We start from the raw sequence: 422500 nt of genomic DNA on the forward strand, positions 1-422500 counted from the left end.
TGCCTGAAGTTCAACTAGCAGAACGATCTGGAAAGTTCGGCCGTAGCGGGTGACAGCCCCGTATGCGAAAGTGAGACTTTGGGACTAGAGTAGGGCGGAACACGTGTAATTCTGTCTGAACATAGGGGGACCACCCTCTAAGCCTAAATACTCGTACATGACCGATAGCGAACTAGTACCGTGAGGGAAAGGTGAAAAGCACCCCGATGAGGGGAGTGAAACAGTACCTGAAACGGATTGCCTACAAGCAGTTGGAGGGGTCTTGTGCCCTGACAGCGTACCTCTTGCATAATGGGTCTGTGACTTAATGTATCAAGCAAGCTTAAGCCGTTAGGTGTAGGCGCAGCGAAAGCGAGTCTGAATAGGGCGACAAAGTTTGATGTATTAGACCCGAAACCCGGCGATCTATGCATGACCAGGATGAAGGTGCGGTAACACGCACTGGAGGTCCGAACCGATTAACGTTGAAAAGTTACCGGATGAGTTGTGCTTAGGGGTGAAAGGCCAATCAAGCCGGGAAATAGCTGGTTCTCCGCGAAAACTATTGAGGTAGTGCCTCGAGTGAATACCGTGCGGGGTAGAGCACTGGATGGGCTAGGGGGTCGCGAGATCTACCAAACCTAACCAAACTCCGAATACGCACGAGTACTACTCGGGAGACAGACGGCGGGTGCTAAGGTCCGTCGTCAAAAGGGAAACAGCCCTGACCTACAGCTAAGGTCCCCAAGTCACGTCTAAGTGGGAAAGCATGTGGGATTTCCAAAACAACCAGGAGGTTGGCTTAGAAGCAGCCATCCTTTAAAGAAAGCGTAACAGCTCACTGGTCTAAATAAGAGATCCTGCGGCGAAGATGTAACGGGGCTCAAGACGTGCACCGAAGCTTAGGGTGTGGATTTATCCACGCGGTAGCGGAGCGTTCCGTAGGCTGATGAAGCGATCTGGTAATGGGTCGTGGAGGTATCGGAAGTGCGAATGCAGACATGAGTAGCGATAAAGAGGGTGAGATGCCCTCTCGCCGAAAGACCAAGGGTTCCTGCGCAAGGCTAATCCGCGCAGGGTGAGCCGGCCCCTAAGACGAGCCCGAAGGGGGTAGTCGATGGGAATGCGGTTAATATTCCGCAGCCTGGTGGTGTGTGACGGATGGTGTGTGTTGTTCAGCCTTAACGGATTGGCTGGGCTTCGAAACTGTCCCGGGAAATAGCCCCACCGTATAGACCGTACCCGAAACCGACACAGGTGGTCAGGTAGAGTATACCAAGGCGCTTGAGAGAAGTGTCCTGAAGGAACTCGGCAAATTGCCTCCGTACCTTCGGAAGAAGGAGGCCCTCACAGCGGGCAACCGTTATGAGGGGGCACAGGCCAGGGGGTAGCGACTGTTTAGCAAAAACACAGGGCTCTGCTAAGTCGGCTTCAAGACGACGTATAGGGCCTGACGCCTGCCCGGTGCCTGAAGGTTAAGAGGAGGAGTGCAAGCTCTGAATTGAAGCCCAGGTAAACGGCGGCCGTAACTATAACGGTCCTAAGGTAGCGAAATTCCTTGTCGGGTAAGTTCCGACCTGCACGAATGGCGTAACGACTTCCCCACTGTCTCCAGGACATGCTCAGCGAAATTGAATTCTCCGTGAAGATGCGGAGTACCCGCGGTTAGACGGAAAGACCCCGTGCACCTTTACTGCAGCTTCAGAGTGGCATTAGGAAAGAACTGTGTAGCATAGGTGGGAGGCTTTGAAGCATTGGCGCCAGCTGATGTGGAGCCATAGGTGAAATACCACCCTGTTGTTTTCTGATGTCTAACCTCGATCCATGAAACTGGATCAGGGACCCTCTGTGGCGGGTAGTTTGACTGGGGCGGTCGCCTCCTAAAGAGTAACGGAGGCGCGCGATGGTGGGCTCAGGCCGGTCGGAAACCGGCTGTTAGAGTGCAATGGCATAAGCCCGCCTGACTGCGAGACTGACAAGTCGAGCAGAGACGAAAGTCGGTCATAGTGATCCGGTGGTCCCTCGTGGAAGGGCCATCGCTCAACGGATAAAAGGTACGCCGGGGATAACAGGCTGATAACCCCCAAGAGCTCATATCGACGGGGTTGTTTGGCACCTCGATGTCGGCTCATCACATCCTGGGGCTGGAGCAGGTCCCAAGGGTTTGGCTGTTCGCCAATTAAAGTGGTACGTGAGCTGGGTTCAGAACGTCGCGAGACAGTTTGGTCCCTATCTGCCGTGGGCGTCGAAATTTGAGAGGAGTTGACCCTAGTACGAGAGGACCGGGTTGAACGTACCTCTGGTGTACCTGTCGTCGTGCCAACGGCGCAGCAGGGTAGCTATGTACGGACGGGATAACCGCTGAAAGCATCTAAGCGGGAAGCCTCCCTCGAGATAAGATTTCACAGGACGGTCGGAGACCACGACCTTGATAGATCGGGTGTAGAAGTGCGGTAACGCATGGAGCTAACCGATACTAATCGTCCTATTCGCGCTTGAGAGTCCCACCATCAACGACAACCCTGGTTGTTCAAGATACGTGGATGATTGAGTTCGACGCCAGAATTTGGGTACGTCCCGTGGCACCGTCTGCCACGAGACAAACATCGGCTGGGCGCTCTTGCAGCCAGCCGACAACAAAGCACTCCCCTGCATCGATTTTAGAACTGTTCATCACACGCACAGGCCTTATTGCTTGGTGGCCATAGCGTCGGTGTCCCACCCGATCCCATCCCGAACTCGGCCGTGAAACCCGACCGCGCCAATGGTACTATCGCTCAAGCGATGGAAGAGTAGGTCGCCGCCAGGCATTGCGGCCTGTGCGCGTCATGAACAACACGAACCCATTCACAAACGTCTCGTCCACAAAGGACACCGTCGCCCCCGCCCAAAAGCGGGGGCGTTCGTGTCTCTCAAGGACCATATGGTGACGCGGGGTGGAGCAGCCCGGTAGCTCGTCAGGCTCATAACCTGAAGGTCACAGGTTCAAATCCTGTCCCCGCAACCAAACATAAAAATACGCTCGCAATCATCTCACCTCACGGCTGGGGTTATTTGCAGTCCGCAGCCCAGAGCGCGTCCATCTCCGCATCCGTGGTGAACTGCGACGACAGCGCCACTTTGCCGCCCTTCACGATAAACCGCTCATAGCCAGTGCGTCCTAATCCAATACTTGCGTTCACCTCGCCGCATACCGCGTCGCGCGGCGAGACGACGCCTTTGAACAAGGCGCTTTGCGGGAGCGCGAGTTGCTTGCGCACCGTCTCGGTACCTTGGCGAACGCGATCCATCTCCGCTGGATCAGGCCCGACATCGCAGCCGGCGAGAAGCAACGCGAGGGCGAAAGCGCGCTTCATTGTGCTGCCCCCGTCGCAGCGCCCGGCTTCATGAGATCGAGCACTGCCGCGGTCATCGCAGTCGCGCCGGTCACCACCACGGGTTCCGGCGTGATCTTGAACAAAGGCGAATGGTGCGACGGGACGGCGGGGCCGCCGTTCTTCTCGGCGTCGAACACCGCCTTGGGCGTGCCGCCGACCGCGAAATAATAGCCGCGCACGCCGGTGTCTGGCTGGACGAAATAGGCGAAATCCTCCGCGCCCATGCCCATCTGTTCGAACGGCACCACGTTGGCGGCCCCGAGCGTGTCGACCATCACCGCATTGAGGCGCTTGGCTAGCGGCGTATCGTTGATCGTCGTCGGCGTACCTTCGATCACCGTCACCACGGGCATCTTGTCCGCGGGCATGGCGTTGAGCGTGCCGATCCCCGCGGCGATGCGCTTGACGCCGGCGGTCAGCTGCGCGCGCGTCGCCTCGTCATTGGCGCGCACCGTCACTTGCAGCTTCGCTTCGTCCGAGATGATGTTGTGCTTCAGCCCCGAATGGAACGAGCCGACGGTGATGACGCCGGGCGATAGCGGCGGGCGTTCGCGGCTGATCAGCCCTTGCAGCGCGACGACGATCTGCGAGGCCATGTACACTGGGTCCTTGCCCATGTGCGGGCTGGCCCCGTGTGCGCCAACGCCCGGGACGGTGATATCGATCGAGTCCGACGAGGAGTATTGGATCGCCTCACCCGCGGCGACCTTGCCCGTTTCCATTGCAGCAGCGACGTGGAAACCGAGCGCGTACTGCGGTTTGGGGAATTTGGTGTAGAGGCCGTCGGCGATCATTGCCTTCGCGCCGGCGATACGCTCCTCGGCGGGCTGGACGATGAACACCAATGTGCCGTTCCAGCGATCTTTGAGCGCTGCCATCCGCCGTGCGGTGGCGAGCAATGCGACGATATGCGTGTCGTGGCCGCAGGCGTGCATCACCGGGGCTTCGACGCCGTCGACCCCGACCTGACGCACCTTCGAGGCGTTCGGTAGGCCCGATTTCTCTTCGACCGGCAGGCCGTCCATGTCGGCACGGATCAGCACGACGGGGCCGGCGCCGTTCTTGAGCACCGCGACCACCCCGGTCTGGCCGACCTTCTCGGTGACTTGCATGCCGGGCACCTTGCGCAACTCGGCGGCCATCGTGGCGCTCGTCTTGATCTCGCGGAACGAGAGTTCGGGGTTGCGGTGGAACTGGTCCCACAATTTGCCGAGATCGCGATCGTAATCGGCCTGGATTTGCGTCTGGTAATCGGGCGCCGCAGCGGCGGGGGTGGCCGCGGCTGTGAGTAAAGCGGCGATGATCGTTCGGCGCATGCGAATCCCTCGTTGTTTGCGGCACCATAGCCGGTGGTGCGGCGTGGTGAAGCCGCTTCATTCGCCCGGCCGGCGGCCTTTCGTTCTCGCCTGTTCCAACCCATATTCGCGACATGGCGATCCCGATCCGTACGACCCTGTCCGAGCCCGAGACCGGCGAATCCTTCGTGCCGCATCGGCCGCAGCGACCGCAGAAGGCGGAGGGCGGGCGGCCGTTCAAGCTGGTGTCGGATTACGAGCCAGCTGGAGACCAGCCGCGCGCGATCGGGGAACTGGTCGAGGCGGCGCTGGCGGGGGACAAGGATCAGGTGCTGCTCGGCGTAACCGGGTCGGGCAAGACCTTCACGATGGCCAAGGTGATCGAGCAATTGCAGCGCCCGGCGCTGATCCTCGCGCCGAACAAGATCCTCGCGGCGCAGCTATACGGCGAGTTCAAGTCGTTCTTCCCAGAGAATGCGGTCGAGTATTTCGTCAGTTACTACGATTACTATCAGCCCGAGGCCTATGTGCCGCGGTCGGATACGTACATCGAGAAGGAAAGCTCGGTGAACGAGGCGATCGACCGGATGCGCCATTCGGCGACGCGGTCTTTGCTGGAGCGCGACGACGTGATCATCGTCGCGTCGGTCTCGTGCATCTACGGCATTGGGTCGGTCGAGACCTACTCCGCAATGATCTTCGACTTGAAGAAGGGGCAGACCGTCGACCAGCGCGAGATCGTGCGCAAGCTGGTCGCGTTGCAGTACAAGCGCAACGACGCCGGGTTCCAGCGTGGCAATTTCCGCGTGAAGGGCGACACGCTCGAGATCTTCGCGAGCCACCTCGAGGATGCGGCGTGGCGGATCAGCTTCTTCGGCGACGAGATCGAGGAGATCGTCGAATTCGATCCGCTGACCGGCAGGAAGGCGGCGAGCATGAACTCGGTGCGCGTCTATGCGAACTCGCACTATGTGACGCCGGGGCCGACGATGAAGCAGGCGACCGAGGCGATCCGCCACGAGTTGACCGAGCGGCTCAAGGAGATGGAAGCGGAGGGCAAGCTGCTCGAGCACCAGCGGCTGGAGCAGCGCACCAATTTCGACCTCGAGATGATCGCGGCGACGGGCAGCTGCAACGGGATCGAGAATTACAGCCGCTTCCTGACCGGGCGACTGCCGGGCGAGCCACCGCCGACGTTGTTCGAATATCTGCCCGAGAATGCGTTGCTGTTCGTCGACGAGAGTCACCAGACGGTGCCGCAGATCGGCGCGATGGCGCGCGGCGATCACCGGCGGAAGATTACGCTGGCGGAATACGGATTCCGCTTGCCGAGCTGTATCGACAACCGGCCGCTGCGCTTCAACGAGTGGGATGCGATGCGCCCGCAGACAGTCAGCGTCTCGGCGACGCCGGGGCATTGGGAGATGGAGCAGACCGGCGGCGTGTTTGCCGAACAGGTGATCCGCCCGACGGGGCTGATCGATCCGCCGGTCGAGATCCGCCCGGTCGAGGAGCAAGTGCAGGATTGTATCGTCGAATGCCGCAAGGTGGCGGCGCAGGGCTATCGCACTCTCGTGACGACGCTGACCAAGCGGATGGCGGAGGATTTGACCGAGTATATGCACGAGGCGGGAGTGCGCGTCCGCTATATGCACTCCGACGTCGAGACGCTGGAGCGGATCGAGCTGATCCGCGACCTTCGGCTGGGCGTGTACGACGTGCTGATCGGCATCAACCTGCTGCGCGAGGGACTTGATATTCCCGAGTGCGGACTGGTGTGCATCCTCGATGCCGACAAGGAAGGTTTCCTCCGCTCGGAGACATCGCTGATCCAGACGATCGGCCGCGCGGCGCGCAATATCGACGGGCGCGTGATCCTGTATGCCGATCGTATCACGGGCTCGATGGAGCGCGCGATGAACGAGACGGCGCGCCGGCGCGAGAAGCAAGAGGCGTATAACGCCGAACACGGCATCACGCCGGTGTCGATCCGCAAGAACATCGGGGACATCATCGCCCACGTCGCGTCGAAGGATCAGGTGACGGTCGAGATCGACGACGAGCGGCCGCACATGGTTGGGCATAACCTGCGCGCGTATATCGAGGAGCTCGAGAAACAGATGCGCAAGGCTGCGTCCGATCTCGAGTTCGAGACCGCGGGACGGTTGCGTGATGAAATCCGGGCGCTGGAGCAGGAGGAGCTTGGGTTGCCGGTGAGCGAGCACAAGGCGCCGCAGATGGGACGCAGCAACGAGGGCAAGCCGGGCACACGCAAGACGCGCTATGGAAAGCAGCAGCAGGTGCGGATGAACAAGCGGGCGCGGTAGGCCCGAACCAATTTCGAACTTTTATCGCAGTATCGGTAGCGCGGCAGACGACCAAGATCGTACGCCGCGCGGCCTCATCGCGCTCAGCCCAGCGAAAGATCTTCTCCGCCAACGCCGTAATAGCTTGCGACGCGATCGGCATAGGCCTGATCGAAGTGCGGTGCGTTGTTTGCCCAGCTCGGGCCGCCTTCGAGCACACGGCGGTCGATCGTCACGACATAGAGGTCGCGGACGGGGTCGAACTGCAGCAGAGCGAAGGGCAGGGGGTAGTAGCTCTTGCCGACACCCAGGAATCCGCCGAGGCTGAGCACTGCATGCGTCGTGTGGCCGCTGCGCTTATGGACCATGAACGCGGAAACGCTGCCGATCTTGTCGCCGTCCCGACTTTCGACCTTCATCGTGCCGGAAAGCGATGCCTCGATCAGGACGAGGGTCTGGGTGTCTGTGGTGCTCATGGCGGTCTCCCTGCAGTCTTCTTCGTTATGACGCGCTGAACCGATCTGGAGCCGCGCCGGTTCCGGTTGAGCCGCGCGCCCAGGGCGCTACGGTGCGGCCAATGCGTAATTTACTCTTCACCATCAGTCTCGCAACCCTTGGCCTCGCTGGCTGCGTCGCGCCACCGGCCGAGCCGCCACCACGGCCTGCGCCGCCCGTCGCGCTGCCGCCGTCGCCACCGCCCGCCCCGGTGCCGCTCGCCAGCGACTGGCGGGATTGGCCGCTGACGCCGGGGAGCTGGCGATACGAGCGCGACGCGCGCGGCGGGCGTGCGCTGTTCGGCGCGGTCGGCGCTGATGCGCGGCTGGTGCTACGCTGCGACCTGCCGACACGGCGATTGTTCCTCTCGCGTGCGGGCCAAGCGGCTGGGCCGCTCACTGTCCGCACGAGCAGCACGACGCGCGCCGTCCCAGTCCAGCCGACCGGCGGCACGATGCCGTATGTCGCGTCCGAACATGCGGCGCGTGATCCCTTGCTCGATGCCATGGCGTTTAGCCGAGGGCGCTTCGTGATCGAGCAGGCGAGTGCGCCGACGCTGGTTGTGCCGGCGCACGCCGAGATCGGGCGTGTGATCGAGGATTGCCGAGGCTGAACCTAAATCGGCAAGGCTGAAAAGAATCGTCGAAAACGCGGCGTAAAACAAGACTTGTATCGCGTGCTCGAACGATTCAAATGAGGGCTGTGGCCGGGCAGGCCACGGACGTTATCAACCAGCGAAAGGAGGTGATCCGATGTCTCATGGTTCAGCAATGGGGTCGGTTCAGTTCGTTCGGGGGACGCGCTTCTAAGGCCGCAGTGATCCGGCGGGGGGTATCCTCCCCCAGTCAACGTCGGAATGCGTAGGTTGCAGAGGCTCGCATGGTCTCCCGGGCTGGAGCTCTCCGGCCGCTGACCATGTTTAGGGGTTGTCGGGCGGTCCATTGGGACCGCTCGGCAACCTCTTCTCATGTCTGGTGTGTGCCGCCGGGCCGGGCTAGCTTGCCGCAAATCACGGGGGTTTGTGGATGAAGACGGTCAGCGCGGTAGCGGCATTTCTGGTGATCGCAGGGGCAGTGCCTGCCGCAAGCGCGGCGCAAGCGACGGACGCTCAGGCACTGGAGATCGCGAAGCGGTTGATTGCTTTCCGCACCGTACGGGGCGCCGGTAATCAGACGCCGGCCGCGGCGGAGTATCTCAAGCAGCAACTCGTCGCGGGCGGCTTCCCCGCCGCCGACGTAACCGTTGAGCCTGTCGATGATACCGCGCTGTTGACAGCGCGCTGGCGCGGCACTGATCCCAAGGCGCCGGCGCTGGTCGTCTCGGGCCATATCGACGTGGTCGAGGCCAAGCCCGCTGATTGGCAGCGCGATCCGTTCACGCCTGTGGTCGAGAACGGCTACCTCTACGGCCGCGGCGCGACTGACATGAAGCTCGACATGGCGTTGGTCGTCGCGACGGTGATCGATATGAAGCGCGCCGGCTTTAAGCCGCGGCGCGACATCGTACTGGCCTTCTCGGGCGATGAGGAGACGACGATGAAGACCTCGGCGATGCTCGCCGATCGGTTAAAGGGCGCGGAGATGGCGCTCAACGTGGATGGCGGCGGCGGGCTCTATGGCGAGGACGGGGAGCCGCAGTATTTCACGATCGGCGCGGCCGAAAAGACCTACGCCGACTTCCAGCTCGAAGTGACCAACGCTGGCGGGCATTCGTCCGCACCACGGCGCGACAATGCCATCAATCAGCTTTCGGCTGCGCTGTCGCGGATCGGCGGCTATCGCTTCACGCCTCAGCTCAGCCCAATCACTAAGGACTATTTCGAGGGGATCGCGCCTCGTCAGACTCCGGCGCTCGGTGCAGCGATGAAGGCGTTCGCGGCCGATCCAACCAACAAGCAGGCAATCGAGACGCTGGCGGGCAGCACGGCTTATGTTGGGCAGATCGGCACGACCTGCGTCAGCACGATGGTGTCGGGCGGGCATGCACTCAACGCGCTGCCGCAGCGCGCGACCGCCAACATCAACTGCCGGATCTTTCCGGGCGTGAAGCCGGCTGCAGTGATGGCCGAGCTGCAGCGCGTGGCGGCCGAGCCGGCGATCAAATGGAGCGACGTGACCGAGGGCTCAAATCCAACCGACGCATCGCCGCTGCGCCCAGACGTGACGGGCGCGGTGAAGAAGGCGATGTCTGCGGTGCGGCCGGGTGTGCCGGTGTTTCCTTCGATGTCGGCGGGGGCGAGCGATTCGATGTGGTTTCGGTCGGTCGGGATCCCGAGCTACGGGATCAGCCCGATCTTCCTGAAGGAATCGGATGATTTCAGTCACGGGCTGAATGAGCGGACGGCAGTGGACAATGTGCCGCTGGCGGTGCGCTATTATCGCTCGGTGCTGACGGACCTGTCGAAGTAAGGCTTAGAGGCGCGCCCTCGCGTAGAGAGGTGGCGCCTCAACCGCCGGCGCGCTAACTCAAAGCCGATGCGTCACTTTCTTCTGTTCCTCGGCCTGTTCGCTGCGCTTCCGGCCTCTTCGCAGCGTGCTGATCGCGCCACGCCCGGGTTCATCCGCGTCCGGCTGGAGACCGCGCTTGGCAACATCGTGCTCGCGCTCAACGCGCGACGGGCGCCGGAGACGACCGCGAATTTCATGCGCTATGTCGATGATGGGCGGTTCGACGGGATCAGCTTCTATCGCGTCGCGCGTGACAAGCGGTCGCCGCAGTTCGGCTTCGTCCAGTCCGGCATCCGCACCGATGCACGGCGCTTCCTCGACATGATCCCGCACGAATCGACTGCGAAGACGGGGATCAAGCATCTCGACATGACGATCTCGATGGCACGACGCGGCCCGCCAGGTTCGGCGAACGGCAATTGGTTCATTTCGGTAGGTGCGATGCCGTGGATGGACTGGAAGAAGGGCGCTCCCGGCTATGCCGCCTTTGGCCGGGTGGTTGCGGGGGAAGCGACGGTGAAGCGCATTCTTGCTCAGCCGACCAGCGGCGCGATGAAGGGTACGCTGCTGATGAAGCCGGTCTACGTAAAACGCGCGGTGCGGCTGGATGGCACGCCGCGCCCAACCGGCCGCCCGCGCCCGTGGCTGATCGAGGGGCGCAAGGACGGGTAACGTAACGTCCGAGTGTCTAGCCGGTCGCGTCTCGGTGCGATGCGGCATCGGCATCGTTCGCCGCGGGCTGATCGGTATAAACCTTGTCGAGATAATAGCCGGCGAGCGTATAATGCGCCTTCACTGCCTCGGGCACGATCGTGCGCTGTGCCATTTCTAGCTCGCTCTCCGCACGCTTATAGAAATATTCCTTGTCGTCTTCCACCGAACCGTCTCGCTAGTTGCTTTGTCCGCTCATCATACCCTGACGCGGTGGACCAAAAATCACATGGATCACTTCGGCCTGAGCCTCGCGACACCGAACCGTCTTCTTGATCATTGATCTAGCGATAGAAAATCCTCTCCGTCCCGATCGCGACGGGGCTGCTCTCATGTCAGTTCCCGCGCATTCAAATTGCTCGCACTTCGCGCTTAGCGAAGTATCAACAGGCGCCCGGCGCGACTGGTTCCGGGTTAGACGAAGGAAATGATGGTTCCGTGTCGCTGATCGCCATCTTGCTCGCCGCCCAGGCCGCGCCCGCCATGCCTGCAGTGCCACCACGGATCACGCGGCTGCTCGCGCGCAGCCCAGTGATTGACGGGCACAACGACCTCGCATGGGAGATCCGCGACCGGCATGACGCCAAGGTTGAGAGCGTCGACCTGAATCGCGACACGAGCACGCTACCATATCCGTTGCAGACCGACATTCTGCGGTTGCGACGCGGCGGCATTGGCGGGCAATTCTGGTCGGTTTGGATTCCTGCCGATACGCTGGGGCCGCGCGCGGTTGAGCTGACGCTGGAGCAGATCGACATCGTTCGTCGCTTCGTTGCCGCCAACCCCGAGGCTTTCGCGCTGGCGACCACCGCGGCGGACATTCGGCGGGCGCAGAAGGCCGGGCGGATCGCATCGCTGATCGGGATCGAAGGCGGGCACCAGATCGACGGGCGGCTGTCGGTGCTGCGGCAGATGAAGGCGCTCGGCGTCGGCTACATGACGCTGACGCACGGCAAGAGCTTGAGCTGGGCCGATTCTTCGACCGATACGCCGCGTGCCAACGGGCTGTCGGCATTCGGGCGTGATGTGGTGGCGGAGATGAATCGGATCGGGATGATCGTCGACGTCAGCCATGTATCGGACGCGACGCTGGCGGCGGTGTTGGATGTCACCAAGGCGCCGGTTATCGCGTCGCATTCGGCGGCGCGCGCGCTGGCGGATGCGCCGCGGAACATCCCCGATGCGCTGCTCAAGCGGCTCGGCGAGCGCGGCGGCGTGGTGATGGTGAACTTTTATCCTGCTTTTCTTTCAACGGCTTGGCGGGCGTGGGACGCGGAGCGGACGGCGTTCGGAAAGGCACAGGGAGTTCCAACCAATGTCTATGGTGCGCGCGCGCCGGCACCGCTTGTGCAGTGGGATGCGGCGCATCCGATGCCGCGCGTGACGGCGGCGACCGTGGCGGATCATGTCGAGCATATCGCCCGTGTCGCAGGGAAGGGCGCCGTCGGCATCGGCGGAGATTTCGATGGAATTAGCGGTACTTCGCCCGAGGACATGACCGGTGTCGACGGCTATCCGATGCTGTTTGCCGAGCTCGCGCGGCGCGGGTGGAGCGATGCGGAGCTGGCCGGATTAGCGCAGGGAAACGTGCTGCGCGTGATGGAGCGCGTCGAGGCAGTGGCGGCGTCGCAGGCCACGCTGCCGCCCATCGACGCCACCGATCGCCAGTAGATAATCGGGGGATTGCGGCGGCAAAACACCATTGAGCGACTCTCAGATTCCGAGATCGGCGGGGTCAAAGCCGCTCAAAAACCGCACGACGTTGTCGCCGAGCGCGTCGACGGCATAGCCGCCCTCCATCACGATCGTCGTCGGCAGTCCAAACCCGGCGATGTCGCGCGCCAGCACGGCGTAATCCTGCGTGCGCAACGCGAAGTGGCTGATCGGATCGCCCTCCCACGTATCGGCGCCGAAGCTGACGACGAGGAACGTCGCGCCGAACCGCGTGATGGCATCGAGCGCAGTGGCTTGCGCGGCGCGGAAGGCGGCGAGCTGGGTGCCGTGGGGCAGGGGCAGGTTGATTGTCGCGCCTTCGCCCTCGCCCTCGCCGATCTCGTCGGCGTGGCCCCAGTAGAAGGGATAGTCGGTCGCGGGATCGGCATGGACGCTGGCGTAGAAGACGTCGCCGCGGTGCCAGAAGATATCCTGCGTGCCGTTGCCATGGTGATAATCGATGTCGAGGATCGCGACGCGCGCATGACCGGCGTCGCGCGCGGCCTGCGCTGCGATCGCGGCGACGTTGAGGTGGCAATAGCCGCCGCAATAATCCGCGCCGGCATGGTGGCCGGGCGGGCGGCAGAGCGCGAACGCCGCGCGCTCGCCGGCCAGCACGGCATGCGTGGCGGCGAGCGCGGATTGCGCGCTGCCATAGGCGCTGGCCCAGGTCTGCGCGGTGATCGGCGTGGTCGCGTCGAAGCTGTAGCGGCCCATCTGCGCATCGATCCGATCGAGCCGGAGCGGGCGCCGGCCGACCACCGGAAAGGCGTAGGGGATCGCGTCGCCGGATCTTCCTGCGGCGGCCCAGGCGGCGGGCGCTTGCCTCAGGAAGCGCACGTACTCCGCATCGTGCACCGCGAGGATCGGCGCGTCGCCGTGATCCGCGGGCTCTTCCGCGCCGCCAATCGCGGCGAGGATCGCCGCGGCGCGCGCGGGTGTCTCGGCATAATTGGTGAAGCCGCCATTGTGCAGCTCGTGCGCCGGGGCGTGGGCGAGCTGCGCGGGGGAGAAGAAGCGCTTCATCGGGCGGGCTCCACGGTCAGGCTGCCGGCGGGCAGGGGGCGGCAGAGATCGCCCGAAGGGATGTGCGGATCGAGCCACGCCGCCCATGACTCGCGCCCGAGCACGACGACCTGGCGCGAGTGATAGGGCGCGATATCCTCGCCGGGCTCGCACGTCAGCATCGTGAACGCCTCGCCCACGCCGGCATCGGCGCGCCAGAGTCCGGCGATGCAGAACCAGTCATGCCCGACGAGGCGGAAGGCCCATTTGTCCTTGCGCTTCGCTTTGGGATCGGCGGGCTTGGTGAATTCGTAGAATGCATCGACCGGGATCAGGCAGCGGCCCTTCTTGAGATCACGCCCGTCGGAGCGATAATTGTACACCGGCTTGCCGGCAGGGCCGGGCCAGCTCCAGCGCCGCGTGACGCATTCGGCCTCGGTGACGCCGCCATCGACGCCGCGGATGATGATCGTCGGATCGGTGATCTTGAAGCCGTCGAGCGGCGCCATGTTGGGCACGCCTTCGGGGAAGACGAGCGGGATGCGGGTTTCGCCCCAGTCGTTGCGCAATTCACCGATGGCGATGCGGCGGGCGGCTTCGTTGCACATTGGCGTGGGTTAGCGGGTTGGGCGCGCGGGCGCTATTTTTGTTCGTGTGTGCGGTTGCCGGCGTTCGTTGCCCCGGACTCTATCCTCTGCCGACAGACCCGTTTCCTCAACATGGACGCTCGATCGGTAATGCCCTCCCGGCTAGGTGGCACGATGCCCCAGCCGCCAGACGAGAAGCCGGATAAACGGCTCCGGGTCGTCCAGGCGGAAGGCGATCCGGTCGAATGGACCTCGCTTCTTCAACAGTGAGCGACGATGCAGCGGACGATCGAGGCGCAGCAGAACATTGGGCCAAGCCAGCAGCGCCGCATTGAGGGTCGCAGGATCGCGGATTTCTTCACCGCTGAATTCGCTGTCGACGGCAACGATCGCATCGAGCGGAACGAGCTGGTCCATCAGGAACCCTGCCCGCACGTGGACGCCCTCGGCGGTCAGAAGCACAGGCCTGAACCGGAACGACTTAATGAGGCCGACCAGGTACACGAACCCCACGTCGCTCAGGATGAACATGACGATCGCGGCGGTGCGGCTCCAATGCCCGACCAGCAGATGGTATACCGCAATCTCGATCGCCGACAGGATCAGCAGCGCCGCACACATTGGCGTCAGGTGCTTGTGGTAGGAAAAGGCGCGGGCGTTCGCCGGCACATCGGCCGGTCCGCCCCAGCGGAACAGCGCCATGTGGATCACCGTCATCTCCATCACGGCTAACCGGACCAGCGTGGGCGGAAAGATTTCGGAGGCGGCAGACATCCACCGTTCCTTCCGATCGGCACCCTGCCGGCTCAGCACCCGGCTTGCTCGGACCGCGGCCCAGGCGACATGACCCAGAATGATGGCCACCATCGTCGTGGCCAGAACCGGCGTGTCCAACAGCACGCTCCGGATCGCCGAAGGCGAGCCCAGCCAGACCGTAAGGCTCGCGCCGGCCAGCGCACCCAGAACGGCGCGCCGTTCCGGCTTCCCCGATGTTTGGGCAATCAGCGCCAGCATCAGCGTGTCCGAGACGAGCCACAGGAACAGGAGCAGCGCCGTCAACGGATAGGCGGCTGCCAACGGCGTTCGCACTGCCAACCCGGCCAACGCAACGATCATGAAGGGCGCTATCTTCGCGATCACCTTCCAGCGATCGTCACCGGTGCTGGTCTGGGTTGTCATTCAAACCCCCTGGTCGCCTGGCGAGCGACCGGAGGCCTCGCAGCGTCAGTCCAGACTATATCGCGGTATCGTTGCGATCGCCACCGTTGCCACCGTCTCGGAGCCTCGGGGTAAACGGGTTAGGATAATGTCGGCGGTGTTCCCCTTTCTTGGGCGTACAGGCGCCGCTCTGACGCAGGAGCTCCGTGCTCAGCTTGGCTGCTCAATCAGCCAACGCGCTACGATGCGCATGAAGTCGACATACGGAATGTTTTCCGGATCGAAGTCGAGCGCGTCGGCGAGTGCCGGGAGGTCGGTCAGAAAGGCCTTGTAGATCCTCTCCACGCGATCAGCGCTGGGCAACTCTCGGCGCGACACGTTGGCGAGCCAGTCACGCACCTCACGCAGCGCCAAGATCGGATCGCCCCTATGCTCGTGGATGTCGATGCCGGCCAAATCGGATATGAACATCCGATATCGGAACTGTTCGATGTCGAGCACAAGCATGCGCTTCAGCTTCTGGTGCTTGCCGCCATAACGCTTGGCTCCGAGGAAGAGCCCCAATTCCAGTGGCATGTTGAAGCGAGGAAGCTGGTGCTTATCGTCGAGCTCGGTTCGCGAGAGATCGTGGATACCGTAGCGGCATTCCTCGATTATCCGCTCGATCTTGTCGATCCGAGTATGTCCTGCGTCGTCGAGTTCCTGCGCCGAACGCGGTCGGAAGCCGCAGATCAGGATCGCAACGATGATCGCGCGGAAAGAGGGGGCATATTCGGGGTCAAACGGACAGTTTATGAAGACGTCGTCAGTCGACGTCGTCGCCGAAGTCATCCTACTTCTTTTTGGAAAGCACGCTCTTTACGGCCGCCGTGATCTGGCGATCCGATACCGTTGACTTCTTGGAGACGACCGGCGCCATGACGAAGCGGCCTGTAACAGCGCTCCGCCCGAGAACCGCCGGCTTTTTCTCCGTCTGGTGCGTGCTCGTCGACATGATCTCAATGTGCCCCCGACGCGGCGTTCCTGCAAGCCATGGCGTCAACTTCCTCTAACCAACATCTTCTTCCGTCCGTAACGTCAACGCTGATCTCACTTCATGCCCTGGCTTGATCCGAGCAGCGTTTCGTACAGCGCCTTTGAACCAGTCGCGCAGCTCGGCGAACCCGCCGCTCTTGCCGATTTCGTACTCCTAGCGACGCCATCAGCACTAGAACTCGATCATATCAGCAAGTTCTCACACAGCCTCCATCGCTCTCAGGCTTCTGCGGCGAATACATTCGATCCGTGCGGGGACGACAGCAACGCGTCGCTGCAGACGTGCGTTACGATGGCGGACGAAGCCTTCGCGCTGTCAGCTACAGCAGTTTGGCTGAAGATCCGCGACGGTCGGGCGCGCTACGCAAGACGTTTCTTCGCCGCGAGCAGATCCCTGATCTGCCTCGATAGCTTGCGCACGCCCGAGGGTGGACGAGCGCTGGCGCCGCATCGCCCATCGCTGGAGGCGACGCGTCGCCGGATTGGCGAACATTGTTTTCGATGCACCCTTGAGCCGTGACGGGCCGGCAATCGTCGGGCGAGCGCTGAGGGCAGTGATCGCGCGCACCGTCCTGGCGTCGGCGGTGTCCGGCGCCAGGAGCGGGTAAGCATCACGGAGCGCCGGGCCGATGTGGCTCGGATCGACAGTGCCGCGGCGCCTCAAGCGAACGCAATAGCCGGCGAACTCGTGATGCAGCGCCAGCGCGAGATGCGCACGACGGGCAGCACTAGTTCGGGCCGCCAATGCCGCCCTGCGTTCGGCGCATGCCCGGTGCGCGTGATAATCTCGCGCGGCGATATAGCGTGGTCTTGACTGCATCCGTCATCGACCTTGCATTGAACGTCGAAGCGACGCTGTGCATGGAAGATGACGGGTTCATTCGTTTTGCAAGCGAAACGTTTTCTACTGGCAACGATCTCGAGATGTCGCCGGCTCGTGACCTAATCCAGCGCCAGCGCCTCGCCGATCAGGCGGCGGGTGTTTGCGACGCCGTAGAGCTTGATGAAGCTGCCCATGCGCGGGCCCTGGCTCGATCCGAGCAGCGTTTCGTAGAGCGCCTTGAACCAGTCGCGCAGCTCGGCGAACCCGCCGCTCTTGCCGATCTCGTACACCGCATTCTGGATGTCCTCGGCGGACGCGTCCTCGCCCAGCGCGGCGAGATCCGCGTCTAGCCGCTCGAGTGCCGCTGCCTCGATCCCCGCGGGGGCGCGGCGCTTCAGCGTTGGGGCGATGAAGTCGCGGTGGTAGGCGAGCGCGTAGCCGATCATGCGGTCGAGCTCGGGGTGCGCCTGCGCGCTGGCGTCGGGCAGGTAGTTGCCGAGATAGCCCCACACCTGTTCGGGCGCGGCGCCTTCGCCCATCACGCCGACGAGGTTGAGCAGCAGCCCGAAGGTGACGGGCAGCGTTTCCGCCGGCACGTCGCCGCCGTGGATGTGGTGGACCGGGTTGCCGAGCCGCTCCTTCCAGCTCTGCGCCGGATAATTGGCGCGGAACTGCCAGTAATCGTCGACCGCGCGCGGGATGAGGCCGAGGTGGAGCGACTTGGCCTTCTTGGGCTCGCGATAGATGTAGAAGGACAGGCTCTCGTCGGGGCCGTAGGTGAGCCATTCGTCGATCGACAGGCCATTGCCCTTCGACTTGGAGATCTTCTCGCCCTTCGCGTCGAGGAACAGCTCGTAGATCAGCCCTTCGGGCTTCCGCCCGCCGAGGACTTGCGCGATCTTGCCGCCGAGGACGCCCGAGTCGATCAGATCCTTGCCGTACATCTCGTAATCGACGCCGAGCGCGGCCCAGCGCATGCCCCAATCGGGCTTCCACTGCAGCTTGGCCTGGCCGCGCAGGATCGACTGTTCGACCGTCGCGCCGTCGGTATCCGTGAAGCGGATCAGCCCGGCGTCGGCATCGACGACGGTGACGGGCACCTGGAGCACCGCGCCGGTGGTGGGGCTGACGGGGAGGACGGGGGAATAGGTCGCCTGGCGCTCGGCGCGCAGCGTGGGCAGCATCACCGCCATGATCGCATCGTAATTGCGCAGGACGTTGCGGAGTTGGTCGTCGAAGCGGCCCGAGGTGTAATAGTCCGTCGACGAGACGAATTCGTAGTCGAAGCCGAAGCGATCGAGGAAGTCGCGCAGCATCGCATTGTTGTGCGCGGCGAAACTTTCGAACTTGCCGAACGGATCGGGGATGCGCGACAGCGGCTTGCCGAGGTGCTGGCTAAGCATTTCCTTGTTGGGGACGTTGTCGGGCACCTTGCGCAGCCCGTCCATGTCGTCGCTGAAGGCGACGAGGCGGGTCGGGCGGCCGGTCATCTCCTCATAGGCGCGGCGGACCATCGTGGTGCGCAGCACTTCCTGGAAGGTGCCGATATGCGGCAGGCCTGAGGGGCCGTAGCCGGTCTCGAACAGCATCGGTGCATCACCTGGCTTGCCATCGGGCCAGCGCTTCAGGAGCTTGCGCGCCTCCTCATAGGGCCAGGCCTTGGAGTCGAGGGCGGCGGTGCGCCGGTCAGTGTCGAAAGAGTCTTCGGTCATGGTGCGGTGCGACGTAGCGATGACAGACCGGCGTGGCTATATGCACGATATGTCGATCTGGACCGGCCTACTCCTGTTGCTTCTCACCGTCGCGCTGATGGAGGGTTTCGCTTACGTCATGCACCGCTGGGTGATGCACGGGCCGGGGTGGTTCCTGCATGAAAGCCACCATCGGCCGCGGACAGGTCGGTTTGAGCTGAACGATCTGTACGGCGTGATCTTCGCGATCCCGTCGATCGTGCTGATCGCCGGCGGGGTGCAGTTCGACTGGTGGCCGGGTTTTGCGTGGATCGGCGGCGGGATTGCGGCCTATGGCGCGATCTATTTCGGTTTCCACGACGTGATCGTCCACGAGCGGGTGCGCACGCGTTACCTGCCGCGATCGAGCTACATGCGGCGGATCGTTCAGGCGCACCGGCTGCACCATGTCGTCGGCACGAAGCACGGGACGGTGAGCTTCGGCTTCCTGATCGCGCCAAAGCCCGAGGATCTGAAGGCTGAGCTCAAGCGCCGCGGGCGTGAGGGCGTGCGGGCGCCGCGGGCGGCGCGGGCAGGGCAGGCGCTCGAGACGTTTGCGGAAAAGTAACCCTTTGGGTCGATAAGGCGGGGATGGACCCCGCTACTTCCCTTCCGATCCCAGGCGAGAGCGACGAGAGCCGCCGCGCATTGCGCAAGGCCGTGAAAATGCGCGCTCACTTGCGTGACCGCGGCACGACGCGCTTCGAGATCGAAGTGGTCGACCTGTCGGTCACCGGCTTCCGCGCGCAGACGAGCTTCACCCTGTGGCCGGGCACGACCGTGTGGCTGACGCTGCCGGGTCTTGCGGGCTTGGAGGCGGTGGTCGCGTGGCGCGACAAGTTCCGCTACGGCTGCGCCTTCACGAAGCCGCTGCATCCGGCGGTGTTCGATCACATCGTGGCGCTGGGTAACGGATAAGGACTGGCGCTGGCGCCGCGGCGCTACCGCCTCAATCGAACAGCGACGACACGCTCGATTCGTCCGCGATTCGGCGGATCGCTTCGGCCAGCAGCGGCGCGATCGTCAGGTGGCGGATGCGCTTGGCGGCGCCGATCGCTTCCTTGTTGCCGATCGAATCGGTGATCACCAGTTCGCGCATCACCGATCCCTCGACCCGCGCCACCGCGCCGCCCGAGAGCACGCCGTGCGTGACATAGGCGACGACATCCTCGGCGCCGGCTTCCTTGAGCGCGGCGGCGGCGTTGCAGAGCGTGCCCGCGGAATCGACGATATCGTCGATCAGGATGCAGAAGCGCCCTTCGACATCGCCGATGATGTTCATGACTTCGGACTCACCCGCGCGCTCGCGGCGCTTGTCGACGATCGCGAGCGGAGCATTGTCGAGTCGCTTGGCGAGCGCGCGCGCGCGCACCACCCCGCCGACATCCGGCGAGACGACCATCAGGTTCTTGCCGCCAAAGCGCGCGTGGATATCCGCCGACATCACCGGCGCGCCGAACAGATTGTCGGTCGGGATATCGAAGAAGCCCTGGATCTGCCCGGCGTGGAGATCGACCGAGAGCACGCGGTCGGCGCCGGCGGTGGTGATGAGATTGGCGACGAGCTTGGCCGAGATCGGCGTGCGCGGGCCGGGTTTGCGATCCTGCCGGGCATAGCCGAAATACGGCAGCACGGCGGTGATCCGCTTGGCCGACGCGCGCTTCAGCGCATCGATGCAGATCAGCAATTCCATGAGGTTGTCGTTGACCGGATAGCTGGTCGATTGGACGATGAAGACGTCCTCGCCGCGGACGTTTTCCATGATCTCGACGAAGATCTCCTCGTCGGCAAAGCGCCGCACCAGCGCCTGCGTCAGCGGGATCTCGAGATAGGAGGCGATATCGCGTGCCAGCGGCAGGTTCGAATTGCCGGTCATCAATTTCATGCGTCGCGCCCTCGTTCGTCGCTGCCCCATTAGCGGCGCGGTCCCGTGTTGCAATCGTGCGACTGGCCTTCTGATCGCGCGGTTTGCGGAACACGGCCGTCCGGCCTAACCGCCGGAGCCATGATCACCACCCGTTTCGCGCCGTCGCCTACCGGGCGGCTACATGTCGGCAATATCCGTACCGCGCTCCACAATTGGATGTTCGCGCGGGCGAATGGTGGGCGGTTCCTGCTGCGGATCGACGATACTGATGCGGAGCGGAGCGAGGAGCGGTTCGTCGAGGCGATTCGGGCCGATCTTGGCTGGCTGGGGCTCGCGCCGGATGGCGAGGTGCGGCAGTCCGAACGGTTTGCGCTGTACGAGGCGCGGTTCGGCGAGTTGGTGGCGGCGGGGCGGATCTATCCGGCCTATGAGACGAGCCAAGAGCTGGATCTCAAGCGCAAGATCCAGCTCGGGCGCGGATTGCCCCCGGTATATGATCGTGCGGCGCTGGCGCTGAGCGACGCGGATCGCGCGACGCTGGACGCCGACGGCGTGCGGCCGCACTGGCGCTTTCGGCTGGATCACGATGCGGCGGTTGAGTGGGACGATCTGGTGCGCGGGCATCAGAAGTTCGAGCCGGCGACGATGAGCGATCCCGTCGTGCGGCGCGCGGACGGATCGTGGCTCTACATGCTGCCGTCGGCGATCGACGATATCGACCTTGGCATCAGCCATGTCGTGCGCGGCGAGGATCATGTCGCCAATACCGCGCTGCAGATCCAGATGTTCGATGCGATGGGCGGCGCGCGGCCGACGTTCGCGCATGCGGCCTTGCTGACCGGGGCGGAGGGGAAATTGTCGAAGCGGCTGGGGAGCCTGGGGGTCGATCAGCTGCGCGAGCAGGGGATCGAAGCGCAGGCGATCCGCGCGCTGCTGGCGCGGCTCGGGACGAGCGATCCGGTCGAGCCGCTGGCGGACATGGAGCCGCTGATCGCTTCGTTCGACTTCGCGCGGTTCGGGCGGGCGCCGGCGCGGTTCGACGAGGTGGAGCTGGCGCAGGCAAACGCGCGACTCGTCCATCAACTTGAGTTCGACGCGGTTGCGGCGCGCTTGCCGGCGGGGATGGCGCGGGCGGGCTGGGAGGCGGTGCGGCCGAACCTATCGACGATCGCCGAGGCGGCGGACTGGTGGGGCGTGGTCGAGGGGCCGATCGACGCGGTGCCGGCGGGCGAGGATGCCGACTATCTTGCCGCGGCGGCGGTGGCGGCCGAGGCGATCGAATGGGACGGCGACCCGTGGCACGCGCTGACGGCGCGGCTGAAGGATACGACGGGACGCAAGGGCAAGGCACTGTTCCTGCCGCTGCGCCGCGCGCTGACCGGGCGCGATCATGGGCCGGATATGGCGGCGCTGCTGCCCCTGATCGGGCGCGAGCGAGCGATCGAGCGGCTGAAACAGGCGTGATCGCGGCGGCGGGAATGCCGCTTGCTACGGCAAAGTAATGATGTAACATCACTGTACGGGCGACAAGACCCGAGAAGGAGCATTTCGAGGAGAGGAATCATGTACGCTGATCGTCATGCCCGGCCGGAGGGCATCAAGCCCGGCAGCCTGACCATCGCCATCGGCATCAACGCTGCGCTGATCGGCGCGCTGATGTTCGTCAGCCCGGTGTTCGAGGTGGTGGAGAAGGACGGGCCGCTACAGATTATCAGCATTCCTGCTGATCCCCCGCCCAAGCCGATCCAGCCGCCCGAGACGAAGCCCGAGGCCAACAAGCCTTCGCCGTCTCGCCAGGATCCAATCATCGCTGTCGACCCGATCGTCTCGACGACTAGCGATGGGTTCGTGTTGCCGCAGCCGCCACTGCCTCCGCTGCCACCCCTGCCGCCGGGTGAGGCTGTACGGGTCGATCCGCCGGTGGCGCCGCCCGTGCTGATAGAGGCGCGGATCGATCCGCGTTACATCCGCGACTTGCAGCCGGCCTATCCGCCCGGCGAACGTCGTGCCGAGCGCGAGGGCAAGGCGAGCGTGCGGGTGACGATCGGGATCGACGGTCGTGTCACCGCCGTGGAGTGCGTCAGCGCGACGAGCGACGACTTCTGCCGCGCCACGCGCCAGCAGGCGCTGGCGAAGTGGCGTTTTCGCCCGGCGACACGCGATGGTGCTCCGGTGGAGGCGAGCCAGGTGATGACGGTGCGGTTCGTGCTGGAGTCGTAGGCATCTGCCCTGTCACGGCATCCGTATTCTTCGGCCGATGAGCTTGCGGGACGGTGGATGCCGGGACAAGCCCGGCATGACGGAGTAAGGGGTGGCGGGGCTTCGGGACTGGCCCAACGGCGCCCCACTCCCTATATTATCCTCATGCAATTCCTCGCCCGCATGAGCCCGCTCCGCGCGGTGCGTGACTTGCGCTTTTTCCTGCAGCAGCGGGAACGGCACGAGCTGGTCTTCTTCTTCCTGGCAATATTGGCGACGACGGCGCTGCTGACCGGCTTCTGGAAGAACTCGGGCGTCGAGAAGGAATATCGGCCGCAGATTATTTACGTGCAGCAGTGGCGGCTGGATCGGACCGACGCTGAGATCAAGGCGCAGCAGGCGATTGACGCGCCGATCAAGCAGGCGCGGATCGATGCGGAGAAGAAGCGCCAGGACGAGTTGCGGGCACAGTTCAAGCGGCTCGACGACAAGCTCGAATCGTGGGGCATCTGACCAGCAGCGCGGCCACGGCCGGTGACGCGCGGTGGATGGGGGCGGCGCTTTCGTTAGCGGCGCGCGGGCGGGGGCGGACGAGCCCCAATCCTTCGGTGGGCTGCGTGATCGTTCGCGATGGTGTGGTGGTCGCCCGCGGCTGGACCCAGCCCGGCGGTCGGCCGCACGCCGAGGCGGTGGCACTGGCCGAGGCGGGTGATGCGGCGCGCGGCGCTACCGCTTATGTGACGCTGGAGCCGTGCGCGCATGTCTCGTCTCGCGGGCCGGCCTGCGCGGATCTTCTTATCGCCGCTGGCGTCGCGCGCGTTGTCTCTGCCGCGGGGGATCCCGATCCGCGTACCGACGGCAAGGGGCTCGCGCGACTCGCTGAGGCTGGGCTTGCGACCGCCAGTGGCGTGCGGGCGGATGACGCTTGCGCGGCGATGGCCGGGTTTCTGACGCGACTCGCGCATGGCCGTCCGCGTGTGACGCTGAAGCTCGCGACGTCGCTCGACGGCTGTATCGCGCGTGCGGATGGCGAGAGCCGCTGGATCACCGGTGCGGTAGCGCGCGCGCATGTGCATCTCGAACGCAGCCGGCATGAGGCGATCCTCGTCGGCCGTGGGACGTGGGAGGCGGACCGGCCGGTGCTCGACGTGCGGCTGCCGGGGCTCGAGTCGCGATCGCCGGTGCGCGTGGTGCTGTCGCGCGGGCCGGGTGCGGGCGATGCGATCTGGATCGACTCGCCCAGCGCGATCGCGCGGCTTCCGGGCGACCATCTGTTCGTCGAGGGCGGGGCGGGGGTGGCGTCGGCCTTCCTCGCGGCGGATCTCGTTGATCGGCTGTTACTTTATCGCGCACCGATCCTGATCGGCGGCGGGCGGCCAGCGCTCGGCGACATCGGGCTAGGTTCGCTTTCGGAGGCGCACCGGCGCTGGACACTCACTGACGCGCGGATGCTTGGCAGCGACCGGCTCGAGGTCTACGAGCGGCGGCGATGTTCACCGGGATCATAACCGACGTCGGAGAGGTTACGCGCGTCGAGACGCGTGGGGACACGCGCGTCGTCGTCGCCACCGCTTACGACACCGCCGAAATCGATCTGGGCGCCTCAGTCGCCTGTTCGGGCGTGTGCCTCACCGTCGTCGACAAGGGGCCGCAGTGGCTGGCGTTCGACGTGTCGGGCGAGACGATCCATCGCACCGGGCAGGGGCAATGGACGCAAGGGCGGCGGCTCAACCTGGAACGCGCGATGAAGCTGGGCGACGAGCTTGGCGGGCATATCGTGACGGGCCATGTCGATGGCGTGGCGGAGGTGATCGAGATCCGCTCCGACGGCGATTCGAAGCGCGTTTCCTTCCGCGTTTCGAGCGATCTGGCGCCGTTTCTTGCCACCAAGGGGTCGGTCACCGTCGACGGCGTGTCGCTGACCGTCAACGACGTGACCGATGCCGACGATGGAGCCACGCATTTCGCGGTCAACATCATCCCGCATACCCAGGCAGTGACCACGCTCGCCGATCTCGCGCAGGGAAGCGCAGTCAATATCGAGATCGACGTGCTCGCCCGCTACCTCCAACGCATGGAGCATTATCGTGCCAAAGCCCGCTGAACTCGCGCGACTGCGCCACGCCTTCCTCTCGTCGCCTGAGGAGATCATCGACGAGGCGAAGAATGGCCGGATGTTCATCCTGGTCGATGACGAGGATCGCGAGAACGAGGGCGATCTGGTGATCCCGGCGCAGATGGCGACGCCGGAGAAGATCAATTTCATGGCGCGCCACGGCCGTGGACTGATCTGCCTTGCGATGACCAAGTCGCGGATCGACGCGCTCGGGCTGGACCTGATGAGCCGGCACAACGGCACGCGGCACGAGACGGCGTTCACCGTCTCGATCGAGGCGCGCGACGGGGTGACGACGGGCATTTCGGCTGCTGACCGGGCGCGCACGATCGCGGTGGCGATCGACTCGTCCAAGAGCCGCGATGAGATTGTGACGCCGGGGCATGTGTTCCCGCTGGTCGCGCGCGACGGCGGCGTGCTGGTGCGTGCCGGGCATACCGAGGCGGCGGTGGACGTGTCGCGGCTTGCCGGGCTCAATCCTTCGGGCGTGATCTGCGAGATCATGAACGAGGACGGGACGATGTCTCGCATGGACGACCTCGTTGCCTTCGCGCAGCTCCACAATTTGAAGATCGGCACGATCCGCGACCTGATCGCGTTCCGCCGCCGCTACGATCACCTCGTCGAGAAGAAGGCCGAAATGGCGTTCGAATCGAAGTGGGGCGGGCAGTGGAAGGCGATGACCTTCCACAACAAGGCGACCGGTGACGAAACGATCGCGCTGGTGAAGGGCCGGATCGACCCCGACAAGCCGACGCTGGTGCGGATGCACACCGCGAGCTTCTTCGTCGATATGTTCGGCGAGACGTCCGAGCGATCCGGGCTGCTGTCGAAGTCGATGGAGCTGATCGCGGAGGAAGGCGCGGGCGTGATCGTAGTGATCAACCGGCCGATGAAGGGCGTCGTCACGCGCTTCATGCAGCTGCGCGCGGAGGGCAAGGGCGCCGGCGCACCCGAGGTCGAGGAATTGCGCGACTATGGCGTCGGTGCGCAGATCCTGGCGGATCTGGGCGTCGAGGAGATGATCCTGCTGACCAACACGCATCACACGCTGGTCGGGCTCGAAGGCTATGGCCTGTCGATCGTCGGCGAGCGCCCGATCCCGGGGACCGGCGGGGAGTAAGCGGCTCCTCTCCGGAACGGGGAGGGGAATCGCGACGCGAAGCGGCGTGGTGGAGGGGGCTCTCCACGCGTGAATCGCCCAGGATCGAGCCCCCTCCACCATCGCTTGCGCGATGGTCCCCCTCCCCGTGCCGGGGAGGATACTGGAGACAGACATGGCCAATATCCTCATCGTCGAGGCGCGCTTCTACGATCATCTCAACGACATGCTGATCGCCGGCGCACGTGCGGTGATCGAAGCCGCGGGGCATCGCACCGAGGTGCTCACCGTGCCGGGTGCGCTCGAAGTGCCCGGCGCAATCGCGCTGGCGGCGGAAAGCGATCGCTATGATGCGTTCGTCGCGCTCGGCGTGGTGATCCGCGGCGAGACCTATCATTTCGAGATCGTCTCGAACGAAAGCGCGCGCGGGATCATGGCGCTGACGATGGATGGCATTGCGATCGGCAACGGCATCCTGACCACCGAGAACGAGGAGCAGGCGCTCCGCCGTGCCGATCCGGCGCAGCTCGACAAGGGCGGCGGCGCGGCGCAGGCGGCGCTCGCGATGCTCGATCTGAAGGAACGGCTCGGCTGAGGCTCGCCTCGCGTAATCTTTCGTTACGGACCCGATGTCTTGGTCAAGCGTAGTGGGGCGGCTAATCACGTCCCGCAAATTTGAGCCGAGCATTTCATGATCGTCACTGCTTCTCCACGCCTGCGCTCGATCCTCCTCGACGTCTGGCGTCCACTGGCCGGCCTGTTCGTGTGGGACTGTATCGTCACCGCGACGTATTTGTATTCGCCGTTCGTCGCGCCATCGCTGCCGCTAACGCTGTTCGGTTCGGCACTCGCGCTGTTCCTCGGGTTTCGCGACAATTCCGCTTATGAGCGCTGGTGGGAAGGGCGCGGGCTGTGGGGGCTGATGATCAACGCCTCGCGCAGCCTGTCGCGCGCTGCGCGCAACATGCTGCCCGAGGACCCGGCGCGTGATCTAAAGCGCACCATCGTATTGCGGCAGATCGCTTATGTGAACGCGCTGCGCTGCCAGCTGCGCCGTCTGCCGGCCGATGCCGAAGTGTTGCGCTTCCTGTCGCGTGGCGAAGCGGAGCCGGCGCTGGCACGAACCAATATCGCCAACGGCATTCTCGACGGCACGTCGCGGCGGATCGACGATGCGCGGCGCGCCGGGCTGATCGACACCATTCAGCAAGCGCATTTCGAGGGGCTGCTGGTCGATATCGCCAATGCGCAGGGCGGGATGGAGCGGATCAAGAACACCCCGCTGCCCAACCAGTACCGCTTCTTTCCGACGTTCTTCACGCGGCTATTTTGCATCCTGCTGCCGATCGGATTGGTCGAGACGTTGGGGATCGCGACGCCGGTGGGGTCGACGATCGCGGGGCTGATGTTCCTGGCGATCCTGCAGATCGGCGACGACCTGGTCGATCCATTCGCCAATACGGTCCACGACGTGCCGCTGAACGCGATGTGCCGCACGATCGAGATCGACCTGCTCGAGGCGATCGGAGATCAGGCCCCTGGGCCGGTACAGCCGGTGAAAGGGATCTTGTGGTAGGGATGGCGTAATCTTCCCGGCTTACTTATACTCGTGTAAGTAAGCCGCAAGGGGACCCACACCGTGCCATATGCTCATACGCTTGAAGGCAACCCACATTGGCTGCCGCTCAACCCGCGATCGTCGCTGAAGGCGATCCCGGGCGAGCGCGGATGGCCGATTGTCGGCAATACGTTCGAGGTGCTGAAGGACCCGCTGGCCTTCACCAAGAAGATGGTGGCGAAGCACGGCACCGTCTATCGCAACAACAGCTTCGGTGGCGATTCGGTAGTGCTGCTCGGGCCTGATGCCAACGAGCTGGTGCTGTTCGACAAGGACAAGAATTTCTCGTCCGAACAGGGCTGGGGCCCGGTGCTCAACCTCGTCTTCCCGCGCGGCCTGATGCTGATGGATTTCGAGAAGCATCGCGCCGATCGCAAGGCGCTGTCGGTGGCATTCAAGCCCGAGCCGATGAAGCATTATGCCGACGAGCTGAACGCGGGCGTCGCGGCGCAGGTCGGCGATTGGGCGAACAAGCCGATCAACTTCTACAGTGCGATCAAGGCGCTGACGCTGGATCTCGCCGCGACGAGCTTCCTGGGCGTGCCGCTCGGCGACGAGGCGGCGAAGATCAACCAGGCGTTCGTCGACGAGGTGCAGGCGTCGGTCTCGCCGATCCGCACGCCGCTGCCGGGCACGTCGATGCGCAAGGGCGTGAAGGCGCGCGAATATCTGGTCGAGTTCTTCACGCGCGAGATCCCGGCGCGGCGCAACGGCACGGGCCAGGATTTCTTCTCGCAATTCTGCCGCACGACCGACGAGAATGGCGTGCCGCTGCCCGCCGATGCGATCGTCGATCACATGAACTTCCTGATGATGGCGGCGCACGACACGATCACCTCGTCGGCGACGAGCCTCGTCATGCTGCTTGGCCGCAATGTCGAGTGGCAGGAGAAACTGCGCGCCGAAGTGGCGGAGTTGGGGAGCAACGACGGGTCGGTGCCGTATGGCCAGCTCGACCGGCTGGTGCTGACCGAATATGCGTTCAAGGAATCGCTGCGGCTGATGCCGCCGGTGCCGTCGATTCCGCGCCGCGCATTACGCGATTTCAGCTTCGGCGGGTATGACATTCCGGCGGGCACATTCGTCGGCGTCAACACCGCATACACGCACCACATGCCCGAGCATTGGCCCGATCCCAAGCGGTTCGACCCGATGCGCTTCTCGCCCGAAGCGTCGAAGGGGCGGCATCGCTTCGCCTGGGTGCCGTTCGGCGGCGGCGCGCATATGTGCATCGGGCTGCACTTCGCGACGATGCAGATCCGCATCCTGATGGCGCAGTTGCTGAGCCGGTATCGTATCGAGCTGGCGCCGGGCGCGGGGGAGGATTGGCAGATCTTCCCAATCCCGAAGCCGAAGGATGGGCTGCCGGTGACGTTCGTGCCGGTGTGAAGTGTCTGTCGTCATCCCGGACTTGATCCGGGATCGCGCTTCTTCTTCACTCAGGCCAAGGCAGCGGGACCCCGAATCAAGTCCGGGGTGACGACGTGGCGGGGCGTCGATCGGTTTCGGTCGTCATGCCGGGCTCGTCCCGGCATCCACCGTGCAGCACATCCTACGCTGTTGGACTCGCGGATCGGTGGATGCCGGCACGAGGCCGGCATGACGGTGTGTGCGATCAATCCTTGTTGCGGTTCGCGAAGATCACCGCGGCGGCGACGGCGGCTGAGCCGATCCCGACGCCGAGCCCGATCTTGCCCAGATCCCAGCTCTTGCGGGCGCGCCTGGCTTCCTTGGCGGCAAGCGCGCGCTCCTTGGCGGCGACGGCAGCGGCGAGAATCTCATTGGGTTCTTCGGACACTCTTACTCTCCTTTTCCTCGCTGATACCGCGCCCGAAACGTATCGGCGAATGGTTTGAGCCTTGCGCCCGCTATTGCGGTGCGCAGATCGGCCATCAGCGCTTCATAGAACCAGATGTTATGCTCGGTCATCAGCATCGCGCCAAGGATTTCGCCGGACCGCACGAGATGGTGGAGATAGGCGCGGCTCCAAGTCGCGCAGGTCGGGCAGCCGCAGTCGGCGTCGAGCGGCGCCTGATCCTCGTTGAATCGCGCGTTGCGGATGTTGATCGGGCCATCGCGGGTGAACGCTTGGCCGGTGCGGCCCGAGCGGGTGGGGAGCACGCAATCGAACATATCGACGCCGCGCTCGACCGCGCCGACGATATCATCGGGCTTGCCGACGCCCATCAGGTAACGCGGCTTTTCGACGGGCAATTGGCCCGGCGCAAAATCGAGGCAGCCGAACATCGCTTCCTGCCCCTCGCCGACCGCCAGCCCACCGATCGCATAGCCGTCGAACCCGATGTCGATCAGCGCATCGGCGGAGGCGCGGCGAAAGTTCTCGTCGAGCGCGCCCTGCTGGATGCCGAAGATCGCGTTGGCCGCGGCGTGATCGCCGCCGCCGTCGAAAGCGTCGCGGCTACGCTTAGCCCAGCGCATCGAGCGTTCCATCGCGGCGGCCTGCACCTCGCGCGTCGAGGTGGTCGGCACGAGCTCGTCGAACGCCATCACGATGTTCGAGCCGAGCAAGCGCTGGATCTCGATCGACCGTTCGGGGCTGAGCAAATGCCGTGTGCCATCGAGGTGCGACTTGAAGGTGATGCCTTCTTCGGACCGCTTGGTGAGATCGGACAGGCTCATCACCTGATAACCGCCCGAATCGGTCAGGATCGGGCGGTCCCAGCCCATGAAGCCGTGCAGCCCACCGAGCCGCGCGACGCGCTCGGCACCGGGGCGGAGCATCAGGTGATACGTATTGCCGAGAATGATGTCTGCGCCCGCGGCGGCGACGGCGGCGGGCTTCATCGCCTTGACCGTCGCGGCGGTGCCGACCGGCATGAAGGCGGGCGTGCGGATCGTGCCGCGGTGCATCGCTATCGTGCCGGTCCGCGCCGCGCCATCGGTGGCGGCGATCGTGAAGTCGAAGCGTTTGCTCATCGCCGTTTCGGCTTGGCCTTGCCGCCACGGGGGCCGTCGCGCGGGCCATCGTCGCCGAACGCGCGCGCGCGGATCGTCAGCAGCTCGGCGCGGCTGACGACATTGTCCTTGTCACGATCGTAGCGCGTGAAGAATTCGGCGAGCTTTGCCTGTAGCTCGGGCAGCGATATGCGATTGTCGCCGTTGCTGTCGGTTTCGAACGGGCTAGGCAGCGCGTTGCGATCGCCGAGATAGCGTTCCGCCCAGTCGGCGAAGGCGATGTAGCCGAGCGTGCCAACCTTTGCGGTGTCGATCGCGGTGAAGCTGCGCTGCACGCCGGCATCGAGCTCGGCGCGGGTGACGCGTGCATCGCCGTCGGCATCGAAGGTCGCGATCAGTGTCGCAGCGGGCTCGAACGCCATCGTCGCCGGCGGCTGCGCTGGGCCGGGCGGCGGTGCGCCGGGGACGGGCGGTGTCGCGGCCTGGAGCAGGAGGGCGAGGATCAGCATCGGTCAGGCAAGCTCTTCGACAAGAGGCGCATCCCGCCTTCGCCGCCCGAAAGGTCGCGGGTCAGCGGCCTAGATCCGGCCGGAAGATTGGGAGGTGCTGGATGCCCGACAAGGACTCGAACCTTGATTGACGGAGTCAGAGTCCGCTCTCTTACCATTAGAGGATCGGGCAACAGCAGGGCGCGCCTCTAAATCGACGGGCGGCGCAGGTCAAGCATCGCTTGCAGGTGATCGTGGCGCACGCTAGCTTGAGGGCCAAGCACCGATCGGGCCAAGTGCCTGCGACGGTAGAACATAAAAGAGAGTAAACGGCACGTGGCGCAGCATTCCGCCGACCTGCCGTACCGGCGCGACGATACTCGCGCCCGTCCGGCCTCCGAGGCCCCGCCTGGGGCGCGCACCCGTACGGGCTTCGCCCGACATTATGCGGCGCTGGATCTGGGCACCAACAATTGCCGGCTGCTGATCGCACGGCCGCAGGGCGATGGCTTTGCGGTGGTCGATGCATTTTCGCGGATCGTGCGGCTGGGCGAGGGGCTGGCGACGAGCGGGCGGCTTTCCGACGCGGCGATCGAGCGCACGATCGGCGCGCTGCGGATCTGTTCCGACAAGCTGAAGCGCCGCAACGTGACGCTGGCGCGATCGGTGGCGACCGAGGCGTGCCGGCGCGCGAGCAACGGCGCCGACTTCATCGCGCGCGCCTATGACGAGACGGGCATCCACCTCGACGTGATCACCGCCGAGGAGGAGGCGCGGCTGGCGGTGCTGGGCTGCCACGTGCTGCTCGAGCCGGGCAATGCGCCGGCGCTGGTGTTCGACATCGGCGGCGGATCGACCGAACTGGTGCTGATCGATACCTCGGCGACGGTGCCAACGGTGATCGACTGGCATTCGGCGCCGTGGGGCGTCGTGTCGTTGACGGAAAGTACCGCGGGCGGGGACGGGCCGGCGGGGCTCGCCGCGGTGTACGAGCGGATGCGCGGGCTGGTGCGCGAGAGCTTTTCGCCGTTCGCGGCGCGGTTGCCGCGGTTCGAGGGGCCGCGGCGGCTGCTCGGCACGTCGGGGACGGTGACGACGCTGGCGAGCGTTCACCTGGGGCTCGATCGCTACGACCGCGCGCAGGTCGACGGCTTGATTGCACCATCCGATTCGATGCGCGCGATCAGCCAGCGGCTTGCGCATCTGTCGATCGCCGAACGTGCGCTGCTGCCGTGCATCGGGCGCGAGCGCGCCGATCTGGTGGTGGCGGGATGCGCGATCCTCGAAACGATCCTCGATCTATGGCCGGCCGAGCGGCTGGGGGTGGCCGATCGGGGGATCCGCGAAGGCATCCTGCGCCGCCTGATGGCGACGGCACGATGAGGGGCGGGGGCGGGCTTCGCACCCGCGTGAAGACGGCGCGCGGGCGAACGGCGCAATCGACGCGCTGGCTCGAACGCCAGCTCAACGATCCGTATGTGAAGCGTGCCAAGGCTGAGGGCTATCGCAGCCGCGCGGCGTACAAGCTGATCGAGCTCGACGAGCGGTTCGCGTTCCTGAGGGGCGCCAAGCGGATCGTCGATCTCGGCATGGCGCCGGGCGGCTGGAGCCAGGTGGTGCGGCGGCACGTGCCCGGCAGCACGGTGGTCGGGATCGATCTGCTGCCGGTCGATCCGCTCGATGGCGTGACGATCCTGATGATGGATTTTATGGCCGACGCGGCACCCGACCGGCTGATCGAAGAACTCGGCGGCGCGCCCGACATCGTGCTGTCGGACATGGCGGCAAACACCGTCGGCCATCCGCAGACTGATGCGCTGCGCACCATGGCGCTGGTCGAGGCGGCGAGCGACTTCGCGATCCAGGTGCTGAAGCCGGGCGGGACGTTCGTGGCGAAAGTCTTTGCCGGCGGCGCGGATTCGACGCTGGTGGGGCTGCTGAAGAAGAATTTCACGACGGTGAAGCACGCTAAGCCGCCCGCCAGCCGCAAGGGATCGGTGGAATGGTTCGTCGTGGCGCAGGGATTCAAGGGGCGGGACTAGGCGCGTGTCACGTGGATCGCACGATCGCGGCGTTCCTAACATGGGCCTGTTGCAATCGCGGTGGGAACTTAGTTCTCAATCAGTTAGAACCGTAAGAGGCGGCGAAGGGGGTTTGCGGCTTGAGCGATACAGAAGGAGCGGCGGTGTTCGCTGGAGATTCCCCGCGTCAGGTGTGGGCCCCTGATCATCTTCGGCTCGCGATCGATGCTGCGCGCGTATCATTATGGTCGTGGCGACTGGCCGACGACAAGTTCGCGATGGATGAACGCGCCTTCAAGCTGTGGGGCGTGCCGTGGTCCGATACGGTGAGCTTCGACCAGCTATCCGCGCACATCCACCCTGCGGACCGCGATCGCGTGCAGGCGGCATTCGCCGCTACGCGAGCGGTTCCCGGGCCGTACGAGATCGACTTTCGGATCATGCTGGGGGAGGACATCCGCTGGATCTCGGCGCGCGGGCAATCCGCCGAGCCAGACGATGACGACAAGGTCATGTTCGGCATCTTCCTCGACGTGACCGACCGGAAGCAGGCCGAGGAAGGCAGCGAATTGCTCGCTGGCGAGATGAGCCACCGTGTGAAAAACCTGCTGGCGATTGCTTCGGGCCTGACGCAGATCACGTCGCGGTCGGCCGGGTCCGTCGAAGAGATGACGGCGCAACTGACGCAGCGGCTGATGTCGCTCGGCCGCGCGCACGATCTGGTCCGCCCGCTGCCGGGCGAGCAGGGGAAGGCCGCGCTGCTCGGCGATCTGATGTCGGTGCTGCTGTCGCCTTACGATGAGACGGGGGCTTTTTCCGGACGGATCCGCGTTGCGGTGCCGCGGATGGGGGTCGGTGAGGCGACTGCGACGACGCTGGCGATGGTCGTCCACGAGTTGGCGACAAATTCGGTCAAACACGGCGCGCTTTCCGAGCCCGCGGGGACGCTGGACGTCTCCGGGCGTACCGAGAACGATGAAGTGCGCATCACCTGGGCCGAGACTGGGGGGCCTGAGGTCCATAGCGAGCCCGAGATGGCGGGCTTTGGCAGCAAGATGATCCAGCGGAGCGTTTCGGCGCAGCTGGCGGGTTCGTTGACGTACGACTGGCAGGCGACGGGGCTGGTCGCGACGCTGGTCATGCGGAAGGATCGGATGGCGCGGTAGGACGGTGAAGCCAAAGAGCCGCAGCGGTGACGCTGCGGCTCTTTGTTTCAGGACTGCGCCGCGGCGAAGCCGCGTCGTCGGTCGGGTTCGGCGTTGCCGACCCGCCGGCCGGGGTTTCGGCTGTAACTGCGATTAGCTTTTGCTAATCGCAGGCCTCAACCTTCGTAATCAGCACCCAGGTTCTGGTTGCGCGGCGGGGCGGCGGCGGTGAGACGCAGCGCTTCGGCCGAGGCCGACAGCGAGCCGACCGCATCGGCCTCTTCCTCGTCGTCGATCTGGACGCGCTGAAGGCTCTGGATCACCGCTTCCTTGAGCTCCTTCGGCTTCACCGTCTGCTCGGCGATCTCGCGCAGCGCGACGACCGGGTTCTTGTCACGATCGCGATCGATCGTCAGTTCGGCACCACCCGATACCTGACGCGCGCGCTGCGCGGCGAACAGGACCAGATCGAACCGGTTAGGGATCTTGTCGACGCAATCCTCGACGGTGACGCGCGCCATGGACGCTTCCTTCGCAAAAAATACCGCTGGTAGAAGAGGCGCGAGCTAGGCGGCGGCGGCGGCAAAGTCAAGGAAAGCGCGTGCTTGCCGCTGGCGCCGGCACGGGGCATCACCTGCCCGCGATGGAAAGCGCGCGCCCCTTCACCGTCGCCGGCAACCGGCTGACGCTGCTGGCCGAGGGGCCCGAGCGGCTCACGGCGCTGATCGAGCTGATCGAGTCCGCCCGGCGCTCGCTACGGATGCTCTACTACATCTATGCCGACGATCGTTCCGGCGAGCAGGTGAATGCGGCGCTGATCGCGGCGGCACAGCGCGGCGTGACGGTCGCGCTGATCGTCGACGGGTTCGGCAGCGACGAGGCGTCGGACGAGAATTTCTTCGATCCGCTGGTGGCGGCGGGCATTTCGGTGTGCCGGTTCGTGCCCCGGGTCGGGCGGCGCTACCTGTTGCGCAATCACCAGAAGCTCGCGCTCGCTGATGGCGAGGAGGCGGAGAGCCGGATCATCGTCGGCGGCTTCAACATCGAGGACGATTATTTCGGCACCGATGCCGAGCAGGCGTGGCGCGATCTCGGCCTGCTGATCGAAGGGCCGGCGGCGTCGCGTATGGCGGGGTATTTCGACGCGCTACACAAATGGGTGCGGACGCCCAAGGGCAAGCTGCGCAAGCTCAACGCCGCGCTGGCGCGATGGAGCGAGCACGAGGGGGCGGTGCGCTGGCTGATCGGCGGGCCGACGCGCAAACTCTCACCCTGGGCGCGCGCGGTGCGCGACGACATGGCCAAGGCGGATCGGATCGACATCATCGCGGCGTATTTCACGCCGAGCCCGACGATGCTGCGCCGGCTCGATCGCGCGGGGCGGGGCGGGCGCGCGGTGCGGATCGTGACGGCGCGCAAATCCGACAACAATGCGACGATCGCGGCGGCGCGCTTCACCTATCGCGGGCTGCTGAAGAAGGGCGCGCGCATCTTCGAGTATCTGCCGACGAAGCTGCACATGAAATTGTATGCGACGGGCGACGCCGTGCATATCGGCAGCGCGAACTTCGACATGCGCAGTCTGTTCATCAATCTCGAGTTGATGGTGCGGATCGAGGATGCCGCGTTCGCCGATCACGTACACCGCTTCATCGATGGCGAGATCGCGCGATCGGAGGAGATCACCTACGAGGGATATCTCGCCGCTACCGGGCTGTGGCAGCGGACCAAGCAGTTCGCCGCCTATCTGCTGATGGGCGTGGCCGATCCGTTCCTGTCGCGCAGCCTGAACTTCGGGATCGAGGAATGAGCGAGCGGCACGATTTCACCGCGCGGGTGGCGTGGTCGGGCAATCGGGGCGAGGGCACGAGGAGCTATCGCGGCTATGATCGCACATGGTCGATCGCGACGCCGGGCAAGCCGCTAGTCGCCTGCTCGAACGATCCGCGGCTCGGCGGCGATCCGGCGTTGCACAATCCCGAGGATCTGCTGATCGCGTCGCTCTCGGCATGTCACATGCTGTGGTATCTGCATCTGGCGAGCGTCGCCGGGATCGTGGTGAGCGACTATCGCGACGATCCGCTGGGGCATGGCGAAAGCACGCCGGATGGCGCGGGGCGGTTCGTCGCGGCGACGCTGCGGCCGACGATCAGTGTGCAGCGCGGTGCCGATCTGGCGGCCGCCGACGCGATCCATGGCGAGATCGACAAGGTGTGCTTCATCGCGCGGTCGGTGGCGTTTCCGGTGAGGTATGAAGCGTCGTACGTGGAGGTTTGAGTGAAGTCGAAGCCTCGTCTCGAAGGGCCTACCCCAGTGCTTCGAGACGGCATTTCGACAAGCTCAATGCCTCCTCAGCACGAACGGAAAGAAAGGCTGATCCGATCCGCCGCTCAGTCCTTCCAGCACCAGTAGAGCTGCGCCGGGGGCACGTTCCACCATTCCATGTCGTGATCGATCCGCTCGAAGTGCGGCGACAGGAAATCGCGGACCTTGGGGCTGAACTGATAGACCAGGAACGCGCCGCCGGGGCGGATCACGCGCTGCGTGGCGCTCGCGATTGCTGGGCCGACGCCGGGCGGCAGCGTCGAGAAGGGCAGGCCGGAGAGGACGAAATCGGCGCCCTCATGGCCGTGCTCGGCCACGATCGCCTCGACGTCCGCCGCCGAGCCATTGACCGCGACAAAGCGTGAATCGACGATCGTGTGATCGAGATAGCGGATGAAATCGGCGTTTGTGTCGATCGCGATGAGCGTCGCGTCAGGCGCCATCCGCTCAAGAATTGGGCGACAAAAGGTGCCGACGCCGGGGCCGTATTCGACGAAGAGCTTGCACGTTTCCCAATTCACTGGCGCGAGCATCTTGTCGATCAGCTTCGCCGACGACGGGATGACCGAGCCGACCATCACCGGATGTTTCAGGAAACCGGAAAAGAACATCTGCCACGGTTTCGGAATACCGGCGGAACGGGTTCTCGAGCGGCGTACCGCACTGGTCGAACTTGGCATGGAGGAAAAAGCTCTCCCGTGTAGATACGTCAATCATGCCGAACGCGGCATAGGCAAGTCGGTTGCCATAGCGGGGTTGCGTCGCCGCCCCAAGGCCCTAATCGAGCCGCATGGACGACGATCCGGGACAGCCGCGGCTCGACGCCGCCAGCCATCGTGGGCGGCGGCGCGGGCGGAAGTTCGATCGCCGATTCGCGCTGATGTTCATGGTGATGCTGACGATCGCGGCGGGTAACACAGCGCTGCAATCGGTGCTGCCGGCGCTTGGGCGCTCGCTCGGCGTCGCGGACAGCGCGGTTGCGGCGGCGTTCTCGGTTTCCGCGTTGCTATGGGTGATCGCGGCACCGTTCTGGGCCAATCGCTCCGACCGGCACGGGCGCCGGGTGATGATCCTGCTCGGCATGGGCGGGTTCTGCGTCAGCCTGCTGACGTGCGGCATTTTCCTTGCGGCAGGCATCAACGGCTGGATCGGCGGGACGACGGCGTTCCTGCTCTTCATCGGCGGGCGGCTGATCTACGGAACCTTCGGCTCGGCCGCGCCGCCTGCGGTGCAAGCGATGGTGGCTGGCGAGACGACGCGCGAGGAGCGCACGCGCGCGCTGACGCTGCTGGCTAGTGCGTTCGGGCTCGGCACGATCCTTGGGCCGGCGATCGCGCCGTATCTGATCCTGGGGCATCTCGGTTCGATCGAGCTGGGGCTGTCCGGGCCGGCGTTCGTTTTCGCGATCTTCGGTGTGGTGATGTTCGTGACGATCCGCACGATGCTGCCCGATGATCGCGGCATGACCTCCGCCTCGCACGGGGCGGTCAACGCCTATCCCTCGATCGGCGGGCAATCGAGCGGTGCGAGTGTGCGCGCGGCGAACGAGCCGAGGGGCGGCACGAAAGTCAGCTATCGCGATCCGCGCATCCGCGGCTGGATGATCGCGGGGCTCGTGATGGGTCATGCGCAGGCGATGACCGGGCAGGCGATCGGCTTTCTCGTGATTGACCGGCTGAATGTCGCGCCGGCGCTCGCGCTCGAGCCGACCGGCATCGTGCTGATGATGGGCGCCGGATCGGCGTTGCTCGCGCAGTGGGGGATCATTCCGACGCTGAACCTTGCGCCGCGCGCGCTGGTGCTCGTCGGGCTGGTGCTGGCGGCGGTCGGCACGGCGCTGACGGGGTTCGCGACGTCACTGTATGGCATCGCGACCGCTTATGCGTTGGCGAGCCTTGGGTTCGGCTTCACGCGGCCGGGGTTCACGGCGGGATCGAGCCTGGCGGTGGGGCCGGCGGCGCAAGGCTCGATCGCGGGCAAGGTGACTAGCGTGAACGGGGCGAGCTTCGTGCTTGGGCCGTCGATCGGCATCGGGCTGTATGGCCTGAATGATTCGCTGCCGTATCTGGTTGCGGGTGTGGGTTGCGTGCTGCTGTTCGTCTATTGCTGGCTGGCGTTGCGCGAGCCGGACGAGCAGGAAGTCGCCGCGTTCGACGATCCGGTCGTTTAATCCCGCATTGCGAGGCGGCGGCGCAGACCGTAGACGCCCGCGGCATGAGCGACTCCTCCATCAATTGCATCGTCCTCGCCTATTCGGGCGGGCTCGACACCAGCGTCATCCTGAAATGGCTGCAGCAGACCTATAATTGCGAGGTCGTCACCTTCACGGCCGATCTGGGGCAGGGCGAGGAGCTGGAGCCGGCGCGTCGCAAGGCGGAACAGGCGGGGGTGAAGCCCGAGCACATCTTCATCGACGATCTGCGCGAGGAATTCGTCAAGGATTACGTCTTCCCGATGATGCGCGCGAATGCGACGTACGAGGGCGTGTATCTGCTCGGCACGTCGATCGCGCGGCCGCTGATCGCCAAGCGCCAGATCGAGATCGCGCGTCAGGTCGGCGCCGATGCGGTGAGCCATGGCGCGACCGGCAAGGGTAACGATCAGGTGCGCTTCGAGCTGGGTTATTATGCGCTCGCGCCTGACATCAAGGTGATCGCGCCGTGGCGCGAATGGGATCTCACCAGCCGCAGCCGGCTGATCGAATTCGCCGAGCAAAACCAGATCATGGTGACGAAGGACAAGCGCGGCGAAGCGCCGTTCTCGACCGACGCGAACCTGCTGCACACCTCGTCCGAGGGCAAGGTGCTCGAGGATCCGTGGGATGAAGTGCCCGAATACGTCTATTCGCGCACGGTGAACCCCGAGGATGCGCCGAACACGCCCGAATATATCACCGTCGATTTCGAACATGGCAACGGCGTGGCGCTGAACGGTGATCCGTGTTCGCCGGCGACGTTGCTGGCGAAGCTCAACGAGCTTGGCCGCGCGCACGGCATCGGGCGGCTCGATCTGGTCGAGAACCGCTTCGTCGGCATGAAGAGCCGCGGGATGTATGAGACGCCGGGTGGCACGATCTATCACGTCGCGCATCGCGGGATCGAGCAGCTGACGCTGGATCGCGGCGCGGCGCACCTGAAGGACGAGCTGGCGGTGCGTTATGCCGAGCTGGTGTACAACGGCTTCTGGTTCTCGCCCGAGCGCGAGATGCTGCAGGCGGCGGTCGATCACAGCCAGGCGAAGGTGTCGGGCACCGTGCGGCTGAAGCTGTATAAGGGCAGTGTATCGGTGGTCGGGCGCAAGTCGCCGAACTCGCTGTACAGCGAGAAGGTGGTGACGTTCGAGGACGACCAGGGCGCGTACGACCAGCGCGATGCGGCGGGGTTCATCAAGCTGAACGCGTTGCGGCTGCGGCTGCTGGGGCGGCGCGACCGGGACTAGCCGTTCCCGAAGCGGGACGGCCAGCCGCAACACGATCGTTGCCGTTCAGGAACGAGTCTGCATGATGTGGCGTTCACCATTTGCTTGGGGGCGCATGCGCCTCGTGTTGGAGGAAAATCTGATGAAGGGTGCTACAATCACCGCGCTGCTGCTGGGCGCATCGGTGCTCGCGGGCTGCACGCAATCGCGCGCTGACATGATCGCGCCGGCGCCGCCGATGGGGCCGGGCGCATTGGCCGGCACGGTCGCCGCGGATCGCGACGGCGATGGCATCGTCGATGGCTATTACACGCCCGATGGCGCCTATGTGCCCTTCCAGGCGCCGCCTTGCCCGACCCCACCGCCACCCCCGCCGCCGCCAACCCCTCGCGGCGAGCGAGGCTGAGCTTGCCGGTCGGCCCCGGCGCGCCGGCCCGGCGCGCGGGCCGGCTGGCACTCTTCTCGTTGTTGCTGGCTGCGGCGGCGCCTCCGGGTGTCGCCGCTGCACAGACTGGTGTCAATGCCAGCACGCAGGCCAATCCGGTCGCACAGGCGATCCGCAATCAGGTCGGCGGGCGGCTGAAAGACTTTTACCGTCCACGCGGCTATTGGCCGCTGTGGATCGTCGACGCCGCGCCCGGGCCGCAGGCGATGGCGCTGGTAGATGTGATCGAAGGAGTCGGCGTCGATGGGCTCGATCCCGATCGCTACTCGCCCGACCGGCTGCGACGGCTGATCGACGAAGCCCGTGGTGGCGACGTGCGCGCGCTCGCCTATCTCGAGATCGCGCTGAGCGGCGCGCTCGCTGATCTCGTCCGCGACATGCGCGAGCCGCACATCGAAATTCGTTACCTCGAAGACTCGCTCGAACCGAACCGCGCCAAGCCCGATGAGGTGCTGCGCCGTGCCGCGCTCGCCAAGTCGATGCTGGATTATGTCCGCACGCTCGGCTGGATGAGCCCGATCTACGCGCAGCTGCGCGAGGCGCTGGCGATTGCCGGGCCGGGTGCTGGCGATCTCGACGTGGTCGTGCCCGCCGGACCCTTGCTGCGCCCCGGCATGGCGGACGAGCGGGTGGATCTGCTGCGGATGCGGCTGGGCTTGCCGCCCGGCGACTTGTTCGACGAGGCGCTCGCTGCGCGGGTACGCCGGTTTCAAGCAGAACGCGGGTTGCCGGCGGACGGGCTCGTTGGCGGCCAGACCGTCGCGGCGCTGAATGCTATGGGGTCGGGGGAGAGCCGCAGTGACGTGCTTCGGCTCAACCTCGAGCGTGCGCGATTGCTGCCGGATGCTTGGACGCGCCACATCGTCGTCGACGCGGCGGCGGCGCGGCTGTGGTATTATGGCGGCGGGGCGGAGCAGGGGACGATGCGGGTCGTCGTCGGCACGCCCGAGACGCAAACGCCGATGATGGCGGGGATGGTGCGCTACGCCACGCTCAACCCCTATTGGAACGTGCCGGTCGATCTGGTCCGCAAGCGGATCGCGCCGAAGGTGCTCGCCGGGACGTCGCTGGAGCGGCAGGGCTATGAGGCGTTGTCGGACTGGACCAACGAGGCGGACGTCATCCCGTCGTCGATGATCGACTGGCGCGGCGTATCCGCGGGCAGCGTCGAGCCGCGCGTGCGTGAATTGCCGGGGCGTGGCAATTCGATGGGCTCGGTGAAATTCATGTTCCCCAACGACCAAGGTATCTACCTTCACGATACGCCGCAAAAGGCGCTGTTCACGAAATCCGACCGGCATTTCTCGAACGGTTGCGTGCGGCTGGAGGATGCCGGGCGGCTCGGCAAATGGCTGTTCGACCGTACGTTGAAGCCGGAAAGCTCGAAGCCCGAGCAGCATGTGCCGGTGCCCGAACCAGTGGCGGTGTATCTGATGTACTTCACCGCCAGCCCGGTCGACGAGGGGGTGAAATACACCGCCGACACGTATGGCCGCGATCGGCCGGCGCTGCAGCATCTGGCGAGTCGCTAATTCCCCTCCCGCAAGCGGGACGGGACTTCCGGGCTACGCGTTAACTCCGCTTCAACCATCCTCGTTCATTGCCTGGACCCTGCATTGCTAGGGGCGGCAAACAGATGGCACATCCTGTCGGCACGGTGGACGTGGCGATCATCGGCGCAGGGCCAGCGGGGCTGACGGCGGCGTATCTGCTCGGCAAGGCCGGCTACTCGGTCACCGTGATCGAGAAGGACCCGACGTATGTCGGCGGGATCAGCCGTACCGTCGAGCATGAGGGGTATCGCTTCGATATCGGCGGACATCGCTTCTTCTCGAAGTCGCAGGAAGTGGTCGATCTCTGGAACGAGATCCTGCCGGACGATTTCATCGAGCGGCCGCGGATGAGCCGGATCTATTACGAGGGCAAATTCTACAGCTATCCGCTGCGCGCGTTCGAGGCGCTGTGGAACCTCGGCATCTTCCGTTCGGCGCTGTGCATGGTGAGCTTCGCCAAGGCAAAGGTGTTGCCGAACAAGAGCGTGAAAAGCTTCGAGGACTGGACGGTCAATGCGTTCGGCTGGAAGCTGTATTCGATCTTCTTCAAGACCTATACCGAGAAGGTGTGGGGCATGCCGTGCGACGAAATGTCGGCGGATTGGGCGGCGCAGCGGATCAAGGGGCTGTCGCTGTGGGGCGCGGTGACTGACGGGCTGAAGCGCAGCCTGGGGCTCAACAAGCGGCCGAACGACGGCATGGCGGTTAAGACGCTGCTCGAAAGCTTCCGCTATCCGCGGCTCGGGCCGGGGATGATGTGGGAAGCCGCGCGCGATCATGTGATCGCGCAGGGCAATAACGTGCTGATGGGGCATGCGCTCAAGCAGCTCGCCTTCAACGAGGTGACGCAGCAGTGGACGGTCACCGCGACCGACGCCGATGGCGCGACCGTGGCGATCAAGGCGGCGAACGTCATCTCGTCCGCGCCGATGCGGGAGCTGGCGGGGCGGTTGCATCCGCTGCCAACGACGCTGCCCGAAGCGGCGAACCTCAAGTATCGCGATTTCCTGACCGTCGCGCTGATGATCCGTTCGGAGGATCTGTTCCCCGACAATTGGATCTACATCCATGATTCGAAGGTGAAGGTCGGCCGGGTGCAGAATTTCCGCTCGTGGTCGCCCGAGATGGTGCCCGATCCCGATCTCGCTTGCGTCGGGCTAGAGTATTTCTGCTTCGAAGGTGACGGGCTGTGGTCGGCGAGCGATGCCGATCTGGTAGCGCTGGCGACGAAGGAAATGGCGCAGCTTGGCCTGTGCGACGCCGCTCAAGTCGTCGGCGGCACGGTGGTGCGGCAGGAGAAGGCGTACCCCGTCTATGACGAGGACTACGCCGCCAATGTCGACGCGCTGCGGCGCGAAATCGAGGCGCGCTATCCGACGCTGCACTGCGTTGGCCGTAACGGCATGCACCGCTACAACAACCAGGATCACGCGATGATGACCGCGATGCTGACGGTGCGGAACATCGAGGCGGGTGCGCGGGTGTACGACATCTGGGCGGTCAACGAGGATGCCGAATATCACGAGAATGGCACCGAGGGTGAGCGCGCGGCGCTGGCGAGCGTGCGTGACGTGCCCGAGCGTTTGAAGGCGGCGTGATGTGGGTGTTTACGACCCTGCGCTAGAGAATAGCGGGCGTACGCTGCCCGATCTGCCAACCTCCCGTCACCCCGGACTTGATCCGGGGTCCCGCTTCTCCTCCGACCGCGCCAAGGAAGCGGGACCCCGGGTCAAGCCCGGGGTGACGGACGGCATTTTCACGCCCGTGATGATCGGATGGGCGCTCGCCTCGCTCATTCTCACGATCGCCATGCTTCCCGACATCATCGGGCTGCGCTTTCCCGATCCTGACGACGCGATGCGGCTGCTCGAGGTGCGCGACTGGCTGGCGGGACAGAGCTGGTGGGATGTTGCGCAGCATCGGCTGAACAACGGTGATTTCCCGATGCACTGGTCGCGGCTGGTGGATCTGCCGCTGGCGCTCGTGCTCGGGGCAACGACGCCGCTGTTCGGCGAGGCGCTGGCGACGCGGATCACGCTGGTCGCGGTGCCGCTCGTCACATTGCTGGTGGTGATGGCGCTGATCGCGACGATTACGCGACGGCTCGCGGACGCTACGATCGCGCGCTACGCGGTGCTGCTTGTGCCGCTGTCGGTGCCGCTCGTTTACCAGTTGCGGCCGATGCGCATCGATCATCATGGCTGGCAAATCGCGCTGGCGCTCGCGGCGGTGATGCTGCTGCTCGGGCGATCCACGTTTCGGGCGGGCCTGCTCGCCGGCGGTGCGCTCGCCGCGCTTCTGACGATCTCGCTCGAGGGGATGCCGATCGCCGCAAGCATTGCGGGCGTGGCGGCGCTTGCGTGGGTGTGGCAGCCGGAACGGCGCGGCTTCCTTCTGGGGCTGGTCTGGAGCCTGTGCGGCGGGGCGATCATGCTTCAGCTCGCGACGCGCGGCGCGGCTTTCTTCGAACCGGCGTGCGACGCGATGGCGCCGGGGTGGCTGGCGATGCTTGGCGCTGCCGCGGTGGGAACCAGCGCTGCGACATTGGCGCGTGGCGGGGCGCTCGTGCGGCTGGCCGCGCTTGCCGGCGCTGGGGTGGCGGCCGGCGCGACTTTGCTGCTCACTGCGGGCGATTGCCTCGCCGGGCCGTTCGCGACGCTGCCGCCGCTCGTCTACACGCTTTGGTATCTCAACGTGCCCGAGGGCCTGCCGATCTGGGAGCAGACAGGGTATTGGGCCGGCATGTCGGTCGGCATGCCGCTCGTCGGGCTGTACGGCACGGCACGCGCGTGGCGCGGGGCGGCGGACACGGCGCGGGTGCGTTGGGCGATGCTGCTCGGGCTGCTCGTGGCAGCGTTCGCGCTGTCGCTGCTGGTCAACCGCACGGGTGCCACCGCCAATGCGCTCGCGATTCCCGGTGCGGCGACGTTGCTCGTCGCGCTGTTGACGCGGGCGCGCGCGATGCCGAGCCTCGGGGCGCGGCTGGGCGCGACGGCCGCGGCGCTGTTCGTCGCCTCGCCCGGGCAAGTCGCTGGGCTCGCGCTGATCGCGACCGTCGCGCTGGCACCGAAGGGCGAGATGCAGCGCACCGAGCGCGGGTGGAGCCGCCCGCCGTGCGAACGTGCCAGCGACGTGCGCGCGATCGGCCGGCTTCCCGCCGGAACCGTCTTCGCCCCGATCGACATCACGCCCGACATCATCGCAACGACGCACCATCGCGCGATCGCGGGCGGCTATCACCGCGGCGCGGCGCCGATGGAGACGGTGCTGACAACGTTCGCCGCCAGCCCCGAGACGGCGCGGCGTGCGATCCTGGGTAGCGGTGCGCGCTACGTCGCCGCCTGTCCCGGCCTCAACGAGACCGAGCTTTACCGCCAGCTCTACCCCGACGGGCTGTACGCGCGGCTCGAGCGGGGCGAGCGGTTCGACTGGCTTCAACCGATCGCGACCGGCACCCCGGCCATGGCCTGGCGTGTCATTCGCCGCTTGCCCTCTACGACTCCGCGCTCCTAAAGCGCGGCGATGGAGCAACCGGGGGCCCCCCTTCGCTGGTGGCAGACGCGCGCGTTCGTCGCGCTGGCGACGTTCATCGCGATCGTGCCGCTGCTGTGGCCGGACATCCCGCCGCTGGTCGACATGCCCGGCCATATGGGGCGCTATCGCGTCCAGCTGACCCCCGCCGCCGACGCGCCGTGGCTGGCGGACTGGTTCGATTTCCAATGGTCGCTGATCGGCAATCTCGGCATCGACCTGCTGATCGTGCCGTTCGCCAAGCTCTTCGGGCTGGAGCTGGGCGTAAAGCTGATCGTCATCAGCATTCCGGCGCTCACTGTCGCCGGGCTGTTGTGGATCGCGCGCGAGGTTCATGGGCGAATCCCGCCGACCGCGATGTTCGCGCTGCCGCTGGCGTACAGCTATCCGTTCCAGTTCGGGTTCGTGAACTTCTCGCTATCGATGGGGCTCGCGCTGTGCCTGTTCGCGCTGTGGCTGCGGCTCGGCCGGCAGCGCCGCACCGGGCTGCGCGCGGCGATCTTCGTGCCCGCGTCGTGCCTGTTGTGGCTGTGTCATACGTTCGGCTGGGGCGTGCTCGGCGTGCTCGCCTTCTCGGCCGAGATGATCCGTCAGCACGATGCGCGCAAGGATGCAGGCTCGGGGCATTGGGTGCAAAGCTGGATCCGCGCGGGGCTCGGCTGCGTGCCGCTGGCGCTGCCGATGGTGCTGATGGTGTTCTGGCGGTCGGGCGACCATGTGACCGGTCAGACCGCGGACTGGTTCAACTGGCAGGCGAAGGTCGCCTGGGTGATGATGATCCTGCGCGATCGGTGGGAGATGTGGGACATTGCCGCGACGGCGGTGTTCCTGCTGATCCTGTTCAAGGGCCTGCGCGATCCGGCAATCGAATATTCGCGCAACCTCGCGCTGTCGGCGCTGTTCCTCGCCGCCGTCTTCGTGGCGCTGCCGCGGATCGTGTTCGGATCGGCCTATGCCGACATGCGGCTGGCGCCGTTCGTGATCGCAATCGCGCTGATCGCGATTCGCCCGCGCGTGACGATGACGGCGCGGCATGCGGGTGTGCTCGCGGTGCTCGGGCTGACGTTTTTCCTGGCGCGGACGGGGGGCACGACGATCAGCTATTGGCTGTTCGATCGTGATTACGACACCGAGCTTGCTGCGCTGGAGAAGCTGCCGGTCGGCGCGAAGGTGGTGACCTTCGTTGGCACGAATTGTCACAACGAATGGAAGATGAGCCGGCTGGAGCATTTGCCGGCGATCGCGCTCGAACGGCGGCTGGCGTACAGCAACGATCAATGGTCGATGCCCGGCGCGCAGTTGCTGACCGCTCGGTATCGCATCGCGGGGCTGTTCGCGCATGATCCGTCGGAGATCGTGACGCCGGGCTGGTGCCCGCGCGAATGGTGGAAGCCGATCGACTTTTCGATGGCGCGCTTTCCGCGCGAGGCGTTCGACTATGTCTGGCTGATCCGCACGCCGCCGTTCAACCCGCGCTATGCGACCGATCTCGATCGTGTGTGGCGCTCGCCGACGGGCGCCAGCGCGTTGCTGAGGGTCAATCGCGATCGGCCTGCGCCACGGATCTCGGACGAGGAGCTTTACCCGAAGTGGTTTCTGGAGTTGCGGGCGCGTCGGGAACGCGAGCGCGCGGTGCCTTTGCCGCCGCCGCCGAAGTCCTGAGCGTACGTAGGCCGTTCGTGCTGAGGAGGTGCTGAGCCGAAGGCGAAGTGCCATCTCGAAGCATCGGGGCATGCCCCCTTCGGCGGAGCTCAGGACAGGCTTCGAGACGAGGCTTCAACAAGCTCAGCCTCTCCTCAGGGCGAACGGAGGTGGGCTAGCTACCCCTTCTTGAACGGCGTCATCCGCTCCAGGAACTCCTGATCGGCCTCGACCGCGGCGCGCTCGCGGACGAGGAAGTCGGCGACGGCGCGGCGGAAGCCGGGGTCGGGGAGGTAGTGCGCCGACCAAGTCGGCACCGGCGCATAGCCGCGCGCGAGCTTGTGTTCGCCCTGCGCGCCCGCCTCGACCGTCGCGAGTCCGCGGGCGATCGCGGCGTCGATCGCCTGATAATAGCATAGCTCGAAATGGAGGAACGGTACGTCCTCGGTGCAGCCCCAATAGCGGCCGTAGAGCGCATTGCCGCCGATCAGGTTGAGCGCGCCGGCGATCGGCACACCCTCACGCTCGGCGAGGATCAGCAGCACGCGATCCCCCATTCGCTCGGCGAGCAGCGGGAAGAAGGCGCGGGTCAGATACGGTGTGCCCCACTTCCGGCTGCCGGTATCCTGATAGAAGATCCAGAACGCGTCCCATTCGCGCCGGCCGATCTCGGCGCCGGTGAGATGCCGGATTGTAAGGCCTTCGACGGCGCCTGCGCGCTCTTTGCGGATCGCCTTGCGCTTGCGGCTGGCGAGCGTGGCGAGGAAATCGTCGAAGCTGCCGAACCCCTCGTTGCGCCAGTGGAATTGCGTGCCCTCGCGGATCAGCCATCCCGCCGCTTCGAATGCCGGAACTTGATCGGGCGCCACGAAGGTGGCGTGGGCAGAGGACAGATTGTGCTGGTCGGTCACCGCTTCGAGCGCAGCGATCAGCGCCGGGGCGGCGGCGGGATCGCGCAGCAGCAGGCGTGGGCCGGGCACGGGGGTGAAGGGCGCGGCGATCTGGAGCTTGGGGTAATAGGCGCCGCCCGCGCGCTGCCAGGCATCGGCCCACGCATGGTCGAAGACGAACTCACCCTGGCTGTGCGACTTGGCATAGGCCGGGGCGACCGCGACCGGCACTCCATCCGCGCCGTCAACGATCACCGGGATCGGCTGCCACCCGGTTCGCCGCCCGACGCTGCCCGATTCCTCGAGTGCGGCAAGGAAGGCGTGGCTGAGGAACGGATTGTCGCGGCCGGCGCACGCATCCCACTGATCGGCGGGGATGCTGGCGACGCCATCGGCGAGGCGGGCGGTGACGTTCATGTGCGCCTAAAGCCTGCTAGCCTGAACTTGATCCACTTCCGTTCGCCCTGAGGAGAGGCTGAGCGACAGCGAAGCTTCGTCTCGAAGGGCAGGCCCCAGTGCTTCGAGACGGCATTTCGACAAGCTCAATGCCTCCTCAGCACGAACGGCAAATGCTCAAGCCGTCACGCCCGAATGTAGGATGTCTGAGGTTTGGCTCAAGCGACCGCGACGATCGCGTCGATCTCCACCGCCGCACCGCGCGGCAGCGCTGCGACGCCCACCGCGGCGCGCGCATGCTTGCCGGCATCGCCGAACAGCGCGACCATCAGATCCGACGCGCCGTTCGCCACTTCGGGCTGGTCGCCGAAATCGGCGGCCGAGTTGACGAACACGCCGAGTTTCACGATCCGCGCGACGCGCGAAAGATCGCCGAGCGCGGCCTTTACCTGTGCCACAACCATCAGCGCGCAGAGCTGTGCCGCATCCTTGCCAGCCGCGACGTCGAGCCCGTCGCCAAGCCGCCCGGTCACGACCTTGCCGTCGCGGAATGGCAATTGCCCCGAGACGTGGAGCAGCCCGCCCGCCTCGACGGCGGGGACATAGGTGGCAACGGGGGCGGCAGCCGTGGGGAGGCTGAGGCCAAGCTCTTCGAGCGCGCGATCGATACGGTCGGTCATGGTCGCGGGTTCAACACGCCGCGTGGCTCCGGTCAACCGTCTGCCGGCCGGCCCGCGGCGAAACGGTCGATGATCCACGGCAGCGCCTGCGTCCAATCGTCGATCCGCGCGTGCGCTTCCGGCGCAGCGGGCACGCCGCCGGCCAGCGCCGGCTCGGCGACCATATGCAAGCGGTGGACGTGCGGCGCGAGCTCGGCGACAGACTGGTGATGGTGCGGCAGATCGTCGATGAATACCGTCACCGGGTGGCCATATTCCGCCACCAGCGCGGCGACCGGGCCGCCCTTTGGCCCCTGGTTGCATTCGACGCGATGCGCGATGCCGAAGGCGGCGAGCTGATCGATCCGGTGGACGCGGCAATCGTCCTGCAGGTTGGTGAGGATCACGATATCTGCCATGTCCGCGATCGTCGCCAGTGCCTCGCGCGCGTGCGGGACCAGCGTCTGCCGCGCCATTTCGGAGGGAAAGAAGCCGCCGAGGAAGCCCATCATCTCCTGGCGCGTCGGCGCCGTGCCGTCGCCGCGCCGGCGCATGTTCTTGGCCAGCTCCCAGCTCGACGGGGTGAAATCGATATCGTGCGCCTCGCCCAGCCAGTCGCCGAAGTGCCGCACCATGTGCAGCAGCACCTCGTCGCAATCGGAGATCAGCAGGGGGCGGGTCATGCAGCTTCCAGTTCGTGACGAGCGCGGACGAGCGCTTCGGGTTTGGCATCGATCGCGACGGCGCAGGCGACGAGATCGGGTTCATGCTGTTCGAGGAACAGGAGGCACGCGGCCAGCACGGTCGGCTCGGTGATCCGCGCGCGCAGGTCGGCCGGGTCGAGCCCGGTCAGCGAGATCAGCCGCAACGCGCGGTCTGGCTCGGCCAGCGTCCACACCAGCGCGCGCAGCGCGAGCGCATCGGCTGGTTCTCCGTTTGAATCGGTCCGCTTCATTGCCTATCGTCGCTTGTGATCGGGGAGTGTGAAGCGCGTGGCAAAGAAGGTGCTCGTTGTCGAGGACAACGAACTCAACCTGAAGCTGTTCTCCGATCTGCTGCGTGCGCACGAATATGTCGTCGAGCCAGTGCGAGACGGGCGTGAGGCGGTGGAACGCGCGCGGGCGTTCGTGCCCGACTTGATCATCATGGACATCCAGATGCCGCATGTGACGGGATACGAGCTGATCCTCGAGCTGAAGGCGGATGAGGCGTTGCGCGCGATCCCGGTGATGGCGGTAACGGCCTATGCCGGGCGCGAGGACGAGGAGCGGATCCGGGCGGCGGGGGCGGAGGCATATGTGTCGAAGCCGATCAGCCTAGTGCGGTTCATGGAATCGGTTGGGGCGTTGGTGTGAGCCGAACTACCTAACCGTTCGTGCTGAGGGAGGTGCTGAGCGTAGCGAAGTGCCATCTCGAAGCGCATCGGATGCGGATGCACCCTTCGAGACGAGGCTTCGACAAGCTCAGCCTCTCCTCAGGGCGAACGGATGGCTAGAGCAACAACCGGAACGCCGCGCCGCCAAGCGCGCTGTCGCTCACTTCGAGCGTGCCGCCGTGCGCCACCGCGATCTGGCGTGCGAGGTTAAGGCCGACGCCGGTTCCTTCCGCGCGGGTGGTGAAGAAGGGCAGGAACACCTCCTGCCGCAGCTTGGCGGGCACGCCGGGGCCATTGTCCTCGACCGCAATGCCGACGCCGTCGCCGGTTCGCGCGATGGCGAGATGGACGATCGGCGTCGCGGCATGCGCGCTCGCTGCCTGCGCTGCGTTGCGCAGCAGGTTGAGCAGCAATTGCGACAGCAGCGCGCGATCCCCGTCGATCGAGGTTTCCGCGCACACCACCGTCAGCGCAACCGCAGGCCATTCGGCGCGGAACAGGCGTTCGTGCTCGTCGGCGAACGCCCGCGCGGCGAAGCGCTGGCGGAGGACGCGCGGCTCGCGGGCGACCGCACGATAACTGTCGATGAAATGCCGCAGCCCCTCGGTGCGCCGGGCGAGCGCGCCGGCCGCCGCGTGTGCGTCCGCGATGCGTGGATCGCTGGCATCGACCTCGCCGAGCAGCGCGGCGGTGGTCTGCGCCAGCGACATGACGGGGGTCAGCGAGTTCAGGATTTCGTGAGTCAGGACGCGGACGATATCGGTCTGTGCCGCCATCTCGACCGCGTCGAGCGTCTCCTGCACCGGCTGGACGATGATCGCGCTGGTCCGCCGGCCGAGCCGGTTGAGCGTCGCCTGCCGCACCAAGGTTCGTTTGGCGCGCCCGTCGAGGTTGAGGATAAGCATTTCCTCGCCATCGCGGGTCGCGTCGAGCCGTGCGGCGAACGTCGCGCCGTACGTCGCATAATCGGCGGGACGCACGCCCTGATGCCGCGCGAACAGCCGCCGCGCGGCCTTGTTGCCGGGTTCCACCCGCCCGGCATCGACCGTCAGCAGCGCGACGGGCATGTCGTCGATCAGCGCCTCCAGATAGCGTAGCTCCGCATCGGTCTGGCCGCGCTGATCGCGCAGGCGGCGGATCGTGTCGTTGAGCGCGGCGCCGAGTGCGCGGAACCCGGCACCGCCCTGCTCGGGGAAATGCGCCGCGAAATCGCCGATCCGCACTGCCTCAAGAAAGCGTGCGAGCTCGATGTTGGTGCGCTCGACATGATACCAGAGCGTCATCGCCGCGAGCACCGCAATCCCGACGGTGACCAGCCGCACCATCATCATCGATGGCGTGCGGAACGCCCACACCACCGCCATCAGCGCCAGCATCAGCAGCGCGACGCGGAACACCAGACCGAGCGTGAAGCGGCCGTCAAAGCCCATGGTGGTTCCGGATTCTCGTCACCCCGGGCTTGACCCGGGGTCCCGCTACTTCCGCACCAGTCGAGATAGAAGCGGGACCCCGGCTCAAGGCCGGGGTGACGGAGTGGGGCGGTGAGGGGGTACGCCTCACAGCCCGTGCTTCTCCATGCGGCGGTACAAGGCCGCGCGAGACAGGCCGAGCTCGTTCGAGGCGAGCGTGATGTTGTAGCGATGCTTGCGCAGCGCCTCCTCGACCAGCCGGCGCTCGACGCGATCGAGGTTGAGATCCGCCACCGCCGGCGATTCGACAGGGGCTTGGGCGTGGTTGTTCGGCGCCAGGCCGAAGTCCTCGACTTCGAGGATCGGACCAGGCGCGAGGATCACCGCGCGCTCGATTGCGTGGCGCAGCGCGCGGACGTTGCCGGGCCATTCGTGCCGCGCAAGCGCGCCGCGTGCCGCATCGCTCAACGTAGGCCGCGCGCGATTGTAGCGCGCGGCGTAGAGCGTCAGGAAATGCTCGGCGAGTTCGGCCACGTCCTCGGGCCGTTCGGCGAGCGCGGGGAGGGCGATCTCGACGGTATTGAGGCGATAGAGCAGATCCTGGCGGAACACGCGTTCGTCGGTCAGCCGATCGCGCGACATGTTGGTCGCAGCGATCACGCGGATGTCGACCTTGATCGGCTTGTTTGCGCCGACCGGGGTCACCTGGCGCTGTTCGAGCACCGTTAGCAACTTGGGCTGCAAGTGCAGAGGGAGATTGCCGATTTCGTCGAGAAACAGCGTGCCGCCGTCGGCCGCCTGGATACGGCCGATGCGATCGGTGCGCGCGTCGGTGAAGGCGCCCTTCACATGGCCGAACAACTCGCTGTCGATCAGCTCGCTCGCGATCGCGCCGAGATCCACCGTCTGCAGCACGTTGCCGGCGCGCAGCGAGCGGGTGTGGAGTTCGCGCGCGACCAGTTCCTTGCCGGTGCCGTTCTCGCCGAGCACCAGCACGTTCGCGTCGGTGGGCGCGGCACGCTCGATCAGCGAATGGACGCGCGCCATCGCCGGCGAGCGGCCGAGCAGCGGCGATCGCGGGCCTTGCGCCGCGTCAGTGGGGGGCGGGGCGCCGGCGGCAACGCGCGAGCGGCGCAACGCCGCGGCCGTGCGGACAGTGGCGAGCAGGCGCTCGTTCGACCAGGGCTTGGGGACGAAATCGGTCGCGCCGCGCTTCATCGCCTCGACTGCGACATGGACGCCGGCATGCGCGGTGATCATCACGACGACGATTTCGGGATCGATCGTGACGAGCTGATCGAGCCACGCGAGGCCTTCGCGCGCGTCGGTGGCGCCGCGGGCGAAGTTGGCGTCGAGCAGGATCACGTCGGGGACGGCGCGGCGGATTTCCGGCAGCGCCTCGTCCGGCGAGCCGGCGGTGACGATCTCGCGGAACAACGGCCGCAGCAGCAGGCGCGCGGCCAGCAGGATATCGTCGTCATCGTCGACGATCACGCAGCGATCGAATTCCGGCCCCATCCCGTTCATTCCCGTACAGCGAGTGTGCGGGAGCGGACAATCAATAACTGTGCCACTTGTGAAACGTTCGTCACCCCGGGCTTGACCCGGGGGCCCGCTGCCTTGTCTCTGGAGCAAGGGACGAAGTAGCGGGACCCCGGATCAAGTCCGGGGTGACGGACGAGGTTGGCACGCGGGATGCAACAATCCCGTCATGAGCTCCTCCCGTTCCCTTTTCGATGCCGCGGACCGTCCGAAAACGAACAGCAACGTCCGGAAGCGGACATGAGCGTCGTGCGGCTTCCCAAGGATCGCGCTGAGAGCGCTGCGGTTTCGGGCAGCGGGATGGATCGCGTCATTGAGCGCCGGCGGTTCCCCAAGCCCGCCATCATCGGCGGCATCGTTGCGATCGTCCTCGCTGCTGCGCTGCTCTTCTGGTGGCTTGCGCCGCGCGCCGGCACGCAGAGCGTCGCGGCGGAACGGTTGAGCATCGCCACCGTCACGCGTGGCACGTTTGACGATTACATCCCGCTGCGCACCCGCGTCGAGCCGCTGCTGACGGTCTTCATCGATGCCATCGAAGGCGGGCGCGTCGAGGAAGTGCTGGTTGAGGACGGCGCCAATCTCGCCAAGGGGCAGCCGATTGCTGTGCTGTCGAACGCCGAGCTGCAACTCTCCACGCTCGCGCGGCAGACCGAGGTCGAGCAGCAGATCAACAATATGCGTAGCCAGGAGCTGGCGCTGGCGCAGACGCGGGTTACCAACCAGCGCAACGTGATCGAGGCCGAGCTGGCGATGATCAAGGCGCGCCGGCAATATGAACTTGAGGCGCCGCTCGCCCGCAAGGGCTTCGTTGCGGGGCGGCAGTTTGCCGATACCGGCGATCAGCTGAGCTACGAGCAGCGCCGCGTGGCGGTGTTGCGGCAGGGGCAGGCGACCGACGATCGCTTGCTGCGCAGCCAGTTGGCGCAGCAGCGCGCTTCGACCGGGGTGCTGGAGGCGGGGTTGCAACTCGCGCGTGCCAATTTGGAGGCGCTGAAGCTGCGCGCGCCGGTCGCCGGGCAATTGTCGGGCTTCTCGATCCAGGTCGGCCAGTCGATGCAGCGCGGCGAGCGGATCGGGCAGATCGATTCGCCTGGGCGCAACAAGCTGCGCGCTGGCGTCGACGAATATTATCTCGGCCGCGTCGCAGTCGGGCAGAAGGCGACGATCGAGAATGCGGGCAAGGCGCAGCAAGCGCGCGTCACCAAGATTTTCCCGCAAGTGCAGAACGGCCAGTTCCAGATCGAGCTGCAGTTCCTCACCGCCGAGCCCGCCGGGCTGCAACGCGGCCAGACGGTGCAGGCGCGGCTGACGCTGGGCGATCCGGCGCCGGCGGTGCTGTTGCCCAATGGTGCCTTCTACAACGACACCGGCGGCGCCTGGGTGTTCGTCGTCGCGCCCGACGGGTCGCGCGCGATGAAGCGTACGGTGCGGCTCGGCCGGCGCAATACCGATACGATCGAAGTGCTCGACGGGCTCACCGCCGGCGAGCGCGTGATCACCTCCCCCTACACCGGGTTCGCCGACAAGGACGCGCTCGATCTAACCGGAAAGGAATCCTGATGCTTCGCATGCGCGACGTGACGCGGCTGTATCGTACCGACAGCGTCGAGACGGTGGCACTCGACGGGATCGACCTCGACATTGCATCGGGCGAGTTCGTCGCGATCATGGGGCCATCGGGGTGCGGCAAATCGACGCTGCTCAACGTGATCGGTATGCTCGATAGCCCGACCGGCGGATCATATGTGTTCGACGGCACCGAGGTGGCCGGGCTGGCCGAGACGAAGCTCGCCGATTTCCGCAAGCAGAACATCGGCTTCATCTTCCAGAGCTTCAACCTGGTCGACGAATTGTCGGTGCGTGACAATATCGAGCTGGCGCTGCTGTACCACGATGTTCCCGCCATGGAGCGCCGTCGCCGCACCGACGAGGTGATGGACCGGGTCGGCATCGCGCACCGCGCGCGGCATCGCCCGAGCCAGCTGTCGGGCGGGCAGCAACAGCGCGTCGCGGTCGCGCGCGCGCTCGTCGCCAAGCCAAAGCTGATCCTCGCGGACGAGCCGACCGGCAACCTCGATACCAACCACGGCGAGGAAGTGATGCGGATGCTGCAGGGGCTCAATGGCGAGGGCGCGACGATCGTGATGGTCACGCACTCGGCATCGCATGCCGATTACGCCAGCCGCGTCGTCAACATGCTCGACGGCCGCATCCTGCAGGAACGGCGCCGCGCCGCCTGAAGCTTCGCAAACGGGGAGGATACGCCGATGTGGCGCAATTACATCACGGTCGCATTCCGCGCGTTGGCGAAGAACCGCACCTATTCGCTGATCAACTTGCTTGGGCTGGCGATCGGCATGGCGGCGTGCCTGCTGATCCTGGTCTTCATCCGGTACGAGAACAGCTTCGACCGCTGGGTGCCCGATGGCGAGAACACGTATCAGTTCCAGACGTGGTACGCGAACCCGCGCGATGGCAATCCGTTCTTCCTGCAGGCGTCCGCTTATGTCAGCGAGGAGCGGCTGAAGAAGGACTTTCCTCAGGTCGAATCGACTGTCTACGTGCTTGGCGGCAGCCCTTCGATCGTGAAGGACGGGCAGGCCACGACTGCGAAGAACTACCTCGTCGCGAACGGCGACTTACTGGCGGTCATCGACCTACCGCTGCTCCGCGGATCGAAGAACGCGCTCAACGCGCCCGATACGGCAGTCGTCACCCAGTCCGAGGCGATCCGTCAATTCGGCACCGATGCGGTGATCGGACGCACGATCAGCCTGATCCAGAAGGGCAAGACCTATGACTACCGCATCAATGCGGTGTTGAAGGACCTGCCGAAGAATTCGCACCTCAAGATGAACGCTGCCTTCCGGCGTGATTTCCCATCCTACTTTGCGCAGGAACAGGAATTCCTGACCTGCTGGGGCTGCACATCGGGCTGGGTCTACGCCAAGCTGAAGCCCGGCACCGACGTCGCCGCGATCAACGCCGCGATGCCGGCCTGGGAAAAGCGCAACATTCCCGACGAGAACTTCGGCGGCACACGGGAGAATGCCGGTGACGATGCCGATTGGAAGCTTGTTCCGCTCGCTGACGTCCATCTCGGCAAGGCGCAGGCGGGTGCCATGACGCCGGGCAACGATCGCGCGACGATCGCCACGTTCGCGATCATTGCGGCGCTGATCCTGGGAATGGCGGTCGTGAACTTCATCAACCTGGCGACTGCCCGCGCCGGGCAGCGCGCGCGCGAGGTGGCGCTGCGCAAAGTGCTCGGCGCGACGCGCAAGCAACTGATCGGGCAATTCGTCGGTGAATCGCTGCTGGTGGCGGCAATCGCAGTGGTGATTGCGCTGGCGTTGGCGGAGTTGCTCCTGCGGCCGTTCGCCGCGTTTCTCGATGCCGATCTCGGCTTCCGATATCTCGGCGCTGACGGGATGCTGTTGCCGGCGATCGGGCTGATGCTCGTCGTCGGCCTGCTGGGCGGGCTGTACCCTGCGTTCTTCCTGTCGCGCTTCCAGCCGGCGAGCGTCCTCAAGGCGAACAAGTCGTCGGCCGAGACGCCCGGCACTGGGCGGTTGCGCAGCGTGCTCGTGGTGGCGCAATTCGCAATTTCGATCGGGCTGATCATCTGCACCGCCATCGTCTACGGCCAGACGGTGTACGCCCGCTCGGCTGATCCCGGCTACAAGCGCGACCACATCCTGCAGCTCGACAATCTCAGCCGCTACCAGCTGATCGGGCGCGGCGAGCAGATGGCGGAGCGGATGAAGCGTATTCCCGGCGTGGTCGCGGTCGGCCGTACCGACATCGGCGTCGCGACCGGCAACACGAGCAACACTGGCGTGTTGATCCCGGGTAATCCGCAGTCGGTGATCATCGGTCGCTATTCGGTCGATGTCGGTTTCCGCGAGGCGATGGGGCTCGAGCTCGTGGCGGGCCGCTGGTTCGATCGCAATCGCCCGATGGACGATCAGACGACGTCATTCCCGCAAAAGCCGGAGGAGGTGCGGGCGCTGGTCGCGCGGGGATCGAATGTCGTCGTCAACGAATATGCGGCGAAGAAGCTCGGCGCGAAGACGCCGCAGGAGATCATCGGCAAGGTCTTCCGCATCGGGATTGCGGCGCAGGACGGAGAAATGCCGATGACGGTCGTCGGCGTGGTGAAGGATTCGCGCTTCAGATCGGTCCGCGATCCGCTCGATCCGATCGTGTTCCTTGGGGTCCGCGAGGGCCCAGGCAATATGGTGATCCGCTATGACGGCGATCCGGCCGTGATCCGTGCCGCAGTGGAGCGTGCCTGGAAGGAGATGGTGAGCGACGTGCCGTTCGAGGCGCAGTTCAGCGAGGCGATCGTCGAGGATCTCTACAAGGCGGAGGACGTGCGCGCGAAGATCTTCGCGGGATTTGCCTCGCTCGCGGTGGTGATCGCGTGTCTCGGATTGTTCGGACTGGCCGCGTTCACCGCCGAGCGGCGGACGAAGGAGATTGGCATCCGCAAGGTGCTCGGCGCGCGCACCGGCGATATCGTGCGGCTGCTGGTGTGGCAGTTCAGCAGGCCAGTGCTGATCGCTAACGTGATCGCCTGGCCGGTCGCCTGGTGGCTGATGCGCGACTGGCTCAACGGCTTCGACACCCGGATGCCGCTCAGCCCCACGCCGTTCCTGCTGGCCGGCACGTTGGCCTTGGGGATCGCGGTGGCGACGATCGCCGGCCATTCATGGCGCGTGGCGCGGCAGAACCCGATCAAGTCGTTGCGGTACGAGTGATCCATTTGTCATCCCGGCGTCCACCGGGATGACAAGCATGTCCTCAATCGGGCTGACTGCGGACGCCGCCGCGATTTGCGGCAAAGCCCGGTGCCGGGCCGGTGGCGGGACGCAGCGCCTCGCGGTCAGCGGCGGAGACCGGTGCGGTCGGATCGGGGCGGAAATGATCGACGGCGCGATCGTCCGGGCCGGGGTGCGTGTCACCTTCAAGGTCCGGTGCGGCGTGGCCGTCGTTCGGGCCGACGAAGCGATCGAATAGGCCGAAGTGGAGCGCGCTCGCCAGCCCTGTCGCGACCGCACCGACGACGGTGGCGACTCCGATGGCGACGTTACGCTGGGTGTGATCCGCCTTGGCGGGGCGAGCGGGCTGGCGTTTCTTGGTCATGCGCGCTCAACGGCTTTGTTGCGCCGGGCGTTCCCGCGGTTTGACGAGTGGGGGGTGGTGAGCAGCCGGGCGACGCCCTAGATTCCGCGCGATGCAAGGTTCCTACGGCCCCCCCGACCGGTTCAACGAAGACAAGGCGACCTTCGCCGTCCGCGGCGGCGGCGATACGCCCGATATCGAGGCTGGGGTCGCGGCGATCCGCAACGTCGTGCAGACGCTGCCAACGCGCCCCGGCGTGTATCGCATGCAGGATGCGCGTGGCGACGTGCTTTACGTCGGCAAGGCGCGCGCGCTGAAGAGCCGGGTCAGCAATTATACGCAGATCAAGAACCTGACGAAGCGGCTGCAGCGGATGGTGTCGCAGACGCGGTCGATGACGATCGTCACGACCAACAACGAGGCCGAGGCGCTGCTGCTCGAGGCGCAGCTGATCAAGCGCTATCGCCCGCCGTACAACGTGCTGCTGCGCGACGATAAGAGCTTCCCGTTCATCCTGCTGCGCGCCGATCATGAATTCCCGCGGATCCAGAAACATCGCGGCGCGCGGCGATCGAAGGGCGATTATTACGGTCCGTTCGCAAGCGCGGGCAGCGTCAACAACACGCTGAACGCGCTGCAGAAATTGTTCCTGCTGCGCAGCTGCACCGACGGCTTCTTCAAGACGCGTGACCGGCCGTGCCTGCTGTACCAGATCAAGCGCTGCTCGGCGCCGTGCGTCGGGCGGATCGACAAGGCCGGCTATGACGAGCTGACGAGCGACGCGAAGAAGTTCCTCGCGGGGAAGGCGACGGACGTTCAGGCGAAGCTCGGCACGCAGATGCAGGCGGCGGCGGAGGCGATGGACTTCGAGACCGCGGCGGTGGTGCGCGATCGGCTGCGCGCGTTGACGTTCATCCAGGGCAGCCAGTTCATCAACGCGGAAGGCGTGGGGGACGCGGATATCTTCGCGCTCGCCTGCCTCGAAGGGGTGATCGGCATCCAGGCGTTCTTCATCCGCGGCGGGCAGAATTGGGGCCACCGCAGCTTCTTCCCGACGCACACCGCGGAAGTGGCGGAAGCCGAGGTGCTGACGCAATTCCTGATGCAATTCTACGAGGAAGTGCCGCCCGCGCGCGCGGTGCTGGTCGATCGTGTGCTGCCTGATGTCGAGGTGCTGGCCGAGGCACTGACGACGCTGGCGGGGCGGAAGGTAGCGATCGAGGTGCCGCAGCGCGGCACGCGCAAGCGGCTGATGGAGCAGGCTTGCCGCAACGCGACCGAGGCGCTGGAGCGACGACTGGCGGAGAGCACGACGCAAGCGAAGCTCAATCGCGAGGTGGCCGATCTGTTCGAGCTGGCCGAGCCGCCGCAGCGCATCGAAGTGTACGACAACAGCCACATCCAGGGCACCAACGCAGTGGGTGCGATGGTCGTCGCGGGGCCCGAGGGGTTCCGCAAAGGGCAGTATCGCAAGTTCAACATCCGTAACAAGGATACCGTGCCGGGCGACGATTTCGGCATGATGCGCGAAGTGTTGACGCGGCGCTTCTCGCGCGCGATCGAGGAGGATCCCGATCGTGACGGCGACACCTGGCCCGATCTGGTGTTGCTCGACGGCGGGAGGGGGCAGTTGAATGCGGCGAAGGCGGTGCTCGAGGATCTCGGGATCGAGGACGTGTGCATGGTCGGCGTCGCGAAGGGGCCACACCACGGGCGCGAGGGGCGCGAGGTGTTCCATCTGCTCGACGGGCGCGAGCTGACGCTGCCGGTGAATTCACCGGTGCTGTTCTACCTCCAGCGGCTGCGCGACGAAGTCCATCGCTTTGCGATCGGCGCGCATCGCGAGAAGCGCGCGAAGGCGATCGGCGCGAGCCCGCTCGACGAGGTGCCGGGGATCGGGCCGGCGCGGAAGAAAGCGCTGCTGATGCACTTCGGCACCGGCAAGGCGGTGCGGAACGCGAGTTTGGCGGATCTGCAGAAGGCGCCAGGGGTGAGCGCGGGCGTGGCGCAGCAGGTGTATGATTTTTACCACGCGAAGTGAGCGGCGCAGCGCTCAGCTGGCGATGTCCATCCAGCCCAGGACGATCAGATATCCCATGCCACGTCCGGTGATCGTGTTGCCAACCACGCTGTAACGCCGGTCGGCGAGCGCACGCCGGATCGCGCCTTCAACGAAGGGCAGCATTTCGTTGATCCGCGCGGCCTGGATGTCGGCCGGCCAATGCTCGAGGATCTCGGTGGAGAACAGGACGAGCACGCTGCGATCGCCAATCGTGCCGCGCAATACCAGCGCCTCCTGGAGCGAACCGCCGACCTCGGGGTCGAGGACGAGTTCATCGATGTCGAGCATGTTCTCTCTCCCCATAGCGGTCACATCAGCCCCTTGGCTCGCAGGCTGACGTGGCCATTCGTCCCCACGATCAGATGGTCGTGCACGGCGATCCCCATGCCGCGCCCGGCCTCCACGATCGCGCGGGTTATATCGATATCCGCCTTGCTCGGCGAGGGATCCCCCGACGGATGGTTGTGGACCAGGATGATCGCCGCCGACCCGAGATCGATCGCGCGGCGGATCACTTCGCGAACATGGACTTGCGCCTGATCGATCGAGCCTTCGCTCATCACTTCGTCGCGAATGAGCATGTTCCGGGTGTTGAGGTGGAGCACGCGGACGCGCTCGATCGCGTGGTGCGCCATGTCGGCGCGCAGGTAATCGAGCAGCGCCTGCCAATTGCCGAGCACCGGGCGCGCGGCGACTTCCGACTGGAGCAGCCGCAACGCGGTGGCTTGGGCGATCTTGATGGCGGACACGCCGACCTCGCCCATGCCCTTGATGCGCAGCAGCGCTTCGCGATCGGCGGTGAAGACGCCGCCGATGCCGCCGAATTCGCGCAGCAAAGCCTTGGCGATCGGCTTGGTATCGATCCGCGGCGTGGCGAGCGTCAGCAGATATTCGATCAGTTCATGATCGAGCAGTGTCTCGCCGCCGCGCCCGAGCAGGCGATCACGCAGGCGGGCGCGGTGACCATGATTGTCGCTCGGGGCATCGCTGTCGGCCATGGCGGTGAGGCTAGGCGGAGGGCGAGACGGGTGCAATTGCCGGCATGACGATGAGTACGCCTCATCGCGCCGCTTCCCAACCGCCCTCGTCTCCCCGTAGAGAGTCGCAGTCGAAAGTATCGAATGGGGTAGCGTGGCGGCGGCAGGACAGGATGGGATGCCGCAGCGTCGCCGCAATACAAAGCGGCGTCTTGCGCTCGCGCTTGCGATCCTGCTGATTGCCGGCCTGTTCGGGCTGTGGCTGGCGCGGGTGCCGATCGCGACTGGCTATATCGATCGCACCTTTGCCGCGAAGAACGTGCCGGCGCGCTACGCAATCGCGGATCTCGGCTTTGGACGACAGCGGCTGACCAACGTGGTGATCGGCGATCCGCGCGATCCCGATCTCGTGGCCGACTGGCTCGAGACCTCGACTGATATCGATGCCGGCGGCCCGCGGCTGACGGGCGTTCGCGGCGGTAACGTGCGCCTGCGTGGCCGGTTGATCGACGGTCGATTGTCGCTTGGCGCGATCGATCGGCTGCTGCCGGCACCCTCGGGCGCGCCGTTCGCGTTGCCGGTGATCAACCTTGCCGTCGATGATGCGCGGATGCGGTTGGAGACGCCGGTGGGCGTGATCGGCTTGCGGCTGGCGGGGCGGGGGCGGCTCGACGACGGGTTCCGCGGCACGCTAGCCGCCGTTGGTAGCCGGATCGTCGTTGGTGATTGTGCGCTCGACCGGCCGGCGGCGGTGCTCGACATCACGATGCGCGATGCGGCGCCCAGGCTCGTCGGGCCGGTGCGGCTCGCGAGCCTCACCTGCAACGGCGTGACGGTGACCGCGCCGGAGAGCCGGATCGACGTGGCGCTCGGGCCGGCGCTCGATCGCTGGCAGGGGTCTGCGGCGCTACGCACCGGCCGGCTGGCGAGCGGGGCGATGCGGCTCGGTGCGCTGGTCGGGCAGATCGGATTCAAGGGCAATGCGACGCGCACCGAGGGTGACGCGCAGCTGCGCGGGGAGCGGTTCGCGGCGGAAGGCGTGAGCGGTTCGACGTTGGCCTTCGCCGGCACCTGGCGGGTCGCGACCCGCCGTGCGCTGGCGGCGGGACGGATCGACGCACGCGACGTGGCGCTGTCCCCGGCGTTGCGGGCGCAGATGGATCGGACAGGGACGAGCGTCGCCGGAACGCCGCTTGCTCCGCTGGCGACGGCCGCGTCGCGCGCGGCATCGCGGGCTGCGGCGCGGTTCGACGTTGGCGGTGAGGTCGCGGTGGGCACCGCGGCGGGCCGCCCGCTCGTGACGCTGCGGCAGGTGGCGGCGCGTGCCGCTACCGGGGCGGCGGTGGCGTTCGGGGACGGTGCTGGCGTGGTGATCGGCGAGCCTGGCGGGATGCGCGCGGACGGCGTTTTGTCGTTCGGCGGTGGCGGCTTGCCGACCGGCCGGGTGGCGCTTGCGCAACCTCGTGCCGGCGGGACCGTCAGCGGGACCGCGACGATCGCGGCTTATGCGGCGGATGGCGCGCGGCTCGCATTGTCGCCGGCGCGTTTCGTCCTGGCTCCCAACGGCGCGGTGACGCTGACGACGACGGCGGAGCTGTCGGGGCCGCTTGGTGACGGTTCGGTCGATCGGCTTCGCCTGCCGATCACGGCGCGGCGTGACGCGGGTGGCGCGATCCTCGTCAATCCCGCCTGTACGTCGGCTGGGTTTGCGCGGCTCTCGATTGCCGGGCTGGTGCTGGGCGAGACGACGACGCGGCTGTGCCCGCTCGACGGGGCGCTGGTGCGAGTCGATCGTGGGCGGCTTGGCGGCGGGATCCGGATCGCGGCGCCGCGGCTGACGGGGACGCTGGGTGGGACGCCGCTCGATCTTGCCGCGACGAGCGCGGAGTGGCGCCATGCCGGCGCGCGCTTCGTGATCGGCGACGTTGCGGCGCGGCTGGGGCGGGCGGGGCAAGTGACTCGGCTCGATTTCGCACAGCTGTCGGGCGCCGCGAACGGTGGAGACATCCGGGGGAAATTCGGGGGTGGCGTCGGGCAGATCGGTACCGTGCCGCTGCTGTTGTCGAAGGCTGGCGGGGATTGGGAGCTTGCGCGCGGCGTGTTGTCGCTCGGCGGCGAGATGATGGTAACGGATGCGGCTGCGCAAGCGCGTTTTCAGCCGCTGGCGGCGCGCGACGTCTCGCTGCGGCTGGCGGACGGGACGATCACCGCGCAGGGCTCGCTCTTCGAGCCCGTCAAACTGGTGAAGGTCGCCGACGTCACGCTGCGCCACGTGCTGGCGAGCGGCAGCGGCGGCGCGCATCTCGACGTGCCGGGCATCACGTTCGGCGATGGGTTCCAGCCCGAGGAGCTGACGCGGCTGACCTTCGGCGTCATCGCCGATGTGAAGGGTCGGGTCGCGGGGCAGGGCGACATTGCATGGTCGGGGCAGGGCGTCACCTCGACGGGCACGTTCGGCACCGACAATATCGATCTCGCTGCCGCATTCGGGCCAGCGACCGGGATCAAGGGGCAGATCCGCTTCACCGACCTGCTCGCGCTGGAAAGCGCGCCGGGGCAAGTGGTGACGGTCGCCTCGATCAACCCCGGCGTCCCGGTCACCGACGGGCGGATCGAATATCAGACGCTCCGCGACACGCGGATCGCGGTGACGGGCGGGCGCTGGCCGTTCGCCGGTGGCACGCTGACGCTGCGCCCGACGCTGCTCGACTTTTCCTCGGAGGAGCAGGCGCGCCGCATGACCTTCGACGTCTCGGGTATGCAGGCGCGCCAGTTCCTCCAGCAATTCGACTTCAAGAACCTCGACGCGACCGGCACGTTCGACGGCACGCTGCCGATGGTGTTCGACCAGTCGGGCGGTCGGATCGAAAATGGCACGCTCACGGTGCGCGAGGGTGGGGGAAGCCTCGCCTACCTCGGTGAGCTGACGAAGGAGGATCTGGGCATCTGGGGCAATATCGCGTTCCAGGCGCTGCGCTCGCTGCGGTATCGCAATCTCGAGATCGTGATGAACGGCGCGCTCGCCGGCGAGATGGTCACTGAAGTGCGCTTCGCCGGCATCAGCCAGGGCGAGGGCGCGAAGAGCAATTTCCTCGTTCGCCGGCTGCAGAAGCTGCCGTTAGTCTTCAACATCAAGATCACGGCGCCATTCCGCGGCCTGATCGATTCGGCCGCGTCGTTCTACGATCCCAAGCGGCTGATCGAGCGCAACCTGCCCGCGTTGATCGAGGAGCAGGAGAAACGCGCGGCGCCGCCGGCTTCCCCGCCGGCCATTCAGCCTCCCGCAAGCAGGATCATGCCATGAGCGAAACAGTATTGAAGAAGCAAGGTGGCGACACGACCTCAACAATGATGAAGGTGATGGTGATCGGATTGGGATTGGCGACAGGCGCATGCGTCAATGTTGCCGCGCCGGACAAGCCGATCGTGATCAACCTCAACATCAGCGTCACGCAGGAAGTGGTGTATCGGCTCGACAACGAGGCGAAATCGCTGATCAAGCAGAACCCAGGGATTTTTTGACGATGGCACATCTGGCGACCAAGAAGGCGATGCTGATGGCGGTGGCCGCGCTGGCGCTGACGGGCGTGTCGGCGGCAGCCTGGGCGCAGCGCGATCCGGCCTATGCCGCCGCGCGCGCCGCCGGCCAGGTGGGCGAGCAGCCCGACGGCTATCTCGGCGTCGTCGGCGCGGGCTCGGCGGACCTTCGCGCGCTGGTCAATTCGATCAACATCCAGCGCAAGGCAGCGTATACGCAAAAGGCGCAGGCATCGGGCGCGACGGTGGAGCAGCTGGCGTTCACCAGCGGCTGCAATCTGATTGCGCAGACATCGGCCGGTGAAAAGTATCGCACCCCGGGTGGCGCCTGGGCGACTCGCGGTGGCGGGGCGCCGGAGCGCGATCCGCGGTGTGTGTGATCTGACTTCCCCTCCGTTCGCCCTGAGGAGGTGCTGAGCCACAGGCGAAGTGCCGTCTCGAAGGGGATGGCTTGGGGCCTTGTGCTTCGAGACGAGGCTTCGACAAGCTCAGCCTCTCCTCAGCACGAACGGAAGTTGAAGACGAACCGTATGCGGGTTGGGCGGACCGGGCCTCCGCCCAACTCCCCCGCAACGGTTGACACCCCCGGACCCCCCGGCTAACCGGACCGCGCCTTGGCGGGCTCGCCATTTGGTATTCCTTGCGCCTGCCCAAATGACGGGAAAGCGTGCGGATGGCGGAGAACGAGCCCGGACCAGACACTCTCGGCCAGGATGCACGCATCACCTCGCTCGACGCGCGGTTGACGGCGGCGCAAGCGGACGAGGCGCACCGGACAGGGGCGGGCAAGGCGGTACCCGACGACGGCTCCCGTCTCGGTAACCGCGTGCTCGCCGAGCTGATCGGTGGCATGGTCGGCGGCGCGCTGATCGGTTGGGTGATCGACCGGTTTGCGGGCACGCAGCCCTGGGGTCTGCTCGTGATGCTCGCCCTCGGGACGATCGTCGCGTTCAGGAACATCATTCGAATTTCGACCAAAGGTTCGAAATAATTCAGGGGGGCTCGAAGCAGTTCGAGCCTTTTCGTTAGGGAAGAACGCGAACGTGGCGGAAGGCGGCGGCAAGATCGATCCAATGCACCAGTTCCTGGTCGAGCCGTTGTTCGGCACCCAGAACTGGTCGATCGCAGGCTACAACATCGCCTTCACCAATTCGGCGATGTGGATGGTCGTGGCGACGATCGTGCTGATCGGCTTCATGTCGCTCGGCACGAAGGGCAGTGTGATCCCGTCGCGTGGTCAGGTGATGGTCGAGGGCGCGGTGCGCTTCATCGACAATATGCTGGCGCAGAACATCGGGCCGGAGGGGAAGCGCTACGTTCCCTACGTCTTCTCGCTGTTCATGTTCATCCTGTTCGCCAACGTTCTCGGGCTTCTGCCGCTGGGCGTTGTCGGCGTGCATCCGTTCACCTTCACCAGCCACTTCACGATCACGGGCGTGCTCGCGATCCTGAGCTTCGCGATCGTGCTGGTCGTCGGTTTCTGGCGTCACGGGTTGCATTTCTTCAGCCTGTTCGTGCCGCACGGCACGCCATGGTGGCTGCTGCCGGTGATCCCGCTGATCGAGTTCGTCTCGTTCATGGTGCGTCCGTTCAGCCTCGGCCTGCGACTGTTCGTGGCGATGACCGCCGGGCACATCCTGCTGAAGGTGCTGGCCGGGTTCGTCGTCAACGCCGGCAATGCCGGGCTTGGCGTCGGGCTACTGGTGGGCATTCCTTCGTTCGGCCTGATGGTCGGCATCTCGGCGCTCGAGCTGCTGGTCGCCGGCATCCAGGCCTATGTTTTTGCATTGTTGACGTCGCTGTATCTAAACGACGCCGTCAACCTGCACTAAGTTTTCGACCGTTCCATCCAACCAACTGAATTGACTAGGGAGTTATCGTTATGGACGCAGAAGCCGCAAAGCTGCTCGGCGCCGGTCTCGCGGCCGTCGGCGCGGGCCTCGCATCGCTCGGCGTGGGCAATGTGTTCGGCAAGTTCCTCGAGGGCGCGCTGCGCAATCCGGGTGCGGCCGACGCGCAGCAGGGTCGTCTGTTCATCGGCTTCGCCGGCGCCGAGCTCCTCGGTCTGCTCGCATTCGTCGTGGCGATGATCCTGGTCTTCGTCGCCTAACAGACTTCTTGGCGGGGCGGGCGTTCGCGCGCGCCCCGTTAAGGCAGGATTTCCGATGCCTCAGATTTCCCAACTTGCCGCGACATGGGCGTCCCAGTTCTTCTGGCTGGCGCTGACGTTCGGTATCGTCTTCTTCGTCGTCGGCCGCGGCATGCTGCCCATGGTGCAGAAGACGATCGACTCGCGTGACCGGTCGGTCGCGGCGGACCTCGCCGCGGCATCGAGCGCACGCGACGCGGCGGACAAGGCGGAAGAGGCATGGCGCTTGCGCGATCAGGCCAATCGCGAGGCAGCACAAACACTCGTGGCGGAGGCACGCCAGCGCGCCACCGCCGCCAGCGCCGCAACGCTGGCTACCGCGCAGGCCGAACAGGCACAGCGCGTCGCCGCTGCCGAAGTCGATATCAAGGCGGCGACCGCCCGCGTGCTCGGCGAGATCGAGGCCGTCGCGGCCGAGGCGACGCAGGACATCGTTTCGCGCGTGTCCGGCGCGCAAGTTTCCGTGGACGAAGCAAGGAGCGCCGTTCAGGCGGCGATGGCCAATGGCTGAGTTCATCATCACCGCCGCCATGTCGCCCGGCTCGGTCGAGGTGGCACAGAACCTCGCGAATGCCGATCGCGCCGAAGGCATGACCGCCGAAGGCACCGAGGCCGAGGGTGGGGCGCATCATTACGTCGATCCGACGGTTCTTGGGCTAAATGGCACCGTGTGGGTATCGCTTGCGATGCTCGTGCTGTTCGCGGTGCTGATCTGGAAGAAGGTGCCGGCGCTAATCGTCGGCGGGCTCGACAAGCAGATCGCAGACATTCGCCGCCAGCTCGACGAAGCCAAGGCGTTGCGCGCCGAAGCCGAGGCGCTGCGTGACGAATATGCCCGCAAGATCGCCGACGCTGAGGCGAGCGCCGCCGACATGGCGACGCAGGCCAACCACGAGGCCGAAGTGATCGTGGCGCAGGCCAAGGCCGATGCCGCCGATCTGGTCCAGCGCCGCGCGCGCATGGCCGAAGACAAGATCGCCGCCGCCGAGCGCGCCGCGATCGCCGAAGTTCGCGCGAAGACTGCCGTGGCCGCCGCGAGTGCTGCTGCGACGCTGATCTCGCAGCACCACGGCGCGCAGGCCGACAAGGCACTGGTCGACCGCACGATCGCAGGGCTCGGCCGCCCGAACTGATCGTGCTGGCGGGAGCGTAGGTGCTCCCGCTTTCGGCCGGCGGCTTTGTGGGGCTTCGCTTCGGCGATAGGGTGGCCGCATGCGACGTGCTTTCGTCATCGCCGCGAGCGTCACGGGCGGGGTACTCGCCTATCCGGTGGCCGGTGTGGTCGGCGGGTTGATCCCCAGCAACGCCGGCTGGGCGCCACCCGAGCGTGGCATCACGATCTATATCGAATCGAACGGCATCCACACCGGGATCGTCATGCCCAAGCTGGCTGCCGGGGTGGACTGGCGCGAGGACTTTCCAGCGCGCGATCTCGTCGATCCGCGCTACGGTGCGCTCGACCATCTCTCGATCGGTTGGGGCGAGCGCAACTTCTATATCGGCACGCCGACCTGGGCGGATCTGAAGCCGTCGGTGGTGCTCGGCGCCGCGGTGGGCAGCGATGAGACGATGGTCCATGTCGATCATGTGCCGCGTCCAGCGCCCGACGGCGAGGTTCGCCGGCTGGTCGTGCGGCCGGCGGAGTATCGCCGGCTCGCCGCTTACGTCCGGGCCTCGCTCGTGCCGGGTGGCGAGCGGCATCCGGGGTACTTCCGTTACGACGTGTTCTACGCTGCGCACGGGCGCTACAGCGCGATCCATACCTGCAATGCGTGGGTGGGAAATGCGCTGCGCTTCGCCGGGATCAGGGTCGGCGCATGGACTCCGTTCCCGGGCGCGGTGATGCGCTGGTTCCCGCGCTACGGTTGATTCAGGGCACGGGAGGGGCGCCGTTCCGCTTCGGCTTGCGTGGCGCCTTTGGCTTTGGCGCCGGCAACTCGGCAGCCGTCATCGTCACCAACGCGACAAGCCAGTCGCCATCATCCCATCGCTCGGGGTCGATCAAGAGGCACGGCTTCGCACCGGGGTAGGGCGCGGCTTCCGCGCATTCACCGGCGAACGCGCGTCCACCCGGGGTCGGCTTGATGAACAGCTGCCCGTCACAGATTAACGCGACCAGCTTGCCGGCGCTGTATACGCCATACTCGCCAAACATCGGCTTTGCCGAGACGTCGTCCGCCCCGGAGAGCTGATCGACGATGAAGGAGACTGTGCCGCGGTCGGTCGCCATGTCTCCGCTATGGCCAATCGCGCCGCGCGTTTCGAGGGAAATTCGGAACGTCATGACGGCGCAACGCCCCCTCATCACCGCCAATGGACGGAAGCGTCACGCCCCGAGCGGGTATAAAGCGGCGCTGACTTGGCGGCCTTCGCTGCGCAGCACGCCCCATGCGCGGGCGGCGGCGCGGCTGTCCATCGGCTCGATCCCGATCCCGCGTGCGTCGAGCGCGGCGACCAGCGCGCGCGGTGGGCGCGCGAGCGTGTTGCCGGTGCCGAGCAGCACGAACTCCGGAGCGGGATCGAGGATCGCCGCCAGCGCTGCCTCGTCGAGCGCGCCAAGCGGGGGCGGGGTCCAGGCGATAGCCTCGCTCACCGTGAGCAGGGCGGCCTCCAGCACTGTCGTGTCGTCGATCCGGAACCCTTTCGGCGTGAAGCCCCGCACCAGCGGCCCTCCGGCGCTGCGATCGAGGTTCATCTTCACGCCGCGTCCGCCATCAGGCGCGCGGCTCGCGTGGGGCGATGCGCTCGGCATTGTCGATCGTGCCGCGGACCGGCTTCTCGATCGACGGATCGGCGCGCAGACCGAGCGAGATGAGCAGCGACGACGAGACGTAGATCGACGAATAGGTGCCGACGATGATGCCCAGGATCATCGCCGCGGTGAAGCCGCGCAGCACATGGCCACCGAGGAACAGCAGCGCGCCGAGCGCGAGCAGGATCGTCACCGATGTCATCACGGTGCGCGGCAGCGTCTCGTTGACCGACAGGTTCACGATCTCGCGCATCTCCATCTTGCGATAGCGGCGCATGTTTTCGCGGATGCGATCGTCGATCACGATCTTGTCGTTGATCGAATAGCCGATGATCGTCAGCACCGCGGCGACGATGTTGAGGTCGAACTCGAACTGAGTCACTGCGAAGAAGCCGAGCGTCATCGTCAGATCGTGGACGATCGCCGCGACCGTCGAGACGCCGAACTGCCATTCGAACCGCACGATTGCGAACAGGCCGATGCCGAGCACCGCCAACACCACCGCGAGCACGCCGTTGCGGATCAGCTCGCCCGATACTTTGCCCGAGATGGTGGAGTAACGGTTGAACGTCGCGCCGGGGAAGGCCTGGCTCAGCGCCGTCTCGACCTTCTTCACTGCGGCATTGGTTGCGCCTTCGTCGGCGCCCTGCTGGATCGGCAGCCGGATGGTAAGCGTGCGCTCGTCGCCGAATTGCTGCAGCGAAGCCTCGCCGAGGTTCTGCGCGTCGACCACCGCCCGTACGCGATCGAGATCGGGCGGCGAGGCGAAACGCTCCTCGATCATCAGCCCGCCTTCGAAATCGACGCCGAAGTTCAACCCCTTGGCGAAGGTCACGCCGATCGCGAGCACCGACAAGAGCAGCGTGAGGCCGAACGCCCAGCCGCGCAGCCGGACGAAATCGATGTTCGTGTGATCGGGGACGAGTTTCAGCAGTTTCATGCGACGACCTCCGTCGTCCCCGCAGCGGGGGCGCGACGATCAATAGGCGTGGGCGCGATCATATGTTGATCGTCTTGGGCTTGGTGCGGCGCAACCACTGCACCGTCAGCATGCGGGTGAACAGCACGGCGGTGAACACGCTGGTGGCGATGCCGATCAGCAGGACGACCGCGAAGCCCTTCACTGGCCCCGATCCGAGCAGGAACATGATGATGCCCGAGATGGCATGCGTCATGTTCGCCTCGAAGATCGTGCGGCTGGCTTCGGAATAGCCCAGCTCGATCGATTGCGACACCGATCGGCCGCGCCGGCGCTCTTCGCGGATGCGCTCGTTGATCAGCACGTTGGCGTCAACCGCGGTGCCAATCGTCAGCACGAAGCCGGCGATTCCGGGCAGCGTGAGCGTCCCGCCGATCAGCGCGAGCACGCCTACGATGACGAACACGTTGATGACGACCGCCAGGTTCGCATAGACGCCGAAGCGGCCGTATGTGACGAGCATGAACGCAACCACGAGCGCCACCGCCACCGCGGAGGCGAGGATGCCGGCGCGGATCGATTCGGCGCCAAGATCAGGCCCGACGGTCGATTCCTCGATCACCTTCAACGCCACCGGCAACTTGCCCGAGCGCAGCGCGATCGCCAGCGCATTGGCGCTTTCGACGGTGAAGCTACCCGAGATCTGCGCGCGGCCGCCGAGGATCGGCTCGTTGATGTTCGGCGCCGAGATCACCTGATTGTCGAGGATGATCGCGAACGGCTTGTTGACGTTCTCGCGCGTCACCTGCGCGAACTTGCGCCCGCCTTGGCTGTCGAACGTGATCGCGACCTGTGGCTCGTTGGTCTGCTGGCTGAATTCCTGCCGCGCGTCGGTCAGCTGATCGCCCGACAGGATCACCGAGCGCTTTACCGCGATCAGCGGGATGCCCGCGGGATTGGTCGGATAAGCGAGCACCTGGCTGCCCACCGGCGCCTGCTTGGATGCGAGCTGCTGCGCCGTCGCGGTCTCGTCGACCAGCTTGAATTCGAGCTTGGCGGTCTTGCCGAGCAGATCCTTCAGCGCCTGCGGATTGTCGAGCCCGGGCACCTGCACGACGATGCGGTTGCTGCCCTGGCGGATGATCGTCGGCTCGCGCGTGCCGAGCTCGTCGATGCGGCGGCGGACGACTTCGGTCGCATCGCCCATCGCGGTGTCGATCGCTTGTGTCAGCCCGGCCTGAGTCGGCGTCAGGACCATGCGGCTGCCATCGACGACCTGGATATCCCATTCGCGCTGGCCGGTCATGCCGACGCCAGTGCCCGCGATCGTCGTCAGCCGCTCGCGTGCGGCGTCCACCTGGGTGGGATCGCGCAGCAGGAACGAGAGGCGGTTGTCGCGCGTCGAAATGTCGCCGATCTCGATCCGCGGATCCTGTCGCCGCATCTCGGTCTGCACCTGTTCGCGCATCGCCTCGATCCGGCCCGTCGCGACGTCGTTCACGTCCGCTTCGAGCAGCAGGTAGCTGCCGCCGGCGAGATCGAGCCCGAGGTTGACGCGTGGGTGCGGGAAGGCGCCCCAGCTATCGGTGATCCGCTGCGGCAACAGGCTGGGAATCGCCAGCGCGCAGAGCACGGCGATTACCAGCCAGATCGAAATGACCTTCCAGCGCGGGAAATCCAGCATGTCGGGCCCGGCTCAGTCGTTGGCTGGCTTGGAGCCGAGCGGCGTCACTTCGGCGAGCGTCGCCTTGACGATCTTGACGCGCGTGTTGGGCGCGATCTCGACTTCGACGAACTGCTCCTCGACCTTCGTCACCTTGCCGATCAACCCGCCGGCGGTGACGACGCTGTCGCCCTTCTTCACCGCGGCGACCGCATTCTGCAGCATCTTCATGCGGCGCTGCTGCGGGCGGATCATCAGGAAGTAAAACACGATGAAGACCAGGACGAGCGGGGCCAGGCTGAGGAAGCTGGCAAGGCCGCCCTGCGCGCCGGCGCCGGTCGCCGTCTGGGCGTAAGCTGGGGAAATGAACATGCCGTCCTTGCGTGCACATGGGGCGCGGGGCCCGCAATCGAGCCCCACGTGAAGCGTGCGCCGCTATCATCGCTACGCCCTTGGCGCAACTCGCGCGCGCGGCTACCCCACGGCCCGACGCCGCCCGCGACGGGCGCAGGTCAGTTAGGCAATTGGGGAGAGAGCGATGACGATCCTGGTAATGGGCACGATCAAGCTGGGCGAAGGCGAGGGCGCAAAGGCCGCCACGCTGCTCGCCGAACACGCCGCCACGGTGAAGACCGAAGAGGGTTGCGAGGAATATAGCTTCGCCTTCGACGCCGCCGATCCCGATCTGATCCGAATCGCCGAACGTTGGGCGAGCCCCGAGGCGCTCGGCGCACACGGCCAGGCCGATCACCAGAAGGCGTTCGGCCGCGCGCTGCGCGCGCATTCGCCCAGCGCGATGTCGGTCGAGGCGTGGGATGGGCAGCATTGGCGCAAGCTGATCTGAGATGCTTGCATCTGGGGCGCGCGCCGCGTAGGCCGCGCCCCTCGGTCGGGGCGTAGCGCAGCCTGGTAGCGCATCACACTGGGGGTGTGGGGGTCGCAGGTTCGAATCCTGTCGCCCCGACCAAGTTTCTAGCAAATACAATATGCACGGTGGGTCTCGCGCCACTCCACGATGATCGGCTCGTCGCTGAACCTCGCCTTCGTCACCACCGTCTCATCGCGAAGGCGGACTCCAGATGAAAATGGCGGAGTCTCATCGGGACGTCAGCGGCCGGCGATTTTCGCCGAAAACAACCTACCAGTCTTGGGCCGGAAGCTTAATCTGCGCGACGGGAGGGACTACCAGCTGAACGGTTCGACTTTGTTCCGCGTCGCGCGCGCCAACGCATCGAGGGTCAGGCGCAGCGGCGCATCATCCACGTCGCTTCCGCCGGCCTCGATCAACTCCGCGAAACGGCGATAAAGTCTCGGATACTCCGCGTTAACGCCGGTCTCCGACTTGCCATCCACAACCAGCACCTTCCCGCCGTCACGCAACGACAAGGACCCCGCATCGGTTTCGACGTCGATCGTCCACGTCTGCTCACCAAGCTGGAGGAAGTCGAAGGTTGCTACGATCGGCACCGCGCCCGATCGCATCTCCAGCCTTGCGGCAAGCGGTGACTGGCGGCCTTCGGGCACCTCGATAGATGCAGCGGTCAGGTCTACCCGCTCGGGCAGGATCGCGGTGAGGATCGACAGCGCGTTGATGCCCGGATCGAATACGCCAAAGCCACCTTCCGCCAGGATCCAGTCCTGCCCCGGATGCCAGTGCCGGATGTTCTCGCGCCATTCGATCGTCACGCGTTCGATGCGCTTGTCCGCCAGCCAGGCACGTGCCGGCGCGACGCCCGCGGCCTCGCGCGAATGCCAGGCGGCGAAGAATGTCCGCGTCCCGGCGACGCTGCGCATTGCCTCGACCTCGGCCAGCGAAGTTGCCGGCGGCTTCTCGATCATGACGTGCAGCCCCGCCTCGAATGCCGCCAGCACGATCGGCGCGCGCATCGCTGGCGGTGTGCAGATCGATACCGCGTCGATCGACCGGCCGTCGGCGAGCAGCGCGCCTAGCGAGGCGTAGTTCGGCACGCCATCGACCGACGCATGCGGATCGACCGTCGCGACCAGGTGGAACGCCGGATCGGCAGCGATCGCCGGAAGATGCCGGTCGCGCGCGATCTTGCCCACGCCAATCACGGCCAACGCGTGCGGCGTCGCCATCATCCAATCTCCTGATCGTCATTTGTCATACAAATAGCTTCCTAGGTTGTCGGCGCGCGGCTATCAATTCCGAGCACCTGCGATCGGTAATCCTCGCGGTGAGACGGATGATACCATCGCCGACAATGGCGTGCCGGGAGACATCACTGATGCGCATGGTCTCCGGCGGCGTCCGATCGATCCTTGGTGAAGGCCCGTTGTGGTCTGCGCCCGATAATGCGGTTTTCTGGGTCGATATCCTCGGCAAGCGGCTCAACCGTCTGTCTTTGGAAGATGATACGGTGGCGGGGTGGGACATGCCCGAAGCGATCGGCTGGGTGATCGAGCGTGAGCGCGGTGGCCTCATTGCCGGCTTCGCGAGCGGTTTCGCCGAACTCGACCTCGATCCGCTCGCTATTCGGCCAATCGTCGATCCCGAGATCGGCGTTGTGGAAAATCGAATGAACGATGCGAAGGCGGATTGCTTCGGGCGTATTTGGGCAGGAACGATGCCGTTCAGCTGCTCTGGCGAAACCGGCGCCTTCTACCGCCTCGATCCAGACCGCAGCTGCACACGCGTCGATGCGCCGTACACCATCCCCAACGGCCCGGCGATCGCCCCGGATGGCGCGACGATGTTCCACACCGATACCGCGCTGCGCACGATCTTCCGGATAGCTATCCGCGACGACGGCGGGCTCGGCGCTCGAACGCCGCACATCGTGTTCGAGGCCGGCTGGGGCAGCCCCGACGGCATGACGCTCGATGCCAACGGCCATCTGTGGGTCGCGCACTGGGGCGCGGGGCGGGTAAGCCGGTTCGATCCTGCAGGTTCGCTGGAACGATCGATCGCGCTGCCGGCATCGCAGATCACCAGCATGACCTTCGCCGGGCCGGATCTCGACCGCATGTTCGTCACCTCCGCCGCAGATGGCGTCGACGAGCAACACGGTGGCGCGCTGTTCGAGGTGGATCCGGGATGCCGCGGGCTGCCCACGCACAAGTTCGGCGGCTAAATGACGAGCGACCCGTTCATCGCGGTCGATTGGGGCACCACCAATCGCCGCGCGTTCGTGATCGACCGTGGTCGCGTACTGCGAATCGAACGCGACGCACAGGGCGCAGCGACACTGACAGCCGACGACTATCCCGCGGCGGTAGCAGAATTGCGCGAGCGGCTGGGCGATCTGCCGATGTTGCTCGCGGGCATGGTCGGATCGACGATCGGCTGGCGCGACGTGCCCTATGTCGCGGCGCCCGCCGGCCTCGATCAGCTCGCCGCCGCGCTGCACCGCATCGATGATCGGACCGCGATCGTTCCTGGCCTCTGCGATCGTAGCGATGGCCGCGCGGACGTCATGCGCGGTGAAGAGGTCCAGTTGCTCGGCGCGGTCGCGGCCGAACTGGTGCCCCGCAATGCGCTGCTTTGTCAGCCGGGAACGCATTGCAAATGGGCGACGGTAGAGAATTCGCGGATCACGCGCTTCACCACCGCGATGACGGGCGAGCTGTTCGCATTGCTGCGCGGCGGCGGACTCTTGGCGCGGCAATTGGGTGGCGACGTGGTGGATGGCCCGGCATTCCACGACGGCTTGGCCGAGGGGGCAAAGCGCGATCTTGCCGCCAGCCTCTTCGGCATCCGTGTCAGCGGCGTACTCGGGCTGCGCGACGATCGCGACGCTGCCTCGTTCGCGAGCGGCCTGCTGATCGGCGCCGATGTGGCGGCCCGCCTCGGCGAAACCGACGCTAGCGAAGCCCATATCCTGGCTGATCCCGGTCTGGGAGCATTGTACGCCGCAGCCGTGTCCGCGCTGGGCGGCAGGCCGGCGATGATCGACAGCCAGCCCGCGTTCGTCGCTGGCATTACACGGCTTCGGGAGCTTGCCGCGTGACTCATCTGGCCACCTTCGACACCGCGTTCGCGCAACTGCCGCTGATCGCGATCCTGCGCGGCGTTCGCCCGCCCGACGTGGAGGCGATCGGTGACGCGCTGGTGATGGCCGGCTTCACGATCATCGAGGTGCCGCTCAACTCCCCCGATCCGCTCGACAGCATCGCCCGGCTGTCCGGCAGACTGGCAGGCCGCGCCGTGATCGGTGCGGGAACGGTGGTGCGCGTTGAGGATGTGGCCGAGGTCGAGGCGGCGGGCGGCACGCTGATCATCTCGCCCAATACGAACGTGCGTGTCATTGCCGAGGCCGCCGCCCGCGGGTTGGTGTCGCTGCCGGGCATCGCCACGCCGAGCGAGGCCTTTGCCGCGCTGGAGGCAGGCGCCGCCGCGCTGAAACTGTTCCCGGCCGAGGCGGCGACGCCGCAGGGACTGAAGGCACTGCGCGCCGTCCTGCCGAAGGCGACGCGTGTCCTGCCGGTCGGCGGCATCACACCCGCAACGATAGCGCCATGGATCGCCGCCGGCGCGGCGGGGTTCGGGCTCGGTTCGGCGCTGTATGCAGCAGGAATGACGGCAGCGGACGTCGGCCAGCGGGCGGTGGAGTTCACGCGAGCGCTAGGGACGGCGCAAGCGGCGGGATAGCGCCGAGCCTAGCGGCGTAGCGCCGCGTCGCCCCAGGTGGCCGGCTGCGCCATCGCGCCATCAGCCCCGCTAGCGCGCACGACGAGCTCGATGATCGCCACTCCTGCCACCGTCGCGGAAAGCGGCTCGGCCGGAGCGCCGAACGTCTTCGGCTGCGAGCGGGCTAGCAGCTTCCCGTCGCCCCAGACCTCGAACGTCACCGGCCCGCCGCGTCGCCGACCCGAATCGTTGACGCCCACCTGCGAGGTAAAGCGCGTGAAGCCGGCGTTGCGAACCTCCAGCCTGCTATTGGCGAGTATCCCGATGCCGGTGTTGAACGCCGCTCCCGCGACGCGCAGCAATTTGCCGCCCGGTGCCCGATCAGCCTCCGCGCCACCCCAGCCGCCATATTGCGGGTGATCTCCGGCACCCCGCGTGCCGGTCCATGGCGTGATCGAATGATGGATGGCCGGCTCAGGCATCGGCTCCACGACCCCATCGACGGCGGGGTTCACGCGACCGGTCTGCTCCGAGAGATACAGCCCGTCCGCGAGCCGACGCGTCCCCGTCGCGACGAAGGCCTGCGTCGCATGCGGCGCCAGGTCGATGGTCAGTTCCTTGCGAAAGCGGCTCGCCTTCTTGGTCCAAAGATCGATGAGCTGGACGTCCGCGCCCGGGAGCAGCTTCAGGTGTTCGGCGGTCAGCACCGCCTGCACGGCGCGCGCGGTGCGGTTCAGTACCGCCAGTGCCTTGCTGCCGTCGGCCAGCGTCTTGACGAAGATCTGGACCTGATCTGAGTCATACGCGAGCACCGCCTGATTGCCGGCCGCGTCCTGGTTGATCGCCGTCAGCGCGGCATTGCCGAAGATCGACAGCAGATCGGGGGTCAGCTTGCGCAAGTCATAACCGATGATCAGCGGCGCGTTCAGCATCGCCCATAATGTGAAATGCGAACGCGCTTCGACGAGATGATCACGGTCGAAGTCCCCAGTCCCGACGAACAGCATGTCCGGGTCGTTCCATGAGCCGGGATGAGCGTAGAGCGCACGGTGCGTGACCGTATCGAGATTGGTCAGCATCCGGTCCCAGCTCGGCTGGATGTCGTCGCTCGTCCGCGACATGTTGCCGACATTCTTGCCCCAGGCGCGCACGTCCCCCGCACCCCATAGGCATAGCGAATAGACATAGGGGCGGCCGGCAGTGTGCCGGACGAGCGCGGCACTGACCTCTTCATATAGCGCGCGGACGCCGGCGATGTCCGAACCGCCGAGCGATTGCATGTCCACGAGCGGCGGCAACGCGCGATACATTCCAGCGCGAACGCGCGGCGCATCGGCGGGCAGGCCGCGAATGCCGCATCCGTCGACCTTGATGAAGTCGAAGCCCCATTCGGCGAAGTACAGCCGGATGTCCGCGTCGACATGGCCGTACAGCCCCACCTCGCGCTCGGCCACGCTGCCCTCGGGCTGGTTCTTGAAATCGGGTGTGTAGATCTGCCCGCAGCTGTTGCGGCCGATGTCCGAATAGATGCCCGCCTTCAGCCCCATGGCGTGAAGTCGATCGGTCAGTGGTCGGAAGCTCGGGTTTGCGCCGGTCGCGGCAGAGGGGAAACGATCGGTTCGGATCAGCAGGCGATTGTCGCTGGTGCGGCGCTTCAGCCACCAGCCATCGTCGATGTTGACGTAGCGATAGCCAAGCCGGGACAGGCCGGTGTCCACCAGCGCCTGCGCCGAGGCGAGCACCGCGGCCTCGTCCACGTCGCTGTTGAACGCATTCCACGAATTCCAGCCCATCGGCGGCACCGGCGCATGGCCCGCCTCATTGGCGCTCCACTTGGCCGTGGGCGCGAGTGGATCGGCACCGGCGAGCGTCGGCGCGTCAAGCGCACACGTCAGCAGGAAAAGGCGAAGTGAACTCATCCGAAGCGACGTCATCGTGCGGTGCCTCCGAGCGGTGGAACCGCGATCTCGAACGTGCCGACGGGCAAGTGCGCATCGTCGGCGAGGTTGGTCGCGGGCGCATCGGACCAGGCGTAGCGAATCCGCGTCACCGCGCGCCCGTCGCCCGCCAGGATGACCTCGCTGCCGGAGACGCGTCCGGCCGCATAGCGACATGGCTCAGGTGCGGCGCCGCACAGCTCGAAGCCGATCGCGACGGCGGAACCTTGCGCGTGCAGTGCGCCGTCGACGCCGGTGAAGCGCAGCGTGACGCTGCCGTCCGGGCCTTGCGTAGCGCTGGCGATCGCCGGCCCGGCGGGGGGCACGGCCTCGCCATAGACGCGCGCGCGCATCACGCGTGCCAGCCGCTCGCCCACCTCGTGCTTCTGGCCAGGGTGGATGTCGCGCGGATCGCCGAGATCGAGGCTGACGGCCATGCCGCCGTGCGCGTCGGCCGCGGTGACCCGCCGCTGCGCGTCACGGACGTCAGCCCAGCCGCTTTCGGCCGGTGCCTTCGATGGTTCGCCATAATTGGCGAGCTGGACCACCGCGATTGCCGCGTTCGGGCTGTCGAGCCGCCGGCGCCAGTCCGCGACCATCGCCGACAGCCGCCGGTCGTAACCGGGCAGCCCTGTGTCCGACTCACCCTGATACCAGGCGATGCCCGCGACGGGCGTGCGCCCGAGCGGTGCGATCATCGCGTTGAACAGCGTGCCCGCACCATTGATGTCGTCCCACGCCACGCGCGGTGCGCCGCCTTTGACGGGCTTCGCGATCGCGTAGCGCCACCCGGCCGAGATCGGCAGGCTGCTGCCGTCGGCGAAGGTCAGGCGCATCGCCTCGACCGGGCCGGTCATGCCGCCGAACGCATAGCCATCGTCAACATTCACCGTAATGACGTTGCGGCCCGCCTTCAGCGTGCCCGCGGCCAGCGCATACACGCGCGGCTGCCCGGCCAGGCTGTTGCCGCCGACGCCGCGCCCGTTGACCCAGGTCCGGTCGGCATCATCCACCGCGCCGAGCGCGAGAATGGCCGGCCCGCGCGCCTGATCGGCCGTCACCGTTACCTCGCGCTGGAACCAGAGCATGCCGTTATAGTCCGCGAGTTCCGGGACGCCCCATTCTTCGAAATTCCCGATCCGCGGCACCTCGCGCCAGTCGAGCGCGGCATTCGGCTGCCAGGGTTCTGCACCGGCGACATCGCCCGATTGCGCGCGCCACCATGCTTCCCACACCGCCGAGGCATCGCGGTTCGCTGCGGCAGGATCGCGCCCGTAAAGCGCCAGCCGATCGGCATCGGCGGAGAGACCCGCCGCGCGCAGCGCCGGGTCGCTCATCCATGCGCTGATCCGCGATCCGCCCCAGCTCGCATGGATCGCGCCGATCGGCACCTTGGCGGTGCGCCGCAGCGATTGCGCCATATAGAAGCAGGCAGCCGAGAAGCCGGGCACCGAGGCCGGCCCCGCGATCTCCCAGTCCGGCGCATCGGCGAAGCGCGCGATCGGTGCCGCCGCACTCTTCTTGGTGACGGTGAGCAGGCGCAGCTGCGCGTCGGGTGCCGGGTTCGCATCGGGGATCATGTCCTGCGCGCGATCGACCGACATCTCCATGTTGCTTTGGCCCGAGCACAGGTAAACGTCGCCGAGCAGGATATCGCGCACCACCGCGCCACCGCTCGGGGCCGCGACCGTCAGGTCGTATGGCCCGCCGGCGGTCATCGCGGGCAGCCGCGCTTCGAAGCGACCGTTGCGTCCCGCCGTCACGACGGTGCTCCGGCCGGCCAGGCTGACGAGCACGGTCTCGCCGGGCATGGCATCACCCGTCAGTACGATCGGCTGGCCGCGTTGCAGGACGGCGTGGTCGCTGACCACACCGTCGAGGCGTGGGGCGGCCTGCACCGCCGATGCCGTGGCGAGCAGGGCAAGCGGGATGATGCTGGCGCGCAGTGTTGGCATTGTTGACGTGATCCCGCGAAATGAGGGGGCTGTGACGGCGTTCATCGACGAACACTCGCCGGCGCGGTGACGCCCGCGTCCGTCTGCACCACGGGGATCATCGTGCCGTCCGGCCGGTACTGCAGCCGTTCCACCGTCACCGCACGCCGCCCGATCGAGCCGGCGAGGTCGCCGATCGCGAGCGTCGCATTGTGCAGGAACAGATACCAATTGCCCTTGAACTCCGCGATGCCGGGGTGGATCGTGAAGCTGTACTTGCCCGATCCGGTCAGCTCGCCGCGATGGGTCCATGGGCCAGTGATCGAGGGCGCCGTCGAATAGGATACGCGTTCGTCGCGGTGCTTGCTGCGGTCGAGCGACGCATAGGTCAGGTAATAAAGGTCGCCGCGCTTGTGCAGCCACGGCCCTTCCTCGAAGTGCGGCGGCGTGATCTCGGTGATCGGGCCGTCGATCTCGATCATGTTGGGTTTCAGCCGGGCGATATAGCATTGCCGGTTGCCCCAGGCGATCCAGCTGGTGCCGTCGGTGTCGGTGAAGACGGTCGGGTCGATGTCCTCCCAGCTATGCGTGCCCTTGGGCGTCATCTCGTTGGTGATCAGCGCCGATCCGCGCGCGTCGACGAACGGGCCGGTCGGCGTGTCGGACACCGCGACCGCGATCGCCTTGCCGGGGTGCGTGTCGTCATGCTCGACCGCGGCGTAGAACCAGAATTTGCCGTTCTTGTGGATCGTCTGCGCCGCCCAGGCATCCGCCTTGGCCCATTTGAAGTCCGACACTTTCATGATCGACCCGTGATCGGTCCAGTGCTTCATGTCGGTGGTCGAGTAGACGAGCCAGTCGCGCATGTTGAACATCTCGTCGCGCTGCGCCTCGTCATGCCCGACATACAGGTACAGGCGATCGCCCACGACCAGGGGCGCAGGGTCGGCGGTGAACTTGTCGCGAAACAGCGGGTTCGATCCGGGCGCGGTCGCCGCCGGGTTCTGCGCCGACGATGAGGATGCAACCAGGCCCAACGCGATCAGCGCCGCCGCCATGCGACCGATACCATTCGTCCTCATCGCTCTCCCCCTACTTTTGTTTGAAAGCACCATGGCAGGACGCGAATGATAGCGCTAGCATTGTCCGTAACGCCGGATCGTCAGTGGACGACCGAACGGGAGAGGGCGACGTGAAACACGAAATGCTGAAAGCGTTGGCGATGCGGATAATGCGCCCCAGCCTCACGCTCGGCGCGGCGATCACCTTTGGGATGGGGACGCCCGCACTGGCGCAGGACGACCGGATGACGCCGATCGCCACCCCGGCGCAGCCGACCGCAATCGCATTGAACACCGGGCCACTGCCGGGCGCGACCGCGCCGGAAGCATGGCATCGGCAATATGACAGCGTCTTCACCCGCAACGTCACCGTCGCGACCCTCACGCCTTTCCTCCCCGATCCAGCGAAAGCGAACGGCACGGCGGTGATCGTCGCGCCCGGCGGCGGTTTCCGTACGCTGTCGATGGAGAACGAGGGGTGGGACGTCGCACGCGCGCTCGCCGCACGGGGCGTCGCGGCGTTCGTGCTCAAATACCGGCTGAACCAGACGCCGCGCGACATGCCTGCGTTCGAGCGCTCGATGGCCGAGATGTTTTCCGGCGCGGCGGCGCGACCGCCACGGCCGGCGCCCGACCGGATGGCGACCGGCCTGGCACCGCAGATCGCCGATGCGCGCGCCGCCTTCGCGCTCGTCCGCAGCCGCGCGGCGGAATGGCGGGTGAACCCCGACCGCATCGGCATGGTCGGCTTCTCCGCGGGCGCGATGCTGACGATGGTCACCACGGTGGCCGGGCAGGATGCCAAGCCCGCCTTTATCGGGAACGTCTATGGCCCGCTGTCGGCGATGACCGTCCCGGCCGATGCCCCTCCGATGTTCGTCGCGCTCGCCGCCGACGATCCGCTTTTTGGAAACAGTGGCTTCGGATTGATCGAAAGCTGGCGCGCGGCCAAGCGCCCGGTGGAGTTTCATCTCTACGAACAGGGCGGGCACGGCTTCGGAATGTACCCGAAGACCACCACCAGCACCGGTTGGTTCGAGGGGTTCGTGCGGTGGATGGCCATGCACAACCTGCTGACACCAGCATCGTAGGCGATCGGATGATTGCTCCGCTTGCACGGTCTGGAATGAACAACGAGGATATCGCCTCGGCGACATGGGAGAGAAAGCAATTGGCCCAGCCAACACGCCGCGAAATGCTTGGCGCAACTGCGCTCGGACTGTCTGCACTCCTTGGCAGCCCCGCGGTTGCTGCGTCGCGCGCGATGCCGATGCCGGGTGTTCAGCTGTGGACGGTGAAGGATGATCTCGCGCGCGATTTCGCCGGCACGCTGCGACAGCTGCGGCGGATCGGGTATCGCCGGATCGAAGCGGCCGGCTGGGTCGGTCGATCGCCGGCCGAATTCCGCGCTGGTGTGAAGTCCGCAGGACTGGAGCCGTTTTCCTGCCACTTCTCGATGCGCGATCTGATCGACGAGCATGAGACCGAGCTTGCCCAGGCGCGCGATGTCGGGGCGCGGTACGTGATCGCCTCGTCACCCGCCTCGCTCAAGCCGATCGACCCGGCCAAGCCGTGGAACATCGGGCTCGCCGAGGCGATGACGCTCGCCGACTGGCGCCGCAACGCCGAAGCCATGAACCGGATCGGCGCCCGCGCCAAGGCGATGGGCATGCGCTTTGGATACCACAACCATGCGGCCGAAATGCTGACCTACGAGGGCGCGACCGCGCTGGACGAAATCCTGCGGATTACCGATCCCGCGCTGGTGTCGCTGGAACTCGATCTCGGCTGGGTCGCGGCGGCGGGGTACGATCCGGTCGAGATGATCAAGCGTCATTCAGCCCGGATCGAGCTGCTCCACGTCAAGGACATCGCCACCAAGGTGCGGGTGACCAACCAGATCGCCGAAGACCTGACGACGACGCCGATCGGCGCCGGGACGATCGACTGGCCCGCCGTGTTCGATGCCGCCGCAAAGGCGAAGGTCGCTGGATGGTTCGTGGAACAGGAGCCGCCATTCACTCGTCCGCCGCTCGAGGGGTTGCAGCAGAGCATGGCCTATCTCCGCACGCTGGGGGTGCGCTGATGCGGCCCGTTCGCTACGCGATGGTGGGAGGCGGCGAAGGTGCGTTCATCGGCCCGGTGCATCGGACTGCGGCCGCCATCGCGGGCAACTGCCAATTGGTCGCGGGCGCCTTCTCGCGAGATCCGGCGCGCGCCGCACGATCGGGAGAAGCGCTGGGCCTCCCGGCCGAGCGTTCCTATCCAAGCTGGTCGGCGCTGCTGGACGGTGAACGAGACTTGCCTGCCGATGAGCGCGCCGAGTTCATCGCCATCGTCACGCCGAACCACCTCCACGCCCCCGTCGCGATCGCAGCGTTGGAGGCTGGGTTCCCGGTACTGACCGATAAGCCGCTGACCGACACGATCGCAGCGGCGGAGTCGTTCGCCAACGCGGCCGATCGCACCGGCGGACTGGTCGGCGTCACCCACACCTATGCCGCCTATCCGATGGTGCGGCAGGCGCGCGAACTCGTCGCAGGCAACCGGCTCGGCGCGGTTCGCCGCGTGGCCGTGCGCTATACGCAAGGCTGGCTGGCACGCGCCGAGGATGCGGTCGGCAAACAGGCCGAGTGGCGCCTCGATCCGGCACGCTCGGGCCTCGCCGGTGCGTTTGGCGATATCGGCACGCACGCGTTCAATCTGGTCGAGACGATAACCGGCGATCCGATCACCCGGTTGTCGGCCGAACTCCGCGCGGCAGTGCCGGGGCGCACGTTGGACGATGACGGCGCGGCCATGTTCCACCTCGCCGGGGGCGGGCGCGGGACGCTGATCGCGAGCCAGGTCTGCGCGGGCGACGCCAACGGGCTCGCCATTTCGATCTGGTGCGAGGAGGCGGGCGTCCATTGGGCGCAGGAAAACCCAAACGTGCTGCGCGTCGCGCGGCGCAACGGGCCGGAAGAGATTTGGACCCCGGGCGCCGATCGCGGCTATCTCGATCCGCCGGCGATGCGGGTCACCCGTACGCCGTCGGGGCACCCGGAAGGCTATCTCGAGGCCTTCGCCAACATCTATCACGATTTCGCACTGGCGGTGCGCGGGCGCCCGCCGGAAGATCGCTGCTACGCCAGCCTCGCCGAAGGCATGCGATCGATGCGCTTCATCGCCGCGGCGCATCGCAGCAGCGCGGACAATGCCCGCTGGGTTGAACTGGAGAATGACGCATGAAAGGCCCGGCAATTTTCCTCGCGCAGTTCGCGGGTGACACGGCACCGTTCAACAGCCTCGCTGCGATGGCGCAATGGGCGAGCAGCCTCGGCTATGTCGGCGTGCAGATACCCACGTGGGATGCCCGATTGATCGACCTCGCACGGGCGGCGGAAAGCCAGGACTATTGCGACGAGATCAAGGGCGTCTGCGCGGAGGCGGGCGTCGCGATCACGGAATTGTCGACGCACCTCCAGGGGCAATTGGTGGCGGTCAATCCGGCGTACGACGCCCTGTTCGACTCGTTCGCACCCGTCGAACTGCACGGGAAGCCTGCCGAACGCACGCAATGGGCCTGCCAGCAGCTTCGCTTCGCCGCGCAGGCCAGCCGGAGGCTCGGGCTGGACGCGCATGCAACCTTCTCAGGCGCGCTGTTGTGGCACACCGTCTACCCCTGGCCACAGCGACCGGCCGGGCTGGTCGAGGATGGCTTTGCCGAACTCGCCAAGCGGTGGCGGCCGCTGCTCGATGCCTTCGAGGATGTCGGCGTCGACCTTGCCTATGAAATTCACCCCGGCGAGGATCTGCACGACGGGATCAGCTGGGAGCGGTTCCTGGCCGCAGTCGACAATCATCCGCGCGCGAACATCCTCTACGATCCGAGCCACTTCGTGCTGCAGCAGCTCGACTATCTCCAGTTCATCGACTTGTATCACGACCGGATCCGCATGTTCCACGTCAAGGATGCGGAGTTCAACCCGACCGGGCGCGCGGGTGTCTATGGCGGCTATGCCGACTGGGCGGAGCGGCCAGGCCGGTTCCGGTCGCTCGGCGACGGACAGGTCGATTTCGGCGGCATCTTCACCAAGCTGACGCAATATGGCTATCGCGGTTGGGCGGTGTTGGAGTGGGAGTGCTTCCTCAAGCATCCCGAACAGGGCGCGGCCGAGGGCGCACCGTTCATCGCCGCGCACATGATCCGCCAGGCCGAACGCGCTTTCGACGATTTCGCCGGCGCCGCCCCCGATGCTGCGCGCAACCGGCGCATCCTGGGGCTGGACCGCGCGTGAGCACGACGGTGGGGGGCACTCTCGCGTTGGGCACGCGGGCGCGATTGTCGCTGATGATGTTCCTGCAATATGCCGTTTGGGGCGCCTGGTTCGTGCCGTTCGCGACCTACCTGACCCGCAACGGCCTCGCCGATTCCGTCGGCACCATCTATTCGGCGCAAGGCTGGGCGGCGATCGCCGCGCCTTTGTTCGTCGGCGCGATTGCGGACCGGTATTTCTCGGCGGAAAAGGTGATGGGCATCCTTCATCTCACCGCCGGCGTGCTCCTGTTCGTGCTGTCGCGAACCGGCGCGGATGCGGGCGTCATGTTCTTCGCGACCTTGGGCGTGCTGCTCGCCTTCATGCCGACGATCGCGCTGTCCAACACCATCGCGCTCAATGCGCTCAGCGACAGCGAGCGGCAGTTCCCCGCGATCCGGGTGTTCGGGACGATCGGCTGGATCATCGCCGGGCTGATCGTGAGCTTCGTCCTTCCGGGCGAGGCAGAGCGCACGGCGTTGCCGCTGCTGCTCGCCGCCGCGGTGTCGATCGTCTACGGGCTCTACGCGTTCACCTTGCCCAACACGCCGCCCAAGGCGAGCCGTGAGCGTGCATCGCTCGTCGCGCTGCTGGGGCTCGACGCGATCCGGGCGGGCGATCGCAGCTTCTGGGTGCTGATCGTCTGCTCGATGCTGATGATGATCCCGTTCTCGTTCTACAACGTCTACGCCAACCCGTTCCTCGACGATATCGGCGTGAACAATCCCGCCGCGACGCAGACGATCGGGCAAGTGTCGGAAGTCGGCTTCCTGCTTCTGCTGCCGGTGTTCTTCCGCCTGGTCGGGATCAAGGGCGTCCTGTTCGTCGGCATGGCCGCCTGGGCGGTTCGCTATCTCATTTTCGCAAACGCGTTCACCGACGACGGACCGATCCTGCCGCTGATCTACCTCGGGCTGGCATTGCACGGCGTCGGCTTCGACTTCGTGTTCGTCGCGGCGACGATCTGGGTCGGCAATCACTTTGCCGCCGAGGCGAGTGGCCGCGCGCAATCGTTCCTGGCGTTGATGACCTGGGGCGTGGGCTATCTGATCGGCAGCAACGTCGCCAACGCGGTGCAGGTGGGTGCGGCCGGGGGCGGGGGAACCGACTGGCACGGCTTCTGGCTGCTGCCCGCCGGGTTCGCCGGGATAACCGCGGTGATGTTCCTGCTCCTCTTCCGGAACCGGCACGCGCCGGCCCCGGCTATTTGACGCGGCGCCCGTGCAGCACCCACGTCAGCCCACCCTCCAGATGCTGCAGCAGCCACGGCTCGCTGAAGCTTTCGGGCGAATGTCCCATCGCCGTATAGAAGACGCGCGCGCCCTCGAATTCATGGCTCCACGACGTGGGGTTGGGATTGACGTCCTTCTCGCCGATCGACGCCGGGTCGAGCGTCGTCAGCGTCTGCACCGTGGGATCGAAATCCTCGAAATAATACCATTCGTCCGCGCGCCGAACAGGGCTGGCGGGTCCCTTGTTGGCCGGGTGGCTGCGATCGGTAACCGTGACGAGGCCAGTCGGCGTGCCCTTGGGATGGCTGGTGAACCAGCCACCGATCATCCGGCCGTACCAAGGCCAGCTGTAATGCGAATCCGCTGCCGCATGGATGCCGACGATGCCGCCGCCGCGACGAACGAACGCTTGAAGCGCCTCGCGCCGCTTGCCGATCCACCATTCGCTGGCGGGCTCATCGCGCTTGGTGGTGTTGCTGAGCAGCACGATCGCGTCGAAGTCCTTCAGCCGGTCGCCGTCGAACATGGCCGGATCCTCGCTCGCCACCACGCTCATGCCGCGCCGCTCACCCAGCGCCTTCAGCGCCGCAACCCCCGCCTCGATCGAGGCGTGGCGGTAGCCGGTGGAATGCGAGAAGACGAGCACGCGCGCTGCCTTGGCGTCCGCCGTGCCGGGCAGCGCGCACCAGATGATCGCAGCGATGCAGAGCAGCCAATGGCGCGCAGGATTCATCGACATCCATCCCCTTTTGCGACCAGCATAGGTCGATCGCCGGGGGCTGGACAGGGGCGATGCGATGCCACACCTTTTCCACCGATGAGCGATGCGCACGAACGCATTGCACACGTTTCCGGAGAGAATATGCCGACCAGCCACACGGCGTTTGCAGCCGACCGCCGCGCCATCTTGCGCAGTGCCATTCTTCTGGTCGGCGGGATCGCGATCGCGCCCGAGCTGCTGGCAGCAACCGGACCGACGTTCTTCTCGCCATCCGAGCGCGCGCAGCTCGATCTGCTGTGCGAGACGATGATCCCGACCACCGATACGCCCGGCGCAATCGCCGCTGGCGTGCCGGCCTTTCTCGACACGCTGATGGCGAACTGGGCATCGCCGAAAAGCCGGGCGCACATCCAGGGTGTCATCGCCTCGCTCGCGCGCGCCGCCGAAGCCGACACCGGCAAGCCGCTCGCCGCTTTATCCGCAGCAGAGCGGGCCGACTGGCTCGCCAGGCGGGACAGCGCGCTTCTCGCGGCGAAAGATCCGGCCTACCGCCAGTTCAAGCAGCTAGTGCTGACCGGCTATTATTACTCGGAGGCCGGGGCGACGCAGGAACTCCGCTATGAGCTGGTTCCGGGCGCGTGGGAGCCGTCGATCCCGGTCACCGCGGATACCAGAAGCTGGGCCGCCTGAGGGAGCCGCAGACATGACATTCGATGCAATCGTGGTCGGCTCGGGCATGAGCGGAGGCTGGGCGGCCAAGGAGCTCGCGGAACGCGGGCTGAAAGTACTCGTGCTCGAACGCGGCAAGTCGCTCGAGCACGGCGCCGACTATACCGACGGCCTGTCGCCGTGGGAGCTCCACCAGTACGGCATGGTCTCCGAGAACGAAGCCGACGCGGAGTACCCGGTCCAGAGCCAGTGTTATGCCTTCTCGGCGGCGACCAAGCATCTGTGGGTCAAGGACAGCGACCACCCCTACACCACACCGCCCGACCGCCCGTTCCTGTGGATCCGCGGCTATCACTTGGGCGGCCGGTCGATCATGTGGGCGCGGCAATCCTATCGCATGAGCGAAATGGACTTCGAGGCGAACAAGAAGGACGGCCACGGCGTCGACTGGCCGATCCGCTACGCGGACATGGCGTCCTGGTACGATCATGTCGAAACCTTCGCCGGCATATCGGGCGAGGCGAACGGGCTCGATCATTTGCCCGATGGCAAGTTCCTGCCCCCGATGGCGCTCACCCCGCCCGAGGCAGAATTCGGCCGAAAAGTGGAAGCAGCGTTCCCCACCCGGCGGTTGATCACTGGCCGTTGCGCGCATCTGACCGCACCAACGAAAGAGCACGAAGAACTTGGCCGCAGCGCCTGCCAATACCGGTCGTTGTGCGAGCGCGGCTGCTCGTTCGGCGCTTATTTCTCCAGCCTCTCGGCAACGCTGCCAGCGGCGCAGCGGACGAAGAACGTAACGATCGTCACCGACGCCATCGTCCATAGCGTCGTGCAGGATCCGAAGACCGGCAAGGCGACCGGGGTGCGTGTGATCGACCGCAACACGAAAGCCGGGCGTACCTATGACGCGCGGATGGTGTTCCTGTGCGCGTCGACCTTAGGGACGGCGCAGGTCATGCTCAATTCGCGGTCGGCAGAGGATCCGCGCGGGATCGCCAACCGATCCGACCAGGTCGGGCGCAACCTCATCGATCATCTGAGCGGGCTGGGGGCTAGCGGCATCTATCCGGGCCATGCGGATATCTATCACCGCGGCCGCCGGCCCAACGGCTTCTACATCCCGCGCTATCGCAACGTCACCGAGCCCGCCGACGGCTATGTCCGCGGCTACGGTTTCCAGGGCCGCATCCTGCGCGACGGATGGCAGCGCGGAATGTCCGAGGCGGGGGTAGGGGCCGATCTCAAGGCCCGGCTGCGCAAACCCGGGCCCTGGCGAGTGTCATTGTCAGGCTTCGGCGAAATGCTCCCGCGCCCCGAGAATCGCATCACCCTCAGCGAGACGAACACGGACAAGTGGGGCATCCCCGTGCCGCATATCGACGTGTCGCTGGGGCCGAACGAACACGCCATGATCGCACAGGTCGGCAGCGATGCGCGCGCGATGCTCGAGCTGGCGGGTTGCACCGACATCGAAGTGCGCAAGCATTACGGCGGGGTAGGGCTGGGTATCCACGAAATGGGCACCGCCCGCATGGGGCACGATCCGAACACTTCGGTCGTCAACCGCTATAACCAGGCGCACGACGTCCCGAACCTGTTCGTCACCGACGGTGCGAGCATGAGTTCGTCGGGCTGCCAGAACCCGTCACTGACCTACATGGCCTTGTCGGCGCGCGCCGCGCACCATGCGGCGGCGTTCCTCAAGGAAGGCAAAATCTAGCGGGTTTCGACGGTCGCCGCGTTAGCGCGCAACGATCCGCGGCAGAGCCTTGATCGGCTCGACCGTGATGTTGCGGAACCAGGTCTCGGCGCCCTCGGACTGCAGCTGAATGCGGCCATGCGTCAGCGCCTGCCGCGACCCATCCGGCGCGATCACGGCGAGATCCTTCACCGTGGCGACCGGCACGCCGTTAACGACGTGTACGGCGCGGTCGCCGACGACGTAGAGGTCCAGCGTGTTCCACTGGCCGACGGGGCGCTCCGCATCGACGCCCGCCTCGACGTTCCAGGTCGGCGTGCGGTTGATCATATCCACCTCGCGCCCGCCCAAGCGATACCGCAAGTGCGGCTCGATCAGCCCCGGGTCGTAGGCGACGGTCGTCCGCGCACGGACGTCCTTGCCTACGGTCACGATCATCCCCGTCGATCCGCGCATGATCTCGAATTCCACCGATGGGGACCAGGTGCCGAACACGGCGCCCGGCTGTCCATGCGTATGATAGAGCAGCCCGTTGTTCTGCGCCTGGGTCTCGCGCGGCGCATAGGTCTTCGCGCCCCATTTGAACTCGAGGCGGAGGTGGTAATCGCGAAGGTCCGCGCGGTGAACCAGGCTGCCCCAGGTCTCACCCTTGATCCACAGCGCAGGCGCGCCATCGACCGTGCGGACCGCGAAATGCTCCTCAATGCGACGCGCGGTGCCGATCGCCGACGAACCGGGGTCGTCGCGGTACGTCACGGCGGGATCGGGATAGCCGAGCCAACCCTCCCAATCGCTCAGGTCGCGGCCGTTGAACAGGTCGCGCGCCGGTCCGGTCGCGCGGGGCCGGTCGACCAGACGCAATCGTTGCGGCGTCGCCGGTGGGTCACCCGCCACCGCGCGCGCCAGTTCCGTACTGGCCGGCGCGGGACGCTCCTGCGCGGTCAGCGCCTGCGTCGCCAAGCCGCACATGAGCGCAGCGCCAACTATCGTCGATAGCCGATCCATCGCTTCAATCCTCGCTCGGAAAAATTCCCGTCACTTGGCGCTCGACTGTCGTGTCAGCGCATCGGCAGCATGAACCAATTCCATGTACGCCGCAGCCTCGGGGACGACATATTCGTTCTCACCCCACAGGAACGGCCAGTCTTCCTTGTTCTCGGGGAAATCGGGCTTGATGATCAGCGCGCCCGGAACGACCCCGCCCGCGATGAAGCTGAAGTCCGCGCGATTATTGCCATAAGCGACCTCCTTGGACCGCGCGCCGACGCCCGAGACGAACGAGATGTCCGATCCGGGATGGTTGCCATGCAGGTAGGCAAGGCTGCGGAACACCGCCTCGGGCGCGACTATCTCAGGGAATGCCCTGTGCAGCGCATCGGTCGTCAGCCCGAAATCGAGCACGCTGCCGTTGCCTGCCCAGCCGCCGGTCGTGATCGGCACCCCATAGGGATTGGCACGCGCGAACCCCGCCGCCGTCTGCGCCCAAGTGCGCACCGCCGGGATCAGCGCGCTGCGGTAAGCCGCCGGCATATGCGGGATCGCCCGCGTGGCCGTGATCGCCTCCCGTCCGAAACTCTGGATCACCATCGGCAAAGACGCCTGAACAGCGTCGGCATACTGCGAATCGCCGGTCGCGATCAGCAGCTCGACGGCCGCCGCGAAGCGTTCGGATTCGAGCGGGCCGCCCGTCGTGTTGCCGTGCTGGAACAGATCCGGCGCGCGGCCCTGCTCATCGCGCCAATAGCCGACCGCGATAGCCAGCGCACGGGCAGCCAGCGCATCATCGAACCCCTTAAGCGCCCGCGCCGCCGCGGCCAGCCCGGCGGCCGATCCGTAGCTGAGGGCGGACGTGCGGCTGGTGAACGCCCAGCGATCATCGGGCATGCCGCTCCGCCCATCCCGCGTCTCGTCCCGTGCCAGCTTCGGATCGTGCACCAGCCCGTCGGTCTTGGTCACCGCATCGCCCAGATGCGTGTATTGCGCGACGTCCGGCTCGACGATGCCGTGGATCGGATGACCGACTGCATCATATTGCGCGATCAGCTGGATCGCACCATGGCGGATCTGCTGGAGCAGGTCGGGCGCGCCGTCCGGAACGTGCATTTCCACCCGGCGACGCGCCTGGTCGACGCTGGTCGTATCGCGGGTCGGCCGGAACCGTTCCCAGGTCGACGCCATCGATCGGATCACCTGATATTGCGTCTGGGTGCGGATGTCGAAGTCACCCGCGTCGAGCCAGCCGCCGACATTGAGCCCCGGTATGTGATCGCCCGGCTTGAACTTCGTGTCGGTGGTCGGACCCTGGCGGTACAAATCGATATGCTCGTGGTTCAGCGGCGCCTGGCGCGCGTCGTCGCGGTGCGGATCGCCATGCCAGACGCGATACGCCTCGTTGACCAGCATGTGATCCATCGCGACGGGGAAATAGACGTCGAGGCTCGGCGCCCATGCTTGCGAATAAAGGTCGTCCGCGATCCGGAACGGCGCAGTGCGCGTGGTGCCATATTCCAGCATGTAGATGCCGGGCGTCGCCACCTTGCTGAAATCGTACCGAAAATACCGATACCGCAGATAGTCGCCCCAAGACGTAGCGGCGCCGCTGGCCGCGACCGTCGTCGCGCCATCGCCGCCGACGGCGAGCAGACGCACCGCTGGCCGACGGCGATCGTTCCGATCGATCTCGATCGTCGCGATCTTCGGCTCGGACGGTGAATAGCCAAGCTGCGAATGGCCGATCACGGGCGGTCGCACCCAACCCGGCGCGGTGGCGGCGCTGATGGTCCATTCGAGCACGCGTCCGGTGCGTCCGGCGGGCAGCGCGGATCGCAGCACGAACCAGCCATTCTGCGCCTGGTTGCGCCCGTCGAATAGCTCGATCTGGCCCTCGCTGGCGCGCACGCTTACGCGCCGGGCGGCGTTCTCCGGTGCCAGCACGAGGTGTTGCCCGCTCGCCATGGGAAGCGGCTCGGCGCCCGGTCCATCGCTACGCCCGCTTGCCGCATTGCGCTCGGCGGTGCGGACCATGCGTCCGGCGGGATACAGCGGAAACGCGCCCGGCCTGCCATCCACCAGATAGGTCGAGCGCTGGTAAGCGGAGGGCAGGAATTCGAGGTTGAACCCAGCTTTGCCGACCAGCGCGGCGGGCAGGGCATTCGGCAGCTCGATGCTGATGCGCAGGTCCGATCCGTGCGGCTCCGCGCGCACGATGTAGCGGAACTTGAAATCGGAATATTCCAGAATGGCGGTGATGGCGCCGGTCCGCGGGTCGACCTTGCGTTCGATCAGCCGGCCGATCGGATCCCATTGCCCGGGCGTCGCCGACAGCCGGACATCGCCATTGGTGGCAGTGCGGACGTCCTGATGGATCAGTTCGAGCCCGCTGATCTTCGAGTCGGCGAACAGCCCGTCATACCAGTTCGAAAATAGCAGCCAGTTGACGCCGGGGGCCTCGTAATAGCCGGCGTCCGAGAGCTTCAGCGCGTCGGCATCAGCTTGGGCGAGACTCGGGCTGGCCCCCAGGCTGATCGCCGCCCCCGCCACGCTCGCCAGAATTCTGCGCTTCCAAATGCTCACGCCGCATCTCTCCCAATCGTTCTGTTTGCGCTACCATAACGTGCGCGGCGACAGATAAAACCATAGAAAATCGCGAGCCGCTTTAGGCTGAACTGCCTCGTTTCGCTGGGATGTTAAGCGATTTCGCATGCCGCGGTGCGGTATGCGCCGCTCGTCGGCACCTCCGTGATAGCCGGCTGGCGCGTGAAAATAATGCGATCCCCGCTATCTTCCCGATTGACCCCGGCGTGGCCGGTGGTATCGTTACCACACGTGCCGAGAGAGCGCGTCTAGCACCCGGCTGTCGTCGGGGCGGTTCAGGAGGGGATACAATGAAGGGTTTCAACCTTGCTCGCGTCCTGGCGCGCTCGGCGTCGGTGTCGGCGATCGCCATGGGCATGGTGGCTTCAGCCGCGAACGCTCAAAGCAGCGCGCCGCAAGCTGGCGACACATCGCCACCGGTGGCTTCGATCGACCCGGCGGCCGAAGCCGGCGGGGATTCTGACATCGTCGTCACTGGCGTTCGCGCATCGCTAGACCGCGCCATCGACATCAAGCGCAACTCCGCCGGCGTCGTGGATGCGATCTCGGCCGAGGACATCGGCAAATTCCCCGACACCAACCTGGCCGAATCGCTCCAGCGCATCACTGGCGTTTCGATCACGCGATCGAATGGCGAAGGCTCGCAGGTCGCGGTCCGCGGCTTCAGCGGCGGCTTCAACCTGGTGACGCTCAACGGGCGGCAGCTGGCCTCGACGAGCATCGACTTGAGCACCGGTAACGCATTCGCGACGGGTACGGGCCGCTCGTTCGACTTCCAGAACCTCGCGTCCGAAGGTGTCTCCACGCTGGAAGTCTACAAGACCGGCCGTGCGAGCATCCCGTCGGGCGGCATCGGTGCCGCGATCAACATCGTGACGCGCCGCCCGCTCGATGCGCGCGAAGACGGCTTCTCGGGCTCGATCGGCGCGAAGGCCTTGTATGACACGACGGTCGAGGACGCCGAGGCGGACCTGAGCAGGGTCACGCCCGAAGTCTCCGGCCTGATCAACTGGAAGAACACCGACGAAACCTTCGGCGTGAGCGTCTTCGGCAGCTACCAGCTGCGCGAATCGACCTCGATCCAGTCGAACCCGAACTATTGGAACATCGTGCCGCTGGCCGACTTCCTGAACACGGGCGGCGCCTATATTCGCCCGACCACGACCATCACGAACCGTCCGACCACGCCGTTCGTCCAGATCCCGAACGACAGCCGCTATCAGTTCTCGGAGAACCGTCGCGAGCGTCTGAACGGTCAGGCGGTCCTACAGTTCAAGCCGACCGACAGCATCGAATTCACGGTCGATGGCGTGTACGCGCGCAACAAGCTGAGCGACGAACGCAGCGAGCAGACCAACTGGTTCCAGCGCCCGTTCACCGAGGTGACGTTCGACTCCAACGATCGCATGCAATCCGCGATCATTCTGGGCGAGGCAGTTCAGGCGGACAAGGGTTACGAGCAGCAGCGCTTCGCCACCAAGACCGAGCTGTATTCGTTCGGCGGCAACCTGAAGTGGAACTTCACCGACACGATGTCGCTGACGTTGGACGCGAATCACTCGAAGTCGACGACCGATCCCGACAATTCGAACGGATCGTCGGCGACGACGATCTCGATCGGTGCGCCGGTGCGCGCCACGCACCGCGTTGATTATACCGGCGGCTTCCCGCAGCAGTCTGAAACCATCAACGACAATCCGGCAACGAACGGAGGGCGTGGCGGCAACAATAATGGTCTGCTCGACATCGGCGATGTGGGCAGCCAGATCGCGCGCCGGATCACGTCGCAGCAGGAATCGCGCGTCAACCAGTATCGGGCCGAGTTCGGCTGGGACTTGGGCGAGGATAGCAGCTTCAAGTTCGGCGGCAACTTTGTCGACGCGAGAACCCGCTCGGCGTCCTCCAACACGCAGCAGACGCTGGGCGACTGGGGCATCACCGACACCGGTCTGGTGGAGCAGCTCGCGGGCGATCTCGTCTCGACCTATTGCATGACCTGCAAGTTCGACAAGTATAACCCGAACTCGACGGGATCGTCGCTGGTCGCCTTCCGGGCGGACGCGGTTGACCTGCTCGACGTCTTCGAGCCGTACTACGCGACGGCGCAGGGCAACCGGGCGGCTCGCCCGGCAGTGCTGCAGGGTTCCAGCGACGATACCGTCGGCGAGAAGACCTGGGCCGTATACGGGCAGCTGGCCTGGGGCGGCGAGATCGCCGGGCGGCGTGCCAACGCGCTGATCGGTGTCCGATACGAGCAGACGCGCGTCAATTCGGTCGCCCTCCAGTCGGTCCCGCTCTCGCTGCAATGGCAGGCGGACAACGATTTCAACGTCCTTGGTGGACCCCCGGGCGCTCCGCTGCAGATCAAGGCCAGTTACGCCAACCTGCTGCCCTCGCTCGACTTCAACATCGAGGTTGTGGACGACGTCGTCGCCCGTGCCTCGTTCAGCCGGACGCTGGCCCGTGCCGACTATGGCAGCCTCTTCGCCTCCGTCGCGGCCAACGCGCCGAACCGCCCGACCGCGCTCGGTGCGGCTCCGGCACCTGCAACCCGCCAGGATCCGGGCCTGCTGCCGCTGGTGTCCGACAATTTCGACGTGTCGGTGGAATGGTATTACAAGCCGTCCAGCTTCGTGTCGGTCGGCTTCTTCAACAAGGACGTCCGCAACTTCGTCGGCAACCAGATCACCAACGGCAGCCTGTTCGGCCTGCGTGATCCGGGTTCGGGTGCGGCGGGATCGCGGTCGGGGACTGCGCTCGACTATCTGCGAACGAACAACATCGCGCTGACGGACATCAATCTGTTCGCCTACACCGCCCTGCTCGTGCAGAACAACGGCAATCAAGCGGCGGCAACCGCGGCCTACAGGTCCAACGCAGACGCTTCGGGCAGCTACCTGAACAATGCGAATTATCAGGCTCTTGCGAACGCCATCAACATCGACGGCGATGCTGCCGATCCGCTGGTCAATTTCGCGATCAGCGGCCCGGTGAACAATCGTGAGGGCAACATCCACGGCTTCGAGGTCGCTTGGACGAACTTCTTCGGCGATAGCGGCCTGGGCTTTGCAGTGTCGTACACCAAGGTCGACGGCAATCTGACGGTCGATCCCTATTCGGATCCGAACGTCAACATCTTCGCGCTGACCGGCCTGGGCGACAGTGCCAACATCACCGGCATCTACGAGAAGAACGGGCTCTCGGCGCGCGTGTCATACAACTGGCGCGACAAGTTCCTGTCGGGCACCAACCAGGGCGGCAACCGCAACCCGTTGTTCACCGACACGTTCGGAACGCTCGACGCGAACATCAGCTACGACATCACGCAAAACTTCGCCGTGTCGCTCGAAGCGGTCAACCTGACGAGCGAACCGTTCCGTCAATATGCCCGCAACGAGACCAACCTCGTGTTCGTGCAAGAACTGAAACCGCGCTTCTGGCTGGGCGCACGGTACCGCTTCTGATCGAAGTCGGGAGTGGGGTCAGCCCCACTCCCGCTCGAACCAGGAAAGAAGGCCGCCGCGCGCTGTGCGGCGGCTTTTTCTTTTGTCGTCGCTATCGCGCTGCTAAACCTCGGCAACAACAGGAACGGAGCGGATGAACCCCGTACAGATCAACAATGTCGACCATGCTGATCTGCGCGTGAAGCCACTGGCCGGCGGCGAATTTGGTGACGCCGTCAATCAGGCGCTCGTGTTCCCCGCCGAGTTCGAGGAATTGCAGCGCGAGTTTGCGATCGTCTTCCGCCGTCGCGAGACACAGCTTCAAGCCTTTGCGTTGCTCGGGCTGGACCGTGACGAGAATTTGTTCTTGGCGGACGACCGCTGGACGAGCCGCTACACCCCCGCCAGCCACCGGCGCGGTCCCTTCTCGATCGGCATGACGCGTCCCGCGGCAGGCGAGCCTACCGGCGATCCGATGATCCACGTCGACCTCGACGATCCGCGCGTCGGCGACAGTGATGGTCTGCCCCTGTTCCTCGAACATGGCGGCAATGCGCCGTATCTCGATCATATGTCCGGCGTTCTGCGGCTGCTGTACGCGGAAATGGGCAGCGCGCCGGCCGTTTATGCGGCGCTCGACGACGCCAACCTTCTCACGCCAGTCGCGCTCACCATCGATGTCAGCGAGGATCGGCGGTATACCGTGCCCGACGTGCTCGTCGTGGACGTCGAACGGCTCGCCGCGCTCAGCGGAGAGCCGCTGGAGCGACTGCACCGGTCGGGCCTACTGCGGCTCGCCACGCTGGCGCTGGCGTCGTTGGGCAATGTCCAACTGCTGATCGCGCGTAAGCGAGCGCTGTTGGACGCAACCGCTTGACCGCGATGCCCGCCATCACCCGCCGCACGCGTGTGATCGAGGGCGCGGACGCCGGCAGCCTGTCGGTGGCCGATCTGATCGCCGACGGTCGCCCGGCGATCCTGCGCGGTATCGCGCGCGACGTGCCGCTGGTCGCCGCCGGGCGCGAAGGCCCAGCCGCGGCGATCGCTTGGCTCAAGCAATTCGACGGCGGCCGCGCGGTCACGGCCTATATCGGCGATCCTGCGATCGGCGGCCGCTTCGGCTATGGCGACGATTGCACCACGCTCAACTTCGCGCGGGAGCGTGGCTCGCTGTCGGGCTATCTCGATCAGCTGCTCGCCAGCATCGGCGATCCCGATGCGCCGTCCACCTATATCGGATCGACCGATATCGATCAGTATCTGCCCGGCCTCCGCGCCCAGGCGGCGCTGGACTTCGGCGATCCGGTGCTCGTCGAAAATCCTCCGGTCGTCAGCATCTGGATCGGCAACCGCACGACCGCCGCGACGCATTACGACATGTCGAACAACCTGGCCTGCTGCCTGGTCGGCCGACGCCGGTTCACCCTGTTCCCGCCCGAACAGGTCGCGAACCTCTATCCCGGCCCGCTCGAGCCGACGCCGGGCGGGCAAGTGGTCAGCATGGTCGACCTGCGCGCGCCCGATCTCCAGCGCTATCCCGGTTTCGCCGAGGCCGCGGGCCACGCGGAGATCGCCGATCTCGAGCCGGGTGACCTGCTGTTCTACCCGGCCTTGTGGTGGCACAATGTCGAGGCGCTCGACGCGTTCAACGTGATGGTCAATTATTGGTGGAACGCGGTGCCGCGGTTCATGGATACGCCGATGAACACGCTGCTCCACGGGCTGCTGTCGCTCCGCGATCGACCCGATCACGAGAAGCAGGCCTGGCGTGCGATGTTCGACTATTATGTGTTCGGCAGGGCGGATCAGGCGGCCGAGCATTTGCCCGAACCCGCCCGTGGCCCGCTCGCACCGCTCGACGCGATCGCGGCGCGGCGGCTGCGCGCGCAGGTTCTCCAGCGCATCAATCGATAAGGGGCCAGCATGGGCGAGCAACGGATCAAGCGGGTGGTGATCGCGGGCGGTGGTACGGCCGGATGGCTGGCGGCGGCGGCGCTCACCCGGCAACTCGGCCATCTGCTCGATATCGTGCTGATCGAATCCGAAGAGATCGGCACGGTCGGCGTTGGCGAATCGACGATCCCCACCGTCCGCTCCTTCCATGCCCTGATCGGCGTCGACGAGCGTGAGTTCCTGCGCGCAACGAAGGCGACGTTCAAACTCGGCATATCGTTCGAGAATTGGGCACGCGACGGCGACCGGTACATCCATTCGTTCGGCACGGTCGGCAAATCCACCTGGATGGCCGATTTCCAGCATTTCTGGCTCGAGGCGCGCGCGCAAGGGCAGGCCGGCGAGCTTGGCGACTATTGCCTCGAGCATGAGGCGGCCCGCGCGGACCGGTTCACCACGGGGGACGATGGCGGGCTCAACTATGCCTATCACCTCGATGCCAGCCAATATGCGCAATTCCTCCGCAAGCTATGCGAGGCGCGCGGGCTCAATCGGATCGAGGGCAAGATCGCCAGCGTCGACCGCGACGCCGAAAGCGGAAACATCGCCGCGCTCGTGATGGAATCGGGCGCGCGCGTCGAAGGCGATCTGTTCATCGATTGCACCGGCTTCCGCGGGCTCCTGATCGAACAGACGCTCGGCGCCGGCTACGAGGATTGGGGGCACTGGTTACCCACTGACAGCGCGCTCGCGGTGCAGACGACCGCGGTCGGCCCGGCCGTCCCCTACACCCGGGCGATCGCACACGATGCCGGCTGGCGCTGGCAGATCCCGCTGCAGCACCGCGTCGGCAACGGCCTGGTCTACAGCAGCGAGTATCTGTCGGAGCACGAGGCGCGCGCGCGCTTGCTGGCCGGCGTCGAGGGTGAGCCGCTGTTCGACCCGCGGCTGATCCGCTTCCGCACCGGTCGCCGGCGGCGGGCATGGATCGGCAATTGCGTTGCGCTGAGCCTCGCGAGCGGGTTCGTCGAGCCGCTCGAATCGACCAGCATCCACCTGATCATGATCGGCGTCACGCGCCTGCTCCAGCTATTCCCGTTCGAGGGGATCGATCCTGCGCTGGTCGATCGCTTCAACGATCAATCGCGCGACGAGCTAGAACGCGTGCGGGATTTCATCATCCTGCACTATCACCTGAACGAGCGCCCCGAGCCGTTCTGGCAGCGCATGCGCGAGATGGAGATTCCCGATAGTCTCGCGGCGCGGATCGATCTCTTCCGCGGCGGCGCGCATGCCTATCAATCCGCCAGTGACCTCTTCCGGGTCGATTCGTGGCTACAGGTGATGCTCGGCCAACGGCTGGAGCCCGAGCAATATCACCACGTCGCGCGGATGATGCCGCCCGGGCAGCTCGGCAAGTCGCTGGGTGATATCAAGGCGCGGATTGCCGTGCAGCTCGCGCACATGCCGACGCATCAAGCGTTCCTGGACAGCTATTGCGCCCCCGTAGCCGCAGCCGAAAGCGGAGCGAGACTACGCGTCAGGACGCCGATCTCCATCAACGGCTGACGTGCCCGTGGCCCGAGCGGTTCGCTCGGGGCTCGAACAGGAATATGGACCATGAAGTTCGCACGTACGCTCGCGGCTCTCTCCGGCGCGGTGACCTTGCTCGGCGCGGCCGAACCCAGGCGTGACGCTCCGGCGCGCTTCGACTGGTTTGACTATCAGGGCGCCGATCCCGTGCATCAGCGTCCCGCCCCCAAGGCGGATGAATACGCCAATCCGATCATGGCGGGCTTCTATCCCGATCCGCATACGATCCGCGTCGGCGAGTATTTCTACCTTGTCACGTCGACCTTCTCCTACTTCCCCGGCCTGCCGATTCACCGCAGCCGCGATCTGGTGAATTGGACGCAGATCGGCAACGCCATCGATCGGCCGGGCCAGCTCAACTTCGACGGCATCGGCCTGTCGCGCGGCGTCTTCGCCCCGGCGCTGAACCACCATGCCGGCGTCTTCTACCTCGTGAACACCTGCGTCGACTGCGGCGGCAATTACGTGCTGACCGCAAAGGATCCAGCGGGGCCGTGGTCCGATCCGGTCTGGATCAAGGACGTCGGCGGGATCGATCCGTCGCTGTTCATCGAGGCGGACGGCTCGGCGTGGCTACTCAACAACGACGCGCCCGAGGGCAAGCCGCTCTACGAGGGCCATCGCGCGATCTGGATCCGGCGCTTCGATCTGAAGACGCTCCGCACCACCGGCCCGGCAACGATGATCGTGAACGGCGGCGTCGACATCACCAAGAAGCCGATCTGGGCGGAGGGCCCGCACATCTTCCGCCACGAAGGCAAATATTATTTGATCACCGCCGAGGGCGGCACGGCGGTCGATCATTCCGAAGTGGTCTATCGCGGCGACCGGCCGGAGGGCCCGTGGACTGCCTATCCGCGCCCGATCCTGACGCAGCGCGATCTTCCCGCGGATCGCCCGAACCCGATCACCTCGGCGGGCCACGCGGCGCTGTTCACCACGCCGAAGGGCGATTGGTGGGCGACCTTCCTGGCGGTGCGGCCCTATGCGGGCGACCTGTACAACACTGGGCGCGAAACCTTCCTGCTGCCCGTGCGGTGGAAGGACGGCTGGCCGATCATCACCGAGCCCGGCCAGTCGATCCCCTACATCCATCGCCGCCCCGATCTGCCGCGCGCGCCGACCGCGGCGGTGCCGACGAATGGCGTGTTTGGGGTTCGGGAGGAGTTCGCTACGCCGGCGCTCGCGCCGTATTGGCTGATGGTGCGCGCGCCCAAGTCGCGCTGGTACCGGTTCGCCGACGGCGCCTTGGAAATCACGCCGCGCGCCGAGCGGATCGGCGAGCCGCTCCAGCCGAGCTTCATCGCGCGCCGTCAGCAGCACATGAACGCGGCCGCTTCGACGCAGGTGAGCTTCGACGCGGGTACGCCCGGCGCGAAGGCCGGGCTCGTCGTCTATCAGGACGATGCTCATTATTACTTCGTCGGCGTGGTGAACGAAGGCGGGCGGAGGTTGATCCGCGTCGAACGGCGGGCGAGCGCCACCGACCCGAAGGACGGCGTCGTCCTGGCGAGCGCCCCGCTAAGCAGCACCAAGCCAATCCGGCTGCGCATCACCGCGCGCGGCGCGTCCTACGACTTCCACTACGGCACGGGGGCGACCGGATGGACGCCGCTGCTGACCAACGCCGACGGAAAGCTGCTGAGCACACAAGTGGCCGGCGGGTTCGTCGGCGCGACGATGGGCATGTACGCTTATGCGCCCGCCGCGGGCAGCTAAGTCTTTGTGACTGGTACGGCTTGACGCTGGCTGGCCGCATGCCAAAACCCGCTCAGTGATAGCGCTACCTCAAGCGCACATGGGGAGGGGACATGGCCGCGATGAAGGTCCGCGCATTTGGTCGGTTGGCGGCGGCGCTGCCGTTGCTGCTGCTGTTGGGGGCTACCCCCGACGAGACACGCCTGAAGCTCAGCCCGAAGGGATATTTGACGGTCGCCGGGCTCGACGTGATCGTGTTCGACGATATCTATCCCGACGGGCACCAGACCGGTGTCACGATCATCCAGCACGGCACGCGCGTCGCCGCCAATGGCGATCTTCGGCTCGAGCCGGAGCCCGGCCAGTGGTCGCCCATGCCCGCGTCGGCGGGCAAGCGCGTGATCGATCCGGCGAGCGGCACCATCACGCAGGCGCTCACCTATCCCGACGAGACCAAGAACGGGCGCGGCTTCAACCCGATCTTTTATCCCGAGCTGAAGCTCGATTACCGCATCCGCGTCACCCCGGCGGAGGGGAACAGCTTCCGCATCTCGGTCGATCTCGATCGCCCCATCCCGCGCGATCGGGTCGGCCGGATCGGCTTCAACCTCGAACTGTTCCCGACGCCGCTGTTCGGCAAGGCGTGGACGCTCGACGCGCAGACCGGCATCTTCCCGCGTCAGCCGAACGGCCCGGTCGATCGGGCGGGGGAGGCGGGTCTCCCCGTTCCCCGCAACGCGCAGGCCAACGGCCCGGTGCAATCGCCCAACGGCCAGCCACTCGCACGGCCACTGGCGCGCGGTCGCACGCTCGTCGTCGCGCCCGAAGAGGATCGCCAGCGGCTGCGGATCGAAAGCCGCAACGGCGAGCTCGAACTGCTCGACGGCCGCTCCGCGCACAACAATGGCTGGTACATCGTCCGCCAGGCGGTCGCGGCCGGCGCGACGCGCGGCGCGGTCGAGTGGGTAGTCACGCCCAACGTCGTGGCGAACTGGCGCTATCAGCCGGTGATCCAGGTGTCGCAGATCGGCTATGCGCCCACCCAGCCCAAGCGCGCGGTGATCGAGCTCGATCCCGCCGATCCGGTCGACGCCACCGCGCAGCTCTTTCGCCTGACGCCCGAAGGCCGTCGCGAAGTCATGGGCGCGGTGCCGACGGCGTGGGGCGATTTCCTGCGCTACCGCTACCTCCAGTTCGATTTCAGCAGCGTGACGCAGCCGGGCATGTACCAGGTCGGCTATCGCGGCCAATTGTCGCACGCCTTCCGTATCGACGCGCAGGTCTATGCGCGCCACGCGTGGCAACCGACGCTCGAATATTTCCTGCCGGTCCAGATGTGCCACATGCTGGTGCGCGAGAAATACCGCGTCTGGCATGGCCGCGATCATCTCGACGATGCGCGCATGGCGCCGCTCAACCTCAATCACTTCGACGGCTATGCGCAAGCCGGTTCGACGCTGACGCGGTTCAAGCCCGGCGAGTCGGTGCCGGGGCTCGACGCCGGCGGCTGGCACGATGCCGGCGACGATGATCTGCGGGTCGAATCGCAGATCGGCGAGGTGTGGATCCTGTCGAAGATGGTCGAGGAGTTCGGCCTCGATTACGACGCGACGCGCATCGATCAGGCGCGTAAGCTGGTCGAGATCCGCGATCCCGATGGCAAGAACGATGCGATCCAGCAGATCGAACATGGCCTGCTCACCGTCCTGGGCGGCTACCGCGCGATGGGCCGGCTGTACCGCGGCGTGATCACCCCGTCGCTGCGGCAATATGTGCTGCTCGGCGACACGGTGAACGTTACCGACAACATCCCCGGCCGCGGCGGCGAGGAACTCGGCGTCGACGCAAACGGCACCCCCATCACCGCCGACGATCGCTGGGTGTTCACCGAGGACAACCCCGATCGCGAACTCGACACCGCTGCCGGGCTGGCGGCGGCGGCGCGCGTGCTCAAGGCGAGCAATCCCGGGCTCGCTGCCGAGGCGCTAGCCGCTGCGCGTGACTTGACGGCCAAGGCCGCGGGGCGCGGCAAGAACCTCGCGCCACGCGTCTTCGCGCTGGCCGAGCTCCTCCAGGCCACCGGCGAGCGCACCTATGCCGACCAGCTCGCCGCGCTCGAGCCCGCGATCCTCGCCGACATCGAGAAATCGGGCTGGATGCTCCACTCGGTCCAGCGCCAGCTCCCGGCCGGTTTCCGTGACCGCCTGGCGAAGGCAGTCACGACCTATCAGGCCAAGGTCGCCACCGATGCGCGGACCGATTCGCCGTATGGCGTGCCGTACAAGCCCGAGATCTGGGGCGCGGGCTGGCAGATCCAGGAGCGCGGCGTCCGGCAATATTTCTTCCACAAGGGCTGGCCGACGGTGACGAGCACCGACAGCTACATCAACGCGCTCAACTTCGTGCTCGGCGTCCATCCGGGCGAGAACACCGCCAGCTTCGTCTCCGGAGTCGGCGCGCGCTCGGCGACCACCGCTTATGGCCTCAACCGCGCCGATTGGAGCTACATCCCCGGTGGCGTGATCTCAGGCACGAACCTGATCCGCCCCAATCTGCCCGAACTGAAGGTGTGGCCCTATTTCTGGCAGCAGACCGAATATGTGATGGGCGGCGGCGCGACCCATTACATGTTCCTGGCGCTTGCCGCCGACCAGCTATACCGGCGGCCTGCGAAGTGAGGGCCTAGTGGCTGACGCCCCCGTCCGCGCCGATGCCCGTCTCGGCCCGGACGCGCTGCGCGGCATATCCCGCGCGATCGATGCGCGCCCGCGGCCCGTGGTCGAGCACCGACACCAGCCAGATCGTGAAGAACGCCGCGGGGATCGAGAAGATCGCGGGTGACGAATAGGGAAAGATCGCCACCGAATTGCCCAGGATCGCGACCCACACCGTCGGTGACAGGACGGTGAGCGTCAGCGCCAGCACGAGGCCGACGCTGCCACCCGCGACGACGCCGCGCGTGGTGCATCCGCCCCACAGCAGCGACAGCAGCAGTACCGGAAAGTTGCTCGATGCCGCGACCGCAAAGGCCAGGCTCACCATGAAGGCGACATTCTGCTTCTCGAACGCGATACCCAGCAAGATGGCGGCAGCGGCGAGAACGAGCACGGTGCGCCGCGACACGCGTAGCTCCGCCGCCCCGTCCGCCTCGCCGCGCCGCAACACCGTCGCATAAAGGTCGTGCGACACTGCTGACGCCCCGGCGAGCGTCAGCCCGGCGACCACCGCCAGGATGGTCGCGAACGCCACCGCCGAGATGAAGCCGAGGAAGAGATCGCCGCCGACCGCGTGCGCGAGGTGGATCGCCGCCATGTTGCCCCCACCGACGAGCCCGCCCGCCGCGTCGATATAGCGCGGCTCGGTCGCGACCAGCACGATCGCGCCGAAGCCGATGATGAAGGTCAGCAGGTAGAAATACCCGATCCACCCCGTCGCCCACAGCACCGAGCTTCGCGCCTGCCGCGCGTCGGGCACGGTGAAGAAGCGCATCAAGATGTGCGGCAGCCCCGCGGTTCCGAACATCAGCGCCATGCCGAACGATATGGCCGACACCGGATCGCGGATGAAATTGCCCGGCCCCATGATCGATCGCCCGGCGCTTGCCGCGTCCGCCGGGGATGCCCCCGCGTCTCCCGCCAGCATCGTCTTGACCGCCACTGCGCGCGCGAACAGCGCCTCGGGCGAAAAGCCGAACTGCGCCATCACCGCCAGCGCCATGAACGTCGCGCTGCCGAGCAGCAGCACTGCCTTGATGATCTGCACCCACGTCGTCGCCGTCATGCCGCCGAACAGCACGTACAGCGTCATCAGCACGCCGACGATCACCACCGCATAGCTGTAGGGCAGGCCGAACAGCAGCCGGATCAGCTGCCCCGCGCCGACCATCTGCGCGATCAGGTAGAACAGCACCACGATCAGCGTGCTGAGCGTCGCGAAGGTGCGGACCGGCGCTTGCGCGAAGCGGAACGAGGCGACGTCCGCGAAGGTGTAGCGCCCCAGATTGCGCAACCGCTCGGCCATCAGGAACAGGATGATCGGCCATCCGACGAGGAAGCCGATCGAATAGATCAGCCCGTCATAGCCATCGGTGAAGATCTGCGCCGAGATGCCCAGGAACGACGCGGCGGACATATAATCGCCCGCGATCGCCAGCCCGTTCTGGAAGCCGGTAATGCCCCCGCCGGTGTAGAATTGCGCGACCGTGCGGGTACGCCGCGCTGCCCAGCGCGTGATGAGCAGCGTGGAAATCGCGAACGCGCCGAACATCGCGATTGCCGTCCAGTTGGTCGGCTGCCGTGCCGCCTCGCCGCCGATCGCGTCCGCGCTGGCGAGCGCCGGCGCCAGGAGCGCGGCCAGCCCGATGAGCGCCTCGGGAAAACGCTTCATTTGCCGTGGTCGGCCAGAAGGCCGGAGACCAGCGCGTCATACTCGCGGTTCGCCTGCCGTACGTACAGGCCGGTCAGTGCGATCGCGAGCAGGATCACGCCGAAGCCGATCACGATGCCAAGCGACGTCACACTCCCGTCGGCGATCGGCCGCGCCAGGAACGGCTTGTCGAAGGCGATGAGCAGGATGAAGCTGAGGTAGGCCGCGAGCATGACGGCGGTCAGCGCCCAGGTGAACCGCCCGCGGCGACGCACGAGCGCTTGGTAGCGCGGGTCGCGCGCGATCTGCGCCGCTTCATCCTCGGACATCCCACCCCCCTGATTTTCGACGACGCGATCATGCGGCAATCGGCCGCGCACGCAAGGCGCGCTCCGAAGGGTGGATTGCAGCGATGATGCTGGTGCGGCCCCAAAACGGAGCCGCTCCCCCGTGCAAAGGGAGCGGCCCAGGGGGGAAAGCGTCAGATGAAACGGTTGATCAGGTTCTCGATCCGCTCCTGCTGGCCGGATCGCGGCTGCGGATCGAGGTCACGCTCGATCGCGAGATCGGCGATGCCGGCCAGGTCGAGATCCGCGATCTCGCTGCCGAACGGCCCCGTCCAGCCGGCATAGCGCTCCGCCTTGATCGCATCGACACGGCCGTCCTCGATGATCGCGGCGGCGTTCAGCAGCCCGCGTGCGGTAACGTCGATCCCGCCGATATGGCCATGGAACAGGTCGGCCGGATCGATGCTCTGGCGGCGCACCTTGGCGTCGAAATTGAACCCGCCGGTGGTGAAGCCGCCGGCGCGGACGAACTCGAGCATCGCCAGTGTCAGTTCCTCGACCGAGTTGGGGAATTGATCGGTATCCCACCCGTTCTGCGGATCGCCGCGGTTGGCGTCGATCGATCCGAAGATCCCCAGCGCGCCCGCTGTCGCGATTTCATGCTCGAACGTGTGGCCGGAGAGCGTCGCGTGGTTCGCCTCGATGTTGACGCGCACCTCGTTCTCGAGCCCATAGCGCTTGAGGAAGCCGTACACCGTCGCGGTGTCGAAATCATATTGGTGCTTGGTCGGCTCGTGCGGCTTCGGCTCGATCAGGATGGTGCCGTCGAAGCCGATCTTGTGCTTGTGCTCCACCACCAGGGTCAGGAACCGGCCGAGATTGTCGAGCTCGCGCTTCATGTCGGTGTTGTGCAGCGTCTCATAGCCTTCGCGTCCGCCCCACAGCACGTAATTGGCGCCGCCGAGGCGATGCGTCGCCTCGAGCGCGTCGCGCACCTGCACCGCGGCGAAGGCGAACACTTCGGGATCGGGGTTCGTCGCGCCGCCGGCCGCGAAGCGCGGATGGCTGAACAGATTGGCAGTGCCCCACAACAGCTTGCGCCCCGACGAGGTCTGCAACTGCTCCAGATGATCGACCGCTTCCGCAAAGAACCGGCGATGCTCGCTGATGTTATGTGCCTCGGCGGAAACATCGACGTCGTGGAAGCAGTAGAAGGGGATGTCGAGCTTGCTGAAGAAGTCGAACGCAACCTCGCGCTTCATCGCGGCAGCGGCGCTGTCGTTCGCGCCCTTCAGCCACGGGCGGTCGAACGTGCCGCCGCCGAACACGTCCGAGCCCGGCCAACAGAAGGTGTGCCAGAAGCACGCGGCGAAGCGAAGATGATCTTCCATCCGCTTGCCCAGGACCACCCGGTCCTTGTCGTAGAAGCGGTAGGCGAGCTCGTTGGTGCTATCCGGCCCTTCATATTTGATCTGGGGGATGTCAGCGAAGAAATCGGCCATCATTGGTTCCTTGGGGTGATGCGGGGATAAGCGTCGCGGAAAGCTGCTTTTTTCTCGGCAAGGCGCGAGACGAGGGCAGGATCAGGGTCGACGATGTGCGCGATCGGCGGGGCGATGCAGACGTCGGCTGGCGACCCACCGTCGACGGCGAGTTGCGCAAGCCGCGCCGCGCCAAGCGCTGGGCCGACCTCGCCGCCGTGCAGGTAGACGAGCGGCACTTCCATCGCGGCCGAGATGACCCGCCCCCAATAGCTCGATCGTGCGCCGCCGCCGATGACCGACAGTCGCTCGACGCGCGTGCCCGCATCGCTGAGCGAATCGAGCCCGTCGGCCAGTGCGAAGGCCACGCCTTCGAGCACCGCTTGTGCCAGCCGCCCGGCGTCGGTGTCGTTGTCAAGGCGCAGGAACGCGCCACGCACCTGTGCGTCGTTGTGCGGCGTCCGCTCGCCCGACAGATACGGCAGGAACAGCTCGGGGCCGCAGGCCGGCCCGGCCGCCTCGGCGCGTGCGAACAGCTCCGCCGCGCCGCTCGCGCCGGTCAGCCGCGCCACCCAGTCGATGCACGACGCGGCGGACAGATGGACTGACATCTGGTGCCACAGGTCTGGCAGGCAGTGGCAGAAGGCGTGCATCGCGCGCGCGGGGTTCGGGCGGAAGTCACGGGTCGCGACGAAGATCACGCCCGACGTGCCGAGCGACAGCAAAGCGTCACCGTCCGAGACCACGCCGACGCCGACCGCGCCCGCGGCATTGTCGCCACCCCCGGCAGCGACAGGCACGCGCGCCATGCCCCACAGGTCCGCGACTTCCGCGGTCAGCGTGCCGGTGATCTCCGATCCCTCGAACAGGCTCGGCATCTGCGCTTCATCCAGCCCGCAGGCATCGAGCAGCGTGCCGCTCCATCGGCGCGCACCGACATCGAGCCACAAGGTGCCCGCGCTGTCGGACAGGTCGGATGCCTTGTCGCCGGTCATCACCAGCCGGACGTAATCCTTCGGCAGCAACACCGTGCGGATGCGCGCGAACACGTCAGGTTCGTGATCGCGCACCCACAGCAATTTGGGGGCGGTGAAGCCGGGCATCGCAAGGTTGCCCGAGATCGCGCCGAGCGTCGGCACCGCTTCCTCCATCGCCGCCGCCTCGGCGAAGCTGCGCCCGTCGTTCCACAGGATCGCGGGGCGCAGCGGCTTGTCGTCGTCGCCGAGCAGCGTCGCGCCGTGCATCTGCCCGGCGAGCCCGACGCCGCGCACCGATCGTCGCAGCCCGGGGTCGATCGCCAGAACCGCGGCGCAGGTCGCGCGCCACCATTCGGCGGGATCCTGTTCGGACCATAAGGGATGCGGCCGCTGCACCGTCAGCGCCGCGGTGCCCTGGCCCGCAACCGCGCCGGCGCCGTCGAGAACCACCGCCTTCACCCCGGAGGTGCCAATGTCGATTCCTAGGAACATCAGTCGCGGAACGGATCGATGGTTGGGATCGTGCCGTCGGCGTTGAACGTGAGTTCGGTCACCTTGGCGCTGCGGAGGTGGTTCTTGTTCGACAATTGCGTGTCCGCATAGAACAGCCACCATTTGCCATCGTGCTTGATGATCGAATGGTGCGACGTCCAGCCCTGCACCGGCTTCAGGATATGGCCCTTGTAGGTGAACGGGCCATAGGGCGTGTCGCCGATGGCGTAGTTCACGAAGTGCGTATCACCGGTCGAGTACGTGTAATAATATTTGCCGCCGCGCTTGAAGACCCATGATGCCTCGAAGAAACGGCGGTCATGGTCGCCGGCCTTGATCGGCTGCCCGGCCTCGTCGAGGATCACCGCGTCGCGCGGCGCTTCGGCGAAGCTCTTCATGTCGGCGTTCATCCGCACGACCTTGCCCGATAGCGCAGGCTGGTCGTTCTGCCCGAGATCGGTGTCGCTGCCGTTGGGGTCGAACGTGCCCGTCGCCCAGCGCTGAAGCTGCCCGCCCCAGATGCCGCCGAAATACATGTAGCTCTGGCCATCGGCGTCGGTGAACACCGCCGGGTCCATCGAATAGCTTCCGGCGATCGGCTCCGGATCGGCGGTGAACGGCCCCATCGGGTTCTTGCTCGTCGCGACGCCGATGCGGAACGTGCCCAGCCCGTTCTTGTCCTTCGCCTTGTCGCGCGCGGGGAAGTACAGGTAGTAGGTGCCGTTCTTGTAGGCGGCATCCGGCGCCCACATCTGCTGCGACACCCACGGCACGTCCTTCATGTCGAGCGCCACTGGCCCGATCGTCACCGGGCCACCGACCCGGTCCATCGACAGGACGCGATAGTCGCGCATCGCATATTGATTGCCCAGATCGTCGTCGGCGATCGCCACATCGATGTCATGGCTCGGATAGACGTAGATCTTGCCGTTGAAGACATGCGCCGACGGATCGGCGGTGTAGATCTCGCGCACCAGCGGCTGCGACAGATACCGGCGGCCGTCCGGGCTGCGCGGCTCGGCCGCCGACGTTGCGGAAGGGGCGGCGGCGCTCGCCTGGGGCATGTCTGCTGAAGCGGTGGTGCAACCCGCCAGCGCAATCGCGGCGGCACCAAGGTACAAATGTCGTCGAACGGTCATTTTCTGCCTCATCCTCATCCGGCGGGCCGCAGCGCGTGACGACCCGGGGCGACATTCTATCGGCCGCGTTAGCGCTATCATTTACCGGTTTAAGTCGCCGGTGCAAGCGCGTCTTCGCGTCTTGCGACGAACGATGTGGACGCTACCAAACGAACGCGTTTGCCGCTCAAGCGATCACCAGCGTGGCGGTCTGCAGATCCACCGAGTTCGGCCCGGTCATGATCTGGTACCGCCCGGGCTCGACCACTTCCTCCATCGCCAGGTTCCACAGCGCGAACGCCTCGGGATCGAGCGTCATCACCACCTCGCGCGTTTCACCGGGTGCGAGCGTCACGCGCGCGAACCCCTTGAGCGCCTTGATCGGTCGCGTGACGCTGGCGGTTTCCTGATGGACATACAGCTGGACCACCTCGTCGCCCGCCCGCGCGCCGGTGTTGGTCACCGAAACCCGCACCTCCACCGATCCCGCCCGTCCGATCGTCGCGGACGACAGTTGCGGCGGCCCCAGCCTGAAGCTCGTGTAGCTGAGGCCATGCCCGAACGGGAACAACGGCTTCGTCGTGCCGAACAGATATCCGCGCCCAACCGACGACTTGGCATTATAGTACAGCGGCACTTGCCCCGCATCGCGCACCACCGTCAGCGGCAGCTTCGCGCCCGGGTTGATCCGGCCCAGCAGCGCCTCGGCCACCGCGGTGCCGCCTTCCTGCCCCGGATACCAGCATTCGAGCACCGCATTCGCGCGCGCGACGACTCCGGGCCAGCTTGGCGGACGCCCGTTGATCGCACACACCACGATCGGCTTGCCCAGCGCGTGCAGCGCATCGAACAAGGCGTTCTGCTCGCCCACGAGGTCGATCGCGGTACGGTCGCCCAGATGGTTGGCGGCATAGCCCTCGCGGCTCGTCTGCTCGGTATCGCCGATCGCCAGGACGATCGCATCCGCGTCACGCGCGATCGCCACCGCCTCCGCGATCAGGCGAGCGTTCGCGGCAGGATCGGCGAGTTCGACGGCATCGGCCGACCGGTCTTCGCTGCGCGTGATGAACACGCCCTGCGCATGGACGACGCGGTCGCCGAGCAACGCGCGCAGCCCATCCAGCAACGACACCGCGCGCGACGGCTCGCCCGAATAACCCCCCAGCCGCGCCACCGCCGCATTCGGTCCGATCACCGCCAGCTTCGTCAGTCGTGCCTGATCGAACGGCAACACCCCGTCGTTCGTCAGCAGGCAAAGCGAGCGCTGCGCCGCCTCCAGCGCGAGCGCCTGCGCCTCCGCATTGCCGGTCAGCCGGCGGGCAAGGTTGAGATCGGCCGGGCCATCCTCGAACAGCCCGGCGCGGAACTTCAGCCGCAGCATCCGCGCGCACGCCGTGTCCACTGCCGCCCGCGCGACCGTGCCGGCGCGCACCTGGTCGGCCAGCGTGCGATAGGCCACGCCATCGGGCAGTTCGCAATCGACGCCGGCGTGCAGCGCACGCCGCGCCGTCTCCTGCTTGTCGCTCGCGACATGGTGGATCTTCTGCAGCTCCTCCACCGCGCCGTAATCGCTGACGACCGCGCCATCGAAACCCCACTCACCGCGCAGCACGTCGCCCAGCAGCCAGCGGCTGGCATGGCTCGGCACACCGTCGATCTCGTTGTACGACGGCATCACCGCGGCAATGCTGGTGCGCGAGACCACCGCGCGGAACGGCGGGAAGAAATTCTCGCGCAACTCACGCTCGGCGAGCGGCGCGGGCGCGATATTGTTGCCCGCCTGCGGCTGGCCATGCCCGGTCATGTGCTTCAACGTCGCCAGCACCTTGCCCGGCGCCAGCTTTTCACCCGGACCCTGCAAGCCGTCGACCGCAGCGACGCCCATCTCGCCGCACAGATAGGGGTCTTCGCCGAACGTCTCCTCGATCCGCCCCCAGCGCGGGTCGCGCGCAATGTCGACGACGGGCGAGAGCGCCAGGTGGCTGCCGTGCGCGCGGACCTCGCGGCCGATCACCGACTGGACGCGCGTCATCAAGTCGCGGTCGAAGCTGCCCGCCAGCCCGATTGCCTGCGGAAACATCGTCGCATCGGGCGCCATATAGCCGTGGAGCGATTCCTCGTGGAACAGCACGGGGATGCCGAGCCGCGTGCGCTCGCGTGCCCAGCGTTGCACCGCATTGACGAAGGCGATCGTCGATTCGCTCCCGCGCCACCGCGCGCCCGTCCCGCCGGCGACGTCCGCGGACTGGAGCCCGCCGCGGCGATCCGACGGGCGCGTAATCTGGCCGAAGCCGTCGGGGTAGGCGGCCGTGGCTTTTGCCGGGTTGAAGGTCAGATCGTCCATGATGTCCGCCTTGGTCCCCCAAAGCGCGATCAATTGCCCGACCTTCTCTTCCAGCGTCATCCGCGACAGCAAGTCGCGCACGCGCAGGTCGATCGGGGCGCGGGCATCCTTGTAGATCGGGCTCGCGGCCGCTGCGATCGCGCCGGGTGCAAACGCCGCCGCCGCCGTGCCGCCAAGCCAGCCGAGCATCATGCGACGCGTCGTGATCATCGTTGATAGGGCCACGTCCGCTCTCCTGCCGATGACACGTGTTAATCTTGTCGTTGTTATCGCTACCATGATAAGCGTCTGCGGAGCTTGTCAAGAAGCCGTCCGATAGAGACGCGAAGGGGAGGGTGAATGCGGAGCGGCTGGATCATCGGGGTATTGATCGCCTGCCTGCTCGCGGCGACTTCCGCGTCGGCCGAGGGTGGCTATGATCTGTGGCTACGCTACCGGCCCCTGCCGCCGACGTCTGCCGCGACCGTTCGTGCACACGCCGGCGCTATCGTAACGCAAGAGGCCGATCCGCGAATCGCATCCGCCAAGGCCGAGTTGATCCGTGCGGTCGAGGGACTTGCCGGAACCGCGCCGACATCCGACGCCGTCATGCGCCCGGGCGCGATCCTGCTCGGAACGCCGGCACGCTCTCCGCTGGTCCGCCAACTTGGGCTTCCGCTCGCCGGACTCGGCAACGAGGGATATGTGATCCGCAGCGTCGTCATCGCGGGCAGCCCCACGATCGTCGTCGCCGCCAACGACGGGGCAGGGGTGCTCTACGGCGCCTTTGCGCTGATCCGCCACCTTCAGCGCGGCGACCCGATCGACCGCATCGCGCTGCAATCCCGACCCGAAGTCGGCCTGCGTGTCCTCAATCACTGGGACAATCTCGATCGGCAGGTCGAGCGCGGCTATGCCGGGCAATCGATCTGGGATTGGTGGCGGCTGCCGGGGCAGACCGACGCGCGCTACACCGATTATGCCCGCGCGAATGCGTCGATCGGCATCAACGGTGCGGTGCTGAACAACGTCAATGCCAAGGCCGACAGCCTGACCACTCCCTACATCGCGAAGGCGGCGGCGGTGGCGGATGTGCTGCGTCCCTGGGGCATGAAGGTCTATCTGTCGGCGCGATTCTCGGCGCCGATCGAATTGGGCGGTCTCAAGACGGCGGATCCGCTCGATCCGGCCGTCGCGCGCTGGTGGCGCGGCAAGGCGGACGAGATCTATCGCGCTATTCCCGACTTCGGCGGCTTTCTCGTCAAGGCGAACAGCGAAGGGCAGCCCGGGCCGCGCGATTATCGCCGCAGCCATGCCGATGGCGCGAACATGCTCGCTGCCGCCGTCGCGCCGCACGGCGGCGTCGTGATGTGGCGCGCGTTCGTCTACGCGGACACCGACCCCGAGGATCGCGCCAAGCAGGCCTATACCGAGTTCAAGCCGCTCGACGGTCGCTTCGCCGACAATGTCATCGTTCAGGTCAAGAATGGCCCGATTGATTTTCAGCCGCGCGAGCCCTTCCATCCGCTGTTCGGCGCGATGCCGAAGACGCCGCTGATGATCGAATTCCAGATCACCAAGGAGTATCTCGGTTTCGCGACGCACCTCGCCTATCTCGGCCCGCTGTTCGCGGAAACGCTGGCAGCGGACACCTACGGCAAGGGGCGAGGCTCAACGGTGGCGCGAGTCATCGATGGTTCGCTCGACGGCCATCGGCTGACCGGAATGGCCGGCGTGGCCAACATCGGCACCGATCGCAATTGGGCCGGCTCGATCTTCGATCAGGCCAATTGGTACGCCTTCGGTCGCCTTGCATGGGATCCGCGCGCGAAGCCGGATGCGATTGCAGCGGACTGGGCGGCGGCGACCTTCACGCCGGACCCGCGCTTCCTCGCCCCGACGGTCGCCGCCATGATGCGCTCACGCGAAGCGGTGGTGGATTATATGACGCCGCTCGGGCTGGCGCATCTGATGGCGACTGGCCATCATTATGGGCCTGGGCCTTGGGTGGCCGATCTTGCCCGGCCCGAATGGAACCCTGTCTATTATCACCGCGCCGACGCCAACGGCATTGGCTTCGATCGGACGCGCACCGGCAGCAACGCGCTCGCGCAATATGCGCCGCCGGTGGCCAGCCGCTTCGCCGATCCCAAGACGATCGACGAGCAGTATCTGCTGTGGTTCCACCATGTGCCATGGGATCACCGCATGGCCGACGGCGCGACCTTGTGGGACACGCTCGTCCGGCGGTACGATCGCGGCGTCGCGCAGGTCGCCGATACGCGCGATACATGGGCGCGGCTGAAGCCGTTCGTCGACGCGGAGCGCCACGGCCGGACTGCGGATGCACTGCGCGTCCAGCTGGAGGAGGCGCAGTGGTGGCGTGACGCCAGCATCGCCTATTTCGCCAGCCTGAGCCGTCGCCCGTTGCCCGCGGGCTTGCCGCCACCGGCGCATCCGCTCGATTGGTACAAGGCGCAGCGCTTTCCCTGGGCGCCCGGAAATCCGCAATGATTTCGACTGTGCAACATCGCAGAGGCTTTTGTGTGATTGGTCCGGCGCGTTCCGCGATGCGTGAATGCGGGACAAGCTTTGGGTGCGGCGGCGTTGCGTCGACCGCCAAATCATGGAAACGAGTCTCCGCATGAAACAAAAGCCTGCCCGGCGACCGCGCACCGCACCCACGATCAGCGATGTTGCAGCCAGTGCAGGCGTCTCACCCATGACGGTCTCGCGGGTCATCAATGGCCAGACGAACGTGCGCGCTGCGACGCGCGAAGCGGTCAACGTGGCGATCGCCGCGCTCAACTATTCGCCCAACCCCGCGGCCCGCAGCCTGGCGGGTGCCGGTCAGGCACGGATCGGCTTGCTGTACAGCAATCCCAGCGCGGGGTTCCTGTCGGAATTTCTAGTCGGCAGTCTCGACGGCGCGAGCCGCAGCGACGTTCAGATCATCGTCGAGAAATGCGAGCTGGGCGATCACGAAATGGAAGTGACGCAGCGGCTGATCGACGGCGGCATCGACGGCATCGTGCTGTCGCCGCCCCTGTGCGAATCAGACCCGATCATCGCGCTGCTCGCCGAGGCCGGGGTGCCGACGGTGGCGGTGGCGACGAGCCGCTCGCTCGACACGATGCTGACGATACGCATCGACGATCGCGATGCGGCGCTGACCATGACGCGCCATGTCATGGCGCTCGGCCATCGGCGGATCGGGTTCATCTCGGGCAACCCGAACGTCACCGCCACCGTGAACCGCCTAGATGGCTACCGCGCGGCACTGGCCGAAGCCGGGCTGGCGCCCGACGAGACGCTGATCGCGCACGGCCTGTACACGTATCGATCGGGGCTCGATGCGGCGGAGCAATTGCTCGGGCTGGCCGATCCGCCGACCGCGATCTTCGCCTCGAACGACGATATGGCGGCGGCGACCGTCGCGGTGGCGCACCGGCGTGGCATCGACGTGCCGGGCGACCTCACCGTTTGCGGCTTCGACGATACGACGTTGGCGACCGCGATCTGGCCCGAGCTGACCACCATCCATCAGCCGATCGCCGACATGGCGCGCGGTGCGATCGAGTTGCTCGTATCGCGGATCCGGCAATCGAAGGACGCGGGGCCGATCAATCCGCATCGCCTGCTCGATTTCACGCTGATCCGTCGCCAGTCGGATGCGGCGCCACGCCAGCGGCCGCGCGCCAGCCGCCCGTTGGCGGAGCGGAAACGAACCTGACGAAAGCGCGAAAAGCGCAAACGCGCCTTTCGTTTTTGATCGCGTCGTCGGTCGTGCGACAGAAAACCCCGGATTTACCCCGCCACTCCCTGAGCGGCGGGGTTTTTCACATACGAAAGCGTGCTTTTATCCCTGCATTGCCTCCAGTTCGATCCCCTTGGTCTCCTTGATGAACCGCTGGACCAGGAAGAAGCTGATCAACGCACAGCCACCGTAGAAGCTGTAGCTCACGGCTAGGCCGAGGCCCGCCGCCATGATCGGAAAGGTTTGCGCGATCAGATAGTTGGAGAACCATTGTGCAAAGCCGCACACCGCCAGCGCGGAGCCGCGCAGCTGGTTGGGGAACATCTCGCCCAGCATCACCCACATGATCGGGCCCCAAGATACGTTGAAGAAGATCACGTACAAATTGGCAGCAATCAGCGCCACCGTCCCGAGATTTGCAGACAATTGAAGCTGTCCGTCAGCATCCAGCGTCCCATTTCCGAAGACATAAACCAACGTGAACAGCGTCACCGTCATCCCAGCCGAGCCGATCAAGAGCAACGGCTTGCGCCCGATCTTGTCGACCAGCGCGATCGTCAGGAAGCACGCCGCAATCGACACGACGCCTGAGACGATGTTGATCAGCAGGGACTGGTCTTCGGTAAACCCTGCCAGCTGCCACAAGGTCGCGCCGTAATAGAAGATAACGTTGATGCCGACCAGTTGCTGGAAAACCGCCAAGACGAGGCCAGCCCAGACAATCGGACGCAGAAAAGTCCCGGGCGCGCGTACGTCGCTGAGCCTCGGACGGTGATCGACGTCGAAGGTACCGCGGATTTCTTCAAGCTTTGCCTTCGCCACCACTTCGCCGAACAGCCGCGTGAGCACGACCGCTGCTTGCTCATGCCGTCCTTTGGCCACCAGAAAGCGCGGGCTTTCCGGAATGAAGCACAGCGCCAGCAGGAAAACCGCCGCCGGCAGCGCCTGCATGAGATACATCCAGCGCCACGCTTCAATGCCGCCCCAGAAGATATTTGTCGACGCGCCCGCCGCGATGGCCAGGAAATAGTTGACCACGAACGCGGTGGTTAGGCCGGTGATGATCATGATCTGCTGCACGGTCGTCATCCGCCCACGCACATTGGCCGGCGCGACCTCCGAAATATAGGCCGGCGAGAGCACACTCGCGGCCCCCACCGCCATCCCCCCGGCAATCCGCGCCAGCACGAACAGCCACTGCACTTGTGCAAAACCCTGGACGAGCGCCCCGATCAGGAACAGCAGCGCCGCCAGCATCATCACCAGTCGCCGACCCATGAGATCGGCGAGGCGACCCGCCAGGAATGCACCGATAAAACAGCCGATTAGCAACGAGCCGACCGTAAATCCCAGGCCGCCATCGCTCAGGTTGAACGCCTTTCTCAGGCCGTCCTGCGTGCCGTTGACCGCCCCACTGTCATACCCGAACAACAAGCCGCCAATCGTCGCCACCGCGACGATCGCGGCGATGAAGCCCATATTGGCCTCTGTTTCCCCTCGCTCCACGCTACTCTCCCTGCGCCTTATTATGATTCATTCGACCCTCGCTACCTGAACGCGCTCGGCCGCCCCGGTATCGTATGTAACAGATTGCCGGCCAAGCGCTGCTTCCCTCGAATGCAGCGGGCCGCGCTCGGCCGAGCGCTTTGCGCCTACGCCATCGGTGAACATCGCGAGCGGGACGGCGTCGCCCATCGCCTTGTAGCCCGCCATTGAGGGGTGAAGATGATCGCCCGAGTCGAATGCAGGCGCCAGCCGGTCAGGCCGCACAGGATCACGCATGATCCGATCGAAGTCGATCACCGCATCGAACGTCCCGCTCGTGCGGATAAAGCGGTTGATCGCCTGGCGGTCAGCCTCCGTCGCTGCGCCGGGATTGTAATAGTCGTTGCCGCCGAACGGCATGATGGTGCCCGCGATCAGCTTGATCCCGTGCGCATGCGCACGTGCGGCGAGCTCGGCATAGCCCTGCGTGATCCGGGTCACCAACGCCTTGTGCGCCGCCGCGTCCACCAGCCCGTCGCGAGTCAGCACCCCGATATCGTTGACGCCTTCCAGCATGATGGCCCATCGCACGCCGCTTCGTGCGACCACGTCGCGGTCGAATCGGGCGAGCAAATTGGGGCCGAGGCCATCGAGCAGTACGCGGTTGCCGCCGATCCCCGCGTTCACCACGCCGATAGCGCGCGTGTCAGGATCGGCGCGCAGCCGAGCGGCGAATGTGTCGGTCCAGCGCGCGTGCGTATCGGGGGCGACGCCGTAGCCGTCGGTGATCGAATCGCCGATCGCCACTACCGCAGCGGCGCCTGCTGGTGCCTCCACCTCGACGTCCGCGAGCACCCACCAGCGCGCTGACGCCTCGGCACCCGACGGATCGTCAACCGCGACGCTGTCGCCCGCGATCAGGTAGCTGGTCGCGCGAGATCCGGGATGCCCGGTTTGAACACTCGGCACGGATGGCAGATGCAGGCTGATCGCAAGGTCGGCGCCAGGCTCCAGCGCGATCGACACAGGGTCGGAATAGACTTCGGCACCCGCGGCGATCGTTACGGCGGTCTGCCCGCCGAACGCAAGCATCCGCCCGCTGCCTGCCGCGAGCCGCGGGCCACCCGCGGGACGGGCGACGTGGGCGCGGCTGATCAGCAGCGGCGCGGTGCCGAACACGTTGGAGAAACGCACGCGAAGCCGCTTGCCCGCCGCAGACAGTCGGACGACTTGGCGGAGCGTGAGGTCGCGGCTTCTGGCAGGCGGCAGCGCGTTCTCGGCAGCGGGGATCATTTGCGCCGAGCCCCAACTCGCGATCCAGCGCGCGGGTGACGAGGGTTGGCCACCGGCCAGCGAAGGGCACGCAAGCAGCAACGTCGCGACCAGAACGCGTGTACTGCTCAATCCCCCCATTCGTCGCCCTCGTTAGACGTTAGCGCTAACATTAGCGCAGGGGAAGCGAGCCGCGCAAGCGCGAACCGGAGTGCCGACTGTCCGATACCCGAACGAAGGCGATCGCCTGTTGACACCGATGGTCCCGAGCGGTCTGTTACCGCTACAACGGCTGGACTCAAGAAGCCGTGGGAGAGGCTATGACGTCCTATCTGGTGATGCGCAGAGTGCTGGCTGTCACGTTGCTGGCCGCCGGAGCGCCCATCGCGGCGCAGGGCGACCTCTCACCGGCGGCGAGCCCGGCGAGTTGGCCGACGGTGACCCCGAAGCTCCGGCGCGATCCCGCCATCGAGCGACGTATCGCCGATCTAATGGCGCGCATGTCGGTCGAGGATAAGGTCGGCCAGATGATGCAGATCGATATCGCCAGCATCACGCCGAAGGACGTGGAAACCTACAAGATCGGGTCGATCCTGAACGGCGGGAATTCAGCTCCAAACAACGACGAGCGCGCTCCTGCCGCCGAATGGTTGAAGCTGGCCGACGCCTTCTACGATGCGTCCATGAAGCGATCAGACGGGCGGCCCGCCATTCCGGTGATCTGGGGCACCGACGCGGTCCACGGCGCGAACAATATCGTCGGGGGAACGCTGTTCCCGCACAATATCGGCCTGGGCGCGACACGCGATCCGGCGCTCGTCCGTCGCATTGGTCAGGCCACAGCCGTCGAAACCGCCGCGACCGGCATCGACTGGAGCTTCGCGCCAACGTTGGCGGTCGTTCAGGACGATCGCTGGGGCCGCACATATGAAAGCTATTCGGAGGAGCCGTCGATCGTCGCGTCCTACGCCGGCGAGATGGTGGAGGGCATTCAGGGCGCCGTGGGCCGCGACTTCATGGGGCCGGGCCGCGTGATCGCGTCGGTCAAGCACTTCGTCGGCGACGGGGGTACCGGCGGCCGCGATCAGGGCGATGCCCGCGTGCCCGAAGACGTGCTGCGCAGCGTTCACGCGGCTGGCTATCCGCCTGCGCTCGAAGCCGGCGCGCTGACGGTGATGGTGTCGTTTTCAAGCTGGAATGGCGTGAAAATGACCGGCAACAAGTCGATGCTCACCGATGTGCTGAAGGGCCGAATGGGGTTCGACGGCATCGTGGTGAGCGACTGGAACGCGCACGGACAGGTGCCCGGCTGCACCAACGAGGATTGTGCAGCAGCGGTGAACGCCGGGCTCGACATGTTCATGTATTCCGGGCCGGGCTGGAAGAAGCTTTACGACAGCACGCTGGCGCACGTGAAATCAGGCGCCATCAGCGCGGCGCGGCTGGATGACGCGGTAGCGCGCATCCTGCGGGTCAAGCTGATCGCGGGTACGTTCGATCGCGGTCGTCCATCCAGCCGGCCGCTGGCAGGCGAATTCGCGCGCATCGGCGCGCCCGAGCACCGCGCGCTCGCGCGTGAGGCCGTCGCGAAATCGCTGGTGCTCCTCAAGAACAATGGCGGCGTCCTGCCGATCGAGGCCGGTGCCAACATCCTGGTCGCAGGCACTGCCGCCGACAACATCGGCCAAGCCGCGGGCGGCTGGTCGATCACGTGGCAGGGGACCGATGTCACCAACAAGGATTTCCCGAACGGCCAGTCGATCTGGTCGGGTATCGCTCAGGCGGCGCGCGCTGCCGGGGGGCGCGCGACCTTGTCGGTGGATGGTAGTTTCACCAGCAAACCCGACGTGGCGGTCGTCGTGTTCGGCGAAACGCCCTATGCCGAATTTACCGGCGACAGGCCGACGCTAGAGTATAGCCCGCAGGACAAGCAGGATCTGGCGCTGCTGCGCAAGCTCAAGGCCGCCGGCGTGCCCGTCGTTGCGGTGTTCCTCTCCGGGCGGCCGATGTGGGTGAACCCGGAACTCAACGCCGCCGACGCGTTTGTCGCCGCGTTTCTGCCGGGCACCGAGGGCGGCGGCGTTGCCGACGTGCTGCTGGCCGGCAAGAACGGTCGGCCGGCGCGCGACTTCACCGGCAAGCTCAGCTTTTCCTGGCCCAAGCGGATCGACCAGAACGTCCTCAACCGCCGCGATCCCAATTACGACCCGCTGTTCCCGTTCGGCTACGGCTTGAGCTACGCTGCGGCAACGACGGTGCCCAAGCTCGACGAGACGCGCCCTAGCGCGGCGGCGGGCGACCAGAATGCCCTATTCGTGCGCGGGCGAGTGGCGGTTGGCGCGCGGCTGGAAGCGGGCGGGGCGGTCGTGCAGACCCGCACCGATCGCAAGGCGCAGGAGGATAGCTTGCGCCTTACCTGGAGCGGTTCGGGCGAGGGTCGCTTCGCGATCGAGCAGCCCAGCCCGATCGACCTGACGCGGGAGTCCAACGGTGAACTCAGCCTGCTGATCGACTACCGCGTCGTGACGCCATCCTCCGGGCCCGTGACACTGTCGATCGCCAGCGGCGACAAGGTCGGTATCGTCCCCGTCACTGCTGCCGTCGCAGCCGCGGTGCCCGGTGCCTGGACCCAAATGGCGGTTCCGCTGCGGTGTTTCGCCGAGGCTGGCGCAGATATGGCGCGCGTAACCCGCGCGTTCGTCATGGCGAGTAGCGGGCGGTTGGCGATTGACGTTTCGGAGGTACGTATCGGCAGCGCCCCTCCGGGTCCGCTCACATGCGCAGTCCGCTGATCGTGGCCCGCAGGACAAAGGGTCGAGCGCGATTGCTCCCAGACCTGAAGGGTGTGATCTCGCCGTCGCCGATCGATGCGCGCGCGAACGGCTCTCATCCTATGCCGCGGGCGTGAGGATGCCGCTCAACCGGCGTGAGTGCCTCGTCGGGATGGCAGCGCTGTCGGTGACGACGCCGGGGCTCGCCGCTGCGGGCACGCCACGGACCGTCGGCGGTGTCCGCCGTTTCGATCCCGCGCTCGACGCCGTGATCGACGCGAATGCGCCGATCGAGGTTCTGGGCGAGGGATATCAATGGGCCGAGGGGCCGGTCTGGCTTCGCAAGCAAGGTTGGCTGCTGTTCACCGACGTGCCGGGAAACACGATCTGGCGGTGGCGACCGGGTCGCGGCACCGACGTCTTCATGCGGCCATCCGGCCTCGCCGGGCCAGTGCCCGCCGCCTTCAACGAGGCGGGCGCCAACGGGCTTGCTGTCGACAGCGCCGGGCGTCTCGTGATGGCGGACAGCGGCAACCGCGCCATCGCCAGCGTCGATCTTGCGACGCGCCGCAAGACGATCCTGGCCGATCGGTTTGCGGGCAAGCGCTTCAACAGTCCGAACACCGTGGTGGTCGCGCGGAACGGCGCGATCTACTTCACCGATCCGCCCTACGGATTGAAGGATCCCGACCGATCACCGCTGCGCGAACTGGATTTTCAGGGGGTCTATCGGCTCGATCCCGACGGACGCGTCCATTTGCTCGAAGGCGACCACCGCCGTCCGAACGGCATCGCGCTGTCACCCGACGAACGGACGCTGTACCTGGCCCTTTCGGACGAAACGCGGCCCGAATTGCTCGCCTATCCGCTGGATGCGACCGGCCGGACGGGCAAGGTCCGTCTGGTCCATGACATGCGGGCGCATCTGGCGGCCGGCGCTCCGGGGCTACCGGACGGCGTGGCTGTCGACCGGGCAGGTCGAATATTCGCGACGGGCCCGGGCGGCGTTCACGTGCTCACCGCCGACGGCCAACTGCTCGGCATCGTCTCGACCGGACAGGCGATTGCGAACCTCTGCTTCGGCGGACGCGATGGCCGAACACTCTTTCTGGCCTCGCACGATATGGTGGCCAGCGTTCGCACCAGGACGCGCGCTTAAAGCTCGCGCCAGGCGCACCCCGGTCGCTTGATCGGGGTGTCTCCCGTCGGACTGATCAGTGATTGTCGCGCGGCAAGCCCGCCGTTTGCGCAATCCGCTGATAGGCCTCGGCCCCTTCGAGGATGGCGCCGGATTCCATCTGCCCCACCACGGCGCGCTGGATCGCCTGCCACGGGGTCTGCGAAGCGGGATAGGCATAGCCGCCTGCGGCCTCCAACGCGCGGCGGCGTTCGGCGAGTTCGGCATCGTCGATCAACAGATTGACCGTCCCCTTGCCCAGATCGATGCGGACCCGATCGCCGGTGCGGATCAACGCTAGGCCGCCCATCGCGGCCGCTTCGGGCGAGGCGTTGAGGATCGATGGCGATCCGCTGGTGCCCGATTGCCGCCCGTCGCCGATGCACGGCAACGCATGCACGCCTTCACGGATCAGATACGACGGCGGTCGCATGTTGACGACTTCGGCGGAGCCCGGATAGCCGATCGGCCCGGCCCCGCGCATGAACAGCATCGTGCGATCGGTGATGCCGAGCGCGGGATCGTCGATGCGCGCGTGATAATCCTCCGGCCCGTCGAAAACCACGACCGGCCCTTCGAACGCGTTCGGATCGTCGGAATTGGAAAGATAGCGGTCGCGAAACTCGGGTGAGATCACGCACGTCTTCATGATCGCGCTGTCGAACAGATTCCCACGCAGCACCAGGAACCCTGCACCGTCGATCAGCGGCCGATCGTAACGGCGGATGACGTTTTCGTCCTCGATCGCGACTCCCCGGCAATTGTCGCCGATCGTTCGGCCGTTTGCCGTCATCGCGTCCTCCGCGATCAAACCGTGCTCCATCAACTGCGAGGCGACCGCCGGCACGCCGCCGGCGCGATAGAAATCCTCCCCGAGATACTCGCCCGCCGGCTGCAGGTTGACGAGCAGCGGGACGTTCAGGCCATGCGTCTGCCAGTCGTCGATGGTGAGTTCGACACCGACATGCCGCGCAATGGCGGCGAGGTGGATCGGCGCATTGGTCGATCCGCCGATCGCCGAATTCACCCGGATCGCGTTCAGAAAGGCGTCGCGGGTCATGATGTCGGACGGCTTCATGTCTTCCGCCACCATTTCGACGATCCGCCGCCCGGTGCGATAGGCGACCTCCTGCCGGTCGCGATACGGCGCCGGGATGGCGGCGGACCCGGGCAATTGCATGCCGAGCACTTCGGCCAGGCTGTTCATCGTCGTCGCGGTGCCCATCGTATTGCAATAGCCGGTCGACGGCGCGGACGAGGCGACGAGCTTGATGAAGCCCGCGTCGTCGATCGCCCCGGTCGCCAGAAGCTCGCGCGCTTTCCAAACGATCGTGCCCGAACCGGTGCGCTGGCCCTTGTGCCAGCCATTGAGCATCGGCCCGACCGATAGCGCGATCGCGGGCAGGTTGACCGTCGCCGCCGCCATCAGGCACGCCGGCGTGGTCTTGTCGCAGCCGATCGTCAGCACCACGCCGTCGAGCGGATAGCCGTACAATATCTCGACCAGACCGAGATAGGCGAGGTTGCGGTCGAGCCCGGCGGTTGGGCGCTTGCCGGTTTCCTGGATCGGGTGGACGGGGAATTCGAGCGGAATGCCGCCCATCTCGCGAATCCCGTCGCGCACCCGCTCGGCCAGCACGAGGTGGTGACGATTGCAGGGGCTGAGGTCGCTGCCGGTCTGCGCGATCCCGATGATCGGCTTGCCCGAGCGCAGTTCCTCGAGGCTGAGCCCGAAATTGAGGTAGCGCTCGAGATAGAGCGCGGTCATGTCGATATTGTCCGGATTGTCGAACCATGCCCGGCTGCGAAGCTTCGTCATCTCAGCGCGCCACCGTCAGCTTGTAGACCATCACGTGCCGATAGGGCTTGCCCGGGTCGATCCGTGCCGAGACGAACGCAGGCTGGTTCGGCGCATCCGGGAATTTCTGCGGCTCCAGCGCGATGCCGTCGCCCATGCGGTACAGATGGCCCGATTTGCCCATCAGCGTCCCGTCGAGGAAATTGCCCGTGTAGAATTGCACGCCGGGCTCGGTCGTCATCACGTCCAGCACCCGGCCCGAGGCCGGGTCCTCCAGCCGCGCCGCCAGTTGCGGTGTCGCCGTCAGGCCCTTGTCGAGCGCGAAATTATGGTCGTAGCCGCGCCCGGCGACGATCTGCGGGTCGCGGCCATCGCGAATGCCGTCGGCGACCGTCCGGCCCGCGCGGAAATCGAACACCGTCCCCGCGACCTGCTTCAACTCACCGGTCGGGATCAGCGTCGTATCGACCGGCGTATAGGCCGTGGCCGGGATCGTCAGCCGGTGCTGGAGCGCGCCCTGCGGCGCGCCCTCGCCGGCCAGGTTGAAGATCGCATGGTTGGTCATGTTGACCACCGTGGGCTTGTCGGTCTGTGCCTCGAAGGTGATCGTCAGCCCACCCGCATCGTCCATCGCATAGGTGACGGTCACGTCGAGGTTGCCGGGATAGCCGGCTTCGCCGTCTGCGCTGCGATAGGCGAGCACCAGCTTGGCGATCGGGCCGCTCGTCGCGGATACGACGCGCCAGGCGACCTTGTCGAAACCCTTGTCGCCGCCGTGCAGCGACTGGCCGTGATCGTTCGCGGGCAGGTTGTACGTCTTGCCGTCGAGCGTGAAGCGCGCCTTCGCGATGCGGTTGGCATAGCGGCCGATCGTCGGGCCGAAATAGTTGGGACGATCGACGTAACCGGCAAGATCATCATAGCCGAGCAACACGTCGGCGAGCTTGCCGCTGCGATCCGGGCCGATCAGCGACTGCAGCGTCGCGCCGTAACTCAGGATCCGGGCACTGACGCCGGCCTTGCTGGTCAAGGTCACCGCTTCGATCCGCGTGCCGTCGGCCAGCGTCCCGGCGGATTCGCGCTGTGCCTCGGCGCCCATCGCCGGTGTGCCCGCCGACAGCGCGATCGCCGCGGCCATCGTCCGGCCGACCTTTGATTTGCTGCTGCCTGTCATGATCCTCGTCCCCATGGCGACGCCCGTTGACGCGTCGTTTCGGCTTATATAGTCCGACAAAATAACGCGGAGCAAGTCGTTGATCGGCAGCATCCGGGCGAACGGGGGGACGGATGATGGCGGGTCCAATGGCGGGTGTTGGCACAAACACGGCGGCCGCTTTGCCCGAGGGCGCGAGCTATCGCGCCGCGCTGACGCTGCTGGCCAGCCTGTTCTTCATGTGGGGCTTCATCACCGTCATTAACGGGACGCTGCTGCCGCATCTGCGCAGCGTGTTCGACCTGTCCTACACGCAGACGACGCTGATCGAATCGGTGTGGTTCATCGCCTATTTCTTCGCCTCCATTCCGTCGGCGAAACTGATCGAGCGGGTCGGCTATCAACGCGCGATGGTCCTTGGCCTCGCGCTGATGGCGGCCGGCGCGCTGATCATGGTGCCCGCCGCGCGCTTGCCCTCGTTCGAGGTCACGCTGTTCGCCTTGTTCGTCATCGCCAGCGGCATCACGCTGCTGCAGGTGGCGGCCAACCCCTATGTCGCCGTCGTCGGCTCGCCCGAGACCGCGTCGTCACGGCTCAATCTGGTGCAGGCGTTCAACTCGGCGGGAGCGACACTGGCACCACTGTTCGGCGGCTATCTGATCCTCGGCCGCACGTCGTCGGGCACCGCGGCCGCTGGCGCCGCGGCGCTGACCCCGGCGGAGCGCCTCGCCGACGCTCAGTCCGTCGTGCTGCCGTACGTCATCGTCGCGATCGTGCTGACGGTCCTCGCGGTGATCATCGCGCGCTTTCCGCTGCCGGCGATGGGGGCAGCGACTCAGCGTACGGCCAGGGCCGACCGCAAGGCGCACTCGCTCTGGGCGCACCGCAACCTCGTCCTGGGCATCCCCGCGATCTTCATCTACCTCATTGCGGAGATCGGCGTCGGCAATCTCTTCATCAACTTCGTCTCGCAGCCCGACATCGGCAACCTAACGCATCAGCAGGCGTCCAATTACCTGTTCCTGATGTGGGGCGGGATGATGGTGGGGCGGCTGGTCGGCGCGTATGCGATGCAGCGGATGGACCCGGGCCAGGCGCTCGCCATCGCCAGCATCGGTGCGACGATCGTCATGCTGATCGCCACCTTCACCACCGGTCATGTCGCAATGTGGGCGCTGATCTCGGTCGGGCTGTTCCACTCGATCATGTTCCCGACGATCTTCACGCTCGGCATCCGCGGCCTCGGGCCGCTGACCGAGGAAGGGGCAGGGCTGTTGATCATGGCGATCGCCGGCGGCGCGCTGGTCATCGTCCAGGGCTGGCTGGCCGACCGCTACGGCTTGCAGATGTCGTTCCTGCTGACGGCAGCGTGCGAACTATACGTCTTGTTCTACGCCGTCTGGGGCTCGAAGCCGAGCCATCAGTTTTCGGAGCGTGTAACTTCGCCCTAGACGTCCATCGACGTCTGCGTGTCCTCGAGCGCGTGATCGACCAGCAACCGCATCGCGGCGGATGCTTCTGCTCCGTCGCCGGCGGCGATCGCGTCGAGCACGCGGCGGTGGTCGGGGATCGGGTTGCGCGGCAGCGCCCGAGCGCGCTGCTTGAACTGCGTCGTCCACGTCACCGCCGCGCCCATGCTCGCGCTGAGCACGATCAACGCATCGTTGCGCGTGGCCCGCAGGATCGCGTCGTGGAAATCGCGATCGGCGGCGCGCCCCGCCTCGGTGGCGAGCGTATGACGGCTCATCCCCGCCAGCGCGCCCTTCATCGCCTTCAGGTCGTCGCGGTCGCGGCGTTCGGCGGCAAGTGCAGCGGCCGCCGGTTCGATGATCGCGCGCAACTCGAACAGCGATCGGATGAAGGCGAGATCGGGTTCCCCCGCGAACGCCCACGCGAGCACGTCGGGGTCGAGCAGGTTCCAGCGGCTGCGCGGCAGCACGCGCGTGCCCGCCTTCGGGCGGCTTTCGACCAGGCCTTTCGCGGTCAGCACCTGAACCGCCTCGCGATACGCGCTGCGCGAAACATCCAGCGCCTCGGAGAAGGCTACCTCGCCTGACAAGGTGTCGCCGGGCGCGAATTCGCCCGACAGGATCGCAACGCCCAATTTGTGCGCGATCGCGCCGTGCAGCCGGCGACCGGTGCCTCGCGGCTTGCGTATCCCGGCCGTCTCACCTTCGCTCACCCGACCAGTCTCCCGCGTTCCGCCTATCATGGGATCGCGCAAGCTCAAGCGACTGCGCCGACAACGATCAAAGATTGCAATGCCTCTGCCGTGTCAATATGTCGGAGTAAATGGAGACGTTATGAACGAGCAAGCGTTGGCGAGCCGTGCCGAGTTCCGATCGGTGGACGCCGCAACAGGCGAACCGTTCGGCGATGCCTTCGCGACCGATGATCACGTCGACGTCGATGCCGCCTGCGCCGCCGCGGACGCGGCGTTCGACACCTTTCGTGCGACCACCGCGGAACAGCGCGCTGTTTTCCTCGAGCGCATCGGCCAGGAGATCATCGGCATCGGTGACGCGCTGATCGTCGCCGCGATGCGTGAAAGCGGCCTGCCGCGCGCGCGACTGGAAGGCGAGCGCGGGCGCACCGTTGGTCAGTTGAACCTGTTTGCCGGCGTGCTGCGCGCTGGCGCTTGGCAAGGCGTCCGGATCGATCCCGCGCTCCCCGATCGTCAACCGCTGCCGCGTCCCGACCTGCGGATGCGCATGATCCCGCTCGGCCCGGTCGCGGTCTTCGGTGCCTCCAATTTCCCGCTCGCCTTCTCCACCGCTGGCGGTGACACCGCCTCTGCGCTCGCGGCTGGCTGCCCCGTCGTCGTCAAGGGCCATCCGGCGCATCCCGCGACCGGCGCGCTGGTCGCCGATGCGATCCGCCGCGCGGTCATCGCCTGCGATTTGCCCGCCGGCGTCTTCTCGCACCTCGTCGGGCCCGGCAACGACCTTGGCGGCGCGCTGGTGCAGGATCCGCGGATCGCCGCCGTCGGCTTCACCGGCTCACGCGCCGGCGGTCTGGCGCTGGTCAAGCTGGCGCAGGCGCGCGCCGTGCCGATCCCGGTCTACGCCGAGATGTCGAGCATCAATCCCGTCATCCTGTTGCCCGCAGCGCTCGAGGCGCGCGGAAGTGCGCTCGGCACCGCATTCGTCGGCTCGCTGACGATGGGCGCAGGCCAGTTCTGCACCAACCCCGGCCTCGTCCTGGCGATCGAGGGCGAGGGGCTCGACGCTTTCGTCGCGGCTGCGGCCGAGGCGATGGCGCAGGCACGTCCGGCCCCGATGCTCACCAGCGGAATCCATGCCGCTTACAACGAAGGCGTTGCTGCGCTGGATCGGCATGACGCCGTCGAGTTGATAGCACGCGGCTGCGCCGGTGAGGGCGTGAGCGAAGGGCAGGGTGCGTTCTTCGCGACGAGCGCCGCTAACTTCCTCGCCGACGAGGCGCTCGGGCACGAGGTGTTCGGCGCATCCTCGCTGCTGGTCCGCTGCCGCGACGAGGCGGAGCTGCGCGCGGTGCTGTCCGCAGCAGAAGGGCAACTCACCGCGACGCTGCAGATGGACGATGGTGACACCAGCCTTGCGGCACGGCTGGTGCCGCTGCTGGAGCGCAAGGCCGGCCGCATCCTGGCCAACGGCTGGCCGACCGGCGTCGAAGTGGCGCACGCGATGGTGCATGGTGGGCCGTTCCCGGCAACGTCGGATGGCCGGACGACATCGGTCGGCAGTCTGGCGATCGACCGTTTTCTGCGGCCGGTCTCGTACCAAAACCTTCCGCTGATGCTGCTGCCCGCAGCGGTCCGTGACGATACGACGCTGCCCCGTCTGATCGACGGTAAGCCTACAAACTAATCATTGCCGGCAGCCGTAACAGCGGCGCCATTCGTGACGGGAGAGGAAGATGACCTTGCGCCTGCTTCAGCATCGCGCGGATGATGGCGAGCGATCGGTGATCGCCGCGGTCGGCGACGCTGCGCACTACGTCTTGGGGATCGATAGCGTTCGCGCGCTGGCCATGCGGGCGATCACCGAAGGCGTCGGCCTTGCCGATGTCGTCGACCGGTGCGAGCGCGGCGCAACGGTCGATCTTGCGTCGGAACTGGCCGCCGGCCGGCTGATGTCGCCGATCGATCACGATGATCCTGCGCATCTCGTGATGACCGGCACTGGCCTGACGCACCTCGGCTCGGCGGAGGGCCGCGACAAGATGCACCGCGCCGCCGCGGAAGCCGAGGAGGCCGGCGCTCCCCAGACCGACTCCATGCGCATGTTCCTCGAAGGCGTCGCAGGCGGCAAGCCGGCCGCGGGCGAAACCGGGCAACAGCCGGAATGGTTCTACAAAGGCGATGGCTCCAGCCTCGTCGCGCCGGGCGCGCCGCTGACCATGCCGGCCTTTGCGCAGGACGGCGGCGAGGAACCCGAACTGGCGGGCATCTACCTGATCGGGCCGGACGGCACGCCCTTTCGTCTCGGCATTTGCCTGGCCAATGAATTCAGCGATCACGTTACCGAACGCCACAATTACCTGTGGCTCGCGCATTCCAAGCTGCGTCAGGCCGCGCTTGGCCCCGAACTGCTCGTCGGTCCGCCGCCCGCGCATGTCGAAGGCACCAGCCGGATCGTTCGCGACGGCACGACGATCTGGGAAAAGCCCTTCCTGTCGGGCGAAGCGAACATGTCGCACTCGCTTGCCAATCTCGAGGCGCATCATTTCAAATACGCCCTCTTCCGCCGGCCGGGCGACATCCACGTGCACTTCTTCGGCACCGCGACGCTGTCGTTCGCCGACGGCGTTGTCACCGATGCCGGCGATGTGTTCGAAATCGAAGCCGCGCCATTCACGCTGCCGCTGCGCAATCCGCTGGCGCGTGCCGCGGTCGAACCCGTCGTCGTGCGGGCGTTGTGATGGATCCGAGACGATGCGGCCGCGCGAAAAACAAGGTTTTGGGGGAGACGGGCAATGATTGATGTGGCGCTGGCGGTGCGGCGGACGGCCGCGGTGATCTTGCTGTTCGGCGCGACCCTCGCCAACGCCCAAACCGCCCCTGCACCATCCGAGCCGCCGCGCGAGGCGACGATCAAGATCGACGGCGGCAAGCCTGGTCCGACGTACGATCGTCGCATCTTCACGCAGTTCGCCGAACACCTCGGCACCGGCGTCTATGGCGGGCTGTGGGTCGGCCCGTCGTCGAAGATCCCCAACACGCGCGGTTTCCGCAACGACGTGGTTGGGGCGCTGAAGCGACTGGGCGTGCCCGTCGTGCGCTGGCCCGGCGGCTGTTTCGCCGACGAATATCACTGGCGCGAAGGCATCGGCCCGCGTGGCACTCGCCCGGTCAAGGTCAACACGAACTGGGGCGGGGTGACCGAACCCAACACCGTCGGCACCCACGAATTCATGGAGCTGATCGATCAGCTCGGCGCCGAGCCCTATATCTCGGGCAATGTCGGCAACGGCACGCCGCAGGAAATGGCGGAATGGGTGGAATATATCACCGCCCCCGCCGGCACCCTCGCCGATCTGCGCGCCAAGAACGGACGCAAGTCACCGTGGGCGCTGCCGTATTTCGGCATCGGCAACGAGCTATGGGGCTGCGGCGGCAACATGCGCGCCGAATATGCCGCCGATGTCACGCGACGCTATTCGACCTTCATCAAGGCCCCCGCCAACACGCGCATCCTGAAGATCGCCAGCGGCGCGAACAGCGACGACGTCGCCTTCACCGATACGATGATGCGCATCGCTGGCGGCCAGCTCGACGCGCTGTCGCTGCATTATTACACCGTCCCCGGCGGCTGGCCGCCGCGCGCGTCGGCGACGGTGTTCGACGAGACTGGCTGGGCGCAAACCTTGGCCGCAACGCTGCGGATGGACGATCTCATCACGCAGCATACCGCGGCGATGGACAAATACGATCCGGCCAAGCGCGTGTGGCTGGCGGTCGACGAATGGGGCACGTGGTACGCCGGCGATCCGGGCACCAATCCCGGTTTCCTGCGTCAGCAGAACACATTGCGCGATGCGATGGTCGCCGCGATCAATCTCAACATCTTCGCGCGTCACGCCGATCGCGTGAAGATGACGGCGATTGCCCAGATGGTCGATGTCCTCCAGGCGATGATCCTCACTGACGGATCGAAGATGGTGCTGACGCCGACCTACCACGTCTTCGCGATGTACCGGCCGTACATGGACGGCACCGTGCTGCCGATCGAGGTCGCCTCGCCGTGGTACAACAAGGATCAGTACACTATGCCCGCGGTCAGCGCCTCGGCGGTGCGCGGCAAGGACGGGCGGGTGCATGTCGGCCTCGCCAATCTCGATCCCAACCGCGCGACGCCACTGACGGTGACGCTGAACGGCATCGCGGCGACGCGTGTCGTTGGCCAACTGCTGACTGCGCCCGCAATGAACGCGCTGAATGCGTTCGACGCGCCGAACACCGTCGCGCCCGCCGCCTTCACCGATGCACGGATCGACGCAGGCCGGCTGACGGTGACGCTGCCGCCCAAATCGGTCGTCATGCTGGCGCTGGATGGCGACAAGCCCGAATAATGCGCCCCGGCGGCGGCGATGCCGCGCGGACTTCCCTCCGCGCGCATTTGGTGGGACGGCGGACCGCATGAAATTCGTTATGTCCGATCTGCCGCCGCGGCACCGCTACAAGCTGCTCGTCTCCACCGTCACGCCGCGGCCGATCGCCTGGGTCACGACACGTGGGCGCAACGGCGTGGTGAATGCCGCGCCGTACAGCTTCTTCAACGCAATGGGGGACGATCCGCCGCTGCTCGTGCTCGGGTTGCTCAAGGACGGCACCGGCGCAAACAAGGATACCGCGACCAACATCATCGAAGCCGGCGAGTTCGTCGTCAACCTCGTGAGCGAGCATGATGCCGAGACGATGAACCTGTCGTGCGTCGATGCGCCACGTGACGTCAGCGAGATCGATTACGCCGGGATCGCCACGACACCCGCCGAGCGCGTATCGCCCCCGCTGATCGCCACAGCGCCGGTAAGCTTCGAATGCGTCAAGCGCGAGTTGCTGGAGATCGGGCCGCGGCAGGTGATCGCAGTCGGCGAGGTGCTGGTTACGCATATCCGCGACGAATTCATCGCCGATCCCGAGAAGTTGCACGTCGATACCGCGGCGATGAAGCTGATCGGGCGGATGCACGGCACCGGCACGTACCTGCGCAACACCGACACGTTCACGATGACGCGGCCGGCATACGACCCGGCACGGATTGATGGAGAAGCGCGATAAGGCCGATCAGCCGCATCGACCTCAATCTGCTCGGCACGTTCGAGGCGATCTACACGCATGGCGGGGTGACCGCGGCGGCGCGGCACCTGCATTTGTCGCAGTCCGCGATCAGCCACGCGCTCGCCCGGCTGCGCGTGGCGTTCGACGACGAATTGTTCGTGCGTGCCGGCAATGCGATCGTGCCGACCGCACTCGCCCGGTCGATTATCGATCCGGTGCGCGACGCGCTGCAGGGGGTGGAGCAGGCGCTGGTCGCCGCGGCGCGCTTCGACCCCGCCACCGCGACGCGCGGCTTTCGCATCGGCCTGCGCCAGGCGAACGAGGCGCGGGTGTTCGCCGGCATCGTTGCACGCGCCGTCCGCGCCGCGCCGGGCGTGACGCTGGCGAGCGTCAACTTTCGCCGCAGCGAAGTCGCCGGCGCGCTGGCGCGTGGTGAGCTGGATCTCGCGATCGACGTGCCGAGCGACGCGACCGCCGGGCTGCGCGCAGTACCGGTGCAGAGCGACACGATGGTGATCGCGGCGCGGCGCGGCCACCCCAAGGTGGCGGGCGGGATTGACCTCGAAGCGTATCTCGCCGCCGACCATGTGCAGGCCTCGCCCCGATCGTCGGGCCCGGGGCTGGAGGACGAAGCGCTCGCCGCGATGGACCGGACGCGGCGGGTGGCGATCCGCTGCCAGAACATCTGGTCGGCGTGGCAGATCGTCGCGCAGTCGGACATGCTGCTGACGTTGCTCGGCACCCATGCCGAGGCGCTGCTGTCGACCGCGGACAATCAGATCGTGCCGCTGCCCTTCGCGATCGCGCAGCGCCCGCTGCAACTGCTGTGGCATCCCGCGGCGGAGCGCGATCCGGGCAATGCGTGGTTGCGTGGGCTGGTTCTCGCGCAGTTCGCGCCCGACTAGCCCATGCACCGCGTTCATGCGGCCGATCGCAGATCAGCATTACTCAGATGGCCGGATGCGCGATAAGATCGCGCCAACTCCATCTTCAAGGTGCCTGGCATGTCGAACATCTTCACGATCCCCGAACTCGACGATCTGCGTATGTCGGAAGGTGCGCGCCCGCTGTTCGATGCGGTGAAGCGCTTCATCCACGACCATGTCGATCCGATCACCGAGGAATATCAGCGGCTAGGCGAGGGCCGCGCCGATCGCTGGGCGTTCGGCCCTGGTCAGCTCGAACTTCTGCAGGGCGCGAAGGACAAGGCTAAGGCCGCGGGCCTGTGGAATTTCTTCCTGCCCAACGCCGATACGGGCGAGGGGCTGTCGAACCTCGACTATGCCTATATCGCCGCCGAGCTCGGCAAGTCGCCGCTCGCGTCCGAAGCGCTGAACTGCTCGGCGCCCGACACCGGCAACATGGAAGTGCTCGAGCGCGTCGGCACCCCCGAACAGAAGAAGCAGTGGCTCGAGCCGCTGCTCGCCGGCGAGATCCGCTCGGCCTATGCGATGACCGAGCCGGACGTCGCCTCGTCCGACGCCAAGAACGTGCGCTGCCAGGCGCGGCTCGAGGGTGACGAATGGGTCATCAACGGCGAGAAATATTACATTTCGGGCGCGGGCGACCCGCGCTGCAAGGTGATGATCACGATGGTGCAGACCAACCCCGACGCGCCCTCGTCGCAGCAGCAATCGCAGATCCTGGTGCCGATCGACGCCCCGGGCGTGAATATCCTCGGGCCGATGCACGTCTTCGGCGCCGATCACGCGCCCCGCGGGCACATGCACATCCGCTTCGAGAATGTTCGCGTGCCCAAGGAGAACATCCTGCTGGGTGAAGGGCGCGGCTTCGAGATCTCGCAGGTCCGCCTCGGGCCGGGGCGCATCCACCATTGCATGCGCACGATCGGCAAGGCCGAAGTCGCGCTCGACCTGATGGTGAAGCGCGGCAATTCGCGCGAGGCGTTCGGCCGCTCGCTGATCATGCTGGGCAAGAACCTCGAACTCGTCAGCCGCGCGCGGATCGAGATCGAAGCGATGCGGCTGATGGTGCTGAAGGCAGCCAAGGCGATGGACGTGCTCGGCAACCGCGAGGCCCGCGTCTGGGTCAGCATGGTCAAGGCGATGGTGCCCGAGAAGACCTGCCAGATCATCGACCAGGCGATCCAGATCCACGGCGCGACCGGCATCTCGAAATGGACGCCGCTCGCCGAGCTGTATGCCGACGTCCGCCACCTGCGGTTCGCGGACGGGCCCGACGAGGTGCACCACATGGTGGTCGGCCGCAACGAACTTGCCCTGCACTGAGCGCTTGGCCCGGCGGGGCGACGGGCGATAAGGCCAGAGCCTGACGCCTTGCTTGGGGAAGCCTGAATGACCGAAGCCATCTTCACCCGCGACGGCGCGGCGTTCGTGGCGAGCCGCTACGCCGCCGGGCCGTGGCATCCCGAGCTCCAGCACGGCGGCGCGCCCTCCGCGCTGGTCGCCTGGGCGGCGGAGCAAGTGCCGACCGCATCGCCGATGCGCGTCGCGCGCGTGACGGTGGAGCTGTTGCGCCCGGTCCCGGTCGATCGGCTTGAGGTGGAGACCGAGGTGATCCGCGACGGGCGCAAGATCCAGCTCGTCCAGGTGCGGCTCCTCCACGCTGGCAAGGAAGTGACGCGCGGGAACGTGCTGCGCGTGCGGATCGCGGACGAGCCGCTGCCGGAGGGCGCCGCCATCGAAGGCGGGCCGGGCTCGCCCGACGATGTGGCGCCCGACACGCGATTTAAGCGTGGCTTCCCCGACAGCGTCAATTTCGGCGCGAACTTCGACATGCGGCGCATCCGCGGCGGATTCGGCGAATTGGGCCCCGGCAAGATGTGGTTCCGCCAGCACCGCGCGCTGATCGCCGGCGAGCCGCAAACCCCGGTGACGCGCGCGATGGCGGTGGCGGATTTCTCGAACGGCATCGCGCCGATGCTGCCGTTCGACGCTTGGACGTTCCTCAACGCCGACCTCACCGTCAGCTTCGCACGCGCGCCGGTGGGCGAGTGGCTCTTCTCCGATGCGGAGACGTGGCTCGGCGACGATGGCGCTGGACTGGCAATGACTCGCCTCGGCGACTCGCGCGGCTGGTTCGGCCGCGCGGTGCAGTCGCTCCTGGTCGAGCGGCGCTAACGCGCGACGCGACCAGGCTCCTGCAGGTCGGCGCGTCGCCGTTCACCGGAACCTGCGCCCCTCCAACAGCAAGGCCGCGATGAGCCACTTCCTTCTCCAGTACGAATTGTCGCCGCAATACCTCGCGGACCGGCCACGGTTCCGGGACGAGCATCTCGCGCTCGCCTGGCGCGCGGCCGACGAGGGGGCGTTGATCCTCGGCGGCGCGGTCGGGGATCCGATCGAGTCCGCGCTTCTCCTGTTCCGGGATGCCGAAAGTGCCACGGCGTTCGCCAACGCCGACCCTTACGTTCGCGAAGGGCTGGTCTTCAGTTGGCGGGTGGCGCCATGGGCGACCGTGGTGGGCGCAGAAGCGGCTACGCCCGTTCGCCCGTCAGAATAGACGCGCCACTATCGCTTGCGGACGAACTCTGCGCGCAGCACGAGGCCCTTGACGCCCTCGTAACGGCAGTCGATCTCCTGCGGGTCGCCCGTCAGCCGGATCGACTTGATGAGCGTCCCGCGCTTCAGCGTCTGGCCGGCGCCCTTGACGGCAAGATCTTTCACGAGCGTGACTTGGTCTCCGTCCGCCAGCAGGTTGCCGACCGCATCTCGCACCTCCACCGGTCCGGCAAGCGGGTCCGTAGCCGTCAGCGCGGTAGCTTGAACCCATTCGCCGCTGTTCTCGTCATAGACATAATCGTCGTCGGGCATGCCGTCTCCTGGCGCCTCCGAAAGCGTGCGCGGCATGTCGTACCGCAATGCGAGCGATCACGCGACCAAAGCCGAGGCGGGCCTCAAGCCAACGACGGTCTCACGCTGGTACCGGCAATCCCGGCGCAAGGATGGCGTTCGTGACCAGATCCGGCCGGACATGATGGATCATGTGCCCGCCGCCCGCGATCTCCAGGCCAACCGCTTGGCTGAGCTCGCGAAGCAACCGCGCTGATTGGATCGACTGGTCCACCAGCTTGTCGCCTTCGCCCCACAGGATCGTCACCGGTAGTTTTAGCTCACCATAGCGCTTGGCGAGCCGGGCGGCGGCGGCCGGCATTTGGCCGCTGTCTGCTGCGGTCGCGCGAAGCTGTTGCGGGCGCAATATCAGGCCGAACGGCATGTAATCGAGGAACCGCTGGGGCGGACGGGCAGGCGAAAAGACCATCCGGTTCCCGAACGGCCCCGTCAGCCGGGTCTGAATCGGCGCGATCGTATGGGAGATCAGATCGCCGATGATCGGCATGCCCGCGATCGTCGTCGGCACCGCATCGGGGCGCATGGTCGGGAAGAAATAGCCCGAGGCCAGCACGAGCCGCGACAGCTTTTCGGGATGATCGAGCGCCCAGGCGAGCGCCACGAGCGTGCCCCAGCTATGCCCCATCACCACCGGTCGCTCGACCCCGATTTGTGCGCACGCGGCAACCAGCAGCGCGGCCTGGCGCTCGGGCGTCCAGACCGTGCCCCGTGGACGCGCGCTATAACCATAGCCGGGGCGATCGAACACGATCACGCGCCGCGACTCGGCGAGTCGGTCGACCAGCCCGCTCGTCATGAAATCCTGGATCAGCGATCCGCTGCCATGGATCAGCACGACGGGATCGCCGCTGCCGCGTTCGAGCACGTGAACCGCGACGCCATCGACGTCCAGGATGCGGCCGACGGGCGGGTAGCGGTGCTCGGCCCGTCTGCTGGACACCTGATTGAACGCCAGCGCCGCGAGTGCCGCGCCTGCCGCGTACAGGCCGTTTCTGCCGGTCAGGACGGTGTTGGTGCTGCTCATGTGCGTCTCCTGGCCCGGGTCAGGGCGGTCTCGGGTTCGCAATGTTCAACAAAAAAGATGCATCGATGGGTCCGGACAAACCCAATCAAAGCTAATAATTGGCAAGTTACCTCGCGAAACGCGAGATATCTGCCCGGATCAACCAAGAACAAACCCTATGTTAGGACTTGGCCTGCGCGCGGCGCGGAACTGACCAGCAGGAGGAGAGTTGGAAGGTCTTACCGAATTACAGAGAGTTAATGTCATGGGCCGAAACGACCTATTATCCTCGTTGAACCTCGGCACCTTGGTTGTCGGTGTCGTAATATTGATCGCAGCACTGCTCTACTTCATGCGGAAACGATCCAATCGCCACTCGATGGACGGCCGTCAGGAGCGCAACGTCGGCGCCGATCTCGACGCGGGTAAGAAGGCGCCGGATCATTCGCGGCGCAGCTAATGGCTGAGCGGCCTTTGCGGCCGCAGGTGCTCAGTTGAAGATAGAAGGCTTTGGCGTCATGCCCAAGTTGCGACTGGCGGCAGGCTCATCAGGATCGCGTCGATGTTGCCGCCGGTCTTCAGGCCGAACGACGTGCCACGATCGTAGGCCAGGTTGAACTCGGCGTAGCGGCCACGCCACGCCAGCATCTGGGCGACATCGGCATCGGTGAACGGCGCGGCCATGCGGCGGCGCACGATACGTGGGTAAGCGTCGAGAAATGCCCGACCGACATCCTGCGTAAACGCGAAATTGGTCGCGAAATCGCCTTCGAGATGATCGTAGAAGATGCCACCGACCCCGCGATGAACTTGGCGATGAGGGATATAAAAATACTCGTCCGCCCACTGGCGATAGCGCGGGTAATATTCCGGATCGTAGCGATCGCAGGCGGCCTGCAGCGTCGCGTGAAAATCCGCGGTATCCTCGTCGCGCGGCAGCGGCGGATTGAGGTCCGCCCCGCCGCCGAACCAGCGCTTGGTGGTCACCAGGAAGCGGCAATTCATGTGGACCGCCGGCACCTGCGGATTGGCCATGTGTGCGACCAGGCTGATGCCGGTGGCGAAGAAGCCGGGATTCTCCCCCGCACCGTGGATCGACTTGGCGAAATCGCCCTCGAACGTGCCCCCGACGGTCGAGACGTTCACTCCGACCTTCTCGAACACCTTGCCCTTCATCACCCCACGCACGCCGCCGCCACCGGGCTCGCCCGACGGGTCGATGCGGTCCCACGGCGTATAGGTGAAGTCCGCGTCCGAGCCGTTCTCGCGCTCGATGCTCACGAACTCGGCGCAGATCAGGTCGCGCAGATGCTCGAACCACTGGCGTGCGGCGGCTTGTTCGGCATCGAGGGTCAGCGTGGTCATGCGGCGAACAACTCTCTGATCGTGTCGGGTGCGCGCGCGAGCAGATCGCGCGCGAGCATGGCGGGGTCGTTACCCCAGCCGGAGACATGCGCGCTACCGTCCTCGGCGAACAATTCGGCGCGGATCATGCCGTCGTCGCTCGCGAGCGCAGCGACGGGCGAGTGACAGCCGGCCTGCAGCGCGGCGAGCAACGCCCGTTCCGCCAGCACGCAGCGATGCGTCGGCGGATGGTCGAGGATTTCGAGCAGCGCGCGCGTGGCGCCATCATCAGTTCGCGCTTCGATCCCCACCGCGCCCTGCGCCGGCGCCGGAAGCATCACGTCGAGCTCGATCGCGGTGCCGACGTCCGGACGGCCAAGCCTTGCGAGCCCCGCCGCCGCCAGCAGCGTGGCATCGGCTTCACCCGCCGCCAGCTTGGCAAGCCGGGTATCGACGTTGCCGCGGAACATCACGACCTTCAGGTCCGGCCGCATCCGCAGCAGCTGCGCGCGGCGTCGTGGCGAACTCGTGCCGATCGTCGCGCCGACGGGCAGGTCGGCGATCGAGGCCGCGCCGATCAGCCGATCGCGCACGTCTTCGCGCGGCAGCATCGCGGCGATGGTGATCGCGGCCGGACGGATCGTCTCGACATCCTTCATCGAATGCACCGCGCAATCGATCTCGCCGCCCAGCAGCGCGCGATCGAGCTCCTTCGTCCACAGCGCCTTGCCGCCGATCTCGGCGAGCGGCCGATCCTGCACCACGTCGCCCGTCGTCTTGATGATGACGATCTCGACGTCGACGCCATGGCCCGCGATCAAGGCATCGCGCACCATTCCCGCCTGGACGAGGGCGAGCGGCGAGCCGCGCGTTCCGAGACGAATGAGGGTCATGAATGTGCCGCCATATTGCGGCGCGGCAAAGCTACCCGAAGATCACGCGGCACCAATCAGCTCTCCCCACCTTCGATGCCGGGGTATGGTCTGGCACAGAAGCTGTCAAACAATGTGGACAGATTCCCCGTCGGTCGGGCTTGGCTTCTACGGGTGATCCCGCCTATGTTAGGGCCGTGCCTAGCCTTCACGCTCTCGCCAATCCGGCCCGATTTCTCAAGGTGACGCGTCCGTTGACCCCGCTGCTGTTCTGGGCGGGTGCGGTGCTGATCGCAATTGGGGTATGGGCCGGGCTGACGCAGACGCCGGCGGATTATCTGCAGGGCGAAAGCGTGCGGATCCTCTACATTCACGTGCCCACCGCCTGGCTCGGCACTGGTGGCTGGACCGGCATCGCGATCTCGAGCGTGATGTATCTCGTCTGGCGGCATCCGCTGTCGAACATCGCCGCGCGCGCGATCGCCGCGCCGGGCGCATTGTTCGCCGGGCTGTGCCTTGCGACCGGCGCGATCTGGGGGCGGCCGACCTGGGGCACATGGTGGCAATGGGATGGCCGGCTCACCTCGATGCTGCTGCTGTTCTTCGTCTATCTCGGCTACATGGGCCTAGCCCGCGCCGATGCCGAGCGCGGTGGCGATGGCCGCATCCCGGCGCTGTTCGGCATCGCCGGAAGCGTGCTGCTGCCGGTGATCCGCTACTCGGTCGTCTGGTGGAACACGCTACACCAAGGGCCGAGCATCACGCTGTCGGGATCGAGCATCGATGCCGCGCTGCTCTGGCCGCTGTGGTGGACGCTGGCCGGTTTCACCTTCTTCTTCGCGAGCATCGTCCTGATGCGGATGCGCGCCCTGCTTGCCGTCTCGCGCGTCGAGGCGCGGATGCGCCGGATGGCGGCGGTATGAACGCCTGGCCCTTCATCACCGCGGCCTATGTGCTGACGCTGGGCGCGAGCGGCGCCGTCGCGCTGGCTGCCTTCCTCGCGATGCGCCGCGCCGAGGCCGCCGCTGACAAGGCCACACGCCGATGACCGCCAAGCACCAACGCTTAACGCTCGTGCTGCTGGCGGTCGCCGCGGTCATCGGCGCCGCGCTACTCGCGATGTCCGCGATGAAGGATCAGGCGGCGTTCTTCTACGCGCCGAGCGATCTCGCCAAGGCCGATGTCGCGCCGGGCACCGCGATCCGGCTCGGCGGCATGGTGGCGATGGGGTCGGTCAAGAAGCTGCCCGACGGCGTCACCACCAGTTTCCTTGTTACCGACAATGTCGCGACCACCCCGGTCGCGTACCGCGGCATCCTGCCCGATCTGTTCCGCGAGGGCTCAGGGATGGTCGCCGAGGGCCGCGTCGTCGCGGGTGGCGCGTTCGTCGCCGATACGATCCTCGCCAAGCACGACGAGCGCTACATGCCGCCGCAAGTCGCCGGCAAGATGCAGAAGGTCGCCACGGTCAACCAATGAGCGATCTGGTCACGGTCACAACGCCGGCGCGCGCCCGGCGAGCGAGGGTGCTCGATTGCTAGCTGAAGCCGGGCTTGCCGCCATCTGGTTCGCGGGCGTGCTCGCGCTGCTGCAAGCGGTGCTGGCGGCGCTCGGCATCGCGCGCGACGAACCTGAAATCCTCGAGGCGGTGCGCAAGGTCGCCATCGTCCAGGGGCTGCTCGCCGGGCTGGCGATGGCGCTTCTGATCGTGCTGTTCCTGCAGTCCGACATGAGCGTGCGGCTGGTCGCGGAAAACAGCCATTCGGCCAAGCCTTGGCTATACAAATTCGCCGGCTCCTGGGGCAATCACGAAGGCTCGATGCTGCTGTGGGTCACCGTGCTTGGCCTGTCGGGCGGCGCGGTCGCGCTGTTCGAGAAGCGCCTGATCAAGCAGACGCTGATGGCGACGCTCGGCGCGCAGGCGGCGATCGCCTTGGGCTTCTACGCCTTCCTGCTGTTCGCCTCGAACCCGTTCGCGCGGGTCGATCCGGCGCCCGCCGACGGCAACGGCTTGAACCCGCTGCTGCAGGATCCCGGCCTCGCGTTTCATCCGCCGACCTTGTATTTCGGCTATGTCGGCATCTCGATCGCGTTCAGCTTCGCGGTCGGCGCGATGATCACGCGCGATGTCGGCCCGGCCTTCGCGCGCGCGATGCGGCCCTGGGTGCTGGCGGCATGGATATTCCTGACGCTCGGCATCACCGCCGGCAGCTATTGGGCCTATTACGAGCTCGGCTGGGGCGGCTGGTGGTTCTGGGATCCAGTCGAGAACGCCTCGCTGATGCCGTGGCTCGCCGCGACCGCCTTGCTCCATTCGGTAACGGTGCTGGCGACACGTGACGGTCTGCGCGCCTGGACGGTGATGCTGGCGGTCGTCGCATTCAGCATGTCGATGCTTGGCACCTTCCTCGTGCGCTCGGGCATCCTGACCAGCGTCCACGCCTTCGCAGTCGATCCCGAGCGCGGCGCCTTCATTCTGGCATTGCTGGTGATCTACATCGGCGGCGCACTGGCGCTGTTCGGCTTGCGCATCGGCACGGTGCGCGCCGGCACGGCGTTCGAAGCGGTCAGCCGCGAAGGCGCGCTGGTGCTCAACAATCTGTTGCTCACCGTCATCCTCGGCGTGGTGCTGATCGGCACGCTCTATCCGATCGTCGCGGCATCGTTCGGGGTGCAGCTGTCGGTCGGCCCGCCGTTCTTCAACAAGGCCGCAGGCCCGATCGCTTTGGTGCTCGTCGCCGCCATGGCGATCGGTCCCGTGCTGCGCTGGCGCCGCGATACCTTGCCGGATGCGTTGCGCCGCGTGGCCATTCCAACCGCCGTGGTCGGTCTCGCGCTGGTCGCGATGCTGCTGCTGGCGCCCGGCATCGGCGTGCTCCCGCTGCTCGGGCTGATCCTCGCCGCCGGTGTCGCAGTGGCAAGCGCCGCACCGCTGTGGGGGCGTAATCTCGCGCGCACGCCATTGACGATCTGGGGTATGGTGATCGCGCATCTCGGCATTGCGGTCAGCCTCGCCGGCATGGCCTCCGACAGCGCTTTCACCCGCGAAACGCTCGTTGCGGCACGGATCGGCGAGCCGCAGTCGGTTGGCCCGTTCAGCGTCACGCTCGATCGCGTCATGCCCGCCGCCGGCGCGAACTGGTCGGCGCTCGAAGCGCAGTTGAGCGTCCGGCGTGGTGATCGCTTGGTGACTCAGCTGCGCCCGCAATCGCGCTTCTTCGCCAATCCGACGATGGTGACCAGCGAATCGGCGATCTCCACCCGGCTCGATGGCCAGCTTTACACCGTGCTCGGCCAGCAGGATTCCGCCGGGCGGTGGCAGATCCGCTTGTGGTGGAAGCCCTTCGTGACGCTGATCTGGTTCGGCGGCGTGCTGATCGCACTTGGCGGCATGGTGTCGCTGATCGGCCGGATGCAGCGCGAGCGGCGCCGTGCGCCACAAGTCGCGCTGGCGATATGAAGCGGCCGTTGCTCTGGCTGCCGCTGCTGGCCTTCGTCGCCTTGCTCGGCGTCGTCGCGAATGGCCTGTTCCGCCCCGCCGACCGCGTCGTGCGCTCCGCGCTGATCGGCCAGCCACTGCCCAGTTTCGCGCTGCCGCCGATGGTGCCGGGCAAACCCGGGCTGACGACGCAGGATTTCAATCGCGGTGAGCCGCGCCTGCTCAACGTATTCGCCAGCTGGTGCGTGCCCTGCATCGCAGAGGCGCCGCAGCTGATGGCGCTGAAGCAGGCCGGCGTCCCGATCGACGCGATCGCGATCCGCGATACCGATCTAGCGATCCGCGCCTTTCTCCAACGTAACGGCGATCCCTTCGCCCGCGTCGGTGGGGATCCCAATTCGCAGGTCCAGCTCGCGCTCGGATCGTCCGGCGTGCCCGAAAGCTTCGTGATCGACGGCAAAGGTCGCATCGTCCTGCAGCATGTCGGCGCGATCGAGAATGCCGACGTGCCGCGAATCATCGCCGCGGTCAGGAACGCGCGATGAAGCTGCTCGCGAGCCTTCTCATGCTGCTGCTGGCCGGGCCTGCACTTGCCCAGTCGAACCTGCCGCCGGCGCGCTACGCCAACACCCAGATCGCCGATCCCGCCAAGGAGGCCGAGGCGCGCGCGCTGATGGAAACGCTGCGCTGCCTCGTCTGCCAGGGCCAGTCGATCGCCGACAGCGATGCCGAAATGGCCGCCGACATGCGCGCCTTGGTGCGCAGCCGCATCGCCACTGGCGAAAGCTCGGCGAGCGTGCGGCAGGGGCTGATCCGCAGCTATGGCGATTACGTCACTTACGATCCGCCGCTCAGCCCCGTCACCGCCCCGCTGTGGATCGCCCCGCTGCTCCTGCTGGCGATCGGGGGGCTCATCGCCGCGCGCAGCTTCAAGCGGAAGCGTCGCTGATGGGGTGGATTACTGCTGCGATCATCGGATTGGTCGCCTTTGCCGTCCTCCGCCTGATCGGGCTGCCGCGCGGCTATGGCCGGTTCGTCGTCATCGCGCTGGCGATCGGCGCGGCCGGCTATGCGGTGCAGCAACGCGCGGCGCTGCCAGGCCATCCGGTCACGGCCAAGACGCGCGCGATCGAGGTCGATCCCGGCATGGTCGCCTTCCGCTCGATGATTCTGCCCGGAACAGCCCAAAGCCGGGCGACGCTGGCGCAGGCCGATGCCGATCTGCGACAGGGCAATTCGGCGTCCGCGGTGGCAAGGCTGCTCGAGGCGACCCGGCGCAACCCGCGCGATGTCGCGCTGTGGACGGGACTCGGCAGCGCATTGACCGCACACGACGCCGGGCAAATGTCGCCGGCGGCGCGCTTCGCCTTCCAGCGCGCGTGGCAGATCGCGCCGCGCGATCCGGGGCCGCCGTTCTTCCTTGGCCTCGCTTTGGTCCAGTCGGGCGATCTCCCCGCGGCAAAGGTCGCCTGGCTGCGCGCGCTGGCGCTCGCCCCCCGCGACGCGGCCTACCGCGTCGACATCGCCGAGCGGCTGGTCGTGATCGACGATTTCCAGGCGATGATCGCCGGCGAAGGCCGCAAGCCGTAGAAGGCGACGGTGGTGTCCGTCATTCCCGCGCAGGCGGGAATCCATATTCCAGTTCAGTGATTATAGATTCCCGCCTTCGCGGGAATGACGAAGAACTTCACCCGTTCGTGCTGAGGAGGCATTGAGCTTGGCGAAATGCCGTCTCGAAGCACACGCCCTGAACGATGCGGCCAAACCCCCTTAAGCAAACGGCCGATTAAGCCGAACGATCGCCCAGTTTAGCCACGCCGCAAAACTCACCCACAGCAGATACGGCACGATCAACAGGCTCGCCTTCTGCGAGATCGGCCACAACCCGATAACCAGCGCGACCAGCGAGCCCCACAGGAAGACGACCTCGATCAGCGCCCAGTCGGGCCTGCGAAGGCGGAAGAACAACGGGCTCCACAGCGCGTGGGCAACGGCATTGGTCCCGAACAGGATCACCACGCTCGTCCGCGCCGCCGCATCGGGCGCGGCATTCCACGCGATGATTGCCGACCACGCCGCCAGCCCGAGGATGATCGTCCAAGCCGGGCCGAACAGCCAGTTCGGCGGTTGCAGCGATGGCTTGCGCAACTCGGCATACCACGATCCGATCGGCGTCATCAGCCCGCCAAAGGCGCCAAGGAAGATGGCGACCGCTACCGCAATGATCGTCGGTGTGGAGGGCAAGGCGTCGTCCGGCTTGTGGAGTGTCCAACGCATGGTACACGGATCGCGTGAAACTGTCCTTTCCCTTTTCCGCAATCGTCGGCCAAGACGAGATGAAGCAAGCCTTGTTGATGGCGGCGGTCGACGCCCGGATCGGCGGCGTCATGGTGTTCGGCGATCGCGGCACTGGCAAATCCACTGCCGTCCGCGCGCTTGCGGCGCTGCTGCCGCCGATTCCGGCGAGCACTGCTGGCTATCAGGATGGTACTCCCTGCAAGGGCAACGTGCCCGTGCCGTTCGTCGATCTGCCGCTTGGCGCGACGGAAGACCGCGTCGTCGGCGCGCTCGATCTTGAACGCGCGCTCGGCGCTGGCATCAAGGCGTTCGAGCCGGGGCTGCTTGCGCGCGCGAACGGCGGGTTCCTGTACATCGACGAAGTGAATTTGCTCGAGGATCATATCGTCGATCTGCTGCTCGACGTCGCCGCCTCGGGCGAGAATGTCGTCGAGCGCGAGGGGCTGAGCGTACGGCACGCGGCGCGCTTCGTCCTGATCGGCAGCGGCAACCCGGAGGAAGGCGAATTGCGGCCGCAGTTGCTCGACCGCTTCGGGCTGTCGGTCGAGGTCCGCACGCCGCAGGATATCAAGCAGCGCGTCGAGATCCTCAAGCGCTGCGACGCCTTCGAGCGTGAGCCGGGCGCGTTCGTCGAATCCTGGGCGAAGGCCGAACGCAAGACGCTCAAGCTGATCGCGCGCGGGCGCGCGGCGCTTGCGGGTGTCGTCGTGCCCGATCCGGTGCTGAACTTCGCCTCGCGACTGTGCATGGCGGTCGGCGCCGACGGGCTGCGGGGCGAACTGACGCTGATGCGTGCGGCGCGGGCGCTGGCGGCGCTCGAAGGCACGACGGCCGCGACGACCGATCACGTCGCCGCCGTGGCGCCGATGGCGCTGCGCCACCGCCTGCGCCGCAACGTGCTCGACGAAACCGGCTCGTCGGCACGGATCGAGCGCGCGCTGGAGGATATGGCGGCGTGAGCGGATCGGGCGATTCGCCGCCCGAAGTCCCGAACGATCCCCTGCACGATGCGCTGATCGCGGCGCGCTTGTGTGCGATCGATCCCGGCCTCGGCGGCCTGATCCTGCGGGGCGGCGACAGCTTGCGTGACCTCGTGGTCGATGCCTTGCGGGCGGCGCTCCCCGCCGGCGCCCCGGTGCGGCGAATCCCCGCGCATATCGACGATGATCGACTGCTCGGCGGGATCGATCTCACATCGACGCTGGCGCTCGGCCGGTCGGTGACGCGGACCGGGCTGCTCGTCGAAGCCGATGGCGGTGCGGTGGTGGTCCCGATGGCCGAGCGGATGAGCGATGCGCTCGCCGGGCGCCTCGCCGCAGTGCTCGACACCGGAGAGGTGGTGGTGGAGCGCGACGGCGCGGCGCTGCGCGGCGCCGCCCGCTTCGTCACCGTCGCGCTCGACGATGGCGAAGAGCCCGACGAGCGCCCTCCGGCCGCGCTGGCCGAACGGCTGGCGTTCTGGATCGACCTGTCCGGCGCCCGCGCGCCGTCAGCCGCCGACATCGCAGCTCCGGCCGTCGACCGTCACGCTCGCGGCGCAATCCCGACTCCGGAAATCCTCGAAGCGCTCACCGCCACCGCCGCTGTGCTCGGCATCGATTCGATCCGCGCGCCGATGTTCGCTTTGCGCGCCGCACGCGCCTCCGCGAACCTCAACGGCCGGGAATCGATCGCAAACGAAGATCTGGTTTTTGCCGCGCGCGTCGTCCTGGCCCCGCGCGCGACGCAATTGCCCCCGCCAGAGGCGGAATCCGAGAGTCGGAATGACTCGCCACCCCCCGAAAATACCCCGGGAGATGACGAAACTGTCGACACCGGCCAGCTCGACGATGTCGTGCTCGAAGCGGTACTTGCGGCGCTGCCCAAGGACATGCTCGCCCGCCTGGCCGCTGGCCGCGGCCGCAAGGCCAGCGGCGCCAGCGGCGCCGGCGAGCGCCGCAAGTCCAGCGCCCGCGGCCGTCCGATGGGTGCCCGCGCCGGCGTCCCCGGCGGCGGCCTGCGACTAAGCCTGATCGACACGCTGCGCGCCGCCGCCCCGTGGCAGAAGCTGCGCGGCGGAGACGGCCGGATCCAGGTCCGCCGCGACGACCTGCGCATCCGCCGCTTCGAGACTCGCGCGGAAGCCGTTACAATCTTTGCCGTCGACGCCTCGGGATCGTCCGCGCTCGCGCGACTCGCCGAGGCGAAGGGCGCAGTCGAGTTGCTGCTCGCCGAGGCCTATGTGAAGCGCGCGCAGGTGGCGCTCGTGGCGTTCCGCGGCCGAACTGCCGAACTCCTGCTGCCGCCGACCCGGTCTTTGGCGCGCGCGCGGCGGTCGCTTGCCGAGCTCCCAGGCGGCGGCGGCACACCGCTCGCGGCGGGGCTGAATGCGGCGCGCGAGCTGGCGGAGGCATCGCGCGCACGCGGGCGCACGCCGTTCGTCGTCGTGCTCACCGACGGCCGCGCCAATATCGCCGCCGACGGCAGCACGGTACGCAGCGTGGCCGAGGCCGATGCGACCGCTGCAGCCAAGGCGATCGGCGCAGCGGGCATCGCCGCCGCCTTCGTCGATATTTCAGCACGTCCTCGCCCTGAAGGCGCAGCGCTAGCGGCTGCAATGCGCGCCCGATACTTGCCACTGCCACGCGCCGATGCAGCGGCGATGCACGCTGCCGTCAGCGCGGCGCAGCGACAGTGAGCGCCGCCCCGCGCTGGGCGGTGGAGGGCCGTGACTGGCCCAACCACGCGCATAGCCGCTTCGTTGATGCTGGCCGGTTGCGCTGGCATGTCCAGGTCATGGGTGCCGGCCCCGTGCTGCTCCTGCTCCACGGCACGGGCGCCGCCACGCACAGCTGGCGCGCGCTGGCGCCACTGCTGGCAGCGGACTTCACCGTCGTGGCGCCGGACCTGCCCGGCCACGGCTTCACGGCCGGGCGCCCGGCGGGAGGGCTCGCGATGCCCGCCATGGCGCGCGCGGTGGGTGAGCTGATGCAGGTGCTTGATTTGGCGCCACATATCATCGTCGGGCATTCGGCTGGCGCGGCAATCGCAGCGCGTATGGCTTTGGACGGCTTGGCTAAACCCGATGCAATCGTGGGACTCTCCGCGGCGCTGCTGCCGTTTCCGGGGTTGGCCGCCAAGCTGTTCCCGACGCTCGCGCGGATGCTGTTCGTCAACCCCTTCGCGCCGCACATCTTCGCGCGGCTGGCGCGAACGTCGGGTGAAACCGCGCGGTTCCTGGCGCGCGCGACGGGCTCGCGGGTCGATGCCGAAGGGGTGCGCTGTTACGCGACGCTGTTGGCCAGCCCGGCGCATTGCGCGGGAGCGCTCGCAATGATGGCGGATTGGGATCTGGCTGCGCTCGCGCGCGATCTGCCACGCCTCGTGCCGCCGCCGCTACTCATCCACGGCAGCGCCGATGCTGCCATCCCGCTGCGCAATGCAACCGAGGCTGCGGGGATGATTCCGGGTGCGCGCGTAACGCCGCTCGCGGGATTGGGCCACCTCGCGCACGAGGAGCAGCCCGAACAAGTGGCCGCGCTCATCCGGCAATTCGCAGGAGAAAGGGTATGAACAGCAGTTACTTCAGCATGCTGGACATGGCGATCGCCGGCGTCCCCGCGCTTGCCTTCGGCATCTGGCAGCTCGTGTCGGTGAATCGCGAAATCGCGCGCGACAAGCTCGCCAAGGCCAAATCGCTCGAGTCCGAATCACCAGAAGGCGCGGGGCATCCGGTAGGGGAGCATCGACTGGACGATCGGTGACCGGAAGCGGCCGAGCGACAGGCTTTCGTGCACCGCCTGGACGTCCTCGCCGAACATTCGAGTCGCCAGCGCCGTGCGGGCATAGAAGGGCGCGTCGATCCACGTCTTGATGACGCGCGGGGCATGGCCGGCATCGGCCCGCGTCGCGCGCTTGATTAGCCAGCCGGTCCGCGGCAGCGCCGCAGCGGCGGGCTGAACGACATCATGCCAGCGACCCTGGCGATCGAACTTCAGCGCGAGATCGAACGGCGTGCCATCGCGCCGTTGTCCCTCATACAGCACCGCGACGTCATTCTTCAGATGCGCACGCGACCAATGCCAGTCGTTGAACCCCGCCTCCAGCGGCTCATCGCCGAAGTTCGAGTCGAAATATCCATCCCCCGACCAGCGGACGCCGGGACGCTCCATCTGCACCTCGACTCGCGCGCGCGGCGCCACGGGGTGCCAGCGGTGCGCGCCGGCCGGATCGAGCATGAAGGCGGTCGTGCCGATCATCTCGGGGCTCACGCGCACGGTGCCGCGCACGCGATAGGGCAGCGGCGCCGAAATCTCGTCGATATCGATCACCAGCGTATCGCCGTCCCAGCGCATGCTGCTCGGCCCGACCGCGAAATGATCGCGACCGCGATCGACTCGCGTCGATGGGCGTTCGGTCATTGCCCAGGCGTTGGCGCGCGGTCCGCTGAGCGAAACGTTGATCGCGCAGTGATTGTCGGGCCGCTGGCGACCGCTCAGCTTGTAATAGGGCGAAAAGACGCTGCCGACGAAAGCGATGATCGTCAGCCCGTGGGCGCCGTCCTCGCTCGTCGCGTCGATATACCACCAGGCATAGCCGTTGGGCTGGACCGCGACGTCGAAGCGCGGTCCTTGAGCAGGCATGCGGCGGCTAGTCGGCCGGAAAGCGCGGCCATCGGGACGCCCGCGCCGGGGTGCGTGCTCCCGCCCGTGCAATAGAGCCCAGGGATCGCGGTCCGGCTTCCCTGCCGGCGGAAGGAGGCCGCCCACCCGTGCGAGGCCGGTCCATAAAGGGCTCCACCCGTCGAGGGAAACATCGCCGCGAAGTCGTGCGGCGTCGTCAGCACCGTCGACGGCGCCAGATCGAGCGAAAGTCCCGCCCGCGAAACGCTGTCCAGCATCTGCCGTCTGCATGTGTCGATCTCCGCTTCGGTAGGGGGGGCGCCGTAACCATTGGCGGGCGCATTGACGATGATCTGAAGCCGCTCATGGCCCACCGACGTGTGGCCATGGTCGTCACGATCCTGCGCACAGACGTAGACGCTGGGCGCGGCGGCCAGGCGGCCCGCGGCGAGCGCCGCGAACTCCGCTGGATAGTCCTCTGAGAAGAATACGTTGTGGCGGCTGAGCGGAAAGCCCGCCGTCTTCGTTTGCGCGGTCCACACCATCGCGCTGAGCGAGCGGCGGCGTGGCGGCATCGGCGACACCGCGCGCTGTACCGCCGGCCCGAACGCCCCCGCCCCGATCGCCGCGGGATCGGCGTTGCAGACGACCGCGCTCGCCGCCAGCCGCTCGCCGCTCGCCAGCATTACGCCCGCCGCGCGGCCGCGCTCGACCAGGATCTCGCGCACCGGCGCTTCGTACCGAAACCGCACGCCGTTACGGCGCCCGAGCGCCTCGATCGCCAGCGCCAGCCGGTGCATCCCGCCGTCGATCAGCCATATGCCGCTCGCCTCGACATGCGCGATCAGCATCAACGTGGCGGGGCAGGCGAACGGCGACGAGCCGCTATAGGTGGCATAGCGGCCGAACAATTGCTGCAATCGCGGGTCACGGAAGTAGCCGCCAAGCGCCCGCCACAGCGAGCTATAGGCCCTTAGGTTCAGATAGTCGGGCAACCCTCGCGCACCCATCCGCCAGCCGAGCGTGATCGGATCGGTTTTGGTATCGCGCAGGAAGGGGCGGTCGAGCGCGTCGAACAGCCGCCGCGCCTCGGCACGAAACCTGCGATAACCCTCCGCCTCGCCCGCACCGGCGAAGTCGCCGATCGCCGCCTCGCTCGCGGCCGGGTCGGCAAACAGATCAAGTCGCGCTTCACCCCAGGCGTGGCGGGCCAGCGTCGCTGCGGGCCGCATCGTCAGGTCATCGTCGAGCGCGCCGCCGCAGGCCGCGAAGATCTCGTCGAACACGCCGCGCATGGTGAACACGGTCGGGCCGCCATCGATCGGCTCGCCGTCCACCATCACCGCGCGCAACTTGCCGCCTGGCCCCGCCGCTGCCTCGACCAAAGTGACATCGCAGCCACGCGCGGCGAGAAGCGCGGCGCTGACCAGCCCGCCGACCCCCCCCCCGATCACAACCACAACTTCGCCCGGCATCGCGCCGCATCCTCCTGCCGATTGACAGTAGGCTACCACGTGTCCAGAAAAGTAGACACATGGTTTCGTCCAATACCAAAGATTTCGGTTGGCGACACCGTTGGATCGGATGGCGCAACAGTGTGCTTGCATCGCCCCGCTTTCACAAATGGGTCACGCGCTTCCCGCTCACCCGCCCGCTCGCCCGCCGCCGCGCCGGAGCGCTGTTCGATCTGGTCGCCGGGTTCACCTACTCACAGATCCTGGCCGCCTGCATCGATTCCGGGCTGTTCGACGTACTAGCCGAGGGGCCGCAGGATACTGCCGCAATCGCCAAGCGCATCGATCTGCCGGTCGCAGGCGCCGAGCGGCTGCTGCGCGGGGCTGCGGCGCTGGATCTGGTCGAGGCGGTTGGCGAGCACTGGATGCTGGGCAGCGGCGGCGCGTCGCTCCGGGGTAACCGCGGCATCGGGGAGATGGTCGCGCATCACCGCCTGCTCTACGCCGACTTAGCCGATCCGCTGGCGCTGCTGCGGCGTGGGGGAGGGGGCGGCGCGCTGTCAGGCCTATGGCACTATGCAGAGGCTTCCGGCACGGGAGATGCCACTGCGGTAGCCGCCTATTCGGCACTGATGGCAGCGTCGCAGCCGATGGTCGCGACTCAGGCAATCGACGCCTACCCTTTTGATAAACATCGTAAACTGCTCGACGTTGGCGGCGGGGAGGGGGCCTTCCTGACGGCGGTCGGCGCGCGCGTTCCCAAGCTGGAGCTTGGGCTGTTCGACCTGCCGGCCGTCGCGGAGCGTGCCCGGACGCGGTTCGACTCGGCCGGCCTGGGCGAACGAACGACCGCGCATGGTGGTGACTTCCTCCGCGATTCTTTGCCGCGCGGCTACGACATCATCTCGCTGATTCGTGTCCTACACGATCATGACGATGGCCCCGCCATGGCCTTGCTCCGCAATATCCACACCGCGCTTCCGCACGGCGGTACGTTGTTCATTGCCGAGCCGATGGCGCAGACGCCGGGGGCCGAATCGGTGGGGGATGCCTATTTCGGCTTTTACCTGTTGGCGATGGGCTCAGGTCGGCCGCGCAGCCGCGAAGAGATTTCCGCAATGCTGCGCGAAGCCGGCTTCTCCCGGCCCCGTCATCTCCACACGGCGATGCCGCTCACCGCCAGCGCGATCGTCGCATCGCGGACATAAGTGTCCAAACAAGTTGACAACCCAAACCGTCCAGATACTAATACAGATGCGAAGGGGGCCTATTCCGACCCGCCGCTAGAGAGGACGAGCGCATGGATGCGGTCGCAGTCATATTGGAGGCGCCTGAACGCCTCGCACTGCGCACGCTGACGCTGTCTCCGATGGCTGCCAGCGATGTCCGGGTCGAGATCGACTGGAGCGGTGTTTCCTCGGGAACCGAGAAACTGCTGTGGACCGGTCGGATGCCGAACTTCCCCGGCATGGGTTACCCGCTGGTTCCCGGATACGAATCGATCGGCCGGATCGTCGATGCCGGCGCCGATGCGCGTGGCCGGATCGGCGAATGGGTGTTCGTGCCCGGCGCCGATTGTTATCGCGACGCCCGCGGCCTGTTCGGTGGCACGTCTCGCTACGTCAACTTGCCCCAGGCCCGTGCAATCCCGATCCGCGAGTCACTAGGGCGCGACGGCATTCTGATCGCGCTCGCTGCGACCGCCCATCACGCAATCGCTGCTGGCGGTGTGCCCGATCTGGTGATCGGGCACGGCATCCTCGGGCGATTGATCGCACGGATCGCGATCGCGACCGGCGGTGACGCCCCCGCGGTATGGGAAACCAATCCCGCCCGGCGCGATGGCTTCGGCTATCCAGTTATCGATCCCGCCGCCGACGAACGCCGCAACTATGCCGCGATCTGCGACGCGAGCGGCGCACCGGACGTTCTCGACATAGCCTTCGCCCGGCTCGCCAAAGGTGGCGAAGTGGTGCTGGCGGGCTTCTACGATCGCCTATCTTTCGCGTTCCCGGCCGCTTTCATGCGCGAGGCGCGGGTGCGCATCGCCGCAGAGTTCACGCCGGCGGACATCGCTGCGGTGATCGAGCTCCTCGATATCGGTGTGCTCGAACTCGACGGGTTGATCAGCCATGTGCGCCCCGCCGCCGAAGCCGTCGATGCTTATCCGCAGGCGTTCACCGACCCCGACTGTCTGAAGATGGTTCTCGACTGGAGAGAAATATGAGCATGCTCGATCCGGGTCCACTGCGCGAGGAAGCGTCGTGGGAACCCGATCCCGTGCCATCGGGGCCCATCACCAAAGAAACCCAGATCATCGCGATCTACGGCAAGGGCGGGTCCGGCAAGTCGTTCGCGCTAGCCAATCTCAGCTACATGATGGCGCAGCAAGGCAAGCGCGTTCTGCTGATCGGTTGTGACCCGAAGAGCGACACGACGTCGCTGCTGTTCGGCGGCAAATCGACCCCAACGATCATCGAAACCAGCTCGAAGAAGAAGCTGGCTGGCGAAGAAATCAGCATCGGAGATGTCTGCTTCCAGCGCGATGGTGTGTTCGCGATGGAATTGGGCGGGCCCGAGGTCGGTCGCGGCTGCGGCGGCCGCGGCATCATCCACGGCTTCGAGACGCTCGAGAAGCTCGGCTTCCACGAATGGGGCTTCGATTACGTCCTGCTCGATTTCCTGGGTGACGTGGTGTGCGGTGGCTTCGGCCTGCCGATCGCGCGTGATATGTGCCAGAAGGTCATCGTCGTCGCGTCGAACGATCTGCAATCGCTCTACGTCGCGAACAACGTCTGCAAGGCGGTCGAATATTTCCGCAAGATGGGCGGAAACGTCGGCGTCGCTGGGATGATCCTGAACAAGGACGACGGGACGGGCGAGGCCAACGCCTTTGCCGAAGCCGTCGGCATTCCGGTGCTCTGCGCGATCCCCGCAAACGAGGATATCCGCAAGAAGAGCGCGAACTATCAGATCATCGGCAAGCCCGGTGGCCAGTGGGCGTCGCTGTTCGAGGAGCTCGCCGTCAATGTTGCGGAGGCACCGCCGCTGCGGCCGACTCCGCTCGATCAGGATGGCTTGCTGAACCTGTTCAGCGCCGACATCACCGGCGCAGACTACACGCTGCGGCCAGCCACCCAGGCCGACATGCGCGGCGCGGAATATGTCGCCAAGCCGAGCCTCGAAATCGTGTACGACGAGGTCTGACGGGTGACCATCGACACCCTTCCTCGCGATCGCGATCGGATCGACCTGGCGGCGCCCGCAGCTGAAGGCGGCTGCTCGTCGGGCGAAACGCTCCGGACGGCAGCGATCGAGGCGGGCAAATCCGAAATCCTCGACCGCTACGCCGCCGATTATCCCAAAGGCCCGCACGATCAGCCGCAATCCATGTGTCCGGCGTTCGGATCCTTGCGCGTTGGCTTGCGGATGCGCCGCACCGCGACGGTGCTCTCGGGATCGGCCTGCTGCGTTTATGGCCTGACGTTCACGGCGCATTTCTACGGCGCCAAGCGCAGCGTCGGCTACGTGCCGTTCAGCTCCGAAACGCTCGTCACCGGCAAGCTGTTCGAAGACATCCGCGATGCGGTCCATGATCTGGCCGACCCGGCACTCTATGATACGATCGTTGTCACCAACCTGTGCGTGCCGACCGCCAGTGGCGTGCCGCTGCAGTTGCTGCCCGATCAGATCAACGGCGTCCGGGTGATCGGCATCGATGTGCCGGGCTTTGGTGTGCCGACGCATGCCGAGGCGAAGGACGTACTTGCCGGCGCGATGCTCGCCTATGCGCGCAAGGAGGCCGAAGTCGGCCCGGTCGCGGCGCCAGCGACACGTGTCGATCGCCCGACGGTCACGTTGCTGGGCGAGATGTTCCCCGCCGACCCACCCGGCATCGGGCTGCTGCTCGAGCCTCTGGGTCTGGCCGCTGGTCCTGTCGTGCCGACGCGCGAGTGGCGCGAACTGTATTCGGCGCTCGATTGCGCGGTCGTCGGTGCGATCCACCCGTTCTACACCGCCAGCATCCGCGAGTTTGAAGCCGCTGGTCGCAGCATTGTCGGCTCGGCGCCGGTCGGTGCGGATGGCACCGCGGCCTGGCTCGATGCGATCGGCGCGGCTTGCGGCGTCGCCCAGCATCAGGTCGATCTCGCCAAGAACCGCTTCATCCCGGCGATCCGTAGCGCGCTCGCCGCCAAGCCGATCGCCGGCCGGATCACGGTATCTGGTTATGAAGGCTCCGAACTGCTCGTCGCGCGGCTGCTGATCGAAAGTGGCGCGGACGTGCCCTATGTCGGCACCGCGTGCCCGCGCACCAAATGGTCCGATCCCGATCGTGAATGGCTCGAGTCCAAGGGCTGCCGCGTGCAATACCGCGCCAGCCTCGAACAGGACATCGCCGCGATCAGCGAGTTCGGCCCCGATTTGGCGATCGGCACCACGCCGGTCGTTCAACACGCCAAGCAGAAGTCGCTCCCGGCACTGTACTTCACGAACCTGATTTCGGCGCGGCCGCTGATGGGCGCGGCAGGAGCGGGCAGCCTGGCAACGGTCGTCAACGCTGCGCTCGGCAACCAGCACCGCTTCGACAAGATGACTGCCTTTTTCGAAGGCGTCGGCCGCGGCCCGACCGCTGGCGTATGGGAAAATACCCCGGTCGATCGCCCGGAATACAAGGCCAAATTCGCAGCCAAGCGCATCGCTGCCGCGAAGGCCGAAGAGCATATCGGCACATGACCCTCATCATCGATCACGACCGCGCGGGTGGTTATTGGGGCGCGGTCTACGCGTTCACCGCCATCAAGGGTCTGCAGGTCATCATCGACGGCCCGGTCGGCTGCGAGAACCTGCCGGTCACTTCGGTGCTGCACTATACCGATGGCTTGCCGCCGCACGAGCTGCCGATTGTCGTCACTGGCCTCGGCGAACAGGAGCTCGGCCGCGACGGCACCGAAGGCGCCATGAAGCGTGCCTGGGCGACGCTCGATCCCGATCTGCCTGCGGTGGTCGTCACCGGCTCTATCGCCGAGATGATCGGCGGCGGCGTGACGCCCGAGGGCACGAATATCCAGCGCTTCCTGCCGCGAACGATCGACGAGGATCAATGGCAGTCGGGCGACCGTGCCTTGACGTGGCTGTGGACCCAGTTCGGGCCGAAGAAGGTGCCGGCGCTCAAGGCGCTGCGTGAAGGCGAACGCCCGCGCGTCAACATCATCGGCCCAATGTACGGCACGTTCAACATGCCGTCGGATCTGGCGGAGATCCGCCGGTTGATCGAGGGCATCGGCGCCGAGGTCAACATGGCCTTCCCTCTTGGCAGCCACCTCGCCGACGTCAAGAAGCTCGCCAACGCGCAGGTCAATGTCTGCATGTATCGCGAATTCGGCCGCGGGCTGTGCGAAGCGCTCGAACGCCCGTATCTCCAGGCACCGATCGGGCTCGAAAGCACAACGCTGTTCCTGCGCAAGTTGGGCGAGCTGACCGGCCTCGATCCCGAGCCGTTCATCGAGCGCGAGAAGCATACCACCATCAAGCCGCTGTGGGATCTGTGGCGCTCGGTCACGCAGGATTTCTTCGGCACCGCGAGCTTCGGCATCGTCGCGACCGACACCTATGCGCGCGGCATCCGCAAGTTCCTCGAAGACGACATGGGCCTGCCCTGCAACTTCGCGGTGTCGCGCTGCGCGGGGGCGAAGTCGGACAATCAGTCGATCAAGGACATGATCGCCACCAACCCGCCGCTGGTGCTGTTCGGCAGCTTCAACGAGCGCATGTACATGGCCGAGGCAGGCGGGCGCAGCGTCTATATCCCCGCCAGCTTCCCCGGCGCGGTGATCCGCCGCCACACCGGCACGCCGTTCATGGGCTATGCCGGCGCGACCTATCTGATCCAGGAAGTGTGCAACGCGCTGTTCGACGCGCTCTTCCATATCCTGCCGCTCGCCGGCCAGCTCGATAAGGCCGAGCCGACGCTGGCGCGGCTCGAGCGTGAATTGCTGTGGGAGGAAGCCGCCAAGTCCGAGCTCGATGCCGTCGTCGAGCGCGAACCGGTGCTGGTCCGCATTTCCGCTGCCAAGCGTATCCGCGACGCCGCCGAGCGTGCCGCGCGGCGCGCCGGCGAGCCATCCGTCACCACCCAGCGCCTAGCGCTGGCGATCACCGAAAGCCGCCGGCCATGAGCCGCGGCAAGACCATTTCGTTCGAGCCATCGCGGTTCGGGCGGATCAACCATCCCGTGGGCATCACGCCCGCGCGGATACCCACGGGGAGCGCGCTTCACGCTCCTGTCCTCGTCGGGGAAAACGGAGACGTGAAATGAGCGATGTAAGACACACTGACGAGCGGATGGGGCCAGGAAACTACCTGACCGCCGAAGAAGCCAAGGAGTTCCACAAGATCTTCATGAGCAGCTTCATTTTGTTCACACTGGTCGCGGTTGGCGCGCATATTCTGGTGTGGCTGTGGCGCCCTTGGCTCTGATCGACTGAAACTTCCGGCCCTCAATAAAAAGGAACCACATCATGTGGAGAGTCTGGCTCATATTTGACCCGCGTCGTTCGCTGGTCGCGCTGTTCATTTTCCTGTTCGTATTGGCACTGCTGATTCACTTCATCCTGCTCAGCACGAACAAGTTCAATTGGCTTGATGGTCCGCGCACCGCACCGGTTGCGGCGACGGCTCCTGCTACGACGGGTACCTGAACGGTCCTGGACGAGCGATTTCGAGTGGGTGGGTCTGGCTTTCGACGCCGGACCACCCGCTCGGGATGGAGATAATTTTGAAAAGGCGATCCGCTGCCTGCGCGGCGATCGAGGGGTGTGGGCATGGCACTGCTGAGCTTCGAACGAAAATATCGAGTCAGGGGTGGCACGCTGCTCGGCGGCGACCTCTTCGACTTCTGGGTCGGCCCGTTCTACGTCGGGTTCTTCGGAGTCATCGCCGCGATCACCGCCTCGCTGGGCACCGCGCTGATCTTCTATGCGGCCTCGCTGGGAGATACGTGGAACCCCTGGCTGATCAACATCGCCCCACCTGACATCAGTTACGGTCTGGGGCTGGCGCCGCTCCGCGAGGGCGGCCTTTGGCAAATCATCACAGTCTGTGCGATCGCGGCGTTCTCGTCCTGGGCATTGCGTCAGGTCGAGATCAGTCGGAAGCTAGGCATGGGGTATCACGTGCCCTTCGCCTACGCGTTCGCGATCTTCGCCTACGTCAGCCTGGTGGTGATCCGCCCTGTAATGATGGGTGCCTGGGGCTTCGGCTTTCCCTACGGCATCTTCAGTCATCTCGATTGGGTGTCGAACACCGGCTACCAATATCTGCATTTCCACTACAATCCCGCACATATGCTGGCGGTTAGCTTCTTCTTCGTGACGGGCGGGGCGCTTGCCTTCCACGGCGCGCTGGTGCTGTCTTCGGTCAATCCGCCCAAGGGCGAAGAGGTCAAGTCGCCAGAGTATGAAGACGCCTTCTTCCGCGACACGATCGGCTATTCGATCGGTACGCTCGGCATTCACCGGCTAGGCCTCTTCCTGGCGCTGTCGGCGGGCTTCTGGAGCGCGATCTGCATCATCATCTCCGGCCCGCTATGGACGCGCGGTTGGCCTGAATGGTGGTCGTGGTGGCTCAACCTGCCGATCTGGTCGTAAGAGGGGGATAGGCGATGATACGCTATCAGAATATATTCACGCAGGTTCAGCTGCGCGGCCCGCTGGAAAAGGGGCCGCCGCTGCCCCCCGGCAGCTTCGCCCGCGGCGATCTGAGCACCTACAATTACTGGGCCGGCAAGCTTGGCGCAGCGCAGATCGGGCCGATCTACCTCGGCAAGCTGGGCATCGCCTCGCTGGTATGCGCCTTCCTCGCGTTCGAGATCATCGGGCTGAACATGTGGGCCAGCGTCAACTGGGATCCGATCCAGTTCGCCCGGCAGCTGCCTTGGCTGGCGCTTGAACCGCCAGGACCGGAATGGGGCTTCACGCCGTTCGTGCCACTTGCCGAAGGCGGCTGGTGGCAAATGGCGGGCTTCTTCATGTCGAGCGCGCTGATCCTGTGGTGGCTGCGCACCTTCCGCCGCGCACGCGAGCTCGGAATGGGTAGCCACGTTGCCTGGGCATTCGGCGCCGGCATCTTCCTGATCCTGATCCTCGGCTTCGTCAGGCCGCTGCTGATGGGCAGCTGGGCGGAGGCGGTGCCGTTCGGTATCTTCCCACACCTTGATTGGACTGCGGCTTTCTCGATCCGCTACGGCAATCTCTTCTACAATCCCTTCCACGCTCTCTCGATCGTCTTCCTCTACGGTTCGACGATGCTGTTCGCGATGCACGGCGCGACCGTGCTGGCGACGGGCCGCTATGGCAGTGAGCGCGAAATCGAGCAGATCACCGATCGCGGTACCGCGTTCGAACGTGGCGCCTTGTTCTGGCGCTGGACGATGGGGTTCAACGCCACCGCCGAATCGATCCATCGCTGGGCGTGGTGGTTTGCGGTACTGTGCCCGCTGACCGGCGGGATCGGGATCTTGTTGACCGGAACGGTCGTGGACAATTGGTATCTGTGGGGTGTGATCAATCAGATCGCTCCAAGCTATCCCGATACCGGCGTCATCGATCCTTCCAGCTTGCCGGGAGCGGTGCAATGAGCCGATACGTCACCACAACCGTCGCGGCGGCGGCAGCGACCCTGCTGCTCGCCGGTTGCGAACCTGGCGCCAAGATGTCGACCCAGACCGGCTTTCGCGGCACCGGGCTCGAGCAGATCGTCGACGTCAGCAGCATCAAGGAGGCGACGGCGCTCCCACCGGAGCCGTATCCTCTGCCGCCAGACGGCGGGCCGACCGCTGCGCAGACCTATCAGAACGTGAAGGTTCTCGGCGCGGTAAGCGCCGAGCGTTTCAACCACCTGATGGCGTCGATCACGCAGTGGGTCGCCCCGCCGGAACAGGGCTGCAACTACTGCCACAACCCTGAAAACATGGCGTCCGACGAGAAGTACACCAAGATCGTCGCGCGTCGCATGTTGCAGATGACGCAGACGATCAACTCGCGCTGGTCGAGCCACGTCCAGAAAACCGGCGTGACGTGCTACACGTGCCATGCCGGCAATGCGGTGCCACTCAACGTGTGGGCCGTGGCGCAGAACTCGCTGGGTACTGGCACGATCCGCGGTAACAAGCGTGGCCAGAACACGCCCGATCCGAACGTCGGCTATGCATCTTTGCCGTCGGATCCGTTCGCCGCCTATTTCCAGGGCAAGGGCAACATCCGCGTTGCCTCTGACCAGGCGCTGGCGTCGCCGAACCATGTGGTGTCGATCAAGGATGCCGAGGCGAGCTACGGGCTGATGATGCACGTCAGCACCGCGCTGGGCGTCAATTGCACCTATTGCCACAACAGCCAGTCGTTCCGCGCATGGAACCTCAGCCGCGCGCAACGCGGCACGGCCTATTACGGCATCCGCATGGTCCGCGACGTCAACGAAAATTACATCACGTCTCTGGCATCGGTGTTCCCCGCCAACCGCAAGGGGCCGCAGGGCGATCCGTACAAGGTCAATTGCACGACGTGCCACCAGGGCCTGCCCAAGCCGCTCGGCGGCCGCAGCATGATCGCCCAGGCGCCATCGCTGAAGGGCCCGGACATGCTGACAGCCGCGCCTGAAGTCGGTCCTGCCGAGGCTATCCCGGCCGCGTTCAGAGATCCGTCGTCGATGACGGACAAGACCGAACCGTCGCCGACCGCGACGCAGAAGTGATTGCATCCCGCGCCGCGCCTTGCGGTGGCGGCGCGGGTTCGATCGAAATCGACGCATGATCGCCAACCACGCGCTGCGTTCGGCGATCTCGGATGAAATGCATGTTCGTCGGCTGCCGCGGTTCTCCGCCCCATGCCGAATGATGCAGATCGTGACGGTCGTCGGCGAAAAGGCGGGTGACGCTGCGCGCCGTCATGTCGAGACGCTGGCGCAAACTGGCCGTGTAACGGTGCCGATCGCCAGCAAATACGGTGTGCTCGCGCTCGGTGACGTCACCCTCGTGTGGGAAGGGCATACCGAGTTCGCGAGCTACACGCTGATCCGTAGCGGTGCCTTCGACGAGCCGTTCGATCCCGCTCGCTTCGAGCCGCAACTCACTGCCATCCTCGCCGACATGCCCGGCGATGTCGTACGCGCTACGCAGATCGCCATCATGGCACGTGGCACACCCGATCTGACCCCCGCGCAGCACGAAGCCTGGTTCTCGGCCGAAGGAACCGTCGTCTGCGACGTTGACGACGGCGCGGCGCGCATCGTGTCCGATTTCCGGCTGCATCCCGATGGCTATGGCCGGTTGATCGTGCTTGATCGCGATCTTGCCGGCGACGAGCCGGCACAGCTCGTGCAGCGGCTGCAGGAACTCGGCAACTACCGCAACATGGCGCTGCTCGGGCTGCCACTCGCGCAGCACCTGACGCCGGCGGTGACCGATCTCGAATCTCGTCTGGCCGATCTAACGCGCGCCGTTTCGGAGCGCCGGTCGGAGGACGATCGGCTGCTCGACGAACTCACCTATCTGTCGGCCGAGCTCGCGCGGATGGTCGCTGAGACGCGCTATCGGATGAGCGCCACGCGCGCCTATGCCCAGCTCAGCAGCGATCGGCTGGCGTCGCTCCGGATCGGCCGGGTGCGCGGCAATCAGACGCTGGCCGACTTCACCGAACGCCGGCTCACCCCGGCGGTGCGGACGTGTGAGAGCTTTTCCACCCGGCTCGAGAACCTGTCGCAGCGCGCGGCCTGGACCAGCGAATTGCTGCGCACCCGCATCGATATCGCGCTGGCGAAACAGAATCGCGATCTGCTGACGTCGATGGATCGCCGCACGCACCTGCAGTTGCGTTTGCAGCAGACCGTCGAGGGGCTCTCGGTGGTGGCGATCAGCTACTATCTGATCGCGCTGATCAGCTACGTCCTCCACGCGGTGCCAGGACTGCATCACGAATGGGCAATGGCCATTGCCGTTCCGCTCGTCGTCGCAGGGGTTACCCTGGCGCTGTGGAGCCTTCGTCGTCGCCTGCACGATTAGCCTCGCTACAGGTCAACAGCCCGGTACCACGCACCTCACATGGCGGCGCAAACTTCGCCTTAACCAGAGAAGGCTGGCGCATATTCGACGCGGCCAATCGGCACGTCTCCGCCAGTGAGCGACAATCGCATGAAGTATTCCGGCGGTGCGCCGTCATACCAAAGCCGCGCATCCCGCTCGAACCCGAAGCGGCCATAATAGCCCGGATCACCCAACAAGACACAGCCGGCCGCCCCTAGCGCGCAGAGCCGTTCCAGACCGTCGCGGATCAACGACGACCCAATTCCTTGACGCTGTCGGGCTGGCGTAACGGATATTGGGCCAAGCCCGAACCACCCTCGGTCGACGAAATTGATCGTTACAGGGGAAAAGGCGACGTGACCGACAACCACGGTCCCGTCTTCCGCCACCAGTGAAAGGGTCAAATCACCTGCGGAACGCAGCCGAGACACGATCTGCGCCTCGGTGCCGCTGGCATGCCTGGCACCGGCGAATGCCTCCTGCGTCAAACGCGCGATGGCAGCGTGGTCAGCCTCTTGTTCTGGACGGATCAACATCCGTCCGCCGCAGCGGGGTGGCAATATCCTGCACTTCCAGACCCCGACACGTCGGTAGAGTAGGAATTACGCCGCCATTTCCCGACGCGCGAGCGCGCACTGCGACCAGATTTCGCTGAGCGCGGTGATCAGCCGGTCGATGTCGCCATCGGTATGGACCGGCGAAGGCGTGATGCGCAGCCGCTCGGTGCCCTTGGGGACGGTGGGATAGTTGATCGCTTGAACATAGATGCCGTGATTGTCCATCAGCCAGTCGCTGATCATCTTGGCGTGGTGCGGATCGCCGACCATCACCGGGATGATGTGGCTGGGGTTGGGCAAATGCGGAATGCCCATCGCATCGAGCCGCTGGCGAACGATCTTCACCCGGTTCTGGTGCCGCACACGCTCGATCTGGCTTTCCTTGAGGTGCCGGATTGCTGCGGTCGCGCCGGCCGCAACCGCGGGGGGCAGCGCCGTCGAGAAGATGAAGCCGCTCGCGAAGCTGCGGACGAAATCGCACAGGTTCTTCGAGGCGGTGATATAGCCGCCCATGACGCCGAAGGCCTTGCCCAGCGTCCCCTCGATCACGTCGATGCGGTGCATCAGCCCCAGTGACTCTGCAACGCCGCCGCCGCGCGGCCCGTACAGGCCAACCCCATGGACTTCGTCGATATAGGTCAGCGCGCCGTGCTTCTCGCACACGTCGAGAATCTCCGCGATCGGCGCAATGTCGCCGTCCATCGAATAGACGCTCTCGAACGCGACCAGCTTGGCGCGTCCCGGGGCGACCTGCGACAACAGCTCGTCGAGGTGGGCCACATCATTGTGCCGCCAGCGCTTGCACTCGGCGCGGCTGTGACGAATGCCCTCGATCATCGATGCATGGTTCAGTGCGTCCGACAGCACGATGCAGTCGGGCAGCCGCGAGGCGAGGGTGGAGAGCGCCGCCCAGTTCGAGACATAGCCCGAGGTGAAGATCAGCGCTGCTTCCTTACCGTGAAGGTCAGCCAGTTCGGCCTCGAGCAGCACATGCTGGTGATTGGTGCCCGAGATGTTGCGCGTGCCCCCGGCGCCGGCGCCACAACGGTCGAGCGTCTTGTGCATCGCGTCGAGCACCTTGGGGTGCTGGCCCATGCCGAGATAGTCGTTCGAACACCATACGGTGACGTCCTGGACTTCCCCGTCCTCGGTCCAGCGCTTGGCGTGCGGGAAGTTGCCGGCCTGGCGCTCGAGCTCTGCAAAAACACGGTAGTTTCCCGCGTCGCGCAATTCGCCCAGCTGCTCCGTGAAGACCGCTTCGTAGTTCATAACCCTCTCCCGCTCATTCGCTGACGGCGGCTTCTGCCGCCCTGTTATTGTTGTTGTTCGATGCCCACCGGAACATCTTTGCATCACGCATCGGCAGGACGAGGAACAGATGCTCGACCACCCCGAGCACCGCCAGCCCCGCAAGCAATGTCCCGCTCGCCGCTGCGCCGCTGCCCGCCGGGGCAGCTTCCGCCGCCGTCCACGCCCACACCGCAAGCGCGCTGCTGCCTACGATCGAAAACGGAAATAGCGCGTTCATCGCGCGCGTGCGGAAATAGCTCTTGAGATAGGCGAGATGCTCGGGGAACACCTCGTCGCTCAGATTCGGCACGCCCAGGTACAGGTTGAACTTGGCAGACAGCCGCAGCACGAACAGCAGCAGGAAGGTCAGCGGCGCCGTCTGGTTGGGCTGCCCCCAGGTGATCGCGAACAGCAGCAACGCGGTTGCCGCGATGGCCAGCTCGTGATGGATAACGGTCGCGGTCGCGGCCTTGAACCGCGTCCAGCCCACCGCTCCGGGTGGGCAAGGCAAGCGGTTCGGCCCGGCGACCTCGCCCATCAGGAAGCTCATCTCGTGCCAGCCCCAGATCACGATCGCCGCGCCGAAGCCGAGATACGCGCCGCTCGCGCTCACGCTGTCCGCGTGCGCCCAAACCAGCACCATCGCGATCACCGCGACGACCGCGGAAACGATAAGGCTGGTGCGGAACGTGGCGCGCGGGCGGCTGTCGAGCCACACGACGGCGGCCGTACCGACGAACCACATCAGCAGCGCGAACAGGAGCGGCGGCAGGCTCACCAGGCCGGGACCATCCGGACGGTGGCGGGCGCTTCGTTGCGCTTCACCGGCGTCAGGTAGAGCCGCGCGAAGGCGACTGCTGCCGCCCCCATAAGGCCGACACGTTTGATGCCGCCAACGATCCCGCCTTGCTTCGTTGCGGTGTCGATCGCCCCTGCGATACCCCGCATCCGCTCCAGTCCGCGCGCGAAGCGGGGGCTGTCGGTGTCGAGCACCACCGGGAACACCTGACGCGTGATCTCCGAGCAGATCGTGAACACGCGCCGATCATATTCGGTCGGATCGATGCCGAGCGCCTTGTGAAACGCAGGCCGGTTGTGATCGCGCACGTACATCGTCGCGTACACCGCCACGAGGAAGAAGCGGATCCACAATTTGTTGATGCCGGTCAGCAGCTTGGGATCGGTGCGCATCAGGATCGCGAAGGCGTCACCGTGCCGGAACTCGTCGTTGCACCACAGTTCGAACCAGTTGAAGATCGGGTGGAAGCGAAGTTCCGGGTGCCGCGCCAGATGGCGGAAGATCGTGATGTAGCGCGCATAGCCGATCTTCTCGCTCAGATAGGTCGCGTAGAAGATGAACTTCGGCCGGAAGTACGTGTATTTCTTGGTCCGCGTCAGAAAGCCCAGGTCGATCCCGATCCCGGCATCCTTCAGCGTATCGTTGATGAAGCCGGCGTGACGGCTCTCGTCGCGGCTCATCAGCTTGAACAATTGCTTGATATCGGGGTTCTTCACCCGCTTGGCGATCTCGGCGTAGAGGATGCAGCCCGAGAATTCCGCCGTCAACGAGCTGACGAGGAAGTCGGTGAATTCCTCGCGCAGGCCATCGGGCAGGCTCTCAATCACGCCGTCGAACGCTTCCGTCCGCTTGAAGTGGAGCCGGTTAGGATCGTCCACCATTTCGCCGATCAGCGCGTCCCATTCGTGGCGCACCGGCGACACGTCGATCCGGTCCATCGCGGCGAAATCGGTCGTGTAGAAGCGCGGCGATAGCACCGTGTCTTCGCGCGCGATCGCCATCGGATCGATCTTGCTGAAGGCGTTCATACCGTGGTCCGATCCGAAAAACTGACTTCGTAGAGCTCCGCCATCTCAAAATGGCCGGCGAACTTGGTCCACAGCCGCTCGACCGTGCTGGCGCGCTCGACCGTGGCGATGCGATTCTCGACGCGGCGCTCGCCGAAACCGACGCGGATCGGTGCGCCATGAACACGCACGCGGTCGCCAGGGCCGACTTCATAGTCGTTCGCCAGCACCACATTCGCGCGGCAATATTCGTCGCTGACTTCGACCTCGACCCGGCAGGCCGTGTCGAACGAGGTGCGGCGCAGCGCGATCATCGAGCCACGCTCGCGGTGGTGGTGACGGTTTTGGGCAGCAGCGCAGCGAAGGCGGCGCGATTGCTCGATCCGAATGCGGTCATCTCGATCGAGCGGCCCGTGGCGGTGTCGGTCAGCGAAAGTTGGCCGTCGCGCCACGCGGTGAGCGTGAAAGGGGGCTGATTGCCGACGCCATGCATCCGCCGTTCGCGCGCAAGGCCGCGCATTACGCCACGGATGAAGCCGGTCTCTTCGCCCGGCTCGATCACCGATGCGATGGTGTTGCTGCCGACGTCCTGGATCACGACTGCCCCGTCGGCGCGGTCGAAGAACCGTAGCGTGCGGGTGGCAACAGGCTGGATATTTGCTTCTGCGCGCATCGCGGCCGGCGATGCGGCAGGTGGTATGCCGGCGACCCGGACGATCAGTGCCGAGCCGAACGCGAAGGCTACCAAGGCGCCGGCGAGGATCAGCGTGCCACGTGGCAGCATCTCTGGCTGGCGGCGAGCGGTGTTCATGCTGCCTGGGCTCCTAAAAAGGACGGCATCGATGGGTGCGCCGTCTCCGGAACCACCGTAAGCCCGGCAGGATTAACCGCAAGGCAGGTTCGCGCGATCAGCGCGGCAACCGCCGTCGCGTCCGGTACCGAGCGCAGCATCGGCCGCGGGCGGTTGATCCGGTAGGGCTGCGCATGCGGCCACAGCGCGAGATAACCGATCGTCGGCGTACCCGTCAGCGTCAGTGGGACATCGCCAGTGCCACCGTCACGCGCGGCGAGGTCGACCGAGCCGATCGTCACCAGCGGCAGGTTGATGCACTTGGGGACGGCCATGCCGATGCGCAGCACGATCCGCCGGTTGGTCAGCGTGTAGATCGTCGTCCGTGCCGAGCCCCATGCCAGCAGATGCAACAACGCAACCCCGACTACGCCGAGCGTGAAGGTCATCACCACGCCGGTATAGCCGCTGCCGGTCAGCGAGAAGCCCGCGGCGATCGCCGACAGGACGACGAAGTAACCGGCAACGAGCCGCGTATGAAACGCCGTTCGCGCCAGCATGCGCCAGTCAGGCGATCCCTGCCAGATGATGCGTTCGCCCGGTGGCAGCAGACCGGGCAGGCCGCGGATTGGTTCGTTCGCATATTCGGTCACAGGATTGGCTCCTGCCGGCTGGCGTTGGCGTAAAGATAACCGCCGCCGAAGTAAGCCTGGACGCGCTCTTCTTCGTACAGCGTGATCTGGTCGACCGCGTCGAGCCGCGGCACGCCGGCGAAGTCCGCCGCATTCAGCGCATCGACGACGACACGGCGCTTGCCGCGTTCGACCCGTGCCATGAAGATCGGCACCAGCGCTGGCGCGCCTTCCCCGGCGAGCTGCATGTAGCGGACCAGCCGGTCGGACTTGTCGATCCACAGCTCAGCGACCGTGCCGGCGACCGCGCCGTCGGCGCCGATGATCGGCCAGCCGATCAGCGTCGGATCAGGCGAGGCGATAGTGAAATCGGCCGCGATGCTCAGCGGCACGATGCGCGGATGGCCTTCCATGTCGATGTCGGGGCGTTTGGCGCGGTTCGCCCAGGCCGCCGGTCCGATGCCGTCGACCAGCGGATTGCCGGTGGGGGCGTAAGGCGCACCGGCGAAACGATCGGTCATCCGAGCAGCGATTTTGTACGGATCGCGGCCGCCGGTCGGCGCGGTCACGGTGCCGTGACCAAAGGGCAGCAGGAACGACTTCGTCGACGCGGTCGACAGGACGCCGCCAGGGCGCCGGATCTGCCCCGTCATTTCCTCTTCGAGCGGATAGCCTTCTCGGCGGTCTTCGCGGCGCAGGTAAAAAACCAGTCCTACGAAAAAGAGAACGAACGCCCAGAAAACAAGCAGGGCGACATCGATGCCAGGGGTCAGATCAGGATGCATGACGTGCCTTTCAGATCGGAAATTCGCTGAGGCCGAAGCGAACGGTTTGGGGTGCGGAAGCATGGCGGGATCCGCGAACGAGCGGCCCGAGCGCAACTAGGGTGCCGAGCAGCAGCACGATCTCGCAACAATAGACGAATGTATAGCCGGCCGTTGGCCCAGCGAGCGTCGAACCGAAGCGGTTGTCGACCGCCGCGGCAGAAACGATGTCGCGCGCGAAGGCGCCGATCATGATGGCAAGGCCCGCAGCCGTCGCTTGCACCGCGCCCCAGGCGCCGAGTGCGAGGCCAGTGCGGCCCTCATCGGATAGCGCCATCGCGGCGGTCAGCGTGCCGACCGAGAACAGTCCGGCACCAGCGCCGATGAACGTCGCGCCGATCGCGAGCAGGACAGGGGCCTCGAACGGCCCGGCGAAGATCACGCAGAAGAAGGCGCCGATCCCGGCGACCGCACCGAAACCCGCCAATCGGTGCGGATCGGCACCCGCCGCCAGCTGCCGCGCAGCCCAGGCGAAGCCGGCCAGCATGCCCAGTGCCCACAAGGCGGTAAGCGACGTCGTCGCACCCACCGAGAGGCCAAGGATCTGGCCGCCATAAGGCTCGAGCAGCACGTCCTGCATGCTGAACGCCGCAGCACCCAGACCTACCGTGATCAGCAGCCGCTTCGTGTCCGGCCGTTCGACGAACGTCGCCCAGACGGCGCGGAAGTCCGGGCGCACCTCACGGACGGCGGTTGCCGCCGGGCGGTTGCGCGCTTCCTGCTTCCACAGCGCGATGATGTTGAGCACCATCGTCAGAACGGCGGCGCTCTGAATGATCTGGACCAGCTTGGTCGGCGTGAAATCAGCAAGCGCGCGGCCGATCACCAGCGCACTCACCATCATTCCGACCAGCAGCATGACGTAAAGCAGCGCCACGACGCGCGGGCGGGTTTCCTCCGTCGCGAGGTCGGTGGCGAGCGCTAGGCCGGCGGTCTGCGTCGTGTGCATGCCCGCGCCGACCAGCAGGAAGGAGACACCCGCACCGATATAGCCGGCCAGCGCGGTGCCCGCACTGCCCGCGGTCATCAGCAGCAGCGCGAACGGCAGCAGCGCAAGGCCACCGAACTGCAGCAACGTGCCGAACCAGATATACGGCACGCGCTTCCATCCGAGGAGCGAGCGGTGAGTATCCGAGCGGAAACCGATCAGCGCGCGCAAGGGCGCGAACAGCAGCGGCAACGACACCATCGCCGCGACGATCGAGGCCGACATGCCCAGCTCGACGATCATTACACGATTGAGCGTGCCGGTCAGCAGCACGGCCGCCATGCCGACCGAGATCTGGAACAGCGACAGCCGAAGGATCTGGCTGAGCGGCAATTCCGCGCTCGCGGCGTCGGCGAAGGGGAGGAAACGGGTGCCGACCCTATTCCAGAACGTCCCATTCTTGAGCGACGCGACGCGCCCGCTCGCGGCCGCGCCGTCGGGCCGCGGTAGCGGCGCCAGCGAGGCTCTGAAGGCGGCCATTTCGTTCACGCGGTCAACACCTCGAGCGCATGGCTCTTGTAGAAGCTTGCCGAAATTTTCGTCGACCGCCCGATCCGCGCGGCTGGCAGGGCGCTGCGGATCAGCGTCCGCAACAGCCGCTCGGGGACGGGGATGATCGCGGGCGAACGGTCGCTGCGCGGGAACAGCCGGCCGATGCCGAGCATCGCCATCAGCAGCGGGGTCTGCGGCGCGAAGGTAAAGGCAATTGACCTGCCGGTACGGTCGCCCAGCGTGCGGATGACGTCGACGATGTCGAACGTCTTGTAATGGATCAGCGAATCCATCGCGACGACATGATCGAAGCGGCCGAGCGACGGATCAAGCATGTCGCCGACGCGCCAATCGATGTTCAGACCCTGCGGTGCGCGGTCACGGGCAATCTTGACGAGGCTGCCAGCGACATCGATCGCGACCACATTCGCCCCGCGCTGCGCCGCCTCGACCGCGAGCGCCCCGGTGCCGCAGCCCGCATCGAGCAACCGCAGCCCGGTCATGTCGGCCGGCAGCCACGACAGCAGCGTATCGCGCATCTCTGTCCGCCCGGCGCGAACCGTCGCGCGGATGCCGCTGACCGGTGCGTCAGAGGTCAGTTGCTCCCACGCCTTTGACGCGGTGCGGTCGAAATAGGCGGTGAGGTCGCCGCGGAAGCGGTCGTAGGTCGCCGTCGTCATCTCATTCGAATCCCAGGAATTCGAAGATGTCGCGGTCCTTCATCGGCTCGGCGGCGAGCGCGGGAAGCCCGGCCCACATCGTCGCAGCCAGCCGCTTGTACTCATCGCACACCGCGGCGACCTCGGGGGTCTGCTCCATCTCGAACAGCGTGCATTTCTTCAGCCGCGAACGGCGGATCGCGTCGAGATCGGGGAAGTGGGCGAGGCGCTTGAGCCCGGTCGCCTCGTTGAAGCGGTCGATCTCGTCGGTCGCCGACGAACGGTTGGCGATCACGCCCGCCATCCGCACGTCGTAATTCTTCGACTTCGCCTTGATCGCCGCGACGATGCGATTCATCGCGAAGATGCTGTCGAAGTCGTTTGACGCCACGACCACGGCGCGCTCGGCATGCTGCAGCGGCGCGGCGAACCCGCCGCACACGACATCACCCAGCACGTCGAACAGCACAACGTCGGTTTCTTCGAGCAAATGGTGCTGCTTGAGCAGCTTCACCGTCTGCCCGACGACATAACCGCCGCAGCCGGTGCCCGCCGGTGGCCCGCCGGCCTCGACACACATGACGCCGTTGAAGCCCTCGAACATGTAATCCTCGGGCCGAAGCTCTTCGCCGTGGAAGTTGACCGTCTCGAGCACGTCGATGACGGTCGGCATCAGCTTCTTGGTCAGCGTGAAGGTGCTGTCGTGTTTGGGATCGCAGCCGATCTGGAGCACGCGCTTGCCGAGCAGCGAGAAAGCGGCGGAAAGGTTCGACGAGGTCGTCGACTTGCCGATCCCGCCCTTGCCGTAGACGGCGAACACCTTCGCGTTGCCGATCCGGTCATTGGGGTCGAGCGCGACCTGGAGCGAGCCGTCGCCGTCAAGTCCGCGTGCTGGGGGATCGAATAGGGCCATGGTAAATTCCTTATGCCGCGACCGCGGTGATGCCTTCGAGACGATCCTCGAGTTCATCGCTTGCGGCATGGAGTGCGGCGAGCGTCGCCGCGTCGGGTTGCCAGTAATTACGGTCGCTGGCTTCGATCAGCCGGTTGGCGACGCGTGCCGCCGCGCGCGGGTTGAGCGCAGCGATCCGCTCGCGCATCTCGGCGTCGAGCACATAGGTTTCGCCGATCCGTTGGTAGACCCAGGGATCGACCTCGCCGGTCGTCGCCGACCAGCCCATCGTCGTGGTGACGCTGCCCTCGATCTGGCGCACGCCTTCGTAACCGTGGCGGAGCAGGCCCTCGGTCCACACGGGGTTTAGGATGCGGGTGCGGGTTTCGAGCGCGACCTGTTCCTGCAGGGACCGGACCTTGCCCGCGCCTTGCGTCTGGTCGCCGATATAGACCGGGGCTGACTGACCGCCCTTGGCGCGCGTAACGGCGCGGCTGATACCGCCCAGCGTGTCGACATATTGGTCGATCGTGGTGATGCCGAGTTCGACGCTTTCGAGGTTCTGATAGGCGCAATCGACGGTCTTGAGCGTCGAAGAAAGCAATGCGGCCTGGCGCACCGGCGTGCCTTTGACCCCATAGGCATAGCCCTTCTGCCGCTCGAAACTGTCGGCCAGTTCGTCGGGATTGGTCCATGCGCCATTGTCGATCATCAGATTGACGTTAGCGCCGTATGCGCCCTCGGCATTGGAGAACACGCGCAGCGCAGCGGTCTCGATGTCGCAGCCATGTTCGGCCTGATGCGACAGGCTGTGGCGGCGAATGAAGTTCAGCTCCACCGGCTCGTCGGCTTGGGCGGCAAGCAGCGCTGCCTCTGCCATCATCCTGGTTTGCAGCGGTAGCAGGTCGCGGAAAACGCCCGAGAGGGTGACGACCACGTCGATGCGCGGACGCCCGAGTTCTTCGAGACTGACCAGCTCCGCCCCGGCAAGCCGATTATAGCTGTCGAAGCGCGGCCGCGCGCCCATCAGCGCCATCGCCTGCGCGATCTGCGCGCCTTCGCTCTTCAGATTATCGGTGCCCCACAACACCATCGCCACCGTCTCGGGGATATGGCCGGAGTCGGCGAGACTGCGGTCGATCAGGCGCTGCGCCTGAGCGGCACCATCTTTCACGGCGTAGGCGGAGGGCAGGCGGAACGGGTCGAAGCCGTGGATGTTGCGCCCGGTCGGCAGGATCTCGGGCGAGCGCAGCAAGTCGCCGCCCGTGACCGGCTGGATATATTGCGCGTTCAACGCGCGGACGATGCCGTCGATCTCGCCGTTCGCGGACAGCGCCGTGTTCAGCGACGCCATTTCCTTGAGCAATGGCGTATCGAGCTTGATCGTGCCCTCGACGATGCCCTCGATCGTATCGACCGACAGCAATTCGCCGCGCGCGCTGGCCGATGCGGCGATCATGTTGACGCGCTCCTCGCGCGTCGCCGCGGCTCCGGCGACGTGGAGCCCTTGCGGGATCAACTCGCGTTCGATCTCGTAGAGTTTCGCCGCAAGCGCGGTGATGTCGCTGCCGTCGAGATCGAGCGCGGTCGCCTGATCACCGATCAGCTCGGCGAGATCGGCCAGTTCGTCGCTGCCCGGTTCGGCCTGACGCCAGCGATCGACCGACGCTTTCAGGTTGGCGAGCCCCTTGTAGACGCCCGAATTGGTCAGTGCCGGGGTCAAATAGCTGACCAGCGTCGCGCCCGAGCGGCGCTTGGCGAGCACGCCTTCCGACGGATTGTTCGCGGCGTAGAGATAGATGTTGGGCAGATCGCCGATCAGCCGGTCAGGCCAGCATTCAGCGGTCAGGCCGGTCTGCTTGCCGGGCATGAATTCGAGGCTGCCATGCGTCCCGAAGTGCAGCACGGCGTGGGCGCGGAAGTCTTCTTTCAGCCAGCGATAGAAGGCGGCGAAGGCATGCGTCGGGGCAAAACGGCCCTCGAACAGCAGCCGCATCGGATCGCCTTCATAACCCAGCGCTGGCTGGATGCCGACGAAGACGTTGCCGAATTGCGCGCCGAGGATCTGCACCGACTTGCCGTCCGATTGCAGCTTGCCGGGGGCGGGGCCCCAAGCGGCTTCGATTTCTTTCAGCCACTTCTCGCGGGCCACGATCGTGTCGGCGCTGACCCGGGCATGGACATTGGCTTCGGTGCCGAAGCGTGCCGCATTGCCGCCGAGGATGCGCTCGCGCACCGCGTCGGCGGAAGCCGGGACGTCGACAGTATAGCCTTCGCGGTCGAGCCGCTGGAGCGTCGAGTAGAGCGACTCGAACACCGCGAGGAATTGCGCCGTGCCCGCCGCACCGGCGTTCGGCGGGAAGTTGAACAGCACGGCCGCGATGCGCTTCTCGGCATTGGCGGCGCGGCGCAGTTCGACGATCTTCACTACGCGCGCGGCCAGCATTTCGGCGCGCTCGGCGCAGGTCTGCATCGCGCGTACCTGGCCCGCTGCGGGGAAGGTGCAGCCGCGCTCGCAACCGGTGCACGGCGTATGCGAGCCGTCCGAGCGTCCGCCGAACACCATCGGTACGGTGCCGCCGTCCAGCTCGGGGATCGCGATCATCATCGTCGATTCGAGCGGCAACAGCCCCTGCCGGTTCGCGCCCCACGCCTGTAGCGTCTGGAACTCGACCGGATGTGCGGCTATATAGGGCCGGTCGAGCTTGCTCAGCACGGCCTCGGCGGCGGCGGTGTCGTTATAGGCCGGGCCACCGACCAGGCTGAAGCCGGTCAGGTTGACGACCGCATCGACCGTGGCGACGCCGTTCTTGATGAACAATTCGTCGATTGCCGGGCGGCCGTCGAGCCCGCCGGCGAACGCCGGGATCACGTCCAGGCCGCGCGCTTCCATCGCGGCGATCACGCCATCGTAATGCGCGGTGTCCTTTGCCAGGACATACGAGCGCAACATCAGCAGCCCGACCGTCCCCTTGGGGTCGCGGCGGCGCGGCAGCTCGGTCACGGTGCGCGCCATGCGGTGCGCCAACGCCGGGTGATACACGCCGACGTCGGGATAATCGCGCGGAGCATCCGCCTTCATCGTGCCGCGCAGCGCGCGGCGTTCGCCGGCGGCATAACGGTCGACCAGCGCGCGGATCATGTCGACGACGTTGTCGTCCGACGCTGCGAGCCAATATTGCATCGTCAGGAAATAGGCCCGCACGTCCTGCGCGGTGCCGGGCACGAACTTCAGCAGCTTGGGCAAGCGCCGAAGCACCGCCATCTGCCCTGCGCCCGAGCTTGCTCCGGCCTTGTTGGTGCCGCGCATCTTCTTGATGATCGACAGCAGCCCGGTAGCGGGCTTGTCCATCCGATAATCGCCCATCCGCGTCAGCTTGACGATGTCGCCTGCCGACATCAGTCCGATCATCGCGTCGCACTCGTTCTGGCGCGCGGTGAGCTGCGGCAGGACGGCGCGGATATGGTCCTCGAGGAACAGCATCGTCATCAGGATGATGTCGCCGCGTGCGATGTCGGCACGGGCTGCGTCGAGCGCCCCGTCCTTTTCTTCCCAGTCGGCGGCGGCATGGAAGCCGATCGTCACGCCCGGGTACGTCCGCGCGAAATGCTCCTGTGCGCGCATCACCGCGCCCGACAGATGGTTGTCGAGCGTGATGATGACCACGCGGACGGGAACGTGAGGGGCGGGGATGGCCGAACTAGCGGGCATAATGCGCCTTCGCCTCGTAGAGCGTTTCGAGCGTGATCGCGGCGATGCCCTGCTCGGTGGCATAGCGCTCGGTGTTCCGCCGTGCTTTCCCACGCACGAAGAACGGGATCTTCATCAGCTCTTTTTCAGCGTCGGCGGACCAGCCTCCCTTTTCGCCGACGGGCGAGGTGACGGCGGCGGCATGTTCGGCAGGGGCTGTCGCGGCAGCGACGGGCTCGAGGACGCGCTCTTCGACTACCGGGGCGGCAACTGCGCCATGCCCCAGATGGCTCGCGCCGCTTGCGTCCGAGAATTCGAAATCGTCGCGAAACATCGTCAGCAGATGTTCCTCCAGCCCCATCACCAGCGGATGGACCCAGGTATCGAACAGCACGTTGGCGCCTTCGAACCCCATCTGCGGCGAATAGCGCGCGGGGAAATCCTGCACATGGACGGGCGCCGAGATCACCGCGCACGGGATTCGCAGCCGCTTGGCGATATGGCGCTCCATCTGCGAGCCGAGCACCAGCTCGGGCTGGAGCGCCTGGATCGCGTCTTCGACGTCGAGGTAATCGTCGGTGATCAGCGGCTCGACACCGTAAAGCTTGGCCGCCTCGCGCAATTCGCGCGCGAACTCGCGATTGTAGCAGCCAAGGCCGATGACCTCGAAGCCGAGCTCGTCGCGCGCCACGCGCGCTGCGGCGATGGCATGCGTTGCGTCACCGAAGATGAAGACGCGCTTGCCGGTCAGGTACGTCGAGTCGACCGAGCGGCTCCACCACGGCATGTTCGACGTGTCGAGTACGGCTGCGGCATCGACTCCGGCGACGGCGGCAACCTCGGCGACGAACTCCCGCGTCGCGCCATGGCCGATCGGCACCGTGCGAACCGTCGGCTGGCCAAAGGTCTTCTCCAGCCAGCGGCAGGTCGTATCGGCGATCTCAGGATACAGGCAGATGTTGAAATCGGCGTTATGCAGCCGCGCGAGGTCGGCCGGGTTCGCGCCGAGCGGCGCGGTGACGTTGACGTCGATGCCCATCGTGCCGAGCAGCCGCGTAATCTCGATCACGTCGTCGCGGTGGCGAAAGCCCAGCGCGGTCGGCCCGAGGATATTGGCGCGCGGCCGGCGACCGTCGCGCGGCGTAGCCCGGGCGCTCTTGTCGACCAGCTTGCGCACCAGTTGGTAGAAGGTCTCCGCCGCGCCCCAGTTTTCCTTGCGCTGATAGCTCGGCAGTTCGAGCGCCACGACCGGGCAGGGCAGACCCATCGCCTGCGCCATGCCGGCTGGATCGTCCTGGATCAGCTCGGCGGTGCAGGACGCGCCGACCAGCATCGCCTGCGGCTTGAAGCGCTCAAAGGCCTCGCGAGCCGCGGTCTGGAACAGCTCGGCAGTGTCCTTGCCGAGGTCGCGCGCTTGGAAGGTGGTGTAGGTGACGGGCGGGCGCTTGCCGCGCCGCTCGATCATCGTGAACAGCAGGTCGGCATAGGTATCGCCTTGCGGCGCGTGGAGCACGTAATGCACGCCTTCCATCGCAGTCGCGATCCGCATCGCGCCGACATGGGGCGGTCCTTCATAAGTCCAGACGGTCAGTTGCATCGCCTCAGACCCTCAGCACGTCGCGCCGCCGTAGCGGGCGCGCAAAAAGTTCGGCCAAGTCGCCGGCCTGGTCGAAACCGTGGATCGGCGAGAACACCAGCTCGATCGCCCATTTCGTCGTCAGCCCTTCGGCCTCCAGCGGATTGGCAAGCCCCAGGCCGCAGACGGTCAGGTCCGGTTGCGCAGCGCGGACCCGATCGAGCTGCCGATCGACGTCCTGGCCTTCACTGATCACCGTGTCGGCCGGCAGCAGCGCGAGTTCCTGCGCCAAATGCTTCCGATGGAGATACGGTGTGCCGACTTCGACCGGCTTCATCCCGAGTTCGGACGAAAGGAAGCGCGCCAGCGGGATTTCAAGCTGCGAGTCGGGAAGGAACGTGATGCGCTTGCCCTCGAGCCGCTCGCGCGAATGCTTGATCGCCCGCTTGGCCCGCTCGCGGCCCGGCGCGACGACACGGCGGAAGTGCATTTCGTCGATCCCGAAGGCGACCGCGGCGGCATGCAGCCAGTTGGTCGTGCCTTCGGCGCCGAACGGGAACAGCGCGTCGAGGCGTACCGCGCCGCGATCTTCCAGCGCCCGCGCGGTCTCGCCGAGGAACGGCTGCGCGAGCAGGAACCGGGTGTTCGGCCCGACGGGCGGCATCGCGTTGGCGCGGCGAGCGGGCAGCGAATGGACCGTCGCGATGCCGAGCTCCGTGAACAACCGCAGGAACTGATCCTCGACAACATCGGGCAGCGCGCCGACGATCATCAGGCTCGGCGCGTCCGAGGTGTCAGTGGCAAGGTAGGGTACCAGCGCGGCGAGGCAGGCGTCTTCGCCCTCGGTGAAGGTCGTCTCGATGCCCGAGCCGGAATAGCTGAGGATCTTCGTCACGCCGGCATGCTTGACCGACAGCCGCGCGGCGGCGCGCGACAGATCGAGCTTGATCACTTCGGACGGGCACGAGCCGACGAGGAACAGCAGCTTGATATCGGGGCGCCGGGTGAGCAACCGGTCGACCACGCGATCGAGCTCTTCGTTGCAATCGACCATCCCGGCCAGATCGCGCTCCTCGATGATCGCGGTGCCGAACCGTGGTTCGGCGAACACCATCACGCCCGCGGCGGATTGCAGCAGATGCGCGCAGGTGCGTGATCCGACGACAAGGAAGAAGGCGTCCTGCACCTTGCGATGCAGCCAGATGATCCCGGTCAGGCCGCAGAAAACCTCGCGCTGCCCACGTTCGCGCAGCACCGGTGCCGATTCGCACCCGAGCGTTGCGATGGGCGACACGGCGGTCATCCCGCCACCGCTAATGTCGATGAGGCATCACTTTGGAGCCGTGCGGCACGCAGCTTGAGCAGGAACTGCCCGGCATTGATCGCATAAGTCGCATAGGCTGCGAGCGCGAGGATCATGCGGTCGCGCTCCGTGCCAAAATCACCGACCAGCGCCACCAGATAAGCGGTGTGCAGCGCCAGCACGAGCATGCTGAAAACGTCTTCCCAGAAGAAGGCCGGGACGAACAACCACTTGTCGAACACGACCTTTTCCCAGATCGAGCCAGTGATCATGATCGCATAGAGCGTGAGCGTCTTGATCACGATCGAGACCGTCGCGGCGAGCGCGCCGTCTCCAGTGCTCAAGTACCGCAGCACCAGCGCCAGGCTGATGAGAAAGATCAGGAACTGCACGGGGGCAAGAATGCCCTGCACCAATGTCCACCGGGTCGAGTCGCGGCGGCGGCGCTGTTCAGGCGTGTAGAGCGGGTCGCGGCCGGCAGATGCCGTTTCGACGATTTTGCCCGCACCCGTCTTCATCTCGATCTGCCTTCGCCCTCATCCTGTCTGGGGCCGAGACTAAGGCGAGCAGGGACAAAGTGTCAAATAAAATTGACGTAAAATATTTTTGACACTTTCAGAGCTGCGGCACCGATATGCAATTGTCAGTGCGCCATAATGAGCATAGGTTTCGAGTCGCAGGAAAATCCCAAATAAGGAATTCTGCCAGTCGTTTCGCGACTATCTGACTAAGGTGGGAGGGCCGGTATGCCGTCGTTGGCGCGTATCGAGAATAAGACCGGGCAGCTTGGCGGAGCAGGTCTTGCGCGACGATATCGTGCCGATGCGCATGGGCTGACGGCTTTCCGCACGCTTGCCAGTATCGATTATGATCGGTCGCTGTCTACCCTTATCGAAAGCGAGATCATCCCCCGCCTCATGATCGCCCATGCCGTCGACATAGCCGAAGTTGCGGCGGTGGAGATCGATGCCTGCGAGATTTCGGCACTGGCGCCGCTCGCGCTGGAAGTCGAGGCGGATGCGCTGCTCGCTCATATAGAGGCGATACTGGCGCGTGGCGTCAGCGTCGATACCGTGATGGTCGATCTGCTGGCGCCAGCCGCGCGACTGTTGGGCGAATATTGGGAAGAGGATCGCTGCGACTTCGTCGATGTTACGATGGGGCTGTGGCGGCTGCAGGAAGTGGTGCACGAGATTGCCGCGCGGATGCCGGCGGATCGGATGCTCGCGATCGGCGGCCACCGTGCGCTGTTTGCGTCGATGCCGGGCGACCAGCACAATTTCGGTACGGTCGTGATCGACGAACTGTTTCGGCGCGATGGCTGGGTGACTGATCGAATGAGCGGCGTGGAAACGACGGACCTTGTTCGTCGTGTCGGCGCAGATTGGTTTGACATGGTCGGATTGACGGTTAGCTGCGATCGTCATATCGCAAATCTAACATCTGTCATTGCAGCTTTACGGAATGTGTCCAAAAATCCGCGTGTCTGCATCATGGTGGGTGGGCGAATTTTCAGCGCTGATCCGGAACTGGCAACACAAGTCGGGGCGGATGGCACCGCAAGCGATGCCAGACAGGCCCTGATCGTGGCGGCGGACCTCGTTCGCGTCCGCGAGCAGGAGCCCCTCGACGGATAGTTTTCATCAGTTTTCCTGGAGCGTGACGCTCGTCGATGAACAAGCCTGTTGCCCTACGCCGGAAAACGGCATTCGACAGGCCCGATGCCATGCCGGGACAGCTGTCGGCTGATGTCGCGGCGTCGCTTCTTGCGGCGGTCGGCGATGTTGCGTTCATCCTGTCCACGCAGGGCACGATCCTCGACGTCGCGGTCTCGCACGGCGATCTAGCCAACCATGGCTTCGGTGACTGGATAGGCGAGTCCTGGGGCGATACCGTCACCATCGAAAGCCGGCCCAAGATTACTGAAATGCTCGCGGACGCTGTTCGGCCGAGTACCCCGATCCGCTGGCGCCAGGTCAATCATCCCGCGGCAGGCGGCGATGTGCCGGTGCGCTATATGGTGATGACGCTCGGTGACGGCGGCCGGCTGGTGGCGATCGGTCGCGACATGCGCGGCGCCGCCGCGATGCAGCAGCGGCTGTTGCAGACCCAGCAGTCGCTCGAACGCGATTACATGCGGCTTCGCCAGGCCGAAAGCCGCTATCGCATCCTGTTCGACATGGCGTCCGAGCCGGTGCTGATCGTCGATTCCGAAACGCGCCGCATCCGCGAGGCCAATCCCGCCGCGCATCGCTTGCTCGACGCGGCAAGTGGCGCTCTGATCGGCGAGTTGGTCCACACGATCGTCGATGAGGGCGATCGCGACGATTTCGTCGCCTATCTCGGTGCGGCCGAAGCTGCCGATGATTTGCCCGCGGTGACGGTGCGGCTGGGCGGTGGGCGCGGTGACGCGTCGCTGTCGGCGCGGCTGTTCCGCCAGGCGCGCGCCGCGCTGTTCCTGGTTCGCGTCATCGCGTCGCCCGAAGCGGTATCCGACCACCATCGGCATGATGCAACGCTCGCCGAAGTGGTCGAGCGGATGCCTGACGCGTTCGTCTTGGTAGATCGCGACCTCAACGTCCTGACCGCCAACGCCGCCTTCGTCGAATTGACCGAGACCGCCTCGATCGATCGGGTAACCGGCGCGCGGCTGTCGAACTGGCTCGGCCGACCCGGCATCGATCTCGAACTGATCATGTCGCAATTGCGCGAGCATGGATCGGTCCGCAACGTTGCCACGATCCTGCGCGGGTCCGCTGGCGCGGAGGAGGAGATCGAGGCATCCGGCGTGGTGGCGCCGCTCGCCGGCAGCGAATGCTATGGCTTCACCATCCGATCGGTCGGTCGCCGGCTGCGCGACGCGCCGGCGATTACGCGTGACGTGCCGCGGTCGGTCGAGCAACTGACAGAGCTAGTCGGACGAATGTCGCTGAAGGAGATCGTCCGCGAATCGACCGATCTGATCGAGCGACTATGTATCGAGGCCGCGCTCGCCTACACATCGGACAATCGCGCATCCGCGGCCGAGGTTCTCGGCGTCAGCCGCCAGAGCCTCTATTCCAAGCTCCATCGCCACGGCCTCGGCAATCTCGTGTCCGGCGACAATTAACGTCCGCAAAGCGTCAATTTGGTTTGACGCCTCGAAGTGTCAGCCGTAGTTTCCACCGCATGGATCGATCGAGGGCACCCCGGCGCGCCGCGCCTTTGCCGTCCCCCCGCGATGTACTGGAACTCCTGAAACCGATCACATGGTTTCCGCCGATCTGGGCGTTCATGTGCGGCGTCGTCTCGTCGGGTGTCCCGATCGCTGAACGCTGGCCATTCCTGATTACGGGCGTGCTGCTCACCGGTCCGCTGGTGTGCGGAACGAGCCAGGCGGTCAACGACTGGTTCGACCGGCATGTCGATGCAATCAACCAGCCCGATCGCCCGATCCCCTCGGGGCGGATCGCTGGCCAATGGGGGCTGTGGATCGCGATCATCGGCACCGTCTTGTCGCTGGTCGTCGCGGCGGCAACGGGGCCATGGGTATTTGCTGCCACCTGCCTCGGTATCGTGTGCGCCTGGGGCTACAGCGCGCCGCCGTTCCGCTTCAAGACGAGCGGCATCGTCGGCCCGGCGGTCGTCGCGCTCACCTATGAGGGTCTCACGTGGTTCACCGGCGCCGCGGTGATGGCGGGGGCGCTGCCCTCGGCGCCGGTGCTGATCGTGCTCGCGCTGTACAGCTTCGGCGCGCATGGCATCATGACGCTCAATGATTTCAAGGCGGTCGAGGGCGATCGCGCGACCGGCTTGCGCTCGCTCCCGGTGGTGCTCGGGGTCGGCCCCGCCGCGCGGGTCGCATGCGCCGTGATGGCAGCGCCGCAAGTCGTCGTGGTCGCGCTGCTCGCAAGCTGGGGGCTGACGATCGCCGCCAGCGTCGTCGCAGCGTTGCTCGTCGGTCAGCTCATCCTGATGCGCCGGCTGCTCAGCGATCCGCTCGCGCACACGCCCTGGTACAACGCGACCGGCACGACGCTGTACGTGTTCGGCATGCTGGCCTCGGCGTTCGGCCTCGGCGGAATGTCCGGCCTGTGACGCCGCTCGGCTGGCTCGGGATCGCCCGGCTGGGGCTGGTGCAAAGCGCGATCGGCGCGATCGTCATGCTCGCAACTTCGCTGCTGAACCGCGTGATGGTCGTCGAATATGCGCTGCCCGCTGCGCTGCCGGCCGGGCTCGTTGCGTGGCATTACGCCGTTCAGCTGTCGCGACCCGCCTGGGGCCATGGCTCGGACCGTGGGCGTCGGCGCACGCCCTGGATCATTCTTGGTATGGCGACGCTGGCCGCCGGCGCGATGCTTGCGGTCGCTTCGCTCGGCCTGCTCGCTACGCGATCGGCTGGTGGGTTCGCGCTCGCCATCCTCGCGTTCACGTTGATCGGCGGCGGGGTGGGTGCGGCCGGCACGTCGTTGCTCGCGCTGCTCGCCACCCGAGTCGCGCCCGAGCGACGCGCGGCAGCGGCGTCGATCACGTGGATCATGATGATCGCGGGGATCGTCGTGACTGCGAGTGTCGCGAGCAAGTTCATAGATCCGTTCTCGCTATCCCGTCTGACGATGGTCGCTGGCAGCGTCGCCGCGGCGGCGCTGCTGGTGTCGCTCGTGGCGGTCTGGGGCATCGAGGGCGATGCGTCGTTGGTGCCGCCGCCGGTGCGCAACGCGCCGACACCTTCGTTCGGCATCGTCCTGCGCGAAATGTGGGCGGACGATGACGCGCGCCGCTTCACGCTGTTCGTGTTCGTGTCGATGCTCGCCTATTCGATGCAGGATCTGATCCTCGAGCCATTCGCTGGCCTCGTTTTCGCCGCCACGCCGGGGGAATCGACGAAGCTCTCCGGCCTGCAGCACGCTGGCGTGCTTGCGGGCATGATCCTCGTCGGCGTCGGCGGCAGCGCCTTCGGGAGCGGCGGGGGCAGCGGATTGCGGCGGTGGATCGTCGGCGGCTGCCTCGGGTCTGCGGTGGCGCTGCTCGGGCTCGCGCTGGCGTCGCGCACTGGAGGGGATTGGCCACTCACCGCAAACGTCGTCGCGCTCGGCTTCGCCAACGGCATCTTTGCGGTCGCCGCGATCGGCTCGATGATGGGGCTGGCGGGAGCAGACCGCGGTCGCGAAGGCATCCGCATGGGCGTCTGGGGCGCGGCGCAAGCGATCGCGTTCGGGCTTGGCGGGCTGATTGGCGCGGTTGGCGTGGATGTCGGTCGCGCACTGACCGGATCGACGACACAGACGTTCACAATTGTGTTCGCTGCGGAGGCGTTGCTGTTCCTAGTCGCTGCATCGCTCGCGTTGCGCGGCAGCGTGCGGGCCACCGGCATGCCGGCAATCGTTGGAAAGCCGGCATGACCGATTACGACTGCGTCGTTGTGGGCGGCGGACCATCCGGCGCAACCGCCGCGACTGACCTCGCGGCGGCCGGACACAGCGTTTTGCTGCTCGACCGCGCGGGGCGCATCAAGCCCTGTGGCGGCGCGATCCCGCCGCGGCTGATCAAGGACTTCGAAATCCCCGATCATCTGATCGTCGGTCGCGCAGTTCTGGCGCGGATGATCGGCCCGTCTGACGTGGCGGTCGACATGGCCGTCGATCAGGCCGGCGGCGGTGGCTATGTCGGCATGGTCGATCGCGAGACCTTCGATGAATGGCTGCGCGCCCGCGCCGCCGCGGCCGGATCGGCGCGCGGCACTGGACTGTTCGACCGGATCGAGCGCGACGAGGATGGCACCGCGATTGTCGTCTACACTGATGCGCGCGGCGGCGCCGAACATCGCGTCCGCGCGCGCTGCGTCATCGGTGCCGATGGTGCGCGTTCGCGAGTCGCCCGCGCGACGCTGGAAGATGCTGAGCGTATGCCCTGCGTCTTCGCCTATCACGAAGTGATCAAATCTCCCGCAGCGAGCGACAAGAGCGGCAACGCATTCGACCCAGGCCGGTGCGACGTCTTCTACCAGGGTGAACTTTCGCCCGATTTCTACGGGTGGGTGTTTCCGCACGGCGACACCGCGAGCGTCGGCGTCGGGAGCGCCAACAAGGGCTTCCACCTGCGCGATGCGGTCACTCGGCTGCGCGCGCGCGAGGGGCTCGACGAGTGCGAAACGCTCCGGCGGGAGGGCGCCCCGATTCCGCTTAAGCCGCTGCGCCGCTGGGATAATGGGCGCGACGTCCTCGTCACCGGCGACGCTGCCGGGGTGGTCGCGCCCGCCTCGGGCGAGGGCATCTATTATGCGATGGTCGCGGGGCGCGAAGCGGCGACTGCGGTCAATGCGTTCTTGGTTTCGGGCAACCCGCGCGCGCTGCGCGGCGCGCGCCGCGCCTTTATGCGCGCGCACGGCCAAGTGTTCTGGATTCTTGGGGTGATGCAGTATTTCTGGTATCGCAACGATCGGCGCCGGGAACGCTTCGTGGCCATGTGCAAGGATCGAGACGTGCAGAACCTGATCTGGCCGGCCTATCTCAACAAGCGGTTGGTCTATGCTCGGCCGCTTGCCTACTTCCGCATATTCCTGAAAGATATGCGCCACTTGCTCCAGACGGCGAACTGAATCCCGTGACTCGCGCTTCATTGTTTCCGATCATCATTGCCGGCGTTATCGCGATGATCGTCGCCGTGATGGGTGCGACCGTCACCGATATCGGCCCCTGGTATCGCAGCCTCGTCCAGCCATCTTGGTCACCGCCGGATGTGGCGTACGGCATCGCCTGGACGGTGATCTATGCGCTGACTGCAATGGCGGGCGTTCGGGGCTGGCTCGCGATAACGGAGTGGGCCGAGCGCGAATGGCTGCTTGGCCTCTTTGCGCTGAACGGCTTCCTCAACCTGCTGTGGAGCTTCCTGTTTTTCCGCCTGCACCGCCCGGATTGGGCGCTCATCGAAGTGATCGGGCTGTGGTTGTCGGTCGCGGCGCTGATCATCTACGTCTGGCGGCGATCGACGACCGGCGGGATTTTGTTGGTGCCCTATCTGCTGTGGGTCACCTTCGCGGGCTATCTGAACATGACGATCGTCCGCCTCAACGGGCCGTTTCCCTGAACCTCGGCGCCAAAGAAACCATGCGCTGGCTGTTCGCCAGCGGCCATGCGGTCGATATCGTGCTGGTGGTGATTGCCGCCGAACTGGGCTGGCTGATCATCCGGCGCGGATGGGGCCTCAGCGATGCCCTGCTGCGGCTCGTTCCGGGCGCGCTGATGTTGGTTGCGCTTCGGGCGGCTCTTATTGGCCTTGACTGGTATTGGATCGCGCTGCCGCTGCTGGTGTCGTTTCCGATCAACCTGGCAGATCTGGCGCGTAAACCGGCCCGGCCCGGCGGCTGATGCCACCGGGCCGGTCGGGAAATCAGGACGTCGTCTGCAGATAGGCGATCACGTTCGCACGCTTCTGCGGATCAGTCATACCAGCGTAGGTCATCTTAGTGCCCGGCACGATCCGCTGCGGCTTCTCGAGATACTGGAACAGCTTTTCGGGGGTCCAGGTGATCCCGCTGTTCTTATTCGCGGCGGAATAGGTGTAGCCCGCGACCGTGCCAGCCGTGCGGCCGACCACCGCATGCAGCGACGGTCCGATCTTGTTCACGCCTGCTTCGACTCCGTGGCACGCCGCACACGCCGCGAAATCTGTTTTGCCTTTCGCAGCGTCGCCGGTGTAGCTGGCAAATTTCACACCGCTGATCGTGTCGACATTGTCGACCGGCGGCGCAGCGGCTGCGGGCGCCGCAACGGGAGCGGCTTCCGTCGTCGTCGCTGCGGTATCAGTGGTGGTGGCCGTGGTGGTCGTAGCCGTATCGGCTTCTTCCGTTTTCTTCGAGCAGGCCGAGAGTGCCAGCGCCGAAACCGCCAGGCACGCCGTCAGCCGTCCAAAACGAGTCGTCGATCCAAAATGCATTAGTTGCTCCTCTCCGCTGCTGAGCCGATCAGGCACCCCAACTGCCTTTTCGCAGCACGGACCTGTCCATTGATCTGTACGTACCCCGTCATCAAGCCAAATGTACAGATCACGGGCGGTTTTGTTCCGGAAGGGATATCAATTTTCCCCTGCACGAGCGTCGCGACGCACTAGCCAATCAGCCGTTTCGGCCCATTGCCGTGCAGTCAAACCACGCTTGGTTCAGCAGCGATCCGCCGCACCACTTCCTCCAGCTGATCGGTGGCAGCGTTCCAGCCCGCCTCGAAGCCCATTGCCGCGTGCTGGTCACGCGCTTCGACCGTCCAATGGCGTGCGATCGCGGTGTAACGCGTCTTGCCCTCGGCGTCGGCGAACTCGTCGATCCGAACCATGAACGGCTCCTGCGGCTCCCAATCGGCCCTGAAAGCATCGGTCGAAACGATCCGGCGCCCCGGCACCACTTCCAGGAAGACGCCTTCCGACGGATTGGATTCACCCTCTGGCCCGCGCATCACCATCGCCGATCGCCCGCCGGTGCGCAGATCCTGCTCGACCACCTCGACCGTCCAGGGGCGGGGCACGAACCATTCCGCGAAATGCTCGGTCCATGCCTGCCACACAGTGGCGACCGGCGCGTCAATCAGGCGCTCGATGCGTAGTTCGTGGATCATGCTGATACGTCTCCTGCTCGGGCGCGCTCGATTGCGGCGATGTCGATCTTTTGCATGGTCATCATCGCTTCCATCGCGCGCTTGGCCACGTCAAGATCGGGATCCGCCATCGCCTCCATCAATGCGCGCGGCGTGATCTGCCATGAGAAGCCCCAGCGGTCCTTGCACCAGCCGCACGCGCTCTCCGCGCCGCCATTGCCGACGATCGCATTCCAGTAGCGGTCGGTTTCCTCCTGCGTGTCGGTCATCACCATGAAGCTGATCGCTTCGTTCGGCTTGAAGGTCGGCCCGCCGTTGAGCCCGAGGAAGCGCTGCCCCAGCACGGTGAACTCAATCGTCAACTCGCCGCCCGCCGGCATTGAAGGGTTGTCCGTCGCGGCATTCTGCGCCGCCCCGATGTGACTGTCGGGAAACACGCTGGCGTAGAACTCGGCGGCACGGCGCGCTTCTTCCCCGTCGAACCACAGGCAGGTCACGAGCTTGTCGTTGCTCACAGCGTCTCTCCCGATTGCTGCTTACCCGGCCCGACGACGCCGAACGCCACGCCTTCAGGATCGCTCGCGACGATGATCCGGTCGCCGCCCGGCACCTCCATCGGCCCGGCATGGACGGTGCCGCCGCCCGCGGTCACCTTGGCCGCCGCTTCGTCGATGTCGGGCGCGCGGAAGTAGAACAGCCAGCCGGGTTGCGGCTGATGCTCGTTGACCGTCATCGTCGCGCCGATCTGCTCCTCGCCCACCGCAACGAAGACATAGTCGCCCATCTCGCCCGGCATCGTCATCTTGTCGGGGTAGGTCCAGCCAAAGACTTCGGCGTAAAAGGCGTTCCCCGCCGCCTGATCGGTGGTGATCAACTCGTTCCAGTTGCACTTGCCGAGCCCGGTCCGCTCCCATGCGGTGCTCGGTTGATCGACTGCGCCGCGCATGACGTAGAAGGGAACCCCTTGCGGATCGGCAACCATCGCAAGCCGGCCGACATCGGGCATGTCGAATGCCGGCATCTGCACGCTGCCGCCCGCTGCGGTGATCTTGGTCACCGTCGCATCGACGTCATCGACGCCGATGTAGAACAGCCATGTCGGCTTGGCGCCGTCCGCCATCATTGCCGGGGACAGGCGCATCACGCCGCCGACATTCTCGTCACCAGCGGTCGTGATCATCCGATAATCCAGATCGCCTTTGGGCTTGGCGTCGATCGTCCAGCCGATAACATCATCGTAAAATGCCTTCGACGCGTCGGGATCGACGGTCAGCAATTCGTACCAGATCGGCGTTCCATGTGGATTGCGCATCATCTATCTCCTCAGCGATCGACGACCGGCACGAAGCTGCCGAACATCATGCGTTTGCCATCGAACGGGCGCTCCTGCCCCGGCGCCATCCGCGGGTCGCTCATCAGCGTTTCCCAGCCGGCGTCGCGCACCGCTTTCGACGGCCATTCGACCCAGCCGAACACGACCGTCTCGCCATCCTCGATCTTCGTCGCGCGCCGGAAATCGGTGACCTTGCCGTCGGGAACGTCATCCCCCCACGTATCCACCACGCGAGTTGCGCCATGTTCGCGGAAAGCGGCGTCGATCATCGTGCAGAAGGCGCGATAGGCATCCTTGTTCGCCGTAGGCACCGGCATGACGATCCCGTCGATGTAGCCGCAATCGCTGCCTGCGCCGTCTTCGTGCAGCATCTCGAACCCGGCGTAGATCATGCGCCTGCCGTCGAATGGCATGTCGCCCATCGCCGCCATCCGCGGATCGCTCATCATCTTCTGGCCGGCGGCGTCGCGCGTCGCTTTGTCGGGATATTCGACCCAGCTGAACAGGACGGTCTCGTCTTGCGTCGCCTGCACCGCGCCCCACAGATCATTCACGTCGCCGCGGGGCACATCGTCACCCCAGCCTTCGACCATGCGGACGACGCCGAACTCCTTGAACAGCACCAGCGCGCTTTCGGCATGATCGATGTATTTCTGCTTGTTGGCGGTCGGCACCGCGACCACGAAGCCATCGACATATGTCATGCGACCTCTCCCTGCCGTTCTAACCACTTCGCGAGCTCGGGCGGCGGCGCACCGGTGAAGCCTGCCATCTGATCGGCAAGCGCGCGCTGGAAGGCGGGGCGGGCGGTGCCACGGTCGCGATACGCGGTAAGATTGTCGTACTTCTCGACCATGCCCTCACCCTCGACGATGCGGAGCACGGCGACCATCAGTAGATCACCCGCCGTAAACGTGTCGCCATCGAGCCATCGCCGATCGCCCAGCCGGCGCGACAATTCGCCGAGCCGCTCGTCGATCCGCGCCTCGACCGCGGGTAGCCGCGGCTTCGACCACGGCTTGCCCGCCTCGAACAAAGTGGCGATCGCATGATCCATGATCGGCGGCTCGATCGTGTTGAGCGCCGCGAACATCCATTCGATCGCGCGCGCTCTGCCACCCACGTCCGTCGGCAGCAGCGCGCCGAAGCGATCCGCGATGTGCAGCACGATCGCGCCGCTCTCGAAGAGCGTCAGATCGCCGTCCTCATAGGTCGGTACTTGCCCGAACGGCTGGCGCGCACGGTGCGGCGCCTGCTTCTGGCCACCCTGCGGCAAATAGCGCACGTCATACGCTTGCCCGACTTCCTCAAGCGCCCAGCGCACGCGCAGGTCGCGGACCTGCCCCTGCGCAAACGGCGGCACCCAATCGAACGCGGTGATCGTCGGTTTCGACATCCTCTCTCTCCTTCTTGTCGGAAAGCGCGCCCGTTTCAGGCGTCGCCCTCCTTCTTCAATCCCTTGAGTAGCGCGACGACCGCCATCGCATGGCCGTGGCCAAGTCCGAGCTCGCCCTTGAGCGTCTCGACGATCGTCATCGGCTTGATCCCGGGTGCGAGCGTGTCGCCGGCAGTCCAGCCGTTCTCGGCACCCATTGCGCGAAGGTCGGCGGGGGTCTTGCCGGTCTTCTTCTCGATCGTGTCGAGATAGGCCTGGAAAGACATGTCCTCGTTCTCCTCAGGCGTCGGCAGCTGCGGGCTGGCCCATCGCCTCGGCGGCGGCGGCCATGTCCATGAAGAACGGCCCCCACCCATGCCCGTCGAGATCCTCGAACGCGCGGCTGTACATATAGCCGTGATCCTCCGGGTCGTGCGCCTCGCGGCCGCCGGCCCCCAGCGCGGCTTCGGTGATCGAATCCACCTCCCCGCGGCTGTCGAAGTTCAACGCCAGCAGCGCGCCGCTTTGGGTGTGCGCGTCGATGATCGTCTTGGGTGTGAACGTGGCGTAGAAGGCGCGGTCAAGCAGCATCACGCTGATCGTGTCCGACCATTCCATCGCCGACGCCTGCTCGTTCGAGAACATCATGTTCTGCGTAAAGCCGAGCGCTTCGTAGAAGCGCGTCGCCGCGGCAACGTTCGCCACGGGGAGGTTCACGAAGATCATCTTGGTCATGCGAAACACTCCGTTTGCGAGTCGTTGCTTGAGCCTTGTGACCAGCTCAGTTAGTAAAGGCAACTATGAAGTTAGAAAAAGTGACCAAAAAGGGCTCGGAACGGATAAAGCGCTGGTACGACGACGCGTGCGGCACCGCGCTGGCGATGGAACTGGTCGGCGAGCGCTGGTCGATGCTGATCGTGCGCGAGCTGATGTTCGGGCCGCGCCGCTTCGGCGAGCTCAAGGCGGGGCTGGGCGGGATCAGCGCCAATGTTCTAACGCAGCGGCTCGACGGGCTGGAAGCCGCGCACATCCTCAAACGCGTGAAGCTGCCGCCGCCAGCCAGCGTCCAGGTCTACGAACTCACCCCCTGGGGCTATGAGGCGGAAGGCGCGATCAAGGCGCTCGGTGCATGGGCGGCGCGCTCGCCCGACCACGATCCGACACTACCGCTGTCGGCAGCGTCGATGATGCTGTCGCTGCGCACGATGCTCGATATCGATCGGGCAAGAGTGACACCGCCGATGTCGATCGGCTTTGCATTCGGCGCCGAATCGTTCGTGGCACGGTTGGCCGATGGTGACCTGCCGATCGTCCGCGGCACCGGCGCGAGCGATGTCCATTTCACCACCAGCCCGCGGATCATGGCGAACCTGATCTATGGCAAATGGCCGATCGGAGAGGCGGAGGCGGCGGGCGAACTCGTGTTGAGAGGCGATCACGCCTTGGCTGCGTCTTTCATTGATCTCTTCCACCTTCCGGCCAAGGCAGAGGTTGAATAACGCCGCGAAGCGCGACTAAGGCAGTCGTGTTACTTCCGAGGCGCGCATGAACGATATCTCGAATACTATGCCCGACAGCCGCGAGACGACGATCCTCGACGCGCCTGACAAGATGGTCAGCGTGCGCGAGTTGTTCGGCATCGACAGCGACATGCAATGCCCCGCGTTCAGCGAGGCGGACGAGCGCGTGCCCGATCTCGACCCCGCCTATGTGTTCGATCCGGACACGACGCTCGCCGTGCTCGCGGGCTTCGCGCACAACCGCCGCGTGATGGTGCAGGGCTATCACGGCACCGGCAAATCGACGCATATCGAGCAGGTGGCGGCGCGGCTGAAATGGCCGTGCATCCGCATCAACCTCGATGCGCACATCAGCCGCATCGACCTGATCGGGCGCGACGCGATCGTGCTGAAGGACGGCCAGCAGATCACCGAATTCCGTGAGGGCCTGCTGCCCTGGGCGCTGCAGACGCCGACCGCGCTGGTGTTCGACGAATATGACGCCGGCCGCCCCGACGTGATGTTCGTGATCCAGCGCGTGCTGGAAACCGAGGGCAAGCTGACGCTGCTCGACCAGAACCGCGTGATCCGTCCGAACCCGTATTTCCGCCTGTTCGCTACCGCCAATACGGTCGGCCTCGGCGACACGAGCGGGCTGTATCACGGCACGCAGCAGATCAACCAGGGTCAGATGGACCGCTGGAACATCGTCGTCACGCTCAACTATCTGCCCGCCGCCACCGAAGCGCAGATTGTGCTCGCCAAGTCGGGCGAATACGACAAGCCTGATGGCAAGAAGCAGGTCGACAATATGGTCCGCGTCGCGGATCTGACGCGCAAGGGCTTCGTCAATGGCGACATCTCGACCGTCATGAGCCCGCGTACGGTGATCACCTGGGCGCAGAACACCTTGATCTTCAAGGATGTCGGCTTCGCATTCCGCCTGTCGTTCCTCAACAAGTGTGACGAGGCCGAACGCCCGCTGGTGGCGGAATATTACCAGCGCGTGTTCGGCAAGGATCTGCCGGAGAGTGTGGTGGGGAAGGCTTGATCCGACGAGTGGACTAACCTACCTAGTCCACTTGAGGAGGCACATATGGGCGAGGTTGATCCGCAAAAGACTTTCAACGTCCACGAGGCGAAGACGCACTTCTCCAAGCTGATCGAGCGCGCCCACGCCGGCGAGGAGATCATCCTCGCCAAGGCGGGCGAGCCATGGGCGAAGCTGGTGCCCTATGCGGAGCCGAAGCCTTTTCGACGTAAACCTGGCGGCCTGAGGCTGAATGGTCCGCTCGACCTGAGCGTCTTCCTTGAGCCGATGGACGAAGAAGAACTCGCCTATATCGATGACCGGCCGCCGGAAGATCGCACGTAGTGGCATATCTGCTGGATACCGTCGCCGCCTTGCGGTGGTGGGGCGATCCGTCCGGCCTTGGCCCCTCCGCGCGTGCTGTTCTTGAGGCCAACGGCGACGCGATCTTCCTGAGCGCCGTGAGCGTCTGGGAGATCGCGAACAAGAATCGTATCGGCAAGCTGCCGCAGGTCATGGGGTTCGAGGAGGACTACCCTGTTCTCCTCAAAGACAATGGCTTCGCCAGCCTCAGCCTTACCGACCGGCACGCGATGCGTGCCGGCTATCTCCCCGGCACGCACCGAGATCCGTTCGATCGTCTCATCGCCGGGCAAGCGCTGGTGGATGACTTGACCGTGCTCACGAATGATTCACAAATCGCCGCCTTCGGCTGCAAGGTACTTTGGTAATGGCCACCGAAACGCCTCTCGATCGCTTCAAGAACGTCCTCGGCGGCGCCTCGCGCGCGTTGTCGGACGAGCAGGAGCTCGAACTCGCCTTCACCGCCGATGCGCCGACGCAGTCGGGCAAGCATCTCAAGGTGCCAATGCCGGCGCGCAGCCTGCCGGCCGATCAGGTCGCCGAGGCGCGCGGCTTCGCCGATGGCTTCGCGCTCAGGCTCAAGCATCACGACGCCGCGCTCCACCTGAAGGGGGCGCCGCAGGAGGCGGTGGCGCGCGCGGTGTTCGATGCGGTGGAGACCGCCCGCGTCGAAGCGCTCGGCAGCCGCGGCTATGCCGGTATCAGCGATAATCTGTCGCACGCGCTCGACGTGCGGCTGCGTGCCGACCCGATCACGCGCGCCCGCACGCGCGACGAAGTGCCACTGTCGACCGCGCTCGGCCTGATGGTGCGCGAGGCGCTCACCGGCCAGCAGGCGCCCGCCACCGCCGCCCCCGGCGTGGCGCTGGTGCGTGAGTGGATCGAAGGCAAGTCGGACCTGTCGAACCTCGCGCTCGCGCTCGACGATCAGCGCGCCTTCCAGAGCCTCGCGATGAAGATGCTCGAGGATCTCGAACTCGTCGAGGGCGATCAGATGCCCGACGACAGCGATGACGGCGGCAACGAGGACGAGGGCACCGACAGCGAGCAACAGGACGAAGGCGAGGAAGGCGAAAGCCAGGACGGCGAGGGCCAGGCCGAGACCGAGCAGCGCGGCGAGCAGCGCGAATCCGACGACAGCGAAGGCGAGGGCCAAGAGCAGGGCGAAGACAATTTCGACGATGCCGATGGCGAGCCCGGCGACGATGGCGAGGAGGGGATGCAGCCGGTGCGCCCCAACCGCCCGCCCGCCGATTTCTCGCCCCAGTTTGATTACAAGGCGTGGACGACGCAGTTCGACGAGGTGATCGCTGCCACCGAGCTATGCGACGCCGATGAACTCGCGCGGCTGCGCGGCTATCTCGATCAGCAGCTCGTGCCGCTCCAGGCGGTCGTCTCGCGGCTCGCCAATCGGCTGCAGCGGCGGCTGATGGCGCAGCAGAACCGCTCGTGGGATTTCGATCAGGAGGAGGGCATGCTCGATGCCGCACGGCTCGCGCGCATCGTGATCAACCCGATGTTGTCGCTGTCGTACAAGGTCGAGAAGGAAACCGAGTTCAAGGACACGGTCGTCACGCTGTTGATCGACAATTCCGGCTCAATGCGCGGCCGGCCGATCTCGATCGCGGCGATCAGCGCCGATATTCTCGCGCGCACGCTGGAGCGCTGCGGCGTAAAGACCGAGATCCTCGGCTTCACGACGCGCGCGTGGAAGGGCGGGCAGGGGCGCGAGACGTGGCTCGCCGCCGGCCGTCCGCCGCAGCCTGGCCGGCTCAACGACGTACGTCACATCGTCTACAAGACCGCCGACGAGCCGTGGCGGCGTGCGCGCAACTCGCTCGGGCTGATGATGCGCGAGGGGCTGCTGAAGGAGAATATCGACGGCGAGGCGCTGCTCTGGGCGCACAGCCGCATCATCGCCCGGCCCGAGGAACGCCGCATCCTGATGGTGATCTCGGACGGCGCGCCGGTCGATGATTCGACGCTGTCGGTGAACAGCGGCTCGTATCTCGAACGGCATCTGCGCCAGGTGATCGACTGGATCGAGCGCAAGTCCCCGGTCGAGCTGATCGCGATCGGCATCGGCCATGACGTGACGCGCTACTATAGTCGCGCCGTGACCATCATGGATGTCGAGCAACTCGGCGGCACGATCATCGAACAGCTCGCAGGCCTGTTCGACGCAGCATGATCGCCACGGCGTGATCCGCCCCCCGCGTAAAGGCTTCGTCGGCCCGGTGAAGCGCTCGATAACGATCGCCGGCCACGCGACGTCGATTAGCCTCGAACCGATTTTCTGGCGATTGCTCGAGACCGCTGCTTTGTCGCATGCGCTGCCGCTGTCCGCGCTTGTCGCGCAGATCGATGCGCTGCGGATTGCCACCCCGGAGCCGCCCAACCTCGCCAGCGCGCTGCGGACATGGATCGCCGATACAAATTGTGACATCGCTAAGAGTAACTCTCAATAGCATTGACAGTGCGAACGACTCTCAATAGCGAACTCCCCAAGCATGGGGGAACGATCAATGTCTATTGTCACCACACCGCGCAGCACGCCGGCCTTTCTGGCGCTCGCCGCGGTTGGCTTTATCGCGACTGCGCCGGCACATGCCGCGCCGCTTGCGAATAGCGCCGACCCCGCCGCCGCTGATCCGCAGCAGGTGACGACCGAGGAACGGCGCCGCGACGACATCATCGTTACCGGGCAGCAGGTGAAATCCGAACAGGCCAGTGCGAAGACGACGCGGCCGGTGCGCGATACGCCGCAGACGGTAACGATCCTCACCAACAAGACGATCGAGCAGCAAAATTTGCTGACGCTGCGCGACGTGCTCTCCACCGTCCCCGGCATCACCTTCGGCGCGGCCGAGGGCGGCGTCGCGCCGTCGGACCAGATCACGCTGCGCGGCTATTCCGCATCGAGCGACATCACCGTCGATAACGTGCGCGACAGCGGCCAATATTCGCGCGGCGACCCGTTCATCATCGAGCAGGTCGAGGTCGTGAACGGCGCGAACTCGGTCTACTCCGGCTCGGGATCGGTCGGCGGCTCGATCAACCTCGTCACCAAGATGCCACAGGCCGAGACGAGCGTGACGGCGAATGCCGGCATCGGCACCGACGACTATTATCGCGGCACGATCGACGCGAACGTCCGCGCGACCGACACACTGGCGTTGCGGCTCAACGCGATGGTCCATCGCAACGACGTGCCCGGGCGCGACGTTGAGTACAACAAGCGCTGGGGCGTCGCGCCCTCGGCGACGCTGGGGATCGACGGGCCGACGCGGCTGACGGTGCATTACTTCCACGAGGAAGACGACAATATCCCGCAGTACGGCGTTCCCTATTACAAGAACGCCTTCAACAACGGCCCGGTGCCGGGCGTCGATCGCAGCGACTATTTCGGCTATCGCAACGTCGATACGCAGGACATCACGATTGATCGCGCGACGATCATCGCCGAGCATGAGTTCAGCGATCGCGTGTCGATCCGCAACCTCGCACGCTGGCAGAATGTGCAGCAGCTGACGGTCGTCGGCCCGCCGCAAGGCACGTTCTGCCTGCCCGGCAACGTCACCCCCGCGGGCGCCGCATGCCCGGCGACTACGCCGATCGGCTATTATTCGATCAGCGGCCCGCGCGGCAATTATCGCGATGTCACGAACCTGCTGATGTACGACCAGCTCGATTTGCGCGCGACGGTCAGCACCGGGGCCGTCGAGCATACGATCGTGCTTGGCGGTTCATATAGCTGGGAGGAGTTCACCCTCTCCACCGGCAACGTCTTCCGCAATGCTAACGGCACCGCGGCGTTCGGCAGCTTCCCGCTGATCAACTTCTCGAACCCCAATGAAGTCGTGCCGGGGCCGGCGGGCTTCACTTACGGCAGCAACCTCTACACCGGCCCGATCAACCGCATCGAAAGCCAGCGGCAGCGCGGCGAACTGGAGAATTGGGCCGTCTACCTGTTCGACACGATGAAGCTCGGCAAGGTCGAGCTGAACGGGGGCGTCCGGCTCGAACGCAACAACGGCAATTACCAGACCGATGCGCTGGCGGCCAATACCGCGGCGACCGCCACCGCGCCGCAAGGCCCGATCATCGCCGGCGAGCGGCTGACCAACAACGCCACCTTATTCTCCTATCGCGTCGGCCTGGTCTACAAGCCGATCGAGGCGGTGAGCCTCTACGCCGCGTACGGCAATGCCATGACGCCGTCGCAGAATGCGGTGAACGGCGCTTGCACCACCGCCACGTGCAACGTCGATCCTGAGACCGCGAAGAGCTACGAGATCGGCGCGAAGGGCGAATTATTCGACGGACGTCTGCTGCTGACCGCGTCCGCCTTCCGCAACCAGCGCGACAAATATCGCGTCGCCTCCAACGATCCCATGATCCCCGATCAGGTGCTCGACGGCGCCTCGCGCGTCGACGGGATCACGCTGGGTGCATCGGGCAAGATCACGTCCGCATGGGAAATCACCGCCAATTACACGTACCTCAAGCCGGAACTGCTCCAGTCAGTGTCCGATTTCTGCCTGGCGAACCCGAGCAACGCCTGCGGCAACACCGCCGCCAATCCCGATCCGGCGCGTGGCGCGCCGTTGCAGAACACGCCCGATCATTCGGGCAGCCTGTTCACCACCTATCGCCTGCCGTTCGGCCTGACCTTGGGCTATGGCCTCACGTACCAGGGAACGTTCGCGTTCAACCTGCCGACCGCAGCCGCGCCGACGATCACCCGTTCCGACGATTACTGGGTCCACAGCGCATATCTGTCATACGATTTCACGCCGAACCTGACCGCGCAGCTCAACGTCAAGAACGTCGGCGACGAGCTGTATTATACGCGCATCCGCAACAACGGCTGGGCGACGCCGGGCGACGCGCGTTCCGCGGTGCTGACCGTCGGCTACCGGTTCTGAACACCCCGAGCGTCGTCGCCGCACCGGCGGGGATGACGTCCGCGGTGCAAGCGACGTAGGAGCCTCATCCCATGCTGATCGCGATCCCGGACCTGCTCGATCCCGCCGCGCTGGTGCGCGTGCGCGCGATCGTGGATGCCGCCGAATGGGTCGACGGCAACGTCACCTCCGGGCACCAGTCGGCGCTCGCCAAGCGCAACGAACAATTGCCCGAGGAAAGCGCGGCAGCGCGCGAGGCCGGCCGGATCGTGCTCGACGCGCTTGGCCGCTCGCCGCTGTTCTTCGCCGCCACACTGCCGCTCAAGGTCTTCCCGCCGCTCTTCAACCGCTACGGCGTCGGACAGACGTTCGGCACGCACGTCGACAATGCGATCCGCATCCAGCGCGGCACCGATTTCCGCATCCGCGCCGATATTTCGGTGACCTTGTTCCTCGCCAATGAGGGCGATTACGACGGCGGCGAACTCGTGATCGAGGATCTCTTCGGTGCGCAGCGCGTGAAGCTGCCCGCCGGCCATGCGGTCGTCTATCCCTCGTCCAGCCTGCACCATGTGACGCCCGTCACGCGCGGCACGCGGGTCGCCTCGTTCTTCTGGCTGCAGTCGATGGTGCGCGATGACAGTGCGCGGCGCATCCTTTACGATGTCGATCGCAGCGTCCAGGCAGTCGCCGCCGACAAGGGGCAGGGTGATCCGACGGTGATCCAGCTGACCGGCGTCTACCACAATCTCCTGCGCCGCTGGGCCGACGCCTGACCATCAGTGATTGACTGGTGTCGGGACGACATCCACCGGCACGACCGACAAAAAGGGACGGATAATGAACAAGCTCGCGATGCGGCGGCTCTGGTTTCAGGTTCACAAATGGATCGGGCTGATCCTCGCCATCCTGATCATCCCACTGTCGTTGAGCGGCGCCGCGCTGGTATGGGACGATGGGCTCGACCGGCTCGTCAACCCCGGGCGCTACGCCACGAGTGGCAGCGCGATGCTGCCGCTCGACCGATACCTTGCTGCCGCCCGGTCCAGGGCGCAGCGCGAAGATCGTGTTGCGAACATCGTCCTTCCCGAGGATGGCGGGCCAGTCGTCGTCACGCTTGTGCGACCGCCCGCGCAAGGCGAGCGCCGCCCGCTCCGCACCACCGTCTATGTCGATCCGCCGACCGCGACCTTGCTCGACGTGGCCGACAATAGCCGTGGGCTGCTGCGCACGTTGCACGTTCTCCATGGCAGCCTGTTGGTGCCGGGCGTGGGGCGGCAGATCGTCGGCTGGATCGGCGTTGCGATGATGCTGTCGAGCTTCACCGGGCTGTGGCTGTGGTGGCCCGTAGTCGGTCGCTGGGCAAAGGGGCTGCGCTGGCGGCGGCACGCCAATGTCGATGCGAACTTGCATCATCTGGCGGGCTTCTGGATCGCGATCCCTTTGTTCGTGCTGTCGCTGACCGGTGCCTGGATCAGCTTTCCGGCGTTCTTCGGCGCACTCGTCGGCGAGCCGGCGCGCAGGGGAGGCCCGCCGGGAATGATGGATCGGCCCGTCGATCGCCCGGCGATGGCGATCGACCAGGTATTGTCTCGCGCGCGCGCCTTCGGCCCGGCCGAACCGCTGCGCACGATCATCCTTCCAACCGAGCGGAAATCGGATTGGACCCTGGCTTACGATACGCAACCCATGATCACGGTGGCGGTGGCGGACGACAGCGGGGTCGCGGCCCGGTCCGCCCCCGCGCGCAGTGGCGGCGGCGTTGGGCGTCTGATGCGGCGCTTGCACGACGGCACCGGCATGGGCTGGCTGTGGCAGGCGCTGATCTTCGTCGGCGGCGTGCTTCCGGTGCTGCTTGCGATCACTGGCGTGATCATGTGGTGGCGTGCGCGGACGTGGCGACGCGCGTTGGCGGAACGGCAGCGTGCGCGGCTGACTGCCTAGCTCGCTCGGCGGGCTAGCGCGGATCTGGTCGTCAGATCCGCGTAAGCGCGCCGGTCGCCACCACCGGCCCGGTCGGCACCGGCTTGGGCGAACCGCCCAACGGCTCGATCGAGATCGCGAGCGTCGCACCGGCGGCCAGCGCGGCGCGATCGGCCGGGCTCAGCCGCAGCGCGGTCGTGCCCGTCGCGGTCAACAGCCCGAGCGACTGCGGCACGCCATCGCCGCCGATCCGCCAGAGTTGCGCGACCCTGCCTGCCGGCACGGTGATCCCCGCCGGCACGCGCACTTGGCCTTGCCCGACGTCGAACAGCGCCGCGAACGGCTTGGTGTCGGTCGTGCCGTCCGGCGCCATCGCCGCGGCAAAGACAGGCGCGGGCGCGGCAGCGACCGGTCGCGGTGCCGGCGTCGGTGGCGCCACCACGTCCGCCGGCCGCAGTACCAGCGCAAGCGCAAGCGCCGCAGCCAGCGCCGATGCACCACCGGTCGCCCAACGCCAGCCAACCGGATCGCCGCCGCCGATCGTGGCCAGTCGCTGCTCGACCCACGCCGGCGGCTCGACCGACGGATACTCGGGGTACAATAGCGCGAAGTGCGCCCGCCACCGCTCGACCTCGCGCGCGAACTCGGGCTCGGCCAGCATCCGGCGCAGCGCAGCCGAGCGCTCCTCGCCCTCGATCAGCCCAAGCGCCAGCTCGGCCGCGGTGACGCTATCGTCAGGAGCCACTGCCATCGAGGCACTCCCGCAATCGGAGGAGGCCGCGTCGTACCCAGCTCTTCATCGTGCCGAGCGGCACGGCGGCGCGCTCCGCCAGTTCGGCATAGGTGAATCCGTCGAAGAATGCCGTGCGGATCGCCGCACGCTGCCGCTCCTCCAGATCATCGAGGCACAGATGCAGCGCGCGTTCGCGTTCGTCGAGCAGCATTATGTCCGGCGCGGAGGGTGTATCGTCCGCAATTTCGGCCAGCACAGCGTCTGACGTGGTCACTGGCCGATTGGCGCGGCGCCAGTCGATCGAACGGTTGCGCGCGATCGTCGACAGCCATGCGATTGCGCTGCCCCGCGAGGCATCGAAGCCCGCCGCTCGTGTCCAAACCGTAAGATAGACGTCCTGCAACACGTCCTCCGCTGCCTTTCGTTCCCCACAGGTACGCAGGCAGATGCCGAAAAGCTTCGCACTGGTCAGTCGATACACGAGTCGGAAAGCGCGAGCGTCCTGCTTCCCGGTGCGCACAAGCGCATCCGTCAAGCGCGCACGCGCTGCATCATCAACTCCGGCCGCCCCCTCCCGCATCGCCCCGCTATGGCGGATTTGGCTGCGGCTAACCAGCATAAGTGTAATATAAAAAGATTTTCTGCTGGGCATCCTTCCCGGACGCTGCTCGTACCTCGACTATCGCGCATCGCTGTCGATCTGTTCAGGTTGGCGAAGGCGAAACGATCTAGATGTCGGGCGGTCCGGCATCGGGTCGGCACGAGCTTTTCGGGAAGGATGCCGCAATGTCACAATCGGATCAGTTGCTGGAGTCGCTGGACGGCCGCGCCCGTCGGCGCGAAGATCGACGCGCCTTCTTTACGGCAGCGCTCAGCGCGGCCGCAGTCGGCGCGGGTGCCTTCGCCTTCGCTAGTCCGGCAGCGGCACAGACGGTGACGGACGCCGATGTGCTCAACTTCGCGCTCAACCTCGAATATCTCGAAGCGAACTTCTATTATTACGCCGTGTTCGGCACGGCCATCCCGGCCGCTTCGCAGGGCACGTCGCCTGGCGCGATTACTGGTGGTGCGAAGGTCAACTTCACCGATCCGCTGGTGGCGCAATATGCCCGCGAGATCGCGGCTGACGAGCTCGCGCATGTCAACTTCCTGCGCGGCGCACTCGGCACATCCGCCGTCGTGCAGCCCGCGATCAACATCAGCGGCGACGTGAACGGCGCCTTCAGTGCCGCCGCCCAGGCCGCCGGCGTCGTCCCGGCCGGTACCGCGTTCAACCCTTATGCCTCGGACGAGGCGTTCCTGCTCGGCGCGTTCATCTTCGAGGATGTCGGCGTGACCGCATACAAGGGCGCCGCGCCGCTGCTGACCAACAAGACTTTCCTCGAGGCCGCCGCCGGCATCCTCGCGGTCGAGGCGTATCACGCCGCGATCGTCCGCACTGTGCTGTATCGCAAGGGTATCGAAACCCCCTCGGCACAGCTGATCGAGACAACCGAAAAGATCTCCGCCGCGCGCGATTCGCTTGATGGCGCGCCGGCCGAGGATGCCACCCGCGGCATCGCGCCCGATGACGATCAGGGCATCCTGCCGAGCACGAGCAGCGCCGGCACTGTGTCGAACATCGCACCGCTCAACATGAACGGTCTCGCGTACAGCCGCTCGGCCGCGCAGACGCTGAACATTGTTTATCTGAACCGCGCCGCAGTGACGATGGGCGGTTTCTTCCCCGCCGGCGTCAACGGCACCATCAAGACCAGCGCCGCGAACTGATCGCGCCCCCCAGATTAAGGAATAAGGCCATGATCAAGGATTCCGTACTCGCGGCGCTCGAAGTTGCCGAGCTGCGTCGCGCCGAGCGTCGCCGTTTTCTAAAGGTGGCGGGCGCATCGACTGCCGCCATTGGCGGGCTTACGCTGCTCGCCGCCTGCGGTGACGACGATGACGACACGCCCACGCCAACCCCGTCGCCCACGCCGACCCCGACCCCGACGTCGGCCACCATCGGCGATGGCGATATCCTTAACCTCGCGCTCAACCTTGAGTATCTTGAGGCGCAATTCTATTCGTTTGCGGCGTTCGGCGTAGGCCTGCCTGAGTCGAGCCTAAGCGGTTCGGTCGGCACGCGCGGCAACGTGACGGGTGGCCGCCGCGTCACCTTCACCGACCCGCTCGTCGCCGCCTACGCGCGTGAGATCGCGGCAGACGAGATCGCCCACGTCAACTTCCTGCGTGCGGCGATCGGCAGCACCGCGGTCGCGCAGCCGGCGATCAACATCGATGGCGGTCCGAACGGCGCCTTCACCGCAGCGGCGCGCGCTGCGGGCCTCGTGGGGGCGAGCGAAAGCTTCGATCCTTACGCCAACGACAATACGTTCCTGCTCGCCGCCTTCCTGTTCGAGGACGTCGGCGTCACGGCGTACAAGGGCGCCGCGCCGCTGCTGACCAGCAAGGTGTTCCTCGAGGCGGCAGCCGGCATCCTGGCGGCCGAGGCCTATCACGCCGGGCTCGTCCGCACCGTGATCTACGCGAAGGGTCTCGATACGACGACTGGCCTGCGTGCGGGCGCGAACGCGATCTCGAACGCGCGCGATTCGCTCGAGGGAACCAGTGATCTCGATCAGGGCGTCACGGGTAGCGACGCCACCGTGTCGAATATCGTGCCGACCGACAGCAACGGCATCGTCTACAGCCGTTCGCCCGAGCAGGTGCACAACATCGTCTATCTGCGCACCACGGCCGGCATCGGCGGCGGGTTCTTTCCCGCCGGCACCAACAACGCCTTCGCCGCACTGCGGACCAGCGGCGCGAATTGATCGCAACCTTTGTTACGAGGAGGCCGCGCGGGCAACCGCGCGGCCCTTTTCATTTGTGGCGCGTGCGCAAGGCGCGTAAGCCGATCGCTTCCTCGGGGGACCGCTGACGGCGGTTGAGAGGCGGGCACGAGCCCGCGACCCGCCGAACCTGATCCGGTTGACACCGGCGGAGGGAAGGAGGCGCGCCACACCGGCAATCCGTCTTCACTCTCCGATTATAGGAGAGACGAGCATGGCCGACGTTCAAGCCCGCACCGAGATCGGCGTCACCACCGGCCCGATCCGCGGCTCCCGCAAGATCCATGTCGGCCCACTCGGTGTCGCGATGCGCGCGATCGATCTCGAACCCTCGTGCGGCGAACCCCCGCTCAACGTCTACGATACGTCGGGGCCGTACACCGATCCCAACGCGCACATCGACATCATGACCGGCCTGCCACAACTCCGCCGCGACTGGATCATGGCCCGCGGCGACGTCGAGGCGTACGACGCGCGCGAGCTGCGCCCCGAGGACAACGGCCAGCTCGGCCCCGACCGCTCGGGCGGCGTCCAGCCGTTCCCCAACGTCGTGCGCCGCCCGCTGCGCGCCAAGCCCGGCGCCAACGTCAGCCAGATGCACTACGCCCGCCGCGGTATCATCACCGCCGAGATGGAATATGTCGCCACACGCGAGAACCTCGGCCGCGCGATGCTCAAGGAATATGTCCGCGACGGCGAAAGCTTCGGCGCGGCGATCCCCGATTACGTGACCCCCGAGTTCGTCCGCGACGAAATCGCGCGCGGCCGGGCGATTATCCCCAACAACATCAACCACCCCGAATCCGAGCCGATGGCGATCGGCCGCAACTTCCTGGTGAAGATCAACGCCAACATCGGCAACAGCGCGGTCGCCAGCAACGTCGCGACCGAGGTCGACAAGCTCGTCTGGTCGATCCGCTGGGGCGCCGACACGGTAATGGACCTCTCCACCGGCCGCAACATCCACGACACGCGCGAATGGATCATCCGCAACTCGCCCGTGCCGATCGGCACCGTGCCGATCTACCAGGCGCTCGAAAAGGTCGGCGGCGTCGCCGAGGAGCTGACGTGGGAGATCTTCCGTGACACGCTGATCGAGCAGGCCGAACAGGGCGTCGATTATTTCACGATCCACGCTGGCGTCCGCCTGCCGTACGTCCCGCTCGCCGCCAAGCGCGTGACCGGCATCGTCAGCCGCGGCGGCTCGATCATGGCGAAATGGTGCCTCAGCCACCACAAGGAGAGCTTCCTCTACGAGCATTTCGACGAGATCACCGAGATCATGAAGGCGTATGACATCGCCTACAGCCTCGGCGACGGTCTGCGCCCCGGCAGCATCGCCGACGCCAATGACGAAGCGCAGTTCGCAGAACTCTACACGCTGGGCGAACTCACCCACCGCGCCTGGGCGCAGGACGTGCAGGTGATGATCGAAGGCCCCGGCCACGTGCCGATGCACAAGATCAAGGAGAATATGGAAAAGCAGCTCGAGGTATGCGGCGAAGCGCCGTTCTACACGCTCGGGCCGCTCACCACCGATATCGCGCCGGGCTACGACCATATCACCAGCGGCATCGGCGCGGCGATGATCGGTTGGTACGGCACCGCGATGCTTTGTTACGTCACGCCCAAGGAGCATCTCGGCCTGCCCGACCGCGACGATGTGAAGGTCGGCGTCGTCACCTACAAGCTCGCCGCCCACGCCGCCGATCTGGCGAAGGGGCATCCCGCCGCGCAGATGCGCGACGACGCTTTGTCGCGCGCGCGTTTCGAATTCCGCTGGCGCGACCAGTTCAACCTGTCGCTCGATCCCGACACGGCGGAGAATTATCACGACCAGACGCTGCCTGCCGAAGGCGCAAAGACCGCACATTTCTGCTCGATGTGCGGGCCTAAGTTCTGCTCGATGAAGATCTCGCAGGAGGTCCGCGATTTCGCCAAGCTCCAGAACCAGGGCAGCGAAGGCTTCATCGCCACCGCCGAGGCCGAAGCCGGCATGGCGCGGATGAGCGACGTGTACGAGGAAACGGGCCGCGAGCTCTACATGGGCGCCGGCGACCGCGAACACGATTGACCCCTAAATCCTCCCCGAGCTTGCTCGGGGAGGGGAACATGCGCAGCATGGTGGAGGGGCCGGGCCACGCGCTGCGACTGCTGAAGCAGGGATGGCGGTACAATCCTTTTGGGGGTCACCGCCACCGATCAACCGCTTAGGGTCGGGCGACTTGGCTCGGGTTGGCGGTGGAGACGATGGTTCACGGATATGAGGCGCTGACCGAGAAGGAGAAGCAGACGCTTCGTCTGCTGCTGGTTGGGCATGACGCCAAATCGATGGCACGGCATTTCGATCTTTCGGTCCACACCATCAACGAACGGCTGCGCGACGCGAGGCGCAAGCTCTCCGTATCGAGCAGCAAGGAAGCCGCGCGGCTGCTGCGCGCGGCGGAGGACACGGCCCCCCAATCGATCAGGGACACGCCGTTCGGGGAAGCCGCCGACCTGCCACCCGACCAACACGGCTCCCGAGCCCCGGCGCCCTCGCGATTTCCGCGGCGGCATCTGTGGGCGATCGGAGGAATCGTCATGCTGTCTCTCGCCGCCGTGCTGCTCGCCCTGTCCGCGCCCGTCCAAGCGCCCGCCGGATCACCCGCCGCCCCGGCCACGACGCCCGCCGCCGAAACTGCCGTCACCAAGGCCGCGCGCGACTGGCTGGCGCTGGTCGACGATGCGAAATGGCAGGAAAGCTGGGAAGGGACCGCCCAGTCGTTCCGCTCGGCCAACACCGTCGCCGCCTGGCAATCGGCATCCGAACAGGCCCGCACGCCGCTCGGCCGCGTCCTCTCGCGCACGCTGCTGCGCGAGGTCGATGTGCCCGCCCCACCCGCCGGCTATCGCACGGTCCAATTCCGTACCGATTTCGCCAACAAGCGCGGCGCCACCGAAACACTGTCGCTCGACCGTGACGGCGACAGCTGGAAGGTCGTCGGCATCTATATCGAGTGACCCGGCTTGGTGCGTCGCGCACGAAGATGGGCGATGCCTTTCCACACCCGCAAAGCATCAGCACCGCAGATCGTTGATACCGCAGCGCCAATGCGCCACACGAACGACTAGGCTCGGCATGCGATTAACCTCGAACGACGCAATAAATCAGGTTGTCGCCGCTTTACTCCGCCCAATCTCGGCGAGCACGATGGATCAGGAAAACTTCTTGAGCGTGCATTCTCTCCTCCGCTAGGTCAGACGGGGAAGGGGAGCGTTTTGAACCTTAGAGAGCGCACGTTTGAGATGTTGAGGTCTCAACCTGATCAACGCTTTAAAGCGCGCGAGATCGCAGAATGGATTCATCAAACCTACCCGAGTGAAACTCTCGACAAGATGAGGCGCAGCAGTTTTCTAGAAACTGAAACGGCTCTCTTGAGCCAGCTGGTCGCTGAGATCGGAGCCAATCGCCCCACCTGGCAATCGCGGTACTCAAACTTAAGGACGACCGAAGGTAGGCCTAGGCGTTATTACTGGACGGAGAAGTCCGAGATTGAAGAGGTTCTGGATAGCGAGGCGGCAGATAATCCTGAATCGCTGTCGATATCGCAAATAGTCGAAGTGACGCCCCGAATTATGGAGCGCGATCTCTACCCGATGCTAACGGAATTCATATCGTCTGAAGTTGGAGCGACAGCATTCCGTATCAACGAAGGAACAGCGTCTAATCGCCGGGGTCCGGGTGGTAACAAGTGGCTATACCCTGATATCGTCGCAATCGAAGCCCTAGGGTCAGGACTCATTGGTCATAGCCAGAAGATGACTGTGGCAGCGAGGGCGATGGCGGAGAAGAAGACGGCTGGGCATCGGTCGTAGCGAGTGGCGACGCGGCGCCAGTCCTTCAGGCGGCCGAACATGATCTCGATGCGGCTGCGGCGCCTGTATCGACGCTTGTCGTATCTGACTGGTTCGTTGCGGGATCGCCGACCTGGGATGCAGGGCTGGATGTCTTTGGCTTCCAAGGCATCCCTGAACCAGTTGGCATCATAGCCGCGATCGCCAAGCAGCCACTGCGCCTTGGGCAGGTCGTCCAGCAGAGCTGCCGCGCCAGTGTAGTCGCTGACCTGCCCGGCGGTCATGAAGAAGCTGAGCGGGCGGCCGTTGGCATCTGTGACGGCGTGCAACTTGGTGTTCATGCCACCTTTGGTGCGGCCGATCAGCCGCCCAAGGTCCCCTTTTTAACCCGCAGGCTCGATGCCGTGCGGTGTGCTTTAAGGTAGGTCGCGTCGATCATGATGGTCTTGGGCTCGGCATCCGCGGCAGCCAGCCCCTCCATCATGCGGAGGAATACCCCTCTCTCGCCCCACCGCTTCCACCGGTTGTAGAGCGTCTTGTGCGGACCATACGCGCTAGGCGCATCACGCCACCGCAGCCCGTTCCGGTTGACGAAGACGATACCGCTCAGCACCCGCCGGTCATCAACCCGAGGCTTGCCATGGCTCTTGGGAAAGTACGGCTGCAGGCGCCCCATCTGCTCATCCGTCAGCCAATACAGGTCGCTCATCCACGGTCTCCTTGCGGAGCCTGAATCAGATCGCGACGCTCACATCAATGGGTCCTGACCCTAACCTCAGGAATGAATAAGGAAGTTATAGGCGCGCTTCAGCACAGTGGGAAGCGGCGCGCACGAGTATGGTCATTCGAAGTAAAGCGTCTGCTAAACCGTTCAAATGTGCGAGAGTCCTACTTTCAGGCAGTATCAAACTCGTCTTGGGCAAGCTTCGGATATCTGGTGGCGGCGGAAATCGAAGGCGCGGACACGTTGCGTGAGATCCAGATGCTGTACGCGGTGCACGGCATCGGGCTGATCGAGGTAGACATGGAAAGCCCCACAGAAAGCGTCCTTCGGATACCCGCAAGAGAGAAACTCGCGATCGAGTGGCCGATGTGCAGCAGGCTCGCGGACGAAAATCGTGACTTTTCGTCAGTTATGAAACGGCTACGGCAGTTCTATCAAACGGGGGACTTATAGCCTTCAATAATGATACCGGCACTGCGCGATCTCCAGCGCCTGCGCGTCGCCGGCACCGCTCACCCGATACACCAGCCGATGCTCGCGATTGATGCGGCGGGACCACCAGCCAGATAAATTACCGCCAAGCGGCTCTGGCTTGCCGGTGCCGCGGAACGGATCGCGCTGGCACTCCTTGATCAACGCGTTGACGCGCTCCAGACCTCGCCGGTCGTCACCCTGCCATTCAAGATACTCGGACCAGGCACGCGACGAAAACGTCAGGATCACGGTTCGATCAGCGCGCGCTCCACGCCCGCCCCGGCATCAAGCTCGCCGATGCTTTCCAGAAGGCGCTTCGCGTTCGCCGGCGATTGCAGGAGATAGAGCGTCTCCTCGATCGACGACCATTCGCTTTGCGAGATCATTACCACGCCCTCGCCCTTCTGACGGGTGATCGACACCGGCGCTTTGTCGGCGACCACGCGGTCCACGAGCGCTTTCATATTGGCGCGGGCTTCGGAGATGCTGAGCGACTGCATACACAAGTATGTACTGATCTTTGTACCAATCTTCAAGAGGGGTAGGCTGCTCCAGTCCGCTCGTCCCGGGCATCGTCGAGGGACAGATCACAAGCGCCGCGCTCGAGGCCGAGTCTCGACGTCACTCGACATGAACGGAGCAGAGGGCGAGCGGACCCCGGTCGCTAAAGTTCAGATTGACCGAAACCGCCGCATTCGCTGCTACACCGCCCTCATGCACCCCGAATCCCCGCTCGAAACCCTCGCCGACACCCCCGCGACCCCCGATCAGATCGCGCCCGAGGGCATCACGCACCCGCCCTACGCCTTCATCGCGCTGCTCGCGCTCGCCGGCGCGGTGCTCGTCATCGCCTTGCTCGGAAGCACGATCGCGCGCGGGTCGCAGTTCGATTTCGATTCCGCGATCATGCTCGGCCTGCGCATCCCCGGCGATCTCGCGACGCCGGTGGGGCCGGTGTGGCTGCGGCAGGCGATGATCGATGTCACCGCGCTCGGCGGCGGCACGGTGCTCACGATCGTCGTCGTGCTCACGATCGGCTATCTGCTCGCCGGCCGCCACTTCCTCACCGCGGCGCTGGTGTTCGGCGGCACGGTCAGCGGCTCGAATGCGGTCGCGCTCGGCAAGCGGCTCGTCGCGCGCGAGCGGCCGGCGCTGGTCGATCATCTCGTCGAGGTATCCTCCGCCAGTTTCCCCAGCGGGCACGCGTCGAACAGTGCGATCATCTATCTCACCATCGCGCTGACGGTGATGCAGATCGTGCCGAGCCGCGCGGCGCGCTGGTATCTGTTCGGCGCGACGATCGCGCTGGTCACGCTGATCGGCGTCAGCCGCGTCTATCTCGGGGTGCATTGGCCCAGCGACGTGCTCGCCGGGTGGAGCGCGGGCGCCTTGTGGGCGCTGGCATGGTGGGCGCTCGGCTCGTGGCTGCGGCTGCGGCTGCGGCTGCGGCTGGCACGGCGCTAGGCGCGGGTCCGCGCTGTCCTACAGCCGGCACTTCATGACATGGCCGTCGCCAGGACAGGCGGAGACCATGAATGCGGATGCTGGCGGAACGCGGGATCGATGGCGACGGGCGGATCGTCGCACAGGCGGCGCGGCGTCGCAGCGTCACCGTCAACCTCGCCGAATCGCCCCTGTCGTGGCTCGCCACCCGCGGGCTGATCGACGCCCGGCAGATCGAGGCGGGCGAGCGGCTGCGCGCCGATTACGAACGCGCCGCGCTCGCGCCCTCGGTCACGATGCGCTGGTCCGCACGCGTCGATGGCGGGGCAGGGCAGGGGCTCGATCCCACCAGCGCGCACCTCGCCGCGAAACGCCGCTTCGACGCCGCGATCGCCGCAGTCGGGCGGGGCCTGAGCGACGTGCTGTGGCGCGTGGTCTGCGCGGGCGAGGGACTGCCGCTGGCGGAAAAGGCACTCGGCTGGCCGGCCCGCTCGGGCCGCGTGGTGCTGACGATGGCGCTCGATCGGCTCGCGGATCATTACGGGCTGGGGTGAGGGGCCACGACCCGTGCCCCCCTACCGTTCGTGTCGAGTAGGGATCGAGCCTGTCGAGAGCCCGTATCGAGACAGGGGGCTGACGCATGTCCTTCGATACGCCATCTCGGCTGCGCTCGATGGCTACTCGGGACGAACGGTGGAGGAGGGTTGCTGTGTCCGAACGACCAGCCGATATCGCGCCGATGCGCTTCACCATCACAAAATGCCACGGCTCGGGCAACGACTTCGCGCTGATCGACGCGCGCGCGCTCGACCTCGCCAACCGCGAATGGACGCAAGTCGCCCGCGCGCTCACCGACCGCACGGGGCCAGTCGGCGCCGACGGCATCCTCCTGCTCACCGCGGGCGACCGCGTCGATTCGTTCGGCATGCGCATCTTCAACGCCGATGGGTCGGAGCCCGAGACGTGCCTCAACGGCCTGCGCTGCGTCGCGCGTGCCGGGTTCGAAGCGCTGGGGGTCGACCGTGCGGTCGTGCGGCTCAAGACCAGCCATGCCGAGGTGGTCCGCGACACCGATCTCGCCCCGGGCGTCTATACCGTGCGTGAAACCGCAGGCCCCGCGACACTCAACGTCGGCGATTGGCCGCTGACGGGCGAGGGGCACCAGATCGTCGACCGCCCGATCGATCGCCTCTCGCCCGACGTGAAGGTCACCGCGGTCGCGATCCCCAACCCGCATCTGATCGCCTTCGTCGACGAAATCGATGAAATCGCACTGATCCGCCTCGGCAGCGCCTGCGAAGCCGCCCCCGACTGGCTCCCCAACCGCGCCAATCTTTCCTTTGCCCATATGCGTGATGATCGCGAACTTTCCCTCCGCACCTACGAACGCGGCGTCGGCCTGACCGCCGCCTGCGGCAGCGCGATGGGCGCCGCCACCTTTGCGGCGGGGCTGACGGGGCGTCTGCCATTCGACCAACCCGTCACGGTCCACAACCGCGGCGGGCCAGTGCGTGCGGTGGCGAGCGCCGACGGGATGGTCACGCTGAGCGGCAATGCGACATTCGAATGGTCGGGAACCGTGTCGGTAGAGGGGGGCGTGGCGTCAAACCTGGTGGTGACGCAGCGGCACGACGACGAGATCGCGGCGTGGGCCGCGGTCAGTGGTTGATCGACCTGCTCAATTCCGCGTCGCCAACAGCCCGCGCGCGATCACCTGCGCCTGGATCTCCGCTGCGCCCTCGAAGATGTTGAGAATGCGCGCGTCGCACAGCACACGGCTGATCTCATACTCCAGCGCATAGCCATTCCCGCCGTGGATCTGCAGCGACGCATCGGCATTGCTCCACGCGGCACGCGCCGCGAGCAGCTTCGCCATCCCCGCCTCGATGTCGCAGCGCTTCCCCGAATCCTTCGCCCGCGCCGCCGCATACGTCAGCTCACGCGCTGCGATCAGGTCGACAAGGCTCATCGCGAGCTTGTCGGCCACCCGCGGGAAGTGGACAATCGCACGCCCGAACTGCTTGCGATCCAGCGCATATCCGAGCCCCAGCTCCAGCGCCCGACGCGCCACGCCAACGGCGCGCGCGGCAGTCTGGATGCGGGCGCCTTCGAAGGTGCGCATCAGCTGCTTGAAGCCCTGCCCCTCCTCGCCGCCGAGCAGTGCGTCGACGGGGGCGGTCATGCCATCGAACGAAAGCGCATACTCGCGCATCCCGCGATAGCCGAGCACCTCGATCTCGCTGCCGGCCATGCCCTCGGCGGGGAAAGGCTCCGCTTCGCTACCGCGTGGCTTGGGAACGAGCAGCATCGACAGCCCGGCATAGCCCTTTGCATCGGGCAAGGTCCGCGCGAGAAGCGTCATCAGGTCTGAACGCGCGGCGTGCGTGATCCACGTCTTCGCGCCGTCGATCCGCCACCCGCTGTCTTCACGCTTGGCGCGTGTCTGAAGCGAGCCGAGATCGCTCCCGACGTCGGGCTCGGTGAACACCGCGGTCGGCAGCACATCGCCACTGGCGATGCGCGGCAACCAGTCGGCCTTTTGCGCAGCGGTGCCCGATCCCGTGATCAGCTCGCCGGCGATTTCCGAGCGCGTGCCGAGCGAGCCGGCGCCGATCCAGCCGCGCGACAATTCCTCGGTCACGACGCACATCACCAGCTTCGACAGGCCGAGCCCGCCATGTTCCTGCGGAATGCAGACGCCGAACGTGCCAAGGTCCGCCATTTTCGCGACAGTCGCGTCGGGGATCAGATCGTTGGCGAGGTGCCAGCCGTGCGCGTGGGGCAGGATCTCCGCGTCGGTGAAGCGGCGGAACTGGTCGCGGATCGCATCCAGCTCAGGATCGTGCAGCGTCTCGCTGGGCCAGACGCCCGCAGCGAGGCCATCGACGAGTGCGCGGCGGTCGGCGGCCATGTCGCGATCGAGCAGGTCGGCGCAGGCGTCCGCCAGCGTCCGCGCGGCGGCGGCAAGGCCGAGATCGGCGGGGCGGAACAGCTCATTCTGCCCCATCGGCAATCCGCCGACCAGCTGCGCGAGGCTTTCCTGAAAGGCGAGCCGCGCGACGAGCGTGTCCACCTCGGTCGCCTCTCGGGCGGCCCAGTCCTGAACCGCTTCAAGCGCCGCGACCATCGTCGCCACCCACGCGAAGCCATGTGCCGCGCGCTGTTCGGTGTCGATCGCGCGCGTTTCCAGACGCGCCGCCAACGCCGCGCGGGCGTCGTCGCGATAGCGTTGCGCCGCCGCTAGCGCGTCCTGCAGCATCATGCGCGCTCGAAGATCGCGGCGATGCCCTGGCCGCCGCCGATGCACATCGTCTCCAGCCCGTAGCGGCCGTCGCGGCGCTGCAGCTCGCGTGTCAGGTTCGCGAGGATACGCCCGCCGGTCGCGCCGATCGGGTGGCCGAGCGAAATGCCCGATCCGTTGACGTTGAGGATGTCGTTACGGCTGTCGTCCTTGCTCCAGCCCCAGCCCTTGAGCACCGCGAGTACCTGCGGCGCGAACGCCTCGTTGAGTTCGACGAGGTCGATGTCGTTCCAGCCGAGCCCGTTGCGCTTGAACAGGCGTTCGACCGCCGGCACCGGGCCAATGCCCATGCGCGAGGGATCGCAACCGGCCGCGGCCCAGGAATGGAACCAGGCGATCGGCTCAAGGCCAAGTTCCTCAAGCTTGTCCTCAGCTACGACGAGGCAGGCGGCGGCGGCATCGTTCTGTTGGCTGGCGTTGCCGGCGGTCACCACGCCGCCTTCGAGCGGGCGCAGCTTGCCGAGCGATTCAACAGTCGCGTCAGGGCGATAGCCTTCGTCGTGGTCGAACACGATTGGGTCGCCCTTCTTCTGCGGGACGGCGACGGGGACGAGTTCGTCGGCGAACAGCCCCTTCTCCCACGCCGCAGTGGCGCGCTGGTGGGAGCGAACGGCATAAGCGTCGGCCTCCTCGCGGCTGATATGGTAATCCTTGGCGAGGTTCTCGGCAGTCTCGATCATGCCGCTGATCACGCCGAAGCGCTCAATCGGCTGGGACATCAATCGCCCGCGCGTCAGGCGATCGTGCAGCGTGAGATTACCCATGCGTGCGCCCTTGCGGATATCGGTCGAGTAATGCTCGACGTTCGACATGCTCTCGCAGCCGCCCGCGACGACCACGTCGGACGCGCCGGTCTGCACCATCATTGCGGCGTCGATCACCGCCTGCAGGCCAGAGCCGCAGCGGCGATCGAGCTGGTAGCCGGGCACTTCGAGCGGGAGCCCGGCGGCGAGCCACGACCAATGGCCGATCGCAGGCGCCTCGCCGTTGCCATAACCTTGCGCGAAGACGACATCATCGACGCGTGTGGGGTCGATCTTGCTGCGCTCGATCAGTGCTTTCAGGATCGTCGCGCCGAGCTGGCCGGCGGTCAGCGAGGAGAGGCTGCCGCCGAACTTGCCGACGGCGGTGCGGATTGGGGAGACGATCGCGGCGCGGCGGAGGGTCATGGGTTGTTCCTAGCTTGGCCGGCGATGCCAGCGTCGAAGAGGCGGGCGATCTCACCCGATGACAGGCCGAGGCGTTCTGCCAGCACCTGTTCGCTGTGCTCGCCATTGCGGGGGGCGGGCAGGGGAGGACGGCGTTCGTCACCGGGCAGCGTCGAGAAGGCGCCGGCGGCGGGGTAGCTGGTGCCGCTGGGGTCGTCCGCGGTGCCGAAGATCGGGTTTTCGGTGACAAGCCGGGGATCGCGCACCGCATCGGCCATCGTGCCGTAGACGGAGTGGACGATGCCGCCTGCGTCAAATGCCGTCGCCAGATCGGCGTGGTCGCGAGCGGCGATAGCCGCCTCGAACAACGGGAACAGCGCGTCGCGGTGGTTATAGCGTAGCCCGTCGTCCTTCGCGAAGTTGACGCCGCGCTCAGCCTCGACGCGGGCGACGGCGTCGCCCAAGTCGAGCGCGTCCACCAGATTGGCCCATTGCCGCGGCGTGACCACGACGATCATCGTCCGCTTGCCGTCGCTCGTCGTGAAGTCGCGCCCGAACAGCCCGAACACGGTGTTCCCCAGCCGCGGGCGATCGGTGCCCGTGTCCAGCACTTCGGCGATCCCGCCAAGATTGGCGACGGTGCCGATCGCCACGTCCGACAAAGGCAAACGCACCTCGCCACCCTGGCCGGTCGCCTCCCGCCGGCGCAGCGCCGCCAGCAGCGCGAAGGCTGCATAGGAGCCGGTCAGCAAATCCCACGCCGGCAGTACATGATTGACCGGCTCCGGACCCGCACCCGTGAGCATCGGATAGCCGACCGCGTTGTTGACGGTGTAATCGAGCGCCGGGCTGCCATCCGGCCAGCCCATCACGCGTACGGTGATCAGATCCGGCCGTCCCGCCGCCAGCGTCTCGTGCGACAGGAACCCCTTCACCGGAAAATTGGTGACGAACTGCCCCGTCGCGCGCACCAGCGCCTGCAACAGCTCGCGCCCCTCGGGCCGACCGAGATCGAGCGCGACACTCTTCTTCGCCCGGTTGAGGTTTTCCCAGTAGAGCGAATCGTTGTTTTGCGTGACCGGCCAGCGGCGGAAATCGGGGCCGCCGCCGATCTGATCGACGCGGATCACCTCCGCCCCCATCTGCGCGAGATACAGGCCCGCCGTGGGCGAGGCGACGAACGACGACGCCTCGATCACGGTGAGGCCAGGGAGGAGGTCGTACACTCAGGCGACCCCGGCGTTGAATTCGCGCAGCATGTGCTTGGCGATCTGCAGTTGCAGGATCTGTGTCGTGCCTTCGTAAATGCGATAGACGCGCGCATCGCGGAAGAAGCGCTCCGCCTCATATTCGGCGAGATAGCCTGCGCCGCCATAGACCTGCACCACGCGATCGACGATTCGGCCGCACGCTTCGGAAGCGAATACCTTCGCCGCCGCCGCCTTGCGCAGCACGTTCTCGCCAGCGTCGGCGCGGCGCGCGGCATCCTCGAGCATCGTGGTCGAGGCGTAGATCTCGATGTCGCTTTCGGCGAGCATCTGCTGGATCAGCTGGAAATTCGCGATCGGCTCGCCAAATGCCTTTCGCTCGTTAGCGTAGCGCAGCGCGGAATCCAGCGCGCGCTGGGCATAGCCGACGGACGCCGCCGCGACCGACAGGCGGCCATTGTCGAGGCTCTTCATCGCGGTGATGAAGCCCTTGCCCTCTTCCAGCCCGAGCAGCGCGTCGGCGGGCAGATGCACGTCCTCGACGATCACGTCGGCGATATGGCTCGCCGCCTGGCCCATCTTCTTGTCCGACTTGCCAACGGTGATCCCCGGCGTGTTCATCGGCACGATGAAGGCGGAAACGTGCGCGTTCTTGGGCAGCGGCTCCCTCGACGTGCGCGCCATGATCAGCGCGACCTCGGCCTGCGGCGCGTTCGTGATGTATCGCTTGGTGCCGTTGAGGACCCAGCCGTTGCCCGAGCGGACCGCCATCGTCTGCATGCCGGCCGAGTCGCTGCCCGAACCCGGCTCGGTCAGTCCGAACGAGGCGATCATGCCGCCTGCGAGCTTGGGCAGCCACTCCTGTCGCTGTTCCCGGGTACCGCCATTCTTCAATGCGGAGGTGACCATGCCGATCGTGATCGAGATGATCGAGCGGAAGCACGGCATGGCATAGGCGAGCTCGCGGATCGTGCGCGTGTATTGCGCGATATTCATCCCGGCGCCGCCATATTCCTCGGGAATGGTAATGCCGAACAGACCCATCTCGCGCATCTCGTCGATAATCGCGGGCGGGATGGTGTCGGTTTCGATGATCTCCTTCTCGGCCGGGATCAGCCGGTCGCGCACATAGCGCCGCAACTGGTCAATGAACTGGTCGAACGTCTCGGCATCCATGCCCGGATTAAGCGTGCTCACAAGCGGTCCTCAGATCGGATCGTAGGGGAAGACGTGCGCGGACACTTCATCGGCGCGCGCGAAGCTCGGCCGGAACGACGGCACCAGCTCGTCTGCAATAGACTGCGCCGTCCAGCCATCAGTCTTCGTCATCGAGCGGATCGGGCGCGGCTTGGAGAACAAGACGATTTCGTTGCGGCGCACCGCGAAGATCTGGTTGCTGACGTCCTTCGACAAGTCGGACGCAAGGAAGGCGACAAGCGGCGCGATCTTCTCCGCGCCCATCGTCTGCAATCGTTCTACGCGCTGCTTCGCCTCAGGCGTTTCGGCCGGGATCGAGGCGGTCATTCGGCTCCACGCGAACGGCGCGATACAGTTCGAGCGCACCCCGGCGCGCGCCATGTCGAGCGCGATCGATTGCGACAGGCCGACGATGCCGAGCTTGGCGGCAGAATAATTCGCCTGACCGATGTTGCCGATCAGGCCGCTGGTGGAGGTGAAATGGACAAAGCTGCCCGATTGCTGGTCGCGGAAGTACGGCGTGGCCGCCTTGGAGACGTTGAACGCGCCGTTGAGGTGGACGTCGATCACTGCGCGCCAATCCTCGTGGCTCATCTTGTGCCAGATCGTGTCGCGCAGGATGCCCGCGTTGTTCACAACCGCGTCGATGCGACCAAAGCGTTTAACCGCGTCTTCGACGATTGAGACGGCGCCCGCAGGATCGGAGACGCTGGCGAGGTTGGCGTGGGCTTGTCCGCCAGCGCGAACGATGTCGGCTACGGTCTGCTCGGCCGGGCCGGCTGCGATGCCGCCCTTCTCGATCTCGCCGCTGCCGCTAACGCCCGGATCGTTGACGACGACAGCAGCGCCTTCCTTGGCGCACAGCCAAGCGATCTCACGCCCAATGCCGCGCCCTGCGCCGGTCACGGCGACGACTTTGCCAGCGAGAATGCCCGTCATCCGCCTCTCCTTATGCTAGCAACGCTAGCCGATGGTTAGGCGAGTTTCAACAGTACTCCTTTCAGGTGCGGGCATTGTTTTTCGACCCGTTGAAAAGTAAGCTGGGTGGATGGATGCACAGGTTAAGTCGGTTAGTCATGCCTTGGCGATCATGCGTCACTTGGCGAGCGGCCAGCCACAGACGCTGTCTGAAGTAGCGCGTGCTTGCGCGCTGAGCCCATCGACATGCCTTGCGCTGCTGCGCACCTTATCAGCCGAGCGGGTGCTCGTTGCCGCAACAGGGAAGCGATATGCGCTGGCGCCGGCGTGGCACGAGAACGTGACACAATGGGCTGATCCGCAAGCGCAAGTAGTCGCCGCCGCGCAGCCGTTGCTCGCGAAACTGGCGCGCACGTTGGAAGCGCCGGTCGGGCTGTGGCGCGTCGTGCCGCGAGAGCGGCTCCAGCTTGTCGCGCTTGGCGAAAGCAAAGCACCGACCCGCATCCACATGGCGATCGGTCAACGCCAGCCGATCGGGGGTGGCGCCACCGGCCGCGCTCTGGCGGCGGCGCAGCGGCTCGACGAGCGCGCGGTCGCCGCGCGGTTCGCGGCGGTGCGATGGGAAAGCCCGCTCGATCTGGAAACGTATCGTCGGCAGATCATGGACGCGGCGCGCGATGGCTATGCCGTGGATGACCGCTTCGGCCACGCGGGTGTACGCTCGGTTGCTGTGGTCGTAGTGGGAGCGGAGCCAGCACTGTGCCTCTCCGCATCGTTCTTCGCGGACGTTGCGCTTCGGTGGACCTTGGCAGCCGTGGGCGAGCAGCTGAAGGCGCTGGGCGCCGAATTAATCGATCAATCGTCCGCCCGGCTCAAGTCAGTCGTGGAATAGCTACTCGGCCGCCACCGTCATCGCCGCATCCGCAGCCTCGATCTCCGCCGCCTTTGCCTCGACCAGCCGCACGATGTGATCGACCATCCCGGCATCCTGCACATGATGATCGGTCACGCCCGACAAATACACCATATGCTTGCCGTTGCCGCCGCCGGTGATCCCGATGTCGGTCTCGCGTGCCTCGCCGGGGCCATTGACGACGCAGCCGAGCACTGACAGCGACATCGGGGTGCGGATGTGCTGCAACCGTTCCTCGAGCGCCTGGACGGTGCGGATCACGTCGAACCCCTGCCGCGCACAGCTGGGGCAACTCACTACGCGCACGCCGCGATTGCGAATGCCGAGCGCCTTCAGGATCTCGAACCCTACGCGCACCTCTTCCTCAGGCTCGGCCGAGAGCGAGACGCGGATCGTGTCGCCGATGCCGTACCAGAGCAGCGAGCCCATTCCGATCGCGCTCTTCACCGTCCCGCCGACGAACCCGCCCGCCTCTGTGATACCCAGGTGCAGCGGGCAATCGACCAATTCTGCCAGCTGCTGATACGCCGCGACTGCCAAGAACAGGTCGGACGCCTTCACCGCGACCTTGAAATTGTGGAAATCGCGGTCCTGCAGCAGTTTAATGTGATCCAGCGCGCTTTCGACCAGCGCCTCGGGACAGGGCTCACCATATTTCTCGAGCAGATCGCGTTCGAGACTGCCGCCATTCACCCCGATGCGGATCGCGCAGCCGTTCGCCTTGGCAGCGTTGACCACTTCGTTGACGCGCTCGGCCGAGCCGATGTTGCCCGGATTGATCCGCAGGCACGCCGCACCCGCATCCGCCGCCTCGAGCGCGCGTTTGTAGTGGAAGTGGATGTCGGCGACGATCGGCACGCGTGATGCGCGCACAATCTGGCCCAGCGCCGCGGTCGATTCGACATCGGGGCAGCTGACGCGGATGATATCGACGCCGGCATCTTCGCAGCGGCGGATCTGGTCGATCGTGGCGCGTGGGTCCGATGTTGGGGTGTTCGTCATCGTCTGTACCGTCACCGGCGCATCGCCGCCGACGGGGACATTGCCGACCATGATCTGACGGCTTTTGCGACGCTGGATATCGCGCCAGGGGCGGAGGGACATTGAGGCTTCCTATCGGCTTTACCGGCGATATAGCGTCTCCAGCGAATAAACGAAATCAGGGGCAGGATCATGACGTTTTCACTGTTCGACGCGGTTGTTCCTTCCAATCTTCAGATACTCGGCGTGGTTGATGGTTTGATCGACAAGGCCGAGGCGTTCGCCAAGGAAAGGGGGATGGCGCCCGCCGAGCTGATCGACGCTCGCCTCGCGCCCGACATGCTGCCGTTCGGTTATCAGGTGAAATCCGTCGCTGAGCATTCGCGCGGCGGGATTGACGGGGTTCGCGGCGGCAATTTTTCGCCGAGCATGACGCCGTGGCCGACCGATTTTGCCGGTCTGCACGAAAAGATCAGCGCCGCGACTGCCGCGCTAGAGGCGATCGATCGCGTCGACTTCGACGCGCTGGCCGACAAGGATACGCAATTCTCGATGGGCGAGATGAAAATGCCATTCACCGGCGCGCATTTCCTGCTCTCCTTCTCGCAGCCGAACTTCTATTTCCACGCCACTACCGCTTACGCGATCCTGCGCGCACAAGGTGTGAAGCTGGGCAAGCGCGATTTCTTGGGGCAGTTGCGCATGAAGCGCTGAACTACAGCAACATTTCGTTACCGTTGCGCGCTATGCCGTCGGGGTGTCCAGCTCCGTAGTACCCTGCGATCGTCATCATGGCCTAGATTGGTTGCGGATCGGCGCGTTCGCGCTCCTGATCGGCTACCATGTGGCAATGGTGGTTGCACCGTGGCCCTGGGTCACGAAATGGCCCGAGACCTTTCCGGCGCTGATCGTCCCGATGACGTTGCTGACACCGTGGCGGATCCCTCTGCTGTTCGTAGTCTCGGGTTTCGCTACGCGGCGACTGTTGGGGCGGAACCCGAACATCCGGGCGTTTACGAGAGGCCGCAGCCTGCGCCTGCTGGTGCCGCTCGCCTTCGCGATGCTCGTGCTGTTGCCGCCCGAACTGTGGGTGAGGGTGCGGTTGGCCGGCAATCCGGACAGTTTGGCGACCTATTGGCTCGGCGATTATTGGAGTCCGATCGTCAATTATGGCCGCAGCTTCCCGAACTGGGAGCATATGTGGTTCGTCGTCTACCTATGGGCCTATACGATGGTACTTGCCGCGCTCGTGGTGGCGGTCGAGGCTGGGCGCATCCAGGGGCGGTTCGATCGGCTTGCGCGCGGAATGCGGCTTGCATGGATGCCTATCGTCGGTCTGGCAGGCATGAAGGTCGCGCTGATGTTTTTCGTACCTGAGACGCAGGGGCTTACCACTGATTGGACGGGCCACGCAGCTACCTCCCGTTGTTCCTATTCGGTTTTGCGCTCGGCGGCTCGTCGGCGCTGTGGCATGCGATCGCACGACTCTGGCCGATAAAGCTCGCGATTGTCGGGCTGAGCGGCGCGATCGTGGTGTGGCTGGAACTGACCTATCAGGGCAGCGCGGTGCCTAGTCATGCGATGATGGCGATCGATCGCGCAGCGCGGCTTGCGATGGCTTGGGGTGTGATCGTCGCGCTGCTACGGCTGGCGGATGCGCGGTTCAACCACGATCATCCCGTCCGTGCGCCACTCGCCGAGGCGGTGTTCCCCTCCTATCTGATCCACCATCCGGTACTGGTGGTGCTGGCTTGGCTCGCGCCGAGCCGGGGCATGGGTGCGGGGGTCGGCTTCGTGTTCCTGTTTAGCGCGACGATCGCCGCTTGCGCCTCAGCCTATCTGGTCGGTCGTGAAATCAAGTGGCTGCGACCGCTGATCGGCCTCGCGCAAGCGCCGGCGCGAGCCAAGCCGCTGACTGCGTGACGGTTCCCGCACAAGGCCCAAGCTGCTAGGCGGCGGCGTGATGCAGCGGCACTACGGCCTGGACTGGCTCCGCATCGGGGCCTTCGCGATCCTGATCCTTTATCATATCGGCATGGTGTTCGTGCCATGGCCATTTCACGTGAAGCTGGCAGTCGAGCAGTGGGTGGCGGTGCCAATGATGCTGTCGAACCCGTGGCGATTGTCGCTGCTGTTCGTCGTATCGGGCTACGCCAGCCGCGCGCTGTTCCTGCGTAGCGTTGGCCCGCTGGCGTTCGCGGGCAACCGCAGCGCAAGGCTGCTGGTTCCTCTAATCTTCGGAATGCTGGTAATAATTCCGCCGCAGCCGTGGGTCGAGTTGGTCACTCAGCACGGCTATCGTGTCGGCTTCTTCGCATTCTGGACGGGCGATTACTTCCGCTTCGGGAAGCTTGCTGGCATCGACTTGCCAACTTGGAACCACTTGTGGTTCGTGGCTTATCTGTGGTTGTACACATTAGTCCTGATCGCACTTCTGGCAATCACGCCGGCCAGCGTGCGGCGCTCAGCGCAGCGCGCGTATCGCCGGCTGTTCGGCGGCCTTGGTGCGCTGCTTATTCCGATGGGGTGGCTGATGCTCGTCAGCGGCGTGCTGTTCCCCGGTGCGCGCGAGACGCATGCGGTGCTTGGCGACTGGGTGGCGCATGCGAGCTATTTTCCGATGTTCGTCTTCGGCTTCGCGCTGGCTGGCAGCGAGCGGACGCTCGCGAGCTTCGCGCGTTGGTGGAAGCCGGCCGCGGTGCTCGCTGTCCTCGGCTATGTCGCGGTGGCCGGGATTGCGATAGTGTTTCCCGGACTCAGGGTCACGCCGCGGCCCTTCGGCACGATCTTCAGCCTGGCGCGCGGGGTGGAAGGCTGGATGGCGATCGCAGCGCTGATCGGGGCTGCAGAGACTTTCTGGAACCACGACCACCGGTGGCGACCGATGCTGACGGAGGCTGTGTTCCCGTTCTATCTTATCCACCAGACGCTGATCGTGGTCGTCGCTTATTGGCTGCTGCCGCTCCGCTTGTCGGGCGCGGCTGAGTTCGCCATCCTGGTTGTGATAACGGTGGTGGGATGTGCGGCCTTTTACCTGATTGGGCGACGGATAGCGTGGCTGCGCCCGTTGATCGGGCTGAGGGTGCATCGGCAAGCACCGACCAAGTCCGATCCGCGGCCGGCAGTCGCTTCATAATCCGTCACCCCAACAAAAGCTGGGGTCGCCGAGTAATCTACCAAGGCGCTTGCCTCACGCGGCCCCAGCTTTTGCTAGAATGACAGCCACGGCGGTCTTACTCCCGCAACGCACGCTCCGACAATCGCGTGATCGGGGTAGGGATATACTGCATCACCGTCCGCGGATCGCCGAGCAGATTGACCTCGGCGGCCATACCGGTCCCGATTGGAAGCAACTTGCCCGTGCGGCGATCGAGCAGGCCCTTAGTATCGGTACGCACAAAGACGTTGTAATAGCTCGTTTCTGCCTTCTCATCGACGATCGCATCGGGCGAGAGCGATTCGCCCTTACCGTCGATCCAGCTGTACACCGAGCTATCGTAGGCAGTGATGTTGACCCGGGCGAACGCGCGCAATGTCCTCCGGCCGCACGCGTGCCTCGATCAGCAAAGTGTCGCGACTTGGGGAAATCTCGGCGATCGGTGCGCCGGGGCCAACTGCGGCGCCGACCGTCGTTACAATCACCCGATTGATGCGTCCGGCCAGCGGCGCCCGCACCGTTGTACGATCGAGCCGTGCGGCGAGAGCTGGGATGGTTGACGCACGCGCGGAGAGTTCCGCCTGCGCCCGCGCGAGTTCATCGACAGCGCGCGCGCCAGTCCTGGCGAGCCTGCGAAAGACTGGCGTTAGCTTCGGCAACACTGGCGTGCGCGCGGGACAGCGCAGCCGAAGCCTGCGCTGCTTCGCTTGCCGCCACGCTGGCCGCACTACCCGCCTGCGTCAGTGAAAGGCGCGGCTCGATGCCCTTCTCAACTAGGGGCTTGATTGTCTCAAGCTCCACGGCCCTCGCATCACGCGCGCTTTTGCGCGCGTCAAGGGCCGATTCTGCTTCGGTCACGGCGCGGTTCGCCTGAACGCCGCGTGCGCTATAAGCTCCTGTAATGCCCGCCAGTTCCTGCATCCGCGCGGCGTGCAGTGCCCGCTCGATCTCGATCTGCTCGGCGACCGTTGCGTTGGCCGCCGCGGGATAGACCGGCTCGCGGCCGAGCACTTCGGCCTTCAGCCGAGCAATCTTTACCAGCAACGCAGCTGTTTGGGCCTCGCCTGAGCCGAGCTCGCCGCCAGTCGCGGTCGGATCGAGCCGGACGAGCGGCTGGCCCGCACGGACCTGCTGGCCGGTGCGCACCATGATCTGCTTTACCACGCCACCTTCGAGGTTCGACACGATCTGCAGCTGCGAACTGGCGACAACCCGGCCGATGCCCCGCACGGTGCGGTCCAGCGTCGCCCAGGATGCCCAGATCACGAAGATTACGAAGAACGCGATGATCGACCACAGGAGGACGCTCGATGCCACCCGCGGCTTCACGCGCGCGGCGAGATCCTCAAGATGGGTGTGGTGCGGCGCAGTTGCGGCGGATGCGGTCGGCATCGGCGCGTCGGGCTGAGGCAAGGCTTGGGGCTTGGACATGGATCAGGCCACCTTCGGACGGGTCAGCTGCTGCATCACCTGATCGCGCGAGCCATCCAGTACGATCTTGCCGCGTTCCATGACGATGATACGTTGGACGAGTTGAAGCAGCGGCGGGCGGTGCGTGACAAGCACCATCGTGCGGCCCTGAACCTCGCTTTGCAGGCGATCGATCAAGCCCTGCTCGGTCTGTGTGTCCATGCTGGCGGACGGTTCGTCGAACACCAGCATTTGTGGTCGGCCGGCAAGCGCGCGCGCGATCGCGATCGACTGGCGCTGGCCGCCCGACAGCCCTTCGCCGCGGTCGGCGAGCTTGAGGTCGTAACGTTGGCGAGCTGGCCCATGAACTGGTGCGTTCCCGACAACTCGGCGGCACGCAGCATCTCCACATCGTCGATACCGTCGCGGCCGAGCCCGATGTTCTCGCGCACGCTGCCCGTCATCAGCACGCTGTCCTGCATCGCGACACCCATCTGCGCGCGCACCGTGGCAGGATCCATCTGGCGCAGGTCAGTGCCGTCGATCATGACGAGGCCATCTTCCGGCGGATACAGGCCAAGGATCAGCCGCGTGATCGTCGACTTGCCCGACCCGACACGGCCGAGCAGCCCGACGCGCTCGCCCGGCTCGATCGTGAAGGAGATGCCGGTGAGTGCCGGCTCAGATGCGCCGGGATAGCGGAACGCCGCGTTGCGGAACTCAATCTTGCCGGTGAGCTTCGCGAGCTTGAGCGGGTCGCCCGCCGGGCCTTCGCTCGGCTGCTCCATCATCGCGTTGATCTGGCGATAGGCAGTACGCGTCGCGGACATGCGCGCGAGAAGCTGCGAGATCGTCGCGAGCGGCGCAATTGCTCGGCCCGCGAGCAGCGAACAGGCAATCAGCCCGCCCGATGTTAGCTCGCGCGCTGCGATCAGGTTGACGCCGACGATCACCACGCCGGCATAGCTCACCGTGCTCGCGGAGCCCGCAACGGTAATCGCAATGGTCGAGATCAGCCGTTGGCGCAGCGACGAATCGGACTGCTGACGTACCGCGTTCGACCAGCGACGTGAAAGCATTGGGCCTGCGCCGGATGCCTTTACCGTCTCGAGCCCGCCAATGGTTTCGACGAGCACCGACTGTTTGAACAGACCCTCGCGCAGCGTGCGCGCGGTAAGCCGCTCGAGCGCCGGATTTGTCGCCCATGCGGTCAGCAGCACGATCGGGATGACGACCAGCAGCACGATCACCACCTTGCCGCCGATCGCCCAGATGACCGCAACGGTCAGGAACAGGAACGGCAGATCGGCCAGTGCCGACATCGTAGCCGAGGCAAAGAAGTCGCGCAGTGCTTCCAACTCGCGCATCAGACCGGCGAGGGCGCCGGTCGAGCCCTTCTTGTGATCGAGGCGGATCGCCAGCAGCTTCTTGAACACACGCTCGCCGACCTGATGGTCGATGTCTGCCCCAGCAATATCAACGAAGTAGGGTCGCAGCATCTTCAGCAGAAAATCGAACAGGATCACGATGGTGAAGCCGATCGACAGCGCCACGAGGCTCGACATCGCGTCATTCGGAATGACGCGGTCGTAAATCACCATCGAAAATAGTGAGGTGACGAGCGCAAAAATGTTGATCAGCACCGCCGCCGCCGCGACTTTGATATAGGTTTGCTTGTTTTCGAGCATCGGCTCAAGCAGCCATGGCGCGAAGCGCTTTTTTTAGGATCAGGGACGAGCGTGTCATCGCTCATTGCGGGCATCCTTGGACTGGAGCGGTGATGCCGAGCGTGGGGAGAAGCTGGCCGGTTTTCGACGACAGTACGTAGCGCGAGGCATCGAGTTCGGTGACCGACTGAAGATAGCCTACCGCGGTTTCAAAATAGCTGTCGTCGGCGCCGATCACGTCGAACAGCGTGCCTGATGCGACGCGGAACCGTTCCGCGATCGTGTCGCGCGAGCGGCGGCTGGCGATATAGGTGGCCTCGAGCGCGTCGAGCGCCTGAACGTCGGACCAGGCGATCTCGGCATCGCGCGCGGCCTCGATTGAGACGCGGTTCGCGCGCGCGTCGGCGGCGCGGGCGCGGGCGGCGGCTTGCTGATCGCGTTCTTCGATGCCGCCCCACAGGCGCTGGCGCAGCGTGAGGCGCGCGCGCACGTCATAGTCGCGTGGCGTTTCGTAGATGCCGTAGCGGCCGGTATCGAGCCCGGCCGACAGTGTCGGCAGACGATCGGCGCGCGCTGCCTTGGCATCATTGCGAGCGGCTTCGGCAGTAGCGCGCGCCGAGCGGACCGCGGGCACATCGATTGCACGTGTCACGGCCAGATCTTTGCTGATCCCGGTCTGTCCGATGAACGGCGCGCGCGCTAAGCCAGTAGGGGGAGGAGCACCCGTAAGTGACTGAAAACGCGCCGTGGCCTGCGCCTCCAGCCGGCGGAAGCGCGCCACGCGCGCATCGGCTGAGGCGATGTAGCTGTCGACCCGTGCGATATCGGCCTCGGCGGATACGCCGCGGCGGATGCGCTCCTGCACCATTACGCGCAGTTCGCGCTGGCTGGCGGCGAAGGCGGTGGAGAGGCCGACCAGCGAGCGATAGGTGAATACGTCGTACCACGAGGCGAGCGTCTGCAGCGCGACCCGGTCCTGCGCGCCGAATACGTCGGTCTCGGCGGCGCGCAGTCGGTCGCGTGCCGCGCCGATCCGTGCGTTGGCGCTGCCGCCGTCGAGCAGCAACTGATCGACCGTCAGCAGCTGATCGGTGCGTCGACCAGGCCGCGACTCTTCGATTATGTTCTCGATATTGTTGCCGAAATTCCGCGAGAGCACCTTGTAGCTGGTGATCGTCACATCGACGGTCGGGCGGCGTACGGCCTTGGCCTCACCCAGTGCGGCGCCGGCCTGGTCGCGCATGGCCTCGGCCTCATCGGCTTCGGGCGCGCGGGCGATCGTCTCGGTGACGATGCGCTGGAGCACTTCGACCGGCGCCGTCGTGCGCATCAACGCGAGCAGCGGATCGTCCGCGGCACGAATCGCCATTGGATCGCCGGTGTGGGTGGGCAGCAGCAGTTCGGGCGACTGGTTCGGACTGGGGGAAGGCCGGGGTGTGGCGGGGTCAATCGAACTGGAGCGAGTGCCTCGCGCCGCTGCGGTCGGGGTCTGCTGCGCAAATATCGGAGTTCCAAGTGCGGACAGCGCAAGCCACGTGCCGGCGCCACGACCTAATCGGAATTTTTGGCCACTCGCTCCGAACACGCATTCCCCCCCGGGATAAGCTGGCGCCTCTATAGTGTACAATGGCTGCCGCCAAGCATTGTCGTGGCGGCATAAGTATCCGGGGTGGTGGTGTTACTGTCCGAACGATCCGGGGCGATAAAGCAAGGTGATCGCGACGCGGCGATTGCGGGGGTCCATCGGATCGGCGGTGATCATCGGCTCGCGATCGGCGACCCCCTCGATGCGATGGAAGCGGTTCTCGGGGATGCCGCCCTGCGCCAGCCGGCGGCGGGTCGTTTCGGCGCGTCCGGTGGCGAGCATCCAGTTGTTCATCGCGCGCGGATCGCCGAAGGGCAGGCTGTCAGTATGGCCGCGGATCATGATCGGGTTCTGCGTCGGGCGGATGCCCTCGGCGACCATCCCGATCAGCGACGAAGCGCCACTCTCGAGCGCCGTGGTGCCGAGCGAGAACATCGAATAATTGGCGTCGTCAACCAGATCGATCCGCATGCCCGCGGGCGTCATCGTGAAACGGATGTGCTTGGCCAGCGCGGCCAGCCCCTTGCGCTCCTGCAACTGCTGCTCGACCTTGGCCTTCAGCTTGGCGAAGTTCTTGCGATCCTCCGCGGCGATCGCGGTCGGGCTGCGCAGCGATCCCTTCTTACCCGTACCCATATCCGGCCCGCCGCTGCCGTCGGTGCGCGAGACGATCGTCGGCATGCGTGAGTTGCCGTCGAATGTTCCGGTCTTCTGGCTCGACGTGACCGACTGGCCGCCCATTAGCCCGCTGCCGCCAACGCCGAGCGACTTGGTGTTGAGGATCGTCGGCGCGAAATAATCGGCGATGCCCTTGCGCTGCTTCTCGGTCGTCGCGCCGAGCAGCCACATGAGCAGGAAGAACGCCATCATCGCGGTGACGAAATCGGCGTAAGCGACCTTCCACGCGCCGCCATGATGGCCGCCATGCCCTTCGATATAGATCTTCTTGACGATGATCTTGGGCGGCTGGTTGTTCCCGTGAGGCGCGCGCGCGGCCACTTACTTGCCCCGCAGCCCGTCGAATACTTCGGCAAAGCCCGGCTGGTTGCTGTGCGCGATCCCTGAACGTGCGGCTTCGATGACGAGCGGCTGCGGATGGCCGTGGAGCGAGGCGATGATGATCTGCTTGACCACGTGATAGATCGCGGCGTCGGCATCGATCACTTGCTTCAGCCGAGAGGCGAGCGGGCTGACGATGCCATAGGCGAGCAGCACGCCAAGGAACGTGCCGACCAGCGCCGATCCGATCATCCCGCCGAGCACCGACGGCGGCTGATCGATCGAGCCCATCGTCTTCACCACGCCGAGCACCGCCGCGACGATCCCGAGCGCGGGCAGCGCGTCCGCGAGCGATGAGAGCGTCGTGTGCGGCCCCTCAACCTCGTGGTGGTGCGTCTTAATCGAATTATCCATCACTTCCTCGACCGCATGCACGTCGAGCGTGCCCGACGAGACGACGACGAGCCGCAGCGTATCGGCGATCAGCGCGACCAGCGTGGCATCGGCGAGCAGCTTGGGATATTCGGCGAACACCGCGGAGGACTTGGGATCCTCGACGTGCGGCTCGAGCGCGATCGGCCCTTCCATGCGCAGCATCTTCATCAGCTTGCTGACGAGGAAGATGACGTCGAGATAATCCTGCTTCTTGTACTTCGGCCCCTTGAATACCTTGGCGAGGCCGCCGCCCATCGCCTTCAATTCCTTGCCGGAATTGCCGATGATCAGCGCGCCGGCCGCGGCACCGCCGATGATGAGCATCTCGTGCGGGAGGGCGTGCAGCACGGGGCCGAGCGCGCCGCCAGTGATGGCAAAGCCGCCGAATACCATCGCAATGAGGACAACAAGGCCGATGGCGGCGAACATGGACTTCCCCGAGAAGCGTTTACCGGTCTGATGGTTAACCGGACATGGTAGCCAAGACGTTACCGCGTGGTAGTTTTTCTTCTGTCCCCCTCCCGCTTGCGTGAGGGGTTAGAGGAGGGACGGTCCGTCGGCGCGGCGGTCCTTGACTAACACGCCCTCCCCCGGCCCCTGCCGCAAGCGGGAGGGGAGAAGAAGAAATTACCGCAGGTAATCGAACAGCGAGAGGCTTGAGAGCTTCGAGAAGCTTGCCTGCGTCGCCTGCAGGATCGTCATCGTCTTCTGCAGCTCGATGATCGTTTCCGTCGCGTCGGCATCCTCGATGCCCGATCGTGCGATCTCGCGGTCGCTTGACGCGGTCTTGATCTGTGCGGCCTGGATGTCGACGCGCAATTCGCGCGCACCGACGGTCGCCTGTGTTGCGGTAACCTGCTCGCCGATCGCGTCGAGCGCGTCCGACGCGGCTTCCGGGATTGCTTCGCCGGCACGCAGCGCGGCGATGATGCCGGCCAGCGCGCTGCCGAGATCACCGCTCGGGCTGTCGAGGAATTCGCGTGCGTTGACGGTTACCTCGACGCTCTGGCCGTCACCGATCGGGATCGCGCTTGCCTTGCCCTCGGCAAAGCCGAGCTGGCCGCCCGCGCCTGGCGTGACAGCCGCAGCGTCGTCGCGGCCGCCGAACAGCGGCCCGCCGCGCGCGTCCTTGGCGTTGGCAAGCGCCACGACCGAGGCGAGGATACCCTCGAGCTCGGTCGCGATCGCGTTTTGCGCATCGACAGAATTGGTGCCGGTCTTTCCCTGGATCACCAGTTCGGACGCGCGCTGGAGCTGATCGGTGATCTGCGTCAGCGCGGTGCCGGCCTGTTGCAGCACCGACTGGGCGATGGTGACGTTCGCGGCATCCTGCACGCCATCCGCGTTGGCACGCGTGATCCCTTGAAGCCGCTGATAGCCGATCGAATCGTCGGAGGGCGTGAGCAGCTTCTTGCCGGTCGACACTTGCGTGTTGAGCGTATCGATCCGGGCCGACAGCGTCTGCATCGCGCTGGTCGAGCGACCATAAAAGAGCGAAGTGGAAAGATTGACGCTCATCAGCGGATATCCATCAGGGTCTGGAACGTCTCGCGCGCGACCGAGATGATCCGGCTTGACGCTTGATACGCCTGCTGGAAACGCAGCAGATCGACCGCTTCGGTATCGAGATCGACACCCGAGATATTGTCGCGCGCGGCAACCGCGCCATCGCGGATCGCGCTTTGCGCGGCGGCAACGGTGTTGCGCGCGTCGATCGCGGCGGCGTTGCCGGCGACCAACGACGTGAGCTTGCCTTCGAAATCCGCGCCTGTGCGCAGGCCTTCGAGCTTGGCGAGATTGCCGTTGCCGCGCGTACCTTCGCCAACGGATGCTGCGGCGATGCCACGCGGATCGGTGAGCGTCAGCGTGATATCGGTGGGTGCGGCGCCGACGGCGAACATCGAGGCGCCTGCCGTGCCATCGAGATTGCGACCGTCATTTTGGGTCGCGTTCACGCCATCGACGAAGGCGGTTGCCATGTCGCTCAGCGACGCGCGCGCGTCGGCGATGCGCTGCGCGCCATCGACGATCCCGCCGAGCGCGCCGCCATTTGGGGTCAAGATGCTCGGATCGCCGCTGCCGGTCTTCACCGCAAAGGCGACTGCGCCTTCGGCGTTGCGGGCATAGCTGACGCTTGCGACCTGGGCGCCGGCGACGAGCGCGACGCCATTGCCGCTGCCCGCACGCACCGTGGCGCGACCATAGGAATCGAGCGTCGCGTTGACGTCGACCAGCGCGCTCATCTTTTCCAGCAGATCGTCACGCTGATCGGCAAGGCCGGCGGCCGAGGCGGAGTTCGGCGCGGCGCGGCCGAGCCCGTCGTTGACCTTGGCGAGCGCTGCCGACAGGCCATTCAGGTCCGCGACGGCCCCGTCGGCGGTGGCGTCCAGCTCGGTCGTCGCATTGGCGAGCGCAGCGCCGGTCGAGGTGAACGAAGCCGCAAGCGAGCGAGCCTGTTCGAGCATCGCGGCGCGCGGGGCGGTGGCGGTGGGATCGGCGGAGACCGCCTTGGCAGCGTTGAAGAAGCTGGTGAGGCGCGAATCGAGCCCCGAGCCGGTGAGGGCGGTCTCGATCCGGTCGAGCCACACGCCGCCAGATTCGGTCCGTGCGAGGTCCGCACCGGCGGCGCGCACCGAGGCGGCCTTGAACATGTCGGCCGCACGGCTGACGCCGGTAACGAAGACGCCGTGGGCGCTCGTGGCACCGGTGGCGGAGACGGAGACGATTTCCTTCGACGTGATCGCGCGGCGCGAATAGCCCGACACGCCGGCATTGGCGATGTTCTCGGACACCACCGCCAGCGCAGCCTGATTTGCGCGGACGCCTGACGCGCCTATGGACAGAAGATCGCTCACGGTGCCGGTTTGGACGATGCCGGGTTAAGAACCGGTTGCGCATCGATTGACGCATCTTCCGCAGGTGCCGGCGATGCAGGTGCCGGTGCTAGCGCGCGGGACAGGAAGTCAGTCATCGCCTTGCCGATGCCGAGCGGCGTGTGCTCCGCCATCTGCTGGACGAGCTTTTGATCCTGCATGTCGCGGAAGGTGTCGATCGCCTGGCTGTCGAACAGCGGCTCGGCGAGCTTCGTCTGGCGCATCGACTTCATCATCATCGACGTGAAGACCGATTCGAACTGCTGCCCCGCGGCGACGAGATTCTGGTGCGTCGCGGTGCGCTTCAGGCCGGAATCGATGCCGGTTGCGCCGCTGATGGCCTGCGTGGGGTCGATCGGCGTCACAGGACGATCAACTCCGCCTTGAGTGCGCCGGCTTCCTTCAGCGCCTCGAGGATCGCGACGAGATCGGCCGGCGAAGCGCCGATCGCGTTCACCGCCTTGACGATGTCGGCTAGCTTGGGGCCGGGGGCGAGTAGGAACATCGGGCGACGCTCCTCCTCGACTGCGACACCGGATTGTTGCTCGATCGCGGTCTGGCCCTGGCTGAACGGTGCCGGCTGGCTGACGCGCTGGTTCTCGTCGATGCGCACGGTGAGTTTGCCGTGGGTGACGGCGGCAGGGCCGACGCGGACCGCGGAGTTGATCACGACGGTGCCCGAGCGCGCGTTGACGATCACCTTGGCGGCGGGCTCGGCGGAGGTGACGTCGAGATTTTCGATCGTCGACATCAGCGTGGCGCGCACGTCTGCGCCGAGCGGCGCGCGGACGGCGACCGAGACGGCGTCGACCGCTTGCGCCGTGCCGAAGCCGAGCCGCTGATTGATCGCGGCCGCGACGTTCTGCGCGGTGGTGAAGTCGGCGCGTTGCAGGTTGAAGGTGAGGGCAGGGGTGTCGGCGAAACCGGTCGCGACCGCGCGTTCCACGGTGGCGCCTTCGGGGATGCGGCCGGTAGAGGGCGTGTTGACGACGATCTGCGATCCGTCGCGGCCCTCCGCGCCGAGGCCGCCGACGGCGAGGTTACCCTGCGCCATGGCATAGACCTGGCCATCGGCGCCGAGCAGCGGCGCCATGATCAGGCTGCCGCCGCGCAAGGACTTTGCCTTGCCCATCGACGAGACGGTGATGTCGATGCGCTGGCCGGGCTTGGCGAAGGCGGGCAGATCGGCAGTGATCATCACGACCGCGGCGTTCTTGAGGCCGGGATTGACGTTCGGCGGAAGCTGCAGCCCGAAGCGCGATGCAACCGCCTTCATCGACTGGACGGTGAATTCGAGATTGTCGTCGCCCGTGCCCGGCAGGCCGACGACGACGCCGTAGCCGGTCAGCTGGTTCGAGCGGATGCCCTGGAAGCCGCCGAGATCCTTGATCCGATCAGCCGCGGCGGGCGCGGCGACCAGCAGCGCGGCGAGGCAGGCGAGGAGGGTGCGTAGCATGATCATGGTGCTCGATTGTGCAGCGGGCGTGGTTAACGGGCGGCTAAGGCCGATTAGAACGGGCTCACGACCTGGAAAAACCGGCTGAGCCAGCCTTGGCGGCCCGCGCGGGCGACATCGCCCTTGCCAGTGTAGGCGATCTGCGCATCGGCGACGCGGGTCGAGAGCACGCGATTGTCGCGGTCGACGTCAGCGGTGCGGACGATGCCCTTAATCTGGACGAATTCGTCGCCGCGGTTGAGCGTGACGCGCTTTTGCCCCTGCACGAGCATCGTGCCGTTAGGGAATACTTGCGCGACGGTGACCGAGACTTCGCCTGACAGCGAGTTCGCCTGCCCGGCAGTGCCGGTGCCGTTAAAGTTGCGGTCGCCGCTGATGCTCGCGTCGGACCGGTTGAACAGGTTGAGCGCGCCCGTGGTGGGCGGTGTGAGGCCAAAGCCGCCGCCTGAATCGAGCTGCGAGGTGGAGGACTTGGAGGCGGCGGTGCGCTCGACGAGGATGATCGTCAGCGGATCGCCGACGCGGCGCGCGCGCCAGCCCTCGTGCAGCGCGGCATAGCCGTCCGCCGCCTGGAAGATCGAGCCGTTGGCGGGCGCGGGCGCCAGCACGGGAAGCGGTGCGATCGGCTGGATGCGCACGGCGGTGAAATCCTCCGCCGGCTTCTTCTTGCCGAATAGCCCGGCTTCGGCGGGGCCGGGGACGAAGGCCACCGCGACGAGCGCGAGCGTGATCCAGTGGCCGGCGAGCGGATTGGGGACGCGGGATGCCATGTCGGTCTGCGTCCTCAGAGGTTCTGGTTGACGTATTTGAGCATGTCGTCGGTCGCCGAGATCATCTTGGAATTGACCTCGTACGCGCGCTGCGTCTCGATCATGTCGACCAGTTCCTCGACGACATTGACGTTCGACGCCTCGAGCATGCCCTGACGGATCTGGCCGCGACCGTCCTGTCCCGGAATACCGAGGTTGGCGGCGCCCGACGACGACGTCTCGACGAGGTAATTGTCGCCGATCGATTGCAGCCCCGCGGTGTTCGGGAAGCTGGCGATCTGCACCTGGCCAAGGTTTTGCGATTCGGCTTGCCCCGGCACGGTCGCGGAGACCGTGCCGTCGGTGCCAACGGTGATCGCGGTGGCGTTTTCGGGGATCGTGATCCCGGGCATCACCTGATAGCCTTCCGACGTGATCAGCAGGCCTTCGGGCGACCGCGAGAAATTGCCCGCGCGGGTGTAGCCGAGTTGGCCGCCGGGCAGCTGCACCTGGAACAGGCCATCGCCGTCGAGCGCCATGTCGAGGCTGTTGCCGGTGGTGTTGAGCGAGCCCTGCGTGTCGATCCGCGCGGTGCCCTGGACGCGCACACCGGTGCCGAGGTTCAGCCCCGTCGCGTACTTCGTCTCCTGCGTCGATTGCGCGCCGGGCGCGGTGATCACCTGATAGCTCAGCGTCTCGAACGCCGCGCGATCGCGCTTATACCCGGTGGTACTGACGTTCGCGAGGTTGTTCGAGATCACCCGCATGCGCGTATCCTGGGCGTCGAGCCCGGTGCGCGCGATGTGCATGGCGGCGGTGGTCATGGCTTAAATCCTTCTCAACCGGGCATCCGCATCACGGATGCGGCGCCTTCGTCCATGGTCTTGGCTTCCTTCAGCAGGTTGGCCTGAACCTCGTAGCTGCGCTGGTTTTCGATCATGTCGACCAGCACTTGGGTCATGTTGACGTTCGACTGTTCGAGAGTGCCGGATGCGAGCTTTGCGTCCATGTCTTCGGGCAGCACCCCGCCGCCGCGCACGTGCATCAGATTGTCGAGGCCCTTCACCGTCGACGACCCCTTGTCCGAGACGATCTTCACCTTGTCGATGACGGTCGTCTCGGTCGCTTCAGCGCCTTGCGGGACGATCGAGATCGAGCCGTCGGACCCGATCGACAGCGTGTTGTACGGCGGGATCGTGATGGGGCCCCCCGACCCCATCACGAGAAAGCCGTCGCCGGTCTGCAACGTGCCCGAGGCGGAGACGCTCAAGTCACCGCGGCGGGTATAGCCTTCGGTGCCGTCGGGCGCCTGCACCGCGATCCACGTGTCGGCGCCGGTCAGCGCCACGTCGAGGCTGCGCCCGGTCTGCATCATCGCGCCGAGCGAGCGATCGGCGTCGGTCACTTCTTCCGCCGCTGGCATGCGTGCATCGAAGCGACTGCCGCCGCCCTTCAGCTCGATCCGGTCGAACACCACGCGGTCGGCGCGGAAGCCGGTGGTCGACACGTTCGCCATGTTGTTGGCGATCGCGGCCTGCGCCGACATGTGCGCCTTGAGCCCCGTCGCCGCGGTGTAGACCAGCTTGTCCATCTAAGGTGTCCTGCGCCGCCGTCAGATCAGGCGCGAATGTTGAAGATCGTCTGCGAGATCTGGCTCGCGGTATCGAGCGCCTTGGCGTTCGCCTGGAAGTTGCGCTGCGCCGAGATCAGCTCGACGAGCTCCTCGGTAATGTCGACGTTCGATCCCTCGACCATGCCCGACATCAGCTTGCCGAAGCCGTTTTCGTTGGCGCTGCCCATCGTCGCGGTTCCGGACAGGCCGGTTGACGTCCAGTAATTCCCGCCGTTCTGCTTCAGTCCAGTCGGGTTGACGAAGGTGGCAAGCGCCACTTTGCCCAGCTTCACCGCGTCGCCGTTCGAATAGCTCGCCGTGATGACGCCCGCGCTGTCGACCGTGATGCCCGAGAATTCGCCGAGCGACTGGCCATCTTGCGTGCGCGACGCGATCGAGAACGCCTGCTTGGCTGCGCTCGAGCCGGTCAGGTCGAGGCTGATCGGCGCGCGCGTGGCGTCGCCTGCGTCCGGGAAGGCGAGCGACAGGTTCGCGCCGCTGGTGAGATTGCCCTCCGAGTCGAACGTGACGTCGTTGGGATTGCCCTCGTTAAGCGGTTGATCGCCGACGAAGCTGTAGACCGACCATTCGCTGGCGGTGCTCGCGGCCTCGGCTGGCGCCTTGCGGACGAAATAGTTGGTCAGCGTCTGCGGGTTGCCGGCGGCATCGAAGACGGTGGTCGAGGTGGAATTATTGTAGGTCGCGGGGCTGGCGCGGCTGAACGCCTCGGCCGGCGCGAGCGCGCTGGTGTTGAGGTTCGCCTTTAGCGACATGGTGCTGGTCGCCTTGGCGGTGCCCGTCGTTTCGGGCACGCGCACGTCGATCAGCGTGCCCTGGCCGGGCACGGTGCCGTCGGTTTCGACGGCATAGGCCTGCAACCGGCTGCCCTGTGCATCGGTGATGTAGCGGTTCGGATCGACCGTGAAGCTGCCGTTGCGCGTGTAGGCGATCGAGCCCGAGGCATTAGGGGCCTTCACCGCGAAGAAGCCTTCGCCGGATACGGCCACGTCGAGCGACGATCCGGTGGTGATCAGGCTGCCCTCGCCGAACTGCTGCTTGTTCTGCGCCAGCGCCGTCCCCGAGCCGACCATGCGGCGCGGATCGGTGGTGAAGTTCGATGCCATGATGTCAGTGAATTCACTGCGGCTCTTCTTGAATCCGTTCGACGAGACGTTCGCCAGGTTGTGCGAGATCGTCGACATGTCGGTCTGCGCCGCCTGAAGGCCCGAAAGCGAAGTGTAGAAGGACATTGGGAAAGCTCCTGAGAACCTGAGTATTTGGAAGGATCAGCCGATCTGGCGAACGGCGCTGGCAGGAACCTCGCCGATGCCCGGCAAGGTGAGGACAGGGGAACCACTGGTGGTCGATACAGACGTGACCGGCGCCCAGACCAAGCCAGTGGCTGGGACGTTCGAGGCGCCGTCCGCGGCGTTGATCGTGACGGTGAATGGCCCGGTGCCGGCATCGGTGCCGTCGGCTTTCTTGCCATCCCACTCGTAGCCGATCGTGCCAGCCTTCTGCGCGCCGAGATCGGCAGTGTGCAGTACCTGGCCGTTCGCGTCCGCGATCGAGACGGTCACGTTGCTCGCCTCTGCGCCAAGCTCGATCGCGCCGGCGATACCACCCGCCGACCGGCCGTAGGCGGTGTTCCCCGCCGTCAGGACGGTGCGGCCGACATAGCTGACCGCATCCTGCATGCTCGTCGCGCCGAGCTTGTCGGCGATCGCCTTCAGCGTCGATCCCATCTCGGTGATGCCGGCGAGCGAGGAGAATTGCGCCATCTGCGCGACCATCTGCGTATTGTCGACCGGATCGAACGGATCCTGGTTCTTCATCTGTGCGGTCATCAGCTTCAGGAAATCGGCCTGGCCGAGCGACGTCGACTTGGACGTGGCGCCGTTCGCCGCCGTGTTCGCGGTGCTGCTGATCCCGAGATTGGCGATCGTGCTGTCGAAAGAGGTAGCCATCTATCAGCGCCCCATCTTGAGGGTGTCGACGATCAGCGACTTCGCGGTGTTCATTACCTCGACATTGTTTTGGTAGCTGCGCGCGGTCTCCATCATGTCGACCAGCTCGCGCGTCTCGTCGACCGCGGATTGGTAAACATAGCCCTCGCCGTCAGCCATCGGGTTGTTCGGATCGTGGATCTTGGTCGGCTCATCGCCGGCGGTCACGACGCGCTCGACGTCCACCGTCGCCATGCCGCTGGCCTGGTCAAACTGCGTGCGGAACACCGGCTTCATGCTGCGATACGCGGTCGCGGCCGAACCGCTGACCGCGCCGGCATTGGCGAGGTTGGACGCGGTGGTGTTCATCCGCGTGAGCTGCGCGGACATCGCGCGGCCGGCGACCTGGAAAATCGAGAGTGGCTGGTTGGCCATGGCTTATTCTCCCCGCAGCGCGCGCGTGAGCTGGTTGATGCGCCCGTTCAGGAACGAGAGCGTCGTCTGATACTGGACAGCGTTTTCGGCGAAGGCGGTCTGCTCCTTGCTGAGCTCGACCGTGTTGCCGTCCATCGAGGGTGAATCGGGCACCCGGTACAGCATCGCTTGGTCGATCGCGTTGGCGCCTTGCTGTTCCATCGACGCGAGCGCCTTGGTGAAATCGATATCGCGCGCCTTGAAGTTCGGCGTCGAGGCGTTGGCGATGTTCGACGCGAGCACGTTCATGCGCTGCGCCCGTACCTCGAGTGCTGCCCCGTGAACGCCAAAAAGACTGCCGTTGGCCACTGCCCGAACTCCTGCACGTCCTGTGCGGGTGAGTATCAGCAAGGGGTGTGCCAAGTGCGTCGGCGGGGGCGAGGGATGGTGCGCGGCAGGAGCGGGCGGCAAGATGTTGCCGGGTGGCCGGCAAGGCTTGCCGGCTGACCTCCCGTTAGTCCCGAGCGAAGTCGAGGGACAGGCCAGTGGCAGCACCTTGCGTGGCTGTCCCTCGACGATGCTCGGGACGAACGGAGGTCAGGTCAGACCTCGCTAACCAAACTGGCGCACGGCTTGCAGATGCCGCGCCATGAACCTTGGCACCTTCATCGATCCGACCGCGCTGGCCATCGTGGGCGGGGGCACGATCGCGTCGGCGATCCTGCGCACGCCAGCGAGCGATCTCGTGCGCGCGGTTGCGGCGCTCGCCACGCTGCCACGCCGACGTTTCTCGGCCCAACCGCTGCTGCAGCAGATCGGTGCACTCGGCCGGATCGCGCGACGGCACGGCGCGATGTCGCTCGACCGGTCGGTGATCGCCGACAAGGATGTCGCCGCGGCAATCGCCGATATCGTCGATGGCCACCCGCCCGAGGACGTCGCGGCGCGCCTTCAGCATTTGCGCCGCGCGCGGATCGAGCGGCATTGCGCCGCCGCCGACGCCTGGGCCGGGATGGCCGAGGCGGCGCCGGCGATGGGCATGGTCGGCACGCTGATCGGCCTCGTCGCAATGTTCGTGCAGATGACCGATCCGCAGGCGATCGGCGGCGCGATGGCGGTGGCGTTGCTCGCCACCCTTTATGGGGCGCTGCTCGGCAATCTTGTCGCGCTGCCGATCGCCAGCCGGCTACGCGCCGCAGCGCGGACCGAAGCGTTCGAGCGCGCGCGGATCGAGGCGCCACTGGTGGCGCTCGCCGAACGCGAACAGCCGCGGCCGGTAACATTCTCGCCGATGCCGGCGGAGAACGCAGCGGCATGACCGTGGCCGACGACTTTCCCGTCGCGCCGCTGAGCCGGCCGCTATGGCTGATGACGCTCGCCGATCTCGCGTTGCTGCTCGTCGGCTTCTTTGTCTTGCTCCAGGCGAATCAGCAGCTCGATCGGAAGGCGCTGGCGAGCGGCATTCGCGCCGGGTTTGGCGCGCCCACCGTCCCAGGGACGCCCGATCCGCTGCCCGTCGCCGCTGCCGGCATGTTCAATTTCGCGCCGGGTTCGGCGACGTTGCCGGCTTCGCCCGACAGCCTCGTCGCCTGGGCGCGCGAGGCGGCGCGTGATCCGCGCGTCCAGTTGCGGGTCACCGCCTCGGTCGACGGCACGTCCGCCGACATCGATCGCGCAAGCGGCAGCGCCGCGGTGCTTGCCGCCGATCGTGGCCGCGCGGTCGCCGCCGCACTTGCGCCGGTTGCACCGGACCGCCTCGTCATCATCACTGCCGATCGGCCCTCGCGCCGGCAGGTGGTCGTCACCCTAGCCTTTACTGGAGAACGATAAGTGATCGCGCTCGCTCTGGCGCTCGCCGCCGCTGGCCATCAGGATACCGCCGCGCTCGACCGCGCCGTTGCCGCTTTTACGGGGCGCGCGATCGGCGACGAAGGGGGTGCGCGCGCTGTCGTCGACCCGCGGTTGCGGCTCGCGACTTGTCCCATGGTGGCGATGTCGTGGCGGACCGAGGCGCATGACGCCGTTGTCGTAGCCTGTTCTGGCCCCGACTGGCGCCTGTTCGTGCCCGTGCGCATGCCCGCGCAGGCCACCGTCTTCGCGCGCACGCCGGCAGCGGCGCCGGCCGTGGGTGCGGAAAAGATCATCAAGCGCGGCGATCCATTGCTGATCGAGGCGGGCTCGGACGGCTTTTCGATCACGCGCGAGGGCATCGCGATGGCAGATGCCGCGCAGGGCCAGCGGCTGATGGTGCGCGTCGAGGGGGCGAAGATGCCGGTCCAGGCGGTCGCAATGGCGCCCGGGCGCGCCACGCTGCCCGGCTGGGCGGAATGACCTCCGGCAAAATTTTAAGCCGAATGAAAAAAGTCCTAAAGTCTGTCGCCTATCGGCCGTTTGATGCTTCGGGATCGAGGCGTAGCAGGTGCGGACATGGTAGACTCGATTGGGGTGAAACCCCTGATAAACGATCGAAAGATCACGGAAATACAGCGCGTTGCGGCGCCCGCCGCGGCAGTGAGCGTAGCCAAGCAGCCCGAGACGACGCAGGCGCCCACGGTCGCCGCACAGCTTTCGGTGGCCGCGCCGGTCGATGTGGATCGCGTGAAGAAGATCCAGCAGGCGGTTGCCGAGGGCAACTATCCGCTGTCACCCACAACAATCGCCGACGCGCTGATTGCGGCGCGCTACGAATGGATGTCGCATGAACAGGCGTGAGGCACTGATCCGGGTGATCGATACGCTGCACGGCGAGATTGCCGCGCTCAAGTCCAACGACGTTGCCGGCCTCGAGCGCGCGACCGCGGCGAAGCTGACCGCGATCGAAATGCTGCGCGATCTGGGCGACGGCCCCGCCGGGCCGGAATTGCGCGAACTGGCGAACGAGGCGGATCGCTTGAACGAAACGTGCCGCATCTACGTCAACCTGATGGCGGCAAATGTCCGCCGCCGCCTGCAATTGCTGACCGGCGAGGGAGGCAACGCCTATCGGCGTGGTCCGGTGGCTTATGCGTAATTAGTCCTCCCCACGCTGCGCGTGGGGAGGGGGACCGCCGCGCGTAGCGCGGTGGTGGAGGGGAGAGCCGCGAGAGAGTCGTTTGTGGCTTTTCCCCTCCACCATGCTGCGCATGGTCCCCCTCCCCAAGCAAAGCTTGGGGAGGATCAGATAACTGGCACACTCCTTGCTGATTAGCCTCCCGAACAGGGAAGTGCTTCAGCAACGATGACCGTTAACGCCCTCAATGCCGCCGCCGGGCGCGTGCAGTCCGCGATCCAGCAGGCCGCCGCCAAGACCGGGATCGATTTCGACTATCTGCTCGGCCAGGCGAAGGTCGAAAGCGGGTTCAACGCGTCGGCGCGCGCGCGCACCTCGTCGGCGAGCGGGTTATATCAGTTCATCGAGCAATCGTGGCTCGCGGTGGTGAAGGATCACGGCGCCGAGCACGGCATGGGCTGGGCCGCGAACGGCATCCAGCGCAATTCTTCCGGGCGCCTGACGGTGACCGACCCCAATATGCGCCGCGCGATCCTCGATCTGCGCAACAATCCCGAGGCGGCCTCGCTCATGGCTGCCGAGCATGCCTCCGACAACAAGAATGCGATCGAGGCGAGCCTGGGCCGCGAGGCGACCGGCACTGACCTTTATATGGCGCATTTCCTGGGGCTTGGCGGGGCAAAGCAGTTCCTCAAGGCAATGCAGGCTGCGCCCGATCGTACCGCCGCCAGCATGTTTCCGGCCGCGGCGCGCGCCAACCGCAACGTCTTTTTCGAGCGCGACGGCTCGGCGCGGTCACTCTCCGAGGTTTATCAGCGGTTCGGCGCGAAGCTCGGGGACGGTGCCGGCAGCACCGGCAACACCGGCAATCCCTTGCCGCGCCTGCAATTCGCCGCGCAGATGCTCGACATGGAGGGCGCGACGGTGATCACCGGCGCCAATCAGTCCGCGTCTGACGCGATGAGCTGGGCCACCGCCGCCATGAACCGCAATCCCGCCAATGGCGGGCTCAGCCAGGCCAGCCTGCTTCGCCCGTCGCCCGACAATGCGCGGCTCGCCTATATGATGCTCGCGCGGATGGGCGGCTGATCGCATGACGTTCCTCGCCAATTCGCGACAGGCCGCGCTGCCCGCCGCCATCCTGCTGCTCGTCGTCGTCATGGTCGTGCCGATCCCGGCCTTCCTGCTCGACATCTTCTTCGTCGCCAACATCGCGATCAGCCTCGCGGTGCTGATGGTGGCGCTCAACGCGCAGAAGCCGCTCGATTTCTCGTCCTTTCCCACCGTCCTGCTGTTCGCAACGCTGTTCCGGCTTGGTCTCAATGTCGCCTCGACGCGCGTCGTGCTGGTCCACGGGCATGAGGGCGAGGCCGCGGCCGGCCATGTGATCGAGGCGTTCGGCAGCTTCCTGATCGGCGGCGACTATATCGTCGGCATCTTCGTCTTCGCGATCCTGATGATCATCAACCTGATCGTCGTCACGAAGGGCGCCGGCCGCGTCTCCGAAGTCTCCGCGCGCTTCACGCTCGATGCACTGCCCGGCAAGCAGATGGCGATCGACGCCGATCTCAACGCCGGCCTGATCACCCCCGAAGATGCCAAGAAGCGGCGCATCGAAGTATCGACCGAGGCCGATTTCTACGGCTCGATGGATGGTTCGTCGAAGTTCGTGAAGGGCGATGCGATCGCCGCGATCCTGATCCTCGCCGCGAACATCATCGGCGGGCTGATCCTGGGGCCGGTGAGCCACGGCATGACGATCGCCGATGCTGCCAAGGGTTATACGCTGCTGGCGATCGGCGATGCGCTGGTCGCGCAGCTGCCGTCGCTGATGCTGTCGATCGCGGCGGCCTCGATCGTGACCCGCGTCAGCTCCGAACAGGATCTCGCGGGGCAGATCGGCAGCCAGTTTGGATCCCCCCGCACCTGGGCGCCGGTCGCCGGCATGCTCGGGCTGCTCGGCGTGATGCCGGGCATGCCGCACCTTATCCTGCTGCCCGCCGCGGGCATCGCCGGCTTTGCCGCCTGGAAGCTGCGCCAGATCGCGCAACGTCCCGCCCCGATCGAGACGATCACCGCCGAGCCGATCGACCAGTCGCGCATCGGTTGGGATGAAGTGACCGACGGCATGATGGTCAACCTCGACATCGGCTATGGCCTCGTGCCGCTGGTCGACGAACGCAAGGGCGCGCCGCTGATGGGCCGGATCACTGGCGTGCGGCGGCAGCTGTCGAAGGAGCTCGGCTTCGTCGTGCCGCAAGTGAAGGTGCGCGACGACATCAACCTTGCGCCTTACACCTATCGCCTGCTGGTCGGCGGCGTGGTGGTCGGCGAGGATCAGGTGTCGCCCGACGAGATGCTCGCGCTCGATACGGGCACTGGCTTCGGTGACCTGAAGGGCAAGAAAGCAAAGGATCCGACGTTCGGGCTAGATGCGACGTGGATTGCGCCGGGCGATGCCGATGCGGCAACCGGCGCCGGCTATCTCGTGGTCGACTCCGGCACCGTCATCGCGACGCATCTCAACCACGCGCTCGGCGCGAACTCTGCCGACATGCTAGGCGCGGACGAAGTGCAGGCGCTGCTCGACGGCCTCAAGGAGCGCAACCCGCAGCTCGTCGCCTCGCTCGTGCCGCAGCCGCTGTCGCTGACGACGCTGACGAGCGTGCTCAAGGCGCTGCTGAACGAAGGCATTACGCTGAAGGAATTCCGTCGCATCGCAGCCGCGATCGCGGTGATCGCGCAGCGCACGCAGGATGCCGAGGAGATCGTCGAACTGATCCGTCCGGAACTCGGCCCGTTGATCATCCAGAAACTGTGCGGCGTGCGCGAGCCGCTGCGCGTGATGACGCTGGAAGGCGGGCTCGAAGGCCTGCTCGGCCAGGCGATGCGCGCCGATCCGTCGCGTCGGCATGTGATCGAGCCCGATCTCGGCCGCCGCATCGTCGATGCGCTGCAGCGCGCCGCGGAGCCGATGATCGCCGAGGCCAAGCCATTTGCGCTCGTCGTGCAGCCCGCGATCCGCGTCGCGATCCGCAAGCTCGTCAAGACCTGTCTGCCGGATACCCCCGTCATGAGCTTCTTCGAAGTCCCCGAGGACAAGGCGGTCGAAGTCGTCGCCGTCATTGGCGCGAACGACACGCACCCGGCAATCGGTGCCGGCCAGCCGCACATGGTGGCGGCATGAGCGCCGAGCCGAATCGCGCCGCGTTCGAGCAACCGACGCCGCTTACTTATTCCCCGCGCACGCGCGCACGCGAGGAAGGGGCGCTGGTGCGCGAGCATCTGCCACTCGTCCGGCGGCTCGCCTGGCATATTCACGGAAGCGTCTCGACCGCGGTCGAAGTGGAGGATCTGGTGCAAACAGGATTGGTGGCGCTGGTCGAAGCGGCCGGATCATTCGAGGATCGCGGGCAAGTCACGTTCAAGCAATATCTCGCGACCCGGCTGCGCGGTGCGATGATCGACGAGTTGCGTCGCCACGCCGCGATGACGCGCGGCGCGATCAAGCGCCGGCGCGAGTATCATCGCGCGATCCAGGCGCTAACCGGCGAACTGGGACGCACGCCCAAGGAGGCCGAGACGGCGGACCGGCTCGGCGTCTCCGTCGAGAAGCTGCGCGCCGACTATGCCACCGCCGAAGCGGCGAAGTTCGATTCGATCGACGAAGTCTATGCCGACGATCAGCCCTGGTTCGCCAGCGACACGCCGAGCGCCTTCGATCAGCTCGCGGAGGGGCAGCAACGCGACCGGCTGATCGCTGCGATTACCGCCTTGCCCGAGCGCGAGCAGATGGTGATCCAGCTCTACCACGTCGAGGAACTGAACCTCGACGAGATCGGTCAGGTGCTCGGGGTCGGGGCCGCACGTGTATGCCAGATCAAGGCCGCGGCACATGCCAAGTTAAAGAAGGCGATGCTTCGCAACCTTTGATCCGTGCTGGCGAATAGTTGATCGAGGCCTTCTGACGAACGGCTAAGTCATAGCGATTCAAGGCTGAATCTTGCCGTTGACGCAGATCAAGCTGAATCCAGGGGAACGACGGCTCCAGCCTACGCGTACATCGCGTCCATGCCACAACCAGCTACACCCATGTTTCCCTGGCGCCACAACGACCAGGATCACTTCGAGACGCTCCTGCAGGAGCATGTTTCCGATCGCCTGTTTCCATGTGTCGGCGCAAAGGCAGCGCTGGCGCGTGGGACGCTTAGTGTCCTTGCCTGCAACCGGCTCGACAGTGGATGGGACGATCTGCGCATCCACGATGGGCTGATGCGCTTCGCCGAGGCGTATCGTGAGGAGCCTGGGCTATTCCGCAGTTTTGCGGTGGTTTTCGACGGGCCGACCGACCTTGACGAGCCGACGTTTGAACGTGCCTTATGGTCGCGCGTGCAATCGCTGTCGGACAAGGATGTGTGGCGCGGGCAGTCGTACGATGCGCGCGTCAGCCCCGATCCGGACGATCCGCATTTCTCGTTGAGCTTCGGCGGGGAAGCGTTCTTCGTCGTCGGCATTCATCCCAACGCCAGCCGCCCGGCGCGACGCTTCGCCAAGCCAACGCTGGTTTTCAACCTGCACGACCAGTTCGAGATCCTCCGTGCCGCCGGGCAATATGAGGGGATGCGCGAGAAGATCCTAGTGCGAGACGAGGCACTGGCCGGATCGCGCAACCCGATGCTGGCGCGTCACGGCGCGTCGAGCGAGGCGCGGCAATATAGTGGCCGTGTTGTCGAGGAAGGGTGGAGCTGTCCGTTCCATTATCGTGGCGCCAATGACTGAAGCGGTTCGGATCGCCGAGCGCAGCGGAACGGCCTTCCGGCTCGACGCTGGTGCAACGCTCGAAGTGATCGACCCGATGGGGTGTCAGGTTTCGGACCTGCTCGCGTTCAATGCCGATGATGTGGATGAGGCGATCTCCGCCGGGCGGACGTTCGATTATGCCGAGACGATCTACCTCACGACCGGTCATTCGCTGTATTCGAACCGCTCGCGCGCGATGCTGGCGATTGTCGCCGATGACGTCGGGCGGCACGATTTCCTGCTGACGCCGTGCAGCCTCGATACCTTCCGCCATTTCTATCCCAACAAGCCGCTGCATCGCGGCTGTTTCGGCAATCTCGCCGCCGCGCTGGCGCCATATGGCGTCACCGAGGACATGATCCCAAGTGCGTTCAACTGCTTCATGAATGTGCCGGTCGATGGCGAGACGGGGAAGCTGCGCGTGCTGCCGCCGCTCAGCAAGGCGGGCGATCGGATCACCTTCCGCGCCGAGATGGACCTGGTGATCGGGCTGACGGCGTGCGCCGCTTATGACTCGAACGGCGGCAGCTTCAAGCCGATCGATTATCTGATCCGTTGAACGACAAACCCCGGCTGCCTTGCGGCAACCGGGGCCTTGTTCGACACCTGCACCCATTCGGGGGCAGTGCCGGCGCCGAAGCGGATACGTTCCGCTTAGCCGAGCAGCTTGAGCACGCCCTGCTGCGACTGGTTCGCCTGGCTCAGCATCGCGGTCGATGCCTGGCTCAGGATCTGTGCCTTGGCGAGGTTGGTCGTCTCGGTCGAGAAGTCGGCATCTTCGATCCGGCTGCGCGCGTCGCTGAGGTTCGTCGCGTTGCTGGTCAGGTTGTTCACCGCGCTCTCGAGGCGGTTCTGCGCTGCGCCGAGGCCGGCGCGCGTGGTGGCGACGCTCGCGATCGCCGTGTCGAACTTGGCGAGATCGACCGTGGCGAGGCGTGGATCGGTGCCGGTCGCGGTGAAGTCGACGATCTGGCTCAGCTCGCCCACGGCGGGCGGGCCGGCGGCATAGGCTGCGTCGAGCTTGGGCAGGGCCAGCGTCACGGTGTCGCTGGCGTTTGCGCCGGCCTGGATCGTGATGTTGTTGTTGGCGGTCGCGAACAGGTTCTTGCCGTTGAACGCGGTGTTCTTGACGACCGACTGGATCTGCTGCGCCAGCGCTTCCTGCTCGGCGGTGATGTTCGACGCGTCGGTCGTCGAATAGGTGCCGTTGGTCTTCTGGACCTGCAGCTCGCGCATGCGCTGGAGCATGTTGCTGACTTCGTCGAGCGCGCCCTCTGCGGTCTGCGCCATCGAGATGCCGTCGTTGGCGTTGCGGATCCCCTGGTTCATGCCGCGGATCTGCGAGGTCATCGAGCTGGCAATGGCGAGGCCGGCGGCGTCGTCCTTGGCGGAGTTGATGCGCTTGCCGGTCGACAGGCGCTCCATCGACGTGGCGAGCATGTCCTGCGCCTTGGCCGATGCGTTGCTCGCGCGCAGCGATGAGATGTTGCTTCCGATTACGGTCATGTTCGAAACTCCGAATGCGCGGGCGTTCCGCCCCCCAAAGCGGTGGCCGCGCCACCTGTTCATCGAAACGACCGTTCCCGCGGAAACTTAAGGCTTTTGTCACCAGCGCTGGTCGCGCGGCGTTCGCGACAAGCAAAAGCCCCGGCGGTCGGATGCGACCACCGGGGCTCGTGTTCACGTGCTGGCTCCGACCCCCGATGCGGGGGCGGGGCCGGAGCCGCGTCGGCGCTTAGCCGAGCAGCTTGAGCACGCCCTGCTGCGACTGGTTCGCCTGCGCGAGCATCGCGGTCGAGGCCTGGCTCAGGATCTGCGCCTTGGCGAGGTTGGTCGTCTCGGTCGAGAAGTCGGCGTCTTCGATCCGGCTGCGTGCGTCGCTGAGGTTCGTCGCGTTGTTGGTCAGGTTGTTGACCGCGCTCTCAAGGCGGTTCTGCGCCGCGCCGAGGCCCGCACGCGTCGTCGCGACCTTGGCAATCGCCGTGTCGTACTGCGTCAGCGTCGCAGCGGCGACTGCTGCGCCGCCGGTGTAGACTGCAGCGAGATCGGTGTCGGTCGACAGGTTGGTCATCGACATCGTGACCGTGTCAGCCGTGTTCGCGCCTGCCTGGATCGTGACGGTCGCATTGGTGCCATCGAACAGCTTCTTGCCGTTGAAGGCGGTGTTGGCGACGACGCTGGTGATCTGCGCGGCGAGTGCGTCCTGCTCGGACTTGATGTTCGCGGTGTCGCTGGTCGAATAGGTGCCGTTCGACTTCTGGACCTGCAGCTCGCGCATGCGCTGCAGCATGTTGCTGACTTCGTCGAGCGCGCCTTCGGCGGTCTGCGCCAGGCTGATGCCGTCGTTCGCGTTGCGGATGCCCTGGTTCATGCCGCGGATCTGCGAGGTCATCGAGCTGGCGATCGCCAAGCCGGCGGCGTCGTCCTTCGCCGAATTCACGCGCTTGCCGGTCGACAGGCGCTCCATCGAGGTGGCGAGCATGTCCTGCGCCTTGGCCGATGCATTGCTCGCACGCAGCGATGAGATGTTGCTACCGATAACAGTCATTGTGATCTCCATTGTCCGGCATCTTCCACCGCCCCCGAGGCGAAGGCCTAGACACCGAACCTGCAAACGGCCGCGACGGAGCGAGCTTTAGGAAAAAGTTGCATCCATTTTCTCTCTCCTTGGCAGGAGAGGCGCACGGACGCGGAAAAGCCCCGGGGGCCATAGGCCGCCGGGGCTTCGCTTGCTTCCGCCCATACACCGGGCGGCACGACGGAGCCGACACCCTTGGAGGGGGGCGGCGCCGGCTCCGCTACGCTTAGCCGAGCAGGCGGATCACGCCCTGCTGCGACTGGTTCGCCTGCGCGAGCATCGCGGTCGATGCCTGGTTCAGGATCTGCGCCTTGGCGAGGTTGGTCGTTTCGGTCGAGAAATCGGCGTCCTCGATTCGGCTGCGCGCATCGCTGAGGTTGGTGGCGTTGTTGGTCAGATTGTTGACCGCGCTTTCCAGCCGGTTCTGCGACGCGCCGAGCTTTGCCCGGACGCTGGCAACCTGTGAGATCGCGTTGTCGAACGCGGCGATCGACGGCACGACCGGCGTCGCCGCGGCAGAATCGCCGGCCATGCCGTTGGGTGTGGCGGCGAGATCGACCACCGTCGACAGCGCGTTGCCGGCAGCGTTGTTGCTGAGATCGTCGATGCTGATCGCGATCGTGTCGGACGCGTTCGCGCCCGCCTGGATCGTCACCGACTGCGCGGTGCCCGCGGTGCCGTTGCCCTTGAACAGCGACGTGCCGTTGAACGAGGTGTTGCTGATCACAGAACGGATCTGATCGGCGAGCGCGTTCTGCTCGGAATAGATGTTCTGCTTGTCGCCCGATGCGTAGGTGCCGTTCTCGGACTGGACGCGCAGTTCGCGCATGCGCTGGAGCATGTTCGATACTTCGTCGAGCGCGCCTTCGGCGGTCTGCGCCAGGCTGATGCCGTCGTTGGCGTTGCGGATGCCCTGGTTCATGCCACGGATCTGCGAAGTCATCGAGCTGGCGATGGCGAGGCCGGCGGCGTCGTCCTTCGCGGAGTTGATGCGCTTGCCGGTCGACAGGCGTTCCATCGACGTGGAGAGCGACTTGTTGGCCATTGTCGACGCGTTGGACGCGCGCAACGCCGATGTGTTCGAAGCGATAACGGTCATGGATTGATCTCCGAGTGATTCGACGAAGACCGCTGCCCCCCTTGCGGGCGTCGATCCGTCGAGACCCCAAACGGCCGCCGACCGGCAAGATTTAGCCGGAATTTCCGGCAAGCCCGGCAAGCGGCTGCCCCTCGCGCGCGGGCACGCGCGATCGCATGCCCCTGCGTGCGCGCGCGAGGGCATGCGCCCGGAAATATTCTGCCGGCAGGCTGCCGGTTCAACCGGTCGTTAACCATTGGAACGCTACCGAAACCTTATTCCGTTAGGGGGAAAAATGCGCTCGATCGTTCCGTCCGTCGCGATTGCCGATAATCATATCGCTCTCGTCTCGTCGCTTCGCGCACAGGGGTTCGCGATCGAGAAACCGGGGCACCGGCCGCAGCCCGACACCGCCTGGCTGATCGCGGAGGGCGAAGCGTCGCCCGTCCCTGCGCGCACCGTCGTGCTGGCGCGTGGCGCGCGGCAGGTGGTGCCGTATCGTGACGGCGCGCCCGCCCGGCTGACGTTCGATCATGGCGACACCGTCGTCGGCAACGCCTTTGCCCGCGCGCTCGCCGGCGGGCCGGACCTGCCGACCGCGGCCGACCCGGAGAGCCTCGCGCTGTTCGCGCTCGCCGAGCGTGTGGCAGAAGCCGACATCACCGTCCTCATCAACGGCCCGACGGGCACCGGCAAGGAGGTGCTGGCCCGCACGATCCACCGCAATTCCGCGCGCCGCGACGGCCCGTTCATCGCGATCAACTGCGCCGCGCTGCCCGAGACGATGCTCGAGGCAATGCTGTTCGGCCATGTGAAGGGTAGTTTCACCGGCGCATCTTCGGGCGGGGAAGGCTTCTTTCGCGCGGCGCACGGCGGCACGATCGTGCTCGACGAGATCGCAGAGATGCCGCTGTCGCTGCAGGCTAAGCTGCTGCGCGTGCTGCAGGAGCGTGAGGTGGTGCCGATCGGCGCGACGCATCCGGTGGCGATCGATGTGCGCGTCGTCGCCTGCGCCAACCGCGATCTGCAGGCCGAAGTGGCCGCCGGGCGGTTCCGCGCCGATCTGTACTATCGCCTGTCGGTCTTCCCACTCACGACGCGTCCGCTTGCCGATCGGCCGCAGGACGTGCCGGCGCTTGCTGCGACGATGATCCTGCGCCACGCTGGCACGCGCGCGACGGTGCCGTGGCCGTCCGAAGCGGCGATCACGCGGCTGGCCGGCTACGACTGGCCCGGCAACGTGCGCGAACTCGAAAACGTCATCCAACGCGCGCTGCTGTTCTGCGGCGGCGACACGATCGAGGCGGAGCATATCCTGTTCGATCGCGCCGCCCCGGCCCGCCTCGCGGCGGTGCCGACCGCCGACGAGCCAGCGACGCTCGGCCATGTCGTTCAGCTCTCCGAATTCGCGGCGATCCGCGAAACCATGAAGGCATGCGGCGGCAACCGGATCGAAACTGCGCGCCGCCTCGGCATTTCGGAACGAACCTTGCGTTACCGCCTGGCGAAGGCGCGCGAACAGGGTGAGGAAATCGCCGCGCCGCACGATCGGAGACTGAGGGCATGAGTGGTGTGGGGGGTGTTGGCGGCATTGACCGGGTGATGGCGCTGCGCGCGCAGATCCTGGAACGCAACGCCGCGTTGAGCCGCGCTAATGCAAGTGGGGCCGCGTCGGTGCCGAGCGCACCGGCGCAGGCGACGAGCTTTGCGACGACGATGGAGAATGCGCTCCAATCGGTGAACGCCCAGGCGCAAAAGGCTTCGGCCCTGTCCGAAGCCTATGATCGCGGCGAAACGGTCGACATCGCCAAGGTGATGCTCGCCCGCCAGGAGGCGTCGGTCGGCTTCGAAGCGACGCTCCAGGTCCGCAACAAGATCCTGTCCGCCTACAAGGACATCATGAGCATGCCGGTCTGAGATGGCAAACGCACTCGCTCCCTCCAATCCCGTCATTCCCGAGCGCTTCGCCAATCCGCTGAAGCAGATCCAAGGCGTGCTTGCGCAGCCCGCGGTGCGCCGCGCGGGGCCGATGGCGCTGATGGTCAGCCTGATCGGCGCCTCGGCGCTCGCCTGGTCCGCATTGTCGGGCGCGCCGCAGAAGACGCTGTTTTCTGGGCTCCCCGATGCCGATCAGGCTGCAGTCACCTCCGCGCTGTCGGCGGCCAGCATCGACAGCCGGATCGACGAGAGCACCAACGCCGTCACGGTGAACGAAGAGGATTATTCGCGCGCGCGGCTGCTGCTCGCGGGGCAGGGCCTGCCGAAGGCTGCGCCCGGCGGCTATGCGATCCTCGATCAATTGCCGATGGGCGTCAGCCGCGCAGTCGAAGGCGAGCGGTTGCGCCAGGCGCGCGAAACCGAACTCGCCCGCTCGATCCAGGAGATCGACGCCGTCACCGAGGCGCGCGTCCATCTCGCGATGCCCGAATCCAGCGTGTTCGTGCGCGACAATGCCCAGCCCAGCGCCTCGGTGGTGGTAAAGCTGCAGGGCGGCCGTGCGCTCAGCGAAGCGCAAGTCCAGTCGATCATCAACCTCGTCGCCTCGTCGGTTCCGGGCATGAAGCCCGAGGCGGTGACGATCGTCGACCAGATGGGCGCGCTCCTCTCCAAGCCAGGCGGCGTTGGCGAGAGTGGCAGCGATCAGCGCATCAACCTTCAGCGCCGCATGGAGGACAAATACCGGACCCAGCTGATCCAGTTGCTCACGCCACTCGTCGGCGCGGGCAACTTCACCGCCGAGGTGCAGGCCGACGTCAACATGGATGAAACCTCCGCGACGCGCGAAAGCTTCGAGAAGCAGGGCGTCGTGCGGGCCGAGACCGGGGCGTGGACCGGCAACCAGGCCGGCGCCGGAGAGGCGCCCGGCGGCATTCCCGGTGCGCTCAGCAACACGCCACCACCCGCCGCCACGCTGCAGCAGCCGCAGGCGGCGGTCGGCGCGGACGGACGCCCGATCGCTCCCGGCCAAGCGGTGCCTGGCGGTCTTGCGCCCAACGCGAACAAGCAGTCCGATCAATTTGCTCGCGCCTATGATCTCGGCAAGGAAGTGTCGGTGACGCGCGCGGCGCCCGGCGGCGTGAAGCGGCTGTCGGTCGCGGTGCTGTTGCGCGAGCCCGAGAAGGGCCGGCGCACCGCAGCGGAGATCGCCCAGATCACGCAGCTCGTCCGTTCGGCGGTGGGGTTTGATCAGGCGCGCAACGATCAGGTTACCGTGATCAGCCGCAAGTTCGCCGGCGGCACCGAAGCCGATAGCGACGGCCCTGCCTGGTACGACAACAGCTGGCTGCCGATCCTCGCGCGCAACGTCACTGCGATCATCATTGCGCTGCTGGTGCTGCTGCTCGGCGTACGGCCGCTCGCCAAGGCGCTGATGAAGAAGCGCGAGGATGTCGATGCGGCGAACCGTCCGGCGCTGGGTCGCACGATATCGTCGCCCAATGGCGAGGCGAATTCTGCGGGCGAGATCGCGGTCGCCCCGCCGGTGTCGCTCGACGAGATCGAGGCGGGCCGCAATTACGACGAGCGGATCGGCGCGGTACGTGGATTTACCCGCGACAATCCCGCGCGGGCAGCGCTCGCGGTGCGTGACATGATGAAGGCGCCGGCACTGTGAGCCTCGACATTCCGCTGCGCACCTTCAGCGGCGTCGAACGCGCCGCGGTGCTGATGATGTTGGTCGGCGAGGACGAGGCCGCCTCGATCCTGCAGAAACTCGAGCCCGACGAGGTCCGCGATCTCGGCAAGGCGATGTTCACTGTCGCTGACGTCAGCGAAGCCGATGTCGAGGGCGTGCTCGACGATTTTGTCGGTCGTGCGCGCGAGCGCACCGGCATCACGTTCGATCCGCGGCCCAAGATAGAGGCGGTGATGCACCGCGCGCTTGGCCAGGAAAAGGCAGAAAGCGTCCTCGCCCGCATCACCCCGGCCGAAGCAGCGTGCGAGATCGAGCTGCTCGACTGGCTCGATGCGAGCGACATCGCCGCGATCCTCGACAAGGAGCATCCGCAGATCGCCGCGGTGTTGATCGCGAACCTTGATCCGGCGGTCGGCGCGCAAGTGCTCGAACTATTGCCCGATGCGATGCAGCCCGAGATCCTCCATCGCATCGCCAAGCTCGGCCCGATTACGCCCGAGGCGGTCGATACGCTAAAGACGATGATCGGCAATCGCGCGATCAGTGCCAGCCAGGGCACGCAAGTGAAGCTGGGCGGCACGCGTGAGGCGGCGAAGATCCTGCAGGGCGCGCGCAAGGCGACCGAGCAGCGCGTGATGCCCAAGCTGTTCAAGCTCGACAAGGAAACCGCCAAGGCGATCGAGGAGGCGATGTTCGTCTTCGACAACCTCCTCGACATGGACGACAAGAACCTCGGCACGCTGATCCGCAGCATCGACGGTGACATCCTGACCCGCGCGCTGAAGGGCATCGACGAGGCAGCGCGCAACCGCTTCCTCGGCTGCATGTCCGCGCGCGCCGCCGACGGCATTCGCGACGATATGGAAGCGCGCGGGCCGATGAAGCTTAGCGAAGTGCTCGAGGCGCAAAAGGTGATCATCCAGATCGCCCGCACGCTGGCGAAGGACGGCACGATCATGATGGGCGGCGGGGAGGACGATTATGTTTGAGCCCGCCCCAGCGTTCATCGCCGGTCTCTCGGCGCGTCACGACGACGCTGCGATCCGGCTGCGCCGCGTGCTGGGCGATCGCCCCGCCGGTTTCTCGCCGGGCGACCTGATCGCGCGGATCGAGGAAGCGTTCAGCAGCGAAGCTGGCCCCAAGAGCTACGCCCCCGCCAATCCCGCGACAAACCCCACCGAGGGCTGGGATCCGCTCGATCCGACCACGCCCGCCGCCCCGTTCATCGATCCGGTCGAGGAAGCGCGGCGCGAGGGCTATGACGAAGGGTTTGCCGCGGCGCGCGCGGAACAGGACGAGGCCGCGCGGCGCGATCTCGTGCTGGTCGAAGGCGTGCTGGCGGCGCTGCAGTCAGAAGATCGCGTCGACCGTGATCGTATCGCGCAGCAGCTTCGCCAGACGGTGCTTCATCTCGTGTCGCGGCTGGTCGGCGAAGTCGGCGTGTCGGCGGACTTGCTTACCGGTCGCGTCGAGGCGGCGGCGGAGTTGCTCGCCGATGCCTCGGAAAGCGCGATCCTGCGGCTCAACCCGGCCGACGTGCCGCTGCTCGACGGCCGACTGCCGGCCACGATCTTCGCGGTCGGCGACCCGCATCTGTCGCGCGGTGCATTCGTGCTCGAGGCTGCCTCGACGATCGTCGAGGACGGCCCGGAACTGTGGCTCGAGCAACTGACGCAGGCGCTCGACAAGGTTGCCGTGCCGAGCTGACCATCCTTTCACGCCTCCCGTTCAGGGCGGCGAGCTACCCCGGAACCCCATGCTGAACCGCTTCACCGCCGACTATCTCGACGCGCTCGGCAATGCCGATTTCCGGCCTGCGCCCAAGGTCGCCGGGCGGCTCGCGTCGTTCGATGGCCTGCTGATGGAGGCGGTCGGCCTCACGCTGCCGGTCGGCACCGTTTGCCAGGTCGGGGAGCCAAAGTCGGTCCAGGGCGGTGTTGGCGTCGAGGCCGAGGTAATCGGCTTCCGCAACGGCCGCACGCTGCTGATGAACCTTGGCGGCCCGGCTGCGCTGCTGCCGCAAATGCCGGTCCGCCCGATCGGCGCGCCGGGCGAGGCGGAGGTGGGTAGCGCGCTGCTCGGCCGCGTCGTCGATGGCGCGGGCAAACCGATCGACGGGCTCGGCCCGATCCGCGGCGCGCGACGCTGGCCACTTGCCGGCAAGCTCCAGTCACCGCTCGATCGTGGCCGCGTGCTTCAGCCGCTGGACGTCGGCGTGCGCGCGATCAACGGACTGTTGACGATCGGGCAGGGCCAGCGCGTCGGCATCATGGCGGGCTCGGGCGTCGGCAAGTCGGTGCTGCTCGGCATGATCGTGCGCGCGGCTGCCGCCGACGTGGTCGTGATCGGCCTGATTGGCGAGCGCAGCCGCGAAGTCTCAGACTTCCTCGAAACCAAGGTCGCGGGCGCGGCGCGCAAGCGTTCGGTGGTCGTCGCGGTTCCGGCCAATCATTCCCCCGTCCTGCGCATCCGCGGCGCGCTTCGGGCGACCGCGATCGCGGAGGCGTTCCGCGACGAGGGCAAGAACGTCCTCCTCATCATGGATTCGCTCACCCGCGTCGCGCATGCCGGGCGTGAGATCGGGCTTGCGCTCGGCGAGCCCGCGTCAGCGCGCGGCTATCCACCGTCGGCGATCGCGATGCTGCCTAACCTGATCGAGCGCGCCGGCACCGACGTGAATACCGGCGGCTCGATCACTGCGATCTACACCGTGCTGGCGGACGGCGACGACGGCAACGACCCGGTCGTGGATTCGGCGCGCTCGATCCTCGACGGCCATATCGTGCTGAGCCGCGCGCTCGCCGAGCACGGCGTTTACCCGGCGATCGACGTGTCGAAGTCGGTCAGTCGCGTGATGACCGACATTGCCGACAAGCGGCACGTCGGCGCCGCGCGCGTGCTCCGCCGGCACCTGGCGACGTACGAGGAAAATCGCGATCTCGTGCTGATGGGCGCGTATCGCGCCGGTGCCGATCCGGCGATCGATGCCGCCATCGCTTACCACCCGGCGGTGATGGAATTCGTCAAGCAGGATGCTGACGCGAGCGTACCGCTCGAGGATTCGATCGAGGAACTGACCGGCGTGTTCGGCGATGGATAGCAAGAAGCTCGCGCGCATCCACCGCGTCCGCACGCTTCAGCTCGGCATGGCGCAGGCGGCCGAGGCGCGGGCGCGCGAACAGGCGGCGAGCGAGGCTGCGCTCTCGCACCGCATTTCGCAGCTCGCCGCGGCGGTCTCGCCGAGCGAGGGCGACAGTGCAGCGGTCTCGATCGCGGCGCAGGCGCATTACCGCGAGAAGCTGCACCGCACCGCCGAAGCGGCCGACAATCGCGTTCGCGCGGCTGAAGCTGCCGCGACGCGCGCGCTCGAAGCGCGGCAGTCGGCCAAGCGCGATCAGACCGCGGTCGAGAAGCTCCTCGCGCGCGCCGAGGCGGACGCTGCGCTCCGCGCGATCCGCGCGCTGCAGGAAGCGCCGCCGACCCGGAAGATCCGGCACGATCCTTGCTGAACTACTCGTCAATAGCTTTGCGACGAGACTTCGACCCGCTCCATGATGCCGATCCCGTTCCTTTCCCCGGCGCTCCCGATCGCTGCGCCCGGCGTGTCGCCGGCGATCATGCCGGCCGGCACGCGTTTCGACGCGCTGCTGCCAGGTGTCGTCGCCCCGGTGCTGCCGCGGCAACGCGATGCCGAAGGCGGCAACGCATTGCCGGCAACCGACCTTGGCGAGAACGATGCCGATGAGACTGCGTGGGTGTCGCCGCTTCTGTGGCAAACGGTTTGCCCGCCGGTAGATGCCATGAAGGGGGAAGGTGGGGCAGGCGCCGCTCCGATCAATTCTGGCGGGACCACACCGACCGTCGTTGCTCCGCCTGTGCGGCCGTCGGCGGTGGCACTCGGGTCGTCGCTTACTGCCGCGCCGAATGAGGTAATTGTCACCGGCGAGATCGTTGCTCTGCCTAAGCGGCGGCTGGCCGCTTCTAAAGCTGCGGTCGCAGGCGAACCGGTATTACCCTCGGCAAGATCGCCTATGCGCGATCAGGTTCCTTTAGGGATCCAGGCCTTCGCACTTCCTGCGCCGCCACAGTCAGACGCAGCCCATGTGACCACGCTGTTCCCCGGCGAAGGCCGGGGCCCAGTTACGAGCAGCCCGATCCTGGGCCCCGGCCTTCGCCGGGGAACGACGGTTGAGGGCTCAGCGATGCCGTCCCCCGAGCTAAGAGTCGCAGCGATCGCGTCGCCAGTACTCGCGGCCGTTGCGTCGCTCACACCGAGCGCCCCGCTGACAACGGAACCTACAGCGGCAGGAACTACGCAATCCCTCAAACCGCTCGACAACAAAGCTCCTGGCTCAGCGGAAAGGGCACCAGCGACAGCAGTTGAGATCGCTCAACCAGCCGCCCGTCCCGCGCCCGCCGAGCTTCCACCTACCCGCATCGCGCCCGCATCGCAGATGTTCGCCGCCGCGATCCAGCGCGCGGTGCGAGACGAGCGCCGCCCGGCGACGAGCGATCCCACGCCCGGCCTGCTGACCCCGATCGTCGATCTCGCTACCCGCCCCATCACCATCGACACCCCCCGCCACGCCCCGCTCGACATGGCGCGTGAAACGTGGCCGACGAAGATGATCGAGCGGATTGAGCTGCTGCGCGATGCCGTCGATGCGGTCGATACCAGCATTCGCCTGATGCCCGACAAGCTCGGCGCGATCGACGTGTCGCTGCGCCGCGATGGCGATGGCGTCCAAGTACAATTCACCGCGCAAGCCGCCGAAACGCGGCAACTGCTTGCGGAGGCGCAGCCCAAGCTCGCCGAACTTGCCGAGGCGAAGGGGCTGCGGCTTTCGATGCACTCCGGCGACGGCGGCGGGCAGCCGCACCAGCAGCAGCGCGCCGCCGCGTCGGCGCCATCCATCATCGCATCGCGAGCATCGTCCGCGGACGAGGACGCAACGGCGGACGAACGTGTCGCGTAGGAAATCGGGGGATTGAACCATGAGTGACAAGGAAACGGCCACGGCCGATGCGTCGCCCAAGAAGAAGGGCAAGCTCGGCAAGATCATCGTCATGGCGGTCGGCGGCATCGTGCTGATCGGCGGCGGCGTGGGTGCGGGGCTCTATGCCGCTGGCTCGGGCATGATCGGCGGCGACCACGCTTCCGCAAAGGACGAGAACAAGCCCAAGCTGGTGCCCAAGAGCGAGCAGAAGCGCGGTGGCGAGGGCGCCGAAGGGGGTGAAGGCGGCAGCGGTGAAGGCGAGGGCGGCGGATCCGACCATGCCGGCAAACCAACGCCGGAAGGCGAGGGCGGCGAGCGCTACGCATCGAACTATTACGCCATGGAAAAGGATTTCACCGCGAACCTGCAGGATTCGGTGCATTTCATCCAGGTCGGCCTCGCCCTCTCGACGCCGTATGACGACAAGGTCATCCAGAACATCAAGACCAACGACATTGCGATCCGCTCCGCGGTGCTGATGGCGCTCGGCGACACCACCGAGGATCAGGTGTTCACGTCGCAGGGCAAGGCCATTCTGGCCAAGCGGCTCGTCGCATCGATCAACGCGACGCTGAAGCAAAAAGAGGGCTTTGGTGGGGTTAGTAACGTCTACTTTACCAATTTCGTTATTCAGTGAGGCATGGTTAACGCCGCGTCCACTGCTGCAACCGATCGACGCGAGCGCGCTCGTCCCCAGGCCCTGAAACCGGGCACTCTGGGGCAGGTGAAGCTCAATCCGTTCGGCGACCTGCACACGCTGCAGCATCTTTCCGCGCGCCTCGCGCGGGGGTTGCGCGGCGTGTTCGAGCCGTTGCTGCGCGAGGAAGTCCGCGCATGGGCCGAGCCGCTCGCGGTGCAACGCTTCGCCGATTACCGCGCCGAGCGCCCCGACAAGCTGACCGCGTGGCTGCCGCTGGGCATGGACGAGCGCACCGCGCTGCTGGTGATCGAGGGCAAGTTCGTGCTCGAGCTGCTCGATCTGTTCTTTGGCGGCACAGGCGCGGTGCCGGCCGACATGCCGGCTGAATTTTCCCCCGCGGCCGAGGCGATGGTTGGTCGGCTCGGGCAGATGATCGCCGTTCCGCTGACTGCTGCCTGGGAGCCGCTGGCACGCGTTTCCTTCACGGTCGGGCGGTGCGAGGCCAATGGCGCGATGCTGGCTGGTTTCGAGGGCGACGATGCCATGATCGTCACTCGGTTCGGGATCGCGCGGGGTGTAGGCAAGCCGCAGTTCGTTGATCTCGTCTACCCCGTATCGGCGCTCAAGCCGCACGGCACGGCACTGACCGGCAAGGTCGTCGCCAAGGCTGCGGCGGAAGATGCCGAGTGGCAGACAGCGCTCACCCGTGCGGCGATGAACATCCGTTTCCCGGTGCGTTCGGTCCTCGCCGAGCCGTCAATCCGCCTATCCAAGCTGATGGCGCTCCAGCCCGGCGACGTCATCCCGCTCAGCTTCGGCACTGACGTACCGGTGATGGTCGGTGGTGACCGGCTCGGCACCGGCACCGTCGGCACGTCTAATGGCCATGCCGCGATCCGGCTGACCTCACTTGCTTCTCTCGAAGGACTGAAACCATGAACGACATGGCCGGCGGATTCCCCGTCGACGGCGCCTTGGCGGCCAACTTCCGGCTGCTGCAGGACGTCGACGTCAAGCTCACCGTCGAGATCGGATCGACCAGCCTCACGCTGCGCGAATTGCTCGCGCTGGGCGAATCCAGCGTGATCGAGCTCGACCGGCAGGCGAACGAGCTGCTCGACGTGTTCGTCAACGGCACGCTGATCGGCCGCGGCGAAGTGGTGACGGTGGGTGACCGCTTCGGCGTGCGCATGACCGAGCTCGTCAATCCCGACAAGCGCGGCTGATCCAGCGCCATGATGTGGTCCTATGTCCTCAAGCTGCTGGTGCTGCTCCCGCTCGTCTGCGGGCTGATGATCGGTTGCCTCTATCTCTGGCGGCGGATCGAGAGCCGGATGCCGGGGCGCGCCGACACGCGGATGATCTCAGTCAAGGAAACGATGATGATTTCGCCCGGCCTGCGTCTCGCGGTGATCGATTTCGAGGGCAAGCGCCTGCTCGTGTCGGTCGGCCGTGGCGGCGTGAACCTGGTCGATCGTGCCGATGCCCGGACGCTGCTGCCGTGAGCGTCACGCGTAGCGGCACCGGCCCGGCACTCTTCCGCAACGGTGCGGGGGAGCGCGCGACCCGCCCCTCATGGACGAAGGCGCTGCTGATCGCTTTCGCGTTGCTGATCGCGCTGATCGTGGCGATGCCGGCGCTCGCGCAAGGCGCGCCGCTGCCGCCCGCCGCCCCGACGGTGCCGGGCGCGGGCGATGCGGTCGATCGCGCGCTGGGGCAGCTGGGTGGCGGGCAGAACGGCTCGGGTTCGCTGTCGCTGTCGCTGCAAGTGCTTATCATCATGGGCCTGCTCAGCATTTTGCCGGGCATCCTGCTGATGATGACGAGCTTCACGCGGATCATTATCGTGCTGTCGATCCTGCGCCAGGCGCTCGGCCTGCAGCAGACGCCGCCAAATCAGGTGCTGGTCGGGCTGAGCCTGTTCCTGTCGTTCTTCATCATGGCGCCCGTGATCAGCCAGATCAACACGACCGCGATCCAGCCTTATGCCGCCGGCCGAATGGGCGGAACTGACCTGATCAAGACCGCCGGCGCCCCGCTGCACGCATTCATGGCCAAGCAGACGCGCGTGAAGGACGTCACGATGTTCGCCGAAATGGCCAAGTCCGGCCCGTACGCGAGCCCCAGGGACATCCCCTTTTCGGTTCTGCTGCCCGCTTTCGTGACGAGCGAGCTGAAGACCGCGTTCCAGATCGGCTTCCTCGTCTTCCTGCCGTTCCTCGTGATCGATCTCGTCGTCGCGACGGTGCTGATGAGTCTCGGCATGGCGATGCTCAGCCCGACGATCATCTCGCTGCCGTTCAAATTGCTGCTGTTCGTGCTGGTCGATGGCTGGGCGCTGACGATGGGCAGCCTCGCCAACAGTTTCGCGACGTGAACCCGGTACGGAAGATATCATGGTAGACGCAGATTACTTCCTCACAGTCGCGAACCAGACCTTGTGGGTGCTCGCGCTCGCCGCCGCGCCGATCCTGATCCCGGCGCTGGTGTCGGGGCTGATCCTGGGCATGGTGCAGGCCGCGACGTCGATCCAGGAACAGACGCTGAGCTTCGTGCCCAAGCTGATCGTCGTTGGCTTCTCGCTGGTGATCTTCGGCGCGATGATCCTGGGGCTGCTCAGTGACTTCACGCTGTCGATCTTCGATCGCATCCCGGATCTCGTCCGCTAGGCGATGCTTGGCCTCGGCCTCTCGATCGAGCCGCAGATCTGGGCACTCGTGTTCGTGATGGTACGCGTCGGCGCCACCTTCATCGCGGCGCCGATGTTTGGCAACGTCTCGGTGCCGCTGCCCGCGCGCATCACGCTGGCCGGCGCGATCGGCGTGCTGGTGCTCGGCACGCAGACGATCACCCCGCCCGCGCAAGTGTTCGGGCTCGCGACCTTCATGGCGGTGGCGGCCGAGGCGCTGATCGGGCTGGCGCTCGGCTTCATCCTGCAAATCGCCTTTGCCGCGCCGCTGATCGCGGGTGAGGTGATCGGCGGATCGATGGGGATCGGCTTTGCCAACATGATCGACCCCAATTCAGGCCGCTCGAGCCCCGCGATCGGCCAGTTCCTGTCGATCTTGTTGACGCTGCTGTTCCTGTCGATCGATGGCCACCTCGTGCTCGTCGACACGGTCGCGCGGAGCTACGTCGCGCTCCCGCCCGGCGCGGCGTGGCTCGCGCCGGGGCAGATGCGCGACATCGCGATGTTCGGCGGCTACGCTTTCCTCTCCGGCCTGCTGCTCGCGCTGCCGGTGGGGTTCCTGTTGCTGTGCCTCAACCTCGTCGTCGGCATGATCTCGCGCTCGGCGCCCGCGCTCAACCTGTTCTCGATCGGCCTGCCTGCGAGCCTCGCGGTCGGCGTGATCGCGATGGCGGCAGCGTTTCCGGCGATGGGTGATTACATGCTGGTGATCGTGCGCGAGGGCCTTGAGGCCGCCAACAGCCTGGTGCTCGGCTGATGGCGGACGAGTTCGGCGAAAAGACAGAAGCCCCCTCTCAGAAGCGTCTCAAGGACGCGGTCAAGAAGGGTGACATCCTCAAATCACGCGAGTTTGCGACCGCGCTCGTCGTGCTCGCGGGGGTCGTGTGGATCGTGTTCTTCGGCCCGTCGCTGGTCGTTGCCTGCAAGGAGATCATGACGCAGAGCTTCCGCTTCGGCCGTGGCGATATCGAGGATTTCCAGCCGTTCCGCCCGCTCGTGATCGCTGGATGGAAGCTGCTGCCGGGGCTCGGCGCGCTGTTCGCGATCACCGTCGTGGCGGGAGTGCTGAGCCAAGCCGGGCTCGGCTCGCTCGGCTTCAACGCCGGGCTGATGGCGCCCAAGGGCAATCGCATAAACCCTGCCTCGGGCCTGAAGCGCATGTTCGGCATGAACGGCTGGATGGAGCTCGGCAAATCGCTGCTCAAGGTCGCGCTGCTCGGCACGATCGGCGTGTGGCTGCTGATGCAATCAGCACGCGTCACGCTCGGCCTCGCACGGTCGAACCTCGATGCCGCCGTGGGTGCATTGGGCGGGACGCTGACGCACCTGCTGATCGTCATGGCGATGGGGCTGGCCGGTATCGCACTGATCGACGTGCCGCTGCAGATGTTCCAGCGGCTCAAGAAGCTGCGCATGAGCAAGCAGGAGCAGAAGGACGAGCACAAGGAGAGCGAAGGCAATCCCGAGGTGAAGGGCCAGATCCGCGCCAAGCAGCGCGCGATCCTGTCGCGCTCGACGCGCAAGTCGGTCGCCGAGGCACATGTCGTGCTCACCAACCCGACCCATTTCGCGGTGGCGCTGCGCTACGATCGCGGGCGCGATTCGGTGCCGGTGGTGGTCGCCAAGGGGCGCGGCGCGATGGCGCTCGCGATCCGCTCGGCGGCGGGCGAGATGGCGGTGCCGGTGCTCGAATATCCGATGCTTGCCCGAGCCGTCTATTACACGAGCCGCGAGGGGCAGGAGGTGCGCGACGACCTGTATCTCGCGCTCGCGACCGTGCTGGCGTTCGTGTTCGGGCTGAACGAGCGAATGGGCGGGACCGCGCCGTTGCCGGCGGTAGACGTGCCCGCGGGCGCGCGGTTCGACGAGAATGGGGTGGCGCTGTCGTGATTCGTCCTCCCCATCTGCGATGGGGAGGATGGTTAGAGGTCAAAACCCCTAAACCTCCACCGCCTCCGGCCGTTTAAGGAAGCATAATGGCCACCATTACCAGCACCACCACGCCGACGCCGACGACCACCAGCGTCACCAAGTCGGCCGCCAGTGCGCTGCTGACGTCGCTGGACACCGGCTCGGGTGTCGATACCGATGCGCTGGTGACTGGCCTCGTCGAGGCGCAGTTCGCCGCCAAGACCGCTACGCTCACCGCCAAATCGGAAAAGCTCACCACGCAACTGTCGGGTGTTTCGACCCTGAAGAGCGCGATTAGCGATTTCGCCTCGGCGCTCGAAGCGCTGGTGAAGGGCGGATCGCTCCAGTCACAGCCGGCCAGTTCGAACAACGCTGTCCTCACCGCCACGGCACTCTCGGGCGCGAAGCTCACTGGCCTCACCGGCAGCATCCGCGTCGATCGCCTCGCCACCGCGCAGACCGCGGTCAGCAACGCCAGTGTCGCCACGAAGGATACCGTGCTCGGCACCGGCACGCTGACGCTCAAGCTCGGCACCGCCACTTACGACACGGATGGCGCGTGGACGGGCGTGACCGGCACAGACGCGGATGGCGATGGCGCCGAGGACACGATCTCGATCGACGTCACCACCGGCTCGCTCACCGACATTGCCGCGGCGATCAACGCCAAGAAGGCCGGCGTCACCGCATCGGTCGTCACCGATGCCGACGGCAAGGCATTCCTGTCGCTCAAAGGCGAGACCGGCACCGCCAAGGCGTTCACGTTGACCGCTGACGACCCCGACAGCGCATTGTCGCAGGTGAACGTCGGCCCCGGCGCGAGCGGGATGAACCTGACCAGCACGGCCGGGAATGCCAAGCTGACGGTCGATGGAATTCCCGTCGAGCGGGCGAGCAACAGCGTCACCGATCTGGTCGCCGGCGTGAAGCTCGATCTGGTCGGCACCTCGACGACGGCGGTGACGCTGTCGTCCTCGGCTCCCACCACTGCGCTGACCAATGCGGTCGAGGACGTGGTGTTTACCTACAACACGGTGATGGCGGAGCTGAAGAAGCAGACCGATCCGATCACCGGCGAGCTACGCGGTGATTCGGGCGCGCAGAACCTGCTGCGCAGCCTGAAGGGGCTGACGACGCGCGACCTGTTGCCCGGCGCTGCGCCCGGCACCCCGCGCACGTTGGCGGAACTCGGCGTCAACACGAACCGCGATGGCACGTTATCGGTCAACAGCGACACGCTGACCAAGGTGATCGCGAGCAACCCGGCGGCGCTCGAGGCGATCTTCTCCAATTCGTCCGACGGATCGGGGCTGATGGCCGCGATGAATTCGGTGAAGCTCAACGCGACGAGCACACTCTATGGCCTTGGCGCATCGACCACGCGCTACAATCAGTCGAAGAGCGATCTGACCGATCAGCAGGACAAGATCGCCGAGCAGCGCGAAAAGCTGACGACCCGGATGACTCAGCAATTCGCCTCGATGAACGCGCGCGTCGCGGCCTATAAATCGACGATGACGTTCATGGAAAACCAGATCAAGCAGTGGACGAACGGCGACAACTGATGGCCTATGCGTCCGCCATGCTGCGCGATCCGGCGCAGACCTATCGCCAGATCGACCTCGCTGGCCGCACCGCGAATGCCGATGGCCCAGCGCTGGTGCAATTGCTGTACGAGGAGCTTTGCCAGGCGCTGCGCGTCGCGGCCTGGGCGGCCGAGCGCAAGAAGTTCGCTGTTAAGAGCGAGCGCGTGACCCGCGCGACTGCGATCCTTTTCGCGCTGGAGGCTGGCCTCGATTTCGAAAAGGGCGGCGACGTTTCGGTCACCCTGTCGCGGCTCTACGCCGGCGCGCGTCGCCAGGTGATCGAAGCCAGCCTGGGACACGACGGCGCTCCGTTCCGCGAGGTCGCTGCGACATTCGAGGAAATCGGCGCCGCCTGGAAAACCGCCCGCGCGGCTTGAACTCATAAATCCTCCCTGAGCGAAGCTCGGGGAGGGGGACCATCCGCAAAGCGGATGGTGGAGCGCTGGCCAGGCGTGACGGCCCCACAAACCTACCCCTCCACCACGCCCTGCGGGCGCGGTCCCCCTCCCCAAGCGAGCTTGGGGAGGATTTAAGTTAACGAAACCAGCGCCGCGCCACGAAATACACCGTCACGCCCACCGCGATCAGCACGCATAGCCCGACGATCGCGTCGAACGCCCATGGCTCTTTCGCGAACCACAACCCTTCCACGTTCATCCCGTACAGCCCGGTCAGGAACGTCAGCGGCAGGAACACCATCGCGGCGATTGAGATCACCAGTCCGCGTTGGTCGAGCTGTTCGGCGCGCAGATCGGTTAGCGCTTCGTGCATCAGGCTCGATCGCTCGCGGATCGCCTCGAGTTCCTCCGCCATGCGCGCCGCGCGATCAGCCGCGGCGGCAAGATGCGCGCGATCGTCCGGCCCCAGCCAATCGCCGGGCAGCGTCGCGAGCCGCTCGAGCGCTTGGCGCTGCGGGTTCAAGAAGCGCCGATAGTTGATCGATTCGACGCGGACGCGTGTCACGTTGCGGCGCAGCTCGAATACTCTCGCGGTATCGAGCTGCTGTTCGCAATCGTCGAGATCGTCGCCGAGATCCGCCACCACCGGGTCGAGATCGGCGGTGATCGCGGTGGCGAAACCGGTGATCAGGTCGCCGGGATCGCGGATTTGACCCTTCGTGACTTCATGCTCGACCATGTCGGTCGCGAGCAGGTGCTTGCGCGTTACCGAGATGATCTGGCCCTTCTCGGCCCAGATGCGGACCGAGGCGAGCATGTCCGACGGATCGAGCGGCTCTTCTGTCCGGCCGCGCAGGTTGAGATAGGCGCCGTCGTCGAACGCTTCGCAACGCGGGCGCGTCTCGTTCGCGGTCAGCGCTTCGACGATATATTCCGACAGCTTGGCCTCGTCGCGCAGCCACGCCTGCGCGTGCTCGGCGGTGGTCGACAGATGCACCCACACCATCGCCGCGCCGCAGCCGAGCGCGTCCTTGATCTCGATCTTGCGCGCGGTGTCGCCATCGACGCGATACCCGAAGCCGCTCACGCCATCCTCACATCGACCGTCAAGCCGGGCAGGGCGGGGAGGGGAGCCGGGCAGGCGATGCGATCCGCGTCGGCGCGCGCACGGTTCAGGATCGTGGGCGGCACATCGGCGCCATGCGTCACACGATCGGCGTTGGCGAGCAGGCGGGCCTGGCGGAGCGTGAGGTCGTCGGGGTCGGGGGAGGCGAGCAGCATCGCAACGACCTCGCCGACCGCACCTTGGTCAGTTTCCGGCGGAAAACCGGGCTCAGCCGCCTCAACGGCGCGCAACGGATCATAAGCGCCGCCCGGCGCGAGCGCCGCGGCGATCGCTTGCCGGCGCTCTCCCGCGTCGGGATAGCGCGTCCGCCAAGCGGCGCGCGCGGCGTTTAGTCCGTCGGCGAGGCGCCCGAGCCCCGCGGGCAGCAATGCCTCCAGCCGCTGGCGCAGCGCTGCGGCCAGCCCAGCGGACGCGCCACCCGTTCCGATTGCGACGATTACCGGATCGCGATCGACGATCGCGGGCAGGGTGAAGTCGCAAAGCTCGGGCCGATCGACGGCGTTGACGAGGATCCCGCGCGCCTTGAGGCGGGCGACCGCGGGCTCGTCGTCGACGACGATCGCGAGGCGGGGAGAATCGTCGGCCGCATTCCCCCCTCCGTTCGTCCCGAGCGCCTCGCCCGACATCGGTGCCTCGACTTCGCTCGGCACGAACGGTGGTTTTGACGGACTCCCCGAACTGAAGTCCTCCGATACCACCACCGCCCCGGCGCGCTCCAGCAAACGCCGCTTGGCCGCCGCCGCCTCGCCGTCGCCCACCAGGATCACGGCACGCCCCCGAAGCCGCACGAAAATCGGCAGGCTGTGCAGGCTCACAGCCAGTCCGGCACGCGCTCGGCGGCGAGGATCGTCTCGGCCGCGATGCGATCCGCGACGACGGCATAGCGATCACCATCGACCAGCACTTCGGGCACCAATGGCCGCGAATTGTACGTCGAAGCCATCGTCGCGCCATACGCGCCAGCGGTGCGGAAGATCGCGAGGTCGCCCGAGCGCACCGCGTCGATCTCGCGATCGCGCGCAAAGGTGTCGCCCGTCTCGCAGACCGGCCCGGCGATGTTCGCCATCATCCGTTTGCCGCTCGGGCGCACCGCTTCGAAATCGTGCCACGCATCGTACAGCGCCGGTCGCGCAAGGTCGTTCATCGCCGCGTCGACGATGACATAGGGGTTGCTGACACCGGGCTTCACCCAGATCACTTCGGTCAGCAGCACGCCGGCGTTGCCCGCGATCACCCGGCCCGGCTCGAACATCAGCGTGACGTTCCAATCCGCGGTCACCCGCGCGACCATCGCACCGAAATCCGCCGGGGTCGGCGGCATGTCGCCCGCGCGGTAGGTGACGCCAAGCCCGCCGCCGAGATCGACGTGGCTGATCGCATGCCCCGCCGCGCGCAATTCGGCGACCAACTCTCCGACTCGCGCGTAAGCGGCTTCGAGTGGTGCGAGATCGAGCAATTGGCTCCCGATATGCACCGCTACACCGCGCAAATTGATCCCGCTGAGCTCCGACAAGCGCGCGAAAATCCCTGCGGCTTCACCGATCGGCACGCCGAATTTGTTCTCGCGCTTGCCGGTCGAGATCTTGGCATGGGTGCCCGCGTCGACGTCGGGATTGACGCGCAGCACTGCCTGCGCCGTTATCCCCTGCGCCGTGGCAAGCTGCGCCAGGACCGCGCCTTCCTCTTCCAGCTCAATGTTGAACTGGCCGATTCCGGCCTGAAGTCCGCGGCTTAGCTCAGCGCGCGTCTTGCCAACGCCGGAAAAGACGATGTCCTTTGCAGCCATTCCCGCCGCCAGCGCCCGCGCCATCTCGCCGCCCGACACGACATCCGCGCCATAACCCTCGCGCGCCAGCACATTCAGCACCGCGATGTTCGGATTGGCCTTGATCGCATAAGCAAGATGGACGCCGCCGGCATCTTTCAGACCTTCGCGAAACACCCGCGCATGCCGCCGAAGAGTAGCGGTAGAATAGACGTAGACCGGCGTGCCGACTTCGGCCGCAATACGGGACAGCGGCACTGCTTCGCAATGAAGCTCGCCGTCAACTAGAGCAAAATGATCCATGATTACCTTGGTGGAAGATCGAATTCGTCGCTGCGACGCTCTTCCGAATTGCGCAGCAGATCGTCGCTACGCGACGGGCGGGCCTGGATCTTCGGCGTGAGCAGGTCGTTCGGCGTCGGCGTTGCGGTCGCACCATAGGGTGCGGGCGGCAGTTGCTCGCCCGCCGCAGGCTTCATCCCGCGCGCCGCCCCGCAACCGGCGAGCAGGACGGCGAGGATCAGAATGCTGCGCTTCATGTCAGGGCCTCGCGTGCTTCGCGGATCGCCGCGCGAACATTGTCAGGCGCGGTGCCGCCGAAGCTCGTCCGGCTCGCGACCGATGCATCGACCGACAGCACGCCATAAACGCGATCATCAATCCGCGCGTCGATCGCCACGAGGTCATCAATCGGCACTTGATCGAGCCGCACGCCGAGCACCTCCGCGCGCGCCACCGCACGCCCGGTAATGTGATGCGCCTCGCGGAACGGAACGCCCGCCTCGCGCACTAGCCAGTCGGCGAGATCGGTAGCGGTGGCATAGCCGCTCTCAGCGAGCCCGCGCATGCGATCTGTGCGGAAGGTTGCGCTTTCGACCATCCCGGTCATTGCGGCGAGGCAGAGTCCGAGAAGGTCGTGGCACTCGAACACAGGCGGTTTGTCGTCCTGCATGTCCTTCGAATAGGCCAGCGGCAGCCCCTTCATCGTCACCATCAGGCTGACGAGGCAGCCGGTGATCCGCCCGGCATGGCCGCGCACCAGCTCGGCGGCGTCAGGGTTGCGCTTCTGCGGCATGATCGAGCTGCCGGTCGACCATTGATCGCTGAGGCTGACGAAGCCGAACGGCTGCGACGCCCAGAGCACGAATTCCTCCGCCAGCCGCGAGAGATGTAGCGCGGTCTGTGCGGCGCAGGTGAGATACTCGATCGCGAAGTCGCGGTCCGACACTGCGTCGAGCGAATTGCGCGTCGGCCCGTCGAAGCCCAGCGCCGAGGCGGTCGCGTGGCGATCGACCGGGAAGCCGGTACCCGCGAGCGCGGCCGAGCCGAGCGGCGACAGGTTCATCCGGTGGCGCGCATCCGCAAAGCGGCTGGTGTCGCGCCGCATCATCTCAACATATGCCATCAAGTGATGGCCTAGCGTGACGGGCTGCGCGGATTGGAGGTGGGTGAAGCCGGGCATCACGCTCGCGGCATGTTCCTCGGCGCGGATTAGCAATGCCTGCTGAAAGGCGACGAGCGCTGCCGACGTTTCGTCGATCGCATCGCGCACCCAGAGGCGGAAATCGGTCGCGACCTGATCGTTGCGGCTGCGCGCGGTGTGGAGGCGGCCAGCCGTCGGCCCTATGGCGTCCGCGAGCCGCGCCTCGGTCTGCATGTGGATGTCTTCGAGCGCGAGATCCTCGGCGACGCCGTTCGCCTCGTAATGCGCGGCGACCTGCTCCAGCCCCCGCGCGATCGCCTTGGCGTCGTCACCGGCGACAATGCCCTGCTTGGCGAGCATCGCGACATGCGCCTGGCTGCCGCGAATATCCTGCCGCCACATCCGCTTGTCGAAGGGGATCGAGGCATTTATCTCGCGCATCACCGCCGCCGGCCCTTCGGCGAAGCGGCCGCCCCACATCTGGTTGGAACCGCTCATGCCATCGCGCTCGGGAACTGTCTTTCTCCTCGTCGCAACGCTCGCGACCGCGGCTTGCGATAGGCAAACGCCTGCGCCGGAGCAAGCGAACGTCATCACGGCAGATGAAGTGGCGCCGGACGAGGTCGCGCCACGCGCCGAGGCAGCGGCGCCTGCAGCCGGAGCCGTCGATCGGTCGCACAAGGATGAGGCGGCGCCGACGCTGGCCTTCCTCGATCCGGCCGGCAATAAAGTGACCCTGGCGGATTTCCGCGGCCGCCCGGTGCTGCTCAATCTGTGGGCGACGTGGTGCGCGCCATGCATCAAGGAAATGCCCAGCCTAGACGCCGCGGCTGGCGGCGCGGTCGAAGTGCTCGCCGTGAGCCAGGACATGCAGCGCGAGAAGGTCGCGCCGTTCTTCGCGGAGCGAAAGCTGACGCACCTGAAGCCCTACGTCGATCCGGAGATGGGGCTCAGCCTGCATTATCGCGTGAACCTGCCAACGACGATCCTGTTCGACGCGAAGGGACGCGAGCTGTGGCGGGTGAGCGGGGCAATGGATTGGGTCGGGCAAGAAGCGAAGGCACTTATGGCGGAGGCGACCTCCTGATCCTTCTGAGCGGGTGATCGCAAGGCCGAATTGGTGTACCTTTCGGTGGCGAATCCAAGGGAGCGCGGCCGTGATCGGAAGCAGGGGTGCAGCATGGCTGCTGGGCGTTGGTCTTCTCGCCGCCGGGCCGGCTGAGGCGGAATGGAAGGCGGCCACTCCAACGGTGGCCGCTGCTGCCAAGTCCCCTGAGGTAGCGGCCGCACTTGCCGCGGTAGAGAAGCTAGACGCAGCCGTGATCTCCAATGATCACGCGGCCTTTGCGGCGCTTCTCACGCCTGATCTCGTGGTCAACAATCCGCAGAATTCGATTTCCGATGGTGGGGCTACTGCGCGGCTGAACGCCAGCGGGCGGATCAGCTACGTCAGCTACGATCGAACGCTCGACTATGCGGGCGTTCGCAACGGCATGGTCGTATTGATGGGCGACGAGCTGGTCGTTGCTCGCCCGCCCAATCCGGCCGCTGGCGTGCCCGTCCGCCGCCGCTTTACCGATTTGTGGCGCAAAGACGGTGGCCAATGGCGGCTGGCGCTCCGCCAGGCGACGATCGTTTCCGCCCGCTGACAGCGGGGTTGCGAAGCCGATTGCTGCAACCCATGCTGGCAGCTGGCTGTATCAGCCCGATATTGGTGGAGCCGCTGCGATCTCGTCGTTGGTGAGCAACACGCGACGCGGATGAGGTACTTCCTCCAGCGTCGTATCGCGGTCGATCTCCATCAGCGGTTTGATGCGGCCGTCACGAATGTCGTAAACCCAGCCGTGCAGCCAGAGATCCTGCTTCTTCGCGAACGCGTCCTGTACGGTCGCGGTACGTGCTAGATTGACGAGCTGGTCGCGTACGTTGAACTCGACGAAGCGATTGGCCTTGGCTTCCGGCGTCGGCTGGCTTCCCAGTTCTTCCCAATGAGCTTCGGCGACGTTTCGAGCGGTCTGAAGCCATTCATCCACCGGCCCCGTCGTGCCGCCGTCAAGCGCTGCCTTGATCCCGCCGCAGCCGTAATGGCCGCACACGATCAGATGCTTCACCCCGAGCACGGTCACGGCATATTGCAGAACCGACATGAGGTTCAGGTCATCAGCGCTAACCAAATTGGCGATGTTTCGATGGAGAAACATGCCGCCCGACGGCGACATCGTCATCTGTTCCGGGCTGACGCGGCTGTCGGAGCAGCCAATCCACAAGAATTCGGGGTTCTGGCCGTGCGCCTGGCGTTCAAAGAAGTCGGGCTTTTCTTCGACAAGCTCGATCGCCCAGGCACGATTAGCGAGTAGCAACTGCTTGTAATTTTTCATGCGAAACGAGTTCCCGAGGTCGGTGCGTTGATGAGCGGCGCGCTACGCTCCGCGATGTCGCCGCGCACCGAGACCTTGATGCCGCGATATCCGGCGGCCTTGATGAAGGCATTGATGACTTCGACGTTATCGAGATCCACGTAGTTTGTGGACGAAAGGTCGATCAGCAAAAAGGCATTGTCAGGAACTTCGTTGAGCTTTTTCTGCAACTCATACTTATGCATGAAGTATAGGTCGCGTCGCGCACGGATCAGGCAATCGCCGTCATCGCAGACGAACGTGATCGCCGAGCGGAAGTTACGCGCCACGACGAAAATGAAGCCGACGCCTAAGCCAATGACGATGCCGATCAGCAGATCGGTGAACAAGATTGCGGCGATCGTGATGACGAACGGTACGAACTGCGTCCAACCCTGCTTGTAGCGGTCCGTGAAGAGCTTGGGCTTTGTAAGCTTGTAGCCGGTGGCGATCAGTACCGCGGCGAGCGCAGCGAGTGGGATCAGATTGAGCAGAAACGGTATCAGCGCCACGCTAAGCAGCAACCACGTTCCGTGCATGATCGTCGAGAGCTTGCTCTGCGCGCCGGCATCGACATTCGCCGACGAGCGCACGATCACCGACGTGATCGGCAGGCCGCCGATTAGGCCAGAGACGATATTGCCGCCGCCCTGCGCCATCATCTCCCAGTTCTTCGGCGTCGTGCGGCGCTGCGGGTCTAGCTCGTCGACGGCTTTCACGCTGAGCAGCGACTCCAGGCTCGCGACGATCGCGAGCGTGATTGCCGTGGTCCACACAGCGCCGGAACCGATCTGTGAAAAATCGGGCGTCGCAAAGAAGGAAGTGAACTCACCGAAGCTGCTTGCGATCGGCACCTGTACGAGATGGCTCTCGCCCAATTGCCAGGCCGGATTGATGAGACCGAGCAGCGCGTTGCCGCCAACACCTATCAAGACGACAACAAGCGGGCCGGGCACGAAGCGCAGCGGGCCTTCCTTGGGGCGCGCCTTTTCCCACCAGAACAGGAAGGCCAGGCTGATCAGCGCGATCAATACGGCGCCGGGCGAGAGATGCTGACGGATCGCCGTGCTGATTGCCGTGAACGTGTTGCTGCCATCCTCCTGCCAGAACTCGAAACTGCCTTCAAAATCACCGTCATAGCCGAGTGCGTGCGGCACTTGCTTCAGGATCAGGATCAATCCGATCGCCGCTAGCATGCCAGTGATCACTGAGGAGGGGACAAATTCAGCAGCAATGCCCGACCGTGTCGCTGCAAGCGCGACCTGGATCACGCCACCCAGCATCACCGCCAACAAGAACGCCTCGAATGTCGGCAGTCGTTCGATTGCTGCGAAGACGATGACGGTCAGGCCGGCCGCCGGACCACTTACTGACAGTGGCGACTTCGACAGCGCGCCGACGACGACACCGCCGACGATACCGGCGATGACGCCGGAGAATAGCGGTGCCCCGGAGGCGAGCGCTACACCGAGGCACAGCGGCAGCGCCACCAGGAACACGACAATCGACGCCGGGAAATCGGCGCGCAGGGTCTTTAGAATAGGTAGTGCCAAATCAGGCCTCGAGTCGGTGCCAAAGCCGGGCTGGCAGGCTCACCTGGCGGCTGTAGCCGTTATCCGCAGACCTGTTCCCGCTATTCAGCGGGCAGAAATCAAACATTACACGTCCGCCACGCGAGCGCAGCACAACAGTTGAGCGCGCATTCGCCACTCACGCTTGTCGCTTGACCTGCCGCGGGCGACGCCGCGTCGGCTGCATCCAGTGTTAGCAGGGCTGCGAAAATGGGGGCCTCTTCGAAACCTATCGATGCCCACCCACTGTGATACGCGGCTAGGGAAGCAACAGCGACGCGTCACCGTAGGAATAGAAACGGTATTCATTTTCAATCGCATGGGCGTAAGCAGCTTGCATCCGATCGAGCCCCATCAGCGCAGAAACCAGCATAAACAAGGTCGATCGGGGCAAGTGGAAGTTGGTCAGCAGACCATCGATGCCACGGAAGCGGTAGCCCGGAGTGATGAAAATCGACGTGTCGCCGTTGAATGCGCCGACGATGCCGTTCTCGCTGGTGGCGCTTTCGATCAGGCGGAGCGAAGTGGTGCCGACTGCGATGACGCGGCCGCCAGCGGCGCGCACGGCATTGAGGCGATTGGCGGTGTCAGCATCAATGCGGCCCCATTCGGCGTGCATCGCATGAACGCTCGTGTCGCTCGCCTTCACCGGCAGGAAGGTGCCGGCGCCGACGTGCAGCGTCAGCGTGGTGTGTCCGATACCCGCCTGGTCGAGGCTTGCCATTAGGCCGGGGGTGAAATGCAGCGCGGCGGTGGGGGCCGCGACGGCGCCGGGTTCGCGCGCGAACATCGTCTGGTAGTCGGCAGAGTCGCGGGGGTCGACCGGGCGTTTGGCGGAGATATACGGCGGCAAGGGAATGCGTCCCGCCCGTTCCAGCAGCAGCTCAACAGGGTCTTCGCCGGCAAACTCGAGCGCGAAGCTGCCGTCTTCCGCGCGGTCGACCGCGATCGCGAGAACGCCGTTGCCGAAATCGATCGTGTCGCCATCGCGCAGCCGCTTGGCGTTGCGCACGAAGGCGCGCCACCGCCGCGGCCCTTCGCGCTTGTGCAGCGTCGCACCGATGCGCGCTGCGCCGCGCGTGCCTTCGAGCTGCGCCGGAATGACGCGCGTGTCGTTGAACACCAGAAGATCGCCGCGGCGCAGTTCGCCTGGCAAATCGGAGACAATCCGGTCGCGCGTCGCATCGCCGTCGAGCACGAGGAGGCGCGCGGAATCGCGTGGCGCGGCGGGGCGCAGCGCGATGCGATCGGTAGGCAGGTCGAAATCGAACAGATCGACGTTCATGGCGCGCGCCCTAGCGCAAGTCGCCGCAGGTGCAACGCGTTACGTGCCTTCGCCCAGCTCAATCCAGGTCGGCGCGTGGTCGCTGGTCTTTTCCCAACCGCGGACGGATCGATCGACCCCGGCCGCCTTCAAGCTTGGGGCGAGCGACGGACTGAGCAGCAAATGATCGATCCGCAATCCAGCGTCGCGAGCGTAGGCGTTTCGGAAATAATCCCAGAAGGTGTAGATCGTCTCGCCCGGATGGAGGTGGCGGATCGCATCGGTCCAACCTTGCGCGACGAGTTCGGCGAAGCGGGCGCGCACCTCGGGGGCGAACAAGGCGTCTTCATGCCAGCGTTCGGGTTTGTACACGTCGCGCTCGGTCGGCATCACGTTGAAATCGCCGGCGAGCACAACGGGGGCGCCGCTGGCCAGAAGTGTCGCGGCATGGTCAATCAGGCGATCGAACCAGGCGAGCTTGTACTCGAACTTGGGGCCTGGCCGAGGATTGCCGTTGGGCAGGTACAGGCCCGCAACGATCACGCCGTTGACCGCTCCTTCGATGTAGCGGCTCTGCGCCGGATCGGGATCGTCGGGCAAGCCGCGGCGGGTCTCGTGAATCGATCCCACGCGGCTAAGGATCGCCACCCCGTTCCAGCTTTTCTGCCCGTGCCAGATCGCGTCGTAGCCGTGTTCGCGGATCGCGGCTTCCGGGAAGCGGGCGTCGGGCGCCTTCAACTCCTGAAGACAGACGATGTCTGGCTGCGCCTCCTCGAGCCAGCGCAGCAGGACCGGCAGGCGGCCGTTTACGCCATTGACGTTATAGGTCGCGATCCGCAGCCTGACTCTCCTTCAACTGATCGGAAAGCGCAGCGAGCCCAGCAGTTCCAGTGACGCACTGACATCAACTCGCAATCGATCAGTCGTGAGACTGCAACACACCGCTGCGATGGCAAATGAACACTAGCGAACAAGCCGGATCGATCGGAGCGTATCAGTATGGCGACGCAAATGAGTACCGCCGGCGTTACGCGCGCCTACGATCGCTGGGCGCCGATCTATGATCTTGTCTTCGGGCCAGTGTTTCGACAGGGCCGCTCGGCGGCGATCGACGCAGCGGAGCGGATCGGCGGGCGGATCATCGAAGTCGGCGTCGGCACCGGGATCTCGTTGCCGCAATATGCCCGCAACTGCCGGATCGTCGGCGTCGATCTGTCCGACGCGATGCTCGACAAGGCGCGTGCGCGGGTGCGCGAGCAGAAGCTCGATCATGTCGAGCTGATCGCGGTCGGCGATGCCGAGGCGCTCGATTTTCCGGACAACAGCTTCGATGTGGTGGTCGCGCAATATGTCGTGACGGCGGTGCCGCATCCCGAGCGCGCCCTCGATGAGTTCGCGCGTATTTGTCGCCCGGGCGGCGAGATCGTCATCACCACGCGCGTCGGCGCGGGAGCGGGAATGCGCGGCGCGATCGAGCGCACGTTGATGCCCGTCACCAGCCGGCTCGGCTTCCGCACCGAGTTTCCGTGGAGCCGCTACGCCGACTGGATGAAGACGCGCGGCGACATTCGTCTCGCCGAACATCGCCCGTTGCCGCCGCTCGGCCACTTCTCGCTCGTACGCTTCGCCAAGACCAGCCCCGAGGGACATGCCTGATGACCGGTTTCCGTGCCCAGCTCGCCGAACAGCGGTGGGATGATCATCGTTTCTACCATCACAGCCTGGTCAACCAGAGCCTGCATTTCGTCAGCGCCTGCACATTTCTCGTCGCCTATGTCATCCTGTGGGTCGATCCCGCGGTGGCAAGCTTGCTCGCCTGGGGTGTCGCGATGACGAGCCGGCAGGCGGGCCACTTCTTCTTCGAGCCCAAAGGCTACGACCACGCCAACGACGCGAGCCACGAGCACAAGGAAGAGATCAAGGTCGGCTACAATCTGTTCCGCAAATGGGTGCTGATGAGCCTGTGGGTTTCGGTGCCGGTGGTGCTGCTGATCCAGCCAACGCTGTTCGGCACGCTCGAGCGCCCGGACGGGACGGAGGCGTATCTACGCCATGTGGGGATCGGCTGGCTGATCCTCGGCGTTGGCGCGATTGTCTTCCGCTCGGTGCAGCTGTTCTTCATCCGCGATGTCGAAACCGGGCTGGTCTGGGCGACCAAGATCGTCACCGACCCGTTCAGCGACTTCAAGCTTTACAAGAGCGCGCCCAAGCGGCTGTTGAAGGGCGAGCGGATCGACGACCACGAAGGTGCCGCCGCGGCTTAAGGCGGCTTAAGGCTGCCGCCAGGCGAGATTCGTCATCCCCGCGAAGGCCGGGTCCAGAAACGCTGACGTGGGCAAGAGCTGCGCGGTTCGCGGATTTGGATCCCGGCTGTCGCGGGGGATGACGCTTCGGGTGGAGGAACGTTGCTACCGGGCTAGGCGCGCTCTCAGCGCCTGCTTCAGCACCTTGCGCCGGAGCAACTTGTCCGTCAGCCCTGCCGGCGTTTCCCACCAGCCATCTTCTGCCATTGCGCGAGCCGCCGCGGCGAAGCGACGGACGATATCGGCGAATAGTGCATTGTCGATGTCGAGGCTGAAGATCAGCCGCCCGGTGCCGACCCAGCTCAAGGCGAGGCCTTGCTCGCGGAGGTAATGTTGCAGCATCCAATTATAGGCCGCGGGCCGCGTGTACAGGATCGTCCAGACGGACTGGAGATGCGCGACCCGCACTGGTACCCCCGCGTCCTCAAGCGCGGCGTTGAGCAGCGCCGCTCGCGCATCCCAGCGGGCGTCGATGCCGTCGTACATGGCGCGGACCTCGGGCGTGTCGAGCCGGCGCAGGAAGGCGTTCATCGCGCCCATGACATAGGGATGCGCGTTGAACGTGCCGCGCGCGAAGCAAATGTCGAGCGGCCGCTCGTCGCGCCAGCGCCGCATCAGCGGGGCGCGCCCGGCGAGCACGCCGACCGGCAGCCCGCCGCCCAGCGTCTTGCCATACGTGACGAGATCGGGCCGGACGCCGAAGTACTCGGCAGCGCCGCCGGGGGCGAGCCGGAAGCCCATGAAGACTTCGTCGAAGATCAGGACGATGCCGTTCGCCCGGCACGTCTCCGCAAGGCGGTGCAGCCAGGCGCGATAGGCGGGCAGATCGGTGCCGGCGCGCCGGCTGCTATCGACCAGCTGATTGTCCGACGGTGCGCTGCCGTTGGGGTGGAGCGCCTGGAGCGGGTTCACCAGCACGCAAGCGATGTCCTTTCGCGAGGCGAGCACCGCCAGCGTCTGATCGGACATGTCGGCGAGCGTCAGCGTGCGATCGGCGGGGACGGGGTTGCCAATTCCCGGCTGCACGTCGCCCCACCAACCGTGGTAGGCGCCGGTAAAGCGCACCAGCCGCTCGCGTTTCGTGTGGTATTGCGCAAGCCGCACCGCCTGCATCACAGCCTCGGTGCCGGACATGTGGAACGACACCTCGTCCATGCCCGACAGCGCCGTCAGCCGGTGGACGTTGTCGGCCACGACCGGGTGATAGGCACCGAGCACCGGGCCGAGATCGGCCACCAGCGCTGCGCCTTCGGCGATCGTCTGCTTGTAAAACTCATACCCGAACAGGTTGACGCCGTACGATCCGGTCAGGTCGATCAGTCGGTTGCCGTCGAGATCGATCACGACCGGCCCTTCGGCGCGATCGAGGAAGGCGCCAGTGCCGAGGGTCTCGCGCACGCGCTTGCTGAACGGGAACGGCACGCGATAGGCGCTGGTGAACTGGAGATCCGACAGGCCGGTGCGCGTTTCGCGGGTGAGCGCGAGCGTCTTGGGGAAGCGCTGCTCGAACACCGCGCCGAGCCGTTCGAAGCCGGCCTGGCGGCGCAGCGCGACTTCGGCGGGGGCGCCATCGACCTGAAAATAAGCGTCGGGTTCATGGCTGAAGGCCGGCATCTGCCCCGCGACCCGCTTGGCCATGCGGACATGGCCGCCGAGCGAGGGATGCTTGGCGCGCGAGAGCGTGAGCCGCTGACGGGCCTTGTGGAGCGCCAAGGCGCCTGCGGAGCCGCCGACGATGCCGGCAAGGATCGGGTTCATGGCGCCATTCACCGCGCGGAGGTGACGGGCGCATGACAATCCGCTCGGCATTGATGAAGCTAGTGTTGCAGGAGGACTTGAATTTTCTCCTGACCAATCGCTTGCCACGACGGTTGGCGACGCGGCTGGTCGGCCGGATCGCGCGGATCGAGCATCCGGCAGTGCGCGTGCCGTCAATCGCCGCGTGGCGCTTCTTCTCGGGCGTCGACCTTTCCGATTCAGCGACGACGAGCTTCGGCTCGTTGCGCGATGCGTTCGTTCGGCCGTTACGCCCCGGCGCGCGGTCGTTCGTTTCCGATCCCACAGTGATTGCGAGCCCGTGCGACGCGATCGTCGGCGCACACGGACCGGTGGAGGACGGCCGTGCCTATCAGGTAAAGGGCTTCCCCTACCGGCTGGACGAGCTGTTGCCCGATCCGGCGCTTGCCGCACGCTTTGCTGATGGACAGTTCGTCACGCTGCGGCTGACCGCTGGCATGTACCACCGCTTCCACGCGCCGGCGGACCTGGCCGTCGAGGCGGTCACCTATCTTTCGGGGGACTGCTGGAACGTCAATCCGATCGCGTTGAAGCGCGTCGAGCGGCTGTTCTGCCGCAACGAGCGCGCGGTGATCGAGGCGAGGCTCGCCGATGGCATGCCGCTGCTGCTGGTGCCCGTTGCGGCGATCCTGGTGGCAAGCATCCGGCTGACGTTCCTGGATACGCCGGCCTTGCTGCGCGACCGCGGGCCGGGGCGAGTGGCGTGCGATGCGGCGGTGTCCAAGGGTGAAGAGATGGGCTGGTTCGAGCATGGATCGACGATCATCATCATTCTGCCGCGCGGCGCGACGCTGATGCCCACGCTCGTGGAGGGGCAGGCGATCCGGGCGGGAGAGGCGTTGGCAACCGCGGCGTGACGAAACCGCCTCTCCGGCGAACCGTGGTGATGACGACGGCGCGCGGTTCATGTGCGTTAACTTCCCTCAAGCGCGGCGCGCCGGCGGGGAACTCCCTGCTTCCGTGCACGTCTCCATTTGATGGAAGATGCCATCGCCCATCTCGGCTTGGTCGACGATGAGGAAATCCTGCTCGACGCCGACGCGCTGAAACTTGCGAAGCTCGATCACCCCGATGTTTCACTGGCGCCGTATGTCGACCTGCTCACCGACGTGACCGAACGGCTGGTGATCGTTGGCGGCGATGCCGAGAGCGCGGCGGACCGTGCCGCGGTGCTGGCGCAGGTGCTTGGGGGCGAGTTCGACTTCCATGGCGATACCCGCACGTATGACGATGCGCGCAACGCCGATCTCATCAGTGTTCTCGATCGGCGTCGCGGCCTCCCGGTGAGCCTCGCGATTCTCTATGTTGCCGCGGCGCGGCGGCTCAGCTGGAGCGCCGACGTGCTCAACACGCCGGGCCACGTCCTGCTGCGGCTGGGATCGGCGGTGGAGCCGGTGCTGGTGGATGCTTTCGCCGGTGGCCGGATCGTCGAGGCGCCACAACTCAACGAATTGCTCGAGCGGATGCTTGGGCGCGGCGCGTCGGCGACCAGCGAGCACCTAGCGGCGATGACAAATCGCGCGGTCTTGGTTCGCCTGCTGATGAACCAGGCGACGCGCGCAGAGGCGGCGGGGGAGCTTGATCGCACGCTGACGCTGTACCGCCGAATCACCACGATCGCGCCGTCGCACAGCCATGGTTGGTGGGAACGCGCGCGGCTCGAACTGCTGCGCGGCGATGTGCGCGGGGCACGATCGAGCCTCAGTGCGATGCTGGAGATGACGCGCGAGCCGGGCCTGCGCACGCGCATCTTCGCGGCGCTGGAGGCCTTGTCGCATCGGTTGTGAGGCAGGCGCCTAACGGTCCTGCCCGCCATCGACCGGGATCACGGCGCCGGTCACGAAGCTTGCCATCGGGCTGAGCAGGAACGCGGCGACCCGGCCGATTTCCTCGGGCCGGCCGAAGCGCTGCAGCGGGACTTCGCGCTTGATCCAGCGCCACCACGTTTCGGCGCGCTGCCCAGTCGAACGATCTTCCCACTCGCCGCCGGGGAAGATGATGTTGCCGGGCGCGATCGCGTTAACGCGTACGCCGGTGGGTCCGGCGATGACCGCGAGTTCCTTCGACAGATGGTTCATCGCCGCTTTTGCGGTGCCGTAGGTAAGCGGCGAGCCCTTGGCCGCCAGCCCCGCGATCGAGGTGATCATCACGAGCGATCCTTGGCGCCGCGCCGTCATCCCGCGCAACGCCGCGCGTGCCAGGAAGAACGCCGAGTCGAGGTTCTGCGCAAACCCGCCGCGCCAGACGTCATCGGCCATCTCGAAGCCGGGCGGGCAAGGGTGAAGCCCGACATTGCCGACTGCGCCCCACAATGGCCCGAACGCTGTCTCGGCATCGGCAAGCGAGTCTTCGACCACTGCCGATACCGTCATGTCACCGGCGAAGCTGTGAATGCTCTGCGCACCGTAGCGGTTCGCTAGATCGGCATGCGTCGCGGCCAGCGCATCGGCCCCGCGCGCAGTGATCGCCACCCGAGCGCCCTCTGCGAGGCACGCCTCGACGATGCCAAGCCCGATGCCGCGGCTACCGCCTGCGACGAAGATCGCCTTGCCGGCCAATCCCAGGTCCATACGATACCTTCCTTCTTACCCGTCGAGGATCGAGTCGATCGCGGTTGCGAGCTCGACATCGCGTTCGGACAGCCCGCCGGCGTCGTGCGTGGTCAGCGTGATCTCGACCCGGTTCCACACATTGGTCCATTCCGGGTGGTGATCGGCCTTCTCGGCGATCAACGCGACTTGCGTCATGAAGCCGAACGCTTCGGCAAAGTCGGTGAAGACGATCGATCGCGTGATCGCATCGCGACCTTCATCGTAATCCCAGTCGGGCAGGGTATCGAGCGCGTCGGCGCGCTCGGTTTCGCTCAGTTGATCGACCATATGGCTCTCCCTGTTCGACACTTGTCGCGTGCGAAGCCGAAGGCCTATGGCGGACGCGATGAGCGGACAAGACCTTCCGGGCGAACCTCCATCGCTAGCGGCGATCGATCGGCATGCGCGCACGGTCATCGCGCGGCTGCCGGCAGCGTTTCGCGCGCACCTCGGCGACGTTGTGCTGATCGTCGAGGAGGAAGCGGACGAGGAAACGCTGGCGAGCCTCGGGATCGAGCATCCGCTGGATCTCAGCGGCGTGTACCACGGGCGTCCGGTGGGCGAGAAATCCGTATTCGAGTCGGGTGCGGTGCCCGATCGCATCCACCTCTACCGCCAATCGATCCTCGCCGAATGGTGTGAGACGGGGGTGCGGCTCGACGATCTTGTCGCGCATGTCACGATCCACGAGATCGGGCACCATTTCGGTCTCAGCGACGACGACATGCACGCGCTCGAGGACGCGGTGGCGGATTGAACGCGGCGCTCGACGTGCGCGAGGTCGCCTGCCGACGCGGCGGGCGGTTGCTGTTCGCATGCGTGTCGCTGTCGCTGGCGTCAGGCGGGGCGGCGATCGTCTCGGGGCCGAACGGGTGTGGCAAGTCGAGCCTGTTGCGGCTGGTTGCCGGCCTGCTGCCGCCGCTAGCAGGGAGCGTGACCCGTACGGGCGGCGCTGCGTTGCTGGGCGAGGCAAGTGCGCTGGATGGCGAACGACGGCTCGACGCGGCCTTGCTGTTCTGGGCGATGCTCGACGGGACGCCCGACCCAGCGGGCCGCGTTTCTCGCGCGCTTGCGGACGTTGCGCTCGAGCCTATCGCCGACGTGCCGGTGCGGCTGTTGTCGACCGGGCAGCGCCGGCGCGCGGCGCTTGCGCGCGTGATTGCGAGCGGTGCGGGGCTCTGGCTGCTCGATGAGCCGGCGACGGGGCTCGACACGGCGTCGATCACGCTGCTCGAGGCGGCCGTTGCGCGACATCGAGCGGCGGGCGGGATTGCGGTGGTAGCGACGCACCAACCGCTGGCGATTGCCGATGCGGCAATGCTCGATCTTGCCCGGCACGTGGAGTTTGCGACGTGATCGCGCTGGTGTTGCGCGAGATGCGGCGTGGCTATGCGGGCGGGGGAGCGACGCTGACGGTCGGGTTCTTCCTGCTGGTGGCGATCCTGTTTCCGTTTGCGATCGGGCCGGATGCGCTGCTGCTTGCGCGGATCGGCGGCGGGGTGATCTGGTCGGCAGCGTTGCTCGCGGCGCTTCTGCCGGTCGAGCGGCTGATCGCGCCCGATCTCGACGCTGGCGTATTCGACCAGCTCGCGGTCCGCGGGCAATCGCTCGCGGGCGTCGCTGCGGCGAAGATCGTCGGGCATTGGCTTGCGTTCGCGCCACCGGTGATGGCGGCGGCGCTGATTTCGGCGGGGCTTCTCGGGATCGATGCGGCGACGTTGCTGGCGATCGAAGCGGGGCTTGCTATCGGCACGCCGGGGCTGGCCGCGCTGGCGGTCGCGACGGGGGCGCTTACAGCAGGGCTGCGCGGGGCAGGGGCGATCGCCGGGATCATCATGCTGCCGCTCGCGATCCCGCTGCTGATCTTCGGGGCTGGGGCAGTCGATGGCAGTGGCGGGGGGCTCAAGTTGCTGGCGGCGGTCAGCCTGCTGCTGGTCGCCGGGGCGCCGTTCATTGCGGCGGCGGCGATCCGTGTGGGGATGGAGTAAGTCCTCAGACGCGCCGGTCGGGGCGGATCATCGCAACGGCTTTCCCGAGTCCTTCCAACGATCAAGCACTTGCGACTCGGCTGGAGCAGGCGGCGTGGCCGGCGCGAGGGCAGTACCGCTATTGCGATGCTCGGGCAGGATCTGCGCGGTCGGCGTCACCGCCGGGGCGATCGGCACTGGATGCGCGAGTGCGATCATCGGCACGATGGGCACCGCGCGCGGGGCTGGGCCGGGGAGCGGCTCGCGACCAGTGTAGCTCTGGCGAAACGCGAGCGGGGTGCCCCAATAGCCCTTCCAGCGATGGAAGAAATGCGCGCCAATTGCGTCGGTCATCACCAGCGTGCGGTTCCACGACGGGGTGACTGCGAACGTGTGATAGTGCGTGGCGAGCCCGACGGGAGTGAAGACATAACCCGCCAGCGCCACCGCCGCCGTGCGCGCGGCGCGTACCCAGCCGGTGCGCGAGGGGACGCGCGCCATCGATCCGTCGCAGGCATAGCTGAACTGGCAACCGCTCGCGCGCTCAGAACCTTGGTAGATCACGCCGCAGACAGTGGCGGGGAAGGCCGGGTGGCGCACGCGATTGAGCACGACCTGTGCAACCGCCCGCTGACCATCGTCCGATTCAGACGCCGCCTCGTAATAGATTGCGGCTGTGAGGCATTCGAGCGCACGGGCGCGGTCAGTCGAGGACGCGGCGCGCGTTGAGAAAGGCAGCGCCGGAGTGACGGTGGAGGCGGTCGGCGTGATCAGCAGGGGCAGGTCGAGCGGCTCTGGCGGAAGCTCGGCGGTGCCCGTCGCGCCGCCGCCGGGGGAAGCGATGGCCGGCATAAGGGGTTGAGCGGAATTGGCACGCGCGACCTGCGTGGTCACTGCCTGCGGTTTTGCGACCGGGATCAGCGACATGGCGGCGTGCGCTGACAACGCGACACCGGCAACGATCGGGGTGGCGACCAGCGCTGCCTTACGCCAGGCGCGACGCAGGCCGGGGCGCTTGGCCGCCCGCATCGCTGCTCGCTCGCTGGGGTGCAGCGCAACGTAACTCAACTCGGCCTCCTGCAGGAGCGGCAGCGGCGACAGTGCCGCGCTGGAGCGCGCCTAATGCGATCTTATGAAGAAATCCCGCGCGAATTCAGTGCTGTCCCGTCGCGGTACGGGATGTGGTTAATGATACGATGATCCCGCTTACTTCGGCTCGATCGGGGGCGGGGAAGCTGAATCGTCCAGCATGTTGTCCGCGCCACCTGCGGTGTCATAGGAAGGCGCCGGCATTCCCGAATTGCCTGGACCGCTGGTGTTGGCGATCGCGACATTGTTGTTCGTTGGCGCGGAAGATGGATCTACGACTTGCGCGAGCGCGGCGGTTGAGAGCGCAAGGATCGCGACGCTGGCGGTGGTGGCAATGCGCATGATTAATGGTCCTTTCATGATTCGGTTCAGAGCTGCGGCGCCGTCGGCGCGGGCACTGCGATGCCGGAGCCGAGCCGCTGCACCCCGGCAGGACCATCGGTGATCGTCGAAGAAGAGGGTACGCCGCGACGGGCTGAGGCATCGCGAGCGGCTTGATCGGCGCGGGTGCGATCGGCTTCGGCTTGCGTGCCGAGGTCGGGGGCGGGGAGCGGCGTACGCGCAATCGACCGATCGATCGCGTTCGGCTCGATACGACGCGACATGCTGTCCGCAGTCTGCGCCTGCGCTGCTGTCGTGACGGTGGCACACGCGGCCAACATGATCATCGTAAGACGCATCATTTGTTCCCCTGGCTTGCGCCAACCAGACGCCGCAGGACGGTTCAAGTTCCTGACAACACGCAAAAAGCCCGGCAGAATTACTGCCGGGCCCGTTTGCAATTTATCGAATCAGCGCTGCGGTGGGGTGGTTGGTGCGGTCGTGGTCGGATCGGTCGGGCTCGACATCGTCGATGGGTCGCTACTCGGATCCATCGTCGGTGCGCCGGTCTGACTTGCCGGCGGCGTCATGGTCGTGCTGTTCGGCGTCTTGGTTCGACGATCACGCTTCGACGTGGTTGACGGAGACGACGTTGATGGCTCCATCGTTGACGGCGAGGTCGTGGACGGCATGGTCGTCGTTGACTGCGGGTCCATCGACGAAGAACCTGCGGGCGCCGACTGCGCGAGCGCTGCACCCGGAATGATGAGGGCTGCTGCTGCGATGAGCGTGAATGACTTCATGGGTAACTCTCCTGTGTGTTCCCGTTGTCATTAGAACCCGTCGCTCGGCGGAAAGTTCAACGGACCAACCCTCTTAAGGCTCGGTTCGTCAACATTACTCGTGTTTAGCCAAGGATGATTCGCATTCGGCGATCTTCCTTGGAAAGGTGCAATGTATGTTTGCTAGTTGCTTAGCCGCACTGTGCCCGATGCAGCAGATATTGATCGGCGAGCACTAGCGCGACCATCGCTTCGACCACCGGGGCACCGCGGATGCCGACGCACGGATCGTGCCGGCCCTTGGTGGCGATTTCTGCCGCGTCGCCGCTGCGGGTGATCGTTTCGACCGGTATGAGAATCGAACTGGTCGGCTTGAACGCGACACGCAGCCGGATCGGCTGGCCGGTCGCGATCCCGCCAGCGATCCCGCCGGCGTGATTGGCGAGGAAGATCGGGCCGTCATTACCTGGGCGCATGCGATCAGCGTTCTCCTCACCCGACAGCGCCGCGGCGGCGAAACCATCGCCGATCTCGACGCCCTTGACGGCGTTGATCGACATGGCGGCAGCGGCAAGTTCGCTGTCGAGCTTGGCGTAGAGCGGCGCGCCCCAGCCGGCGGGTACACCGGTGGCCTCGCACGCGACGACTGCGCCGAGCGAGGAACCGGACTTGCGCGCGGCATCGACCTTTTCCTCCCAGCGCGCGGCGGCGGCGGGATCGGGGCAGAAGAGCGGGTTTGCATCGATCAGCGCGTCGTCGAAGGCAGCATAATCGATCGCGTCGCCGCCGATCGCCTCGACCCAAGCGCGAACGCGGACCTGCGGGATCACAGCGCGGGCGATGGCGCCGGCCGCGACGCGTGCGGCGGTTTCGCGCGCGGACGACCGCCCGCCGCCGCGATAGTCGCGGAAGCCGTATTTGGCGTCATAGGCATAGTCTGCGTGGCCGGGGCGGTAGGCCTGCGCGACTTCGGAATAATCCTTCGAACGCTGGTCAATGTTCTCGATCATCACGCTTATGGGGGTACCAGTAGTGTTACCTTCGAACACGCCCGAGAGGATGCGGACCTGATCCGGCTCGCGGCGCTGGGTGGTGAAACGCGAGGTGCCGGGGCGGCGCTTGTCGAGCCACGGCTGGATATCGGCTTCGGTGAGCGCAATGCCCGGGGGGCAGCCATCGATGACGGCGCCGAGCGCGGGGCCGTGGGACTCGCCCCAGGTGGTGAAGCGAAATACGCGGCCGAAGGTGTTCCAGCTCATGCTGCCCAACTGCGAATGTTGACAATGTTGAGGGTGTCGCGCGGGTTTGTGGCGGGCCGGGGGATCGTCATTCCGGGTTAGTGGCAGATCGGGGGCGGGTAGGACAGATGGGGTGTTCGCAGGCCCTCACCTTCCCACCGCTTCGCGGCGGGCCCCTTCCTCTCCCCCGAGGTGAGAGGAGATTTGGGCCCTCTCCCCGTGGGGGAGAGGGAGGGGCCCGCGGCGCGGAGCGGCGTGGGAGGGTGAGGGTTAGAGATGGGCGGTAATCGTGGCGGCGACGCCTTCGACGTTCTGGATCACGTCGGCATTGGAGAAGCGGAGGACGCGGTAGCCTTCGTGGTGGAGGAAGGCGGTGCGTTTCGCGTCGTGAGCGATCGCTTCCGGCGTGGCGTGAGTGTCGCCGTCTACTTCGATGACGAGGCGGGCTGACTGGCAGACGAAATCGGCGATGTACGGGCCGATGCGTTGCTGGCGACGGAATTTGGCGCCTTCCAGAGCGCTGTTGCGGAGGATCGACCAGAGGCGGGCTTCTGCTGGGGTGGCGTTGCGGCGCAGGGCGCGGGCTCGGCCGATGGTGCCGTCGTCTTTGGTGAACCTTGAGCTTGCCACTGGCCCTCACCTTCCCACCGCTGCGCGGCGGGCCCCTTCCTCTCCACCAAGGGGAGAGGAGTAAAGATCACACCAGCGCGATGTCGGGTGCGTCCTCTGCCTTCATGCCGATGACGTTATAACCAGCGTCGACGTGGTGGATCTCGCCGGTCACGCCGCTGGCGAGATCGCTCAGCAGGTACAGGCCGGCGCCGCCGACGTCGTCGATCGTCACGTTGCGCTTCAAAGGCGAATTGTGCTCGTTCCACTTCAGGATCAGGCGGAAATCGCCGATGCCGCTCGCGGCGAGCGTCTTGATCGGGCCGGCCGAGATCGCGTTGACGCGGATGTTGTCGCGGCCGAGATCGACCGCGAGATATTGCACGCTGGATTCAAGCGCGGCCTTGGCGAGGCCCATCACGTTGTAATGCGGGATCACCTTTTCGGCGCCGTAATAGCTGAGCGTCAGCAGACTGCCGCCGTCGGGCATCATCCGCGCGGCGCGCTGACACACTGCGACAAACGAATAGACGCTGATGTTCATCGTCATCAGGAAATTGTCGAGGCTGGTATCGACGAAACGGCCGCGCAGCTCGTTCTTGTCGGAAAAGCCGATCGCGTGGACGACGAAGTCGATCGTCGGCCAAGTCTCGGCGAGCTTCGCGAAGGTGGCGTCGAGCGCGGCCATGTCGCTGACGTCGCAATCGTACAGGTGCGGCGTGCCGAGCTGCTCGGCGAGCGGCCGAACCCGCTTCTCCATCGTCTCGCCCTGGTAGCTGAAGGCGAGCTCCGCGCCAGCCTCGGACAGCTTCTTGGCGATCCCCCAGGCGAGTGACTTGTCGTTGGCGAGGCCCATGATGAGCCCCCGTTTGCCTGCCATCAATGCGTTCACAATGTCGCCTTCGTTCCCGTCTGGGTGGGCACCCCCTCTAGACCCGTCTCGGGCGGTTCCGCCAGTGCCGCGTTGAGATGCGCGCCGAAGACGAGTCCGAGACCGATCAGGTAGAAGAACAGCAGCATCACGACGACGCCCGCAAGACTGCCGTAGGTGAGATCGTAGCCGCCGAGACTCGACAGGACGAGCGGGAGGCCGGCGGTCATGCCGATCCACCAGGCCGCGGTGAAGAGTGCGCCCGGCCATTTGCGATTGGTGGAATAGCGATATTTGCTCGGCGTGACGAAGTAGAACAGCATGTAGAGCGCGCCGAACATCACGAGACCTGGGATCGCACGGCTGATCCCGATCCAGCCGGCGACGTCCTGTGCCCAGGGCAGCAGCTTGTATATGAACTGTTCCGCCGCGGTGAGGATGCCCTGCACCAGGAACGACACCAGTGCGAGGATCACCGAGGCGACGATCCCGAGGCTGAGCCCCAGCCGCGCGCGCCACAGCGCCTGCGAACTTGTCGTGCCATAGGCGCGGCGGAAGATCTCGCGGATCGTCTCGACGAAGCTGCCGACCGTCCAGAGCCCGACGAGCGCGCCGAACCAGAGCAGCGATCCGGTGCGCGCGGTGAGCACGTCGGAAATCGGCTTGCGCAGGATGTCGCTGACATTGGGCGGCAGGACGTGGAGGAATGATTCGACCGCGGTGCGCGTTTCGGCATTCTGGCCGAAGATCGACAGGACCGCCGCGGCGACGATGAAGAACGGAAATACCGTCATCAGCGCAAGATAGGCAAGGTTACCCGCGTGGATGAAGCCATCGGTATAAACGCCGATGCCGGCGCGCTTCATCACTTCGTACGCGTAACTGCCGGGCTTTACCTTGGCGAGCTGACGATTGAGGTGGACGTGCGCGTGTCGATGATGGCCGCGATCTTCCGGCGTCAAGGCGATTGTCGCGTCGTCCACTAACACATCCCCCTGATGTTGCAGGAGATCAGACGCCCATCTCGGTGCGCGGGTTCCCCGGCGCGGACCAACCATCGACGAATGCGGCGAGCGCGGCATCGTCCGCGGGCACGTCGATCATGAGCGTGACGAGCTGATCGCCGCGTGTTCCGTCCTTCTTATGGAAGCCCTTGCCCTTCAGGCGCAGCGTTCGTCCCGACGTGGTGCCCTTGGGCACGGTGAGCATCACTGGCTTTTCGACCGTCGGCACCTTGATGCTTCCACCCTTCACCGCTTCGACCAGTGTGATCGGCAGGTCGAGCCGCACGTCGTCGCCGTCGCGGGTGAAATAGCGGTGCGGCTGGACGTCGATCGTGACGATCGCATCGCCCGCGCCGCCGGGGCCGGGCTCGCCCTTGCCGGGAACGCGCATCTGCGTGCCGGACTCGACACCGACGGGGAGCTTGAGATCGATCGTCTTGCCGTCGGCAAGCGTCACGCGCTGCGGCGCAAGCGCGGCGGCGTCGACGAAGGGGACGCGGAGGCGATAAGCGGCGTTGGCGCCCTTGGGAGGCGGCGCCTGGCGTCGGCCGAAGCCGCTCGCAAAGCCGCCAGCGGGGCCGGCTGCGCCGCTACGCCCGCCGAACAGCCCTTCGAAGATGTCGGACATGTCGACGCCCTCGGCTGCCGTGCCGAAATCCTGCGACCGAAAGCCGCCCGCGCCGCCGGGGCGCGCGCCGGCAAAGCCGCCACCGAAGGGCGAGGCGGGATTACCGTCACCGTCGATCTCGCCGCGATCGAAGCGTGCGCGCTTGTCCTTGTCGTTCAGCAGATCATAGGCTGAAGTCACCTGGCTGAAGCGCTCGGTAGCCTTGGGATTGTCCTTGTTGCGATCGGGATGCAGCTCCTTGGCGAGCTTGCGATACGCCTTCTTGATGTCCGCCTCGGAGGCGCCCCGCGCCACGCCGAGCGTCGAATATGGATCCGCCATTGTTGCCCCGGTTGGTGTGTTATTGGACTATGTGGGGGAGGTGAGCGCGGGGTGCAATCCGCGTCACTCCTCCACCGGCGCGACATCGACCGATACGTCCATCTCCTGCGCGCCCGAGCCGAGGACGACGCCGTCGACCGGCGCGATCTCGGCATAGTCGCGGCCGACGGCCATGACGATATGATCGCTCGCCATCCAGATGCCGTTGGTTGGATCGAGCCCGATCCAGCCGCGCACCGGGCCGCACCACAGGAGTACCCAGGCGTGCGTCGCATCCGCGCCGACGAGCCGCGGCTGGCCCTCGGGCGGGATCGTGCGGATATAGCCCGAGGCATAAGCGGCGGGGAGGCCGGCGGCGCGCAGCCCGGTGATCATGATCTGCGCGAAATCCTGGCACACGCCGCGGCGCTGCGCGAAGGCTTCGTGCGGGGGCGTGTCGACCAGCGTGGCGGTGGCGTCGAATTCGAAATCACGTTGGATGCGACGGGCAAGTTCGATGCCGGCCTCCAGCGCGCCGCGGCCGGGATCGAGATCGGGCGCGCAATAAGCGGCGATCTCGTGATCGAGCGGGATCAGCGGGGAGGGGAAGAGGTAGCTGGCAGGGCCGGCGGGGGAGAGATCGCGGCTGGCGCGGGCCGTGGCGGCGATCTCGCCAAGCGTAGGGTCGCTTTCATCGGGGACGGGAACGAGGCGGTCGACCGTGACGCGCGCGATGCTCTCGATCGTCAGCTTGCGAACCGGCTCGTCGATCGTCAGCCGGGTGACGTTGGCGAGCCCGGCCTCGGCGCGCGCGGGCGTGGTGCGGCCGGCGGGGGAGACGTTGAGCGTATAGGTTTCGAGCCGCTGGCCTGGCCAGTCGATCGGCTTCAGCCGCAGGTTGCAGCGCGCGAACTTGACGTGCGCGCCGTAATCGAAGCGCGTGACGTGGACGATATCGTAGATCATTTCATCCTCCCCCGCAGGGGGAGGGGGACCGCCGCGCGCAGCGCGGGGGTGGAGGGGCTGGCTGGGTGCAGCGGTTCCGCCCGGCCAGCCCCTCCACCAGCTTCGCTGGTCCCCCTCCCCGTTCCGGGGAGGACTTTGCGAGCGTGCATCATGCCAGCGTCAGCCCGCCGGCGCGAAGCGGCTCGGCGCCTTGCAGGAAATAGCGGCGTGCGACTGCGTCGGACAGGCGGAACAGGCGGTGTTCGATCCGGTCCAGCGTGGCGCCGTCGAGCGTCGCGGCGTTGGCGATCGAGACCATCGCCTTGAGCTCGGTCGCTTCGGCCTGCTGATCTTCTGCCATTCCGTCGTCGTCGAGCACGGGGAGTCCGGCGAGATGCTCGCAGATCCGCTCGACCTGGAACGCCAACGCGCGCGGGTTGCCGGGATCGAGCGCGACGAGATCGACCACCGGCACGCGGGCGATGCCGGTGAGGTAGCGCTGGCGATAGCTGATCTGGCTGTCGGCGAGATCGAGCAGCGTCGACAGATCGTCGAGCGAGGCGCCGGGGAGGCCGAAGGCACGAGTCGCGCGGGCGAGCGCGCCGGCGCGTTCGATGCGGCGGCCCAGATCGTGGAAGCGCCAGGCGGCGGTGCGGCTCATATGCTCGGCCGACAGCCCCGCGATGGCGGCGTAGCGGCGCTGGAGCGAGCCGGCGCGATCGAGCATGCCGCGGTGTGAGGGGAAGGGCGCGTCGAGCAGCCGGACCATGTCGGCCGACAGGCGATCGCGCGAGCCTTCGCCGATGCGGCGCGCGTGGCGGTTGATCTCGCGGACCGACTGCCAGGTGCCGTCGATCGATTCCATCGCGGTGCGCGCGAATTGCGTGAGGTCGGCGCGCTTCATCGCGGCCGGCACTGGTGCGGCACCCGCGGCGACGATCAAGCCGACGAGGCGGCTGACCGTATCGGGGCCAAGCGCGGCGCCGCCGTCGGCGTCGATCGAATTGCCGAGCATCACGCGAATGATCGCCAGCAGCGCCTCGCCGCGTTCGAGGTAGCGGCCGAGCCAGTAGAAATTGTCGGCGACGCGGCTGGGCAAGGTGCCGGGATTGCGGCGGACCTGGAGCGAATCGGGAGCGGGGAGGAGCGATTCGAAGTCGCCCATATGGCGGCCGTGCACCACGACGTCAGCGGACCATGTTCCCTCGCCCATCACGGCGGCGCGCGGATCGGGGTGTTCGCCGATGCGCGCGAAGCCGCCGGGCATGACGGTCCATTCGCCGTCCGCCCCGCGCGCGGCGAAAACGCGCAGCGTGAACGGGCGCGCGACGAGGCCGTCACCGGCGACAACGGGCATGGTGGAGAGGCGGACGATTTCCTGCCCGACATAATCCTGCGGGCGGCGGCGGAGGTCGGCAAGCAGCGTGGCGCGCTGTTCGTCGCTGAGGTCGCTGCCGGAAATTGCGGCGTCGTCGGGCAGACCGAGCGTGCCCGAGCCGAAAGCCGGCGCGATGACGAGGTTCGCCAGATCCTCCTCGACGCTCGCGCGCTCGCGATCCTGCCCGCACCACCAGGTGGCGATGTTGGGCAGGCTAAGGTCAGCCCCGGTGAGGCGGACGGAGAGTTGGGGCAGGAAGGCGTTCCACGCCGGCGCCTCGAGCAGCCCGACGCCGGGGGCGTTGGAGAGCACGACATTGCCGGCGGCGTAGGCGTCGATCAGGCCGGGGACGCCGATCTGCGAATGCGTGTCGAACGCGAGCGGATCGAGGAAGCGCGAATCGAGCCGGCGCCACAGCGCGTCGATCCGCTTGAGCCCGCCAATGGTGCGGACATAGACCTTGTCCTCCAGCGCGGCGAGATCGGCGCCCTCGACCAGCAGCAGCCCGAGATAGCGCGCGAGATGCGCCTGTTCGGGGTAGCTGGGGTTGTAACGGCCGGGCGTGAGCAGCCCGATACGCGGATCGGTGCGGCGGCAGAGCGCGGCAAGACCGTCGCGGAAGGCGGCGAAGAAGGGCGCGTGGCGGGCGACATCGAGCCGCGCCTGCAGGCCGCCCAGCGTACGGCTGACGGCGAGGCGGTTCTCGAGCGCATAGCCGGCGCCGGTCGGCGCGCGGAGATGGTCGGCGAGCACGCGCCACTCGCCGGTCGGCCCGCGGGCGATATCCACCGCGACGAAATGTAGGTGGTGCCCGCCGGGCGGCGGCAGCCCGACGAGCTGGCGCAGGAAAAACGGGCTGCCGGCGACGAGCGTCGCGGGAATGAGGCCGTCGGCGACGAGCTTTGCCTCGCCGTAGAGGTCACCCAGGATCGTCTCGAACAGGTTCGCGCGCTGGACGATGCCGCGTTCGATGCCGTCCCATTCGTCGCTGGCGATCAGCAGCGGTACGGGCGAGAGCGGCCACGGGCGCTCGTCCGCCTCGCCGATGATGCGGAACCCCGTGCCGATGTCGGCGGCATGGCGCTGCACGCGCTCGCGCGCATGGCCGAGATCGTCGCCGACGAGCGTCGCGAGTTCCTCGAACATGGCCAGCCAGGGCGCATCGTCCGCGCCGCACACCACATCGCCGTCTGTGCCGGCATGCGCGCAATAATCGTCGATCCAGCGGCGCGCATGCGTGGCGGCATCGAAGAGGGCGGGTTGCGTTGCCAAGTGGCCGAATTTCCTTTGGCCTGTGGGCGGCGACGCAAACCGTAGCGGGGGGATGCGGCGGCGCAATATGAATTGTTGGGGGCACCCCTTCTCCGTTCGTGCCGAGCGAAGTCGAGGCATGGGCCGCAGGCGGTGCGCTTGTGGCTTGTCCCTCGACGTTGCTCGGGACGAACGGTGGATGAGGTGCGCCTCGATCAGTCGGTTACAGCTCAGGCAGCATCTGATCTGCCACGCCCCAGCCGGCGAGGGCGCGGCTGTTGGCGCGGTCGATCAGTTCGGCGGCGTCGGTGACGTGCCAGCGTGCCGCGGTGTCGATGATACGGAGCTCGGACCACGATACCGGTGCCGCGACCGGGGCGCCTTCGCGAGCGCGGGCACTGAACGGCATGATGGCGGTCGCGCCGCGCTGGTTGCGTAGCCAGTCGATGAAGATGCGCCCCTTCCGCTTCGCCTTGGACATGGTGGCGACGAAGCGGTCGGGCTCGGCCTGCGCCAGCGCGCGCGCGAAGCGATCGGCGAAGCTCTTTACGGCGGGCCATTCGGCACCTGGCGTCAGCGGCACGACAACATGGACGCCCTTGCCGCCCGAGAGCAGCGGGAAGCTGAGGAGGCCGAGCTCGGCGAGCTGGTTCTTGAGATAGTCGGCGGCCTTCTTGGTATCCTCGAAGTCGAGCCCTTCGTCGGGATCGAGATCGAACACGAGGCGATCAGGCTGTTCGAGATGGTCGATCGACGATCCCCAGCCGTGGAACTCGATCGTGCCCATCTGCACGCATCCGACGAGGCCATCGGCATCGTCGACGTAGAGATAATTCTCGGTCGAACCGTCCTTTTCGAGGATCGGCACCTGATGGACGTGATCGCCGAACGAGCCGGCGTCGTGCTTCTGGAAGAAGCATTTCTTGCCCCGCCCCTGCGGGCAGCGCACGAGGCTGATCGGGCGGCGTGCGCTCCATGGCAGCATGATGCCGGCGACCTGTGCGTAGTAATCGGCGAGATCGCCCTTGGTGATCGTCGAATCGGGGAAGAGCAGCCGATCGCGGCTGCTGACCTTCACCGTCGACGTGGGGGCGGCCGGGGCGGGCTCGGGCTTTTCCGCTACGACCTCGCTCGCTGGCTTGTCGCCGCGTAGGCCGAGGAAGCTCGAATGGCGCAGCACGCCATCGGGCGTGGTTTCGGCGAAGGCGATCTCGGCGACGAGCTTTGGCGTGACCCAATGCGCGCCCTTCACGGCGGTGCGCAGGTTTTTGGGCACCTCGACCGTCGGCGTCTTGCGCGCGAGCTTGGCGAGCCGCTCGCCGAGGTCGATCATCGTATCGTTGGAAAAGCCGGTGCCGACCTTGCCGGCGTACCGCAGTTCGCCATCCTCATGCAGGCCGAGCAGCAGCGCGCGGAAGCCGCGCGTTTTTTCCGACGGGGTCCAGCCGATGATGACGAATTCCTGGCGCCGGGTGCATTTAACCTTGAGCCACGCCTTGGTGCGCGCGCCGCGATAAGGCGCATCGGCCTGCTTCGAGACGATCCCTTCGAAGCCTTCCTTGCACATCGTCTCGAACAATTGCTCGCCCGAGCCGATGACGTGTTCGCTGAACTGGATGCGATCGCCGCCGGGGATGATCGCGCGCAGGCGCTCCTTGCGCTGGACGTTGGGGAGCGGGCGCAGGTCTTCGCCGTCCTGTTCGAGCAGGTCGAAGGCGAAGAAGGTCATGTCGCCACTCGCGGAGATGGCGTTCTTGAGCGTGGAGAAATCGGGGCGGCCGTCCTTGAACGCGACGATCTCGCCGTCGAGCAGCGCCGTGCCGACGTCTAGCTCAGCCGCGGCGTCGGCGATGGCCTGGAATTTGTCGGTCCAGTCGAGCCCGCTGCGGGTGTGGACCTTTGCGGTGCCGCCGCCGACGGCGATTAGCGCGCGATAGCCGTCATACTTCACCTCGTGCAGCCATGTGCTGCCGGCGGGGACGGCATCGACGAGGGTGCAGAGCTGGGGTTCGGTAAAGGCGGGCGGGGTGCCGGTGTTCTTGCGGACGCGGCGATGGGCGGGCGATACCTGCTCGGGTGCCGACTTGGCTTTGGCGGTGGCTTTGCGCTTCTTCGGCTCGGCGGCCGGCTTTTTGCCTTCCGCGATCTCCAGCATCGTGCGGCCGGTCTCGATGCTCGTCAGGCCGGTTTCGACGAGCGTGTCGGTGCCGCCGGCGTGCGCGTCGTCGATCTTGCGCAGTAGCCAGTTCTCGCTCTTCTCCTTGCCGCGCGGCTTCAGCCGAATGAGCAGCCATTCGCCCTTCATCCGCTCGCCATCGAGGACGAAGTGGAGATGGCCCTCGTCGAGATCCTTGTTCGACTTGCCCTTGATGACCGACCAGGTGCCGCGATCCCATAGCATTACGGTGCCGCCGCCATATTCGCCCTTGGGGATCGTGCCCTCGAAGGTAGCGTAGCTGAGCGGGTGATCCTCGGTGCGGACGGCGAGGCGCTTTTCGTTCGGATCGAGGCTCGGGCCGCGCGTGACGGCCCAGCTCTTGAGGACGCCGTCCATCTCGATTCGGAAATCCCAGTGCAGCCGCGATGCGTCGTGCTTCTGGACCATGAAGCTGTTGCCGTTGCCGGGCGCGAGCGTGCCGGCGGGCTCGGCGGTTTTCGAGAAGTCGCGCTTGGCGTTGTAGCGGGCGAGGGGATCGGTGCTCATGTTAGGATCCGAGCATCGGCGGGCTTACGCACGTTTCTTGACTGCGGGCTTCTTCGACGGGGCAGCTGCGGCGGGAGCCTTTTTCGCCGCTGGCTTCTTCGCGGGTGCCTTCGTCGCGGTCGCCTTCGCAGGGGCCGTGGCGCCCGACTTTTCCATCGACTTCTTCAGCGCCGCCATCAAGTCGACGACATTCGAGGCGGAGCGGCCGCCGCCGTCACCCTTGTCGTCGATGATCTTGCGGTTGCCCTTCTGCTCGCGCTTGCGCTCGATCAGATCCTTCAGCGCATCGACGTAGCGATCGTGGAAGATCTGCGGGTCGAACGCGCTGCTCTTCTTCTCGATCAGCGCTTCGGCGAGATCGAGCAGCTCGCTGTCAGGCTTGGCATCGGGGATGTCGCGGAAATAGCCTTGCGCCTTGTTGACCTCGTCGGCGTAGCGCAGTGTTTCGAGCACCATCCCGCGCCCGCATGGCTTCAGGCTGACGACATATTCGCGGCCGCGCATCGCTAGCTGACCGAGTCCGACCTTTCGGGTGCGCTTCAATGCCTCGCGCAGGACGATGAAGGCTTCCTCGGCGAGATCGTCGGCGGGGACGACGAAATACGGCTTCTCGTAATAGAGCACGTCGATCTCGTTGGCGTCGACGAACTGGGTGAGTTCGAGCGTCTTCTTCGATTCCAGCTTCACCGAATCGATCTCGTCCTGATCGAGCAGGACATATTCGCCCTTTTCGATCTGGAACCCCTTCATGATGTCGTCGGGATCGACCGGGCCAACGCCGTCGGCGACCTTCTCATAATGGATCGGCTGGCCGGTCGGTTCGTGGATCTGCTTGAACGAGACCGCTGCGCCCGATTTCGTGGCGGAATAGATCTCTACTGGGATCGAGACGAGCGCGAGCCGGATCTGTCCCTGCCAATATGCACGTGCCGCCATCCGGGTTAGCCTTCGTCGTTGCGAAGCCGATTCAATTCATGGCGGAAGGAGTCGTTCCGCGCTAGCAAATGCATCAAGGTTTCGGGCGCCGTGCACGATGGCCAGGATCGTAACGAAGCCCTCGACTTCATAGATGATCGCATAACGGCCGTGGTTGAGCCTGCGCGCATTTGGGCCAAAACGTGGTGCCGACGGAAACCGGCTTGGGAATTCACCAAGTGACCGGCAAGCCGCCTCAAGCTCGCCGAGGAAAGTCGTGGCCCGGGCTGGATTGTCTTGCGCAATATAGTCGCCGACCTCGCGCAGATCGCGCTGCGATTGAGGCGAAAATATTACTTCGGCCAATTGCGGTATCGCTCGCGCAATTCCTCGAAGACTTGGTCCATTGAAATGCCTTCGCCGCGTGCGATCTCGGCGCGGCCTTGCGCGACCTTCGCCTCGACCATCGTTTCCCAGCGCTCTTGTTCATCAAGCAGGCGAAGGCCCCTGTCGACGACTGCGTCATGTGAGCCGTAGCGGCCCGATGCGACAAGTCGATCGACCAGACGTACACTCTCAGGCGTCAGATTATAGGCTTTTGCCATGCAGGGTCTCCGTGCGACCGATATTAGATCACCGCCGCCCGCGATCAATCGTGGATCGGTCGGGATCGACGCATTATGACCCCCCCAATGTCCACCGACCCGATCACCCTGTTCGACGCCTGGTTTGCCGAGGCGAAAGCGAGCGAGCCCAATGATCCCAATGCGATGGCGCTCGCGACCGCGGATGCCACCGGGCGCCCCGCGGTGCGAATGGTATTGCTGAAAGGGCATGGGGCGGATGGCTTCGTGTTCTATACTAATCGCGACAGCCGCAAGGCGGGCGATCTGGCGGCCAATGCGCAGGCGGCGCTGCTGTTTCACTGGAAGTCGCTGCGGCGGCAGGTTCGGATCGAGGGGGCGGTGACGCCGGTGAGCGAGGCGGAGAGCGATGCGTATTTCGCCTCGCGCGGGCGCGATTCGCAGCTGGGGGCATGGGCGTCGGAACAGTCGCGGCCGCTGGCGGCGCGGTCGATCTTCGAGGCGCGGTTCGAGGCGATGAAGTTTCGTTTCGAAGGCCAGGACGTGCCGCGCCCGCCGTTCTGGGGCGGCTATCGCGTGACGCCCGATCGGATCGAATTTTGGCAGGATCGCGCGCATCGCCTACATGAGCGGCGATTGTTCACGCGCACTGGTGCAGATCAGGGCGCGGGGTGGGACGAAGGCCAGTTGTATCCATGACTCGTGACGAACGCCGCCGGATCATCCCGCTCGCCATGCGCGCGGCGCTGGCGAGCGTCGCGATGGCGCTGTTTCTGCTCGCGCTTAAGGGTTTTGCGGCGTGGCACACGGGCTCGGTCGCGATGCTCGGCAGTCTCGCCGACACGGGGCTCGACCTGCTTGCCAGCCTCGTCACCTTGTATGGCGTGAAGCTCGCCGGTGAGCCGGCCGATTCGGATCACCGCTTCGGCCATGGCAAGGCGGAGGCGCTGGCGGCGTTGTTTCAGGTGGTGCTGATCACTGCCTCGGCGATCGGCATCGCGTGGCAGGCGGTGCAGCGCTTTTCAAATCCGCGCGCGAACGAGGATGCGTCGCTCGGCATTGCCGTGTCGCTGGTGGCGATCATCGCAACCTTCGGGCTGCTGGCGTATCAGCGTAGCATCATCCGCCAGACCGGATCGGTCGCGATCCTGGCTGACAATGTGCATTACCAGTCGGACGTGCTGCTCAACGTCGCGGTGATCGCGGCGCTGGCGCTCGACCAGTATCTCGGGATTTCGGGGGCCGACCCGGTGTTCGGCATCGCGATCGCGCTGTGGCTCGTCTGGGGCGCATTCCAGGCGTCGAGCCAGGCGATCGACATGCTGATGGACAAGGAATGGTCCGAGGATCAGCGCGCCGCCTTCATCGAGGTCGCGGCGCGCCAGCCGGGCATTCGCGGCATCCACGATTTCCGCACGCGCCGCTCGGGGACGCAGGATTTCGCGCAATTCCACATGGAGGTCGACCGGAACCTGACGATCGGCGGCGCGCATGACATCGTCGAGAGCGTCGAGCGGCGGCTGCGTGACGTGTTCCCGCGCGTTGAGGTGCTGATCCATCTCGATCCCGAAGGCCATGTCGATACCGACAATCCGCTGGTCGAGGCCGACGTGACGCCGCACTGGTTCGGCAAGCGCGTCTAGATACTCACCGCAACTCGAGAAGGCACGCCGATGAGGATCCCGTTCGCGCAGATCGATGCGTTCGCCGATGCGCCGTTCACGGGCAACCCGGCGGCGGTGATGCCGCTGTCGATGTGGCTCGACGATGCGACGCTGCAGGCGATCGCCGAAGAGAATAATCTGTCGGAAACCGCCTTCATCGTGCCGGCGACCGGGGAAGCTGACTTCGAGCTGCGCTGGTTCACTCCGGCCGCGGAGGTGGCGCTGTGCGGGCATGCGACACTCGCGAGCGGACATTTCGTGCTGTCGTCCGATACGACGCGCAACGCGGTGCGGTTCACGACGCGGCAGGCGGGCGTGCTCGAGGTGGCGCGGCACGGCGCGGCATATGAGATGGCGTTGCCGGCGTGGGCGCCAAGCCCGAAGCCGCTCGACAATATCGTTGCCGCGCTCGGCGTTACGGCACGCGAGACGCTGTGGCACGAGAAGGGCTATGCGCTGGTGATCGTCGAGGACGAGGCGGCGGTGCGTGCGGCGGCGCCCGACGGGCGCGCCGTGAAGGCGTTGGGGCCATATGTGCTGATCGTCGCGGCGCGTGGGCAGACCGCCGATGTGGTGAGCCGCGTCTTCACAGACTATTTCGACATTCCCGAGGATCCGGTGACCGGATCGGCGCATGCGGTGATGGTGCCCTATTGGGCCGACGTGCTGGGGCGGACCAGTTTCTCGGCATATCAGGCGAGCGCGCGCGGCGGGCACGTCGGCTGCCGGCTGGACAGCGATCGGGTGATGCTGACGGGATCGTGCGTGACGACGATCGAAGGGACGTTCCTGCTGCCGTGACGTGAGGTGAGCGGCCTAGTCGCCGCGGCGGCGACTGCGCCCCTTCGTCATCGGATCGGGCTTGCGCGGCTTGGTCCAGCCCGGCGGCGGAGCGACGCGCGACTGGCTGGTGCCGAGCCCCATCGCACCGGGCTGCTGGCGCGACAGCCCTTCGGTCTCGCCCGGATCGACGCCGGTCTGGCGCAGGATCGCGAGCCGATCGCGCCAGCGCTGCGCGGCCTCGAAATCGAGCGCGGCGGCGGCATCGTCCATCGCCAGCTGAAGCTCGTCGCCCGTCATGCCGCGACCAGTGCCGGATCGGTCGCGGCGATCCAGCCGCCGCCGAGCACGCGGTCGCCGGCATAAAGCACCGCCGCCTGGCCGGGCGAGACGCCGTATTCGGGTGAGTCGAACACCAGGCGGTCGCCATCGAGCCGCGCGGGGACGGACTTTGCCATAGAGCGGACCTTCGCGGAGAGCGGGCCATCGAGCGGGCCTAAGATGTTCATGTCGGCGAGCCGCGCGGCGCTGACGGCGAGCGCGGCGCGCGGACCGACGACGACGCGGCGCGTTTCGGGTTCGAGCCGGACGACGTAGAGCGGTTCGGGCTGGCCGCCGATCTCCAGCCCGCGACGCTGGCCGACAGTATAGTGGATGATGCCCGCGTGCTGCGCCAAGGTGCGCCCGGCGAGATCGACGATGTCGCCGCCGGCGCTCGCTTCGGGACGCAGTTTTTTGACCAGCCCGGCATAGTCGCCGTCTGGGACGAAACAGATGTCCTGGCTGTCGGGCTTGGCCGCAATGCCGAGTCCTGCTTCCGCGGCAAGCTCGCGGACGCGCGCCTTGGGCAGGCCGCCAAGCGGGAAGCGCAGGAAATCGAGCTGCGCGCGTGTCGTGGCGAACAGGAAATAGCTTTGGTCGCGCGCCGGATCGACCGCGCGGTGCAGTTCGGGGCCGTCGGGGCCGAGAACGCGGCGGACATAATGGCCGGTGGCGAGGCAATCGGCGCCGAGATCGCGCGCGAGTGCGAACAGATCGGTGAATTTCGGCCCCATGTTGCACTGGACGCACGGAATCGGAGTACGTCCCGCAAGATATTCGTCGGCGAAGCGATCGACCACCTGGGTGCGGAAGCTGCTTTCGTGATCGAACACGTAATGAGGGATGCCGAGCCGATCACACACCGCGCGCGCATCGCGGATGTCGCGCCCGGCGCAGCAGGCACCCGGCCGCGCGGTCGCCTCGCCATGGTCGTAGAGCTGAAGCGTGACGCCGATCGTCTCGGCCCCGCTCGCCGCCGCCAAGGCAGCCACGACCGAGCTGTCGACGCCGCCCGACATGGCGACGACGATACGCCGGCCGGCCATGGCGCCGGGGAGTTGGAAATCGGCGGGGGTAATCACGCGCCTTATCTAAGGTGCGACGCGGCTGCGCGAAAGCCGCGGCCGTCGACAGAGCGATCTGTCGGTAAGGTGAGTGAACGAACGATTGCGCGAGGCTTTACCCGGCCTTCATCACGTTGGCGTAGAACGGCTTTCAGCGAAGAGCTCGTACAGGAAGCCAGTGCCGCGTGGATTTGAGTTTTACCCGTTTCGATCGGCACGCGCCGCTAGTCACCCTGCCGACCGACCTCGCGGTGTTGATGGTGGAAATGACGGCACGGCAGGCCGCGTCGCCGACCGCCACCATTTATGCACGATCGGTGCGCGTACGGCTGGACTCGGCTCTGTTCGCGCCGGTCAATGGTGCGTTCAACGGCCCGATGGCGGCGACAATGGTGCGGTGGAAGGATGAATGAACACGCTGTTTACCGAGGCCCTTTAGCGGGCGTTCAAGCGCAAGGCCCCATGAAGGCCGGAGTGTTGGAGAGGGGGCCCCCGCCCCGAACCGAGGTTTAGAATGATCGAGAACCAGAAAATTCGTCCAGCACGCGTGATCGGCCCGCTCGGCGAGCCGTTGACACTCGAGTCGCTGCCGCCTCCGTCAACGACCCGCTGGGTCGTGCGGCGCAAGGCCGAAGTGGTCGCGGCGGTAAACGGCGGCCTGCTGACGGTCGACGAGGTGTGTCAGCGCTACAATCTGACGGTGGAAGAATTCGCCAGCTGGCAGCGCGCGATCGACCGTTCGGGCATGCCGGGCCTGCGCGTGACGCGCATCCAGCACTATAAATCGCTGTACGAGCGCCAGCAGAAGTTCTGATACGCGAGCGGAACAAAGGTTAGGTTTCGAGAGTATTTTCCCCAGCGCCCGGCCGTTCGGGCCGTTAACACGGGGAAATAGTTATGGGTCTCATTCTCTGGTTGATCGTCGGCGGTGTCATCGGCTGGCTGGCCAGCATCATCATGCGCACGGATGCCCAGCAGGGTATCTTCTTGAACATCATCGTCGGTATCGTCGGCGCCTTCATCGGCGGCCTGGTGATGTCCGGCGGGTCGATCAACAGTGCGCCGCTGACGCTGACGTCGTTCCTGGTATCGCTGCTTGGTGCAGTGGTGCTGCTCGCGATCGTCAATCTGGTTCGTCGCGGCAGCGTGCGCTAACGCGCCGCTTAGCGAAGTCAGACTGAAAAGAGGCGGCCGCCCGAGCAATCGGGCGGCCGTTTTCTGTTGTGCAGAAGCAACTACCCTCCGGCGGGCGGAAGGGGAGCGATGGTTACTTCAACAAGAAGCGCACCATCACCGTCGCCGTCAGCTCGGACTCGCCCGGCAGGATCTCGGTCGAGGCATCGGCTGCTTTGGCCGCACGGGCATAGACCATCTGCGGGCGCGGGCCGCCGTCGCTCTCTGACGCTTCGCCGATCGATACGATTCGATCGACGCGTAGGCCAGCGGCCTGCGCGTAAAGATCGGCGCGGGCGCGGGCGCGCTTGATTGCGTCGACGCGAGCGGCGTCCAGCGCCGCTTCGGGCTGGTCGATCGTCAACTGCGGGCCTTCGATCTGGTTCGCGCCGGCCTTCACCAGCGCGTCGAGCGCGGTGCCGCTCTTGGCGATATCACGAAACTTCACCGAAACGGTGTTGGTCGCCTGATAGCCGGTGATCGCCGGTGGCTGATTTTCGGCGTAGCGATATTGCGGCTGGAGCCCGACGCTCGCAGTGGCGATGTCGCGGGGCGCGATACCAGCAGCGCGCAACGCTGCGACGACGCGCTCCATGCGCGTGGCATTCTCGCCAAGCGCGGCAGCGGCCGTCAGCGCTTGTGTGACCACGCCCGCGCGAAGGGTCGCGACGTCCGGCGTGCGCGTGACTTGCCCGGTGGCAACGACATCGAGCACCGTCGCATCGGGCAGAATCGGCACGCCGGGTGCAGCCTGCGCTGCGGCCGGGGCCGTCGCCGCCAGCGTCACCGGCGCAAGGGCAATGAGCGCCAGTGTGGCAAATTGGTAACGCATGCGAATCAAACCTCCTTTTGGAACCGTAACGGTCAAGTGCGCAGGGCCCTTACAACGCAGGCTGAACAGCGCGTAGCTTGAGATGAACCGTTGAATCTGCCAATCGCGCGACGAGAGGCTGCCGGACCTTGAGCCCGGTGACTTATTTCGATAATACAGCTGGCGACGAGAACAGCGGGCGGTCGCATCGCGCGATCGGGACGGGATGAACAGGCGCATGAATTACGAAGCCGGCAATCTGCAAGGCGACACGCTGGTGCTCGAAGCACCCGACGACGGCGGCGCACGCCGTCGCCGGCGCATGCTGATCATCGCCGTCGTCGTGATTGCTGCGATCGCCGCGGCGGCGTGGTTTTTCACGCGCGGCGACGACGCGGCGCCGAAGGGCGCGGCATCCGATCAAGCGCCGAGCGTGACGGTGGTGGTGCCGGGCCGCGCTGCGGTCGATCGTGAGATCACCGCGACCGGGACGCTGGCGGCGCGTCGCGAAATGCCGGTCGGCGTCGCGGGCGAGGGCGGCATGGTCACGCGCGTGCTGGTGGAGCCGGGGCAGTGGGTGCGCGCGGGGCAAGTGCTCGCGACGGTCGACCGCTCGGTCCAAACGCAGACCGCAGAAAGCTTGTCCGCCCAGGTGACCGTCGCACGGGCGGATCTCACGCTGGCGCAGGCCGAACTCGACCGCGCGCAGCAGCTGGTCGGGCGCGGCTTCATCAGCCAGGCCGACGTGCAGCGCCGCATCGCGACGCGTGACGCGGCTGCGGCGCGCGTGAAAGTGTCGCAAGCGACTGCATCCGAGCAGCGCGCCCGCAACGGTCGGCTCGACATCCGCGCGCCGGCCGCCGGGCTGGTGCTGACGCGGCAGGTGGAGCCGGGTCAGATCATCAGCTCGGCCTCGGGCACGCTGTTTCGCATGGCCAAGGGCGGCGAGATGGAAATGCGTGCGCAGCTCGCCGAAAGCGATCTCGTAACGCTGCGGTCGGGCGCGCGCGCGAAAGTGACGCCGGTCGGCGATTCTCGGTCGTTCGACGGGCAGGTGTGGCAAGTGTCGCCAGTGATCGATCCGGCCACACGGCAGGGCATCGCACGGATCGCGCTGAGCTATGATGCGGCGCTGCGGCCGGGCGGCTTCGCCTCGGCGAACATCGTCGGTGGTACCGCGAACGTGCCGGAACTGCCGCAGTCGGCAATCATGAGCGACGACAAGGGCAATTTCGTGTACGTCGCGGATCAGGGCAATGTCGTGCGGCGCCGCGACATTCGCCTGGGGACGGTGAGCGATACGTCGGTAGCAGTGGCGAGCGGGCTCGAAGGCAACGAGCGCGTGGTCGTTTCGGCCGGCGCGTTCCTCAACCCCGGGCAGAAGATCGCGCCGGTAATGGCGAAGGCCGCAGTGGCCAATAGCGGAGGCTGACGCGATGGATTTCCGCAATATCTCGGCATGGTCGATCCGCAACCCGGTGCCGTCGATCGTCCTGTTCGTCATCCTGACGATCGCAGGAATCGTCAGCTTCATCCAGATGGACGTCAATCGCGAGCCGGACATCGATTTCCCGGCGGTCGCGGTGGAAATCACGCAGCCCGGCGCGGCGCCGACCGAACTCGAGACGCAGATCACGCAGCGCGTCGAGGCGGCGGTGCGGACTATCGAAGGCGTCGATGAGATCCAGTCCTTCGTCAGCGAAGGCAATTCGACGACGATGATCCAGCTGGACATCGGCACGCCAGTTGATCGGGCGGTCAACGAAGTGCGCGACGCCGTCACGCAGATCCGCTCGAACCTGCCCGAGGGCATCCTCGAGCCGCAGATCAGCCGCGTGAAGATCAACGACGACGATCTCGGCAGCTATTCGGTGATTGGCACCGACATGACGATCGAGCAGCTGAGCTGGTACATCGACAATACGGTGACCAAGGAGTTGCTGAGCGTCGAGGGCATGGGCGGCGTCGAGCGCAACGGCGGCGTCGATCGCGAGATTCGCGTGATCCTCGATCCGACGAAGATCGCGGCCTATGGTCTCACCGCATCGCAGATCAACCAGCAGCTGCGGCAGGTGAACCTGAACGCCGCTGGCGGTCGCGCCGAGATTGCGGGGGCCGAACAGTCCGTCCGCGTGCTCGGCAATGCGCGCAACGCATATGATCTGGGGCAGACGCAGATCGCGGTCGGCGACGGGCGTACCGTCAAGCTGAGCAACCTTGGCGTCGTGCGCGATCTTTATGCCGAGCAGCGCACCGCAGCGGGCGTGAATGGCCGGCCGGTGCTGAGCTTCGATTTCAAGCGCGCGAAGGGCTATTCCGAGGTTACCGTCTTCAAGGAGGCGGAGAAGAAGCTCGAAGCGCTGCAGAAGCGCAACCCCAAGGTGCAGTTCCAGCTGCGCATCAACGGTTCGAAGTACGCGCTGGAGCAGTATAAGAGCGCGATTCACGCGATGATCGAGGGCGCGGTGCTCGCCGTGTTCATCGTGTTCCTGTTCTTGCGGGACTGGCGCGCGACCGTGATTTCGGCGCTTGCGATCCCGCTGTCTGCGATCCCGGCGTTCTTCTTCATGGACATGATGGGCTTCTCGCTCAACAGCATGACGCTGCTGGCGCTGAGCCTGGTCGCGGGTGTGCTGGTCGACGATGCGATCGTCGAGATCGAGAATATCGTGCGGCACATGCGGATGGGCAAATCGGCCTATCAGGCGTCGATCGACGCGGCGGACGAGATCGGCCTCGCGGTGCTCGCAACGACGATGGCGATCGTCGCGGTGTTCCTGCCGGTCGGCCTGATGCCGGGCGTGTCGGGGCAGTTCTTCAAGAATTTCGGCCTGACGGTCGTGGTCGCGGTGCTGATGAGCCTCGCGGTCGCGCGCCTGATCACGCCGATGATCGCGGCGTATTTCCTGAAGTCGGCCGGCCCCGAGGCACACGGCGAAGGGCGTCTGATGGACGTCTATATGGCCGTGCTGCGCTGGACGCTCGAGCCGGGTCGCTCGATGGCGATCCGCGCGCGGGGCGGCTTCCGCCGCGTGACCGGCTATTTCCGCGATCATCGCGTGTGGACGATCGGGCTTGGCGTGGTCGCGTTCGCGATGACGGTGTTCGGCTTCGCGTCGCTGCCGATGCAGTTCCAGCCATCGACCGACCAGGAACGCTCGACCGTCACCATCACGATGGCGCCGGGCACGACGCTCGCGCAGACGCAAGCGACCGTCGACAAGGTCTACGATCTGATCCGCAAGCAGCCCGAAGCCGAGACGGTTTACACGCGCGCCGCGGTGGGCAACGGCCGCGTCACGGTGCAGTTCAGGGAGAAGCCCTCGTTCGGCGATCGGATGAGCGCGTTCTTCAGCGGAGACAGCGAAGGCAGCGCGCGCGCCAAGACGTCGACCGAGTTCGAGCGCGCGCTGGCGCCCGAGCTGGCCAAGATCCCCGACGCGCGAGTGAACTTCCAGTCGCAATTTGGCTGGGGCGACAACAACCGCGACGTTTCGGTGACGCTGGGTGGCGACGATCCCGTGCTGCTGCGCCAGACCGCGGACAAGATCGTCGGCGAGATGGCCAAGATGCAAGGGCTGCTCGCCCCGCGCATCGCCGGCGACCTCAACCGGCCCGAGATCGTGATCAAGCCCCGGCTGGATCTTGCTGCAGATCTGGGCGTAACGACGAGTGCGCTGTCGAGCGCGATCCGCATCGCGACGCTGGGGGATATCGACCAGAACAGCGCGCGTTTCTCGCTGAACGATCGCCAGATCCCGATTCGTGTCGCGCTCGATCAATCCTCGCGCTCGCACATGGCGACGATCCGCAACTTGCCGGTGCAGACGCAGAACGGCGGTTCGGTGCCGCTGTCGGTAATCGCCGACATCGGCTTCGGTTCGGGGCCAACGAAGATCAATCGCCTGAACCAGCAGCGCCAGCTGACGATCGGCGCAGACCTCGCGCCAGGCCTCGTGCTGTCCGAGGCGATGACCCGAGTGAATGCGCTGCCGATCATGAAGGATCTGCCGATCGGCGTGCAGAAGATGAGCGTCGGCCAGGCGAAGTGGCAGATGGAGATGCTGGTCAACTTCGTCTTCGCGGTGCTCGCCGGTGTGTTCCTCGTCTTCTCGGTGCTGGTGCTGCTGTATCGCCGGCTGTTGCCGCCGCTGGTCAACATGGGCTCGCTGCTGCTGGCGCCGCTGGGTGGCGTCATGGCGCTGGCGATTACCGGCAATCCGCTGTCGATGCCGGTGTTCATCGGGCTGCTGATGCTGCTGGGCATCGTCGCGAAGAACTCGATCCTGCTGATCGACTTCGCGCTCGAGGAAATGAACAGCGGTGTGCCGATCTACGACGCGATCGTCGATGCCGGGCACAAGCGTGCGCAGCCGATCGTGATGACGACGGTGGCGATGGTCGCCGGCATGGTGCCGACGGCGCTGTCGCTGACCGGCGATGGCGCATGGCGCGCGCCGATGGGGATCGTCGTGATCGGCGGGCTGACCGTATCGACCGTGCTGACGCTGGTGATCGTGCCAGCGGCGTTCAGCCTGGCGGTGGGGATTGAGCGGCGCATCGGGCCGTGGCTGGGTCGCAAGCTGCTGACGTATCGCCCCGGCGACGACGGCAGGCTGATCGATCACAAGCCCGGCGGCGGGCCGCTGCCCGCGCCGGCTGGCCGGATCGGCTTTCGCGAAGGCGACGTGCCGGCGGAATGATGCCCATTCGGGGCGATGCGGAGGCGTTTGCGTGAACCGTGGCGTGAAACGAGCTTGAACTATCCCCGCTGTCGGGGATTGTCGGGTTCATGATCTCCAACGCGTTGCGGCGCCCATCCAGAATACGCCCGCCTGCTGGGCTGGTGCGGATGCGCATGATCGCGACGGGCATGCTCGTGGCGATGGCGGTACTGTTCCTGGCGGCGCGGGCCATGGAGCCGAGCCACGCCGCCTGGGGCTTCGTGCGCGCCTTCGCCGAGGCGGCGATGGTCGGCGGGCTCGCGGACTGGTTCGCGGTGACGGCGCTGTTCCGGCATCCGCTGGGGCTGCCGATCCCGCACACCGCGATCATCCCGCGCAACAAGGATCGGATCGGCGACCAGCTCGCGAGCTTCCTGCGCGATTATTTCCTGATCCCCGTCGTCGTCGCACGGCGGATGCGGCGGATGGACGTCGCGAGCGCGGCGGGCCGCTGGCTGGCCAATCCTACCGGCGGCAGCAAGCGCGTGACGCGCGGTGCCTCGCGGCTGGCGGTCGAAGTGCTGCAGTCGCTCGATCAGGAGCGGCTCGGTGGCATGGTGCGCGGCGCGATGGTGCAGCAGGTGCGCGCGATCGACCTGTCACCGATGCTTGGCCGCGCACTGGAGGCGGCGATGGCGGAGAACCGCCATTTGCCGCTGCTCGACGGGATCATCGTCTGGGCGCGCAAAGTGCTCGACGCGAACGACGGCATGGTGCGCGCGATGGTGCACGAGCGCGCGGGCGCGATCCTGCGCTGGACCGGGCTCGACGAGACGCTTTCGAACAAGATCATCGACGGGCTCGACAAGATGCTGGCCGACATGGCGGAGCAGCCCGATCACCCGATGCGCGCGAAGGCCGAAGAAGCTTTAGTGACGCTCGCGGCCGATCTGCAGCACAAGCCCGAGATGCGTGAGCGGATCGAATCGCTGAAGCTAGCGCTGCTTGCGAACCCGGCGATGCAGGGCTGGATCAACGGCCTGTGGGAACAGGCGCGCCACGCGATGCTGCGGATGGCGCGTGATCCCGAGAAGCTGCTCGCGGGCAAGATGGGCGAGATGCTGCGCCAGCTCGGCGAAACGCTGGAGCGCGACGTGCGGCTGCGCAACACGATCAATCGCTTCATGCGCCGCGTCGCAGTGGGTGCGGCGGCCGACTACGGCGACGTCATCGTCGGGCTGGTGTCCGAGACGGTGCGCGGCTGGGACGCCAATACGATCACCCAGCGGCTCGAACATGCCGTCGGCAAGGATCTGCAGTTCATCCGGATCAACGGGACGCTGGTGGGCGGCTTGGTGGGCTTGGGCATCCATACCGTTGATGTGGCGCTCTGAATGCGTCCGCGAGCGAATAAGCCGAATGCACGTTCGCCTTGCTGTCAGGCGGGGATTCCCGCAATGGGGGCATGATGGGCGCACTGGCCGATTTCAGCGAAGACAAGGGCACGCTGCGCTTCACAGGCGACCTGTCGCTGGCGCGCATCGGCGATCTGCCCAAGCGGCTCGATGGCTTCGGCACGCCGGTGTCGCGGATCGACATGTCCGGGATCGACCGGATCGACACGATCGGCGCTTGGATCGTTCACCGCTTCGCGAAAAAGAATGGCGCTGCGATCGAGGGGTTGAACCCCGAGCAGCAGCATCTGCTTGAACAGGTGCAGCGCGGCGACGAGGCGGCGCCGATGCGCGCGGCGCATGTGAGCCCGTTCAATCGCGTGCTTGGCGAGGTCGGGGAAGCGGTTGTTCTTTCCGGGCGTACGATGATGGGCCTGTTGGGGTTCCTCGGTGCGACGGTGATCGCCTTTTTCAACGTGTGTCGCCATCCGAGCCGCTTTCGCTTCAATGCGACGGTCCAGCGGTTCGAAGTGGTCGGCGTCTCGGCGCTCGGCATCGTTGGGCTGATGAGCTTCCTGATCGGCATCGTCATCGCGCAGCAGGGCGCGGTGCAGCTGCGGCAGTTCGGCGCCGAAGTGTTCACGATCAATCTGATCGGCCGCATCACGTTGCGCGAACTCGGCGTGCTGATGACCGCGATCATGGTCGCGGGGCGGTCGGGATCGGCGTTCGCGGCGCAGCTCGGCACGATGAAGCTGACCGAGGAAATCGACGCGATGCGCACGATCGGCGTCTCGCCGATGGAGGCGCTGGTGCTGCCGCGGACGATCGCGGCGATCGTGCTGATGCCACTGCTTGGCTTTTACGCCTCGCTGATCGCGATCATCGGCGGCGGGCTGCTCTGCTGGCTCCAGCTCGATATTCCGCCGGTGACGTACATCGCCCGCATTCGCGAGGTTGTGCCGATCACCGATCTCTACGTCGGCCTGATCAAAGCGCCGGTGTTCGGCGCGATCATCGCGGTTGCGGGCTGCTTCCAGGGCATGCAGGTCGAGGGTGACGCCGAGCAGGTTGGCACGCGCACCACCTCGGCCGTGGTGCAAGCGATCTTCCTCGTCATCGTGCTCGATGCATTTTTCGCGATGTTCTTCGCCTGGATCGGGTGGATCTGATGGCGATCGACGAGACCTCCGAAAACATCATCGAAGTGCGCGGGCTGAAGAACGCGTTCGGCGATCAAGTGGTCCACGAGAACCTCGATCTCGACGTGCGACGCGGTGAGATCCTGGGCGTGGTCGGCGGATCGGGCACCGGCAAATCGGTGCTGATGCGATCGATCATCGGGCTGCAGAATCCGGCGGCGGGCGAAGTGATGGTGTTCGGCGAGCCGACGCTGCATCGCGAGGAAACCGACGCGCTTGAGATCCGCAAGCGCTGGGGCGTGCTGTTTCAGGGCGGCGCTTTGTTCTCAACGCTGACGGTGGCGGAGAATGTGCAGGTCCCGCTGCGCGAATTCTACCGCGAGCTGGACCTCTCGCTGCTCGACGAGATTGCCTCGTACAAGGTGGTGATGACCGGGCTGCCGGCGGATGCGGGGCCGAAGTATCCGGCCGAACTTTCGGGCGGTATGAAGAAGCGCGCCGGCCTGGCGCGGGCGCTGGCGCTCGATCCCGAATTGCTGTTCCTCGACGAGCCGACCGCGGGGCTCGACCCGATCGGCGCGGCGGCATTCGACGATCTGACCAAGTCGCTGCAGAAGACGTTGGGGCTGACGGTGTTCCTGATTACGCACGATCTCGACACGCTCTACGCCATCTGCGACCGCGTCGCGGTGTTGGCGGATAAGCGCGTGATCGCGATCGGCACGATCGACGAGTTGCTCGCGCTGGATCATCCGTGGATCCAGGAGTATTTCCGGGGCCCGCGCGGCCGCGCTGCGGTCGCGACGCAGGAAGCGCATCAGACGGCGCACGCCCAAAAGCAGATGAAGTCAGGGGCTGATTGATGGAAACCCGTTCCAACCACGTCCTTGTCGGCGCCGTCGTGCTGATCCTGCTGGCGGTGCTGGCGCTGTTCACGGTGTGGATCGCGCGGCTCGGCAGCACGACCGAGAAGGAGTATGACATCTTCTTCAAGCAAGCGGTCGACGGATTGGCGAAGGGCTCGGCGGTAACCTATTCGGGTGTTCCGTCCGGCCAGGTGAAATCTATCCAGCTGTGGCGCAACGATCCGCAATTCGTGCGCGTGCGCATCAGCGTGAACGACGAGACGCCTATTCTGCAGGGCACCGCGGCAACGGTGCAGGGCAGCTTCACGGGCACCAGCACGATCAGCCTGGATGGCGCGCGCAAGGGCGCCCCGCCGATCATCTGCCCCGAGAACGATATGGCGAGCCAATGCCCGTATGGCGTGCCGGTGATCCCGACGCGGACCGGCGGGATCGGCGCGATCCTGAATTCGGCGCCGCAGCTGCTGGAGCGGCTGTCGACGCTGACCGAGCGGCTGACCGGCTTGCTGACCGATCGTAACCAGGCGTCGATCGCGGGCATCCTCGAGAATACCAATCGGTTGACCGACGCGCTGGCCGACCGCGGCCCAGAGATTGCAGCGACGCTGGCGCAGACGCGGGTCGCGATCCAGCAAGCGGGCGTGGCCTCCGAGCAGATCGGTGCGCTCGCGGCGACCACCAACGGCATCCTGGCCGAGGACGTGAAGCCGACGATCGCCAACCTCAACGATACGATCCGTTCGGCCAAGCAAAGCGCGGATACGCTGAACGGCGCGATCCAGGACGCGCGGCCGGGGCTGCAGACCTTCTCGAAGCGGACCATTCCGGAGGTCAACCAGCTGGTTCTCGATCTGCGGCAGATGTCCGCGGCACTGGCTTCCGTAGCGGAGAAGGTCGATCGTCAGGGCGCAGGCTCGCTGATCGGGCAGCAGAAGCTGCCGGACTATAAGGGCAAGTGATATGAAGAAGCTTTTGATCGGTCTTGCCGCGCTGCCGCTCGCCGGCTGCATCAGCTTCGGTGACAAGCCGCCCGCGTCGCTGCTGAGCCTGACGGCGACGGAGCAAGTCGCGGTGGGTCAGGCGCAAAGCTCGGCCGGTGCGCGGACGATATCGATCCAGGTGCCAGTGGTGCCGCAAGCGCTCGCCAACAACCGCGTGCCGGTGCAGGCGAGCGCGACCGACATCGCCTACGTCAAGGATGCGCTGTGGGTGGAGCCGCCGGCGCGGCTGTTCGCGCGGCTGCTGTCGGATACGGTATCGGCGCGGACCGGGCGCGTGGCGCTATCGGGCGCGCAGTCGCTGGCCGATCCCGGCGCGCGGCTGTCGGGCGAATTGCGGATGTTCGGGGTGGATGCCGCCTCGTCGAGCGCGGTGGTGACGTATGATGCGGCGCTGGTGCGCGACGAGGGCAGCGCGCTGGAAAAGCGCCGCTTCGAGGCGCGCGTGCCGGTGTCTCTGATCGAGCCTGCGCCCGTCGGCGTGGCATTGAACGAGGCGGCGAACAAGGTGGCGGGCGAAGTGGCGGATTGGGTGGGGCGGTAACCGGCACCTTCCCAGACCTCCTCCGCCGTCATCCCAGCGAACGCTGGGATCTCGTGGCGTTGGAGTACCAAGTAACCGAACGACCCCAGCTTTCGCTGGGGTGACGAATCATCGGGCACTCACCCTGCCAGCGCCTTCGTCAGGTCGAACAGATAATCCCGGCCCTCATACAGCGAGGTTACGCGGATCCGCTCGTTGAGTCCGTGGATGCCATTGAGATCGGGCTCGAGGAAGATCCCCGGCACACCATAGACCGGCATCTTGAGCGTGCCGAAGAACACGCTGTCGGTCGCGCCGGTCGACATCATGGGCACCAGCGGCACGCCGGGGAAATGCTTTGCGGCAAGCGTCGTCAGCGGACCCATGATCTTGGGATCGAGCGGCGGCGGCACGGCGATCGGGCGGACGGGCTGGTTGGCGGTGACCGTGACCTTCGGGCCAGCGAGTTCCTTCAGCTTGGCCAGCGTGCCGTCGACGCTCTCGCCAGGGAAGATGCGGCAATTGACCGTGGCGGTTGCGCGCTGCGGCAGTGCATTTTCAGCATGGCCGGCGTTGACGAGCGTCGCAACGCAAGTGGTGCGCAGGCTCGAATGCAGCGTCTTGTCGCGGCTGACGATTGCGTCGGCTTCCTTGTCGGCCGGGTTGGCGAGCAGGCGGGTAATTGCCGGGCCCATCGGCGCCGGAAGTGCTTTTGACGTGGCGCCGAAGAAGGCGCGCGTCGTGTCGGTGAACTTGATCGGGAATTCGTAGCCCTGCACTGCCTTGATCGCGTCGGCGAGCTCGTAGATCGCGTTATCCGGCGTCGGCGCGGAGCTGTGCCCGCCGGGATTGGTCGCGGCGAAGGTGAAGTTCTGCGCCGCCTTCTCGCCGACCTGCACCGCGAGCGCCTGACGCTTGCCATTGGTCTCGGTCCGCCCACCGCCGCCCTCATTAAGGACGAATTCGGCGCGAACCAGCTCGGGGCGGTTGTCGGCCAACCATTGCGCACCGTTGAAAGCGTAGGTGGTTTCCTCGCCGCAGGTTAGCGCTAGCTTGATCGTGCGTTTCGGCCGGTATTTCTCCTGGCCGAAGCGGATCATCGTATCGGCCCACACTGCCGACATCGCCTTGTCGTCGACGGTGCCGCGGGCATAGTAGAAGCCGTCTTCCTCGATCAGCTTGAACGGATCGCGCACCCAATCCTCGCGCTTGGCGGCAACGACGTCGAGGTGGCCGAGCAGCAGCATCGGGCCGGCCGCGGCGTCGGTGCCTTGCAGCGTCACCACGATGCCGCCGTCCTCGGGATGGTCGGGCACGCTGAAGAGGGTGACGGCGCTGTCGGCATAGCCGGCGGCCTTCATGCGGGTGGCGAGCTGCTGCGATGCGCGGGTGCAGCTGCCCTGGCCGACGACGGTGTTGGTTTCGACCAGTTCCTTGTAGAGCGCGAAGAAGGCTTTCTGATCGGGCCGTTGTTGCGCCTCTGCCGCGATCGGGACCAGCGCGGCCACTGCCGCCAAACTCCGCACCATGAACCGCATTCCGCTCTCCCTGTTATGGCGAGCGCCGATGGTTGCAGGGAAAATGGCGCGGCGCAACGGCTTGCGGGGCGGTATTGAGAGCTGCCCTTACAACGGGACTAAAGTGGCGAGGCTCAGCCCCGCCGCATGTTCCGCGGCAGGCTGAGCCGCAGTTCGCGGTTGGCGAAATCGATCTGGACGCGGGTGAACAGCTTGAGCGTGTCCATCCCGAGCATGATCGCCGGCTTCTTCTCGAGCCCAAAGACGCGGAACGGCGGCACGTCGGCAAACGCGATCGGCATGTCGTTGATCGAGATGCTGCCGATCTCAATCGACTTGATCGAGCCGTAATCCGCCGTCAGCTCCCCGCCGGTGACGCTGATCAGCGAGATCGGCACGACCTTGCTGCGCCGCGCGAGCCGGTTGCGCAGCGCCATGTTGCCCATCGTCACGGCGCTGCCGGTGTCGAGGATCACGCGGACGCGCTGGCCGTTGACGCGCGCATCGGTGACGACGAGCTGGCCGAACAGGCTCTTGGCCTGGATGACGATCTCGTCGGGCGCCCGGCGCACCGTTTGCCCACGCCGGCGGGCAGGCGAGACGGTCATGCGCTGATTGTCGAAGTCGATCGCGAGCGCGTGGCCCTGGAGCGCATCGATGCCGAGCATGCCAGGGGCGCCGAGATGCACCGCAGAGAGCGCCGGCGCCTCGATCCGCTCGCCGCCGAGCGTGCTGACCGAGATCGACGGAATGATGACGGTGCCGACATTCTCGGTTCCGGTCATGCCCGTGAGCCGCACAGTGCGGCCGCCGGCGAGGCCAAGCTTCCCGGCAAGCTCGCGGCTGATGACGGTGCGTTGCGCGCCGGTGTCGATGATGAATTCGTACGGCCCGGCGCCGGCGATCTGCACCGGCACGGTCATGCGCGCACCATTGTGTCCGAAGGCGAACTGATCGGCCAGCGAGACGAGTTCGGGCTCGGTGATCGGCACCGGCGCAGGCACGGGCTGCGGGTCGGCGGTGTTCGCGGCGAGCAGGAGGAGGGGCAAGGCCAGCCAACGGTTCATGTGATGACGAAGCGCCCGTTGCGGACCTTTGTCAAAGGGAATTGCTGCGCAGCATGAGGCAGGTCCCGTTCGTGCTGAGGAGAGGGCTGAGCTTGTCGAAGTCTCTTCTCGAAGGACATGTGGTTCGAGACGGCACTTCGCCTTCGGCTCAGCACCTCCTCAGCACGAACGGAGGGGGGTGCTCGCCGGCGCGTGCCCGTTCAATCCACCCGCATCGCTTCCATCGCCAGCGCCTCGGCCTCGATCAGCAGCGCGTCATCCGCGCTGCCGGTTGCGACACGCTCGCGGCCAATCAACACGAGCACCGGCACGGCAAGCGGCGAGACGCGGGGCAAGTCGATGTGCAGCATCGTATCCGCCGCGCGATCGAGCAGCCCGGCGAGGCGACCAACGTCGGTCATCCGTGCGCGCGCGTCGGCCCAGGCGGCTTCGAGCAGGATGTGGCCGGGCTCGTATTTGCGAAGCACGTCGTAGATGAGATCGGTCGAGAAGGTGACTTGCTTGCCGGTCTTGCGTTTGCCCGGATGCTGCCGCTCGACCAGCCCGCCGATCACCGCCACTTCGCGAAAAGCGCGCTTGAGCAGATGCGATTGCTGCACCCATTCGACGAATTCGTGTTCTAGGATATCCGCCGAAAAAAGCGCCGCGGGATCGGTGACGGGGTCGATCGAATAGGTGGCGATGGCATAATCGTTGGCGACAAAACCGAGCGGCTTGAGCCCCGCGGTCTCCATCCGGCGCGTGATGAGCATGCCGAGCGACTGGTGCGCGTTCCACCCCTCGAAACTGTACGCGACCATATAGTTGCGGCCTTCGCGCGGGAAGGTCTCGACCAGCAGCTGATCCGGCCGCGGCAGCGCGGAGCGGCGCGTCTGGATTTCGAGCCATTCGCGCACGTCGTCAGGAAAGCGCGGCCACTCGCCGGGCGTCGCAAGGAAGCCGCGGACGCGATCGGCGAGGTTGGTCGATAACGGCATCCGGCTGCCGCCGTAGGTCGGGATGCGCGCTGGGCGGGCGGTCGCGCGGACGATCAGGTCCTCGAGATCAATCTTCTCGACCTCCAGGCTCATGCCGGCGAAGAAGAAGGTGTCGCCGTGGCTTAGCGTCGCGGCGAAGGCTTCCTCGACCTTGCCGAGTGCACGGCCGTTGCGGAAGCGGACCTTGAGCATCGTCGCTTCGACGATGATACCCGCGTTCAGGCGATGCTGTGCGATGAACTTAGGGTGGCTGACGCGCCACAGGCCATCAGGGCCTTGAGTCAGCCGCTTGAAGCGATCGTAGGCGCGCAGCGAATAGCCGCCGTCGCGGATGAAACCGAGCACCTTGTCGAACAGGTCGTCGGTCAGCGCCGAATAGGGCAGCGCCGAGCGAACCTCGTCGAGCATCGCGGCCTGGTCGAACGGCGCGGCGCAGGCGCACGCCATCACGTGCTGGGCGAGCACGTCGAGCGCGCCCATGCGAAACACGTCGGTATCGAGCTCGCCGGCCTCGACCGCGTCGAGTGCGGCGCGCGCCTCGAGATATTCGAAGCGGTTCCCGGGGACGACGATCGCCTCGGACGGCTCGTCGAGCCGGTGATTGCTGCGCCCGATCCGCTGCAGCAAACGCGACGAGCCCTTGGGCGCGCCCATCTGGATCACGCAATCGACATCGCCCCAGTCGACGCCGAGATCGAGGCTGGCGGTGGCGACCAAGGCGCGCAGCCGCCCGTCGGCCATCGCCGCCTCGACCTTGCGCCGCGCCTCTTTCTCGAGGCTGCCGTGGTGGATGCCGATCGGCAGCTGCATTTCATTCGCCTTCCAGAGATCCTGGAAGATCAGCTCGGCGAGGCTGCGCGTGTTGCAAAAGACGATCGTCGTCTTGTGCGTCTCGATCTCGGCCATCACCTGCGCCGCGGCGTAGCGGCCGGAGTGGCCCGCCCAGGGTATGCGATCCTCGGGCAGCAGGATGGCGATGTTGGGATCGACGCCGGGATCGCCTAGGATGAGGCTAACCGCGTCAATGTCCCCATCGGGCGCGAGCCAGGCGCGGTAACCGTCGGGGTCGGCGACGGTGGCGGACAGCGCGACGCGGCGCGTGCCGGGCGCGATCTGCTGCAGCCGCGCCATACACAGGTTGAGCAGGTCGCCGCGCTTGCCGGTGGCGAAGGCGTGGACCTCGTCGATGACGATCGTCCGGAGACCCTCGAACATCGTGAAGCTGTCAGGGTAGCTGAGTAGCAGCGAGAGCGATTCAGGCGTCGTCAGCAGGATCTGCGGCGGCTTCACGCGCTGGCGTGCCTTGCGATCGGACGGCGTATCCCCGGTGCGCGTCTCTACGCGGATGTCGACGCCCATCTCGGTGATCGGGGCGACGAGATTGCGCTGGATATCGACCGCGAGCGCTTTCAGCGGCGAGACGTAGAGCGTGTGGAGACCCTTGGTGGGCTGCTCAATCAGCTCGGCCAGCGTTGGCAGGAAGCCGGCGAGCGTCTTGCCCGCGCCAGTGGCGGCCACCAGCAGCGCGTGGCGACCGGCGCGGCCTTGCGCGAGCATGTCGAGCTGATGCCGCCGCGGCGTCCACCCCCGCCGGTCGAACCAGTCGGCGAGCGGGGTGGGGAGGGGTGGTGGCATTATGGGGTATATAGGAAGGAAGTACGGCCTATTCATCGTCATCCCAGGCTTGACCCGGCATCCCGCTTTCCCACGGCGATCAGAAAGGAGCGGGACCCCGGCTCAAGGCCGGGGTGACGTGTTTCGCGCTCAATCCCGCTTCGCATCCTCGCGCGATTGTTCCTTGTAGAGGTCGTGCGTCGCCTGTTCGGTGCGGGCGTCCTGCGCTGGAGTCGTCTTGTTACGCAGCTTCGCATAGGCAAGGCCGAGGGCCAGGATGATGAAGCCGCCGACGACCACGAACGCCCACAGGCTGTCACCAAATGATGATTGTTCCATGACTTAGTCTCCGTCTCGTGTGTGGAAGAACGGGGGGATGCGGCGATTCGATCCGGTTGTGCGTATGGGAAGGCATGCCCAAGCTTGGTGACTGGCTCGAACCGCATCCACACGGCATCTACGTGCGGCCGGCGGATGCATGGATCGACCCCTCGACGCCGCAGCCGCGCGCGCTGGTGACGCATGGCCATGCCGATCACGCGCGCGGCGGCCACTCGGCGGTATGGGCGACCCCCGAGACTCTCGCGATCATGGACGCACGCTATGGCGAGCAGGCCGGCCATCCGGTGGGCTATGGCGACAGCGTTCAACTCGGCGACGTTAAAGCGAGCTTCGTCCCCGCCGGCCATGTACTGGGATCAGCGCAAATTCTGCTGGAGTATCGCGGCGAGCGGATCGTCGTCTCGGGCGATTACAAGCGCCGCCCCGATCCGACCTGTGCCGCGTTCGAGCCGGTCGCGTGCGACGTGTTCGTCACCGAGGCGACGTTCGGCCTGCCGGTGTTCCGCCACCCCGACACTGGCGACGAGATCGACAAATTGATCGCGCGGCTCCACGCCAACCCCGATCGCTGCGTGCTCGTCGGCGCCTATGCGCTGGGCAAGGCGCAGCGGGTGATCGCGGAACTGCGCGAACGCGGGCACGAAGCGCCGATCTATATCCACGGCGCGCTGCAGCGGCTGTGCGACCTCTATGCCGATCACGGCGTACGGCTGGGCGAGCTGATCCCGGTGGCAGGCGTACCGAAGGCGGCGATGGCGGGGCATGTCGTGATGTGCCCGCCCGGCGCGCTCAACGATCGCTGGTCGCGCCGGCTGCCCGATCCGATCACCGCGATGGCGAGCGGCTGGATGCGGGTGCGGCAGCGCGCGCGGCAGAAGCTGGTCGAGCTGCCGCTGATCATGTCCGATCACGCCGATTGGGACGAGCTGACGACGACGATCGAGGAGATCGCCCCGCGCGAAGTATGGGTGACGCACGGCCGCGAGGATGCGCTGATCCACTGGTGCGCGATGCGCCAGATCAAGGCACGCGCGCTGGCGCTCGTGGGGTTCGAGGACGAGGACGATTGAGGTGCGGGGGGCGGGCTACACCCCCGCCGCAGCCGCAGGCCGCGCGCGCATCTCGTCCGCCCAGCGCCCGACGTTGGCCAGCTCTGCGGGCGGCGCGAACTTGATCATCCGCGCGAAATCGATCGCGGTGTAGGCGACGATATCCGCCATCGTCACGCGATCCGCGGCGATGAAGGCGCTTTCGCCCAGGCGCCGGTCGAAGATCTTGAGCGCGCGGCCCGCGCCCGCCGCATTGCTCTCGGCAATCGCCGGCACTTGCGTGTCGAGCGCGGCGAGCGCCGGGTGCGAATGGCGGACCGACAGCATCAGCGGGGTGGCGAGCAGCATCTCGGCGCGGCGCGTCCACATCTCGATCACCGCTGTCTCGCGCGCGTCGTGGCCGAACATGTTGGGCTCGGGATACACGCTTTCGAGGTAGCGGCAGATGGCGACGGACTCGGTGATCGTCGTGCCATCGTCGAGTTCTAGCGCGGGGACGTTGGCGAGGCCGGCGCGGGCGAGATAGTCGGGCGTCTTGTGCTCACCCTTGAACACATCGACCTGAACAATCTCGACATCGTCCGCGCCCTTCTCGGCAAGGAACCAGCGCACCCGCCGCGGATTAGGCGCGCGCTTGCTGTCGTAGAGCTTCATTGGGCGGGCGCCGCCGCGGGCGCGATCTTGTCTTGCGTCTGCGTGTCGAAGTCGCTCGCGTCGTGGCGTTCGTGGAGCTGGCTCGCGGGATCGCCCATCACGCGATTGACCATCCGGCCACGCTTCACCGCGGGGCGCGCGGCGATCTGGTCAGTCCAGCGCTGGACGTTCTTGTATTCCTGCACCTGCAGGAAGGTGCCCGCTTCGTACACCAGCCCCTTCACCAGCGCGCCGTACCACGGCCACACCGCCATGTCGGCGATCGTATACTCCGCGCCGCCGAGATACTCGCTTTCGCCCAGCCGGCGATCCAGCACGTCCAGCTCGCGCTTCACCTCCATCGCGAAGCGATCGATGGCATATTCGATCTTGAACGGGGCATAAGCGTAGAAGTGGCCGAAGCCGCCGCCCAAATACGGCGCGCTTCCCATCTGCCAGAACAGCCACGACAGGCATTCGGCGCGCTTCGCCGGATCGGTCGGCACGAAGGCGCCGAACTTCTCCGCGAGATACAGCAGGATCGCGCCCGATTCGAACACGCGCACCGGCGTGTCGCCACTGCGATCGCACAGCGCAGGAATCTTGGAATTGGGGTTGATATCGACGAAGCCGCTCGAGAATTGATCGCCCTCGTTGATGCGGATCAGCCAGGCGTCATACTCGGCGCCGCTGTGGCCGGCCGCGAGCAGCTCCTCAAGCATCACCGTTACTTTCACTCCGTTGGGCGTGGCGAGCGAGTAGAGCTGCAGCGGATGCTTGCCGATCGGCAGATCCTTGTCGTGCGTCGGGCCGGCAATCGGGCGATTGATATTGGCGAAGCGGCCGCCGCTCTCCTTGTTCCAGGTCCAGATTTCCGGTGGCGTGTACGTCGCGTCGGTCATGCTCGGCTCTCCTGTTTGAACGCGGCATACATGGTGTGGGTAGGGGGGCAAAGACAGTCCACGCTATCCGTCACCCCGGACTTGATCCGGGGTCCCGCTGCCTTCAACGGCGGAAGAAGCGGGACCCCGGCTCAAGGCCGGGGTGACAGGAGAAGCGCGGTGACATGCCGATCGGCGATGGCGCCGGCCTCGGCAGCGGTGAAGCCGGTGGGGGTGAGGCACAGTTCGAGCCACAGCCCGTCGACCAGCGCGGCGACCGAGATGGCGGCGGTGCGGCGTTCGCCCTCGGGCAGCCCGCAGGCGGCGAGCAGGCGTTCGAGATCGGCGCGGTATTCGGCATAGGATTGGTCATGCGCCGCGGCGACCGCGGGGTTGCTGCGCACGAGCCCCCATAATGCGGTCCACGTGGCGAGCAGCGCGGGATCGGCGATCGGGGCTGCGAAGCTGGCGCTGACATAGGCGTCGAGCTTCGCGCGCGGATCGTCGCCGGCCTGGGCCACCGCGACCCCCAGCGCGGCCGAGACGCGATCCGCGACGTGGGCGTAGGTTTGCGCGATCAGCGCGTCGATGCTGGCGAAATGGTGCGTCACCAGCCCCGCGGAGACGCCCGCCTCCGCCGCGATCGCGCGGACCGAGGCGCCCGCAGTGCCGCGTTCGGCCAATACACGCGCGGCCGCCTCGATCAGGCTTGAACGCCGGGTGCCGGGATCGACGCGGGCGAAGGGCTTGCGCATGCCTGATGGCTATAATACGATCGTACAACAAGCAACCTGGGTGACATGATGGCGCATCGTGCGATCGACCTGCCAAGCCACGATCCGGACGCCGACTGGAGCCTGCCGGGCTGGCTCTACACCGATCGCGAATTCTTCGATGTCGAGATGGAGCGGGTGATCCGCCCGTCGTGGCAGATCGTCTGCCACGAGAGCGACATTCCCGCCGCGGGCGACTGGCGCACGATCGAATATCTCGGCGAGAGCGTCGTCGTGATCCGAGGCGAGGATGGCGCGATCCGCGCGTTCCACAACGTCTGCCGGCACCGCGCGATGAGGCTGGTGGAAGGCGCGGGCGGCTGTTCGCGCAAGCTCGTCTGTCCGTATCACGCGTGGGTCTACGAGCTCGACGGGCAGCTTTCGGGCGTGCCGATGCGGCGCGACTATCCGGCGCTCGACATGGCGGCGACCGGGCTGGTGCCGGTCGCGGTCGATCGCTGGCGCGGGTTCGTCTTCGTGCGGCTGGCGGACGATGGCGGGCCGTCGGTGGCCGAGATGTTCGCGCCGTACGAGGCCGAGATCGCGCCGTACCGCTTCGAGGACATGCGCGCGATCGCCCCGGTGCGCACGCGCGAGCGGCAGGTGAACTGGAAGAACGTCGGCGACAATTATTCGGACAATCTCCACATCCCAATCGCGCACGACGGGCTGACGCGACTGTTCGGCAAGAGCTATGCGATCGAGGCGAGCGGCTGGGTCGACAAGATGTCGGGCTATCTCGTCGATCGGCCGTCGAGCAACCTTTCCGAACGCTTCTACCAGCAGCATCTGCCGCACGCGCCGCATCTGCCGGAGGCGAACCAGCGACTGTGGCTGTACTACAAGCTCTGGCCGAACATGGCGTTCGACATCTACGCTGACCAGATCGATTTCATGCAGTGGCTGCCGCTGACGCCGACCACCTCGCTGCTGCGCGAGATGGCGTTCGCGCTGCCCGACGACCGGCGCGAGGTGCGGCTGGTGCGCTACGCCAACTGGCGGATCAATCGCGTGGTGAACGCCGAGGACACGTGGCTGATCGAGCGCGTGCAGCAGGGCATGGCCTCGGCGAGCTATACCGCGGGGCCGATCGGCGCGACCGAGGTGTGCTTGCGCAGCTTCGCGGCGAAGATCCGCGGGCGGATTCCTGAGGCGCGGCTGCATCGTGCACCGGCGGCGGGCTGGTCGAAGCGGTTCAAGGCTGTCGAATGACCAACGAAAGAACGGGCGGGGCATGACCAAGGCGTACGACGCGATCATCATCGGCGGGGGGCACAACGGGCTTGTCTGCGCCTTCTATCTCGCGCGCGCGGGGCTCAAGGTGCGCGTGCTCGAGCGCCGCCATGTCGTCGGCGGCGCGGCGGTGACCGAGGAATTCCATCCCGGCTTCCGCAATTCGACCGCGAGCTACACCGTCAGCCTGCTGCGCCCCAAGGTGATCGCGGACATGAAGCTGCACGACCGCGGCTTCCGCATCATCGAGCGGACGATCTCGAACTTTTTCCCGTTCGCGAACGACTATCTCAAGCTCGGCGGCGGCGAGGGGCGGACGCGGGCCGAGTTTGCGCGCTTCTCGCAAAAGGACGCGGACGCTTTCCCTGCCTATGAAGCCGCGCTCGAACGCGTCGCGCAGGTGATGCGCGACCTTGCGTTAAAGGCGCCGCCCAACGTCGGCGGCGGGTTGCCGGCGCTGGTCGCGGCGGCGTCGCAGGGCAAGCGGCTCGCGGGGATGGACATCGCGGCGCAGCGCGACGTGCTCGACTTGTTCGTGAAGTCGGCGCGCGATTTCCTCGATGGCTGGTTCGAGGACGATCACATCAAGACCGCGTTCGGGTTCGATGCGGTGGTGGGCAATTACGCCGGCGTCTCCACGCCGGGCAGCGCCTATGTGCTGCTCCACCACGTATTCGGCGAAGTGAATGGCAAGTTTGGCGCCTGGGGCCATTCGGTCGGCGGGATGGGCGCGATCACGCAGGCGATGGCGGCGGCGTGCATCGACGAAGGCGTCGAGATCACGCTCGACGCGCCGGTTGCCAAGGTGCTGGTGGATGGCGGGCGCGCTGCGGGAGTGCGGCTGGAGAGCGGCGAGGAGATCGCTGCCACGATCGTCGCGGCGAACGTCGGCCCGGCGATGCTGTATCGCCAGATGGTCGATCCGTCCGATCTCGATGCCGACTTCCGGCGACGGACGGCGAACTTCAAGACCGGATCGGGCACGTTCCGGATGAACGTCGCGCTGAGCGAGCTGCCCGATTTCACCGTGCTGCGCGGCAAGGAAAAGGCCGAGCATCACACCGCCGGCATCATCATCGCGCCCGGCATGGATTACATGGACCAGGCGTTCGACGATGCGAAGCAATTCGGCTGGTCGAAGAAGCCGATCGTCGAGATGAAGCTGCCGACGACGGTCGACGACAGCCTCGCGCCGCCGGGGATGCACATCGCGAGCCTCTTCTGCCAGCAATTCGCACCCGAACTGCCCGACGGCAGCAGCTGGGACGATCATCGCGAGGCAGTGGCGGATCACATCATCGATACCGTCACCGAGCATGCGCCCAACTTCGCGGGCAGTGTGATCGCGCGGCAGATCCACTCGCCGCTCGATCTGGAGCGCAAGTTCGGGCTCATTGGCGGGGATATCTTCCACGGGCGGATGAGCCTCGATCAGCTCTGGTCGGCGCGCCCGGTGCTCGGGCACGGCGATTATCGCGCGCCGATCAAGGGGCTCTACATGTGCGGATCGGGCGCGCATCCCGGCGGCGGGGTGACCGGCGCGCCGGGGCACAATGCGGCGCACGCAATTTTACGCGACCGCAGCCTCGTCGGGCGATTGTTCGGGTAAGTCGTTCCCCGGCGACGGCCGGGGCCCAGTCTCGGACCGTCGCCGACGACGCGGATCGCTCCGTTACAGCCACCGTTGCAACTGGGCCCCGGCCTTCGCCGGGGAAACGCTTAGGCCAGCTGCGGCTTTACGACAGCGCGCGGGCGCAGCAGGTATAGCGGCACCGCGCTCGCTACCAGCAGCAGGCTGAGCCCGCTCGCCTCCCAACCGGCGCCCCAGACCGCGAAGAGCGCAAAGCCGATCCCGACCAACGCCGCGGGGATCGCAACGCGCCGGCGCAGCGCGGCCACGCACATCGCGAGGTAGAACCACAGGCACGCGCAGGTGGTGAGCAGCGCGAGGAACTGGAAGACGCCACCGAGCGTCGGGCTGGAAGTCGTCAGGATCAGGGCGCTGGCGAGCCCCGACGACAGCAGCAGCACGCGCACCGGCACGTCGGCGCGCGAGACGCGGCCGAACCAGGCGGGCAACAGGCCGGCGCGCGCCATGCCGAGCGGCACTTCGCCCTGCAGCAGCACCCAGCCGTTGAGCGCGCCGATCGCCGCAATCGCCGCGAACAGCGCGATGACATTCGATGCGCCGGTGCCCCAGAACTGCCCGACGAACAACGCGAACGGCGCCGAGGATTGCGTGACGGTGGCAACTGGCAGCAGCAGCACGATCGCCGAGCAGACGAGGATGTACAGCAACCCGGTCACCAGCGTGCCAGCCATTGATGCGCGCATCACGTTGCGCGCGGGATCGCGGACGCGTTCGGCGGCGACGCCGGCGGCCTCGAAACCCACGAGCGGAAACAGCGTCAGCGTCACGGCGGTAGCGAACCCGCCGAGTAACGTGCCGGCGGCGGGAAGCGGAGGCAGTTGTGCCTCGCCACGAGTGCCGAGCCACGCAGCGATCACGACCACCGCGATCAGCGGGACGAGCTTCAGGATTGTGGTCAGCACCTGAAATTGCCCCGCGCGCCGCGCGCCCGCCAGATTGAGCAGCGTCAGCAGCCACAGCAGCGCCACCGCCGTCAGCGCACCGCGCGCTGGAGTCGCGCCGAGCACCGGGATCACCGCCGCGAGATAGCTTGCGGCTGCGATCGCGATCGCGGCATTGGCGCACCATATCGAAACCCAGTAGCTCCAGCCGATCAGCACGCCGGCCAGCTCGCCAAGCTCCGCGCCGGCAATTGCCACCGCGCCGTTCGCTTGCGGAAGCTCCTGCGCCAGCCGCCCGATCGTGTACGCGATCGACAATGCGCCGGCGATGCTGACGACCCAGGCCAGCGTCCCCGTCCAGCCGAACGGCGCGAGCGCGGCGGGCATCATGAAGATGCCCGATCCGATCATCCCGCCAACCACCAGCGCGGTCGCGGTCCAGAAGCCGAACGGGCGGGTGGTGGTCATGGGCACTGACTAGACCATAGCTTGCCGGGCCTGCCTAGCGTGCTTAACCCACGTTGCGATGGCCACCCGTTATCCGCCCGCGCTGATCGACGCTGCGCTCGCGCTGCACGACAACCGGCTGCCCGAGGCCGAGCGCGGCCTGAAGGATTATCTCAAGCGCGACCCGTTCGAGCCGCGCGCGATCCGGATGCTGGCGGAACTCGCCGGGCGGATCGGGCGTAACCGCGATGCCGAGACGCTGCTGCGCCGCGCGCTGGAGATCGCCCCGGCGTTCACCGCGGCGCGCGCGAACCTCGCGATCGTGCTCTACCGGCTGAACCGCCCGGTTGAGGCGCTCGACGAGCTCGACGCGCTGCTCGCCGCCGAGCCCGATCATGTCGGCCATGCCAATCTCAAGGCGGCGGCGCTCGGGCGGCTCGGCAGCTTCGCCGATGCGATCCCGCTGTACGAGAACGTGCTGCGCCAGGCGCCGAACCAGCCCAAGGTCTGGATGAGCTACGGGCACATGCTCAAGACCGTCGGGCGGCAGCAGGACGGCGTCGAAGCATACCGCCGCGCGATCGCGCTGAAGCCCGAGCTGGGCGAGGCGTGGTGGAGCCTCGCGAACCTCAAGACGGTGCGGTTCGACGATGGCGACGTGGCGGCGATGCAGGCGGCGCTCGATTGGGTGGGCCTGACCGACGAGGATCGGCTGCACCTGGATTTCGCGCTCGGCAAGGCGTGGGAGGAGCGGCGTGATGCCGATCGCGCGTTCGAGCATTATGCACGCGGCAATGCGCTGCGGCGGACGCAGATCGTCTATGATGCCGACGAGACGGAGCGGTTCGTCGACGATGTCGCGGCGGTTGCGACCCGCGAATTCTTCGCCGCACGCGCGGGCTGGGGCTGCCCGTCGCGCGAAGTGATCTTCGTGCTGGGGATGCCGCGCGCGGGATCGACGCTGATCGAACAGATCCTCGCGAGCCACAGCCAGATCGAGGGCACGACCGAACTGCCCGACCTTCCCGCGCTTGCGCGGCGCATCGCCGATTACCCGGCCGGGCTGGCGACGCTCACCGCCGATGAAGCGCGCGCGATGGGCGAGGACTATCTGCGCCGCACTGCGGTGCAGCGCCGCACCGATCGGCCGCTGTTCATCGACAAGCTGCCCAACAACTGGGCGCACGTCGCGCTGATCCGGCTGATCCTGCCCAACGCGATCGTCATCGATGCGCGACGTGAACCGCGGGCGTGCTGCTTCTCCAACTACAAGCAGCATTTCGCGCGCGGGCAGGCGTTCAGTTATTCGCTCGACGACATGGGCCGCTATTATCGCGATTACGTGCGGGCGATGGCGCATGTCGATGCGGTGCTGCCGGGGTGGGCGCATCGCGTGATCCATGAGGCGCTGGTCGAGGATACCGAGGCCGAAGTACGCCGGATGCTGGCGGCGTGTGGCGTCGCGTTCGAGCCCGCGTGCCTCGCGTTCCACGATACCGAGCGCGCGGTACGCACGGCGAGCTCTGAACAGGTGCGCCAGCCGATCTACCGTACCGGGAACGATGCCTGGGTACCGTTCGCGTCGCGACTGGGTACGTTGGAAACTGCGCTGGGCGCGGTGGTCGGCGCTTATCCAGACGCGCCAAAGGCCTAACTCACTGTAACTTTATGTTGCAAAACTGTCACGACCGGCGGTGAACCAGCGTCGCGCTGCCGAAACGATTGACGTTCGTTTCGCACCTGCACAATCTTTCGCAACATAGTTCCACGGGGGCGGCGGATGAAGCACGGTTCGGTACGGCGCGGCACGATAGCAGTTCTGCTTGCGTCGGCGACATTCGTGGCGATGCCCGCAGCGGCGCAGGACGCCTCGACAGCGAACACGCCGGCGGACGACACTACGCAATCGGATTTCCAGGACGACATCATCGTCACTGCGCAGAAGCGCGACGAGAATATCCAGGACGTCGCGATCAGCATCCAGGCGATCGGCACGCGGCGGCTCGATCAGCTCAACGTCACCAACTTCAACGATTACACGCAGCTGCTGCCGTCGGTCGCGTTCCAGACGTCGCAGCCGGGGCTGACGACGGTGTACATGCGCGGCGTGGCGTCGGGCGGCGACGGCAACCATTCGGGCTCGCTTCCGTCGGTCGGCACGTACCTCGACGAGCAGCCGGTGACGACGATCGGCGGCACGCTCGACATCCACATCTACGATATCGCGCGGATCGAGAGCCTCGCCGGGCCGCAGGGCACGCTATACGGCGCATCGTCGCAGGCGGGCACGATCCGCATCATCACCAACAAGCCCGATACGTCAGGCTTCTACGGCCGGGTCGACGGCGAGGTGAACACTGTCGAGAGCGGCGGCGTCGGCGGACGGATCGAGGGCATGATCAACGCGCCGCTGTCGGACATGGCCGCGCTGCGCGTCACCGGCTTCTACCAGCGCGACGCCGGCTATATCGACAACGTGCCCGGCACGCGCAGCTTCCTGCCGCAGCCCGGCGGCATCACCGTCAACAACGACGCCTTCGTCGAGAAGGATTATAACGACAACGAAACGTGGGGCGGTCGCGCCGCGCTGAAGATCGATCTCGACGATACGTGGACCGTCACGCCTACGGTGCTCTACCAGGAGCTGCGCACCGACGGCAGCTTCGCCTATGATCCGCAGGTCGGCGATCTGCAGGTGCAGCGCTTCTACCCCGAATATCGCCGCGACCGCTTCATCCAGGGCGCGCTGACGATCGAGGGGCAGATCGGCAATTGGGACGTGACCTATGCCGGCGCGTATCTCGACCGGCGCACCGCGCAATCGTCCGACTACACCGACTATTCGGAATCGTATGACTCGCTCTATTCCTCGGTCGGCGGACTCGCGGGCTATTTCTACTATCAGGACGCCGCCGGGAACACGATCGACCCGCGGCAGAACGTGTTGGCGACCGACCACTTCAAGAAGCTGAGCCAGGAACTGCGCGTCGCATCGCCCGCAAGCGAGCCGTTCCGCATCGTCGCTGGCATGTTCTACCAGCGGCAAAGCAACCTGATCAACCAGGATTACCAGATCCCCAACCTTGGGGCGGACGTGTCGGTCAACGGCCGCCCGGGCACCTTGTGGCTGACGCAGCAGGAGCGCGTCGACAAGGATTATGCGGTCTTCGGCGAGGCAAGCTTCGACGTGCTGCCTACCGTGACGCTCACCGCCGGCGGCCGTGCGTTCATCTACGACAATTCGCTGATCGGCTTCTTCGGCTTCGGCCGCAATCCGGGTGTCGATCCCGCCGACGGCCGGCCGTTCACCGCCACGCCGTTCAACGCCGCTGGCTCGGGGCAGACCGGCGTTGCGGGCTGCTATCTCGCGGGCGGGATCACGCTGCGCGACGCCTATCTGAATGGCGGCGACACATCGACATTGTTGCCCGGCATCGTCGACGGCAGCCCGTGCACCAACCTCGCCGCCGTCTCGGGCGGCAACATCGTGCCGCGCAAGGCGTCGGGCAGTGGCGTCACGTATCGCTTCAACGCGACGTGGAAGCCGGTCGAGGACGTCCTGCTCTACGGCACCTGGTCGCGCGGCTTCCGGCCGGGCGGGATCAACCGGCGCGGTGACATCGGCTCGTACGCCGCCGATTTCCTGACCAATTATGAGCTCGGCTGGAAGACGACGCTGCTCGACGGCAAGCTGCGGTTCAACGGCGCGGTCTATCAGCAGAATTGGGATGCCTTCCAATTCTCGTTCCTGGGTGAGAATAGCTTCACCATCATCCAGAACGGCCCCGACGCGCGTATCCGCGGCATCGAGAGCGACATCAATCTCGGCGTCGGCCCGCTCTCGCTCACCGCGGCGGGATCGTACACCGATGCCAAGACGCGTACCGATTTGTGCGCCGCGCAGATCTGCGACGGCACCGGCGACGATATCCTTGCGCCGGCGGGCACGCGGCTGCCGATCACGCCGCGCTTCAAGGTGAGCGGCACCGCGCGTTATTCGGTGCCGGTCGGCGCGGCGAAGGGCTATGTCCAGCTGCTCGTCGCGCACCAGAGCTCGGCCGCATCGGATATCCGCGTCGACAAGGCGGCGGCGATCGGGCGGCTCGCGGCCTATACGACGGGCAATCTGGCGGTCGGCGCAGAACTCAAGAACTTCACCTTCGAAGTCTTTGCGCAAAACGTGTGGGACGAGCGCGGCCAGCTGACGCGCTTCCAACAGTGCGGCACGTGCGACCAGCGGCCGTATATCGTGCCGATCCGCCCGCGCACGATCGGGCTCCGCGCCGGGGCCAAGTTCTGACGCGAGCGCCGTTCGCGCAACTAAGGGTTGGCGAACCGGGCCCTTCGCTGGCAGGTTGAACCACGCGCGGTGGCGGATCGGGAGAATCCGAGCGTCCGCGCGAGGGAGAGATCATGCTGAACGGAATCCGGGTCGTCGAACTTGCCAGCTATATCGCGGGGCCCGGTGCGTGCGGGCTGCTCGCCGACTGGGGCGCCGACGTGATCAAGGTCGAGCCCAAGCAGGGCGATCCGATGCGGATGTTTTTCGCCTCGGTCGGCCGCGACGATACCGAGAACCGCGTGTTCGAGACCGACAATCGCGGCAAGCGCTCGATCGCGCTCGATATCGCCGATCCCGCGGATGCCGCCACGCTGCGTGCGCTGATTCTGTCGGCCGACGTGTTCGTCACCAACGCGCGCCCCGGATCACTGCGGCGCGCCAATATCGATTGCGACGAGTTGCGCGCGATCAAGCCAAGCCTGATCATCGTCAGCTTCACCGGCTATGGCGCGACCGGGCCGGAAGCCGATCGTCCGGGGTTCGACATCACCGCCTTCTGGGCGCGCAGCGGGCTGTGCTCGCTGGTGAGCGTGAAGGGCGGCGATCCGGTGCCGCTGCGCACCGGAATCGGCGATCACATGGCAGCGGTGGGGATCGCCGGCGCCGTCTCCGCGGCGCTGTTCCACCGCGAGCGAACCGGCGAGGGGCAGAAGATCGAGACGTCGCTGCTGCGCATGGGCGTCTATGCCGGGGCGTCCGAACATGCCGTGCAGTTGCAGGCCGGCAAGCTCGCCTCGACCAAGACGCGGATGAAAGCGGTCGAGCCGCTCAATAATTTCTTCCAAACCGAGGACGGCCGCTGGTTCGTCGTCGTGCCACGGCAGGGCGGGGGCGATTGGCCGAAGCTGGCGGCGGCGGCGGGGCATCCCGAATGGCTCGACGATCCGCGCTTCACCGGGTTCAAGGCGCGGCGCGCGAACGGCGCAGCGCTGGTGGCGCTGCTCGACGCGGCGTTCGGCGCGATGACGTGGGATGAGGCAGCGGCGGCGATCGAGGCGGCGGGGCTCATCTGGGGGCCGGTGCAGACCGTGGCGCAAGCGGCGAACGATCCGCAAGCCGCCGCCGCGGGCTGTTTCGTCGAGGTGCCGGGCGCCGATGGCGCGCCGATCCGACTGCCGGCAGGCCCAATCGATTTCGGCGCGATGCCCGATCCCACCTATCGCCGCGCCCCGGCGATCGGCGAGCATGATGCCGAGCTTCGCGCCGAGCTGGAAGGCTGAGCGCGGGCCATTGTTGAGGCTATCTCGCTTCGACAAAGTACATCGAAGCTTCACCACACGCCGTTCGTGTCGAGCGAAGTCGAGACACCGAGGTTGCTGCGTGTAGCTGTCCCTCGACTACGCTCGGGACGAACGGCATAGAGCGGCCCAACTTCCGCGCCCCCAGGTGCGCGGAACATTCGTGAAAGGTTTCACCCGTTGCGCCTTGCCCTTGCTCTCCTGTTGTCCGCCACCATCCCCACGCTCGCCATCGCGCGAACCCCAGCCGCGCCGCCCGCGGCCCCGGCGACGGGCGAGGGAGAAAAGCTGCGGCGGATCTTCGCCGAGAGCGACGAGGCCTCGCTACGCCGCGGCCCGCTGCGCGCGATCTTCCGCGGCGATCTGCGCTATGCTGATCGGCTCGAACCGTTCCTGACCGAGGCCTATGAGGAAGGCGAGCGGCAAGCGCTGGTCGACAATCTGCGTGCGCTCGGCACGGTCGATCGGGCCAAGCTGTCGGCGGTCGATCGTATTGCGTATGACGTGTTCAAGGCGGACAACGAGCGTGACCTGAGGGGCTTCGCGCCCGAGATCCGGCGCATCGGCGACGTGCTGCCGATCAACCACTTCCAGGGCTTCCAGACCTTCTATCCCGAGTTCGCCTCCGGCCAGGGGGCGGCACCGTTCAAGACGACGCTCGACTATGACAACAATCTCAAACGCAACGCCGAATATGGCCGGGTAGTCGATCGGATGATCGCGCGCGCGCGCGAGGGCATGGCGCGCGGCATCACGCCGCCCAAGCTGGTCGTGAGGAACGTGATCGAGCAGCTCGATAACCTGCTGGGCGCGCCGCTCGAAAAGTCGCTGTTCTACGCCCCCGTCGTGACGTTCCCCGACGCGGTGCCCGCGGCCGATCGCACACGGCTGACCCAGGCTTATACCGTGCAGGTGCGCGACGTGCTCAACCCCGCACATCGCCGGCTGCGCGATTTCCTGCAGACCGAATATCTGCCCAAGGCGCGCGACACGGTGGGGCTCTCGGCGCTGCCGGGCGGGGCGGCGCTGTACGATTATCTGATCGAGAGCAGCACGACGCTGCCGATGAAGGCGGAGGAAGTCCACGCGCTCGGCCTGTCGGAGGTCAAGCGTATCCTCGCTGAAATGGAGGCGCAGAAGGGCCGTGCCGGGTTCGCCGGTACGCTGCCCGAGTTCTTCACGCTGCTGCGCACCGATCCGCGCTTCCAGCCCAAGACCGCCGAAGAGGTCGCTGCCGGCTATCAGGCGATCGGCAAGCGCGTCGACGCGCGGGTGCGCGAGCAGTTCGCGCTCACCCCCAAGACGCCGCTCGAGATTCGCCCGGTGCCGGCGTTCCGCGAGAAGTCCGACGCCGCCGGATCGTACCAGCAGGGCACCCCGGATGGCACGCGGCCGGGCGTGTTTTACTACAACACCTACGATCTGAAGAACCGTTACCTGTGGGGCATGGAGACCTTGTACCTGCACGAAGCGGTGCCGGGGCATCACTTCCAGATCAGCCTGGCGCAGGAGAATGCGAGCTTGCCGGCGTTCATGCGCTTCGGCGGCAATACGGCCTTCGTCGAGGGCTGGGCGCTCTATGCCGAGTCGCTGTACCCCGAGCTCGGCGTCGAGACCGATCCGTATCAGCGGATGGGCGGGCTCAGCGACGAGATGCTGCGCGCGATGCGACTGGTGGTCGACACCGGCATCCACGCCAAGGGCTGGGGCCGCGATCAGGCGATCAAATACATGCTCGACAATTCGCCGATGCCCGAGAGCGACGCGACCGCCGAAGTGGAACGCTACATTGCGATCCCGGGCCAGGCGCTGGCGTACAAGATCGGCCAGTTGACGATCCTGCGGCTGAAGGCGCAGGCGAAGGCGCAGCTGGGCGCGCGCTTCGACCCACGCGCGTTCCATGCGGCGGTGCTCGATACCGGCGCGCTGCCGATGCCGGTGCTGGAGCGCAAGCTGGCCGATTGGATGGCAGGGCAGAAGTAACGATCGCCGCTCGGCCATAGCCGCGGCCGTACAAGGCGCTTGCGGTTCAGCCTTGCTGCGCGGCCAAGCCGGAATCGCTCTTGGCCGGCCGGCGCGCGCTGCTGCGTTTGCGGCTGGCCGGCGCCGGTTCGGCTTCCGGTGTGGTGACCACCGCTGCGGCCGCGGCACGCGCCGCCGCGGCCCGCCCGCCCAAGCCGATCTTCAGCGCCATCGCGCGGCGCGCGGCGCTGTAGGAGGGGGCGACCATCGGGTAATCGTGCCGCAATCCATAGCGCTGGCGATATTCGTCCGGCGTCAGGCCATGCGCCTTCAGGTGGCGGGCTAGCGACATGTACGGCTTGCCGTCGATCATCGAAATGATGCGATCGGGCGAGGCAAGTGATTTGCGGATGCTGACCGCGGGTTCGTGCTCTGGCTCGGGCTCGACCGCAGCCGGCGCTGAAGGAACCAGCAGATCGGTGATCATCTGATGGGTCGACATCAGGAAGCCGGGTACGTCGCTTGCCGAAACCCGTGTGTTCGGATTGGTCAACCAGGCGATCGTCAATTCCGTCGCCAACGCAATTGTTTTGACGTCCTGTCCCATTGTCGCCCCCATCACTATTACTGCGGGCGTTATGTCTTTTATTTGTAGCGCGATAGCACAGTTGAAACCGTTTCGGGAACAACGACCAGCATTGTTGCTTAAGCGCCGCGCCGACCAGCCGCGATGCTTTCAGAATAGGCAGGCGCGGCGTTCGTTGCTCAGCGCGCGACGCGAACGCCGCCCATCGTGGCGCGTCCGAGCATTCGGATAACTTCTTCCTCCACCACCGGGCGGCTGAAATAATAGCCCTGAATGTGGCTGCACCCCTGTTCGCGCAGGATATCGAGTTGGTCGGCATTCTCGACGCCTTCCGCAGTGGTCTCCATGCCGAGCGCCTCGGCGAGCGTCGTGATCGACTTGATGATCGCGGTTGCGCCGTCGCTTTTCAGCAGATCGATGATGAAGCTGCGATCGATCTTGATCTTGTCGAACGGGAAAGCGCGCAGATAGCTGAGCGACGAATAGCCCGTCCCGAAATCGTCGAGCGCGACGCGCACGCCCAGGCTGCGCAGGCTGTGCAGCGAGGCGAGCGTGGTTTCGGGATTGTCGATGAACAGGCTCTCGGTGATCTCCAGCTCGAGCCGCTGCGGCGGGAGGCCGCTTTCGGACAGCGCCTGAAGGATCACGGTGCTGAGCCCCGGGCTGCGGAACTGCACCGGCGAGACGTTCACCGCGACGCGCACATTGTCGGGCCATGAACGCGCGACGCGGCATGCCTCGCGCACCACCCATTCGCCGATCGGCACGATCAGCCCGGTATCCTCCGCCAGCGGGATGAACTCGACCGGGGAGACGAGCCCACGCTCGGGGTGATTCCAGCGCAAGAGCGCCTCGAACGCCGACACGCGCGATTGCGACAGATCGAACAGCGGCTGGAACATCAGCGACAATTGGCCACCGCTGATCGCGTCGTGCAGATCGATTTCCATCTGGCGCCGCTTGCGCGCCTCGGCATCCATCGCCGGCTCGAAGAAGCGATATCCGCCACGCCCGTCGTGCTTGGCGCGGTACAGCGCGAGATCGGCGTTTTTGGTGAGCGTGACGGCATCGGCACCGTCGATGCCTAGGATGGCGATCCCGATGCTGGTGCCCGGCACGATGCGGTGCTCGTTGACGATGCAGGGCTCGGCGACGACTCGCGTCAATTCATGCGCGATGCGGTCCAGCGTGTTCTTCGTATCGTCCATGACGAGCGCGAATTCGTCGCCACCCAGCCGTGCGACGAAGCCGTCGCCGGCGAACTTGCTCAGGCGCCGTGCGATGTCGCACAGCAGCGCGTCACCGGTAGGGTGGCCTAGCGTGTCGTTAACCGCCTTGAACTCGTCGAGATCAAGGCAGAACAGTGCCTGCTGCCGGCCGGCGATCGGGCGCGCGAGCGTGATGGCGAGGTGCTCGCGCAGCAGCACGCGATTGGCCAGCCCCGTGAGGGCGTCGTGCAGCGCCATGTGCGTGATCTGCCGCTCGCGCGCGCCGATATCGTCGACCATCTGGTTGAAGCTCGCGGCGAGCGTGCCGAGTTCGTCGCGCGTCTCGATCCGCACCTGCGCATATTCGCCCCTCGCGACCATTCGCGCAGCGCCATCAAGCGCAGTGATCGGCCGCGTGATGCGGCGCGCGAGCAGCCAGCCGCCCGCGCCTGCCGCCGCGACGCCGACAACGCCGCACGCCAGCAGCAGCCAGAGCATCGGGCTGTACTCGGCCAGCGCCTTGGTCATGCTGTATTGCAGCAGCAGCATCTGCGGCTCGTCGGTGCGGAACGAGGCAATCGGCGAGGCCTGGACGAGCATGCGTTGCCCGCCTTCGCGCCGCTCGATCGCCGCGCCGCGCTGGTCGGCGGGCAAGGTGGCGGCCGGGACGATCCGAGGGGCCAAATCGATCGACGCGAGCTTGGCGAGCCGCGCCATCTCGCGCGCGTCGAGCCCGTTGGCGAACACGACCCAGCCCAGCGTGACCGGTGCCTTGACCGGCGCAGCGGCGGCGTTGAACCGCGTCGTGCCGATCCGCAGTACGCCGCGGCTGCGCCCCTCCTCTAGCGCAGCGTGCAGGTCCCGCGCATCTGCCGGGGCAATCCGGCCGCGGAAGCCGACGATCCCCCCGTCGACGCCGACGTAGAAGGCCTGGTCGAGATCGAGCCGCCCGCGCAGCGAATCGAGTGCCGAGGCGATCGTCGGCGCGTCTTCGGTCGCGACCGCGCCGCGGAAACCGAAGTCGGCCGACAGCACGCGGCTGGCTTCGCCGAGCTGAGCGTAGCGCATCGCGGTGACGCGATCGAACACCTTGGCGCTCGCTTCCATCTCGCTCTTGATCATGCGTTCGGCGGTGCTGTTGATCCCGGTCCTGGCGCCGATCAGGATCATTGCCGTTACCAGCGCAAAGAGCGCGGCATAGAACAGCGTCAGCTTTGCAGTCAGCGATCCTGCGACCTTGCCGGCGAGGGCTGCGGCAAGGGAGCGGAGGGCAAGGATCGCGTGCGGCATCGGGTTAGCGCAGAATGATGGTGATGCGCTTGGCGACGTCGCCCGTCGCCGGCACATCGAGCGGGAAGGACATTTCGTTCAGCTTCGATCGCAGCCGCGGGTGCCAGATGGTCAGCTGCGACCGGCCAGCCGTGACGCCGGCGATCCGCGCGTCGCCGGCACTGCCCGTTTTGTCCGCAAACGGCGTGTCGACGACCTTGATGAAGCCCGACATCGTATCGTGGATGTTGCAGCCGAGCGCCACCGCACCCAGGGTCTTGAAGGTGTAGCTGCGGCTTTCATCCTTGCCGAACAGCTTCAGTTCGAACTTCGCCGGCTTCGAGAAGCTGTAGACGTGGTGGCGAACCTTGTCCTGATTGGGGAAGCTGACCGTCGCGCCGACCGGCACGATCAAGGTGCCGGGATTGAACGCGATGTTCCGCTGCACCATCGCGTTCGCCCAGGGGAAGCGGAGCGGCCCGGCAGGCGCTCCGGCGGCCGGATGGATCGTGACCACCGCATCGGGCACCGCCGCGCCCGCCGCGTCGACGATGCGGACGGTGACGGTGCCGGCAAGGGCGGGAAGCGGGGCAGCGAGGCAGGTTGCGGCGAGGACGATCGCGATCTTCATGCCGCCGCTATCGCCGCAATGCGTCAAACTCTCGTAAACGCACGCGGGCAGCCGGACGGATCAACCGAACCTTAACCACGAATGGTTCATCCGACTGGATATGAACCGCCGCCTCCGCGCTCGTTGCCTGACGTCGATCATGGGCATCGCCATCAGTCTCGGCGCTGCATCGTCCGCCACCGCGCAGGATCTCGGCGCGCCGGGCAAGCTGCTGCTGACCAACGGCATCAGCACGATCGAGGGCGCTGCAGGCGGCGGGCTCACCCCATGGGCGGTGATCGCGGGTAACGCGACGAAGGACGGCGTCGGCGTGCAGGCGAGCGCCACCGTCGCCGAACTGCGCGACTACGATTTCCGGAGTTTTTCCGTCGCGGCCGGCGCGTGGAATCGGGTGGAGCTGAGCTTCGCGCGGCAAGTGTTCGACACCAACAAGGTCGGCGGCGCGCTTGGCCTCGGCAACGATTTCAAGTTCGACCAGGACGTGTGGGGCGCGAAGGTGCGCGTTGCCGGCGACATGGTCTACGGCCCCGAATGGATGCCCGCGATCGCGGTCGGCGTGCAGTACAAGAAGAGCCTCGATGCGCCGATCGTCACGGCGGTGGGCGCGGCGGAGCGCGAGGGGGCGGATTATTTTGCTTCGGCGACGAAGCTGTTTCTGCGCTGGTCGCTGCTCACCAACGTCACCGTGCGCGCGACCAAGGCGAACCAGCTCGGCCTGCTCGGCCATGGCGGTGCGCTCGGCAATCGCCACCAGCTCCAGGTCGAGGGATCGGCGGCCTATCAATTCTCGCGCCGCTTCGTGGTGGGGGCGGAATATCGCACCAAGCCGAGCAACCTCGCCATCGCGCGCGAGGATGATTGGTGGGACGCCTTCGCCGCATACGGCATCAACCGGCACCTGACCGCGACCGTCGCCTATACTGACCTCGGCTCGATCGCGACGTTCGACAAGCAGCGCGGTGTGCTGTTCCAGCTGCAGGGCAGCTTCTGATTCTGCCCCTCGGAGAAACCCGCATGTTCCTCGCCGCGCTCGCCTTGTTACTTGCCCCGCAGGGCACACCGGTTGCTGCGCATGCGATGCCGGGGGAAGGAGCGGTCGATCCCTACCAGGTGGACGCGGCCAATGCCGGCGCGCGGCCGTTCGAGGGCGACGCGATGGCGCGCGCGTTCAACGGTCAGGAGGGCATCCGCCGCATCGTCGACGATTTCGTCGCGAGGAACTTCGCCGATCCGCGCGTCGGCGAGATCTTCATGAATCAGGACAAGATCCGCTTCAAACGCACGCTGTTCGAGCAATTCTGCTACATTCTCAACGCCGGGTGCAGCTACACCGGGCGCGACATGCGCGCGGCGCACAAGGATATGGGCGTCCAGCAAGCGGACATGAACCGCGTGGTCGAGAACCTGCAGGCCGCGATGCAGGCCGAGGGCGTGCCGTTCGCCGCACAGAACCGCTTCCTTGCCAAGCTCGCACCGATGCGCCGCGACGTGGTGGGGCGCTAAGCGCCGAACCCGAAGGTCGCTGGCCATCACTTGAGCATAGTTCGTTGAGGCGGAGACGTTGCCCCTCGCCCGGCAGCGTGGCATAGGCGCGCGCCCCGCGGGTCGGCCCCCCAACGACAGGACGATATGGTGGATAGCGATACGACACCGCGCGCGCTCGGGCTCGATTTCGGGACGACCAACACCGTCGCCGCGCTCGCCGATGGGGCAGGGGGCACGCATCTGGTAGAATTTGCCGGCGAGCTTGCCACCGGCGCGGTCTTCCGCTCGGCGCTGTGCTTCTGGGAAGAGCAAAGCGCCTGGAACGGCATTGCGCACGAGGCGGGACCGTGGGCGATCGACGAATACCTCCAATCGCCGCTCGACAGCCGCTTCGTCCAGTCGTTCAAGACCGTCGCGGCGAGCCCGTCGTTCGAACGCGCGCTGATCTTCAACAAGCCGTTCCGCTTCGAGGATCTCGGGCGGTTGTTCATCCAGCGGCTGGTGGCGCATGCCGGCGGCGCGCTCGACGATCGCCCACGGCGGGTGATCGTCGGCCGACCGGTCGAATATGCCGGCGCGCGGCCCGATCAGGCGCTCGCCCGGCAGCGCTACGATCTAATGCTCGAAGGGTTCGGGATCGAGCTGCACTATGTCTACGAGCCGCTCGGCGCGGCGTTCAGCTATGCCGCGCGGCTGACCGAGCCGGCGACGATCCTGGTGGCGGACTTCGGCGGCGGCACGACCGACTTCTCGATCGTCCGCGTCGCCGAGCCGGGCGCCGCGCGCCGTTGCGTCCCGCTCGCCTCGGCGGGCATCGGCATCGCGGGGGACCGCTTCGACCAGCGGATCGTCGATCGGCTGGTGCTGCCGCTGCTCGGCAAGGGCGGGCAGTATCGCTCGTTCGGCAAGCTGCTCGATATCCCCGGCGGCTATTTCACCGATTTCGCCGATTGGTCACGCCTCGCGATGATGCGCAACCGCCGTACGCTGGAGGAATTGCGCAAGTTGCAGCGCGATGCGGTCGATCCGGCGCCGATCGGGCGGATGATCGCGCTGATCGAGCATGAGCAGGGCTTCCCGATGTACGATGCGGTGGGCGAGCTGAAGCGCGCGCTCTCCGCCAGCGAGGAAGCGGTGTTCGCCTTCGACGGCGGCGGCGTGGAGATCGCGGAGACGGTGCGGCGGGCGGACTTCGAGGCGTGGATCGCGGACGATCTGCGGCGGATCGAAGCGGCGCTGGATACCGCGCTGGCGCGCGCGGGGCTCGAGGGCGGCGCGATCGACCGGGTGTTCCTGACCGGCGGCTCCTCGCTGATCCCCGCGATCCGCGCGCTCTTCGATCGGCGCTTCGGCACCGAACGGATCGCCACCGGCGGCGAGCTTACCTCGATCGCACACGGGCTGGCGCTGATCGGCAACGAGCCAGATCCGAGCGAATGGGTCGCCTGACCTCCGTGGCGCACACGCAACCGGTGATCTGAAAAGTCCGCCGCTTGAGACGTGCGCCGGACGATGGCTCCGCGACATCGTCCGTCGGTGGCGCTTCCACCGCGAAGCCGGTATTGCGGGATCACCCATGCTTCATGCGCCCACTCCCGTCCGCGCCTCGCTCGATCCCGCAGTGCTCGATGCGCTCCGCAGCCGGTTCGGCGAGCAGCTCGATCTGCGCGAGTCGATCCGCACGCAGCATGGATCGAGCGAGGCGCATTTCGCGACCGTGCTGCCCGATGCCGTGGTCTTCGCGCGCTCGACGCAGGACGTGGTCGATCTCGTCAACATCTGCGTGCCCGCCCGCGTGCCGATCGTTCCGTTCGGCGCGGGCACGTCGATCGAGGGCAATGCCGTGCCGGTGCGTGGCGGCATCAGCCTGAACATGGCCGAGATGAACCGCATCGTCGCGGTCCGCGCGGAGGACTTCGACTGCACGGTGGAGGCCGGCGTGCGGCGCGAACAGCTCAACGAGCATCTGCGCGATACCGGGCTGTTCTTCCCGATCGATCCGGGCGCGAACGCGACGCTGGGCGGCATGGCCTCGACGCGCGCGAGCGGCACCAATGCGGTGCGCTACGGCACGATGCGCGAGGCGGTGCTGAACCTGACGGTGGTGACGCCCGACGGCCGCGTAATCAGCACCGCGCGGCGCGCGCGCAAGTCGGCCGCCGGCTACGATCTCACGCGGCTATACGTCGGCGCGGACGGGACGCTCGGCATCATCACCGAAGTGACGCTGCGGCTGCACCCGATCCCGGAGGTGATCTCGTCGGCGGTGTGCGGCTTCGCGACGCTCGAGGGCGCGGTCGACACCGTGGTGCAGGCGATCCAGCTCGGCGTGCCGCTGGCGCGGGTCGAATTGCTCGACGACGTTCAGATCCGCGCGGTGAACCTGTGGTCGAAGCTCGATCTGCCCGAGGTCACGACCTTGTTCTTCGAGTTCCACGGATCGCCCGCTGGCGTCGCCGAGCAGGTTGAGCTGGTGCGCGGGCACGCGGCGGAGAATGGCGGCGGCGACTTCGCCTGGTCGAACCGGCCCGAGGAGCGCGCGCGGCTGTGGAAGGCGCGGCACGAGGCTTATTATGCCGCGATCGCGCTGCGCCCGGGCGGGGTCGGCTGGACGACTGACGTGTGCGTGCCGATCAGCCGGCTCACCGAATGTATCGCGCTGACCAAGCAGGATCTCGAACGCGCAAGCGTGCCGGCGACGATCGTCGGCCATGTCGGCGACGGCAATTTCCACGTCATCTTCTCGCTCGATCCCGATAGCGCCGCGGAACACGCCGAGGTGGCGGCGATCAACGACCGGATGGTCGAGCGCGCGCTGGCGATGGATGGCACGTGCACCGGCGAACACGGCATCGGGCTGGGCAAGCAGCCGTGGCTGGTCGCGGAACTTGGCGAGGCGGTCGACGTGATGCGCGCGATCAAGCGCACGCTCGATCCGCACGATCTGTTCAATCCGGGCAAGATCTTCGCGCTCTAACTCCCCTCCCGCTCGCGGGAGGGGTCGGGGGAGGGCGTGTCTTTGGTCGCCGCACGTGTCCCTGTTTGGACAGCCCCTCCCCCAGCCCCTCCCGCAAGCGGGAGGGGAGTAATTAAAGAAGCAGCAGCGCAGCGGCGAGCGACAGCAGCAGCGCCGCCAGCGACGCCGCGAGGATCACCAGCAGCGGCTTCATCCCCGTCTCGAGCAGCGAACTCATCGGCGCGCGGATGCCCGTCGCGGCGACCGCGCACGCGAGGCACGCGGTCGCGATATCCTGCGCGCCGCGGCCGACGACCGCGGGGATAACGCCGAGCGAGTTGATCCCGGCAAACACGAAGAAGCCGACGACGAACCACGGCAGCGTGATGCCCGTCTTCTTGCCGTCCTCGGGCCGGTAGAAGGCCGCGACCAGCGCGAGCACCGGGGCGAGCAGCGCGACGCGCGTCAGCTTCACGATCGCCGCGATCTGCCCGGCGGTGTCGGAATAGCTGTAGCCCGCGCCGAGCGCCTGCGCGACATCGTGGATCGACGCGCCGAGCACGAAGCCCGCCTGCCGGTCGCTGAGGCCAAGCTGGTGCGCGAGGCTGGGGTAGAGGAACATTGCCGCCGCGCTCGCCGCGGAAATGCCGACGAGCACGAGCGCGAGCTGCGCCTGGTTGGCGCGGCGCTCGCCCAGCGTGGTCGCCAGCGCCATCGCCGCCGACGCGCCGCAGATCGCCACCGCGCCGCCCGCCAGCGTGCCGAACGCGCTCCCCAGGTTTGTCGCGCGCGCAACGAGGATTCCGGCGCCGAGCGTCAGCAGCAGGATCACGACCACCGCCAGCAAGGTCATTGGCCCAAGCCCGGCGATCTGCCCCACCGTGATCCGCGCGCCGACGAGCACGATGCCCCAGCGCAGCAGCGTCTTGGAGGCGAAGCTGAGCCCCGGCGTCATCCGCGGATCTGCGCCGAGGAAGTTTAGCGCGAGCCCAATCAGCAGCGCCATCAACGTGAGCGGTGCATTGTAATGATCCGCCACAAGCGCCGCCGCCATCGTCGCGAGCACCGCAACCATCAGCCCGGGGACGAGATCGCGCCAGCTATGCGGCGGCGCGGGCTCGAGATCGTTGTAGAGATCCGCCGCGAGCGGCAGCGTGGCGTATTTGGTCACTGGCACCCCCGTTCGTCCCGAGCGAAGTCGAGGGACATGTCCCAGGCGCTGCGTATGGTGTCTCGACTTTGCTCGACACGAACGGGTTGGGGTGGGGCCATTCTGACCAACCTAGAGCGCACCAATCGACGCAAACAAGTCGGCATGCGCGCTGTCGGTACGATAGAATACCGGCGGCTGGCCGAGCGGGGCCGCGACCACCACTTCGGCACCGCCCGAAAACGTCTCCCCTGACCACAGATGCCGCCACTGCGCACCCGCGGGCAGATACGCACGCCATCGCTCCGCCCCAGCCTCGATCACTGGCGCGACAACGAGGTCGCGGCCGTAGCAATACTGCGTCTCCAGCCCCCAACAGGCCGCGTCATCCTCATAATCGAGGAAGAGCGGCCGTTGCAGCGGCAGCCCCGTCGCTGCGGCCTCTGCGCAGAGCGTCGCGACATAGGGCGCGAGCGCGGCATGCACCTTCGTCATCGCAACGAAATGCGCCAGCACCGCCGCGTCGTTATCGAGCTGCAAATTGGTATCCGGCCGATTGCCCTCGTGGCTGCGCATCACCGGCGAGAAGGCCGACAGTTCGCTCCAGCGCATCAGCAGTTCGGCGGTCCGCACATTGTCGTACAGGCTCGTGTACCCGCCCAGATCGCTGTGGTGATAGGCATTGCCGACCAGCCCCGACGACAGCGCCGCACGGATCACCGTGCCGATCCCATCATGCCGCGTAAAATCGACCGACTGATCGCCCGCCCACAGCAGCGGGCAATGCGCGCCGACTCCAGAGAAGCCCGCGCGCATGAAGAACACCGCGTCGCCCGTCTTCCCGCGCGAGGCGATCGCGCGCGCGTTCACCTCGGCCCAGATCGTCGGCCAGGCATTGTGCGCGATCATGCCATCGGTGCCGTCGTAAAGCCGCACGTCGGTCGGCAGATATTCGCCGAAATCGGCCATCCAGCCCGACAGGCCGATGTCGAGCATCTCGCGCCCGATCACGCGATCGGCGAACCAGTCGGCGGCGGCGGGGTTGGTGAAATCGACGATCCCGCAATCGAACTCGCCGAAATCGACCAGATAGGGCGCGTCGGCATCGAGCCGCAGCGCAAGATAGCCAGCGTCCGCCGCCTCCGCGTACAGCGATCCGTCGACCGCCAGGTACGGATTTATATATCCCAGGAAGCGGATCCCGCGATCGCTCAGCTCGGCGATCTTCTGGCGCAGGTGCGGATAGCGCGCATCGTTCGCCTTCCAATCCCAGAACAGCCGCTTGCCGAAGCTAGTGACGCGCAAGCCGACCCAGTCCTCGCACCACAGCCCAGTGACCACCGCGCCCGCGGCGATGATCGCCTCCATCCGCTCGAAGCTGCGCGCACCATCCTTCAACCCGAGGATCGCGCCCGAATAGGCCCATTCGGGCAGCAACGGCTGGCGGCCGAAGCGGGTGGAAAGCGCGCCGACAAGGGCGGCGAAGCGAGCGGCGGCGAACAGCTCGATCTTTGCGGGGATCTCCCACACCTCGATCGCGGGCGCGGCGGCGTCGCGGAAGTCGAAGCAGCTATAGGCGGTCGTATCGACGTGCAGCGCATAGCGGCGCGACGACAGGTACGTCGGCTGCGGATAATTGGTGTTCCAATAATCCCCGCCCGAACGGTGATCGCGATCGCACTGGAAGGTCAGCAGCGTCGATTTGTCGCGCCCGACGCCCGGCTCGGACGTCCACATCGGAAACCGCCGCCCGGCCATGTCGACATACGACAATTGCTCGCCGCCGCCCCACAGCCGTTCGCCCGCCTCGCCGATACAATTGAGCCAGAAACGATTGAGCGCCGGATCGAGCGCCGCCAGATGCAGCGCCCCGTCGCGCACTGTCACCGCCAGCAGCGCTCGCCCGCCCGCCGACAGCGTCACCGTGTCGCCCTCGATCGCCGCCTCGCGCAACGCGATCCGCTCGTCGAGCCGGTCCTCGAGGAAGTAATTCCCCCGATACATGTCCACCAGCGGCCGCCCGGTGCCGACGAACAGCGCCGGGGCATCCGCACGATGCCGAATGACGAGCGTGTCGCCCGCGAGAATGTCGAAGCCGTTCTCCGCGGGAAGAAGCACCACCGTCATGCCGCGAACTGACGCGGAAAGCACTCAGCCATGATCATTCCTCGCCTCTTGCTGCGCCGCGTCGGGCGGCATTCCTCACCCCAACCGTTCGTGCTGAGGAGGCATTGAGCTTGTCGAAATGCCGTCTCGAAGCACATGCCCTTCAAGACGGCACCTCGCTGCGCTCGGCACCTCCTCAGGGCGAACGGGGAGTATTCCGCCCCGCTCGTGTCCGTTCAGAGAATCAGCGGCCCATGGCTCAACTTCGGCAACACGTGCCGCGCGAACAGATCCGCCTCCGCGGCGTGCGGATAGCCCGAGAGGATGAACGCCTCGATCCCCATGTCCTGGTACATCTTGAGCTTGGCGAGCACCTGATCGGGATCGCCGACGATCGCCGCGCCGCAACCCGAGCGCGCCCGCCCGACGCCGGTCCACAGATTCTCCTCGGCATAGCCGTCATCCGTCGCGCCTTCGCGCAACGCCGCCTGCGCCGCGACGCCGGTCGAGGTCGTGTCGAGCGACTTGTTGCGGATTGCCTCGCCTTCCTTCGCGTCGAGCTTGGACAGCAGCCGGTCGGCGGCGGCGCGCGCCTCGCTCTCGGTATCGCGCACAACGACATGCGCGCGATAGCCGAACTTGAGCGTGCGGCCGTGCTTCGCCGCGCGCGCGGTCATGTCGTCGATGATCGCCTGCACGGCTTCCTTCTTGTCGGGCCACATCAGGTAGACGTCTGCCCCCTGCGCCGCGACCTCGCGCGCATCCGGCGACAGCCCGCCGAAATACAGCGGCGGCGCCTTGCCCGATACGGTGGTGACGGCCGGCGGATCGAGCTTCAGCTTCCAGAACTCGCCCTGATGGTCGAGCGGCTCGCCGTTCAGCATCGTCTTGAGGATCTGGATCGCTTCGAGCGTGCGGGCATAGCGCGGCGCGCTTGCCAGCGTCTCGCCCGGCAGGTCGGACGAGATGATGTTCACCGTCAGCCGCCCGCCCAGGATGCGGTCGATCGTCGCGATCTGCCGCGCGAGCTGCGGCGGCCAGCTTTCACCGATCCGCACCGCCATCAGCAGCCGGATACGCTCCACCTGCGTCGCGATCGCCGCGGCGAAGGCGGTCGTGTCGATGCCCAGCGCATAGCCCGACGGCAGCAGGATATTGTCGAACCCGCCGCTCTCGGCCTGCAGCACGATATCGCGGCAATGCTCCCAGCTCGATTTCAGCTTGGGATCGGGCACGCCGAGGAACTCGTAATCGTCGTCGCACAGCGCCGAGAACCAGCTGACTTCGCACTGTTGGTTGGTCGAACCCGTCACGGCAATTGTTCCCCCATGCTCGCCTGCAGCACCGCATACCATTCGGCACGCGTCCATTGCGGCGTGTAGGCGTCGGGGATCGTGGCGATCCGCGACGCATTCTGTGTGCCGACGATCGGGATTGGGCGCGCGGGGTGCGCCATGATCCAGCTATAAGCGACCGCGGCGCGATCGACCCCGGCTTCGGTCGCCTTCGCGTCGAGCAACGCAACAACGGCGCGGCTGCGCTCGTCCTGCGGATCGGCGAGGCGACCGCCGCCCAGCGGCGACCAGGCGAGCACCGCCATGCCGCGCTGCATCGCCTGATCGAAGATGCCGTCAAACAACGGCGTCGTCACGAGCGCGGAGAATTCCGGCTGATGGCTCACGATCGGGACGGGGAGGTATTCGGCGAGCGCCGCGGTCTGCGCCGGCGTGTGGTTCGACACGCCGATCGCGGTGATCTTGCCCGCGGTGCGCGCATCGTCGAGCGCGCGCGCCACTTCCTGCGGATGCGCGAGCAGGTCGGGGCGATGGATCTGGTACAAATCGATCTTGTCGCAGCGCATCCGGGTCAGCGATGCGTCGATCGCGCTCGCCAGATAGCCTGCGCTCGAATCATACGGCACGCCCATGCTGATGCCGCCCTTCGAGGCGAGCACCATGCGATCGCGCAGGCTCGGCGCTTCGGCGAAGACGCGGCCCAGCAGCGCCTCGGCCGCGCCGAAATCCTCGTCATTGTCGGGGCCGTAGATATCGGCGGTGTCGAGCAGGGTGATGCCGGCATCGAGCGCCGCTTCGACCAATGTGCGTGCAGCCGCCACGTCAGTGCCGCGGAAGCGCCACATGCCCCACGCGATCGTGCTGACGGTGAGACCAGTGTCGCCAAGGGCAACGGAGCGAGCGGGGGGCGCTAAATAAGACACCGTTGTCTTATAGGGCCAACTGAGCCTATGGGAAACAATCAATTGATGCCGCGAGCGGTTGATTGGGCTGGCAAACGCCGCCCGATCGGCCGCGCGAGGCGTTGGCAGCGCGCACATCATCGCGCTGATCAGGTTTGGGGTAGGAGAGGGTAATGCTTAGTTTCTCGTCAAAGGCGCTGTTGCTCGCCGCCACGTGCGGGATTGCGGTAGCAGCGCAGCCTGCGGTCGCGCAGGCGATGTCGCCGGAGGGCCAGGTCGCCACGCCGGTCACCGATCAGCAGCAGACCGCCGCAGCGCCCGGCGTTGCCGCCGAATCGACCGAGGCCGATCTGGCCAGCGGCGACATCGTCGTCACCGCGCAGAAGCGCAGCGAGCGGTTGCAGGACGTGCCGCTCGCCGTCTCGGTGATCAGCGGCGAGGCGCTCAGCTCGACCGGCGCGCCGGGCCTCGATGGCGCGGTCGCGCTCGTCCCCGCGCTCAACTTCCAGAAGTCGGGCACCACGCTCAACCAGTCGCTGTTCCTGCGCGGCGTCGGCACGACGACCTTCTCGATCGCGGGCGAGCCGTCGGTGTCGTCGGTCGTCGACGGCGTCGTCTTCGCCCGCACCGGCGAAGCATTCAGCGACCTCGTCGATATCGAGCGGATGGAAGTGCTGCGCGGCCCGCAAGGAACATTGTTTGGCAAGAACGCCTCGGCCGGCGTGGTGAACATCATCACCAAGCAGCCGACGCGCGATTTCGGCGGCTATGTCGAGGGCAGCTACTTCACCGGTGGTGACGAGGCGCGCGTACGCGGCGCGCTGAACATCCCGATCAGCGATACGCTGCTGACGCGCTTCACCGGCTTCTACAGCCGCTTCGACGGCAACATCCGCAACGACGCGTTCGGTGGGCGTCGCGTCAACGGTTACGAGCATTTCGGCGGCCGCGTGCAGCTGAAGTGGATGCCGAGCGACGCCACCACGATCGCGATCATCGCCGATTATCACAAGAACGACGATGATTGCTGTGCCGAGGTGATCGGCACCGGGCCGCTCAACGGCGCCGGTGTCGGCATCACCAGCCCGATCTCCGCCGTGCTGCCGACCCCGCGCGGCGACGAGACGCGCCGCATCAACCAGAACCTCATCACGCGGACGCAGGAAGAAGGCTATGGAGCCTCGGTCCAGATCGATACCGAACTGGGCACGCAGACCGTCACCAGCATCACCGCCTATCGCGAATTCTCGAACACCGAGATCCGCGACGGTGATTTCCTGGCCGCACCGTACGTCGGCTTCAACCAGCTGCATGACGTCGGCCCGCAGACGGGCGACACGTTCACCCAGGAACTGCGCCTCACCTCGCCGTCGCGCCAGTTCCTCTCCTACGTGGTCGGCCTGTATTACTCGCGCGCTGCATCGGAGCGGACGTTCGGTCGCTCGGTCGTGAATTGCAACGCGGCGACCGCGCCGACGACGCTGATCCCGTGCGGCAGCGCCGGGGCGCCCGCGACGACCAACCCGTTCGGCGTCGCGACCTTCGGGTCGATCTTCCAGAACATCGCCGCGTTCAGCCAGTTCACCGCGAACTTCACCGATCGCTTCCGCTTCATCGGCGGCGTGCGCTACACCACCGATCAGCTGAACGTGTGGCACAGCCGCGCGACGACGCTCGCCGGCCCGGGCGTCAACGCGAACTTCGATCAGGGCGTGTTCGATCGCTACAATGCGCTGCTCGCCGGGGGTGCCACACCGGCTGCTGCGCAGACGGGGGCGGTTGCTGCCTCGAACGGTATCGCGTGGCGCGGCAAGACCACCAACGACAATTGGTCGGGCAAGGCATCGCTGCAGTTCGACGTCAGCGACGATGTCGTGGCCTACGGCGGCTGGACGCGCGGCTACAAGGGGCCGGCGTTCAACGTCTTCTACAACCTCAACTCGAACGGCACGAACGTGATCGCGCCCGAAACGTCGGACAGCTACGAGATCGGCCTGAAGAACACCTTGTTCGACGGCGCACTCACGCTGAACCTCGCCGCTTTCTACGCCAAGTACGACAATTTCCAGGCGAACAACCCGGATCTGGTCGCCGGCGTCGTGGTCACCCGCTTCACCAACGCGGGTGAAGTTTCGACCCGGGGTGTCGAGGCCGATATCGCGCTGCGGCTGATGGACGATCTGTCGATTTCGGGCGGCGTTGCCTACACCGATGCGAAGGTCGATCAGTTCTTCCAGGCGCCGGGCGCACCCGTGACGGCGATCATCCCCGCGGGCACCTCACTGCCGTTCGCGCCGAAGTGGAAGGGTTCGCTCGGCATGGATTATCGTCTGCGCACCGGCGGCGCGTTCGACGTGTTCCTCGGCGCGCAGGGCAATTACCAGTCGAAGCAGCTCGCGCTGTTCTCGCCTGACGCCGTGCAGCGCCGTCTCGGCACGATCGACGGCTATGGCCTGGTCAACCTGTCCGCCGGCGTCGGCGACCAGGACGATCGCTTCCGCCTGACCTTCCAGGTCCGCAACCTGTTCGACCAGAGCTACGCCGCGGCGATCCAGAACGGCGGCCCGGCAAACGCCTATCGCTACCAGATCCCGCGCGACGCCGACCGCTACTACGGCGTCACCGGCCGCGTGAACTTCTGATCCAGAATCCCCTCCCGCTTGCGGGAGGGGCAGGGGAGGGGCTGTTCGGCGTGACGGCCCCCCTCGCTGAACCCGCGACGCAAATCTTGTTGGCTTCGCATCATGAACGGCGAGACGTGGTGGCTAGCGACCCGTCCCTTTTCGGGCGGCAAGGCCACCTGGGAAGACGTTCGTTCAGCCAATTCGCGACGGGAGCGATGCGTCTCATTTGTCGCCGTTCCGCCATGTCCCGCTCATGTTTCAAACCTGGTGTCCGTTCAGCGCGCTAGTTGCTGCAGTGAGTTACGCGCTGATGCTCCACTGCCGGACAATCATGGCGACATCGGCCCTTGGTATAGCGTACCGAAGTAGTCCCCCTTCACCCAACGAGGACGATCTGCGGCATCCGCTATGGTCTTGGCGATCAGATAGTTGACCTTCACGAACTCGCGACCCGCCGTCCAATCGAAGGGCAGCGAAATGTCGTCTGAAGGCTGGTGATAATGACGAGCGAAGAAATCCTCGAAAGCGGCCTTGCCAGGGCCGCCCGGACCAGTTGCCAACGAGATGGCGGGGATGCCCTGGCGCACGAAGTTGTAATGGTCGGTTCGCACGAAGTTCGCCTGGCCTGGATTGGGGTCGGGTACGAGCGCCAGCCCCTTCCCCTTGGCGACCTGCGCCACGACTGGGCCGATCCCCGATCGTTCGGCACCGAAGGCGACAAGATCGATGAAACGATAGGTCAGGATCGGCATGTCGAGATTGACGTTCGCGACGATGTTCTCCTTCGGCACGGTCGGATGGCTCACGTAAAATTCCGATCCGATCAGGTTCTTTTCCTCGCCGGTTACGGCCAGGAACAACACCGATCGACGCGGCCTTTTCTTTTGGATTTGGAAAAGCCTTGCGGCTTCGATCAGCGAGGCGACGCCGGCGGCATTGTCCATCGCGCCATTGTTGATGGTGTCGCCGGTCGCCGGTCCCGTGACGCCGATGTGATCGAGATGCGCCGATAGGATCACAACCTGATCGGCAAGATTGGGGTCACTGCCCTGCAGACGGCCAACGACGTTGCTGCTGGAAATGCGCTCGAGATCGTAGCGTTTCCGCATCGCTACCGCCACCGCCAGCGGTCCGGTCTTGGCCGGCCTGCTTGCCGTATCGTCCTCGCGCGCCGTCTGCCATGCGACGGGCGAGCCGGCGAATAGCTTCTCCGCGCCCGCAAAACTCATGATCGCGAGTAGCGGCGCGCCGGGGTCCGGCCGCGTTCCGTCAGGGTCGGTCCAGGCAACGCCGCGTGCCTGCCAATCCTTGGCTAGAAGCGCAAACGGGGCGATCCTGTCGGTCTGATCGGTCCACAACATGATGACGCGACAGCACCATGCGCTGCCGCCTGCCGCAGCCGATCCGGGCGCGAGCCTAAATGCGCGGCGATCTCACTGTTCAAGCCCTTGGGCCCGCTAAGAAATATCGCAACGATCTTGCCGCGAACATCGAGCCCTTTGTAATCGTCGCGGCCGGTAGCGGCATCGACGACGCCATAGCCGGCAAATACCACAGGTGCTGACACGTCGGTCGACGCCTGCGCAGAGCTGCCCCGCAGCGTGTAGTCGACACCGAAGACAAGTGGCGTTCCATTCAGAGTCATGCTGGGCTCGGCCGAAGCCCTAGAGGCGAGCAGGGGCACCTTCTGAAACCAAGAACCCGCGTCACCCGCGGGTTTGAGTCCGGCCTTGGCCATCTGATCGGCCACATAGCGAGCTGCCTTCTCATACTCCGGCGTGCCCGCCTCGCGCCCCTTCAGCTCGTCCGATGCAAGATAAGCCACGTGTGCGCGCATTGCCGCTTGGTCCGGGGGCAGTTGCTGTGCGTCAGCTGCGATTGGAAGACTCAGCACGGCAAGCAATATGCAAAAGGCGCGCTTAATCATGCTTTTCCCCCCGATCGTCTGTAGGACTATTATCGATCCCGCAAAGACTGCAAAAAGCCATTCTTCCGCCAATCAACATTTCGGGGTGGATCGCGCTGGTGTTCTGAAGGCGAAAAGTCTGCGGGTCGTGTTTCGCCACGGGCAACCCACTGGCTCAAACCCGTTGACTGGCGGTTGCTTGGTGGGTTTCACGCTGATCGCTGATGTCGCCTCTGGCCAATGGCACAGTACGTCCGGCTTTGAGCGGTGGCTAAGTTGGGCTGAACGTCCGTCGTTGGGCGACAGCAGACCGGCGGCTTACGGCTCTCAACCGCGATAGAACAGCGTGGCCACAAACGCGGCAATGATCGCGACCGGAACCGCGATCATCGCGCGCATCCTCTCGCGGTCGTTTTGAATGGTATAGTAGGTTCTCAGATCGAACCAGCAGCGCCCATCCGTCGTCGATCTCACCACCTGCATCGCTCGCAGCCTCGCGAAGTCACGATGAGCGGCGGGGTCGTTCGGCGAATAGGCGATTGCACGCCCCGACGTGATCGCGCCTCGGCTCAGCAGGAAATCAGCCACCGGGCCGCGGATCCGATGCGGCCGCAAAGCCAGCTCCGCGTCCGTCAAATCCTCGATCCTCATGCCTGTCTCTGATGCTACATTGCGAAGCCGACACGCTGCCGCGCCCGACGTTGGCGCGCAAGCATCCGGACGAGGCTAAGCCCGACGGATGCTGCGATGACCTGTCGGATTATGGCTCTCCGGCATCGGGCATCATGATCTAGGGAAGCGGTCTGAATGGCGATGAATGGTGGTGAGCAGACGTTGACCGACGCCTCGCGACAGTCGATCCTGCCTTCATGATCCGCGTGGTTTTTTCCTCCCTGCTCCTGTGCGCGGCCTGCGGCTCCGTAGAACAGCCAAAATCAGCGAAGACCGTCGCAGCTTACGAAGTCCCACTGCGAACCGCTTCCGACAAGCGGCGTTTTGTCGCGCTGCTAAGCGAGAAAGCTAAAGCTTTTGGATTTCACGTCGATGCTGCGACAGCAGACGAACTTAAGGTCACGTCGGAGGTTTCAAAACAAACCTTCAACGCAACAGTCTGGCGCGGTAAGGACGATGACGAACCAATTGCATCCGCGATGGATTTCCAAGATCGTCTAGGACGAGTGTGGATTTCGTTTTCACTTGGAAGCGATCCAGGTCGTTCGCGCCAGTTTCGGGAGGCGATTGTGCCAGCAATCGAGAACCGATGGCCGGATATTGCTTCACTACCAATTATGCCCAGTGGGGCGATCCCGCTGCAAGAGGATTTGGTTCGCAGTGCTGAGGGCTACATCGTAAAAGCGCGGCAGCAGGAAAATACGACAACCCATCTCGGTAGGGGATGTCTGCAAGTGGGCGTGAGCCGACCGGCCGCTTTGCGGATCTGCGTGACGCAAAAGCTTCCGATATCTGCATCACAAATAACCATCCCGCCCCGTCGAACGCGCCGGCTAACCGCGTGCCCTCAATGCCCCACAGGCGCCACCTTCGCCACCCCCGGCTCCGCCACCACCAGCCTGGGCACCAGCAGGTGGATGCACGCCAGCGCCACCAGATACGATCCGCCGCAGATCAGCATCAGCGGCGTGTAGCCGTGGCCATTGTCGAGCGACCAGCCGGCCAGCTCGATCATCCCCATGCCGCTGAGGTTGCCCGCGAACGCGCCGATCCCGATCGCGGTGCCGATCATCCGCGACGGGAAGATATCCGCGGTCATCGCGAACACGTTGGTCGAGAAGCCCTGGTGCGCGAACAGCCCGAGCCCCAGCAATCCCGCCGCCACCCACGGATCGCCCGTCAGCAGCACCAGCGGCACCGGCAGAATCAGGCAGGCGTAGAGCAGCATCGAACCCTTGCGCGCGCGATTGACGCTCACCCCGCGTGACAGCAGCCACGTCGGCAGGATCCCGCCGCTCAGCGATCCGAGCGCGGCGAGGAAATAGATCATCGCGATCGGCAGACCGAGCTCGCCCTGGCTCATCCCGAACATGCGGTTGAACATGTCGGGCATGAAGAACAGCAGGAACCACCACACCTGATCGCTCAGCGCCTTCGCCGCGATCACCGCCCATTGCCGCCGATCGCGCAGCAGCACGCCCCACGGCACATTCGCACCCTTGTCACCGTCCGCCGCACCGGGCGTGCTCGACGTGCGCGGCGTCACCAGCAGCCACACGACGACCCACACCAGCCCTAGCCCGCCCGCGATCAGGAACGCCGCGCGCCAGCCCAGCGCCAGCGCCAGCGCGGGGATCGTCAGCGGCGCAATGACGGCGCCGAAGTTCGACGCCATGTTGCCGATGCCGAGCATCAGCGAGCGCTGTTCGGGCGGGAAGTAGGTCGCGGCGGTCTTCACCTGCGCCGGCGTCCCGATCGACTCCGCCGCGCCCAGCAGCGCGCGCACCCCGATGAACCCGGTCACACTGCTGACGAAGGCGTGCGCCATCCCCGCAAGGCTCCACGCGCCCACCCCGATCGCGAAGCCGCGCCGCAGTCCGATGCGGTCGATGAACCAGCCCGTGCCCAGGAACGACACCGCGGCGCAGAACTGGAATGCCGAGGCCATATGGCTGTAATCGCGGTCGCTCCAGCCGAATTCGAGCTGCAGCATCGGCTTGAGCAGCGCGATGATCTGGCGATCGACATAGTTGAGCATGATCGCGGTGAACGCGAGCGCCACGATCCACCCGCGCCGTGTGTTGCTGATCGCCTGCACTGTCACTCTCTCCGTCGCGCGTAAGACAACGGTGTCACCCGTTCCGCGATCCGTCAACCTTCGGCGCCGCGGTCGAGGCGCGCAGCACCAGTTCGTGCGCAAGCAGCCGGGGCTGCAGGTCGCCATCGGGGGCGAGCAGCAGGTCGGTCGCGGCATTGGCCAGCGCGCGCACCGGCTGGCGGACGGTGGTCAGCGCCGGCCAAACGATGCGCGCGGTCGGGCCGTCGTCGAACCCCGCGACCGACAGCGCGGCGGGCACCGCGATCCCGCGCCGATGCGCCGCCGCCAGCACGCCAGCGGCCATGTCGTCGCTCGAGGCGAAGATCGCGGTCGGCGGCTCGGCCAGCGACAGCAGCGCCTCGCCCGCCGCCTCGCCCGAGGCGACGTCGAACTCGCCCTGCCGGATCAGCGTCAGATCGACATCCACCCCAGCCTCGCCCAGCGCGCGGATATGGCCCGCGAGCCGCTGCCCCGACGCGGCATAGCTGCGCTCGCCCACGACGAAGCCGATGCGGCGGTGGCCGAGCCCCAGGAGATACGTCGTCATGTCAAACGCCGCGGCATCATTGTCGATCGCTACGCTCGGCCCCGAACCGAGGTCCGCATCGAGCCGCGCGCCGGGCTGCAGCCGCACGAAGGGGATGCCGCGCCGGTCGAGCTCGGCGATCACCCGCACGTCGTCGCACGCCGGCGGCGCAAGCACGAGCCCGTCGGGATGCGCCTGGTCGATCAGCGCGACGATATCGTCGAGCAGTGTCGGCGAGGCGCGATCATAGGGCTGCGCGATCATCCGGATATTGTCGCGCGCACAGCGTTCGCGCACGCCGAGCTGGATCTCATAGACGTACCACGGATTGGGATTGTCGCAGATCAGCGCGATCTGGTGCGAGCGATGCCCGGCGAGCGCGCGCGCCGCCTGGTTCGGCTGGAACCCGATATCGAGCATCACCTGGCGGACGCGATCGCGCTTGTCCGCGCTCACATATTGCTGATCGTTGATGACGCGCGAGACGGTCTTGATCGAAACTGCGGCTAGCCGCGCGACGTCACGGATCGTCGGGCGCGGGCTGTCGATCGGGGCGGTGCTCATGTGCGGCGGACCGTAGAGGAGGATCGCCGCACCGTCACCCTGCACGTGTTTCAGCGGCCACGCTTCCGCAGCCGCTGTCATTGCTTGTTGCGCAAAGGCGTCGCGCAGACCCCGACAGCAACATCCCGCTTTGCCCGCCTCAGCGACAATCCAGTTGCACCGCGGCGTCAATCGTCGCACCGTCGTCATCGATGCCTGGCAGTTCAGGCGAATGGAATAGTCAGATAAATCAAAGGGGGGTGGCCATGCTCAATGGAACGCTGTGTCAGGCGGATTTCTACAAGCTTCGCAAATCGGACCAGAACGGCTTTCGTAAAGTGCGCGTCGTCACGGTGCCCAAAGATACCATGCTGTTCAAGATGACCAAGGGTGCCGCTGCCGCCGGGCAATATGGCGTCACCCCGTGGTGGTCCGCCGTGAAGCCGTTCATGGAAGACAAGGAAGGCGCGCTGGGTCGGTTGCAGCAGGCAAAGGCGAACGGCATCAGCATGTCGGCGATGGTGCGCTTCATGTCCTGCGTCTGTCTCGACTGGAACGATCTCGACAATTACGTGCAGGTGAAGCTCAAGGTCGAGACCCGTGTGTTCTGGGGCACCTTCAACCCCATGCCCAAGTTCAGCCAGGAACTCTGGAAGTCGGACTGGAGCAATCCGAATGAAGAAGGATCAGGCGTAAAGGCGCTGGCAAAAGTCAAACTCATGAAGCTGAAGGAACAGCAGGCCGGGTTCGCCGTGCCCGACACATTGGGCGGGCCGGAAGCTTGGCAAATGTATATCCCCAACCTGCTCGACGACCATATCGAGCGGGGCAGCGTCATTTCGGGCCATGACATGGCCGCCCTCACCATGGCCCTTGGCTTCTGATCGCCTGCTGTCAGTATCGCCCCATTACGACCGCCGTCACCCTGAACTCGTTTCAGGGCCCACCGCTCCGCAGCCGCTGTCGTCGCTTGTGTAGAGGTAAATGCTGAATCGAGTTCAGCACGACGGCAGTTGAGAGGTGACCGCTCCCGCTACTTGGGAACGTCGATCAAAACTGGCTGATCCGGTTCAGTTAGGCAGACGCCAGACCGCTCGATGTGTTTGATGGATCTCCATCGGTTTACCGTCAAGGCCAACCGCAGGTGTATATCGAGCACGCTTCGTGACTGCTCTACATGTCGCCTCGTCCAAGCTCTTACTACCGCTTGAGCTTACAGTTCGGCACTCGGTTACCAGGCCGGCCACAGTTACTTTATAAAAAACGATGGAGATGCCATGCTCCCTATTTGCAATGGCATCCTTCGGATAATCGTCCGGTAACAACCAGCCGGGTTCGCCAAGCCGCTTCGGCGGAGTTATCATTTGGTCGCGTTCGTGCGGATCATAGCCCCACGCCTGAAACAAGCTTGCCTGACAGGTATTCAAGGCGGCAAAAGCTGCACTAAGCCCGCTGGGCGCGAAGCTTATACGCCGTTTATCTTGCAACTCTATTGTGATCGCCGTCGACGTTCGCAATTCTGACGCGACGTCATTCATGGCTACCAACTTTGTGATTGTCTTGGACTGTCCATCAACCTGAGCGCCAAAAATATCGATGGTGCTCTCCACCGACCTTCCAGATGGCTGCAGGATCAGCTTGCCATTTAGCTTTCGGTATCTCGCGGCTGGCGAACCTGCAGCTATCATGGTCAGATCGATGTCGACGCCCAAAGGCGACGGCCTGAACGTCAAGGAGATGGGATCGGTGACTGTCCCGAAATCGTGAGACAGGACGCATGAGCCGGTTCCGTAATTAACGGTCCACTTCCCTATCGGTGCCAACGGTTCGTCGGGTGCGCCCGCCATTGGCTGAAGCAATAGCATCGCAATCACTGCCGTATTCATGGTTCCTCGTCCCACCGCTTATCAAGCTAACGCTCATCGCCCTTCAGAAGGCTGCACCGTCTGCATCTAACTCAAGACGTTAGCTTGTTGCGGCACTTTCGCTCGCATAATCCTTTTCCGTTAACCATGCGCAGTATTAGCCGCCGCCGGCTTACCATCCTCAATCCCCCGGCTTCTCGTCCCCCGCGCCAAGCCCCGCCAAATACGCCGTAATCGCCGGCACATCCCCCGCTGCGATCGGCGCCTTGTAAACGTCGCGCATCTTCTCGACGATCGCGGTCCATTGCTCGGGCTTCAGCCGCGGCTGGGTCAGCACCATGCTGGCCGAATGGCATGACAGGCAGTTCTGGTTGACCAGATCGACATGCGGGCCAGCTGGGAAGGTCGCGTCGTCCGCGGGCGGCTCGATGCTGGTCGAGGTCAGCGTGAAGCCGTTGCCCGACACCGAGCCGGCATCGCCGCCGATCAGCGACGCGGTGCTGCGCGTCTCGGGCTGGCGCGAGGTCGAGCTGATCACGAGCAGCACCGCCATCGATCCGACGATCAGCGCGACGACGATCATCGCAAGGTTGGGCGCGCGCATCAGGTGAGCGCCACGGTGACGGGCTCGACGCAATTGCGCATGAAGCCGCCGGGGTTCCAGTTGGGCTCCATCGGCTGCGTCTCGCCTTTCTCGTTGGTGCAGCGCGCCATCACCATCACGCGGCCGGGGCGCGGCACGCGGACGCGCGCGGTGAAGCGGCGGAAGCCGTAGCGGCCCTCGTCGCGCCCCAGCGTCGCCGCCTCCCAGGTACGGCCGCGATTCGACGAGATATCGACGCGCGCGACGCCAGTGTCGCCGCCCATCGCGATCCCCTCCACCGGCAGCAGCGGATCATAGCCATAGCTCGCGCCATCGGCGATGCTGCTGATCCACGATCGCGGGTTCATCCGGTTGATCGGCTCGGTCGGGAAATCCTTCGATCCCGGCGCCACATTGGCGCGCGGCGCGGTGGGGATCTTGTACGCCTTGGCCATCCAGTAATTCTCGTCGGGCGCGGGCAGCACCTCGATCGTGTCGACCGTCTTCATCCAATAGGTCGAATACCAGCCCGGCACGACCAGTCGCACGGGGAAGCCATTGAGCAGCGGCAATTGCTCGCCGTTCATCGCGAACGCCAGCATCACCTCGCCATCGCGCGCATGATCCAGCGCGAGCGCCTTCTCGAAATCGGGCGCCCCGGCGATCAGCGGCTTGTCGAGCCCGCCCAAGCGCACCGCCACCGCGCCCCCGCGCACCCCGGCCAGATCGAGCAGGTGGCGCAGCGACACGCCCATCCACTTGGCATTGCCCATCGCGCCATGCCCCCATTGCGCGCCCTGGATGCGCGGCTGGAACAGCCCACGCGAATTGCCCGAACATTGGTTGACCGCCGCCAGCTCGACGCGCGGCATGTTGAGCAATTGCTTGAGCGAGATCGACAGCGGCCGGTTCACATGCCCGCCGATGCGGATGCGATAGCTGACGACATCGATCGACGTCGGCATGTCGCCCCAATGCCAGCGCACGAAGAAGCGATCGTTGGGGGTGAACACGCCGCGCTGGAACACCTCCATCGGCGTTTCGAGCAGCGGCGGGCGGATGCGCTGCAGGATCATCTCGCTTTTGCCGGGGAAGCCGCTGGTCGTCGGCCGCGCGGACGGCCCGCCCGGCAGCCGCAGATCGACGTCCGCCCCCAGCGCGCGCGCTGCGATCATCGCCGCCCCGCCGCCGACCCCCGCCGACAGCAGGCGCCGCCGCGTCAGCGCGCGGGCCTCGTTGAAATCAAGCCGATCCATTAAACGCCGCTTCCCCTTATCCGCCCTGTCCCCCGGCGAAGGCCGGGGCCCAGCTACCGACCGTAGCCAAGAGAGGGACGCGCTCCATTACGACAACCTTCCCAACTGGACCCCGGCCTACGCCGGGGAGCACAGCTGATCCGCGATTGGCCTCGCCATTTTTGCCCTCCGTTCGCCCTGAGACGAGCCTTCGACAAGCGCAATGCCTCCTCAGCACGAACGGTGCGAGTGATGACCACCTAACCGCCCATCACTTCGACAATCGCCACGTTCGCCTTGTCGCACGCCGCCTCGAGCGCATCGTCCAGCCCGTCGGTGACGAGATAATCGATGTCCGTCAGCCCGCCGATCCGCACCGGCGCCGGGCGGCCGATCTTGGACGAATCGAGCGACAGGATCACCTTGCGCGCCTGCGCGATGATCGTCTGCGAGACGCGCACTTCGTCCATATCGAAATCGAGGAACGTGCCGTCGGGCGCCAGCGCCGATGCGCCGATCAGCGCATAATCGACGTGGAAATTGCGGATGAAGTCCATCGCTAGCGCGCCGACCACCGCGCGATCGCTCGCGCGCACCCGGCCGCCGGCGGCGATCACTTCGATCGACGCGCAATCGGCGAGGATGTCGACGACGTTGAGGTTGTTGGTGATGACCATCAGGTCGCGATGGCCGGTTAGGTGCCGCGCGATCGCCTCGGTGGTCGATCCGATGTTGATGAACAGGCTCGCGCCATTGGGAACGAGCGACGCGGCGGCAGCGCCGATCGCGTCCTTCGTCTCCGCCGCGATCAGCCGGCGTTCGGCATAAAGCACATTGTCGACGCCCGAGGTGACCACCGCGCCGCCGTGGACGCGCGACAGCATCGCGCGGCGTTCGAGCAGGGTCAGATCCTTGCGGATCGTCTGCGGCGTCACGCCGAGGCGTTCGGCCAGGTCATCGACCATCACGCTGCCGGTGTGACGGGCGAGGTCGAGGATCGCCCGGTGGCGCGCCGCCACCGCCGGTGGGGCGGGCGCGATCACGCGGCCGAGCGCACTGGCGCGGCGAGATAGCCGTCGAGTGCCGCGGCGGTCTCGGGCGGCACGTGGAGGCCGAGCTTGCTGCGGCGATAGAGGATGTCCTCCGCCGAGCGCGCCCATTCCGCCGAGACGAGATAATCGACTTCCGCCTGGTACAGGTCGCCGCCGAACGGCCGGCCGAGATCGGCAACCGTTTGCGCGCTGCCGAGCAGCGCGGCGGTCCGTGTGCCGTAGGCGCGGGCGAGGCGCCGCAGCAGCGCGGCGGGAAGCGACGGGCGTTCGGCCTGCAGCGTCGTCACGAAGCGCTCGAAATCGGCGTCGGGCATGTCGCCGCCGGGCAGCACCGCGCCCGCGGTCCACGCGCCGCTCGCTTGCGGGAAGAACCGCGCCAGCTCCTTCATCGCGTGCTCGGCCAGCTTGCGGTACGTCGTGATCTTGCCGCCGAAGATGCTGAGCATCGGCGCGCGGCCTTCACTGGCGTCGAGATCGAGCACATAGTCGCGCGTGACGGCCGAGGCGTTGGACGATTTGTCGTCGTACAGCGGACGGATGCCCGCGAAACTCCAGACGATATCAGTTTCGAGAGTCGCTTTACCAAAATATCGTCCGATAGTCCCCAGGATATACCCGGTTTCCTCCGGGCTGATCGCAGCCTTTCCGGGCGCCCCGCTCCACTCTTCGTCGGTCGTGCCGACCAGCGTATAGTCGTTTTCATAGGGGATCGCGAAGACGATGCGGCGGTCGGGGTTCTGCAGCATGAAGGCGTGGCTGCCCTCGTACAGCTTGGGCACGACGATATGGCTGCCCTTGATCAGCTTCACCCCGCGATCGGTGCGCGCATCGGGCACCCGCCCCAGCACGTCCGCCACCCACGGCCCCGCGGCATTGACTACCGCGCGCGCGCGCACCTTGCGCTCGCCCGCCTCGCCGACCAGCGTCGCGACCCAGCCGTCACCCTCGCGCTGCGCATCCACCAGCCGGGTGCGCGTCTCGATCGTCGCGCCGCGCGCGGCGGCGTCCATTGCGTTGAGCACGACCAGCCGGCTGTCCTCGACCCAGCAATCCGAATAGACGAAAGCCTTGCCTTCGCGGGGACTTAGCCCGTCACCGAGCGGGGAGCTGTCGAGCTGCACCGTGCGCGTGCCGGGCAGCTTCTCGCGTCCGCCCAGGTGATCGTAGAGGAACAGCCCGAGCCGGACCATCCACGCCGGCCGCGGCGACTGGCTCTGCGGCAGGACGAACTCGAGCGGCCAGATGATGTGCGGCGCCATGCCCAGCAGCCGCTCGCGCTCGATCAGCGCCTCGCGCACCAGCCGGAACTCGCCATATTCGAGATAGCGCAGCCCGCCGTGGATCAGCTTGGTCGACGCCGACGAGGTATGACTGGCGAGATCGTCCTGCTCGACAAGCAGCACGCTAAGCCCCCGCCCAGCCGCATCCCGCGCAATCCCCGCCCCGTTGATGCCGCCACCCACAACCAGCAGATCAACGTCCGCACTTACAAAACCCACCATAACCCGCTCCAACCGCTACACCCAAAATAGGCATAATTTCGCTCAATGAAAGCGTTGACGTTCGTTCGAAACAGCGCGAAGTTCGTTTTAGTGGTGTTGGAGAGAAGAATGGCGGCGCATATTTTGGTGATTGATCAGGGGACTACCTCTACGCGGGCGGTGCTGTTCGACGATCAAGCGCGGCGGGTGGCGATTGCGCAGACGGAATTTCCCCAGCATTATCCGCGACATGGCTGGGTGGAGCATGACCCTGAGGACATCTGGCGCGAAACACTGGCGACCGCGCGGGAGGTGATTGGCGGGGTGAATTCGGGGGATATCGCGGCGATTGGAATCACCAATCAACGCGAAACCGCTGTCATTTGGGATCGCGCGACCGGGGTGCCGGAACACCGCGCGATCGTGTGGCAAGACCGCCGCGGCGCGGATCGCTGCGCGACGCTGCGCTCGGACGGCGCGGAGGAGTTGATCCGCGCGCGGACCGGGCTGCTGATCGATCCCTATTTCTCCGCCACCAAGATTGCCTGGGTGCTCGAAAATGTCGCCGGCGCGCGCGCGAAGGCCGAGCGCGGCGAGCTGGCGTTCGGGACGATCGACAGTTTCCTGCTGTGGCGGCTGACGGGCGGCAAGGTCCACGCGACCGACGTGACCAATGCCAGCCGCACCATGCTGTTCGACATCCATCGCGGCTTCTGGGACGAGGAATTGTGTAAGCTTTTCGGCGTGCCGATGGCGATGCTGCCCGAGGTGCACGACAATGCGCACGTCTATGGCACGACCGACCCGGCATTGTTCGACGCGGCGATCCCGATCGCGGGGATGGCGGGGGACCAGCAATCGGCGCTGTTCGGCCAGGCGTGTTTCGATCGCGGGGCGGCCAAGTCGACCTATGGCACTGGGTGCTTCATGTTGCTCAACACCGGCGACGAGGCGATCACGTCGCGGCACCGGCTGCTGACGACGCCCGCCTATCGCTTGAACGGCAAGACTACCTATGCGCTGGAAGGCTCAATCTTCGTCGCTGGGGCGGCAGTGAAGTGGCTGCGCGATGGGCTGGGGATCATCACCCATGCCAGCCAGACGACCGACATGGCCACGAGCGTTCCCGACAGCCACGGCGTCTACATGGTGCCTGCGTTCGTCGGGCTCGGCGCGCCGCACTGGGACCCGGCCGCGCGCGGCGCGATCCATGGACTGACGCTGGACAGTAGCGCGGCGCACCTCGCGCGCGCGGCGCTGGAGGCGGTGGTGTATCAGACGCTCGATCTGTCGGAGGCAATGGCGGCGGATGCGGGAAGTCGGCCGCAGCTGCTGCGCGTCGATGGCGGGATGGCAGCGAACGACTGGCTGTGCGGTTTCCTCGCCGACCTGACCGACATCGCGGTGGAGCGGCCCGCGGACCTCGAGACGACCGCGCGCGGCGCCGCGTTCCACGCGGGGCTGGCGACGGGGATCTGGTCCGGCCTCGACGAACTCGCTGCGCTGTGGTCGCGTGAGCGATGCTTCGAGCCGGCGATGAGTGAGGAGGCGCGTGCGCCGTTGGTGGCTGGCTGGCGTGACGCAGTGCGGCGGACGCTGAGCGATTGTTCTTCCTCAAACCTTGGTTGATCGGGGAAGAGCCAGGGGTCGAAGGTGAATTGAAGCACCAAACCCTTCTTCGATTTTTTGTTCATCGCTGATGGGGTAGAAGGGCTCGAGGGTTATTGATCGAATCGCTTCGATGCGCGTCGCCGGACACGCAGCTTCTGATTCTTTAGACCGTTTGGGCCGAGCTTCTTGGTCTGCCAAATGCGGCAAAGCTAGCTAAATTGAGTAGAAAGACTTGGACCTTTAATCGACAGCGAAAAATGGACTCTCGGCGTCCTGTTGTCTGGCGTCGGTTAGTAAGTCCGGATGGTAAAGGGGAATCTGCTCGGGATGTTCATCAATCATTCTGAGCATGGATCGGCGCAAGCAGGCGAGTGAGACTTCCAGCGACAACGCTAAGGTGCTGATTTGGGCGTAGCTTGGGTGGTAGTAATCGATCTCGTGATTCGCCATTCGTACAAAACTCATTGGGGCCGAGTGCGTATGAGCGGAAAAATATGCGTAAATGCCCATAAATTTGGTTTCATTCCAACCCATGATCTTGGTTGCAACCGTTCGCATACCTATCACGAACATATCTTCACCATTAGTCAGGCGGTTTTGACGATCTTTAGGCAAGCTACTAAAGATCGGACTGGTGATAATTATTGACTTGAGTTCTTCTCGACCTGTTCGAAGATCATCTGAGGGAGCATTAAAGCTTCTAAGTAGCTTAATACGCGAAACTGTATCGTGTAGCTTCAATACGGTGTGCCTAAATGCCCACTCGTCATCAGAAACCGGATCGAGCAGGTAAGCAATCATTGTCGAAGCTTCTAGGATCATTCGTGTCAAAGACATGATCGCGTGATGGTCAAACATCGATGACTGTACGGCGATCGCTCCGATAGAACGGGCATGCGCGCACGATTTCGCAAAGACCATTGATGCAAGGGAGCCGCTTACCGTGGTTGGCAATCCCACCTGCGACATCGACACGTGATTGGCAAAGCCGCCGAGAACCGCCAGTGCGTCAAACTGCGCACGAAACGGTATCGGTAAAATCCGATAGGCGTCACGAGGTTTCGGCCTGAATTGCTTTCCCGCGCGCCGGTGCTTTCGATTGAGACCACCCATTTACCATAATCTAGCTCGTCTCCTCAGAACGTATACAGCAAAAATAGTATGTTAGGTGTCGGCGATGCTATCGTAGGCAGGACGGGCGACAAGGGGGGGCTCGGATCCGATTGGGGGTTCAAGGCGCAAGGCGGCGGGACCCCGGCTCAAGGCCGGGGTGACCGGTGGTTGCCCGGCTCCCTTACGCCGGCACCATCACCGACAGGATGTCCGCCACCTCGGCGACCGCGAATGCGCTATATTCGTCGGCGATGGCGTAGGGCAGCAGGATGCGGCGGCCGTGGAGCAGGGCGCCGCAGCTGTAGGTGACGTTGGGGACATAGCCGCCGCGCTGCTCGGCGCTGGGGAACAGCAGCGGGGAGGGTGTACGCGCCAGCACGCGGGACGGATCGGCTTTGTCGAGCAGGCAGGCGCCGACGCAATAGCCGCGCACCATGCCGACGCCGTGTGTGAACACCAGCCACCCTTCGTCGAGCTCGATCGGCGAGCCGCAATTGCCCATCTGTACGAATTCCCACGGATATTTTGGCGCCATGATCCGCTCGCCGGTTTCCCATTGGTGAAGCGAGTCCGAGCGGAGCAGCCAGATATTCTCGTTATCCTGCCGGCCGAGCATGACGAACTGGCCGTCGATCCGGCGCGGGAATAGCGCCATGCCCTTGTACGCCGTCATCGCCCCGTCGAGTGCGCGCATCTGGAAGGTGCGCAGGTCGACCGCACGCAGCATCTCCTGCCGCGCGGTGGAGCCGTCGAAAGCGGTGTAAGTGCCGATCACGCTCTGCGTGCCATCGTCGTCGGTGAAATTGACGAGGCGCAGATCCTCGACGCCCTGGCGCTGGCTGGGCAGGACCGGAAAGATCACCGTCTCGGACGCTTCGTCGCTGTCCTCGCACATCAGGCGGGTCCAGCCGTCTTCCTCGCCATCGATGCGCGGCGGGGTGCCATGCTCGCTCGCGGGGTCGAGCACGAGGCCCGTGCCGCCGTCCCAGGTACCGGTACGGAACGTGATCGAAGAAATGTGGCCTTCCCCGATCCCACGTAGCGACAGGAGGAACGGCAGGCAACCGTCCCTGACGTCAGCGTCGGGCATGCGCACGATGCTGGGGTTGAACAGCGCGGCGGCCTCGAAGGCATATTCCTGGCTCAAGTAAGCGCCGATCAGCAGTCGCTCGGTTTCCGGAAGGTCCGCCGCGAGGCCGAGTTCATCGCGCACCAATTCGAAGCGACGCAGGAAAGTCGCGTCGGCATTCTCGTGGCGTTCGTGCATCGGGATGTTCAGCAGGCTGCGCATCCGTTCGCGCAGCGCCGGGTCGAGCGCCAGGACGCGCTGCGCCACTTGCTTCATCCGCGGGGTGCGCCCTTCCGAAAACGGCTCCGGATAGCCGAAGCTGAAGGGGCGGATGACGGTGCGCGAGGGGTTGGGCTTGAGTTCGATCGAGAGCTTCGTGAAGACGTCCGCTGCGTCCATCCGATCCGTTCCTTTGTGTCGGGGGAGTACCGTTGTTGCGGAGGGGGAACGGTCGGCCGGTGGAACGGGTCCGGTGGCCGTGATATTTGCGGTTTGCGCGCGCGCCGCTTTGTCATAAAGGCGGCGCCGGAGCTGGGTTCAATCTGGTTTCAAAGATCGCGCCGGTGCCCCGAGAGGGGCTGAAAACGGGAATGCGGTGCGAGGGGCTTGCCCCTCAATTCCGCGGCTGTCCCTGCAACTGTAAGCGGTGAGCGAGATGCACATGCGCCGGACGTCATGTCCGGCCAGCCACTGGGGCGACCTGGGAAGGCGTGCATCGAGCGATGACCCGCGAGCCAGGAGACCTGCCGGCGCTGTCGCTCATTGTTCTGGTCCAGGGGATGGCCGGGGCACGGAGGGATTTTTCCGTTCGAGCGACAACGGGTGGCGGCGAAGTTTCACTTTGCCGGTGCCCGGACGCTGCGCGGCTTCGGGGCCGTGGTCGGCGCATGGTCGCTCGGGCACCGCGCTCGCCCTCGCCATGTGTCGGCGTCCGCTCGCGCGGACGGCCCCGCCGCGTCTCATCGATCGACGCGGGGGAAGACAACATGACCAAGACATTCGTATCGCTGCTCGCCCTTTGTGCCGCGCTGCCGGCGTTCGCACAAAGCAATCCGACGCTGCCCACCACCGACGAAGCGGGGAACGACATCGTCGTCACTGGATCGCGCTCGGGCGAGGCGGTCGAGGTGCGCAACCTGCCGGCATCGGTGACGCTGATCAGCGCCGGCGATCTTGCCGAGCGCCAGACGCGGATCGTTTCCGACGTGCTGCGCGACGTGCCGGGGCTTGCCGTGAGCCGCACCGGCGGGGTCGGCGGATCGACGCAGGTGCGCATCCGTGGTTCCGAGGCGAACCACGTACTCGTCCTGATCGACGGGATCGAAGTGTCGGACCCGTATCAGGGCGAGTTCGATTTCGGTACGCTGATCAACGACGAGGCGGCGAAAATCGAGGTGCTGCGCGGGCAGCAATCGTCGCTGTACGGGTCGGACGCGATAGGCGGCGTTATCCAGTACATCACACTGACCGGGCGCGAAGCGCCGGGCTTCTCGGCGCGGGTCGAAGGCGGATCGTTCGGGACGGTGACGGGCGGCGCGCGTGCGGCGGGCGCTGGCGAGACGGTGGATTATGCACTGTCGGGTTCGGTGTACCGCACCGATGGGACGCCTACGGCGCGCGGCGGCACGCGTGACGTGGGAGCCACCAGCATCGGGGCAAGCGCCAAGGTGACGTGGCGGCCGTCCGACATCTTCAAGCTGACCGGCGTCGGCCGCTACAGCTATACCGACGCGCTGACCAACAACTCCGAGAACCGCGGCAGCAGTCCGGTGTTTGGCACCACGGTCGACAGCCCCGGGGTGCAGTATCGCAACGAAGCGTTCTACGGCCTCGCGCGCGCCGAGCTGGCGCTCGCGGATGGTCGCTGGACCAATGCGCTGACCGGGCAGATCGCCGATACCACGCGCGAGAACCTCACGCGCACCGGCACCAGCTCGGGCGACAAGGGGCGGCGCTACAAGGGGACGTTCGAGAGCTCGTTCCGCTTCGGCAGCGAGCGCGTGGTCAACCGCGTGACGGGGGCGGTCGATTTCGAGCGCGAGGAATTCCAGAACACGACCCCGCAATCGCCGAGCTTCCCGTTCTTCCGCGGGCGTCGCTCGACCGACAATTGGGGTTTTGTCGGGCAGTATGAGCTGACCGTCGATGACGCCTTCTCCGCCGGCGCGAGCATCCGGCGCGACCAGAACAACCGCTTCGACGATGTGACGACGTGGCGTGCGCAGGCCGGATATCGCTTGCCGTTCGGGCTGCGCGTGCGAGGCGCCTATGGCACGGGGGTGAAGAACCCGGGGTATTTCGAGCTCTTCGGTTTTTCGGACGGCCGCTATATCGGCAATCCGGACTTGAAGCCCGAGAAGTCGAAGGGTTGGGAGGCCGGGGCGGACCAGGAAATCGCCGGTGGGAAAGCGACGATCGGCGTAACCTATTTCGACAGCCGGCTCGAGGACGAGGTCTTCACGACCTATCCGGCGCCCACCTTCGTCGCGACGCCGGCGAACCGCACCACGCGATCGACGCAGCATGGCGTCGAGGCGTTCGTGTCGGCGCGGCCGATCCCGCAGATCAAGTTCGACCTGGCCTATACCTATCTGAAGGCGCGCGAGAACGGGATCGAGGAAGTGCGCCGGCCTAAGCATATCGCGAGCCTCAACACGACGGTGTTCAGCACCAACGAGCGTCTCTCGGGGACGCTGACGGTGCGGTACAATGGGCGGCGGACGGACATCACCTTCACCGATCCGACCTATGTGACGTCACCTATCGTGTCGTTGCCGGAGTTCGTTCTGGTGAACCTGAACGCAGAGTACAAAGTTTCGGATAGTCTCTCAGTGTTCGGGCGGGTCGAGAATGTGACCGACGAGCGGTATGAGGAGATCTTCAGCTTCGTGGCGCCGGGGCGTGCGGCGTACGGCGGCGTACGGGCGCGGTTCTGATGGCTGCCGCGGCCTCAGGAAATCTGCGCCGCGATCGATCGCGCGGCGCGGACGTACGCCGGGCCGCCGCAAACCGTCCACGCTTGGGGCAAGCGGACGCGCGGGATCTTGGCCAGCAGCGGGTGGTGGAGCATTTCGGTGCCCTGATCGGCGATCCGGTCGGTCTCGCTCTCGACGACGAGATAGTCCGGGCGGGCGCGGACGAGTTCTTCGAGGCCGACGCGGGCGAGCGGCGGTTTGCCGAGCCGGGTCGCGAGATTACGCAGGCCGACGCGGCGGAGGAGTTCGTCGACCAATGTGCCGGTGCCGGTGAGATAGCCGCGGCGCTGATAATAAGCGGCTATCTTGCCGCGGCCGGCGTCGTTCGGAATGGTGGCCATGCCGGCGTTCATGCGGGCGATGAGTGCCTCGCCGCGGGCAGGGTGGCCGATCGCGCGTGCTACGTCGCGGATCTGGCTGACGATATCGGCGTAGCGATCGGCGGAGGCGACATCGAGCATCGCGATGCGGCGACCGCGGAGCTGCGCCATCGTCGCTTGCACCCGGCCGGGCGCAGCGACGATCAGGTCGGGACGGAGCGCCAGCACGTCCTCCGCCGCGCCACGCGTGACGGGGTAAGCGCGTGCCTTGACGGCGTCCGCCGACATGCCGGGATCGCGCGCGTTACGGCTGAGCGCGGCGATCTGGCCACGATCGGCCAACGCCATGATATATTGGTCGGCGCACAGGTTCAACGACACGATACGTTGCGGCTTCGCGGGCGCAGTGGCGCCGAGCAGGGCGAGCATCGGGGCGAGCATGAGCAGGCGCATCGCGATCCTTTGCCCGTCTCGTGGCGGCGGCGCTAGACGGTGTTCGTCATCCGCCACTGGCTCTGGCCGCTGCTGATCGTGCTGATCGTCGTGGCGGCGCTGCTGGGCGTTGCGATCGGCAGCACATGGATCCCGCCGGGCCGGGTGGTGGCGGCCTTGGGCGGGTGGGGCGATCCGGTCGAGCGAACGATCGTTATCGAACTGCGGCTGCCGCGCGTGATCCTCGGGCTGGCGGTGGGGGCGATGCTGGGCCTCGGCGGTGCGGCGCTGCAGGGATATCTGCGCAACCCGCTGGCCGAACCGTCGGTGCTGGGCGCCTCGAACGGCGCGGCGTTGGGGGCGGTGGTGGCGCTGTATTTCGGACTGGCGAGCTGGAATCCGGTGGCGTTGCCGCTGCTGTCGATCGTCGGAGCGCTGGTGGCTTTGACGATGCTGTTCGTGCTGGCGAGGCGATCGGAGAGTGCGTTGACGCTGATCCTGGCGGGGATCGCGGTGTCTACGCTGGCCGGGGCTGGGATCAGCCTGGCGCTGAACCTGTCGCCGAACCCATTTGCGGCGATGGAGATCACGACGTGGCTGCTCGGCAGCTTGGAGGATCGATCGTTCGACCATGTCGGGCTGGCGCTACCGTGCGTCGTGGTCGGCACGCTGCTGCTGGCCGGGCAGGGGCGGGCGCTGGATGCGCTGACGATGGGTGAGGATGGCGCGGCGGCACTCGGGGTAAATCTGGGTGCGGTGCGGGCGCGGATGCTGCTGGGCGTGGCGATCGGCGTTGGGGGAGCGGTGGCGGTGTCGGGGGCGATCGGGTTCGTCGGGCTGATCGTGCCGCATCTCGTGCGTCCGCTGACCGACCGCAGCCCTAGTGCGGTGCTGTGGCCGAGCGCGCTGGCGGGGGCGGCGCTGCTGACCCTGGCGGATGTCGCGGTGCGCGTGATCCCGGCGAGCAGCGAGCTCAAGCTGGGCGTCGTCACCGCGTTCCTGGGCGTGCCGGTGTTCCTGGTGCATCTGATGCGGGAGCGGCGGTTGTGGTGAGCATCGCGCTGGAGAATATCGGGGTAAAATTGGGGGGTCGCTCGGTGGTGCGAGATGTCTCCGCGTTGCTCGAGCGAGGGCAATTGATCGGTATTCTGGGGCCGAACGGGGCAGGCAAGTCGAGCCTAGTGCGCGCGCTGCTCGGGCTGCTGCCGCACGACGGGATCGTGCGGATCGACGGGATCGATCGGGCGACGATGCCGCGGGCGGCGGTGGCGCGGCGGATCGCGTATCTGCCGCAAGGGCAAGTGCTGCATTGGCCGGTAAGCGTCGAGCGACTGGTGGCGCTCGGGCGGTTGCCGCACCTCGCGCCGTTCTCGCGGATGAGTGACGCGGATCGTGCTGCCATCGCGCGGGCGATGGCGCGAGCCGACGTGACACAGCTGGCGACCCGGACCGCGACTGAATTGTCGGGCGGTGAGCGGGCGCGGGTGCTGCTCGCGCGGGCGCTGGCGGTCGAGGCGCCGGCGCTGGTGGCGGACGAGCCGCTGGCCAGCCTCGATCCGGCGCATCAGATCGAGGGGATGGAGCTGCTGCGCGCCGAGGCGGATGCGGGCGGACTGGTGATCGCGGTGCTGCACGACCTGACACTGGCGGCGCGGTTTTGCGATCGCGTGCTGGTGCTGGCGGATGGCGCACTCGTCGCGGACGGTGCGCCCGCCGCGGTGCTGACGCCTGAGCTGCTCGCGGAGGTTTACGGCATCACGGCGTTCCTCGACGAGCGGATGCTGGTGCCGATCGACCGACTGCGGTGACATGCGCTGCAGCCGATCGGCTCGCCGCATAAGTTATCGGCGCGGCGTGGGGGGTATCTGCGCAGGCGGCATACCATGGATCGGCTTACCGGCGTCGTTTCGATCATGACCTCGCGGTGGATGCTAGCGTGACATCTAGTGGCGGCTTCCTATCTCGAGTTGCTCATGACCGATCCCACGATCCTCGCGTTCGGGGACAGTCTGGTCGCCGGCTTCGGCTTGGCGGCTGCCGACAGTTTCCCCGCGCAGCTGCAGCGCGCGCTGCGGGCGCGCCGTCCGCAGGCGACGGTGCTGAACTGGGGCGTGTCGGGGGACACGACCGGCGATGCGGTGCGGCGCTTACCGCGGTTGTTGAGCGGGCTGGCGGTGTGCCCGGCGCTGGCGGTCGTGCAGATCGGCCCCAACGACCTGTGGCGCGGGCTTTCGCCTCAGCACACGCGCGCGAACCTCGATGCGATCCTGATCGAGTTCGGCCGCTGCGGCATTCCCGTGCTGCTAGCGACGGTTACGCCGCCGGCGTTCCTGATGCAACGCGCGGCGGGGCATGTCGGCATCCACGAGGAGGTCGCGCAGCGGCATGGTGTGGCGACCTGCGCTTTCTTCCCCGCAGGCGTGCTCGGCCATCCTGACATGGTGCTGATCGATCGCGTTCATCCCAATGCACGCGCGATCGCGGCGGTCGTCGCGCACATGCTGCCGGTGGTCGAGCGGGTGTTGGCGGGGCGCGCTACCGCTGCGGCCTGAGTGGCGGACTGATCGAAAAATCGACGGTGTCGCGCGTCCGAGCGGATTGTGTCGTCGGGTCTGCTTCGCGCCTTGGAGAAGAAGCGGGATCCCGGATCAAGTCCGGGATGACGGCGCAAGCAGGCGATTTAGCCGCGCGGCTTCGGTGCCTTCGCCGGCGTCGTACCCGGCAGCGTCACTGGCGCGCCGAGCGTCGGGGGCGGGGTGGTGGGGGCGGCCTGGTAGGGCGGGGGATTGTCCGCGGCGATGTAGGCGTGGAGGATGCGGGTCGGGTTGGTTGGCGGCTCGCCGCGTTCAATGCCGTCGACATATTGCATGCCCTGCAGCACGCGGCCGAATACGGTGTATTTGCCATCGAGGCTGAGGCGCGGCTGAAAGACGATGTAAAACTGGCTGTTAGCGCTGTTCTCCGCATCGGCACGCGCGAAGGCGACCGAGCCGCGGACGTGCGGAAGATAGTTGAACTCGGCCTTCACGTCAGGCAGCTCGGAGCCGCCGCTGCCGTCGCCCTTGGGATCGCCGCCCTGCGCCATGAAGCCATCGATCACGCGATGGAAGGTGAGCCCGTCATAGAATTTGCGCCGCGTCAGGTTCTTCACGCGCCGTACCGTATCGGGTGCAACGTCGGGCCGGAGCCAGATCGAGACGCGCCCGCCGGTCGACAGATCGAGCAGCCAGGTGTTCTCGAGATCGTTGGTCGGCGGCGGGGTGAAGCGCGCTGCCGGTTTCGCCGCCGGATCGGGGGTCTTGTCCTTGGCGAGAGCCGGGCCGGCGAGCAACGTGGCGCCGAGCATCGCGATCATTCCAACAAAACGCATCGTCATCCCAACCGGTTCGTGTTTCCGGGGCTCGTAGACCAGATCGCGGCTTGCGCCAATCTGAACCGCGAAGCGGGTGCTTAGCCCCCGCGCCGGCCAGTCGCTGCTACGCGGGCAATGACTTCCTCGCGCACCGACGGCGTCACGAACTTGCCGATCTCGCCGTTGAACATGGCGATTTCCTTGACCAGCTTACTGGCGATCGGCTGGAGCGCTACGTCGGCCATCAGGAACACCGTCTCGATCTTATCGTTAAGCTGCTGGTTCATACCGGCCATCTGATATTCGTATTCGAAGTCGGCGACGGCCCGCAGGCCGCGCACGATCATGTTGGCGCCTTCGCGCTCGGCGAAATCCATCAGCAGCAGGTCGAAGCTGACGACGCGGATGTCGGAATCAAGCGTCGCGCACTCGCGTTCGACCATCGCCATCCGCTCCTCGACGGTAAACATCGGGTTCTTCGAGGGGTTGGTGGTGACGCCAATCACCAGCTGATCGACGAGCTTTGCGCCACGGCGAATGATGTCCATGTGCCCGAGCGTGATCGGATCGAAGGTCCCGGGATAAACACCGATACGCGTGGTCATGATCAGTGATCCCTCGAAAGCACGAAACGGGCGATGTCGCGGAGTAGATCGGCTTCCGGGCCGTAGTTGCGCAAGTGTTCAATCGCCTGGTCGACGAGCAATCGGCTGCGTTCGCGCGCCGGCTCTACCCCCAGCAGCGAGACGAAGGTTTCCTTGCCGGCGCCCGCGTCCTTGCGCAGCTTCTTGCCGGCTAGCGCTTCGTCGCCCTCTACGTCGAGCAGATCGTCGACGATCTGGAAAGCGAGCCCGAGATCGCGGGCGTATCCGCGAAGGCGGATCCGACCTTCCGGCGGCACGCGGCCAAGAATCGCGCCGGCCTCGACCGCGGCGGCGATCAGCGCGCCGGTCTTCATCGCCTGCAGCCGCGTGACGGTGACCAGATCGAAGGTCGTGCGTTCGGCTTCGAGATCCATCATCTGCCCGCCGGCCATGCCCGACGGCCCAGCGGCGCGGGCGAGATCGAGCACCAGCTCGGCGCGGACGAACGGATCAGGATGCGTCGCGGGATCGGCGAGTACCTCGAACGCCAGAGCGTGCAGACAATCGCCGGCAAGGATTGCGGTTGCTTCGTCAAAGGCCTTGTGGACGGTAGGTCGGCCGCGACGCAGATCGTCATTGTCCATCGCGGGCAGATCGTCGTGGATCAGCGAATAGACGTGGATCGCCTCAAGCGCGACCGCGACGCGGGCGGCACAATCCCGATCGCAGGCGAACAATTTGGCTGTGGCGAACACGAGCAGCGGGCGAAGGCGCTTGCCACCGTCGATCGCGGCGTGGCGCATCGCGCGGTAGAGGCCGGCACGGGGATCGTCCGGCACGGCAAGTAACGCGTCGAAGCGCGCGTCGATTTCCTGCGCGGCTTCGGCCAGGGCCGCCTCAAGCGCGGGGGACGGGCTCATGCCGCGGCGAAGGGCGTGGTGGTCGCGCGGCCTTCCGCATCGATCCGGATCGCCTCGATCCGGGCCTGCGCGGCATCGAGCCGATCGGCACAACGCGCGCGGAGCACGTTGCCGCGCTCATACAGGTCGATCGCGTCCTGCAGCGGGGTTTCGCCGGACTCGAGGCGCGCGACGATCGTCTCGAGCTCCTTGAGTGCGGCTTCGAACGTCAGGCTTTCGACGGGCGTTTCCATCAGCGCGCTATGGCCGAGCGAAGCGGGAGGGGTCAAGGATCAGGGCACGAAACGGAAAAGCGGGGGCCTTACCGGGTCAGGCGATCGGCGGTCCAAGTCACCAGAATCGAGGCACTGGCGAGGCCGAGATCGGCCGCCATCTGGAAGCGCGCAGGCGAAGCATCGCCGATGCGATGAGTCATGATCTGGATGTCGGCGCTGGGCGGATCGGAGGCGATCGCCGCGAGCGAGAGCACACCAACGGCGAGGGCGATCTGACGGCGCTTTTCCATGCCTGGCGCCTAGCGCTTTTCGAGGTCCGCCGCAATCAGGCAGCCAGTACGGCATCGTCGGTGGTTCGCGCCCGATCGCGCCCCGCGGCCTTCGCGGCGAACAGCGCCTGATCGGCGTCGTGGTATAGTCGCTCCCAATCTCGCTCAGTGGCCAGCAGCCCGGTGGCAGCGCCGAGCGAGGCAGTGACGCGAAGGTCGAACGGCATACGCTCGGCACGGATCAGATCGAGCACCTGATCGATCGCGATCGGATTTGTGGTGTGGGCGAGCAGCGCGAATTCCTCGCCGCCGATCCGCGCAAGCAGCGCGCCGCTCGTCCCGCAACGCCGCAGCACGCGTGCGACGCGGCGGAGCACTTCATCTCCGCCGTCATGCCCGAGCGTTTCGTTCACCGCCTTGAAGTGATCGAGATCGACGATCAGCAATTGCTGATCCCCCGCACGCCCGATGGCATCGCGCAGGAAAGCGCGACGGTTGAGAAGGCCGGTCAACGGGTCACGATCGGCGAGTTGTTGCGCGGCGCTGCCCTGCTCCAGCGCCACATCCCGCTCGCGCGCGATCAGTCGTGTGCGGTAGGCGATCGCCAGGCTCGACAGCAGCGCCTCCACCGTCATTGCGACGAGCGTCGAATTGTCGAGCAGGAAGCTCCACGCGAGATAGTTGAAGTTGCCTGCCACGCGCATCACGGCGACGAGGATCGGCAGCGCCCACGCTCCTGCGAAGAGCCACAGGAAGTCGCTACGCCGCCGCCATGCCTGCCAGAGGATCGGCCCGCTGACGAGTGCAACGAGAAGGAAGCTGCCGGCGTAAAGCCGATCGAGCAGCACGATCTGCCAGCCCGCCGCGAGAACGAGGAAGATCGCACTTCCCATCACAAGCGTGGCGACGATGCTGATGAGATGGGTCAGCCAGCCGTGGAACACGCGCGCCTCGAAGAAGGTGCGTGCAAATACGAGGGCGCTAACCGCCGAGGCGGCAAGCGTGAGATAGTTGATCCGCAACCGATCGTTGTTTGGCAGCATCGGCCACACCCAGGCCAGTGCGCCGGACGACGAAAAGGCATAGGTGCCAAGCGCGATCAGCATGGCGCAATAGGCGAGCTGGAAGCGGTGCCGCTGCGCGGCCCAAAGCGCGAGGTTATAGACGAACAACGCGACGCACAGCCCGCCGAACGCGCCGTATAGGCCAGCGAGGATGAGATTCGCGCGCGTGCTTTGTTCCGGGGTCGCGAGCCGCGGGGCGACGACGATCCCGCGCAGGTTTGCGGCGCCGTCGATCCGCCACAGCAGGCGCGTGACCGGCGCGGCGCGGGACTCGAGCGGCATCTCAGCGATCGCGCCAAGTTGGATCGTGTTGGCTAGCGCGCGCCCATCGTAGCTGCGCCGCGCGACATGGCCGTCGGCATAGACGGTCCAGAGACTTGCGCGGTGCTGCCAGAGGCTGGCGGTCCGCAGCAAGGTTGTGCCGGACGCGGCGAGCGGGGCGGAGCGGACCCAGTAATCGCCGGGGCCGTGATCGGTCTGGCGCATCGCGCAATCGAACCGGTCTGTGGCGCGCAGCATCGCGGCGGGCGTGTCACCCGGCTGGACGCGCGCGACGCAAACGGAAACCGGCTGGCCAACCAGTCCGGTCTGCGCCGTGGCTGGGGTCACGACCGCGCAGAGCGCAACAATGGCAGCCACCAACGCCCAGAACCATCCCGTGTCGTACCCGCGCATGCCAAAGCCTGTAGAGGCGCGGATACCAACATTGCGTAAATGGTCGGTCCGTTTCGATCCCGACCTATAACGATTAGTTACCGGCTGGCGAGGCTGGCTTCCCGCGATATCGATCGAACCAGGCAAGGATCGCGCTGGCCTTGGCGGCGGATTGCGAGGGGCGGCTGGTGAAGCCGCCGTGGCTGGCGCCGGGCACCTTGACGAGCGCGGTGGGGACGCCGGCGATCTGGAGCGCGGCATAATATTGTTCGCTCTCGCTGACGGGGGTGCGATAATCCTCGCTGCCGACCACCACGAGCGTCGGCGTCTTGACGTTGCCGACGAGGCTGAGCGGCGAGCGGTTCCAATAGCTCATCGGATCTTCCCACGGCAGCTTGCTGAACCAGTAGCGCGACGTGAACAGCGTATTGTCCATCGTCAGCGCCTCGCTGATCCAGTTGATCACCGGCTTTTGCGTCGCGGCGGCCTTGAAGCGGCTGGTCTTGCCGACGATCCACGCGGTCAGCACGCCGCCGCCCGAGCCGCCGGTGACGAACAGATTGTTCGGATCGGCCGTGCCGTCGGCGATCGCGGCGTCGACCGCTGCGATCAGGTCGTCATAGTCGGCGCTGGGATAATTCTTGTCGATGAGGTTGGCGAACTCGGCACCATACGATGTCGAGCCGCGCGGGTTCGTCCACAGAACGGCATAGCCGGCGGCGGCGTATAGCTGCACGTCGGTGGCGAAGGTGGGGCCATAGGCGGCGTTGGGACCACCGTGGATTTCGAGGATCAGCGGTACGCGGGTGCCCGGCTGCATCCCCGGCGGGGTGGCGATCCACGCGTCGATCGGGCGGCCATCGGGGGCGGTGACGGCAATCTTGCGCACCGGGGCGAGCGCCTTGGAGGCGGTCAGCACTTCGTTGAGGTTGGTGAGGCGACGCGGCGTGCCGCCGCTCGTTACCCACACGTCCGCCGGGGCGCTGGCGTCACCTCCGGTGTAGGCGACGGTGCCGCCGCGCGAGACCGAGAAGTCGCCGCCGGCGTACGGGCGATCGAGCCCGCCACCAGTGACATTGTCGGCGATCGTCGTCATCCGGCCGTCGAGGCCGATGCGGGCGATCTTGCGCGTGCCCTGGTCGTCGTAGCTTGCGTAGAGCGCGCGGCCATCCGCGGCCCATTGCGCATCCTCTACCGAGCGATCGAGCGTGGCCGTGAGCGAGCGAGGGGCAGCAGCGTCGGGGCCGCCGACATAGAGCTGCGCGTTTTCATAGCTGCGGCGTTTATCGTCGAAGCCGATCCACGCGACCTTGCTGCCGTCGGCGGAGAAGCGCGGCGCGCCGTCGGGGCCGTCGCGGCTGGTGAGCGTGCGCATCGCGCCGCTATTGGCGTCGACCGCGATGACTTCGGAGTTCATTACCTGGCGTTCGGCGTCGGCGCCGCGGATCGCCGAGAAGAGGATTGTGCGGCCGTCCTGGCTCCACGACAGCGGGCCGCCGTCGTCGAACCTGCCGAAGGTCAATTGCTGCGCGGCGCCGCCGTCCGCTGCGACGACGAACAAGTGATCGTAGCCGGGCTTGCGATAGCCGGGGCCGTCGTTGCGATAGGTGACGCGGTCGATCACCTCGAGCGGCTCGGCCCATTTTGCGCCCTCGGGCTTGGCGGGCGCCTTGCCGAGCGCGGTCGGCTCGCCGGCGACGGTGGCGATATAGGCGAGGCGCTTGCCGTCGGGCGACCAGGCGAGGCTGTTGGGATCGCCGGGCAGGCTTGTGACGCGTGAGCTGGCGCCGGTGGCAATCCAGCGGACGAACAGTTGCGATCGATCGCCGTCGCTGGCGACATAGGCGATGCGGCTGCCGTCGGGGGACCAGCGCGGGCTGCCGCCGCTGATGGCGAAGGGAGACTGGCGGCCCGTAGCGACGTCGATCAGCCAGAGCGAGGATTGCATTCGATCACTCATCACGTCGCCAGTGCGACGGACGTAGACGATGGTGCGGCCGTCGGGGCTGATCTGCGGATCGGCAGCGATCGAGAGGCCGAACAGATCGCTGCCGGTGAAGGTGCGGGTGGGGCCGTCGACGGGGGTGGCGTTGGGCTGTTGCTGGGCGAGCGCGGGGGCGGCGAGGGTGGTGCAGGCGAGGAGCAAGGGGAGGATGCGCATCGAGGTCTCCGGAACAATTGTGCGGTATGAAGCGCGGTTCCGGGTGGGTGGCAAGTCCGCCGACGAGGGAAGTTAGGCGCGCGTTGCGGTGACCAGATGGTTCAGCGCCAGCGATGACGACAGCGCAAAGCCAGTGGTAGGCGAGAAGGTGATCCCGCGCGTGTCGCGCACCGTGAGGCCGGCGTTCGTCAGCATCGTTGCGAGTTCGTCGGGGGTGATGAAGCGGTTCCAATCGTGCGTGCCGCGCGGGATGCGGCCGGTGCCTTCGGCGAGCGTGATCATCGCCAGCCGCGAAACCGGAGTGCGGTTCGGGGTGGAAAGGATCAGCAGGCCGCCATCGGCGAGCGCACCGGCCAGGCCAGTGACGAACGCGACGGGGTTGGCGACGTGCTCGATCACTTCGAGGCAGGTGACGAGATCGAATGTTTCGCCGGCGACCGCTTCGATCCCGCCGGCCCGATAATCGATCACGAGGCCGCCGGCAGCCGCATGGTCGCGGGCGACGGCGATGTTTTCGGCGGCGGCGTCGATCGCGGTGACGCTCGCGCCGAGCCGCTTCAGCGGTTCGGCGAGGAGGCCAGCGCCGCAGCCGACGTCGAGCGCGCGTTTGCCGGCCAGCGGGGTGAAGCTCGCTGGATCGACACCCCAGTGCCGGTCGGTCTGTTCGCGGATGTAGCGCAGCCGCACCGGATTGAGCCGGTGGAGCATTGCCGACGATCCGCAGGGATCCCACCAGTCCTTGGCCATGGTGCCGAAATGCGCCGCCTCGCGGGCAACGATGCTGGGGTGGGCGGTATCGGTTGTTACGGTTGCGTCAGACATGACCCCCTCCTATCAGGCGCGCCTGTTTCTCCCAAGCACCGGAAAGCCTGCACTAGTGGCCCGCATCGTGATGAAATTCGGCGGTACCTCGATGGCGGGGATCGAGCGCATTCGCGCGGTCGCGGGCCGGGTGAAGCGCGAGGTCGCGGCGGGAAACCAAGTCGCGGTGGTCGTTTCGGCGATGGCCGGGGAGACCGACCGGCTGGTCGGTTTCTGCCGCGAAGCGAGTGCGCTGTACGATCCGTGCGAATATGACGTGGTCGTCTCGGCGGGCGAACAGATCACCAGCGGGCTGCTGGCGATCGCGCTGCAGGCGATCAGCGTTCCGGCGCGGTCGTGGCTCGGCTGGCAATTGCCGATCGACACGTCCGACGCCTTCGCGACCGCACGGATCGGGACGGTCGGCACCGAGGCGCTGCTCGCCAGCATGGGCGCGGGCGAAGTAGCGGTCATCCCGGGGTTCCAGGGCGTGCATGCCGGACGGGTGACAACGCTGGGGCGTGGTGGATCGGATACGTCGGCGGTGGCGGTGGCGGCGGCGATCAAGGCGGACCGGTGCGACATCTACACCGATGTCGACGGCGTCTATACGACCGACCCGCGCATTGTGCCGCGCGCGCGCAAGCTCGCCAAGGTGACGTACGAGGAGATGCTCGAGCTCGCCAGCGTGGGCGCCAAAGTGCTGCAGACACGCTCGGTTGGGCTCGCGATGAAGGAACAGGTGCGCGTTCAGGTGCTGTCGTCGTTCACCGGCGAGGACGCACCGATGGCGGATACATTGCCCGGCACGATGATCGTCGGCGAAGAGGAGGTTACAGACGTGGAACGCCAGCTGATCACCGGGATCGCGCACGACAAGAATGAGGCGAAGATCACGCTGACCGCCGTGCCCGACAAGCCGGGTTCGGTGTCGGCGATCTTCGAGCCGCTGGCCGCGGCGAACATCAACGTCGACATGATCATCCAGAATATCGCGCACGGATCGGCGTCGACCGATGTGACGTTCACCGTGCCGGCGGCTGACCTGGCGCGGTCGATCGAGGCGCTGAACCAGGCGCGTGGCGCGATCGGCTTCGGCGAGCTGGTGCATGATACGCGCGTGGCGAAGATCTCGGTTGTTGGTGTGGGGATGCGCAGCCATGCGGGCGTCGCCAGCACGATGTTCTCCACCCTGGGTGCGCGCGGGATCAATATCCTCGCCATCTCGACGAGCGAGATCAAGGTGAGCGTGCTGATCCACGAGGACGAGACCGAACTGGCGGTGCGCGTGCTGCATACGGCCTATGGGCTGGATGCGGAGGAGGCGGCCTGAGGGCGGCAAGTCTTTGATTCTGCGTTGGCCGTTGGCGCGAATGTTGAGGAAGTTGAGGCTCTGGCGGGGTTGTCTCAACATTCGTGGTGGCCCTCCGTTGCTGGGCGGAGTTTTGGCATGGGATGGGCTTTGTAGGACAGCCACGTCCGTCACCCCGGCCTTGAGCCGGGGTCCAGCTTCTTCTTCTCGCTGTAGGGCTAGGCAGCGGGATCCCGGCTCAAGGCCGGGATGACGGGTGGGGGCGATGGCAGGGCGTTACTCCCCGATCAGATGAAGTGCGACCTGCCGGCGGTGCGGCGCGCGGCGGTGTTCGAAGAGGTAGATGCCCTGCCAGGTGCCGAGCACCGGGCGACCTTGCGCAACCGGGATCGAGAGGCTGGTCGCGGTGAGTGCGGCGCGCAGGTGCGCGGGCATGTCGTCGGGGCCTTCGTCGTCATGTTCGTAAGTGCGGGACTCGGGGGCGATCGCGGCGAAATAGCGTTCCATGTCGCGGCGGGCGGCGGGGGCGGCGTTTTCTTGGATCAGCAGCGAGGCGGAGGTGTGGCGCAGGAAGAGCGTCAGCAAGCCCTCGGTGATGCCGCTGGCCGCGACCCACGCGACGACCTCGCGGGTGAATTCGTGCAGGCCCTGGCCGGGCGTGGCGATGGTCAGCTCGGTCGATCGTTGCCGCATAATTGTCTCCGCCGCCGCGCCGGTGTAGCGCGCGAGCATGACCGATACCCTGATCGAGCGCCCGAGTTCCTCCACAACCGGCTCTGCCCGCCTTGCCCGCCGCATGGAACGCGGCGCGGCGTTCCTAGGCAGCGAGGTCGCGATCATGGCCGGGGCGATGAGCTGGGTGAGCGAGCGCAACCTCGTCGCGGCGATGTCCAACGCGGGCGGCTTCGGCGTGATCGCCTGCGGGGCGATGACGGTGGCGCTGCTCGACGCCGAGATCACCGCGACGAAGGCGCTGACGGACAAGCCGTTCGGCGTGAATTTGATCACAATGCATCCCGATCTGATGGCGTTGATCGAGGTGTGCGCGAAGCACGGCGTCGGGCATGTCGTGCTCGCTGGCGGGCTGCCGCCGAAGGGGTCGCTCGAGGCGATCAAGGCTTCTGGCGCCAAGGTGATCTGCTTTGCGCCGACGCTGGCGCTGGCGAAGAAGCTGATCCGATCGGGCGTCGATGCGCTGGTGATCGAGGGATCGGAAGCGGGCGGGCATATCGGGCCGGTCTCGACCAGCGTGCTGGCGCAGGAGATCCTGCCGGTAATCGCTACCCAAGTGCCGGTGTTCATCGCCGGCGGTATCGGGCGCGGCGAGGCCATCGCGGGCCATCTCGACATGGGCGCGGCGGGGGTGCAGCTCGGCACGCGCTTCGTATGCGCGACCGAGTCGATCGCGCATCCCAAGTTTAAGCAGGCGTTCATCCGCGCGTCAGCGCGCGATGCGGTGGCGAGCGTGCAGCTCGATCCGCGGCTGCCGGTGATCCCGGTGCGCGCGCTGAAGAATGCCGGCGGCGAGCTGTTCACCGCCAAGCAGCGCGAAGTGGCGCTGTCGCTCGATGAGGGCGCTGTGGCGATGGCCGAGGCGCAGCTTGCGATCGAACATTATTGGGCGGGTGCGCTGCGCCGCGCGGTGATCGACGGCGATGTCGAACATGGCAGCGTGATGGCCGGGCAGTCGGTGGGGATGGTGACGAAGGAAGAGCCGATCGCCGACATTATCGCGACGCTGATGGCGGAGGCCGCGACGGCGCTGGAGGCGCGGGCGGGGTGACGCTGCTGAACTGCGGCTTCATCCCGTAGCCGCCGGCGGATGGTGCGCCCCGCCGCGTGTACGCGCCGGCCTTTCGCAACGCGTATTACCGCGCCTATACCAGCGCAACCGCCGATATAATGGTGAGTGCGCGGGGGACCAAATGCTGGGCAAAGGGCCGTATTCGCGGCGAATCCGTAACGCGCGCGTTCAGGCGACCGCGCGTCCGCCGGGGCAGATACTGGGCGGGCCAGTGTTGGGCGACCGTCCCGGCGCGCGGCTGTTGCGGCACACGCGGCGGCGCGTTCCGGTCGATATCTTCACGCCTGGCCTCGTCGATCCGGTCAGGCTGAACGGTGCCTATGCTTATCTTGGCGTGTCCTTCGGGCATTTCGGGCATGTCATGGCCGAGACGATCCACCGTATCGTGCCGACCCGCCAGATCGAGCCCAATCCGCGCTGGCTGATCGTCGCGCCTCGCGGCAATGCTTCCGACTTTACGGGGTTGCCCAGTGTCTGCCGCACTATCCTCGCGCTGTTCGGCATCGATGCGTCGAACTGCACCGTCATCGGCACCGACGCAATCGTCGAGGAGCTGCTGATCGTCGAGGCGGGTTCCGACCTCGGCGCGGGGCCCAAGGAATGGTATCTCGATCAGCTACGCGATCACTGCCCCTTGCGGATCGATCCCGATGCCCGCCGCTATCCCGAGAAAGTCTATGTATCGCGTTCGGGGCTCGGCTATCGATCGGGGATCCTTGGCGAGCAGGTGCTGGAGGAGGCGCTCGCCGCGTCGGGCTTCCATAACCTGCATGCCCAATCGCTGCCGCTGGCCGAGCAATTCGCGCATTACGCGCATGCGAAGGTGCTGATCTTCGCGGAAGGATCGGCCTGCCACGGGGTCGAGCTGTTCGGTCGCGGGGTGCTGGGCCACGCGATCCTGCTGAACCGCCGCGACCAGGCGCGCACGCCGTTTCTCCCGGTGCTGAAGTCACGAGCGCGGCAGTTCGACGGCTTCTTGCGTAATCCCTATCTCGGTTCGATCGTTCTCCATCCGACCGGCGGGCCGGCGCCGAACCGTGGGGTATCCGTGCTGGCCTTCCAGACGCTGGCGACGTTTCTGTTCGAACTTGGCGTCGCGGACATCCGGCATGTGTCGCCGCTCGCTTATCTCGCTGCGGCGCATCGCGATCTCGAAGAGTATATCGCCACTGCTGCCTTGAATCCCGACAAGGCTGCGCTGAACCTCGTCGACGATCTGCGGGCGGCGCTCGAGGCGCGGGTCGAGGCCAGGGGAACGATCGCGCCGCTACCGCCGCAGCTGACGGTGCAGGAGCGGCGCGCGCTGCGTGGGGCGGGCAGTGAGGGCGGCGGGCCTGAACAGCTCGTCGCACGGTTTACTTCGGGTTAACCCTGCTGGGCGCACAGCTGCGTGATCGGGAGCCGGGGGAAAACGGAGCCGCCATGTCACGCGTATCGCAAGTCTTTGCCGTTGTTGCGCTGGTCGCCATGACGGCCTGTGCGTCCAAGCCCAAGCAAGTGGCGGTCGCGCCGCCGCCGCCCGCGCCGGTCGTGCCGGTGTATGTCGCGCCGCCGATCTCGCCGATCAACCGCAGCCTCAGCAACGCCGCGACGGTGTGGCACGTACGTGCGGCGCTCAACGTGGCGGCACTCGCGTGTCGCGGTGCGCAGGAGGGGGCGATCATCCAGCGCTACAATGCGATGCTGACGGCCCACAAGGCGACGCTGGCGGGGGCGCAGGCGACGCTGTCAGCCGAGTTCAAGGCGGGCGGGGGCGACTGGCAGGATCGCTACGACGACGCGATGACGCGGCTCTACAATTTCTTCTCACAGGCGCAGGCGCGCGATGCCTTCTGCACTGCGGCAGCGGCGACGCTGGCCGAGACCGAGACGCTCGCGCCGGGTGAATTCCAGGCCTATGCCGCGGCGGTGCTGCCGACGCTGGATGCGCCGTTCGCCGAGATGCTGGCGCCGCGTCCAGTGATCGCGGTGGCGTCGGCGGGGATGGCGCCGATGGTTGCGCCGGTGGCGGCGCGTGCGCCGGCCCCGGTGATGGCGCGTGCGGCTCCGGTGGTTGCTCGTGCGCCAGCGGCAGTGGTTCCCGCCGCGCCGCTACCGGCGGTCGGAACGCGAGCTGTTGCGCAGGCGATGGCGCCGGCCACGACGAAGGTCGTGCCGAAGCTGGAGCTCGATCTGTCCGTGTTGCAGGACTGACCCTTTCATTCGTCATGCCGGGCCTGTCCCGGCATCCACGGTGCCGCACTTCCTGCGGACGGTGGAGGCGCGGCACCGTGGATGCCGGCACGAGGCCGGCATGACGGGGGTTTGTACCGTGCGGACCGTGCGCTTCTCGGGGTTACGCGGCGCAATCGGTTCGGTTAACAGCGCTTCATGGAGACCGGCCGTGCCGACTTGCCCATCGAGGGGCGCTTCGACGGGGTCGAGCACCGGCTGCCGGTGCGCGTGTATTTCAAGGACACCGATCTTTCGGGCGTGGTCTATCATGCCAATTACCTGCGCTTCATGGAGCGCGGGCGATCGGACATGCTGCGGCTCGCCGGCGTTGACCAGCGCGCGGCGCATGAGGCCGGCGAGGGCGCCTATGCGGTCGCGAGCCTTGCGATCCGTTATGTCGCGCCGGCACGGCTCGACGACGCGCTGATCGTCGCGACGCGGGTGACCGCGGTGCGCGCGGCGAGCGTCACCATTCATCAGAGAGTCATGCGCGACGCGCTTGTGCTGGCGGAAGCGGACGTTGTCGCCGCGCTGGTCGCGCCGTCGGGGCGGCCACGGCGGCAACCGCGTGACTGGATCGACCGTTTTTCCGCACTTGTCGACAAAGGGGCAGACAGGCCTTGAATCCGTTCATGAGTACCGACGCCGCTACCTTGTCTCCGCTCGCCCTGTTCTGGGAAGCCGATTGGGTGGTGAAGGGCGTGATGTTCGGGCTGCTCGCGGCGAGCATCTGGACCTGGGCGATCATCTTCATGTTCTGGCGCAAGCTGGGCCGGACGCGGAAGGCGACCGAGGCGTTCGAGCGCGATTTCTGGAAGGCGGAGGACGTCGACGCCTTCTACAAGACGCGCGCCGACGAGGATCTGCCAAGCGCGCGGGTGTTCGCGGCTGGTGTGGCCGAGTGGCGGCGATCGACGCAGGGCGTGGGGATCGACCGTGCGGGAACGCGCGAGCGGCTGGCGACGACGATGGGCGCCGCAGTGGCGGAGGAAATCGACAAATTGTCCGACCGGCTGAACATTCTGGCGACGGTCGGCTCGGTGGCGCCGTTCGTGGGGCTGTTCGGGACGGTGTGGGGGATCATGCGCAGCTTCACGAGCATCGCTAGCGCGCAGAACACCAGCCTTGCGGTGGTGGCGCCGGGTATTGCCGAGGCGCTGTTCGCAACCGCGATCGGGTTGTTTGCGGCAATTCCGGCGGTGATCGCGTACAATCGCTTCAGTCATGGGATCAACCGGATCGAGGCGCGGCTGAACCGGTTTGCGGATGGGTTTCATGCGACGCTGTCGCGGCAGCTGGATCGCGAGAAGTGAGGGCTGAGCTCCACATCCTCCCCATCTTCGATGGGGAGGGGAACCGCGCGCGCAGCGCGTGGTGGAGGGGGAATGATACGAGCGGAGCGCTTGTGGCGTTTCCCCTCCACCACCGGCCTGCGGCCGGCGGTCCCCCTCCCCAAGCTAGCTTGGGGAGGATGCGCTAGTGGCGATGCAACTCCCGTCGCAGCGCTCCGGCGCGCGGCGCGCGCCGATGGCGGACATCAACGTGACGCCGCTGGTCGACGTGATGCTGGTGCTGCTGATCATCTTCATGGTCACCGCGCCGCTTCTAACCGCAGGGGTGCCGGTGAACCTGCCTGACAGTCGCGCCAAGCCGCTCGATCAGGACAAGCAGCCGACCGAAATCTCGCTCGATGCCGACGGCAAGATCTTCGTCGCCAAGGAAGAAGTGGCGCCCGACGAGCTGCCCGCGCGGCTCGACGCGATCGCTGCCGCGGCGGGTGAGGGCGAGCCGCCGCAAGTGTATCTGCGCGCCGATCGCGTGCTCGGCTATGGCCAGGTGATGAAGGTGATGGGCGAGCTCAATCGCGCCGGGCTGAACCGCGTGGCGCTGGTGACGATCGGGGACGAGTGACCCGAATGGAGCGGGCGGAACGCATTGGGCTGGGCGTTGCTGGAGCGGGACATCTGATCCTGTTCGGGCTGCTGTCGGTCGGCTTTCTCGCGACGCCCAATCCGGAGAAACTGAAGCAGCAGCCGATCGACGTGAGCCTGGTCAAGGACGTCGGGCTTGAGGCGACCGCACCGCAAGCGGTGGAAGAGCCGGCGCAGTCGATCGCACCCGAGACGGGCGAGCCCGACGATGCGGCGCCGCCGGCTCCGGCCGAACCGTCGCCTCAGCCCGCACCCGCGCCGCCGGCACCTGCGCCAAAGGCGGCGCCGCCCGAACCGGCCCCCAAGGCTGCGCCGAAGGCCGAACCCAAGCCGAAACCCGCCCCGCCCAAGCCGCAGCCGGCGCCCAAGCCGGTCGAGAAGCCCAAGCCCGCACCCAAGCCGAGACCCAATCCAGCCGAGGAACGCGCTGCAGCACAAAAGGCCGCGGCGGCGGAAAGTGCGGCCAAGCGCGCCGTCGCTGCCAAGGCCAAGGCGACAGCCGCTGCGAAGGCACAGGCGGCTTCCGATGCTCGGGCGAAGGCTGCGGCCGATGCGAAGGCGAAGGCCGCAGCGGCCGCCAAGGCGCGCGGCTCGGGATCGGACAGCCAGTCAACAGCGGCGAAACCGCGTGGCGGGCGGCTGGGGAACGACTTTCTCAAGGGGCTGACCAGCGAACCCTCGACCAGCCGCAGCCAGACGCCACGCGCGGCAAAGATCGACGCGAGTGCGCTCGCCTCTATCGTGCAGGCGATCGCGCGGCAGATCCAGCCGTGCGCCGACCGGCAGGTCGATCCGGGGCCGGGGGCGAACCAGATCGTGACGACGCTGAACCTGAAGCTCAACGAGAACGGCACGCTCGCGGCGACGCCGACGATGGTGCGGCAGACGGGCCTGACCGACGAAAACGAGCGCTATGCGCAGCGCGTGCGCGATCTAGGCATCGCCGCGTTCAAGGGCTGTTCACCGTTGAAGCTGCCAGCTGAATATTACGACACGCCCAATGGCGGGTGGAACAACATCAATTTCAAATGGAAGCTGCGGTGACGTTTGCATCACCCTCCTCGTCACAAGAAAAGAGACAGACGATGAAGCGCTTTGTTCTGCTTGCGACCCTGATGCTGGCCGCACCGGCCGTTGCGCAGGACATGCCGCCCACGCCGCTCGACGTGCCGGCGCAGGCTGGCGCGCCCGCACAGACCGCCGGCGGGCCGCTTGAGGTAGACGTGACGGGCGGCATTTCCGCGCCGATGCCAATTGCGATCCCTTATATGCCAGCAGCCTCCATCGCGCAGACGCCGGCTGGGTCGACCGACGAATTGGGGCGGCAACTGGCGGAGATCGTGACCAACGATCTGCGCAACTCCGGGCTGTTCACACCCTTGCAGCCGGCGCAGCTACGCACCGTGATGTTTCCCGAGGTGCAGGCGCCGGCGTTCGATTACTGGGGTGGCACGGGGGCGCAGGCGCTGGTGCAGGGATATATCCGTGCCAATGGTGACGGCACGCTGACGGTCGGCTGCTATCTGTATGACGTGTCGGCGCAGAACGAGCTGATGCGGCAGGGCTTCGTGGTTCCGCCATCGGACTGGCGGCGCGCGGCGCACAAGTGCGCCGACATGGTCTATGCGCGGCTGACCGGCGAGGGGCCGTATTTCGACAGCCGCGTCGTCTATGTCTCGGAGACCGGACCCAAGGGCAAGCGCATCAAGCGGCTGTCGATCATGGACCAGGACGGCGCCAATCATCGCTTCCTGACCAATGGCCAGTCGATCGTGCTGACGCCGCGCTTCTCGCCCAACCAGCAGTCGATCGTCTACATGAGCTATGTCGGCCGCGTACCGGCGATCTATGTCTACGAGATCGGGTCGGGGCGGCAGCGCATGGTGGTGCAGAATGTCGCCACCACCTTCGCGCCGCGCTTCTCGCCCGATGGACGCTGGATCCTGTTTTCGATGGCGACGGGTGGCAATACCGACCTGTATCGCGTCTCGGCGCAGGGCGGCACGCCGCAGAAGCTGACCAACTCGCCCGGCATCGACACTGGCGGCAGCTATTCGCCCGACGGCAGCCGGATCGTGTTCGAGAGCGACCGATCGGGCGGACAGCAATTGTACGTGATGAACGCCGACGGATCGAACCAGCAGCGCATCAGCTTCGGCGGCGGGCGCTATGCGACGCCGGCATGGAGCCCGCGCGGTGACCTGATCGCGTTCACGCGATTGTCCGGCGGCTTCCGCATCGGCGTGATGAACGCGAGCGGCGGGGGCGAAAAGATCCTGACCAACAGCTGGCAGGACGAAGGCCCGTCATGGTCGCCGAACGGCCGCGTGCTGATGTTCTATCGTCAGGCGCAGGGCCGCAGCGGCAAGGCCGATCTGTGGTCGGTCGACCTGACCGGCGTCAACGAACGGCGCGTGCCGACCCCGCTCGACGGCTCCGATCCGTCATGGGGTCCGTTGCGGCCGTAGATCTGTTATCGGGGGCGACAACGGGGTGCGAAACATGGAGAACAAAATGGCCAGACTGACCACCACCATGCTGCTCGCGGCGGCGCTCGTGACCACTGCGGCCTGTTCCAAGAAGCGGCCCGAAGTGCTGCCGCCGGCGCCGGGCGACGCGCCTTCGGGGATGACCGACGGCTCGGGCGGGATGAACAGCGGCGCGGTTACGCCGGGTTCGTCGGAGGATTTCAAGCGCTCGGTGACGAGCGACACGATCAACTTCGGGCTCGACATGATCGACATCGACGCAACCGCGCGCGGCATCCTGGACAGCCAGGTGACGTGGCTTTCGCAATATCCCAACGTGCGCGTGACGCTGGAGGGCCATGCCGACGAGCGCGGGACGCGGGAATACAACCTCGCGCTGGGCGATCGGCGCGCGAATTCGGCGAAGAATTATCTCGTCGCGCGCGGCGTATCGCCGAGCCGGATCACGACGATCAGCTACGGCAAGGAACGCCCGCTCGCGCTGGGGTCGGATGAAGAGAGCTGGGCGCAGAACCGGCGTGCGGTGACGGTGGTGCTGAACTAGGGTTGCATCAAATCCACCCGTTCGTCCTGAGGAGCGGCTGAGCTTGTCGCGAAGGGCAGGTAATTGTGCCTCGATACGGGCCCTCGGTACGGCCTGCGGCCTACTCGGTCCCTACTCGGCACGAACGGGATTAGATCTCATCGTGATGTGATCAGCGCCGCAAGCGCTGGCGCACTGCGTTCACGTGCTGCGGGCCGACCTTGACGGTGGCGCCGGATTTCAGCAGCAAGGTGGTGTGGCGGCCGATCTGGTTGATCGCCTGCACTGCGTTCAGCTGGACGAAGGCGGAGCGGTGGACGCGGATCAGGTGGGCGGGGTCCAGCGCGGCCTCTAGCGCGGCCATCGTGGCGCGGACCATGTGGCTGCGATCGGCGGTGTGGAACAGCGCGTAATCCTTCGCCGCCTCGATCCACTCGATCGTCTCGACCGCGACGCGTACCTGGCCGCGCCCGGTGGGGATCCAGAATTCGCTTTGGTAGCCGCCGGTTGGCGCCGGTGTCGTATGCTCCTTCGACTCCACAGGAAGCGACGCGGCGGCCGTGCGGCGCAGGACGGTGCGGATGCGCGCCAGCAGTTCGCCCGGCTCAAACGGCTTCATCACATAATCATCGGCGCCGAGCTCCAGCCCGGCGATGCGATCGATCACGTCTCGACGCGCGGTCAGCATGATGATGCCGATCGGGCTGCCGGTCGCGCGCAACCGCCGCGCGATCGAGAAGCCGTCCTCCTCGGGCATATTCACGTCGAGCACGACCAGATCGGCTGGCCGCGTCGCGAGGACCGCGTCGAGCGCGCGGCCGCCATCGGCCTCCGACACGTCGAGCCCTTGATCGGAGAGATAGGCGGCGGTCGGCTCACGCAGATCCTCCTCGTCGTCAACGAGGACGATATGGGGAACGGTAGCGCTCATGCCTGCTCCATTTGCGCGAGGAAGCGGCGAACCGCCTCGGGGACGAACGGCTTTTCGAGCACCGGGCGCTGGACCTTCGCGATGAAACGTGTGGCGGCGGCGCCGAGCGTGTCGCCGGTGGAGAAGGCCATGCGCGGGGCGAGATCGGGCCGCTCGCTGCAGACGAAATCATACAGCGCGGGTCCTTCGAGATCGGCCATGAGCACGTCGCTGACGATAAGGTCATAATCGCCGCGGGTGAGCCGCACGCGGGCGGCGAGGCCACCGACTGCGATCTCGCAGGTATAGCCTTCCAGCGCGAGGAAATCGGCAAGCGATTCGGCGATCTCGTGCTCTTCGTCGATGACCAGCGCGCGTCGCTGCGGTCGCTCGATCGGCTGGGGAACTGCGGGCTCGATGCGGCGGAGCGTCTGCTGCGGATCGACCGGCAGGGTGAGCCGGAAGGTCGCGCCGCGCTTCGTCGGGAGCAATGTCAGCCGGCCACCGTGCGCCTCGGCAAGACCTTGCGAAAAGGACAGGCCGACGCCGGTGCCCTCGCCTTGTGCCTTGGTGGTGAAGAAGGGCTCGAAGATGCGCCGTCGTGCCTCCTCGGGCACGCCGTGGCCGTTATCGGCGATATCGATCACCACCGTCATCGGCTCTGGGCCGAGGGCGGTGGTGATTCTGACGATGCGCGGGTCAGGCTGGCCAGCGAGTGCGTGCTGCGCGTTGATGAGCAGATTGATGATGATCTGGTGGAGCTGATCGGTGTCGGCGGAGATCTGCGGCAGCGCCGGGTCGAACGCACGCTCGACGCGAATGCCTTCCGTCTTGAGGCCATAGCCGGCGAGTTCGAGCGCGGCGACGGCGACCTGATTGAGTGACACCGCGCGCCGCTCGGGTTGTTTGGCGCGGGCCATGGCGAGGAAGGTCTGGACGATGCGCGCACAGCGATCGGCGGCCTTGCGGATCTTGAACGCACGCTCGGCCAAGTCGCCACCGGCGGCCTGACGCTCCATCATCACCGCCTGCGCGACGACGATCGACAGCGGATTGTTGAGTTCGTGGCTGACGCCGGCGAGCAGCGAACCGAGCGCGGAGAGCTTCTCGGTTTGGTACAGCGCCTCGCGGCTGCGGGCGAGCGCTTCCTCGGCATGGGCGCGGTCAAGCGTCGCCCAGGTGCGATCGGCGATCTCGCGCAGCAGGCGGATCTCGCCGGCGCGCCACGTGCGCGGCTCGGCCTGCTGGAGCGAGAGGATTCCGACGATCCGCCCGTCGCGGATCAACGGCACGCTGATCATCGCGACGACACCGATCCGGGCGAAGAACCGGCGGTTGCGCGCGTCGAACCGATCGTCATGTGCGACGTCGTCGACCACCACCGGCGCGCCTGACAGGTGATATTCAACCAGCGCCGCGCCGAGCGCCGACCAGGAAATGCGCGCGCCGAGCAGCGACGGGCGGTCGTCGCGCGTCCAATCGCGTACGACATGGATGGTGCTGCCGTCGTCGTCGCTTTCGGCATAACTGGCGCGCGTGACGCCGAGATAGCGGCCGACGCGATCGAGTGTCAGCTGTAGGATCGCGTGCGCGCGGCTCTCGTCGCGTACGAGGTCGCTCCAGCCGATCAGGAAGGCCTGATCGCGCTCGCGCTGGCGCAGCTCGGCGAGCGCGCGGGCGCGGTCTAGTGCAATCCACAGCCGTTCGGAGACGTCGCGGATCAGCTGGATCTCGGCCTCGCGCCATTCGCGGGCGTAAACCGACTGGACCGACAGCGACGCGCGCATCCCGCCTTCCACGATCAACGGAACGGTGACGAAGGCGCGGACTTCGATTTCGGCGTAATAGCTCTCGCGCCCGGGCAGCACGCGCGGATCGCCGACGATATCGTCGTAGCGGACGATTCGGCCCGCCTCCCATTGATCGACGATTGCCTGGGACACTTGCGCGACCGAGAAGCGGCGGCCGACGACGCTGTTCACGCCATCGCACCAATCGGCGACGACGACGAACTCGCCCGTTGCGTCGGTGTTGACCGAATAGGTCGTGCGGGTCGCGCCGAGATGGCGGGTAAGGCGCTCGAGCGTTTCCGCCGTCACCTGGTCCGCGGTGGTGAGCTGGCGCAGCCGATCGCTCCACTCGACGAGGAACGCTTGATTGCGTTCGCGATCGAGCAGCGAGGCTTCGGCGCGGGCGCGTTCGAGCGCGTTCCAGGTGCGATCGCCCATGTCGCGGATCAGCTCAATCTCGCGTTCCTTCCAGCGGCGCACCGTGCGGCACTGGACCGAGAGGATCGCGGCGACTCGGCCGTCGCGGATCAGCGGTGTACTGACGAAGGCGGCGATCTCGCGGTCGGCATAGACCGGCAGGTCACGCGGCGCGGTGCGCGGATCGGTCGCGACATCGTCGTAGCGCACGACCTCGCCGGCGAGCCATTCGCGTTCAACCTCCGCGCCGACGGCATCGAGCGACACGCGCGTGCCGATCAGGCTGGGGCAGCCGTCGCACCAGTCCCAGCGGGTGGCGAAGACACGTTCGGCATAATCCGCCTCGGCATAGGTTACGCGCGTGGCCCCGAGATGGCGGCCGAGCCGCTCCATCGTCGCGAGCATGATATCGTCGGGCGCGCCGAGCCGGCGCACCGTATCGGACCAGTTGACGAGGAACGCCTGGTCGCGCTCGCGCTCGCGCAACGCCTGCTCGGCGCGGGCGCGGGTGAGCGTCGCCCAGGTGCGTTCGGCGACTGCCTCTGCCAGCGCGATCTCGTCCGCCGCCCAGTGGCGCGGGGCGCCGTGCTGGAGGATCAGCACGCCATCGAGCTGCCCGGCCTTCACCAGCGGTATGGTGAGGCCGGAGCGGACGCCGATCGCCCCGAGGAAATCGCGCACGCCGGCATTGATGACGCCGCCGAGCTGCGCGAGATCGTCGCTGGCGATGGTCTCGCCGCGGGCGCAGGCGGCGAACAGATCGTCGAAGGCCGGCGGGAAGCGATGCGCGCCGACGACGTTGGGCAGCGCATCGGGCTTGTCGCGGTGGACGGTGAAGACCCGGCCCTCGGGGGACGTGTCGATCTCGCTGTACAGCACGCGGGCGACGCCGAGATGCGCTTTGAGCCGATCGGCGACGGTGGCGAGGATCGGCGCGGGATCAGTCTGGTCGCGAATCGCATCGGAGACGGCGCGCAGGAAGGTCTCGTGATCGGCACGCGCGGGGGCCGTGTCTGCCCGGCTCGATGCGTGTGTGGTTCCCGTCATGCGATGTACCCCGCGTTCCTTTTATTACGGGCGCGTACTTTTCGTATAGTATCGTTGCGGGATGCGATCACGGAGCTGGCTGGGAGATCCGCTTCGCGAGCCAAGTCGCGGCTGCTTCGGGGGTGGATTTGTCGGTGTCGCGGTCGACCCTGTAATTCGCCTCGCGCATCGGGCCGACACCGATCCGGCCGACCAGCGGACGGAGCGCTTCGAGGAAGCGGGCGTCGGTGGCGCGGCGGGGGGCGACTAGGAGGATCGCGTCGTAGCCGGGGATGGCGCGTTTGGGGTCGGTCAGCACGGTGAGCTTGTCGGCGGCGATGCGGCCGTCGGAGGAGAAGGCGCTGATCACGTCAGCGCGGCCGCTGGCCAGCGCGCGGTATATGAAGGTCGGGCTGTAGGGCGTCGTGGCGCGGAAGCGGAGCGGGTAGGCGCGCTTGACCGCGGCCCATTCGGGGCGGTCGAGGAATTCGAGGTCCGATCCCAGCGTCAGGCCGGGCGCGCGGGCGACGAGGTCGGCGAGCGAGGTGATGTTTTTTCGACGGGCGTCGTCCGCGCGCATCGCGAAGGCATAGGCGTTCTCGAAGCCGAGCGCCCCGACGAGCGTGACGTCGTGGGTGCGCTTCGTCCAGTCGGCGATGGCGCGGACCTGCGCGGCGCGCGGGGGTACGTCGGTGCGCTTCATCGGGCCGGTCCAGATCGTACCGGCATAGTCGACGTAGACGTCGATCGTGCCGTCGGCAACCGCGCCGAACGCGACCGCCGAGCCGAGCCCGTCGCGATAGTCGACCTCGTAGCCGGCGGCGCGCAGCCGGTCGCCGATCAGGCGCGCCAGGATATATTGCTCGGAGAAGTTCTTCGCGCCGACCACGACCGTGCGGTCGTTCGTGCCGCGCCATAGCGGGGCGGAAGCCGCAAGCGTGGCGGCGGCGAGGATGCCGAGCGCTGTAGCGGCGAGCCAACCGCGGCGGGTGGCGAGGCCGTACTCGGTGAGGCCGAGCAAGGCATCGACCGACAGCGCGAGTGCGGCGGCGGCGATGCAGCCGGCGAGCACGAGCGGCCAGGATTGCGTCTGGAGGCCGGCGAAGATCAGGTCGCCGAGGCTCGGCTGGCCGACGGTGGTGGAGAGCGTCGCAGCGCCGATGGTCCATACGGCGGCGGTGCGGATGCCGGCGGTGACGACGGGGAGGACAAGCGGGGCTTCGACGAGGCGGCGCTTCTGCCAGCCCGTCATGCCGATGCCGTCGGCGGCCTCGATCACCGCGGGGTCGAGGCCCTGCAGCCCGGTGACGACGTTTCGGAGGATCGGGAGCAGCGCGTAAAGCGTCAGCGCGAGCAGCGAGGGCAGGAAGCCGAGCGCGGGCACGCCGCCGATCCACAGCAACACCGGGTAGAAGAGCGCGAGGAGGGCGAGGCTGGGGATCGTCTGGACGAGACTGGCGAAGCCGAGTGCGACGCGCGCGGCGATGGGGCGGTGGGCGGACCAGAATCCGAGCGGCACGGCGATCGCGATGCCGAGCGCGAGCGCGGCCATCGCGAGCAGGAGGTGTTGCGCGGCGAGTTCGGGGACGCGCGCCCAGGCGTCGCTCATCGCGCGAGTGCCGCGAGACGCTCGGCCTGCGTACGCGGGATGGCGACGAGTGCTTGCGCCGCATCGCCGCCGTTGCCCGCCAGCAGGCTGGCTGGCGTTTCGTCGGCGACGATGCGGCCGTGCTGCATTACCAGCACGCGGTCCGCCAGCAGCAGCGCCTCGGCCATGTCGTGCGTGACCATGATCGTGGTGAGGCCGAGGCGATCGTGGAGCGCGTGGACCGCCTCACCGAGGGACGCGCGGGTGACGGGATCGAGCGCGCCGAACGGTTCGTCCATCAGCATGAGCTTGGGCCCGGCGGCGAGGGCGCGGGCGACGCCGATGCGCTGGCGCTGGCCGCCGGAGAGTTCGGCGGGGAGGCGGGTGGCGAGATCGCGGGGAAGTTCGACGAGATCGAGCATCTCGGCGACACGCTCGCGGGGCTTTCCGCCGGCGATGCGCAACGGAAGCGCGATGTTCTCGGCGACGGTGAGGTGCGGGAAGAGGCCGACGTTCTGGAAAACGTAACCGATGCCGCGTCGCAGCTTCGGGAGCGGCTGCGCGGTGACGTCGGTGCAGTCGATCGTGACGTGGCCGGCGGTGGGCTCGACGAGGCGGTTGATCGTCTTGAGCAGTGTCGACTTGCCCGATCCCGAGGTGCCGACGAGTGCGACGAAGCTGCCGCCGGCGATTTCCAGCGACACATCGTCAACCGCCGCCGGACCATCGCCGAAACGCTTGGTGACGCCGTGGAAGGCGACCGAGGGACCGGGCGATTCCGCTGGCATCGTGCACGAGGATGCGGGATGCGGCGGGCAAGGTCAAACACGGGGAACACGAGAATGAAGGCGATCCTGATCACCGGGGGGGGCTCGGGCATCGGGCGTGCGGTGGCGCAATTGTTCTCGCAGCGCGGCTGGCGCGTGGGGCTCGCCGATCTCGACGCGGCCGGGCTGGTCGATACCGCGGCAATGCTGCCGACCGAGCGGACGACGAGCCACGTGATGGACGTGCGTGCGCCGGAGGATTGGGAGGAAGTGCTCGCGCAGTTCGCCGCGGCGAGCGGCGGGCGGCTCGACGTGCTGTTCAACAATGCCGGGGTGGCGGTCGGCGGCGCGTTCGGGGCGGAGTCGCTCGACGTGCTCGATCGCGGGATCGACGTGAATTTGAAGGGCGTCGTGTACGGCGCGCGGCTGGCCTATCCGTATCTCGCCGCGACGCCGGGATCGTGCCTGCTCAACACCGCATCGGCGGCGGGGATCTACGGCACGCCGGGGGCGGCGGTGTATTCGGCGACCAAGTTCGGCGTGCGCGGGCTGACCGAGGCGCTCGATGCGGAATGGGCGGCGGAGGGCATCCGCGTGCGCAGCCTGATGCCCGGCTTCATCGATACGCCGCTGCTAAAGGCGAATGTCAGCGGATCGAACCGCAACGTACGCGAAACGGTGATCGAAGCCGGGCTGGAGCTGACGCCGGTCGAAGTGGTGGCCGAAGCGGCATGGGCCGCGGTGCATGGCGACCGCGTGCATACGCTCGTGGGGAAGACCGCGCGGCGGCTTGCGTTCGCGTCGCGCTGGATGCCGGGCGGCTTGCGCAAGCGGATGCGGGCGGGGCGGGTGTGAGGATTTGGGTTGTGGCGGTGTGAGGGCGAGCGGCTGCTAACGCCCACTTGCGGACTTCGGCACAATCGACGATCGTGGGTTGTGGCTCTCCTAAAGTTATTTCTTTATAGTGCAGTCCTGGGTCTGATCAGCCGCAGCCCCCAGGCTAAGCCGGTCTGGTTTGTCTTCGCAGCGGTCGCAGCTACGTTATTGATCATCTTTGTCGCGTCGGACGAATGGCCATCGCTTGAAGAAGCGTCCTTCTGCGTCATTGCGATAATCGGTGGCGGCGCCTGTGGACTTTTGGCGAACCGACTTCTTCGTCCGTTTACAAGACCGCCAGAGTGAGCAGAAATGTGTTGGGGCAATCGCGTCCGCTTTCCACCCACTTTCCGTCGTTCGCGGGTATGCTTCTACGCTCTAGTCGCGGATGAACAGCCCGCCGGGGCGGGCGGCGATGGCGTCGTAGAGCAGGCGGTCGAGCGCGTTGTAGGCGGTGATTGCTTCCTCGTCGGCGGGGGACAGTTCGGTGGTGTCGCGGGAGACGTTGACGCGGGGGATTTCGCCGATCGCGGGGATGTCGAGCGCGGCGGCGAGGTGCGCGAGATGCTCGCCGAGCCGCTCCTGCAGGCCGACAAACAGGAAGTCGCGCTCGATGATAGCAAGCGCGCGGGCGACTTTTTCCTCGTCGTGGTCGGGGGCGAGATCGGGCAGCGTGGTTAAAGCGTCCATGTCGCCGGTCCAGAGCGCGGCGGGGAGGCCGAAGCCGGCGTAGCGCGGGAAGCGGCCATCAATCTGCGGCCAGCGCACCGGTTCCGGCGGTTCGCCGAGGATCTTGGCGAGCATCAGGTTGCCGGGGATGACGCCCTTGCGCAGCAGCGCAGCGAGCGGCCAATCGGCGAGCGGCGTGCCCTGGAGCGGCGCGTTGGGCGGGGCGACGAGAAAGCCGTGGTGCGAGCGAACGCGGGCACGTGGATCGCGCAGGATGGTCGCGTAGCGGCAGTCCCAGCCGATCGCCGCGCCGAAGCCGTGGCTGATGTGCGAGACGAGCACTTCCGTCTCGCGCAACAGCGGGGCGAGGCGGGCGGCGGTGGCGGGGTTGCCGGCGTGTCCCTCGACCACCGCGCGTGCGCCGAGGCTGAGCACCGCGCCGTCGGGCAGGCTGCGATCGAGCGCCTCGCGGCAGGCGGTGCCGGCCGTGCGCGGAATGTGGATGAAGGCGACCGGGCGTTCGCTCAGGCGGTTATAGCGCCGCACTGCCGATCGAGCGCCTTTTGGATATCGTGCGATTGCGGCCAGCGACGCCGTGGGTGGCGCTGCGTGCGCCACCGTGTCGGTCCAGCGATCGGCGAGTGCGGTTTCGAGATGGCGCCCCTGGAACCAGGCGAGTTCGCGTATCGAGCGAGCGCGGTCGGCATCGTTCCGCAGCCGACCGCGCGAGGCGCTTTCCTTGTGGAGTAGCTCGGCGGCGGGGGTGCAAACCGACGGCAGGCCCAGCATTTCGCGGACGCGCATGCAGAAATCGATATCGTTGAAGCCGAGCGGAAACAGCTCGTCAAAGCCGCCGAGGCGGTGGAAGATCTCGCGGCGCACGGCGAGACAGGCGCCGGTCACTGCAGGTTGGGTGCGGAGCGTGCGCAGGTAGAAGGGGGCGGTGCCACGGGGGGCGCTGCGGAACGGGTGCATCGGCCCGCCCTGCGCGGTGAACGCGACGCCGGCATGTTGGATCGTGCCGTCGGGGAACCAGAGGGTTGCGCCTACTACGCCTACTTCGGGCAATGCGGCGAGCGCGGCGAGTTCGGTGAGCCAGCCTTCGTGGGTGACTTCCATGTCGTTGTTGAGGAAGCAGAAGATGTCGGCGTCGGTAAGCGCGGCGGCTCGGTTGTTGAGGCGCGACCAGTTGAACGGGCCGTCGTCGCGCAGCACGCGGGCGATGCTCTGTCGTTCCAGCCACGAGAGATAATCGAGCGTGTCGGGATCGGTGGAGCCGTTGTCGATGACGATCAACTCGTAGCTTGGGTAAACCGTGCGTTCGAGGATCGTGCTGATGAAGGTCGCGAGCAAGTCGCGCCGGTCGCGCGTGGGGATAATCAGCGCGACGCGGGGGGCGGGGCTGGGGAGGATCGGCCGGGCGGCGTAGCCGGGCACGTCGTGCATCTTGGTCAGCCGCCAGCCGGGGGGCGCGGGTGGAGCATCGGCGGGGTTGAGGTGAGGTAGGGCGGTGGTGTCGTAGCGGTGGAAGAGGACTTGGGGGATGTGGGCTACCGCGGCCGGCCAGGGATGCATTGCACCCCGGCGAAGGCCGGGGCCCAGCAGCGGGCCGGTCGTGACTGGGCCCCGGCCTTCGCCGGGGTGGAGCTGAGGTTGGGACGCCGCAGTCAGATATTCGGGCTTCGACGCGCTGATCGTCGCCGTCTGCGGCTGCGCGCGGGCGAAGAAGGGGTCGGGCGGGGGCAAGAAGACGCGGTCGTGGCGCTGGCCGTCGGCGTTGAGGTGATCGAAGTCGGCGGTGATGGCGGCGAGCTGCGGATTGCGGACCAGTTCGCCGGCGAAGAACAGCAGGGCGTGGTCGGCGAGGCGGCCCTCCGATGGGTTCCAGCGCAGGATGAGGTCGGCGTCGGGCGCGTCCTCCTCGGCGGTGACGAGCCGCCATGCCGGATAGGGCTGGCGTTCGAGGAAGGCGGTGGCTTCTTCGATCCGGTCGCCGACGAGTTCGATCGCGATCAGCGGATGCGTCGGCCAGTGGGAGAGCCCCGCGAGCGCGGCCCAGCCGGCAGGGTCGAGCGTGTCGCAGCGCGCGGCCCAGTCGCAATACGCCAGCCGGTCGGCTGCCTGGCCGGAGGCGAGTGCGTCGCGGCGCAGCGTGTGTTCGAGCGCATTGTCGATCTCGTCGGGGTGCGCGACCTCGATCATCGCCGGCGGACTGACGGCATGATCATCGTCGAGCCGGCTGTGGTAGCCGACGCGCTCGGCCAGCACGTCGACCTTGTAGCGGCCGCCGAGCGGCGGGCCGGTGACGTCGAGCGCGACGATGCAGCCGGCGCCGGGCTCGAGCGGATAGGGCAGCAGCGTGGTTGCAGGATCGCGGATCGGGCCGCCGTCGCGCGGCTCGCGGCGCCAGCGTGGGCGCAGGCGGAGGCAGCCGGGGCCGCTCGCCTCGATCCGCGTCGTGCCGGTGTTGGTGAGCGTGAGTGCCAGGATCGCTGCCTCGCCCGCGAGCAATGCGCCGGGCGGGGAGGCGAGGTCGAGGCGGCAGCTCGGCTGGTCAGCGGCGGCGGGCTTGGGGGCGGCGATGGTGAGCGTGAGGCGGAGCGGGCGGAAGGTCCGGCCGCGGATGAACGGCAGCGCGGGGGCGAGGATCGGGGTGCAGACGAGGCTGCGCGTGCCGGGCTCGGCGGGGGCGTGGATGGTGATCGCGATCGGGCGCGCCTCGCCGGGCGGTACGGTGCAGGGAAGCGGCAGCGTGCGGACTTCGCCATCATAGTCGAGCCGAAGCGCGACGCCGGTGATGCCCGGCTCCCACGCGAACGCCGACTCATTGGTAAGCGTGAGTGGCAGGTGGATCGTCGAACCGGGGGCGAATTCGTCGGGTAGATCGCCGACGGTGAGAGTGCCGCGTGCGAAATCGGCGATATCGGGGGCGAGCGCGGGGAGATCCAGCCGGTCGGCCTCGACTGGCATGACATCGTCGCACACGAACGCGAGCCGCACGCCGTGGAGACCGGGCGGTGGCGGCGGGAGGCGCTTGCGCAGGCGGCCGGGGCGGGCTGTGCCCGGGGGATAATCGTGCATCGCCGCCGAGACGATCGCGTTGCCAGCGAGATAGGCGATGGCGAGGCCGCACGGGCCTGTGGTCGCGGCGATCCGGGCCATCAGCGGCTCGGGGACATCGAATTCGAGGACGCGCTCGAGATCGCGCGGTACGATGATCGGCGTGTGCATCCCCGCCGGCCTACGGCGTTCCGCCAGGATCGTCCATGATCGGTGGGAGCGACCATAAGTGGCGAAGCGCAGCGCGGTGGTGGGCGAGCCGCTCGTCGACGCTCGGCTCGCCGCCGCAGAGCGACAGGAGCAGGGCGTGGATCGCCTCGACCTCGGCGATATGCTGTTCACGGGTGTAGCGACCGATGACGCTGCCGGGGTGGCGGCGGAAGCGGTTTAGCGGGGCGGGGACGTAGCCGACACTGCCGCCAGCTCGGCACGCCTCGATGTAGACGCGCCAGTCGCCGGCGGCGCGGAAATCGTCGATCGCGGCGCCGAGCCGCTCGAAGGCCGCACGCAGCGCCGCGGTGCGCCAGAGCACCGCGCTGACGTTCACCACCAGATTTCGGGGGAGGAGGAAGCGCAGCAGGAACTTGTCCGCGGGCATCACTTGCTCGCGCTCGAGCGCGCGGTCGCCGAGTGCGGCGTAATAGGCCTTGTAGTCGGGACGGGCGATGGCGCCTTCGGCGTCGATCTCGGCTGAATCGCTGAACGCGAAGGCCATGTCGGGGTGCGCGTCGAGCTTTGCGGCGAGTGTCGCGACGAGCGCCGGCTCGGCGACGTCGTCAGCCTCGGCGATCAGGAGGTAACGGCCGCGCGCGAGCATCGTCGCGCGGCGCCATTGCGCCAGGACGCTGCCCGAGTTGCGTGGGCTGGTGACGATCTGAAGCTCGCGGCCGGCGGCGCGTGCTGTCGCGAGCGCGACGTCGATCGATGTGTCGGTCGAGGCGTCGTCGAGCAGGACGAGTTCGAGCGGCGTGTCCTGCGCTAGCAGCGAGCCAATGCGTTCCGGGAGGTACTGGGCGTAATTGTAGTTCGGGATGACGGCGGAGACGCGCGGACCGTCGAGGCTGATTTCCGGTCCGCCAGCGGGCAGGTTCAGTGTTAGCACCGGGCCGGCGAGCTCAAGTGCGGTGCGAGCGGAGATCGGGCGGTAGATGTTGTCTAGCTGGGCGCCCAGTGCCGGTACGTTCAGGGTGATCGCCGCTTCGGGCGTGGTGGCGGCGCAGCGTTCGAGACGGTCGCGATCGATCTCGATCCAGGGCAGGCTGAAGCGGCCGAGGCGCGGCTCGACCCTTCGCCGCTGTTCAGCACGGTTTGCTATCGCGACCTGTACGATCGGGCGATCGCGGCGAAGCAATGAGTACGACGGGAGCGAGGCGCGCGATCGTCGTTGGTGGTGGTTTCATCGGCAGCGCTGCCGCAACCGCGCTGGCTGGGGATGGCTGGGACGTGCGCCAGATCACGCGCGCGCCGACCATACCGATCGCTGGCGTCATCCGGGTGGCGATCGATTACCGGGACACCGCGATGGCGGAGCATCTTGCCGGCGCGGAGGCGCTCGTCTTCGCGACGGGCGAGATGCTGCCGGCGTTCCTTCCCGATGATTTCGCGGCATCCTATGTCGAACAGGTCGCGCCGGTAATCACGCTGACGGAGCGCGCGCATCGCGCGGGTGTGGCGCGGATGGTGTTCGTGTCGTCCGGCGGCACCGTCTATGGCCCGGCGGTGACGGTGCCGACGCACGAGGACAGCGCGACCGAACCGGTGAACGCTTATGGGTGTCTCAAGCTGCAGACCGAGGTGGCGCTGCGCTTCCTCGCCACACGGCTCGGCATCTCGGTCGTGTCGCTGCGGGTGGCAAACCCCTATGGGCCGGGGCAGCGCACCGATCGCGGATTGGGCTTCGTCAGCGTCGCGCTCGATCGTGCGCTGCGGGGGCAGGAGATGGCGATCTGGGGCGATGGCGAGGTGACGCGCGATTATCTCTACATCGATGATCTAGGCCGGGCGATCGCGGCGGCGGCGCGCACGCGCACGGAGCACGACGTGATCAACATCGGATCCGGGCACGAGATATCGCTCAATAGCGTCTGCGCGCTGGTCGAGGAGCTGACCGGGCGGACGATCTCGCGCAGCTATTTTCCGCCGCGCAGCGTTGACGTGCCGCGCAGCACGCTTGCGATCGAGCGCGCTGCGCGCGAGCTCGCGTGGCGACCCGAAGTCGATCTGCGCGAGGGGATCATGCGAATCCTAGACGCTCGGACTTGAATACGAGCGCGGCGGCGTGGCTTCAGACGTTGAAGCGGAACAGCATCACGTCGCCGTCGTGGACGACATATTCCTTGCCTTCCTGTCGCAGCTTGCCAGCATCACGTGCGCCGGTTTCGCCGGCGCACGTGATGTAATCGTCAAATGCGATCGTTTCGGCGCGGATGAAGCCGCGTTCGAAATCGGTGTGGATCTCGCCGGCGGCTTGCGGCGCCTTCGATCCTGCGGCGACCGTCCAGGCGCGCGCTTCCTTCGGACCGACGGTGAAGAAGGTGAGCAGGTTCAGCAGCTTGTACCCGGCGCGGATGACGCGGGCGAGGCCGGTTTCCTCAAGACCCAGTTCGGCGAGGAATTCACCGCGGTCCTCGGCCGGCATGGTCGCGATTTCAGCCTCGATCGCGGCGGAAACGACGACCGCCTCGGCGCCCTCGGCGGCGGCCTTTTTGAACACGCGCGCGGATAGTGCATTGCCGTTGGCGGCATCGGCCTCGTCGACGTTGCAGACGTAGAGCACCGGCTTGGCGGTGATTAGCTGCGCCTGGGAGAATACGCGCTCTTCCTCAGCATCCTTGGGCTTGGTCAGGCGGGCGGGATGGCCTTCGCGGAGCAGATCGAGCGCCTGGCCCAGCACGCTGGCGCCGATCTTGGCTTCCTTGTCGCCTTGCTGACCCTTTTTGATCAGGTTCGGCACGCGCTTTTCCAGGCTTTCCAGATCGGAGAGCATCAGCTCGGTTTCGACCGTTTCGGCGTCGGCGATCGGATCGACCTTGCCCTCGACATGCGTGACGTCACCGTCCTCGAAGCAGCGCAGCACGTGGACGATCGCATCGACCTCACGGATATTGCCGAGGAACTGGTTGCCGAGTCCCTCGCCCTTCGACGCGCCGCGCACGAGGCCAGCGATGTCGACGAAGGCGAGCTGAGTCTCGATGATCTTGGCTGACTTGGCGATCGCGGCAAGCTTCTCCAGCCGCGGATCGGGCACGCCGACGTTGCCGACGTTGGGCTCGATCGTGCAGAATGGGTAATTCGCCGCCTGCGCCGCAGCGGTCTGCGTCAGTGCGTTGAAGAGGGTGGACTTGCCGACGTTGGGCAGGCCCACGATGCCGCAGCGGAAACCCATGATCGATCCTTGGAACTTGGTGTGGCGCGGGCTTTAGTCTGCGCGAACGCGACGCGCCACCCCGGCGCGTTTCGTGATCCCTGCCGCGGTTACCAGCGATAGTTGAAGCTGATGCTGATTCGATCGGCCTTTGCGGTGCTCGGCATCACTTCGTGGCGCAGCCAGCTTTCCCACAGGAAAACCGCCCCCGGTGCGGGCTCGGCATGGACGAACGTGCCGTCGCGGGGCGGGGCGGCCATCAGGAGGCCAAGACGGGGATCTTCGAGCCGGAGCGCGCCCGAGCCAGGTGGGACAGTGACGTAGATCGTGCCGGACACGACACTGTGCGGGTGAATGTGCCCCGAATGCGCGCCGCCGGGCTTGAGCAAATTGACCCACAGGCTGTCGAGCTTGAGCCGCCGTCCGCCGAGTTCGAACCCACACGCCTCGGCAAAGCGCGCGACGTGGCGATCGAGGTGGCGCTTCAGGTCGGCGAAGGCGGGGTCGCGGTGCGGCAGGTCATCGAGCGAGGCGTAGGAGGTGTAGCCGCGGTAGCCATGCTCCTTCGACCAGCGCCGGCCGGCAGTGTCGTCCTGCGCGAGGGTGCGCACCGAGGTTTCCAGCTCGGTGATCAGGGCCGGGGCGGCGATGGTGTCTTCGTAGAAGAGAGTCGGAAAGAGCGAACGGATGGGCATCGACGCGGGGTAGGGGCGCTCGCTTCGGTTGCCAAGCGGTGGTCAGGCGCCGAGCAGACGATGGAGGAATGCCAGACCGGCAACGAGCGACGTCAGGATGCCGAGGATCAGGAGCAGCACGACGTACAGCACGCCCCACGTGCCGACATCGTCATCACGCCGCGCAATCCAGTAAACCGACGCGAGCAGTGCCGCGAGCAACGCAAGCCGCGGCGCGACGAAGGCAAGCGCCACCAGCGCTGCAACAGGCGCGATGCGCGCGACCGTGGGGGGCTTCAGACCGGCGACCACTCCACCGGCTCAACGTCGGTATCGTCCGCGGCGACCTTGGCGTGATCCGGGCCGATCGCCTCAAGCAAATGATCAAGTGCCCAATCGAGCCCGGTGCCGCTCGCGGCGGAGATCGGAATCACCTCGGCGCCGCTTGCTTCCTCGAGCTCGGCCAGCAGCGCGGCGAGCAGTTCGTCGTCGAGCGTGTCAATCTTATTGAGCGCGACCACGACAGGCTTCTCGTCCAGCCCAGCGCCATACGCGACGAGTTCGTCGCGCACGATGCGGTAGCTTTCGGCGACGTCGGCGTCGTTGGCATCGACCAAGTGGAGCAGCACGCGGCAGCGCTCGATATGGCCGAGGAAGCGATCACCGATACCGGCGCCGTCCGCCGCGCCCTCGATCAGGCCGGGGATGTCAGCGACGACGAATTCGTTCGCCTTGTGCCGCACCACGCCGAGCTGCGGTCGCGTCGTGGTGAAGGCATAGGCGCCGACCTTGGCCTGCGCGTTGGTGACGGCGTTGATGAAGGTCGACTTGCCCGCGTTGGGCAATCCGACGAGTCCGGCGTCGGCGAGCAGCTTGAGCCGCAGCCACACCCACGCCTCGTCGTTGGGCCAGCCTGTGCCGTGCTGGCGCGGCGCGCGGTTGGTCGAGGTCTTGTAGCTCGCATTGCCGCGACCGCCGTCGCCGCCGCGCAGGAACATCTCGCGCTGGCCGACTTCGGTGAGATCGAGCAGCAGCGTGCGCTCGTCATCGTCGGCGAGCACTTGTGTGCCGACGGGCACCTTGATGACGAGATCCTCGCCACCAGCGCCGGTGCGGTTCGATCCCGAGCCGCCATGGCCGCGATCGGCGCGGAAATGCTGCGTGTAGCGGAAGTCGATCAGCGTGTTGAGGCCAGCGACGGCTTCGAAGATGATGTCGCCGCCTTTGCCGCCGTTGCCGCCATCGGGGCCGCCATATTCGATATACTTTTCACGTCGGAAGCTGACGGCGCCGGGGCCGCCGGCGCCCGAACGGACGAAGATCTTGGCTTGGTCTAGGAAGTGCATGGCAGCCGCTTAGCGCTTTAGCGCGGCTAAAGCGACAGAGCGGCTGGCTCGGCGGCGTTATCGCTCGCGGTCCGCCAGCAGCATTCGCCGGGCAAGCTGGCGGGCGGTGTCTGCCGGCAGGCCGAGTGTTCTGGCCATCGGGGCGCCGAGGAGTGCGTCGCCGAGCGCCATCAGCACGAGTTGCAGCGTCTCCTCGCGCAATGGGCGCCCGCCGGCCTCGTGATCCTGCGCCAGATCCTCGACCAGATCGTGGATCGCGGTGAGGATTGGGTCGAGCGCATTCTCGTTGCCGGTCAGGATCATCCAGCTCGCCAGGGCGCCGGCGCCATTCTTGCCGAACGCGTCGAACGTCAAATCAACGACTTCGGCCGGATCCTCCGCCTCGCGCGATCGGATCACGGCTTCCTTGATCGTGCCGACGATTCGCGTCGCCATGTGCGCGATGAGCGCTTTCTGAAGACCCTCCGCAGAGCCGAAATGGTGGAGCAGATTGGCGTGGGTGCGCCCGACGCGCGCGCCGACCGCCTTCAGCGTCACTGCCTGCGGGCCAATCTCGACCAGCAGATCGCGCGCGGCTTCCATGGCGGCGGCGCGTGATTCTTCGGGGCTGAGGCGGCGGCGTAGGGGAGTAACGGACATGGAGTGCGACCTTCTTCTCCCTCTCCCCTTTCAGGGGAGAGGGTTGGGGAGAGGGGCTGTGTTCTTGACTGCCCCTCTCCCGGCCTCGCTACGCTCGGCCACCCTCTCCCCGCAAGCGGGGAGAGGGCTCTAAGCAGCAATCGGCATTAGCGGCGATCGGGCGTCGGTGTCGCCCTCCAGGTCGAGCGCCAGTACGGCGCTGTCGACATCACCGCCGCGCGCGAGCGAGAAGAGCGGTTCGCGCCGCACCTCGCGGAAGCCGAGCTTCTCCAGCACGCGCCGCGAGGCGGGGTTGTCGAGGTGATGGCTCGCCTCGAGCCGGCGCAGCGGCAGCGCATGGCGCGCCATGTCGATCACCGCGCGGCCCGCCTCGGTGGCATAACCGCGACCCCATGCGCGCGGCGTCAACCAATAGCCGAGTTCGGCGGTGCCGCGCCCGATGAGGTTGAGCCCGATCCCGCCGATCATCTGCGGCTGGCGGCCTTCGTGCGCCATGATGAAGAAGCGCGCATCGGTGGGCCCGCGCGGCACGGCGAGGAACGCCTCCGCATCACCGACGGTATAGGGCCAGGGCAGGCGCGCGAGCTTCATCGCCACCGCCTCGTGTGCGATCGTCTCGGTCAGCGTTTCGGCCTCTTCCGGCCAACCGGGCCGCAGCGTCAATCTCTTCGTCCGCGCGAACATGATGCGCCCTCCTCCCAGTCGCGCCGTTAGCGAGCCGCGATGACGGCCCGGCGACGACGTTGTTGAGGGAGCATGAAAAAAGGGAGCCTGGGCGGACCCGGCTCCCTTGTCGCTGGCTGGCCTCCTCGCGGAGGCTCCGGGTCACCCTGGTGGGCAACCCGGCTGGTTACCCGACGTTATTCCGCGGCCTCGGCAATCATATCGACCGAACAGAACTTTCGGCCGAGCTTGCCATCGTGGAACACGACACGGCCGTCGATCAGTGCGAACAGCGTGTGATCGGTGCCGATGCCGACGTTACGGCCCGGATAGAATTTGGTGCCGCGTTGACGCACGAGGATGTTGCCGGCGGTGGCTGCTTGCCCGCCGAACTTCTTCACGCCCAAGCGACGACCGGCCGAATCACGACCGTTGCGCGACGAACCGCCTGCTTTCTTATGTGCCATTGCGAGCTACTCCTTACGCCTGCGCGCCGATCGACACGATCTTGAGGATCGTGTGATTCTGGCGGTGGCCGTTCTTGCGGCGATAGTTGTGACGACGACGCTTCTTGAAGACGATGACCTTCTCGCCCTTCGCCTGCGCGATGATCTCGGCCGCGACGGTGAGGCCGTCGACCGACTTCAGCTCCGACCCTTCGCCAGCGAGCAACACATCGCTCAGCGTGATGGAAGCGCCAGCGTCTCCATCAAGCTTCTCGACGACGATCTTGTCTCCGGCGGCAACGCGATACTGCTTGCCGCCTGTGCGCACGACTGCGAACATGGCCTGTGTCACTCTACCCAAATGTCTGTGCCCGGACCGGGTTACCGGGCCAGGAGGAACGGCGCTGCTAAGGGACGTGCCCCGGCTTGTCAACGCTCGACTGGCCGCCAGGGCCGGAAAAACCGCCGTCTAGTGGCGGTGTTCGCGGCGCAGGAGATAGCGGCCGTCGCTGAGCCCGGTGAACAGCCCGTCGATCGCGGGGTGATCGACCGGCTCGTCGCTTTCGTCATGCACCAGGTTCTGCTGGCTGACGTAGGCGACGTAGGTCGATTCGGCGTTCTCGGCGAGTAGATGGTAGAAGGGCTGGTCCTTGCGCGGCCGAATGCCCTCGGGGATCGCCTGATACCATTCCTCGGTATTCGCGAAGACCGGATCGACATCGAAGATGACGCCGCGGAAATCGAGCATTCGGTGGCGCACGATATCACCGATGGTGAACCGAGCATGCGCGATGGACGGCGCGGCCGGCGTGTCCTGAGCGATGACGGTGTGGGCGGCAGCGGTGTGGTTGGCAGCGGGCATGGCGCCAATCTAATCGCTCTTGCGCGCGGCACAAGCAGCCGCTTGCACGCCCCGATGAACCACGATAGAGGCGCGCCCTTCGATCGCCCGGCCTGCCTTGCTGCAACCGGGAAGCCTCTGCGGAGAGGTGCCAGAGTGGTCGATTGGGACGGTCTCGAAAACCGTTGTGGGTTTACGCTCACCGTGGGTTCGAATCCCACCCTCTCCGCCACGGCTTTCCTAACCGATTGTCGCACCACAACTATCTCGCAAATCGTCGCTTTTTCACCGTCCCGGTGCTACAAAGTGATGCTACAAAAAGCGGTTGATAGCGCACGTCAGAAGGTCGTCTGACGATCGATTCGAGGTTGCAGCCTAATCTCTAAGTTGCGCCGCACGTTCCATATTCGAGCGGCCTCTCGCCGGGATACGTCGGGATATCGAGATGTTTGCCCGACGCCTCGTTGACGCTGAGGGCGGCGACGGCGACACCGTGGCATTGGTCAGGAACTACTTCGGGGTTGACCTAGCGACCGAAGCGGCATGGCGCCGGGCCGGACGCGAGCGCACAGCCCATTACGTGTGGCCTGTCAGTCGGGGATCGGCTGTATCAAAGCCTAAGCGGTAAAGCCGTGGAGGAAGGTTCTTGCTGGGTGCCGTTAAACGGAAGCGTCGATCACGACCGCTCCCGCCACGAAGGATAACTTAGTACGGAAACGCACGGCCCCAAACGCTATTTCTAGTCGCGCGGATTTTGCATTCGAGAACCCTTGTCCGCCCAGTATCGAGAACCAAGTACGGGGAGCCAGATCGCTGCCGCATGAAAATCGGTCAGGCGGCGACTGTTTCCTTGCGCTTCTTTCGCACGATCGTCTGCGCGTTGGTATATTCGAGCAGGCCTTCGATCCCGCCTTCGACGCCGACACCCGACTGCTTCATCCCGCCGAATGCGGCCATCGGGGACAGATGCTGCGTCTCGTTGACCCACACCGTGCCGCTGGCGATGCGCTGCGCGATCTCGAACGCCTTGTCCTCGTCATTGCCCCATACCGAGCCGCCGAGACCGTAATCGGTCGCATTGGCGCGCGCGATCACGCTCTCGTAATCGTCGAACTTGATTAGCGGCAGGACGGGGCCGAACTGCTCCTCCTGCACGATGCGACTGTCCTCTGGCGGGTTGTCGAGGATCGTCACCGGCACGAAATAGCCCGGTACCTCGGCCGCATCGCCGCCGACGAGGAATTTGTAGCCCTTGTCCTTGGCGTCCTGGATCAGCTCCAGCACGCGGGCATATTGCTGCTTGTTGTTGATCGGGCCGATCTGCGTGCCCTGCTCCGATCCGTCGCCGACTTTCACCGTCTTCGCGTAAGCGACGAGTGCGTCGCGCAGCTGATCGTAGATGTCTTGGTGGACGTACATCCGCTTGGTGGCGATGCAGATCTGGCCGTTGTTGCGGAACGCCGCCCAGAATAGCTCCTCGGCGACCTTCTCGACATCGACGTCGGGCATCACGATCGCCGCATCGTTGCCGCCCAGTTCCAGCGTCACGCGCTTGAGCGTCGGGGCAGCGGACTGCATCACGCGCTTGCCGGTCGCGGTCGAGCCCGTGAAGCTGATCTTGTCGAAGCCGGGGTGGCTCGTCATCCACGGCCCCAGGTCGTCCCCACCGGTGACGATGTTGAGTACGCCGGCGGGCAGGATCTGCGCCGCCAGCTCGCCGAACTTGAGCGTGGAGAGTGGGGTGAACGGCGATGGCTTCAGCACCATCGTATTGCCGGCGAGGAGCGCGGGGCCGACCTTGAACATCGCCAGGATCATCGGGAAATTCCACGGCGCGATTGCCCCGACGACGCCCAGCGGCACGTGGCGTGTCTCACTGTAGCGCTCGTCCGAATCCTCATTCACCGTCACTGGCAGGTCGAGCCCGGCGGCGGCCATCAGCCAATAGCCCGCGCCCATCACTTCGCCCTGCGCCTCGGCATGCGGCTTGCCCTGCTCCTTCGTCAGCAGGCGCATTAGCGGATCGGCATTGGCCATGATCGCCTGGCCAAGCGCGGTGAGCTTTGCCTTTCGCTCGGCCACCGGCGTCGCAGCCCAGCCGGGGAACGCCGCGCGGGCGGCATCGACCGCCCGGTCAAGATCGTCGCGCGTCGCATCAGGGACCGTCGCGATCACTTCCTCATTCGCGGGGTTCACGACGTCCAGCGTCGCCGACCCGGTGACCAGCTCGCTGCCGATCAGCATCCGATAATCACTGTCGAAGTTCATGATTCGCTCTCCGCCGCCATTTGCACCACCATAACAGCTGTTACGGCAGCAACACCACCTTGATGCACTCGCCACGCGCCTGATCGGTGATCGCCTGGTTGATCTCGGTAAGCGGATAGGTGCGGATCAGCGTGTCGAAGGGGAACCGACCTGCGGCATGATGCCGCAGCAGTTCGGGGATGAACGCTTGCGGATCGCTGTCGCCTTCAATGATCCCGATGATCCGATGACCAGGTGTCATCAGCGCCGAGATGTTGACGGCGATCGCGGCATCGGCGCGCTTGGGCACGCCGACCAGTCCGATCGCGCCGTGGCTCCCGAGCGAGGCAAGTCCTGCTTCGATCGCGCCGACGTTGCCGCTGGTGTCGAACACATAATCCAGCCCGTCGGGCACGATACTGCGCAGCGCTTCGGCCATGCCGCCCGCTGCCGGATCGACGACGTGTGTGGCGCCAAGTTCGCGGGCGATGTCTCGCCGTGCAGCGATTGGCTCGACGAGCACGATCGTGGCGCAACGCTGGATCACCGCGCCCATCACCGCCGCGAGCCCGACAGGCCCGCCCCCGATGATTGCAATCGACGAACCGGGCGTAGCCGCGAGCGACCGCATCACCCCGCCTGCGCCGGTCTGAAAACCACAGCCCAGTGGCCCAAGCAGCGCGACCGGAACATCGGTGTCCACCTTCACGACGTTGCGCGCACGCGTGATCGTATGAACGGCAAAGGACGACTGACCGAAGAAGTGCGATGAGATCGCCTCGTCGCCCTTGGCGAAGGCCTTCGATCCGTCCTCCAGTCGCATGCCCGCATAGTTGAGCGGCGGGAACGTGCGGCAATAGCTTGGCAGGCCTTCGTTGCAGCGCGGACAATGTCCGCAGCTGGAAAAGCCAAGCACCACCTTGTCGCCGACGGCGAGCCCCTCGACACTCTCGCCGATCGCTTCGATCGTCCCTGCGCCCTCGTGGCCGAGCACGGCCGGGAGGGGATAGGGCGCGAACTGGTCGCGGAAGATCAGGTCGGTGTGGCATACGCCGACGCCCGCGATGCGTACCAGCACCTCGCCCGCTCGCGGTTCGCCCACCTCGATTTCCTCGATCGAAAAATCGCCTTCGGGGATGCGGGCGACGGCGGCGGTGGTCTGCATATTGGTCTCCTAATGCGCCTTGGTCGCACGCCAGGCACTCGGGGTCTGCCCGGCGTGGGCGCGAAAGGCACGCGTGAAATGGCTCTGGCTGATGAAGCCGAGCGCATCGGCGACCTGCGCGATCGTCAGGTCCGATCCGGCGAGCAACTCCTGCGCGCGATCGAGCCGCGCCTTCATCACATATTGGTGCGGGCTGACACCGGTCGCACGCTTGAACACGCGGCAGAAATGCGAGGGCGTTAGGCCGGCGTCGCTCGCCATCGCCTCCAGGCTGTGATCGGCCTCCGGGCGCGCGAGCACGCGGTTCATGATGTGGTGCAGGCGATATGCCGCAAAATCGCTTGTCGGGATGGTCGACACCGCCGAGTTTTGCGGTCCGCGCACCATATGCGCCTTCAGCGCGCCCGCGAGCGCGGTGACATAGACCTGTCGCTCGGGCGTCTGCGGGGCGTAGAGCTCGCCCAGGATCTGCCGCGTCAGCGCCGCGCCGAGCGGATCGGCGAAGGCGAAGCGCATGCGCTGGAACTGGTCGTAGGCAGGCGTGCCTTGCAGCTCCGTGGCGGAGATCGACAGCGTCACCACGTCAAGCTCGCCGTCGACGAGCCAACCGCTCGGCTGCCCCGCGGGCAGGATCGTCGCGCAGCCGGGGATGGAACTCGTCTCACTCCACCCGTCGCGCTCCCACATCTTGACGCGCGGCTTGCCGGCGATGTGCACGACGAAGGTGGGGTCGGGCAGCGCGGGCAGCTGATAACTGCCGACGAACTGGCGCCAGCGCGATAGGCGCCAGCCATCACCTGTCGACCCGATGCCGAGATCCGCGGCGCGACCCAGAGCATCGGAAATGATTGCCTCGTTGGTCCAGACCGTATCGGTCACAGCCATGCTTTACAGCATCCTCTCACGCGGGCCGAAGCTCTATTTCGAGCGTCTTGAGCCCATTGATGAAGTTCGAGCGCAGCCGCTTGGGCGGCGCCGTCACCGCGAACGACGCTACACGCTTCGCCAGCGCCTCGAAAGCGATCCGCAGCTGCATTTCGGCCAGCCGCGAGCCGACGCAGACATGCTGCCCGGATCCGAAGCCGACATGCGGCACGTTGCCGCGCGCGAGATCGAACGCATCGGGATCGGGGAAGACCGATGCGTCGCGATTGCCGCTGGCGTACCACAGCACGACTTTGTCGCCCTTCGCGATCCGTTTGCCGCCAAGTTCGGTGTCGGCGGTTGCGGTACGGCGCATGTGAAGGACGGGGCTGGCGTGGCGGACCATCTCCTTCACGCCGTTGAACAGCACGCCCGGATCGGCGCAAATCTGCGCCCATGCCTCGGGTTGCTCCGCGAGGCGCACCATCGAATGGCTCAGCGAATTGCGCGTCGTCTCGTTGCCGCCGACCAGCACGAGGATGAGGTTGCCGACGAAGTCGCCGAACGGCACTGGCACGCCGTCGATCTCGGCATTGGCGAGCAACGAGGCGATGTCCTGTGTCGGCTCGGCCCTGCGCGCCTCGAACAGCTCGGTTGCGAAGCCGAAGAACTCGGCGAGCACCTGCTGCATCGATTCCGGGCTCTGGCGAAACTCTGGATCGTCCTCACCGACGAACGCATTGGTCCACTCGTAGAGCTTGGGCCACAGATCAGGTGCCACGCCGAGTAGTTCGGCCAACGTCAGCAATGGCAGCGGCGCGTTGAGGAGCGGCACGATATCCACCGGCGCGCCCAGCGGGATCTCCGCCACCAGCGCTTCGACGCGCGCGCGGATGCGGGCTTCGATGTCGCCGAGGCGGACGGGCGACAGCGCAGGCATCACGAACTTGCGATAGCGCGTGTGGGTGGGCGGATCGCGCGAGATGAAGGGGATGCCGATCGCGCTCTCGCCAGCGCCGGTCAGCCCGACCTCGTTTTCGTTGAAGATGCGATGGCCTCCCCATTCGTGCGCGGATGAGAACAGCGTCGGATTGCGTGACACCGCGACGATATCGGCATGGCGCGTCACTGCCCAGAAGCCGGCGCCATCGGCCTCCGGGTTCCAGTGTACCGGATCGGTGGTGCGCAATTCGGCAAACGCATCATAGGGCACGCCGCGTTCGTAGAGCGCGGGATCCTTGAGATCGGGGATCATCAGAAGGCGATCTGGATAGCGCCGCCGTAGGTGCGCGGCGCGGCGGGAACGAGGAAGTTGTACGGGAAGCCGGCGCCGCGCAGATCGAGCCCGTAGGCGAAGGTTTCGCGGCCGAAGATGTTGTTGCCCCACGCCTTCAGCGTAATTTGCCCGATCGTCCAGGCAAGGGTCGCATTGACCTTGGCGAAGTCGCGCTGCTGCAGTTCGGCGTTGTTCTGCGGCGATCCGACAGCGTTCGTATCGTTGAACGGCGAGAAGAACTGCCGCGTGAAGAAGGCGACGTTGGGCGAGAAGACCAGCCCGTTCTGACCGTCGCGGAACAGCGCCAGATCGACACCGCCCTGCGCCGTGAAGCGTGGCGCGAACGGCAGGTCGTTGCCCGACAGATCGGTGCCCTGCAGCGTCAGCTCCTTGTACGTCGCGTGGAGATAGCCGAGCGCTGCGTTGAGGCTGACGGCCGGCGACAGCCGCAGCACCGCCTCCGCCTCCGCGCCATAGACTTCGGACTTGGGCGCGTTGACGAGGAACGACACCGGGCCGGCGCGCGTATCCTGCACCTGCTGGTTCGAATAATCGTAGTAGAAGCCCGCCGCCGACAGCGTCAGCGCGCCGAACCGGCCCTTGGCGCCCACTTCATATGCATTTAGGCGCTCGGGCGCGATATAGGTGATACCCGCCGACGAGGTATAGCCGCCGCCGTTGAACGCGCCCGAGCGATAGCCGCGGTTGTAGCTCGCATAGACGAGCGGGCCGTCGTCGAACTGGTAGGACAGCGACACGCGGCCGGTAAGCGCGTTGTTCTGACCCCGGATCGCGTAGCGCAATGCAGGATCATAGGCGCACGTACCCGGAACGCCAGGGCAGGGCACCGTCGTCGCAAGCGGCAACTGCGCGCCGCCGACATCGCCGGCGAACAGATAGGCATAGCCATCGTCGTAGCGCGCGCGATCCCAGGTGTAGCGCCCGCCGACCGTGAGCGTCAGCCCGCGCGACAGCTCGTAATCGCCCTGCGCGAACACCGCGGCGCTGCGCCGGCGCTGCGTGTAGCTCTGGAAAAATCCGCCGTTCACGGTCGGGGCGATCGCCTGGCCAATGTTGAAGGTGTTCTGCGTCTCGACCCGGTCGAAGCCGTAGAAGCCGCCAGCTACCAATTTGAGCGCGCCGCCATCGTAGTTGAGCCGTGCCTCTTCGCTGAACTGGTCGTATTTCGAGCGCCAATTGATATCGAGCACGTCAAGCGGCGAGCCGTCGGCAGCCTGCTGAAGGTTCTGGCTGCCGCCGTCCTTAGAGGTAATCGCGGTGAAGGTCAGCGTCGGGGAAATTTCATAGGCGATCGTCGCCGAGATGCCGTAGGCGTCCGTGCGATTGCGGCCAATGCGGTTCTCGTTGGTCTCGAAGAAATCGAGGCCCTGGCGGAACGGCAACAGGCCGTGGATCGCCGCCTGCGTGCCGCGATCTCGCCCGCCGTAGATCTTGATCTTGACGTCGAGCGGGCCGTCACCCGGGCGGAAGCGCAAGGTGGCGCGGCCCTGCAGGGTATCCTGCGAATTGGCGTCGAGCGCGCCCGGCGAGACGTTGCGGATCTGGCCATCGCCCTTCACGAAGTTCCCGGCGACACGCAGGCCGAGCTGGTCCTTGACCATTGTCGCCTCGATCGCGGCCTGCGCGGTCCAAGTATCGTAATTGCCGTAGCCGCCCTCGGCATAGCCTTCGTTCCCCGACAGCGTCGGCGCGCGCGTGATGAAGTTGATCGCTCCGCCGGTCGTATTGCGTCCGAACAGCGTGCCCTGCGGCCCGCGCAGCACCTCGACGCGGTCGAGATCGAATAGCCCCATGCCGTGCGCGGTGCGATTGGCGAGATAGACGTCGTCGACATAGACGCCGATCGGCGAGGCTTGGTTGGAATTGTATTCGTTCGCCACCGAGATGCCGCGCAGCGAGAAATTGGGCTGCGTGTTTCCGTAAGGGCTGGATACCTGAAGGTTTGGAACCGCGCTCGCAAGATTGGCGGAGTTGGTAACGCCCTTGTTCTCGAGCGCTTGGCCGTCCAGTGCGGTGATCGCGATCGGCACAGTCAGCACAGACTGCGCACGGCGCTGCGCCGTGACGATGATGTCGTCCGTTTCAGTTGGGCCGGCCGGCGCTGATTCGTTCGGCATCAGCTCGTTCGACGAACCGTCAGCGCTGCCCTGCGCCAGTTGCGCTCCCGCCCCGGCGGGGAAGCATACGCCGACGAGCAGCGCGGCCAAACAGGTGGCTTTCATCCATCCCTCCTTTGTCGGGCAGCACTCCTAGGTGCCGCCCCCTATCGAGAGTGGTTGTAGCGCGCAGTCCTATCGCCGGCTTTGCACCCACTTGCCGTACTTTTTGACTTTCCTTGCGCGGTGTCACCGCGACAAAGGGATGGGTGTTCGCTTTCGGCGCACGAGCAAAGGACGTTTAACGGCCGCGTGCGGATCTTTGCAGCGGGCGATTCCCAACGACGGTAACATTCCAACGAGCCTTGTAGGATCACCATCCCGTGTGGGCGTTTACTTGCTTCCCTTTGGTTTGCGCGGTTTAGGTATCGGCAGCTCTGCCGCTGTGACACGCAACAAGTCACTTAGCCACTCCGCATCGTCCCAGCGATCGGCCTCGATTAGCAGGTGCGGCTTTGCCCCTGGATAGGGGTCCGACAGAGGTGGCTCGGGGGATCTGAACATCGGGGATAAGTGGATTGCCGATCTGACAGCGGCCGTGCTGGCCGCGAGAAGGAGGCAAGATGAGCAAACGACCCCGCTGGAACCACAGCCCGGCATTCAAGGCCAAGGTGGCGTTGGCTGCCGTGAAAGGCGCGCCGGCCGAACACCTCGACGCCGGCACCGGGGCACAAGATCTATCCGTACCTGCTGCGCAAGCTCGCGGTGATCCGGCCGAACCAGGTCTGGGCGACGGACATTACGTATGTGCCGATGGCGCGTGGCTTCGTCTACCTCGTCGCCATCGTCGACTGGTTCAGCCGGCGCGTGCTGGCGTGGCGGGTGTCGATCTCGCTCGATGTCGGGTTCTGCATCGAGGCGCTGGAGGAGGCGCTGACCCGCTACGGCAAGCCCGCCATCTTCAACAGCGATCAGGGCTCGCAGTTCACGAGTGCCGCCTTCACCGCCGTCCTCCACCGCGAGAAGATCGCGATCAGCATGGACGGTAAGGGGTGCTGGCGCGACAACGTGTTCGTGGAGCGCCTCTGGCGCTCGGTGAAATATGAGGAGGTGTACCTCAACGCCTATGCCTCGGTTCCCGAGGCCCGCGCCGGCATCAGCCGCTACATCGGGTTCTACAATGCCGTTAGGCCGCACTCCGCGCTTGGCGGCCGCACGCCCGACCAGATATACTTCAACCAGCCGCTTCTCGCAGCGGCATGATCAACCAGCGGCAGTCCACTTATCCAAGCCGTGAACCTGTCCAGACAAACCGAGCAACCTCTCCTGTCCGTCGTGTGGGGCACCTAACCTGCTTGATATGCGTAAGCGTCTAGTCGTGCGACGGCTGACCTCTAAAGCACAGGGGAAGATGCGCAGTGAGCCCGAAAGCGACCATCTGTTGCGTTGGATAGGCGGTGAGGAGTTCGGGCTGGTGTTAGGTGTACCCGACCCCGCTGCCGCAGCAATCATTGCTGACCGGCTGCGAACGGCTTTTGCTGCTGCCCCGGTCGTGTGGGATGATCAGCCTATCCGAGCGACGGTGAGCATTGGCGCGTGTTACCTCGATTGCGACCGCGGCGCTGCGCCCGAACTCGTGCGGCGATTGGATGAAGCGCTGTACCGTGCGAAGCACAACGGGCGAAACAGGGTAGAATGGATTTCCGAGAATTGGCAGCCTGAGGGGAGCAACCAAACCATTGCCGCGCGGCGCATTTTCCGTGCGGCGTAGTTTTGATCGTCGCGTTCTCTTAACCGATTGTGCGATATGCCACTCTACCCGAAGCGCGCGCTCCGTTGGTTCGCGGCGGGGCCGAGTTCTGGAGTACGCATGGCGCGCATCATCTATGTAGAGGACGACGACTTGATGGGTCACGTCGTGCAAGAAGTTCTGACTCAGGCTGGCCATCTTATCGGCGTCGTGCCGCACGGCACGCTGGGGTTCGAGACGATTGCGTTCAAAAAACCTGAGCTGGTGATCCTGGACCTCGGGCTCCCAGGCATGACCGGGATCGAAGTTCTGAAGCACCTGCGCCAGATCTCAAGCACTTACATGATCCCAATCCTGGTGCTCACGGCGAACCAAAGCGCGGAGGCGGCGGAGCAAGCAATGGGCGCGGGTGCCAACGATGTGATGCTGAAGCCTTTTGTGCCGGCCGATCTGATTGCGCGAGTCGCCGACGTGCTCTCCGTACATGGCTTCGGCAACGATCTGATCCGGCGCGATTCATAGGGACGGCGCAAGCGCCACGGTTCGACTCAGACGCAGCGCGGATTCCACATCCGCTAGGTCAGGCGGCGTCGTCCAGACCGCGGGGCTGACCTTCGTTCGTCATCGCCACGTATGTGAAGACCCCCTCCGTGACCTTCGCCGCCTCTTTAGTGCCACGCACGCGAGTCCAGGTCTCGACCTTCACCTTGATCGACGTCGATCCCTCGTCCTCCCACGAGCAGAAGCAGCTGACCTCATCGCCAACCGCTATCGGCCGCAGGAACTTCATCGCATCGATCGCGACAGTCGCTACCGGCCCGGTCGCTCGTTCGACCGCAAACGTCGCCCCTGCGAGGTCCATCTGCGAAAGCGTCCAGCCGCCGAAGATGTGACCGCTGGGGTTTGCGTCCCGCGGCATCGCTATGGTCCGGAGGTGAGCGCCGCCGACGGGATTGGGAAGTGTGTCCATGTCGAGGGCAACGAGTACGGGTGAAAAGGTGTCCCGAGCTATTCTGCGCAGGACGTCATGTCGCCGATGGCCGCGACGACCGCTTCCAGTTCCGATAACGCGTAGTGATCGGAGAGCGTCACCGAACTTCGGCTGGATGACACGTCAGAGCGGAAGCGCCATCTGTCGCGCGTCGTGGATCGCCGGTAAGCCTTCCAGCGCCTCTGGTGGCATGTTCCCGAGGTGTTACCGATGCAAGCAGGTTCTACCCGGGGTGCGGGCGCACCCCGTTCGGTAGGCAAGGCGAGGAGAGGTTGCTCGGTTTGTCTGGACAGGTTCACGGCTTGGATAAGTGGACTGCCGCTGGTTGATCATGCCGCTGCGAGAAGCGGCTGGTTGAAGTATATCTGGTCGGGCGTGCGGCCGCCAAGCGCGGAGTGCGGCCTAACGGCATTGTAGAACCCGATGTAGCGGCTGATGCCGGCGCGGGCCTCGGGAACCGAGGCATAGGCGTTGAGGTACACCTCCTCATATTTCACCGAGCGCCAGAGGCGCTCCACGAACACGTTGTCGCGCCAGCACCCCTTACCGTCCATGCTGATCGCGATCTTCTCGCGGTGGAGGACGGCGGTGAAGGCGGCACTCGTGAACTGCGAGCCCTGATCGCTGTTGAAGATGGCGGGCTTGCCGTAGCGGGTCAGCGCCTCCTCCAGCGCCTCGATGCAGAACCCGACATCGAGCGAGATCGACACCCGCCACGCCAGCACGCGCCGGCTGAACCAGTCGACGATGGCGACGAGGTAGACGAAGCCACGCGCCATCGGCACATACGTAATGTCCGTCGCCCAGACCTGGTTCGGCCGGATCACCGCGAGCTTGCGCAGCAGGTACGGATAGATCTTGTGCCCCGGTGCCGGCGTCGAGGTGTTCGGCCGGCGGTAGATCGCCTTGATCCTCATCCGCTTCATCAGCGTCGCGACATGCAGCCGACCGACGCTCACGCCTTCCTGCCGCAACAGGTCGCGCAGCATCCGGCTACCGGCAAACGGGTAGAGCAGGTGCAGCTCGTCGATCCGGCGCATGACCGCCAGATCGGCCAAGGATACAGAGCGAGGCAGATAGTAGATGCTGCCGCGGCTGATGCCGAGCTGCCGCGCCTGGGCGACCAGCGGTAGCGAATGACCACGGTCGATCATCGCTTTGCGCTCGGCAACAGACCGGCCTTCCCGAGCGCACCGGCCAGAAAATCATTCGCCAGCGTCAGCTCGCCGATCTTGGCGTGCAGTACCGTCACGTCGACCGCCGGCTCTACCGCCGACGACGCCGCGCCGAACCCGTCCGCCGCGCCCTCCAGCAGCCGCGACCGCCACTGGTTGATGAGGTTCGGATGCACATCATACTGCTGCGCCAGTTCGGCCAGCGTCTTCTCGCCTTTCACGGCAGCCAACGCCACCTTGGCCTTGAATGCCGGGCTGTGGTTCCAGCGGGGTCGTTTGCTCATCTTGCCTCCTTCTCGCGGCCAGCACGGCCGCTGTCAGATCGGCAATCCACTTATCCCCGATGTTCAGATCCCCCGAGCCACCTCTAAGTGTCGGCGAAGCTGCGCCGCAACTGGTCGCCCGAGCAGGTTTCGGGTTGGCTGGGGCGTCGCTTTCCGGACGAAGAGCAGCAACGTGTGTCTCACGAGACGATCTATAAGAGCCTCTATATTCAGGCGCGCGGCGTGCTGAAGAAGGAGCTGCTCGAGCATCTGCGGGCCAAGCGCACGATCCGCCGCTCGCGCCATGCCAGCCTGAAGCGCGACGGGCTCGGCCAGATCAGGGACGCAGTCTCGATCAGCGAACGGCCCGCGTCGGTCGAGGACCGCGCGGTACCCGGGCATTGGGAGGGCGACCTCATCTCGGGCGCGCGCGGCAGCCATGTCGTGACGCTG

The 422500-nt window shown here is 66.2% G+C and carries 407 protein-coding genes, 4 tRNA genes, 2 rRNA genes, 2 pseudogenes and 2 riboswitches (2 of these 417 running past the window's edge); of the genes and pseudogenes, 215 read left to right on the top strand and 200 right to left on the bottom strand.

The genetic code is table 11. The features are described from left to right. The 3 genes from LLW23_RS11385 to LLW23_RS11395 form a co-directional block, all read left to right on the top strand. Window positions 1-2479 (top strand): 23S ribosomal RNA (locus LLW23_RS11385); it begins 310 nt to the left of the window's first position. 194 nt (window positions 2480-2673) lie between these two features. Continuing rightward, window positions 2674-2788 (top strand): 5S ribosomal RNA (gene rrf, locus LLW23_RS11390). A 121-nt stretch (window positions 2789-2909) separates the two neighbouring features. After that, window positions 2910-2986 (top strand) — tRNA-Met (locus LLW23_RS11395). A 43-nt stretch (window positions 2987-3029) separates the two neighbouring features. Here LLW23_RS11395 and LLW23_RS11400 read toward each other — a convergent pair. Further along, window positions 3030-3335 (bottom strand): hypothetical protein, encoded by a 306-nt coding sequence (locus LLW23_RS11400; RefSeq protein ID WP_228945606.1) that lies wholly within the window; start codon window positions 3333-3335, stop codon window positions 3030-3032. Beyond that, window positions 3332-4672 (bottom strand): M20 metallopeptidase family protein, encoded by a 1341-nt coding sequence (locus tag LLW23_RS11405; RefSeq protein ID WP_228945607.1) that lies wholly within the window; start codon window positions 4670-4672, stop codon window positions 3332-3334. Before LLW23_RS11405 ends, LLW23_RS11400 begins: the two co-directional genes overlap by 4 nt. Before the next feature lie 113 nt (window positions 4673-4785). Here LLW23_RS11405 and uvrB point away from each other — a divergent pair, with 113 nt between their 5' ends. Then, a complete protein-coding gene (gene uvrB / locus LLW23_RS11410; protein WP_228945608.1) occupies window positions 4786-6978 on the top strand; it encodes an excinuclease ABC subunit UvrB in 2193 nt (730 codons plus the stop codon). A gap of 83 nt (window positions 6979-7061) precedes the next feature. Here the strand turns inward: uvrB and LLW23_RS11415 are convergent, their stop codons facing one another. Then, entirely contained in the window at window positions 7062-7433 is a 372-nt protein-coding gene (locus LLW23_RS11415; protein ID WP_228945609.1) for a PRC-barrel domain-containing protein, read from the bottom strand. A 101-nt stretch (window positions 7434-7534) separates the two neighbouring features. On the opposite strand from LLW23_RS11415, the gene LLW23_RS11420 reads away from it, so the two are divergent. From LLW23_RS11420 to LLW23_RS11430, 3 genes are all read left to right on the top strand, one after another. After that, window positions 7535-8065 carry a hypothetical protein gene (locus LLW23_RS11420; protein ID WP_228945610.1) on the top strand — a complete coding sequence of 177 codons (531 nt, stop codon included), beginning with the start codon at window positions 7535-7537 and terminating at the stop codon, window positions 8063-8065. Window positions 8066-8477: 412 nt separating this feature from the next. Then, window positions 8478-9860, top strand: coding sequence for a M20/M25/M40 family metallo-hydrolase (locus LLW23_RS11425; RefSeq protein WP_228945611.1), 1383 nt, complete (start codon window positions 8478-8480; stop codon window positions 9858-9860). Window positions 9861-9926: 66 nt separating this feature from the next. Beyond that, complete coding sequence (locus LLW23_RS11430) at window positions 9927-10571, top strand: peptidylprolyl isomerase (RefSeq protein ID WP_228945613.1); 645 nt, start codon at window positions 9927-9929, stop codon at window positions 10569-10571. A 16-nt stretch (window positions 10572-10587) separates the two neighbouring features. Here the strand turns inward: LLW23_RS11430 and LLW23_RS11435 are convergent, their stop codons facing one another. After that, window positions 10588-10776 carry a hypothetical protein gene (locus LLW23_RS11435; protein ID WP_228945614.1) on the bottom strand — a complete coding sequence of 63 codons (189 nt, stop codon included), beginning with the start codon at window positions 10774-10776 and terminating at the stop codon, window positions 10588-10590. Between the two features lie 272 nt (window positions 10777-11048). Between LLW23_RS11435 and LLW23_RS11440 the strand changes: the two genes are divergently transcribed. After that, window positions 11049-12281, top strand: coding sequence for a dipeptidase (locus tag LLW23_RS11440; RefSeq protein WP_228945616.1), 1233 nt, complete (start codon window positions 11049-11051; stop codon window positions 12279-12281). A gap of 42 nt (window positions 12282-12323) precedes the next feature. Here LLW23_RS11440 and LLW23_RS11445 read toward each other — a convergent pair whose 3' ends face one another. From LLW23_RS11445 to LLW23_RS11460, 4 genes are all read right to left on the bottom strand, one after another. Continuing rightward, a complete protein-coding gene (locus tag LLW23_RS11445; RefSeq protein WP_228945618.1) occupies window positions 12324-13349 on the bottom strand; it encodes a histone deacetylase family protein in 1026 nt (341 codons plus the stop codon). Beyond that, window positions 13346-13936 (bottom strand): SOS response-associated peptidase family protein, encoded by a 591-nt coding sequence (locus LLW23_RS11450; protein ID WP_228945620.1) that lies wholly within the window; start codon window positions 13934-13936, stop codon window positions 13346-13348. Before LLW23_RS11450 ends, LLW23_RS11445 begins: the two co-directional genes overlap by 4 nt. Before the next feature lie 141 nt (window positions 13937-14077). Beyond that, the gene (locus LLW23_RS11455) at window positions 14078-15094 is read right to left on the bottom strand and encodes a hypothetical protein (RefSeq protein ID WP_228945626.1); all 1017 of its coding nucleotides are present in this window, start codon (window positions 15092-15094) and stop codon (window positions 14078-14080) included. Window positions 15095-15283: 189 nt separating this feature from the next. Then, entirely contained in the window at window positions 15284-15904 is a 621-nt protein-coding gene (locus LLW23_RS11460) for a nucleotide-binding protein (RefSeq protein ID WP_228945628.1), read from the bottom strand. A gap of 265 nt (window positions 15905-16169) precedes the next feature. Between LLW23_RS11460 and LLW23_RS11465 the strand changes: the two genes are divergently transcribed. After that, complete coding sequence (locus tag LLW23_RS11465) at window positions 16170-16628, top strand: hypothetical protein (protein ID WP_228945630.1); 459 nt, start codon at window positions 16170-16172, stop codon at window positions 16626-16628. A 422-nt stretch (window positions 16629-17050) separates the two neighbouring features. Here LLW23_RS11465 and LLW23_RS11470 read toward each other — a convergent pair whose 3' ends face one another. Then, on the bottom strand, window positions 17051-18643 hold the full coding sequence (locus LLW23_RS11470) for a lysine--tRNA ligase (RefSeq protein WP_228945632.1): 1593 nt from the start codon (window positions 18641-18643) through the stop codon (window positions 17051-17053). A gap of 49 nt (window positions 18644-18692) precedes the next feature. On the opposite strand from LLW23_RS11470, the gene LLW23_RS11475 reads away from it, so the two are divergent. Then, window positions 18693-19229 carry a sterol desaturase family protein gene (locus tag LLW23_RS11475; protein ID WP_408642042.1) on the top strand — a complete coding sequence of 179 codons (537 nt, stop codon included), beginning with the start codon at window positions 18693-18695 and terminating at the stop codon, window positions 19227-19229. A 98-nt stretch (window positions 19230-19327) separates the two neighbouring features. After that, window positions 19328-19579, top strand: a complete 252-nt coding sequence (locus LLW23_RS11480) for a PilZ domain-containing protein (RefSeq protein WP_228945636.1) — start codon at window positions 19328-19330, stop codon at window positions 19577-19579. Between the two features lie 31 nt (window positions 19580-19610). Here LLW23_RS11480 and LLW23_RS11485 read toward each other — a convergent pair whose 3' ends face one another. Next, window positions 19611-20546: a ribose-phosphate pyrophosphokinase gene (locus LLW23_RS11485; RefSeq protein ID WP_228945638.1), complete on the bottom strand. Its 936-nt coding sequence runs from the start codon at window positions 20544-20546 to the stop codon at window positions 19611-19613. 120 nt (window positions 20547-20666) lie between these two features. Between LLW23_RS11485 and gltX the strand changes: the two genes are divergently transcribed. The 9 genes from gltX (at window position 20667) to LLW23_RS11530 (ending at window position 28952) form a co-directional block, all read left to right on the top strand. Further along, window positions 20667-21992 carry a glutamate--tRNA ligase gene (gltX, locus tag LLW23_RS11490; RefSeq protein ID WP_228945640.1) on the top strand — a complete coding sequence of 442 codons (1326 nt, stop codon included), beginning with the start codon at window positions 20667-20669 and terminating at the stop codon, window positions 21990-21992. Window positions 21993-22091: 99 nt separating this feature from the next. Then, window positions 22092-22748 carry an energy transducer TonB gene (locus LLW23_RS11495; RefSeq protein WP_228945642.1) on the top strand — a complete coding sequence of 219 codons (657 nt, stop codon included), beginning with the start codon at window positions 22092-22094 and terminating at the stop codon, window positions 22746-22748. Between the two features lie 144 nt (window positions 22749-22892). Further along, a complete protein-coding gene (locus LLW23_RS11500; protein ID WP_228945643.1) occupies window positions 22893-23240 on the top strand; it encodes a hypothetical protein in 348 nt (115 codons plus the stop codon). 35 nt (window positions 23241-23275) lie between these two features. After that, window positions 23276-24235 carry a bifunctional diaminohydroxyphosphoribosylaminopyrimidine deaminase/5-amino-6-(5-phosphoribosylamino)uracil reductase RibD gene (ribD, locus tag LLW23_RS11505; protein ID WP_228948555.1) on the top strand — a complete coding sequence of 320 codons (960 nt, stop codon included), beginning with the start codon at window positions 23276-23278 and terminating at the stop codon, window positions 24233-24235. Next, complete coding sequence (locus LLW23_RS11510; RefSeq protein WP_228945645.1) at window positions 24217-24831, top strand: riboflavin synthase; 615 nt, start codon at window positions 24217-24219, stop codon at window positions 24829-24831. The genes ribD and LLW23_RS11510 overlap by 19 nt, the downstream gene beginning before the upstream one ends. After that, window positions 24815-25966, top strand: coding sequence for a 3,4-dihydroxy-2-butanone-4-phosphate synthase (gene ribB, locus LLW23_RS11515; protein ID WP_228945647.1), 1152 nt, complete (start codon window positions 24815-24817; stop codon window positions 25964-25966). The genes LLW23_RS11510 and ribB overlap by 17 nt, the downstream gene beginning before the upstream one ends. A 154-nt stretch (window positions 25967-26120) precedes the next feature. Next, window positions 26121-26540, top strand: coding sequence for a 6,7-dimethyl-8-ribityllumazine synthase (gene ribH / locus LLW23_RS11520; protein ID WP_228945649.1), 420 nt, complete (start codon window positions 26121-26123; stop codon window positions 26538-26540). Between the two features lie 96 nt (window positions 26541-26636). Continuing rightward, complete coding sequence (locus tag LLW23_RS11525) at window positions 26637-27521, top strand: bestrophin family protein (protein ID WP_228945651.1); 885 nt, start codon at window positions 26637-26639, stop codon at window positions 27519-27521. 63 nt (window positions 27522-27584) lie between these two features. Continuing rightward, window positions 27585-28952, top strand: a complete 1368-nt coding sequence (locus tag LLW23_RS11530; protein ID WP_228945653.1) for a cytochrome P450 — start codon at window positions 27585-27587, stop codon at window positions 28950-28952. Between the two features lie 226 nt (window positions 28953-29178). Here LLW23_RS11530 and LLW23_RS11535 read toward each other — a convergent pair whose 3' ends face one another. The 4 genes from LLW23_RS11535 to LLW23_RS11550 all read right to left on the bottom strand — a co-directional run bounded on the left by LLW23_RS11535 (window position 29179) and on the right by LLW23_RS11550 (window position 31160). Continuing rightward, window positions 29179-29361: a hypothetical protein gene (locus LLW23_RS11535; protein ID WP_228945655.1), complete on the bottom strand. Its 183-nt coding sequence runs from the start codon at window positions 29359-29361 to the stop codon at window positions 29179-29181. A 2-nt stretch (window positions 29362-29363) separates the two neighbouring features. After that, window positions 29364-30500 carry a tRNA guanosine(34) transglycosylase Tgt gene (tgt, locus tag LLW23_RS11540; protein ID WP_228945657.1) on the bottom strand — a complete coding sequence of 379 codons (1137 nt, stop codon included), beginning with the start codon at window positions 30498-30500 and terminating at the stop codon, window positions 29364-29366. Then, entirely contained in the window at window positions 30497-30988 is a 492-nt protein-coding gene (locus LLW23_RS11545) for an EF-hand domain-containing protein (RefSeq protein WP_228945659.1), read from the bottom strand. The genes tgt and LLW23_RS11545 overlap by 4 nt, the downstream gene beginning before the upstream one ends. A 98-nt stretch (window positions 30989-31086) precedes the next feature. Further along, window positions 31087-31160: transfer RNA gene (locus LLW23_RS11550), tRNA-Gln, on the bottom strand. A gap of 143 nt (window positions 31161-31303) precedes the next feature. On the opposite strand from LLW23_RS11550, the gene LLW23_RS11555 reads away from it, so the two are divergent. The 3 genes from LLW23_RS11555 to LLW23_RS11565 all read left to right on the top strand — a co-directional run bounded on the left by LLW23_RS11555 (window position 31304) and on the right by LLW23_RS11565 (window position 34154). Beyond that, complete coding sequence (locus LLW23_RS11555; RefSeq protein WP_408641953.1) at window positions 31304-32350, top strand: Ppx/GppA phosphatase family protein; 1047 nt, start codon at window positions 31304-31306, stop codon at window positions 32348-32350. Further along, window positions 32347-33009, top strand: coding sequence for an RlmE family RNA methyltransferase (locus tag LLW23_RS11560; RefSeq protein ID WP_228945661.1), 663 nt, complete (start codon window positions 32347-32349; stop codon window positions 33007-33009). The genes LLW23_RS11555 and LLW23_RS11560 overlap by 4 nt, the downstream gene beginning before the upstream one ends. A 119-nt stretch (window positions 33010-33128) precedes the next feature. Continuing rightward, window positions 33129-34154, top strand: a complete 1026-nt coding sequence (locus LLW23_RS11565; RefSeq protein WP_228945663.1) for a sensor histidine kinase — start codon at window positions 33129-33131, stop codon at window positions 34152-34154. A gap of 155 nt (window positions 34155-34309) precedes the next feature. On the opposite strand, the gene rpoZ is transcribed toward LLW23_RS11565, so the two are convergent. Further along, window positions 34310-34654, bottom strand: coding sequence for a DNA-directed RNA polymerase subunit omega (rpoZ, locus tag LLW23_RS11570; protein WP_228945664.1), 345 nt, complete (start codon window positions 34652-34654; stop codon window positions 34310-34312). Between the two features lie 122 nt (window positions 34655-34776). On the opposite strand from rpoZ, the gene LLW23_RS11575 reads away from it, so the two are divergent. Both LLW23_RS11575 and LLW23_RS11580 read left to right on the top strand, forming a co-directional pair. Beyond that, on the top strand, window positions 34777-35943 hold the full coding sequence (locus LLW23_RS11575; RefSeq protein ID WP_228948557.1) for a phospholipase D-like domain-containing protein: 1167 nt from the start codon (window positions 34777-34779) through the stop codon (window positions 35941-35943). Next, window positions 35940-36410 (top strand): OsmC family protein, encoded by a 471-nt coding sequence (locus tag LLW23_RS11580; protein WP_228945666.1) that lies wholly within the window; start codon window positions 35940-35942, stop codon window positions 36408-36410. Before LLW23_RS11575 ends, LLW23_RS11580 begins: the two co-directional genes overlap by 4 nt. 113 nt (window positions 36411-36523) lie before the next feature. Here LLW23_RS11580 and LLW23_RS11585 read toward each other — a convergent pair whose 3' ends face one another. After that, a complete protein-coding gene (locus LLW23_RS11585) occupies window positions 36524-37138 on the bottom strand; it encodes a class I SAM-dependent methyltransferase (protein WP_228945668.1) in 615 nt (204 codons plus the stop codon). 200 nt (window positions 37139-37338) lie between these two features. Between LLW23_RS11585 and LLW23_RS11590 the strand changes: the two genes are divergently transcribed. The 7 genes from LLW23_RS11590 to LLW23_RS11620 all read left to right on the top strand — a co-directional run bounded on the left by LLW23_RS11590 (window position 37339) and on the right by LLW23_RS11620 (window position 47066). Further along, window positions 37339-38628 (top strand): MFS transporter, encoded by a 1290-nt coding sequence (locus LLW23_RS11590; protein WP_228948558.1) that lies wholly within the window; start codon window positions 37339-37341, stop codon window positions 38626-38628. Window positions 38629-38672: 44 nt separating this feature from the next. Further along, complete coding sequence (locus tag LLW23_RS11595) at window positions 38673-39896, top strand: argininosuccinate synthase (RefSeq protein WP_228945670.1); 1224 nt, start codon at window positions 38673-38675, stop codon at window positions 39894-39896. A 121-nt stretch (window positions 39897-40017) separates the two neighbouring features. After that, window positions 40018-40281, top strand: coding sequence for a hypothetical protein (locus LLW23_RS11600; protein ID WP_228945672.1), 264 nt, complete (start codon window positions 40018-40020; stop codon window positions 40279-40281). Then, window positions 40224-41852, top strand: coding sequence for a L,D-transpeptidase family protein (locus tag LLW23_RS11605; RefSeq protein ID WP_228945674.1), 1629 nt, complete (start codon window positions 40224-40226; stop codon window positions 41850-41852). Before LLW23_RS11600 ends, LLW23_RS11605 begins: the two co-directional genes overlap by 58 nt. A gap of 104 nt (window positions 41853-41956) precedes the next feature. Continuing rightward, a complete protein-coding gene (locus tag LLW23_RS11610; protein ID WP_228945676.1) occupies window positions 41957-43471 on the top strand; it encodes an NAD(P)/FAD-dependent oxidoreductase in 1515 nt (504 codons plus the stop codon). A gap of 142 nt (window positions 43472-43613) precedes the next feature. After that, the gene (locus tag LLW23_RS11615) at window positions 43614-45386 is read left to right on the top strand and encodes a hypothetical protein (protein WP_228945679.1); all 1773 of its coding nucleotides are present in this window, start codon (window positions 43614-43616) and stop codon (window positions 45384-45386) included. Between the two features lie 9 nt (window positions 45387-45395). Further along, window positions 45396-47066, top strand: a complete 1671-nt coding sequence (locus LLW23_RS11620) for a hypothetical protein (protein ID WP_228945681.1) — start codon at window positions 45396-45398, stop codon at window positions 47064-47066. A gap of 158 nt (window positions 47067-47224) precedes the next feature. On the opposite strand, the gene LLW23_RS11625 is transcribed toward LLW23_RS11620, so the two are convergent. From LLW23_RS11625 to LLW23_RS11640, 4 genes are all read right to left on the bottom strand, one after another. After that, window positions 47225-48352 (bottom strand): GNAT family N-acetyltransferase, encoded by a 1128-nt coding sequence (locus tag LLW23_RS11625; RefSeq protein WP_228945682.1) that lies wholly within the window; start codon window positions 48350-48352, stop codon window positions 47225-47227. A 197-nt stretch (window positions 48353-48549) separates the two neighbouring features. Then, on the bottom strand, window positions 48550-49011 hold the full coding sequence (locus tag LLW23_RS11630; RefSeq protein WP_228945683.1) for a RidA family protein: 462 nt from the start codon (window positions 49009-49011) through the stop codon (window positions 48550-48552). A 32-nt stretch (window positions 49012-49043) separates the two neighbouring features. Next, a complete protein-coding gene (locus LLW23_RS11635; protein WP_228945685.1) occupies window positions 49044-49673 on the bottom strand; it encodes an HAD family hydrolase in 630 nt (209 codons plus the stop codon). Continuing rightward, entirely contained in the window at window positions 49670-49945 is a 276-nt protein-coding gene (locus LLW23_RS11640; protein WP_228945687.1) for a DUF3572 domain-containing protein, read from the bottom strand. The genes LLW23_RS11635 and LLW23_RS11640 overlap by 4 nt, the downstream gene beginning before the upstream one ends. Window positions 49946-49982: 37 nt before the next feature. On the opposite strand from LLW23_RS11640, the gene LLW23_RS11645 reads away from it, so the two are divergent. Continuing rightward, a complete protein-coding gene (locus LLW23_RS11645; protein WP_228945688.1) occupies window positions 49983-50345 on the top strand; it encodes a response regulator in 363 nt (120 codons plus the stop codon). Window positions 50346-50481: 136 nt separating this feature from the next. On the opposite strand, the gene LLW23_RS11650 is transcribed toward LLW23_RS11645, so the two are convergent. Both LLW23_RS11650 and LLW23_RS11655 read right to left on the bottom strand, forming a co-directional pair. Beyond that, window positions 50482-51795 (bottom strand): sensor histidine kinase, encoded by a 1314-nt coding sequence (locus tag LLW23_RS11650; protein ID WP_228945689.1) that lies wholly within the window; start codon window positions 51793-51795, stop codon window positions 50482-50484. 126 nt (window positions 51796-51921) lie between these two features. Further along, window positions 51922-53292 carry a sigma-54-dependent transcriptional regulator gene (locus LLW23_RS11655; RefSeq protein ID WP_228945690.1) on the bottom strand — a complete coding sequence of 457 codons (1371 nt, stop codon included), beginning with the start codon at window positions 53290-53292 and terminating at the stop codon, window positions 51922-51924. Between the two features lie 264 nt (window positions 53293-53556). On the opposite strand from LLW23_RS11655, the gene LLW23_RS11660 reads away from it, so the two are divergent. From LLW23_RS11660 to LLW23_RS11670, 3 genes are read left to right on the top strand one after another with little or no spacing between them, the layout of a single operon-like run. After that, entirely contained in the window at window positions 53557-54876 is a 1320-nt protein-coding gene (locus LLW23_RS11660; RefSeq protein WP_228945691.1) for an efflux RND transporter periplasmic adaptor subunit, read from the top strand. Further along, window positions 54876-55556: an ABC transporter ATP-binding protein gene (locus LLW23_RS11665; RefSeq protein WP_228945692.1), complete on the top strand. Its 681-nt coding sequence runs from the start codon at window positions 54876-54878 to the stop codon at window positions 55554-55556. Before LLW23_RS11660 ends, LLW23_RS11665 begins: the two co-directional genes overlap by 1 nt. A gap of 27 nt (window positions 55557-55583) precedes the next feature. Further along, a complete protein-coding gene (locus LLW23_RS11670) occupies window positions 55584-58079 on the top strand; it encodes an FtsX-like permease family protein (protein ID WP_228945693.1) in 2496 nt (831 codons plus the stop codon). Window positions 58080-58122: 43 nt separating this feature from the next. Here the strand turns inward: LLW23_RS11670 and LLW23_RS11675 are convergent, their stop codons facing one another. Further along, the gene (locus LLW23_RS11675; RefSeq protein WP_228945694.1) at window positions 58123-58464 is read right to left on the bottom strand and encodes a hypothetical protein; all 342 of its coding nucleotides are present in this window, start codon (window positions 58462-58464) and stop codon (window positions 58123-58125) included. Window positions 58465-58555: 91 nt separating this feature from the next. On the opposite strand from LLW23_RS11675, the gene uvrC reads away from it, so the two are divergent. Continuing rightward, on the top strand, window positions 58556-60484 hold the full coding sequence (gene uvrC, locus LLW23_RS11680) for an excinuclease ABC subunit UvrC (RefSeq protein ID WP_228945695.1): 1929 nt from the start codon (window positions 58556-58558) through the stop codon (window positions 60482-60484). Window positions 60485-60496: 12 nt separating this feature from the next. On the opposite strand, the gene LLW23_RS11685 is transcribed toward uvrC, so the two are convergent. Together LLW23_RS11685 and radC are read right to left on the bottom strand one after the other, a co-directional pair. After that, window positions 60497-60793 (bottom strand): hypothetical protein, encoded by a 297-nt coding sequence (locus tag LLW23_RS11685; protein WP_228945696.1) that lies wholly within the window; start codon window positions 60791-60793, stop codon window positions 60497-60499. A gap of 20 nt (window positions 60794-60813) precedes the next feature. Beyond that, window positions 60814-61503 (bottom strand): RadC family protein, encoded by a 690-nt coding sequence (radC, locus tag LLW23_RS11690; protein ID WP_228945697.1) that lies wholly within the window; start codon window positions 61501-61503, stop codon window positions 60814-60816. Window positions 61504-61636: 133 nt separating this feature from the next. Here radC and LLW23_RS11695 point away from each other — a divergent pair, with 133 nt between their 5' ends. From LLW23_RS11695 to LLW23_RS11735, 9 genes are all read left to right on the top strand, one after another. After that, window positions 61637-64786, top strand: coding sequence for an intermembrane phospholipid transport protein YdbH family protein (locus LLW23_RS11695; RefSeq protein ID WP_228945698.1), 3150 nt, complete (start codon window positions 61637-61639; stop codon window positions 64784-64786). After that, window positions 64783-65004 carry a YnbE family lipoprotein gene (locus tag LLW23_RS11700; RefSeq protein WP_228945699.1) on the top strand — a complete coding sequence of 74 codons (222 nt, stop codon included), beginning with the start codon at window positions 64783-64785 and terminating at the stop codon, window positions 65002-65004. Before LLW23_RS11695 ends, LLW23_RS11700 begins: the two co-directional genes overlap by 4 nt. A 2-nt stretch (window positions 65005-65006) precedes the next feature. Next, a complete protein-coding gene (locus LLW23_RS11705; protein WP_228945700.1) occupies window positions 65007-65399 on the top strand; it encodes a YdbL family protein in 393 nt (130 codons plus the stop codon). 293 nt (window positions 65400-65692) lie between these two features. Next, on the top strand, window positions 65693-66010 hold the full coding sequence (locus tag LLW23_RS11710) for an AtpZ/AtpI family protein (RefSeq protein WP_228945701.1): 318 nt from the start codon (window positions 65693-65695) through the stop codon (window positions 66008-66010). A 52-nt stretch (window positions 66011-66062) separates the two neighbouring features. Next, window positions 66063-66851: a F0F1 ATP synthase subunit A gene (locus tag LLW23_RS11715; protein WP_228945702.1), complete on the top strand. Its 789-nt coding sequence runs from the start codon at window positions 66063-66065 to the stop codon at window positions 66849-66851. Window positions 66852-66901: 50 nt separating this feature from the next. Further along, window positions 66902-67129, top strand: coding sequence for a F0F1 ATP synthase subunit C (locus LLW23_RS11720; protein WP_228945703.1), 228 nt, complete (start codon window positions 66902-66904; stop codon window positions 67127-67129). Window positions 67130-67184: 55 nt separating this feature from the next. Further along, window positions 67185-67679 carry a F0F1 ATP synthase subunit B family protein gene (locus LLW23_RS11725; protein ID WP_228945704.1) on the top strand — a complete coding sequence of 165 codons (495 nt, stop codon included), beginning with the start codon at window positions 67185-67187 and terminating at the stop codon, window positions 67677-67679. Further along, window positions 67672-68301: a F0F1 ATP synthase subunit B family protein gene (locus LLW23_RS11730; RefSeq protein WP_408641954.1), complete on the top strand. Its 630-nt coding sequence runs from the start codon at window positions 67672-67674 to the stop codon at window positions 68299-68301. The genes LLW23_RS11725 and LLW23_RS11730 overlap by 8 nt, the downstream gene beginning before the upstream one ends. A gap of 79 nt (window positions 68302-68380) precedes the next feature. Beyond that, window positions 68381-69037: a TIGR02117 family protein gene (locus tag LLW23_RS11735; RefSeq protein WP_228945705.1), complete on the top strand. Its 657-nt coding sequence runs from the start codon at window positions 68381-68383 to the stop codon at window positions 69035-69037. A 1-nt stretch (window position 69038) separates the two neighbouring features. On the opposite strand, the gene LLW23_RS11740 is transcribed toward LLW23_RS11735, so the two are convergent. The 5 genes from LLW23_RS11740 to yajC all read right to left on the bottom strand — a co-directional run bounded on the left by LLW23_RS11740 (window position 69039) and on the right by yajC (window position 72874). Continuing rightward, entirely contained in the window at window positions 69039-69398 is a 360-nt protein-coding gene (locus LLW23_RS11740) for a TfoX/Sxy family protein (RefSeq protein WP_228945706.1), read from the bottom strand. Between the two features lie 96 nt (window positions 69399-69494). Beyond that, on the bottom strand, window positions 69495-69863 hold the full coding sequence (locus tag LLW23_RS11745) for an Mth938-like domain-containing protein (RefSeq protein WP_228948560.1): 369 nt from the start codon (window positions 69861-69863) through the stop codon (window positions 69495-69497). 19 nt (window positions 69864-69882) lie between these two features. Next, complete coding sequence (gene secF / locus LLW23_RS11750; protein WP_228945707.1) at window positions 69883-70860, bottom strand: protein translocase subunit SecF; 978 nt, start codon at window positions 70858-70860, stop codon at window positions 69883-69885. Window positions 70861-70918: 58 nt separating this feature from the next. Next, window positions 70919-72523: a protein translocase subunit SecD gene (gene secD / locus LLW23_RS11755; RefSeq protein ID WP_228945708.1), complete on the bottom strand. Its 1605-nt coding sequence runs from the start codon at window positions 72521-72523 to the stop codon at window positions 70919-70921. Between the two features lie 12 nt (window positions 72524-72535). Then, complete coding sequence (gene yajC, locus LLW23_RS11760) at window positions 72536-72874, bottom strand: preprotein translocase subunit YajC (RefSeq protein ID WP_228945709.1); 339 nt, start codon at window positions 72872-72874, stop codon at window positions 72536-72538. A 166-nt stretch (window positions 72875-73040) separates the two neighbouring features. On the opposite strand from yajC, the gene LLW23_RS11765 reads away from it, so the two are divergent. After that, complete coding sequence (locus LLW23_RS11765; RefSeq protein WP_228945710.1) at window positions 73041-73346, top strand: putative quinol monooxygenase; 306 nt, start codon at window positions 73041-73043, stop codon at window positions 73344-73346. A gap of 46 nt (window positions 73347-73392) precedes the next feature. Continuing rightward, window positions 73393-73469: transfer RNA gene (locus tag LLW23_RS11770), tRNA-Pro, on the top strand. Between the two features lie 215 nt (window positions 73470-73684). Here LLW23_RS11770 and LLW23_RS11775 read toward each other — a convergent pair. Beyond that, complete coding sequence (locus LLW23_RS11775; protein ID WP_228948561.1) at window positions 73685-74602, bottom strand: Gfo/Idh/MocA family protein; 918 nt, start codon at window positions 74600-74602, stop codon at window positions 73685-73687. Between the two features lie 155 nt (window positions 74603-74757). Between LLW23_RS11775 and LLW23_RS11780 the strand changes: the two genes are divergently transcribed. The 3 genes from LLW23_RS11780 to LLW23_RS11790 are packed head-to-tail and all read left to right on the top strand — an operon-like array spanning window position 74758 to window position 77114. Further along, window positions 74758-75597, top strand: a complete 840-nt coding sequence (locus LLW23_RS11780; protein ID WP_228948562.1) for an SMP-30/gluconolactonase/LRE family protein — start codon at window positions 74758-74760, stop codon at window positions 75595-75597. After that, the gene (locus tag LLW23_RS11785; RefSeq protein ID WP_228945711.1) at window positions 75598-76473 is read left to right on the top strand and encodes a 2-dehydro-3-deoxygalactonokinase; all 876 of its coding nucleotides are present in this window, start codon (window positions 75598-75600) and stop codon (window positions 76471-76473) included. Next, a complete protein-coding gene (locus LLW23_RS11790; RefSeq protein ID WP_228945712.1) occupies window positions 76470-77114 on the top strand; it encodes a 2-dehydro-3-deoxy-6-phosphogalactonate aldolase in 645 nt (214 codons plus the stop codon). The genes LLW23_RS11785 and LLW23_RS11790 overlap by 4 nt, the downstream gene beginning before the upstream one ends. Before the next feature lie 8 nt (window positions 77115-77122). Here LLW23_RS11790 and LLW23_RS11795 read toward each other — a convergent pair whose 3' ends face one another. The 3 genes from LLW23_RS11795 to LLW23_RS11805 are packed head-to-tail and all read right to left on the bottom strand — an operon-like array spanning window position 77123 to window position 82046. After that, a complete protein-coding gene (locus tag LLW23_RS11795; RefSeq protein WP_228945713.1) occupies window positions 77123-79012 on the bottom strand; it encodes an NPCBM/NEW2 domain-containing protein in 1890 nt (629 codons plus the stop codon). Between the two features lie 11 nt (window positions 79013-79023). Then, window positions 79024-80985 carry a sialate O-acetylesterase gene (locus LLW23_RS11800; protein WP_228945714.1) on the bottom strand — a complete coding sequence of 654 codons (1962 nt, stop codon included), beginning with the start codon at window positions 80983-80985 and terminating at the stop codon, window positions 79024-79026. A gap of 41 nt (window positions 80986-81026) precedes the next feature. Further along, the gene (locus LLW23_RS11805) at window positions 81027-82046 is read right to left on the bottom strand and encodes a glycoside hydrolase family 43 protein (RefSeq protein ID WP_228945715.1); all 1020 of its coding nucleotides are present in this window, start codon (window positions 82044-82046) and stop codon (window positions 81027-81029) included. A gap of 149 nt (window positions 82047-82195) precedes the next feature. Here LLW23_RS11805 and LLW23_RS11810 point away from each other — a divergent pair, with 149 nt between their 5' ends. The 5 genes from LLW23_RS11810 to LLW23_RS11830 all read left to right on the top strand — a co-directional run bounded on the left by LLW23_RS11810 (window position 82196) and on the right by LLW23_RS11830 (window position 87534). Then, window positions 82196-83116: an alpha/beta hydrolase gene (locus LLW23_RS11810; protein ID WP_228945716.1), complete on the top strand. Its 921-nt coding sequence runs from the start codon at window positions 82196-82198 to the stop codon at window positions 83114-83116. 80 nt (window positions 83117-83196) lie between these two features. Then, window positions 83197-84111 carry a sugar phosphate isomerase/epimerase family protein gene (locus LLW23_RS11815; RefSeq protein WP_228945717.1) on the top strand — a complete coding sequence of 305 codons (915 nt, stop codon included), beginning with the start codon at window positions 83197-83199 and terminating at the stop codon, window positions 84109-84111. Continuing rightward, complete coding sequence (locus tag LLW23_RS11820; RefSeq protein WP_228945718.1) at window positions 84111-85256, top strand: Gfo/Idh/MocA family protein; 1146 nt, start codon at window positions 84111-84113, stop codon at window positions 85254-85256. Before LLW23_RS11815 ends, LLW23_RS11820 begins: the two co-directional genes overlap by 1 nt. Continuing rightward, a complete protein-coding gene (locus LLW23_RS11825; protein ID WP_228945719.1) occupies window positions 85253-86305 on the top strand; it encodes a sugar phosphate isomerase/epimerase family protein in 1053 nt (350 codons plus the stop codon). The genes LLW23_RS11820 and LLW23_RS11825 overlap by 4 nt, the downstream gene beginning before the upstream one ends. After that, window positions 86302-87534, top strand: coding sequence for an MFS transporter (locus tag LLW23_RS11830; RefSeq protein ID WP_228945720.1), 1233 nt, complete (start codon window positions 86302-86304; stop codon window positions 87532-87534). Before LLW23_RS11825 ends, LLW23_RS11830 begins: the two co-directional genes overlap by 4 nt. Here LLW23_RS11830 and LLW23_RS11835 read toward each other — a convergent pair. Then, window positions 87527-88294, bottom strand: coding sequence for a ThuA domain-containing protein (locus LLW23_RS11835; RefSeq protein WP_228945721.1), 768 nt, complete (start codon window positions 88292-88294; stop codon window positions 87527-87529). The two genes, LLW23_RS11830 and LLW23_RS11835, sit on opposite strands and share 8 nt — an antisense overlap. A 123-nt stretch (window positions 88295-88417) precedes the next feature. Here LLW23_RS11835 and LLW23_RS11840 point away from each other — a divergent pair, with 123 nt between their 5' ends. Together LLW23_RS11840 and LLW23_RS11845 are read left to right on the top strand one after the other, a co-directional pair. Then, the gene (locus LLW23_RS11840; protein ID WP_228945722.1) at window positions 88418-88966 is read left to right on the top strand and encodes a gluconate 2-dehydrogenase subunit 3 family protein; all 549 of its coding nucleotides are present in this window, start codon (window positions 88418-88420) and stop codon (window positions 88964-88966) included. Window positions 88967-88979: 13 nt separating this feature from the next. Further along, window positions 88980-90668 carry a GMC oxidoreductase gene (locus LLW23_RS11845; RefSeq protein WP_228945723.1) on the top strand — a complete coding sequence of 563 codons (1689 nt, stop codon included), beginning with the start codon at window positions 88980-88982 and terminating at the stop codon, window positions 90666-90668. A 21-nt stretch (window positions 90669-90689) separates the two neighbouring features. Here the strand turns inward: LLW23_RS11845 and LLW23_RS11850 are convergent, their stop codons facing one another. Further along, window positions 90690-91652: a 3-keto-disaccharide hydrolase gene (locus tag LLW23_RS11850; protein ID WP_228945724.1), complete on the bottom strand. Its 963-nt coding sequence runs from the start codon at window positions 91650-91652 to the stop codon at window positions 90690-90692. Between the two features lie 30 nt (window positions 91653-91682). Beyond that, the gene (locus tag LLW23_RS11855) at window positions 91683-94220 is read right to left on the bottom strand and encodes a glycoside hydrolase family 9 protein (RefSeq protein ID WP_228945725.1); all 2538 of its coding nucleotides are present in this window, start codon (window positions 94218-94220) and stop codon (window positions 91683-91685) included. Window positions 94221-94531: 311 nt separating this feature from the next. Between LLW23_RS11855 and LLW23_RS11860 the strand changes: the two genes are divergently transcribed. From LLW23_RS11860 to LLW23_RS11885, 6 genes are all read left to right on the top strand, one after another. Then, window positions 94532-97705, top strand: coding sequence for a TonB-dependent receptor (locus tag LLW23_RS11860; RefSeq protein ID WP_228945726.1), 3174 nt, complete (start codon window positions 94532-94534; stop codon window positions 97703-97705). Between the two features lie 133 nt (window positions 97706-97838). Continuing rightward, window positions 97839-98561: a SapC family protein gene (locus tag LLW23_RS11865; protein WP_228945727.1), complete on the top strand. Its 723-nt coding sequence runs from the start codon at window positions 97839-97841 to the stop codon at window positions 98559-98561. 5 nt (window positions 98562-98566) lie between these two features. Then, window positions 98567-99598, top strand: a complete 1032-nt coding sequence (locus LLW23_RS11870) for a cupin-like domain-containing protein (protein ID WP_228948563.1) — start codon at window positions 98567-98569, stop codon at window positions 99596-99598. Window positions 99599-99607: 9 nt separating this feature from the next. Next, window positions 99608-101146, top strand: coding sequence for a tryptophan halogenase family protein (locus LLW23_RS11875; protein ID WP_228945728.1), 1539 nt, complete (start codon window positions 99608-99610; stop codon window positions 101144-101146). Between the two features lie 51 nt (window positions 101147-101197). Beyond that, complete coding sequence (locus tag LLW23_RS11880) at window positions 101198-102889, top strand: glycoside hydrolase family 43 protein (protein WP_228945729.1); 1692 nt, start codon at window positions 101198-101200, stop codon at window positions 102887-102889. Between the two features lie 92 nt (window positions 102890-102981). Next, window positions 102982-105546, top strand: a complete 2565-nt coding sequence (locus LLW23_RS11885; protein WP_228945730.1) for a glycoside hydrolase family 9 protein — start codon at window positions 102982-102984, stop codon at window positions 105544-105546. Window positions 105547-105550: 4 nt separating this feature from the next. On the opposite strand, the gene LLW23_RS11890 is transcribed toward LLW23_RS11885, so the two are convergent. The 6 genes from LLW23_RS11890 to LLW23_RS11915 form a co-directional block, all read right to left on the bottom strand. Then, complete coding sequence (locus LLW23_RS11890; RefSeq protein WP_228945731.1) at window positions 105551-107254, bottom strand: cation acetate symporter; 1704 nt, start codon at window positions 107252-107254, stop codon at window positions 105551-105553. Continuing rightward, the gene (locus LLW23_RS11895; RefSeq protein ID WP_228945732.1) at window positions 107251-107562 is read right to left on the bottom strand and encodes a DUF485 domain-containing protein; all 312 of its coding nucleotides are present in this window, start codon (window positions 107560-107562) and stop codon (window positions 107251-107253) included. Before LLW23_RS11895 ends, LLW23_RS11890 begins: the two co-directional genes overlap by 4 nt. 152 nt (window positions 107563-107714) lie before the next feature. Further along, entirely contained in the window at window positions 107715-109025 is a 1311-nt protein-coding gene (gene xylA, locus LLW23_RS11900; protein ID WP_408641955.1) for a xylose isomerase, read from the bottom strand. Next, window positions 109022-110470: a xylulokinase gene (xylB, locus tag LLW23_RS11905; protein ID WP_228945733.1), complete on the bottom strand. Its 1449-nt coding sequence runs from the start codon at window positions 110468-110470 to the stop codon at window positions 109022-109024. Before xylB ends, xylA begins: the two co-directional genes overlap by 4 nt. Beyond that, window positions 110470-111609 carry a glycoside hydrolase family 43 protein gene (locus tag LLW23_RS11910; RefSeq protein WP_408641956.1) on the bottom strand — a complete coding sequence of 380 codons (1140 nt, stop codon included), beginning with the start codon at window positions 111607-111609 and terminating at the stop codon, window positions 110470-110472. The genes xylB and LLW23_RS11910 overlap by 1 nt, the downstream gene beginning before the upstream one ends. Before the next feature lie 166 nt (window positions 111610-111775). After that, on the bottom strand, window positions 111776-114142 hold the full coding sequence (locus tag LLW23_RS11915; RefSeq protein WP_228948566.1) for a glycoside hydrolase family 3 N-terminal domain-containing protein: 2367 nt from the start codon (window positions 114140-114142) through the stop codon (window positions 111776-111778). A gap of 129 nt (window positions 114143-114271) precedes the next feature. Here LLW23_RS11915 and LLW23_RS11920 point away from each other — a divergent pair, with 129 nt between their 5' ends. Beyond that, entirely contained in the window at window positions 114272-116425 is a 2154-nt protein-coding gene (locus tag LLW23_RS11920; RefSeq protein WP_228945734.1) for an alpha-glucuronidase family glycosyl hydrolase, read from the top strand. Window positions 116426-116555: 130 nt separating this feature from the next. Next, window positions 116556-117644, top strand: coding sequence for a LacI family DNA-binding transcriptional regulator (locus LLW23_RS11925; protein ID WP_228945735.1), 1089 nt, complete (start codon window positions 116556-116558; stop codon window positions 117642-117644). Window positions 117645-117770: 126 nt separating this feature from the next. Here LLW23_RS11925 and LLW23_RS11930 read toward each other — a convergent pair whose 3' ends face one another. Then, on the bottom strand, window positions 117771-119147 hold the full coding sequence (locus tag LLW23_RS11930; protein ID WP_228945736.1) for a sugar porter family MFS transporter: 1377 nt from the start codon (window positions 119145-119147) through the stop codon (window positions 117771-117773). Between the two features lie 54 nt (window positions 119148-119201). Then, window positions 119202-120566, bottom strand: coding sequence for an SGNH/GDSL hydrolase family protein (locus LLW23_RS11935; RefSeq protein ID WP_408641957.1), 1365 nt, complete (start codon window positions 120564-120566; stop codon window positions 119202-119204). Between the two features lie 179 nt (window positions 120567-120745). On the opposite strand from LLW23_RS11935, the gene LLW23_RS11940 reads away from it, so the two are divergent. Together LLW23_RS11940 and LLW23_RS11945 are read left to right on the top strand one after the other, a co-directional pair. Continuing rightward, on the top strand, window positions 120746-123217 hold the full coding sequence (locus LLW23_RS11940) for a glycoside hydrolase family 3 protein (RefSeq protein ID WP_228945738.1): 2472 nt from the start codon (window positions 120746-120748) through the stop codon (window positions 123215-123217). A gap of 118 nt (window positions 123218-123335) precedes the next feature. After that, window positions 123336-124355 (top strand): SMP-30/gluconolactonase/LRE family protein, encoded by a 1020-nt coding sequence (locus tag LLW23_RS11945; protein WP_228948567.1) that lies wholly within the window; start codon window positions 123336-123338, stop codon window positions 124353-124355. Window positions 124356-124410: 55 nt separating this feature from the next. Here the strand turns inward: LLW23_RS11945 and LLW23_RS11950 are convergent, their stop codons facing one another. Next, window positions 124411-126192: an IlvD/Edd family dehydratase gene (locus LLW23_RS11950; protein ID WP_228945739.1), complete on the bottom strand. Its 1782-nt coding sequence runs from the start codon at window positions 126190-126192 to the stop codon at window positions 124411-124413. Window position 126193: 1 nt separating this feature from the next. Further along, the gene (locus LLW23_RS11955) at window positions 126194-127309 is read right to left on the bottom strand and encodes an aldose epimerase family protein (protein ID WP_408642043.1); all 1116 of its coding nucleotides are present in this window, start codon (window positions 127307-127309) and stop codon (window positions 126194-126196) included. A gap of 152 nt (window positions 127310-127461) precedes the next feature. On the opposite strand from LLW23_RS11955, the gene LLW23_RS11960 reads away from it, so the two are divergent. Then, on the top strand, window positions 127462-128775 hold the full coding sequence (locus LLW23_RS11960; protein ID WP_408642044.1) for a sugar MFS transporter: 1314 nt from the start codon (window positions 127462-127464) through the stop codon (window positions 128773-128775). On the opposite strand, the gene LLW23_RS11965 is transcribed toward LLW23_RS11960, so the two are convergent. After that, on the bottom strand, window positions 128772-129506 hold the full coding sequence (locus LLW23_RS11965; RefSeq protein WP_228945741.1) for a FadR/GntR family transcriptional regulator: 735 nt from the start codon (window positions 129504-129506) through the stop codon (window positions 128772-128774). The genes LLW23_RS11960 and LLW23_RS11965 overlap by 4 nt on opposite strands. A 121-nt stretch (window positions 129507-129627) precedes the next feature. On the opposite strand from LLW23_RS11965, the gene LLW23_RS11970 reads away from it, so the two are divergent. The 8 genes from LLW23_RS11970 (at window position 129628) to LLW23_RS12005 (ending at window position 138068) form a co-directional block, all read left to right on the top strand. Then, on the top strand, window positions 129628-131172 hold the full coding sequence (locus LLW23_RS11970; protein WP_228945742.1) for an aldehyde dehydrogenase (NADP(+)): 1545 nt from the start codon (window positions 129628-129630) through the stop codon (window positions 131170-131172). Window positions 131173-131221: 49 nt separating this feature from the next. Further along, a complete protein-coding gene (gene araD1 / locus LLW23_RS11975) occupies window positions 131222-132226 on the top strand; it encodes an AraD1 family protein (RefSeq protein WP_228945743.1) in 1005 nt (334 codons plus the stop codon). A gap of 54 nt (window positions 132227-132280) precedes the next feature. After that, window positions 132281-133876, top strand: a complete 1596-nt coding sequence (locus LLW23_RS11980) for an alpha-N-arabinofuranosidase (protein ID WP_228945744.1) — start codon at window positions 132281-132283, stop codon at window positions 133874-133876. Between the two features lie 67 nt (window positions 133877-133943). Next, entirely contained in the window at window positions 133944-134585 is a 642-nt protein-coding gene (locus LLW23_RS11985) for a flavin reductase family protein (RefSeq protein WP_228945745.1), read from the top strand. Window positions 134586-134650: 65 nt separating this feature from the next. Then, a complete protein-coding gene (locus LLW23_RS11990) occupies window positions 134651-135490 on the top strand; it encodes a LysR family transcriptional regulator (protein WP_228945746.1) in 840 nt (279 codons plus the stop codon). Window positions 135491-135589: 99 nt separating this feature from the next. Continuing rightward, entirely contained in the window at window positions 135590-136834 is a 1245-nt protein-coding gene (locus tag LLW23_RS11995) for an acyl-CoA dehydrogenase family protein (RefSeq protein ID WP_228945747.1), read from the top strand. Between the two features lie 66 nt (window positions 136835-136900). After that, entirely contained in the window at window positions 136901-137686 is a 786-nt protein-coding gene (locus tag LLW23_RS12000; protein ID WP_228945748.1) for a thioesterase family protein, read from the top strand. 79 nt (window positions 137687-137765) lie between these two features. Then, window positions 137766-138068 carry a YciI-like protein gene (locus tag LLW23_RS12005; protein ID WP_228945749.1) on the top strand — a complete coding sequence of 101 codons (303 nt, stop codon included), beginning with the start codon at window positions 137766-137768 and terminating at the stop codon, window positions 138066-138068. Between the two features lie 8 nt (window positions 138069-138076). Here LLW23_RS12005 and LLW23_RS12010 read toward each other — a convergent pair whose 3' ends face one another. Together LLW23_RS12010 and LLW23_RS12015 are read right to left on the bottom strand one after the other, a co-directional pair. Continuing rightward, window positions 138077-138379, bottom strand: a complete 303-nt coding sequence (locus LLW23_RS12010; protein ID WP_228945750.1) for an alkylphosphonate utilization protein — start codon at window positions 138377-138379, stop codon at window positions 138077-138079. 100 nt (window positions 138380-138479) lie between these two features. Next, window positions 138480-139442: an alpha/beta fold hydrolase gene (locus tag LLW23_RS12015; RefSeq protein WP_228945751.1), complete on the bottom strand. Its 963-nt coding sequence runs from the start codon at window positions 139440-139442 to the stop codon at window positions 138480-138482. 208 nt (window positions 139443-139650) lie between these two features. On the opposite strand from LLW23_RS12015, the gene LLW23_RS12020 reads away from it, so the two are divergent. Beyond that, window positions 139651-139881 (top strand): hypothetical protein, encoded by a 231-nt coding sequence (locus LLW23_RS12020; protein WP_228945752.1) that lies wholly within the window; start codon window positions 139651-139653, stop codon window positions 139879-139881. A 56-nt stretch (window positions 139882-139937) separates the two neighbouring features. Here LLW23_RS12020 and hemF read toward each other — a convergent pair whose 3' ends face one another. Beyond that, a complete protein-coding gene (hemF, locus tag LLW23_RS12025; protein ID WP_228945753.1) occupies window positions 139938-140786 on the bottom strand; it encodes an oxygen-dependent coproporphyrinogen oxidase in 849 nt (282 codons plus the stop codon). Beyond that, window positions 140783-141658, bottom strand: a complete 876-nt coding sequence (gene hemC, locus LLW23_RS12030) for a hydroxymethylbilane synthase (protein WP_228945754.1) — start codon at window positions 141656-141658, stop codon at window positions 140783-140785. Before hemC ends, hemF begins: the two co-directional genes overlap by 4 nt. Before the next feature lie 176 nt (window positions 141659-141834). Here hemC and ccmC point away from each other — a divergent pair, with 176 nt between their 5' ends. The 7 genes from ccmC to LLW23_RS12060 are packed head-to-tail and all read left to right on the top strand — an operon-like array spanning window position 141835 to window position 146666. Then, on the top strand, window positions 141835-142560 hold the full coding sequence (ccmC, locus tag LLW23_RS12035) for a heme ABC transporter permease CcmC (protein ID WP_228945755.1): 726 nt from the start codon (window positions 141835-141837) through the stop codon (window positions 142558-142560). Next, entirely contained in the window at window positions 142557-142685 is a 129-nt protein-coding gene (locus tag LLW23_RS17545; RefSeq protein ID WP_270049233.1) for a hypothetical protein, read from the top strand. Before ccmC ends, LLW23_RS17545 begins: the two co-directional genes overlap by 4 nt. Continuing rightward, complete coding sequence (gene ccmE, locus LLW23_RS12040; protein ID WP_228945756.1) at window positions 142682-143116, top strand: cytochrome c maturation protein CcmE; 435 nt, start codon at window positions 142682-142684, stop codon at window positions 143114-143116. Before LLW23_RS17545 ends, ccmE begins: the two co-directional genes overlap by 4 nt. Window positions 143117-143171: 55 nt before the next feature. Next, the gene (locus LLW23_RS12045; RefSeq protein WP_228945757.1) at window positions 143172-145097 is read left to right on the top strand and encodes a heme lyase CcmF/NrfE family subunit; all 1926 of its coding nucleotides are present in this window, start codon (window positions 143172-143174) and stop codon (window positions 145095-145097) included. Continuing rightward, the gene (locus LLW23_RS12050) at window positions 145094-145621 is read left to right on the top strand and encodes a DsbE family thiol:disulfide interchange protein (RefSeq protein WP_228945758.1); all 528 of its coding nucleotides are present in this window, start codon (window positions 145094-145096) and stop codon (window positions 145619-145621) included. Before LLW23_RS12045 ends, LLW23_RS12050 begins: the two co-directional genes overlap by 4 nt. Next, window positions 145618-146025, top strand: a complete 408-nt coding sequence (locus LLW23_RS12055; protein WP_228945759.1) for a cytochrome c-type biogenesis protein — start codon at window positions 145618-145620, stop codon at window positions 146023-146025. The genes LLW23_RS12050 and LLW23_RS12055 overlap by 4 nt, the downstream gene beginning before the upstream one ends. Beyond that, window positions 146025-146666 (top strand): tetratricopeptide repeat protein, encoded by a 642-nt coding sequence (locus tag LLW23_RS12060; protein WP_228945760.1) that lies wholly within the window; start codon window positions 146025-146027, stop codon window positions 146664-146666. Before LLW23_RS12055 ends, LLW23_RS12060 begins: the two co-directional genes overlap by 1 nt. Before the next feature lie 180 nt (window positions 146667-146846). Here LLW23_RS12060 and LLW23_RS12065 read toward each other — a convergent pair whose 3' ends face one another. Then, window positions 146847-147254 carry a TspO/MBR family protein gene (locus LLW23_RS12065; RefSeq protein WP_408642045.1) on the bottom strand — a complete coding sequence of 136 codons (408 nt, stop codon included), beginning with the start codon at window positions 147252-147254 and terminating at the stop codon, window positions 146847-146849. 113 nt (window positions 147255-147367) lie between these two features. Here LLW23_RS12065 and LLW23_RS12070 point away from each other — a divergent pair, with 113 nt between their 5' ends. Genes LLW23_RS12070 through LLW23_RS12085 form a run of 4 tightly spaced genes read left to right on the top strand, consistent with a single transcriptional unit; the run spans window position 147368 to window position 151117 of the window. Then, complete coding sequence (locus LLW23_RS12070) at window positions 147368-148333, top strand: ATP-binding protein (RefSeq protein ID WP_228945762.1); 966 nt, start codon at window positions 147368-147370, stop codon at window positions 148331-148333. Continuing rightward, complete coding sequence (locus LLW23_RS12075; RefSeq protein WP_228945763.1) at window positions 148330-150051, top strand: magnesium chelatase subunit D; 1722 nt, start codon at window positions 148330-148332, stop codon at window positions 150049-150051. Before LLW23_RS12070 ends, LLW23_RS12075 begins: the two co-directional genes overlap by 4 nt. Then, window positions 150048-150926, top strand: coding sequence for an alpha/beta fold hydrolase BchO (bchO, locus tag LLW23_RS12080; protein ID WP_228945764.1), 879 nt, complete (start codon window positions 150048-150050; stop codon window positions 150924-150926). Before LLW23_RS12075 ends, bchO begins: the two co-directional genes overlap by 4 nt. Continuing rightward, window positions 150923-151117 (top strand): hypothetical protein, encoded by a 195-nt coding sequence (locus LLW23_RS12085; protein WP_228945765.1) that lies wholly within the window; start codon window positions 150923-150925, stop codon window positions 151115-151117. Before bchO ends, LLW23_RS12085 begins: the two co-directional genes overlap by 4 nt. Here LLW23_RS12085 and LLW23_RS12090 read toward each other — a convergent pair. Continuing rightward, window positions 151064-151996, bottom strand: coding sequence for a hydratase (locus tag LLW23_RS12090; protein WP_333473766.1), 933 nt, complete (start codon window positions 151994-151996; stop codon window positions 151064-151066). The two genes, LLW23_RS12085 and LLW23_RS12090, sit on opposite strands and share 54 nt — an antisense overlap. Then, window positions 151897-153450 carry a 1-hydroxycarotenoid 3,4-desaturase CrtD gene (gene crtD, locus LLW23_RS12095; RefSeq protein ID WP_228945766.1) on the bottom strand — a complete coding sequence of 518 codons (1554 nt, stop codon included), beginning with the start codon at window positions 153448-153450 and terminating at the stop codon, window positions 151897-151899. The genes LLW23_RS12090 and crtD overlap by 100 nt, the downstream gene beginning before the upstream one ends. A gap of 122 nt (window positions 153451-153572) precedes the next feature. Here crtD and LLW23_RS12100 point away from each other — a divergent pair, with 122 nt between their 5' ends. From LLW23_RS12100 to LLW23_RS12150, 11 genes are all read left to right on the top strand, one after another. Then, window positions 153573-154637 carry an acetylserotonin O-methyltransferase gene (locus LLW23_RS12100; RefSeq protein WP_228945767.1) on the top strand — a complete coding sequence of 355 codons (1065 nt, stop codon included), beginning with the start codon at window positions 153573-153575 and terminating at the stop codon, window positions 154635-154637. Window positions 154638-154729: 92 nt separating this feature from the next. Continuing rightward, a complete protein-coding gene (gene bchC, locus LLW23_RS12105; protein ID WP_228945768.1) occupies window positions 154730-155656 on the top strand; it encodes a chlorophyll synthesis pathway protein BchC in 927 nt (308 codons plus the stop codon). Next, on the top strand, window positions 155653-156636 hold the full coding sequence (locus tag LLW23_RS12110) for a chlorophyllide a reductase iron protein subunit X (protein WP_228945769.1): 984 nt from the start codon (window positions 155653-155655) through the stop codon (window positions 156634-156636). The genes bchC and LLW23_RS12110 overlap by 4 nt, the downstream gene beginning before the upstream one ends. A gap of 183 nt (window positions 156637-156819) precedes the next feature. Continuing rightward, the gene (gene bchY, locus LLW23_RS12115) at window positions 156820-158163 is read left to right on the top strand and encodes a chlorophyllide a reductase subunit Y (protein WP_228948570.1); all 1344 of its coding nucleotides are present in this window, start codon (window positions 156820-156822) and stop codon (window positions 158161-158163) included. Beyond that, window positions 158160-159605: a chlorophyllide a reductase subunit Z gene (gene bchZ / locus LLW23_RS12120; protein WP_228945770.1), complete on the top strand. Its 1446-nt coding sequence runs from the start codon at window positions 158160-158162 to the stop codon at window positions 159603-159605. Before bchY ends, bchZ begins: the two co-directional genes overlap by 4 nt. Window positions 159606-159741: 136 nt before the next feature. Next, window positions 159742-159906 (top strand): light-harvesting antenna LH1, beta subunit, encoded by a 165-nt coding sequence (gene pufB / locus LLW23_RS12125; RefSeq protein ID WP_228945771.1) that lies wholly within the window; start codon window positions 159742-159744, stop codon window positions 159904-159906. Between the two features lie 41 nt (window positions 159907-159947). Next, window positions 159948-160127 (top strand): light-harvesting antenna LH1, alpha subunit, encoded by a 180-nt coding sequence (gene pufA, locus LLW23_RS12130; RefSeq protein WP_228945772.1) that lies wholly within the window; start codon window positions 159948-159950, stop codon window positions 160125-160127. 123 nt (window positions 160128-160250) lie between these two features. Next, complete coding sequence (pufL, locus tag LLW23_RS12135; protein WP_228945773.1) at window positions 160251-161075, top strand: photosynthetic reaction center subunit L; 825 nt, start codon at window positions 160251-160253, stop codon at window positions 161073-161075. A gap of 14 nt (window positions 161076-161089) precedes the next feature. Next, window positions 161090-162064 carry a photosynthetic reaction center subunit M gene (gene pufM, locus LLW23_RS12140; protein ID WP_228945774.1) on the top strand — a complete coding sequence of 325 codons (975 nt, stop codon included), beginning with the start codon at window positions 161090-161092 and terminating at the stop codon, window positions 162062-162064. Further along, on the top strand, window positions 162061-163176 hold the full coding sequence (gene pufC, locus LLW23_RS12145) for a photosynthetic reaction center cytochrome PufC (protein WP_228945775.1): 1116 nt from the start codon (window positions 162061-162063) through the stop codon (window positions 163174-163176). The genes pufM and pufC overlap by 4 nt, the downstream gene beginning before the upstream one ends. 55 nt (window positions 163177-163231) lie before the next feature. Further along, complete coding sequence (locus LLW23_RS12150) at window positions 163232-164482, top strand: DUF3422 family protein (protein WP_228945776.1); 1251 nt, start codon at window positions 163232-163234, stop codon at window positions 164480-164482. A gap of 59 nt (window positions 164483-164541) precedes the next feature. On the opposite strand, the gene LLW23_RS12155 is transcribed toward LLW23_RS12150, so the two are convergent. The 15 genes from LLW23_RS12155 to bchF all read right to left on the bottom strand — a co-directional run bounded on the left by LLW23_RS12155 (window position 164542) and on the right by bchF (window position 180521). Next, window positions 164542-165039, bottom strand: a complete 498-nt coding sequence (locus LLW23_RS12155; protein ID WP_228945777.1) for a GNAT family N-acetyltransferase — start codon at window positions 165037-165039, stop codon at window positions 164542-164544. Between the two features lie 66 nt (window positions 165040-165105). Then, entirely contained in the window at window positions 165106-166329 is a 1224-nt protein-coding gene (hemA, locus tag LLW23_RS12160; protein ID WP_228945778.1) for a 5-aminolevulinate synthase, read from the bottom strand. Between the two features lie 13 nt (window positions 166330-166342). Next, window positions 166343-167128, bottom strand: coding sequence for a putative photosynthetic complex assembly protein PuhE (gene puhE / locus LLW23_RS12165; protein ID WP_228945779.1), 786 nt, complete (start codon window positions 167126-167128; stop codon window positions 166343-166345). Beyond that, on the bottom strand, window positions 167125-168177 hold the full coding sequence (gene acsF, locus LLW23_RS12170) for a magnesium-protoporphyrin IX monomethyl ester (oxidative) cyclase (RefSeq protein ID WP_228945780.1): 1053 nt from the start codon (window positions 168175-168177) through the stop codon (window positions 167125-167127). The genes puhE and acsF overlap by 4 nt, the downstream gene beginning before the upstream one ends. After that, window positions 168174-168470, bottom strand: a complete 297-nt coding sequence (locus LLW23_RS12175; RefSeq protein WP_228945781.1) for a hypothetical protein — start codon at window positions 168468-168470, stop codon at window positions 168174-168176. The genes acsF and LLW23_RS12175 overlap by 4 nt, the downstream gene beginning before the upstream one ends. After that, a complete protein-coding gene (gene puhC / locus LLW23_RS12180; protein ID WP_228945782.1) occupies window positions 168467-168967 on the bottom strand; it encodes a photosynthetic complex assembly protein PuhC in 501 nt (166 codons plus the stop codon). Before puhC ends, LLW23_RS12175 begins: the two co-directional genes overlap by 4 nt. After that, on the bottom strand, window positions 168964-169599 hold the full coding sequence (gene puhB / locus LLW23_RS12185; protein WP_228945783.1) for a photosynthetic complex putative assembly protein PuhB: 636 nt from the start codon (window positions 169597-169599) through the stop codon (window positions 168964-168966). The genes puhC and puhB overlap by 4 nt, the downstream gene beginning before the upstream one ends. After that, window positions 169596-170363, bottom strand: coding sequence for a photosynthetic reaction center subunit H (puhA, locus tag LLW23_RS12190; RefSeq protein WP_228945784.1), 768 nt, complete (start codon window positions 170361-170363; stop codon window positions 169596-169598). The genes puhB and puhA overlap by 4 nt, the downstream gene beginning before the upstream one ends. 10 nt (window positions 170364-170373) lie before the next feature. Next, window positions 170374-171870: a BCD family MFS transporter gene (locus LLW23_RS12195; RefSeq protein WP_228945785.1), complete on the bottom strand. Its 1497-nt coding sequence runs from the start codon at window positions 171868-171870 to the stop codon at window positions 170374-170376. A gap of 5 nt (window positions 171871-171875) precedes the next feature. Continuing rightward, on the bottom strand, window positions 171876-172562 hold the full coding sequence (gene bchM, locus LLW23_RS12200; protein ID WP_228945786.1) for a magnesium protoporphyrin IX methyltransferase: 687 nt from the start codon (window positions 172560-172562) through the stop codon (window positions 171876-171878). Between the two features lies 1 nt (window position 172563). Further along, entirely contained in the window at window positions 172564-173454 is an 891-nt protein-coding gene (bchL, locus tag LLW23_RS12205; RefSeq protein ID WP_228945787.1) for a ferredoxin:protochlorophyllide reductase (ATP-dependent) iron-sulfur ATP-binding protein, read from the bottom strand. Between the two features lie 10 nt (window positions 173455-173464). Beyond that, on the bottom strand, window positions 173465-177145 hold the full coding sequence (locus LLW23_RS12210) for a magnesium chelatase subunit H (protein WP_228945788.1): 3681 nt from the start codon (window positions 177143-177145) through the stop codon (window positions 173465-173467). Then, the gene (gene bchB, locus LLW23_RS12215) at window positions 177135-178721 is read right to left on the bottom strand and encodes a ferredoxin:protochlorophyllide reductase (ATP-dependent) subunit B (protein WP_228945789.1); all 1587 of its coding nucleotides are present in this window, start codon (window positions 178719-178721) and stop codon (window positions 177135-177137) included. Before bchB ends, LLW23_RS12210 begins: the two co-directional genes overlap by 11 nt. A gap of 4 nt (window positions 178722-178725) precedes the next feature. Further along, window positions 178726-179994 carry a ferredoxin:protochlorophyllide reductase (ATP-dependent) subunit N gene (locus LLW23_RS12220; RefSeq protein ID WP_408641958.1) on the bottom strand — a complete coding sequence of 423 codons (1269 nt, stop codon included), beginning with the start codon at window positions 179992-179994 and terminating at the stop codon, window positions 178726-178728. Window positions 179995-179999: 5 nt separating this feature from the next. Further along, entirely contained in the window at window positions 180000-180521 is a 522-nt protein-coding gene (bchF, locus tag LLW23_RS12225; RefSeq protein ID WP_228945791.1) for a 2-vinyl bacteriochlorophyllide hydratase, read from the bottom strand. 228 nt (window positions 180522-180749) lie between these two features. Between bchF and LLW23_RS12230 the strand changes: the two genes are divergently transcribed. The 7 genes from LLW23_RS12230 (at window position 180750) to LLW23_RS12260 (ending at window position 187349) form a co-directional block, all read left to right on the top strand. Beyond that, complete coding sequence (locus tag LLW23_RS12230; protein WP_228945792.1) at window positions 180750-181640, top strand: cobalamin B12-binding domain-containing protein; 891 nt, start codon at window positions 180750-180752, stop codon at window positions 181638-181640. Window positions 181641-181729: 89 nt separating this feature from the next. Beyond that, window positions 181730-183112 carry a transcriptional regulator PpsR gene (gene ppsR, locus LLW23_RS12235; RefSeq protein WP_228945793.1) on the top strand — a complete coding sequence of 461 codons (1383 nt, stop codon included), beginning with the start codon at window positions 181730-181732 and terminating at the stop codon, window positions 183110-183112. Window positions 183113-183171: 59 nt separating this feature from the next. Beyond that, on the top strand, window positions 183172-184080 hold the full coding sequence (gene chlG, locus LLW23_RS12240) for a chlorophyll synthase ChlG (RefSeq protein WP_228945794.1): 909 nt from the start codon (window positions 183172-183174) through the stop codon (window positions 184078-184080). Further along, entirely contained in the window at window positions 184077-185384 is a 1308-nt protein-coding gene (locus LLW23_RS12245) for a BCD family MFS transporter (RefSeq protein ID WP_228945795.1), read from the top strand. The genes chlG and LLW23_RS12245 overlap by 4 nt, the downstream gene beginning before the upstream one ends. Then, on the top strand, window positions 185381-186580 hold the full coding sequence (locus LLW23_RS12250; RefSeq protein ID WP_228945796.1) for a geranylgeranyl diphosphate reductase: 1200 nt from the start codon (window positions 185381-185383) through the stop codon (window positions 186578-186580). Before LLW23_RS12245 ends, LLW23_RS12250 begins: the two co-directional genes overlap by 4 nt. Window positions 186581-186585: 5 nt before the next feature. After that, the gene (locus LLW23_RS12255; protein WP_228945797.1) at window positions 186586-187068 is read left to right on the top strand and encodes a TspO/MBR family protein; all 483 of its coding nucleotides are present in this window, start codon (window positions 186586-186588) and stop codon (window positions 187066-187068) included. A gap of 20 nt (window positions 187069-187088) precedes the next feature. After that, window positions 187089-187349, top strand: coding sequence for a hypothetical protein (locus LLW23_RS12260; RefSeq protein ID WP_228945798.1), 261 nt, complete (start codon window positions 187089-187091; stop codon window positions 187347-187349). Between the two features lie 22 nt (window positions 187350-187371). On the opposite strand, the gene LLW23_RS12265 is transcribed toward LLW23_RS12260, so the two are convergent. From LLW23_RS12265 to LLW23_RS12305, 8 genes are all read right to left on the bottom strand, one after another. After that, the gene (locus LLW23_RS12265; RefSeq protein ID WP_228945799.1) at window positions 187372-187917 is read right to left on the bottom strand and encodes a c-type cytochrome; all 546 of its coding nucleotides are present in this window, start codon (window positions 187915-187917) and stop codon (window positions 187372-187374) included. Window positions 187918-188123: 206 nt separating this feature from the next. Then, window positions 188124-188588: an SRPBCC family protein gene (locus LLW23_RS12270; protein ID WP_228945800.1), complete on the bottom strand. Its 465-nt coding sequence runs from the start codon at window positions 188586-188588 to the stop codon at window positions 188124-188126. Next, window positions 188585-189082 (bottom strand): VOC family protein, encoded by a 498-nt coding sequence (locus LLW23_RS12275; RefSeq protein ID WP_228945801.1) that lies wholly within the window; start codon window positions 189080-189082, stop codon window positions 188585-188587. The genes LLW23_RS12270 and LLW23_RS12275 overlap by 4 nt, the downstream gene beginning before the upstream one ends. After that, window positions 189079-189882: a VOC family protein gene (locus tag LLW23_RS12280; protein WP_228945802.1), complete on the bottom strand. Its 804-nt coding sequence runs from the start codon at window positions 189880-189882 to the stop codon at window positions 189079-189081. The genes LLW23_RS12275 and LLW23_RS12280 overlap by 4 nt, the downstream gene beginning before the upstream one ends. Before the next feature lie 8 nt (window positions 189883-189890). After that, window positions 189891-190604, bottom strand: coding sequence for a DUF1428 domain-containing protein (locus LLW23_RS17690; protein WP_408641959.1), 714 nt, complete (start codon window positions 190602-190604; stop codon window positions 189891-189893). Further along, complete coding sequence (locus LLW23_RS12295; RefSeq protein WP_228945803.1) at window positions 190601-191296, bottom strand: glutathione S-transferase family protein; 696 nt, start codon at window positions 191294-191296, stop codon at window positions 190601-190603. The genes LLW23_RS17690 and LLW23_RS12295 overlap by 4 nt, the downstream gene beginning before the upstream one ends. 35 nt (window positions 191297-191331) lie before the next feature. Beyond that, window positions 191332-191562, bottom strand: a complete 231-nt coding sequence (locus tag LLW23_RS12300) for a DUF4287 domain-containing protein (RefSeq protein WP_228945804.1) — start codon at window positions 191560-191562, stop codon at window positions 191332-191334. Window positions 191563-191575: 13 nt separating this feature from the next. Beyond that, a complete protein-coding gene (locus tag LLW23_RS12305; protein WP_228945805.1) occupies window positions 191576-192010 on the bottom strand; it encodes a VOC family protein in 435 nt (144 codons plus the stop codon). Window positions 192011-192090: 80 nt separating this feature from the next. Here LLW23_RS12305 and LLW23_RS12310 point away from each other — a divergent pair, with 80 nt between their 5' ends. From LLW23_RS12310 to LLW23_RS12350, 9 genes are all read left to right on the top strand, one after another. Beyond that, entirely contained in the window at window positions 192091-192774 is a 684-nt protein-coding gene (locus LLW23_RS12310) for a winged helix-turn-helix transcriptional regulator (protein ID WP_228945806.1), read from the top strand. Window positions 192775-192820: 46 nt separating this feature from the next. After that, window positions 192821-193825, top strand: coding sequence for a cobaltochelatase subunit CobS (gene cobS, locus LLW23_RS12315; protein WP_228945807.1), 1005 nt, complete (start codon window positions 192821-192823; stop codon window positions 193823-193825). A gap of 45 nt (window positions 193826-193870) precedes the next feature. Next, window positions 193871-194149: a type II toxin-antitoxin system Phd/YefM family antitoxin gene (locus LLW23_RS12320; protein ID WP_228945808.1), complete on the top strand. Its 279-nt coding sequence runs from the start codon at window positions 193871-193873 to the stop codon at window positions 194147-194149. Continuing rightward, window positions 194149-194535 carry a type II toxin-antitoxin system VapC family toxin gene (locus LLW23_RS12325; protein ID WP_228945809.1) on the top strand — a complete coding sequence of 129 codons (387 nt, stop codon included), beginning with the start codon at window positions 194149-194151 and terminating at the stop codon, window positions 194533-194535. Before LLW23_RS12320 ends, LLW23_RS12325 begins: the two co-directional genes overlap by 1 nt. After that, window positions 194535-196358, top strand: coding sequence for a cobaltochelatase subunit CobT (gene cobT, locus LLW23_RS12330; protein WP_228945810.1), 1824 nt, complete (start codon window positions 194535-194537; stop codon window positions 196356-196358). The genes LLW23_RS12325 and cobT overlap by 1 nt, the downstream gene beginning before the upstream one ends. A gap of 10 nt (window positions 196359-196368) precedes the next feature. Beyond that, window positions 196369-196635, top strand: a complete 267-nt coding sequence (locus LLW23_RS12335; protein ID WP_228945811.1) for a ribbon-helix-helix domain-containing protein — start codon at window positions 196369-196371, stop codon at window positions 196633-196635. Window positions 196636-196692: 57 nt separating this feature from the next. Beyond that, on the top strand, window positions 196693-199095 hold the full coding sequence (locus LLW23_RS12340; RefSeq protein WP_228945812.1) for a TonB-dependent receptor: 2403 nt from the start codon (window positions 196693-196695) through the stop codon (window positions 199093-199095). A 71-nt stretch (window positions 199096-199166) separates the two neighbouring features. Next, the gene (locus LLW23_RS12345) at window positions 199167-199850 is read left to right on the top strand and encodes a Fe2+-dependent dioxygenase (protein ID WP_228945813.1); all 684 of its coding nucleotides are present in this window, start codon (window positions 199167-199169) and stop codon (window positions 199848-199850) included. A 64-nt stretch (window positions 199851-199914) separates the two neighbouring features. After that, window positions 199915-201018, top strand: a complete 1104-nt coding sequence (locus tag LLW23_RS12350; RefSeq protein WP_228945814.1) for a PepSY-associated TM helix domain-containing protein — start codon at window positions 199915-199917, stop codon at window positions 201016-201018. Window positions 201019-201049: 31 nt separating this feature from the next. Here the strand turns inward: LLW23_RS12350 and LLW23_RS12355 are convergent, their stop codons facing one another. Next, window positions 201050-201748 carry an anti-sigma factor gene (locus tag LLW23_RS12355; protein ID WP_228945815.1) on the bottom strand — a complete coding sequence of 233 codons (699 nt, stop codon included), beginning with the start codon at window positions 201746-201748 and terminating at the stop codon, window positions 201050-201052. Then, window positions 201732-202310: a sigma-70 family RNA polymerase sigma factor gene (locus LLW23_RS12360; RefSeq protein WP_228945816.1), complete on the bottom strand. Its 579-nt coding sequence runs from the start codon at window positions 202308-202310 to the stop codon at window positions 201732-201734. Before LLW23_RS12360 ends, LLW23_RS12355 begins: the two co-directional genes overlap by 17 nt. Window positions 202311-202516: 206 nt before the next feature. On the opposite strand from LLW23_RS12360, the gene LLW23_RS12365 reads away from it, so the two are divergent. The 4 genes from LLW23_RS12365 to LLW23_RS12380 all read left to right on the top strand — a co-directional run bounded on the left by LLW23_RS12365 (window position 202517) and on the right by LLW23_RS12380 (window position 207564). Then, the gene (locus tag LLW23_RS12365) at window positions 202517-203500 is read left to right on the top strand and encodes a ferritin-like domain-containing protein (protein ID WP_228945817.1); all 984 of its coding nucleotides are present in this window, start codon (window positions 202517-202519) and stop codon (window positions 203498-203500) included. A gap of 29 nt (window positions 203501-203529) precedes the next feature. Next, the gene (locus tag LLW23_RS12370) at window positions 203530-204543 is read left to right on the top strand and encodes a ferritin-like domain-containing protein (RefSeq protein WP_228945818.1); all 1014 of its coding nucleotides are present in this window, start codon (window positions 203530-203532) and stop codon (window positions 204541-204543) included. Window positions 204544-204626: 83 nt separating this feature from the next. Beyond that, a riboswitch (TPP riboswitch) is annotated at window positions 204627-204735 on the top strand. A 40-nt stretch (window positions 204736-204775) separates the two neighbouring features. Continuing rightward, entirely contained in the window at window positions 204776-206635 is a 1860-nt protein-coding gene (thiC, locus tag LLW23_RS12375) for a phosphomethylpyrimidine synthase ThiC (RefSeq protein WP_228945819.1), read from the top strand. A 176-nt stretch (window positions 206636-206811) separates the two neighbouring features. After that, window positions 206812-207564 carry a helix-turn-helix domain-containing protein gene (locus tag LLW23_RS12380; protein WP_228945820.1) on the top strand — a complete coding sequence of 251 codons (753 nt, stop codon included), beginning with the start codon at window positions 206812-206814 and terminating at the stop codon, window positions 207562-207564. A gap of 785 nt (window positions 207565-208349) precedes the next feature. On the opposite strand, the gene LLW23_RS12385 is transcribed toward LLW23_RS12380, so the two are convergent. Continuing rightward, window positions 208350-209107 (bottom strand): IS5 family transposase gene (locus tag LLW23_RS12385; protein WP_228945821.1). Its coding sequence is split into 2 segments (ribosomal slippage): window positions 208350-208774 and window positions 208774-209107, totalling 759 coding nucleotides; the frame shifts between segments, so codons are not numbered across the junction. A 228-nt stretch (window positions 209108-209335) separates the two neighbouring features. On the opposite strand from LLW23_RS12385, the gene LLW23_RS12390 reads away from it, so the two are divergent. Continuing rightward, complete coding sequence (locus tag LLW23_RS12390; RefSeq protein WP_228945822.1) at window positions 209336-209575, top strand: hypothetical protein; 240 nt, start codon at window positions 209336-209338, stop codon at window positions 209573-209575. Between the two features lie 3 nt (window positions 209576-209578). Here LLW23_RS12390 and LLW23_RS12395 read toward each other — a convergent pair whose 3' ends face one another. Together LLW23_RS12395 and LLW23_RS12400 are read right to left on the bottom strand one after the other, a co-directional pair. Beyond that, window positions 209579-209845, bottom strand: coding sequence for a Txe/YoeB family addiction module toxin (locus LLW23_RS12395; RefSeq protein ID WP_228945823.1), 267 nt, complete (start codon window positions 209843-209845; stop codon window positions 209579-209581). Beyond that, on the bottom strand, window positions 209842-210096 hold the full coding sequence (locus LLW23_RS12400; RefSeq protein WP_228945824.1) for a type II toxin-antitoxin system Phd/YefM family antitoxin: 255 nt from the start codon (window positions 210094-210096) through the stop codon (window positions 209842-209844). Before LLW23_RS12400 ends, LLW23_RS12395 begins: the two co-directional genes overlap by 4 nt. 214 nt (window positions 210097-210310) lie before the next feature. On the opposite strand from LLW23_RS12400, the gene LLW23_RS12405 reads away from it, so the two are divergent. From LLW23_RS12405 to dapF, 3 genes are all read left to right on the top strand, one after another. Then, entirely contained in the window at window positions 210311-211060 is a 750-nt protein-coding gene (locus LLW23_RS12405; protein WP_228945825.1) for a phosphatase PAP2 family protein, read from the top strand. A gap of 71 nt (window positions 211061-211131) precedes the next feature. Next, complete coding sequence (locus LLW23_RS12410; protein WP_228945826.1) at window positions 211132-211593, top strand: DUF6456 domain-containing protein; 462 nt, start codon at window positions 211132-211134, stop codon at window positions 211591-211593. 185 nt (window positions 211594-211778) lie between these two features. Next, entirely contained in the window at window positions 211779-212708 is a 930-nt protein-coding gene (gene dapF / locus LLW23_RS12415; RefSeq protein WP_228948572.1) for a diaminopimelate epimerase, read from the top strand. Between the two features lie 9 nt (window positions 212709-212717). Here dapF and LLW23_RS12420 read toward each other — a convergent pair whose 3' ends face one another. The 5 genes from LLW23_RS12420 to LLW23_RS12440 are packed head-to-tail and all read right to left on the bottom strand — an operon-like array spanning window position 212718 to window position 218832. Further along, entirely contained in the window at window positions 212718-214301 is a 1584-nt protein-coding gene (locus LLW23_RS12420; RefSeq protein ID WP_408641960.1) for an acyl-CoA dehydrogenase family protein, read from the bottom strand. After that, a complete protein-coding gene (locus tag LLW23_RS12425) occupies window positions 214298-215509 on the bottom strand; it encodes an acetyl-CoA C-acetyltransferase (protein ID WP_228945827.1) in 1212 nt (403 codons plus the stop codon). The genes LLW23_RS12420 and LLW23_RS12425 overlap by 4 nt, the downstream gene beginning before the upstream one ends. Continuing rightward, a complete protein-coding gene (locus LLW23_RS12430) occupies window positions 215506-216714 on the bottom strand; it encodes a CoA transferase (RefSeq protein WP_228945828.1) in 1209 nt (402 codons plus the stop codon). Before LLW23_RS12430 ends, LLW23_RS12425 begins: the two co-directional genes overlap by 4 nt. Then, window positions 216715-217872 carry an acyl-CoA dehydrogenase family protein gene (locus tag LLW23_RS12435; protein WP_228948574.1) on the bottom strand — a complete coding sequence of 386 codons (1158 nt, stop codon included), beginning with the start codon at window positions 217870-217872 and terminating at the stop codon, window positions 216715-216717. Window positions 217873-217902: 30 nt separating this feature from the next. After that, a complete protein-coding gene (locus tag LLW23_RS12440) occupies window positions 217903-218832 on the bottom strand; it encodes an SDR family NAD(P)-dependent oxidoreductase (RefSeq protein WP_228945829.1) in 930 nt (309 codons plus the stop codon). A 109-nt stretch (window positions 218833-218941) separates the two neighbouring features. On the opposite strand from LLW23_RS12440, the gene LLW23_RS12445 reads away from it, so the two are divergent. Next, window positions 218942-219703, top strand: coding sequence for an IclR family transcriptional regulator domain-containing protein (locus LLW23_RS12445; protein ID WP_228945830.1), 762 nt, complete (start codon window positions 218942-218944; stop codon window positions 219701-219703). Here LLW23_RS12445 and ispG read toward each other — a convergent pair whose 3' ends face one another. Further along, window positions 219704-220828 (bottom strand): flavodoxin-dependent (E)-4-hydroxy-3-methylbut-2-enyl-diphosphate synthase, encoded by a 1125-nt coding sequence (ispG, locus tag LLW23_RS12450; protein ID WP_228945831.1) that lies wholly within the window; start codon window positions 220826-220828, stop codon window positions 219704-219706. Window positions 220829-220897: 69 nt separating this feature from the next. Here ispG and LLW23_RS12455 point away from each other — a divergent pair, with 69 nt between their 5' ends. The 4 genes from LLW23_RS12455 to LLW23_RS12470 all read left to right on the top strand — a co-directional run bounded on the left by LLW23_RS12455 (window position 220898) and on the right by LLW23_RS12470 (window position 223841). Continuing rightward, complete coding sequence (locus tag LLW23_RS12455) at window positions 220898-221419, top strand: DUF1993 domain-containing protein (RefSeq protein WP_228945832.1); 522 nt, start codon at window positions 220898-220900, stop codon at window positions 221417-221419. Between the two features lie 91 nt (window positions 221420-221510). Further along, a complete protein-coding gene (locus LLW23_RS12460; RefSeq protein WP_228945833.1) occupies window positions 221511-222203 on the top strand; it encodes an acyltransferase family protein in 693 nt (230 codons plus the stop codon). Further along, complete coding sequence (locus tag LLW23_RS12465) at window positions 222131-222628, top strand: hypothetical protein (protein ID WP_228945834.1); 498 nt, start codon at window positions 222131-222133, stop codon at window positions 222626-222628. The genes LLW23_RS12460 and LLW23_RS12465 overlap by 73 nt, the downstream gene beginning before the upstream one ends. 40 nt (window positions 222629-222668) lie before the next feature. Next, complete coding sequence (locus LLW23_RS12470) at window positions 222669-223841, top strand: acyltransferase family protein (protein WP_228945835.1); 1173 nt, start codon at window positions 222669-222671, stop codon at window positions 223839-223841. A 97-nt stretch (window positions 223842-223938) separates the two neighbouring features. On the opposite strand, the gene LLW23_RS12475 is transcribed toward LLW23_RS12470, so the two are convergent. The 19 genes from LLW23_RS12475 to flgB all read right to left on the bottom strand — a co-directional run bounded on the left by LLW23_RS12475 (window position 223939) and on the right by flgB (window position 239317). Then, complete coding sequence (locus LLW23_RS12475; RefSeq protein WP_228948643.1) at window positions 223939-224238, bottom strand: putative HlyD family type I secretion protein; 300 nt, start codon at window positions 224236-224238, stop codon at window positions 223939-223941. Next, on the bottom strand, window positions 224198-224524 hold the full coding sequence (locus LLW23_RS17620; RefSeq protein ID WP_333473769.1) for an HlyD family efflux transporter periplasmic adaptor subunit: 327 nt from the start codon (window positions 224522-224524) through the stop codon (window positions 224198-224200). Before LLW23_RS17620 ends, LLW23_RS12475 begins: the two co-directional genes overlap by 41 nt. After that, a complete protein-coding gene (locus LLW23_RS12485) occupies window positions 224460-225179 on the bottom strand; it encodes a putative HlyD family type I secretion protein (RefSeq protein WP_228945837.1) in 720 nt (239 codons plus the stop codon). Before LLW23_RS12485 ends, LLW23_RS17620 begins: the two co-directional genes overlap by 65 nt. Window positions 225180-225296: 117 nt before the next feature. Then, entirely contained in the window at window positions 225297-225584 is a 288-nt protein-coding gene (locus tag LLW23_RS17695) for an ATP-binding cassette domain-containing protein (protein WP_408642046.1), read from the bottom strand. Beyond that, entirely contained in the window at window positions 225467-226960 is a 1494-nt protein-coding gene (locus tag LLW23_RS12490) for a peptidase domain-containing ABC transporter (RefSeq protein ID WP_333473771.1), read from the bottom strand. Before LLW23_RS12490 ends, LLW23_RS17695 begins: the two co-directional genes overlap by 118 nt. 61 nt (window positions 226961-227021) lie before the next feature. Beyond that, on the bottom strand, window positions 227022-228308 hold the full coding sequence (locus LLW23_RS12495) for a TolC family protein (RefSeq protein ID WP_228945838.1): 1287 nt from the start codon (window positions 228306-228308) through the stop codon (window positions 227022-227024). 309 nt (window positions 228309-228617) lie between these two features. After that, complete coding sequence (locus LLW23_RS12500; RefSeq protein WP_228945839.1) at window positions 228618-229523, bottom strand: flagellar motor protein MotB; 906 nt, start codon at window positions 229521-229523, stop codon at window positions 228618-228620. Then, window positions 229524-230387, bottom strand: a complete 864-nt coding sequence (gene motA, locus LLW23_RS12505) for a flagellar motor stator protein MotA (protein ID WP_228945840.1) — start codon at window positions 230385-230387, stop codon at window positions 229524-229526. A gap of 198 nt (window positions 230388-230585) precedes the next feature. Then, the gene (locus tag LLW23_RS12510) at window positions 230586-231476 is read right to left on the bottom strand and encodes a flagellin N-terminal helical domain-containing protein (protein WP_228945841.1); all 891 of its coding nucleotides are present in this window, start codon (window positions 231474-231476) and stop codon (window positions 230586-230588) included. Further along, a complete protein-coding gene (gene flgK / locus LLW23_RS12515) occupies window positions 231476-232813 on the bottom strand; it encodes a flagellar hook-associated protein FlgK (RefSeq protein WP_228945842.1) in 1338 nt (445 codons plus the stop codon). Before flgK ends, LLW23_RS12510 begins: the two co-directional genes overlap by 1 nt. Continuing rightward, window positions 232810-233196 carry a rod-binding protein gene (locus LLW23_RS12520; protein ID WP_228945843.1) on the bottom strand — a complete coding sequence of 129 codons (387 nt, stop codon included), beginning with the start codon at window positions 233194-233196 and terminating at the stop codon, window positions 232810-232812. Before LLW23_RS12520 ends, flgK begins: the two co-directional genes overlap by 4 nt. After that, the gene (locus LLW23_RS12525) at window positions 233193-234287 is read right to left on the bottom strand and encodes a flagellar basal body P-ring protein FlgI (protein WP_228945844.1); all 1095 of its coding nucleotides are present in this window, start codon (window positions 234285-234287) and stop codon (window positions 233193-233195) included. The genes LLW23_RS12520 and LLW23_RS12525 overlap by 4 nt, the downstream gene beginning before the upstream one ends. Window positions 234288-234340: 53 nt before the next feature. Beyond that, window positions 234341-235057, bottom strand: a complete 717-nt coding sequence (locus LLW23_RS12530; RefSeq protein WP_228945845.1) for a flagellar basal body L-ring protein FlgH — start codon at window positions 235055-235057, stop codon at window positions 234341-234343. 14 nt (window positions 235058-235071) lie between these two features. Beyond that, window positions 235072-235860 (bottom strand): flagellar basal-body rod protein FlgG, encoded by a 789-nt coding sequence (gene flgG / locus LLW23_RS12535; RefSeq protein WP_228945846.1) that lies wholly within the window; start codon window positions 235858-235860, stop codon window positions 235072-235074. Between the two features lie 14 nt (window positions 235861-235874). Then, complete coding sequence (locus LLW23_RS12540; protein WP_228945847.1) at window positions 235875-236627, bottom strand: flagellar basal body rod protein FlgF; 753 nt, start codon at window positions 236625-236627, stop codon at window positions 235875-235877. Between the two features lie 26 nt (window positions 236628-236653). Then, window positions 236654-237898: a flagellar hook protein FlgE gene (locus LLW23_RS12545; RefSeq protein ID WP_228945848.1), complete on the bottom strand. Its 1245-nt coding sequence runs from the start codon at window positions 237896-237898 to the stop codon at window positions 236654-236656. A 36-nt stretch (window positions 237899-237934) separates the two neighbouring features. Further along, window positions 237935-238615 (bottom strand): flagellar hook assembly protein FlgD, encoded by a 681-nt coding sequence (locus LLW23_RS12550; protein WP_228945849.1) that lies wholly within the window; start codon window positions 238613-238615, stop codon window positions 237935-237937. 3 nt (window positions 238616-238618) lie between these two features. Further along, a complete protein-coding gene (gene flgC, locus LLW23_RS12555) occupies window positions 238619-239029 on the bottom strand; it encodes a flagellar basal body rod protein FlgC (RefSeq protein WP_228945850.1) in 411 nt (136 codons plus the stop codon). Window positions 239030-239032: 3 nt separating this feature from the next. Then, window positions 239033-239317, bottom strand: coding sequence for a flagellar basal body rod protein FlgB (flgB, locus tag LLW23_RS12560; RefSeq protein ID WP_228945851.1), 285 nt, complete (start codon window positions 239315-239317; stop codon window positions 239033-239035). Between the two features lie 340 nt (window positions 239318-239657). On the opposite strand from flgB, the gene LLW23_RS12565 reads away from it, so the two are divergent. The 10 genes from LLW23_RS12565 (at window position 239658) to LLW23_RS12610 (ending at window position 247356) form a co-directional block, all read left to right on the top strand. Beyond that, the gene (locus LLW23_RS12565) at window positions 239658-240326 is read left to right on the top strand and encodes a motility protein A (RefSeq protein WP_228945852.1); all 669 of its coding nucleotides are present in this window, start codon (window positions 239658-239660) and stop codon (window positions 240324-240326) included. Then, window positions 240323-240838 carry a flagellar motor protein MotB gene (locus LLW23_RS12570; protein WP_228945853.1) on the top strand — a complete coding sequence of 172 codons (516 nt, stop codon included), beginning with the start codon at window positions 240323-240325 and terminating at the stop codon, window positions 240836-240838. Before LLW23_RS12565 ends, LLW23_RS12570 begins: the two co-directional genes overlap by 4 nt. Continuing rightward, the gene (locus LLW23_RS12575; RefSeq protein WP_228945854.1) at window positions 240839-241339 is read left to right on the top strand and encodes a flagella basal body P-ring formation protein FlgA; all 501 of its coding nucleotides are present in this window, start codon (window positions 240839-240841) and stop codon (window positions 241337-241339) included. A gap of 96 nt (window positions 241340-241435) precedes the next feature. After that, the gene (gene flgM, locus LLW23_RS12580) at window positions 241436-241720 is read left to right on the top strand and encodes a flagellar biosynthesis anti-sigma factor FlgM (protein WP_228945855.1); all 285 of its coding nucleotides are present in this window, start codon (window positions 241436-241438) and stop codon (window positions 241718-241720) included. Further along, window positions 241707-242018 carry a flagellar protein FlgN gene (locus tag LLW23_RS12585; protein WP_228945856.1) on the top strand — a complete coding sequence of 104 codons (312 nt, stop codon included), beginning with the start codon at window positions 241707-241709 and terminating at the stop codon, window positions 242016-242018. The genes flgM and LLW23_RS12585 overlap by 14 nt, the downstream gene beginning before the upstream one ends. 207 nt (window positions 242019-242225) lie before the next feature. Further along, the gene (locus LLW23_RS12590; protein ID WP_228945857.1) at window positions 242226-243086 is read left to right on the top strand and encodes a transglycosylase SLT domain-containing protein; all 861 of its coding nucleotides are present in this window, start codon (window positions 242226-242228) and stop codon (window positions 243084-243086) included. A 4-nt stretch (window positions 243087-243090) separates the two neighbouring features. After that, a complete protein-coding gene (gene flhA / locus LLW23_RS12595; RefSeq protein WP_228945858.1) occupies window positions 243091-245184 on the top strand; it encodes a flagellar biosynthesis protein FlhA in 2094 nt (697 codons plus the stop codon). After that, a complete protein-coding gene (locus LLW23_RS12600) occupies window positions 245181-245930 on the top strand; it encodes a sigma-70 family RNA polymerase sigma factor (protein ID WP_228945859.1) in 750 nt (249 codons plus the stop codon). The genes flhA and LLW23_RS12600 overlap by 4 nt, the downstream gene beginning before the upstream one ends. 159 nt (window positions 245931-246089) lie before the next feature. Continuing rightward, window positions 246090-246776 (top strand): guanitoxin biosynthesis heme-dependent pre-guanitoxin N-hydroxylase GntA, encoded by a 687-nt coding sequence (gene gntA, locus LLW23_RS12605; protein ID WP_228945860.1) that lies wholly within the window; start codon window positions 246090-246092, stop codon window positions 246774-246776. Continuing rightward, window positions 246769-247356, top strand: coding sequence for a DUF1989 domain-containing protein (locus tag LLW23_RS12610; RefSeq protein ID WP_228945861.1), 588 nt, complete (start codon window positions 246769-246771; stop codon window positions 247354-247356). Before gntA ends, LLW23_RS12610 begins: the two co-directional genes overlap by 8 nt. A gap of 95 nt (window positions 247357-247451) precedes the next feature. On the opposite strand, the gene LLW23_RS12615 is transcribed toward LLW23_RS12610, so the two are convergent. From LLW23_RS12615 to LLW23_RS12625, 3 genes are all read right to left on the bottom strand, one after another. Beyond that, window positions 247452-248303 carry a flagellin N-terminal helical domain-containing protein gene (locus LLW23_RS12615; RefSeq protein ID WP_228945862.1) on the bottom strand — a complete coding sequence of 284 codons (852 nt, stop codon included), beginning with the start codon at window positions 248301-248303 and terminating at the stop codon, window positions 247452-247454. Between the two features lie 229 nt (window positions 248304-248532). Further along, the gene (locus LLW23_RS12620; protein WP_270049234.1) at window positions 248533-249345 is read right to left on the bottom strand and encodes a flagellin N-terminal helical domain-containing protein; all 813 of its coding nucleotides are present in this window, start codon (window positions 249343-249345) and stop codon (window positions 248533-248535) included. Between the two features lie 256 nt (window positions 249346-249601). Further along, window positions 249602-250474 (bottom strand): flagellin N-terminal helical domain-containing protein, encoded by an 873-nt coding sequence (locus tag LLW23_RS12625; protein ID WP_228945864.1) that lies wholly within the window; start codon window positions 250472-250474, stop codon window positions 249602-249604. 274 nt (window positions 250475-250748) lie between these two features. Here LLW23_RS12625 and LLW23_RS12630 point away from each other — a divergent pair, with 274 nt between their 5' ends. From LLW23_RS12630 to LLW23_RS12715, 18 genes are all read left to right on the top strand, one after another. Next, window positions 250749-252020: a sigma-54 interaction domain-containing protein gene (locus tag LLW23_RS12630; RefSeq protein ID WP_228945865.1), complete on the top strand. Its 1272-nt coding sequence runs from the start codon at window positions 250749-250751 to the stop codon at window positions 252018-252020. Continuing rightward, a complete protein-coding gene (gene fliE / locus LLW23_RS12635; RefSeq protein WP_228945866.1) occupies window positions 252017-252370 on the top strand; it encodes a flagellar hook-basal body complex protein FliE in 354 nt (117 codons plus the stop codon). The genes LLW23_RS12630 and fliE overlap by 4 nt, the downstream gene beginning before the upstream one ends. A gap of 1 nt (window position 252371) precedes the next feature. Continuing rightward, on the top strand, window positions 252372-254066 hold the full coding sequence (fliF, locus tag LLW23_RS12640) for a flagellar basal-body MS-ring/collar protein FliF (protein WP_228945867.1): 1695 nt from the start codon (window positions 252372-252374) through the stop codon (window positions 254064-254066). A 53-nt stretch (window positions 254067-254119) separates the two neighbouring features. Continuing rightward, on the top strand, window positions 254120-255076 hold the full coding sequence (fliG, locus tag LLW23_RS12645) for a flagellar motor switch protein FliG (RefSeq protein WP_228948575.1): 957 nt from the start codon (window positions 254120-254122) through the stop codon (window positions 255074-255076). Beyond that, on the top strand, window positions 255069-255794 hold the full coding sequence (locus tag LLW23_RS12650) for a FliH/SctL family protein (protein WP_228945868.1): 726 nt from the start codon (window positions 255069-255071) through the stop codon (window positions 255792-255794). Before fliG ends, LLW23_RS12650 begins: the two co-directional genes overlap by 8 nt. Before the next feature lie 49 nt (window positions 255795-255843). Further along, window positions 255844-257187, top strand: a complete 1344-nt coding sequence (locus tag LLW23_RS12655) for a FliI/YscN family ATPase (RefSeq protein ID WP_228945869.1) — start codon at window positions 255844-255846, stop codon at window positions 257185-257187. Then, a complete protein-coding gene (locus LLW23_RS12660) occupies window positions 257180-257596 on the top strand; it encodes a hypothetical protein (protein WP_228945870.1) in 417 nt (138 codons plus the stop codon). The genes LLW23_RS12655 and LLW23_RS12660 overlap by 8 nt, the downstream gene beginning before the upstream one ends. A 945-nt stretch (window positions 257597-258541) precedes the next feature. Beyond that, window positions 258542-259063 (top strand): flagellar hook-length control protein FliK, encoded by a 522-nt coding sequence (locus tag LLW23_RS12665; protein WP_228945871.1) that lies wholly within the window; start codon window positions 258542-258544, stop codon window positions 259061-259063. 19 nt (window positions 259064-259082) lie between these two features. Further along, on the top strand, window positions 259083-259721 hold the full coding sequence (locus tag LLW23_RS12670) for a flagellar basal body-associated FliL family protein (protein ID WP_228945872.1): 639 nt from the start codon (window positions 259083-259085) through the stop codon (window positions 259719-259721). Between the two features lie 3 nt (window positions 259722-259724). Next, entirely contained in the window at window positions 259725-260663 is a 939-nt protein-coding gene (locus LLW23_RS12675) for a flagellar motor switch protein FliM (RefSeq protein WP_228945873.1), read from the top strand. Next, on the top strand, window positions 260660-260950 hold the full coding sequence (gene fliN / locus LLW23_RS12680) for a flagellar motor switch protein FliN (RefSeq protein ID WP_228945874.1): 291 nt from the start codon (window positions 260660-260662) through the stop codon (window positions 260948-260950). The genes LLW23_RS12675 and fliN overlap by 4 nt, the downstream gene beginning before the upstream one ends. 9 nt (window positions 260951-260959) lie before the next feature. Next, on the top strand, window positions 260960-261229 hold the full coding sequence (locus LLW23_RS12685; protein ID WP_228945875.1) for a flagellar biosynthetic protein FliO: 270 nt from the start codon (window positions 260960-260962) through the stop codon (window positions 261227-261229). Continuing rightward, a complete protein-coding gene (gene fliP / locus LLW23_RS12690) occupies window positions 261226-262101 on the top strand; it encodes a flagellar type III secretion system pore protein FliP (RefSeq protein WP_228945876.1) in 876 nt (291 codons plus the stop codon). The genes LLW23_RS12685 and fliP overlap by 4 nt, the downstream gene beginning before the upstream one ends. Window positions 262102-262120: 19 nt before the next feature. Next, a complete protein-coding gene (locus LLW23_RS12695; RefSeq protein WP_228945877.1) occupies window positions 262121-262393 on the top strand; it encodes a flagellar biosynthetic protein FliQ in 273 nt (90 codons plus the stop codon). Window positions 262394-262396: 3 nt separating this feature from the next. Then, complete coding sequence (fliR, locus tag LLW23_RS12700) at window positions 262397-263170, top strand: flagellar biosynthetic protein FliR (RefSeq protein ID WP_228945878.1); 774 nt, start codon at window positions 262397-262399, stop codon at window positions 263168-263170. Beyond that, window positions 263170-264303 carry an EscU/YscU/HrcU family type III secretion system export apparatus switch protein gene (locus LLW23_RS12705; protein WP_228945879.1) on the top strand — a complete coding sequence of 378 codons (1134 nt, stop codon included), beginning with the start codon at window positions 263170-263172 and terminating at the stop codon, window positions 264301-264303. The genes fliR and LLW23_RS12705 overlap by 1 nt, the downstream gene beginning before the upstream one ends. 86 nt (window positions 264304-264389) lie before the next feature. Continuing rightward, complete coding sequence (fliD, locus tag LLW23_RS12710) at window positions 264390-265889, top strand: flagellar filament capping protein FliD (protein WP_228945880.1); 1500 nt, start codon at window positions 264390-264392, stop codon at window positions 265887-265889. Next, window positions 265889-266287 (top strand): flagellar export chaperone FliS, encoded by a 399-nt coding sequence (locus LLW23_RS12715; protein ID WP_228945881.1) that lies wholly within the window; start codon window positions 265889-265891, stop codon window positions 266285-266287. Before fliD ends, LLW23_RS12715 begins: the two co-directional genes overlap by 1 nt. A 157-nt stretch (window positions 266288-266444) precedes the next feature. Here LLW23_RS12715 and LLW23_RS12720 read toward each other — a convergent pair whose 3' ends face one another. From LLW23_RS12720 to argH, 5 genes are read right to left on the bottom strand one after another with little or no spacing between them, the layout of a single operon-like run. Further along, on the bottom strand, window positions 266445-267395 hold the full coding sequence (locus LLW23_RS12720) for a CorA family divalent cation transporter (RefSeq protein WP_228945882.1): 951 nt from the start codon (window positions 267393-267395) through the stop codon (window positions 266445-266447). After that, window positions 267392-268243, bottom strand: coding sequence for a precorrin-2 dehydrogenase/sirohydrochlorin ferrochelatase family protein (locus tag LLW23_RS12725; protein ID WP_408642047.1), 852 nt, complete (start codon window positions 268241-268243; stop codon window positions 267392-267394). The genes LLW23_RS12720 and LLW23_RS12725 overlap by 4 nt, the downstream gene beginning before the upstream one ends. A gap of 2 nt (window positions 268244-268245) precedes the next feature. Continuing rightward, window positions 268246-269502 carry a diaminopimelate decarboxylase gene (gene lysA, locus LLW23_RS12730; RefSeq protein WP_228945884.1) on the bottom strand — a complete coding sequence of 419 codons (1257 nt, stop codon included), beginning with the start codon at window positions 269500-269502 and terminating at the stop codon, window positions 268246-268248. A 2-nt stretch (window positions 269503-269504) separates the two neighbouring features. Continuing rightward, on the bottom strand, window positions 269505-269738 hold the full coding sequence (locus LLW23_RS12735) for a hypothetical protein (protein ID WP_228945885.1): 234 nt from the start codon (window positions 269736-269738) through the stop codon (window positions 269505-269507). Further along, window positions 269735-271102: an argininosuccinate lyase gene (gene argH / locus LLW23_RS12740; protein ID WP_228948576.1), complete on the bottom strand. Its 1368-nt coding sequence runs from the start codon at window positions 271100-271102 to the stop codon at window positions 269735-269737. Before argH ends, LLW23_RS12735 begins: the two co-directional genes overlap by 4 nt. Before the next feature lie 16 nt (window positions 271103-271118). Here argH and LLW23_RS12745 point away from each other — a divergent pair, with 16 nt between their 5' ends. Together LLW23_RS12745 and LLW23_RS12750 are read left to right on the top strand one after the other, a co-directional pair. Then, window positions 271119-271709 carry a TlpA family protein disulfide reductase gene (locus LLW23_RS12745; RefSeq protein ID WP_228945886.1) on the top strand — a complete coding sequence of 197 codons (591 nt, stop codon included), beginning with the start codon at window positions 271119-271121 and terminating at the stop codon, window positions 271707-271709. A gap of 70 nt (window positions 271710-271779) precedes the next feature. Then, on the top strand, window positions 271780-272271 hold the full coding sequence (locus LLW23_RS12750) for a nuclear transport factor 2 family protein (protein ID WP_228945887.1): 492 nt from the start codon (window positions 271780-271782) through the stop codon (window positions 272269-272271). 51 nt (window positions 272272-272322) lie between these two features. Here the strand turns inward: LLW23_RS12750 and LLW23_RS12755 are convergent, their stop codons facing one another. From LLW23_RS12755 to xth, 4 genes are all read right to left on the bottom strand, one after another. Continuing rightward, window positions 272323-273000, bottom strand: coding sequence for a carbonic anhydrase (locus LLW23_RS12755; RefSeq protein WP_228945888.1), 678 nt, complete (start codon window positions 272998-273000; stop codon window positions 272323-272325). Then, entirely contained in the window at window positions 272997-274571 is a 1575-nt protein-coding gene (locus LLW23_RS12760) for a SulP family inorganic anion transporter (RefSeq protein WP_228945889.1), read from the bottom strand. The genes LLW23_RS12755 and LLW23_RS12760 overlap by 4 nt, the downstream gene beginning before the upstream one ends. A 277-nt stretch (window positions 274572-274848) precedes the next feature. Further along, window positions 274849-275874, bottom strand: coding sequence for a tRNA preQ1(34) S-adenosylmethionine ribosyltransferase-isomerase QueA (gene queA, locus LLW23_RS12765; protein WP_228945890.1), 1026 nt, complete (start codon window positions 275872-275874; stop codon window positions 274849-274851). A 39-nt stretch (window positions 275875-275913) separates the two neighbouring features. Then, window positions 275914-276693 (bottom strand): exodeoxyribonuclease III, encoded by a 780-nt coding sequence (gene xth / locus LLW23_RS12770; RefSeq protein WP_228948577.1) that lies wholly within the window; start codon window positions 276691-276693, stop codon window positions 275914-275916. Window positions 276694-276864: 171 nt separating this feature from the next. Between xth and LLW23_RS12775 the strand changes: the two genes are divergently transcribed. Both LLW23_RS12775 and LLW23_RS12780 read left to right on the top strand, forming a co-directional pair. Continuing rightward, window positions 276865-277509 (top strand): class I SAM-dependent methyltransferase, encoded by a 645-nt coding sequence (locus LLW23_RS12775; RefSeq protein ID WP_228945891.1) that lies wholly within the window; start codon window positions 276865-276867, stop codon window positions 277507-277509. Then, window positions 277509-278117: a hypothetical protein gene (locus LLW23_RS12780; RefSeq protein WP_228945892.1), complete on the top strand. Its 609-nt coding sequence runs from the start codon at window positions 277509-277511 to the stop codon at window positions 278115-278117. Before LLW23_RS12775 ends, LLW23_RS12780 begins: the two co-directional genes overlap by 1 nt. 144 nt (window positions 278118-278261) lie before the next feature. Here the strand turns inward: LLW23_RS12780 and LLW23_RS12785 are convergent, their stop codons facing one another. Beyond that, window positions 278262-279914 carry an aminotransferase class III-fold pyridoxal phosphate-dependent enzyme gene (locus LLW23_RS12785; RefSeq protein WP_228945893.1) on the bottom strand — a complete coding sequence of 551 codons (1653 nt, stop codon included), beginning with the start codon at window positions 279912-279914 and terminating at the stop codon, window positions 278262-278264. A 77-nt stretch (window positions 279915-279991) separates the two neighbouring features. Here LLW23_RS12785 and asd point away from each other — a divergent pair, with 77 nt between their 5' ends. Further along, window positions 279992-280810 carry an archaetidylserine decarboxylase gene (asd, locus tag LLW23_RS12790; RefSeq protein WP_228945894.1) on the top strand — a complete coding sequence of 273 codons (819 nt, stop codon included), beginning with the start codon at window positions 279992-279994 and terminating at the stop codon, window positions 280808-280810. Window positions 280811-280930: 120 nt separating this feature from the next. After that, on the top strand, window positions 280931-281740 hold the full coding sequence (locus tag LLW23_RS12795; protein ID WP_228945895.1) for a SirB1 family protein: 810 nt from the start codon (window positions 280931-280933) through the stop codon (window positions 281738-281740). 9 nt (window positions 281741-281749) lie between these two features. On the opposite strand, the gene LLW23_RS12800 is transcribed toward LLW23_RS12795, so the two are convergent. Further along, window positions 281750-282523, bottom strand: a complete 774-nt coding sequence (locus tag LLW23_RS12800) for an SDR family NAD(P)-dependent oxidoreductase (RefSeq protein WP_228945896.1) — start codon at window positions 282521-282523, stop codon at window positions 281750-281752. A gap of 15 nt (window positions 282524-282538) precedes the next feature. After that, window positions 282539-282832 carry a 4a-hydroxytetrahydrobiopterin dehydratase gene (locus LLW23_RS12805; protein WP_228945897.1) on the bottom strand — a complete coding sequence of 98 codons (294 nt, stop codon included), beginning with the start codon at window positions 282830-282832 and terminating at the stop codon, window positions 282539-282541. Between the two features lie 58 nt (window positions 282833-282890). Between LLW23_RS12805 and LLW23_RS12810 the strand changes: the two genes are divergently transcribed. From LLW23_RS12810 to LLW23_RS12820, 3 genes are read left to right on the top strand one after another with little or no spacing between them, the layout of a single operon-like run. After that, window positions 282891-283301 carry a metallopeptidase family protein gene (locus tag LLW23_RS12810; RefSeq protein ID WP_228945898.1) on the top strand — a complete coding sequence of 137 codons (411 nt, stop codon included), beginning with the start codon at window positions 282891-282893 and terminating at the stop codon, window positions 283299-283301. Further along, entirely contained in the window at window positions 283298-283900 is a 603-nt protein-coding gene (gene ccmA / locus LLW23_RS12815) for a heme ABC exporter ATP-binding protein CcmA (protein WP_228945899.1), read from the top strand. Before LLW23_RS12810 ends, ccmA begins: the two co-directional genes overlap by 4 nt. A gap of 20 nt (window positions 283901-283920) precedes the next feature. Next, window positions 283921-284532 carry a heme exporter protein CcmB gene (locus tag LLW23_RS12820; protein ID WP_408642048.1) on the top strand — a complete coding sequence of 204 codons (612 nt, stop codon included), beginning with the start codon at window positions 283921-283923 and terminating at the stop codon, window positions 284530-284532. Window positions 284533-284559: 27 nt separating this feature from the next. Here the strand turns inward: LLW23_RS12820 and LLW23_RS12825 are convergent, their stop codons facing one another. From LLW23_RS12825 to LLW23_RS12895, 15 genes are all read right to left on the bottom strand, one after another. Further along, a complete protein-coding gene (locus LLW23_RS12825) occupies window positions 284560-285579 on the bottom strand; it encodes a cell wall hydrolase (RefSeq protein ID WP_228945901.1) in 1020 nt (339 codons plus the stop codon). A gap of 138 nt (window positions 285580-285717) precedes the next feature. Next, complete coding sequence (locus LLW23_RS12830; protein ID WP_228945902.1) at window positions 285718-285942, bottom strand: hypothetical protein; 225 nt, start codon at window positions 285940-285942, stop codon at window positions 285718-285720. Between the two features lie 26 nt (window positions 285943-285968). Next, the gene (locus tag LLW23_RS12835; RefSeq protein ID WP_228945903.1) at window positions 285969-286283 is read right to left on the bottom strand and encodes a hypothetical protein; all 315 of its coding nucleotides are present in this window, start codon (window positions 286281-286283) and stop codon (window positions 285969-285971) included. Window positions 286284-286391: 108 nt separating this feature from the next. Beyond that, entirely contained in the window at window positions 286392-286724 is a 333-nt protein-coding gene (locus LLW23_RS12840; protein WP_228945904.1) for a hypothetical protein, read from the bottom strand. 170 nt (window positions 286725-286894) lie between these two features. Continuing rightward, window positions 286895-287962 (bottom strand): chorismate synthase, encoded by a 1068-nt coding sequence (gene aroC / locus LLW23_RS12845; protein WP_228945905.1) that lies wholly within the window; start codon window positions 287960-287962, stop codon window positions 286895-286897. Window positions 287963-288211: 249 nt separating this feature from the next. Beyond that, window positions 288212-288571, bottom strand: a complete 360-nt coding sequence (locus LLW23_RS12850) for an endonuclease domain-containing protein (protein ID WP_228945906.1) — start codon at window positions 288569-288571, stop codon at window positions 288212-288214. Between the two features lie 67 nt (window positions 288572-288638). After that, a complete protein-coding gene (gene fabI / locus LLW23_RS12855; RefSeq protein ID WP_270049235.1) occupies window positions 288639-289442 on the bottom strand; it encodes an enoyl-ACP reductase FabI in 804 nt (267 codons plus the stop codon). After that, on the bottom strand, window positions 289439-290404 hold the full coding sequence (locus LLW23_RS12860; protein ID WP_408641963.1) for a YihY/virulence factor BrkB family protein: 966 nt from the start codon (window positions 290402-290404) through the stop codon (window positions 289439-289441). Before LLW23_RS12860 ends, fabI begins: the two co-directional genes overlap by 4 nt. A 28-nt stretch (window positions 290405-290432) precedes the next feature. Further along, window positions 290433-291374 carry a DnaJ C-terminal domain-containing protein gene (locus tag LLW23_RS12865; RefSeq protein ID WP_228945908.1) on the bottom strand — a complete coding sequence of 314 codons (942 nt, stop codon included), beginning with the start codon at window positions 291372-291374 and terminating at the stop codon, window positions 290433-290435. 63 nt (window positions 291375-291437) lie between these two features. Further along, window positions 291438-292319 (bottom strand): transglutaminase family protein, encoded by an 882-nt coding sequence (locus LLW23_RS12870; protein WP_228945909.1) that lies wholly within the window; start codon window positions 292317-292319, stop codon window positions 291438-291440. A 148-nt stretch (window positions 292320-292467) separates the two neighbouring features. Further along, window positions 292468-294948, bottom strand: coding sequence for a circularly permuted type 2 ATP-grasp protein (locus LLW23_RS12875; protein WP_228945910.1), 2481 nt, complete (start codon window positions 294946-294948; stop codon window positions 292468-292470). A gap of 202 nt (window positions 294949-295150) precedes the next feature. Continuing rightward, window positions 295151-297631, bottom strand: a complete 2481-nt coding sequence (gene ligD / locus LLW23_RS12880) for a DNA ligase D (RefSeq protein WP_228945911.1) — start codon at window positions 297629-297631, stop codon at window positions 295151-295153. Between the two features lie 24 nt (window positions 297632-297655). Continuing rightward, the gene (gene ku, locus LLW23_RS12885; protein WP_228945912.1) at window positions 297656-298567 is read right to left on the bottom strand and encodes a non-homologous end joining protein Ku; all 912 of its coding nucleotides are present in this window, start codon (window positions 298565-298567) and stop codon (window positions 297656-297658) included. A gap of 36 nt (window positions 298568-298603) precedes the next feature. Beyond that, window positions 298604-298912: a type II toxin-antitoxin system RelE/ParE family toxin gene (locus LLW23_RS12890; protein ID WP_228945913.1), complete on the bottom strand. Its 309-nt coding sequence runs from the start codon at window positions 298910-298912 to the stop codon at window positions 298604-298606. Then, window positions 298900-299151 (bottom strand): ribbon-helix-helix domain-containing protein, encoded by a 252-nt coding sequence (locus LLW23_RS12895; protein ID WP_228945914.1) that lies wholly within the window; start codon window positions 299149-299151, stop codon window positions 298900-298902. The genes LLW23_RS12890 and LLW23_RS12895 overlap by 13 nt, the downstream gene beginning before the upstream one ends. An 87-nt stretch (window positions 299152-299238) precedes the next feature. On the opposite strand from LLW23_RS12895, the gene pdxH reads away from it, so the two are divergent. The 3 genes from pdxH to LLW23_RS12910 are packed head-to-tail and all read left to right on the top strand — an operon-like array spanning window position 299239 to window position 301595. After that, window positions 299239-299829: a pyridoxamine 5'-phosphate oxidase gene (gene pdxH, locus LLW23_RS12900; RefSeq protein WP_228945915.1), complete on the top strand. Its 591-nt coding sequence runs from the start codon at window positions 299239-299241 to the stop codon at window positions 299827-299829. Continuing rightward, entirely contained in the window at window positions 299826-300773 is a 948-nt protein-coding gene (locus tag LLW23_RS12905; RefSeq protein ID WP_228945916.1) for a cation diffusion facilitator family transporter, read from the top strand. The genes pdxH and LLW23_RS12905 overlap by 4 nt, the downstream gene beginning before the upstream one ends. Before the next feature lie 30 nt (window positions 300774-300803). Then, window positions 300804-301595 (top strand): PhzF family phenazine biosynthesis protein, encoded by a 792-nt coding sequence (locus LLW23_RS12910; protein ID WP_228945917.1) that lies wholly within the window; start codon window positions 300804-300806, stop codon window positions 301593-301595. A gap of 15 nt (window positions 301596-301610) precedes the next feature. Here LLW23_RS12910 and LLW23_RS12915 read toward each other — a convergent pair whose 3' ends face one another. Both LLW23_RS12915 and mnmA read right to left on the bottom strand, forming a co-directional pair. Continuing rightward, window positions 301611-301874: a UvrB/UvrC motif-containing protein gene (locus tag LLW23_RS12915; protein ID WP_228945918.1), complete on the bottom strand. Its 264-nt coding sequence runs from the start codon at window positions 301872-301874 to the stop codon at window positions 301611-301613. Next, a complete protein-coding gene (gene mnmA / locus LLW23_RS12920) occupies window positions 301871-302974 on the bottom strand; it encodes a tRNA 2-thiouridine(34) synthase MnmA (RefSeq protein ID WP_228948579.1) in 1104 nt (367 codons plus the stop codon). Before mnmA ends, LLW23_RS12915 begins: the two co-directional genes overlap by 4 nt. Window positions 302975-303144: 170 nt before the next feature. Here mnmA and LLW23_RS12925 point away from each other — a divergent pair, with 170 nt between their 5' ends. The 3 genes from LLW23_RS12925 (at window position 303145) to LLW23_RS12935 (ending at window position 304114) form a co-directional block, all read left to right on the top strand. Continuing rightward, complete coding sequence (locus LLW23_RS12925) at window positions 303145-303372, top strand: hypothetical protein (protein WP_228945919.1); 228 nt, start codon at window positions 303145-303147, stop codon at window positions 303370-303372. A gap of 101 nt (window positions 303373-303473) precedes the next feature. Next, window positions 303474-303773, top strand: coding sequence for a CtrA inhibitor SciP (sciP, locus tag LLW23_RS12930; protein ID WP_228945920.1), 300 nt, complete (start codon window positions 303474-303476; stop codon window positions 303771-303773). Window positions 303774-303856: 83 nt separating this feature from the next. Beyond that, window positions 303857-304114: a GlsB/YeaQ/YmgE family stress response membrane protein gene (locus LLW23_RS12935; protein ID WP_228945921.1), complete on the top strand. Its 258-nt coding sequence runs from the start codon at window positions 303857-303859 to the stop codon at window positions 304112-304114. A 112-nt stretch (window positions 304115-304226) separates the two neighbouring features. Here LLW23_RS12935 and LLW23_RS12940 read toward each other — a convergent pair whose 3' ends face one another. Next, window positions 304227-304964 carry an SIMPL domain-containing protein gene (locus tag LLW23_RS12940; protein WP_228945922.1) on the bottom strand — a complete coding sequence of 246 codons (738 nt, stop codon included), beginning with the start codon at window positions 304962-304964 and terminating at the stop codon, window positions 304227-304229. Window positions 304965-305181: 217 nt separating this feature from the next. Between LLW23_RS12940 and LLW23_RS12945 the strand changes: the two genes are divergently transcribed. The 7 genes from LLW23_RS12945 (at window position 305182) to LLW23_RS12975 (ending at window position 314551) form a co-directional block, all read left to right on the top strand. Further along, window positions 305182-306375 carry an efflux RND transporter periplasmic adaptor subunit gene (locus LLW23_RS12945; RefSeq protein ID WP_228945923.1) on the top strand — a complete coding sequence of 398 codons (1194 nt, stop codon included), beginning with the start codon at window positions 305182-305184 and terminating at the stop codon, window positions 306373-306375. Between the two features lie 4 nt (window positions 306376-306379). Next, complete coding sequence (locus LLW23_RS12950; RefSeq protein ID WP_228945924.1) at window positions 306380-309646, top strand: efflux RND transporter permease subunit; 3267 nt, start codon at window positions 306380-306382, stop codon at window positions 309644-309646. Window positions 309647-309795: 149 nt separating this feature from the next. After that, on the top strand, window positions 309796-311001 hold the full coding sequence (locus LLW23_RS12955) for a DUF445 domain-containing protein (RefSeq protein ID WP_228945925.1): 1206 nt from the start codon (window positions 309796-309798) through the stop codon (window positions 310999-311001). A gap of 74 nt (window positions 311002-311075) precedes the next feature. After that, window positions 311076-312173: an ABC transporter permease gene (locus tag LLW23_RS12960; protein ID WP_228948580.1), complete on the top strand. Its 1098-nt coding sequence runs from the start codon at window positions 311076-311078 to the stop codon at window positions 312171-312173. Next, the gene (locus LLW23_RS12965) at window positions 312173-313006 is read left to right on the top strand and encodes an ABC transporter ATP-binding protein (RefSeq protein ID WP_228945926.1); all 834 of its coding nucleotides are present in this window, start codon (window positions 312173-312175) and stop codon (window positions 313004-313006) included. The genes LLW23_RS12960 and LLW23_RS12965 overlap by 1 nt, the downstream gene beginning before the upstream one ends. Next, window positions 313006-313968: an MlaD family protein gene (locus LLW23_RS12970; protein WP_228945927.1), complete on the top strand. Its 963-nt coding sequence runs from the start codon at window positions 313006-313008 to the stop codon at window positions 313966-313968. The genes LLW23_RS12965 and LLW23_RS12970 overlap by 1 nt, the downstream gene beginning before the upstream one ends. 1 nt (window position 313969) lies before the next feature. Continuing rightward, window positions 313970-314551, top strand: a complete 582-nt coding sequence (locus tag LLW23_RS12975) for an ABC-type transport auxiliary lipoprotein family protein (RefSeq protein ID WP_228945928.1) — start codon at window positions 313970-313972, stop codon at window positions 314549-314551. Between the two features lie 119 nt (window positions 314552-314670). Here the strand turns inward: LLW23_RS12975 and LLW23_RS12980 are convergent, their stop codons facing one another. The 4 genes from LLW23_RS12980 to LLW23_RS12995 form a co-directional block, all read right to left on the bottom strand. After that, a complete protein-coding gene (locus LLW23_RS12980) occupies window positions 314671-316068 on the bottom strand; it encodes a M20/M25/M40 family metallo-hydrolase (protein WP_228945929.1) in 1398 nt (465 codons plus the stop codon). A gap of 113 nt (window positions 316069-316181) precedes the next feature. Beyond that, the gene (locus LLW23_RS12985; RefSeq protein ID WP_228945930.1) at window positions 316182-317114 is read right to left on the bottom strand and encodes a retropepsin-like aspartic protease; all 933 of its coding nucleotides are present in this window, start codon (window positions 317112-317114) and stop codon (window positions 316182-316184) included. 200 nt (window positions 317115-317314) lie between these two features. Beyond that, window positions 317315-319726: a ligase-associated DNA damage response DEXH box helicase gene (locus tag LLW23_RS12990; RefSeq protein ID WP_228945931.1), complete on the bottom strand. Its 2412-nt coding sequence runs from the start codon at window positions 319724-319726 to the stop codon at window positions 317315-317317. A 129-nt stretch (window positions 319727-319855) separates the two neighbouring features. Beyond that, window positions 319856-320044 (bottom strand): hypothetical protein, encoded by a 189-nt coding sequence (locus LLW23_RS12995; RefSeq protein WP_228945932.1) that lies wholly within the window; start codon window positions 320042-320044, stop codon window positions 319856-319858. Window positions 320045-320118: 74 nt separating this feature from the next. Between LLW23_RS12995 and LLW23_RS13000 the strand changes: the two genes are divergently transcribed. Then, window positions 320119-321117 (top strand): ligase-associated DNA damage response exonuclease, encoded by a 999-nt coding sequence (locus LLW23_RS13000; protein WP_228945933.1) that lies wholly within the window; start codon window positions 320119-320121, stop codon window positions 321115-321117. A gap of 15 nt (window positions 321118-321132) precedes the next feature. Here LLW23_RS13000 and LLW23_RS13005 read toward each other — a convergent pair whose 3' ends face one another. From LLW23_RS13005 to LLW23_RS13015, 3 genes are all read right to left on the bottom strand, one after another. Then, on the bottom strand, window positions 321133-321750 hold the full coding sequence (locus tag LLW23_RS13005; protein ID WP_228945934.1) for a glutathione S-transferase family protein: 618 nt from the start codon (window positions 321748-321750) through the stop codon (window positions 321133-321135). Further along, the gene (gene yghU / locus LLW23_RS13010; RefSeq protein ID WP_228945935.1) at window positions 321747-322631 is read right to left on the bottom strand and encodes a glutathione-dependent disulfide-bond oxidoreductase; all 885 of its coding nucleotides are present in this window, start codon (window positions 322629-322631) and stop codon (window positions 321747-321749) included. Before yghU ends, LLW23_RS13005 begins: the two co-directional genes overlap by 4 nt. Window positions 322632-322762: 131 nt before the next feature. Beyond that, a complete protein-coding gene (locus LLW23_RS13015) occupies window positions 322763-323365 on the bottom strand; it encodes a TetR/AcrR family transcriptional regulator (RefSeq protein WP_228945936.1) in 603 nt (200 codons plus the stop codon). A 48-nt stretch (window positions 323366-323413) separates the two neighbouring features. Here LLW23_RS13015 and LLW23_RS13020 point away from each other — a divergent pair, with 48 nt between their 5' ends. Together LLW23_RS13020 and LLW23_RS13025 are read left to right on the top strand one after the other, a co-directional pair. Beyond that, entirely contained in the window at window positions 323414-324595 is a 1182-nt protein-coding gene (locus tag LLW23_RS13020) for an aromatic ring-hydroxylating oxygenase subunit alpha (protein WP_228948581.1), read from the top strand. Window positions 324596-324617: 22 nt separating this feature from the next. Continuing rightward, window positions 324618-326225 (top strand): phytoene desaturase family protein, encoded by a 1608-nt coding sequence (locus LLW23_RS13025; protein WP_228945937.1) that lies wholly within the window; start codon window positions 324618-324620, stop codon window positions 326223-326225. Between the two features lie 110 nt (window positions 326226-326335). On the opposite strand, the gene LLW23_RS13030 is transcribed toward LLW23_RS13025, so the two are convergent. After that, window positions 326336-327616, bottom strand: coding sequence for an APC family permease (locus LLW23_RS13030; protein WP_228945938.1), 1281 nt, complete (start codon window positions 327614-327616; stop codon window positions 326336-326338). 58 nt (window positions 327617-327674) lie between these two features. Here LLW23_RS13030 and LLW23_RS13035 point away from each other — a divergent pair, with 58 nt between their 5' ends. The 4 genes from LLW23_RS13035 to LLW23_RS13050 all read left to right on the top strand — a co-directional run bounded on the left by LLW23_RS13035 (window position 327675) and on the right by LLW23_RS13050 (window position 335158). Next, window positions 327675-329249 (top strand): tetratricopeptide repeat-containing sulfotransferase family protein, encoded by a 1575-nt coding sequence (locus LLW23_RS13035; protein ID WP_228945939.1) that lies wholly within the window; start codon window positions 327675-327677, stop codon window positions 329247-329249. 126 nt (window positions 329250-329375) lie between these two features. Continuing rightward, a complete protein-coding gene (locus LLW23_RS13040; RefSeq protein WP_228945940.1) occupies window positions 329376-331895 on the top strand; it encodes a TonB-dependent receptor in 2520 nt (839 codons plus the stop codon). Between the two features lie 113 nt (window positions 331896-332008). Further along, window positions 332009-333157 (top strand): CaiB/BaiF CoA transferase family protein, encoded by a 1149-nt coding sequence (locus tag LLW23_RS13045; protein ID WP_228945941.1) that lies wholly within the window; start codon window positions 332009-332011, stop codon window positions 333155-333157. A gap of 222 nt (window positions 333158-333379) precedes the next feature. Beyond that, the gene (locus LLW23_RS13050) at window positions 333380-335158 is read left to right on the top strand and encodes a DUF885 domain-containing protein (protein ID WP_228945942.1); all 1779 of its coding nucleotides are present in this window, start codon (window positions 333380-333382) and stop codon (window positions 335156-335158) included. Between the two features lie 46 nt (window positions 335159-335204). On the opposite strand, the gene LLW23_RS13055 is transcribed toward LLW23_RS13050, so the two are convergent. The 3 genes from LLW23_RS13055 to LLW23_RS13065 all read right to left on the bottom strand — a co-directional run bounded on the left by LLW23_RS13055 (window position 335205) and on the right by LLW23_RS13065 (window position 338831). Then, the gene (locus LLW23_RS13055; RefSeq protein ID WP_228945943.1) at window positions 335205-335744 is read right to left on the bottom strand and encodes a MucR family transcriptional regulator; all 540 of its coding nucleotides are present in this window, start codon (window positions 335742-335744) and stop codon (window positions 335205-335207) included. Between the two features lie 158 nt (window positions 335745-335902). Next, window positions 335903-338221 carry a putative bifunctional diguanylate cyclase/phosphodiesterase gene (locus LLW23_RS13060; RefSeq protein WP_228945944.1) on the bottom strand — a complete coding sequence of 773 codons (2319 nt, stop codon included), beginning with the start codon at window positions 338219-338221 and terminating at the stop codon, window positions 335903-335905. Between the two features lie 4 nt (window positions 338222-338225). Beyond that, a complete protein-coding gene (locus LLW23_RS13065) occupies window positions 338226-338831 on the bottom strand; it encodes a cupredoxin domain-containing protein (protein WP_228945945.1) in 606 nt (201 codons plus the stop codon). A gap of 100 nt (window positions 338832-338931) precedes the next feature. Between LLW23_RS13065 and LLW23_RS13070 the strand changes: the two genes are divergently transcribed. From LLW23_RS13070 to LLW23_RS13085, 4 genes are all read left to right on the top strand, one after another. Beyond that, complete coding sequence (locus LLW23_RS13070) at window positions 338932-339822, top strand: DUF3034 family protein (protein ID WP_228945946.1); 891 nt, start codon at window positions 338932-338934, stop codon at window positions 339820-339822. Window positions 339823-339845: 23 nt separating this feature from the next. Then, window positions 339846-340334: a group I truncated hemoglobin gene (locus LLW23_RS13075; RefSeq protein ID WP_228945947.1), complete on the top strand. Its 489-nt coding sequence runs from the start codon at window positions 339846-339848 to the stop codon at window positions 340332-340334. A 126-nt stretch (window positions 340335-340460) separates the two neighbouring features. Next, window positions 340461-341765 (top strand): Hsp70 family protein, encoded by a 1305-nt coding sequence (locus tag LLW23_RS13080; RefSeq protein WP_228945948.1) that lies wholly within the window; start codon window positions 340461-340463, stop codon window positions 341763-341765. Window positions 341766-341892: 127 nt separating this feature from the next. Next, window positions 341893-343293 carry an FAD-binding oxidoreductase gene (locus LLW23_RS13085; protein ID WP_228945949.1) on the top strand — a complete coding sequence of 467 codons (1401 nt, stop codon included), beginning with the start codon at window positions 341893-341895 and terminating at the stop codon, window positions 343291-343293. Between the two features lie 112 nt (window positions 343294-343405). Here the strand turns inward: LLW23_RS13085 and LLW23_RS13090 are convergent, their stop codons facing one another. From LLW23_RS13090 to LLW23_RS13105, 4 genes are all read right to left on the bottom strand, one after another. Continuing rightward, on the bottom strand, window positions 343406-344443 hold the full coding sequence (locus LLW23_RS13090) for a YeiH family protein (RefSeq protein WP_228945950.1): 1038 nt from the start codon (window positions 344441-344443) through the stop codon (window positions 343406-343408). 111 nt (window positions 344444-344554) lie between these two features. Continuing rightward, on the bottom strand, window positions 344555-346573 hold the full coding sequence (locus tag LLW23_RS13095) for an alpha-glucosidase (RefSeq protein ID WP_333473772.1): 2019 nt from the start codon (window positions 346571-346573) through the stop codon (window positions 344555-344557). A gap of 191 nt (window positions 346574-346764) precedes the next feature. Further along, window positions 346765-347841: an LLM class flavin-dependent oxidoreductase gene (locus tag LLW23_RS13100; RefSeq protein ID WP_228945951.1), complete on the bottom strand. Its 1077-nt coding sequence runs from the start codon at window positions 347839-347841 to the stop codon at window positions 346765-346767. Next, window positions 347838-348668, bottom strand: coding sequence for an aldo/keto reductase (locus LLW23_RS13105; RefSeq protein ID WP_228945952.1), 831 nt, complete (start codon window positions 348666-348668; stop codon window positions 347838-347840). Before LLW23_RS13105 ends, LLW23_RS13100 begins: the two co-directional genes overlap by 4 nt. A 230-nt stretch (window positions 348669-348898) precedes the next feature. On the opposite strand from LLW23_RS13105, the gene LLW23_RS13110 reads away from it, so the two are divergent. Then, on the top strand, window positions 348899-351367 hold the full coding sequence (locus tag LLW23_RS13110) for a TonB-dependent receptor (RefSeq protein WP_228945953.1): 2469 nt from the start codon (window positions 348899-348901) through the stop codon (window positions 351365-351367). A 311-nt stretch (window positions 351368-351678) separates the two neighbouring features. Here the strand turns inward: LLW23_RS13110 and LLW23_RS13115 are convergent, their stop codons facing one another. The 3 genes from LLW23_RS13115 to LLW23_RS13125 all read right to left on the bottom strand — a co-directional run bounded on the left by LLW23_RS13115 (window position 351679) and on the right by LLW23_RS13125 (window position 353906). After that, window positions 351679-352710 (bottom strand): M28 family peptidase, encoded by a 1032-nt coding sequence (locus tag LLW23_RS13115; RefSeq protein WP_228945954.1) that lies wholly within the window; start codon window positions 352708-352710, stop codon window positions 351679-351681. Next, complete coding sequence (locus LLW23_RS13120) at window positions 352662-353276, bottom strand: protease-associated domain-containing protein (protein WP_228945955.1); 615 nt, start codon at window positions 353274-353276, stop codon at window positions 352662-352664. Before LLW23_RS13120 ends, LLW23_RS13115 begins: the two co-directional genes overlap by 49 nt. A gap of 306 nt (window positions 353277-353582) precedes the next feature. Continuing rightward, the gene (locus LLW23_RS13125) at window positions 353583-353906 is read right to left on the bottom strand and encodes a hypothetical protein (protein WP_228945956.1); all 324 of its coding nucleotides are present in this window, start codon (window positions 353904-353906) and stop codon (window positions 353583-353585) included. An 11-nt stretch (window positions 353907-353917) separates the two neighbouring features. On the opposite strand from LLW23_RS13125, the gene LLW23_RS17550 reads away from it, so the two are divergent. Beyond that, a complete protein-coding gene (locus LLW23_RS17550; RefSeq protein WP_270049236.1) occupies window positions 353918-354049 on the top strand; it encodes a hypothetical protein in 132 nt (43 codons plus the stop codon). Between the two features lie 725 nt (window positions 354050-354774). Here the strand turns inward: LLW23_RS17550 and LLW23_RS13130 are convergent. After that, window positions 354775-356025 carry an MFS transporter gene (locus LLW23_RS13130; RefSeq protein ID WP_228945957.1) on the bottom strand — a complete coding sequence of 417 codons (1251 nt, stop codon included), beginning with the start codon at window positions 356023-356025 and terminating at the stop codon, window positions 354775-354777. A 34-nt stretch (window positions 356026-356059) separates the two neighbouring features. Beyond that, the gene (locus LLW23_RS13135) at window positions 356060-357196 is read right to left on the bottom strand and encodes a LacI family DNA-binding transcriptional regulator (RefSeq protein ID WP_228945958.1); all 1137 of its coding nucleotides are present in this window, start codon (window positions 357194-357196) and stop codon (window positions 356060-356062) included. 164 nt (window positions 357197-357360) lie between these two features. Here LLW23_RS13135 and LLW23_RS13140 point away from each other — a divergent pair, with 164 nt between their 5' ends. After that, the gene (locus tag LLW23_RS13140; RefSeq protein ID WP_228945959.1) at window positions 357361-357978 is read left to right on the top strand and encodes a hypothetical protein; all 618 of its coding nucleotides are present in this window, start codon (window positions 357361-357363) and stop codon (window positions 357976-357978) included. A gap of 186 nt (window positions 357979-358164) precedes the next feature. On the opposite strand, the gene LLW23_RS13145 is transcribed toward LLW23_RS13140, so the two are convergent. The 5 genes from LLW23_RS13145 to LLW23_RS13165 all read right to left on the bottom strand — a co-directional run bounded on the left by LLW23_RS13145 (window position 358165) and on the right by LLW23_RS13165 (window position 363331). After that, on the bottom strand, window positions 358165-358980 hold the full coding sequence (locus tag LLW23_RS13145) for an energy transducer TonB (protein ID WP_228945960.1): 816 nt from the start codon (window positions 358978-358980) through the stop codon (window positions 358165-358167). A 160-nt stretch (window positions 358981-359140) separates the two neighbouring features. Then, window positions 359141-359563, bottom strand: coding sequence for a hypothetical protein (locus tag LLW23_RS13150; RefSeq protein ID WP_228945961.1), 423 nt, complete (start codon window positions 359561-359563; stop codon window positions 359141-359143). Further along, window positions 359563-360798 carry a molybdopterin-dependent oxidoreductase gene (locus LLW23_RS13155; protein ID WP_228945962.1) on the bottom strand — a complete coding sequence of 412 codons (1236 nt, stop codon included), beginning with the start codon at window positions 360796-360798 and terminating at the stop codon, window positions 359563-359565. Before LLW23_RS13155 ends, LLW23_RS13150 begins: the two co-directional genes overlap by 1 nt. Before the next feature lie 239 nt (window positions 360799-361037). Then, the gene (locus tag LLW23_RS13160) at window positions 361038-361820 is read right to left on the bottom strand and encodes a DeoR/GlpR family DNA-binding transcription regulator (protein WP_333473773.1); all 783 of its coding nucleotides are present in this window, start codon (window positions 361818-361820) and stop codon (window positions 361038-361040) included. Then, window positions 361817-363331: a glycerol-3-phosphate dehydrogenase gene (locus tag LLW23_RS13165; RefSeq protein WP_228945963.1), complete on the bottom strand. Its 1515-nt coding sequence runs from the start codon at window positions 363329-363331 to the stop codon at window positions 361817-361819. Before LLW23_RS13165 ends, LLW23_RS13160 begins: the two co-directional genes overlap by 4 nt. A 108-nt stretch (window positions 363332-363439) precedes the next feature. On the opposite strand from LLW23_RS13165, the gene glpK reads away from it, so the two are divergent. After that, complete coding sequence (gene glpK / locus LLW23_RS13170) at window positions 363440-364939, top strand: glycerol kinase GlpK (RefSeq protein WP_228945964.1); 1500 nt, start codon at window positions 363440-363442, stop codon at window positions 364937-364939. Window positions 364940-365161: 222 nt separating this feature from the next. Here glpK and LLW23_RS13175 read toward each other — a convergent pair whose 3' ends face one another. Together LLW23_RS13175 and LLW23_RS13180 are read right to left on the bottom strand one after the other, a co-directional pair. Beyond that, window positions 365162-366034 carry a hypothetical protein gene (locus LLW23_RS13175; protein WP_228945965.1) on the bottom strand — a complete coding sequence of 291 codons (873 nt, stop codon included), beginning with the start codon at window positions 366032-366034 and terminating at the stop codon, window positions 365162-365164. Between the two features lie 181 nt (window positions 366035-366215). Next, complete coding sequence (locus tag LLW23_RS13180) at window positions 366216-367502, bottom strand: glycoside hydrolase family 130 protein (RefSeq protein ID WP_228945966.1); 1287 nt, start codon at window positions 367500-367502, stop codon at window positions 366216-366218. 145 nt (window positions 367503-367647) lie between these two features. Then, a riboswitch (cobalamin riboswitch) is annotated at window positions 367648-367868 on the top strand. A 221-nt stretch (window positions 367869-368089) separates the two neighbouring features. Between LLW23_RS13180 and LLW23_RS13185 the strand changes: the two genes are divergently transcribed. Continuing rightward, a complete protein-coding gene (locus LLW23_RS13185; RefSeq protein ID WP_228945967.1) occupies window positions 368090-370039 on the top strand; it encodes a TonB-dependent receptor plug domain-containing protein in 1950 nt (649 codons plus the stop codon). 14 nt (window positions 370040-370053) lie between these two features. On the opposite strand, the gene LLW23_RS13190 is transcribed toward LLW23_RS13185, so the two are convergent. After that, the gene (locus LLW23_RS13190; protein ID WP_228945968.1) at window positions 370054-370851 is read right to left on the bottom strand and encodes an ABC transporter substrate-binding protein; all 798 of its coding nucleotides are present in this window, start codon (window positions 370849-370851) and stop codon (window positions 370054-370056) included. Between the two features lie 39 nt (window positions 370852-370890). On the opposite strand from LLW23_RS13190, the gene LLW23_RS13195 reads away from it, so the two are divergent. From LLW23_RS13195 to LLW23_RS13205, 3 genes are all read left to right on the top strand, one after another. After that, a complete protein-coding gene (locus tag LLW23_RS13195) occupies window positions 370891-371883 on the top strand; it encodes a FecCD family ABC transporter permease (protein WP_228945969.1) in 993 nt (330 codons plus the stop codon). Further along, the gene (locus LLW23_RS13200; RefSeq protein ID WP_228945970.1) at window positions 371877-372638 is read left to right on the top strand and encodes an ABC transporter ATP-binding protein; all 762 of its coding nucleotides are present in this window, start codon (window positions 371877-371879) and stop codon (window positions 372636-372638) included. Before LLW23_RS13195 ends, LLW23_RS13200 begins: the two co-directional genes overlap by 7 nt. A gap of 165 nt (window positions 372639-372803) precedes the next feature. Further along, complete coding sequence (locus LLW23_RS13205) at window positions 372804-373382, top strand: GDSL-type esterase/lipase family protein (RefSeq protein ID WP_228945971.1); 579 nt, start codon at window positions 372804-372806, stop codon at window positions 373380-373382. Window positions 373383-373510: 128 nt separating this feature from the next. Here LLW23_RS13205 and LLW23_RS13210 read toward each other — a convergent pair whose 3' ends face one another. The 8 genes from LLW23_RS13210 to ubiG form a co-directional block, all read right to left on the bottom strand. Further along, complete coding sequence (locus LLW23_RS13210) at window positions 373511-374200, bottom strand: peptidylprolyl isomerase (RefSeq protein ID WP_228945972.1); 690 nt, start codon at window positions 374198-374200, stop codon at window positions 373511-373513. A gap of 80 nt (window positions 374201-374280) precedes the next feature. Further along, a complete protein-coding gene (gene coaD, locus LLW23_RS13215; protein WP_228945973.1) occupies window positions 374281-374787 on the bottom strand; it encodes a pantetheine-phosphate adenylyltransferase in 507 nt (168 codons plus the stop codon). A gap of 2 nt (window positions 374788-374789) precedes the next feature. Beyond that, window positions 374790-375686 carry a polyprenyl synthetase family protein gene (locus LLW23_RS13220; RefSeq protein WP_228945974.1) on the bottom strand — a complete coding sequence of 299 codons (897 nt, stop codon included), beginning with the start codon at window positions 375684-375686 and terminating at the stop codon, window positions 374790-374792. Next, window positions 375683-375919: an exodeoxyribonuclease VII small subunit gene (locus tag LLW23_RS13225; protein WP_228945975.1), complete on the bottom strand. Its 237-nt coding sequence runs from the start codon at window positions 375917-375919 to the stop codon at window positions 375683-375685. Before LLW23_RS13225 ends, LLW23_RS13220 begins: the two co-directional genes overlap by 4 nt. Window positions 375920-375987: 68 nt before the next feature. After that, on the bottom strand, window positions 375988-376191 hold the full coding sequence (locus LLW23_RS13230; protein ID WP_228945976.1) for a hypothetical protein: 204 nt from the start codon (window positions 376189-376191) through the stop codon (window positions 375988-375990). A 35-nt stretch (window positions 376192-376226) separates the two neighbouring features. After that, on the bottom strand, window positions 376227-377909 hold the full coding sequence (locus LLW23_RS13235) for a GGDEF domain-containing protein (RefSeq protein ID WP_228945977.1): 1683 nt from the start codon (window positions 377907-377909) through the stop codon (window positions 376227-376229). Window positions 377910-377982: 73 nt separating this feature from the next. Continuing rightward, window positions 377983-380049 (bottom strand): alpha/beta hydrolase family protein, encoded by a 2067-nt coding sequence (locus LLW23_RS13240; RefSeq protein ID WP_228945978.1) that lies wholly within the window; start codon window positions 380047-380049, stop codon window positions 377983-377985. A gap of 72 nt (window positions 380050-380121) precedes the next feature. Then, window positions 380122-380871, bottom strand: a complete 750-nt coding sequence (ubiG, locus tag LLW23_RS13245; RefSeq protein ID WP_228945979.1) for a bifunctional 2-polyprenyl-6-hydroxyphenol methylase/3-demethylubiquinol 3-O-methyltransferase UbiG — start codon at window positions 380869-380871, stop codon at window positions 380122-380124. 55 nt (window positions 380872-380926) lie between these two features. Between ubiG and LLW23_RS13250 the strand changes: the two genes are divergently transcribed. Continuing rightward, window positions 380927-382183, top strand: coding sequence for an aspartate kinase (locus tag LLW23_RS13250; protein WP_228948584.1), 1257 nt, complete (start codon window positions 380927-380929; stop codon window positions 382181-382183). A 255-nt stretch (window positions 382184-382438) separates the two neighbouring features. Here LLW23_RS13250 and LLW23_RS13255 read toward each other — a convergent pair whose 3' ends face one another. After that, window positions 382439-382855 (bottom strand): secondary thiamine-phosphate synthase enzyme YjbQ, encoded by a 417-nt coding sequence (locus LLW23_RS13255; RefSeq protein WP_228948585.1) that lies wholly within the window; start codon window positions 382853-382855, stop codon window positions 382439-382441. 37 nt (window positions 382856-382892) lie between these two features. Between LLW23_RS13255 and LLW23_RS13260 the strand changes: the two genes are divergently transcribed. The 9 genes from LLW23_RS13260 (at window position 382893) to pal (ending at window position 391144) form a co-directional block, all read left to right on the top strand. After that, window positions 382893-383945: an NAD(P)H-dependent flavin oxidoreductase gene (locus LLW23_RS13260; protein ID WP_228945980.1), complete on the top strand. Its 1053-nt coding sequence runs from the start codon at window positions 382893-382895 to the stop codon at window positions 383943-383945. 142 nt (window positions 383946-384087) lie between these two features. Then, window positions 384088-385335, top strand: a complete 1248-nt coding sequence (locus tag LLW23_RS13265) for a glycosyltransferase 61 family protein (protein WP_228945981.1) — start codon at window positions 384088-384090, stop codon at window positions 385333-385335. Window positions 385336-385388: 53 nt separating this feature from the next. Then, window positions 385389-386159, top strand: coding sequence for a hypothetical protein (locus LLW23_RS13270; RefSeq protein WP_228945982.1), 771 nt, complete (start codon window positions 385389-385391; stop codon window positions 386157-386159). A 177-nt stretch (window positions 386160-386336) separates the two neighbouring features. Beyond that, on the top strand, window positions 386337-386804 hold the full coding sequence (gene ybgC / locus LLW23_RS13275) for a tol-pal system-associated acyl-CoA thioesterase (protein ID WP_270049237.1): 468 nt from the start codon (window positions 386337-386339) through the stop codon (window positions 386802-386804). Between the two features lie 8 nt (window positions 386805-386812). Next, on the top strand, window positions 386813-387493 hold the full coding sequence (tolQ, locus tag LLW23_RS13280) for a protein TolQ (RefSeq protein ID WP_228945983.1): 681 nt from the start codon (window positions 386813-386815) through the stop codon (window positions 387491-387493). Between the two features lie 166 nt (window positions 387494-387659). Continuing rightward, the gene (gene tolR, locus LLW23_RS13285; protein ID WP_228945984.1) at window positions 387660-388091 is read left to right on the top strand and encodes a protein TolR; all 432 of its coding nucleotides are present in this window, start codon (window positions 387660-387662) and stop codon (window positions 388089-388091) included. A 5-nt stretch (window positions 388092-388096) separates the two neighbouring features. After that, on the top strand, window positions 388097-389155 hold the full coding sequence (locus tag LLW23_RS13290) for a cell envelope biogenesis protein TolA (RefSeq protein ID WP_228945985.1): 1059 nt from the start codon (window positions 388097-388099) through the stop codon (window positions 389153-389155). 101 nt (window positions 389156-389256) lie between these two features. Continuing rightward, a complete protein-coding gene (gene tolB / locus LLW23_RS13295) occupies window positions 389257-390579 on the top strand; it encodes a Tol-Pal system beta propeller repeat protein TolB (RefSeq protein ID WP_408642049.1) in 1323 nt (440 codons plus the stop codon). Between the two features lie 46 nt (window positions 390580-390625). Beyond that, window positions 390626-391144: a peptidoglycan-associated lipoprotein Pal gene (pal, locus tag LLW23_RS13300; protein ID WP_228945987.1), complete on the top strand. Its 519-nt coding sequence runs from the start codon at window positions 390626-390628 to the stop codon at window positions 391142-391144. Window positions 391145-391295: 151 nt separating this feature from the next. On the opposite strand, the gene LLW23_RS13305 is transcribed toward pal, so the two are convergent. From LLW23_RS13305 to LLW23_RS13320, 4 genes are all read right to left on the bottom strand, one after another. Continuing rightward, complete coding sequence (locus tag LLW23_RS13305) at window positions 391296-392054, bottom strand: LytR/AlgR family response regulator transcription factor (RefSeq protein ID WP_228945988.1); 759 nt, start codon at window positions 392052-392054, stop codon at window positions 391296-391298. Then, window positions 392051-395287, bottom strand: a complete 3237-nt coding sequence (locus LLW23_RS13310; protein WP_228945989.1) for a GAF domain-containing protein — start codon at window positions 395285-395287, stop codon at window positions 392051-392053. The genes LLW23_RS13305 and LLW23_RS13310 overlap by 4 nt, the downstream gene beginning before the upstream one ends. Window positions 395288-395354: 67 nt before the next feature. Beyond that, window positions 395355-396875 (bottom strand): ABC transporter permease/substrate-binding protein, encoded by a 1521-nt coding sequence (locus LLW23_RS13315; protein WP_228945990.1) that lies wholly within the window; start codon window positions 396873-396875, stop codon window positions 395355-395357. Next, window positions 396872-397642, bottom strand: a complete 771-nt coding sequence (locus LLW23_RS13320) for an ATP-binding cassette domain-containing protein (protein WP_228945991.1) — start codon at window positions 397640-397642, stop codon at window positions 396872-396874. Before LLW23_RS13320 ends, LLW23_RS13315 begins: the two co-directional genes overlap by 4 nt. 54 nt (window positions 397643-397696) lie before the next feature. Between LLW23_RS13320 and LLW23_RS13325 the strand changes: the two genes are divergently transcribed. Continuing rightward, the gene (locus tag LLW23_RS13325; protein ID WP_228945992.1) at window positions 397697-398476 is read left to right on the top strand and encodes an SDR family oxidoreductase; all 780 of its coding nucleotides are present in this window, start codon (window positions 397697-397699) and stop codon (window positions 398474-398476) included. Window positions 398477-398875: 399 nt separating this feature from the next. Here the strand turns inward: LLW23_RS13325 and LLW23_RS13330 are convergent, their stop codons facing one another. Together LLW23_RS13330 and LLW23_RS13335 are read right to left on the bottom strand one after the other, a co-directional pair. After that, window positions 398876-402397: a glycosyltransferase family 2 protein gene (locus tag LLW23_RS13330; protein WP_228945993.1), complete on the bottom strand. Its 3522-nt coding sequence runs from the start codon at window positions 402395-402397 to the stop codon at window positions 398876-398878. Window positions 402398-402407: 10 nt separating this feature from the next. After that, window positions 402408-403577, bottom strand: a complete 1170-nt coding sequence (locus LLW23_RS13335; protein ID WP_228945994.1) for a glycosyltransferase family 2 protein — start codon at window positions 403575-403577, stop codon at window positions 402408-402410. Between LLW23_RS13335 and LLW23_RS13340 the strand changes: the two genes are divergently transcribed. Next, window positions 403577-404488 carry an NAD-dependent epimerase/dehydratase family protein gene (locus LLW23_RS13340; protein WP_228945995.1) on the top strand — a complete coding sequence of 304 codons (912 nt, stop codon included), beginning with the start codon at window positions 403577-403579 and terminating at the stop codon, window positions 404486-404488. The genes LLW23_RS13335 and LLW23_RS13340 overlap by 1 nt on opposite strands. Window positions 404489-404510: 22 nt before the next feature. Here the strand turns inward: LLW23_RS13340 and ychF are convergent, their stop codons facing one another. The 9 genes from ychF to hspQ form a co-directional block, all read right to left on the bottom strand. Then, the gene (gene ychF, locus LLW23_RS13345; RefSeq protein ID WP_228945996.1) at window positions 404511-405611 is read right to left on the bottom strand and encodes a redox-regulated ATPase YchF; all 1101 of its coding nucleotides are present in this window, start codon (window positions 405609-405611) and stop codon (window positions 404511-404513) included. 89 nt (window positions 405612-405700) lie between these two features. Then, complete coding sequence (locus LLW23_RS13350; RefSeq protein ID WP_228945997.1) at window positions 405701-406285, bottom strand: TIGR02466 family protein; 585 nt, start codon at window positions 406283-406285, stop codon at window positions 405701-405703. Window positions 406286-406327: 42 nt separating this feature from the next. Beyond that, entirely contained in the window at window positions 406328-406576 is a 249-nt protein-coding gene (locus LLW23_RS13355) for a hypothetical protein (RefSeq protein WP_228945998.1), read from the bottom strand. Then, window positions 406561-407610: a GTPase ObgE gene (gene obgE, locus LLW23_RS13360; protein WP_228945999.1), complete on the bottom strand. Its 1050-nt coding sequence runs from the start codon at window positions 407608-407610 to the stop codon at window positions 406561-406563. Before obgE ends, LLW23_RS13355 begins: the two co-directional genes overlap by 16 nt. A 57-nt stretch (window positions 407611-407667) precedes the next feature. Next, entirely contained in the window at window positions 407668-408249 is a 582-nt protein-coding gene (locus LLW23_RS13365) for a TetR/AcrR family transcriptional regulator (RefSeq protein WP_228946000.1), read from the bottom strand. Window positions 408250-408378: 129 nt separating this feature from the next. Continuing rightward, on the bottom strand, window positions 408379-408933 hold the full coding sequence (locus tag LLW23_RS13370) for a GNAT family N-acetyltransferase (protein WP_228946001.1): 555 nt from the start codon (window positions 408931-408933) through the stop codon (window positions 408379-408381). 176 nt (window positions 408934-409109) lie between these two features. After that, the gene (gene rpmA / locus LLW23_RS13375; protein WP_228946002.1) at window positions 409110-409379 is read right to left on the bottom strand and encodes a 50S ribosomal protein L27; all 270 of its coding nucleotides are present in this window, start codon (window positions 409377-409379) and stop codon (window positions 409110-409112) included. A gap of 13 nt (window positions 409380-409392) precedes the next feature. Next, the gene (gene rplU / locus LLW23_RS13380) at window positions 409393-409698 is read right to left on the bottom strand and encodes a 50S ribosomal protein L21 (protein ID WP_228946003.1); all 306 of its coding nucleotides are present in this window, start codon (window positions 409696-409698) and stop codon (window positions 409393-409395) included. Between the two features lie 129 nt (window positions 409699-409827). Next, complete coding sequence (hspQ, locus tag LLW23_RS13385; RefSeq protein ID WP_408641964.1) at window positions 409828-410220, bottom strand: heat shock protein HspQ; 393 nt, start codon at window positions 410218-410220, stop codon at window positions 409828-409830. A gap of 121 nt (window positions 410221-410341) precedes the next feature. Here hspQ and LLW23_RS13390 point away from each other — a divergent pair. Then, window positions 410342-410431: transfer RNA gene (locus tag LLW23_RS13390), tRNA-Ser, on the top strand. A gap of 599 nt (window positions 410432-411030) precedes the next feature. Here the strand turns inward: LLW23_RS13390 and LLW23_RS13395 are convergent. From LLW23_RS13395 to LLW23_RS13415, 5 genes are read right to left on the bottom strand one after another with little or no spacing between them, the layout of a single operon-like run. Further along, window positions 411031-412467, bottom strand: a complete 1437-nt coding sequence (locus LLW23_RS13395; RefSeq protein ID WP_228946004.1) for an aldehyde dehydrogenase family protein — start codon at window positions 412465-412467, stop codon at window positions 411031-411033. Window positions 412468-412507: 40 nt separating this feature from the next. Then, complete coding sequence (locus LLW23_RS13400; protein ID WP_228946005.1) at window positions 412508-413611, bottom strand: NAD(P)-dependent alcohol dehydrogenase; 1104 nt, start codon at window positions 413609-413611, stop codon at window positions 412508-412510. Window positions 413612-413620: 9 nt separating this feature from the next. Then, window positions 413621-414496: a helix-turn-helix domain-containing protein gene (locus tag LLW23_RS13405; RefSeq protein ID WP_228946006.1), complete on the bottom strand. Its 876-nt coding sequence runs from the start codon at window positions 414494-414496 to the stop codon at window positions 413621-413623. A 16-nt stretch (window positions 414497-414512) separates the two neighbouring features. Then, window positions 414513-415730: a cytochrome P450 gene (locus tag LLW23_RS13410; RefSeq protein ID WP_228946007.1), complete on the bottom strand. Its 1218-nt coding sequence runs from the start codon at window positions 415728-415730 to the stop codon at window positions 414513-414515. Beyond that, on the bottom strand, window positions 415730-417994 hold the full coding sequence (locus LLW23_RS13415; RefSeq protein ID WP_228946008.1) for a TonB-dependent receptor: 2265 nt from the start codon (window positions 417992-417994) through the stop codon (window positions 415730-415732). The genes LLW23_RS13410 and LLW23_RS13415 overlap by 1 nt, the downstream gene beginning before the upstream one ends. 570 nt (window positions 417995-418564) lie before the next feature. Here LLW23_RS13415 and LLW23_RS13420 point away from each other — a divergent pair. The 3 genes and pseudogenes from LLW23_RS13420 to LLW23_RS13430 all read left to right on the top strand — a co-directional run. Next, window positions 418565-419131, top strand: a pseudogene (locus LLW23_RS13420) (IS3 family transposase); the annotation flags it as partial. 115 nt (window positions 419132-419246) lie between these two features. Beyond that, a complete protein-coding gene (locus tag LLW23_RS13425) occupies window positions 419247-419639 on the top strand; it encodes a GGDEF domain-containing protein (protein ID WP_228946009.1) in 393 nt (130 codons plus the stop codon). Between the two features lie 99 nt (window positions 419640-419738). Continuing rightward, a complete protein-coding gene (locus tag LLW23_RS13430; RefSeq protein WP_228946010.1) occupies window positions 419739-420140 on the top strand; it encodes a response regulator in 402 nt (133 codons plus the stop codon). 58 nt (window positions 420141-420198) lie between these two features. Here the strand turns inward: LLW23_RS13430 and LLW23_RS13435 are convergent, their stop codons facing one another. After that, window positions 420199-420537, bottom strand: a complete 339-nt coding sequence (locus LLW23_RS13435) for an acyl-CoA thioesterase (protein ID WP_228946011.1) — start codon at window positions 420535-420537, stop codon at window positions 420199-420201. Between the two features lie 401 nt (window positions 420538-420938). Then, window positions 420939-422068 (bottom strand): IS3 family transposase gene (locus tag LLW23_RS13440; RefSeq protein ID WP_228946012.1). Its coding sequence is split into 2 segments (ribosomal slippage): window positions 420939-421807 and window positions 421807-422068, totalling 1131 coding nucleotides; the frame shifts between segments, so codons are not numbered across the junction. 87 nt (window positions 422069-422155) lie between these two features. On the opposite strand from LLW23_RS13440, the pseudogene LLW23_RS13445 reads away from it, so the two are divergent. Then, window positions 422156-422500 (top strand): annotated as a pseudogene (locus tag LLW23_RS13445) (IS30 family transposase) (its annotated part continues 402 nt past the right edge of the window); the annotation flags it as partial.

It is taken from the genome of Sphingomonas radiodurans (genome assembly GCF_020866845.1).
Taxonomy (GTDB): Bacteria; Pseudomonadota; Alphaproteobacteria; order Sphingomonadales; family Sphingomonadaceae; genus Sphingomonas; species Sphingomonas radiodurans.

Coding starts and splice junctions, on each gene's coding strand:
- LLW23_RS11400 (WP_228945606.1), bottom strand. CDS start 3,335: ATGAAGCGCGCTTTCGCCCTCGCGTTGCTTCTCGCCGGCTGCGATGTC.
- LLW23_RS11405 (WP_228945607.1), bottom strand. CDS start 4,672: ATGCGCCGAACGATCATCGCCGCTTTACTCACAGCCGCGGCCACCCCC.
- uvrB (WP_228945608.1), top strand. CDS start 4,786: ATGGCGATCCCGATCCGTACGACCCTGTCCGAGCCCGAGACCGGCGAA.
- LLW23_RS11415 (WP_228945609.1), bottom strand. CDS start 7,433: ATGAGCACCACAGACACCCAGACCCTCGTCCTGATCGAGGCATCGCTT.
- LLW23_RS11420 (WP_228945610.1), top strand. CDS start 7,535: ATGCGTAATTTACTCTTCACCATCAGTCTCGCAACCCTTGGCCTCGCT.
- LLW23_RS11425 (WP_228945611.1), top strand. CDS start 8,478: ATGAAGACGGTCAGCGCGGTAGCGGCATTTCTGGTGATCGCAGGGGCA.
- LLW23_RS11430 (WP_228945613.1), top strand. CDS start 9,927: ATGCGTCACTTTCTTCTGTTCCTCGGCCTGTTCGCTGCGCTTCCGGCC.
- LLW23_RS11445 (WP_228945618.1), bottom strand. CDS start 13,349: ATGAAGCGCTTCTTCTCCCCCGCGCAGCTCGCCCACGCCCCGGCGCAC.
- LLW23_RS11450 (WP_228945620.1), bottom strand. CDS start 13,936: ATGTGCAACGAAGCCGCCCGCCGCATCGCCATCGGTGAATTGCGCAAC.
- LLW23_RS11455 (WP_228945626.1), bottom strand. CDS start 15,094: ATGACAACCCAGACCAGCACCGGTGACGATCGCTGGAAGGTGATCGCG.
- LLW23_RS11460 (WP_228945628.1), bottom strand. CDS start 15,904: ATGACTTCGGCGACGACGTCGACTGACGACGTCTTCATAAACTGTCCG.
- LLW23_RS11465 (WP_228945630.1), top strand. CDS start 16,170: ATGCCCTGGCTTGATCCGAGCAGCGTTTCGTACAGCGCCTTTGAACCA.
- LLW23_RS11470 (WP_228945632.1), bottom strand. CDS start 18,643: ATGACCGAAGACTCTTTCGACACTGACCGGCGCACCGCCGCCCTCGAC.
- LLW23_RS11475 (WP_408642042.1), top strand. CDS start 18,693: ATGTCGATCTGGACCGGCCTACTCCTGTTGCTTCTCACCGTCGCGCTG.
- LLW23_RS11480 (WP_228945636.1), top strand. CDS start 19,328: ATGCGCGCTCACTTGCGTGACCGCGGCACGACGCGCTTCGAGATCGAA.
- LLW23_RS11485 (WP_228945638.1), bottom strand. CDS start 20,546: ATGAAATTGATGACCGGCAATTCGAACCTGCCGCTGGCACGCGATATC.
- gltX (WP_228945640.1), top strand. CDS start 20,667: ATGATCACCACCCGTTTCGCGCCGTCGCCTACCGGGCGGCTACATGTC.
- LLW23_RS11495 (WP_228945642.1), top strand. CDS start 22,092: ATGTACGCTGATCGTCATGCCCGGCCGGAGGGCATCAAGCCCGGCAGC.
- LLW23_RS11500 (WP_228945643.1), top strand. CDS start 22,893: ATGCAATTCCTCGCCCGCATGAGCCCGCTCCGCGCGGTGCGTGACTTG.
- ribD (WP_228948555.1), top strand. CDS start 23,276: ATGGGGGCGGCGCTTTCGTTAGCGGCGCGCGGGCGGGGGCGGACGAGC.
- LLW23_RS11510 (WP_228945645.1), top strand. CDS start 24,217: ATGTTCACCGGGATCATAACCGACGTCGGAGAGGTTACGCGCGTCGAG.
- ribH (WP_228945649.1), top strand. CDS start 26,121: ATGGCCAATATCCTCATCGTCGAGGCGCGCTTCTACGATCATCTCAAC.
- LLW23_RS11525 (WP_228945651.1), top strand. CDS start 26,637: ATGATCGTCACTGCTTCTCCACGCCTGCGCTCGATCCTCCTCGACGTC.
- tgt (WP_228945657.1), bottom strand. CDS start 30,500: ATGAGCAAACGCTTCGACTTCACGATCGCCGCCACCGATGGCGCGGCG.
- LLW23_RS11545 (WP_228945659.1), bottom strand. CDS start 30,988: ATGCTGATCCTCGCCCTCCTGCTCCAGGCCGCGACACCGCCCGTCCCC.
- LLW23_RS11560 (WP_228945661.1), top strand. CDS start 32,347: ATGAGGGGCGGGGGCGGGCTTCGCACCCGCGTGAAGACGGCGCGCGGG.
- rpoZ (WP_228945664.1), bottom strand. CDS start 34,654: ATGGCGCGCGTCACCGTCGAGGATTGCGTCGACAAGATCCCTAACCGG.
- LLW23_RS11575 (WP_228948557.1), top strand. CDS start 34,777: ATGGAAAGCGCGCGCCCCTTCACCGTCGCCGGCAACCGGCTGACGCTG.
- LLW23_RS11580 (WP_228945666.1), top strand. CDS start 35,940: ATGAGCGAGCGGCACGATTTCACCGCGCGGGTGGCGTGGTCGGGCAAT.
- LLW23_RS11585 (WP_228945668.1), bottom strand. CDS start 37,138: ATGCCAAGTTCGACCAGTGCGGTACGCCGCTCGAGAACCCGTTCCGCC.
- LLW23_RS11590 (WP_228948558.1), top strand. CDS start 37,339: ATGTTCATGGTGATGCTGACGATCGCGGCGGGTAACACAGCGCTGCAA.
- LLW23_RS11595 (WP_228945670.1), top strand. CDS start 38,673: ATGAGCGACTCCTCCATCAATTGCATCGTCCTCGCCTATTCGGGCGGG.
- LLW23_RS11600 (WP_228945672.1), top strand. CDS start 40,018: ATGAAGGGTGCTACAATCACCGCGCTGCTGCTGGGCGCATCGGTGCTC.
- LLW23_RS11610 (WP_228945676.1), top strand. CDS start 41,957: ATGGCACATCCTGTCGGCACGGTGGACGTGGCGATCATCGGCGCAGGG.
- LLW23_RS11620 (WP_228945681.1), top strand. CDS start 45,396: ATGGAGCAACCGGGGGCCCCCCTTCGCTGGTGGCAGACGCGCGCGTTC.
- LLW23_RS11625 (WP_228945682.1), bottom strand. CDS start 48,352: ATGAACGTCACCGCCCGCCTCGCCGATGGCGTCGCCAGCATCCCCGCC.
- LLW23_RS11630 (WP_228945683.1), bottom strand. CDS start 49,011: ATGACCGACCGTATCGATCGCGCGCTCGAAGAGCTTGGCCTCAGCCTC.
- LLW23_RS11635 (WP_228945685.1), bottom strand. CDS start 49,673: ATGACCCGCCCCCTGCTGATCTCCGATTGCGACGAGGTGCTGCTGCAC.
- LLW23_RS11640 (WP_228945687.1), bottom strand. CDS start 49,945: ATGAAGCGGACCGATTCAAACGGAGAACCAGCCGATGCGCTCGCGCTG.
- LLW23_RS11650 (WP_228945689.1), bottom strand. CDS start 51,795: ATGGGCTTTGACGGCCGCTTCACGCTCGGTCTGGTGTTCCGCGTCGCG.
- LLW23_RS11655 (WP_228945690.1), bottom strand. CDS start 53,292: ATGGGGCCGGAATTCGATCGCTGCGTGATCGTCGACGATGACGACGAT.
- LLW23_RS11660 (WP_228945691.1), top strand. CDS start 53,557: ATGAGCGTCGTGCGGCTTCCCAAGGATCGCGCTGAGAGCGCTGCGGTT.
- LLW23_RS11665 (WP_228945692.1), top strand. CDS start 54,876: ATGCTTCGCATGCGCGACGTGACGCGGCTGTATCGTACCGACAGCGTC.
- LLW23_RS11670 (WP_228945693.1), top strand. CDS start 55,584: ATGTGGCGCAATTACATCACGGTCGCATTCCGCGCGTTGGCGAAGAAC.
- LLW23_RS11675 (WP_228945694.1), bottom strand. CDS start 58,464: ATGACCAAGAAACGCCAGCCCGCTCGCCCCGCCAAGGCGGATCACACC.
- uvrC (WP_228945695.1), top strand. CDS start 58,556: ATGCAAGGTTCCTACGGCCCCCCCGACCGGTTCAACGAAGACAAGGCG.
- LLW23_RS11685 (WP_228945696.1), bottom strand. CDS start 60,793: ATGCTCGACATCGATGAACTCGTCCTCGACCCCGAGGTCGGCGGTTCG.
- radC (WP_228945697.1), bottom strand. CDS start 61,503: ATGGCCGACAGCGATGCCCCGAGCGACAATCATGGTCACCGCGCCCGC.
- LLW23_RS11700 (WP_228945699.1), top strand. CDS start 64,783: ATGAGCGAAACAGTATTGAAGAAGCAAGGTGGCGACACGACCTCAACA.
- LLW23_RS11705 (WP_228945700.1), top strand. CDS start 65,007: ATGGCACATCTGGCGACCAAGAAGGCGATGCTGATGGCGGTGGCCGCG.
- LLW23_RS11710 (WP_228945701.1), top strand. CDS start 65,693: ATGGCGGAGAACGAGCCCGGACCAGACACTCTCGGCCAGGATGCACGC.
- LLW23_RS11720 (WP_228945703.1), top strand. CDS start 66,902: ATGGACGCAGAAGCCGCAAAGCTGCTCGGCGCCGGTCTCGCGGCCGTC.
- LLW23_RS11725 (WP_228945704.1), top strand. CDS start 67,185: ATGCCTCAGATTTCCCAACTTGCCGCGACATGGGCGTCCCAGTTCTTC.
- LLW23_RS11730 (WP_408641954.1), top strand. CDS start 67,672: ATGGCTGAGTTCATCATCACCGCCGCCATGTCGCCCGGCTCGGTCGAG.
- LLW23_RS11735 (WP_228945705.1), top strand. CDS start 68,381: ATGCGACGTGCTTTCGTCATCGCCGCGAGCGTCACGGGCGGGGTACTC.
- LLW23_RS11740 (WP_228945706.1), bottom strand. CDS start 69,398: ATGGCGACCGACCGCGGCACAGTCTCCTTCATCGTCGATCAGCTCTCC.
- LLW23_RS11745 (WP_228948560.1), bottom strand. CDS start 69,863: ATGAACCTCGATCGCAGCGCCGGAGGGCCGCTGGTGCGGGGCTTCACG.
- secF (WP_228945707.1), bottom strand. CDS start 70,860: ATGAAACTGCTGAAACTCGTCCCCGATCACACGAACATCGATTTCGTC.
- secD (WP_228945708.1), bottom strand. CDS start 72,523: ATGCTGGATTTCCCGCGCTGGAAGGTCATTTCGATCTGGCTGGTAATC.
- yajC (WP_228945709.1), bottom strand. CDS start 72,874: ATGTTCATTTCCCCAGCTTACGCCCAGACGGCGACCGGCGCCGGCGCG.
- LLW23_RS11765 (WP_228945710.1), top strand. CDS start 73,041: ATGACGATCCTGGTAATGGGCACGATCAAGCTGGGCGAAGGCGAGGGC.
- LLW23_RS11775 (WP_228948561.1), bottom strand. CDS start 74,602: ATGGCGACGCCGCACGCGTTGGCCGTGATTGGCGTGGGCAAGATCGCG.
- LLW23_RS11780 (WP_228948562.1), top strand. CDS start 74,758: ATGGTCTCCGGCGGCGTCCGATCGATCCTTGGTGAAGGCCCGTTGTGG.
- LLW23_RS11785 (WP_228945711.1), top strand. CDS start 75,598: ATGACGAGCGACCCGTTCATCGCGGTCGATTGGGGCACCACCAATCGC.
- LLW23_RS11795 (WP_228945713.1), bottom strand. CDS start 79,012: ATGAGTTCACTTCGCCTTTTCCTGCTGACGTGTGCGCTTGACGCGCCG.
- LLW23_RS11800 (WP_228945714.1), bottom strand. CDS start 80,985: ATGCCAACACTGCGCGCCAGCATCATCCCGCTTGCCCTGCTCGCCACG.
- LLW23_RS11805 (WP_228945715.1), bottom strand. CDS start 82,046: ATGAGGACGAATGGTATCGGTCGCATGGCGGCGGCGCTGATCGCGTTG.
- LLW23_RS11810 (WP_228945716.1), top strand. CDS start 82,196: ATGCGCCCCAGCCTCACGCTCGGCGCGGCGATCACCTTTGGGATGGGG.
- LLW23_RS11820 (WP_228945718.1), top strand. CDS start 84,111: ATGCGGCCCGTTCGCTACGCGATGGTGGGAGGCGGCGAAGGTGCGTTC.
- LLW23_RS11825 (WP_228945719.1), top strand. CDS start 85,253: ATGAAAGGCCCGGCAATTTTCCTCGCGCAGTTCGCGGGTGACACGGCA.
- LLW23_RS11835 (WP_228945721.1), bottom strand. CDS start 88,294: ATGTCGATGAATCCTGCGCGCCATTGGCTGCTCTGCATCGCTGCGATC.
- LLW23_RS11840 (WP_228945722.1), top strand. CDS start 88,418: ATGCCGACCAGCCACACGGCGTTTGCAGCCGACCGCCGCGCCATCTTG.
- LLW23_RS11845 (WP_228945723.1), top strand. CDS start 88,980: ATGACATTCGATGCAATCGTGGTCGGCTCGGGCATGAGCGGAGGCTGG.
- LLW23_RS11850 (WP_228945724.1), bottom strand. CDS start 91,652: ATGGATCGGCTATCGACGATAGTTGGCGCTGCGCTCATGTGCGGCTTG.
- LLW23_RS11860 (WP_228945726.1), top strand. CDS start 94,532: ATGAAGGGTTTCAACCTTGCTCGCGTCCTGGCGCGCTCGGCGTCGGTG.
- LLW23_RS11865 (WP_228945727.1), top strand. CDS start 97,839: ATGAACCCCGTACAGATCAACAATGTCGACCATGCTGATCTGCGCGTG.
- LLW23_RS11870 (WP_228948563.1), top strand. CDS start 98,567: ATGCCCGCCATCACCCGCCGCACGCGTGTGATCGAGGGCGCGGACGCC.
- LLW23_RS11875 (WP_228945728.1), top strand. CDS start 99,608: ATGGGCGAGCAACGGATCAAGCGGGTGGTGATCGCGGGCGGTGGTACG.
- LLW23_RS11880 (WP_228945729.1), top strand. CDS start 101,198: ATGAAGTTCGCACGTACGCTCGCGGCTCTCTCCGGCGCGGTGACCTTG.
- LLW23_RS11885 (WP_228945730.1), top strand. CDS start 102,982: ATGGCCGCGATGAAGGTCCGCGCATTTGGTCGGTTGGCGGCGGCGCTG.
- LLW23_RS11890 (WP_228945731.1), bottom strand. CDS start 107,254: ATGAAGCGTTTTCCCGAGGCGCTCATCGGGCTGGCCGCGCTCCTGGCG.
- LLW23_RS11895 (WP_228945732.1), bottom strand. CDS start 107,562: ATGTCCGAGGATGAAGCGGCGCAGATCGCGCGCGACCCGCGCTACCAA.
- xylA (WP_408641955.1), bottom strand. CDS start 109,025: ATGATGGCCGATTTCTTCGCTGACATCCCCCAGATCAAATATGAAGGG.
- xylB (WP_228945733.1), bottom strand. CDS start 110,470: ATGTTCCTAGGAATCGACATTGGCACCTCCGGGGTGAAGGCGGTGGTT.
- LLW23_RS11910 (WP_408641956.1), bottom strand. CDS start 111,609: ATGACCGTTCGACGACATTTGTACCTTGGTGCCGCCGCGATTGCGCTG.
- LLW23_RS11915 (WP_228948566.1), bottom strand. CDS start 114,142: ATGATCACGACGCGTCGCATGATGCTCGGCTGGCTTGGCGGCACGGCG.
- LLW23_RS11920 (WP_228945734.1), top strand. CDS start 114,272: ATGCGGAGCGGCTGGATCATCGGGGTATTGATCGCCTGCCTGCTCGCG.
- LLW23_RS11925 (WP_228945735.1), top strand. CDS start 116,556: ATGAAACAAAAGCCTGCCCGGCGACCGCGCACCGCACCCACGATCAGC.
- LLW23_RS11930 (WP_228945736.1), bottom strand. CDS start 119,147: ATGGGCTTCATCGCCGCGATCGTCGCGGTGGCGACGATTGGCGGCTTG.
- LLW23_RS11935 (WP_408641957.1), bottom strand. CDS start 120,566: ATGGGGGGATTGAGCAGTACACGCGTTCTGGTCGCGACGTTGCTGCTT.
- LLW23_RS11940 (WP_228945738.1), top strand. CDS start 120,746: ATGACGTCCTATCTGGTGATGCGCAGAGTGCTGGCTGTCACGTTGCTG.
- LLW23_RS11945 (WP_228948567.1), top strand. CDS start 123,336: ATGCCGCTCAACCGGCGTGAGTGCCTCGTCGGGATGGCAGCGCTGTCG.
- LLW23_RS11950 (WP_228945739.1), bottom strand. CDS start 126,192: ATGACGAAGCTTCGCAGCCGGGCATGGTTCGACAATCCGGACAATATC.
- LLW23_RS11955 (WP_408642043.1), bottom strand. CDS start 127,309: ATGGCCGCGGCGATCGCGCTGTCGGCGGGCACACCGGCGATGGGCGCC.
- LLW23_RS11960 (WP_408642044.1), top strand. CDS start 127,462: ATGGCGGGTCCAATGGCGGGTGTTGGCACAAACACGGCGGCCGCTTTG.
- LLW23_RS11970 (WP_228945742.1), top strand. CDS start 129,628: ATGAACGAGCAAGCGTTGGCGAGCCGTGCCGAGTTCCGATCGGTGGAC.
- araD1 (WP_228945743.1), top strand. CDS start 131,222: ATGACCTTGCGCCTGCTTCAGCATCGCGCGGATGATGGCGAGCGATCG.
- LLW23_RS11980 (WP_228945744.1), top strand. CDS start 132,281: ATGATTGATGTGGCGCTGGCGGTGCGGCGGACGGCCGCGGTGATCTTG.
- LLW23_RS11985 (WP_228945745.1), top strand. CDS start 133,944: ATGAAATTCGTTATGTCCGATCTGCCGCCGCGGCACCGCTACAAGCTG.
- LLW23_RS11995 (WP_228945747.1), top strand. CDS start 135,590: ATGTCGAACATCTTCACGATCCCCGAACTCGACGATCTGCGTATGTCG.
- LLW23_RS12000 (WP_228945748.1), top strand. CDS start 136,901: ATGACCGAAGCCATCTTCACCCGCGACGGCGCGGCGTTCGTGGCGAGC.
- LLW23_RS12005 (WP_228945749.1), top strand. CDS start 137,766: ATGAGCCACTTCCTTCTCCAGTACGAATTGTCGCCGCAATACCTCGCG.
- LLW23_RS12010 (WP_228945750.1), bottom strand. CDS start 138,379: ATGCCCGACGACGATTATGTCTATGACGAGAACAGCGGCGAATGGGTT.
- LLW23_RS12015 (WP_228945751.1), bottom strand. CDS start 139,442: ATGAGCAGCACCAACACCGTCCTGACCGGCAGAAACGGCCTGTACGCG.
- hemF (WP_228945753.1), bottom strand. CDS start 140,786: ATGACCACGCTGACCCTCGATGCCGAACAAGCCGCCGCACGCCAGTGG.
- hemC (WP_228945754.1), bottom strand. CDS start 141,658: ATGACCCTCATTCGTCTCGGAACGCGCGGCTCGCCGCTCGCCCTCGTC.
- LLW23_RS17545 (WP_270049233.1), top strand. CDS start 142,557: ATGAACGCCTGGCCCTTCATCACCGCGGCCTATGTGCTGACGCTGGGC.
- ccmE (WP_228945756.1), top strand. CDS start 142,682: ATGACCGCCAAGCACCAACGCTTAACGCTCGTGCTGCTGGCGGTCGCC.
- LLW23_RS12050 (WP_228945758.1), top strand. CDS start 145,094: ATGAAGCGGCCGTTGCTCTGGCTGCCGCTGCTGGCCTTCGTCGCCTTG.
- LLW23_RS12055 (WP_228945759.1), top strand. CDS start 145,618: ATGAAGCTGCTCGCGAGCCTTCTCATGCTGCTGCTGGCCGGGCCTGCA.
- LLW23_RS12060 (WP_228945760.1), top strand. CDS start 146,025: ATGGGGTGGATTACTGCTGCGATCATCGGATTGGTCGCCTTTGCCGTC.
- LLW23_RS12065 (WP_408642045.1), bottom strand. CDS start 147,254: ATGACGCCGATCGGATCGTGGTATGCCGAGTTGCGCAAGCCATCGCTG.
- LLW23_RS12085 (WP_228945765.1), top strand. CDS start 150,923: ATGAACAGCAGTTACTTCAGCATGCTGGACATGGCGATCGCCGGCGTC.
- LLW23_RS12090 (WP_333473766.1), bottom strand. CDS start 151,996: ATGCCTGCTCAAGGACCGCGCTTCGACGTCGCGGTCCAGCCCAACGGC.
- crtD (WP_228945766.1), bottom strand. CDS start 153,450: ATGCCGGGCGAAGTTGTGGTTGTGATCGGGGGGGGGGTCGGCGGGCTG.
- bchC (WP_228945768.1), top strand. CDS start 154,730: ATGGATGCGGTCGCAGTCATATTGGAGGCGCCTGAACGCCTCGCACTG.
- LLW23_RS12110 (WP_228945769.1), top strand. CDS start 155,653: ATGAGCATGCTCGATCCGGGTCCACTGCGCGAGGAAGCGTCGTGGGAA.
- bchY (WP_228948570.1), top strand. CDS start 156,820: ATGTGTCCGGCGTTCGGATCCTTGCGCGTTGGCTTGCGGATGCGCCGC.
- bchZ (WP_228945770.1), top strand. CDS start 158,160: ATGACCCTCATCATCGATCACGACCGCGCGGGTGGTTATTGGGGCGCG.
- pufB (WP_228945771.1), top strand. CDS start 159,742: ATGAGCGATGTAAGACACACTGACGAGCGGATGGGGCCAGGAAACTAC.
- pufA (WP_228945772.1), top strand. CDS start 159,948: ATGTGGAGAGTCTGGCTCATATTTGACCCGCGTCGTTCGCTGGTCGCG.
- pufL (WP_228945773.1), top strand. CDS start 160,251: ATGGCACTGCTGAGCTTCGAACGAAAATATCGAGTCAGGGGTGGCACG.
- pufM (WP_228945774.1), top strand. CDS start 161,090: ATGATACGCTATCAGAATATATTCACGCAGGTTCAGCTGCGCGGCCCG.
- pufC (WP_228945775.1), top strand. CDS start 162,061: ATGAGCCGATACGTCACCACAACCGTCGCGGCGGCGGCAGCGACCCTG.
- LLW23_RS12150 (WP_228945776.1), top strand. CDS start 163,232: ATGATCGCCAACCACGCGCTGCGTTCGGCGATCTCGGATGAAATGCAT.
- LLW23_RS12155 (WP_228945777.1), bottom strand. CDS start 165,039: ATGTTGATCCGTCCAGAACAAGAGGCTGACCACGCTGCCATCGCGCGT.
- hemA (WP_228945778.1), bottom strand. CDS start 166,329: ATGAACTACGAAGCGGTCTTCACGGAGCAGCTGGGCGAATTGCGCGAC.
- acsF (WP_228945780.1), bottom strand. CDS start 168,177: ATGAACGCCTTCAGCAAGATCGATCCGATGGCGATCGCGCGCGAAGAC.
- LLW23_RS12175 (WP_228945781.1), bottom strand. CDS start 168,470: ATGATCGCGCTGCGCCGCACCTCGTTCGACACGGCCTGCCGGGTCGAG.
- puhC (WP_228945782.1), bottom strand. CDS start 168,967: ATGAACACCGCTCGCCGCCAGCCAGAGATGCTGCCACGTGGCACGCTG.
- puhA (WP_228945784.1), bottom strand. CDS start 170,363: ATGCATCCTGATCTGACCCCTGGCATCGATGTCGCCCTGCTTGTTTTC.
- LLW23_RS12195 (WP_228945785.1), bottom strand. CDS start 171,870: ATGGCCGCCTTCAGAGCCTCGCTGGCGCCGCTACCGCGGCCCGACGGC.
- bchM (WP_228945786.1), bottom strand. CDS start 172,562: ATGACGACGGCGACCTACGACCGCTTCCGCGGCGACCTCACCGCCTAT.
- bchL (WP_228945787.1), bottom strand. CDS start 173,454: ATGGCCCTATTCGATCCCCCAGCACGCGGACTTGACGGCGACGGCTCG.
- LLW23_RS12210 (WP_228945788.1), bottom strand. CDS start 177,145: ATGCCCGCTAGTTCGGCCATCCCCGCCCCTCACGTTCCCGTCCGCGTG.
- bchB (WP_228945789.1), bottom strand. CDS start 178,721: ATGCAACTGACCGTCTGGACTTATGAAGGACCGCCCCATGTCGGCGCG.
- bchF (WP_228945791.1), bottom strand. CDS start 180,521: ATGAAGACGGGTGCGGGCAAAATCGTCGAAACGGCATCTGCCGGCCGC.
- LLW23_RS12230 (WP_228945792.1), top strand. CDS start 180,750: ATGCCGTCGTTGGCGCGTATCGAGAATAAGACCGGGCAGCTTGGCGGA.
- ppsR (WP_228945793.1), top strand. CDS start 181,730: ATGCCGGGACAGCTGTCGGCTGATGTCGCGGCGTCGCTTCTTGCGGCG.
- chlG (WP_228945794.1), top strand. CDS start 183,172: ATGGATCGATCGAGGGCACCCCGGCGCGCCGCGCCTTTGCCGTCCCCC.
- LLW23_RS12250 (WP_228945796.1), top strand. CDS start 185,381: ATGACCGATTACGACTGCGTCGTTGTGGGCGGCGGACCATCCGGCGCA.
- LLW23_RS12260 (WP_228945798.1), top strand. CDS start 187,089: ATGCGCTGGCTGTTCGCCAGCGGCCATGCGGTCGATATCGTGCTGGTG.
- LLW23_RS12265 (WP_228945799.1), bottom strand. CDS start 187,917: ATGCATTTTGGATCGACGACTCGTTTTGGACGGCTGACGGCGTGCCTG.
- LLW23_RS12270 (WP_228945800.1), bottom strand. CDS start 188,588: ATGATCCACGAACTACGCATCGAGCGCCTGATTGACGCGCCGGTCGCC.
- LLW23_RS12280 (WP_228945802.1), bottom strand. CDS start 189,882: ATGATGCGCAATCCACATGGAACGCCGATCTGGTACGAATTGCTGACC.
- LLW23_RS17690 (WP_408641959.1), bottom strand. CDS start 190,604: ATGACATATGTCGATGGCTTCGTGGTCGCGGTGCCGACCGCCAACAAG.
- LLW23_RS12295 (WP_228945803.1), bottom strand. CDS start 191,296: ATGTCGAAACCGACGATCACCGCGTTCGATTGGGTGCCGCCGTTTGCG.
- LLW23_RS12300 (WP_228945804.1), bottom strand. CDS start 191,562: ATGTCTTTCCAGGCCTATCTCGACACGATCGAGAAGAAGACCGGCAAG.
- LLW23_RS12305 (WP_228945805.1), bottom strand. CDS start 192,010: ATGACCAAGATGATCTTCGTGAACCTCCCCGTGGCGAACGTTGCCGCG.
- cobS (WP_228945807.1), top strand. CDS start 192,821: ATGAACGATATCTCGAATACTATGCCCGACAGCCGCGAGACGACGATC.
- LLW23_RS12320 (WP_228945808.1), top strand. CDS start 193,871: ATGGGCGAGGTTGATCCGCAAAAGACTTTCAACGTCCACGAGGCGAAG.
- cobT (WP_228945810.1), top strand. CDS start 194,535: ATGGCCACCGAAACGCCTCTCGATCGCTTCAAGAACGTCCTCGGCGGC.
- LLW23_RS12340 (WP_228945812.1), top strand. CDS start 196,693: ATGTCTATTGTCACCACACCGCGCAGCACGCCGGCCTTTCTGGCGCTC.
- LLW23_RS12345 (WP_228945813.1), top strand. CDS start 199,167: ATGCTGATCGCGATCCCGGACCTGCTCGATCCCGCCGCGCTGGTGCGC.
- LLW23_RS12350 (WP_228945814.1), top strand. CDS start 199,915: ATGAACAAGCTCGCGATGCGGCGGCTCTGGTTTCAGGTTCACAAATGG.
- LLW23_RS12355 (WP_228945815.1), bottom strand. CDS start 201,748: ATGGCAGTGGCTCCTGACGATAGCGTCACCGCGGCCGAGCTGGCGCTT.
- LLW23_RS12360 (WP_228945816.1), bottom strand. CDS start 202,310: ATGCGGGAGGGGGCGGCCGGAGTTGATGATGCAGCGCGTGCGCGCTTG.
- LLW23_RS12365 (WP_228945817.1), top strand. CDS start 202,517: ATGTCACAATCGGATCAGTTGCTGGAGTCGCTGGACGGCCGCGCCCGT.
- LLW23_RS12370 (WP_228945818.1), top strand. CDS start 203,530: ATGATCAAGGATTCCGTACTCGCGGCGCTCGAAGTTGCCGAGCTGCGT.
- thiC (WP_228945819.1), top strand. CDS start 204,776: ATGGCCGACGTTCAAGCCCGCACCGAGATCGGCGTCACCACCGGCCCG.
- LLW23_RS12380 (WP_228945820.1), top strand. CDS start 206,812: ATGGTTCACGGATATGAGGCGCTGACCGAGAAGGAGAAGCAGACGCTT.
- LLW23_RS12400 (WP_228945824.1), bottom strand. CDS start 210,096: ATGCAGTCGCTCAGCATCTCCGAAGCCCGCGCCAATATGAAAGCGCTC.
- LLW23_RS12405 (WP_228945825.1), top strand. CDS start 210,311: ATGCACCCCGAATCCCCGCTCGAAACCCTCGCCGACACCCCCGCGACC.
- LLW23_RS12410 (WP_228945826.1), top strand. CDS start 211,132: ATGCGGATGCTGGCGGAACGCGGGATCGATGGCGACGGGCGGATCGTC.
- dapF (WP_228948572.1), top strand. CDS start 211,779: ATGCGCTTCACCATCACAAAATGCCACGGCTCGGGCAACGACTTCGCG.
- LLW23_RS12420 (WP_408641960.1), bottom strand. CDS start 214,301: ATGATGCTGCAGGACGCGCTAGCGGCGGCGCAACGCTATCGCGACGAC.
- LLW23_RS12425 (WP_228945827.1), bottom strand. CDS start 215,509: ATGACCCTCCGCCGCGCCGCGATCGTCTCCCCAATCCGCACCGCCGTC.
- LLW23_RS12435 (WP_228948574.1), bottom strand. CDS start 217,872: ATGGATGCCGAGACGTTCGACCAGTTCATTGACCAGTTGCGGCGCTAT.
- LLW23_RS12440 (WP_228945829.1), bottom strand. CDS start 218,832: ATGACGGGCATTCTCGCTGGCAAAGTCGTCGCCGTGACCGGCGCAGGG.
- LLW23_RS12445 (WP_228945830.1), top strand. CDS start 218,942: ATGGATGCACAGGTTAAGTCGGTTAGTCATGCCTTGGCGATCATGCGT.
- ispG (WP_228945831.1), bottom strand. CDS start 220,828: ATGTCCCTCCGCCCCTGGCGCGATATCCAGCGTCGCAAAAGCCGTCAG.
- LLW23_RS12455 (WP_228945832.1), top strand. CDS start 220,898: ATGACGTTTTCACTGTTCGACGCGGTTGTTCCTTCCAATCTTCAGATA.
- LLW23_RS12470 (WP_228945835.1), top strand. CDS start 222,669: ATGCAGCGGCACTACGGCCTGGACTGGCTCCGCATCGGGGCCTTCGCG.
- LLW23_RS12490 (WP_333473771.1), bottom strand. CDS start 226,960: ATGCTCGAAAACAAGCAAACCTATATCAAAGTCGCGGCGGCGGCGGTG.
- LLW23_RS12495 (WP_228945838.1), bottom strand. CDS start 228,308: ATGGCGATTCGTGCCGCGGACGATCCGCTGCTCGCGTTGATGCGCACG.
- motA (WP_228945840.1), bottom strand. CDS start 230,387: ATGTTCGCCGCCATCGGCCTTGTTGTCCTCATTGCGATGGTATTCGGC.
- LLW23_RS12510 (WP_228945841.1), bottom strand. CDS start 231,476: ATGAGCGTCAATCTTTCCACTTCGCTCTTTTATGGTCGCTCGACCAGC.
- LLW23_RS12525 (WP_228945844.1), bottom strand. CDS start 234,287: ATGCTACGCACCCTCCTCGCCTGCCTCGCCGCGCTGCTGGTCGCCGCG.
- LLW23_RS12530 (WP_228945845.1), bottom strand. CDS start 235,057: ATGGCATCCCGCGTCCCCAATCCGCTCGCCGGCCACTGGATCACGCTC.
- flgG (WP_228945846.1), bottom strand. CDS start 235,860: ATGACCACCGCCGCCATGCACATCGCGCGCACCGGGCTCGACGCCCAG.
- LLW23_RS12540 (WP_228945847.1), bottom strand. CDS start 236,627: ATGGACAAGCTGGTCTACACCGCGGCGACGGGGCTCAAGGCGCACATG.
- LLW23_RS12545 (WP_228945848.1), bottom strand. CDS start 237,898: ATGTCCTTCTACACTTCGCTTTCGGGCCTTCAGGCGGCGCAGACCGAC.
- LLW23_RS12550 (WP_228945849.1), bottom strand. CDS start 238,615: ATGGCTACCTCTTTCGACAGCACGATCGCCAATCTCGGGATCAGCAGC.
- flgC (WP_228945850.1), bottom strand. CDS start 239,029: ATGGCCAACCAGCCACTCTCGATTTTCCAGGTCGCCGGCCGCGCGATG.
- flgB (WP_228945851.1), bottom strand. CDS start 239,317: ATGAACGTGCTCGCGTCGAACATCGCCAACGCCTCGACGCCGAACTTC.
- LLW23_RS12565 (WP_228945852.1), top strand. CDS start 239,658: ATGAACCTTGGCACCTTCATCGATCCGACCGCGCTGGCCATCGTGGGC.
- LLW23_RS12570 (WP_228945853.1), top strand. CDS start 240,323: ATGACCGTGGCCGACGACTTTCCCGTCGCGCCGCTGAGCCGGCCGCTA.
- flgM (WP_228945855.1), top strand. CDS start 241,436: ATGGTAGACTCGATTGGGGTGAAACCCCTGATAAACGATCGAAAGATC.
- LLW23_RS12585 (WP_228945856.1), top strand. CDS start 241,707: ATGAACAGGCGTGAGGCACTGATCCGGGTGATCGATACGCTGCACGGC.
- LLW23_RS12590 (WP_228945857.1), top strand. CDS start 242,226: ATGACCGTTAACGCCCTCAATGCCGCCGCCGGGCGCGTGCAGTCCGCG.
- flhA (WP_228945858.1), top strand. CDS start 243,091: ATGACGTTCCTCGCCAATTCGCGACAGGCCGCGCTGCCCGCCGCCATC.
- LLW23_RS12600 (WP_228945859.1), top strand. CDS start 245,181: ATGAGCGCCGAGCCGAATCGCGCCGCGTTCGAGCAACCGACGCCGCTT.
- gntA (WP_228945860.1), top strand. CDS start 246,090: ATGTTTCCCTGGCGCCACAACGACCAGGATCACTTCGAGACGCTCCTG.
- LLW23_RS12610 (WP_228945861.1), top strand. CDS start 246,769: ATGACTGAAGCGGTTCGGATCGCCGAGCGCAGCGGAACGGCCTTCCGG.
- LLW23_RS12615 (WP_228945862.1), bottom strand. CDS start 248,303: ATGACCGTAATCGGAAGCAACATCTCATCGCTGCGCGCGAGCAACGCA.
- LLW23_RS12620 (WP_270049234.1), bottom strand. CDS start 249,345: ATGACTGTTATCGGTAGCAACATCTCATCGCTGCGTGCGAGCAATGCA.
- LLW23_RS12625 (WP_228945864.1), bottom strand. CDS start 250,474: ATGACCGTTATCGCTTCGAACACATCGGCGTTGCGCGCGTCCAACGCG.
- LLW23_RS12630 (WP_228945865.1), top strand. CDS start 250,749: ATGCGCTCGATCGTTCCGTCCGTCGCGATTGCCGATAATCATATCGCT.
- fliE (WP_228945866.1), top strand. CDS start 252,017: ATGAGTGGTGTGGGGGGTGTTGGCGGCATTGACCGGGTGATGGCGCTG.
- fliF (WP_228945867.1), top strand. CDS start 252,372: ATGGCAAACGCACTCGCTCCCTCCAATCCCGTCATTCCCGAGCGCTTC.
- fliG (WP_228948575.1), top strand. CDS start 254,120: ATGATGTTGGTCGGCGAGGACGAGGCCGCCTCGATCCTGCAGAAACTC.
- LLW23_RS12650 (WP_228945868.1), top strand. CDS start 255,069: ATGTTTGAGCCCGCCCCAGCGTTCATCGCCGGTCTCTCGGCGCGTCAC.
- LLW23_RS12655 (WP_228945869.1), top strand. CDS start 255,844: ATGCTGAACCGCTTCACCGCCGACTATCTCGACGCGCTCGGCAATGCC.
- LLW23_RS12660 (WP_228945870.1), top strand. CDS start 257,180: ATGGATAGCAAGAAGCTCGCGCGCATCCACCGCGTCCGCACGCTTCAG.
- LLW23_RS12665 (WP_228945871.1), top strand. CDS start 258,542: ATGTTCGCCGCCGCGATCCAGCGCGCGGTGCGAGACGAGCGCCGCCCG.
- LLW23_RS12670 (WP_228945872.1), top strand. CDS start 259,083: ATGAGTGACAAGGAAACGGCCACGGCCGATGCGTCGCCCAAGAAGAAG.
- LLW23_RS12675 (WP_228945873.1), top strand. CDS start 259,725: ATGGTTAACGCCGCGTCCACTGCTGCAACCGATCGACGCGAGCGCGCT.
- fliN (WP_228945874.1), top strand. CDS start 260,660: ATGAACGACATGGCCGGCGGATTCCCCGTCGACGGCGCCTTGGCGGCC.
- LLW23_RS12685 (WP_228945875.1), top strand. CDS start 260,960: ATGATGTGGTCCTATGTCCTCAAGCTGCTGGTGCTGCTCCCGCTCGTC.
- LLW23_RS12695 (WP_228945877.1), top strand. CDS start 262,121: ATGGTAGACGCAGATTACTTCCTCACAGTCGCGAACCAGACCTTGTGG.
- fliR (WP_228945878.1), top strand. CDS start 262,397: ATGCTTGGCCTCGGCCTCTCGATCGAGCCGCAGATCTGGGCACTCGTG.
- LLW23_RS12705 (WP_228945879.1), top strand. CDS start 263,170: ATGGCGGACGAGTTCGGCGAAAAGACAGAAGCCCCCTCTCAGAAGCGT.
- fliD (WP_228945880.1), top strand. CDS start 264,390: ATGGCCACCATTACCAGCACCACCACGCCGACGCCGACGACCACCAGC.
- LLW23_RS12715 (WP_228945881.1), top strand. CDS start 265,889: ATGGCCTATGCGTCCGCCATGCTGCGCGATCCGGCGCAGACCTATCGC.
- lysA (WP_228945884.1), bottom strand. CDS start 269,502: ATGGATCATTTTGCTCTAGTTGACGGCGAGCTTCATTGCGAAGCAGTG.
- LLW23_RS12735 (WP_228945885.1), bottom strand. CDS start 269,738: ATGAAGCGCAGCATTCTGATCCTCGCCGTCCTGCTCGCCGGTTGCGGG.
- argH (WP_228948576.1), bottom strand. CDS start 271,102: ATGTGGGGCGGCCGCTTCGCCGAAGGGCCGGCGGCGGTGATGCGCGAG.
- LLW23_RS12745 (WP_228945886.1), top strand. CDS start 271,119: ATGCCATCGCGCTCGGGAACTGTCTTTCTCCTCGTCGCAACGCTCGCG.
- LLW23_RS12755 (WP_228945888.1), bottom strand. CDS start 273,000: ATGAAAAATTACAAGCAGTTGCTACTCGCTAATCGTGCCTGGGCGATC.
- queA (WP_228945890.1), bottom strand. CDS start 275,874: ATGAACGTCGATCTGTTCGATTTCGACCTGCCTACCGATCGCATCGCG.
- LLW23_RS12775 (WP_228945891.1), top strand. CDS start 276,865: ATGAGTACCGCCGGCGTTACGCGCGCCTACGATCGCTGGGCGCCGATC.
- LLW23_RS12780 (WP_228945892.1), top strand. CDS start 277,509: ATGACCGGTTTCCGTGCCCAGCTCGCCGAACAGCGGTGGGATGATCAT.
- LLW23_RS12785 (WP_228945893.1), bottom strand. CDS start 279,914: ATGAACCCGATCCTTGCCGGCATCGTCGGCGGCTCCGCAGGCGCCTTG.
- LLW23_RS12795 (WP_228945895.1), top strand. CDS start 280,931: ATGGAAGATGCCATCGCCCATCTCGGCTTGGTCGACGATGAGGAAATC.
- LLW23_RS12800 (WP_228945896.1), bottom strand. CDS start 282,523: ATGGACCTGGGATTGGCCGGCAAGGCGATCTTCGTCGCAGGCGGTAGC.
- LLW23_RS12805 (WP_228945897.1), bottom strand. CDS start 282,832: ATGGTCGATCAACTGAGCGAAACCGAGCGCGCCGACGCGCTCGATACC.
- LLW23_RS12810 (WP_228945898.1), top strand. CDS start 282,891: ATGAGCGGACAAGACCTTCCGGGCGAACCTCCATCGCTAGCGGCGATC.
- LLW23_RS12820 (WP_408642048.1), top strand. CDS start 283,921: ATGCGGCGTGGCTATGCGGGCGGGGGAGCGACGCTGACGGTCGGGTTC.
- LLW23_RS12830 (WP_228945902.1), bottom strand. CDS start 285,942: ATGCGCATTGCCACCACCGCCAGCGTCGCGATCCTTGCGCTCTCAACC.
- LLW23_RS12835 (WP_228945903.1), bottom strand. CDS start 286,283: ATGATGCGTCTTACGATGATCATGTTGGCCGCGTGTGCCACCGTCACG.
- LLW23_RS12840 (WP_228945904.1), bottom strand. CDS start 286,724: ATGAAGTCATTCACGCTCATCGCAGCAGCAGCCCTCATCATTCCGGGT.
- aroC (WP_228945905.1), bottom strand. CDS start 287,962: ATGAGCTGGAACACCTTCGGCCGCGTATTTCGCTTCACCACCTGGGGC.
- LLW23_RS12865 (WP_228945908.1), bottom strand. CDS start 291,374: ATGGCGGATCCATATTCGACGCTCGGCGTGGCGCGGGGCGCCTCCGAG.
- LLW23_RS12870 (WP_228945909.1), bottom strand. CDS start 292,319: ATGATCTACGATATCGTCCACGTCACGCGCTTCGATTACGGCGCGCAC.
- ligD (WP_228945911.1), bottom strand. CDS start 297,631: ATGAGCACCGATCCCCTCGCCCGCTACAACGCCAAGCGCGACTTCTCG.
- ku (WP_228945912.1), bottom strand. CDS start 298,567: ATGGCGGCACGTGCATATTGGCAGGGACAGATCCGGCTCGCGCTCGTC.
- LLW23_RS12895 (WP_228945914.1), bottom strand. CDS start 299,151: ATGGCAAAAGCCTATAATCTGACGCCTGAGAGTGTACGTCTGGTCGAT.
- pdxH (WP_228945915.1), top strand. CDS start 299,239: ATGTCCACCGACCCGATCACCCTGTTCGACGCCTGGTTTGCCGAGGCG.
- LLW23_RS12905 (WP_228945916.1), top strand. CDS start 299,826: ATGACTCGTGACGAACGCCGCCGGATCATCCCGCTCGCCATGCGCGCG.
- LLW23_RS12910 (WP_228945917.1), top strand. CDS start 300,804: ATGAGGATCCCGTTCGCGCAGATCGATGCGTTCGCCGATGCGCCGTTC.
- LLW23_RS12915 (WP_228945918.1), bottom strand. CDS start 301,874: ATGACGGGCGACGAGCTTCAGCTGGCGATGGACGATGCCGCCGCCGCG.
- sciP (WP_228945920.1), top strand. CDS start 303,474: ATGATCGAGAACCAGAAAATTCGTCCAGCACGCGTGATCGGCCCGCTC.
- LLW23_RS12935 (WP_228945921.1), top strand. CDS start 303,857: ATGGGTCTCATTCTCTGGTTGATCGTCGGCGGTGTCATCGGCTGGCTG.
- LLW23_RS12940 (WP_228945922.1), bottom strand. CDS start 304,964: ATGCGTTACCAATTTGCCACACTGGCGCTCATTGCCCTTGCGCCGGTG.
- LLW23_RS12945 (WP_228945923.1), top strand. CDS start 305,182: ATGAATTACGAAGCCGGCAATCTGCAAGGCGACACGCTGGTGCTCGAA.
- LLW23_RS12950 (WP_228945924.1), top strand. CDS start 306,380: ATGGATTTCCGCAATATCTCGGCATGGTCGATCCGCAACCCGGTGCCG.
- LLW23_RS12955 (WP_228945925.1), top strand. CDS start 309,796: ATGCGCATGATCGCGACGGGCATGCTCGTGGCGATGGCGGTACTGTTC.
- LLW23_RS12960 (WP_228948580.1), top strand. CDS start 311,076: ATGGGCGCACTGGCCGATTTCAGCGAAGACAAGGGCACGCTGCGCTTC.
- LLW23_RS12965 (WP_228945926.1), top strand. CDS start 312,173: ATGGCGATCGACGAGACCTCCGAAAACATCATCGAAGTGCGCGGGCTG.
- LLW23_RS12970 (WP_228945927.1), top strand. CDS start 313,006: ATGGAAACCCGTTCCAACCACGTCCTTGTCGGCGCCGTCGTGCTGATC.
- LLW23_RS12975 (WP_228945928.1), top strand. CDS start 313,970: ATGAAGAAGCTTTTGATCGGTCTTGCCGCGCTGCCGCTCGCCGGCTGC.
- LLW23_RS12980 (WP_228945929.1), bottom strand. CDS start 316,068: ATGCGGTTCATGGTGCGGAGTTTGGCGGCAGTGGCCGCGCTGGTCCCG.
- LLW23_RS12985 (WP_228945930.1), bottom strand. CDS start 317,114: ATGAACCGTTGGCTGGCCTTGCCCCTCCTCCTGCTCGCCGCGAACACC.
- LLW23_RS12990 (WP_228945931.1), bottom strand. CDS start 319,726: ATGCCACCACCCCTCCCCACCCCGCTCGCCGACTGGTTCGACCGGCGG.
- LLW23_RS12995 (WP_228945932.1), bottom strand. CDS start 320,044: ATGGAACAATCATCATTTGGTGACAGCCTGTGGGCGTTCGTGGTCGTC.
- LLW23_RS13000 (WP_228945933.1), top strand. CDS start 320,119: ATGCCCAAGCTTGGTGACTGGCTCGAACCGCATCCACACGGCATCTAC.
- LLW23_RS13005 (WP_228945934.1), bottom strand. CDS start 321,750: ATGAAGCTCTACGACAGCAAGCGCGCGCCTAATCCGCGGCGGGTGCGC.
- yghU (WP_228945935.1), bottom strand. CDS start 322,631: ATGACCGACGCGACGTACACGCCACCGGAAATCTGGACCTGGAACAAG.
- LLW23_RS13015 (WP_228945936.1), bottom strand. CDS start 323,365: ATGCGCAAGCCCTTCGCCCGCGTCGATCCCGGCACCCGGCGTTCAAGC.
- LLW23_RS13020 (WP_228948581.1), top strand. CDS start 323,414: ATGGCGCATCGTGCGATCGACCTGCCAAGCCACGATCCGGACGCCGAC.
- LLW23_RS13025 (WP_228945937.1), top strand. CDS start 324,618: ATGACCAAGGCGTACGACGCGATCATCATCGGCGGGGGGCACAACGGG.
- LLW23_RS13030 (WP_228945938.1), bottom strand. CDS start 327,616: ATGACCACCACCCGCCCGTTCGGCTTCTGGACCGCGACCGCGCTGGTG.
- LLW23_RS13035 (WP_228945939.1), top strand. CDS start 327,675: ATGGCCACCCGTTATCCGCCCGCGCTGATCGACGCTGCGCTCGCGCTG.
- LLW23_RS13040 (WP_228945940.1), top strand. CDS start 329,376: ATGAAGCACGGTTCGGTACGGCGCGGCACGATAGCAGTTCTGCTTGCG.
- LLW23_RS13045 (WP_228945941.1), top strand. CDS start 332,009: ATGCTGAACGGAATCCGGGTCGTCGAACTTGCCAGCTATATCGCGGGG.
- LLW23_RS13055 (WP_228945943.1), bottom strand. CDS start 335,744: ATGGGACAGGACGTCAAAACAATTGCGTTGGCGACGGAATTGACGATC.
- LLW23_RS13060 (WP_228945944.1), bottom strand. CDS start 338,221: ATGCCGCACGCGATCCTTGCCCTCCGCTCCCTTGCCGCAGCCCTCGCC.
- LLW23_RS13065 (WP_228945945.1), bottom strand. CDS start 338,831: ATGAAGATCGCGATCGTCCTCGCCGCAACCTGCCTCGCTGCCCCGCTT.
- LLW23_RS13070 (WP_228945946.1), top strand. CDS start 338,932: ATGAACCGCCGCCTCCGCGCTCGTTGCCTGACGTCGATCATGGGCATC.
- LLW23_RS13075 (WP_228945947.1), top strand. CDS start 339,846: ATGTTCCTCGCCGCGCTCGCCTTGTTACTTGCCCCGCAGGGCACACCG.
- LLW23_RS13080 (WP_228945948.1), top strand. CDS start 340,461: ATGGTGGATAGCGATACGACACCGCGCGCGCTCGGGCTCGATTTCGGG.
- LLW23_RS13085 (WP_228945949.1), top strand. CDS start 341,893: ATGCTTCATGCGCCCACTCCCGTCCGCGCCTCGCTCGATCCCGCAGTG.
- LLW23_RS13105 (WP_228945952.1), bottom strand. CDS start 348,668: ATGTGGCGCTTCCGCGGCACTGACGTGGCGGCTGCACGCACATTGGTC.
- LLW23_RS13110 (WP_228945953.1), top strand. CDS start 348,899: ATGCTTAGTTTCTCGTCAAAGGCGCTGTTGCTCGCCGCCACGTGCGGG.
- LLW23_RS13115 (WP_228945954.1), bottom strand. CDS start 352,710: ATGTTGTGGACCGATCAGACCGACAGGATCGCCCCGTTTGCGCTTCTA.
- LLW23_RS13120 (WP_228945955.1), bottom strand. CDS start 353,276: ATGATTAAGCGCGCCTTTTGCATATTGCTTGCCGTGCTGAGTCTTCCA.
- LLW23_RS13125 (WP_228945956.1), bottom strand. CDS start 353,906: ATGAGGATCGAGGATTTGACGGACGCGGAGCTGGCTTTGCGGCCGCAT.
- LLW23_RS17550 (WP_270049236.1), top strand. CDS start 353,918: ATGCTACATTGCGAAGCCGACACGCTGCCGCGCCCGACGTTGGCGCGC.
- LLW23_RS13135 (WP_228945958.1), bottom strand. CDS start 357,196: ATGACAGCGGCTGCGGAAGCGTGGCCGCTGAAACACGTGCAGGGTGAC.
- LLW23_RS13140 (WP_228945959.1), top strand. CDS start 357,361: ATGCTCAATGGAACGCTGTGTCAGGCGGATTTCTACAAGCTTCGCAAA.
- LLW23_RS13145 (WP_228945960.1), bottom strand. CDS start 358,980: ATGAATACGGCAGTGATTGCGATGCTATTGCTTCAGCCAATGGCGGGC.
- LLW23_RS13150 (WP_228945961.1), bottom strand. CDS start 359,563: ATGCGCGCGCCCAACCTTGCGATGATCGTCGTCGCGCTGATCGTCGGA.
- LLW23_RS13155 (WP_228945962.1), bottom strand. CDS start 360,798: ATGGATCGGCTTGATTTCAACGAGGCCCGCGCGCTGACGCGGCGGCGC.
- LLW23_RS13165 (WP_228945963.1), bottom strand. CDS start 363,331: ATGGTGGGTTTTGTAAGTGCGGACGTTGATCTGCTGGTTGTGGGTGGC.
- glpK (WP_228945964.1), top strand. CDS start 363,440: ATGGCGGCGCATATTTTGGTGATTGATCAGGGGACTACCTCTACGCGG.
- LLW23_RS13175 (WP_228945965.1), bottom strand. CDS start 366,034: ATGGGTGGTCTCAATCGAAAGCACCGGCGCGCGGGAAAGCAATTCAGG.
- LLW23_RS13180 (WP_228945966.1), bottom strand. CDS start 367,502: ATGGACGCAGCGGACGTCTTCACGAAGCTCTCGATCGAACTCAAGCCC.
- LLW23_RS13185 (WP_228945967.1), top strand. CDS start 368,090: ATGACCAAGACATTCGTATCGCTGCTCGCCCTTTGTGCCGCGCTGCCG.
- LLW23_RS13190 (WP_228945968.1), bottom strand. CDS start 370,851: ATGCGCCTGCTCATGCTCGCCCCGATGCTCGCCCTGCTCGGCGCCACT.
- LLW23_RS13205 (WP_228945971.1), top strand. CDS start 372,804: ATGACCGATCCCACGATCCTCGCGTTCGGGGACAGTCTGGTCGCCGGC.
- LLW23_RS13210 (WP_228945972.1), bottom strand. CDS start 374,200: ATGCGTTTTGTTGGAATGATCGCGATGCTCGGCGCCACGTTGCTCGCC.
- coaD (WP_228945973.1), bottom strand. CDS start 374,787: ATGACCACGCGTATCGGTGTTTATCCCGGGACCTTCGATCCGATCACG.
- LLW23_RS13220 (WP_228945974.1), bottom strand. CDS start 375,686: ATGAGCCCGTCCCCCGCGCTTGAGGCGGCCCTGGCCGAAGCCGCGCAG.
- LLW23_RS13225 (WP_228945975.1), bottom strand. CDS start 375,919: ATGGAAACGCCCGTCGAAAGCCTGACGTTCGAAGCCGCACTCAAGGAG.
- LLW23_RS13230 (WP_228945976.1), bottom strand. CDS start 376,191: ATGGAAAAGCGCCGTCAGATCGCCCTCGCCGTTGGTGTGCTCTCGCTC.
- LLW23_RS13235 (WP_228945977.1), bottom strand. CDS start 377,909: ATGCGCGGGTACGACACGGGATGGTTCTGGGCGTTGGTGGCTGCCATT.
- LLW23_RS13240 (WP_228945978.1), bottom strand. CDS start 380,049: ATGCGCATCCTCCCCTTGCTCCTCGCCTGCACCACCCTCGCCGCCCCC.
- ubiG (WP_228945979.1), bottom strand. CDS start 380,871: ATGTCTGACGCAACCGTAACAACCGATACCGCCCACCCCAGCATCGTT.
- LLW23_RS13255 (WP_228948585.1), bottom strand. CDS start 382,855: ATGCGGCAACGATCGACCGAGCTGACCATCGCCACGCCCGGCCAGGGC.
- LLW23_RS13260 (WP_228945980.1), top strand. CDS start 382,893: ATGACCGATACCCTGATCGAGCGCCCGAGTTCCTCCACAACCGGCTCT.
- LLW23_RS13265 (WP_228945981.1), top strand. CDS start 384,088: ATGCTGGGCAAAGGGCCGTATTCGCGGCGAATCCGTAACGCGCGCGTT.
- LLW23_RS13270 (WP_228945982.1), top strand. CDS start 385,389: ATGTCACGCGTATCGCAAGTCTTTGCCGTTGTTGCGCTGGTCGCCATG.
- ybgC (WP_270049237.1), top strand. CDS start 386,337: ATGGAGACCGGCCGTGCCGACTTGCCCATCGAGGGGCGCTTCGACGGG.
- tolQ (WP_228945983.1), top strand. CDS start 386,813: ATGAGTACCGACGCCGCTACCTTGTCTCCGCTCGCCCTGTTCTGGGAA.
- LLW23_RS13290 (WP_228945985.1), top strand. CDS start 388,097: ATGGAGCGGGCGGAACGCATTGGGCTGGGCGTTGCTGGAGCGGGACAT.
- tolB (WP_408642049.1), top strand. CDS start 389,257: ATGCCGCCCACGCCGCTCGACGTGCCGGCGCAGGCTGGCGCGCCCGCA.
- pal (WP_228945987.1), top strand. CDS start 390,626: ATGGCCAGACTGACCACCACCATGCTGCTCGCGGCGGCGCTCGTGACC.
- LLW23_RS13305 (WP_228945988.1), bottom strand. CDS start 392,054: ATGAGCGCTACCGTTCCCCATATCGTCCTCGTTGACGACGAGGAGGAT.
- LLW23_RS13310 (WP_228945989.1), bottom strand. CDS start 395,287: ATGACGGGAACCACACACGCATCGAGCCGGGCAGACACGGCCCCCGCG.
- LLW23_RS13315 (WP_228945990.1), bottom strand. CDS start 396,875: ATGAGCGACGCCTGGGCGCGCGTCCCCGAACTCGCCGCGCAACACCTC.
- LLW23_RS13320 (WP_228945991.1), bottom strand. CDS start 397,642: ATGCCAGCGGAATCGCCCGGTCCCTCGGTCGCCTTCCACGGCGTCACC.
- LLW23_RS13325 (WP_228945992.1), top strand. CDS start 397,697: ATGAAGGCGATCCTGATCACCGGGGGGGGCTCGGGCATCGGGCGTGCG.
- LLW23_RS13330 (WP_228945993.1), bottom strand. CDS start 402,397: ATGCACACGCCGATCATCGTACCGCGCGATCTCGAGCGCGTCCTCGAA.
- LLW23_RS13340 (WP_228945995.1), top strand. CDS start 403,577: ATGAGTACGACGGGAGCGAGGCGCGCGATCGTCGTTGGTGGTGGTTTC.
- ychF (WP_228945996.1), bottom strand. CDS start 405,611: ATGGGTTTCCGCTGCGGCATCGTGGGCCTGCCCAACGTCGGCAAGTCC.
- LLW23_RS13350 (WP_228945997.1), bottom strand. CDS start 406,285: ATGCCCATCCGTTCGCTCTTTCCGACTCTCTTCTACGAAGACACCATC.
- obgE (WP_228945999.1), bottom strand. CDS start 407,610: ATGCACTTCCTAGACCAAGCCAAGATCTTCGTCCGTTCGGGCGCCGGC.
- LLW23_RS13365 (WP_228946000.1), bottom strand. CDS start 408,249: ATGTCCGTTACTCCCCTACGCCGCCGCCTCAGCCCCGAAGAATCACGC.
- LLW23_RS13370 (WP_228946001.1), bottom strand. CDS start 408,933: ATGTTCGCGCGGACGAAGAGATTGACGCTGCGGCCCGGTTGGCCGGAA.
- rpmA (WP_228946002.1), bottom strand. CDS start 409,379: ATGGCACATAAGAAAGCAGGCGGTTCGTCGCGCAACGGTCGTGATTCG.
- rplU (WP_228946003.1), bottom strand. CDS start 409,698: ATGTTCGCAGTCGTGCGCACAGGCGGCAAGCAGTATCGCGTTGCCGCC.
- hspQ (WP_408641964.1), bottom strand. CDS start 410,220: ATGCCCGCTGCCAACCACACCGCTGCCGCCCACACCGTCATCGCTCAG.
- LLW23_RS13395 (WP_228946004.1), bottom strand. CDS start 412,467: ATGAACTTCGACAGTGATTATCGGATGCTGATCGGCAGCGAGCTGGTC.
- LLW23_RS13400 (WP_228946005.1), bottom strand. CDS start 413,611: ATGCAGACCACCGCCGCCGTCGCCCGCATCCCCGAAGGCGATTTTTCG.
- LLW23_RS13405 (WP_228946006.1), bottom strand. CDS start 414,496: ATGGCTGTGACCGATACGGTCTGGACCAACGAGGCAATCATTTCCGAT.
- LLW23_RS13410 (WP_228946007.1), bottom strand. CDS start 415,730: ATGATCCCCGATCTCAAGGATCCCGCGCTCTACGAACGCGGCGTGCCC.
- LLW23_RS13415 (WP_228946008.1), bottom strand. CDS start 417,994: ATGAAAGCCACCTGTTTGGCCGCGCTGCTCGTCGGCGTATGCTTCCCC.
- LLW23_RS13430 (WP_228946010.1), top strand. CDS start 419,739: ATGGCGCGCATCATCTATGTAGAGGACGACGACTTGATGGGTCACGTC.
- LLW23_RS13435 (WP_228946011.1), bottom strand. CDS start 420,537: ATGCCGCGGGACGCAAACCCCAGCGGTCACATCTTCGGCGGCTGGACG.